275 protein-coding genes, 1 tRNA gene, 1 rRNA gene, 7 pseudogenes and 2 riboswitches (1 of these 286 cut by a window edge) are annotated in these 328,817 nt (G+C 71.7%); of the genes and pseudogenes, 130 read left to right on the top strand and 154 right to left on the bottom strand.

The window, feature by feature from the left end; genetic code table 11:
• Positions 1-69: ribosomal RNA gene (locus HCC61_RS19390) — 16S ribosomal RNA — on the bottom strand; the annotation flags it as partial.
• A 437-nt stretch (positions 70-506) separates the two neighbouring features.
• Positions 507-1,175 (bottom strand): DNA-3-methyladenine glycosylase, encoded by a 669-nt coding sequence (locus HCC61_RS19385; protein WP_169136942.1) that lies wholly within the window; start codon positions 1,173-1,175, stop codon positions 507-509.
• Positions 1,176-1,356: 181 nt separating this feature from the next.
• On the opposite strand from HCC61_RS19385, the gene HCC61_RS19380 reads away from it, so the two are divergent.
• Positions 1,357-2,139 carry a sporulation protein gene (locus tag HCC61_RS19380; RefSeq protein WP_169136941.1) on the top strand — a complete coding sequence of 261 codons (783 nt, stop codon included), beginning with the start codon at positions 1,357-1,359 and terminating at the stop codon, positions 2,137-2,139.
• 50 nt (positions 2,140-2,189) lie between these two features.
• Here HCC61_RS19380 and HCC61_RS19375 read toward each other — a convergent pair whose 3' ends face one another.
• Positions 2,190-2,630, bottom strand: a complete 441-nt coding sequence (locus tag HCC61_RS19375; protein ID WP_169136939.1) for a barstar family protein — start codon at positions 2,628-2,630, stop codon at positions 2,190-2,192.
• Positions 2,631-2,741: 111 nt separating this feature from the next.
• On the opposite strand from HCC61_RS19375, the gene HCC61_RS19370 reads away from it, so the two are divergent.
• Positions 2,742-3,278: a YbhB/YbcL family Raf kinase inhibitor-like protein gene (locus HCC61_RS19370; protein WP_169136937.1), complete on the top strand. Its 537-nt coding sequence runs from the start codon at positions 2,742-2,744 to the stop codon at positions 3,276-3,278.
• A gap of 416 nt (positions 3,279-3,694) precedes the next feature.
• Positions 3,695-4,234: an HNH endonuclease gene (locus HCC61_RS19365; RefSeq protein WP_169136935.1), complete on the top strand. Its 540-nt coding sequence runs from the start codon at positions 3,695-3,697 to the stop codon at positions 4,232-4,234.
• A 52-nt stretch (positions 4,235-4,286) separates the two neighbouring features.
• Here HCC61_RS19365 and HCC61_RS19360 read toward each other — a convergent pair whose 3' ends face one another.
• The 4 genes from HCC61_RS19360 to HCC61_RS19345 all read right to left on the bottom strand — a co-directional run bounded on the left by HCC61_RS19360 (position 4,287) and on the right by HCC61_RS19345 (position 7,574).
• Positions 4,287-5,060 carry a sulfite exporter TauE/SafE family protein gene (locus HCC61_RS19360; protein WP_206322668.1) on the bottom strand — a complete coding sequence of 258 codons (774 nt, stop codon included), beginning with the start codon at positions 5,058-5,060 and terminating at the stop codon, positions 4,287-4,289.
• 203 nt (positions 5,061-5,263) lie between these two features.
• Entirely contained in the window at positions 5,264-6,229 is a 966-nt protein-coding gene (locus HCC61_RS19355) for an SPFH domain-containing protein (RefSeq protein ID WP_169136932.1), read from the bottom strand.
• Positions 6,230-6,335: 106 nt separating this feature from the next.
• Complete coding sequence (locus HCC61_RS19350) at positions 6,336-6,761, bottom strand: NfeD family protein (protein ID WP_169136929.1); 426 nt, start codon at positions 6,759-6,761, stop codon at positions 6,336-6,338.
• 21 nt (positions 6,762-6,782) lie between these two features.
• A complete protein-coding gene (locus HCC61_RS19345; protein WP_169136927.1) occupies positions 6,783-7,574 on the bottom strand; it encodes an ABC transporter ATP-binding protein in 792 nt (263 codons plus the stop codon).
• Between the two features lie 107 nt (positions 7,575-7,681).
• Between HCC61_RS19345 and HCC61_RS19340 the strand changes: the two genes are divergently transcribed.
• Complete coding sequence (locus HCC61_RS19340) at positions 7,682-8,569, top strand: hypothetical protein (RefSeq protein WP_169136925.1); 888 nt, start codon at positions 7,682-7,684, stop codon at positions 8,567-8,569.
• A 94-nt stretch (positions 8,570-8,663) separates the two neighbouring features.
• Here the strand turns inward: HCC61_RS19340 and HCC61_RS19335 are convergent, their stop codons facing one another.
• Both HCC61_RS19335 and HCC61_RS19330 read right to left on the bottom strand, forming a co-directional pair.
• Positions 8,664-9,308 (bottom strand): response regulator transcription factor, encoded by a 645-nt coding sequence (locus tag HCC61_RS19335; protein WP_169136923.1) that lies wholly within the window; start codon positions 9,306-9,308, stop codon positions 8,664-8,666.
• Complete coding sequence (locus HCC61_RS19330; protein ID WP_169136921.1) at positions 9,301-10,545, bottom strand: GAF domain-containing sensor histidine kinase; 1,245 nt, start codon at positions 10,543-10,545, stop codon at positions 9,301-9,303. The genes HCC61_RS19335 and HCC61_RS19330 overlap by 8 nt, the downstream gene beginning before the upstream one ends.
• 372 nt (positions 10,546-10,917) lie before the next feature.
• Between HCC61_RS19330 and HCC61_RS19325 the strand changes: the two genes are divergently transcribed.
• A complete protein-coding gene (locus HCC61_RS19325; protein WP_169136919.1) occupies positions 10,918-11,598 on the top strand; it encodes a transglycosylase SLT domain-containing protein in 681 nt (226 codons plus the stop codon).
• 183 nt (positions 11,599-11,781) lie between these two features.
• Here the strand turns inward: HCC61_RS19325 and HCC61_RS19320 are convergent, their stop codons facing one another.
• Positions 11,782-14,454, bottom strand: coding sequence for an FHA domain-containing protein (locus HCC61_RS19320; RefSeq protein WP_169136917.1), 2,673 nt, complete (start codon positions 14,452-14,454; stop codon positions 11,782-11,784).
• Positions 14,455-14,726: 272 nt separating this feature from the next.
• Here HCC61_RS19320 and serB point away from each other — a divergent pair, with 272 nt between their 5' ends.
• Positions 14,727-16,061 carry a phosphoserine phosphatase SerB gene (gene serB, locus HCC61_RS19315; protein WP_169136915.1) on the top strand — a complete coding sequence of 445 codons (1,335 nt, stop codon included), beginning with the start codon at positions 14,727-14,729 and terminating at the stop codon, positions 16,059-16,061.
• Between the two features lie 240 nt (positions 16,062-16,301).
• Here serB and HCC61_RS19310 read toward each other — a convergent pair whose 3' ends face one another.
• The 4 genes from HCC61_RS19310 to HCC61_RS19300 all read right to left on the bottom strand — a co-directional run bounded on the left by HCC61_RS19310 (position 16,302) and on the right by HCC61_RS19300 (position 19,152).
• The gene (locus tag HCC61_RS19310) at positions 16,302-16,829 is read right to left on the bottom strand and encodes a histidine phosphatase family protein (protein WP_169136913.1); all 528 of its coding nucleotides are present in this window, start codon (positions 16,827-16,829) and stop codon (positions 16,302-16,304) included.
• Positions 16,830-16,943: 114 nt separating this feature from the next.
• Positions 16,944-17,198: a hypothetical protein gene (locus HCC61_RS19305; protein WP_169136911.1), complete on the bottom strand. Its 255-nt coding sequence runs from the start codon at positions 17,196-17,198 to the stop codon at positions 16,944-16,946.
• A gap of 309 nt (positions 17,199-17,507) precedes the next feature.
• The gene (locus HCC61_RS31260; protein WP_277349071.1) at positions 17,508-17,624 is read right to left on the bottom strand and encodes an SGM_5486 family transporter-associated protein; all 117 of its coding nucleotides are present in this window, start codon (positions 17,622-17,624) and stop codon (positions 17,508-17,510) included.
• 4 nt (positions 17,625-17,628) lie between these two features.
• Positions 17,629-19,152 (bottom strand): MFS transporter, encoded by a 1,524-nt coding sequence (locus HCC61_RS19300; RefSeq protein WP_169137048.1) that lies wholly within the window; start codon positions 19,150-19,152, stop codon positions 17,629-17,631.
• Positions 19,153-19,411: 259 nt separating this feature from the next.
• Between HCC61_RS19300 and HCC61_RS19295 the strand changes: the two genes are divergently transcribed.
• On the top strand, positions 19,412-20,134 hold the full coding sequence (locus HCC61_RS19295; protein WP_169136909.1) for a FadR/GntR family transcriptional regulator: 723 nt from the start codon (positions 19,412-19,414) through the stop codon (positions 20,132-20,134).
• A gap of 88 nt (positions 20,135-20,222) precedes the next feature.
• Here HCC61_RS19295 and fabI read toward each other — a convergent pair whose 3' ends face one another.
• Positions 20,223-20,993, bottom strand: a complete 771-nt coding sequence (fabI, locus tag HCC61_RS19290; RefSeq protein ID WP_169136907.1) for an enoyl-ACP reductase FabI — start codon at positions 20,991-20,993, stop codon at positions 20,223-20,225.
• A gap of 1 nt (position 20,994) precedes the next feature.
• On the bottom strand, positions 20,995-21,714 hold the full coding sequence (gene fabG / locus HCC61_RS19285; RefSeq protein ID WP_169136905.1) for a 3-oxoacyl-[acyl-carrier-protein] reductase: 720 nt from the start codon (positions 21,712-21,714) through the stop codon (positions 20,995-20,997).
• A gap of 288 nt (positions 21,715-22,002) precedes the next feature.
• Here fabG and tyrS point away from each other — a divergent pair, with 288 nt between their 5' ends.
• Positions 22,003-23,418: a tyrosine--tRNA ligase gene (gene tyrS / locus HCC61_RS19280; RefSeq protein ID WP_169136903.1), complete on the top strand. Its 1,416-nt coding sequence runs from the start codon at positions 22,003-22,005 to the stop codon at positions 23,416-23,418.
• A gap of 263 nt (positions 23,419-23,681) precedes the next feature.
• Here the strand turns inward: tyrS and HCC61_RS19275 are convergent, their stop codons facing one another.
• Positions 23,682-23,972 (bottom strand): GlsB/YeaQ/YmgE family stress response membrane protein, encoded by a 291-nt coding sequence (locus HCC61_RS19275; RefSeq protein WP_169136901.1) that lies wholly within the window; start codon positions 23,970-23,972, stop codon positions 23,682-23,684.
• Between the two features lie 250 nt (positions 23,973-24,222).
• Here HCC61_RS19275 and HCC61_RS19270 point away from each other — a divergent pair, with 250 nt between their 5' ends.
• Both HCC61_RS19270 and HCC61_RS19265 read left to right on the top strand, forming a co-directional pair.
• On the top strand, positions 24,223-24,579 hold the full coding sequence (locus HCC61_RS19270; RefSeq protein WP_169136899.1) for a DUF3099 domain-containing protein: 357 nt from the start codon (positions 24,223-24,225) through the stop codon (positions 24,577-24,579).
• Positions 24,580-24,868: 289 nt separating this feature from the next.
• Complete coding sequence (locus HCC61_RS19265; RefSeq protein WP_169137046.1) at positions 24,869-25,096, top strand: hypothetical protein; 228 nt, start codon at positions 24,869-24,871, stop codon at positions 25,094-25,096.
• Here HCC61_RS19265 and moaA read toward each other — a convergent pair.
• The 3 genes from moaA to HCC61_RS19250 form a co-directional block, all read right to left on the bottom strand.
• Positions 25,079-26,068 carry a GTP 3',8-cyclase MoaA gene (moaA, locus tag HCC61_RS19260; protein WP_169136897.1) on the bottom strand — a complete coding sequence of 330 codons (990 nt, stop codon included), beginning with the start codon at positions 26,066-26,068 and terminating at the stop codon, positions 25,079-25,081. The two genes, HCC61_RS19265 and moaA, sit on opposite strands and share 18 nt — an antisense overlap.
• Positions 26,069-26,174: 106 nt before the next feature.
• Positions 26,175-27,824, bottom strand: a complete 1,650-nt coding sequence (locus tag HCC61_RS19255; protein ID WP_169136895.1) for a cation acetate symporter — start codon at positions 27,822-27,824, stop codon at positions 26,175-26,177.
• A complete protein-coding gene (locus tag HCC61_RS19250; protein ID WP_169136893.1) occupies positions 27,821-28,168 on the bottom strand; it encodes a DUF485 domain-containing protein in 348 nt (115 codons plus the stop codon). Before HCC61_RS19250 ends, HCC61_RS19255 begins: the two co-directional genes overlap by 4 nt.
• A 240-nt stretch (positions 28,169-28,408) precedes the next feature.
• Between HCC61_RS19250 and HCC61_RS19245 the strand changes: the two genes are divergently transcribed.
• Complete coding sequence (locus HCC61_RS19245; protein ID WP_169136891.1) at positions 28,409-29,947, top strand: S8 family serine peptidase; 1,539 nt, start codon at positions 28,409-28,411, stop codon at positions 29,945-29,947.
• A 54-nt stretch (positions 29,948-30,001) separates the two neighbouring features.
• On the opposite strand, the gene HCC61_RS19240 is transcribed toward HCC61_RS19245, so the two are convergent.
• The gene (locus HCC61_RS19240) at positions 30,002-31,039 is read right to left on the bottom strand and encodes a sterol desaturase family protein (RefSeq protein WP_169136889.1); all 1,038 of its coding nucleotides are present in this window, start codon (positions 31,037-31,039) and stop codon (positions 30,002-30,004) included.
• A 234-nt stretch (positions 31,040-31,273) separates the two neighbouring features.
• On the opposite strand from HCC61_RS19240, the gene HCC61_RS19235 reads away from it, so the two are divergent.
• From HCC61_RS19235 to HCC61_RS19225, 3 genes and pseudogenes are all read left to right on the top strand, one after another.
• Positions 31,274-32,377 (top strand): DEDDh family exonuclease, encoded by a 1,104-nt coding sequence (locus tag HCC61_RS19235; RefSeq protein ID WP_169136887.1) that lies wholly within the window; start codon positions 31,274-31,276, stop codon positions 32,375-32,377.
• 25 nt (positions 32,378-32,402) lie between these two features.
• Positions 32,403-33,161, top strand: a pseudogene (locus tag HCC61_RS19230) (SURF1 family protein); the annotation flags it as partial.
• A gap of 383 nt (positions 33,162-33,544) precedes the next feature.
• Positions 33,545-34,306 (top strand): SDR family oxidoreductase, encoded by a 762-nt coding sequence (locus HCC61_RS19225; protein ID WP_169136885.1) that lies wholly within the window; start codon positions 33,545-33,547, stop codon positions 34,304-34,306.
• 208 nt (positions 34,307-34,514) lie between these two features.
• On the opposite strand, the gene amaP is transcribed toward HCC61_RS19225, so the two are convergent.
• The 5 genes from amaP to HCC61_RS19200 all read right to left on the bottom strand — a co-directional run bounded on the left by amaP (position 34,515) and on the right by HCC61_RS19200 (position 37,065).
• Positions 34,515-35,120 (bottom strand): alkaline shock response membrane anchor protein AmaP, encoded by a 606-nt coding sequence (amaP, locus tag HCC61_RS19220; protein ID WP_169136883.1) that lies wholly within the window; start codon positions 35,118-35,120, stop codon positions 34,515-34,517.
• A 5-nt stretch (positions 35,121-35,125) separates the two neighbouring features.
• Positions 35,126-35,782 carry a DUF6286 domain-containing protein gene (locus tag HCC61_RS19215; RefSeq protein WP_206322726.1) on the bottom strand — a complete coding sequence of 219 codons (657 nt, stop codon included), beginning with the start codon at positions 35,780-35,782 and terminating at the stop codon, positions 35,126-35,128.
• A 20-nt stretch (positions 35,783-35,802) separates the two neighbouring features.
• On the bottom strand, positions 35,803-36,126 hold the full coding sequence (locus HCC61_RS19210) for an Asp23/Gls24 family envelope stress response protein (protein WP_346777284.1): 324 nt from the start codon (positions 36,124-36,126) through the stop codon (positions 35,803-35,805).
• A 193-nt stretch (positions 36,127-36,319) separates the two neighbouring features.
• Positions 36,320-36,508 (bottom strand): hypothetical protein, encoded by a 189-nt coding sequence (locus HCC61_RS19205; protein ID WP_169136877.1) that lies wholly within the window; start codon positions 36,506-36,508, stop codon positions 36,320-36,322.
• Between the two features lie 50 nt (positions 36,509-36,558).
• Positions 36,559-37,065 (bottom strand): Asp23/Gls24 family envelope stress response protein, encoded by a 507-nt coding sequence (locus tag HCC61_RS19200; RefSeq protein WP_169136875.1) that lies wholly within the window; start codon positions 37,063-37,065, stop codon positions 36,559-36,561.
• A 215-nt stretch (positions 37,066-37,280) separates the two neighbouring features.
• Between HCC61_RS19200 and HCC61_RS19195 the strand changes: the two genes are divergently transcribed.
• On the top strand, positions 37,281-38,174 hold the full coding sequence (locus HCC61_RS19195) for a hypothetical protein (protein ID WP_169136873.1): 894 nt from the start codon (positions 37,281-37,283) through the stop codon (positions 38,172-38,174).
• Between the two features lie 91 nt (positions 38,175-38,265).
• Here HCC61_RS19195 and HCC61_RS19190 read toward each other — a convergent pair whose 3' ends face one another.
• The 6 genes from HCC61_RS19190 to HCC61_RS19165 all read right to left on the bottom strand — a co-directional run bounded on the left by HCC61_RS19190 (position 38,266) and on the right by HCC61_RS19165 (position 45,678).
• Positions 38,266-39,045, bottom strand: coding sequence for an enoyl-CoA hydratase/isomerase family protein (locus tag HCC61_RS19190; RefSeq protein ID WP_169137044.1), 780 nt, complete (start codon positions 39,043-39,045; stop codon positions 38,266-38,268).
• A gap of 89 nt (positions 39,046-39,134) precedes the next feature.
• On the bottom strand, positions 39,135-39,356 hold the full coding sequence (locus HCC61_RS19185) for a helix-turn-helix domain-containing protein (RefSeq protein WP_028435537.1): 222 nt from the start codon (positions 39,354-39,356) through the stop codon (positions 39,135-39,137).
• A gap of 454 nt (positions 39,357-39,810) precedes the next feature.
• Entirely contained in the window at positions 39,811-41,409 is a 1,599-nt protein-coding gene (locus HCC61_RS19180; protein ID WP_169136871.1) for an ABC-F family ATP-binding cassette domain-containing protein, read from the bottom strand.
• Positions 41,410-41,624: 215 nt separating this feature from the next.
• Complete coding sequence (locus HCC61_RS19175) at positions 41,625-43,118, bottom strand: hypothetical protein (RefSeq protein ID WP_169136869.1); 1,494 nt, start codon at positions 43,116-43,118, stop codon at positions 41,625-41,627.
• A gap of 244 nt (positions 43,119-43,362) precedes the next feature.
• Positions 43,363-44,745 (bottom strand): alpha/beta hydrolase, encoded by a 1,383-nt coding sequence (locus HCC61_RS19170; RefSeq protein WP_169136867.1) that lies wholly within the window; start codon positions 44,743-44,745, stop codon positions 43,363-43,365.
• A gap of 261 nt (positions 44,746-45,006) precedes the next feature.
• Positions 45,007-45,678, bottom strand: coding sequence for a class II aldolase/adducin family protein (locus HCC61_RS19165; RefSeq protein ID WP_169136865.1), 672 nt, complete (start codon positions 45,676-45,678; stop codon positions 45,007-45,009).
• Between the two features lie 277 nt (positions 45,679-45,955).
• Between HCC61_RS19165 and HCC61_RS19160 the strand changes: the two genes are divergently transcribed.
• The 10 genes and pseudogenes from HCC61_RS19160 to HCC61_RS30820 all read left to right on the top strand — a co-directional run.
• On the top strand, positions 45,956-47,323 hold the full coding sequence (locus HCC61_RS19160) for an inorganic phosphate transporter (protein ID WP_169136863.1): 1,368 nt from the start codon (positions 45,956-45,958) through the stop codon (positions 47,321-47,323).
• A 164-nt stretch (positions 47,324-47,487) separates the two neighbouring features.
• The gene (locus HCC61_RS19155) at positions 47,488-47,721 is read left to right on the top strand and encodes a hypothetical protein (RefSeq protein ID WP_169136861.1); all 234 of its coding nucleotides are present in this window, start codon (positions 47,488-47,490) and stop codon (positions 47,719-47,721) included.
• A gap of 295 nt (positions 47,722-48,016) precedes the next feature.
• Positions 48,017-48,149: riboswitch (cobalamin riboswitch) on the top strand.
• A 212-nt stretch (positions 48,150-48,361) separates the two neighbouring features.
• Complete coding sequence (locus HCC61_RS19150) at positions 48,362-49,360, top strand: cobalamin biosynthesis protein (RefSeq protein ID WP_169136859.1); 999 nt, start codon at positions 48,362-48,364, stop codon at positions 49,358-49,360.
• Positions 49,361-49,395: 35 nt separating this feature from the next.
• On the top strand, positions 49,396-51,045 hold the full coding sequence (locus HCC61_RS19145) for a cobyric acid synthase (RefSeq protein WP_169137042.1): 1,650 nt from the start codon (positions 49,396-49,398) through the stop codon (positions 51,043-51,045).
• Positions 51,046-51,206: 161 nt separating this feature from the next.
• Positions 51,207-53,564 (top strand): putative cobaltochelatase, encoded by a 2,358-nt coding sequence (locus HCC61_RS19140; protein WP_240969097.1) that lies wholly within the window; start codon positions 51,207-51,209, stop codon positions 53,562-53,564.
• Positions 53,564-54,163, top strand: coding sequence for a cob(I)yrinic acid a,c-diamide adenosyltransferase (gene cobO, locus HCC61_RS19135; protein ID WP_169136857.1), 600 nt, complete (start codon positions 53,564-53,566; stop codon positions 54,161-54,163). The genes HCC61_RS19140 and cobO overlap by 1 nt, the downstream gene beginning before the upstream one ends.
• A gap of 4 nt (positions 54,164-54,167) precedes the next feature.
• Positions 54,168-55,718: a cobyrinate a,c-diamide synthase gene (locus HCC61_RS19130; protein ID WP_346777276.1), complete on the top strand. Its 1,551-nt coding sequence runs from the start codon at positions 54,168-54,170 to the stop codon at positions 55,716-55,718.
• A 218-nt stretch (positions 55,719-55,936) separates the two neighbouring features.
• Positions 55,937-56,284 (top strand): annotated as a pseudogene (locus tag HCC61_RS30825) (cobalamin biosynthesis protein); the annotation flags it as partial.
• A gap of 335 nt (positions 56,285-56,619) precedes the next feature.
• Positions 56,620-57,759, top strand: coding sequence for an Rv2231c family pyridoxal phosphate-dependent protein CobC (gene cobC / locus HCC61_RS19120; RefSeq protein ID WP_169136855.1), 1,140 nt, complete (start codon positions 56,620-56,622; stop codon positions 57,757-57,759).
• 373 nt (positions 57,760-58,132) lie between these two features.
• Positions 58,133-58,414, top strand: a pseudogene (locus HCC61_RS30820) (hypothetical protein); the annotation flags it as partial.
• A 47-nt stretch (positions 58,415-58,461) separates the two neighbouring features.
• Here the strand turns inward: HCC61_RS30820 and HCC61_RS19115 are convergent.
• From HCC61_RS19115 to HCC61_RS19105, 3 genes are all read right to left on the bottom strand, one after another.
• On the bottom strand, positions 58,462-60,240 hold the full coding sequence (locus HCC61_RS19115) for a carboxyl transferase domain-containing protein (RefSeq protein WP_169136853.1): 1,779 nt from the start codon (positions 60,238-60,240) through the stop codon (positions 58,462-58,464).
• The gene (locus HCC61_RS19110) at positions 60,233-61,669 is read right to left on the bottom strand and encodes an acyl-CoA synthetase (protein ID WP_169136851.1); all 1,437 of its coding nucleotides are present in this window, start codon (positions 61,667-61,669) and stop codon (positions 60,233-60,235) included. The genes HCC61_RS19115 and HCC61_RS19110 overlap by 8 nt, the downstream gene beginning before the upstream one ends.
• A gap of 228 nt (positions 61,670-61,897) precedes the next feature.
• Positions 61,898-63,340, bottom strand: coding sequence for an SLC13 family permease (locus HCC61_RS19105; protein ID WP_169136849.1), 1,443 nt, complete (start codon positions 63,338-63,340; stop codon positions 61,898-61,900).
• A 255-nt stretch (positions 63,341-63,595) separates the two neighbouring features.
• Between HCC61_RS19105 and HCC61_RS19100 the strand changes: the two genes are divergently transcribed.
• A complete protein-coding gene (locus tag HCC61_RS19100) occupies positions 63,596-64,339 on the top strand; it encodes a FadR/GntR family transcriptional regulator (protein ID WP_169136846.1) in 744 nt (247 codons plus the stop codon).
• A 129-nt stretch (positions 64,340-64,468) separates the two neighbouring features.
• Here the strand turns inward: HCC61_RS19100 and HCC61_RS19095 are convergent, their stop codons facing one another.
• Together HCC61_RS19095 and HCC61_RS19090 are read right to left on the bottom strand one after the other, a co-directional pair.
• On the bottom strand, positions 64,469-65,908 hold the full coding sequence (locus HCC61_RS19095; protein ID WP_206322665.1) for an amidase: 1,440 nt from the start codon (positions 65,906-65,908) through the stop codon (positions 64,469-64,471).
• A 158-nt stretch (positions 65,909-66,066) separates the two neighbouring features.
• Positions 66,067-67,179, bottom strand: coding sequence for an amidohydrolase family protein (locus HCC61_RS19090; protein ID WP_169136842.1), 1,113 nt, complete (start codon positions 67,177-67,179; stop codon positions 66,067-66,069).
• A 517-nt stretch (positions 67,180-67,696) separates the two neighbouring features.
• Here HCC61_RS19090 and ectA point away from each other — a divergent pair.
• The 4 genes from ectA (at position 67,697) to thpD (ending at position 71,171) form a co-directional block, all read left to right on the top strand.
• On the top strand, positions 67,697-68,224 hold the full coding sequence (gene ectA, locus HCC61_RS19085) for a diaminobutyrate acetyltransferase (RefSeq protein ID WP_169136840.1): 528 nt from the start codon (positions 67,697-67,699) through the stop codon (positions 68,222-68,224).
• A 176-nt stretch (positions 68,225-68,400) separates the two neighbouring features.
• Positions 68,401-69,669, top strand: a complete 1,269-nt coding sequence (ectB, locus tag HCC61_RS19080; protein WP_169136838.1) for a diaminobutyrate--2-oxoglutarate transaminase — start codon at positions 68,401-68,403, stop codon at positions 69,667-69,669.
• A 79-nt stretch (positions 69,670-69,748) separates the two neighbouring features.
• Positions 69,749-70,153: an ectoine synthase gene (locus HCC61_RS19075; RefSeq protein ID WP_169136836.1), complete on the top strand. Its 405-nt coding sequence runs from the start codon at positions 69,749-69,751 to the stop codon at positions 70,151-70,153.
• 118 nt (positions 70,154-70,271) lie between these two features.
• Positions 70,272-71,171 (top strand): ectoine hydroxylase, encoded by a 900-nt coding sequence (thpD, locus tag HCC61_RS19070; protein ID WP_169136834.1) that lies wholly within the window; start codon positions 70,272-70,274, stop codon positions 71,169-71,171.
• 190 nt (positions 71,172-71,361) lie between these two features.
• Here the strand turns inward: thpD and HCC61_RS19065 are convergent, their stop codons facing one another.
• Positions 71,362-72,894, bottom strand: coding sequence for an aldehyde dehydrogenase (NADP(+)) (locus tag HCC61_RS19065; RefSeq protein ID WP_169136832.1), 1,533 nt, complete (start codon positions 72,892-72,894; stop codon positions 71,362-71,364).
• Positions 72,895-73,015: 121 nt separating this feature from the next.
• Between HCC61_RS19065 and HCC61_RS19060 the strand changes: the two genes are divergently transcribed.
• On the top strand, positions 73,016-73,786 hold the full coding sequence (locus HCC61_RS19060; protein WP_169136830.1) for an IclR family transcriptional regulator: 771 nt from the start codon (positions 73,016-73,018) through the stop codon (positions 73,784-73,786).
• Positions 73,787-73,842: 56 nt separating this feature from the next.
• Complete coding sequence (locus HCC61_RS19055) at positions 73,843-74,238, top strand: DUF952 domain-containing protein (RefSeq protein WP_169136828.1); 396 nt, start codon at positions 73,843-73,845, stop codon at positions 74,236-74,238.
• 37 nt (positions 74,239-74,275) lie between these two features.
• Here the strand turns inward: HCC61_RS19055 and HCC61_RS19050 are convergent, their stop codons facing one another.
• From HCC61_RS19050 to HCC61_RS19040, 3 genes are all read right to left on the bottom strand, one after another.
• Entirely contained in the window at positions 74,276-74,872 is a 597-nt protein-coding gene (locus tag HCC61_RS19050; protein WP_169136826.1) for a carboxymuconolactone decarboxylase family protein, read from the bottom strand.
• Between the two features lie 107 nt (positions 74,873-74,979).
• A complete protein-coding gene (locus HCC61_RS19045; protein WP_169136824.1) occupies positions 74,980-76,440 on the bottom strand; it encodes a hypothetical protein in 1,461 nt (486 codons plus the stop codon).
• Positions 76,440-77,492, bottom strand: a complete 1,053-nt coding sequence (locus tag HCC61_RS19040) for a 5-dehydro-4-deoxyglucarate dehydratase (protein ID WP_169136822.1) — start codon at positions 77,490-77,492, stop codon at positions 76,440-76,442. Before HCC61_RS19040 ends, HCC61_RS19045 begins: the two co-directional genes overlap by 1 nt.
• Positions 77,493-77,782: 290 nt before the next feature.
• On the opposite strand from HCC61_RS19040, the gene HCC61_RS19035 reads away from it, so the two are divergent.
• Both HCC61_RS19035 and HCC61_RS19030 read left to right on the top strand, forming a co-directional pair.
• A complete protein-coding gene (locus HCC61_RS19035; protein WP_169136820.1) occupies positions 77,783-78,598 on the top strand; it encodes an NAD(P)-dependent oxidoreductase in 816 nt (271 codons plus the stop codon).
• 67 nt (positions 78,599-78,665) lie between these two features.
• Positions 78,666-78,995 carry a GlsB/YeaQ/YmgE family stress response membrane protein gene (locus HCC61_RS19030; RefSeq protein ID WP_169136818.1) on the top strand — a complete coding sequence of 110 codons (330 nt, stop codon included), beginning with the start codon at positions 78,666-78,668 and terminating at the stop codon, positions 78,993-78,995.
• A 73-nt stretch (positions 78,996-79,068) separates the two neighbouring features.
• On the opposite strand, the gene HCC61_RS19025 is transcribed toward HCC61_RS19030, so the two are convergent.
• Positions 79,069-79,983, bottom strand: coding sequence for a polysaccharide deacetylase family protein (locus tag HCC61_RS19025; protein ID WP_169136817.1), 915 nt, complete (start codon positions 79,981-79,983; stop codon positions 79,069-79,071).
• A gap of 174 nt (positions 79,984-80,157) precedes the next feature.
• On the opposite strand from HCC61_RS19025, the gene HCC61_RS19020 reads away from it, so the two are divergent.
• From HCC61_RS19020 to HCC61_RS19010, 3 genes are all read left to right on the top strand, one after another.
• Positions 80,158-81,396, top strand: coding sequence for a TerD family protein (locus HCC61_RS19020; protein WP_169136816.1), 1,239 nt, complete (start codon positions 80,158-80,160; stop codon positions 81,394-81,396).
• Positions 81,397-81,703: 307 nt separating this feature from the next.
• Positions 81,704-83,101 carry an NADP-dependent succinic semialdehyde dehydrogenase gene (locus tag HCC61_RS19015; protein ID WP_169136815.1) on the top strand — a complete coding sequence of 466 codons (1,398 nt, stop codon included), beginning with the start codon at positions 81,704-81,706 and terminating at the stop codon, positions 83,099-83,101.
• 513 nt (positions 83,102-83,614) lie between these two features.
• Positions 83,615-84,379 (top strand): crotonase/enoyl-CoA hydratase family protein, encoded by a 765-nt coding sequence (locus HCC61_RS19010; RefSeq protein WP_169136814.1) that lies wholly within the window; start codon positions 83,615-83,617, stop codon positions 84,377-84,379.
• A 240-nt stretch (positions 84,380-84,619) separates the two neighbouring features.
• Here HCC61_RS19010 and HCC61_RS19005 read toward each other — a convergent pair whose 3' ends face one another.
• Positions 84,620-86,314 (bottom strand): hypothetical protein, encoded by a 1,695-nt coding sequence (locus HCC61_RS19005; RefSeq protein ID WP_169136813.1) that lies wholly within the window; start codon positions 86,312-86,314, stop codon positions 84,620-84,622.
• A 373-nt stretch (positions 86,315-86,687) separates the two neighbouring features.
• Here HCC61_RS19005 and HCC61_RS19000 point away from each other — a divergent pair, with 373 nt between their 5' ends.
• Complete coding sequence (locus HCC61_RS19000; RefSeq protein ID WP_240969096.1) at positions 86,688-88,457, top strand: endonuclease/exonuclease/phosphatase family protein; 1,770 nt, start codon at positions 86,688-86,690, stop codon at positions 88,455-88,457.
• Positions 88,458-88,557: 100 nt separating this feature from the next.
• On the opposite strand, the gene HCC61_RS18995 is transcribed toward HCC61_RS19000, so the two are convergent.
• The 14 genes from HCC61_RS18995 to HCC61_RS30815 all read right to left on the bottom strand — a co-directional run bounded on the left by HCC61_RS18995 (position 88,558) and on the right by HCC61_RS30815 (position 100,243).
• A complete protein-coding gene (locus HCC61_RS18995; RefSeq protein ID WP_169136811.1) occupies positions 88,558-89,565 on the bottom strand; it encodes an EI24 domain-containing protein in 1,008 nt (335 codons plus the stop codon).
• Between the two features lie 155 nt (positions 89,566-89,720).
• Positions 89,721-90,578, bottom strand: a complete 858-nt coding sequence (locus tag HCC61_RS18990; RefSeq protein WP_169136809.1) for a GNAT family N-acetyltransferase — start codon at positions 90,576-90,578, stop codon at positions 89,721-89,723.
• A 126-nt stretch (positions 90,579-90,704) separates the two neighbouring features.
• Positions 90,705-91,712, bottom strand: coding sequence for a 2,3,4,5-tetrahydropyridine-2,6-dicarboxylate N-succinyltransferase (gene dapD / locus HCC61_RS18985; protein WP_169136807.1), 1,008 nt, complete (start codon positions 91,710-91,712; stop codon positions 90,705-90,707).
• A 49-nt stretch (positions 91,713-91,761) separates the two neighbouring features.
• Entirely contained in the window at positions 91,762-92,361 is a 600-nt protein-coding gene (locus HCC61_RS18980; RefSeq protein ID WP_169136805.1) for a TetR family transcriptional regulator, read from the bottom strand.
• Entirely contained in the window at positions 92,361-92,681 is a 321-nt protein-coding gene (locus HCC61_RS18975) for a multidrug efflux SMR transporter (protein ID WP_169136803.1), read from the bottom strand. The genes HCC61_RS18980 and HCC61_RS18975 overlap by 1 nt, the downstream gene beginning before the upstream one ends.
• Before the next feature lie 52 nt (positions 92,682-92,733).
• On the bottom strand, positions 92,734-93,126 hold the full coding sequence (locus HCC61_RS18970) for a VOC family protein (protein ID WP_169136801.1): 393 nt from the start codon (positions 93,124-93,126) through the stop codon (positions 92,734-92,736).
• A 95-nt stretch (positions 93,127-93,221) separates the two neighbouring features.
• Positions 93,222-93,551, bottom strand: coding sequence for a metal-sulfur cluster assembly factor (locus tag HCC61_RS18965; RefSeq protein ID WP_070012206.1), 330 nt, complete (start codon positions 93,549-93,551; stop codon positions 93,222-93,224).
• Positions 93,548-94,015 (bottom strand): Fe-S cluster assembly sulfur transfer protein SufU, encoded by a 468-nt coding sequence (sufU, locus tag HCC61_RS18960; protein WP_169136799.1) that lies wholly within the window; start codon positions 94,013-94,015, stop codon positions 93,548-93,550. Before sufU ends, HCC61_RS18965 begins: the two co-directional genes overlap by 4 nt.
• A gap of 43 nt (positions 94,016-94,058) precedes the next feature.
• Positions 94,059-95,315 (bottom strand): cysteine desulfurase, encoded by a 1,257-nt coding sequence (locus HCC61_RS18955; RefSeq protein WP_169137036.1) that lies wholly within the window; start codon positions 95,313-95,315, stop codon positions 94,059-94,061.
• A gap of 20 nt (positions 95,316-95,335) precedes the next feature.
• Positions 95,336-96,100, bottom strand: a complete 765-nt coding sequence (gene sufC, locus HCC61_RS18950; RefSeq protein WP_169136797.1) for a Fe-S cluster assembly ATPase SufC — start codon at positions 96,098-96,100, stop codon at positions 95,336-95,338.
• A gap of 7 nt (positions 96,101-96,107) precedes the next feature.
• Positions 96,108-96,449 carry a non-heme iron oxygenase ferredoxin subunit gene (locus HCC61_RS18945; protein ID WP_169136795.1) on the bottom strand — a complete coding sequence of 114 codons (342 nt, stop codon included), beginning with the start codon at positions 96,447-96,449 and terminating at the stop codon, positions 96,108-96,110.
• Positions 96,446-97,624, bottom strand: coding sequence for a Fe-S cluster assembly protein SufD (gene sufD / locus HCC61_RS18940; protein WP_169136793.1), 1,179 nt, complete (start codon positions 97,622-97,624; stop codon positions 96,446-96,448). The genes HCC61_RS18945 and sufD overlap by 4 nt, the downstream gene beginning before the upstream one ends.
• A 232-nt stretch (positions 97,625-97,856) precedes the next feature.
• Positions 97,857-99,278, bottom strand: a complete 1,422-nt coding sequence (gene sufB, locus HCC61_RS18935; protein WP_169136791.1) for a Fe-S cluster assembly protein SufB — start codon at positions 99,276-99,278, stop codon at positions 97,857-97,859.
• Positions 99,275-100,243 (bottom strand): metalloregulator ArsR/SmtB family transcription factor, encoded by a 969-nt coding sequence (locus HCC61_RS30815; protein ID WP_346777275.1) that lies wholly within the window; start codon positions 100,241-100,243, stop codon positions 99,275-99,277. Before HCC61_RS30815 ends, sufB begins: the two co-directional genes overlap by 4 nt.
• 274 nt (positions 100,244-100,517) lie before the next feature.
• Between HCC61_RS30815 and HCC61_RS18925 the strand changes: the two genes are divergently transcribed.
• The 3 genes from HCC61_RS18925 (at position 100,518) to HCC61_RS18915 (ending at position 103,428) form a co-directional block, all read left to right on the top strand.
• Positions 100,518-101,444 carry an ABC transporter ATP-binding protein gene (locus HCC61_RS18925; RefSeq protein ID WP_169136787.1) on the top strand — a complete coding sequence of 309 codons (927 nt, stop codon included), beginning with the start codon at positions 100,518-100,520 and terminating at the stop codon, positions 101,442-101,444.
• Entirely contained in the window at positions 101,441-102,208 is a 768-nt protein-coding gene (locus HCC61_RS18920; protein ID WP_169136785.1) for an ABC transporter permease, read from the top strand. Before HCC61_RS18925 ends, HCC61_RS18920 begins: the two co-directional genes overlap by 4 nt.
• A 107-nt stretch (positions 102,209-102,315) precedes the next feature.
• Positions 102,316-103,428 carry a COX15/CtaA family protein gene (locus HCC61_RS18915; protein ID WP_206322662.1) on the top strand — a complete coding sequence of 371 codons (1,113 nt, stop codon included), beginning with the start codon at positions 102,316-102,318 and terminating at the stop codon, positions 103,426-103,428.
• 139 nt (positions 103,429-103,567) lie between these two features.
• Here HCC61_RS18915 and HCC61_RS18910 read toward each other — a convergent pair whose 3' ends face one another.
• On the bottom strand, positions 103,568-103,924 hold the full coding sequence (locus HCC61_RS18910; protein WP_169136783.1) for a VOC family protein: 357 nt from the start codon (positions 103,922-103,924) through the stop codon (positions 103,568-103,570).
• Positions 103,925-104,034: 110 nt separating this feature from the next.
• Here HCC61_RS18910 and HCC61_RS18905 point away from each other — a divergent pair, with 110 nt between their 5' ends.
• A complete protein-coding gene (locus HCC61_RS18905; protein ID WP_169136781.1) occupies positions 104,035-104,376 on the top strand; it encodes a hypothetical protein in 342 nt (113 codons plus the stop codon).
• A gap of 432 nt (positions 104,377-104,808) precedes the next feature.
• Here HCC61_RS18905 and HCC61_RS18900 read toward each other — a convergent pair whose 3' ends face one another.
• Positions 104,809-105,750 (bottom strand): heme o synthase, encoded by a 942-nt coding sequence (locus HCC61_RS18900; RefSeq protein ID WP_169136779.1) that lies wholly within the window; start codon positions 105,748-105,750, stop codon positions 104,809-104,811.
• Positions 105,751-106,186: 436 nt separating this feature from the next.
• On the opposite strand from HCC61_RS18900, the gene tkt reads away from it, so the two are divergent.
• From tkt to pgl, 5 genes are read left to right on the top strand one after another with little or no spacing between them, the layout of a single operon-like run.
• On the top strand, positions 106,187-108,262 hold the full coding sequence (gene tkt, locus HCC61_RS18895; protein ID WP_169136777.1) for a transketolase: 2,076 nt from the start codon (positions 106,187-106,189) through the stop codon (positions 108,260-108,262).
• Positions 108,263-108,314: 52 nt separating this feature from the next.
• Positions 108,315-109,457 (top strand): transaldolase, encoded by a 1,143-nt coding sequence (tal, locus tag HCC61_RS18890; RefSeq protein ID WP_169136775.1) that lies wholly within the window; start codon positions 108,315-108,317, stop codon positions 109,455-109,457.
• A 5-nt stretch (positions 109,458-109,462) separates the two neighbouring features.
• A complete protein-coding gene (gene zwf / locus HCC61_RS18885; RefSeq protein WP_169136773.1) occupies positions 109,463-110,989 on the top strand; it encodes a glucose-6-phosphate dehydrogenase in 1,527 nt (508 codons plus the stop codon).
• A complete protein-coding gene (gene opcA, locus HCC61_RS18880; RefSeq protein ID WP_169136771.1) occupies positions 110,986-112,110 on the top strand; it encodes a glucose-6-phosphate dehydrogenase assembly protein OpcA in 1,125 nt (374 codons plus the stop codon). The genes zwf and opcA overlap by 4 nt, the downstream gene beginning before the upstream one ends.
• Positions 112,107-112,889, top strand: a complete 783-nt coding sequence (gene pgl, locus HCC61_RS18875) for a 6-phosphogluconolactonase (protein ID WP_169136769.1) — start codon at positions 112,107-112,109, stop codon at positions 112,887-112,889. The genes opcA and pgl overlap by 4 nt, the downstream gene beginning before the upstream one ends.
• Before the next feature lie 84 nt (positions 112,890-112,973).
• Here pgl and HCC61_RS18870 read toward each other — a convergent pair whose 3' ends face one another.
• The 13 genes from HCC61_RS18870 to HCC61_RS18810 all read right to left on the bottom strand — a co-directional run bounded on the left by HCC61_RS18870 (position 112,974) and on the right by HCC61_RS18810 (position 128,412).
• Complete coding sequence (locus tag HCC61_RS18870) at positions 112,974-114,416, bottom strand: Glu/Leu/Phe/Val dehydrogenase (RefSeq protein ID WP_169136767.1); 1,443 nt, start codon at positions 114,414-114,416, stop codon at positions 112,974-112,976.
• A 639-nt stretch (positions 114,417-115,055) separates the two neighbouring features.
• Entirely contained in the window at positions 115,056-116,705 is a 1,650-nt protein-coding gene (pgi, locus tag HCC61_RS18865; protein ID WP_169136765.1) for a glucose-6-phosphate isomerase, read from the bottom strand.
• 157 nt (positions 116,706-116,862) lie between these two features.
• On the bottom strand, positions 116,863-117,198 hold the full coding sequence (locus tag HCC61_RS18860) for an RNA polymerase-binding protein RbpA (protein ID WP_169136763.1): 336 nt from the start codon (positions 117,196-117,198) through the stop codon (positions 116,863-116,865).
• Between the two features lie 278 nt (positions 117,199-117,476).
• Positions 117,477-117,707, bottom strand: a complete 231-nt coding sequence (gene secG, locus HCC61_RS18855) for a preprotein translocase subunit SecG (RefSeq protein ID WP_206322660.1) — start codon at positions 117,705-117,707, stop codon at positions 117,477-117,479.
• A 238-nt stretch (positions 117,708-117,945) separates the two neighbouring features.
• Positions 117,946-118,722 carry a triose-phosphate isomerase gene (tpiA, locus tag HCC61_RS18850; protein WP_169136759.1) on the bottom strand — a complete coding sequence of 259 codons (777 nt, stop codon included), beginning with the start codon at positions 118,720-118,722 and terminating at the stop codon, positions 117,946-117,948.
• A 121-nt stretch (positions 118,723-118,843) separates the two neighbouring features.
• Positions 118,844-120,076: a phosphoglycerate kinase gene (locus tag HCC61_RS18845; protein WP_169136757.1), complete on the bottom strand. Its 1,233-nt coding sequence runs from the start codon at positions 120,074-120,076 to the stop codon at positions 118,844-118,846.
• Between the two features lie 149 nt (positions 120,077-120,225).
• The gene (gene gap / locus HCC61_RS18840; protein ID WP_169136755.1) at positions 120,226-121,230 is read right to left on the bottom strand and encodes a type I glyceraldehyde-3-phosphate dehydrogenase; all 1,005 of its coding nucleotides are present in this window, start codon (positions 121,228-121,230) and stop codon (positions 120,226-120,228) included.
• A 271-nt stretch (positions 121,231-121,501) separates the two neighbouring features.
• Entirely contained in the window at positions 121,502-122,479 is a 978-nt protein-coding gene (gene whiA, locus HCC61_RS18835) for a DNA-binding protein WhiA (RefSeq protein ID WP_169136753.1), read from the bottom strand.
• Positions 122,470-123,522, bottom strand: a complete 1,053-nt coding sequence (gene yvcK / locus HCC61_RS18830) for a uridine diphosphate-N-acetylglucosamine-binding protein YvcK (RefSeq protein ID WP_169136751.1) — start codon at positions 123,520-123,522, stop codon at positions 122,470-122,472. The genes whiA and yvcK overlap by 10 nt, the downstream gene beginning before the upstream one ends.
• Positions 123,523-123,587: 65 nt before the next feature.
• On the bottom strand, positions 123,588-124,709 hold the full coding sequence (rapZ, locus tag HCC61_RS18825; RefSeq protein ID WP_240969095.1) for an RNase adapter RapZ: 1,122 nt from the start codon (positions 124,707-124,709) through the stop codon (positions 123,588-123,590).
• A gap of 24 nt (positions 124,710-124,733) precedes the next feature.
• Positions 124,734-126,824, bottom strand: coding sequence for an excinuclease ABC subunit UvrC (uvrC, locus tag HCC61_RS18820; protein ID WP_169136749.1), 2,091 nt, complete (start codon positions 126,822-126,824; stop codon positions 124,734-124,736).
• Between the two features lie 126 nt (positions 126,825-126,950).
• Positions 126,951-127,607 carry an MBL fold metallo-hydrolase gene (locus HCC61_RS18815; RefSeq protein ID WP_169136747.1) on the bottom strand — a complete coding sequence of 219 codons (657 nt, stop codon included), beginning with the start codon at positions 127,605-127,607 and terminating at the stop codon, positions 126,951-126,953.
• Between the two features lie 73 nt (positions 127,608-127,680).
• Entirely contained in the window at positions 127,681-128,412 is a 732-nt protein-coding gene (locus HCC61_RS18810; protein ID WP_169136745.1) for a maleylpyruvate isomerase family mycothiol-dependent enzyme, read from the bottom strand.
• 243 nt (positions 128,413-128,655) lie between these two features.
• On the opposite strand from HCC61_RS18810, the gene uvrA reads away from it, so the two are divergent.
• Both uvrA and HCC61_RS18800 read left to right on the top strand, forming a co-directional pair.
• Positions 128,656-131,616, top strand: coding sequence for an excinuclease ABC subunit UvrA (uvrA, locus tag HCC61_RS18805; protein WP_169136743.1), 2,961 nt, complete (start codon positions 128,656-128,658; stop codon positions 131,614-131,616).
• A gap of 473 nt (positions 131,617-132,089) precedes the next feature.
• Positions 132,090-135,515: a phosphodiester glycosidase family protein gene (locus tag HCC61_RS18800; protein WP_206322658.1), complete on the top strand. Its 3,426-nt coding sequence runs from the start codon at positions 132,090-132,092 to the stop codon at positions 135,513-135,515.
• A gap of 190 nt (positions 135,516-135,705) precedes the next feature.
• Here HCC61_RS18800 and HCC61_RS18795 read toward each other — a convergent pair whose 3' ends face one another.
• From HCC61_RS18795 to uvrB, 4 genes are all read right to left on the bottom strand, one after another.
• Positions 135,706-136,680 (bottom strand): TerC family protein, encoded by a 975-nt coding sequence (locus tag HCC61_RS18795; RefSeq protein WP_169136741.1) that lies wholly within the window; start codon positions 136,678-136,680, stop codon positions 135,706-135,708.
• Between the two features lie 408 nt (positions 136,681-137,088).
• On the bottom strand, positions 137,089-139,104 hold the full coding sequence (locus HCC61_RS18790) for a TerD family protein (protein ID WP_169136739.1): 2,016 nt from the start codon (positions 139,102-139,104) through the stop codon (positions 137,089-137,091).
• Positions 139,105-139,202: 98 nt separating this feature from the next.
• Positions 139,203-139,781, bottom strand: a complete 579-nt coding sequence (locus tag HCC61_RS18785; protein ID WP_169136737.1) for a TerD family protein — start codon at positions 139,779-139,781, stop codon at positions 139,203-139,205.
• Positions 139,782-139,992: 211 nt separating this feature from the next.
• Complete coding sequence (uvrB, locus tag HCC61_RS18780; protein ID WP_169136735.1) at positions 139,993-142,122, bottom strand: excinuclease ABC subunit UvrB; 2,130 nt, start codon at positions 142,120-142,122, stop codon at positions 139,993-139,995.
• Between the two features lie 172 nt (positions 142,123-142,294).
• Between uvrB and HCC61_RS18775 the strand changes: the two genes are divergently transcribed.
• The 3 genes from HCC61_RS18775 to HCC61_RS18765 all read left to right on the top strand — a co-directional run bounded on the left by HCC61_RS18775 (position 142,295) and on the right by HCC61_RS18765 (position 145,584).
• The gene (locus tag HCC61_RS18775) at positions 142,295-143,185 is read left to right on the top strand and encodes a glycerophosphodiester phosphodiesterase family protein (protein ID WP_169136733.1); all 891 of its coding nucleotides are present in this window, start codon (positions 142,295-142,297) and stop codon (positions 143,183-143,185) included.
• Positions 143,186-143,303: 118 nt separating this feature from the next.
• Positions 143,304-143,960 carry a methylated-DNA--[protein]-cysteine S-methyltransferase gene (locus HCC61_RS18770; RefSeq protein ID WP_169136731.1) on the top strand — a complete coding sequence of 219 codons (657 nt, stop codon included), beginning with the start codon at positions 143,304-143,306 and terminating at the stop codon, positions 143,958-143,960.
• Positions 143,961-144,195: 235 nt separating this feature from the next.
• Entirely contained in the window at positions 144,196-145,584 is a 1,389-nt protein-coding gene (locus HCC61_RS18765) for an MFS transporter (RefSeq protein ID WP_346777283.1), read from the top strand.
• 117 nt (positions 145,585-145,701) lie between these two features.
• Here the strand turns inward: HCC61_RS18765 and HCC61_RS18760 are convergent, their stop codons facing one another.
• The 3 genes from HCC61_RS18760 to HCC61_RS18750 all read right to left on the bottom strand — a co-directional run bounded on the left by HCC61_RS18760 (position 145,702) and on the right by HCC61_RS18750 (position 148,114).
• On the bottom strand, positions 145,702-146,418 hold the full coding sequence (locus HCC61_RS18760) for a PIG-L deacetylase family protein (protein WP_169137028.1): 717 nt from the start codon (positions 146,416-146,418) through the stop codon (positions 145,702-145,704).
• 190 nt (positions 146,419-146,608) lie between these two features.
• The gene (locus HCC61_RS18755) at positions 146,609-147,271 is read right to left on the bottom strand and encodes an MHYT domain-containing protein (RefSeq protein WP_240969094.1); all 663 of its coding nucleotides are present in this window, start codon (positions 147,269-147,271) and stop codon (positions 146,609-146,611) included.
• A 378-nt stretch (positions 147,272-147,649) separates the two neighbouring features.
• Positions 147,650-148,114: a type II toxin-antitoxin system PemK/MazF family toxin gene (locus HCC61_RS18750; RefSeq protein WP_169136727.1), complete on the bottom strand. Its 465-nt coding sequence runs from the start codon at positions 148,112-148,114 to the stop codon at positions 147,650-147,652.
• A gap of 55 nt (positions 148,115-148,169) precedes the next feature.
• On the opposite strand from HCC61_RS18750, the gene HCC61_RS18745 reads away from it, so the two are divergent.
• Positions 148,170-148,892, top strand: a complete 723-nt coding sequence (locus HCC61_RS18745; RefSeq protein ID WP_346777274.1) for a type 1 glutamine amidotransferase — start codon at positions 148,170-148,172, stop codon at positions 148,890-148,892.
• A 107-nt stretch (positions 148,893-148,999) separates the two neighbouring features.
• Here the strand turns inward: HCC61_RS18745 and HCC61_RS18740 are convergent, their stop codons facing one another.
• Positions 149,000-149,689, bottom strand: coding sequence for a uridine kinase (locus tag HCC61_RS18740; protein ID WP_169136723.1), 690 nt, complete (start codon positions 149,687-149,689; stop codon positions 149,000-149,002).
• 242 nt (positions 149,690-149,931) lie between these two features.
• Between HCC61_RS18740 and HCC61_RS18735 the strand changes: the two genes are divergently transcribed.
• The 4 genes from HCC61_RS18735 to HCC61_RS18720 all read left to right on the top strand — a co-directional run bounded on the left by HCC61_RS18735 (position 149,932) and on the right by HCC61_RS18720 (position 156,537).
• Positions 149,932-150,276, top strand: coding sequence for an acylphosphatase (locus tag HCC61_RS18735; protein ID WP_169136721.1), 345 nt, complete (start codon positions 149,932-149,934; stop codon positions 150,274-150,276).
• Positions 150,273-151,139: a Mut7-C RNAse domain-containing protein gene (locus tag HCC61_RS18730; protein ID WP_169136719.1), complete on the top strand. Its 867-nt coding sequence runs from the start codon at positions 150,273-150,275 to the stop codon at positions 151,137-151,139. The genes HCC61_RS18735 and HCC61_RS18730 overlap by 4 nt, the downstream gene beginning before the upstream one ends.
• A 227-nt stretch (positions 151,140-151,366) precedes the next feature.
• Positions 151,367-152,995, top strand: coding sequence for an alpha/beta hydrolase (locus tag HCC61_RS18725; RefSeq protein WP_169136717.1), 1,629 nt, complete (start codon positions 151,367-151,369; stop codon positions 152,993-152,995).
• A 173-nt stretch (positions 152,996-153,168) separates the two neighbouring features.
• Entirely contained in the window at positions 153,169-156,537 is a 3,369-nt protein-coding gene (locus tag HCC61_RS18720; RefSeq protein ID WP_169136715.1) for a DEAD/DEAH box helicase family protein, read from the top strand.
• 93 nt (positions 156,538-156,630) lie between these two features.
• Here HCC61_RS18720 and HCC61_RS18715 read toward each other — a convergent pair whose 3' ends face one another.
• Positions 156,631-157,044 carry a hypothetical protein gene (locus HCC61_RS18715; protein ID WP_169136713.1) on the bottom strand — a complete coding sequence of 138 codons (414 nt, stop codon included), beginning with the start codon at positions 157,042-157,044 and terminating at the stop codon, positions 156,631-156,633.
• Between the two features lie 293 nt (positions 157,045-157,337).
• Here HCC61_RS18715 and HCC61_RS18710 point away from each other — a divergent pair, with 293 nt between their 5' ends.
• The gene (locus HCC61_RS18710) at positions 157,338-158,102 is read left to right on the top strand and encodes a maleylpyruvate isomerase N-terminal domain-containing protein (protein WP_169136711.1); all 765 of its coding nucleotides are present in this window, start codon (positions 157,338-157,340) and stop codon (positions 158,100-158,102) included.
• Positions 158,103-158,210: 108 nt separating this feature from the next.
• Here HCC61_RS18710 and HCC61_RS18705 read toward each other — a convergent pair whose 3' ends face one another.
• From HCC61_RS18705 to HCC61_RS18690, 4 genes are all read right to left on the bottom strand, one after another.
• Positions 158,211-158,846, bottom strand: coding sequence for a hypothetical protein (locus HCC61_RS18705; protein ID WP_169136709.1), 636 nt, complete (start codon positions 158,844-158,846; stop codon positions 158,211-158,213).
• A gap of 106 nt (positions 158,847-158,952) precedes the next feature.
• Complete coding sequence (locus HCC61_RS18700; RefSeq protein ID WP_028435629.1) at positions 158,953-159,327, bottom strand: tetratricopeptide repeat protein; 375 nt, start codon at positions 159,325-159,327, stop codon at positions 158,953-158,955.
• Between the two features lie 119 nt (positions 159,328-159,446).
• Complete coding sequence (gene coaE, locus HCC61_RS18695; RefSeq protein ID WP_169136707.1) at positions 159,447-160,067, bottom strand: dephospho-CoA kinase; 621 nt, start codon at positions 160,065-160,067, stop codon at positions 159,447-159,449.
• 55 nt (positions 160,068-160,122) lie between these two features.
• Positions 160,123-161,118 carry a PAC2 family protein gene (locus HCC61_RS18690; protein ID WP_346777273.1) on the bottom strand — a complete coding sequence of 332 codons (996 nt, stop codon included), beginning with the start codon at positions 161,116-161,118 and terminating at the stop codon, positions 160,123-160,125.
• A gap of 276 nt (positions 161,119-161,394) precedes the next feature.
• On the opposite strand from HCC61_RS18690, the gene HCC61_RS18685 reads away from it, so the two are divergent.
• Positions 161,395-162,393: a right-handed parallel beta-helix repeat-containing protein gene (locus tag HCC61_RS18685; RefSeq protein WP_206322657.1), complete on the top strand. Its 999-nt coding sequence runs from the start codon at positions 161,395-161,397 to the stop codon at positions 162,391-162,393.
• Positions 162,394-162,494: 101 nt separating this feature from the next.
• On the opposite strand, the gene rpsA is transcribed toward HCC61_RS18685, so the two are convergent.
• A complete protein-coding gene (rpsA, locus tag HCC61_RS18680) occupies positions 162,495-164,033 on the bottom strand; it encodes a 30S ribosomal protein S1 (protein ID WP_169136703.1) in 1,539 nt (512 codons plus the stop codon).
• Positions 164,034-164,385: 352 nt separating this feature from the next.
• Here rpsA and HCC61_RS18675 point away from each other — a divergent pair, with 352 nt between their 5' ends.
• Together HCC61_RS18675 and HCC61_RS18670 are read left to right on the top strand one after the other, a co-directional pair.
• Positions 164,386-165,291 (top strand): class I SAM-dependent methyltransferase, encoded by a 906-nt coding sequence (locus HCC61_RS18675; protein WP_169136701.1) that lies wholly within the window; start codon positions 164,386-164,388, stop codon positions 165,289-165,291.
• Positions 165,292-165,660: 369 nt separating this feature from the next.
• Positions 165,661-166,287, top strand: coding sequence for a Repetin (locus HCC61_RS18670; RefSeq protein WP_169136699.1), 627 nt, complete (start codon positions 165,661-165,663; stop codon positions 166,285-166,287).
• Between the two features lie 27 nt (positions 166,288-166,314).
• On the opposite strand, the gene HCC61_RS18665 is transcribed toward HCC61_RS18670, so the two are convergent.
• Positions 166,315-167,964 (bottom strand): lytic murein transglycosylase, encoded by a 1,650-nt coding sequence (locus tag HCC61_RS18665; protein WP_240969093.1) that lies wholly within the window; start codon positions 167,962-167,964, stop codon positions 166,315-166,317.
• 203 nt (positions 167,965-168,167) lie between these two features.
• Positions 168,168-170,825 carry a DNA polymerase I gene (gene polA / locus HCC61_RS18660; RefSeq protein WP_169137022.1) on the bottom strand — a complete coding sequence of 886 codons (2,658 nt, stop codon included), beginning with the start codon at positions 170,823-170,825 and terminating at the stop codon, positions 168,168-168,170.
• A 187-nt stretch (positions 170,826-171,012) separates the two neighbouring features.
• On the opposite strand from polA, the pseudogene HCC61_RS18655 reads away from it, so the two are divergent.
• From HCC61_RS18655 to HCC61_RS18620, 8 genes and pseudogenes are all read left to right on the top strand, one after another.
• Positions 171,013-171,516 (top strand): annotated as a pseudogene (locus tag HCC61_RS18655) (hypothetical protein); the annotation flags it as partial.
• Between the two features lie 124 nt (positions 171,517-171,640).
• Complete coding sequence (locus HCC61_RS18650; RefSeq protein WP_169136695.1) at positions 171,641-172,168, top strand: PaaI family thioesterase; 528 nt, start codon at positions 171,641-171,643, stop codon at positions 172,166-172,168.
• A 529-nt stretch (positions 172,169-172,697) separates the two neighbouring features.
• Complete coding sequence (locus HCC61_RS18645; RefSeq protein ID WP_169136693.1) at positions 172,698-173,429, top strand: hypothetical protein; 732 nt, start codon at positions 172,698-172,700, stop codon at positions 173,427-173,429.
• Between the two features lie 288 nt (positions 173,430-173,717).
• A complete protein-coding gene (locus HCC61_RS18640; RefSeq protein WP_169136691.1) occupies positions 173,718-174,959 on the top strand; it encodes a branched-chain amino acid ABC transporter substrate-binding protein in 1,242 nt (413 codons plus the stop codon).
• 100 nt (positions 174,960-175,059) lie between these two features.
• On the top strand, positions 175,060-175,989 hold the full coding sequence (locus tag HCC61_RS18635; RefSeq protein WP_169136689.1) for a branched-chain amino acid ABC transporter permease: 930 nt from the start codon (positions 175,060-175,062) through the stop codon (positions 175,987-175,989).
• A 5-nt stretch (positions 175,990-175,994) separates the two neighbouring features.
• Positions 175,995-177,830: a branched-chain amino acid ABC transporter permease gene (locus tag HCC61_RS18630; protein ID WP_169136687.1), complete on the top strand. Its 1,836-nt coding sequence runs from the start codon at positions 175,995-175,997 to the stop codon at positions 177,828-177,830.
• A gap of 2 nt (positions 177,831-177,832) precedes the next feature.
• On the top strand, positions 177,833-178,786 hold the full coding sequence (locus HCC61_RS18625; protein ID WP_169136685.1) for an ABC transporter ATP-binding protein: 954 nt from the start codon (positions 177,833-177,835) through the stop codon (positions 178,784-178,786).
• Positions 178,783-179,499: an ABC transporter ATP-binding protein gene (locus HCC61_RS18620; RefSeq protein WP_169137020.1), complete on the top strand. Its 717-nt coding sequence runs from the start codon at positions 178,783-178,785 to the stop codon at positions 179,497-179,499. Before HCC61_RS18625 ends, HCC61_RS18620 begins: the two co-directional genes overlap by 4 nt.
• Before the next feature lie 197 nt (positions 179,500-179,696).
• Here the strand turns inward: HCC61_RS18620 and HCC61_RS18615 are convergent, their stop codons facing one another.
• Positions 179,697-180,401 (bottom strand): response regulator, encoded by a 705-nt coding sequence (locus HCC61_RS18615; protein WP_169137018.1) that lies wholly within the window; start codon positions 180,399-180,401, stop codon positions 179,697-179,699.
• Between the two features lie 113 nt (positions 180,402-180,514).
• On the opposite strand from HCC61_RS18615, the gene HCC61_RS18610 reads away from it, so the two are divergent.
• The 9 genes from HCC61_RS18610 to pyk all read left to right on the top strand — a co-directional run bounded on the left by HCC61_RS18610 (position 180,515) and on the right by pyk (position 192,800).
• Positions 180,515-180,587, top strand: a tRNA-Leu gene (locus tag HCC61_RS18610).
• Positions 180,588-180,697: 110 nt separating this feature from the next.
• The gene (locus tag HCC61_RS18605) at positions 180,698-181,468 is read left to right on the top strand and encodes a transcriptional regulator (protein WP_169137016.1); all 771 of its coding nucleotides are present in this window, start codon (positions 180,698-180,700) and stop codon (positions 181,466-181,468) included.
• A gap of 51 nt (positions 181,469-181,519) precedes the next feature.
• Entirely contained in the window at positions 181,520-184,108 is a 2,589-nt protein-coding gene (pepN, locus tag HCC61_RS18600; protein WP_169136683.1) for an aminopeptidase N, read from the top strand.
• A gap of 233 nt (positions 184,109-184,341) precedes the next feature.
• A complete protein-coding gene (locus HCC61_RS18595; RefSeq protein ID WP_169136681.1) occupies positions 184,342-186,195 on the top strand; it encodes a coagulation factor 5/8 type domain-containing protein in 1,854 nt (617 codons plus the stop codon).
• A gap of 294 nt (positions 186,196-186,489) precedes the next feature.
• Positions 186,490-188,304 (top strand): aminotransferase class V-fold PLP-dependent enzyme, encoded by a 1,815-nt coding sequence (locus HCC61_RS18590; protein ID WP_206322656.1) that lies wholly within the window; start codon positions 186,490-186,492, stop codon positions 188,302-188,304.
• Positions 188,301-189,842 (top strand): SidA/IucD/PvdA family monooxygenase, encoded by a 1,542-nt coding sequence (locus HCC61_RS18585; protein WP_169136679.1) that lies wholly within the window; start codon positions 188,301-188,303, stop codon positions 189,840-189,842. Before HCC61_RS18590 ends, HCC61_RS18585 begins: the two co-directional genes overlap by 4 nt.
• A 178-nt stretch (positions 189,843-190,020) precedes the next feature.
• Positions 190,021-190,404 carry a VOC family protein gene (locus HCC61_RS18580; protein WP_169136677.1) on the top strand — a complete coding sequence of 128 codons (384 nt, stop codon included), beginning with the start codon at positions 190,021-190,023 and terminating at the stop codon, positions 190,402-190,404.
• Between the two features lie 48 nt (positions 190,405-190,452).
• Positions 190,453-191,172, top strand: a complete 720-nt coding sequence (locus HCC61_RS18575) for an SIMPL domain-containing protein (protein ID WP_169136675.1) — start codon at positions 190,453-190,455, stop codon at positions 191,170-191,172.
• A gap of 191 nt (positions 191,173-191,363) precedes the next feature.
• Positions 191,364-192,800 (top strand): pyruvate kinase, encoded by a 1,437-nt coding sequence (gene pyk, locus HCC61_RS18570; protein ID WP_169136673.1) that lies wholly within the window; start codon positions 191,364-191,366, stop codon positions 192,798-192,800.
• 194 nt (positions 192,801-192,994) lie between these two features.
• Here pyk and HCC61_RS18565 read toward each other — a convergent pair.
• Positions 192,995-193,285, bottom strand: a pseudogene (locus tag HCC61_RS18565) (chorismate mutase); the annotation flags it as partial.
• A gap of 279 nt (positions 193,286-193,564) precedes the next feature.
• On the opposite strand from HCC61_RS18565, the gene HCC61_RS18560 reads away from it, so the two are divergent.
• Positions 193,565-194,491 carry a hypothetical protein gene (locus HCC61_RS18560; RefSeq protein WP_169137012.1) on the top strand — a complete coding sequence of 309 codons (927 nt, stop codon included), beginning with the start codon at positions 193,565-193,567 and terminating at the stop codon, positions 194,489-194,491.
• Between the two features lie 244 nt (positions 194,492-194,735).
• Here the strand turns inward: HCC61_RS18560 and HCC61_RS31530 are convergent, their stop codons facing one another.
• Positions 194,736-195,650: a PPOX class F420-dependent oxidoreductase gene (locus HCC61_RS31530; RefSeq protein ID WP_169136671.1), complete on the bottom strand. Its 915-nt coding sequence runs from the start codon at positions 195,648-195,650 to the stop codon at positions 194,736-194,738.
• A gap of 200 nt (positions 195,651-195,850) precedes the next feature.
• Here HCC61_RS31530 and HCC61_RS18550 point away from each other — a divergent pair, with 200 nt between their 5' ends.
• Both HCC61_RS18550 and HCC61_RS18545 read left to right on the top strand, forming a co-directional pair.
• The gene (locus tag HCC61_RS18550) at positions 195,851-196,315 is read left to right on the top strand and encodes a PPOX class F420-dependent oxidoreductase (RefSeq protein ID WP_169136669.1); all 465 of its coding nucleotides are present in this window, start codon (positions 195,851-195,853) and stop codon (positions 196,313-196,315) included.
• 226 nt (positions 196,316-196,541) lie between these two features.
• Positions 196,542-196,742: a hypothetical protein gene (locus tag HCC61_RS18545; RefSeq protein WP_169136667.1), complete on the top strand. Its 201-nt coding sequence runs from the start codon at positions 196,542-196,544 to the stop codon at positions 196,740-196,742.
• 54 nt (positions 196,743-196,796) lie between these two features.
• On the opposite strand, the gene HCC61_RS18540 is transcribed toward HCC61_RS18545, so the two are convergent.
• The 3 genes from HCC61_RS18540 to HCC61_RS18530 form a co-directional block, all read right to left on the bottom strand.
• On the bottom strand, positions 196,797-197,594 hold the full coding sequence (locus HCC61_RS18540; protein WP_169136665.1) for an SAM-dependent methyltransferase: 798 nt from the start codon (positions 197,592-197,594) through the stop codon (positions 196,797-196,799).
• Positions 197,591-198,472, bottom strand: a complete 882-nt coding sequence (locus tag HCC61_RS18535) for a Scr1 family TA system antitoxin-like transcriptional regulator (protein ID WP_169136663.1) — start codon at positions 198,470-198,472, stop codon at positions 197,591-197,593. The genes HCC61_RS18540 and HCC61_RS18535 overlap by 4 nt, the downstream gene beginning before the upstream one ends.
• Before the next feature lie 274 nt (positions 198,473-198,746).
• Complete coding sequence (locus HCC61_RS18530) at positions 198,747-199,238, bottom strand: hypothetical protein (protein ID WP_169136661.1); 492 nt, start codon at positions 199,236-199,238, stop codon at positions 198,747-198,749.
• Positions 199,239-199,364: 126 nt separating this feature from the next.
• Here HCC61_RS18530 and HCC61_RS18525 point away from each other — a divergent pair, with 126 nt between their 5' ends.
• A complete protein-coding gene (locus HCC61_RS18525; RefSeq protein ID WP_169136659.1) occupies positions 199,365-200,036 on the top strand; it encodes a class I SAM-dependent methyltransferase in 672 nt (223 codons plus the stop codon).
• A gap of 75 nt (positions 200,037-200,111) precedes the next feature.
• A complete protein-coding gene (locus HCC61_RS18520; RefSeq protein ID WP_240969092.1) occupies positions 200,112-200,474 on the top strand; it encodes a hypothetical protein in 363 nt (120 codons plus the stop codon).
• Between the two features lie 105 nt (positions 200,475-200,579).
• Here the strand turns inward: HCC61_RS18520 and HCC61_RS18515 are convergent, their stop codons facing one another.
• From HCC61_RS18515 to HCC61_RS18505, 3 genes are all read right to left on the bottom strand, one after another.
• Positions 200,580-202,040: a glutamate synthase subunit beta gene (locus HCC61_RS18515; protein ID WP_169136657.1), complete on the bottom strand. Its 1,461-nt coding sequence runs from the start codon at positions 202,038-202,040 to the stop codon at positions 200,580-200,582.
• Positions 202,033-206,655: a glutamate synthase large subunit gene (gene gltB, locus HCC61_RS18510; protein ID WP_240969091.1), complete on the bottom strand. Its 4,623-nt coding sequence runs from the start codon at positions 206,653-206,655 to the stop codon at positions 202,033-202,035. Before gltB ends, HCC61_RS18515 begins: the two co-directional genes overlap by 8 nt.
• 374 nt (positions 206,656-207,029) lie before the next feature.
• Positions 207,030-207,764, bottom strand: a complete 735-nt coding sequence (locus HCC61_RS18505; protein ID WP_169136655.1) for a VIT1/CCC1 transporter family protein — start codon at positions 207,762-207,764, stop codon at positions 207,030-207,032.
• Positions 207,765-208,120: 356 nt separating this feature from the next.
• Between HCC61_RS18505 and HCC61_RS18500 the strand changes: the two genes are divergently transcribed.
• The 11 genes and pseudogenes from HCC61_RS18500 (at position 208,121) to HCC61_RS18450 (ending at position 221,946) form a co-directional block, all read left to right on the top strand.
• Positions 208,121-209,332 carry a LacI family DNA-binding transcriptional regulator gene (locus HCC61_RS18500; RefSeq protein ID WP_346777272.1) on the top strand — a complete coding sequence of 404 codons (1,212 nt, stop codon included), beginning with the start codon at positions 208,121-208,123 and terminating at the stop codon, positions 209,330-209,332.
• Between the two features lie 98 nt (positions 209,333-209,430).
• Complete coding sequence (locus HCC61_RS18495) at positions 209,431-210,297, top strand: sugar ABC transporter permease (protein WP_206322708.1); 867 nt, start codon at positions 209,431-209,433, stop codon at positions 210,295-210,297.
• The gene (locus tag HCC61_RS18490; RefSeq protein ID WP_169137008.1) at positions 210,297-211,133 is read left to right on the top strand and encodes a carbohydrate ABC transporter permease; all 837 of its coding nucleotides are present in this window, start codon (positions 210,297-210,299) and stop codon (positions 211,131-211,133) included. Before HCC61_RS18495 ends, HCC61_RS18490 begins: the two co-directional genes overlap by 1 nt.
• Positions 211,133-212,443: an extracellular solute-binding protein gene (locus HCC61_RS18485; protein WP_169136651.1), complete on the top strand. Its 1,311-nt coding sequence runs from the start codon at positions 211,133-211,135 to the stop codon at positions 212,441-212,443. Before HCC61_RS18490 ends, HCC61_RS18485 begins: the two co-directional genes overlap by 1 nt.
• 413 nt (positions 212,444-212,856) lie before the next feature.
• A complete protein-coding gene (locus HCC61_RS18480) occupies positions 212,857-213,948 on the top strand; it encodes an ADP-ribosylglycohydrolase family protein (protein WP_240969118.1) in 1,092 nt (363 codons plus the stop codon).
• A 578-nt stretch (positions 213,949-214,526) separates the two neighbouring features.
• Positions 214,527-215,681 (top strand): annotated as a pseudogene (locus HCC61_RS18475) (ADP-ribosylglycohydrolase family protein); the annotation flags it as partial.
• On the top strand, positions 215,678-217,009 hold the full coding sequence (locus tag HCC61_RS18470) for an ADP-ribosylglycohydrolase family protein (protein WP_169136647.1): 1,332 nt from the start codon (positions 215,678-215,680) through the stop codon (positions 217,007-217,009). The pseudogene HCC61_RS18475 and the gene HCC61_RS18470, both read left to right, overlap by 4 nt.
• Positions 217,009-218,595 carry an ADP-ribosylglycohydrolase family protein gene (locus HCC61_RS18465; RefSeq protein WP_169136645.1) on the top strand — a complete coding sequence of 529 codons (1,587 nt, stop codon included), beginning with the start codon at positions 217,009-217,011 and terminating at the stop codon, positions 218,593-218,595. The genes HCC61_RS18470 and HCC61_RS18465 overlap by 1 nt, the downstream gene beginning before the upstream one ends.
• Complete coding sequence (gene rbsK / locus HCC61_RS18460; RefSeq protein ID WP_346777271.1) at positions 218,592-219,539, top strand: ribokinase; 948 nt, start codon at positions 218,592-218,594, stop codon at positions 219,537-219,539. Before HCC61_RS18465 ends, rbsK begins: the two co-directional genes overlap by 4 nt.
• Positions 219,536-220,882, top strand: coding sequence for a CoA transferase (locus tag HCC61_RS18455; protein WP_169136643.1), 1,347 nt, complete (start codon positions 219,536-219,538; stop codon positions 220,880-220,882). The genes rbsK and HCC61_RS18455 overlap by 4 nt, the downstream gene beginning before the upstream one ends.
• Before the next feature lie 92 nt (positions 220,883-220,974).
• Positions 220,975-221,946 carry a CoA ester lyase gene (locus tag HCC61_RS18450; protein ID WP_346777282.1) on the top strand — a complete coding sequence of 324 codons (972 nt, stop codon included), beginning with the start codon at positions 220,975-220,977 and terminating at the stop codon, positions 221,944-221,946.
• A gap of 112 nt (positions 221,947-222,058) precedes the next feature.
• Here the strand turns inward: HCC61_RS18450 and lgt are convergent, their stop codons facing one another.
• The 4 genes from lgt to trpB all read right to left on the bottom strand — a co-directional run bounded on the left by lgt (position 222,059) and on the right by trpB (position 226,398).
• Positions 222,059-223,030 (bottom strand): prolipoprotein diacylglyceryl transferase, encoded by a 972-nt coding sequence (lgt, locus tag HCC61_RS18445; RefSeq protein WP_169136641.1) that lies wholly within the window; start codon positions 223,028-223,030, stop codon positions 222,059-222,061.
• 225 nt (positions 223,031-223,255) lie between these two features.
• Positions 223,256-223,999, bottom strand: coding sequence for a thioredoxin domain-containing protein (locus tag HCC61_RS18440; RefSeq protein ID WP_169136639.1), 744 nt, complete (start codon positions 223,997-223,999; stop codon positions 223,256-223,258).
• A gap of 222 nt (positions 224,000-224,221) precedes the next feature.
• On the bottom strand, positions 224,222-225,094 hold the full coding sequence (gene trpA / locus HCC61_RS18435) for a tryptophan synthase subunit alpha (protein WP_169136998.1): 873 nt from the start codon (positions 225,092-225,094) through the stop codon (positions 224,222-224,224).
• Positions 225,095-225,162: 68 nt separating this feature from the next.
• Positions 225,163-226,398 carry a tryptophan synthase subunit beta gene (gene trpB / locus HCC61_RS18430; RefSeq protein WP_169136637.1) on the bottom strand — a complete coding sequence of 412 codons (1,236 nt, stop codon included), beginning with the start codon at positions 226,396-226,398 and terminating at the stop codon, positions 225,163-225,165.
• A gap of 81 nt (positions 226,399-226,479) precedes the next feature.
• On the opposite strand from trpB, the gene HCC61_RS18425 reads away from it, so the two are divergent.
• On the top strand, positions 226,480-226,653 hold the full coding sequence (locus HCC61_RS18425) for a hypothetical protein (RefSeq protein ID WP_169136635.1): 174 nt from the start codon (positions 226,480-226,482) through the stop codon (positions 226,651-226,653).
• A gap of 50 nt (positions 226,654-226,703) precedes the next feature.
• Here the strand turns inward: HCC61_RS18425 and HCC61_RS18420 are convergent, their stop codons facing one another.
• From HCC61_RS18420 to hisI, 7 genes are all read right to left on the bottom strand, one after another.
• Positions 226,704-226,940: a tryptophan synthase subunit(beta) gene (locus HCC61_RS18420; RefSeq protein ID WP_169136633.1), complete on the bottom strand. Its 237-nt coding sequence runs from the start codon at positions 226,938-226,940 to the stop codon at positions 226,704-226,706.
• 5 nt (positions 226,941-226,945) lie between these two features.
• Positions 226,946-227,761 carry an indole-3-glycerol phosphate synthase TrpC gene (gene trpC / locus HCC61_RS18415; RefSeq protein WP_169136632.1) on the bottom strand — a complete coding sequence of 272 codons (816 nt, stop codon included), beginning with the start codon at positions 227,759-227,761 and terminating at the stop codon, positions 226,946-226,948.
• 182 nt (positions 227,762-227,943) lie between these two features.
• Entirely contained in the window at positions 227,944-228,333 is a 390-nt protein-coding gene (locus tag HCC61_RS18410; RefSeq protein ID WP_346777270.1) for a DUF2752 domain-containing protein, read from the bottom strand.
• Positions 228,334-228,377: 44 nt separating this feature from the next.
• Positions 228,378-228,653, bottom strand: coding sequence for an HGxxPAAW family protein (locus HCC61_RS18405; RefSeq protein ID WP_169136631.1), 276 nt, complete (start codon positions 228,651-228,653; stop codon positions 228,378-228,380).
• A 121-nt stretch (positions 228,654-228,774) separates the two neighbouring features.
• On the bottom strand, positions 228,775-229,626 hold the full coding sequence (locus HCC61_RS18400) for a TIGR02234 family membrane protein (protein ID WP_169136630.1): 852 nt from the start codon (positions 229,624-229,626) through the stop codon (positions 228,775-228,777).
• Positions 229,623-231,230: an anthranilate synthase component I gene (locus HCC61_RS18395; protein ID WP_169136629.1), complete on the bottom strand. Its 1,608-nt coding sequence runs from the start codon at positions 231,228-231,230 to the stop codon at positions 229,623-229,625. The genes HCC61_RS18400 and HCC61_RS18395 overlap by 4 nt, the downstream gene beginning before the upstream one ends.
• 11 nt (positions 231,231-231,241) lie before the next feature.
• On the bottom strand, positions 231,242-231,670 hold the full coding sequence (gene hisI / locus HCC61_RS18390; RefSeq protein ID WP_169136628.1) for a phosphoribosyl-AMP cyclohydrolase: 429 nt from the start codon (positions 231,668-231,670) through the stop codon (positions 231,242-231,244).
• 278 nt (positions 231,671-231,948) lie between these two features.
• Between hisI and HCC61_RS18385 the strand changes: the two genes are divergently transcribed.
• The 5 genes from HCC61_RS18385 to HCC61_RS18365 all read left to right on the top strand — a co-directional run bounded on the left by HCC61_RS18385 (position 231,949) and on the right by HCC61_RS18365 (position 237,093).
• Positions 231,949-232,950 (top strand): fatty acid desaturase, encoded by a 1,002-nt coding sequence (locus HCC61_RS18385; RefSeq protein ID WP_169136627.1) that lies wholly within the window; start codon positions 231,949-231,951, stop codon positions 232,948-232,950.
• A 237-nt stretch (positions 232,951-233,187) separates the two neighbouring features.
• Complete coding sequence (locus HCC61_RS18380; RefSeq protein ID WP_169136626.1) at positions 233,188-234,777, top strand: FGGY family carbohydrate kinase; 1,590 nt, start codon at positions 233,188-233,190, stop codon at positions 234,775-234,777.
• A 49-nt stretch (positions 234,778-234,826) separates the two neighbouring features.
• Positions 234,827-235,216: a non-heme iron oxygenase ferredoxin subunit gene (locus tag HCC61_RS18375; RefSeq protein ID WP_169136625.1), complete on the top strand. Its 390-nt coding sequence runs from the start codon at positions 234,827-234,829 to the stop codon at positions 235,214-235,216.
• 2 nt (positions 235,217-235,218) lie between these two features.
• A complete protein-coding gene (locus HCC61_RS18370) occupies positions 235,219-236,313 on the top strand; it encodes a LysR substrate-binding domain-containing protein (protein ID WP_169136624.1) in 1,095 nt (364 codons plus the stop codon).
• Positions 236,314-236,460: 147 nt separating this feature from the next.
• Positions 236,461-237,093 (top strand): TIGR03085 family metal-binding protein, encoded by a 633-nt coding sequence (locus HCC61_RS18365; RefSeq protein WP_169136622.1) that lies wholly within the window; start codon positions 236,461-236,463, stop codon positions 237,091-237,093.
• Positions 237,094-237,280: 187 nt separating this feature from the next.
• Here HCC61_RS18365 and HCC61_RS30245 read toward each other — a convergent pair whose 3' ends face one another.
• Positions 237,281-237,757 carry a trypco2 family protein gene (locus tag HCC61_RS30245; protein ID WP_206322653.1) on the bottom strand — a complete coding sequence of 159 codons (477 nt, stop codon included), beginning with the start codon at positions 237,755-237,757 and terminating at the stop codon, positions 237,281-237,283.
• Positions 237,758-237,851: 94 nt separating this feature from the next.
• Here HCC61_RS30245 and HCC61_RS18355 point away from each other — a divergent pair, with 94 nt between their 5' ends.
• From HCC61_RS18355 to HCC61_RS18335, 5 genes are all read left to right on the top strand, one after another.
• Positions 237,852-239,372, top strand: a complete 1,521-nt coding sequence (locus tag HCC61_RS18355; RefSeq protein ID WP_169136620.1) for a serine protease — start codon at positions 237,852-237,854, stop codon at positions 239,370-239,372.
• 7 nt (positions 239,373-239,379) lie between these two features.
• Entirely contained in the window at positions 239,380-242,091 is a 2,712-nt protein-coding gene (locus HCC61_RS18350; RefSeq protein WP_169136618.1) for a tetratricopeptide repeat protein, read from the top strand.
• Between the two features lie 20 nt (positions 242,092-242,111).
• Positions 242,112-243,962 (top strand): hypothetical protein, encoded by a 1,851-nt coding sequence (locus HCC61_RS18345; protein WP_169136616.1) that lies wholly within the window; start codon positions 242,112-242,114, stop codon positions 243,960-243,962.
• Entirely contained in the window at positions 243,959-244,960 is a 1,002-nt protein-coding gene (locus HCC61_RS18340; protein ID WP_169136614.1) for a hypothetical protein, read from the top strand. The genes HCC61_RS18345 and HCC61_RS18340 overlap by 4 nt, the downstream gene beginning before the upstream one ends.
• 83 nt (positions 244,961-245,043) lie before the next feature.
• Positions 245,044-246,375, top strand: coding sequence for an extracellular solute-binding protein (locus HCC61_RS18335; RefSeq protein ID WP_346777269.1), 1,332 nt, complete (start codon positions 245,044-245,046; stop codon positions 246,373-246,375).
• Positions 246,376-246,462: 87 nt separating this feature from the next.
• On the opposite strand, the gene HCC61_RS18330 is transcribed toward HCC61_RS18335, so the two are convergent.
• From HCC61_RS18330 to hisD, 11 genes are all read right to left on the bottom strand, one after another.
• Positions 246,463-247,053 carry a nitrile hydratase subunit alpha gene (locus HCC61_RS18330; protein WP_169136610.1) on the bottom strand — a complete coding sequence of 197 codons (591 nt, stop codon included), beginning with the start codon at positions 247,051-247,053 and terminating at the stop codon, positions 246,463-246,465.
• Positions 247,050-247,418 carry an SH3-like domain-containing protein gene (locus tag HCC61_RS31255; RefSeq protein ID WP_169136608.1) on the bottom strand — a complete coding sequence of 123 codons (369 nt, stop codon included), beginning with the start codon at positions 247,416-247,418 and terminating at the stop codon, positions 247,050-247,052. Before HCC61_RS31255 ends, HCC61_RS18330 begins: the two co-directional genes overlap by 4 nt.
• Positions 247,411-247,701: an SH3-like domain-containing protein gene (locus tag HCC61_RS31250; RefSeq protein ID WP_169136606.1), complete on the bottom strand. Its 291-nt coding sequence runs from the start codon at positions 247,699-247,701 to the stop codon at positions 247,411-247,413. The genes HCC61_RS31255 and HCC61_RS31250 overlap by 8 nt, the downstream gene beginning before the upstream one ends.
• Before the next feature lie 411 nt (positions 247,702-248,112).
• Positions 248,113-248,883, bottom strand: a complete 771-nt coding sequence (gene hisF, locus HCC61_RS18315) for an imidazole glycerol phosphate synthase subunit HisF (RefSeq protein WP_169136604.1) — start codon at positions 248,881-248,883, stop codon at positions 248,113-248,115.
• A 111-nt stretch (positions 248,884-248,994) separates the two neighbouring features.
• On the bottom strand, positions 248,995-249,447 hold the full coding sequence (locus HCC61_RS18310; protein WP_169136602.1) for a RidA family protein: 453 nt from the start codon (positions 249,445-249,447) through the stop codon (positions 248,995-248,997).
• On the bottom strand, positions 249,444-250,214 hold the full coding sequence (gene priA, locus HCC61_RS18305) for a bifunctional 1-(5-phosphoribosyl)-5-((5-phosphoribosylamino)methylideneamino)imidazole-4-carboxamide isomerase/phosphoribosylanthranilate isomerase PriA (protein WP_346777268.1): 771 nt from the start codon (positions 250,212-250,214) through the stop codon (positions 249,444-249,446). Before priA ends, HCC61_RS18310 begins: the two co-directional genes overlap by 4 nt.
• 91 nt (positions 250,215-250,305) lie before the next feature.
• Positions 250,306-250,968 (bottom strand): imidazole glycerol phosphate synthase subunit HisH, encoded by a 663-nt coding sequence (gene hisH / locus HCC61_RS18300; protein ID WP_169136600.1) that lies wholly within the window; start codon positions 250,966-250,968, stop codon positions 250,306-250,308.
• Positions 250,965-251,129 carry a hypothetical protein gene (locus HCC61_RS30800; protein ID WP_169136598.1) on the bottom strand — a complete coding sequence of 55 codons (165 nt, stop codon included), beginning with the start codon at positions 251,127-251,129 and terminating at the stop codon, positions 250,965-250,967. Before HCC61_RS30800 ends, hisH begins: the two co-directional genes overlap by 4 nt.
• Positions 251,126-251,716, bottom strand: a complete 591-nt coding sequence (hisB, locus tag HCC61_RS18290; RefSeq protein WP_169136992.1) for an imidazoleglycerol-phosphate dehydratase HisB — start codon at positions 251,714-251,716, stop codon at positions 251,126-251,128. The genes HCC61_RS30800 and hisB overlap by 4 nt, the downstream gene beginning before the upstream one ends.
• A 2-nt stretch (positions 251,717-251,718) precedes the next feature.
• The gene (locus tag HCC61_RS18285; RefSeq protein WP_169136596.1) at positions 251,719-252,825 is read right to left on the bottom strand and encodes a histidinol-phosphate transaminase; all 1,107 of its coding nucleotides are present in this window, start codon (positions 252,823-252,825) and stop codon (positions 251,719-251,721) included.
• Entirely contained in the window at positions 252,822-254,180 is a 1,359-nt protein-coding gene (gene hisD, locus HCC61_RS18280) for a histidinol dehydrogenase (RefSeq protein ID WP_169136594.1), read from the bottom strand. The genes HCC61_RS18285 and hisD overlap by 4 nt, the downstream gene beginning before the upstream one ends.
• A 391-nt stretch (positions 254,181-254,571) precedes the next feature.
• Here hisD and HCC61_RS18275 point away from each other — a divergent pair, with 391 nt between their 5' ends.
• The 3 genes from HCC61_RS18275 to ybaK all read left to right on the top strand — a co-directional run bounded on the left by HCC61_RS18275 (position 254,572) and on the right by ybaK (position 257,830).
• A complete protein-coding gene (locus HCC61_RS18275; protein WP_169136592.1) occupies positions 254,572-256,188 on the top strand; it encodes an oxidoreductase in 1,617 nt (538 codons plus the stop codon).
• A gap of 178 nt (positions 256,189-256,366) precedes the next feature.
• The gene (locus HCC61_RS18270) at positions 256,367-257,215 is read left to right on the top strand and encodes an LON peptidase substrate-binding domain-containing protein (RefSeq protein WP_169136590.1); all 849 of its coding nucleotides are present in this window, start codon (positions 256,367-256,369) and stop codon (positions 257,213-257,215) included.
• A gap of 93 nt (positions 257,216-257,308) precedes the next feature.
• Positions 257,309-257,830, top strand: coding sequence for a Cys-tRNA(Pro) deacylase (gene ybaK, locus HCC61_RS18265; RefSeq protein ID WP_169136588.1), 522 nt, complete (start codon positions 257,309-257,311; stop codon positions 257,828-257,830).
• Positions 257,831-257,923: 93 nt separating this feature from the next.
• Here the strand turns inward: ybaK and HCC61_RS18260 are convergent, their stop codons facing one another.
• From HCC61_RS18260 to HCC61_RS18245, 4 genes are all read right to left on the bottom strand, one after another.
• On the bottom strand, positions 257,924-258,430 hold the full coding sequence (locus HCC61_RS18260) for an ABC transporter permease (RefSeq protein WP_169136990.1): 507 nt from the start codon (positions 258,428-258,430) through the stop codon (positions 257,924-257,926).
• A 704-nt stretch (positions 258,431-259,134) separates the two neighbouring features.
• Positions 259,135-260,094 (bottom strand): ABC transporter permease, encoded by a 960-nt coding sequence (locus HCC61_RS18255; protein WP_169136586.1) that lies wholly within the window; start codon positions 260,092-260,094, stop codon positions 259,135-259,137.
• A complete protein-coding gene (locus tag HCC61_RS18250; protein ID WP_346777281.1) occupies positions 260,091-261,125 on the bottom strand; it encodes an ABC transporter ATP-binding protein in 1,035 nt (344 codons plus the stop codon). Before HCC61_RS18250 ends, HCC61_RS18255 begins: the two co-directional genes overlap by 4 nt.
• A 166-nt stretch (positions 261,126-261,291) precedes the next feature.
• Positions 261,292-262,788 carry an NYN domain-containing protein gene (locus HCC61_RS18245; protein WP_346777280.1) on the bottom strand — a complete coding sequence of 499 codons (1,497 nt, stop codon included), beginning with the start codon at positions 262,786-262,788 and terminating at the stop codon, positions 261,292-261,294.
• 243 nt (positions 262,789-263,031) lie between these two features.
• Between HCC61_RS18245 and HCC61_RS18240 the strand changes: the two genes are divergently transcribed.
• Positions 263,032-263,208: a hypothetical protein gene (locus HCC61_RS18240; RefSeq protein WP_169136584.1), complete on the top strand. Its 177-nt coding sequence runs from the start codon at positions 263,032-263,034 to the stop codon at positions 263,206-263,208.
• A 313-nt stretch (positions 263,209-263,521) separates the two neighbouring features.
• Here the strand turns inward: HCC61_RS18240 and dnaE are convergent, their stop codons facing one another.
• Positions 263,522-267,064, bottom strand: a complete 3,543-nt coding sequence (dnaE, locus tag HCC61_RS18235) for a DNA polymerase III subunit alpha (protein WP_169136582.1) — start codon at positions 267,062-267,064, stop codon at positions 263,522-263,524.
• A 325-nt stretch (positions 267,065-267,389) separates the two neighbouring features.
• Here dnaE and HCC61_RS18230 point away from each other — a divergent pair, with 325 nt between their 5' ends.
• From HCC61_RS18230 to HCC61_RS18215, 4 genes are all read left to right on the top strand, one after another.
• On the top strand, positions 267,390-268,835 hold the full coding sequence (locus HCC61_RS18230; protein ID WP_169136580.1) for a DUF2252 domain-containing protein: 1,446 nt from the start codon (positions 267,390-267,392) through the stop codon (positions 268,833-268,835).
• Between the two features lie 201 nt (positions 268,836-269,036).
• Positions 269,037-269,777 carry a hypothetical protein gene (locus HCC61_RS18225; RefSeq protein WP_240969112.1) on the top strand — a complete coding sequence of 247 codons (741 nt, stop codon included), beginning with the start codon at positions 269,037-269,039 and terminating at the stop codon, positions 269,775-269,777.
• Positions 269,778-269,924: 147 nt separating this feature from the next.
• Positions 269,925-270,716 (top strand): thioredoxin domain-containing protein, encoded by a 792-nt coding sequence (locus tag HCC61_RS18220; RefSeq protein ID WP_169136576.1) that lies wholly within the window; start codon positions 269,925-269,927, stop codon positions 270,714-270,716.
• 469 nt (positions 270,717-271,185) lie between these two features.
• Positions 271,186-272,796, top strand: coding sequence for an alkaline phosphatase D family protein (locus tag HCC61_RS18215; protein WP_346777267.1), 1,611 nt, complete (start codon positions 271,186-271,188; stop codon positions 272,794-272,796).
• A gap of 71 nt (positions 272,797-272,867) precedes the next feature.
• On the opposite strand, the gene HCC61_RS18210 is transcribed toward HCC61_RS18215, so the two are convergent.
• A complete protein-coding gene (locus tag HCC61_RS18210) occupies positions 272,868-273,443 on the bottom strand; it encodes a dienelactone hydrolase family protein (protein ID WP_169136572.1) in 576 nt (191 codons plus the stop codon).
• A 110-nt stretch (positions 273,444-273,553) separates the two neighbouring features.
• On the opposite strand from HCC61_RS18210, the gene HCC61_RS18205 reads away from it, so the two are divergent.
• On the top strand, positions 273,554-274,660 hold the full coding sequence (locus HCC61_RS18205; RefSeq protein WP_169136570.1) for a mechanosensitive ion channel family protein: 1,107 nt from the start codon (positions 273,554-273,556) through the stop codon (positions 274,658-274,660).
• A 124-nt stretch (positions 274,661-274,784) separates the two neighbouring features.
• Here the strand turns inward: HCC61_RS18205 and HCC61_RS18200 are convergent, their stop codons facing one another.
• The 4 genes from HCC61_RS18200 to HCC61_RS18185 all read right to left on the bottom strand — a co-directional run bounded on the left by HCC61_RS18200 (position 274,785) and on the right by HCC61_RS18185 (position 279,059).
• Positions 274,785-276,377, bottom strand: a complete 1,593-nt coding sequence (locus tag HCC61_RS18200; protein WP_169136568.1) for a Na+/H+ antiporter — start codon at positions 276,375-276,377, stop codon at positions 274,785-274,787.
• A 2-nt stretch (positions 276,378-276,379) separates the two neighbouring features.
• Positions 276,380-277,321, bottom strand: a complete 942-nt coding sequence (locus HCC61_RS18195) for an RluA family pseudouridine synthase (RefSeq protein ID WP_169136566.1) — start codon at positions 277,319-277,321, stop codon at positions 276,380-276,382.
• Between the two features lie 154 nt (positions 277,322-277,475).
• On the bottom strand, positions 277,476-278,060 hold the full coding sequence (gene lspA, locus HCC61_RS18190; RefSeq protein ID WP_169136564.1) for a signal peptidase II: 585 nt from the start codon (positions 278,058-278,060) through the stop codon (positions 277,476-277,478).
• Between the two features lie 66 nt (positions 278,061-278,126).
• Positions 278,127-279,059: a TraR/DksA C4-type zinc finger protein gene (locus HCC61_RS18185; protein WP_169136563.1), complete on the bottom strand. Its 933-nt coding sequence runs from the start codon at positions 279,057-279,059 to the stop codon at positions 278,127-278,129.
• A 450-nt stretch (positions 279,060-279,509) separates the two neighbouring features.
• On the opposite strand from HCC61_RS18185, the gene ileS reads away from it, so the two are divergent.
• On the top strand, positions 279,510-282,704 hold the full coding sequence (ileS, locus tag HCC61_RS18175) for an isoleucine--tRNA ligase (RefSeq protein ID WP_169136561.1): 3,195 nt from the start codon (positions 279,510-279,512) through the stop codon (positions 282,702-282,704).
• A 364-nt stretch (positions 282,705-283,068) separates the two neighbouring features.
• Here ileS and HCC61_RS18170 read toward each other — a convergent pair whose 3' ends face one another.
• The 16 genes and pseudogenes from HCC61_RS18170 to rsmH form a co-directional block, all read right to left on the bottom strand.
• On the bottom strand, positions 283,069-284,229 hold the full coding sequence (locus HCC61_RS18170; RefSeq protein WP_169136559.1) for a DivIVA domain-containing protein: 1,161 nt from the start codon (positions 284,227-284,229) through the stop codon (positions 283,069-283,071).
• A 51-nt stretch (positions 284,230-284,280) separates the two neighbouring features.
• Positions 284,281-284,565, bottom strand: a complete 285-nt coding sequence (locus HCC61_RS18165; RefSeq protein ID WP_169136557.1) for a YggT family protein — start codon at positions 284,563-284,565, stop codon at positions 284,281-284,283.
• Positions 284,566-284,637: 72 nt separating this feature from the next.
• Positions 284,638-285,273 (bottom strand): cell division protein SepF, encoded by a 636-nt coding sequence (gene sepF, locus HCC61_RS18160; protein ID WP_169136555.1) that lies wholly within the window; start codon positions 285,271-285,273, stop codon positions 284,638-284,640.
• Between the two features lie 158 nt (positions 285,274-285,431).
• Positions 285,432-286,160 carry a YggS family pyridoxal phosphate-dependent enzyme gene (locus tag HCC61_RS18155; protein WP_169136552.1) on the bottom strand — a complete coding sequence of 243 codons (729 nt, stop codon included), beginning with the start codon at positions 286,158-286,160 and terminating at the stop codon, positions 285,432-285,434.
• Between the two features lie 3 nt (positions 286,161-286,163).
• Positions 286,164-286,895 (bottom strand): peptidoglycan editing factor PgeF, encoded by a 732-nt coding sequence (gene pgeF, locus HCC61_RS18150; RefSeq protein ID WP_169136550.1) that lies wholly within the window; start codon positions 286,893-286,895, stop codon positions 286,164-286,166.
• Positions 286,892-288,106, bottom strand: coding sequence for a cell division protein FtsZ (ftsZ, locus tag HCC61_RS18145; protein ID WP_169136548.1), 1,215 nt, complete (start codon positions 288,104-288,106; stop codon positions 286,892-286,894). The genes pgeF and ftsZ overlap by 4 nt, the downstream gene beginning before the upstream one ends.
• 237 nt (positions 288,107-288,343) lie before the next feature.
• Positions 288,344-289,213: an FtsQ-type POTRA domain-containing protein gene (locus HCC61_RS18140; RefSeq protein ID WP_346777266.1), complete on the bottom strand. Its 870-nt coding sequence runs from the start codon at positions 289,211-289,213 to the stop codon at positions 288,344-288,346.
• 18 nt (positions 289,214-289,231) lie between these two features.
• Complete coding sequence (gene murG / locus HCC61_RS18135; RefSeq protein WP_169136984.1) at positions 289,232-290,326, bottom strand: undecaprenyldiphospho-muramoylpentapeptide beta-N-acetylglucosaminyltransferase; 1,095 nt, start codon at positions 290,324-290,326, stop codon at positions 289,232-289,234.
• 6 nt (positions 290,327-290,332) lie between these two features.
• The gene (ftsW, locus tag HCC61_RS18130; RefSeq protein ID WP_240969090.1) at positions 290,333-291,943 is read right to left on the bottom strand and encodes a putative lipid II flippase FtsW; all 1,611 of its coding nucleotides are present in this window, start codon (positions 291,941-291,943) and stop codon (positions 290,333-290,335) included.
• Between the two features lie 52 nt (positions 291,944-291,995).
• Positions 291,996-293,426: a UDP-N-acetylmuramoyl-L-alanine--D-glutamate ligase gene (gene murD, locus HCC61_RS18125; protein ID WP_346777265.1), complete on the bottom strand. Its 1,431-nt coding sequence runs from the start codon at positions 293,424-293,426 to the stop codon at positions 291,996-291,998.
• A 74-nt stretch (positions 293,427-293,500) separates the two neighbouring features.
• On the bottom strand, positions 293,501-294,565 hold the full coding sequence (gene mraY / locus HCC61_RS18120; RefSeq protein ID WP_169136978.1) for a phospho-N-acetylmuramoyl-pentapeptide-transferase: 1,065 nt from the start codon (positions 294,563-294,565) through the stop codon (positions 293,501-293,503).
• On the bottom strand, positions 294,562-296,022 hold the full coding sequence (gene murF, locus HCC61_RS18115) for a UDP-N-acetylmuramoyl-tripeptide--D-alanyl-D-alanine ligase (protein ID WP_169136546.1): 1,461 nt from the start codon (positions 296,020-296,022) through the stop codon (positions 294,562-294,564). The genes mraY and murF overlap by 4 nt, the downstream gene beginning before the upstream one ends.
• Entirely contained in the window at positions 296,019-297,695 is a 1,677-nt protein-coding gene (locus HCC61_RS18110) for a UDP-N-acetylmuramoyl-L-alanyl-D-glutamate--2,6-diaminopimelate ligase (protein WP_169136543.1), read from the bottom strand. Before HCC61_RS18110 ends, murF begins: the two co-directional genes overlap by 4 nt.
• A 158-nt stretch (positions 297,696-297,853) precedes the next feature.
• The gene (locus HCC61_RS18105; protein WP_346777264.1) at positions 297,854-300,052 is read right to left on the bottom strand and encodes a penicillin-binding protein 2; all 2,199 of its coding nucleotides are present in this window, start codon (positions 300,050-300,052) and stop codon (positions 297,854-297,856) included.
• A gap of 26 nt (positions 300,053-300,078) precedes the next feature.
• A pseudogene (locus HCC61_RS18100) lies at positions 300,079-300,444 on the bottom strand (septum formation initiator family protein); the annotation flags it as partial.
• Entirely contained in the window at positions 300,441-301,472 is a 1,032-nt protein-coding gene (rsmH, locus tag HCC61_RS18095; RefSeq protein WP_169136539.1) for a 16S rRNA (cytosine(1402)-N(4))-methyltransferase RsmH, read from the bottom strand. The pseudogene HCC61_RS18100 and the gene rsmH, both read right to left, overlap by 4 nt.
• A 332-nt stretch (positions 301,473-301,804) precedes the next feature.
• On the opposite strand from rsmH, the gene HCC61_RS18090 reads away from it, so the two are divergent.
• The 4 genes from HCC61_RS18090 (at position 301,805) to HCC61_RS18075 (ending at position 307,580) form a co-directional block, all read left to right on the top strand.
• Positions 301,805-302,386, top strand: coding sequence for a carbonic anhydrase (locus tag HCC61_RS18090; protein ID WP_169136537.1), 582 nt, complete (start codon positions 301,805-301,807; stop codon positions 302,384-302,386).
• A gap of 87 nt (positions 302,387-302,473) precedes the next feature.
• Positions 302,474-303,505: a MoxR family ATPase gene (locus HCC61_RS18085; RefSeq protein WP_169136535.1), complete on the top strand. Its 1,032-nt coding sequence runs from the start codon at positions 302,474-302,476 to the stop codon at positions 303,503-303,505.
• Between the two features lie 200 nt (positions 303,506-303,705).
• Entirely contained in the window at positions 303,706-305,178 is a 1,473-nt protein-coding gene (locus HCC61_RS18080; RefSeq protein ID WP_240969106.1) for a DUF58 domain-containing protein, read from the top strand.
• On the top strand, positions 305,178-307,580 hold the full coding sequence (locus HCC61_RS18075) for a DUF3488 and transglutaminase-like domain-containing protein (protein WP_169136533.1): 2,403 nt from the start codon (positions 305,178-305,180) through the stop codon (positions 307,578-307,580). Before HCC61_RS18080 ends, HCC61_RS18075 begins: the two co-directional genes overlap by 1 nt.
• A 285-nt stretch (positions 307,581-307,865) precedes the next feature.
• Here the strand turns inward: HCC61_RS18075 and HCC61_RS18070 are convergent, their stop codons facing one another.
• From HCC61_RS18070 to HCC61_RS18060, 3 genes are all read right to left on the bottom strand, one after another.
• Positions 307,866-308,294, bottom strand: coding sequence for a DUF3040 domain-containing protein (locus tag HCC61_RS18070; protein ID WP_169136531.1), 429 nt, complete (start codon positions 308,292-308,294; stop codon positions 307,866-307,868).
• A 308-nt stretch (positions 308,295-308,602) separates the two neighbouring features.
• On the bottom strand, positions 308,603-309,364 hold the full coding sequence (locus HCC61_RS18065) for a methyltransferase (RefSeq protein WP_169136529.1): 762 nt from the start codon (positions 309,362-309,364) through the stop codon (positions 308,603-308,605).
• Between the two features lie 109 nt (positions 309,365-309,473).
• The gene (locus HCC61_RS18060; RefSeq protein ID WP_169136976.1) at positions 309,474-310,025 is read right to left on the bottom strand and encodes an SAV_6107 family HEPN domain-containing protein; all 552 of its coding nucleotides are present in this window, start codon (positions 310,023-310,025) and stop codon (positions 309,474-309,476) included.
• 497 nt (positions 310,026-310,522) lie between these two features.
• On the opposite strand from HCC61_RS18060, the gene HCC61_RS18055 reads away from it, so the two are divergent.
• From HCC61_RS18055 to HCC61_RS18040, 4 genes are all read left to right on the top strand, one after another.
• The gene (locus HCC61_RS18055; protein ID WP_346777279.1) at positions 310,523-311,308 is read left to right on the top strand and encodes an ATP-binding cassette domain-containing protein; all 786 of its coding nucleotides are present in this window, start codon (positions 310,523-310,525) and stop codon (positions 311,306-311,308) included.
• Positions 311,280-313,361 (top strand): YhgE/Pip domain-containing protein, encoded by a 2,082-nt coding sequence (locus HCC61_RS18050; RefSeq protein WP_169136525.1) that lies wholly within the window; start codon positions 311,280-311,282, stop codon positions 313,359-313,361. The genes HCC61_RS18055 and HCC61_RS18050 overlap by 29 nt, the downstream gene beginning before the upstream one ends.
• A complete protein-coding gene (locus HCC61_RS18045; RefSeq protein WP_346777263.1) occupies positions 313,358-313,963 on the top strand; it encodes a TetR/AcrR family transcriptional regulator in 606 nt (201 codons plus the stop codon). The genes HCC61_RS18050 and HCC61_RS18045 overlap by 4 nt, the downstream gene beginning before the upstream one ends.
• Positions 313,964-314,399: 436 nt before the next feature.
• Complete coding sequence (locus HCC61_RS18040; RefSeq protein ID WP_169136522.1) at positions 314,400-315,974, top strand: NAD(P)/FAD-dependent oxidoreductase; 1,575 nt, start codon at positions 314,400-314,402, stop codon at positions 315,972-315,974.
• Positions 315,975-316,039: 65 nt separating this feature from the next.
• On the opposite strand, the gene HCC61_RS30795 is transcribed toward HCC61_RS18040, so the two are convergent.
• The 5 genes from HCC61_RS30795 to HCC61_RS18015 all read right to left on the bottom strand — a co-directional run bounded on the left by HCC61_RS30795 (position 316,040) and on the right by HCC61_RS18015 (position 321,237).
• Positions 316,040-317,518 (bottom strand): hypothetical protein, encoded by a 1,479-nt coding sequence (locus tag HCC61_RS30795; RefSeq protein ID WP_240969089.1) that lies wholly within the window; start codon positions 317,516-317,518, stop codon positions 316,040-316,042.
• Between the two features lie 39 nt (positions 317,519-317,557).
• Complete coding sequence (gene metF, locus HCC61_RS18030; RefSeq protein WP_169136521.1) at positions 317,558-318,475, bottom strand: methylenetetrahydrofolate reductase [NAD(P)H]; 918 nt, start codon at positions 318,473-318,475, stop codon at positions 317,558-317,560.
• Positions 318,476-318,640: 165 nt separating this feature from the next.
• The gene (gene thiE / locus HCC61_RS18025) at positions 318,641-319,330 is read right to left on the bottom strand and encodes a thiamine phosphate synthase (protein ID WP_169136520.1); all 690 of its coding nucleotides are present in this window, start codon (positions 319,328-319,330) and stop codon (positions 318,641-318,643) included.
• 222 nt (positions 319,331-319,552) lie between these two features.
• Positions 319,553-319,918 (bottom strand): Rv2175c family DNA-binding protein, encoded by a 366-nt coding sequence (locus HCC61_RS18020; protein ID WP_169136519.1) that lies wholly within the window; start codon positions 319,916-319,918, stop codon positions 319,553-319,555.
• Between the two features lie 125 nt (positions 319,919-320,043).
• The gene (locus HCC61_RS18015) at positions 320,044-321,237 is read right to left on the bottom strand and encodes an FAD-dependent oxidoreductase (RefSeq protein WP_206322685.1); all 1,194 of its coding nucleotides are present in this window, start codon (positions 321,235-321,237) and stop codon (positions 320,044-320,046) included.
• Between the two features lie 237 nt (positions 321,238-321,474).
• Positions 321,475-321,585: riboswitch (TPP riboswitch) on the top strand.
• Here HCC61_RS18015 and HCC61_RS18010 point away from each other — a divergent pair.
• The 7 genes from HCC61_RS18010 to HCC61_RS17980 all read left to right on the top strand — a co-directional run.
• Positions 321,583-323,004, top strand: a complete 1,422-nt coding sequence (locus HCC61_RS18010) for a glycine oxidase ThiO (protein WP_169136517.1) — start codon at positions 321,583-321,585, stop codon at positions 323,002-323,004. Its footprint overlaps the riboswitch before it by 3 nt.
• A gap of 14 nt (positions 323,005-323,018) precedes the next feature.
• Positions 323,019-323,249 carry a sulfur carrier protein ThiS gene (gene thiS / locus HCC61_RS18005; protein WP_169136516.1) on the top strand — a complete coding sequence of 77 codons (231 nt, stop codon included), beginning with the start codon at positions 323,019-323,021 and terminating at the stop codon, positions 323,247-323,249.
• A 6-nt stretch (positions 323,250-323,255) separates the two neighbouring features.
• Positions 323,256-324,203: a thiazole synthase gene (locus tag HCC61_RS18000; RefSeq protein WP_169136515.1), complete on the top strand. Its 948-nt coding sequence runs from the start codon at positions 323,256-323,258 to the stop codon at positions 324,201-324,203.
• Between the two features lie 400 nt (positions 324,204-324,603).
• Positions 324,604-326,673, top strand: a complete 2,070-nt coding sequence (gene pknB / locus HCC61_RS17995; RefSeq protein WP_169136514.1) for a Stk1 family PASTA domain-containing Ser/Thr kinase — start codon at positions 324,604-324,606, stop codon at positions 326,671-326,673.
• A gap of 358 nt (positions 326,674-327,031) precedes the next feature.
• A complete protein-coding gene (locus HCC61_RS17990; protein WP_169136513.1) occupies positions 327,032-327,817 on the top strand; it encodes a transglycosylase SLT domain-containing protein in 786 nt (261 codons plus the stop codon).
• A 4-nt stretch (positions 327,818-327,821) separates the two neighbouring features.
• Positions 327,822-328,697, top strand: coding sequence for a deoxyribonuclease IV (locus tag HCC61_RS17985; protein WP_169136512.1), 876 nt, complete (start codon positions 327,822-327,824; stop codon positions 328,695-328,697).
• Between the two features lie 2 nt (positions 328,698-328,699).
• Positions 328,700-328,817: the 5' end (the start) of a DUF4396 domain-containing protein gene (locus HCC61_RS17980; protein WP_169136511.1), read on the top strand. The gene runs 407 nt beyond the window's last position; 118 of the gene's 525 nt are visible here — the first part of the coding sequence; its start codon is at positions 328,700-328,702; its stop codon lies off the right edge, out of view.

The following is a 328,817-nucleotide window of genomic DNA, read 5'->3' as shown; positions in this document are numbered from 1 at the left end:
TCGTTCGACTTGCATGTGTTAAGCACGCCGCCAGCGTTCGTCCTGAGCCAGGATCAAACTCTCCGTGAATGCCTCAAAAAGACAGACCACAAAGAGCGGCACAACCAGGAGGAATAATCCCGGCCATGCACAACATCCTCGCTGTCATCAAAGAAATCCCCACCCCAAGGACCAAGCCCCAGGGCACGGGGTATCAACATATCTGGCGTTGACTTTTGGCACGCTGTTGAGTTCTCAAAGAACGGACGCTTCCATCACAACCCATAACAGGCCGCTCCGGGCGCTTCCCTCTCGGTGTCACTACTTTAACGGATTCCCTCGCCGACTCCTAATCAGGGTCCGCGGGGCAGACTTTATGGCGCACCAAAAGCCGATCCCGTCAGGGAAATCGTAGGTAGTGTTTTGTCACTTCCGGGGCGGCGTCTGCGCGGCTTCGGGGCCGTGCCTACCGCCTCTCCGTTTCAGCGACTCGGTCAACGTTAGGTCGTTGGACCTTCAGAGTCAAGTTACTTCTGGCGCCGCCTGGGCTGATGTGGCCGGTAAGGGCTCACCGTGGGGTCCTGGTCGAGCCAGTAGCGCCAGGGGTGGACTGCTCCCGCGCCTCCTACCCCGGTGCGTGGGCCGCTTCGGAGTCGTTCGGGGTCCAAGTCCTCACCAGTCAGGATCCGGAGCGGAGCGTGCTCCTCCGGCGCACAGACGTCTGTGCCGTTCAGGGTCCGGTCCACGTCGAGGGCCGTCGCCAGCCGGGCGGGCCCCTTGGCCAGTTCCGTGTCCTTGCGTGCCTTGGGGCGGCGCTTGCGTGCATGTTCCTCGCCCGTGAGGATCTCGCCGGCGCGCAGCAGCACACCGCTCGCGTGACCCTCGGGGCCGCAGACGAGGTTGAGGCTGAACCACATGCCGTAGATGAAGTAGACGTAGGCATGACCGGGCGGGCCGAACATCGAGGCGTTGCGCTGCGTGCGTCCCTTGTACGCGTGCGAGCCCGGGTCGGCCTCGCCCGCGTAGGCCTCCACCTCCGTGATGCGCAGCACGATGCGTCCGTCGGGTGCGGTGCGTACGAGATAGCGGCCGAGGAGTTCGGGGGCGACCTCCAGGACGGGGCGGTCGAAGAACGAACGGTGCAGCGGTGTGTGGCTGTCGTCGTTCCTTCGCGTACGGTCTCCGCCGGTGATCATGCCGACCGAGGGTAGCTGCTCCGGAGGTCTGGGCTTCCGGTGGGTGATCCGATCATCCTGCTCTGTGGCCGGAACCGCCGGCCGTCGCCGGGCGTACCTCGTAGCGGAGTACGTCGAGGGACGTCGAGATCACGAGTGTTCAGAAGAGGGCGCACGGAAGTGCCTGGGAGGGACTTGAGAGATGGGTTTCAAGAAGCTGTTCGCGAGCCTGGGGGTCGGGAGTGCGTCCGTGGACACCGTGCTCCACGAGCCGAACGTGGTGCCCGGCGGTGTCGTACAGGGCGAAGTGCACATCGAGGCGGGCTCGGTCGACCAGCAGATCCAGGGACTCTCCGTCGGTCTCATGGCGAAGGTCGAGGTGGAGACCAACGACGGTGAGCTGAAGCAGAACATCGAGTTCGGACGGCAGCAGCTCGGAGGGGCGCTGGAGCTCAAGGAGGGGGCCAGGCACACCGTGCCCTTCCAGTTGGGGGTGCCGTGGGAGACGCCGATCACGATGTTCATGGGGCAGCAGCTGACCGGTATGAGCATCGGGGTGTCGACGGAGCTGGCCATCGCGCAGGCCGTCGACTCCACGGACATCGACCCCGTCAACGTCCACGCGCTCCCCGCGCAGCAGGCGATCCTGGACTCCTTCGGGACGCTCGGCTTCCGCTTCCGCTCGGCCGACATGGAGAAGGGGCGGATCCGCGGTACGCGGCAGCAGTTGCCCTTCTATCAGGAGATCGAGTTCACGGCGCCCCAGCAGTACCGGGGGCTGTCCCAGGTCGAGCTGTCGTTCGTGGCCGACGGGCAGCAGATGGACGTCGTGATGGAGATGGACAAGACGCCGGGGATCTTCACGAGCGGCAGTGACTCGTACCGTGCGTTCCAGGTGGATCTGACCGACTTCCACCAGACGGACTGGACGGCGTTCATCAACCAGTGGCTCACGGAGGTCGGGGGGCGCCGCAACTGGCTCTGACGGAGGGGCCCTTCGGGGGCGGTACCGCGCCGACAGGCTGTGCGCCCGGGTCAGCCGAGCAGCACGGAGAGCGGTGCGTCCCGCACGGACCAGTAGCCGACCGCCGCCGTGAACACGTTCACGGCGGTGGCGGCGGACTTGGGGTCGGCCTGCTCGAACCCGGGCCAGCCGGCGGTCATCAGCAGGTATCCCTCGGTCTCCCCCCACCAGGACAGGTCGGTGAGGGAGTCGGCGAGCGCGTCCCAGTTGCGGCCGAACCAGCCGGGCAGTTCGAGACCTGTGGCGCAGCGGTTCATGAACTCGGCCTTGTCGGTGACGTCGCTGAGGTCGATGACCGCGCCCGTCCAGTTCGCGGCGTCCGCCTGCATCAGTACGTCGGGGCCGACGGATTCGCAGCGGTAGACCCCGGGGGGCACACTGCCGTCGAAGAGGCCAGGCAGACCGCCGTCGGGCAGTTCAGGCAGTTCGGGCAGGTCCACGGGACTGGTCATCGTCGCACCACCGCATTGAGGTCTCGTCGTGGCTCCCATGGTGACAAAGAGCGCGTCAACGGCTCGTTAGGCTGGCCGGTGCAGCGATTCGCGCCATCAGGAGGTACCGACGTGACCGAGCAGACGCAACGGCCGCTCCCGCACGACTTCCACCCGCCCGTCCCCTCTTTCCAGGTGGTGAGCGACGACGTCTCGGAGGGCGGCCGGCTGCGCCCGGACCAGCTGTACTCGGAGGGGAACACCTCTCCTCATCTGCGCTGGGAGGGCTTCCCCGCGGACACCCGGAGCTTCGCCGTGTCGTGCTTCGACCCCGACGCTCCGACGGGCAGCGGCTTCTGGCACTGGTTCGTCTTCGACATCCCCGTATCGGTGACGGAGCTTCCGGCGGGTGCCGGGACCGGTGGGATGAAGGGGCTTCCCGAAGGTGCCGTACACGTACGCAACGACTTCAGCACGCGGGACTTCGGCGGGGCCGCGCCGCCGCCCGGCGACGGTCCGCACCGCTATGTCTTCACGGTCTACGCGGTCCAGGACGAGAAGCTCGGTCCGGACGGCGACGCCTCTCCGGCCTTCGTCGGTTTCAATCTGCGGTTCAAGGCGATCGGCAGGGGCCAGCTGATCGGCGTCCACGAGGAGACCGGGGGCTGAGCCGGCAGTAAGGGCCCGGGGCGCCGGGCTGAAATTCCTTTGCGCCCCGTCGTCCCCGGATCGCACAGCGGTGGCGGGCAGTCGGCACCGCAGTGCGGGGACGGCGGGGCGCTTGTGTCTGCGCCGGCCGTCCGCCGGAGCCTGGCCGGGGGCCGGCGACCGCGCCGACTGCCCTTCGTCCCGGCGGGGCTGCTTTCCAGGCGGGCTCACTTTCGCCTCTCCTTCGGGGCTCATATTCCGTACCGGCTTTCTGCATTCCGCGGTACGGCTCTCGTTCTCCTTTCCCTTCACGTCAAGCCTGCGCCGCCTCGGCTTCGGCCTCCGTACCCGGGGCGGAAATTGCGTTGTCCGGCGATCATCGCGACGGCAGAGTGGAGCCACCGCCGCAGGGGCGGAAGGAAACGGGAGGTGGGGGGATGCGCGAGACGCTGATCCTCAATGCCAGCTTCGAGCCGCTGTCGACCGTCTCGCTGCGTCGGGCCGTGGTGCTGGTCATGCAGGACAAGGCCGTGGTCGAGCACGCACATCCCGGGCTCCGCATCCGGGCTGCCGACATCGACCTTCCCGTGCCGCGGGTGATCAGACTCTGCCGGTACGTACGGGTCCCGTTCCGACAACGGGCGCCGTGGTCGCGGCGCGGTGTCCTCGTACGGGACCGGCAGCGGTGCGCGTACTGCGGGCGCCGGGCGACCACGGTGGACCATGTGGTGCCGCGTTCGCAGGGCGGCGGGGACACCTGGCTCAACACCGTCGCGGCCTGCGCGGCGGACAACCACCGCAAGGCGGACCGCACGCCGGCGCAGGCCGGTATGGCGCTCTCGGTGAAGCCGTTCGAACCGACGCCCGCGGACGCGCTGCTGCTCGCCTTGGGCCTCAAGGACGGGGAGAGGCTGCCGGATTGGCTCGCCGTGCCCGGTGCGTCCGTATCCGCGCCGCGGCTTCCCGCGACGGCGTGACCGTACGGAGAGGAGGGGACGAGGGCGAGCGGAAAGCCCTGAACGCCCTTCCTCAGCGCAGCAGTTGCTGGATGATCGCCGCCGTGCCGACCGCGACGACGATCACGCGCAGCGCGGTCGGCGGAAGTCTGCGTCCCACGACGGCGCCGAACTGGCCGCCGACCGCGCTGCCTCCGGCGATGAGCAGTACGGCCGTCCAGTCGAAGTCGGCGACGAAGAGGAAGAAGACGGCGGCGGTGCCGTTCACGAGGGCGCCGAGCACGTTCTTCACGGCGTTGGTCCGCTGAAGCGTCTCGTCGAGGAAGAGTCCCATCAGGGCGAGGTAGATGATGCCCTGGGCCGCGCCGAAGTAGCCGCCGTAAGCGCTGGCGCACAGCATCCCGCCGGAGAGCATGACTCCGCCGTTCTCACGGGCCGACTTGCCGCGCTTCTCCCTGCTGCGTCCCGCGGCACGGGCGAGCCACGGCTGGACGGCCACGAGCAGCAGCGCGACGCCGATGAGCACCGGAACGATCATCTTGAACGCGCTGGACGGCAGCGCCACCAGCAGCACGGCTCCGACCAGCCCGCCGACGAACGCCACGGCGCTCAGCACCAGCACCCGCCGCCGCTGGCCCCGCAGTTCGCGTCTGTAGCCGATGGCGCCGCTGACCGATCCGGGGACGAGGCCGAGGGCGTTCGACACGTTGGCGGTCACGGGCGGGAGACCGACGGCGAGCAGCACCGGGAACGTCAGCAGGGTGCCGGAGCCCACGACGGTGTTGATCGCGCCCGCGCCGACGCCTGCGGCACAGACCGCCACCGCCTCCCAGATGGTCACGCGCAAGCCCCTTCGAGATCAGTGCCGTACACACTGATCATGCCGGAGAGGCTTGCGCCGTGCGCATGCGGGGTTGGCTCATGGGGCGTGCGGGGCGGACGGGGGTTCTCGAAGCGGGGCCTCCGCTTCCGCCCCCGGCGCCAGTTCCGGCCCCGGCTCGGCCCCGCCTCGTCCCCTGCTCCCGCCCCGGGCTCAGTCGAGCTTCGGACTCAGTCGAGCTTCGGGCTCTCCCGCGGCGGCTTCACCATGCTCCCCGCCTGGCCGCCGGAACTCCCGCTCGCGCTGCCGCCGTTCCCGCCGCCGGGCTTGAAGCCGTCGAGCGCGCCGCCCAGTCCCTTGAGCGCGTCGCCGATCTCGCTGGGGACGATCCAGAGCTTGTTGGCGTCGCCCTCTGCGATCTTCGGCAGCATCTGGAGGTACTGGTACGAGAGCAGCTTCTGGTCCGGGTCGCCGGCGTGGATCGACTCGAAGACCGTACGGATGGCCTGCGCCTCACCTTCGGCGCGCAGCGCGGCCGAGCGGGCCTCACCTTCCGCTCGCAGGATCGACGACTGCTTCTCGCCCTCCGCGGTGAGGATCTGCGACTGCCGTACACCTTCCGCCTGGAGGATCGCCGCGCGCTTGTCGCGGTCGGCGCGCATCTGCTTCTCCATCGAGTCCTGGATGGACGTCGGCGGCTCGATCGCCTTCAGCTCGACGCGGTTGACGCGGATGCCCCACTTGCCGGTGGCCTCGTCGAGGACGCCGCGCAGTGCGGCGTTGATCTCCTCGCGGGAGGTGAGCGTCCGCTCCAGGTCCATGCCGCCGATGATGTTGCGCAGCGTGGTGACCGTGAGCTGCTCGATGGCCTGGATGTAGCTGGCGACCTCGTACGTGGCGGCGCGGGCGTCGGTCACCTGGTAATAGATGACCGTGTCGATGTTGACGACCAGGTTGTCCTGGGTGATGACGGGCTGCGGCGGGAAGGGCACGACCTGCTCGCGAAGGTCGACCCTGTTGCGGACCGTGTCGATGAAGGGGACCACGATGTTCAGACCCGCGTTGAGAGTGCGGGTGTAGCGGCCGAAACGCTCGACGATGGCGGCGCTCGCCTGCGGAATGACCTGGATCGTCTTGATGAGTGCGATGAAGACCAGCACCACCAGGATGATCAGGACAATGATGATGGCGTCCATGCGCCCCCCTGCATGTATGTCACTGATATGAGGTCGTCGGGACCGACAACAATCGTCCCACCGCAAGTCGCCGTGTACTCGCGGTTGTTGAGGTTACTGCTGTCCGTCATCTCATCACGACCGCTGTGGCCCCGTCGATCTCGACCACGTCCACCTGTGCGCCCGGCTCATAGGCTTCGCCGGTGTCCAGGGCGCGCGCCGACCAGACCTCGCCGGCGAGCTTGATCCTTCCCCCCTGACCGTCGACCCGCTCCAGCACCGTCGCCTGGCGCCCGGTGAGCGCGTCGACTCCGCTGCTGAGCTTCGGGTGCTGCCTGCGGGAGCGGCGGGCGATCGGCTGCACGACGGCGATGAGCGCCGAGGAGACCACGGCGAAGACGAGGACCTGCGGCACCATTCCGCCGCCCAGCCCGGCCGTCACGGCACCGGCGACACCGCCCATGGCGAGCATCCCGAATTCGGGCATCGCGGTGAGGACGAGTGGAATTCCCAGCCCCACGGCGGCTATCAGCCACCAGATCCATGCATCCACATGGACATGGTAGGCGCGCGATCAGCTCAGGGGCAGACCCTGAGCGGTCCAGCGCTCTCCCCGGCTCTCCACCACCAGCGGCAGCCCGAAGCAGCGCGAGAGATTGCGCGAGGTCAGCTCGGTCTCGATCGGGCCGGCTGCCAGCACCTGTCCCTGACGGATCATCAGTACGTGCGTGAAGCCGGGCGCGATCTCCTCGACGTGGTGGGTGACCATCAGCATCGAGGGTGCGTACGGGTCGCGCGCGAGGCGGCCCAGTCTGCGCACCAGGTCCTCGCGGCCGCCGAGGTCGAGTCCGGCCGCGGGCTCGTCCAGCAGCAGCAGTTCGGGGTCGGTCATCATGGCGCGGGCGATGAGGGTGCGCTTGCGCTCGCCCTCGGAGAGGGTGCCGAACTTGCGGTCCAGGTACTCGGTCATGCCGAGCCGGTCGAGAAAGGCGCGTGCGCGCTCCTCGTCCACCTCCTCGTACTGCTCCTGCCAGTGCACCGTCATGCCGTACGCGGCGGTCAGCACCGTGCGCAGGACGCTCTGGGAGCGGGGAAGCTTCTCCGACATGGCGATGCCCGCCATGCCGATGCGCGGGCGGAGCTCGAATACGTCGACGGCGCCGAGCCTGTCGCCGAGGACGGTGGCCGTGCCCTTGCTGGGGAAGAGGTAACTGGAGGCGAGGTTGAGCAGAGTCGTCTTGCCGGCGCCGTTGGGCCCGAGGATGACCCACCTCTCGCCTTCCTTGACCGACCAGGAGACATCGTCCAGCAGAGCATGGCCGTCGCGGACCACCGATACGTCCACCAGCTCCAGTACTTCGCTCATGAGCGCGTTGTCTCCCAAATGCAGTCGCCGTTACCCGTGCCTTGTGAGCAGAGTCCCCAGCCAAACCTACGCCACGCGTTCGAGGGCGCGTTCCCTAGGCTGGGGACATGCTCGATGAACCACGTTCGGGACGCCTGGCCGCTTGGGGAAACGCCTTGCTCGCCGCGCTCGTCTCGCCCGACGAGAGCGCACAGCGGATCACCGGCGAGGACGCGGTGCATCGCGTGGTGGGGCTTCCCGCTGCCTCCGGTGCGTACGCGGACTCCGGTGCGTACGCGGAGACGGAGCCGGAGCCCGTCGGGCTGACCCTGGCGCTGGGCCGGCTGCGGTCGCTGGGCACGCTGGGGTTTCGGGTGGCGCTCCCCGTGCCGGGCCATCCGCTGGGGCTGAGCGGGCCGCCGGAGTTCAACTCCCGTGCTCTGGAGGCCGGTGAGGCCGTGATCGCGACGGGCGCCGCCCTCGGGCTGGTGCCGGAGGCGTACGAGGTGGGCCCGGAGGGCGACGTGCACGCGGAGGTCACCTGGCACTGCCTGCCCGTACGTGAGGCGCCGCCCGCCGACGTGCCCTCGCTCGGTGAGGCCGAACGCGAACTGGCCGAGGCCATGCGGGACGCCACCGAGGTGCTGACGGAGCTGGACGTGGCGGGCTCGGGCCCGGTGGCGGACGCGGCGCTGGCGGCGTACCGGGCGCGCATGGAGGCGGGGAGGCAGCTGCTGGCGCCGGGATATCCGTCGCGTGCGGTGCGGGTGCTGGAACTGGCGCAGCGGGTGCGGGCGCTCGTGGCGATCGCGTACGGGGAGGAGGGCGACGGCCGTCCCGGCGGTGCCGGCGGCGGCGTGGCCGGCACCGGCGGCCGTGAGCACGGCGGCGCGGTGAGCGCTTCGCAGATCGCCGCCCGCGCGGAGGCGCTGCGTCCGGTGGAGCGGACGGCGAGGCGGGCGCAGGTCGCGGCGTACAACGCCTATGCGGAGGAGCTGGAGCGCAAGCGGTCGTGAGGAGGGCCGGACGCCCTTCGCGCCGGGGCACCGGGGCCGCCCCGCCGGGGCACGGGGGCCGTCCGCCCGGTCACCGGGTCCGGCCGCCGGGCCGTCAGTCGGTGAGCCCGTGCCGTACGGCCCACAGCGCGGCCTGGGTGCGGTCGGCGAGGTCGAGCTTCATCAGGATGTTCGACACGTGCGTCTTGACCGTCTTCTCCGAGAGCACCAGGGTCCGGGCGATCTCCCGGTTGGAGCGGCCGTCGGCGATCAGCTCCAGCACCTCCCGCTCGCGCTCGGTGAGCACGGAGCCCCGGCCGCTGCCCGTGCCGCCTCCGGCGTCGTCCGCGAGCAGCGTGCCCGCCACCTCGGGCTGGAGGAGCACATGGCCCGCGTGTATGGAACGGATGGCTCCGGCGAGGGCGTCGGGGTCGACGTCCTTGTAGACGTATCCGGCCGCGCCTGCGCGCAGCGCGGGTACGACCGTGCGCTGCTCGGTGAAGCTGGTGACGACGAGGATCCGTGCCGGGTTCTCAAGGCGCCGCAGCTCCCGCAGCGCCTCGATGCCGTCCATACCGGGCATCTTCACGTCCATCAGGACCACGTCGGGGCCCAACTCCCCGGCGCGCGCGACCCCTTCCTCTCCGTCGGCGGCCTCGCCGACCACCTCGATGTCGTCCTGGATCTCGAGGAAGGTGCGCAGTCCGCGCCGTACGACCTGGTGGTCGTCGACGATCAGTACGCGGATCGGGTCAGCCACCCGGCACCTCCAGTGCGACGACCGCTCCCTTCCCGGGCGCGGATTCGACGGTGAGCGTGCCGCCTACGCCGGCCGCCCTGTCCCGCATGGAGACCAGGCCCAGATGCCTGCCCGCCTTCCGTACGGCCCGGGGGTCGAAGCCGCTTCCGTCGTCGGTGACGCGCAGGCGCGCCCCCGTGCCGGCGTAGGCGAGTGTGACTCCGACGTGCGAGGCCGCCGCGTGGCGCAGCGCGTTGTGCAGGGCCTCCTGCGCGACGCGCAGCAGCGCCTCCTCCTGGGCGGCCGGAAGAGCCCGCGGGGCGCCCTCACCGTCGAAGGTGACCCTCGCGGAGTGGGCGCGGTCGAGGACCTGCGTCTGGGTACGAAGGGTGGCCACGAGCCCGTCCTCGTCGAGGGCGGCGGGGCGCAACTCGACGACGGCGGCGCGCAGTTCCTCGGAGGCGTCGGCGGCGAGACGGCCGATCTCGTGGAGTTCGCCCTTGGCGCGGGCGGGGTCGCGGTCGACGAGCGCGGCGGCGGCCTGTGCGGTGAGCCGCAGAGAGAAGAGCTTCTGGGCCACGGCGTCGTGCAGGTCGTGGCCGATGCGGGCGCGCTCGCCGGCGATGGTCAGCTCACGGCTGCGTTCGTAGAGGCGGGCGTTGGTGAGGGCGATGGCCGCGTGCTGCGCGAGCAGGCGCAGCAGCTGCTCGTCGTCCTCGGTGAAGGCGCAGACGCGCTCGTGCTCCCCGGTGACCGGGGACTGCGAGCCGGCGTCGGTGCCGGTGTCCGAGCCGACGTCTGCGTCCGCGTCTGCGTCTGCGTCTGCGTCTGCGACCTGACGTCCCGGCGTGCACTGCTTGTTGGCGAGGAAGAGCGCGGCGAGCACCTCTTCGCCGTCGGCGACGGGCATGCCGAGGAAGTCGGCGAGTTCGGGGTGCGCCTTCGGCCAGCCCTCGAAGCGGGGGTCCGTGCGTACGTCGGCGAGCCGCTGCGGTGTGCCCTCCTGGAGCATCGCGGCGAGGATTCCGTGCTGCCGCGGCAGCGGTCCGATGGACCTCCACTGCTCGTCCGTCACGCCGTCCACCACGAACTGCGCGAAGCCCCCGTGGTCGTCGGGCACGCCGAGGGCCGCGTACTCGGCGTCCAGCAGCTCGCGGGCCGAAGTGACGATCGTCTGGAGCACGTCGCGCACTTCGAGCTGTCTGTTCATCGAGAGGATCGCGGCGCTGACGGCCGTGAGCCCTGAGCTGCGGAGCATGCCGTCACCGTACTCGCGGGAGGTGCACGGCGGATCGGGCACGGGCCGGGCCGCGGCGGGGGTCCGGAGACCTAGGACCTGAGACCAGCTGCGTGACTCTGCGTTTATAGCTTCTACACACTGCGTAAATGTAATCGGGTGTGTGGTGTGAGTCGCCGCATAGGACCCAGATCACTTACGAACCCGCTTAGTAGTCATTGTCCACTGACCGGACGTGCAGCGCTGGCACGTCAAGGCCTCCGCTCTGCTCCGATTCCACTACCAAGGTTAGTAATGGTGGTTTTTGCCCGGTGACTTAACGGCAGCTGAGAATGTCTGCCGCCGTAGCGGCCACCGTCGCTGCGGTCCGCGAACTGGAAGAGGTTTCCTCCCATGAGCGTTCCCAATCCCGAACGCCACGGCAGGCTGTCCCGTCTGCACAAGATCTCTGCGGCGACCGGTGCCGCAGCCGTCGGTGTCACCGCATTCGCGTTCACCGTCGTACCAGGTCAGAAGAGCAGCGGGAGCGTGACTGCCGGATCGGAGATGGCTGCCAAGCCCGTCGCGCTCCAGACCGCCGCGGACGGCCCGGCGGCGCAGAAGGTGAGCATCGACGCTCAGACTTCCGCCGCCGACGACCGCGCACGCGCCCACGCCAAGGCCGAGGCCCGCAAGAAGGCCGAAGCGAGGGCGGAGGCACGGCAGCAGGCAGCCAAGAAGGCCGAACGGGACCGTGAGCGCAGGCTGGCAGCCAGCCGCTCGGCGGAACGGACCAAGGCGTCGCCCTCGGGTTCACCGAAGCAGGTCGCACGGCAGATCATCGGCAGCGAGACGCAGTTCCAGTGCTTCTCCCAGATCGTCGAGCGCGAGAGCGGCTGGAACATCCACGCGCAGAACCCCAGCGGAGCGTACGGACTGGTGCAGGCGCTGCCCGGCTCGAAGATGTCCTCGGCCGGGCCGGACTGGCGCAACAACGCGGCCACGCAGGTCAAGTGGGGGCTGAACTACATGAAGGACCGTTACGGCAGCCCCTGCGGCGCGTGGTCCTTCTGGCAGTCCAACAACTGGTACTGAGCCGGGTGCCCGGCGGTTCCGGTCGGGCGGGTCCCGGTCCGGCGTCGTAAGGGCAACGCGGAAGAAGAAGGGCAACACGGGAGAAGAACGCACAGCAGAACGGCAGAACGGCAGAACGAGGCGGCGGCATCCCCGAGGGGGTGCCGCCGCCTCCGTGCGTCGTGAACTGCCGTGCCGTCGCCGCTACTTGCGCATGACCTCCGGCTCGTGACGGCGCAGCAGCCGTGCCACCACGAAGACCAGAGCGACGCCGAGGCCCAGCAGGACGATCATGTCCAGCACATAGGTGCCGGCGGTGTGCTCCCACAGCGGGTCCGGGTTGCCCTTCTCCCACGGCAGCAGCGTGTTCATGTCGGCCGTGGCGCCCATCGCGGCGACCGCCCAGCGGGAGGGCATCAGCCAGGACAGCTGGCCCACGCCCGGGGTGTCGAAGAGCTGGAAGAGGACGCCGGTGAAGACCACTTGGACGATGGCGAACATCACCAGCAGCGGCATCGTCTTCTCGGCCGTCTTCACGAGCGACGAGATGATCAGGCCGAACATCATCGAGGTGAAGCCGAGCGTGATCACGGCCACGGTCATCTCGACGGCGGGGAGGTTCTCGGCGAGCACGCCCTCGCTGGGCATCTCGCGCGGGGCGAAGCCGATGGCGGAGATGATCACGCCCTGCACGGCGGTGACGAGGCCGAGCACGAGCACCTTGGACATCAGATACGCCGAGCGGGACAGGCCGGTGGCCCGTTCGCGCTCGTAGATGACCCGCTCCTTGATCAGCTCCCGCACGGAGTTGGCGGCTCCGGAGAAGCACATGCCGACCGCGAGGATGAGCATGATGGTGCTGGCGTCTCGGTTGGTGCGGCCGTTGGTCAGCGGTCCGTAGCCCAGGCCGTAGTCGCTGGGGATCAGGGTGCTGACTCCGCCGAGTACGAGCGGAAGGAGCACGGTCAGCGCGAGGAAGCCCTTGTCGGAGGCGATGACGGAGGTGTAGCGGCGCACCAGCGTCCAGAACTGGGAGCCCCAGCTCTGCGGCTTCTGCGTACGGGCGGGCGGCGCGTGCACCTGCTGGGCCTGCTGCGGGGCGGTGGAGTCGAGGTCGGCCGCGTACATCTGGTAGTGCTGCGAGCCGTGCCAGCGGCCCATCCAGTCGTAGTCGCGGTAGTTCTCGAAGGCCGAGAAGACGTCCGCCCAGGAGCTGTAGCCGAAGAAGTTCAGCGCCTCCTGGGGCGGTCCGAAGTAGGAGACGCCGCCGCCGGGGGCCATCACCAACAGCTTGTCGCACAGGCCGAGTTCGGCCACGGAGTGGGTGACGACGAGGACCGTGCGGCCGTCGTCGGCGAGGCCGCGCAGGAGCTGCATGACGTCGCGGTCCATGCCCGGGTCGAGGCCCGAGGTGGGCTCGTCCAGGAAGATCAGTGACGGCTTGGTCAGCAGCTCCAGGGCGACGGAGACGCGCTTGCGCTGGCCGCCGGAGAGCGAGGTGACCTTCTTGTCGGCGTGCACGTCCAGCTTGAGTTCGGCGAGCACCTCCTCGACGCGGGCGTTGCGCTCGGTCTCGGCGACGTCGCCGGGGAAGCGCAGCCGGGCGGCGTAGCGCAGTGCCGTACGGACGCGCAGCTCCTTGTGGAGGATGTCGTCCTGCGGGACGAGGCCGATGCGCTGCCGCAGTTCGGCGAAGTGCTGGTAGAGGTTCCGGTTGTCGTAGAGGACCTCGCCGACGTCGGCGGGGCGGTAGCCGGTGAGCGCGCGCAGCAGCGTCGACTTGCCGGAGCCGGACGGGCCGATCACGCCGATCAGCGACTTCTCCGGTACGCCGAAGGTGACGTTGTCGAGGATCACCTTCCCGTTGTCGACCTTCACCGTCAGATGGCGGGCCGAGAAGCTGACCTCGCCGGTGTCGACGAACTCCTCCAGCCGGTCGCCGACCAGCCGGAACGTCGAGTGCCCGACGCCGACCGTGTCCTGCGGAGTGATCACCGTGGAGCCGGACTTGGGGAGGGGCTGGCCGTTGACGTACGTGCCGTTGTGCGAGCCCAGGTCGTGGATCTCGAAGCGGCCGTCGGGAGAGGCGCGGAACTCGGCGTGGTGGCGGGAGACCTGGAGGTCGGAGACGACGAGCTCGTTCTCCAGGGCGCGGCCGATGTGCATCACCCGGCCCAGGGCGAGCTGGTGGAAGGTGGTGGGGCTGCGGTCGCCGCCGCCCTGCTGGGCTGTCCCTCCCTGCTGGGATATTCCCTGCTCGGGGCGGGGGTGGGGATGCACGGGCTGCCCGCCCTGATGGCCTTGCTGCGGCGGGACGCCGGTTCGTCGGTGCTGTTGCGGAGGCGGCGCCTGCTGTCCCGGCTGCTGTTGCTGCCAGCCCGGGTGCTGCTGCGACTGCTGCCAGCCCTGCTGTTGAGGCGCCTGCGGCTGCTGCGGCGGTCGCTGTTGCGGCGGCGCCTGGGTCGCTCCCGCCTGCGCCGCCCCGGGACCTCCGGCCCCCTGCTGCCGGGGCTCCGGTCCGGTGGCGGCCTGCGCGCTGTGGACGGCACCGCCGGGCGCCGCCGCTGCCGCTCCGCTCCCCGACAGGTCCAGCCTCGGACCGTCCTGCGCGTTGCCCAAGTGCACGCTCATGCCCGGGCGCAGCTCCATCTGCTGGATGCGCTGCCCTCGTACGTACGAGCCGTTCGTGCTGCCCTGGTCCTCGATGACCCAGCCGTGACCGCCCCACCGGATGGTGGCGTGACGCCACGAGACCCTGGCGTCGTCGATCACCACGTCCCCCTGGGGATCGCGTCCCACGCGGTACGGTCTCGACGGTTCGAGAGTCCAGGTCTTTCCGTTCAATTCCAGTACGAGTTCCGGCACTCCATGCCCCATAAAGTTGTCCCCCGAGTGACTCCCTGCGCGGGGAGCCTAGGGATGGCGAACATCGGGGGAACTATTTCAGGCCCCGCCCGCCGACAGGAAGTCGCCCCATGTCACAACCCCTCGTCAGCTGTGACAGGACGGCCACCGCGACGGGCCGGGAATGCAAGGGGACGGCGAGTGCGGCTGCCCCTCCGGGCCGGTAGGCCTTGCGGAGCGCTTCCCCGCTGCCGGGAGCCCCGGGAGGGTCGTGCACACCCCGCAGCGATACCGTTGGACACACCATGACCACATCGCCGGCCACTCCGTCCTCGTACGCCGACACCCCCACACTCCTGGTGAAGATCTTCGGGAGGGACCGGCCCGGCATCACGGCCGGACTCTTCGAGACCCTGGCCTCCTTCTCCGTCGAGGTCGTCGACATCGAACAGCTCGTGACCCGTGGCCGCATCACGCTGTGCGCCCTGGTCACCGCCCCGGGCACGGGGACGGCCGGCACCGGTGAGGCCGCCGCGCACGCCACCGCGAGCGAGGGCGAGCTGCGGGCGACCGTCCACGGCTGGGCCGAGTCGATGGGGCTCGAAGCCGAGATCATCTCCGGCATGGGCGACAACCAGCCGCGCGGCACCGGCCGGTCCCATGTGACGGTGCTCGGACAGCCGCTCACGGCCGGCTCGACGGCCACGATCGCCGCCAGCATCACCTCCACGGGCGGCAACATCGACCGCATCTTCCGTCTCGCCAAGTACCCGGTCACCGCAGTGGAGTTCGACGTCTCCGGCGCCGAGACGCCCACGCTGCGCACGGCGCTCGCGCTGGAGGCCGCCAGGCACGGCGTGGACATCGCGGTGGTCGCCTCCGGCCTTCAGCGCAGGGCGCAGCGGCTGGTCGTGATGGACGTCGACTCCACGCTCATCCAGGACGAGGTGATCGAGCTCTTCGCCTCCCACGCCGGATGTGAGGACGAGGTCGCCGAGGTCACCGCGCGCGCGATGGGCGGGGAGCTGGACTTCGAGCAGTCGCTGCACGCGCGCGTGGCGTTGCTGAAAGGGCTGGACGTCTCGGTCGTGGACAAGGTGCGCAAGGACGTACGGCTCACACCGGGCGCGCGCACTCTCGTACGTACGCTCAAGCGGCTCGGATACCAAGTGGGCATCGTCTCCGGGGGGTTCACGCAGGTCACCGACGCGCTCCAGGAGGAGCTGGGTCTCGACTTCGCCGCCGCCAACACCCTCGAGGTGGTGGACGGAAAGCTCACGGGCCGCGTCACCGGCGACATCGTCGACCGGGCGGGCAAGGCGCGGCTGCTGCGCCGATTCGCGTCCGAGGCGGGCGTGCCGCTGGTGCAGACGGTCGCCATCGGCGACGGCGCGAACGACCTGGGAATGCTCAACGCGGCAGGTCTCGGCGTCGCGTTCAACGCCAAGCCGGTGGTACGGGAGGCCGCGCACACCGCGGTCAACGTGCCCTTCCTCGACACCGTGCTGTATCTGCTCGGTGTGACGCGCGAGGAGGTCGAGGCGGCGGACTGCACCGGCGACGAGGACGACGCGAAGGACGCGGAGAACGCGAAAGACGCCGGATTCGAGGGGCGTGGAGGCGGCCCCGCCGAGGGCTGACCCGTTCGTACATGCGCCGGTCCCGGCCGGAACTCCGGCCGGGACCACGGTGGTTCGCACAACGGGTGCACGTGCTGATCGCGTATCGCGTATCGCGTATGGCTCGGTCTGCGGACCGCCCGCCGATTCGCGTAGGTGCCGATTCACTTGGGGACTCGCGAACGGTTCGCGTCATGACTCGCGTACGTATCCGCTGCCGCGTACGTATCCGCCTGCGGAGGGCCCGCACGGCCCGTGAGATCACTCCGGAGGCTCGTGCGGCTCCCAGTAGCTGGTGAGGGTCGCGACTCCCGGCTCGACGGACTTCCACGAGCCGTCGAAGCGCAGCACCGCGACCGTCGAGGTGGGAAAGCCGTTGCGAGTCATGCGCTCCAGCGAGTCGCCCTCGGCGTCGCCGGTCAGGGCCTCCGCGACTCCCTGGATTCCCGGGTTGTGCCCGATGACGAGCAGGTCGTGCACGTCGTCGGAGACTCCGTTGAGCACGGTGATGATCTCGCCGGGCGAGGCTTCGTAGAGACGGTCCTCGTAGACGGTCTTGGGACGCTGCGGCAGGTGGTGGGCGGCCAGTCTCCAGGTCTCACGGGTGCGGACGGCGGTCGAGCAGAGGGTCAGTCCGGGGGCGATGCCGTGCGTGGCGAGCCACTCGCCGACAGCCGGCGCGTCCTTGCGGCCGCGGTCCGCGAGGGGGCGCTCATGGTCTGCCACATCAGGCCAGTCGGCCTTGGCGTGCCGGACTAGGACGATACTGCGGGGCACATCGACGCTCATGTTCTCCAGCTTCGCACGAAAAGCGGTGCTGGGCGGAGGGTGTTGACGGTGCACAGAAGACGGTACGGGGAGGGGGCGGGGCCACGGGCGGGAGCCACGGGGCCGGGCCCGCGGTCAGCCCAGCAGCATGTGGGCCGCGCGTTCCAGCACGGCGAGGACCACCGCTCCCCCGGACCCTTCGGCCCGCTGCTGCGCGGCGTTCGCCTGCGGCCCGCCGACCAGCAGCATCAGCAGCATGGCGAAGGCCAGCACCGGCAGAGCCGCGGCCCACCACGGCAGGCGCGCGCGGCCAGCCGCGGGCGGAGGCCCCCGGCGCGCGGCCGGAGGCGGGGAGGCGGGGCGGTGGCTGCGGGCCCGGGTCGTGGTCATGGGCTCGTCTCCCTGGTCCGTGGTTCGTCGGCGTCGATACGACGCTACGGACGCGGAGGCGTGCGCCCCATCCGGTGATCCACCCACTTACCCCTGACTCAGCCCCCCTAGGGGTGGTGGGGCCAGCACCACCCTTGCCCGCAGGGCCTCTTGAGCGTCCTGAGGCATCGCGGGCGACTACGGGAACGAGGTCTGGCGGATACGGGAACGAGGCCCGGCCGGCACGCTCGGCCCGGGCCCGGCAGCACGAGCAGCTCGGACGGCCAGGCGCCCCCGGACGACAGGGGCAGCCCGGACGGCACGCTCGGCTCAGGGCGCGACGAGCGTCGCGACGACCCCCACGAGGATCAAGATCCCGAAGATCACGGCGAGGATCCCGAGGAGCTTCTTCTGCCCGTTCTGCGGATCCGGTTCAAGCACTGGCATGCGGTCAGTCTCGCACCCGGCGGTCGTCCTCGATCACCCGGTCCCGCCCCGCCAGCACGCCCGTCACGGTCTGTGCGACCAGCAGCGCCGTCATCAGCAGCAGCGGTACGTCCCATCCGCCCGCTGCGTCGTGCAGCGCGCCCACGAGCAGCGGCCCGGGGATGGAGAGCAGGTAGCCCGTGCTCTGTGCGAAGGCGGAGAGCTTGACCACGCCCGCGCTGCTGCGCGAGCGGAGGCCGATCATCGTAAGGGCCACGGGGAAGGCGCAGTTGGCGATCCCCAGCAGCAGCGCCCACACCCAGGCTCCCGCCGCGGGGGCGAGCCACAGCCCCGCATAGCCGGTCAGCCCGCTCACCCCGAGGGCCACGACGAGAGGGCCCTGGTGCCGCATCCGGGCCGCCAGCCTCGGGACGACGAAGGCCAGCGGCACGCCCATGCCCATCGTTACGGCGAGCATCAGTCCGGCGGACGAGGCGGAGACCCCGGCGTCGCGGAAGATCTGCGGAAGCCAGCCCATGATGATGTACGCGGCGGACGCCTGGAGCCCGAAGAAGGCGCCCAGCGCCCAGGCGGTGGGCGAGGTGCCGATGCGGATCCGCGTGCCGTCGGGCGCGGAGGACCGCCGGTCCGGCCGTGGCGTTGTTGTCGCTGTCCCGGAGCCGCCGGAGGTTCCGGGGGTGCCGGAGGTTCCGGGGGCGGCCGAGGTTCCGGGGGCGGCCGTAGTCGAAGGGGCGGCGTCCGCGGGGCTCTCCGGCCCCGTGTCCCGTGCCGTACCTCCCGTGTTCTCTTCCGCGAGCCCCGGATCGTGCTCCGCGAGCCCCGGATCGTGCTCCGCGCGGCGGCTGTACGGATCCCTGAGCACCACCGCCCACGGCAGCAGCGCCAGCACCCCGAGCAGCGCCCACGCGCCGAGCCCGGCACGCCAACTGCCGCCCAGCGCCCCGGTCATGGGCACTGTGACGGCCGCCGCGCAGGACGTGCCGAGCGCCAGGCCCATCGAGTACAGGCCCGTCATCGAACCGACCCGGGTGGGGAACCAGCGCTTGACGACGACCGGCATCAGCACGTTGCTCACCGCGATTCCGGCGAGCGCGAGGGCGCTCGCGGCGACGAAGGCCGCCGTGCCGCCGGCGAGCGGCCGCAGCGCGAGCCCCGCGGTGATCGTGATCATGCCCGCGAGCACGACAGGAACGGGACCGCGGCGCCGCGCGAGCCGGGGCGCCAGGCTTCCGAACACTGCGAAGCACAGGGCCGGGACGGAGGTCAGCAGGCCCGCGACCGTGCCGCTCATGCCGAGGTCGCTGCGCACTTCCTTCAGCAGCGGGCCGAGTGCCGCGATGGCGGGACGGAGATTCAGCGCGGCCAGTACGAGCCCCACGGCGACCACGCGCACCGCCCAGCGCGGGGCGCGGGCGGCGGGCGAGGGGCCGGAGACGCCGGAGACCGGTGCGGTGCCGGGCGCCCCGCAGGTCCCTGATGCCCCGGCCTTCGCGTCGAGTTCGTTGCGCTTCAGACCGTCGTCCGTCATCACCATGGACCCCATCATAGAATCATGGGATGAATAACCCCTACCGGTGTCCCGGTACCGGAGAACCCGTCGTGACAAACGCCTCAACACGGGCCGGCGCCCCCGGATCCGATCGGTCCGCCGGATCTAATGGCTCTGCCGCACCGGCCGCATCGGCCACGTCGGCCGGACCCGCCGGACCCGCCGGACCCGCCAGATCAAGCGGACCCGACCGGCCGGCCACCGGCCCCAACCGCCGGACCGCCACTGGGAGTTGCAGATGACCCTGTCCTCGCCGCAGCGCTCCGCCCTCGCCGACCAGGTGATCGCGGCGCTGCGTACGCAGATCACCTCGGGTGAGTGGCCGGTGGGCACGCGCATCCCCACGGAGCCCGAGTTGGTGGAGGAGCTGGGGGTCGCGCGCAACACCGTCCGCGAGGCCGTACGGGCGCTCGCGCACAACGGTCTGCTGGACATCAGGCAGGGCTCGGGCACGTACGTCGTGGCGACCAGCGAGCTGGCGGGGGTCATGCAACGGCGTTTCGCCGACGCCGATCCGCACCATGTCGCCGAGATGCGCGAGGCGTTGGAGACCTCCGGGGCGCGGCTGGCGGCGCTGCGCCGCACCCGGCAGGATCTTGCGCAGCTGGACACGCTGCTCGAACGGCGCGAGGCGGCCTGGAAGTCGGGGGACGCGGAGCGCTTCGTCGAGGCCGACGCCTCACTCCACCTGGGCGTGCTCGCCGCCTCGCACAATGACGTGCTGACGGCCGTGTACGCGGATCTCGGCGAGGTGATGCGCGACTTCCTGCGGCTCGACATCGGCGAGGAGCTGCGTCCCGAGGCGCACATGGACCACGCGGGGCTGATCGGCGCCATCCATGCCGGGGACGCGGAGGAGGCGGCCCGTGAGGCCGCCTCCCACACCCAGGAGTGGCGCTGCGGCTCGGACCCGGGGAATTCGGGGAAGGCGAAGTCCCCGCTGTCCGCGGAGAGTTCGTAGTCCGCCGGCGGTGGTCCGGGCCGCGTACGGCGCACGCCGGAGGCCGCACGCCCGCCGTGTCAGGAGCCTCGGAGACGTCAGGGGCGCGTCAGGCGCCCATCATGTGCACGCCGCCGTCGACGTGCACGATCTCCCCGGTCGTCTTCGGGAAGAAGTCGGAGAGCAGTCCCACGACGCCGCGTCCCGCCGGATCCGGGTCGGTCAGGTCCCAGCCGATCGGGGCCCGGTGGTTCCACACGTCCGCCAACTCCTCGAAGCCCGGGATGGACTTGGCAGCCATGGACTTGATGGGGCCGGCCGAGACGAGGTTGCAGCGCACGTTGCGCCCGCCCAGATCGCGGGCCAGATAGCGGTTGGTGGACTCAAGTGCGGCCTTGGCGACGCCCATCCAGTCGTACTTGGGCCACGCGATCTGCGCGTCGAAGGTGAGCCCGACGACCGAACCGCCCCGTGTCATCAGCGGAAGGCAGGCCGTGGTCAGGGACTTCAGCGAGTACGCGGAGACCTGTACGGCCGTGCCGACGTCCTCCCAGCTCGCCTCCAGGAAGTTGAACGCGCCCTGCGGCCCGAAGGCGATGGAGTGCACGATCCCGTCGAGCCCGGCGCCCTCCCCCAGGTGCTCGCCGATCTTCTCCGCGAGGGAGTCCAGGTGCTCCTGGTTCGTGACGTCCAGCTCGATCACGGGCGCCTCCTTGGGGAGGCGCTTGGCGATGCGCTGCACCAGGGTCAGCCGGCCGAAGCCGGTGAGCACGACCTCCGCGCCCTCCTCCTGCGCGATCTTCGCCGCGTGGAAGGCGATCGACCCCTCCGTCAGCACGCCCGTGACGAGGATGCGCTTGCCTGCGAGGATTCCGCTCATCTCAGTGCCCCATGCCCAATCCGCCGTCGACAGGAATGACGGCTCCGGTGATGTACGCGGCCTCCTCGGAGGCGAGGAAGCGGACGGAGGCGGCGACCTCCTCCGGCCGGGCGTAGCGGCCCAGCGGAACCTGCTTGACGATGTTCGCGCGCTGCTCGTCGGTGAGCACGTTCGTCATGTCGGTCTCGACGAAGCCCGGCGCTATCACGTTGCAGGTGATGTTGCGGGAGCCCAGTTCACGGGCGAGCGACCGCGCGAACCCGATGAGACCCGCCTTTGAGGCCGCGTAGTTGGTCTGTCCCGCCGAACCGAGCAGCCCGACGACGGAGGAGATCAGCACGACGCGGCCGCTGCGCGCGCGCAGCATCCGCTTGGTGGCGCGCTTGACCACGCGGAAGGTGCCGGTGAGGTTGGTCTCCACGACGGCGGCGAAGTCCTCCTCGGACATCCGCAGCAGCAACTGGTCGCGGGTCACACCGGCGTTGGCGACGAGCACCTCCACCGGGCCCTGCTTCTCCTCGATCTCCTTGTAGGCCCTCTCCACCTGTTCGGGGTCGGTGATGTCGCACCGGACCGCGAGGCAGCCGAGGTCCGCGAGTTCCTTGGGGGGCTCGCCCGTACGGTAGGTGACGGCGACGTCGTCCCCCGCTTCGGCGAAGGCCCGTGCGATGGCGAGGCCGATGCCGCGGTTGCCTCCCGTGACGAGTACCGAGCGGCTCAAGGTCGGACCACCCTTTCTGCGATCTCCCGCGCTGCCGCGTGCGTGACGAGGAGGCGGCCGGTGTCTGTCCCTAGGAAAGCTATATGTGCGCGGGGCGATTCAGGGAATCGGGCTGCGACAGGGGGCCGTACGGCCTGCTGTGGGATCTCCACAGACGCCTGCGGACATCCGCCGGTGCCGGCGGAGGGGGCGGTGGCCCGCGGTGCACCGGCGGCCGTGGCCGGTCACCGCCCGCACACCAATAGACTCTGCGGCGAAACCGATCCGCTTCTATCCCCAGGACAGAACGTGACACGCCTCGGCGACTCCGTACAGCGCGCCAGCCTGCTGCTGGACCAGGACCTCTCCTCCGACGCCACCGTCGAGCAGCTGCTCGCCGAGACGGGGTCGCGGCGCTATCTGGATCTGAGCGATCTCCCGGCGAAGGAGCAGGCCGCGCTGATCGGTGCGCGCGCGGTTGAGGTGCTGCCGTCGGAGGAGAAGCTCGCCGAGGCGATCGAGGCCAAGCAGGCGCAGGGCAAGGGCCTGCATGTGAAGCTCGGCATCGACCCGACCGCAGCCGACGTTCATCTGGGCCACACGGTGCCGATGATCATCCTCAGCCGTTTCCAGCGCATGGGGCACGATGTCACGCTGATCATCGGCGACTTCACGGCGAAGATCGGCGACCCTTCGGGGCGTACGGCAGAAAGGCCCGCGCTGACGGACGAGGACATCGCGAAGAACCTGTCCGGCTACCAGGACCAGGTCAGGCCGTTCTTCGACTTCGAGAATGTCAGTTTCCGCAACAACAGCGACTGGCTGGGCGAGATCGGCTTCGCGCAGCTGATCACGCTGCTCGCGCAGGTGCCCGCCTCCGCGCTGCTCCAGCGCGAGGACTTCCGCAACAGGCTCGCGCAGGGCTCCGGGCTGACGATGTCCGAGCTGATCTACCCGGTGGCGATGGCGCTCGACTCCGTCGAGCTGGACTGCGACATCGAACTCGGCGGCGTCGACCAGCTGTTGAACATGCAGATGGGGCGCCGCCTGATGGAACTGCACGGGCAGCGCCCGCAGATGATCGCCACCATGCCGCTGATCGAGGGCACGGACGGCTCGGGCGCGAAGATGTCGAAGTCGAAGGAGAACTACATCGGCCTGACCGCCGGTGCGGACGACGTGTACGGCAAGATCATGTCGATTCCGGACCGGCTGATGGTGCCGTACCTGCGCGCCTGGACGGAGTGGACGGACGCGGAGACCGACCGGGTCGTCGCCCGTATCGAGGCCGGGACGCTGCACCCGATGGACCTGAAGAAGGTGCTGGCGGGCGAGGTCGTCTCGGCGCTGCACGGCGCGGAGGCCGCCAAGTCGGCCCGTGCGCACTTCACGGCGCAGTTCTCGAAGAAGTCCTTCTCGGACGTGGAGACGCTGCCGACGGTGGACGCCGCGGAGCACGGCGGCGAGGGCGTCGCGGCGATCCTCACGAAGGTGCTGGAGTTCACCCCGAGCGCCTCGGCCGCCCGTCGCATGGCCAAGCAGAACGGGCTGCGGCTCGTCGTCGAGCCCGCCGACGGCGGCGAGCAGCACAGCATCGTGCTGCCCGAGGCGGATGCGCTGCGTCCGCTCGGCGAGGTCGTGCCGGAGAAGCTGGACGAGGCGGGCGTCGGCGGGACGGTGTACCTCAAGGCGGGCCGGAAGATCGCACAGATCGAAGGCCTCTGACCGGTACCGGGGGGGGCAGTGAGCGGGCCCTGAGGCTTCGGGGTCCGGGCCCCGGGGTCCGGCTCTCGCCCGGCTCCGGGCTTTGGGCTTTGGGCTCCGGCTCCGGACGGCCCGGGTGCGGGCAGCCCGAGTACGGGCGGCCCGGGTGCGGACGGCCCGGGTGCGGACGGCCCGGGTGCGGACGGCCCGGGTGCGGACGGCCCGGGTGCGGGCGGCCCGGCTCCTGGCAGCCCGAGTGCGGGCGCGCGCCCAGGCCGCCTCGGTCACATCCGGGCCCGCTGCCCCCTCCGGTTCCTGCCCCTGATGCTTCCCCACAGCGGCGAGCCGAGCGCCACCAGCAGTACGGCGCCGCCGAGTTGGAGGCCGTGGCGGATCCAGTCGAAGCCACTCGTGGTGCCCACGCCGGCCCATGTGGCCACGGCGTTGCCGAGCACTCCGCCGAGGAGACCGAAGACCACCGTCAGCCAGAGCGGGATGGCCTGCCGCCCCGGGATGATCGCGCGGGCGAGTACGCCCAGCACGAGTCCCACGATGATCGCCCACAACCAGTTCATCGGACCTCCGAGTCCTGCCGGAGCACGCGTGCGCGGCGCACGGTGCCCGCCGCACCGTGCGCCGCCAGCTTGGGGCCGCGGGGCCTACGCCGCATTGCGGACTAGGCCGTACGCGTCCCGTCGCAGGCCGCACGGTCCGCCCCACAGAGCAGCCCGCTCTCGAACACGTCCGAGTCGAGGCGTACCGTGAGAGAAGCCGGACCCTGCCGGAAGGCCGGGCGACCAGGCACCGGGTGAGGTGGTGAGAGTGATGCGGAAGCGGCGCGAGGCCGAGGTCTTCCAGATCACCGGAGCCCGTCAGTCGCTGGAGGACGACGTACGCGGCAGGCAGCGGCGTTACGTCATCTCGATGCTGATCCGCACCGCCTCGGTGCTGCTGACCGTGCTGCTGTGGAACGTGGAGCGTCCGCTGGCCGTTGTGACTCTCGTGGTGGGCGCGCTGCTGCCGTACGTGGCGGTGGTGGTCGCCAACGCGGGCCGGGAGAACCCGAGTTCGATGCCGTCGGCCTTCGTGCCCACTCACCAGCGGCCCGCGCTCACGGCCTCCGACGCCGTACCGGAAGCGGACGGGAGGGCCCCCGACGGGGCTTCGGGCGACCGCAGTTGAAGCACTCGCGGCCGGACGGAAGCCGGCGCGGCGGTAAAAGCTCAAGAAAAGCTCAGATCAATCATGTTGTTCGGCTGCACCTCACGGGCCTCCCCGTGCCATACTTCATAAGCGCTCCGCATCCCCCGTCGGAGCGACAGACCGACGCCGGGCGGCTCCCCCCGTGGCTGCCCGGCGTCGCTTGTCGTCCGGGCCCGGGTGTTGGATGGGGACCGTGTCTTCTTCTCCGAACTCGTCTTCTCCCGGCCTCCCCTCGCAGCCGCTCGGCGGCGCCGCCGGGCCCGGGACCGTGATCTGCTCGGCCAAGGGGTGCCGCGCGCCGGCCGTGTGGGTGCTGGCCTGGAACAACCCCAAGCTGCACACGCCCGAGCGCCGCAAGACATGGCTGGCGTGCGACGAACACCGGGAGCACCTGTCGTCCTTCCTGGACATCCGGGGCTTCCTCAAGGACGTCGTACGCCTCGCCGAGTGGGAAGAGAGCGGCGGCCGGTCCGGGCCCTCAGCCGCCGATGGCTGACATCGGACGGTCGGGCTGGACGAAGGACGGGTCGTCGATGCCGGCGCCGGCCTTCTTGCCCCACATCGCCAGCCGCCAACGCGCCGCGATCTCCCCGTCGTCGGCGCCGGAGCGGAGCGCGCCGCGCAGATCGGACTCCTCGGTGGCGAAGAGGCAGGTGCGCACCTGCCCGTCCGCCGTCAGCCTCGTACGGTCGCAGGCGCGGCAGAAGGGCCTGGTGACCGAGGCGATGACGCCGACGCGGTGCGGTCCGCCGTCGACGATCCAGCGCTCGGCGGGCGCCGAGCCGCGCTCCTCCTCGCCCTCGGTGGTGAGGGTGAACCGGGTGCGCAGCGACTCCAGGATGTCCGCCGCGGTGATCATGCCGTCGCGCTGCCAGCCGTGCTGGGCGTCGAGCGGCATCTGCTCGATGAAGCGCAGTTCGTAGTCGTGGGCCATGGCCCACGCCAGCAACTCGGGCGCCTCCGAGTCGTTCAGCCCCGGCATCAGAACGGAGTTGACCTTCACGGGAGTCAGGCCCGCCTCATGCGCTGCGGCCAGGCCGCGCAGCACGTCGGCGTGGCGCTTGCGCCGGGTCATCCTCTGGAAGACGTCCGAATCGAGCGTGTCCAGCGAGACGTTGACCCTGTCGAGACCGGCGTCGCGCAGGGCGACCGCCGTACGCTCCAGGCCTATGCCGTTCGTCGTGAGGGACAGCCGCGGGCGCCGCGGCAGGTCCGCGCAGCGCTCGACGATGCCGACGAGCCCGGGCCGCAGCAGCGGCTCGCCACCTGTGAACCGGACTTCCTCGACGCCGAGTTCGCTCACGGCGACCCGGACCAGGCGGACGATCTCGTCGTCGGTGAGCAACTCCGGCTTGGCAAGCCACTGCAAGCCCTCCTCGGGCATGCAGTACGTGCAGCGCAGATTGCAGCGGTCGGTCAGCGAAACGCGCAAGTCTGTGGCGACCCGGCCGTAAGTGTCGAGCAGCATTGGTGGCGGCCTTCCCACGGTTGTGCCGATGCTTCGCAGCGTACGGGACGCCACCGACATTCAACACTTCGTTGAAGTCGATGGCGTCCCGTCGCCGTGGTGTCTCTCAGAGCGCGCCGTGGCCCGTGAGCGAACGCACCTCCAGTTCGGCGTGCTTCTTGACCGCCTCTTCCTCCTTGGAGACGACGGAGCCGATCCAGCCCAGCAGGAAGCCGAGCGGGATCGAGACCAGCCCCGGGTTCTCCAGCGGGAAGAGCGCGAAGTCGGCGTCGGGGAACATCGACGTCGGCTTGCTCGTGACGACCGGCGAGAAGAACACCAGCACCACCGACGAGATGAGACCGCCGTAGATCGACCACAGCGCGCCCCGCGTGGTGAAGCGCTTCCAGAACAGGCTGTAGAGGATCGTCGGCAGGTTCGCCGAAGCGGCCACCGCGAAGGCGAGCGCGACGAGTCCCGCGACGTTCAGCCCGCCGGCGAAGATGCCGAGGCCGATCGCCACCGCGCCGATCACGACCGAGGAGATGCGGGCCGCGCTGACCTCCTCCTTCTCGGTCGCCTGTCCCTTGCGGATGACGTTCGCGTACAGGTCGTGCGCGAACGACGACGACGAGGCGAGGGTGAGCCCGGCGACCACCGCCAGGATCGTCGCGAAGGCGACGGCCGAGATCATCGCGAGCAGGATCGCCCCTCCGGTCGAGTCCGCGCCGCCGCCGATCTCCTGCGCGAGCAGCGGTGCCGCGGTGTTGCCCGCCTTGTCGGAGCCGATGATCGTGTCCTGCGAGAGCAGCGCCGCCGCGCCGAAGCCCAGCGCGATGGTCATCAGGTAGAAGACGCCGATGATGCCGATCGCCCAGTTCACCGATTTGCGGGCCGCCTTGGCCGTCGGGACGGTGTAGAAGCGGATCAGGATGTGCGGCAGCCCGGCGGTGCCGAGCACCAGCGCCAGCCCCAGGGAGATGAAGTCGATCTTCGAGGTCGTGGTCACCCCGTACTTCAGACCCGGCTCCAGGAAGGCCGCGCCCTTGCCGCTGTTCTCCGCGGCGGCGCCGAGCAGGCTGGAGAGGTTGTAGTGGAACTTGTGGAACACCAGCACGGTGACGACGAGGGTCCCGCCGATGAGCAGGCAGGCCTTGATCATCTGCACCCAGGTGGTGCCCTTCATGCCGCCGATCGTCACGTACAGCACCATCACGACGCCGACCAGGACGACGATCAGGTTCTTGCCCGTGTCGCCGGTGATGCCCAGCAGCAGGGCGACGAGCGCGCCCGCGCCGACCATCTGGGCGAGCAGGTAGAAGATCGAGACGACGATCGTGGAGATGCCGGCCGCGGTACGGACGGGACGCTGGCGCATCCGGAACGCGAGGACGTCGCCCATCGTGTAGCGGCCGGAGTTGCGCAGCGGCTCGGCGACGAGCACGAGGGCCACCAGCCACGCCACCAGGAACCCGATGGAGTAGAGGAAGCCGTCGTACCCGGCCAGCGAGATGGCGCCTGCGATGCCGAGGAACGACGCGGCCGACATGTAGTCGCCGGAGATCGCCAGACCGTTCTGGAGACCGCTGAACTCACGGCCGCCGGCGTAGAAGTCGGTGGCGTCCTTCGTCTTGCGGCCGGCCCACACCGTGATGCCGAGCGTGAGCAGGACGAAGACGATGAAGAGCGTGACGATCAGGGTGCGGTGCTGGCTTGCGCCCGCGGCCGCCAGCTGCACCTGCCCCGTGGCCGGGGCGAGCGAGTGCGTGAGGCTCATGCTTCACCGTCCAGACGGTTCTTGATGGCCTCGCCCTTCGGGTCGAGCTTGGCCGCGGCGTGACGGGAGTACCACCAGGCGATGACGAAGGTGGTCAGGAACTGGGCGAGACCCAGGACGAAGGCGACGTTGACGTTGCCGGCGACCTTGGTCGCCATGAACCCGCCGGCGTAGTTCGACAGCAGCACGTACAGCAGGTACCAGGCGATGAAGCCCAGAGTGAGGGGAAATGCGAATGACCGGAAAGTGCTGCGCAGCTCTCCGAACTCCGCACTCTGCTGCACCTGCGCGTAGTCCGTGCCGTCCGGTGGCGCGGACCTCTCGTTCTCGGGTGCTGAGTCCACGTTGACTCCAGTCGATGTGGGTTTTCGGTGAGGAAAGTGAGCAGGTCGGGGTGTGGTTACCAGCAGTGCAGTGCCGCGAAGCGTAGATCTTCACAGGGGGCAGCAACAGGGGGACGTCGTTGAATCACGGAAGAGTTATCGAAGACAAACCCAACCTTCCTCGGGATTCCGTTGCTGAGGGGCACCGATCGACGCTAAGTTCCCATCTCTGTGGTCAACTTCGGACAACATGGAGATCCCATGGATTCTCAGCCTTCCAGGCGGTGGCGAAGACTTGCGCTCCCGCTGGGACTGGTTCTGACGGCTTCGCTCGGGCTGGCGGGAGCCGCCGTGGCCAGCGGTCAGGACACCCCCGAAACCCCGAAGAAGGACGGGGAAAAGCTGAGCTACGTCGTCAACACCGAGACGGACGCCGGCACCGTAGAGCGCGTGAAGAAGGAGATTGCGAAAGCGGACGGCAAGGTCGTCACCGCATACGCACAGATCGGCGTCATCGTCGCGCACTCCACGAACGCGAAGTTCGGCAAGGAGATGCGCTCGGTGAAGGGCGTGGAGTCGGCGGGCGCCACCCGCACCGCTCCGCTCGAAGCCGCCGGCACCACTGACGTGGGGAAGCCGAAGTACCTGAAGGTGCCCGCGTCGGCCACCGGCGCCCAGGCGAAGGCGAAGGCCGAGGCGGACGGCAAGGAGCCGCTGGAGTCCCTCCAGTGGGACAAGCGGGCCATCAAGGCGGACAAGGCCAGCAAGATCGACCAGGGCAGCAAGGACGTCACCGTCGGCGTCATCGACACCGGCATCGACGACACGCACCCCGACCTGAAGGCCAACTTCTCGGCGGCGCAGTCGGCCAGTTGCGTCGGCGGCAAGGCCGACACCGGGGCGGGCGCCTGGCGGCCCTTCGACCCCGCCGAGGACTACCACGGCACGCATGTCGCGGGCATCATCGCCGCCCCGCGCAACGGAGTCGGCGTCGCGGGCACCGCGCCCGGCGTGAAGGTCGCCGCCCTGAAGGTCTCCGAGCCGAAGACGTCGCTCTTCTTCAGCGAAGCGGTGGTGTGCGCCTTCGTGTTCGCGGCCGACCACGGCATCGACGTCACCAACAACAGCTATTACACGGACCCCTGGCTCTACAACTGCTCCGACGACCCTGATCAGAAGGCCATCGCGGACGCCGTCGGCAGGGCCGTGAAGTACGCGACGGACAAGGGCGTCACCACCGTCTCGTCCGCGGGGAACTCCTCACACGACCTCGCCGCGAGCGAGATCAAGGACGACACGAGTCCCGACGACGGCAAGCCGGTCGAGCGGACCGTCGACCCGGCGGAGTGCCCCGACGTGCCGAGCATGCTGCCCGGCGTGACGTCGGTGTCCTCCACGGGCGCGGAGGACGGCAAGTCCTACTTCTCCAACTACGGCCTCGACCAGATCGACTTGGCGGCACCCGGCGGCGACCGCCGCTACCAGACGCCGAAGGAGCCGGCCAAGGACGGCGGCGTCCTCTCGACGATGCCCGACGGCGACTACGCCTACCTCCAGGGCACTTCGATGGCCGGACCCCAGGTGGCCGGAGTCGCGGCGCTGCTCAAGAGCAAGCACCCCGACTCCTCCCCCAAGGAGATCGCCTGGCTGCTGAAGGCCCAGGCGAAGAGCGTTGCCTGCCCGGACAAGTACGACCCGGACGGCAAGGGCACGTACAAGGCCGACTGCACCGGCCTCAAGGGCAACAACAGCTTCTACGGCCACGGAATCGTGGACGCCCTCGCGGCCGTGAAGAAGTAAGCGCACCTGAGGCCGGATGAACTCCGGTGCCCGCGCCGCCTCTTGACCTCCGGGTCAGGACGTGACGCGCGGTGCCGGGGAGTCCGCCGGCGAGGGGCCGGGCTGCTCGGGCGGCCCGGCCTCCCGCATGTCCGCGGGCTCCGGCTCCTTGGTCCGCGCGGGGGCCGCCGTGGACTCCGCGGAGTCCGCGGACTCCGCGGACTCTGCGGGTCCTGTGGCCCCCGCTGCCCCCGTGGCCTTGGCGACCGCCGCGGACGGCTCCACCGGCGCCCAGCCGGGGCCGCGGAAGACCCTTCCGGCGCGCTCGTTCCAGCTGCGCGCCGCACGCAGATCGCGTCCGATCGCGGCGTACTCGTGCGTGGCCACACGCAGCGGGTTGAACGTCGCGATGTTCTTCGTCAGCCCGTAGACGCACGGCTCGGTCTCCGGCGTGAACGAGCCGAAGAGCCGGTCCCAGACGATCAGGATGCCGCCGAAGTTCCGGTCCAGATAGCCGCCTTGGGACGCATGGTGCACACGGTGGTGCGAGGGCGTGTTGAAGACGAACTCGACCGGGCGCGGCAGCTTCCCGATCCGCTCGGTGTGGATCCAGAACTGGTAGACGAGGTTCGCCGAAGAGCAGAACGCGAGCGCGGCCGGGTGCACGCCGAGCGCGATCATCGGCACGTAGAACGGCCAGACGGTCCAGGTGGTCCACGGCTGGCGCAGCGCGGTGCTCAGGTTGAACTTCCGGCTGGAGTGGTGCACCACGTGGCAGGCCCACAGGATGCGGATCACGTGGTGCCCGCGGTGCGACCAGTAGTAGAAGAAGTCCTGCGCGAGCAGCATCAGGGGCAGCGTCCACCACACCACGGGCACGCGCAGCGGCGTCAGTTCGTAGATCCCCGCGTAGATCGCCACGATCGGGATCTTCCACAGGGCGTCGAAGACGAGGCTGCCGAGACCCATTCCGATGCTGGTGGCGGCGTCCTTCGTCTCGTACCCGGCGGAGTCCTCGTCCGGATGAAAGCGATAACTCACGATTTCGAGCACCGTGAGCAGAATGAAGGCGGGTATCGACCACAGTACGACGTCGGGCAACTGAGACGGCATGTCAGCAAGGTAAGCGCCGGACGCCGCCCCCGCTAGGGGTTGTTACCGACAAGTATAAAATGAGTGACCGTCAGGTCTGCGCGCCGCTTCGTCCCGTCCGGTGGTCCTCGTCCCCTTCGCGCCGCCTCGGAAGCCCTTTACCGGGGTACGGTCCGGGCCCGAACGCGCCTCGCGCACACGGGCGTTGACGGCCCGTTCGGGCACTGTCAGTGGCGCCCCGTATTCTCTGTGACCATGCTCGAAGACCAGACGGCGTCCCCGGGTGAGGAGCCCGGGGACGGGGCGGCGGCAGCCGCCCGTATCCCCGCCCAGGCGCCGGCCGTCTCTTCCGGAGCAGAGTGCGGATGGCCCGACGGCTATCCGCAGGGCTATGCCGTGGTCGACGTCGAGACCACGGGCCTCGCCCGCCACGACCGCATCGTCTCCGCCGCCGTCTACCGCCTGGACGCACGGGGCGAGGTCGAGGACCACTGGTATTCGACGGTCAATCCGCAGCGCGATCCCGGCCCCACCTGGATCCACGGCCTGACTTCCGAAGACCTCGCGGACGCACCGCTGTTCACGGAGATCGCCGACGATCTGGCCACCCGGCTCGACGGCCGTGTCCTCGTCGCGCACAACGCGGTCTTCGACTGGTCGATGATCGCCAGGGAGTACGCACGCGCGCGGCGCACGCCGCCCGTGCGCCAGCGGCTGTGCACCATCGCCCTCTCCAAGCAGCTCTCGCTCCCGCTGCCCAACCACAAGCTGGAATCCCTCGCCGCGCACTACGGCGTGTCCCAGCGGCGCGCGCACCACGCGCTCGACGACGCGCGAGTGCTGGCCGAGGCGTTCCGGCCGAGCCTGCACCTCGCGGTCCAGCAGGAGGTGCGGCTGCCGCTGAACGCCTGCCGCCCGCTGGCCGAGTGGCCGGAGGGACCGGACGTGGCAGGCGCGTACGGCGACGGCGGCGGCAGGAGTTTCCGGGGCGTGCGGCACGGCTGGGGGCCGGGCGGTCCGCGGCCGTACGGGCACGGCTGGCGCCGGCCTCGCAAGCGGCCGGCATGCCCGTATCCCAACCCGGGGCGGTACGAGCCGGGCGGACGCCTCGTGCAGGGCATGCGCGTGGCCATCTCGGGAGACACCTCGGTCGACCGCGAGCTGCTGGAGGACCGGGCCACCGAGGCCGGGCTGCACATCTCCTCCCACGTCTCCAGCCTGACGAGCCTGCTGGTCACGAACGATCCGGGCTCCCTCACCACGAAGGTGGTCAAGGCGAAGGCGCACGGCACCCCCGTGCTGGACGAGGAGACCTTCGGACGGCTCCTGGGCGACGTGGCCCCAGCATCCGAGCGGTGACGGCCGGGGAGTACCGTCGTCAGACGTGTACCGCTTCCTGTTGTCCAGGCAGTGGGTGATCCTCACCCTCCTCGGCCTCGCCCTCATCCCGGCGATGATCAAGCTGGGCTTCTGGCAGCTGCACAGGCACGAGTCCCGGGTGGCGCAGAACGAGCTGATCTCCTCCAGCCTCGCCGCCGCGCCCGTGCCCTTCGACCGGCTCAGCAGCACGGGGCGGGAGCCCGCGGAGGACGACCGTTTCCGTACGGCCAAGGCCACGGGCCGATTCGACACCGGACACGAGGTCGTCGTACGGCAGCGGACGGCGGCCGACCAGAAGTCCATCGGGTACTTCGTCGTCACACCGCTGATCCAGGACGACGGCAGGGCGGTGCTGGTCAACCGCGGCTGGATCGAGGCGGGCGGCGACCTCACCCGCTTCCCGAAGGTGCCACCGCCGCCGCGCGGCCAGGTCACCGTCACCGGCCGCGTCATGGCCGACGAGACGAGCGAGGCCAGCGGCATCAAGGACAAGCGGGGCCTGCCGCCCCGCCAGGTGATGCTGATCGACAGCCGGAAGCAGGCCGGGACGCTGCACCGGCCGGTGCTGCGCGGCTATCTCGAACTGACGGCGATGAAGCCGCAGCCTGCGGGCGCGCACCCCCAGCGGATCCCCGAGCCGGACCACAGCAGCATCGGGCCGCACATGGCGTACGCGGTGCAGTGGTGGCTGTTCGCCGCGGGGGTGCCGTTCGGCTGGGTGGTGCTGGTGCGCCGCGAACGGCGGGACCGGCTGGCGCAGAGCACGGCCGGGGACTCGGCCGGGAGTTCGGCCGGGAGTTGCGCCGGGGGCTCGGCTGGGGATTCCGCCGGGGACTCGGCCGCGAGTTCCGCCGGGGTATCCGGAGGGGATGCGACCGGAGGCCCGGCGGTGCCGGCGCCGGGGACGAGTGGCGCCGACGGTCCGGAGGGGCCGGAGTCCGCGCCGGCCGACGAAGGGCCCGCGCAGGAGCCGGCACCGACCGAGGCGGCCGCGGCGACGGAGGCGCCCGAGCCCACCGAGGCCGGCGAGGCGACCGGCACGTCCGCCGCGCACCGGACGCCGACGGGCGCACCCATGAGCGGTTCCTCCCCCGCGGACTGACCCTGCCTGCGCAGGCAGGCGAACGGTGGCGCACACTGTGAGCCATGGATCTCGGGCTGAAGGACCGCGTCTACATCATCACCGGCGCCACCCGCGGGCTCGGTTTCGCCACGGCGGAAGCGCTCGTCGCCGACGGAGCCAAGGTGGTCGTCTCGGGCCGTACGGATGAGGCCGCGACCGAGGCCGCCGCACAGCTCGGTGCGGGATCGGCCGTCGGCATCGGGGCGGACAACGCCGCGCCGGACACGGCCGAGCGCCTCATCGAGACGGCCAAGACCCGCTTCGGGCGCTTCGACGGCGTGCTGATCAGCGTCGGGGGCCCGCCCGCCGGCGTACCGGCCGACTCGCTCTCCGACGAGCAGTGGCAGTCCGCGTTCGAGACGGTCTTCCTCGGTGCGGTGCGGCTGGCGCGTACGGCGGCGGGCGAGCTGGGCGAGGGCGGCGTCATCGCCTTCGTGCTCTCCGGCTCGGTGCACGAACCGATCCCGGGGCTCACCCTCTCCAACGGGCTGCGCCCGGGCCTGGCCGGTTTCGCGAAGACGCTCGCGAACGAGGCCGGGCCGCTGGGCATCCGCGTGCTCGGGCTGGCGCCGGGCCGGATCGCCACCGAGCGGCTGCACTACCTCGACTCGCTCTCCGGCGACGGCGACGCCGCACGCGAGCGCAACGAGGCCGCGATCCCGCTGCGCCGCTACGGGACCCCGGAGGAGTTCGGGCGTACGGCAGCGTTCGTGCTGTCACCGGCGGCGTCGTATCTGACGGGCGTGATGCTGCCCGTCGACGGCGGTGCCAGGCGGGGTTTCTGACCGCTCCCGGAGGACCGGCGGCAGACGGCACCGGGCGGCGGCCCGCGGCGATCGGAAAGCTCCACGCCGGACGGGCACCGCGTCGCGCACGCGACCTCAGTCGGGCCCCAAGAGGACCAGGTCAACCGGCCCCCGCCCGACGGACCTTGGCGGACGGCCTCGCCGCACGTGCCGTCAGACCGTACGCAGCGTCAGACCGTACGCGCCGTCAGATCACGCGCTCCGGGCGGTGCCTGACCGTGCGCAGCCGCACCTCCGCGGGCAGCGCGTCCAGCGACGCGGACGACCGTGCGTTCTCCAGCGCTTCGCCGGAGACGCGTCCGAGCACAGGGCCCGGCTCCGCACGTGCCGACAGCATCAGCTCGACCGAGGCACGCGGTGCGGTGCGCCGACCGGTCAGCCGTACCGCGGCCTTGTCGACCCCGGGCAGGGACGCCGCCTCGGCCTCCAGCACGTTGGACAGCGCCCGGCCGCGCAGCAACGCGCCCTCCCCGTCGCCGCTTTCGACCAGCACCTCACCGAGCCTGCGCCTGCGCAGCTGCGCGAGCAGCCACCACAGCATGAGGATCACCAGCAGGCCCAGCCCGGCGAAGACCGCGGGCCACCACCAGCTGTCGTCGCGCCACTTGGTCCGGTCGGTGCCGGACAGCAGCACGTCGTCCGCCCTGGCCCAGGGCCAGCCCGAGGGCATGTCGAAGTTCCAGTGCCGCGGCAGGTCGAACCCGCCGACGAGCGCCGCGAGTCCGAGAGCGAGCAGCAGCAGGCCGGCGAGTGCCAGCAGTACGCGGTTGACGCTCCGCAGGGCTCCGTCCATCCCGCTCACCTCCTCTTCGGGCGCTCGACGTGTACGGACAGGCCCGGCTGTCGCGCCAGGCCGAGTTGCCGGATGCCGTCGCCGAGGGTCGAGTCGAGATCTCCGCGTACGTCGTGCAGGTCCCTGAAGCCGGCCCGCGCACGCGCCCTGACCTTGCGCCGTCCCACGGCGACGCGCACCGACTGCACTCCGGACACCTGCATGGCGCGGTCACGCAGCACGAGCGCGGCGGCCGTACGCTCCAACCCCGCCCGCGCACCTGCCGTTTCACGCATCGGCAGCAGCCCGCGGCGGCCGGGCGTGACGGCCAGGGTGATCAGCCACACGCCGAGCAGTGCGACGACGCAGGCGGAGGCGAGGACCTTGGGGTCGTCCACGGGGGTCGTGGCCATCTCGTCGGCGAGGGTGCGGCGCCAGGCCATGGCGGAGTTGCCCGCCCGTACCGACACCAGGTCGTAGAGGAGCAATCCCGCAGCGGCGAGGGCGAGCAGGGCCACGATGCCCGCCGGCAGGCGCCGTACGGACCAGAACCGCCCCGTGCGGCCCGTCTGTTCGGGCCGGTCGGCCGGACCGTAGCCGGCCGCGGACGTCGTCTGTTCCAGGTCTGCCGCGGTCGCCTCCCGGGCCGTGTGCGGCGCCGGTTCCTTCTCCAGCGTGGGCAGCCGCTGGGTGCGCTCGTCGCTCACCGGACCCTCCCGGACCTCTCGCCGTCCAGCTGCTCTGAGTGGAGCCGCTCCACGCCCACGGCCACCTCCGGCACATCGATGCCGGCCAATTGCTTTACCCGCGAAGCGACTTGTCGACGCACCGCAGCACACTGCGCGCCGATGTCGGAAGGGTAGCCCAGCTCCACGAGCACGCGGACCCGGGCCGTCCCGTTCCGCAGCTTCGCGGATGCACGGGGCCAATGAGCGGGCCCCGACGGCACCTTGCGGGCCGCTGACCCGGAGCGCAGTGCCTCACGCGCGGCCTGCACCGCGACCTTGGCCACGACGCGTTCGAACACGGTGGTCTCGCCGAGTTCCGTCTGCGCTCCCTCGCGTTCGGCAGTAGCGGGTTCCGCGGTAGCGGGTTCCGCGGTAGCGGGCTCCGCGGCGCCGGAACCCGCGGCGGATTCCGCTTCGCCGGCCGCCGCTGCCGGCTCCGCCTCGCCCCGTTCTCCGGTCACCGGACCGGCCCCGTCCCGGGCCCGGTCACCGTCATCTGCGGCGGCTCTCGTCACGGATACGGAAGAAGTCCTCCGCTCGCAGGTCACCGTCGAGGAAGCGGCCCACGACGAAGCCGAACCCGCCCAGCGCCGCCACGAGCAGGAAGGCGCCGAACCCGCCGAAATATCCGGCGAAGCCCAGCGCCATCCCTGCGATCAAGCCGATCACGGCCATCGTCATCGTGAGCCCCTTCGCTCAGTACGCATCTGTGCCGGGGTGGTGTGCCGCCGCTACTGCACTCTGCCGCGGCCGCCGCCCGACTCCTCTCCTTCTTCCTCCTGCTCGTCGGGCAGCTTGACGTCGCTGACCGCGATGTTGACCTCGACGACCTCCAGGCCCGCCATCCTCTCGACGGCGGAGACGACGTTCTCCCGTACGGAACGGGCGAGGTCGGCGATGGCGACCCCGTACTCGACCACGATCTCCAGATCGAGCGCCGTCTGGATGTCGCCGACTTCCGCGCTCACGCCCCGCGCAGGGGACCTGCCGCCGCCGGGCACGCGGTCGCGCATCGCCCCGAACGTGCGGGCCATGCCGCTGCCCAGCGCATGCACGCCGGGCACGTCGCGTGCCGCGAGGCCCGCGATCTTCTCCACGACGCCGTCGGAGATGGTGGTACGTCCGCGGCTGCCGGCGTCCTCCTTGGGCCGCCTGGACTCCCCTGCTCCGTCGCGTGAGGCAATGCGCGACCCCTGTCCGGGGGTCTCGAAACGGTTGCCGGTCTTGGTGTCCGCCATGGCCTTCGCCCCTTTCCGAGAAGGAAGCGGTCCGGAATCACCGCTCTTGTGCCACATTAGGGCTGCTCGCACCGATTCGCCTCGTACGTACGCGATCGGCCGGGTAAACCTGGGTTCTCGGCCCGTCCGGGTGCATGGCGCCGTCGCCCGCCGCCCGCCGCCTTTCGCCGCGCAGGGCCCCCGGACCGATTCGCAAGAGGACGGAGCGTGGCTCGATGGATGCCGAAGGGCTGTCACGGGCGGTACGGCAGCAGCTCGGGCTCGGCCGGCTGCTGCCCCTCGGGGACGCGGCGGACGGAGCGTGGCTCGTGGAGAGCGCGGCGGTGGCGGTGCTGCGCAGAGCCGTATCGGAGTCGCTGCCGGACGTGCGCCTCTCGGGCCTGCGGCTCTGTCTCGCGGATCCGGACGGCGCCGGGGCCCCCGCCGTACCTCCGCCGCCGTCGGCGCTGCCTCCCGGTCCGCTGCACATCGACGCCGAGTTCGCCTCGGCTCCGCACGCGCCGCTGACGACGATGGCGGAGCTGCTGCGTGGCGCTCTGCTGAGGTCCGCGGACCGGGAGCTGGGGCTGCGGGTGGTGTCCGCGGACCTGCGGGTCACCGATCTGCTGGAGGGCGGGAACGGACACGACGGCCACGGGCAGGACGGTCGTGGGCGCGACGGCCACCGTGCCTTCTCCGGAGGCACCAGAGGCGGCGCCTCGGCCGCCCCTGACGGTCCATGGCACCGCGCGTACTCAGAGCGCCGCCGCCCCGGCGGCCCCCCGGCCGAGCATCCGCCCGCGCCCGCGGACGACCCCCGGGGCACCGCCACCGCACAGGCGGTGATCTCCGTACCGGGAGTGACGCGGCTCGCCCCCGTGCTGGGATCGGCGCACGGCGGTCTGCCCGCCGACGCCGTGAGCGTCACGGGCACCACGGACGGGAACGGCCGGACGACGGGCAGACATCTCCGGATCCAGCTCGCGGTCGCCGAGGGTTCCAGGGCCCTGGACGTGGCGCGGGCGGTACGGCACGCGGCCGGGAAGGCGGCCGCGTGGGACGCGGAGGAGCCGGGTGCGCCGGTGACCGTCGCCGTGCTGGTCGGGGCGATCGACTCCGCGGGCCGGTGACGGCCGGCGCACCGCCACCGCCTACGGAAGCGGACCGCGCTCGTTCAGATCCGTACCGCCCGGCCCGCCTTCTGCCGGACTCCTGCCGGACTCAGTCGCCGGCCCCCACGAGATCGCGCAGCCGCCGCGTCTGCGCGGCACGCTCGGCGGCGCGCTGCTCGTCGTACGTACGCCCCGGCGCCCCCTGGAGCAGCGCCTTCGTCTCGATGAGCGCATCGCGCGGGGCCTCCAGCAGCGCGGCCGAGAGATCGGCGACGGCACCGTCCAGCTCCGCCGCAGCGACCACGAGGTTGGCGAGGCCGGTGCGCTCCGCCTCCGACGCGTGCACGAAGCGGCCGGTCGCGCAGATCTCCAGCGCACGGGAGTACCCGAGAAGACCCACCAGCGGATGTGTGCCGGTCAGATCCGGAACGAGCCCGAGGCTGGTCTCCTTCATGGCGAACTGGACGTCGTCGGCGCACACCCGTACATCCGCTGCGAGCGCCAGCTGGAAGCCCGCACCGATGGCATGGCCCTGCACGGCGGCGATGCTGATCACGTCGGGACGGCGCCACCAGGTGAACGCCTCCTGGAAGCCGGCGACCGTCTCGTCGACGGTCTCGTCGGAGGCGCGCGCGAGATCGACGAACGACAACTCGCCGTCGATCCCCTCGGGCGTGAACGCCTGCCGGTCCAGGCCCGCCGAGAAGGACTTGCCCTCGGCGCGCAGCACCACGACCCGCACATCACCGGGCAGGGAGCGCCCGGCCTCCGCCAGTGCCCGCCACAGCGCCGGCGACTGGACGTTGCGCTTGGCCGGGTTGCACAGCGTGACCGTGGCCACGGCGCCGTCCACGGCGAGACGCACGCCGTCCTTGTCCAGCAGGGTCATCGACATCCTCCGGTGGCTACTCAGCGGCTAAGTAACCGAAGAGTAACCACCGGGAGGGATGCCTGGAAGCCCTGTCAGACCGAGGCCCGTCAGGCAGAGGCCGACTTCTTGCCTCGTGTCGCGCCGCCTCGACCCCTCAGGGCCACACCGGACTCGCTGAGCATCCGGTGCACGAAACCGTAGGAACGACCTGTCTCTTCGGCCAGCGCCCGGATGCTCGCGCCGCCGTCGTACTTCTTCTTGAGGTCTGCCGCGAGCTTTTCGCGCGCGGTGCCGGTAACCCGGCTGCCCTTCTTCAGAGTCTCGGCCACCCGTGCCTCCTCATGGGAAGTGCGCTTTGTGACTCTCATGATCACCCCTCCCCCTGCTTCTGGCCACCCATTCGGCAAGGTCCGTGGAAGTGCCGTGACCGCCGGACTACGGCCCGTGGCCGCCGGAACCCGTGATTTAGGTGGCCGGATTTACCCGGTCCCCGGCCGGGCATCGGCGAAATTCCAGGTCAGGGAGGGAGATCTTCGTCACGGAGCCCGCATCCCGGACGACTGCCACAGGTTCGTGATCCCCGAGGGCGGCCACGCCGGGGGTACGAGCCGCCCTCACTCATATGAAGGATCAAGCGTCGGCCGAATGATCCAGCAGAGATTGATCAAGAAGGGGCGGGAGGCGTCGGCGGGGACCGCGCAGCGGCGCCGGCCGGTCAGGCACCGGCGGACACCGGCCCGGCGAGGGCCGGGCACCGGTCAACTGCCGGTCGGGCAGCGGTCGTCAGGCGAGGGCGACGAGATCGGCGTACTCGTCGTTCCACAGGTCCTCGACGCCGTCCGGGAGCATGATGATGCGCTCCGGCTCCAGCGCCTCGACGGCGCCCTCGTCGTGGGTGACCAGCACGACGGCGCCGGTGAAGGTGTGCAGCGCCCCGAGGATCTCCTCACGGCTGGCCGGGTCGAGGTTGTTGGTGGGCTCGTCGAGGAGCAGCACGTTGGCCGACGAGACGACGAGGGTCGCGAGCGCGAGACGTGTCTTCTCGCCGCCGGACAGGACGCGGGCCGGCTTGTCCACGTCGTCGCCGGAGAAGAGGAACGAGCCCAGCGTCTTGCGGATGTCCACGAGGTCCATGTCGGGTGATGCCGAGCGCATGTTCTCCAGCACCGTGCGGTCCGGGTCGAGGGTCTCGTGCTCCTGTGCGTAGTAGCCAAGCTTGAGGCCGTGGCCCGGGACGACCTTGCCGGTGTCGGGGTCCTCGATTCCCCCGAGCAGGCGCAGCAGCGTGGTCTTGCCCGCGCCGTTGAGGCCCAGGATGACGACGCGGGAGCCCTTGTCGACGGCGAGGTCGACGCCGGTGAAGATCTCAAGCGAGCCATAGGACTTGGAGAGGTCCTCGGCCATCAGCGGCGTCCTGCCGCAGGGCGCCGGGTCGGGGAAGCGCAGCTTGGCGACCTTGTCGGACTGCCGCTCGTCCTCCAGGCCCGACAGCAGCTTCTCGGCGCGCCGCGCCATGTTCTTGGCGGCGACCGCCTTCGTGGCCTTGGCCCGCATCTTGTCGGCCTGTGAGTTGAGGGCGGCGGCCTTCTTCTCGGCGTTGGCGCGCTCGCGCTTGCGGCGCTTCTCGTCGTCCTCGCGCTGGACGACGTACTGCTTCCAGCCCATGTTGTAGACGTCGATGGCGGAGCGGTTGGCGTCGAGGTAGAAGACCCGGTTGACGACGGTCTCGATCAGGGCCAGGTCGTGGGAGATGACGACGAGGCCGCCGCGGTAGGTCTTGAGGAAGTCCCGCAGCCAGACGACGGAGTCGGCGTCGAGGTGGTTGGTCGGCTCGTCGAGCAGGAGGGTGTCGGCGTCCGAGAAGAGGATGCGGGCCAGCTCGACGCGGCGGCGCTGGCCGCCGGAGAGAGTGTGCAGGGGCTGGCCCATGACCCGGTCGGGCAGGCCGAGGCTGGCGGCGATGGTGGCGGCCTCCGCCTCCGCGGCGTACCCGCCCTTGGTGAGGAACTCGGTCTCCAGCCGCTCGTACTTCTTCAACGCCCGCTCGCGGGTGGCTCCCTGGCCGTGCGCGATGCGGTCCTCGTTCTCGCGCATCTTGCGCATGACGACGTCGAGGCCGCGGGCGGAGAGGATGCGGTCGCGGGCGACGACGTCGAGGTCGCCCGTGCGCGGGTCCTGCGGGAGATAGCCGACCTCGCCGCCGCGGCTGACGGTGCCCGCGGCGGGGGTGGCCTCGCCGGCGAGGCACTTGGTGAGGGTGGTCTTGCCCGCTCCGTTGCGGCCGACGAGGCCGATGCGGTCGCCCTTGGCGATGCGGAAGGTCGCGGACTCGATGAGGATGCGGGCGCCGGCGCGCAGCTCGAGGCCGGAGACGGTGATCACGGACTACTCCAGGCAGGGTCAGGTCGTACGTACGGACGGGGACTGGCGCGTACGTACGTCGCTAATGCATCGGATGAGCAGCCATGCGGCCAGTCTAGCGGCGCGCCACAAATGCTTTTCCCGGCCCGGCTCCGGGCGGCGGCCCTCGGCTTCACGGGCCTCCGGGCTGCGGGCGTCCCAGCGGCGCGGGCTGCGGGCGTCGCTGCGGCGGGCGGTCAGACACCGCCCGTGTGGACCTGGAACGCCGCGCGGCGCACGGCCTTGGCGAGGGCCGGGTCCGGGTGCGCGGCCGCGAGGGCCACCAGCACCTGGACCGTGCGCGGGTGGCCGACGGCGCGCACCTCCTCCAGCAGCTTGGGGACTGTGCCCTGTACGGCGGTCTCCAAGTGGTCGACCAGAAGCCGCTGTTCACCGTGGTCGGTGACCGCCGCCGCGGTGTCCACCCAGAGCCAGGTCGCCTCCTGCCTGCTGAGCACGCCCGGCGCTCCGCCCGCGAGGTCCTCGGGGTCGACTCCGTCGAGCTCGGCGAGCCAGAGCAGTGCGTACGGGCGCAGATGCGGCTCCTCGGCCGCTTCCCTTACGGCCGGTTCGGCGGGGGCGCCGACGACGCGCAGCGCTTCGAAGGCGAGCCCGCGGATGAGGGCGTCCTCGCCGCGGGCGGCGGCGAGGAGTTCGGTGATCGCGGTGCCGTTGGAGCGGGCGGCGATCCAGGCGCGGTACTCGTCGCGTGCCGGGCCGGGGGTGAGCCGTGCGCAGCCGCGGAGCATGTCCTGGGCGGACTGCTCGATGTTCCCGGCGGGGCTCTGGGCCGCGACGCAGATCTGCTCGAGCTTCGTCCACACCGCCCAGTTGCCGAGGGGGGTGAGCACCGCGGAGCCCTCCCGCAGGGCCGTGCCGTCCGCCGCCGTCGGCGCCGCCTCCGCCACGGCGCCGGCCGGGCGAAGGGACCCCTCGTCGGTGCAGCGGGTCAGGGCGCCCACGGCGGCGAAGCCGTCGAGCGCCCAGTCGAGCAGGCCCGGCAGAAGCACCTGCTCGGCCTGCTCCGACTGCTCGGGGCGACTCGGGCTCGCGGCAGCGGTGTCGGTGCCGCCTTCCGCGGCGGGGACCTCGTCGGCGGAGTCGCGCTCGGCGCGCAGCTCGGCCACCCGCTGGGCGAGCAGGTCGTGCAGCGCGGGGAAGGTGACGGGGCCGGCGGTCAGATGCATCACGGACAGCAACTGCGGTGCTGCCTCGACGACTTCGGCCACGAGCGCAGGGTCCGCCGGGGTCGGCGCCGGATAGGCGAGCGACCACGCGTCGAAGAGGGCCATCCAGCCGCGCAGCACGGCGCTGTCGTCGCGCTCCCACGCTCGCAGCCGCCAGCCCGGGCGTGCGGTGCCGCCGTGCAGCTCGATGAGGCCCGCGAGGCGTGCGCGGTCCCAGTGGGTGCGTACCTGCTCGGCGGGCATCCGCAGGGCGGCCGCCGCCCGCTCGCGCTCCGGGCCGCTGCCGGGCAGGGCCTCGTGGCGCTCGGCCCAGCGCGCCAGCACGACGGCGTCGGCGAGCGCGGCCCTGGCCTGCCGGGCGAGCTGCTCGCGCGGCGGCAGCCCCTCGGGGGGCGGCGGGGACGGGCGCGCGCGACGGGCGGTCACGGTGCGCCGGGCCGCGGCGATCGGCCGCGTGGGGACGAGGCGGAGCGGGTTGTCTCGCGGGGTACGGGACGGCGTCACAGGAGCAGTCTTCACGGTCTGCGGCGCAAATCCCAAACGGGGGTGCGGAATTAACGAATCCACTTCCCTGGGCGGGGTGGAATTCCGGGCAGCGACGGGCATTTGAGACGCCGAATCGGGTCGGCGTCGCGGCTGCCGGCAGGTGTCGATGGCAGCGCTTCCATCCGGTCTGCCGAGCGCTTGCCGGGCGGTGTCCGGATCAGGGTTCGCGAGCCGTCACATCAGGGCCGTCACATCAGGGCCGTCACATCAGAGGCGTGAGGAAGCGGCGCACCCGGTCCTCATACGCCTCGGGGTCGGCGTTCCACATGGCCGCGTGCGGTGCGCTGGGAACGACGTGCAGATCCACCGACACCCCGCCGGCCTCGGCCAGTTCCCTGGAGCGCTGCCAGGAGGCGACGGTGTCGTCCGGTCCGTGCAGCACCAGCACCGGCACGTCCAGCGCCGCCGGGTCCACGAGCTGCCGCATCCGCTCCGGCTCCTGCACATGTGCGCGCCCCTGTGCCGCCCGTACGGCCAGGGGCAGCAGCGCCCGCGGGGTGTGCCGGGCGGCGGCCAGCGCGCGCACCGCGGCCCACCAGTCCAGTACGGGCGAGTCGAGCACGAGACCGGCGATCCTGCCGACGGCGGCCGGATCTGGAGTGCCGTCGGGGGTGCCGTCGTGCGTGCCGTCTCCGTCGTCGGCACGGGCACCGGTATGAGCGTCGGTGTCGCCATCGGTACGGGCCTCGGTACCGGCGTCGGCGCCCGTGCGGCGGCTGCTCAGCCGCTCCGCCGCGCTCAGCGCCATCGACGCCCCGCTGGACCAGCCGTGCAGCACGACCTGGCGGGCACCGCTCTCCACGGCGTAGCGGACAGCCGCCTCGACGTCCCGCCACTCGGTGCCGCCGAGGTGCCGCACGCCGTCGGGCGGTGGCGGCGCACCGGCGTCGCCGCGGTAGGCGAGGCCGAGCACCGGCAGACCGAGCCCGGCGTAGAAGGGAAGCAGGGGCAGCGCCTGTGCGGGGGTGGCACCGAGGCCGTGCAGCGTGACGACCCAGGTGTCACGCGTGCCGGGGACGAACCAGCCGGGCAGCGGGCCCAGATCGCCGGGCACCTGGACCGCGGTACGGAGCGGAAGGCCGTCGTCCCCTGTGCCGGTCTCTCCTCCGGTGCCGGCTCCCCCGGCTCCCCCGGCTCCCCCGGTTCCCCCGGTGCCGTCCGAGGCGTCCGCGGGCCCGCCTGCATCGTCGGCGTAGATCTGCGGCGTCAGCCAGACCCTGCTGCCGGGCTTGAGTTCACCGCGGTCGACCCGTTCCAGCCGGCGTACGACGGTGTCGGCGGGCGCCTTGGCGGGCTCGCCGTCCAGTACGGGGCCCACGACGGCGTGGCAGTCACGTCCGACGAGCCCGTAGACGCCCGGAAGCTGCGCGGTCAGGGAGCGGGTGAGCGAGACGTGCCCGTCGCCGACGGTGTGCACGGTCAGCGGAGGCCCGCCGAAACCCGCGGGCAGCTGCGCCCGTCCCGGGGAGGTGCCGGGGCGTGCGGGGCGGAGCGCCGCGTCGGCGGCGTACCGCCCTGCTGCGAGGGCCGCGGCACCGGCGAACGTCACGGAGGTGGCGGCGAGGGCCGCGGTACGCAGACACATTCGGCCAGTGTCGGTGACGGAGCGGCCAGGGGGCCAGTAGGAGGTGCCGCCGGGGTGAACTCGGCCGCCGCGGCCGGTGCATGGGCATACGGACGGCCGCGCGGCGACGGTCCGTGGGACGCTGCTCGGTTCGCGATCGGCGCCGTGACCGAGTGCGCACGCCCTCCGCCCGCGAACGCACGCACCGCCGCTGCCACGCGCCGTGCGCCGCGCCCACCGCGAACGCGCGGCCCCGGCCACATGCGTCCCCGCGCCCGGCGCTCACTCCGGCGGCGGCGCCTGCCCGTACCCCTTCAACTTCTCCTCGACACGGGCGAGTTCGGCGTCCGGGATCAGCGAGGGGGTGCGCCCCGGCACGGAGGAGGCGGCGAGCCAGACGCGGCACATCCACTCCAACTGGGCGGTGCGTTCGTAGGCCTGGGCGAGGTCGTCCCCGTAGGCCATCGTGCCGTGGTTCTGGAGCAGGCAGGCGTTGCGGCCGTCGAGTGCGGCGAGCATGTGACGGGCGAGCTCGTCGGTGCCGTATGTGGCGTACGGGGCGACGCGGACGGGGCCGCCGAGCGCGGCCGTCATGTAGTGGATCGCGGGGAGTTCGCCGACGAGAGCGGAGACCGCGGTGGCGTGGACGGCGTGCGTGTGCACCACCGCGCGGGCGCCGGTGTGCCGGTATACGGCGAGATGCATGGGGAGTTCGCTCGTCGGCGACAGACTGCCGGCGGTGCGCCTGCCCTCCAGGTCGACGGCGCACAGGTCTTCGTCGCCGAGCCGGTCGTAGGGGACGCCGCTGGGCGTCACCAGTACGGTGTCCGCGACCCGTACGGAGACGTTGCCCGAGGTGCCGACGACGAGCCTCTCGGCGGTCGTCCGCCGGGCGGTCGCCGTCAACTCCCTCCATGCGCCCAGGATTTCCCCCCGGTCAACCTCGTGGTTCATCGCGGGGTCAACCGGCTCCGCGCAATCTGCCCGTTCCACTCGTCCTCCAGGGTCCGACGGTCTTCTCCGGCCGTGCGGGGCGTCTCCGAACACCCCGCACGGAGTTGCAACAAGACTGCGAGGGAGGGCGAAGATGCAGGTGGGACGGGAGTGTGACGCCGCTCACAACAGGCCTCCGTGAGCGACACTCACAAGCCCGCCGCAGTTCATCTCCCGTTCACTCACCGTCCCTACGTTCATCTGGACATCAAACATCGAGCGGATTGTGCCTGGGTGAATGGAACACATCACGCTTCTCATCGGGATCGTGATCGTCACGGCCTTGGTGTTCGACTTTACGAACGGCTTCCACGACACAGCCAACGCCATGGCCACCACCATCTCCACCGGGGCGCTGAAGCCCAAGACGGCGGTGGCGATGTCGGCGGTCCTCAACCTCGTCGGGGCCTTCCTCTCCATCGAGGTCGCCAAGACCATCTCTTCGGGAATCATCGACGAAAGCTCCGGCATCCGGCCTGAAGTCATCTTCGCCGGGCTGGTCGGAGCGATCATCTGGAACCTGCTGACCTGGCTCGCGGGACTTCCCTCCAGCTCCTCGCACGCGCTGATGGGCGGCCTGCTGGGAGCGACCGTGGCCTCCGCCGGAATCGGCGCCGTCAACGGCGACACCGTCGTGATGAAGGTGCTCATTCCCGCCGTCGCCGCGCCCCTCGTCGCCGGACTCGCCACGCTCTTCGCGACGCGGCTGACCTACCGGGCGGCCCGTAACGCCGACGAGCAGCAGACGGCCAGGGGCTACCGGGCGGGGCAGATCACGTCCGCCGCGCTGGTCTCGCTGGCGCACGGTACGAACGACGCGCAGAAGACCATGGGCGTCATCACCCTCGCCCTGATCACCGGCGGTGTGATCGCCCCTCAGGCGGACCCGCCGACCTGGGTGATCATCTCGGCGGGCGCGGCCATCGCGCTGGGCACGTACCTGGGCGGCTGGCGGATCATCCGCACCATGGGCAACGGCATCACCGACATCAAGCCGCCGCAGGGCTTCGCCGCGCAGACGTCCGCCGCGGTCACGATCCTCGCCTCCTCCCACATCGGCTTCTCGCTCTCCACGACGCACGTGTGCTCCGGCGCCGTCATGGGCTCCGGACTCGGCCGCAAGGGCGGCATCGTGCGCTGGTCGACGGCGGGCCGCATGGTCGCGGGCTGGGGCCTGACCCTTCCGGCCGCGGGAATCGTCTCCGGGGGCGCGGCACTGCTGGCCCGGCAGGGCGACTGGGGCGTCGGCTCTGTCGCGGTGCTCGCGCTGGCCATAGGCCTCGGGATCTGGATGCTCGCGCGCCGTCAGCCGGTCGACCACACCAACGTCAACGACGCGGCGCTGCCCGGGTCTTCGCAGCCCGAGCCGACCGGAGTGGTCACCGCGGCGCTGCGCACGGTCGCTCCGCCGCCCGCCGCGGCAGCGGTGCACGGCAAGGCGGGGAGCACGGCGAACACGGCGAGCACGGCGAGCGGCAACGGGAACGGGAACGCGAGCGGGGGCGGGGCCGGGGGCCCCAACGGGAGCGCCGACGGCAGGCCGCAGGGCACCGCCGAGGGCGTACCGGAGGGCATACCGGCGGCGGCGCAGCACGCGGAGGCGTAGCCCGTTCACCGGTCCCGGTCCAACGGCCGCCGTACGCACGGCAGTTGGACCACCGGGGGCCCGCCCCCCCACCGGGATTCCGCACGACCACATCGCACGACCAAATCGCACGACGGACCCGCACGACCGACCCGCTGGACGAAGCGAACAGACAAGGAACTGCTATGGACATCGACTGGGCAGCACTGGGCCAGGTCTTCGGCGTCAGCCTCGTGGCCTCGGTCGGCCTGGTGGGCGTGTTCACGCTCGGCATTCTGGGCACCTCCGCGGGCAAGGCGGACGGCTCGCAGGGCGGCGGCGGCACGCCCGTGCTCGCCCGCCGCACCGGCGCGTACGTCTGCTTCGCGCTGTGCGCGGCGGCCGTGGCCTACGGGATCTACATCATCACCGCGCCCTGAACCCACGGCCGGAGGCAACCTCAACCACCGGGCGCCGGCGGGCAGTCGACAGTTCACCCGTCCGGCATCCGCGCAGGGGTACGGAGCAGCACGCTCCGTACCCTTTCTCATGCGCATCTCATGCGCACCTTTGCATCCCCCTTCCATGCGCCGGTTTCATGCGCCGTGTCCGTCCGCGGTCGCGGGTCCCGGTGCGCCCGCCGTGTATCTGCTCACACTCTCCCGTCGCAGGTCAGCGGCGAGTTGACGGTCTTGTCGGTACGTGGTGGACTGCCGGATGCCCAACGGCGGCAGGAGAGGAAGCCGGTGCGAATCCGGCGCGGTCCCGCCACTGTCACCGGGGAGCGCACCCCCAACCGAAGGTCACGGCCCGCCTGTTCGAGGGCTGGAAGGCCGGGGGACGCAGCGATCCGGGAGCCAGGAGACTCTCGCCGCCGGCACGTCGAACCAGGGCGAGGACCCTGAGTGAGGACTCCGTCATGCGTGGCTTGCCAGCCTCTCCGACACCTGTGTCCGCTCCGGCCCGGCCGACGGCACACGTAACGGCTCACGCCCCCGCCCGGCCAGGGGCTCCCGCTTCCCCGTACGCAACGGTTCACACGAGGGTTCACGCGACGGCCCGGCCGACGGCTCGCTGACGATGCGGGCTGATCGGGCCTACGTGTGCGCCGCGGCCCTCGGTCACCTCGGGGACCTGCTGCTCGGCGACCCGCGGCGCGGGCACCCGGTGGCCGTCTTCGGCGGGGCCGCCGCGGCTGCCGAGGGCGCCCTGTGGCGGGACCACCGTGCCGCGGGCGCGCTGCACACCGCGCTGTGCGCAGGCGGTGCCGCCGCGGCCGTGACCGCGCTCGGTCGTACGGTGCGCGCCCTCGCCGGCGCACGCGGCGCCACGCTCTTCGACGCCGCGGTGACGTGGACCGTGCTGGGCGGCACCGGGCTCCGCGAGGAGGCGCTGGCGGTCGCCGCGGCGCTGGAGACGGACGATGTGGCGGGCGCGCGGCGGCTGTTGCCGAACCTGTGCGGGCGTGACCCGGAGGCACTCGACGCGGACGCCATCGCACGAGCCGTGGTGGAGTCGGTCGCGGAGAACACCTCGGACGCCGTCGTGGGAGCCCTCGTGTGGGGCGCCGCCGCCGGTGCTCCGGGCATGGCGGCCTTCCGCGCGGTCAACACGCTCGACGCGATGTTCGGGCACCGCTCCCCGCGCCATCTGCGCTTCGGCTGGGCCGCGGCCCGTCTGGACGACGCCGCGGGCTGGCCCGGTGCGCGCCTGACCGCGGTGCTCGCCGCGCTGGCCGGGCCCTCGCCGCGCGGAGCGCTGCGGACCTGGCGCGCGGACGCCCGGAGCCATCCGAGCCCCAACGCGGGCCCCGTGGAAGCCGCGTTCGCGGGCGCGCTCGGCGTGCGGCTCGGCGGCACCCTCAGCTACGCGGGCCGCACCGAGCACCGGCCCGTGCTCAACTCCCGTGGGCGCGCCGTGCGTACGGACGACATCGTGGAAGCGGTGCGGCTCTCGCGGCGCGTCGGCCTGCTGGCGCTGCTGATCACCTCGGCCGCCGGGGCGCTGCGGATCAGGCGCGCGCCGGTGGGAGAGCCCGTGGGAGAGCCGGTAAGAGAGCCGGAGGGGGAGAAAGCGTGAGCGGGGAAGGCGTGAGCGGGGACGCGGGGCCGCCCGTGAGGCGGGGCCGGGGCCGCACGGAGGGGCTCGGCGGCGGGCTTCTCGTCGCGGGTACGACGTCCGACGCGGGCAAGAGCGTGGTGACGGCGGGGATCTGCCGCTGGCTGGCGCGCAAGGGCCTGAAGGTCGCGCCGTTCAAGGCGCAGAACATGTCGCTGAATTCGTATGTGACGCGGGAGGGCGCCGAGATCGGCCGGGCGCAGGCCATGCAGGCCGCAGCCGCGCGCACCGAGCCGACCGCGCTGATGAACCCGGTGCTGCTGAAGCCCGGCAGCGACCGCACCAGCCAGGTGGTGCTGCTGGGCAGGCCCGTCGGGGAGATGAGCGCCGGCGGCTACCACGACGGCAGGCAGGAGCAGTTGCTGGACACGGTCGCCGGCTGCCTCGAGGAGCTGCGGCGCAGCCACGACGCGGTGATCTGCGAGGGCGCGGGCAGCCCCGCCGAGATCAATCTGCGGCGCACCGACATCGTCAACATGGGCCTGGCCGGGGCCGCGGGGCTGCCCGTGGTGGTCGTGGGCGACATCGACCGCGGCGGCGTCTTCGCCTCGTTCTTCGGTACGACGGCGCTGCTGGCGGAGCGCGACCAGGCGCTGCTCGCGGGCTACTTGGTCAACAAGTTCCGCGGGGACGTGGCACTGCTGGAGCCCGGTCTGGAGATGCTGCACGGCCTGACGGGACGGCCGGTGCTGGGCGTGCTGCCCTTCCGGCACGGGCTGGGCATCGACGAGGAGGACGGGCTGAATCTCTCTTCCCGCGCCTTCGGCGGACGGGGGCCACGGGACGGTGCCGGCACAGGCACAGGCACAGGCACCGGCACCGGCAGCGAGTCCTCGACCGCATCGCCGCACGGGACGGACCTGCTGCGCGTCGCGGTCGTCCCGCTGCCGCTGATGTCGAACTTCACCGACGTCGACGCGCTCGCCGCGGAGCCCGGCGTCGTCGTCCGCTTCACCGACCGTCCCGAGGAACTGGCCGACGCGGACCTGGTGGTGCTGCCCGGCACCCGTGGCACCGTGCGGGCGCTGGCGTGGCTGCGTGAGCGCGGTCTCGCGGACGCGGTGGCACGGCGCGCGGCGGAGGGACGGCCCGTGCTCGGCATCTGCGGCGGCTTCCAGATGCTGGGCGAGCGGATCGAGGACGAGGTCGAGTCGCGCGCGGGCACCGTCGAGGGGCTGGGTCTGCTGCCCGTGCGGGTGCGGTTCGCGCACGGCAAGACGCTCGCCCGTCCCTCGGGGCACGGGCTCGGCGAGCACGCGGAGGGCTACGAGATCCATCACGGCGTCGCCGAAGTCATGGGCGGCGAGCCGGTGTTCAGCGACGCGGACGGTGCGGCCCTGGACGGCTGCCGCGTCGGTTCCGTACGGGGCACGCACTGGCACGGGGCCCTGGAGAGCGACGGCTTCCGCCGGGCCCTGCTGCGTACGGTGGCCGCGGAGGCGGGGCGCGGCGGGTTCGTGCCGGCGCCGGACACGGGTTTCGCGGCGCTGCGCGAGGAGCAACTGGACCGTCTGGGAGACCTCATCGAAGAACACGCCGATACGGACGCGCTGTTGCGGCTGATCGAGAAGGGACCGCCGGCGGGCCTGCCGTTCGTCGCACCGGGTGCGCCGCCGGCACGGCACGCGGGGACGGCCGTCTCATGAGCGCTGAACGAGCCCTGTATGAGCGCTGATCCGCTGTCCCGTCCGCCACGAGACCCACGACACCGTCCGCAATCGGAACCGCAACCAGGACCGCGATCAGATCCGCCACCCGGTCTGCCATCCGGTCCGCCGCAAGGTCCGTCCCAGGGAGGGAAGAGGGCATGAGCACCCCGTACCCGTTCACGGCGCTCGTCGGAATGCGGGACATGCAGCTCGGGCTGCTGCTGAACTCCGTGAACCCCGCCATCGGCGGCGTACTCGTCCGCGGTGAGAAGGGCACCGCCAAGAGCACGGCCGTGCGCGCGCTTTCGGCGCTGCTGCCGCGGCTGGAGGTCGTGCCCGGCTGCCGGTTCTCGTGCGATCCGGCGGCGCCGGACCCGGAGTGCCCGGACGGACCGCATGAACCGGGCGCGGGGGCGGGGGCGCAAGGCGCAGGGGGAGAGATGCGCGCCGCGCGGCTCGTGGAGCTGCCGGTGGGCGCGTCGGAGGACCGTCTCGTCGGCGCACTCGACATCGAACGGGCCCTGTCGGAGGGGGTGAAGGCCTTCGAGCCGGGCCTGCTCGCCGACGCGCACCGCGGCGTGCTCTACGTCGACGAGGTCAACCTCCTCCACGACCACCTCGTCGACCTGCTGCTGGACGCCGCCGCCATGGGCTCGTCGTACGTGGAACGCGAGGGTGTCTCCGTACGGCATGCCGCGAGGTTCCAGCTCGTCGGCACGATGAACCCCGAAGAGGGCGAGCTGCGGCCGCAGTTGCTGGACCGCTTCGGGCTGACGGTGGAGGTGACGGCGTCCCGCGAGACGGACGAGCGGGTGGACGTGGTGCGCCGTCGCCTCGCGTACGACGCCGATCCGGCGGCGTTCGCGGCGAGTTGGGCCGACGAGGAACAGGAGCTGCGGCAACGCATCGCGGACGCACGGGAGTTGCTGCCGCGGGTGCGGCTCGGGGACCGGGCGCTGCGGCAGATCGCGGCGACGTGCGCGGCGTTCGAGGTGGACGGCATGCGCGCGGACCTGGTGATGGCCCGTACCGCGACGGCGCTCGCCGCCTGGGCGGGCCGCACCGACGTGACGGCCGAGGACGTCCGGCAGGCCGCCCTGCTGGCGCTGCCGCACCGGCGCAGGCGCAATCCGTTCGACGCTCCGGGGCTGGACGAGGACAAGCTCGACGAGACGCTCCAGCAGCACGCGGGCGACGACGAGGGCGGAGGGGACGGCGACGACGACCCGGACCCCGGCCCGGACGACCCCGGCGGCCCGGACGACGGGGACGGCCCTTCCCCGCAGGACGGTCCCCCCGAGGACGGCCGGCGGGACGAGACGTCCCTGCCCCCGCAGCGCGAACAGGCCCAGGACGAGCAGCCGGACGGCCCGCAGGAGGAGCCGGCGCCCGCGCCCTCCTCCGCCTCCTCCCAGGGCGAGCGGGATGAGCGCGACGAGAACGACGAGGGCCGCCCGGCAGGAGGGGCGCCGGGCCCGGAGAAGCCCGCCGCGTCCGCCTCCGAACCCTTCCGCGCCCGCACCCTCCGCGTCCCCGGCCTCGGTGAGGGCGCCGCGGGCAACCGCTCCCGCGCCCGTACCGCGCACGGCCGCACCACCGGTGCCCGCAGACCGCACGGCACGCTGGGCCGGCTGCACGTTGCGGCCACGGTGCAGGCGGCGGCGCCGCACCAGCGTGTGCGCGGCCGCGACGGCCGCGGCCTGGTGCTGCGCCGGGACGATCTGCGCGAGGTCGTACGCGAGGGACGCGAGGGCAATCTCGTGCTGTTCGTGGTCGACGCCTCCGGTTCGATGGCGGCGCGACAGCGGATGAGCGCGGTGAAGGGCGCCGTGCTGTCACTGCTGCTCGACGCCTACCAGCGGCGCGACAAGGTCGGCATGGTCACCTTCCGCGGCACGGAGGCGGCGGTCGCCCTGCCGCCGACGTCGTCCGTCGAGGCCGCGGCGGCGCGGCTGGAGTCGCTGCCGACCGGGGGCCGTACGCCCCTGGCGGCGGGACTGCTCAAGGCACATGACGTGCTGCGCCTGGAGCGCATGCGGGATCCTTCGCGCCGTCCGCTGGTCGTCACCGTCACCGACGGGCGGGCCACGGGCGGCTCCGAGCCGGTGGAACGCTCCCGGCGCGCGGCGCGCCTGCTGGCCGCCGACGGCACGGCGTCGGTGGTGCTCGACTGCGAGTCAGGGCCGGTACGGCTGGGGCTCGCGGGCGAACTCGCCGCCGAACTGGGCGGCAGCGCGGTCACGTTGGAGGAGCTGCGTGCCGAGGCGGTCACGGATCTCGTACGGGACGCCACCGGCACCCGTACGGCTGCCGCGCCGGCGGGCACCGCGAAACCGGCGGGAGCATCGTTGGGGACACCGGCGGCGGCAACGGCAGGCACACCGGCGCGGACACCGGCGGGCGCACCCGCGGGAACACCCGTGCCGGCGGCCGGAAACCCCGTACCGCCGCGGGACCCGCGGGACCCGCAGCATGGTTCACCGCACACCGAACCGCAGAGCCGGAGGGCCGCGTAATGCCGAAGGGACAGCCGAACTCCGTGCCCGACGACGGGCTCACCACACGGCAGCGCCGCAACAGGCCGCTGCTCGCCGTGCACACCGGCACCGGCAAGGGCAAGTCGACGGCGGCCTTCGGGCTCGCGCTGCGGGCATGGAACCAGGGGTGGCCGGTCGGGGTGTTCCAGTTCGTGAAGTCGGCCAAGTGGAAGGTCGGCGAGGAGCGTGCGCTGCGGGTGCTGGGCGACAGCGGCGAGGGCGGCACCGTCGACTGGCACAAGATGGGCGAGGGCTGGTCGTGGATCCAGCGCGACGGCGAGATGAGCAGCGAGGAGGCGGCCCGCGAGGGCTGGGAGCAGGTCAAGCGCGACCTGGCCGCCGAGACCTACCGCCTTTACGTGCTCGACGAGTTCGCGTATCCGATGCACTGGGGCTGGGTCGACGTGGACGAGGTCGTGGCGGTGATGCGGGATCGTCCCGGCAGCCAGCACGTGGTCGTCACGGGGCGCAACGCTCCGGAGAAGCTGACCGGCGCGGCCGATCTGGTCACCGAGATGTCCAAGGTGAAGCACCCCATGGACACGGGCCAGAAGGGCCAGCGGGGCATCGAGTGGTGAGTGCGTGAGCGAGCGCTGTGTGAACCCTCCGCGCCTCGTCGTTGCGGCGCCGGCCTCCGGCAGCGGCAAGACGACGGTGGCGACCGGGCTGATGGCCGCCTTCACCGAGGCGGGCCTGACCGTGTCGCCGCACAAGACCGGCCCCGACTACATCGACCCGGGCTATCACGCCCTGGCCACCGGGCGTGCCGGGCGCAATCTCGACGCGTACATGTGCGGTCCCGAGCTGGTGGCGCCGCTCTTCGCGCATGCCGCAGCGGGCACCCAACTCGCCGTCGTCGAGGGCGTGATGGGCCTGTTCGACGGTGCCTCCGGCGCAGGCGAGCTGGCGTCGACCGCACAGGTGGCGAAGCTGCTCGAAGCGCCGGTGGTGCTGGTGGTGGACGCCGCGTCGCAGTCGCGTTCGGTCGCGGCGCTCGTGCACGGCTTCGCGTCCTGGGACCCGGAGGTGCGGCTGGCGGGCGTGGTGCTCAACAAGGTCGCCTCGGACCGGCACGAGGCGCTGCTGCGGGAGGCGATGGACGGCGCGGGGGTACCGGTGCTCGGCGCGCTGCGCCGCGACGCGGTCTCGGACACCCCGTCCCGGCATCTCGGTCTGGTGCCCGCGGCCGAACGCCGCGCCGAGGCCGTGGAGTCGGTGGCTGCGCTGGCCGCCCACGTACGCGCGGGCTGCGACATGGAGGCGCTGCTCGCACTCGCGCGGAGCGCTCCCCCGCTGCCCGTGACGCCCTGGGACCCGGCGGTTGAGGTGCACGAGGCGGCAGGCGGGATGCACGGTGCGCGCCGCGGGGAGGACGACGGCGGGGGCTTCACGGGTACGGCTTGCGGCGGCGACCACGGGCCCGAGCGGCGTGCACGGCGTACGCGGCGTGAGCGGCCGCGTATCGCCGTCGCGGGCGGGCCCGCCTTCACCTTCTCCTACGCGGAGCACACCGAACTGCTGCACGCCGCGGGCGCGGAGACCGTCACCTTCGATCCCCTGCACGACGAGGCCCTGCCGGAGGGCACGAGCGGTCTCGTCATCGGCGGCGGCTTCCCCGAGGTCTACGGGCCGGAGCTGTCGGCGAACAAGCCGCTCCGCCTCGCCGTACGCGAACTCGCCCTCGCCGGCGGCCCGGTGGCGGCCGAGTGCGCGGGAATGCTGTATCTCGCCCGTGAACTGGACGGCGAGGAGATGTGCGGGGTGCTCGGCGCCACGGCACGCATGACGGAACGGCTCACACTCGGCTACCGCGAGGCGGTCGCCGTCGGCGACAGCGCACTGGCACCGGCCGGAGTACGGGTACGGGGCCACGAGTTCCACCGCACCGCCGTCACACCGGACTTCGGCGGCGGCAGGAGCAGGGGCGCCGGGGAAGGCGGCGGCAGGGACGGCGGCGAGGGCGACGGCGGCGACGCACCCGCGTGGGGCGTCGTGCGCCCGGACCGGCGCAGGGAGGGCTTCGTCGGCGGCCCGTCGGGCAACGTACACGCCTCCTATCTGCATGTGCACTGGGCCTCCGCTCCCGTGCTGGCCCACCGGTTCGTCCAGAGGTGCAGGGCGTGCGGGGGCTGAGCGGAGCGGGCGCGGGCACCGGCCATCCCCCGGCAACCGGCGTCCCCGGTAAGGGAGTCGGGGGCGGAGCCGAGGTGCGGGGCAGGGAGCGGAACCGGGAAGCAGACGGGAGCCGAGAAGCCGCCGCTCCGGAGAAAGCCGCAGCGCCCCGTCCTCCGTCGCTGGCGGTCGGCATCGGCGCCGGGCGGGGAGTCGGCGGCGACGAGGTGATCGCCTTGATCGAGCGGACGCTCGCCGGGGCGGGGCTGTCGCTGCGTTCCGTGACGGCGCTGGCGACGGTCGACGCCAAGGCGGGCGAGCCCGGGCTGCTCGCGGCCGCCGACCGGCTGGACCTGCCGCTGCGCACCTACGCGGCGGACGTGCTCGCCGCGGTCGACGTACCGAACCCGTCCGGCGCCCCGCAGACGGCCGTCGGCACGCCGTCCGTCGCCGAGGCCGCGGCCCTCACCGCCGCCGGCGAGGACGGCAGGCTGGTCGTCCCCAAGTCCAAGCCGGCGCCGCTCGACGGCACTCCGGCACCGGTCACGGTCGCCGTGGCACGCGGCCGCCCGCCGGGCCGCGGGAGGCGGTCATGACCCGCGGCACACGGCGCACCGGCGCCGACGGGCCCAACGTCCCTCTCCACGCCGGGAGTTCAGCCGGTGACGACGGGCGGCACCCGGCCGGGGGCGGCACCCGGGCGGACGAGTCCCCTCACGGACGTACGGACACGGCCGGGAATACGGGAACGAACGGCGGCGGGGGCAGAGGCCCGGGCATCGGCTCCGGCGACGAATCAGGCGTGGGCACAGCCGCGAACGCGGGCGCTGGTACGGGGACGGGCGCGAGCCCGGGGACCCGCGCGAGTACCGGTAAGGGCACGGGTGCAGGCCCGAACACCCGCCCGAGTACCCGCACGGACATGGCCGTTGAGACCGCGGGCGCGCGGAACGGCGACGGGGCGAGCCGGGGCGACACCGCCCTGCGGCACCACGGCGACGCCGAAGTCCGCGGTGACGGGCGGGAGTTGACGGACCTCGCGGTCAACGTGCGTACGGGCACTCCCCCTTCCTGGCTCAAGGCCCGCATCGCCGCGTCCCTCGACCGGCTGGCCGCCTACCCGGACGGCCGCGCCGCCCGCCGGGCCGTGGCCGCGCGGCACGGTCTCGACGAGGAGCAGGTGCTGCTCACGGCGGGCGCGGCCGAGGCGTTCGTGCTGCTGGCGCGGGCGCTGGACGCGAGCCGTCCCGTCGTGGTGCACCCGCAGTTCACCGAGCCCGAGGCGGCGCTGCGGGACGCCGGGCACGACGTGGAGCGGGTGCTGCTCGCCGCGGACGACGGCTTCCGGCTCGACCCGGCGACCGTCCCCGCGGACGCGGACCTCGTCGTCGTGGGCAACCCGACCAACCCGACATCGGTGCTGCACCCGGCGCGGACGCTCGCGCGGCTCGCACGCGAGGGACGCACGCTCGTCGTCGACGAGGCGTTCATCGACGCCGTGCCCGGCGAACGGGAGTCGCTGGCGCCGCTGTTCGCTCAGCCTGCCGACGGCCGGGGCTCAGGGCCGCGGCTCCCGCTTCCGGGCCGTGTCCTGGTGCTCCGCAGCCTCACCAAGACTTGGGGCCTGGCGGGGCTGCGCATCGGCTACGTGCTCTCCGACGCCGCCACGATCGCCGCCCTCGGGCGGCAGCAGCCGCTCTGGCCGGTCTCGGCGCCCGCGCTGACGGCGGCGGAAGCGTGCTGCGAGCCGCGGGCGCTCGCGGAGGCCGAGGACGCGGCGCACGCCGTCGCCCGCGACCGGGACCATCTCCTGGCGCGGCTGGGCGAGTTCGCACCGGCCGGGCTCTCCGTGCACGGGGTTCCGCGGGCACCGTTCGTCCTCGTACGGCACCCGCGCGCGGCCGCGCTCCGCGAGGGGCTGCGGTCGCTGGGCTTCGCGGTACGCCGGGGGGACACCTTCCCCGGGCTCGGACCGCAGTGGCTGCGCATCGCGGTACGGGACGAGGAGTGCACGGACCGGCTGGCCGCAGCCATCGGCGAACTGCTCGCCGAACGACCCTGAACGGAGCGGGAGTTGCCCGGCCCCCCGGGGGCGGGGCGGGGCGGGCGAGTGCGTACCGAACACCCGTATGCGGGGAGCCCGTTCGGGCTGTCCACGGGTCACCGTCTACGGCCCGGGCCCACGTTCCCGGCTCACGTTCCCGGCCCAAGGCCCGGCTCAGGACCTGCGCGCAGAGCCCCGGTTCACAGCCTGGGTTGGGGTTCCCGACTCAGGACCCGCGCTCACAACCCGGGTTCACGTTCCCGGCCCAGGGCCCCCGCTCACAGCCCGGCCTCACGGTCACGGCTCACAACCCGGGTTCACGTTCCCGGCTCAAGGCCCGCGCTCACAGCCCGGCCTCACGTTCCTGCCTCAAGACCCGCGCTCACAACCCCGGCTCACACTCGGCTACCGCGAGGCGGTCGCCGTCGGCGACAGCGCACCGGCACCGGCACCGGCACCCGCCGGAGTGCGGGTACGGGTACGGGGCCACGAGTTCCACCGCACCGCCGCCACACCGGACTCCGGCAGCGGCAGGAGCGGGGGCGCCGGGGAAGGCGGCGGCAGGAACGACGGCGAGCGCGACGGCGGCGAGCGGGACGGCGAGGACGGAGGCAACGCACCCGCGTGGGGCGTCGTGCGCCCGGACCGGCGCAGGGAGGGCTTCGTCGGCGGCCCGCCGGGCAACGTACACGCCTCAGAGCACCCGCTCAGGGCACCCGCTCAGGCGGCGTCGCTCCGCGACGCCCCGTTCTCGCTGCTCCGTACGCCCACGATCCCCCGTGCGACGCCAAGCCGCACCACGTCCTGCGGGCGCAGCATCAGTTCGTCGGCCGTCGCGGCGGCCTCCTCAGGGGGACGCTTGAGAATGGCGGCGGCCAACTCCGGTGCGATCACCGAGAAGTAGCTGTCCGGGGTGACCCACAGCCTGCCGGGCGCGGCGAGCGCGAGCGCACCGCCCGAGCCGCCCTCCCCGATCAGCAGCGACGTGACCGGCACGGCCGCCTCCGCGACGGCGGCGAACGCCTCCGCGATCGACGGCCCGGCTCCGGCGCTCTCGGCCTCGGCGTCATTGGCCGCACCCGGGGTGTCGATGAGGGTGAGGACGGGGATGCCGAGCCGGTCCGCGGTACGGATGAGCCGCGCCGCCGTGCGGAAACCGGCGGGCTGGTTGGCGGTGCCGTTCTGCGCGGCGTAGGCGACCGTACGGCCGTCGCGGCGCCCGAAGCCACAGAGCATTCCCGGGTCGACGCCTCCGCAGCGGTCGCCGCGCACGTCCTCGCGCCAGTCGAAGTAGTCGTCCAAGTAGGCGGCGGCGCGCGGCCGTTCGGCGGTACGGGCGCGTGCCACCGCCTCCTGTCCACTGGACGGCACGGGCTGCGGGGCGTCGTCCCGAGCGGAGGGCGCGGACGGCGCGGGGACCGGCAGGGCCCGGGGCACGGGCGCCGGGCTGACGTCGGCGATCGCGGCGCCGGCGCCGTCCGGGCCCGTACCCGCGGCGGAAGACGGGCCCGCAGCGGCCTCCGCGGTCGCCTCCGTGCCGTTCTCGCCCGTGCCGTTCCCATGGCTCCGCACCCGGCCACCGCCCGTGAGCAGAATGAGCCAGCGCTCCAGCACCGCGCCCAGCTCGTACGGCTCGACGATCCGGTCGATGTGCCCGGCGGCGTACTGCCCCTCGGCCGTGTACGCCGCCGTGTCCGCGTCGGCGGGCCGCACCCGGGAACCGGCGAAGGCGACCTGGGCGCCCGGCAGCGCCAGTACGACGTCGGCGCCCGCACCGAGCGTGGCCCAGCCGCCGCCGGTCGCCGGATCGCGCAGCACCGCGATCTGCGGCACCCCGGCGCGGCGTGCCAGCGCCGACTCCCGTGCCACGCGCTGAAGTTGGCTCAGCGCGACCATGCCCTCCTGCATGCGGCTGCCGCCCGTCGCGATCAGCGAGACCAGCGGCATCCGGTGCGTACGGGCGTACTCGTACGCGGCGGCGATCCGGTCGCCCGTGCGGGCGCCGAGCGATCCGCCCAGATAGCCGAACTCGAAGGAGAGCAGCACGACTTCGGTCCCCTCGGCACGCCCCGCATCCGTACCGCCTCCGTTCCCCGTACGGCCCCCGTCCTCAGTAGGACCGCCGTTCCCCGTACGGCCGCCGATCAGTGCCGTGCCGCAGACCACCGACTCGCTCTCGCCGGTGCGCTCCCGCGCGCGCTCGCGCGCCGCATCGTAGCCGCGCCAGCCCAGCGGGCCGTCCGGTGCACCGCCGTGACCGCCGGGCACGGCCGCGTCCGGGACCGCGGGCGGCTCGAACTCCCTGAAGCCGCTTGCGACTTCGCGCACCGCGGCCCGCGCCGTGCCGCCCGTGCCACCCGTGCCACCCGTGCCACCCGAAGCGCCCGATCCGACCGTGCCGCCCGGTCCGCCGTCCCCGCGGGGACGGGCCTCGCCGCCCTCGCGGGCTCCGCGCCCGCGGGCTCCGCGCCCGCGGTCCACGCCGTGACGGTCACTCATGGAGCGCACGCTTCATCAGCTTGCCCATGTCGTTGCGCGGCAGCGACTCGCGGAAGCGCACCACGCGCGGCCGCTTGTGCGGAGAGAGCTGTCCCGCGACGTGGTCGGCGAGCTCCTGCTCGCCGGGGGTGCGGGCGCCGGGGACGACCCAGGCGACGATGCGTTCGCCGAGATCGTCGTCGCTCTCCCCGGTCACCGCGGCCTCGGCCACGTCGGGGTGTTCGAGCAGCGCGTTCTCGATCTCGCCCGCCCCGATCTTGTATCCGCCGCTCTTGATGATGTCCGTTGCCTTGCGGCCCACGATCCGTACATAGCCGTCGGAGTCGCGCGCGGCGACGTCGCCCGTGCGGAACCAGCCGCCGTCGAAGGCCTCCGCGGTCGCGTCGGGCCGGTTGAGGTACTCGGTGAACAGGTTGCGCCCGCGGACCTGGATCTCCCCCACCGTCTCCCCGTCCCACGCCTCCACGGTCCGCCCGTCGTCGTCGACGAGCCGCAGCTCGACTCCCTCCAGCGGCAGGCCCACGGCGCCGGGGCGGCGCTCGCCGTCGGCCCGCACGCTGGTGTTCATCAGCGTCTCGGTCATGCCGTAACGCTCGACGATCCGCTGCCCGGTGGCGGCGGCGATCCGCTCGTGGTCGTGCACGGGGAGCGCCGCCGAGCCCGAGACCAGCAGCCGGGCCCCGGACAGGGCCTTCGCCAACTGCCCGTCCTCGCCCACCTCTTCGGCGATGCGGTGGTACATCGTCGGTACGCCGAAGAGCATCGTGCCGTCGCCCTCAAGGGCGCGGCGCACGCCGTCGGTGGAGAAGCGGCCGAGGTGCCGCACGGTGCCGCCGCGGCGCAGCGGACCGAGGATGCCGAGGATCAGCCCGTGCACATGGAAGAGCGGCAGCCCGTGCACGAGGACGTCGTCCTCCGTCCACTGCCAGGCGTCCTGGAGGGCGTCGAGGGTGGCGGTCAGCGCGCGGCGCGGCAGCACGGCGCCCTTGGGCGAGCCGGTGGTGCCCGAGGTGTAGACGATCACCGCGGGTGCCTCGTCGTCCGCGTCGGCGGGCAGCGGCACCGTGGCAGGCGGCGGGGCCGTGTCGATGCCGGTACGGGGCAGCGCGTCGAGCGCGCCCGGCAGTTCCACGTCGTGCCCCGCGAGTACGAGCGCGGGCTCGCTGTCCCCCACGATGTGGGCGAGTTCGCGCTCCCCGGTCTTCGGGTTGAGCGGCACGACGGGTGCTCCGGCGAACAGCGCGGCCACCACCGCCACGCAGGTCTCCATGGTGGGCGTGGCCCAGACGGCGACCCTGCGGCCGGGGGGCAGCTCCGCGGCGAGCGCCCCCGCCACGTCGGCGAGTTCGGCGTAGGTGAGCGACTCGTCGCCGAATCGCAGTGCGGGCTTCGCGGTCGGGGCGGTCAGCGCCGGAAACAGGGTGGGCACGGGACTCTCCTCGCAGTCTTGCTTGTTCGGTCGCTCGGTCGCTCGACGGCGGATGCGGCGGGCGCTTCGCGGGCGGGACGGTTCGGCCGGACGGTCGGGACGGTGAGCCGGTCGGCCGGGTCGGCCGGTCGGTCCGCCGGGGCCGAGCCGCCGCGGCGGGAGGGCGGACGAGCGCCCGGGACCGGGCCTGGTGGACCGCCCGTCACGGTCCCGGTGCCCGTCCGCCGGTCACCCGAACCCGGGTACGACCATGGCCAGCCATACCAGCGCCGGCACCGCGGCCGTCACCACGCCTCCGTAGATCATCAGTTGGCGGAACAGCCGGTCACGGCCGCTCTCCTCGGCGCTGGCGAGGACGAGCGCTCCGTTGGTGGAGAACGGGCTGACGTCGACGACCGTGGCCGAGACCGACAGCGCGGCCACCATCCCCACCGCTCCGATCTCGCCCTTCTCCAGGAACGGCACGACGAGCGGTATGAGGGCGCCGATGATCCCGGTGGAGGAGGCGAAGGCCGAGACGAAACCGCCGATGTAGCAGAACAGCAGCGCGGCGACCAGCGGCACCCCGATGGCGGCGACGCCTTCGCCGGCCCACTCGATGGTGCCCATCTCCTCCAGGACCGTTACGTAGGTGAGCATTCCGCAGACCAGCAGGACCGTCGGCCACGCGATGCCGTTGACGGCCTCCTTGCTGTCGGCGGGCCAGATCACGGCGAGCACCACGGCCAGGGCGATGGCGGTCAGACCCGCGTCGAGTTCGAAGCCGAGCACGGCCACCACGAGCAGGACGAGGCCGGTGAGCGTGGCGGCGCGTGCCGGGTTGAGCCGTACGGTGCCGGGCTCCGCACCCGGCCCGTAACCGGAGGCGGTCCCTGTGACTGCGGTGCTCTCGCGGGTGCGCGTGGCCGCCGCCGTTCCGCCGGAGCCCGGGCCCGTCGCGGAACCGGAACCGGGGCCGGGGCCGGACGCGGAACCCGGACCGGACGGCACCGCACCGCCGGCCCCCGCACCGCCGGGCCACTCCCCGGCGACTCCGTTCCCGGCGTCTCCGTCCCACTCCCTCGCGCCCCGCAGCCGCATGCCGCCGCAGGCGACGAACACGGCTCCCGCGATGAGGACGTTGACGACGAGGCTCGCGGCGAACAGGGCGACCTCGTTCCCGGGCAGGCCCTCCCTCGCCACGATGCTGTTGACGGTGGTCCCGTAGATGCTGATCGGCGAGAAGCCGCCCGCCTGTGCGCCGTGCACGACGAGCGCGCCCATGAGCAGGGGATGGATGCCGTAACGCGCGGCGAAGCCCATCGCGACCGGGGCGATGATCGCGACCGCCGCCGGGCTGACCGCGCCGATGGCCGTCAGCACGCCGGTGACGGCGAACATCACCCACGGGATGAGCACGACCCGGCCCCTTACCAGCCTGATCCCGGCGTGCACGAGCCAGTCGGTGGTGCCGTTGGCGCGGGCGATGGAGAAGAAGTACGTCACCCCGACGAGTACGACGAAGAGGTCGCCGGGGAAGCCCGAGAAGACCTTCTCCGCGTCGAATCCGGCGGCGAGCGTGCCCACGCCGAAGGCGGCGGCGAAGGCGAGAGCCCCGATGTTGACGGAACGCGTCGTGGCGACGACGAAGATCACCGCCAGCACCAGGATCGATATGAGTTCGGCAGACATGGGGCTCCCGTCCTTGGGCGCCGTCTTGGCGGACACCGGATCGAAGGCGGCGCCATGCGCAGGAAGGCAATGGCGCAATGGCCGAGTGGCTGGACCAATGTGCGCACAGGCCAGGACGGTGTCAACGGTTCGGACAGAATTGGTCCGGCCACTCGGCCAACGGTCCACCGGACCGCCGGTCCACCAGCCCATTGGGCCATTGATCCGCGGTGCTAGGCTCCTGGCCCGTGAACCGAGGGGGCTGAGGGGGCCGCGATGACCGACGACGCGCTGCGACCGATGGCCCGCCCGCGCCTGTACGAGCAGGTGCTGGACCGGCTCCGCGCGTACGCCGTCGATCACGAACTGAGCGCGGGCGACCGCCTTCCGCCCGAGCGCGAACTGGCCCAGCGCCTCGGCGTCAGCCGCTCCTCCGTGAAACAGGCCGTGGTCGTGCTGGAGGTGCAGGGACTCGTCGAGACCCGGCACGGCGGCGGCACGTACCTGGTGCGGGACACCCTCGACGCGGAGCCGGTCGAGAGCCTCGTGGACCGCCGGCGCCGCCTCCCCGACGTGCTGGAGGCACGCGAGGCGCTGGAGACCAAGCTCGCCGAACTGGCCGCGGAGCGCCGCAGCGAGAAGGACCTGGAGGAGATGCGCTCCGCTCTGCGCGCCATGGAGTCCGACATCCACTCGGGCGGCCACGGCGTCGACGGCGACCGCCGGTTCCACGCCGCCGTCACGGCCGCCGGACACAGCACGCTGCTCGCCGAGTTCATGGGCTCGATCTCCGAGTCGGTCGCCGAGAGCCGCAACGAGTCGCTTCGCCAGCCCGGCCGCCCCACCCGCTCGCTCGACCAGCACGCACGCATCCTCGCCGCCGTCGAGCGCGGCGACCCGAAGGCCGCCGCCGCGGCCATGCGCCGCCACGTCCGTACGGTCGCCAAGGTCCGGCTCCTGGAGTGGAATCCGGACGAGGACGGCAAGGGCGACGCGGACGGGACGACCGCCGGCGGCTGAGCCGCACCACCGGCCGCACACCACTCACACCGCGCACACCGCTCACCGAGCCGGGCCGCCGCCGGGCTCCGCCCGCCAGGACAGGCGCGGAAAGGGCTCAGGGCTCAGGACTCACTGCTCAGGACTGGTTCAGGACCGCTCCAGCAGCGCGGGCCGCACCCGCCGCACCCAGCCCGTCTCCCGCTCGTAGGCGTGCGCCAGCCGCAGCAGCTCCAGGTCGGCGCCGTGCCTGCCGATCAGCTGGACCCCCATGGGAAGCCCCTCCGGGCCGAAGCCCGCCGGCATCCCGATCGCCGGCACCCCGGCCAGCGTCCATGGCACGACCGTCTCCATCCAGCGGTGGTACGTGTCCATCTCCCGGCCGCCGACCCGCTCCGGCCAGTGCGTCTCCCGGTCGAAGGGGAAGACCTGCGCGGCCGGGGCGAGCACGTAGTCGTAGTCGTCGAGGAAGCCCCGCAGCGCCTCGTACCAGCGGTCACGTGCGACCGCCGCCTCCGCGATGTCGAGCGCGCCGAGCGGCAGTCCGCACTCGATCTCCCACACGGCCTCGGGCTTCATCCGCGCCCGCGTCGCGGGATCCGCGTACAGCTCGTGCCGCTCCAGGTTCGCCCACCAGCGCCAGGTCAGAAACGTCCGCCAGATCTCCTCCGGCGCGAAGTCCGGCCGTGCGTCGGTGACTTCGCACCCCAGGGCCTCGAACGCGGCGAACGACGAGCGGCACACCTCCAGCACGCCCGGCTCCGTGGCCAGATACCCGTCCCAGTCCCCCGTCCACGCGATGCGGGTGCCGCGGAAGGCGCCCTCCGGGCGTTCGAGGCTCTCCGCGAAGCGCTCGCCCTGTGCCTGCCCCGCCGCCAGCGGCGCGCTCCCGTCCGGTCCGGCCATGACCGACAGCAGCCGGGCCAGGTCGGCCGTCGTACGGGCCATCGGCCCCGCAGTCCCCAGCTGCGCCGTGAACCCGGGCGAGGGCACGAGACCCCAGCTCGGACGCATGCCGAAGACGTTGTTGAAGGCGGCCGGGTTGCGCAGCGACCCCATGTAGTCGCTGCCGTCCGCGACCGGCAGCATCCGCAGGGCGAGCGCCGCCGCCGCGCCGCCGCTGCTGCCGCCCGCCGTGCGGGAGGGATCGTAGGCGTTCCCCGCCGCGCCCCACACCTCGTTGTACGTCTGCGAACCCAGCCCGAATTCAGGGGTGTTCGTCTTGCCGATCACCACGGCGCCCGCGGCCTTGACGCGCTTCACGAGCAGCGCGTCCTGCTTCCCGACGCGGTCCCGGTACAGCGGCGAGCCCTCCGTCCAGGGCAGCCCCTCGGCCTCGGTCAGGTCCTTCACGGCGTGCGGGAAACCGTGCAGCGGCCCCGGCGGTTCGCCGCGCCGCAGCTGCTCGTCCCGCTCACGGGCCAGCCGCAGCGACGTCTCCGGTGCCTGGAGCCCGACGACTGCGTTGACGTGCGGGCCGATCCTGCCGATGTGCTCCAGGTACGCCTCCATGACCTCGACGCACGAGACACGGCGGTCCGCGACGGCACGCCACAGTTCGCGGGCGTCCCACGAGACGATCTCCTGCACGACGCTCCTTCCTCCTCCGCCCCCGGCCTCCGGGCCGATGGCGCCCGGTACACAGCGCACCGCCCTGCCCCAGCCGGACGCCGACCGCCGGACGCCGCCCCGCCTCTGCCCGGCGCCGATCGCCGCCCGCCACATCGGACCGAGCGGCCGGACACGGCCTAGCGCACCGCCCGCCCCCGCAGCACCACATGCCGCGGGTCCCCCAGCACCCGTACGTCCCCGCGCGGGTCGGCGTCGAAGACCAGCAGGTCCGCCGGGGCGCCCTCCTCCAGCCCCGGCCGCCCGAGCCAGCGGCGCGCGCCCCACGTCGCCGCGGAGACCGCCTCGGCCGCCGGGATCCCGGCCGTGACCAGTTCGGCGACCTCGGCGGCGACCAGTCCGTGCGCCAGCGACCCCCCGGCGTCGGTGCCGGTGTAGACGGGGATGCCCGCGTCGTAGGCGGCGCGCACGGTCTCGTAGCGCCGCTCGTGGAGCCGGAGCATGTGCTCCGACCAGCGCGGATACTTGGCGCCGCCCTCCGCGAGCTGCGGGAACGTGGCCGTGTTCACGAGGGTCGGGACGATGGCGACGCCGCGCTCAGCGAAGAGCGGGACGGTCTCCTCGGTGAGACCCGTGGCGTGCTCGATGCAGTCGATGCCGGCCTCGACCAGGTCGCGCAGGGAGTCCTCGGCGAAGCAGTGCGCGGTGACACGGGCGCCTTCCTCGTGTGCAGCGGCGATGGCCTCGTCCAGCGCCCACCGGGGCCAGCATGAGGCGAGGTCGCCCTCACCGCGGTCGATCCAGTCGCCGACGAGCTTCACCCAGCCGTCGCCGCGCCGCGCCTCGCGCCGCACGTACGCGGCGAGGTCGCCGGGCTCGATCTCGTGCGCGTAGTTGCGGATGTAGCGCTTCGTACGGGCGATGTGCCGGCCGGCGCGGATGATGCGCGGCAGGTCCTCGCGGTCGTCGATCCACCGGGTGTCGGACGGGGAGCCCGCGTCGCGGAGCAGCAGCGCACCGGCCTCCCGCTCGGTCAGTGCCTGCTTCTCGCTGGTCGACTCGTCCACGGGGCCCTGCTGGTCGAGGCCGATGTGGCAGTGCGCGTCGACCATGCCCGGAAGCACCCAGCCCCGTGCGGTGACGATGTCGCGGGCGGCCCGTGAGGAAGTGCCCGTGGGCCTTTCATAGGTGATGCGCCCGTCCACCACCCACAGTTCGTCCCGTATGTCCTCGGGCCCGGCAAGCACGTGCCCCTTGATGTGGAGGATCTGGAGATCGCCGCGGTCGTTCATGCTCCGCACCCTATGGGCCCTGCCGCCTCGGGCTGCACCCGCCGGACAAGGACACCGCGCTTCGGGCACATACGCACAGTGGTGATCCAGTACGGTGGTGATCCAAAAGGTGACCGCATTGCATACCCGGCGGAAAGATGCGACATCGGAGCCGATACGGGAGAATGCATTTCCCGTGGCTATGAAGAGCGTAGCTGCCCGTATTCTTCTGCCCGCTTTCCGCTTCGTTAAACGCTTAGTTTTTCACCGGTTATCGTGGCGTAATTCGCCTCCGGGTCAAGGTCGTTACGGCAATGTGACGGACTCCACAGGACGCCCGTTGTGCCCCGGAAAGTGCTGATATGCCAGGGCGAAACGGTGCCCCTGAGCTCACGTGCGCGCCTGCGCGCGATAACACAGGACCCCCCTCTTGCGTAACCCCGTCCCGCCGTGCGTTTTCAGATTCTGCTGGGTAAATTTAATACCCATGACCGCCGCACAAGCAGACCATGCACGTGCCCACAGAGATTTCCAGGAAATGCCGGAAGGGCTGACACTCGACGCTCCACGGCTGGAGGACGGAGCGGCGCTCTGGCGCATCGCCCGCGACTCCCGGACGCTCGATCTCAACTCCTCCTACAGCTACCTCCTGTGGTGCCGCGACTTCGCCGCCACCTCCGTGGTGGCGCGTGACGCGGGCGGTGAGCCGGTCGGTTTCATAACCGGCTACGTACGCCCCGCACGCCCGCGGACCCTGGTCGTCTGGCAGGTCGCAGTCGACGAGGCGGCACGCGGCCGCGGACTGGCGGCGGCGATGCTCGACGGGCTCGCGGCCCGTACGGCACGGGAGCTGGGGACCGACAGGATCGAGACCACCGTCACCCCGGACAACACCCCCTCCAACCGCCTCTTCACCTCCTTCGCGGAGCGTCACGGGGCGGCGGCGGAGAAGGAGGTGCTCTTCGATGCCGGGGTGTTCCCCGAGAGCGGTCACGAGCCCGAAGTGCTGTACCGGATCGGCCCGGTGGCGTCCCCGGACGGCCTCGCCCCGGTGCCCGCGCGCTGAACCCGCGTGCTCTCGGCGCCGTTCGGCGCCCCGGAGGCACGGACCGTGCGCGACGCCGTGGCCCCGCGGCCGATCCGCAGAATCCAGACCCCGACCAGTGACCGACTTCCAGAGACCGCCCCGACTCCCCGAAGCCCCCACGAACTTCGCACGCGACTCACTCCCAGGAGCATGCCGTGACCATCATCCAGCCCGACCTCAGTGTCTTCGAGACCGTCGAGTCCGAAGTCCGCAGCTACTGCCGCGGCTGGCCCACGATCTTCGACCGGGCCCAGGGCTCCCACATGTACGACGAGGACGGCCATACGTACCTCGACTTCTTCGCCGGAGCCGGGACCCTCAACTACGGGCACAACAACCCCGTGCTGAAACGGGCGTTGCTGGACTACCTGGAGCGCGACGGGGTCGTGCACGGCCTCGACATGAGCACCACCGCCAAGCGCGCCTTCCTGGAGACCTTCCAGGAGAAGATCCTCAAGCCCCGCGGCATGAACCACAAGGTGATGTTCCCGGGCCCGACGGGCACCAACGCCGTTGAGGCCGCGCTGAAGCTGGCCCGCAAGGTCAAGGAGCGCGAGTCCATCGTCTCCTTCACCAACGCCTTCCACGGCATGTCGCTCGGCTCGCTCGCCGTCACCGGCAACGCCTTCAAGCGCGCCGGCGCCGGCATCCCGCTGGTGCACGGCACGCCGATGCCCTTCGACGACTATCTGGGCGGCACCACCGACGACTTCGTCTGGTTCGAGCGGCTGCTGGAGGACCAGGGCTCCGGCCTGAACAAGCCCGCCGCCGTGATCGTCGAGAGCGTGCAGGGCGAGGGCGGCATCAACGTCGCGCGCCCGGAGTGGCTGCGCGCCCTGTCCGAACTGTGCGAGCGGCACGACATGCTGCTCATCCTCGACGACATCCAGATGGGCTGCGGCCGCACCGGCGCCTTCTTCTCCTTCGAAGAGGCGGGCATCAAGCCGGACATCATCACGCTGTCCAAGTCCATCGGCGGTTACGGGATGCCGCTCGCGCTCACGCTGTTCAAGCCCGAGCTGGACGTGTGGGAGCCGGGCGAGCACAACGGCACGTTCCGCGGCAACAATCCGGCCTTCGTCACCGCCACCGCCGCGTTCGAGACGTACTGGACCGACAGCCAGATGGAGAAGCAGACGCTCTCCCGCGGCGAGCAGGTCGAGAACGTGTTGCGCGCCATCTCCGAGGAACACGCGGACGATGTCGCCGACTTCCGCGGCCGCGGGCTCGTGTGGGGCCTGGAGTTCCACGACAAGTCCCGTGCGAACGCCGTCGCCAAGCGCGCCTTCGAACTCGGTCTGCTCATCGAGACCTCCGGTCCCCAGAGTGAGGTCGTGAAGCTCCTTCCGGCGCTTACGATCACTCCGGAAGAACTGGACGAGGGTCTGCGTGTGCTGGCGAGGGCGGTGCGCGAAACCGCCTAGCCGACTCCGCTCACGGCCCGCTCCGGTTGCGACCGGGGCGGGCCGACCCCGTAATGAATAGAGAAAGGTCAGTCAGAACGTGATTGTTCGTTCTTTCAAGGACATCGAGAACACCGACCGTCACATCAAATCCGCATCCGGCACCTGGGAAAGCAAGCGGATCGTGCTGGCGAAGGAGCGTGTGGGCTTCTCCCTGCACGAGACCGTGCTGTACGCCGGGACGAAGACTTCCATGTGGTACGCAAACCACATCGAAGCCGTACTCTGCGTAGAGGGCGAGTCCGAACTCACCAACGATGAGACCGGTGAGAAGCATCTGATCACCCCCGGCACCATGTATCTGCTCGACGGGCACGAGAAGCACACAATGCGCCCGATTACCGACTTCCGGTGCATCTGTGTCTTCAATCCGCCCGTAACGGGCCGGGAAGATCACGACGAGAACGGCGTCTATCCGCTTCTCACAGAGCCTGACGATGCCTGACGACTGAGCCCGTCACGGCTCGGCCTGCTCAGGCTCGTCCGGCGGCTCCGGCGCCGCCCGCGGCTTCGGCCGCTCGCCCACCGAACAGGGCCGTACGAGAGGAGAGGAAGGCAACACCATGACCACCGCACCCGAGCGCACCGCCGACCTGTACCCGACTCGGGGAGCCACCGAGGTGGCCACCCCACGCATGGACCCCGTCGTGTGGTCCGGCGCGGGTGCTCCGGGGCCCATCGCGGCCGCGGATCTGGCGGACTACGAGCGGGACGGGTTCCTCGCGGTCGATCAGCTCATCACCCCCGATGAGGTCGAGACGTACCGCAGGGAACTGGAACGGCTCACCACGGATCCGGAGATCCGTGCCGACGAGCGCTCGATCGTCGAGCCCCAGTCGGACGAGATCCGGACCGTGTTCGAGGTGCACAAGATCAGCGAGGTCTTCGCCGGCCTGGTGCGGGACCCGCGTGTTGTGGGCCGGGCTCGACAGATCCTGGGCTCGGACGTCTACGTCCACCAGTCCAGGATCAACGTCAAGCCCGGCTTCGGTGCCACTGGCTTCTACTGGCACTCCGACTTCGAGACCTGGCACGCGGAAGACGGTCTTCCGCAGATGCATACCGTCTCGGTCTCGATCGCACTGACACGGAACTACGACACCAACGGCGGCCTGATGATCATGCCGGGGTCACACAAGACCTTCCTCGGCTGCGCGGGCGAGACGCCGAAGGACAACTACAAGAAGTCCTTGCAGATGCAGGACGCGGGGACTCCCTCCGACGAGTCCCTGGCCAAGTTCGCCGACGCACACGGCATCAAGCTCTTCACGGGCGATGCCGGCTCCGCGACCTGGTTCGACTGCAACTGCATGCACGGGAGCGGTGACAACATCACTCCGTATCCGCGGAGCAATGTTTTCATCGTCTTCAACAGCGTGGAGAACGAGGCCCTGGAGCCCTTCGCCGCGCCGGTCCGCCGTCCCGACTTCATCGGGGCGCGCGAATTCAACCCCGTGAGGTGATGCGGGGCGTCACGCTCCGCACACGCTGAAGAGGGGGAGGCCGCGCGCTGCGGTCTCCCCCCTTTTCGGCTTTTCTCCGCACTCTTCGGGCCCGTTCCGGGCTTCTTCGGGTCCCGGAACGGCGTCCCGGAGCGAGGTCCCGGAACGGCCCCGGCAGCGGCCCGAACGAGGCGACTTACACGCGCGTGGTTCAGTTCTCCCGGCGTCCGTCCACACGCCGCGGCAGCCCCAGCGGGTTCGCATCGTGCAGCTCCGGCGGCAGCAGCGCCTCGGGCGCGTCCTGGTAGGCGACGGGCCGCAGCCAGCGCTCGATCGCCGTCGCCCCCACCGATGTCGACGTGGAGGTCGTGGCCGGATACGGGCCGCCGTGGTGCTGCGCGGGTGCGACGGCGACGCCCGTGGGCCAGCCGTCGACCAGTACGCGGCCGGCGAGCGGCGTCAGCGCCGCCAGCAGCCTTGCGCCACGGCCGCCCTCGCCCGCGGACTCGGCCTCGCCGAGGTGCACGGTCGCGGTGAGGTTGCCGGGCAGCCGGGAGAGGGCCGCGGTGACCTCGTCGTCGTCCTGGTAGCGCGCGATGACCGTGACGGGGCCGAAGCACTCCTCCAGCAGCAGCTCGTACTGCTGCTGTCCGAGCCTCTCCGCGGCGACGGTGAGGAATCCGGCGCTCACCGAGTGCTCGTCGTCGCCCGGGCCGCCGGCCACGGGCGCCTCCACTCCGTCGAGTCCCGCACGGGCGCCGAGACCGGCGAGGAAGGCGTCCCGCATGCCGCCGTCCAGCAGCGGCCCCTGCGCGGACTTGCTCACGGCCTCCCGCAGCGCCTCCAGCAGCCGGTCGCCCGACTCGCCCTCCGGCACGAGCACGAAGCCCGGCTTGGTGCAGAACTGGCCGGTGCCCATGGTCATCGACCCGGCCAGCCCCTCGCCGATCTGCTCGGCGCGCTCGGCCGCCGCCGCGCTCGTGACCACGACGGGGTTGAGCGAGCCGAGTTCGCCGTGGAAGGGGATGGGTGCGGGACGTGACGCGGCGGCGTCGAAGAGGGCGCGCCCGCCGCGTACGGAACCGGTGAAGCCCGCGGCGGCCACCAGCGGGTGCTTGACGAGCTCGACACCGGCCTCGAAGCCGTGCACGACGCTCAACACGTCCTCGGGAAGCCCGACTTCGGCCGCGGCACGGCGCAGCGCCGCACCCGTCAGCTCGGACGTCGCCGGGTGGTCCGGGTGCGCCTTGACCACCACGGGGCAGCCCGCGGCGAGGGCGCTGGCGGTGTCGCCGCCCGGCACGGAGAAGGCGAGCGGGAAGTTGGAGGCCGCGTAGACGGCGACGACGCCGAGCGGGATCTTGTAGCGGCGCAGGTCGGGGCAGGGCGGCGTCGCGTCCGCGTCCTTGTGGTTGATGGTGACGCCCAGGTACGCGCCGTCCTCGATCTCGTCGGCGAAGGCACGCAACTGCGCCTGCGTACGGGCCAGTTCACCGGTGAGCCGGGGCCGCCCGAGCGCGGTCTCCGCGTCGGCCGCGGCGAGGATGTCCTCGCTCGCCGCGTCGAGCTGCGCGGCGGCCGCGCGGAGCAGGGCCGCGCGCACGGTGCGGTCGGCGAGCGGCTCCCTGGCGGCGTTCGCCGCCCGTACGGCCGCGTCCACGTCGCCGGGTGTGGCCTCCGTGCCGACCTGTTCACGCCGGTTTCCGGTCCGGGGGTCGACGCTCCACACTGGTGCTGCTGCCACCGTGATTTCCTCCTGCCGCGTGCTTGTCTCCGCAGAGAGGCCGTTCGATATGCTGAACAACATCTCTGTCAGTGAACCTGCCGGGGAGCCTAGGAGCGCCGCAACAGAGGGGTCAAGGACGATGTCAGCTGGCGAGACGAGCGCATCGCAGGTCAAGTCGGCCGTGCGCACTGTGGAGCTGCTGGAGTTCTTCGCGGGACGGCCGGGGATGCACTCCCTCGCCGATGTCCAGGAAGCCGTCGGCTATCCCAAGTCCAGTCTCTACATGCTGCTTCGCACGCTTGTCGATCTGGGCTGGGTGGAGACCGACGCCACGGGCACACGGTACGGGATCGGCGTACGCGCCCTGCTGGTCGGGACCTCCTACATCGACGGCGACGAGGCGGTGGCCGCGGCCCGGCCCACCCTCGACCGGCTCTCCGACGACACCACGGAGACCATTCACATGGCGCGGCTGGACGGCACGAACGTCGTCTATCTCGCCACCCGCCAGTCGCAGCACTATCTGCGTCCCTTCACGCGCGTGGGGCGGCGGCTGCCCGCCCACTCCACCTCCCTGGGCAAGGCGCTGCTCGCCACGTACGACGACGAGCAGGTGCGCAAGATGCTCCCGGAGACGCTCTCCTCGCTCACCGAGAACACCCTCACCGACCGCGAGGCGCTGATCGAGGAGCTGGCGCTCGTACGTGAGCAGGGCTACGCCGTCGACCGCGAGGAGAACACGCTCGGACTTCGCTGCTTCGGCGTGGCCATCCCCTACCGGACGCCGGCGCGGGACGCCATCAGCTGCTCGGTGCCGGTCGCCAGACTCACCCCGGCGCACGAGCAGACGATCAAGGACGCGCTCTTCGACGCACGGGACCGGCTGACGCTGGCGACGCGGCGGCTGTGAGACGGAGGCACCCCGGCGACGGGTGAGCGGCGCCCGCCGGAGGGTAACTTGGCGGCATGGCTGAGTTGTTGCACCTGACGGAGCGGTCCCTCTGGGAGGCGGCCCGCGAGTCGGGCACGTACGAGATGTCCACGCGCGGCCACACCCTGGCCGAGGTCGGCTTCATCCACTGTTCGCAGCGCCACCAACTGCCGCCAGTGGCACGCATGTTGTACGGCGGCTGGGACCCGGCCGAGCTCGTGCTGCTCGTCATCGACAGCGAACGGCTCTCCGTGCCCGTCCGTTACGAGGCGCCGGAGCCTGCCGCCGCCTGTGCCGACGACGGCGGCAGCGGGACGCCGGACGGCGGCGCCGTCGAGGAATTCCCGCACATCTACGGGCCGTTGCCCGTCTCGGCGGTCGTCGCCGAGGAGGCGTGGAGCTGGGACACGCCGGTGTCCGGGGGCAGTTGAGCCGCGGCGCAGCGTTCCGGCGCGCGAGCCCCAGCCGTCAGGAGTCCGCCGGTCCGGAAGCGCCGCCCTTCCCCGCGGGCTCCACGGGCCGCACCGCGCACTGGTCGGAGAAGCCCTGACCGACCAGCCCCAGCGCGGCGTTGATGCGGGACCGGTGGTTCTCCACGGCCACGATCGCGGTCAGCTCGACGAAGGCCGGTTCGCCCAGCCTGCCGATCAGCTCCCGCGTCATCCCGTCGGTCACGGCGGGCTCGGTCTCCGTCATCGCCTCGGCGAACTCCATGACGAGCAGCTCCAGTTCGGTGAAGCGCTCGCGGTGCTCCCGCCAGGCAGGCACGTAACGGATCTTCTCCATCGGCATGCCCAGGTCGTCGGCGAGCCAGTATCCGAAGTCCACGCACCAGGAGCAGCCGATGCGGGAGGCGGTGACCAGCTCGGCGATGTGCTTCAGACCGGGGTCGAGGGCCCGCCACTTCGCGACGCGCGACTCGTAGAGGCTCACGGCGCCCAGCACCTTCGGGTTGTGCCCCGCGGCCCGCAGCGGGTCCATGACCTTGCCGTACTTGCGGCGGGAGTACCACGCGGCGATGCGCAGCATGGCGCTGCGCGGCGGGTCGAGCGAGATGCGTGCCATGACCGGTGCTCCTTCGTCCCTGGTTCGCGTCGTCCTGCCGGACCGTGTGCCCCGGCTGACACGTCTACGACGGGGCGGGGCGCGCGGATGTGACACGCGCCGACGGGTCACCCGGCCGTGTGCGGCGAGGCCAGTTCGCGCAGGGCCTGCCCGACGGCCGCGAGGTCGGCGTCGGGGGCCAGGCCCGCATGGTAGAGCCGCAGCTCGGCGGCGCCCAGGTCGCGGGCGTGTGCGGCGTCGGCGGCGAGGGTGTGCGGCGAGCCGCCCATGCCGGAGACGACGGTGAAGTTGGCGGCGACGGTGAACCTCCCGCGGATCCCGGTCCCGGTCCCGGACCCGGACCCGGATCCGGATCCGTCGCCCGCTTCGCGCCCGGGCACGCGCCCTGCCCCGGGCCCTGACTCCTCCGCGGCTCTCGCTCCGGCCGCGCCAGCCACCCCGGCTGCCTCGGCCGCCTCGGCCGCCTCCGCGAACGGGCCGAGCGCTTCGGCCCGTTCGGCGGCTCCTCCCCCGCACGGGACCACCACGCCGTCCGCGTCCTCCACCGCCTGGGCGGGGGCCACGCCCGCGTTCGCGCCGAGCCGGTGCGGCGCCGGATCGGCGTGCAGCATCACCCTGAAGTCCGGCCCGGCGGCCGGTGCCGTGGCCGTACGGACGCCCGCGGTACCGGCGGAGGCACGGGCGGCGGCCGCCGTACGTACCGCCGCGACGGCCTCCCGTCGCAATCGCCGCGCGGCCTCCGCACGCCAGGACGCGCAGACCGCCGCAGCGTCCGCGCCCAGCAGCCCGGCCACCCGCAGCCACTCGCCCTCGCGGGTCCGGTCCGCATCGGCCGCCTCCAGACCCGTACCGGCACCGGTACGCGGGGCGGCGCCGCTCCACACGGGCTCCAGCGCGCCCTTCACCCGGGCCCGCAGCTCCTCCGGATCGGCGCCGAGCCCGGCGTACCCGGCCACGCACACCTCGCAGAAGCACAGCGACATCAGGTACTGGGCGGCGCCGTCCAGCCGGGCTCCCCCGGTCTTGTCGTGAGCGTGCAGATGCGCCAGCCCGTACCAGCCGCACGACTCCAGCTCCGTACCGCTCGTGTACGGACGCACCGCGGCCTCCCCGGCCAACGCAACGAGGTACTCGCGCACTTCGGGACGGGCGACGCACGGCGCCCAGGCGTAGCGGTCGCCGTATGCGTTGCGGACGGTGATGTGCGCGTGCTCCTCGCCGAGGCGGGAGTTGTGCGCGAGCACCACCCAGGAGTGCACCTCGATCCCGGCCTCGCTCAGGGCGCGGGCCGCCTCGCCGTACGGGCCGCCCGGGTCCTCGCAGTCGATCCAGCCCTGCTCGTACGGACGCAGCGCCCGCCCGCTCCAGCGTTCCGCGTCGGGCGGGTAGAGCACCGCGGAGTGCCGGGCTGTGACGACGCGGCGGCCGGGGTGGCGGGGCGTGAGGGCGCGTACGGAGTGATAGGCCGAGGCGAGCGTGGCCTGGCGGACGCCCAGGGACGCGAGGCGCGGCGCGGCCTCCGGATCGCCCACGACGTCCCACGGGTAGAGGAACGCTCCGGCGCGCATCAGCGGGATCCGCCGGTGCCTGTGCCTGTGCCTGTGCCTGTGCCTGTGCCGGTGCCGGTGCCGGTGCCGGTGCCGGTGCCGGCCGCCAACTCGAGCCCGCGCTCGATCAGTTCGGCCAGCTCCTTCAGATGGGCCGGTGACGGTTCGCTCAGCGGGGGACGCACCTCGCCCACGTCCAGTCCGCGCAGCCGCACGCCCGCCTTCACCAGCGACACGGCGTATCCGCGGCCCCGGTCGCGCAGCTCGACGAGGGGGCGGAAGAAGCCGTCGAGCAGGCGGTTGACGGACGCGTCGTCGCCCGTGGTGAGCGCGCGGTGGAAGGCGAGGGCGATCTCCGGTGCGAAGCAGAAGACCGCGGAGGAGTAGAGCGTCACGCCGAGGCTGCGGTAGGCGAGGCCGGTCTGCTCCGCGGTGGGCAGCCCGTTGAAGTAGCGGAAGGCGCCCGCGGCCTCCTCCCCCGCCTCCGTGCGGACGGTGCTGATGATGCGCTGCATCAGGTCGAGGTCGCCGTAGCCGTCCTTGAGGCCGATGACGCCGGGAGTGCGTGCGAGCCGCGCCACGGTGGACGGAGCGAAGACGGCGTTGTCGCGCTGGTAGACGATGACGTCCAGGCCCGTCGATCCCGCGAGCGCGGTGTAGTGCTCCAGCAGGCCCTCCTGCGAGGGGACGACGAGGTAGGGCGGCATCGCCAGCAGCCCGTCCGCGCCCGCCTGTTCGGCGATCGACGCGAAGTGCCGGGCGAGCGCCGTGCCGTAGCCCGTACCGGCGACGACGGGCACCCGGCCCCCCGCCTCGTCCACGGCCGCGGCCACGACCTCGCCGTACTCCCCCGGCTCAAGCGCATGGAACTCTCCGGTGCCGCAGCACGCGAAGACGGCTCCGGCGCCCGCGTCCAGGCCCGCGCGCACGTGCGCGCGGAAGGCGTCGAGGTCGACCGCGCCGTCCGGGCCGTAGGCCGTGACCGGGAAGAAGAGCAGCCCGTCCAGGCGCTCTGCGAGGGGACGCGGCTGCTGCGGCGCCGCCGCGGAGGAGGACGAGGAGGGTGAGGTCATTGCGCGCTCCTGCTCGGGCCGGTACGGAAGCGGGCCACGGAGGCACGCGGACCGCACCCCCGCATCCGTACACGAACCTGTACACGTTTCTGATCTGCGTCTATATTCTTGAACCAGCTAACCGTAGGCCAGTCCATCCTGGCCGGTCAAGCGCGCCGCTCGCCGAAGAACCCGTGGTGAACGGAGCCCCGTCCGGGCCCGCCGCACACCCCGCAATCTTGACGCCGCAGCGCCCCGCTCCATAGCGTGTCCCCATATATGAACCTTGTCTACGGACGGAGATCCCGCCGATGACCGCCGCCCGCCCTCGCACCGTTCTGCTCACCGGCGCCGCCGGCGGCCTCGGCACCCTGATGCGCGGGCTGCTCCCCGGATATGGATACCGGCTGCGCCTCTTCGACCTCCGCCCCGTCGAGGGCGAACCCGCCGCCGTCACGGCCGACTTGACGGACGCGGCGGCGCTGCGCGAGGCCGTAAAGGGCGTCGACGCGATCGTCCACCTCGCGGGGATCTCGCTGGAAGCCCCCTTCGAGAAGATCCTCCACTCCAACATCGAGGGCGCCTACCGGCTCTACGAGGCCGCACGCGAAGAGGGCGTGCGCCGCGTCGTCTTCGCCTCCTCCAATCACGCCGTGGGCTTCACCCCGCGCCCGGCCGACGGCGGCCCCCTCATCCCCGTGGACACCCCGCACCGCCCCGACACCTACTACGGGCTCTCCAAGTCCTTCGGCGAGGACCTCGCCCAGCTCTACTGGGACCTGCACGGCATCGAGACCGTCTCCGTACGCATCGGCTCCTGCTTCCCCGAGCCGACCTCCGTGCGGATGCTCTCGCTGTGGCTCAGCCCCGCCGACGGGGCCCGGCTCTTCCATGCGGCGCTCACCGCACCGGACGTCGGCCACACCGTCGCCTACGGCTCCTCCGCCAACACCCGCCTGTGGTGGGACCTTTCCACGGCCCGCGCGCTCGGCTACGAGCCACAGGACGACTCCGAGCCGTACGCGGACGAACTCATCGCAAAGCAGGGGGAACCGGACCCGGCCGACCCCGAACACGCCCGTCTCGGCGGGCACTTCTGCACACGGCCTCCCATCTGGCCGCACTGAAAAGGGAGTCGGGGGGCATGATGGACCCGTACCGATCACCCAGGCCGCTCACGGGGAGGGCACCAGCATGTACTTCGTCGCAGACACCGATCCGGACACCGCGTTGTCGGGGCTCGTGGACTCGGGGCTGATCAGCTGGCTGATCCTGGGGCTCATCGCGGGCACCGTCGCCAAGGTCATCCTGCCGGGCCGCGACCCGGGCGGTCTGTTCGGCACCATCCTCATCGGCATCGCGGGCGCGTTCATCGGCGGCTGGCTCTCCTCCACCTTCCTGGACCGCTCGGTGGACCACGACTTCGTCGACCCGGCGCTGTGGGTCTCGGCGGTCGCCGGTTCGCTGGTGCTGCTGATCGGATACCGGATCTTCTTCGGGCACTCACGGGAGCGCCGCCGCTGAGACCCGGGGCCCGGCGGGGCGGAGCCACGGCGGTACCCACGGCGGTGTGCTCCCGAGGACTCCGGCGCCCGCTTCAGCCGCCCCAGCCCTTCCCCGTACGTTTCTCGAACACGTCGGTGCGGGACGGCAGTACGGGCGTGTAGCCGGAGTCGATCAGCCGGGGAAGGTAGTCGCGCAGCGCGGCGACGGTCTGCGAGCGGTTTCCGCCGCCGTCGTGGGAGAGCAGGATCGCCCCCGGCCGCACGGTCTTCAGGACGGTCGAGGTGATCTCCCGCGTCCCGGGTTCCTTCCAGTCGCACGTGTCGACGGACCAGCCCAGCGGGCTCATGCCGAGGGAGGCGGATATCTCCAGCGTCCGCTCGTTCCAGTCGCCGAAGGGGGCGCGCGCCAGGGTGGGCGGGGCGCCCACGGCCTTGTCGACGACGTCGCAGGTGCGGGCCAGCTGTTCACGGACCTCGCGGGGTCGCATCCGGGTCAGCTGCGGATGGCTCCAGGAGTGGTTGGCTATCTCGTGGCCGGCGTCCGATATGGCCTTCAGCAGCCAGGAGTTGGCGGCGGCCTCCGTGCCTATGACGCAGAACGTGGCCCGCACGCGGTGACGGCGCAGCACCTCCAGCACCTGTGGCGTGTAGACGGGATCGGGGCCGTCGTCGAAGGTGAGGGCTATCTCCTGCTTCTTCCGCTTCCCGGCGTCCAGCGTGTAGGCGACGTCGGTGCTTCCGCGTGCTCTCGCGTGGATCTCGCCCGTCTCGGGCCGCAGCCGGTAGGACTGCGGCGTCCCGGCACGGGCCGCCGCCGGCCGCCCGTGCCGCAGTGCGTGCCAGGAGGCGCCCTTCGCGTCGACGGCGCCGCCGGTCCCGGGGCCGCCGCCTGTGGCGTGCGCGCGGTTCGCGGCGCACGCGCCGGCTATGAGCAGTCCGCCGAGGAAGACGCGTCTCGTGTTGGTGTGCGCGCTGCCGTTCGCTCTCGTTCGTGATTCAGAAGTCATGCCGGACGTACTGCCACGCCGGAGAGTAGTCACACATGTTCGCTGGGTGACACCACTCGTATGCCTCAGCCGATCTCCGCCGTGCACGGGACCGCCTCTGTTAAAGCACGGCGAACCCGCGCCACGGCGCTCCGGCAAAGGAACCGCAAAGCGCGGCCGCTCGTTACGACCGGCATGACGGCAATGACTCCCGGCTCGAACATCCCGCTCGGCACGGCCCAGGTGGCCGTGGAGGTGACCGCACCGTCCCGGCTGGACGTCTCAGGACTCCTCCTCGGTGAGAACGGAAAGGTCCGCTCCGACGACGACTTCGTCTTCTACAACCAGCCGGCGGGCCCCGGCGTGACGCACAGCAGCGGTGCCGCCGACACCATCACGGTCGACACCGGCAAGGTGCCGGCGGATGTGCAGAAGGTCGTGGTCACGGCCAGCCCCGACGCCCCCGGCGCCACCTTCGCGGGCATGGAGCCGACCGCCACCCTCCGGGACGCCGCCACGCAGGAGGTGATCGCGACCTTCACCCCGCCCTCGCTCGGCAGCGAGACGGCGCTCGTCGTGGTCGAGGTCTACCGGCGGGGCAACGCCTGGAAGGTACGGGCCGTGGGCCAGGGCTACGCCGACGGACTCGGCGGCATCGCCACCGACTTCGGGGTCAATGTGGAGGAGCCCGCCGCACCGGTGGCCACACCGGCGCCGGCGCCCGCACCTCAGCCGGCTCCGCCCCCGCAGGCACCGCAGGCGCAGCCCGCGCCGCCGCCCACGCCCGCCACCCAGGCCGCGCAGTCCCCGTCCCCCGCCGCTGCCGCTCCCCAGGCCGGAGCCGGGAAGATCAATCTGGACAAGGGCAAGGTCAGCCTCCAGAAGAACCAGACGGTCTCGCTCACCAAGGGCGGCCGCCCAGTGCTCACGAGCGTCCGGATGGGCCTGGGCTGGGAGCCGGTGTTCCGAGCGGGCCGCCGGGCGAAGGAGGTCGACCTGGACGCGTCCGTCATCGCCTACGACGCCGGGCGCAACAAGGTCGACGCCTGCTACTTCGGCAAGCTCGTCATCCTCAACGGCGTCGTGCAGCACTCCGGCGACAACCTCACGGGCGAGGGCGAGGGCGACGACGAATCCATCACCGTCCATCTCGGGGACCTTCCCCCGCAGGTCACGGGCCTGGTCTTCACCGTCAACTCCTTCTCGGGGCAGAAGTTCAGCGAGGTGGCCAAGGCGTACTGCCGCCTCGTCGACGCCGCCAGCGGACAGGAGCTGGTCCGCTTCGACCTCACCAACGCCGAGCCGCGCACCGGCGTGCTGATGTGCAAGCTCGTGCGGCAGTTCTCCGGCGAGTGGGACATGACCGCGCTCGGCGAGTACGTCGACTCCCGTACCGTCCGCGGGATGGTCAAGCCGGGCGGCGCCGCGCTGTGAGCCGCGGGGCGCCTGCTCCGGCCTAACGGAGCGGATCCGGGGTACCGCGAGGGTGCGGACGCGTGTGCGCTCCGGGGCCGTCGCGAGCGCCCGCGCGCGGTTTCCGGAGCGCTTCGGGTGCGTCGCGACGTACGCGCGCAGACGCACGCACGCGTGCGGGCATACGTACAGGCACGTACAGGTACAAGCACGTACAGGTACAAGCACGGGCGAGTACGTGTACGTGCAGAGGCACGAGCACGTACGCACAGGGACACGTACCGGCACCCGTACAGGCACGCATCAAGCAGCCGAAGGAGGCGCTCACATGGCCATCGCCACGGTGAATCCGGCCACGGGCGAGACGCTGAAGACTTTCGAACCGCTCAACGCCGGCGAGATCGAGGAGCGGCTCATCAGGGCGGACCGCGCCTACCGCGAACACCGCCTCACCGGCTTCGCGCAGCGCTCCGCGCTCATGCACCGGGCCGCGGACCTGCTGGAGGAGGACCAGGACGCCGTCGCCCGCATGATGACGACGGAGATGGGCAAGCCCCTCGCGGCCGCCCGCGCCGAGGCCGCCAAGTGCGTCAAGGCGATGCGGTGGTACGCCGAGCACGCCGAGGCACAGCTCGCCGACGAGCATCCGGCGCCCGGTGACGTGAAGGACTCGGGCGGGGTGCGGGCCTTCGTGCGCTACCGGCCGCTGGGCCCGGTACTGGCGGTCATGCCGTGGAACTTCCCGCTCTGGCAGGTCGTGCGCTTCGCGGCGCCCGCCCTCATGGCCGGCAACACCGGCCTGCTCAAGCACGCGTCGAACGTGCCGCAGACGGCGCTGTATCTGGAGGAGCTCTTCCGCCGCGCCGGATTCGCCGAGGGCGTCTTCCAGACCCTCCTCGTCGGCTCGGGCGCGGTCGCCGACCTGCTGCGCGACGACCGGGTCGTGGCCGCCACCCTCACCGGCAGCGAGCCGGCGGGCCGCTCGGTCGCCTCGATCGCCGGGGACGAGATCAAGAAGACGGTGCTCGAACTCGGCGGCAGCGACCCCTACTTGGTGCTGCCCTCGGCCGATCTGGACAAGGCCGTGCGGACGGCCGTCACCGCCCGCGTGCAGAACGCCGGGCAGTCCTGCATCGCGGCCAAGCGCTTCATCGTGCACACGGACGTCTACGAGACGTTCACGGCCCGCTTCGTGGAGCGGATGTCCGCGCTGAAGGTCGGCGACCCCATGGCGGACGACACCGACGTCGGGCCGCTCTCCAGCGCGCAGGGACGCTCCGACCTGGAGGAGCTGGTCGACGACGCGACGCGGCGCGGTGCCACGGCCCTGTGCGGCGGCGGACGCCCGCTGCACCTGCCCGACGGCTGGTACTACGAGCCGACGGTACTCACCGGCGTCACCGACGAGATGAGGATCCACCGCGAGGAGGCGTTCGGACCGGTCGCCACCGTCTACCGCGTGGACGGCCTGGACGAGGCCGTCGAGCTGGCCAACGGCACGTCGTTCGGCCTGAGTTCCAACGCCTGGACGCGCGACTCCGCCGAGCAGGAGCGGCTCACCCGCGATCTGGAGGCGGGCGGCGTCTTCTTCAACGGCATGACCGCCTCGCACCCCGGCATGCCCTTCGGCGGCGTCAAACGCTCCGGCTACGGACGGGAGCTGGCCGGGCACGGCATCCGGGAGTTCTGCAACGCGACCACGGTGTGGTTCGGCCCGGAAGAGTGACACTGGTGGTGTCCGGCCCCTGAGTCGTACGGGACGCCTCGACGCTTCGGACGTATGAGACGCGGACGTACGGGAGGCGGACGTACGAGAGGGGCCGGGCCGGTGGGAAGCACACCGGGTCCGGCGGGGACCGGGCGGGCGGACCGCACGGCTCCGCCGTCGACGCGGGACCGCGTCGCCGGCGGGAGGTCCGCTCGCCCGGCCTCTGCCGTATCGGCCGGGCCGGTGCGCGCGCCCCGATGGCGACGGCGCCGCCCCGGATGGCCGCCCCGTCCCCGGCGGGCAGGCGGCGTCGCGATGCAGCGACATGAGGCAGCGACAAGTTGCAGCGACATGAGGGCCCGACGTGAGGCAGCGACATGAGAAGCTGCCGCTTCACGCGCGCCCGTCCGCCGTCTCCGCTCTCCCCCACCCGCCTCCGGCGGGACCGCCGGTAGTCTCGGCAGCGCTCTCACAGCCGCCCGCGCCGCACCGCCGGCTGTCACCGTCCGCCGTCCCCCACCGGAGGTCGCCATGGCAGTACGTACCGAGAAGCAGGGACCGGTCACCACCGTCGTCCTCTCCAGACCCGAAGCGCGCAACGCCGTCGACGGCGACACCGCGTCCCGGCTCGCCAGAGCCTTCCGTGACTTCGAGGCCGACCCGGACGCGCTGGTCGCGGTCCTGTGGGGCGAGGGCGGCACGTTCTGCGCCGGAGCGGACCTCAAGGCCATCGGGACCGACCGCGCCAACCGTGTCGCGCCGGACGGCGACGGGCCGATGGGCCCCACCCGGCTGCGCCTGACGAAGCCCGTGATCGCGGCGGTCAGCGGCCACGCGGTCGCCGGCGGCCTCGAACTCGCCCTCTGGTGCGACATGCGGATCGCCGAGGAGGACGCCGTCTTCGGTGTCTTCTGCCGGCGCTGGGGCGTGCCCCTGATCGACGGCGGGACCGTACGCCTGCCACGCCTGATCGGGCAGAGCCGTGCCCTCGACCTCATCCTCACCGGCCGTCCGGTGCCCGCGTCCGAGGCGTACGACATGGGGCTCGCCAACCGGCTCGTGCCGCACGGCGAGTCCAGGGCCGCGGCCGAGGAACTCGCGGCAGGGCTCGCCCGGTTCCCGCAGACCTGCCTGCGCGGCGACCTCGCCTCGGTGCACGAGCAGGAGGGCCTGTCCGAGGAAGGGGCGATGACCCGCGAACTCCGGCACGGACAGGCCGCGTTGCTGGAGGCCGCGGAGGGAGTGGCCCGTTTCGCGGCGGGCGCGGGCCGCCACGGGGACTTCGAGTCGATCTGACCGGACGGGGCGCGGCGACCCACGCACCGCGCGCGCACCGCTCTGGCGCCCGCCTGCCCGTCAACTGCCCGCGTTCCGCGAGAAGTTGCCCCCGTGGCTCATCCCGGGCACCCTGTGCTGCACAGGGGGTAACCATCTACGCGCTCGCGGTCGACGTGCACTGAGCGCAGGGCGCACCCGCGGCCCATGGCTCGGGACCCGCGGCCCGGAACCGGGGGGCCGGGGGCCCGTTCGCCGCGTTCAGTTCAGCCGGCTGCGCGCCTTGAAGGCCGCCTTGCGGGCGTCCTTCGCCGTCTGCTTGTCGGGATGCACGCGGCCCATCGCCTCCAGGACGTGGCCCGTCGCCGGATGGTCGACCTTCCACGCCTTGTCGAAGAAGCCCGCGTGCTGGTCGACCAACCCCCGTACCAGTTCCCGGAGTTCGTCCGCCTCGCCCGCGGTGGCCAGCTGCGCGGCGATCGTGTCCACGGTCAGCCAGAAGACCATCTCCTCGTCCGGCTGCGGGACATCGGTCGCGCCGTGCTCGACGAGCCACACCCGCGCCAGTCCGCCCAGCTGCCGGTCCTCCAGCACATCGCGCAGCGCCGGTTCCGCGTCCGTGCCGATGAGCGAGAGGGCCTGCTGGCATGCGAGGCGGCGGGACGGCGCGTCCTCGTCGGTGCCGCGGGCCGCCGAGAGCAGTTCGCGTGCGGACCGGAGCGGCGTACGGGCGGCGAGCCAGGACTCGATCTCGGCCTGCGCGTTCTCCTCGGTGTAGGCGATCAGGGCACCGAGCAGCTTCTCCGCGTCCGCGTCCGCGAGGTCGCCGACGGCCGGCGCCTCGGCGCCCGCCTCCAGCAGGCGTACGCGCACACCGTGGATGCCGAGCGGAGTCAGCCGGACCATGCCGTAGCGGGAGACGTCCTCGTCGTCGGGGGTCTCCGGCAGCTCCACGTCCTCGTCGGTCTCCTCGGTCAACGCCTCGTCGACGGGCTGGTATTCGACGAGCCCGGTGGGCGCGAGCATCCGGAACTGCTCGTCGAGCTTCATCATCGCCGCCGAGACCTCTTCCAGCACGGCGTCGGTGGGCTCCTCCATGTCGTCCGGGACGATCATGGACGCGGCGAGCACCGGCAGCGGCACCATCGCACCGGCGGACACGGCCTGGTCGGTGGCGGTCAGCACGTAGAGATTGCCGAGTGCGCCGTCCAGGAAGTCGGCCTCCTGCTCCGGATTCCAGTCGAGGGAGTCGAGGTCGATGGCCTCCGGGTCGATCTGGCCGTCCTCACCGGTGACGTCCTCGAGACCGCCGATGAGGTCCTCGAAGCTCGGGGTCGCGGCGTCGGCCAGCACGCTCTCCATGCCGCCCTGCCAGATCTCCAGTACGTCCCCGGGGGCGCCTTCGCCGCGGAGCAGGGCGAGTTCGGGGCCCGGGCGTGCGGTGCCCACCGGCTCCTCGGTGAGGGACGGGGCCTGACCGGCGGTGCCGCCGTCGCCCCCTCCGTCGCCACCGCCCTCGTCCGGCCCGCCGTCCGCGCCGCCCTCCGCGTCACCGGCTTCCCCACCGGCCGCGCCGTCGCCGTCCGCCTCGTCAGCCCCGGCCGCCTCGTCGTCCTCCACGTCCAACAGGCCCACGTCGACGGCGAGTTGCCACGCCTGCGCCGTGTGCATCTCCCCGTCCTCGTCGTCGGAGAGCCCGAGATGGGCGACCGCCTCCTTCAACTGGGGCGCGAGCAGCTCGCCTCCCGCGCCGACGGGCACGCCCTCCGCGCCCTCCCCGCCGACGCCCCCGGTACCGCCCCCGGTGCCGCCCTCCGCTCCGGCCCAGACGGCGAGCCGTGCGGCCCATTGGAAGAGCGGTGCGGCCAGTGCGTCCCGCGCGAGTTCGGATTCGGAGGACAGCCGCACGGGCGGCATGGCTGCGGGGCGGTCGCCACCGGTCGGTTCACCGGACATCAGCGCGTTCATCTCCTACGGGGGCTGCACGTTGCGGGAAAGCTGCGGCCCCCAGCGTAGACGGGAGTGTCCCGTGCTGCCCGAATCGCGCGCCCGCGAACCTCCCACCCGTGGGTGACCGTTCCGCGACTCTGAGTGCCACCGGGCGCCGCCCGCACCGGAGTTGCGGTGCGCTTGTACTCAATGGTCCGGCATCCGCTTGACAAGTGAGGAGAGCACGACAGACTTTTACGCGCGTAGAGATTACCGGTCCGTAATGGCGCCCGGACCGGGAGAGTTCGCCCGCCACCCCCCACCGGAGGCACCGTTGTCCCGTCTCGCCCGTACCTCGGCCCTCACCGTCGCGGCGGTGTGCGGCTCCACACTGCTCGTCATGACCGCCGTCTCCGCGTCCGGCAACACGGCCGAGGAAGCACGTATCCACGACATCCAGGGCGACACCCGCGTCTCGCCCCTCGCGGGCAAGCAGGTCACGGATGTGCCCGGTGTCGTCACGGCCGTGCGCGGCTTCGGCAAGGCACAGGGCTTCTGGCTCCAGGACCCGAAGCCCGACGACGACCCCGCCACCAGCGAGGGGATCTTCGTCTTCACCGGCGAGGAGACCCCCGACGTCGAAGCCGGCGACTCCATACGGATATCCGGCAAGGTCGCCGAGTACTACCCGGGCGGCGAGGAAGCCGGCGCCCAGTCGGTGACACAGCTCACCGACGCCGAGTGGAAGGCCGCGTCCAAGGCGAAGCAGAAGCTGCCCAAGGCCACCGCCCTGAACGCGGACCGCGTACCGGACTCGTACGCGCCCGAAGGCAAGGGCGACGACGGGAACATCGAGTCGCTGAAGCTCCAGCCGAAGAAGCACGCCCTGGACCTCTACGAATCACTCGAAGGCATGCGCGCCGGACTGAAGGACGCGCCGGTGACCGGCCCCACCACGGAGTACGACGAGCTGTGGGTGACCGCCGACCCGGATGAGAACCCGACACCGCGCGGCGGCACCATCTACGGCGGCTACGACCAGCAGAACGGCGCCCGCATGAAGGTCAGTTCGCTGCTGCCGCGCGAGGAGCACCCGTTCCCGAAGGCCGACGTCGGCGACGCCCTGAGCGGCACCACGGAGGGGCCGGTCGACTACGACAACTTCGGCGGCTACACCGTACGGGCCACCACCATGGGCAAGTTGAAGGACAACAAGCTCAAGCGGGAGAAGACCACCAAGCAGGGCAAGGACGAACTCGCCGTCGCCACCTACAACGTGGAGAACCTCTCGCCCAAGAGCGACGCCGCCAAGTTCGACCGGCTCTCCGAGGCGCTCGTGCGCAACCTCGCCTCCCCCGACGTCGTCGCCCTGGAAGAGGTGCAGGACGACTCGGGCCCCGACGACGACGGCACGGTCTCCGCCGGGAAGACCCTCGACAAGCTGACCGCGGCCATCAAGAAGGCCGGCGGCCCCGCGTACGAGTCGCGCCAGATCAGCCCCGAGAACAACGCCGACGGCGGCGAGCCCGGCGGCAACATCCGCGTCGCGTTCCTCTACAACCCCGGCCGGGTCGACTTCACCGACCGCAAGGGCGGCGACGCGACCACGGCGGTCAAGGTGACCGGCGACGGCGGCAAGGCGAAGCTGTCCGCCAACCCGGGGCGCATCTCCCCGCAGGAGGAGGCCTGGAAGGACAGCCGGAAGCCGCTGGCAGGCGAGTTCCGCTTCAAGGGCCGCCAAGTCTTCGTCGTGGCCAACCACTTCAGCTCCAAGGGCGGCGACCAGCCGATGGAGGGCCGCTTCCAGCCGCCCACGCGTGAGTCGGAGAAGCAGCGCACGGCACAGGCGAAACTCGTCAACTCCTTCGCCGAGAAGGTCGAGTCGGTCGACAAGAAGGCGACCCTCATCGCGGCCGGCGACTTCAACGACTTCCCCTTCTCCCCCAGCCTGGACGCCATGCGCAAGGGCGGCGTCTTCACCAGCCCCATGAACGGACTGCCCGCCGACGAGCGCTACGGCTACGTCTTCAACGGCAACTCCCAGGTCCTCGACCACGCGGTGACCAGTCCCGGCACGGGCAAGGTCGACTACGACATCGTGCACATCAACGCCGAGTTCCACGACCAGGCCAGCGACCACGACCCGTCGGTGATCCGCCTCAAGCGGTAAGCCGCGACAGCACGCCGAACCGCGCTCCGGCCCGCCGGCGGGTGCCCTTGAGGGTGGGGCACCCGCCGGCGTTGGGCGTGACCTGGCTTCGAGTGCCTGCCTAGCGAGGGCCCCCGCGAGTCCAGGGGCCCAGCCGCGGGTCCCGGACCGGATCCGGCGCAGGGGAAGGGGACTTGGGAGCGCCGGGTCCGGGGGCGTGCGCTGAGGACGCCTCCGCCGCCGGCGGGCCCACCGCGCCCCGGCCACCGCCGTACCGACCCGGATCGGCCTGGCCCTCACCGCCATGACCGTCATGACGGTGACCGTCCCGGCCCTCGCCGTCCCGGTCCTCGCCGTCGTCCCCCTCGCCGTCATCCGCGTCCCGCCCCTCGTCCTCGCCCGTCAGGTCCCTTACGAGCAGCGCCGCGCCCGCGACCGCGCCCGGCATCAGCAGCACCGCGACGAGCGGCACCAGGAACGCCAGGACCAGTGGTACGCCGAAGCCGAGCGCCAGCGCCCTGCGCGTACGCAGCATGCGCAGCCTCTCCCGTACGGAGATCCCGCGGCGCTGCATGGCCACCGAGACCAGCTCCAGGGTGAGGAAGAAGCCCGAGACGCAGAAGCCGAGCGCCGGAACCAAGGTCTGTCCGACGACCGGAAGGAAGCCGAGGAAGAAGAGCGGAACGGTGAAGAACAGCATCCGCCGCAGCACATAGAGGCTGTCGCAGAGGGAGATCCACGCCTCACGCCACATGGGGAGCTCCGGGCCACGGGGCGCGCCTCCCTCCTGCTCCTCGACCTGCTCCGACAGCTTCTCGTAGAAGGGGTCGCCGATCACGAGCGTCACGGCGGTGAAGGTCAGCACCGACAGCAGCAGCGCGGCCAGCCACAGCAGCACCGCGAACAGGATCCGCAGCGAGTCCCGCCACGGCTCGCCCCAGCCGTCGGCGAAGGGCGTGGCCCAGGCGGCGATGTCGTCGGAGAAGAAGGCGAGGGCGGTGAGGGCGGCGACGTAGAGGACGAGGGCCACCAGCGCGGGCAGCAGCCCGAAGCCGAACCACCGCCCGTGGCCGAATACCCACCGCTGCCCACGTCCCAAGTACCGCATCCCCGCGGCGAGATCACCCATGCCCGCAAGCCTAGACGGCCCGCGGTACCGGGATACCGCCCCGTGGAGCGCACGCGGAAGCGGCGACGGCGGTCATTCCCGCGGCACCGGCATCGGTACCCGCACCGGCGATCACTCCCCGGCACCGGCACCGGCACCCGCACCCGCACCCGCGGTCATTCCCCCGGCACGAAGTCCACCTCGGCGAAGTCAGCGACTTCGCGGTAACCGATGCGCTGATAAAGGGCGTTGCTCGTGGGGTTGGCGAGATCGGTGAAGAGCAGCACGTCCCGCACTCCCGCCTCCAGCGTCCGCCGCGACAGCGTGGCGGTGACCGCGGAGGCGTAGCCGCGGCCCCGCAGAGGCTCGGGTGTGAAGACGGGACCGATCCGCGCCGTGCCCGCCGCGGTGCGGCTCACGCCCGCCAGCGACACCGGCTTCCCGCCGTCCTCCCAGAGCATCAGCCCGCCGTAGGACAGGCGGTCCTCCACCGAGCGGGCCGCGTCCTCCCGATGGGACCGGTCGAGTTCGGAGCTGAACGCCGCCCACCAGTCGACGAGCAGCGCCCGGTCGGCCGCCTCCGCGATACGCCCGAAACCGTCCGCGGGGACGGCGGGCGGCTGCAACCGTGCCAGACGGTAGAGGCGTTCAGCGCGTCGCAGGCGCCAGCCGGTTCCGGTGAGGCCCGCCCATGTGCGGGCGAAGGACAGCGCCACATCCTCGGGCCCGAAGACCCCGGCCAGGCAGGGCTGTTGGCGGAGATATGCCTCGGCGAGCGGTCGGCGTGCTGCATTCGGCAGGCGGGTCAGGACGAGTCCACGAGGCGGCGTCCTCAGGAACGCTCCTGTCGCGGTGCCGTCCTGCTCCGGCCACCACCCGAACTCCGCCGGGGCGTCACCGAAGGCGTCCGGCCCCTGATGACGCAGTCGCTCCACGAGGGTCAGCAGAATGGTGTGCTCGGCGGGCCGGGAGCGCAGGAAGGCACCCGTGGCGTTCTCGAACGCCCCCATGTCAGACGTCGTTGTCCATGCCATGCCGCATTCTCGTCCGCCCCGAGGCATCCCGGCAGCCGAATTTCCGCCGGCGGCCGGACCGGCGGCCGCCGCCGTTCCGTCCCGTCCCCGCCACCGTTCCCGTCCCCAAGTCAGAGCGCCGCCACGTCAGTTGTGGCTGTGCAGCGCCTCGTTGAGCCCGCCCCACGAGCCGCTGCGCTGGATGACCTCGACCTTCCCGGTCGTCGAATTGCGGCGGAAGAGAAGGTTGTCCGCGCCGGAGAGCTCCAGCGCCTTGACGATCTTCCCGTCCGGCAGGGAGACCCGCGTACCGGCCGTGACGTACAGCCCCGCCTCCACGACGCAGTCGTCGCCGAGCGAGACCCCGATGCCGGCCTCGGCGCCGAGCAGGCAGCGCTCCCCGATGGAGATGGTCTCCTTGCCGCCGCCGGAGAGCGTGCCCATGATCGACGCGCCGCCGCCGATGTCGGAGCCGTCGCCGACCACGACGCCCGCGCTGATGCGGCCCTCCACCATGGACGTGCCGAGCGTGCCCGCGTTGAAGTTGACGAAGCCCTCGTGCATGACGGTGGTGCCCTCGGCGAGGTGCGCACCGAGCCGGGCGCGGTCGGCGTCGGCGATGCGCACGCCCTTGGGCGCGACGTAGTCGGTCATGCGCGGGAACTTGTCGACGCTGGTGACGCTCAGGTGCCTGCCCGCCGCGCGCGCCGCGAGCCGGGCCTGCTCCAGCCGGTCGACGGCGACGGGACCGAGGCTGGTCCAGGCGACGTTGGCGAGCAGCCCGAACTGGCCCTCCAGGTTCAGCCCATGCGGCCGTACGAGACGGTGGCTGAGCAGGTGCAGACGCAGATAGACGTCGTGGGTGTCCGCGGGCTTGTCGTCGAGCGAGCCGATGACCGTACGCACGGCCACGGTCTCGACCCCGCGCACCGGGTCCTCGCCCAGCGCCTGCGGAGCGGCCTCGCCGAGCGCCTCGGCGGCGCGCTCCGGGCTGAGCCGCTCGCTTCCGGCGGGTCCTTCGGGGGCCTGGACCAGCTCGGGTGCCGGGAACCAGGTGTCGAGCACCGTCTCCTCGCCGTCGCCTCCGCGGGAGATCGTGGCGAGGCCGACGGCGACGGCGCCGGTGGTACGGGTTGGGGTGGCTGCTTGCGTCATGCCTGGCACGTTATCCGCCCTGGCACGGGCGGGGCCAACCGGTCCCAGGTCACGGAATATCCGCCTCCGGAGGCTGCCGCGGAAGCTCGCTCCCGCCCGTGACGCGCGCGAGCGCCGTGCGGACCGCCTCGCGGTCGAACGACCGGTCCGTGAGCAGCAGTTGGAGCAGCAGCCCGTCGATCAGCGCCACCAGCACGCGGGCCGTGGCGGCGTCCGGGGTGTGGCGGCCGATGACGTCGGTCATCTCGTCCAGCCACGCGGCGGCGACGGGCTGGAGCGCCGGGCGGCGCAGAGCCGCGAGGTAGAGCTCGTACTCCAGGCGGATACGGCCACGGCCCCCGTGTGCGTACTCCTCCAGCAGGCGCGTGAGCGCGTCGGCGAGCGCCGGCCCGCCCTCGCCTGCCAGCAGCGCCTCGTCCCAGTCCTTCATGGCGCCGCGAGGCCCGCCGCTGACCTGTTCCAGAGCGGCGACGAGCAGGTCGTCGAGACCCGCGAAGTGGTACGTGGTGGACCCCAGCGGCACGCCCGCCTCCGCCGCCACGGTGCGGTGGCTGAGCGCCGCTATGCCCTTGAGCTCGACGATGCGGATGGCGGCCTCGATGATGCGCCGGCGGCGCTCGGGGTCGTACCGGCGGGCGCGGGCAGCCATCAGTGGATCCCTCCGAGGTTGAGCACGACGACGCCGAGGATGACCAGCACGATCCCGGTGATCTTCAGCAGCGTCACCGACTCCCCGATGAAGGTGATGCCGATGGCGGCGATGGCGGCGGTGCCGACACCGGCCCAGATGGCATAGGCGGTGCCGACCGCCATCGACTTCAGCGTCTGCGCGAGCAGTATGAACGCCACCGCGTAGCTGACGGCGGTGATCAGGGAGGGGAGCAGCTTGCTGAAGCCGTCGCTGTACTTCATGGCGGTGGTGCCAAGCACCTCCGCCATGATCGCGGCGGCGAGCGTCACATAGACCATGCGTACGAGCGTACACAACGTTGTGTACGGCCGTACACAACAACTCGGTCTTTTACGGACGACGATCCGCGAACTCCACGAACTCCACGAGGTTCCTGCGCGGCCGCAGCACGCAGAACTCGTTGCCCTCCGGATCGGCCAGGACCACCCACGACCTCTCCCCGCCCTGACCGATGTCGATCCGCCGGGCGCCGAGCGCGACAAGCCGCTCGACCTCGGCCTCCTGGTCGTCGGGGGCGAGGTCGAGGTGCAGCCTGTTCTTGACGGTCTTGCGCTCCGTCACCGGCATGAAGCAGATGCCCGTCGGGGCGGACGGGTCGGTCCCGATGATGACTTCGCGCTCCTTCTCGGAGAGCACCCGCCAGTCGAGGACCCGGCACCAGAAGGCCGCCAGACCCGGCAGATCGTGAGCGTCGACGATGATGTGGTGCAGCGAAACGGCCATGGCCCCAGCATCTGGGGCCATGGCCGTCGGCGCACTCGAATTCGTCTACGGACAAGGGCGGGGCGGGGGCGGGGGACGCGCTCGGCCCGCGCCGCTCAGACGTTGAAGCCCAGCGCCCGCAGCTGCTCGCGTCCGTCGTCGGTGATCTTGTCCGGGCCCCACGGGGGCATCCAGACCCAGTTGATCTTCAGCTCGTCGACGATGCCCTCGGTCGCGGACTTCGCCTGGTCCTCGATGACGTCCGTCAGCGGACAGGCCGCCGAGGTGAGCGTCATGTCGATGGTCGCGATGTTCGACTCGTCGATGTGGACCCCGTAGATCAGGCCCAGGTTGACGACGTCGATGCCCAGCTCCGGGTCGACCACGTCGAGCAGCGCCTCACGGACCTCGTCCTCGCTCGCGGGCTTCGCGGTGGTCTCGGTCATGCGGTCCTCTCCTTTACCGAGTCCTCGCCCAGCGCCTGGGCGGTGGCGTCCTTCCAAGCCATCCAGCTCAGCAGAGCACACTTCACACGCGCCGGGTACTTCGAGACCCCGGCGAAGGCGACGGCGTCCTCCAGCACGTCCTCCATGGCGTCGTCCGGCTCGATCTGCCCCCTGGACTGCATCAGCTCCAGGAAGGTCTCCTGGATGGTGCGAGCCTGGTCCAGCTCCTTGCCGACCAGCAGCTCGTTGAGCACCGAGGCGCTGGCCTGGCTGATGGAGCAGCCCTGCCCCTCGTAGCTGACGTCGCTGATCGTCTCGCCGTCGTAGCGCACACGCAGGGTGATCTCGTCACCGCACGTCGGGTTGACGTGGTGCACCTCGGCGTCGCCCTCACGCAGGCCCTTGCCGTGCGGGTTCTTGTAGTGGTCCAGGATCACTTCCTGGTACATGGAGTCCAGCTTCACGAGTCAGTCCGTCCGTCCAGTCCTCTGCGGCCGCGCCGTCGTCCTAGGCGAAGAAGTTCCGTACGTGCTCCACACCCTCGGCCAGGGCGTCCACCTCGGCCGGCGTGGAGTACAGATAGAACGACGCCCGCGTGGTCGCAGGAATTCCGTACCGCAGACAGACAGGCCGTGCGCAGTGGTGTCCCACGCGGACGGCGATGCCCAGCTCGTCGAGCACCTGGCCCACGTCGTGCGGGTGGATGTCCCCGAGCGTGAAGGAGATCGCGGCGCCGCGGTCCTCGGCCGTGGTGGGGCCGATGAAACGCAGGTCGGGGATCTCGCTCAGCCTGCTCACGGCGTACTCGGTCAGCGCGTGCTCGTGCTCCTGGATCCTGTCCATGCCGATGGCCGAGAGATAGTCGACGGCCGCGCCGAGACCGACCGCCTGCGCGATCGGCGGGGTGCCCGCCTCGAACTTGTGCGGGGCGGGCGCGTAGGTCGACGAGTGCATCGTGACCGTCTCGATCATCTCGCCGCCGCCGAGGAACGGCGGCAGGTCGTCCAGCAGCTCCTGCCTGCCCCACAGCACGCCGATGCCCGTCGGGCCGCACATCTTGTGCCCGGTGAAGGCCACGAAGTCGGCCTGGAGCGCCTGCACGTCCAGCACCATGTGCGGCGCGGCCTGGGAGGCGTCGATGACCACGAGGGCGCCGACCTCCTGGGCACGCCGCACGATCGTCTCGACCGGGTTGATCGTGCCCATGATGTTGGAGACGAGCGTGAAGGAGACGACCTTGGTCTTCTCGGTGATGACCTCGTCCACGGCCGTCAGGTCGAGCCTGCCGTCGTCGGTGAGGCCGAACCACTTCAGCTTCGCGCCCGTACGCTGCGAAAGCAGCTGCCACGGAACGATGTTGGAGTGGTGCTCCATCTCCGTGATCACGATCTCGGTGTCGTGCTGCACGCGGTAGGGCTCGTCGGCCCAACCCAGCATGTTCGCCACGAGGTTGAGCGACTCCGAGGCGTTCTTGGTGAAGACGACCTCGTCGCGGCTGGGCGCGTTGATGAAGGCGGCGACCTTGTCCCGCGCGCCCTCGTACAGCGCCGTGGCCTCCTCGGCGAGCACGTGCACGCCGCGGTGGACGTTGGCGTGATGCCGCTCGTAGTAGTCGCTCACGGCGTCGAGCACCTGGCGCGGCTTCTGGGAAGAGGCCGCGTTGTCCAGGTACACGAGCTTCTGCCCGTCGTGGACCGTACGGTCCAGGATCGGGAAGTCCTTGCGGATCGCCTCGCCCAGTAGTCGATCAGATCCAGCGAGCAGACCCGGAAGCGTCACGTCGCTCACGAAGCGGCGCCTCCCTTCACATACGCCTCGTAGCCCTCTTCCTCCAGCTTGTCGGCCAGCTCCGGGCCGCCGGACTCGGCGATCCGGCCCTTGGCGAAGACGTGCACGTGGTCGGGCTTGATGTAGCGCAGGATGCGCGTGTAGTGGGTGATCAGCATGGTGCCGACCTCGCCGTTCTCACGGACGCGGTTGACGCCCTCGGAGACGACCCGCAGCGCGTCGACGTCGAGGCCGGAGTCGGTCTCGTCGAGGATCGCGATCCTCGGCTTGAGAAGCTCCAGCTGGAGGATCTCGTGCCGCTTCTTCTCACCGCCGGAGAAGCCCTCGTTGACGTTCCGCTCGGCGAAGGACGGGTCGATCTGGAGGCGCTCCATGGCCTCCTTGACCTCCTTCACCCACAGCCGCAGCTTGGGCGCCTCGCCGCGCAGCGCCGTGGCCGACGTACGCAGGAAGTTGGAGACGGAGACGCCGGGCACCTCGACCGGGTACTGCATGGCGAGGAAGAGGCCGGCGCGGGCGCGCTCGTCGGGGGTCATCTCCAGGACGTCCTCGCCGTCCAGGGTCACCGAGCCGCCCGTGATCGTGTACTTGGGGTGGCCGGCGAGGGAGTAGGCGAGCGTCGACTTTCCGGAACCGTTCGGCCCCATGATCGCGTGCGTCTCGCCCTGCTTCACGGTCAGGTCGACGCCGCGCAGGATCTCGTTGGGACCGTTCTCGGTTTCCACGGAGACGTGCAGGTCGTTGATCTCAAGCGTTGCCATGGGGACTTCAGGACTCCTGTGTGACGGAGACGAGCACGGCCGCGCCGGGCCCTTCGCCTTCGATTCGTACGGGGTATACGGGGATGGGGCGGGTCGCGGGCAGACCGGACGGCTTGCCCGTACGCAGATCGAAACTGGAGCCGTGCAGCCAGCACTCGATCTGGCAGTCCTCGACCTCGCCCTCGGACAGTGAGACGTTCGCGTGCGAGCAGATGTCGTTGACCGCGAACACCTCTCCCTCCGTATGGACGAGAGCGACCGGCACGCCTTCGAGCTCCACCCGCTTGGGGGTGTCCTCCTCCAGCTCGCCGAGCGCGGCCACGCGCACGAAGCCTTCGCCGTCGCTCATACCGACGCCTCCAGCTCGGCCTCGATCTTCTCGATGAGGCGCTCCTCCACGTCCGGCAGGCCGATCTGCTGGACGAGTTCGGCGAAGAAGCCGCGCACGACCAGCCGCCGCGCCTCCTGCTCGGGGATGCCCCGGGCCTGGAGGTAGAAGAGCTGCTCGTCGTCGAACCGGCCGGTGGCCGAGGCGTGGCCCGCCCCGACGATCTCGCCGGTCTCGATCTCCAGGTTGGGCACCGAGTCGACCCGCGAGCCGTCCGTCAGCACGAGGTTGCGGTTCAGCTCGTAGGTGTCGGTGCCGGTGGCGTCGGCGCGGATCAGCACGTCGCCGATCCAGACGGCGTGCGCCTCCTCGCCCTGGAGAGCGCCCTTGTAGACCACGTTGCTGCGGCAGTTGGGCCTGTCGTGGTCGACGAAGAGCCGGTGCTCCTGGTGCTGGCCGTTGTCGGTGAAGTACAGGCCGTAGAACTCCGCCTCGCCGCCGGGGCCCGCGTAGCTCACGCGGGGATGCAGGCGTACGACGTCACCGCCGAAGGTGACGACGACCGACTTGAACGTGGCGTCCCGGCCCACCAGCGCGTTGTGCTGCGAGCAGTGGACGGCCGTGTCGTCCCAGTCCTGCACGGAGACGACGGTCAGCTTGGCGCCGTCGCCGAGCACGAACTCGACGTTGGCCGCCCGCACGGCGTCGCCGGTGTGGTCGATGACGATGACCGCCTCGGCGAAGTCCTTCACCTCGAAGATCGTGTGGCCGTAGCTGACGCCGCCCTCGCCGTGCAGGGAGACCCGCACCGGCTCCTTCAGCACGGCCTCCTTGGGCACCGTCACGACCGAGGCCTTCTCGAACGAGGAGAACGCCTGCGCCGCGACCCGGTCGACCGGCTTGCCGGCCCGGCCGACGCGCGGGTCGTCGCGCCCGACCGTCTCCACCGTCACGCCCTCCGGCGCGTCGACCTCGGCCTTGAGAGCACCCGACGCCTCGGCGGAACCGTCGTGCAGTCCCTTCAGCCGCTCGATCGGAGTGAAGCGCCACTCCTCCTCCCGGCCGTGGGGCACGGGGAAGTCCGCCACGTCGAATGAGGGCGGTGCGCTCATCCGCGTGGCGACGGTGGACTCAGCCGCCACCGCGACGCCGCCCACGGCGGTGGAACCCGCTGGAATCTTCTGAGCCTCGGCCATAGCTGTCGTCGTGCTCTCTTTCTGCCTTCGGTCCTCTCGCCCGGCTGCGGGCGCGTGTGCGGTGCCGGGACCGGTCCCCTGCCCGGGTCCTCGGCCTCTTCCCGGCCTCCGGATCCGGCTTTCCCGGCGCCGCACACTCGGTGACGTGCGGAACGGTTACGCGCTCGCAGCCCGCGCGCTGGGCTGAGACACGGCGCCCACTGTTCGTCGTGCGGCGCCGTGTGCCGGGCGGCTAGCCGACCGCGCCTTCCATCTGAAGTTCGATGAGCCTGTTGAGCTCCAGCGCGTACTCCATCGGCAGCTCCTTCGCGATGGGCTCGACGAAGCCGCGGACGATCATCGCCATCGCCTCGTCCTCGGACAGGCCACGGCTCATCAGGTAGAAGAGCTGGTCGTCGCTGACCTTGGAGACGGTGGCCTCGTGGCCCATCGTCACGTCGTCCTCGCGGACGTCGACGTACGGATAGGTGTCCGAGCGGGAGACGGTGTCCACGAGCAGCGCGTCGCACAGCACGTTGGACTTCGACCCCTCGGCGCCCTCGGCGACCTCGATCAGACCGCGGTAGGACGTACGGCCGCCGCTGCGGGCCACCGACTTGGAGACGATGTTGGAGGACGTGCGCGGCGCCATGTGCACCATCTTCGCGCCGGCGTCCTGGTGCTGGCCCTCACCCGCGAAGGCGACCGAGAGCGTCTCGCCCTTGGCGTGCTCGCCCATCAGGTAGACGGCCGGGTACTTCATCGTCACCTTCGAGCCGAGGTTGCCGTCGACCCACTCCATGGTCGCGCCCTCGTAGGCCACCGCACGCTTGGTGACCAGGTTGTAGACGTTGTTCGACCAGTTCTGGATCGTCGTGTAGCGGCAGCGGCCGCCCTTCTTGACGATGATCTCGACGACGGCGGAGTGCAGCGAGTCCGAGTTGTAGATCGGAGCCGTGCAGCCCTCGACGTAGTGCACGTAGGCGTTCTCGTCGACGATGATCAGCGTCCGCTCGAACTGGCCCATGTTCTCGGTGTTGATGCGGAAGTAGGCCTGGAGCGGGATGTCGACGTGCACGCCCGGCGGCACGTAGATAAACGAACCGCCCGACCACACCGCGGTGTTGAGCGCGGCGAACTTGTTGTCACCGGGCGGGATCACGGTGCCGAAGTGCTCCTGGAAGATCTCCGGGTGCTCGCGCAGCGCCGTGTCGGTGTCCAGGAAGAGGACGCCCTGCTGCTCCAGGTCCTCACGGATCTGGTGGTAGACGACCTCCGACTCGTACTGCGCGGCGACACCGGCGACGAGGCGCTGCTTCTCCGCCTCGGGGATGCCGAGCTTGTCGTAGGTGTTCTTGATGTCCTCGGGCAGGTCGTCCCATGTCTGGGCCTGCTGCTCCGTGGAGCGGACGAAGTACTTGATGTTGTCGAAGTCGATGCCCGACAGGTCCGAGCCCCAGTTGGGCATGGGCTTCTTCTCGAAGAGCCGGTGCCCCTTCAGGCGGAGCTTGAGCATCCACTCCGGCTCGTTCTTCTTCCCCGAGATGTCGCGGACGACCTCATCGGAGAGGCCGCGCTTCGCCGCGGCACCGGCCGTGTCGGAGTCGGCCCAGCCGTACTCGTACTTGCCCAGCCCTTCGAGCTCTGGGTGAGCAGTCTCCGTAGGAGAGGTCATGCGGGGTTCCTCCCGGCGGTGTTCGCAGGTGCTGTGGTGGCGTTGCTCGCCTCGGTCTTGCGGTTGTTTCTCGTATGGCCCGTGCTACTCGTGTGGCCGGTCTTGTTCGTGGTCTTGCTCGTGTTCTTCGTGTCGCTCTTGTGGTCCGGTGGCTCGCCGGCGGTCGTGCCCGCCGCCGTGCCGCCCGTCCCTGTGACGTCCCGGGGGCGGGACGGGGATCCGCCGGCGCCTCCGGACCGGTCGCCTGCCGACGGCGGCCGGGTCTGCGGGACGAAGGTGGTGCACACCCCGTCTCCGTGGGCGATCGTCGCCAGCCGCTGGACGTGGGTGCCGAGCAGTCGGGAGAAGACCTCCGTCTCCGCCTCGCACAGCTGCGGGAACTGCTCGGCGGTGTGCGCCACCGGGCAGTGGTGCTGGCAGAGCTGCTCACCGCCGGGGGTGCCCCCGATGGAAGCGGGCGCGCTGCGCGCAGTGGCAGCGTACCCGTCCTCGGTCAGTGCCTCGGCCAGCGCACGGGTGCGCTCCTCGGGCGGCACCCGCTCCAGCGCGCGTCTGTACTGCTCGGCCTGCTCGGCCACGCGGGCGCGGGCGAAATCCGCCACCGCCGCGTCGCCGCGCTCGCCGCCGCCCGCGGTCCGGGCTATCCAGCGCAGCGCGTCGGCGGCCAGCCTGTCGTAGTCCTGGTCGAAGGCGTCCCGGCCGCAGTCGGTGAGCGCGAAGACCTTGGCGGGGCGGCCCCTGCCGCGCGAGCCGTAGACCCGCTTCGCACGCGGCTCCACGACACCCTCGCTCACGAGCGAGTCGAGGTGGCGGCGGACGGCCGCCTGGGTCAGCTTCAGCCGCAGCGCCAACTCGGCTGCGGTGGAAGGGCCGTGGTCCAGGATGGAGCGCGCCACCCTGTTCCGCGTGCCCTGCTGCTCGTCATGGCCTCCCGAACCACCGGAGGCGCCGGACGGCCCGGACACAGGCGCACCGCCGGCGGCCGCCCGGGCCGCCTCTCGCGTCTCATGTCCATCAGCCGACTTTTTCACAACGTCATTGTTGCGTAATTCTTCGGGACGCGGCAAGCCGCGATCTGACCTGGTGGGATGGCCTGCATCACGTAAGGGGAGCCTTACCTGCCGCCCGCGTGACGGCATACGGGCCCGCAGCCGCCGGGCACGCGAGGATCGCGAAGCTCTGTCACACATCTCAACCCCGGGCCGTATAAGGCACTTCGGAATCCTTAGACTCCCCCGTATGGGAAGCGGTGGGGCCCTCGAGATCGCGGGCCTGGTGAAGCGGTTCGGCAGGAAGACCGCGGTCGACGGTCTCGGTCTGTCCGTCCCGTACGGCACGGTCACGGCTCTGCTCGGACCGAACGGAGCGGGCAAGACCACCACGGTCGAGACGTGCGAGGGCTATCTCAGACCCGACGGCGGCAGCGTGCGGGTCCTCGGGCTCGACCCCGTCGCCGACGCCTCCCGGCTGCGTCCCCGCGTCGGGGTCATGCTCCAGAGCGGCGGGGTGTACTCCGGGGCGCGCGCCGAGGAGATGCTGCGCCACATGGCCGGCCTGTACGCGAACCCGCTGGACGTGGACACGCTCGTCGACATGCTCGGCCTGGACGGCTGCGGCCGTACGCCCTACCGGCGCCTCTCCGGAGGCCAGAAGCAGCGGCTCTCGCTCGCGATGGCCGTCGTCGGACGGCCCGAGCTGGTCTTCCTCGACGAGCCGACCGCCGGTCTCGACCCGCAGGCACGCCGCGCGACCTGGGACCTGGTGCGGGCGCTGCGCACCGACGGCGTCACCGTCGTACTCACCACGCACCACATGGACGAGGCCGAGGAGCTGGCCGACGACGTCGTGATCATCGACGGCGGACGCGTCGTCGCCCACGGCACTCCGGACGAGCTGTGCCGCGGCGGCGCCGAGAACTCGCTGCGCTTCACCGGGCGTCCCGGCCTCGACCTGACCTCCCTGCTCAAGGCGCTGCCCGACGACTCCGCCGCCGCGGAGCTGGTGCCCGGCGGCTACCGCGTCACCGGCACCGTCGATCCGCAGCTGCTCGCCACGGTCACCTCCTGGTGCGCGCAGCACGGCGTCATGCCCGACCGCATCTCGGTGGAGCGCCGCACGCTGGAGGACGTCTTCCTCGAACTCACAGGCAAGGAGCTTCGTTCGTGAGCGCCGGCACCTTCACCCCCGCACCGGCCGCCGCCCCGCTGTGGCGGATGATCGGCGCGCAGACGGCGCTGGAGACCCGGATGCTGCTGCGCAACGGCGAACAGCTGCTGCTCACCGTCGTCATCCCGACGCTGCTGCTCGTGCTCTTCAGCTCGGTCGAGGTGGTCGAGCTCGGCGGCGGCGCGCGCGTCGACTTCCTCACCCCCGGCATCCTCGCGCTGGCCGTGCTCTCCACCGCCTTCACGGGCCAGGCCATCGCCACCGGCTTCGAGCGGCGCTACGGAGTGCTCAAGCGGCTCGGCGTCTCGCCGCTGCCCCGCTGGGGACTGATGGCGGCGAAGACCGGATCGGTGCTGGCCGTCGAGGCGCTACAGGCGCTGCTGCTGACCGCGGTCGCGCTGGCGCTCGGCTGGTCGCCGCACGGGAGCCCGCTCGCGGTGGCGCTGCTGCTCCTCCTGGGCACGGCCGCCTTCTCCGGGCTCGGGCTGCTGCTCGCGGGGACGGTGCGGGCCGAGGCCACCCTCGCCGCCGCCAACCTCGTCTTCATCCTGCTGCTGGTGGGCGGGGGCGTCGTCGTACCGCTGGACAGGTTCCCGGAGGCCGCGCAGGGGGCGCTCGGGCTGCTGCCGATCGCGGCGCTCTCCGGCGGTCTGCGCGACGTGCTCCAGCACGGCGCCGCGATCCCCTGGGGGGATCTGGGCGTGCTGGGCGTCTGGGCCGTGGCGGGGCTGGGTGCCGCGGCGGCCTTCTTCAAGTGGGAGTGAGCCCGCCTCAATCGGGAGTGAGCACGACCGCCGGCGCCGTCCCGCCGGAGGCCTCCGCCGGGACCTCCCGGGACCCTCGTGAATGTGCGCACAAGCTCGCCCGTACGATGTCTGCCGTGCATCTCGTGCCGAACCTGTTCGAACTCGTACGCAATCCCATCGCGTACATCGCCAAGCGCTGGACGCCCGCCCCCGAGACCCTCCGGCGGGCCGCCCTCTCCGCTCTCGCGATGAGCGTCGTCATCATCGTGACCGGCGGCGCGGTGCGGCTGACCAGCTCGGGGCTGGGCTGCGACACCTGGCCCAAGTGCAGCAGCGACAGCCTGTACGCCACGTCGGAGATGGGCGTGCACGGGGCGATCGAGTTCGGCAACCGGATGCTGACGTACGTGCTGAGCGCGGCCGTCGGCTGGGCCATCGTCGCGGCCCGCTCGGCGAAACCGCGCCGCCGCGGGCTCAGCCGGCTGGCGTGGGCGCAGTTCTGGACGGTCATGGGCAACGCCGTCATCGGCGGTGTCACGGTGCTGACCGGGCTCAACCCGTACACGGTCGCCGGGCACTTCCTGCTCGCGACCGGGCTGCTCACCGTCGCCACCCTGACGTGGCTGCGGGCGGGCGAGGGCGACGTGCGGCCGCGACCGCTGGCGGGCCCGCCGGTCGTGAAGCCGGTACGGGTGCTGGTCGTGGCATCCGCGGCGCTGGTGACCGCCGGCACCGTCGTCACGGGCGCGGGGCCGCACGCGGGCGACAGCAGTGAAGTGCCGCGCATGCCCGTCGCGTTGGAGACGGCCGCACAGGTGCACGCCGCGCTGGCCTGGATCGTGGTCGCGCTGACGCTGGTGGTCTGCCTCGTGATGCGGGCGTTCGACGCGCCGCCGGGACCGCGGGCGCGCGCCCGCGAGCTGCTGATCGTGCTGCTCGCGCAGGGCGTCGTCGGCTACGTCCAGTACTTCACGGAGCTGCCCGAAGTCCTCGTCGGGACCCATCTGTTGGGAGCGTCGCTGGTGTGGATCGCCACGCTGCGGCTGCTGCTGTCGCTGCGGGAGCGCGGACTGCCGCCGGGCGGTACGCCCGCTGCCGATGCCGCGCACGTACCCGTGGAAGAGGGGCACGGGCAGGCGGCGCACGCGGGCGCCACACAGACCTCCACGCGGAAGGCCCGGATCCCCGCACCCGCCGGGGCGGACGACGAGCCGGGCCACACCACGACGGTCACCTGACGCCCGCAGCCCGCCGCCGGCGGCCCGCCGAACCCTGGGCACACGCGCGTCACCAGCGGACCCGGGCCCGGCTCGACCCCGTCCGGTCCGCAGCCCTGATCAGCAGCCCCGATCCGCCGCCCCGGCCGACGGCCCGGGCTCACAGCTCCGTGGCTCGCTCGTGCCTCGGCTCGTACATGCCGACCTCGCCTCCTCCCGGCAGCCGGAATCTCGTCAGGCGCCCCCAGCCCGCGTCGGTGACCGGCTGCGTGAACTCCACGCCCTCCGCGGTCAGTCGGGCCACCGTCGCTTCGACGTCGTCGCACATGAAGTAGAACTCGTGCGCCTCGGACCCCTCCGTGTCCACGGGATGCACGGCGATCTCGGCGGGCGGCAGCTTGAAGATCAGCCACCCGCCTCCCGCGTCGACGTGCGGATACTCCAGTACGTCCCTGAAGAAGGCACGGTCGGCCTCCGCGTCGCGGCTGTAGATGATGACGTGTCCACCGTTGATCATGAGGCGACCCTAGGCCCCGACACCGACAACGGGGCGCGGCCCGTGTGGCATGGGTCTCCCGGCACACCCGGCCGTGGTCGCGGAGGTATACCCGCCGGTAGCATCGGGGCATGGCAGACAGCAGCAAGCGGGCGGCCAGGCTCGCCAAGGAGATCGGCGACTTCGCGCGGCGGCACGGCGGCAGCGCGGAAGGGCAGATCGCCTACGTGGGACAGACCGGTGCCCGCATCGCCCTCGTCGGCGCGGACGGCACCTGGGGCGATCTCATGGCCCCCTCCGTGGAGACGGCCCGGCAGGCCACGGAGCGAGCGGGCATCACCGTCCACGACTCCTTCGCGGGCGAGATGGCCGAGAAGGTGCGGACGGGCCCCTACGAGTGGAGCCGCATGGCGGGCATCCAGCTCGGCGGTCAGCACGGCGCACAGCCGGAGAAGCGGCCCGCAGGCGCCTGACGCGGCGCATCCGCGTCTCACAGAGCGTTCCCTGCCGGGAGCGGTGAGGGCCCGGACCACCGTCACTGGTCCGGGCCCTCACGTATGGCCGCGGGCAGTTGGGCGGTTCACGCCGCCCGCTCGCCCGCTGCCCGCGGGCTCGTCCGTCGCTGCTCGTCCATCGCCGTCCGCGGTCTCGCTTCTCCCGGTCGCGGGCCCGTCCGCCTCGCCATCGGGCCGTCCCGGCGTCGCGTTACGAGGTGGTGTTCCCGGGCCCGTCGTGCCGGGCGTCCCGAGCGGGGCTGCGTCGGCGTACGGCCTCAGTTCCCGCGCACGCCCTCAGTTCCAGCGCACGGCTTCAGCGCCCCCGTACGGCCTCAGTTCCAGCGCACGGCTTCAGCGCCCCCGTACGGCCTCAGTTCCCGCGCACGGCTTCCGCTCCCGCGTACTGCCTCAGCGCAGGAAGGGGTCGATCGCGACCGCCACGAACAGCAGCGAGACGTATGTGATCGACCAGTGGAAGAGGCGCATCTCCTTCAGCTTGGCGCCCTTCGCCCCGGACTTCGCACGTGTCAGCAGCGCGTGCGCCTCCCACAGCCACCAGCCGCCGGAGGCCAGCGCCACCGACGTGTAGAACCAGCCGACGTACCCGAGCGGCCACAGCATCAGCGAGACGGCGACCATCACCCAGCTGTAGAGCACGATCTGACGGGCGACCGCGGAGTTCGTCGCGACGACGGGGAGCATCGGCACGCCGACGCGCGCGTAGTCCTCGCGCACCTTCATCGACAGCGGCCAGTAGTGCGGCGGCGTCCAGAAGAACATGACGAGGAAGAGGATGACGGCGGCCCAGCTGACCTCGTTCTTCACCGACGACCATCCGATGAGGACGGGCATGCAGCCGGCGATGCCGCCCCACACGATGTTCTGCGAGGTGCGGCGCTTGAGCACCATCGTGTAGACGAGCACGTAGAAGAGCAGCGCGCCCAGGGAGAGCGCCGCCGAGAGCCAGTTGACGAGCAGCGCGAACCACAGGGTGGAGACGGCCGCCAGGCTCAGCCCGAAGACGAGACCGGCGCGCGGGCTCACCGCGCCCGTCACCAGCGGGCGGCTCTCGGTGCGGTGCATCAGCGCGTCGATGTCGCGGTCGATGTACATGTTCAGCGCGTTGGCGCCGCCCGCGGAGAGATAGCCGCCGACGCAGGTGATCAGCACGAGCCACGGGTCGGGCACGCCCTGCGCGGCGAGGAACATCACCGGAATCGTGGTGATGAGAAGCAGTTCGATGATGCGGGGCTTGGTCAGCGCCACGTACGCCTTGAGCCGGGCAGCGAACGACCGGTCCGCGGTGCTGGTCTCTAGCACCCCCGCAGGACGGGATCCGACGGCCGTCACGAACACCCCTGATCACTCCATGAAATGCGAGCGTGAACGGTGCACATTCCGTTAGGGCTCGCGCGTACCACGCCACTTTAGACGGCGCCGGTGCACGCGCCGCGAGCGGGGTACCGCGGCACTCCCGGGGCGGGTGCGCGTGCCGCGGTGCAGGCCGGGGCGCGTGGGGACCGGCGCGGGCGCGATGCGGCCCGCCGGGGGAATCCCCGGGCGGCGCCTTCTTGTTGTCGTGTGTGACGCGGTTCTCGCGGTGGCTGCGGCTGCTGTTCTCCGCGGGTTTCCTCCGCGGTTCTCCGTGGCCGTGAGTGTCGCCGTAAGTGTCGGTGCGCCGTTGTTGAGCACCCTGAAGAGATGCGCACAGCACAGGGGTACGCTCGACACCGCCGGTGAGCGCAACGCACCGACAGCCGACATCGGAGAGGAGCCCTGACCCAGGGTGAGCACCAAGCCGACCACCACCGATCTCGAATGGACCGATCTGGACCAGCGGGCCGTCGACACCGTCCGGGTCCTGGCCATGGATTCAGTGCAGAAGGTCGGCAACGGCCACCCCGGCACGGCCATGGCCCTCGCTCCCGCGGCCTACCTTGTCTTCCAGAAGCTGATGCGCCACGACCCGCACGACCCGGACTGGCCGGGCCGTGACCGGTTCGTCCTCTCCGTCGGCCACTCCAGCCTGACGCTCTACATCCAGCTCTACCTCGCCGGTTACGGCCTGGGGCTGGAGGACCTCAAGAGCTTCCGCACCTGGGGCAGCAAGACACCCGGCCATCCCGAGCACGGTCACACCGTCGGCGTCGAGACCACGACGGGCCCCCTCGGCCAGGGCGTCGCCAACGCGGTGGGCATGGCGATGGCGTCCCGCTACGAGCGCGGCCTGTACGACCCGGACACCGCCGCCGGCGAGTCCCCCTTCGACCACACCATCTGGACGTTCGCCAGCGACGGCGACCTCCAGGAGGGCGTCTCCGGCGAGGCGTCCTCGCTCGCGGGCCACCAGCGGCTCGGCAACCTCGTCGTGATGTGGGACGACAACCACATCTCCATCGAGGGCGACACCGAGACCGCGTTCTCCGAGGACACCGTGAAGCGGTACGAGTCCTACGGCTGGCACGTGCAGCGCGTCGACCCGCTGCCCGACGGCGACCTCGACCCGAAGGCGCTGTACAAGGCGTTCGAGGCGGCCAAGGCCGAGACCTCCCGTCCGTCCTTCATCGCCGTGCGCTCCATCATCGCCTGGCCCGCGCCCGACGCCCAGAACACCGGGGCGGCGCACGGGGCGGCGCTCGGCGAGGAGGAGGTCGTCAAGACCAAGAAGGTCCTCGGCTTCGATCCCGAGCAGCACTTCCAGGTGGACACCGACGTGCTGGAGCACACGCGCAAGGCCTGGGACCGCGGCCGTGAGGTGCGTGGCACCTGGGACAAGCGGTTCACCGAGTGGCGTTCGGCCAACCCGGAGCGTGCGGCCGAGTTCGACCGCATCCGCGCGGGCGAGCTGCCCGAAGGCTGGGAGAAGGCGGTGCCCTCCTTCGAGGCGGGCAAGGAGATGGCCACGCGCAAGGCGTCCGGCGCCGTGCTCAAGGCGCTCGGCCCGAAGATCCCGGAGCTGTGGGGCGGCTCCGCCGACCTGGCGGGCTCCAACAACACGACGTGGGACGAGAGTTCGTTCCTGCCGGAGGGCAACCCGCTGCCGGGCGCGGACCCTTACGGGCGCACGCTGCACTTCGGCATCCGCGAGCACTCCATGGGCTCGACCATGAACGGCATCGCGCTGCACGGCAACACCCGCGTCTACGGCGGCACTTTCCTCACGTTCTCCGACTACATGCGTCCGGCCGTACGTCTCGCGGCGCTGATGAAGGCGCCCGTGACGTACGTCTGGACGCACGACTCGATCGGACTGGGCGAGGACGGCCCGACCCACCAGCCCGTCGAGCACCTGCCCGCGCTGCGCGCCATCCCCGGTCTGAACGTCGTCCGCCCGGCCGACGCCAACGAGACGGCGATCGCCTGGACCGAGGTGCTGCGCCGGCACGGCGAGAAGCCGGCCCCGCACGGACTGGCGCTGACCCGGCAGAACGTCCCCACCTACGAGCCCAACCCCCAGGCCGCCAAGGGCGGTTACGTGATGTTCGAGGCGGACGGCGGCGAGCCCCAGCTGATCCTCATCGGCACCGGATCCGAGGTCCAGCTCGCCGTCGAGGCCCGCGACGTCCTCCAGGCGGAGGGCGTGCGTACGCGGGTCGTGTCGATGCCGTCGGTGGAGTGGTTCGAGGAGCAGGACCAGGCGTACAAGGACAGCGTGCTGCTGCCGACCGTGCGGGCGCGGGTCGCGGTCGAGGCGGCCGTCGGTCTGACCTGGCACCGGTACGTCGGTGACGCGGGGCGGATCGTCTCGCTTGAGCACTACGGTGCCTCGGCCGACTACAAGACGCTCTACCGGGAGTTCGGACTCACCGCCGAGGCGGTCGTCACGGCCGCGCGGGAGTCCCTGGAGGCCGCGTCCCGCTGATGCCCCACCCCGACACGTACAGAAGCTACGACCAGCAGGAGATGCAATTCCCATGACAGACGCTCTCAAGCGCCTCTCCGACGAAGGCGTCGCGATCTGGCTGGATGACCTGTCCCGTCACCGGATCACGTCGGGCAACCTGGGCGAACTCATCGACGAGCAGCACGTGGTGGGCGTCACGACGAACCCGACGATCTTTCAGAAGGCGATCTCTTCCGACGAGAAGTACGACCAGCAGGTCTCCGATCTCGCGTCGCGCGGCGTGACGGTCGAGGAGGCGCTGCGCATGATCACCACCGCCGACGTGCGGGACGCCGCGGACGTGCTCCGGCCCGTCTTCGACGCCACCGGCGGCAAGGACGGCCGGGTCTCCATCGAGGTCGACCCGCGGCTCGCGCACAAGACGAAGCCGACGGTGGCCGAGGCGCGGCAGCTGGCCTGGCTGGTGGACCGCCCCAACACATTCATCAAGATCCCGGCGACGAAGGCGGGCCTCCCCGCGATCACCGAGACCATCGGCAAGGGCATCAGCGTCAACGTCACGCTGATCTTCTCCCTGGAGCGGTACCGGGAGGTCATGGACGCCTTCCAGGCCGGCCTGGAGAAGGCCAAGGCCCTCGGCCTCGACCTCTCCGCCATCCACTCCGTGGCGTCCTTCTTCGTCTCCCGCGTCGACACCGAGATCGACAAGCGGCTCGACGCGATCGGCACGAAGAAGGCCAAGGAGCTGAAGAGCAAGGCCGCCGTCGCCAACGCGCGCCTCGCCTACCAGGCGTACGAGCAGGTCTTCGGGCCCGCCGACGGCTCCGCCGAACCGCCCGAGCGCTGGCGCGTGCTGGAGCGCGCCGGGGCCAACAGCCAGCGCCCGCTGTGGGCTTCGACCGGCGTGAAGGACCCCTCCCTCCCGGACACGCTGTACGTGACCGAGCTGGTCGCACCGAACACGGTCAACACCATGCCGGAGGCCACCCTCAAGGCCGCCGACGACCACGGTGAGATCACCGGCGACACGGTGCGCGGAAGCTACGCCGATGCCCAGGCGGTGCTCGACGCCGTCGCCGCGCTCGGCGTCTCCTACGACGACGTCGTCCAGGTGCTGGAGGACGAGGGCGTCGAGAAGTTCGAGGCGTCCTGGAACGAACTGCTGTCTTCCACCGAGGCGGAGCTCAAGCGCCTCACGCCGAAGGAGGCGTAAGGAAGTTGACCGACGCAGCCAATCCGCTGCGTGACGCACTGGACCGGCGGCTCCCCCGCATCGCGGGGCCGTCGGGTCTGGTCATCTTCGGCGTCACGGGTGATTTGTCACGTAAAAAGCTGATGCCTGCCGTCTATGACCTCGCCAACCGGGGGCTGCTCCCGCCGGGCTTCTCCCTCGTCGGGTTCGCCCGCCGGGACTGGGAGCACGAGGACTTCGCGCAGGTCGTGCACGACTCCGTCAAGGAGCACGCGCGCACTCCCTTCCGTGAGGAGGTCTGGAAACAGCTGTCGCAGGGGATGCGCTTCGTGCCCGGCGTCTTCGACGACGACGAGGCCTTCCGCACGCTGAAGTCGACGATCGAGGAACTGGACAAGTCCCGTGGTACGGGCGGGAATTTCGCCTTCTACCTCTCCGTGCCGCCGAAGTTCTTCCCCACTGTCGTCTCGCAGCTGAAGAAGCACGGCCTCTCGGACGGCGGCGCGGGCTCGTGGCGCCGGGCCGTCATCGAGAAGCCCTTCGGCCACGACCTGCCGAGCGCACAGCAGCTCAACGCGGTCGTGCACGACGTCTTCAATCCCGACCAGGTCTTCCGCATCGACCACTACCTGGGCAAGGAGACCGTCCAGAACATCCTGGCGCTGCGCTTCGCCAACACGATGTTCGAGCCGCTGTGGAACCGCAGTTACGTCGACCACGTGCAGATCACCATGGCCGAGGACATCGGCATCGGCGGCCGTGCCGGCTACTACGACGGCATCGGCTCGGCCCGGGACGTCATCCAGAACCACCTGCTCCAGCTGCTCGCCCTCACGGCCATGGAGGAGCCGGTCTCCTTCGACGCCAAGGCGCTGGTGACCGAGAAGCTCAAGGTGCTCAACGCGGTGCGTCTGCCACGCGAGTTGGGCAAGCACACGGTGCGCGGCCAGTACACCGCGGGCTGGCAGGGCGGCGAGCGGGTGCGCGGCTATCTGGAGGAAGACGGCATCGACCCGCAGTCGAAGACCGACACCTTCGCCGCGATGCGCCTGGGGATCGACAACCGCCGCTGGGCGGGCGTGCCGTTCTACCTCCGTACGGGCAAGCGCCTCGGCCGCCGCGTCACCGAGATCGCGGTCGTCTTCCAGCGGGCCCCGTACTCGCCGTTCGACGCGACGGACACCCAGGAGCTCGGGCAGAACGCCCTGGTCATCCGGGTGCAGCCGGACGAGGGCATCACCATCAGGTTCGGCTCGAAGGTGCCCGGCACGCAGATGGAGATCCGCGACGTGACCATGGACTTCGCGTACGGCGAGTCCTTCACCGAGTCCAGCCCGGAGGCGTACGAGCGCCTGCTGCTCGACGTCCTGCTCGGTGACGCGAACCTCTTCCCGCGGCACCAGGAGGTCGAGCGCTCCTGGGAGATCCTCGACCCCGTCGAGCACTACTGGGACAAGCACGGCAAGCCCGAGCAGTACGCGTCCGGCACCTGGGGCCCCCAGGCCGCCGACGAGATGCTCGCACGCGACGGACGGAGCTGGCGCCGGCCATGAACATCGACCTCACGGACACCACTTCCAGCCAGATCAACACCACCCTCGTCCAGGCGCGGCGGTCGATCGGCTCCCCCGCCGTCGGCATGGTCCTCACCATGGTCATCGTGACCGACGAGGGCAACCACTACGACGCCCTGAAGGCCGCGAGCGAGGCCTCGAAGGAGCACCCCTCGCGCATCCTCGCCGTCATCAGGCGCCCCGGCCGCTCCCCCCGCGACCGCGCGACGGCCAGGCTCGACGCGGAGGTGCGGGTCGGCAGCGACTCCGGTACGGGAGAGACCGTACTGCTGCGTCTGCACGGCGAGTTGGCCTCGCACGCCTACAGCGTCGTACTGCCGCTGCTGCTGCCGGACGCGCCCGTCGTCGTCTGGTGGCCGGAGGACGCTCCGGACAACCCGTCGCAGGACAGGCTCGGCACGCTCGGGCAGCGGCGGATCACCGACGCCGCGGCGTCCGAGGACCCGCTCGCGGCGCTGCGGCTGCGCGGCGAGACCTACGCGCCCGGCGACACCGATCTGTCGTGGACGCGGCTGACGCCGTGGCGGAGCGTGCTCGCGGCGGGCCTGGACCAGCAGTCGCTGAAGGTGCGTTCGGCCGTCGTGGAGGGCGAGGCCCACAACCCCTCGACGGAGCTGCTCGCCCTGTGGCTCTCGGAGCGGCTGCGCGTGCCCGTGGAGCGCGAGGTCACCGACGGGCCGGGCATCACGGCCGTACGGATGGCGACCGCGGACGGCGACATCTGCCTGGACCGCGCCGACGGTTCGCTCGCTGAACTGGCCGTGCCGGGGCAGCCGGACCGCCATGTGGCCCTGCACCGGCGCGGCACGGCCGAGCTGATCGCCGAGGAGCTGCGCCGCCTGGACCCGGACGAGGCCTACGCGTCTGCTGTGCAGTACGGGACGAAGCAGACCGGCCGGGGGCGCGGCGGCAACGGCGGCGGGACCGGGGGCGGCCGCGGTAACGGCGGCACCGGCGGTGGCGGTGGCGGTGGCGGCTCCAGAACCGGCAAGTCCGCCCGGACGCATGCGGCCCCGCAGCCGGAGGAGGAGTCGGCGAAGCAGCCCGCCGCGGCCAAGAAGGCCGCCAGGTCGACCGCGAAGAGGGCAGCCAAGAAGTGAGCGCCGCCGCCCAGGTCTTCGTGCACCGCGACAAGGACGAGATGGCCCGGGCGGCGGCCGCGCGGCTCGTCGCCCGGGTCGTCGACGCGCAGTCGGCACGCGGCAGCGCCTCGGTCGTGCTGACCGGCGGGCGCAACGGCAACGGCCTGCTCGCCGCGCTGGCCTCCTCCACAGCCCGTGACTCCATCGACTTCTCACGGCTGGACGTGTGGTGGGGCGACGAGCGTTTCCTCCCGGAGGGCGACCCGGAGCGCAACGTCACGCAGGCCCGCGAAGCGCTCCTGGACTCGGTGCCGCTCGACCCGGCGCGCGTGCACCCCATGGCGCCCTCGGACGGCGCGTACGGCAACGACGTGGAGGCCGCGGCCGAGGCCTACGAGGCCGAACTGGCCGCCGCCGCACGCCCGGAGGACCACTCCCCCGTCCCCTCCTTCGACGTGCTGCTGCTGGGCGTCGGCCCCGACACCCATGTGGCGTCGCTGTTTCCCGAGCACCCCGGCGTGCGCGAGACGGAGAGCATGGCCGTGGCGGTGCACGGCGCCCCCAAGCCGCCACCGGTACGGATCTCGCTCACGCTGCCCGCCATCCGGGCCGCCCGCGAGGTGTGGCTGCTGGCGGCCGGCGAGGACAAGGCGGACGCGGTGACCCTCGCACTGTCCGGACCGGGCGAGATCCAGGCCCCGGCGGCGGGTGCGTACGGCCGCAGCCGCACGCTCTGGCTCCTCGACGAGGCGGCGGCGTCGAAGCTCCCGAGGGACCTCTATCCGCCGCTGTCGTGACTCCCCGCAGCATGACGGCGCCCCGCGGCCGGAGAGATCCGGTCGCGGGGCGCCGTCGTCGTGTGCGCGTGAGGTGAGGCGCGGTCAGGGCTGGCCGGAGGCCGACTCGTCGGCCTCCCCGGGGTAGTACGCCGGGAACGCGGCCGCGGGCTGCCGCCCCGTCTCCAGAGGGGACTCGGTCAGGTCCGCCGCCTCCGGGAGCCCGCCGCTCGGCGGGTGCACCACGGTCTCGGCGACGTCCGCGACGGTGCCGGCACCGGCCTCCGGCTCCTCGTCCAGGGTGAGCTGCTGCTCCGGCTCCAGGGCGGGGAAGAGGTCGCGGAAGGCCACCGCTCCGCCGTACTCGTCGATCAGGCGCTGCGAGTTCTCCTTGGAGAACAGGATCCCCTCGGTCCGCATCGACATCCCGCTCTCGTCGGCACGGTCCAGCAGGTCCCGTACCAGCGGACGGATCTGCGCCGACAGCCTGCTGCATGCACCTGCCGGGCTGACCACCTCGCCGAGGATGACCCACCAGGCCCCGGCGGCCGCACCGGTGTTGGCGATGAAGTCCGGCACGACCACGACCCCGCGCTCCAGCAGACGCTGCTCGGCCTCGGGAGTCGTGGGCACGTTCGCGGCCTCCACGACGAACCTGCCGCGGATCCGGTCGCAGTTGTCCTCCGTGATCGTGTGCCCGACGGCGGCCGGCACCAGCACGTCGACGTCCTGGTCGAGCCACTCGTCACCGGGGCGCTCCACGTCGTCCTCGCGCAGTACGGAGCGGTCGATGACGCCGCCGGTGCTCCGCGCGGACAGCAGCAGCTCCACGTCGAGGCCCCGCGAGGTGTTGAGGATCATGCCCTGTGCGTCCGTGATCCCGACGATCTTCACCCCGGCGTGCTCGAGGTAGAGCGCGGTGGAGCCGCCCATCGCACCGAAGCCCTGAACGACGGCGCTCGCCGTCGCGGCGGGGATGTCGCGGTGCTCAAGGGCCGCGAGCGCCGCCTCGGCCACGCCGTAACCGCCGACCAGCTCGGACAGCAGCAGGCCCTCCGTGCGTGTGTTGAACGCCTGCTGGATGCGCGAGCGCACCTCTGCCTCGTCATCGGAACGCACCACCGCGGCGTGGAACGAGGTCTCGCCGATGCCGACCCGCGCGAAGGCCTGGTCGAGCTGCTCCTGCTGCGTACCGAGGTCGCCCGCCGTCACCCAGAAGCGCTCCAGCAGGGGCCGTACGCCCTCCAGGAACCGCCCCCGCACCTCTTCGGCCCGGGGATCCGTGGGGTCGAAGTCGATTCCGCCCTTGGCGCCGCCCACGTGAATTCCGTAAGCGCCCATCTTGAGCGTCATTTCCCGTGCCAGCTCGGCCACTTCACCGATCGTGCACCCGGGCCGCATGCGCAGGCCGCCGGTGGCGATGCCCGTCACCAGCTGGTCGATCACGACGAAGCCACGAGCGGAGGTCTGGGAGTCACGCCATGTGACCTGCAGGAAGGGTTCATGCTCGAAAACCTGCATCGGCGTCTCGACAGCAGTAGGTGTCACTTGGCACTCACCCTTTCCAGTCACTGATAGGCACTTACTCACACGTACGGGATCAGCCGGCCCGGCCATTGGAGGACCAGGAGTAACGGCCGCCCATTTTGGGGAACTGCTCAAATTATTTCGCCGATTCGAGCATGCGGACACATTGAGTTAACTCGCAAGCAATCGGCGTCCGTACGGGCAGGACGAATTACGCCGCAGGCACACTTGTGGCGGGCCGTCAGAGGGCGCAAGAAGGTTCTTCGGAATTACGCAGAGAAGGTATCGCGTTGCGTTGTGCGTAGCGCCTACTGTGAGGTCCCGCTTCGCCCCTTGTCAAGGCATGTCTTGGGGCCGGTGCCCTGGCGTTTTTCCGCTGCCGGGCACTTAATTCGAACAGGAAAGAAAAGGCGGCTCAGGGCCGCGTCCCGTGCCGAAGAAAAAGGCTGATGGGAAGCCGTGCACGCCCCGGCGTGGCGTACGAATCCGCACCCCGGCACAACGGCGTCCCGGAGCCGCCGCCAACGTCCTTGCCCGGCTCTTCCGCGCTCCGTCCGAGCCCCCGGTCCGAGATCCCTCCGAGCCCCGTTCAAGCAGCAGCCCGGGCGCCGGACCGCGAAGTCCGGTGCCCGGGAGCGCGAAGTCCGGTGCGGCGGACGGTCAGCGGCCGCGAAGCCTCCGGTAGCGGCCGACGAGTGACGACGTCGAGGCGTCCAGACCCTCGGTCCCGGCGCCGCTCGTCAGGGCCGGTTCGAGCCGCTTGGCGAGGACCTTGCCCAGCTCGACGCCCCACTGGTCGAAGCTGTCGATGTCCCAGACGGCGCCCTGGACGAAGACCTTGTGCTCGTAGAGCGCGACGAGCTGTCCCAGCACGGACGGGGTCAGCTCCTCGGCGAGGATCGTGGTCGTCGGGCGGTTGCCGGGGAACGTGCGGTGCGGCACCTGCTCCTCGGCGACGCCCTCGGCGCGTACCTCGTCGGCGGTCTTGCCGAAGGCCAGCGCCTGGCCCTGCGCGAAGAGGTTCGCCATCAACAGGTCGTGCTGCCCGGCGAGTTCACCCAGGCCGGGGGCCGGGCGTGCGATGCCGATCAGGTCGGCGGGGACCATCTTGGTGCCCTGGTGCAGCAGTTGGTAGTAGGCGTGCTGCCCGTTGGTGCCGGGGGTGCCCCAGACGACGGGGCCCGTCTGCCAGTCGACGCGGCGCCCCTCCCGGTCGGTGGACTTGCCGTTCGACTCCATGTCCAACTGCTGGAGATAGGCGGTGAACTGGGAGAAGTAGTGGCTGTAGGGCAGCACGGCGTGGGACTGCGCGTCGAAGAAGTCGCCGTACCAGACGCCCAGAAGTCCCATCAGCATCGGGGCGTTGGCCTCGGGAGCCGCCGTACGGAAGTGCTCGTCGACGAGGTGGAAGCCCGCGAGCATCTCGCCGAAGGCGTCCGCGCCGATCGCGACCATCAGGGAGAGCCCGATCGCCGAGTCGTACGAGTAGCGCCCGCCGACCCAGTCCCAGAACTCGAACATGTTCTCCGTGTCGATGCCGAACTCGGAGACCTTCTCCGCGTTCGTCGAGACCGCGACGAAGTGCTTTGCTACCGCGCCCTGTTCGCCGCTCATGCCTTCGAGCAGCCACTGCCGGGCGGCGGTCGCGTTGGTGATGGTCTCGATGGTGGTGAACGTCTTGGACGCGACGATGAACAGCGTCTCGGCGGGGTCCAGGTCGCGCACCGCCTCATGCAGGTCGGCGCCGTCCACGTTCGAGACGAAGCGGAAGTCCATGTCGCGCTGGGTGTACGGGCGCAGCGCCTCGTAGGCCATCTTCGGGCCGAGGTCGGATCCGCCGATGCCGATGTTGACGACGTTGCGGATGCGCTTGCCGGTGTGGCCCTTCCACTCGCCCTCGCGCACCTTGTGGGCGAAGAGCGCCATCTTCGCCAGCACCGAGTGCACCTTCGGTACGACGTCCTCCCCGTCGGCCCGGACACGGGACGCGGCAGGCGTACGCAGCGCGGTGTGCAGCACGGCCCTGTCCTCGGTGACGTTGATCTTCTCGCCGGCGAACATGGCGTCCCGCAGCTCCACCACCCCGGCCGCGGCGGCCAGTTCGCGCAGCAGCCGCAGCGTCTCGTCGGTCACGAGCTGCTTGGAGTAGTCGACATACAGGTCGCCCACCTCTACGCCGAACCGCTCGGCACGGCCGGCGTCGTCGGCGAAGAGCGTGCGCAGATGCGTGTCGCCGAACTCCTCACGGTGCTTGGCCAGCGCGTGCCACTCGGGCAGCTGATCGAGCCGGGTGCGGCGGGCTGCGTTCATCGGCGGTCGTCACCTTCTCCTCGTGCTGAATACGCCGCGCACCAACCTAATTGACCGGCGACCGGGCCGCGCGCACCGCATGCGCGCCCGCGCATCAGGCACCCGTGACAGCACGGAGGGCCGCCTCCGTCGTCCCACGACGAGCGGCCCGTCCCGCTCAGATCTCGCCGCGGAGCTTGGCGAGGGCCTCCGCCAGGATGGCCTCGCCGTCCTCGTCGCTGCGCCGCTCGCGCACGTAGGCGAGGTGGGTCTTGTACGGCTCGGTGCGCGGCGGGTCCGGCGGATTGTCCTCGTCCGTCCCGGCCGGGAAGCCACAGCGGGGGCAGTCCCAGGTCTCCGGGATCTGCGCGTCGCTGGCGAAGCTGGGCTGCGTCTCGTGTCCGTTGGAACACCAGAAGGAGATCCGAAGGCGCGGCGCGGAATCGCCCCGCTCGGCCTCTCCCATAGGCCCCGCCCCGACCCGGCTGCCCCGGATCGCGTTGCCACTTGCCACGGTCGTAACTCCCTGCCTCGCGGTGCCGCGGAACATCGACGATGAGTCCGTCGCGGGCGCCCTAGTGTACGTAGGGCCCAACGCGCGTCCAGTGACCGGAGTTACTGCGTCGGCTCCGGACGCGAGCCTCATGATAGGCCGCGTACGGTGACTTGCGGCTGCCCTTGCAAGGCCGGAGACGCTCCCGCCGACGGGGCGCAGGCCGGGAGCCCGGAACGACGTACGAGGGGCAGGACCGGGTCCCGCCCCTCAGCCGGCTCGGCTCCGCTCCGCGGGCGTCAGGCCTGGAGCTTCGTCAGCAGCCCGAGCACCACGATGATCGCGAACCAGATCAGTCCGACCACGACGGTCAGCCGGTCCAGGTTGCGCTCGGCGACCGAGGAGCCGCCGACGGACGACTGCATGCCGCCGCCGAACATGTCGGAGAGGCCGCCGCCCTTCCCCTTGTGCATCAGAACCAGCAGCCCCAGCAGGAAACTGAAGACGATGAGGGCGATAGAGAACCCCATGATCACGGCTGGACCAACTCTCTCGGACTTCGCGGAAGACTTCACATGTGCTGTGCGGGGGCCGGACTCGGGCCCGGCCCCCGACAGCGTACGACGGGTCACTGCCCGGCGTCATACGCCTGCCCTTTCGGGCTACCCGCCACTGCTCGTGTACGGACCGTACGGGCGCCGTACCGGTCGTGCGGGCCGTACCCGTCGTGCGCCGTACTCGTGCCACTGACCGCGTGGCCGCGCCCGGTCACTGGTCCCGGAAGCGCACGATCTTGACGAACTCGTCCGCGTCCAGCGAGGCGCCGCCCACCAGGGCGCCGTCGATGTCGGGCTGCGCCATGATCTGCGCGACGTTGCCCGACTTCACCGAGCCGCCGTACTGGATGCGGACCTCGTCGGCGACGTCCTGCCCGTACAGCTCGGCGAGGCGGGCGCGGATGGCGCCGCAGACCTCCTGGGCGTCCTCGGCGCCGCAGGTCTTGCCGGTGCCGATGGCCCACACCGGCTCGTATGCGATCACGAGGGTGGCCGCCTGCTCGGCCGGTACGTCCTTCAGCGCACCGTCGACCTGGGCGAGGGTGTGCGCGACGTGGTTGCCCTCCTCGCGCACCGGAAGCTCCTCGCCTACGCACAGGATCGGCGTCAGGTCGTACTGGAAGGCCGCCTTGACCTTGGCGTTGACCAGCGGCTCGTCCTCGGCGTGGTACTGGCGGCGCTCGGAGTGGCCGATCGCCACGTACGAGCAGTTGAGCTTCGACAGCATCGGCCCGGAGACCTCGCCGGTGTACGCGCCGGACGCGTGCGCGGAGATGTCCTGTGCGCCGTACTTGATCTTCAGCTTGTCGCCGTCGACGAGGGTCTGCACGGAGCGCAGATCGGTGAAGGGCGGCAGGACCGCGACCTCGACGGCCGCCAGATCCTTGTCCGTGAGGGCGAAGGCGAGCTTCTGGACGTGGGCGATGGCCTCGAGGTGGTTGAGGTTCATCTTCCAGTTGCCCGCCATCAGCGGGGTGCGGTTGGTCACGGGGTCAGTCCTCCATTGTTCGCTTCTCCGCCTCTGCTGGGGGTACCGCCCACCGAAGGTAGGGGGAGCAGAGGTGCGGGCAGAGAGCCGCCTGCGGCTGAGCGGGCCGCACGCGCGTCGCTCACGAGTCCTCCAGTGCGGCGAGGCCGGGCAGCGTCTTGCCTTCGAGGTATTCGAGGCTGGCGCCGCCGCCCGTCGAGATGTGGCCGAATGCGTTCTCGTCGAAGCCGAGCAGGCGGACGGCGGCGGCGCTGTCGCCACCGCCGACGACGTTGAAGGAGCCGCTGTCGAGCAGCCCCTGGGCGACGGCCCGGGTGCCCTCGGCGTAGTCGGGGTGCTCGAAGACGCCCATCGGGCCGTTCCAGAAGACGGTCGCGGCGTCGGCGAGCTTCGAGGCGTAGAGCTTGCGGGTCTCCGGGCCGATGTCCAGGCCCATGAGACCGGCGGGGATGGCGCTCACGGGGACCGCCGCCGGGTCGGCCGGCGCCTTGGTCTTCAGGTCGGGGAAGCTCTCGGCGGCCAGCACGTCCACGGGCAGCACGAACTCCACGCCCAGCTTCTCCGCCTGCTCCAGATAGCCCTTGACCGCGGGGATCTGGTCCTCCTGGAGCAGCGAGCCGCCGACCTCGTGCCCCTGCGCCTTGAGGAAGGTGTACGCCATGCCGCCGCCGATGAGGATCCGGTCGGCCTTCTGGAGCAGGTGCTCGATGACGCCCAGCTTGTCGGAGACCTTCGCGCCGCCGAGCACCACGGCGTACGGGCGCTTCACGTCCTCCGTGAGCTTCTTCAGCACACCGACCTCGGTGGCGATGAGTCCGCCCGCGGCGTGCGGCAGACGAGCCGGAAGGTCGTAGACGGAGGCGTGCTTGCGGTGCACGGCACCGAAGCCGTCGCCGACGTAGAGGTCGGCCAGCGCGGCGAGTTCATCGGCGAAGGCGGCGCGCTCGGCGTCGTCCTTGCTGGTCTCGCCGGGGTTGAAGCGCAGGTTCTCCAGGAGCGTGACGCCGCCCTCCCCGGTCGCCTCCACCGCGGACTTCGCGCTGTCGCCGACGGTGTCGGTGGCGAACGTGACGTCCAGGCCGAGGAGTTCACCGAGCCGCTTGGCGACGGGTGCCAGGGAGAACTGCGGGTCCGGCGCCCCCTTGGGCCTGCCCAGGTGCGAGGCGACGACGACACGGGCGCCGTTCTCGGCCAGCTTGCGGATGGTGGGTACCGCGGCCCGGATGCGGCCGTCGTCGGTGATGTTCCGTTCCGCTGCGGATGCGTCCCCGTCGAGCGGGACGTTGAGGTCGGCGCGGACGAAGACCCGCTTGCCGCCCACTCCTTGGGCGATGAGTTCGTCGATCGTCTTCATGCTTGCTGGTGCTCTCCTTGGAGTTCAGGCCCTCGGTGCCCTCGTGCTGTCCTCATGCGTCAGGGCTCGCCGGGCGCCTCATAGCGCCCTGCGAGCCCTGCCACGTATGCCATCTCTCGGCGCTGCTCAGCTTCTACGCCGTGGAGTGCTCAGAGCTTGTCGCCGACGAAGGTGGTGAGGTCGACGAGACGGTTGGAGTAGCCCCACTCGTTGTCGTACCAGCCGACGATCTTGACCTGCTTGCCCTGGACCATCGTCAGCGACGAGTCGAAGGTGCAGGACGCGGGCCAGTTGACGATGTCCGAGGAGACGATCGGGTCCTCGGTGTACTCCAGGATGCCCTTCAGCTGGCCCTCGGCGGCCTTCTGGAATGCGGCGTTGACCTCGTCCTTGCTCGCCTCGCGGTCCAGCTCCAGGACCAGGTCGGTCACCGAGCCCGTGGGCACCGGCACCCGCATGGCGATGCCGTCCAGCTTGCCCTTGAGGTGCGGGAGCACGAGAGCGGTGGCCTTCGCGGCGCCCGTCGACGTCGGGATGATGTTCTCCGCGGCGGCGCGGGCCCGGCGCAGGTCCTTGTGCGGGAAGTCCAGGATGCGCTGGTCGTTGGTGTAGGCGTGGACGGTCGTCATCATGCCCTTGACGATGCCGAAGTTCTCGTCGGCGACCTTCGCCATCGGCGCCACGCAGTTGGTGGTACAGGAGGCGTTGGAGATGACGTCGTGCTTCGCCGGGTCGTAGGCATCCTCGTTGACACCCATGACGACGGTGATGTCCTCCTCCTTGGCCGGAGCCGAGATGAGGACCTTCTTCGCTCCCGCGGCCAGGTGCTTGGCCGCGTCCTCGCGCTTGGTGAAGATGCCGGTGGACTCCACGACGATGTCGGCGCCGAGCTCGCCCCAGGGCAGCTGGGCCGGGTCCTTCTCAGCCATCGTCTTGAAGGTCTGGCTGCCCACCGTGATCGTGTCGTCGGTGTGGCCGACCTCCTGCTTGAGGCGTCCCAGGATGCTGTCGTACTTCAGCAGGTGAACCAGGGTCGCGTTGTCGGTCAGGTCGTTGACACCGACGATCTCGATGTCCGCCCCCTGCTCGAGCAGTGCGCGGAAGTAGTTGCGACCGATGCGGCCGAAGCCGTTGATGCCTACGCGGATCGTCACGAACCGATCTCCTCGTTGGTACGCCGGTACGGACACCGGCAAAGCTGTATGGGATGTCCCCGACCGCTTCCGACCCTACCGCGCCCCACTCGTTACGGTGACATCGGCCACCCGGGGCGCAGCGGGGGCGGGCGGGCCGCGGAACGCCGCGCCGTCGGGCCTCAGGTCACGGCCCGTGGTGCGGCCCGGAGCCTTCCGGACCGCCCACTGACAGTGCGGCCCGGCCGCGGTCGGTCGTGGTCGGTTTGGTCGGTCGCGGCCTTCCGCGCCGTCAGCCGACCATCTCCTCCGTGAGGCTGGTCTCCGTACCCGGGATCCCCAGGTCCTGGGCGCGCTTGTCGGCCATCGCCAGCAGCCTGCGGATGCGTCCGGCGACGGCGTCCTTCGTCAGCGGCGGATCGGCCAGTGCGCCCAGCTCCTCCAGCGACGCCTGCTTGTGGTCCATCCGCAGACGCCCGGCGGCGGCGAGGTGGTCGGGCACGTCCTCCGCGAGGATCTCCAGCGCGCGCTGCACGCGTGCGCCCGCCGCGACCGCCGCGCGCGCCGAGCGGCGCAGGTTGGCGTCGTCGAAGTTGGCGAGGCGGTTGGCGGTGGCCCGCACCTCGCGGCGCATCCGGCGCTCCTCCCACGCCAGCACCGACTCGTGGGCGCCGAGCCGCGTCAGCAGCGCGCCGATCGCGTCACCGTCACGGACGACGACGCGGTCCACGCCGCGCACCTCTCGCGCCTTCGCCGCGATCTGGAGCCTGCGGGCCGCGCCGACCAGCGCCAGCGCCGCCTCCGGGCCAGGGCACGTGACCTCCAGCGAGGAGCTGCGGCCCGGCTCGGTCAGCGAGCCGTGCGCGAGGAACGCGCCGCGCCAGGCGGACTCCGCGTCGCAGGTGGCCCCCGAGACCACCTGCGGCGGAAGGCCGCGGATGGGTCGTCCGCGGCTGTCGACCAGGCCCGTCTGACGGGCCAGTTGATCACCGCCCGCCACGACCCGTACGACATAGCGGCTGCCGCGGCGCAGCCCGCCCGGTGCCATCACCACCAGGTCGGAGCTGTGCCCGAAGATCTCCAGTACGTCCTTGCGCAGCCGGCGGGCCGCGATCCCCGTGTCGAGCTCCGCCTCGATCACGATCCGCCCGCTCACCAGGTGCAGGCCGCCCGCGAACCGCAGGATCGACGAGACCTCGGACTTCCGGCAGCAGGTCCGGGTGACGGGGAGCCGGGAGATCTCGTCCTTCACCGCAGCCGTCATCGCCATGGGCCGATCCTTCCATGCATCCGAAAAATACGGTCGTACGCGGCGGCCAGCAGCTCCGGATCGTGCCTGGCTGCGCCTCCCCCGGGCCCTTCGCCCCGGGACGCGCCTCCGGTCGCTGCGACCGGTGACAGCTGAGCCGTCGCTCCGAGCCGCTCGGCGGCCTGACACAGGGAATCCTGGTCGGGGACGGCGTCCTCGTCGGCCAGCACCACGTCGAAGGCGAGTTTAGGGGCGTGTCGGGCCAAAACCTCCAAATGACGCTGCGGGGAGAAGCCTTCTGTTTCACCCGGCTGTGGCGCGAGGTTCAGCGAGAGCACCTTGCGGGCCTTGGTCTGCGTCAGGGCGTCCAGCAGCCCGGGGACGAGGAGATGCGGGATGACGGAGGAGAACCAGGAGCCGGGGCCGAGCACGACCCAGTCCGCGTCCAGCACGGCCCTGACCGCCTCGCTCACGGCGGGCGGGTCGTGCGGCACGAGATGCACCTGCTGCACCTCGCCCCTGGTCAGCGCGACCGTCGCCTGGCCGCGCACGGTCGTGACCTCGTCGGGGCGCTCAGGGTCGTGGCCTCGTACCAGCGCCTGGAGCTCCAGGGGGACGGCGGACATCGGCAGCACCCTGCCGTGGGCCCCGAGCAGCTTGCCCACCAGATCGAGTGCCTGCACGTGGTCGCCGAGCTGCTCCCACAGCGCGACGATCAGCAGATTGCCGACCGCGTGGTCGTGGAGGTCGCCGCGGCTGACGAAGCGGTGCTGGACGACCTCGGCCCAGGTGCGGCCCCAGTCGTCGTCGCCGCAGAGGGCGGCGAGCGCCTTGCGCAGGTCTCCCGGCGGCAGTACGCCCAGCTCGTCGCGGAGGCGGCCGCTGGAACCGCCGTCGTCGGCGACGGTGACGACGGCGGTGAGGTCGCCGGTGATGCGGCGCAGCGCCGTGAGAGAGGCGGACAGGCCCGCGCCGCCGCCGAGCGCCACCACCTTCGGCTGGGCGCCGCGCCGTGCCGTGCGTGTGCCGACAGGGCGCCGCAGCCGGATGGTCCTACGAGGCATGCGCGTTTCTCACGTCCACAGTCCGCAGTCCGTCCACAGTCAGTCCCTCGGAGCCCTTCAGTCCCTTATTCGCGTCCCATGTCGCGGTGCACCACCACGGTCTCGACGCCGGCTCCGCTCAGCCTGCGGGCCAGCTTCTCCGAGACGGCGACGCTGCGGTGCTTGCCGCCCGTACAGCCGACCGCGACGGTGACATAGCGCTTGCCCTCCCTGCGGTAGCCGGCGGCGATCAGCTGGAGCAGCTCGGCGTAGCGGTCCAGGAACTCCTTGGCGCCCGGCTGGTCGAAGACGTAGCCGGAGACCTCCTCGTTCATGCCGGTGTACGGGCGGAGCTCCGGGACCCAGTGGGGGTTGGGCAGGAAGCGGCAGTCGGCGACGAGATCGGCGTCAACCGGGAGCCCGTACTTGTAACCGAAAGACATCACGGTGGCGCGGAGTTCGGGCTCCTCGTCCCCCGCGAAGCGGGCGTCGAGCTTGGCCCGCAGCTCGTGGACGTTGAGCCCCGAGGTGTCGATGACGAGGTCGGCGTCGCCGCGCAGCTCCCGCAGCAGGTCCCGCTCGGCCTCGATGCCGTCGACGATGCGCCCGTCGCCCTGGAGCGGGTGCGGGCGGCGCACCGACTCGAAGCGGCGCACCAGGGCCTCGTCGCTCGCCTCCAGATAGACGATGCGGCGCTTGACCTGGCGCTGGGAGAGGTCGGCGAGGGACTCCCTGAGGTTGTCGAAGAAGCTGCGGCCGCGTACGTCCACGACGACTGCGATGCGCGCGACGTTGCCCTGCGAGCGCGCGCCGAGGTCGACCATGGTGGGGATCAGCTCCGGCGGGAGGTTGTCGACCACGAACCAGCCGAGGTCTTCGAGGCACTTGGCGGCGGTGCTGCGCCCGGCGCCGGACATGCCGGAGATGATCACGAGCTCGGGGATCACCGGCTCGCCCGCCGCGTCGGTGACCGCGGGCGCGTCCGTGTCCGGGCCGGCACCAGTGCCCGTGCCCGTGCCGGGCTGCACCGGCTGAGCCGCCCGTACCGTCTGCGAAGGGTCAGCCGCCTGTGCCGGCTCTCCCGGCTCTCCCGGCTGTGCCCGAGCCGGATCCCCCGCGGGGCCGGCCGACGGGCGTCCGGGGGCCGCCTGCCCCTCCTGCGCACGCCGCTGTCCGTCCCCGCGTTCCTCACGCTGCCTGCTGCTCATGTTCTCCGCCCCCGTCCTCGTGACTCACTCTTCTTCAACGATCTCACCGGTCGCCGTGTTCACGGCCGGTCCGGAGGACTTCGTGACAAGCGCCGCAGCGACGGCCTCCGCCGTCTTGCGGCCCACGCCCGGCACTTCGCAGATCTCCTCGACGGTCGCCGCGCGGAGTCGCTTGAGCGAGCCGAAGTGCTTCAGCAGCGCCTGCTTTCGGGACGCTCCGAGGCCGGGGACGTCGTCGAGCGGGCTCGCCTTCAGCGCCTTGGAGCGTTTGCTGCGCTGATACCTGATCGCGAAGCGGTGCGCCTCGTCCCGCACCCGCTGGAGGAGATAGAGGCCCTCGCTCGTACGGGGCAGGACGACGGGGTCCTCGTCCTCGGGAAGCCAGACCTCTTCGAGGCGCTTGGCCAGCCCGCATACGGCGACGTCGTCGATGCCCAGCTCGTCCATGGCGCTGCGCGCCGCGGCGACCTGCGGCCGGCCGCCGTCCACGACGATGAGCTGCGGCGGGTACGCGAACTTCTTCGGCCTGCCGTCCTCGTCGCGCACGGAGGCGCCGGCAGGTCCTTCACCGGAAGCCGGTGACCCGGCGGCGGCCCCCGCCTCCGCGGGCCCTTCACCGGCGTCCTCCGAGAACCCCGCCCCCAGACCTTCCGCGGGCTCCGGGCCCTCTCCTTCGGCGAGCTCCTCGCCCTGGCCGCCCCACTCCCCCGTACGGCGCTTCTCCTGGAGATACCGGCGGAAGCGGCGGCTGATGACCTCGTGCATCGAGCGCACGTCGTCCTGCCCGGCGAAGGACTTGATCTGGAAGCGCCGGTACTCGCTCTTGCGGGCGAGGCCGTCCTCGAAGACGACCATCGACGCGACCACGTCGTCGCCTTGGAAGTGGGAGATGTCGAAGCACTCGATGCGCAGCGGCGCCGAGTCCAGGCCGAGGCTCTCGGCGATCTCCTCCAGGGCGCGCGAGCGCGTCGTGAGGTCCGAGGCGCGCTTGGTCTTGTGCAGGGTGAGGGCCTGTCTTGCGTTGCGGTCGACGGTCTCCATCAGGGCGCGCTTGTCGCCGCGCTGCGGCACGCGGAGGCTGACGGCGCTGCCGCGGCGGCCCCCGAGCCACTGGGCGGCCGGCTCCGGCGGATCGGGGAGAGCTGGAACCAGCACCTCCTTGGGCACGGCCTCGCCGCTCTCCTCTCCGTAGAGCTGCTGGAGCGCGTGCTCGACCAGCTGGGGCGTGGCGATCTCCTCGACCTTGTCGGTGACCCAGCCGCGCTGGCCGCGCACCCGGCCGCCGCGGACGTGGAAGATCTGGACGGCCGCCTCCAGCTCGTCCTCGGCGACGGCGATCAGGTCGGCGTCGGTGGCGTCGGTGAGGACGACGGCGCTCTTCTCCATGGCGCGCTTCAGGGCGTCCATGTCGTCGCGCAGCCGCGCCGCCCTCTCGTACTCCATGTCCTCGGAGGCCTGCGTCATCTCCCGCTCCAGGCGGCGCAGATACGAGCCGGTGTGGCCGGCGACGAAGTCGCAGAACTCCTCCGCGAGTTCACGGTGCTCCTCCGCCGTGACGCGGCCGACACAGGGCGCCGAGCACTTGCCGATGTACCCCAGCAGGCAGGGCCGGCCGATCTGCGCGGAACGCTTGAACACCCCCGCGGAGCACGTCCGTACGGGAAACGCACGCAGCATCAGGTCGACGGTCTCGCGGATCGCCCAGGCATGTGCGTACGGACCGAAGTAGCGCACGCCCTTCTTCTTCGGGCCGCGCATCACCTGGACCCGCGGATACTCCTCGTTGAGGGTGACGGCGAGGGACGGATAGCTCTTGTCGTCGCGGTACTTGACGTTGAACCGGGGGTCGAACTCCTTGATCCAGGAGTACTCCAGCTGAAGCGCCTCCACCTCCGTGGAGACCACCGTCCACTCCACGGAGGCGGCCGTGGTGACCATGGTGCGGGTGCGCACATGGAGACCGGCCGGGTCCTGGAAGTAGTTCGCGAGCCGCTGGCGGAGGCTCTTGGCCTTGCCCACGTAGATGACCCGGCGGTGCTCGTCGCGGAACCGGTAGACCCCCGGCGAGTCGGGGATCTCACCCGGGTCGGGGCGGTAGCTGGAGGGGTCTGCCATGCCGCACAGCCTACGTCCGTGCGCTGACAGGCCGTCCCCTCGCCCGCCGCGGCCGGAACGCCGTCCGGCCTGCGGCGAAGGGGACCACCGCCACCGCCGCCGCCACCGCCCCGTGAGCCCGGGGCGTCACCAGCCGCGCTCGCGCCACTCCGCCAGGTGCGGGCGCTCCGCGCCGAGGGTCGTGTCGCCGCCGTGGCCCGGGTACACCCAGGTCTCGTCGGGGAGTTGGGCGAAGAGCTTGGTCTCCACGTCGTTCAGGAGGGAGGCGAACGCCTCAGGATCGTCATGGGTGTTGCCGACGCCGCCGGGGAACAGGCAGTCGCCGGTGAACAGATGGGGATGCCCGTGCGGGTCGTCGTAGACGAGGGAGATCGAGCCCGGTGTGTGGCCCACCAGGTGGCGGGCCGTCAGGACGATCTCGCCGACGCGAACCGTGTCGCCGTCCTCGACGGGCACGTCCGTGGCGACGGGGATGCCCTCGGCGTCGAAGCGGCCCGCGTACGTGCGGGCGCTCGTCGCCTCGACGACGGGCGCGAGCGCCTGCCAGTGGTCGCCGTGCCGGTGGGTGGTGACGACGGACGAGACGCCGTCCGTGCCGATGAGTTCGAGCAGCGTCCCGGGCTCGGCGGCGGCGTCGATCAGAAGCTGTTCGCCGGTCCTGCGGCAGCGCAGCAGGTAGGCGTTGTTGTTCATGGAGCCGACGGCGACCTTGGAGATCATCAGGTCGGTCAGCTCGTGTACGTCGGCAGGTCCCCCGACCTGCACCTCTCCGGTGTAAGCCATGGGGACAGCCTAGGGGGCCCGCCGCCGGTGTACGCCAGAGCCGCGTCGCGTCATCCCGCGCCCGTCCGCCGCGTCACAGCGCGGGCAGGTCCGGGAGCGGATCGCGCGCGGACAGGCCCGTGCCCGTGCTGCGCCCGGTCAGCCACGCGACCAGCGCGGTGGGACTCCCCGCCACGACCACGGTCTTCTCCGCGCCGTCCTCGGCAGCGCCCGTACGCCAGGTGACGCCGTCCTCCGTGCGCAGCTCCACCGGCACGCCGAGGCCGGGGTGGCCGGCGAACCGCCGTGCCATGTTGGCCAGTTGGCGCTCGATGAAGGCGGCGGGGAGATCGTCCATGGCGTAGCCGACGCCGAGGTCGACGTGGTGCAGCTCGACCTCGATCCAGCGGCGGAACGGCAGGGAATACGCGCGGTCCGTCACGCCGTTACGCAGTTCCACGGTGCGTTCCCAGTCGGAGTCGCGCTGCGCGGCGAAGGCGCCGTCGAGGCGTGCAGCACTCTCGCGTACGTCGACGAGGTGCTCGGCCACCTCCCGGTGGGCGTCCCGCTCGATGTCGGCGTCGCGGCCCTCGGCGCCGGCGTACATGGGGCGCCCGGCGAAGACGTTGATCAGCGCGTCGGCGTTGCGGGCGAGGTGGGCCAGCACATGGCCGCGGGTCCAGCCGGGCAGCAGCGAGGGCTTGGACGCGGTGGCGTCGTCGAGCTGCTCGACGGCGGCGAGCAGCCGGTCGGTGGCTCCGCGCAGCGAGGCGGCGTCGGCGGCGGGGTCCGGGGCGGAAGGGGCGGGGTTCGCTGACTGCGTCATGATCCCCAAGCTAGTCCCGGCACTCGTCCGGGTGGAAGACGGCGCAAGCCTCCGGAAACGGGTGCCGGTGACGACCACCGGGCCCGAGGCCGAAATCGGCGGGGGAGGCTCAAAATCGAATGCACGTGCTATAAGCTCTGAGGGCGGTACCGATACGGTCCGGGGCACACTCGGGCGGCACCGCCTCTAGTCTTGAGCGGGGGGCTCCTGCGCAGTCGGGGCACCCTGCTTCTCACACGAAAGGTGCCAACCGGCGTGGCCTCTGACCGTCTTCTCGTCCGTGGCGCTCGCGAGCACAATCTCCGGAATGTCTCGGTCGACCTCCCGCGCGACTCGCTCATCGTCTTCACCGGCCTGTCGGGCTCCGGCAAGTCCTCGCTCGCCTTCGACACGATCTTCGCCGAGGGGCAGCGGCGCTACGTGGAGTCGTTGTCCGCGTACGCCCGGCAGTTCCTCGGCCAGATGGACAAGCCCGATGTGGACTTCATCGAGGGCCTGTCCCCCGCCGTCTCCATCGACCAGAAGTCGACCTCGCGCAATCCGCGCTCGACGGTCGGCACGATCACCGAGGTCTACGACTACCTCCGGCTGCTCTTCGCCCGCATCGGCAAGCCGCACTGCCCCGAGTGCGGGCGGCCCATCGCCCGGCAGTCGCCGCAGGCGATCGTCGACCGGGTGCTGGGCCTGGAGCCGGGCAGCCGTTTCCAGGTGCTCTCGCCGCTGGTGCGCGAGCGCAAGGGCGAGTACGTCGACCTCTTCAACGAGCTTCAGACCAAGGGCTACAGCCGCGCGCGCGTCGACGGGCAGACGATCCAGCTGTCCGAGCCGCCGAAGCTGAAGAAGCAGGAGAAGCACACGATCGAGGTCGTCGTGGACCGGCTCACCGTCAAGGAGAGCGCCAAGCGGCGGCTGACGGACTCGGTCGAGACGGCGCTCGGGCTCTCCGGCGGCATGGTGATCCTCGACTTCGTCGACCTGGACGAGGACGACCCGCAGCGCGAGCGGATGTTCTCCGAGCACCTCTACTGCCCGTACGACGACCTGTCGTTCGAGGAGCTGGAGCCGCGCACCTTCTCCTTCAACTCCCCCTTCGGCGCCTGCCCGGACTGCACCGGCATCGGCACCCGCATGGAGGTCGATCCGGAGCTGATCGTCCCCGACGAGGAGAAGTCACTCGACGAGGGCGCGCTGCACCCGTGGTCGCACGGGCACACCCGCGACTACTTCGGCCGCCTCATCGGCGCGCTCGCCGACGCCCTCGGCTTCCGTACGGACATCCCCTGGGCGGGGCTGCCGCAGCGGGCCAAGAAGGCGCTGCTGCACGGGCACAAGACGCAGATCGAGGTGCGCTACCGCAACCGCTACGGGCGGGAGCGGGCCTACACCACGGCCTTCGAGGGCGTCGTGCCGTTCGTCAAGCGCCGGCACCAGGAGGCGGAGACCGACAGCAGCCGGGAGCGCTTCGAGGGGTACATGCGCGAGGTGCCGTGCCCCACGTGTGAGGGCACGCGGCTGAAGCCGATCGTGCTCGCGGTGACGATGCAGGGGAAGTCGATCGCCGAGATCTCGGCGATGTCGATCAGCGAATGCGCCGACTTCCTGCGGGAGATGACGCTCAGCGACCGGGACCGGAAGATCGCCGAGCGGGTCCTGAAGGAGGTCAACGAGCGGCTGCGCTTCCTCGTCGACGTCGGCCTGGACTACCTCACGCTCAACCGCGCCGCCGGGACGCTCTCGGGCGGCGAGGCGCAGCGCATCCGGCTGGCCACCCAGATCGGCTCAGGCCTCGTGGGTGTGCTGTACGTGCTGGACGAGCCGTCGATCGGGCTGCACCAGCGCGACAACCACCGGCTGATCGAGACGCTGGTGCGGCTGCGGGACCTGGGCAACACGCTGATTGTCGTCGAGCACGACGAGGACACCATCAAGGCGTCCGACTGGGTCGTGGACATCGGCCCGGGCGCGGGCGAGCACGGCGGTGAGGTCGTGCACAGCGGCACCATGAAGGAGCTGCTGGAGACGGCGGATTCGGTGACCGGCGACTATCTGGCGGGCCGGAAGAGCATCCCGCTGCCGCAGGCACGCAGGCCCGCCGATCCGGAGCGGCAGCTGACGGTGCGCGGCGCCCGCGAGAACAATCTCCGCGACATCGACGCCTCCTTCCCGCTCGGCGTGCTCACGGCGGTGACGGGCGTATCGGGGTCGGGCAAGTCCACGCTCGTCAACGACATCCTCTACACCCACCTCGCGCGGGAGCTGAACAACGCCAAGTCGGTGCCCGGGCGCCACACCCGCGTCGACGGCGACGACCTGGTGGACAAGGTCGTGCACGTCGACCAGTCGCCGATCGGCCGTACGCCGCGCTCCAACCCCGCGACGTACACAGGGGTCTTCGACCATGTGCGCAGGCTCTTCGCGGAGACGACGGAGGCGAAGGTGCGCGGCTACCTGCCGGGGCGCTTCTCCTTCAACGTCAAGGGCGGCCGGTGCGAGAACTGCTCCGGCGACGGCACCATCAAGATCGAGATGAACTTCCTTCCGGACGTGTTCGTGCCCTGCGAGGTCTGCCACGGCGCGCGCTACAACCGCGAGACGCTGGAGGTCCACTACAAGGGCAAGAACATCTCCGAGGTGCTGGAGATGCCCATCGAGCAGGCGACGGAGTTCTTCGAGGCGGTGCCCGCGATCGCCCGCCACCTGCGGACGCTGAACGACGTGGGGCTGGGTTACGTACGGCTCGGGCAGCCCGCACCGACCCTGTCGGGCGGCGAGGCACAGCGCGTGAAGCTGGCGAGCGAGCTCCAGAAGCGCTCCACGGGACGGACCGTGTACGTGCTCGACGAGCCCACGACGGGGCTGCACTTCGAGGACATCCGCAAGCTGATCTCGGTGCTGGACGGCCTGGTCGACAAGGGCAACACGGTGATCGTCATCGAGCACAACCTGGACGTCATCAAGACCGCGGACTGGGTCGTCGACATGGGTCCCGAGGGTGGTTACGCGGGCGGCCTGATCGTCGCCGAGGGCTCCCCGGAGCAGGTGGCGGCGGTTCCCGCGAGCCACACGGGGAAGTTCCTGCGCGATGTGCTCGGGGACCGCGTGAGCGACGCACCGCCGACGGCCGCCGGCGCCAGGAAGGCCGCGCGCAAGGGGAGTTCGTCCGGGGGGAACGCGCGGAAGCGGGCGCCGAAGGCCAAGCGGTAGGCGAAGTCCTGGCGGTGGGGCCCTCCTTGGCGGTGGGTCCCTTCCCGGCTTTGGGCTCCTGGCGGTGGGTGCCGGTACGGCTTCCGTCACGCCGCCGCCCGGCCCCGGCCCCGGCCCGGTTTTTCCCCCGCCCAACTGAACGCGGTGGCCCTGGAGTTGAAGGGCATCGTTCTCTTCGAATTCTCTTCGGACATCTGGTGCGTCCCGGCATGCGCTGAGACGCTTTGCGGCGCTGTGCGCAAATCGCGTACGCAACAGCCGTGTTCATAGGGGATGTTGTGATACGAGTAAACGTACGCAGAAGAGTCCTCGCCCGGTCGTTGCTCACCGCAGTGACCGCTTTTTCGTTTCTGGCGGCCTTTCAGGCACCCTCATCGACAGCAGCGACGACGACACGGATCAGCGCCCCACAGCACACAGCCCGTCCGACGGCAGGGGCCGCCCTGCCCGCCGGGATACCGGACGGCGACGGCATGGAGCTGTCCCGCACCAGCCGCCCCGTCGCACCGGGCGCCCGGCTGACGTCCTTCCAGCGGCTGGAGTCCGACAAGTGGCTCCGGGCGGACGCCCTCAGCGTGAGACTCGGCGGCGGAAGCGGCAGCGGAAGCAGTAGCGAAAGCAGCCGCGGAGACGGCGGCGACGACAACAGCAAGATGCGCGACGGCAGTTCAGGTAGTACCGGCGACGGCAGCAGCAAGGACGGAGGCACCCGCGCCGAATACCTCTCCAGCGGAGAGGTGTCCACCCGCGAGCCCCTGAGCGAGCAGGTCGACTCGTACGACCCGGGCAAGGGCCGCCGTACCGTCGCGGCCATCAACGCCGACTTCTTCGACATCGACGAGACGGGGGCACCGCTCGGCCCCGGCGTGCGCGACGGCCACCTCACGCACTCACCGGCCGCCGGCAACAGCGAGTCGCTCGGCTTCGGACCCGACGCGGCGGGCCGCATACTCGGGCTCTACTTCGACGGCACCCTCACCCTCCCCTCCGGCAAGCAGCCCCTGACCGCCTACAACGCGGCCAACGTGCCCGTGGACGGCATCGGTGCGTACAACTCCCGCTGGGGTAAGGCCGATCGGGACCTCACCACCGACGACGACCCCGAATCCACCGAGGTGCGGCTGCGGCACGGCCGGGTCACCCGGGTACTGGACGAGCCGGGCAGCGGCCCCATATCCGACGGCACCACCGTGCTGGTCGGGCGCGACTCCGGCGCGAAGGCCCTCGACGGGCTGAAGGCCGGCGACCGCGTGTCGCTGGAGTACCACATGCGTACGGACGACGGCAGCGCCGTGCCGCGGACGGCGGTCGGCGGCCGTGGCCTGCTGGTCGTCGACGGCAAGGCGCAGAACTGGGAGGGCAGGCCCAACAACGAGACCGCGCCGCGAACGGCGGTCGGCTTCTCCAAGGACGGCACGACGATGCACGTGATGTCGGTCGACGGGCGGCAGGCCGCGTCCGACGGCGTCACGCTCACCGAACTCGCCCGGATGATGAAGGACTTGGGCGCGTACAACGCGCTCAACCTGGACGGCGGCGGCTCGTCCACCCTGCTCGTACGCGAACCGGGAGCGAAGCGCCCCCAGTTGGAGAACTCCCCCTCCGACGGCGAGGAGCGCGAGGTGCCCAACGGGCTTGCGCTGACCGCCCCGAAGGGCAGCGGAAAGCTGAAGGACTACTGGGTGGAGCCGGCCGCCGACCCGGCGTCCGCCCCCACCGCGGACAACATGCCCGTCGGCCATCCGGAACGCGTCTTCCCGGGCCTGACACGGAAGTTGACGGCCGCCGGCTACGACGAGTCCTACGGTCCCGCCGGGGGCGGCGGCCCGCAGTGGTCGGCCTCCCGTCCCGGCGTGGGCACGGTCGACGGGCGCGGTGTCTTCCGCGCACGTCACGCCGGCTCCACGAGGGTGTCCGCACACCGGGGCAGGGCGCACGGCTCCACACGGCTGTCGGTCGTGGGCGGGCTTTCGCGCATACGGCCGACCCGGGAGCGGGTGGGGCTCGCGGACGGGGCCGCCGAGGGCTCGTTCGGCATCGTCGGCTTCGACTCGCAGGGCACCAGCGCGCCGGTGGATCCCGCCGACTGCCGCCTGGAGTACGACCGTTCGCTCTTCTCCGTCTCGCCGGACGACGCCCGTGGCGGCTTCACCGTGAAGGCGCGGGACGGGCAGGAGTCGGCGTCCGGCATCGTCACCGTCGACGTGCAGGGGCACAAGTCGAAGCTCGCCGTCACCGTAGGGCTGCACGACGAGAAGACCGCCGGCTTCGACGACGCCGCCGAATGGAAGTTCAGCGCGGCACGTGCCGAGGGTTCCCTGGCGCCCGACCCGGACGGCCGCGAGGGCATGGGGCTGAGGATGACGTACGACTTCGGCCGGTCCACGGCCACGCGCGCCGCGTACGCCACCCCGCCGCAGGAAGTGCCCGTGCCTGGGCAGCCGTTGAGCTTCACGATGTGGATCAAGAGCGACGGCAAGGGCGCGTGGCCGTCGCTCCATCTGAAGGACGGCGCCGGAACCGACCAGGTGCTGCGCGGCGAGCATCTCACCGAGCCGGGCTGGCAGCAGGTCACCTTCGACGTACCGGAGACGGTCACATACCCGCTCCGGCTGCACCGCTTCTATCTCGCCGAGACCAGACCCGGCGAGCAGTACACCGGCGAGGTCGTGCTGGACGAGCTGACCGCGCGCGTACCGCCCGACGTCGATCTGCCGGAGGCCACACGCCCGCACGATCCGCTGATCTCGACCGCTGCCGACGTCGCCGGGCGCGACTGGCGCTTCGCGGTGATCTCGGATGCGCAGTTCGTGGCGCGCGATCCCGGAAGTCCCGTCGTGCAGCAGGCGCGGCGCACCCTGCGGGAGATCCGCGCCGCGAGACCCGACTTCGTCGTCGTCAACGGCGACCTGGTCGACGAGGGGTCGAAGGAGGATCTCCGCTTCGCTCGGCGGGTGCTGGAGGAGGAGCTGGGTGACGCGGTCGACTGGTACTACGTGCCGGGCAATCACGAAGTGATGGGCGGCAGCATCGCCGACTTCACGGCCGAATTCGGCCCGGCGCAGCGCACGTTCGACCACAAGGGCACGCGCTTCGTCACCCTCGACACCTCGTCGCTGACGGTACGCGGCGGCGGATACGCCCAACTCCAGGAGCTGCGGCGGCAGTTGGACGAGGCGGCCGGCGATCCGTCCGTCTCGTCAGTGGTGGTCGTCCAGCATGTGCCGCCGCGCGATCCGACGGGGCAGCACGCGAGCGAGCTCACGGACAGGATGGAGGCCGATCTGCTGGAGCACTGGCTGGGCCGGTTCCGTGCCCGTACGGGGAAGGGCGCGGCCTTCGTGGGATCGCACGTGGGCGTGTTCGACGCGTCCCGTGTCGACGGGGTCCCCTACCTGGTGAACGGCAACTCCGGTAAGGCGCCCGCGGCGCCGCCCGGCAGCGGGGGCTTCACCGGCTGGTCGCTGCTCGGCGTCGACCGGACGGACCGGCCCGGGGGTTCCGGTGGCAGCGGCGGGAGCGGCGGTGGCGTTGGCGGCCACGGGCGGGACTGGATCGCCGCGCAGACCAGGGCGCATGTCGACGGCCTCACGATGGACGCCCCCGACGAGCTGCGGGTGGGCGGATCCGCACGGGCAGCGGCCACCGTGGTGCAGGGCAGCGGCGATACGGCACGGAAGGTGCCGGTGGGCTGGCCGCTCAGCGCGGACTGGTCCGGATCCGGGAACCTGTGCGTCAAGGGCGGCCGTGCAACCGCCGCCGACGATGTGCGGACGCGCTGTGCGGCTTCGTACGACCCGCGGACCGGGAGCCTCACGGCGTACCGGCCCGGGGTCGTGACGCTGGCGGTGGACGTCAACGGTGAGCGCACGGAGAGGCAGGTGAGAATCCTGCGCTGAACTCCTCGCGGAGTCCCGGGCGTTCGCCGTCCGGGACTCCGGCCGCCGCCGGGGGTCCGGCGTCCGGGGCCCTGCCGCCTGACCGGGAGCCCGGTGCCGGGTGCCCCGGTTTCGGGAGCCCGGCAAGGTCATGACTCCGGCCGGGATCCGTTCCGGCCGGTGGCTCCGGACCGCTCAGACTCCCGCCTTCTCAGACTCCCGCCTTCTTCTCGTCCCGCCTCTCGTCCCGGCGCGTGACAGCGAGGCTCGTGACCGTCGTGACGACGAGGACCGCGCAGATGACGCCCAGCGACACCGGAATGCTGATCTCCGGCACATGCACACCCGTCTCGTGCAGCGCGTGGAGCACGAGCTTGACGCCGATGAAGCCGAGGATGACCGACAGCCCGTAGGACAGGTGCACCAGCTTCTTCAGCAGACCGCCGATGAGGAAGTACAGCTGCCGGAGCCCCATCAGGGCGAAGGCGTTGGCGGTGAAGACGATGTACGGGTCCTGGGTGAGGCCGAAGATGGCCGGGATGGAGTCCAGCGCGAACAGGACGTCCGTCGAGCCGATCGCCAGCATCACGATCAGCATCGGCGTCATCAGCCGCCTGCCGTTCTCGACGACGAAGAGCTTCGTGCCCTGATACCCCTCGGTGGAGGGGAAGCGGCGCTCGACCGTCTTCAGGAAGCGGTTCTCCTCGTACTCGTCCTGCTCGTGGCCCGCGCGGGCCTCCTGGATGAGCTTCCAGGCTGTCCAGACGAGGAACGCGCCGAAGATGAAGAAGACCCAGGAGAAGGCCGAGATCATCGCGGCGCCCGCGGCGATGAAGACCGCGCGCAGCACGAGCGCGATCAGGACGCCCACCATCAGCACCCGCTGCTGATAGGCCGCCGGCACCGCGAACTTCGCCATGATGAGGACGAAGACGAAGAGGTTGTCGACGCTGAGCGACTTCTCCGTGAGATACCCGGCGAAGAACTCGCCGGAAGCCTCGGCCGTGCCGAAGAGCCACAGGCCCACTCCGAAGAGCGCCGCCAGGACGATCCAGACGCCGGTCCACACCCCGGCCTCCTTGAGCGAGACCTCGTGCGGCTTGCGGCCGCCGATGAAGAAGTCGACGGCGATCAGGGCGCAGAGACCGACGATCGTCAGTCCCCAGAGGGTCAGGGAGACGTCCATGTACGTAACCTCCGGCTCGCGTGCTCACATCGGCCGGAGGTCTCCTCCACCCGGCGCGCCGTCGGCGTCGACATCCGGGCCGGCGCCCCGGGACCGGTCGGATCCGGTCCGTACTGACGGGCACGCCGCTTGGGAAGCCGGGAGTACTCCCCTCCGCTCAAAGAAGCGTAAAGCAATGCCAAAGAAACGCAAAGAGTACCTGTTCGGGAGGGGGTTCAGGAGCGGTTCAGGGGCCGGCCGGCGAGGACGGCCGAGAGGGCGGGACAGGGGTCGGTAAGCCAGGGCCGGGGGCCGGGAAGGCGGGCGGGAGCACGGCAGGGCGCGGTCGGGAAACGGGTTGCGCACCGGCCCGGCCCCGTACCGGCCGAGTGCCGGTCACGCGGTGTACGCCCTCCGTGGAGCAGCCGCTCAGGGGCGCCGGGCGGACGCGGCCTGGGTCAGCACCTGCGTCAGCACCCGGCTGCCGTGCGGCACCAGCGGGGGCTCGTAGGTCCAGTGGTGACCGACCCAGGGGTCGGCGAGGTGGTCGTCCGGCACGGGCGTGACGCGGAGCAGGGCACGCCACAGCGGCGAGAGCACGGGGCCGTATGCGCTGGCGTCCTCGCGGTCGGCGACCATCATCAAATGGACTCCGGCGGACGGGCCTTCGTCCGCGATGTACCGCAGCTGCGTGACCGCCCGGTCGTCGAACCCGTGGGGGAAGTCGTGCACCACGAGGAGCTGTTCGGCGGTGTCGATGTCGGGCGGCAGGGAGTCGGTGGCCCCGCTGCGGACCGCCATCTGCACCAAGTCGACGCGGCGGGTGAGCTGTTCGAGCACGGTGCTCACGCCTGCCGCGCCGGCGGCGGGTGGTACGGGCAGCACGCCGCTGTCGATGAGCGGCGCGAGCGCGGCCGACGCGGAACCGGCCGGGTCGATCACATGGAGCGTGAACTCGCCCGGCGGATGTACCGCAACCAGCCGCGCGGCCACGGCGGTCGCGGTCTCCGCGGCGAGGCGGCGCAGCTCGTCGGGGGCGACCACGGATCCCGCCGCCGGGCCCGCGCCGGAGGAACCGGCCGGACCGTGCGGGCCGCTGTCGATCCACAGGCCCCGCTCCATCGGCAGGCGCACCAGCATCGGGATGCGCAGGCCGCCGCTCTCGGGGAGGCCGAGGTCGCCCAGGCGCATCGCCATGGGCGCCTGCTCCGGCGGCTGGTAGCCGTGCCATACCGGGTTGTCCCAGCGGGCGTACGCGGGCGGCAGCGCGGGCTCGACGACATCGGCCTCGGCGTGCAGCTGGCCCAGGTCCCGTTGGAGCACCTCGCGGGCCTGCTCGACGAGCCGCACCTGCTTGGCGCGTGCCTCGGCCCGTGCGGCGTCGGCCTCCGGGCCCACGCGGGAGCGGGGGTCGGCGAGGACCTTGTCGAGCTCCTGCTCCATGCGGGACTCGGCGAAGTCGACAGCGGAGCGATAGGCCGCGACCGTACGGGCCAAGTCCTCGAACATGTCCCAGACTTGGTTGTAGAGCCGCTCGTCCATGGTCCAGCCGTTGGCGTCGCCGGCGACGGGCACATGGGGGCCCGCGCCCTGCCCGGCGAGAGGGTCGGGAGCCGCCGGAACGGGCACCGGTCCGTACGGCGCCGGCGGACCGGACGGCTCCGGCGACGACGGCACGGACGGCCCGGATGCCGGGGATGCGGCCCTTGAGGGGCTGGAGGGGGGTGAAGGTGGCGGCGCGGCGGCGCGATTGGGATGCTGGTAGCTGATGCGGCCGTCGCTCGGGGCGGCCGTGCCCGCGCCACCGTCGGCGACGCCTCTGGCACCGCCGACGGTGGCTTCGCGGGACCGCTCCCCGTCCGTACGCGCCGGGGGCGCAGCGACCGACCTGGCCCTGCCCGCGGCGACGGCCTCGTCGATCGTCGCCGCCAACTCCCTTGCGCAGGGCAGCCCTTGGTCGGCGAGCATCGCGGAGAGCCCGCCCGCGTATCCCTGCCCGACCGCGCGGACCTTCCAGCCGCCCTGCCTGCGGTAGAGCTCCAGGGCGAGCACGGCGGACTCGGAGTCGAGCCCGGTGAGCGTGAAGTTCGCGATGCCTGCTCCGTCGAGCCCGGTCACGGTCACGAACGGGGGCGCCAGCTCCGCGAACCGCGCGGGCCCGCCCGCCCAGGAGGGCAGAGCGAGCAGCACATTGACGCGGTGCACGTCGTCGGGGAGGGCGTCGAGATCGACGGCCAGGCGGTGTTCGGCGGCGGCCTGCCGGGACACCTCGATCCCGGGAAGCTGCGGCTGAGCGGGGTGAGCCGTCCACCTCTCCTCCCGCATCCTGCCGTGCTCGTCGTTGAGCGTCGCACCGGCGATGACCGGCCGCTCCACCGACACACGGATCTCCAGACGGGGCCCGGGCAGGGGGTGGTTCTGCCCCCGTACCAGCTCAGCCGTCATCTCGCTCCCCCTTCTCGCTGCCGGCGACGATCACTGCTGCCGCCGGGTCAGCGCCCCCTGTTTCGCCGACTGCTGGATGCCTGTGCCGCTGCCGCGGCTCAGAGGTGGGGCACCATCGCGGGCATCAGGTCCTGGAACGTACGGCCGTTGGTCGGCTCGCCCACGGCCGTCATCTGCCAGCTCTTGCCCTGCCGGTGCACCTTGGCCATGATCTGCGCGGTGTAGCGGCCGCCGCCGGTCAGCGTGTAGCGCGCCAGCTCCTGCCCGTTGGTCTCGTCGACGAGACGGCAGAAGGCGTTCTCGACCTCCTCGAAGGTCTGCCCCGTGAAGGAGTTGACCGTGAAGACGATCTGGTCGATGTGGACGGGCACCCGCTGGAGGTCCACCGTGATCGCCTCGTCGTCGCCGCCCTGGCCGGCACCGCCCACGAGGTTGTCGCCGGTGTGCTTGACCGAGCCGTCGTCGCTGACGAGGTGACGGAAGAAGACCACGTCGACCGGCTGCTTGTCCGCGAACAGCACGGCGGAGGCGTCGAGGTCGATCTCCTTGCTGCGCTTGCCGAACAGGCCACGGCGCGGGGCCGCCTTCCAGCCGAGTCCCATTCGCACCGCCGACAGACTGCCCCCGTCCTCCTTCTGCAGACTGATCGCCTGTCCCTTGGACAAGTTCACCGACACGTGCCTACCCCTCTCGACTTTCCGCTGCCACCGGCTGGCGATGGCGGTCACGCTCCGACCCTACGCATGCACGCGGAGGCCCCGGTCAGGGCGTCCGGCATTGTGTCGCTCTTGCAACACTCGTGTACGGCGCGGATGGTCCGTCCCCGCTGCCGCCCGTCATCTCCTCTCCCGGCTCCTCCCGCGGTGGTGCGTTCCCCCGCCGCGGCGGCTACTTGAGCCCCGCCTCCCTCATCTGCCGCAGCTCCTTCTTCAGTTCCGACACCTCGTCGCGGAGCCGGGCCGCCACCTCGAACTGGAGCTCCGCGGCCGCGGCGCGCATCCGCTCGGTCATCTCCTCGATGGTCTCGGCCAGTTCGCTCGCGGGACGGTCGGTGAGCACCTCGCCGCGCTCCTTGCGGCCCGCCGACTTCGCCGGGGTGGGCGCCTTGCCCTTGCCCGTACGGTCGCCGCCGCTGTCCCGCTTCTCCTGGCGGTACCCCGAGCCGAGCAGCTGCTCGGTGTCGATGTCCTCCCGAGCGATGTCGGCCACGATGTCGCCGATCTTCTTGCGCAGCGGCTCCGGGTCGATGCCGTGTTCCTTGTTGTACGCGATCTGCTTCTCGCGGCGGCGGTTCGTCTCGTCGATGGCCTTCTCCATGGCGGGAGTGGCCTTGTCCGCGTACATGTGCACCTGGCCGGAGACGTTGCGCGCCGCGCGGCCGATCGTCTGGATCAGCGACGTGCCGGAGCGCAGGAAGCCCTCCTTGTCGGCGTCGAGGATCGCGACGAGCGAGACTTCGGGCAGGTCGAGCCCCTCACGCAGCAGGTTGATGCCGACCAGCACGTCGAACTCGCCGGAGCGCAGCTCACGCAGCAGCTCGATGCGGCGCAGCGTGTCGACGTCGCTGTGCAGATAGCGGACCTGGATGCCCAACTCCAGGAAGTACTCGGTGAGATCCTCCGCCATCTTCTTGGTGAGGGTGGTGACGAGCACCCGCTCGTCCTTCTCCGCGCGCGTACGGATCTCGTGCACCAGATCGTCGATCTGGCCCTCGGTGGACTTGACCACGACCTCCGGGTCGACGAGGCCCGTCGGGCGGATCACCTGCTCCACGTGCCCGTCGCCGCGCGAGAGTTCATACGGCCCGGGCGTCGCCGAGAGATAGACCGTCTGGCCGATCCGCTCCACGAACTCCTCCCATTTCAGCGGCCTGTTGTCGATCGCGGAGGGCAGCCGGAAGCCGTGGTCGACGAGGGTGCGCTTACGGGAGATGTCCCCCTCGAACATCGCGCCGATCTGCGGAACCGTCTGGTGCGACTCGTCGATGACGAGCAGGAAGTCGTCGGGGAAGAAGTCGAGCAGCGTGTGCGGGGCGGTGCCCGCGTCGCGGCCGTCGATGTGGCGCGAGTAGTTCTCGATGCCGGAGCAGGTGCCGATCTGGCGCATCATCTCGATGTCGTACGTGGTGCGCATCCGCAGCCGCTGCGCCTCCAGCAGCTTGCCCTGCTTCTCCAGGGAGGCCAGCTGCTCCTCCAGCTCGGTCTCGATGCCCGCGATGGCACGCTCCATGCGCTCCGGGCCCGCCACGTAGTGCGACGCGGGGAAGACGTACAGCTGCTCGTCGTCCGAGATGACCTCGCCGGTGAGGGGATGGAGCGTGGAGAGCGCCTCGATCTCGTCGCCGAACATCTCGATGCGGACAGCCAGTTCCTCGTACACCGGGAAGATCTCGATCGTGTCGCCGCGGACGCGGAAGGTGCCGCGCGTGAACGACATGTCGTTGCGCGTGTACTGCACCTCTACGAAGCGGCGCAGCAGCTCGTCCCTGTCCGTCTCCTGGCCGACCCGGAGCGGCACCATGCGGTCGACGTACTCCTGGGGGGTGCCCAGGCCGTAGATGCAGGAGACCGACGCTACGACGACGACGTCGCGCCGGGTCAGCAGCGAGTTCGTCGAGCTGTGCCGCAGGCGCTCGACCTCCTCGTTGATGGAGGAGTCCTTCTCGATATAGGTGTCCGTCTGCGGGACGTACGCCTCCGGCTGGTAGTAGTCGTAGTACGAGACGAAGTACTCCACCGCATTGTGCGGGAGGAGCTCCCGGAACTCGTTCGCCAGCTGCGCGGCCAGGGTCTTGTTCGGCGCCATCACCAGCGTCGGCCGCTGGAGCTTCTCGATCATCCAGGCAGTCGTGGCCGACTTGCCCGTGCCCGTCGCTCCGAGGAGCACGACGTCCTTCTCGCCACCGCTGACGCGCCGCGCGAGGTCGTCGATCGCGGTGGGCTGGTCACCGCTGGGCTGATAGGGGCTGACGACCTCGAAAGGCGCCACTGTGCGTTCGATCTGGGTTTCCGGCCGCATGCTGACAACCGTACGACCCGGCACTGACATCGACCTCACCCAGCGACCTCACCCAGCGGGACCCACCCGTCGCGCCCCGTTAACCACGGAGACACTCCGCTTCTGCTTCCGTGTATCGCACAACGGGAAGCCTCTAGCTGACAGTGTCCGCACGACCGCGAGGAGTCCCCGTATGTCGATGCGCCGTGCAGTAGCAGCCGCTACCGGTGTGCTCCTGGGTATTTCCGCTCTCACACTCACCGCCTCCCCGGCCTACGCGGCCGACCGCCAGGACACCACGAGCGACAGTGCACCGGTCACCGTCGCCCACCGCGGAGCTTCCGGTTACGCGCCGGAGAACACGCTCGCGGCCGTGAAGAAGGCCGACAAGCTCGGCTTCGACTGGGTCGAGAACGATGTACAGCGCACCAAGGACGGCGAACTCGTCGTCATGCACGACACCACGCTCGCGCGCACGACCAACGTCGAGAAGCTCTATCCCGACCGCTCCCCGTGGAACATCTCCGACTTCACGTCGAAGGAGATCGCCCGTCTGGACGCCGGAAGCTGGTTCAGCGACGACTACGCAGGTGAGAAGGTCCCCACCCTCGACCAGTACCTCAAGCAGATCACCAAGAGCGGCCAGAAGCTGCTGCTGGAGCTGAAGTCCCCGGAGCTCTACCCCGGCATCGAGCTCCAGACCCTCCAGAAGCTGAGCAGCGACGGCTGGGCGGACCGTTCGCACCTGAAGAGCAAGCTCATCATCCAAAGCTTCAACGCGGACGCGATCAAGACCACCCACACCCTCAACCCGGGCGTGAAGACGGGCTTCCTCGGCAATCCGAAGGTCTCGGAGCTGGACTCGTACGCCAAGTTCAGCGACCAGATCAACCCCACGCACTCGGCGGCGACCAAGGACTACGTCAACGAGGTGCACAAGCGGAAGGGCCCGCGCGGGGAGCGGATGCAAGTCCTCACGTGGACGGTGAACGACGCCTCCACGGCGCGCACGGTCGCCAAGGCCGGCGTGGACGGCATCATCAGCAACTTCCCCGACGTGGTGCGGGACGCGACCGGCGGCTGAGGCACGGCCTCCGCGGCCGGCCGGGTACCGGGACGGGTCCGCACCGGCACTGCTCCTCCGCGCCGGTCCCGTCCTCTTCCCGGTCCGCGTTGTCAGTGGGGCCCTCTAGGGTTCCCGCATGAGTGAGACGACGGCGAGTACGGCGGCCCGCACCAGCGCATGGACGGTGCGGGACACGCCTGTCGGCCCCCTGCTGCTCGCCGCCACCGACGAGGGCCTGGTCCAAGTCGTCTTCCACGCCGACGACGCCACGGTGGACCGGGCTCTCGGCAGGCTCCGCGGGCGGCTCGGGACGCCGCCGGTCCACGTGGACCCGGCCGGGGAGCCGGTGGGCACGGCGAGCGGGGACGGGGATCCGGCGGGTGCGGACGGCGCGGACAGTGCCGCCGGTGCGACCGGTGCGGCCGGCGCCGGGCGCATACTGGCCGCCGCCGTCGCGGAGTTCGACTCGTATTTCCGCGGTGAGCTGCGCGAGTTCACGGTGCCGCTGGACTGGACGCTCTCCGGCGGCTTCCACGAGAAGGTGCTCCGCGAGCTGCTGGCGTCCGTGCCGTACGGGGCGACCGCCGGCTATCAGGACCTCGCCGACAGGGTGGGCGAACCGGGCGCGGCCCGGGCCGTGGGCATGGCCATGGGGTCCAATCCCCTGCCGGTCGTCGTGGCGTGCCATCGGATCGTCGAACGCGGCGGCGGACTGGGCGGATTCGGCGGCGGCCGGGAGACGAAGCGCACGCTGCTCGCCCTGGAGGGGCTGCTTCCGGAGCCCCTGTTCTGATGGGGGCCGTACGCTGCGCAGGCGCCGTGGACGGTCCGTACGGGAGCGGGTGCGGCGGCACCCACGGCAGCACATGCGGACGAGGCGCGAAACCCCGTGGGCGGGCGTGCCGCAGGCTGGCAGACTGCCGCTCGTGACCGACACCGACAACTTCGCGGACGCTCCTGACAGATCCACGGCCGGCCTCACGGGCGCCCCGCATCCCGGCCCTGCGCTTCCCGGCGGAGCCGCGCTGGTGCGGCTGCGGCGCCGTACCGCCACGGTGCTGGTGATCAGTCAGATGCTCGGCGGTCTCGGTGTGGCCACCGCCGTGACACTGGCGGCCGTACTGGCCAAGGAGATCAGCGGCTCGGAGGCGCTGTCCGGGCTCGCCTCGACCTCGTCCGTCATCGGTACGGCGCTGCTGTCCCTGCCGCTCGCGTCGCTGATGGCGGCGCGCGGACGGCGGGCAGGTCTGACCGTCGCCTATCTGATCGGCGCGGTGGGCGGCGGGGTTGTCGTCGCCGGTGCGGCGATGGGGAACTTCCCGCTGCTGCTGGCGGGCATGACGGCCTTCGGCGCGTCCAGTTCGGCCAATCTCCAGGCCCGGTACGCGGCCGCCGACCTCGCCGAACCGGGGCAGCGGGCCCGGGCCATCTCCCTCGTCGTATGGGCGACCACGGTCGGTGCCGTGCTCGGGCCGAACATCGCCGGGCCGGCCGGGGACACGGTCACCGGCCTCGGGATACCCGCCACGGCCGGGGCGTTCGTGTGGGGATCGGCCGTCTTCCTCGTCACCGCGCTCCTGATCCACCTGCTGCTGCGCCCCGATCCGCTGCTCACGGCCCGCGCCCTGACCGAGGCGGGCGGCCCCGGCGGCTCCGGGGGCCTCGAAGACTCCAAGGCCGACGGGGACGGAGGGGACGGAGGGGACGGAGGAGACGGCGTGACCGCGGAGACCGGCGGGGACGGAACGGCGGGCAAGACCGGCGGTGACGGCCTGGCCGAGGAGACCGGCGGCAAGGGAGGCTCGGGGAGCGCGGACCGTTCGCTGCGCGCCGGGTTCGCAGCCGTGGCCGCCTCCGCGCAGGCACGGCTGGCGCTGGTGACCATCGCCGTATCGCACACGGCCATGGTCTCGATCATGGTGATGACGCCGGTCGACCTCGGCCACCACGGTGCGGGCATCGAGCTGATCGGCCTCGTCATCAGCGCGCACATCGTCGGCATGTACGCGTTCTCGCCGCTGATGGGGTGGCTCGCCGACCGCTTCGGACGGCACGCGGTCATCCTGCTCTCCGCCGTGCTGATCTGCTGCGCAGCGGTCCTGGCGGGCACCGCGAACGGTCATCACACCCAGTCCGGCGTGGGGCTCTTCCTGCTGGGGCTCGGGTGGTCGGCGGGGCTGGTCTCGGGTTCGGCCCTGCTGACCGACTCGGTTCCGCAGCCGGCCCGTGCCGCCGTGCAGGGCCTCTCCGACCTGACGATGAACGCGGCGGCGGGAGCCGGGGGCGCACTGGCGGGGGTCGTCGTATCGACGGCGGGCTACGGGTGGCTCAGCGCGATGGCGGCGGCGCTGCTGCTGCCGGTCGTGGTCCTGACCCTCGCAGCTCTGCTGCGGCGGGGCGCCGCTACCAGTCCGTGAGCCGCCGCCCGCCGGAACGGCCGGGCGGGACGGGCGGGAACGGCCGGGCGGGACGGGCGGCGAGACGCGTCATCGGGCGCCGGGCGCCGCACTCGCGAAGACCACCCGGCCTCCGGCTCACCGTGAATACAGCTCGAACGCGACGCACTTGCGCCCGCCGAACCGCTCGGCGCCCAGCCCCACGGCCCATTCGGTGAAGGAGCGCGCGTAGCTCTCCACGGGCTCGTCGCTTAGCTCTCCGATGTAGGCGCGGTGCTCGGCCAGCGAGGCCACGGCCCGCCCGAGCGCCTCCTCGCGCACCTCCACCGCATGCGTCGCCTTCGGCGATCCGGCCACGGCGACCCACCGCACTCCGCCCCACTTTCCCTCCCCGCCCGGAACCGGCTGCTCGGGAAAGATCCACCGGTTCCCGGCGTCGCCCACCGCGTCGAGGACGGCGCGGCCCACGGCACGGTGATCCGGCGTGTTCCACGTCGTACCGCCCCAGGATTCGCGGTGGTTGATCGTCACGACGAGCTCGGGCCGCCACTTCCGTACGGCGGCGGCGATGTCCCGGCGCAGCGGCACCCCTTCCTCGATCACGCCGTCCCGGTGGCCGAGGAACTCCACCGTGTCCACCCCGACCCTGCGGGCGCTGGCGTGCTGTTCCGCCTCGCGCACCCTGGCGCACTCCGCCGGATCGAGGCCGTCGATGCCCGCCTCGCCGCGCGTGACCATGACGTACGCGACCTGCTTGCCCGCGGCGGTCCACTCCGCGACGGCCGCCGCCGCCCCGTACTCCATGTCGTCGGGATGGGCGACGACGGCGAGGGCGCGTTCCCAGTCGTCGGGCATCGTCGCCAGCTGTTCGTCGGGGCTCGGGGTCACGGCGGTCCACCTGCCTTCCGGCTCGGCTGCCCGTACGGCCCCGGCGGTGCATGGCGCACACGGTGCGCGGTGCGAGCCGTGCATGCCGTGCGATACATGGCCTGCGGCGCGTCCACGCCGTACATGGCGCGTGCCGCTCATGCCTTGCCGTTACGGGTCAGCGGCGTTCGAAGGGGATCCACTCCAGCTTCTCGCCGGTCCCTTCCCCGGGACGTGTTCCCCACTGCTGCCGGCCGTCCCGCTCCATCATCGGATCGAGGCTGACGAAGAGCGTGATGAGCAGCAGCACGAGAACGGGTCCGACCAGCGTGGGCGTGAGCGTGCCCAGCGAGGAGCTGCCGACAGCGCCGTCGTCGCTGTAGAGGCGCACCGACATCCCGGCCATGCCGAGGTAGTGCATCCCGATGAATCCCAGCGCCATGGTCAGCGCCGCCGCCAGTGAGGCGCCCATGTGCCCGATCCGGGTCGCGACCCACAGCGCCACCAGCGTCACGACGACGGCGAGGGCGGTGGCGATCGCCATGACCCTGGAGTCGTAGCGGACCGCGCCCGCCACGCGCATGCCCATCATGCCCAGGTAGTGCGTGGCGGCGACGCCCAGTCCGAGCACCAGCCCGCCGCCGAGCACCGCGAGCCAGCGGTGCCGCCTGCGGGAGACGAGGAACAGCGCGACCGCGGAGACGACGACGGCGAGCAGAAGGGTCCCGTAGGTCGTCAGCATGTCGTATCCGACCGGCGCCTCACCGATGCTGAAGCCGATCATCGCCACGAAGTGCATGGTGAAGATCCCGATGCCGATGGCGACGGATCCGAGTGCCAACCATGCGGTGCGCTCCCGGCGTTGGCCGCCGGACGCCCGCATCGCGCATCTCAACCCGACGGCGCATCCCAGGCAGGCCACGCCGTACGCCAGTAGAGGCGTGACGGGCCCGTACGTCAGAACGTCCGGCTGCACCGCGGCTGTACGGAACATCGTCCGTCATCCCCATCAGGAAGCGTGAGCGAGTGGACACATGACCGTCACATGGTCAACACACGTGCGGGGGACTCATGTTAAGACGCCGCACCGATACTTCGCCCCCGATTCGGACAAGGCCGCAACAACCGTTCGCGATCGCACGGACAGGCGCCGGAATGCTGCCCCGAATGCGGTTCCGGTTGCGGATCCGGTTGCGGACGCGCGATGGTGCCGCGCCGTTCAGCGCCAGCCGTATATCTGCTGGAGCCGGTGCACGACGCGGTTGAACCGCGCCCGGTCAAGTGCGCACGCCTCACGCCGCATCCCGTCCGGGTGCACCCGCAGCACCCGGTCCGTGTCCACCCAGGACTCGCGCCCGCTGCGGTCCCAAGGGCCGGATCCCAGCGGCAGCCAGTCCCGGTCCCCGTCGTGCCCGCGCGAGCTCAACTGGACGCCGAGCAGGGTGCCTCGGCCCTCGCGGGCCACTATCAGCACGGGCCGGTCCTTGCCCCTGCCGTCGTCCTCCTCGTAGGGCACCCACGTCCACACGATCTCGCCCGGGTCGGGGTCGCCGTCCGGGGCGGGCGCGTAGGCGGTGCGCACCGCGCCCACCTCGCGGGGCTCGACCTCTTCCGTCGCCGCGTGCCCGCCCCTGCCCGGGTGGGCGGGTGCACCGTCGTGGATCCCGTTGCTTGAATGGCTCATGCCGGGAACCTATCGCCGTCCCGGAACCGGACGTACGACGGAAGGGCGGGCGGGCGTGACGGCAGCTGCTCCGGTACGGGCCCTGGTGGTGCAGAACACTCCGCGGGGAGGGCCGGGTCGCCTCGGCGCCTGGCTTCGCGAGCACGGCCTCGCGCTGGACGTCGTACACCCCTACGACGGCGGGGAGTTGCCGGAGACCCTGGCGGACCACCAGGCTTTGATCGTGCTCGGCGGCGGCTATATGCCCGACGCCGACGACCGCGCACCGTGGCTCGCTCCCGTCCGCGGCCTGGTGGTACGGGCGCTGGAGACGGAGGTGCCGGTGCTCGGCGTCTGCCTCGGCGGGCAGCTTCTCGCATATGTCGCGGGCGGGACCGTACGTGCGGCGCACGGGCTGCCGGAGGCGGGAAGCACCGAACTGACGCTGCGGCCCGAGGCATTGGACGACCCCTTGTTCGGGGAGCTGCCGTCCCGCGTGAAGGCGGTCGAGCACCGCGTCGACGCGATCACCGCGCTCCCCGTGGACGCGCACTGGCTCGCGAGCAGCGAGCGCTGTCCCGTACAAGCGTTCCGTGTCGGGGAGTCGGCGTGGGGCGTGCAGTTCCATCCCGAGGCCACCGCCGAGACCGTACGGGGCTGGGACGCGGGGGCTCTGCGTGAACAGGGCTTCGACCGCGACGAGTTGATCCGTACGGCCGAACGGGACGAGGCGGTGTCCGCGAGGAACTGGCACGGGCTCGCGCGCCGATTCGCATCGGTCGTCGCGAACGGGAGCTGAACGGCGGGGAGTCGGGGCCGACCGCCGGGCCGGAGCGAGGAACGCGCTCCCGGTGCAGCGAGGAACACGCTCCCGGTGCCGGGCACTTCAGCCGGTGTCCGGGCACTTCAGCCGTGCCGCGGCAGCCCGCTCCACGCCGGGCGTTGCGGCTTGTCGCAGCGTACGAAGACGTCGGCGGTCTCCTGCGGGGCCGCCTCCGCCTCGTAACGCGCGTACGCGGGCAGCTTCCAGTGTTCCTCCGGCGGGGTCTGCCGCTCCAGCGCGCCCGCGGAGAGCCCGAGGTGCACGGTGAGGTCGAAGGGGAACCACTTCCCGAGCAGGAACGGCCCGTGCAGCAGCAGCACGCCGCCGGGTGGGAGCCGGACGTACGGGCTGCGGGTCGGCCGGTCCTCGGAGGGGACGCGCAGGTCGGGCAGTACGCGTCCGTCGCCCCCGGGGTCGAGCGGTGCGAAGACCTCACGCCACAGGGCCGGGGTGTCGCGCCACAGGTCGTAGTACGCGTCGGGGTCCTCCTTGCCGAACTCGAAGCGCAGGGAGTCCGCCCGCAGGAACCCGTCCGCGTCGACCACCAGGGCCGGCAGGCCGCGCAGGCGCAGGGCGTCGGCAAGCCGCTCCGCGAGCGCGCCCGGCCGGGCGGGCGGCGCGCCGTCGACGGCGACGCGGCGCCACGGGCTGCCGTCGCCCGTGCCGCCGGACGCGGTTCCGGCCGGGCCGTCGGCGGGCGGGCCCGCGAGGCCCGCGAGACGGTCGGCCAGCTGCCGGGTGAGGAGGTCCCAGGTGACCGGTTCGAGTCGCACGCCTTCATCGTGACCCGCGCGACGTGCCCCGTGCCGCCCGGCCCCCGGGAGACAGGGACCGCGCCCGTGGGACGGGTGCCGGTGCGGGCGTGAGCACCACCGCAAGCGCCTCCCCTGGACCGCGGCGGTCCGTCCGCCCGCCTGCGCCTCCCGCTCCGGTGGATGGCCGGTCCGCGGTGTCCCTATCCTTGACCAGTGATCCACCGGCGTCGACAGGTTGATCCACCGGAGGTGTCCGGCCGATGTACCGCAAGCGCGTGATCGTCTCCGGCGGCGTGCAAGGCGTGTTCTTCCGCGACACGTGCCGCGCTACGGCCGCCGCCCAGGGCGTGAACGGCTGGGTCCGCAATCTCCCTGACGGCACGGTCGAGGCCGTCTTCGAAGGCGGGACGGGCGCCGTCGAGCAGCTCGTCGACTGGGCCCGCCAGGGCCCGCCGACCGCCCGCGTCGAGCACGTGGAGGTCCACGAGGAACGGCCGGAGGGCCTCCGTACCTTCGAGGTCCGTCCCACGCCGCCGGCCGCGCGCCCGGCCGCCGACTCCCCTCCCCGACCCGCCGACTCCCCTCCCCGGCCCGGCGGCCCGTGACACGGGCCGACGTCCGGCTCCGCTTCGCCGACGGCCTGCTTCCCTTTCTCGCCGCACGGCACCGCCGCTCCGGGGACGTACGCGTTCCGCACGACGGCACGTCGACCCTCGGCCACGTGATCCAGTCGCTGGGCGTGCCGCTGACCGAGGTCGGCGAACTGACCGTGCAGGGCCCGTACGAGGCCGCCGGCCGCCGGGTCGCGCACTCGTACCGTCCGCGCGAGGCGGAGACCGCCGACATCGCAACTGCCGCCCGTCCGCAGCGGATTCCCCCGCCGGGCCCGCCGCGTTTCCTGCTGGATGTGCATCTGGGCGCGCTGGCCCGGCGTATGCGCCTCGTGGGACTCGACGCCGAATACGGCAACGACGCCTCCGACGACGAGCTGCTGACCAGGGCCAACGACGAGCGCCGGATCCTGCTCACCCAGGACCGCGGGCTGCTGCTGCGCCGGGCGCTGTGGCTCGGGGCGTATGTGCGCGGTGCACGGCCCGACGGCCAACTCCTCGACGTGCTCGACAGGTTCGCGCCGCCGCTGGCGCCGTGGACGCGCTGCATGGCCTGCAACGGGACGCTGGCGCCGGTGGCCAAGTCCGAGATCGCGGAGCTGCTGAGGCCGGGCACGAGGCGTACGTACGACACGTTCACGCGCTGCCGCTCGTGCGGGCGGCTCTTCTGGCGTGGCGCGCACAGCGGCAGGCTGGAGTCGCTCGTGTCGGCGGCACGTGAGGCGGCGGCACGTGAAGTGACGGCGCGCACAGCGGCATCGGGCGAAGCGGCGCCGGATGGGACGTCGCCGGACGGGGCGTCGCCGGGCGAAGCGACAGCGCGCGGCGGGTCCGGCCGCGGCACGGAACCGGCATAAGCCGCAAAGCGCTGTGCCGAGGCGCCGGCGCGCCCCAATACGGCGGCAGAGCGGGCCAGTTGGGGACGGCGCCGGCGAGTGCCGGACGGCTCAGCCGCTCCGCGCGGCGAGCCACAGGTCACAGCAGCGGCATATTTTCCTCGGAAGCATCCCCAGTGGGGCCCGTGTGCTGCACGATGCGGTATGGCCGCGTCAGGTGCGGCCTTCAACTCTCCACTGGAGCTCGGATGAAAAGACGCGTCATTGCCGTATACGGCGGCGCCGCGGTCGTACTGGCCGGACTGATCACAGCCATACCGGTGGCTGCGAACGCCGGATCCGCCGACCCCGGCTCGTCGAACAGCGCCGCAGGCAAACTCAGATGGACCGACTGCGCCACCAAGGACTACCCGGACCTGGAGTGCTCCAAGGTCAAGGTGCCGCTCGACCACGACAAGCCGGACGGGAAGAAGATCACCATCGCGCTCTCGCGCGTGGAGCACACCGCGGACAAGTCACAGGGACCGCTGCTGGTCAACCCCGGTGGTCCCGGGGGCAGCGGGCTGAGTCTCGCGGGCTTCGTCGCCAAGTCGCTGCCGAAGAAGGTCGCGTCGCAGTACGACGTGATCGGTTTCGACCCTCGCGGAGTCGGCAAGAGTGAGCCCGCGCTCGACTGCAAGCCGGGGCACTTCGACCCGGTGCGTCCGGACAGCGTGCCGGGCAGCAAGAAGGACGAGCTGGCCAACGTCAAGCGTGCGAAGGACTTCGCGCTGGCGTGCGGCAAGAAGCACGGCAAGCTGCTGCGCCACATCAACACGGTCAACGCGGTCAAGGACATGGACCGCATCCGCACCGCTCTCGGCGCCAAGAAGATCAACTACTTCGGCTACTCGTACGGCACCTACCTCGGCGCCGTCTACTCGAAGCTCTTCCCGGACCACGTGCGCCGTGCGGTGCTCGACAGCATCGTCGACCCCGACGGCGTCTGGTACGACGACAACATCGGCCAGGACTACGCCTTCGAGGGACGCCAGAAGGCCTTCACCGCGTGGGTCGCCAAGCACGACGCCGACTACAAGCTCGGCAAGGACCCGGCCGTCGTCGAGAAGGCCTGGTACAAGATGCGCGCCGCGGTGGCCAAGAAGCCCGCGGGCGGCAAGGTCGGAGCTTCCGAGCTGGAGGACACCTTCATCCCCGGCGGCTACTTCAACGGCTACTGGCCCGATCTGGCCGCCGCCTTCGCCGCGTTCGTCAACGACAAGGACACCGCTCCTCTCGTCGACGCGTACAAGTCGATGGGCGCGGTCGACGCGGAGGGCGACAACGGCTACTCGATCTACACCTCGGTGCAGTGCCGTGACGCCGACTGGCCGCGCGACTGGGGCACTTGGCACCGCGACACCGAGACGGTGTACAAGAAGGCGCCCTTCATGGCCTGGAACAACGCCTGGTACAACGCTCCTTGTGCCTTCTGGCCTGTCGGATCGCAGAAGCCGCTGGACGTCTCCAACGCCAAGCTCCCGCCGGTGCTGCTCTTCCAGGCCACCGAGGACGCGGCCACCCCGTACGAGGGCGGCGTCAACATGCACCGCAAGCTGCGCGATTCGCGTCTGGTCGTGGAGAAGGGCGGCGGCAACCACGGCATCACGCTGGGCGGCAACAAGTGCCTGGACGACCACCTCGCCGACTACCTCGCGACGGGCAAGGTCCCCAAGGGCAAGAGCAGCGGCGACGCGGACGCCACCTGCGAGAAGCTGCCCGACCCGAAGCCGCTGACCCCGGAGGCGGCCAAGTCCGCCGTTCCGGCGCCATACGGCTCGGAAACGGCCGGCAGCGGCAGCGCCGAGCTGCACCGGCTGGTCGGCAACCGCGGCTGACGTTCCGGTGGACGGCGGGCGGTCCGCCCGTCGTCCACCGGCCGTCGTCCACCGGCCGTCGTCGGCGTGCCGGTTGCGCCGTGCACATTCCGCCGTGCCAGTTCCCATGTCCCGGTCACTGTGGGTCCGTTCCCGGCTCGCCGGCCCCTCCGCCCGGCACATAACGTACGCGTGTGAACGACGTCGCCGAGTCCATGAGCCGCCTGCGCCCTCCGTATCCGCTGCGCAGGCACCAACTGGACGCGCTGACGGGGCTGGAGCGGGTGACGGGCCACGGACGGGGATCCCGAGGGTCCGGCGGCAGATCCGATCCCGGGAGCGACGGGGTCCGGGAGAGCCGACAGGCCCGACGGGACGGACGCGACCGGCAGGCCCGACAGGCCCGCGCCTGGGTCGTGTTGCCGCCCGGCACGGGCAAGACACTGACGGGTCTGGAAGCCGCACGCAGGCTCGGCCACCCGATCGTCGTACTCACCCCCAACACCGCGATCCAGGGGCAGTGGCTGCGCGAGTGGGAGGCGTTCGTCCCCGAGGGCGGGAGCGGAGACCAGAACGGGAGCGGAGACCAGAACGGCAGCGGAGACCAGAACGGCAGCGGGAGCAGGAGCGGCGGCGACTACGGCAGGACCGGCGCCGGGAGCGGCAGGAGCGACGGCGAACACGGCAGGACCGGCGGCCGGAACGGAACCGGCGGCGGGTACGGAATCGGCAGCGGCACCACGTCCGTACCCGCGGGCATCGACCGCGCCCTCGACTCCCCCGTCACCGTGCTCACTTACCAGTCCCTCGCCTCCTTCGACCCCGACGCCGAGGTCGACGAGGAGGGCGGCGAGCGGAGCGCGCGCGACACCTCCGCTCGCCGCGCGGCGACGGCGACGGCAGCGGCAGCCGGAAGGCGCCGCCATCTGCACAGACTTCGGCCCCAGGGCCGCGAACTCGTCGAATCGCTGCGCCGCACCGGGCAGTTCACTCTGCTCCTCGACGAGTGCCACCATCTCCTCGACACCTGGGGCGAGTTGCTCGCCGAGCTGCTGGACGAGATCCCGGACGCCACGGTCATCGGCCTCACCGCCACGCCGCCCGACCGGCTCACGCCCGCCCAGGCGGAGCTGGTCGCCGAGCTGTTCGGCCCCGCGGTGCAGGGCCCGTCGATCCCGGCCGCCGTACGGGAGGGCCATCTCGCCCCGTACGCCGAACTGTGCTGGCTGACCTCCCCCACCTCCGTCGAGACGGACTGGCTGGCGGGCGAGGCCGAGCGGTTCACCGAGCTGACGACCGGCCTCCTCGACCCGGAGTTCGGCGCCTCGCGTCCCTTTCTCGGCTGGCTCGACGAGCGTTTCGTCATCCGCGAGGGCCCCGACGGCGCACGTATGCCCTGGTCGCGGCTGGCCCGTGAGCGCCCCGAACTCACCGCGGCGGCACTGCGGTTCCACCATGCCGGGCTGCTCGCCCTCCCCGACGGTGCGCGCCCGCGCGAGGAGCACAGGCGCGCGCCGGGCGCCGACGACTGGGTGCTGCTGCTGGACGACTGGGTACGGCACTGCCTGCGCCGCAGCGGATCGCCGCGCGACGCCGAGGTGCTGGAGGCGCTCAGGAAGGCGCTCCCCTCCGTGGGCCACCAGCTGACGGCGCGCGGCATCCGCGGCGGCCGTTCCCCGGTGGACCGGGTGCTGGCGCGCAGCGCCGCCAAGCCGCACGCCGTGCGGGAGATACTCGCGGCGGAGGACGCGGCGCTGGGCGAGAGGCTGCGCGCGGTCGTCGTGTGCGACCACGAGCGTGCGACGGCGACTCTGCCCGCACGGCTCACGGGCGTACTGGAGGCTCAGGCCGGTTCCGCGATGCTGGTGCTGGAGGAGCTGGTGGCCGATCCGCGTACGGCTGCGCTGGATCCGGTGCTGGTTACGGGCCGTACGGTGGCCGCGTCCCGCGAGACGGCGGAGCGTCTGCTGGCCTGGTGCCGGGACTCGGCGGGGCCGGAGGTCTCCCGACTGGCCCTGTTCACCGAGCCGTTGGGCGGCGGCGACACGGATACGGAGTCGGGGCCGGGGCCGAGGCCGGGCAGCGGCGGCGCGAGCACCGGTGGCGGCGGCTCCCGGTCCGTCCCCGATCCCGAACCCGGCCCCGACCTCGGCCCCGCCCGCGATCCCGAACCCGGCCCCGGTTCCGGTTCCGGCCCTGGCCCTGGTCCCGGTTCCGGTTCCGCTTCCGGTTCCGCCGGCCCCCTCGTACGTGTCGTGGGCCCGCCCGGCTGGAACAGCCGCCTCTGGGTCGCGCTCGTCACCCGCTTCTTCGAGGACGGCGGCACCCGTGTGCTCATCGGCACCCGCGGCATGCTCGGCGAAGGCTGGGACGCCCGGCGCGTGAACACCCTCATCGACCTCACGGAGGCGACGACGCCCACCGCCGTCGTACAGACCCGCGGGCGCGCCCTGCGGCTGGACCCGGACCACCCGCTGAAGGTCGCCAACACCTGGTCGGTGGTGTGCGTCGCGGAGACCCATCCGCGCGGGGACCGCGACTGGGGCCGCTTCGTGCGCAAGCACGACGGCTATCTCGGCCTGACGGACGCCGGTGAGGTCATGGTCGGCGTCTCTCACGTGCATCCGGAGCTGTCTCCCTACGCGCCGCCGCACACAACGGAGTTCGACCGTCTCAACGCCGCCATGCTCCAGCGCGCCGCCGCCCGCGACGAGGTGCGCGAACGCTGGCGCGTCGGCGAACCGTACTCGGACCGGCTGATCCACACGGTCCGCGTGACCGTGCCCCGCAGGGCGGCGGCCCGGGCGGTCGCGTCCCCCGCGGCCTCACCCGCCCGTGTGCCCCCGGCGGTGCCCGCCGCGCGCGGCGTCCGTCCGGCGGGGCTGCCCGCCGGCTCCGCGCGCTCCGCCGGGTTCGTGTCCGGGACGGTGCTCGCGGGAGCCCTGGGCACGGCCGCTCCGGCGGCGGCCGCGCTTCCATGGCCGCTGGCCGCCGCGGCGGGCGGTCTCGCCGCGTGCGCGGCGTACGCCACGGCCGGAACCGCCGCGCTGCGCCGCCTGCTTGAGGAGGTGACGGAGGCACCGGTGCTGCTCCATATCGCCTGGGCCACCGCGGACGCCCTGCACGGCTGCGGTCTGGTGCCGCGCGGTTCGGAAGGCGTCTCCTTCGCCCCGGACGAGACGGGCGCCTACCGCGTGGAGTTGGACGGCGTGCCCGGCGAGGCGTCCGCGCTCTTCGCGGACGCCTTCGACGAGGCCGTCTCTCCGCTGACCTCGCCCCGCTATGTGATCCCGCGCTTCGTCCTCCCGGCGCCCACCAGGGGTGCGGCGCTGCGGGCGCTGTGCCGCAAGCCCGCGGCGAACGCCGTCGTGCACCACGCGGTGCCCGCGCCGCTCGCCGAGAACCGCCGGCGGGCGGACGCCTTCGCGGCCGCCTGGAACACCTACGTAAGCACGGGCGCACCGCTCTACACCCGCAGCCCCGAGGGGGCCGGCGTACTCGCGGCGCAGGCGGGCGGCTCGCCGCTGGAGGTGACGACGGCGATGCGGATGACGTGGCAGTGAGCGCAGGCCACCGCAGGTGTACGGCCGTACCGGCGTGCGTCCGGCCCGCGGCCCCGACGTCCCGCCTCGGCTGCCGACGGGACCTGCCCGGGACTATCCGCCGAAGCTGATCGGCCCGTTGAAGTCGCGGCCCTGTATGACGGAACCGCTGACGCGGGCGTCACCGGAGACCGTGTTGTGTACGCTGCCCCGCTCGATGCGGACGGTGAAGCCGTGCCGTGCGGCCCAGGCCTCCAGGTCGGCTGCGAAGCTCTCATCCCGCTCGCACTCCTCTATCACCCTGGTGGTCAGCAGACGGACCTGTTCCTCGTCGGAGGCCGTGTCGCCGGCGCTCGCCGCCGTATCGCCCTCGGCGGGCAGCGCGATCTCGTCTCCCGCTTCCCTTCCGCGGATGCGGCGGCAAAGGGCCAGCAGCGACTCCCAGGCGTGCCGCCCCGCCTCCGTGCCGGCGGAACTCGCCGCGGCACTCACCGCTGCTGCGATCGCGCTCGCTGAAGCCGTGTCCATGGTGCCTCTCCCCCTGCAATTCCGCGCATGCGCACTGGAGTTGAACTGCCGCCGGGCCCGCTGCGCATGGGCGCCGCCGACTCGCACAGACCGTACCGAACCCGCCCCGGACCGTACGCGAACCGTGCGCTCCCCTGTGGCGCACGGTCCCCACCCTCGATCGCGCCCGAGTCTACGGCGGCCCACTGACAACGCCCCTCCCCTTCTCCTCCGGCCCCCGACGACCGCCGCCGGGCGACGGCGTGACCGGAACTCGCGCGCGCCGACGCGGACTTCATTGGTACGTTCCCGTCATGCCGGACTATGCCGAGACGGCCCCCGCCCGCGAAGCGACCGCCCGCCACCAGGAGACCGCCATCAGCAAGGAGACCGCTGTCCGCCAGGAGACCACCGTCCGCCGGGTGACCGCCGAGGACGTGCACGAGGCCGTGCGGCTGGCCGTCGCCGCGCTGCGCGAAGGCACGGAGGCTGACTGGAGCGCCAAGGCCGGCTCACTGGAGTGGGACTGCTGGGACACCGTCGAGCACCTCGCCGACGACCTGTTCTGCTATGCCACCCAACTCACCCCGGACAACCCTCCGTCGGAGGACGGCATCCCCTTCCGCTACTCGCCGAGGCGTGACGGCGCACCGCTCAACGCCGTCTTCGCCGACCGCGACGCCGGTCCGGCGGGACTGCTGCGGGTGCTGGAGGCCTGCGGCGCCCTGCTCGTCGCGATGGTGCGCACGGCTCCGCAGGAGCTGCGGGCCTGGCATCCGTACGGCGTCGCCGATCCCGGGGGATTCGCCGCGATGGGCGTCGTGGAGACCCTCGTACACGCACACGACGTCGCCGAGGGCATCGGCCTCTCCTGGCATCCGCCGGAGGATCTGTGCGAGCGCGTTCTCGCGCGCCTCTTCCCCGACGTACGGACCGACGCGGCGCCCTGGCAGACCCTGCTGTGGGCCACGGGCCGCACGGCCCTCCCGGACCTTCCGCGCCGCACGTCCTGGCGCTGGTACGGCGCTCCGCCCGGACACGGGGAGAACGCCGGCACCGACACCGGCACCGCCGGCTGATCCGGGGGCCGCGGGCAGCCCCGGCACGACCGGCAGTTCAGCGATCGCCGGGCGCCAACGAGCCTGCACACCACGGGAGTCGACCGCGCCGAGACCCCGCCGCGGCGCTCACAGCACCCAGATCATGTACAGGCACACCGCGGTTCCGGCGCCCCCGCCGAGGAACAGATACTTCATCACGACGGCAGCCCGTGTACCGCGGATGCGGTCCCCCACGGCGACCGCCTGCGCCCTGCCGGGGAAGATGCCGGTCGCGGCGAAGGGCACTCCGAGCCCGGCGACGATCCAGCCGAAGAAGAACAGCGCGTTCCACCGCCAGATCTCGCGGAATCCGGTGGGCAGGAAGCCGTTCGCCGACTGGGAGACCTCGATCCTCTGTCCCTGCCGCAGTTCGCGGCTGACCTGCGCGTCCGGGACGGGACGTGAACCGTCGTCGGGACGGAAGGTCCCCGAACACACCGTCGTGTCACTGCTGTTGCGGCTGCCCTGCTCGACCCAGCAGCTCTGGACGGTGACGGTTCCGTGCCGTCCCGCCAGGCCGGCGGCGTGCGCGGCGTTGTAGGCGGCGAGGCCCAGACAGACGAGCGCGCCGACGAAGAACAGCGCACCGAATGCCCTGCCCTTCCAGCTCGGGCCGGGCAGTGCCGCGTACGGACCGGTGAGGCCGAGTCCGGGTCCGCCGTCCAGGCCGCCGGCTCCCGTACCTCTGCCCGCGAAGATGCCCCGCCACCCGGCGTCCGCCATGCTCTCCCCCTGCTGCCGCCCTGTGCACGCGGTCGCCGGTGCCGCCGTCCGCATGCGGCACGTCGGCGACCGCCGCGCTCGGACGGCACACCCTAGCGGGGCGCGGTCAGGACGAGCGCGGAGGGTCGAAGTCCGCAGCCTCGACGAAGTCGGGCCGGGGATCCAGCGCAGCGGCCAGCCGGAAGTGGCGGCGTGCCTCGTCCTTGCGGTCGGCGCGCTGAAGGGTACGGGCGAGTGCGAAATGTGCGAACGCATTGTCCGGTTCGCGTTCCAGCACAGTCTGGAACTCCATCTCGGCGGGGCGCAGTTGGGCGCCCAGGAAGAATGCGCGTGCGCGCAGCAGCCGCGCCGCGGTGTTCTCGGGATGCGCCGCGATGACCGTGTCGAGCAGCTTCAACGCACCACGCGGATCGCGTGCGTTGATCAGCTGCTCGGCCGCGCGGAACTCGATGACCAGGGTCTCAGGGGTGGCCTCGGACACGGTGCCTGCCTCCTCACCGGTACCGGTGTGACAGTTGCTGTGCACAGGCGCGGAAACGCCTCGTCCCCCGTAGCTATTCCCTGCCGCAACCGACGGCACTCCGCTCCCACCGGAGCGGGCTACGCCGGCGAGCGCCCCTGCGCCCGCGCGCGCAACTCGTCCCACACCTCACGCACCCGCTTCTCCAGCTCCTCCAGCGGACCGTCGTTGCCGATCACGATGTCCGCCGTCGCCAGCCTCTCCTCCCGCGTCGCCTGGGCGGCCATGCGGGCGGCGCCGTCCTCCTCGGTCATGCCGCGCAGCCGTACGAGCCGGTCGAGCTGAGTCTGCGGTGAGGCGTCGACGACGAGGACGAGGTCGTAGAGCGGCGCGAGTCCGTTCTCGGTGAGGAGCGGCACGTCGTGGACGATCACGGCGCCCGCGGATTCCGCCTCCGCTTGCCGTTCCAGTTCGGCGGAGCGCTCGCCCACGAGCGGGTGGACGATCGCGTTGAGCGCCGCGAGCCTCTCCGTGTCGGCGAAGACGACGGACCCGAGCCTGGGCCGGTCCAGGCTGCCGTCGGGCGCGAGGATCTCCTCGCCGAACTCCTCGACGACGGCCGCCAGCCCCGGGGTGCCCGGCTCCACGACCTCCCGGGCGATCTTGTCCGCGTCGACGATCACTGCGCCGTACTCGTCGAGGAGCCGTGAGACCTCGCTCTTTCCCGCGCCGATACCGCCCGTCAGTCCGACCTTCAGCATGACGGCCACGCTATACGCCGTACCGAACCCGGCCACGGCCAGGTGATCCGAGCGGTCAGTTCACGCTGTCCCCGCCCGAGCCGCCGCTCCCGTCGGCGCCGCCGCCACCGCCTCCTGCGCCGCTCCCGCCGCCTTCGCCTTCGCGCTCGGCGAGGAAGCGCTCGAAGACCGCTCCCAGTTCGTCGGCGGACGGCAGCTCACCGGGCTCGGCTACCAGACTGCCCCGGCTCTCCGCGCCGGCCATCGCGTCGTACTGCTGCTCAAGTCCCCGTACGACGGCGACCAGGTCCTCGTCGCCCTCGGCGAGCTGCCGCTCGATCTCGTTCTGCGTCTTGAGTGCCTCGTTGCGCAGCGCGTGCGCGATGTCGGGCAGCACCAGACCCGTAGCGGACGTGACGGCCTCGACGATGACGAGAGCCGCGTCCGGGTAGGGCGACCGCGCGACATAGTGCGGTACGTGCGCGACGATGCCCAGCACGTCGTGACCGGCCTCCGCCAGCCGCATCTCGATCAGCCCGGCCGCGCTGCCGGGGACCTCGGCCTCCTCGAAGAGGGGACGGTGTCCCGGCACGAGATCCGTACGCGTGCCGTGCGGAGTGAGGCCCACGGGACGGGTGTGCGGAACACCCATCGGGATGCCGTGGAAGTTGAGTGCCAGACGCACTCCCAGACGCTCGGTGATCTCGGCCACGGCCGCCGTGAAGCTCTCCCACTGCACGTCCGGTTCGGGCCCGGACAGCAGGAGGAACGGCACGCCCGTCGCATCCCGTACGAGACGCAGATCCAGCCGCGGAGTGTCGTAGGAGACCCACTGGTCACGGCGGAAGGTCATCGTCGGTCGCCGTGCGCGGTAGTCGACCAGGCGGTCGGTGTCGAAGCGCGCGACGGTCTCGTACGGCTGCGTCTCCCTCAGGCGCTGGACGATCTGCTCCCCCGCCTCGCCCGCGTCCATGAAGCCCTCGAACTGATAGAGCATCACCAGCCCGGCGCCGTCAGGTCCCTCGATGACAGCGTCGACTGCTTCCAGTCCGCTCTCATCCCAGGCGTACACGCTCTGCCCACTGTGCGATTCAAGCACTGCTGGCGCCCCTTCTTGTTGCGTTCTCCCGGGACAACGGCGGGAAGGGCCACGGGCATTCCCCACGGCGGAAGCGGACCGGGGCGATGCCTTCGCGCCAGAACGCGAAGTTTCCTGACTCATCCTCGCCCCCGCCTTGACGGCCTGATGCGGCGGCTCTACTTTCCTCGGCAACCGCAGTTCACATTCACGTCTGGCGTTCTCATATGTGACCGCCAGACCCTGACTTCCCTTCCTGAGGAGCCCCCCATGCGCATCCCCCGACTCGTCTCCGCAGCGACGGCCGCCACCGTCGTAGTGGGCGCCGGCGCCTTCGCCGCCGCCTCAGCAGCGGCCGGAACACCCTCCGGCTCCGGCAGCACGACGGCCGCCGTAATCAGCGTCTCGAACGCCGACGAACTCAAGGACGCCCTCACGAGCGCCAAGGCAGGCGACACCATCGAACTCGCCGCCGGCACCTACAAGGGCAACTTCGAGACCACCAACGCCGGCAGCAAGAGCGCACCCATCACACTCACCGGCTCCGCCGACGCCGTACTGACAGCGAGCGGCGGCTACGGGCTCCACCTGGAGGGCGCCTCCAACTGGAAGCTCCACGGGTTCACGGTCACGGGCGGCCAGAAGGGCATCGTGATGGACGCCTCCAACGGCGTGCACATCGACGGCGTGACCGTGCACGACCTCGACATGGAGGGTGTGCACTGGCGCAAGTCCAGCTCCGACGGATCGATCACCGACTCGACGGTGCGCGACACCGGGAAGAACGGTCGCGGCATGGGCGAGGGGGTCTACGTCGGCAGCGCGGGCGGCACCAGCGACAAGAGCGACGGCGTGGTCATCAAGAACAACACCCTCGGCCCGGGCATCGGCGGCGAGAACATCGACATCAAGGAAGGCACCACCGGAGCACAGATCATCGGCAACACCTTCGACGGCAGCGGACTCACCGGCGCCAACTACGACGACTCCTGGGTGGACATCAAGGGCAACGACGTCCTCGTCGAGAACAACAAGGGCCGCAAGACCACCAACAACGGCTTCGAGGTCCACGACGCGGTGAAGGGCTGGGGCTGCGGCACCGTCTTCCACGGCAACTCCTCCGACCTGAGCGGCGCCAAGGGCGACGGCCAGTACGCCATCAACGTCGTCAACTACGACGCGAAGAGCTGCCCGGCGACGGTGACCCGCGACAACAGCGTCACCGGTGGAAAGGGCCTCACCAACCCCGGAGTCCCCGTCTCCGACTGAACCGGCCGGACGCAGGGACAACGCAAAGATGGGGCCCGCTCCGTGAAGGAGCGGGCCCCATCCGCTGTTCGTCAGCTACCGCTCACGCGGTAAGCGAGCGGTCAGCTCTGGCCGCCTGCGAGCTTCTCGCGAAGCGCCGCCAGGGCCTCGTCCGATGCGAGCGCACCGGAGTCGTCGTTCGTCTCGGAGGAGTACGAGCCACCGGAGCCGCCTGCCTGGCCGCCGCCGGAGTTGCCGCCGCCCTGCTGGGGCTGGGCGTTGCCGCCGCCGGAACCGGCACCCTCGGCAGCCGCCTGCTCGTCGGCCTCGCGGGACTTGATGACCTGCGCCTGGTGCTGCTCGAAGCGCTGCTGCGCCTCGGCGTACTGGCGCTCCCACTCCTCGCGCTGCTTCTCGTACCCCTCCAGCCAGTCGTTGGCCTCGGGGTCGAAGCCCTCGGGGTAGATGTAGTTGCCCTGGTCGTCGTAGGACGCGGCCATGCCGTAGAGCGTCGGGTCGAAGTCGACCGTGGTCGGGTCGGCGCCGAAGGACTCGTTGGCCTGCTTCAGCGAGAGGCTGATGCGGCGGCGCTCCAGGTCGATGTCGATGACCTTGACGAAGATCTCGTCGTTGACCTGGACGACCTGCTCCGGGATCTCCACGTGGCGCTCGGCCAGCTCGGAGATGTGGACCAGGCCCTCGATGCCCTCGTCGACGCGGACGAACGCGCCGAACGGAACCAGCTTCGTGACCTTGCCGGGAACGACCTGGCCGATCTGGTGCGTACGGGCGAACTGCTGCCACGGGTCTTCCTGAGTCGCCTTGAGCGACAGGGAGACGCGCTCGCGGTCCATGTCGACGTCCAGGACCTCGACCGTGACCTCCTGGCCGACCTCGACGACCTCGGAGGGGTGGTCGATGTGCTTCCAGGACAGCTCGGAGACGTGGACCAGTCCGTCCACACCGCCAAGGTCGACGAAGGCGCCGAAGTTGACGATGGAGGAGACGACGCCGGAGCGCACCTGGCCCTTCTGGAGGGTGGTGAGGAAGGTCTGGCGGACCTCGCTCTGCGTCTGCTCCAGCCAGGCACGGCGGGAGAGAACCACGTTGTTGCGGTTCTTGTCGAGCTCGATGATCTTCGCCTCGAGCTCCTTGCCGACGTACGGCTGAAGGTCGCGGACACGGCGCATCTCGACCAGGGAGGCCGGCAGGAAGCCCCGCAGGCCGATGTCGAGGATGAGGCCGCCCTTGACGACCTCGATGACGGTGCCGGTGACGATGCCGTCCTCTTCCTTGATCTTCTCGATGGTGCCCCACGCACGCTCGTACTGCGCGCGCTTCTTCGAGAGGATCAGGCGCCCCTCCTTGTCCTCCTTCTGGAGAACGAGGGCCTCGATCTCGTCACCGACGGCAACGACCTCGTTGGGGTCGACGTCGTGCTTGATCGACAGTTCGCGGGACGGGATGACGCCTTCGGTCTTGTAACCGATGTCGAGCAGGACCTCGTCCCGGTCGACCTTCACGATGACGCCGTCGACGATGTCGCCGTCGTTGAAGTACTTGATCGTCTCGTCGATCGCGGCGAGGAAGGCTTCCTCGGAACCGATGTCGTTTACCGCAACCTGCGGACTGGTGGCGGTGGTCTCGGTGCTGCTCGTCATGTGTGAAAGGGTCTCCGGGTACGGACATGAAGTCGTAGGTCCTGCTACGCCGAGAGCCCGTTATCGCACCGCGCATGCACGCCAGCCGGACACAGCCTTGAGAGCCACAGACCCGAGGGGATACACCACCGATGCGAGCGCGGCCTGCTCCGTCCGAGGCACGCAGGCCCGCAGCGCAACTTGTAGCATACGGGGGCCACTGGGCATGGTCAATGCGCGAAAGAGCACAGCTGGGGTGGAACGTCCCATAACCGGCGCGCCCGTAACAGCGTGCACCCCTTGCGGCACTGAGCGGCGTCCCTGAGCCCCCACGGCGACAAGTTATAGCTCTGAGAGTACGGCGGCGGGCCCGATGATCCAATACGACGGCGGCAGGAACTTCACGACGGCCCACGCGGCGCAGGCCGCCCACGGGCCCGGAGCGGAGGCGGAAGCCGAGCCGGCGGCCGTGCGCCGGGACGCCGGAGGCGCCGAGAGCAGCCGGGCGAACCGCGGCTGGTGGGACCGGAACGCCGACGAGTACCAGGACGACCACGGCGCCTTCCTCGGCGACGCCCGCTTCGTGTGGTGCCCCGAGGGGCTGGACGAGGCGGACGCGCGACTGCTCGGTGCGGCCGGGGAGTTGCGCGGCCTGCGGGTGCTGGAGGTGGGGGCCGGGGCGGCGCAGTGCTCGCGGTGGCTTGCCGCCCAGGGTGCGCTTCCCGTGGCGCTGGACCTCTCGCACCGGCAGCTTCAGCACGCGCTGCGGATCGGCGGCGGTGACGGCACGGGGCGGCGGGCGTCTCTGCCGCTGGTGGAGGCCGACGCGCGGGCGCTGCCGTTCGCCGACGGCTCGTTCGACGCGGCCTGCTCGGCGTACGGGGCGCTGCCGTTCGTCGCCGATCCGGTGCGTGTGCTGCGGGAGGTGCGGCGGGTGCTGAAGCCGGGCGGGCGCTGGGTGTTCTCGGTGACGCATCCGGTGCGCTGGGCCCTGCCGGACGAGCCGGGGCCGGAGGGGCTGACGCTGATCGGCTCGTACTTCGACCGGACTCCGTATGTGGAGGAGGACGAGCAGGGGCGCGCGGTCTATGTCGAGCACCACCGCACCATGGGCGACCGGGTGCGGGACCTGGTGGACGCGGGCTTCCGGCTGCTGGACGTCGTCGAACCGGAGTGGCCGGACTGGAACACGCAGGAGTGGGGCGGCTGGTCGCCCCTGCGGGGGCGGCTGATCCCGGGGACGGCGATCTTCGTCTGCGAGCGCGACGAAGGACAGTGACACGACCCGCACACGTGACGGATGCGCCGGGCGGTGGGTGGCGGTTTCCGGACGGGGGTCCGCCACGGTCCTCCGCCCCGTGCCGGGAACACGGCGCACCGAGGTACCTCCGGGCGAGAGATTCGATGTGCTCCCTCGCGGCCGTCGTCGGCTGACCGCACAAGACCGGCCGGGCGGCCCGGTGCAGGGAGGCCGCTCATGCGCCCGTGGTCGCACGACCCGTCGGTCCGCAGGAGCAGTGCCGTGGCATTTCACCGTCCGGAGGGGGAGTTCACCTGACGACCGCGGGACGACGCGGCGAACCACCGTTCCGCAGCACCCTGTTGGGGTCCGGACGTACCGGGCGAGCACGTCGGAGGGGGAGCCCACTTGAACCGCAGAGTCATGAACACCACCCGCGTAATCGCGCTCGGGGCCACGCTGCTGATGGTCACAGGGTTTTCAGGGGCGGGGGCGGCCACGGCCACCGGTGCCGGTGCCGGGGCCGGTGCAACGCGTCAGGCCGGACACGGCCGTCCGGATTCCCAGGGACGGGAGGCTGCCGCGCTCACCGGCAGCGCGAAGATGTTCCGCAAGACCACGGAGGACGTCACCTTCACCTTCGACGCCCATCTCGCGGCGGCCGACAGGAACGACCCTTCCCGGGCCACGGGAACGTTCCGCTTCGTCCACCTCGACAAGCCGGGCGGCAAGGGCGCGTACGCGGAAGGGCACATCGACTGTCTGATGACGGGCGGCAAGGTGGCGACCGTCACCGGCGTCGTCACCGGAACCGACCTGCCGCAGATCCTGGGCAAGCGGGTCGGGTTCACCGTCCAGGACCGGGGCGGCCGCGACCGGGTCGGCTACAGCTGGGCCCCATACGGCGGCACGCCGGACCAGCCCGACGAACTGGCGAAGTGCGCGAGTTCGGCACCGTACGAGAAAGTCCGGCGCGGCACGGGCGACTTCAGGGTGTTGCCCTGGAAGTTCGACTATCCGACCGACGACGGCTGACGTCCCCGCTGCCGCGGATGCCGCCGACTACTTTTCGGTGACGGTGAGGGGGATGTCGTACGTGGAGCCGTCCTCGGTGGTGAGGCGGAGGGTGAAGGTGCCGGTGTGGCCGTCGGTGTGGACGGCGGGCAGCTCGAGCACTCCCTTCTCGCCGAACACTCCGCCCGCGCCGGTGCTGAGACCGGCGCGGTTGCGGACCGGGTTGCCCAACAGGTCCTTGAAATAAGGGCCCTTGGTGTTCTCCTTGCCGCTCTTGTCGATCAGGGTGGCGGTGACCGGCACGCCCGCGGCGGCTTCCTTCTCGTGTTCGAGCTTGACCTTGATCTCGGTGAACTCCGAGTCCACCGGGGCCTTCAGCGGGCCATCGGGGGTGCGGGCGAAGGTGTACTTCGGGGAGACGGTGGCGTTCATCGTCGCGGCGGACAGGTCGTGGCCGACGGCGGTGGCGGTGACGGTGAAGTCGCCCGCGCGCTTCCCCGCGTCGATGACGGGCGCGGAGGCGGTGCCGTCGGCGCCGGTGGGGATGGTGGCCTCGGTCTTGTCTCCGGGGAACCGGGCGCCGGTGCTGCCCTTGATCGTGTACTTGACGCGGACGCCGTCGACGGCCTTGCCCGACTTGTCGACGGCCCGTACGCGGGGGCGCTGCTCGAACTTCTCCCCCGTGTAGGCGGTGAGGGGGCCGGCCAGCACCGGCTTCAGAGCGGTGGGGGTGCCGGGGGCGGGAGCGTGCGAGTCGTCACCGCCGCCGCTGCCGCCGTCGCCCTTTCCGCCGCCCTTGCCGGGCTTGTGCGATCCGGAACCGTCGTGGGAGCCCTTGCCCTTGCCCCCGTGCTTGCCCTTGCCGGTGCCCTCGGTGACGCCCGCGCCCGGGGAGTCGGGAAGCGGTCCCGTGCCGTCGGGGATCTCGTGGGTGCCCTTGCGGTAGAAGTCGTACCAGGCGAGGACGGTGCGCAGATACGCCCCGGAGTCGTTGTAGCTGAGGATCGAGCGGTGCAGGCCGGACTTCGTCTCCAAGTCCCGCTGCCCGGCGCAGAGATAGCCGGCGGCGGCCAGGGCGGCGTCCTGGATGTTGGCGGGATCGCGCTGTCCGTCGCCGTTGCCGTCGGCGCTCCAGCGCGACCACGTCGAGGGTATGAACTGCATGGGCCCCACGGCCCGGTCGAAGCGCTTGTCGCCGTCGAGGCGGCCGCCGTCGGTGTCGTGAATGCGGGCGTAGCGCGAACCGTTGAGCACCGGGCCCAGGATCGGCTTGAGGGTGGTGCCCTCCTTGTCGACCGCTCCGCCGCGCGCCTGCCCCGACTCGACCTTGCCTATCGCGGCGAGCAGCTCCCAGCGCAGCCCGCACGCGGGGTCGGAGGCGGCGAGGGAGCGGGCGGCCATCTTGTACGCGGCGAGGACGGACGCCGGGATGCCGGACTCGGACGGGCCGGGTGAAGTGCGGGGCGGCGCCGGGGACTCCAGGGGCGGCAGCTCGGTGTGGTACGAGTCGTCGCCCGGCCGGTCGGGCCGTACGTCGTCGGGGCGCTCCTTGCCGGCGTCGCCGGTGCGGTGGTCCACTTCGGCGCCGGGCGCCTGCGACGCGGTCAGCGCGGCCATCGTCGCCGCGGCGAGGGCCGTGCCGGTCACACCGCGGCGGAGCACTCTGCCGCTGCTGAGAAACCCGCGATACCGCGCCATGTGCCGGACCCCCTGCTCTGTCCTGCTGTGCTCGACACGGCGACCCTACGACAACTCCCGTGCGCCGTCTGCCGGTCGGGGGCAACGGCGGACGTGGGCCGGGCAACAGGCCGCGGCCGGGGCCGGGTTCGGCCCGTACCGTGCGTACGGCCGCTGACCGGGCGTACGGCCCCCGGACTCGATCCGCGATCCGTGCCGCCCGTTCAGTGCGCGGCGGACTCCCAGTCGTCGCCCACGCCGACCGACACGTCCAGCGGCGCACGCAGCGAGACCGCGCCGGCCATCTCGCGGCACACCAGCTCCTCCACCGCCTCCCGCTCACCGGGGGCGATCTCCAGCACGATCTCGTCGTGCACCTGGAGCAGCATCCGCGAACGCAGCTTCTCCGCACGCAGCGCGGCGTCCACGCGCAGCATCGCCAGCTTGACGATGTCGGCGGCGGTGCCCTGGATCGGTGCGTTGAGCGCCATCCGCTCGGCCATGTCGCGGCGTTGGCGATTGTCGCTGTTGAGGTCGGGGAGATAGCGGCGGCGGCCCTTGATGGTCTCGGTGTATCCGGTGGCGCGGGCCTCGGCGACGGCTCGGTGCAGGTAGTCGCGCACTCCGCCGAAGCGCTCGAAGTAGTCGTCCATCAGCTTGCGGGCCTCGTCCGGTGTGATGCCGAGCTGCTGGGAGAGGCCGAAGGCGGAGAGCCCGTAGGCCAGTCCGTACGACATGGCCTTGATCTTGCGGCGCATCTCGGCGTCGACCTGGGCCTCGGTGACGTCGAAGACCTGGGAGGCGACCGTGGTGTGGAGATTCTCCCCGGAGGTGATGGCCTCGATGAGCTTCTCGTCGTCCGACATGTGCGCCATCACGCGCAGCTCGATCTGGCTGTAGTCCGCCGTCATCAGCGTCTCGTACCCCTCGCCGACGCGGAAGGCACGGCGGATGGCGCGGCCCTCGTCCGTACGGATCGGCACGTTCTGCAAGTTGGGGTCGGTGGAGGAGAGGCGGCCCGTCGCGGCGACGGTCTGGCTGAAGCTGGTGTGGATGCGGCCGTCGGGGGCGATGGTCTTGATCAGGCCCTCGACCGTGGTGCGCAGCTTCTGCTGCTCCCGGTAGCGCAGCATCAGCATCGGCAGCTCGTGCTCGGTCTGCGCGGCGAGCCACGCCAGGGCGTCGGCGTCGGTCGTCCAGCCGGTCTTGGTCTTCTTGGTCTTGGGAAGGCCCAGCTCGCCGAAGAGCACTTCCTGGAGCTGCTTGGGCGAGCCGAGGTTGAACTCGTGGCCCACGGCGGCATGTGCGTCCTTGACCGCCTGCTCGGCGGCGTCGGCGAACTGCTGCTCCAGACTCGTCAGCCACTCGCGGTCGGCGCAGATCCCGGCGCGCTCCATCCGCGCCAGCACCGCCGACGTCGGCAGCTCCAGGTCGCGCAGCAGATCGGCGGCTCCGACCTGCCGGAGCCTGTCCTCCAGGACGTCGCCGAGGTCGAGGATCGTACGGGCCTTGAGCATCAGCGCCTGGGCCTCGGCCTGCTCGTCCACGCCGAACGCCAGCTGGCCGCCGCCCGCGTCGGCCGGGCCGAGCTCGCGGCCCAGATACTCCACCGACAGCGCGTCCATGTCGAAGGAGCGGCGGCCCGGCTTGTCGAGATACGCGGCGAGCGCCGTGTCCGTCGTGACGCCGTCGACGCTCCAGCCGTGCTCGGCGAAGACCCGCATGATCGCCTTGGCGTCGTGGACGACCTTCGGACGGCCGGCGTCGGCGATCCACGAGGAGAACGCCTTCTCCTCCGCCTCGTCCAGCTCAGCCGGGTCGAACCAGGCGGCCGGGCCGCCCGCGGCGGCGAGGGCGATCTCGCTGACGCTGCCGGCGCCCAGCTTCCACACGTCGACGGTGGCCAGGCCGAGCGGGCCGTCCGAGTGCTCGTCCAGCCAGCCGGTCAGCTCGCCGGGGCCGAGCACGGTGCCGTCGATCTCCACGCCCTCCGCGGTGGGGGCGGTCTCCTCCTCCTGCGCGCCGGGGTCGACGGCGAACAGCCGCTCCCGGAAGTTCTGATGGCGGAATTCCAGGGCGTCCAGCACGACGTTCAGCGTGTCGCGGTCGTAGGCGAGGCGCTCCAAGTCCTCGGGGCGGCTGGTGAGTTCGACGTCGCGCACCAGCTCGGTGAGATGGCGGTTGAGCGTCACGGACTCCAGGTGCGCCCGCAGATTCTCACCGGCCTTGCCCTTCACCTCCTCCGCGCGGCGCGACAGCTCGGCGAAGGAACCGAACTGGCTGATCCACTTCGTGGCCGTCTTCTCGCCCACGCCCGGGATGCCGGGGAGGTTGTCGGACGGGTCGCCGCGCAGCGCGGCGAAGTCCGGATACTGCTCGGGCGTCAGCCCGTACTTCTCGAAGACCTTCTCCGGGGTGAAGCGCGTCAGCTCCGAGACGCCCTTCGTCGGATAGAGCACCGTGACGTCGTCGTTGACGAGCTGGAGGGCGTCCCGGTCGCCGGTGACGATGGAGACCTTGAAACCCTCGGCGGTGGCCTGCGTGGTGAGCGTGGCGATGATGTCGTCGGCCTCGAAGCCCTCAACTGCGAAGCGGGGCACCCGCATCGCGTCCAGCAGCTCGCCGATCAGCTCCACCTGGCCCTTGAACTCGTCCGGCGCCTTGGAGCGGTTCGCCTTGTACTCCGTGAACTCCGCGGAGCGCCAGGTCTTGCGGGAGACGTCGAAGGCGACCGCGAAGTGCGTCGGCTCCTCGTCACGCAGTGTGTTCGACAGCATCGATGTGAAGCCGTAGATCGCGTTCGTCGTCTGGCCCGTGGTGGTGGAGAAGTTCTCCACGGGCAGGGCGTAGAACGCGCGGTAGGCGAGGGAGTGCCCGTCCATCAGGAGCAGGCGCGGTGCCTTCTGCTGCGAGGCCTTCTTCGGTGCCTTCTTCGATGCCTTCTCAGTCACGTTTCCGATCCTCCCACGCGCCACCGACAACCCGGTCCCGGCCGCTCGGCGCGCACCCGTCCCGTACACGGCGCGCACACGGCGACCACCCGGGGTGCGCCCGAAGCGGGCCTGAAACGTGCCCGGCTTCGAGGACCACGACGAACGCGCCGCGCGTCCCGGCGGCTTCACGCTCCCGCACGCGCCGCGCGACGAGCGGCGCTTCCCCACCGCAACGGGGAAGGCCAACTTCACCGCGGCGCCCGTCACTTGGCCCCGCGTACCGCAGGGGCGGCTGCTGCTCCGGACGCTCCGCTCGCACGACCGGTACGACAACACGGTCCACGGCCTCGACGACCGTTACCGGGGCATCAGCAACGGGCGCCGCGCCGTACTCGTCAACGAGGAGGACGCGACGGCCCTCGGCCTCGACGACGGCTCGTACGCGGACCTGACCAGCGAGTGGACGGACGGCAGCACCCGTACCGCGCGCGGCTTCCGCGTCGTGCACCATCCGACGGCCCGCGGATGCGCGGCGGCCTACTACCCGGAGACGAACGTGCCGGTCCCGCCGGACGCCACCGCCGACGTCGGCAGCACCCCGGCGAGCAAGTCACCGGTGATCCGCGTCACTCCGGCCTGAGCGCGCGCTCAGTGAGCTGATAGGACGGTGCGGTACAGCTGACCCGACCGGTCCGCCGTACGTGCGCCCGCCCCCGGGAGGCGCCGGACGGGCCGGTCCCGCATGGTGATCGGAGCCGCTGCCCATGGGCGAGCACACCAGGACCACGTTCCCGCAGGAGATCGTCGACGAGTGGGCGGGCCTCGGCCTCGACCTGCCCGCCCTCTTCTCCGCGGGACACCTCGGCGAGCGGATGGACCTGCGGATCCTGTACGCCTCTCCCGATGAGGTCACCGGCACGCTCCCCGTGGAGGGCAACACCCAGCCGTACGGGCTGCTGCACGGCGGCGCCTCCGCCGTGCTCGCCGAGACGCTCGGCTCGGTCGGCGCGATGCTGCACGCCGGGCCGGGAAAGCTCGCCGTCGGCGTCGACCTCAACTGCACGCACCACCGCGGCATCCGTTCCGGGCTGATCACCGGGACGGCGACGCCGGTGCACCGGGGGCGCTCCACGGCGACGTACGAGACCGTCATCACCGACGAGGACGGCAAGCGCGTGTGCACGGCGCGCCTGACGTGTCTGCTGCGCGACGCACCCGCGGGCGCGGACGGTGCCGGGACCGATGCGGGGACCGGCGCCGGGACTCTGGCCACTCCGCCGGAAGGCCGCTAGCTTCCCGCACATGGGAGGCACCGGACGCAGGCGGGGGGAAAGACGGGGCGAGAGACGGGCCCGGGGCGCGGACGCCGCGCGAAGACCCGGTGAGTCCGGGGCCGCGGCGGGCGGCGAGGTGCCGCAGCCGCCACCGGCCCCGCCCCCGGCCCCGATGCAGCCGCCTCCGGCCCGGACGCAGTCCCCGCCGTTCCGGTCTCCGGGTCCGCCACGGCTGTCGCGCCGGGCGCAGCCGCAGGTGCCGTACCGCGCCGGGGCCGAGGACATGCCCCCGGTGCCGCCGCAGGTGCCGCAGCAGACCCCGCCCCAAGTGCCGCCCCAGGGACCGGCTCAGGCCCCGCCTCCGGGAAGACCGCCGCAGGCGCCGTACCCGGCCCGGTCGTGGGCGCGGCGCCTGTATCCGCTACGGCAACGGCCGGCCGCGCAGACCCACCGGCCCGCACCGCCGCAGCCGCCCACCTCGTGGACACAGCGCACACCGGGACCCCACGGACCACCGGGACCGCCCGGACCCCAGGGACCGCCCGGCATGCGCCCACCCCCCGGCATGCGCCAACCGCCGGGCATGCAGGCACCGTCCGGCATGCCGCGGCCACCCGGCGGCACCGTCGGCCCGCCGCGTCCGCCCGGCGACATGCTGGTCTCCGGCCGCGAGGCCCCGGGACTCGGCGAGGTCTGGTACGGCCTCCCCGTACGAACGCGCCGCACCGCCGCGGCGGCCCTCGCCCTCGCGCTGCTCGCCACCGCCGGCTACCTGGTCGTGGCGCAGCCCGAGGCGCCCGGCTCCTGGTGGCAGTCCGACCGGCAGCCGCAGCCGCCGCCCGAGTCCGACGCACCCTCGGCCACCGCCAGGCGGCTGCCCTACCCCGCGCAGACGGCACACATCACCTTCGACCGGCTCGCCGTCTCCGACCGGGCCCGCCGCACCTTCACCGTCGAGCTGCGCGCCGCCGCCACCTCGCAGTTCTCCGTGCTCGGCGTCGACCAGGGCTACGAAGCCGTCGACCTGGCACTCGACGGCCGCTCCCCCGTGACCGTCGTGCCCGGCACACCGCGGACGCTCGTCCTCAAGGCGAAGGTCACCGACTGCCGGCGCGTGCCCGTCCGTGCCCGGTCCCCCTTCCTGAACGTGACCCTTCGTAACGACCGCGCGCGGCAGGAGCTGAGCGTCATCCCCGGAGACCGCTACGCCGACGCATTGACGCACGCATTCCGGACGCTCTGCGGACGCGACGACACCGCCTCCACCCCGGACCCCTGAAACGATCTGCTGATTCGCACCCACGAAATGTGTCCGCTACACGCGCGACACAGCGGGAGAACTCCCGTGTGTTCCCGTACGGGCACACCTCGGTCGGATCTCAATAACAAGAACGTCACACCTTGCCCGGCCCCTCTGCCCCCCGCGATCCCCCGGCCATAGAGTCACCGCCAGTCACCGCGCAGCCGGGTGTGCAGTGCGAGTCTCTGAACAGCAGCGCTTCAGGGGCGCCCGGCGCGCGACACGGCCCTTCATCTCCGAAGGCCGCGCCAGGGGAAAGGACTGATCGTGCGCCACCGTTCATTGCTCATCATCACCACCGCGGTCGCCGCGGGATCCCTCACGCTGTCCGCCTGCGGTTCACGCGGCGACGACAGCGGCGGCAAGAGTGGCGACAAGGCCACCGTGACCATCGGTCTCGACGCCCCGCTCACGGGAGATCTCTCGGCACTCGGCCAGGGCATCAAGAACTCCGCCGACCTCGCCGTGAAGACCGCCAACAAGAAGAACGAAGTCGACGGCGTCACCTTCAAGCTCCAGGCCCTCGACGACGCCGCTCAGCCGGCCTCCGGCCAGCAGAACGCCAACAAGTTCGTCGCGGACGACAAGGTCGTAGGCGCCGTCGGCCCCCTCAACTCCAACGTCGGCCAGTCCATGCAGAAGGTCTTCGACAAGGCCGGCCTGGTCGAGGTCTCCCCCGCCAACACCGCGCCCGAGCTGACGCAGGGCACCAAGTGGCGCACCGGCAAGAAGCAGCGGCCCTTCAAGACGTACTTCCGCACCTCCACCACGGACGCCATCCAGGGCCCGTACGCGGCGCAGTACATGTACAACGAGAAGAAGCTCAAGAAGGTCTACGTCATCGACGACAAGAAGACCTACGGCAAGGGCCTCGCCGCCACCTTCAAGGGGGAGTTCGAAGACCTCGGCGGCAAGGTGGTCGGCACCGACCACGTCGACCCCAAGGAGAAGGACTTCACCGCGGTCGCCAACAAGGTCGCCGAGGCCAAGCCCGACTTCGTCTACTACGGCGGCGAGTACCCCGCCGGCGCGCCCCTCGCCGACCAGGCCAAGAAGGCCGGGCTCAAGGGCCCCGTCGTCGGCGGCGACGCCCTCTTCAGCGCCGAGTACGTCAAGCTCGCCAAGAAGAACTCCGAAGGCGACATCGCCTCCTCCGTCGGCGCCCCGCTCGAAACCCTCGACAGCGCCAAGGAGTTCACCAAGAACTACAAGGCCGCCGGCTACAACCTGCCCTACGAGGCGTACGGCGGCTACGCCTACGACGCCACGTGGGCCGTCGTCCAGGCCGTCAAGGCCGTCGCCGAGAAGAACGACGGCAAGCTGCCCGAGGACATGAACGACACCCGCGAGCAGGTCGTCAAGGCCATGCAGGACGTCAAGTTCGACGGCGTCAGCGGCAAGGTCGGCTTCGACGAGTTCGGCGACACCACCAACAAGCAGCTCTCGCTGTACCAGGTCAAGAACGGCGAGCACAAGCCCGTCAAGACCGGCACCTTCGAAGCGAACTGAGCCGGGCGACCGCCCCGTTCACCACCACCACTACGCCGCGCGGGGACGCACACAGCGCCCCCGCGCGGCCGTATACAGACACCCACTCGGAGGCCCCGCGGTGAACGACCTGCCGCAGCAACTGGCCAGTGGACTCATCCTCGGCGCGATGTACGGCCTCATCGCGATCGGATACACGATGGTCTACGGCATCGTTCAGCTCATCAACTTCGCCCACGGCGAGATCGTCATGTTCGGGGCCTTCGGCGGCCTCACCGCGTGGCTGCTCCTGCCCCAGGGCACCGCACTCGCACTCGCCCTGCCCGTCATGCTCGTCATGGCGGTCGGAGTGTCCGTGCTCGTCGGCATCGGAGCCGAACGCTTCGCGTACCGGCCGCTGCGCAACGCACCCCGGCTCGCGCCGCTCATCACCGCGATCGGCCTGTCGATCATGCTCCAGCAGCTGATCTGGAGCTTCTACCCCGACGCCAAGAAGGCCCGCACCTTCCCGCAGTTCAGCGGCGGCAGCATCCACATCCTCGGCGCCAACATCCAGCGCGGCGAGCTCTTCCTGCTCATAGCCGCACCCGTGTGCATGATCGCCCTCGGCTTCTTCGTCGCCAAGACCCGCACCGGCCGCGCCATGCAGGCCACCTCGCAGGACCCCGACACCGCGAAGCTGATGGGCATCAACACCGACCGCATCATCGTCACCGCGTTCGCCATCGGCGCCGCGTTCGGCGGAGTCGCGGCCATCGCCTACGGACTCAAGTACGGCCAGATCGACTTCAAGATCGGCTTCATCCTCGGCCTCAAGGCCTTCACCGCGGCCGTGCTCGGCGGCATCGGCAACATCTACGGAGCCATGGTGGGCGGCGTCGTGCTCGGCCTCGCCGAATCACTGGCCACCGCCTACATCGAACACATCCCCGGCATGGAACTCTTCGGCGGCGGCGCCTGGAAGAACGTATGGGCATTCGTCCTGCTGATCCTCGTGCTCCTCGTACGACCGCAGGGCCTGCTCGGCGAACGCATCGCGGACAGGGCGTGATAGCGATGGCAACCACCGACCCCGGAACGGGAACCACCACCGCACCCGCCGCACCCGCCGCACCGCTCGACCCCACCGGCGCGCCCGGCACCCTGCCACTGCCGCCCAAGGCCGCACGCATCCTCACCGCCGCCGGCGCCGCGGGCACCTTCGCGAGCACCATGCTCGCCTGGACCTGGACCGCCGAATTCCCCGGCGACCTCACCTACTACGGCTCACCCGTCGACCTCCAGACCCTCACCCTCATCGGGTCCCTCCTCACCCTCGCCGCACTGCTCTCCGGCAGCGGCGTACGCGGACTGCGCTGGCTCACACCCGGCGGCAAGACCGCACCCGTCGTGCTGCTGGCACTCGGCACACTCGGCGTCGCCTGGTTCAGCGCCGGCGCCATCGCCGTCGTACTCGGCGGGCTCGTCAACTTCGAACCCGGCATGTGGGTCGCAGTGATCGCGAGCCTCGTCACCGTCGTCGGCGCCCTGGGACTCCGCGCCGACCAGCCCTTCGACCCCGCGGACCCCGCACTGCGCGCCCCCGGCGCCTGGCAGCGCCTCCGCCACTCGCTCAAGGCACCCCCGGCCCCGCCCGCGCGCGAACTGCCCGGCTGGGCCGAACTCCTCACCATCGCCGTCATGTTCGGCATCGGACTGCTCGTCTTCACCTACGGCATCGACACCCCGTACGGCGAACTGTTCATCGGCTACCTCATCCTCGTCGGCTTCGCCGCCACCGCCCTCGCACGCGCCGGACTCAGCCAACGGCTCTCCAAACTCACGGCCAAGCACCGCAACATCACCTTCACCGCGGCCTTCGTCGCCGCCGCGTGCTTCCCCTTCACCCAGAGCAGCGACCAGTACACCTCCGTCGCCGCCAACATCCTGATCTTCGCCACCGTCGCACTCGGCCTCAACGTCGTCGTCGGCCTCGCCGGACTCCTCGACCTCGGATACGTCGCCTTCCTCGGCGTCGGCGCCTACGCAGCCGCCCTCGTATCCGGATCCGACACCTCCGTGCTCGGCGTCCAATTCCCCTTCTGGGCCGCCGTCCTCACCGGCGCCGGAGCCTCACTCGTATTCGGCGTCGTCATCGGCGCCCCCACGCTCCGCCTCCACGGGGACTACCTCGCCATCGTCACCCTCGGCTTCGGCGAGATCTTCCGCATCGGCATGGAGAACCTCGACGGATCCTCCGGACCGTCCGTCACCAACGGGGCCAACGGCATCGCCAACATCCCCGACCTGGTGATCTTCGGCTTCAACCTCGGCGAGGACCACACCCTCTTCGGCGTCGACATCGGCCCGTTCGCCAACTACTACCTGCTCATGCTCTTCTTCACGATCATCATCGTGACGATCTTCCGCCGCGCCGACCGCTCCCGCATCGGCCGCGCCTGGGTCGCCGTACGCGAAGACGAGACCGCCGCACGCGCCATGGGCATCAACGGCTTCCGCGTCAAACTCATCGCCTTCGCACTCGGAGCCACCCTCGCCGGAATGGCAGGCACCGTCCAGGCACACGTCACCTCGTCCGTGACACCCGAGCAGTACCAGTTCGTCGAAGTCGTACCGCCCAACTCGGCGTTCCTCCTCGCCGCCGTCATCCTCGGCGGCATGGGAACCGTCTCCGGGCCCCTCGTCGGCGCCTCGCTGCTCTACCTGATCCCCGCCAAGCTCCAGTTCATCGGCGACTACCAACTCCTCCTCTTCGGCCTCGCACTGATCGTCCTCATGCGCTACCGCCCCGAAGGTCTCCTCGCCGACCGCCGCAAGAAACTCGAATTCCACGAGACCGGCCAGCTCGACGTACCCACCGGCGGCCCCGGCCTCAGCAAGACGGAGGCATGACGATGACCACCACGACCACCACCGGCGCCCGGGACGCCGCGCCCGCAGCACGCACCGACGTACTGCGGGCCACCGGGGTCACCATGCGCTTCGGCGGCCTCACCGCCGTGCACGACGTCGACCTCAGCGTCGACAGCGGCGAGATCGTCGGCCTCATCGGACCCAACGGAGCCGGAAAGACCACCTTCTTCAACTGCCTCACCGGCCTCTACATACCGACCGAGGGCCAAGTCGCCTACAAGGGCAAGGTGCTGCCCCACCGCTCCCACCTCGTCACCAAGGCCGGCATCGCCCGCACCTTCCAGAACATCCGCCTGTTCTCCAACATGACCGTCCTGGAGAACGTCCTCGTCGGCCGCCACACCCGCACCAAGGAAGGACTGCTCTCCGCACTCCTGCGCGGCCCCGGCTTCCGCAAAGCCGAACGCACCTCCGAAGAACGAGCCATGGAACTCCTCGAGTTCACCGGCCTCGCCGCCAAACGCGAACACCTCGCCCGCAACCTCCCCTACGGCGAACAGCGCAAGCTGGAGATCGCCCGCGCCCTCGCCAGCGAACCCGGCCTGCTGCTCCTCGACGAGCCCACCGCGGGCATGACCGCGTCCGAGACCAGCGCCACCCGCGACCTCGTACTCGCCGTACGGGAAAAGGGCACCGCCGTACTCGTCATCGAGCACGACATGCGCTTCATCTTCAACCTCTGCGACCGCGTCGCCGTCCTCGTACAAGGCGCAAAACTCGTCGAAGGCTCACCCGAGACCGTCCAGGCCGACGAACGCGTCATCGCCGCCTACCTCGGCACACCCTTCGAAGGCGAACCGGGCGAAGCCGAAGCCGCCGAAGTACGCGAAGCCGAGAGGGCGACCGCGGGCGGAGCGACCGGCGGCACGGCGGACGGTCCCGCGGGCGGCCCCGCCACCGCGAGCGACGAGACCCCGAAGGGAGAGCGGTCCTGATGCCACTCCTCGAAGTCGAAGACCTCCGCGTCGCCTACGGCAAGATCGAAGCCGTCAAAGGCATCTCCTTCACCGTCGACGCAGGCCAGGTCGTCACCCTCATCGGCACCAACGGCGCCGGAAAGACCACCACCCTGCGCACCCTCTCCGGCCTGCTCAAACCCCTCGCCGGAAAGATCACGTTCGACGGCGAAGTGATCAACGACATGGGCGCGCACAAGATCGTCGCCAAGGGGCTGGCGCACTCCCCCGAAGGCCGCCGCATCTTCCCGCGCCTCACCATCACCGAAAACCTCCAACTCGGCGCGTTCCTGCGCAAAGACACGGCAGGCGTCCAACGCGACATCGACCGCGCCTACAGCCTCTTCCCCATCCTCGGCGAACGCCGCAGCCAAGCCGCCGGCACCCTCTCCGGAGGGGAACAGCAGATGCTCGCCATGGGCCGCGCACTGATGTCCCAGCCCAAGCTGCTCATGCTCGACGAACCCTCCATGGGCCTCTCCCCGATCATGATGCAGAAGATCATGGAGACCATCACCGAGCTCAAGGCACAGGGCACGACGATCCTCCTCGTCGAACAGAACGCCCAGGCCGCGCTCTCCCTCGCCGACCACGGCCACGTCATGGAGATCGGCACCATCGCCCTCTCCGGCACCGGCCAGGAGCTCATGCACGACGAGTCCGTACGCAAGGCCTACCTCGGCGAGGACTGAACCGGGCCGGACACGAGCCGGACCGGACACGAACGGGACCGGACACGAACCGGACACGAACCGGACACGAAGGGGCCGCCCCTCGGTGAGAGGCGGCCCCTTCGCACGTTGCCCGGCCCTGCCCGGCCCGGCTCGTACGTTGCCCGGCCCTGCTGCCCGCGGCGCTGCTCCCACCGACCGGGCCCGCTGCGCCGGCCCTATTCGCCCTGCTGATCCTTCCGTGCCCCCTGCTGGTCCTTCCGGCCCTGCGCCTTCTGCTGCTTGCGCTCCTCGCCGTCGGCGATCACGGCCTCCGCGACCTGCTGCATCGACAACCGCCGGTCCATCGACGTCTTCTGTATCCACCGGAACGCAGCCGGCTCCGTCAGCCCGTACTGCGTCTGAAGCACGCTCTTCGCCCGGTCCACCAACTTCCGCGTCTCCAGCCGCTGGGAGAGATCCGCGACCTCCTTCTCCAGCGCACGCAGCTCCGTGAACCGCGACACCGCCATCTCGATCGCCGGCACCACGTCGCTCTTGCTGAACGGCTTCACCAGATACGCCATCGCGCCCGCGTCCCGCGCCCGCTCCACCAGCTCACGCTGCGAGAAGGCAGTCAGCATCAGCACCGGCGCGATGCTCTCCTCCGCGACCTTCTCCGCCGCCGAGATCCCGTCCAGCACCGGCATCTTCACATCGAAGATGCACAGATCCGGACGGTGCTCACGCGCCAGCTCCACCGCGCGCCGCCCGTCACCGGCCTCACCGACGACCGAGTAGCCCTCCTCCTCCAGCATCTCCTTGAGATCCATCCGGATCAGCGCCTCGTCCTCCGCGATCACCACACGCGTGGTCAGCGGCGGCACGTGCGCGACCTCGTCGGCACCGGGGGCGCCGGCGTCGGAGTTCTCGGGCTCGGGGATGTCCGCGGTGCTCACTGGGCTCCTCGTTTCCGCACAGGTGGGAGGTACGAGGGTACCGGGGTCCTGTAAGGTGGTCGCACAGCAGGTGGTCGCGAACCTTCGATTTGCGCTTCGCCCCGGTAGACCAACGGCAGAGTCGATGGATTCAAAACCCATACAGTGTCGGTTCGAATCCGACCCGGGGCACTTCACCTTCAAATCTTAGGTTGCAAGCGATATCGCTGATCTTCGCTCACGCGTGGGAACGCAGCCTCGATTTCCTGCCCGTCCTACATGCGCTCGCGAAGCTCGCGTTCATGTACGACATCACGATCCGCAGGCAGGCCCTGGCTCTCGTCGCTCAGGGGCGCAGCCTCAACTCGGTGAGCAGGCAGACGGGCATCTCTCGCGCGGCGATCCGCTCCTGGCAGACCCGGCTCCTTCCGGTACGCCCCGGCGCCGCTGAGTGCTCCAGATGCGCGCTCGTCCCCGCGCCTCCGCCGGACGCCCCCAACTACGCCTATCTGCTGGGCCTTTACCTCGGCGACGGCTGCGTCAGCCGCCTCGCACGGACCTACTCCCTGCGCATCGCGTGCTCCAACTCCTGGCCCGGGCTCATCGAGGAGTGCGCACGTGCCGTGAAGAGAGTCCGTCCTTGCAACAAGGTCTTCCGCGTCCGGGCGCAGGGCTGCGTCATGGTCACGGCCTACAACCCGCACTGGCCGTGTCTCTTCCCCCAGCACGGACCCGGCAGAAAGCACGAGAGGCGCATCCGGCTCCGGAACTGGCAGCAGGAGATAGCCGATCTGCATCCCTGGGACCTCGTTCGCGGGCTCGTCCACTCCGACGGATGCCGCATCGTCAACTGGACGACGCGCATGGTGGCGGGCAGGCGCAAGCGCTATGAGTATCCGCGGTACTTCTTCACCAACAAGTCCGGCGACATCAGACGGATCTACACCGACGCGCTGGACGCGGTCGGCGTCGAGTGGTCCACCCTGGCCCGCGACTGCGAACCGCTGAACATCTCCGTCGCCCGCCGTGCGTCCGTCGCGTTGATGGACGCGCACGTCGGGGCCAAATACTGAGCCGTTGCTCCCCTCTTACTCCGGTGCGGGCGTCGCGCCGGCTGCGGGAGCATGGCGCGCATGCCATCACTGACGCGCGACGAGGCGCAGATCCGGGCCGGGCTTCTCGATGTGGAGCGGTATGCCGTCGATCTCGATCTGACGTGCGGCGAGGAGGTGTTCGGGTCGGTGTCGACCGTGCGCTTCTCCGTGAAGGAGGGGCGCGGCGGTGCGGATTCGTTCGTGGAGGTGCGTCCGGCGGAGCTTCTGGGGGCTCAGCTGGACGGGGTGGCGTTGGATACGGGGGCTGCGTTCGCGGACGGGCGGTTGTGGCTGCGGGGTCTGGCGGAGGGGGTTCATGAGCTGCGTGTCGAGGCGCGGATGGGGTTTTCGCGGGTCGGTGAGGGGATGCACCGGTTCACGGATCCGGCCGACGGGCGCGTGTATCTGTATTCGATGTGCTTTCTGGCGAACGCGCCGCTGGTCTTCGCGTGTTTCGATCAGCCCGATCTGAAGGCGGTGTTCGAGGTTTCGGTGTCGGCGCCGGACGAGTGGACGGTGCTGGGGAACGGGGTGGCGCGGAAGGCGGGTCCGGGGCGTTGGGTGTGTGCGCCGACGCGGCGGGTGAGTACGTACATGGTGGCGGTGGTGGCGGGGCCGTATCACTCGGTGCGTACGGAGCATGCGGGGTTGCCGTTCGGTCTGCATGTGCGTCGTTCGCTGGCGGAGTCGCTCGATGCGGATGCCGGGGAGCTGCTGGAGGTGACGCGGAGGTGTTTCGACCGCTATCACGAGTTGTTCGACGAGCCGTATCCGTTCGACTCCTATGACCAGGCGTTCGTGCCGGAGTTCAACGCGGGGGCGATGGAGAATCCGGGGCTCGTGACGTTGGCGGACACGTATGTGTTCCGCGGGGCGGTGACGGAGCTTCAGCGGCGTTCGCGCGGTGTGACGGTGGCGCATGAGATGGCGCACATGTGGTTCGGGGATCTGGTGACGCTGCGGTGGTGGGACGACATCTGGCTGAACGAGTCGTTCGCGGAGTTCGTGGGGTACTGGGCGTTGGGTGATGCGACGCGTTTTTCGGGGATGTGGACGGATTTCGCGGTGCAGCGCAAGGGGTGGGGTTATGACGCGGATCAGCGGCCGTCGACTCATCCGGTGGCTCCGGGGCCGGGGTCGGTGCGGGACACGGCTTCGGCGTTGCTGAATTTCGATGGGATCTCTTATGCGAAGGGTGCGTCGGTGCTGCGTCAGTTGGTGGCGTGGCTGGGTGAGAAGGATTTCCTGGCGGGGGTCAACAGGCATTTGACGCGGCATCGTTTCGGCAATGCGTCGCTGGCGGATTTCGTGGGGGCGCTGGCGGAGTCGTCGGATCGTGATGTGCAGGGCTGGGCGGAGCGCTGGCTGCGTTCGTCGGGGGTGGATGTTCTTTCGGCGCGGGTGTCGGAGGGCAGTGGGCAGTGGTCGGTGGCGCTGGGGCATGAGGGGAGCCGTCCGCACCGTTTGGAGCTGGGTCTTTACGATGTGGCGCCGGCGGAGCGCGGGCGGCTGGTGTTGCGGGAGCGGGTGGCTCGTGATGTGGGGGCGGACGAGGCGGAGTCGGTGGTGGTGGCCGGGGGTCCGCGGCCTGATCTGCTGTTGGTGAACGACGGGGATCTGACGTATTCGAAGGTGCGGCTGGACGGGGTTTCGTGGGGGACGGTGCGGGGGGCGTTGTCGGGTCTTCCTGATGCGTTGTCGCGTGCGGTGGTGTGGGGCGCGGCGCGGGACATGGTGCGGGACGGGGAGTTGCCGCCGGGGGAGTTTCTGGAGGCGGTGCGTGATCATGCCGTGGCCGAGCCGGAGGTTGCGGTGGTGGAGGGTGTGCTGGGGTTCGCGCGTGATGTGGTGGTGGACCGTTATCTGCCGGTGGGGCGGCGTGGTGGGGCGCTGGAGTCGTTGGCGGGTGTGTGCCGTGAGTTGATGGCGGGCGGGGGTCCGGCGCCGGGGTCTGTGGCGGGGTCGGCGTCTGGGCCAGGGCCGGGCTCTGTGGCGGGGGTGGACGGGGACGGGCTGCGGTTGACGGCGGTGCGCCGGTTCGTGGACTGCGCGTCGGATCCCGGGGAGTTGCTCGCCTGGCGTGCTGCGGGGGCGGTGCCGGGAGGCCCGGTGCTGGATGCGGAGTTGCGGTGGCGGTTGTTGCTGCGTCTGTCGGTGCTGGGTGCGGTGGGCGGTGCGGAGATCGATGCGGAGCTGGCGGCGGATCCGGGTGCTGCCGGTGAGGAGGGTGCGGCGCGGTGCCGGGCGGCGTTGCCGGATGCGGTCGGCAAGGAGGCGGCGTGGGAGGCGATGTTCTTCTCCGACGTGCTGTCGAACTATCTGCTGCGGGCGACGGCTGAGGGCTTCTGGCAGCCGGAGCAGGGGGAGTTGCTGGCCGGGGGTGGTTTCGCGGAGCGGTATTTCGCGGATGCGGTGGGGGTGGCTGCGCGGCGTGGTGCTGCGGTGGCGTCGATCGTGGGGCGGAGGGCGTTTCCTCGTACGGTCGTCGAGGCGTCGGTGCTGGAGCGTGGGCTGGAGTGTGTGGAGGGGGAGGGTGTGACGCCTGCGTTGCGGCGGGAGTTGGTGGACGAGCTGGATGATCTGCGGCGTGCGCTGCGGGTGCGGGGGCGTGCGGGCTGAGGGGCGCGTGCCGGCCGAGGGTGTGCGGGCGGGGCCTCCTCGCCCGGGTCGCCGGGCTTCGGCGGGGGGAGGGGGAACTGCCCTCTCCGGGCTGCCCGTTCGGGCAGTTCGCGTGCCTGGGAGTGTGGCGTCCGCCGCACTTTTCTCAAGTCTTAACTTTAGTCTTGACCAACGATTGGTCCAGGCCTACGGTCCTCTCACCGTCCTGACATCGTCGAGGAGTTGGACCCCCCATGTCCCCCACACCCCAGTCGCCCAACGGCGTCGGTGAGTCCGGCAGTAAGCCGCTCACCACCGACGCCTCCGCACCGCCGTCCCGCCCGGTGGTCCGCCGCCGCACGGTGCTCGCGACGCTCGCCGCCGCCGGACTGGGCGGAGTCGGCCTGGCCGCCGCGCCCAAGGCCGCTTCCGCGTTCGGCCTCACGGGCCGTTCCGGTGCGTCGGCCGCGGAGCCCGATTTCGGCCCGAACGTGTCCGTGTTCGGCCCGGACACCTCCGCGAAGGACATCCAGGCGAAGGTCGACTCCGTCTTCAAGGACCAGGAGAAGGCCCAGTTCGGCAAGGCGCGGCACGCCTTCCTGTTCAAGCCGGGCTCGTACGAGGCCGATGTGAACGTCGGCTTCTTCACCCAGGTCGCAGGTCTCGGCCTGACCCCGGACGATGTGAAGGTCTCGGGCGCGGTGCACGCGGAGGCGGACTGGTTCGACGGCAACGCCACGCAGAACTTCTGGCGTTCGGCCGAGGGCATCGCGGTGACGCCGAAGGGCGGCAAGGACCGCTGGGCGGTCTCGCAGGCCGCCCCGTACCGCCGCATGCATGTGAAGGGCGATCTGGAACTGGACGACGGCGGCTGGTCCAGCGGCGGTCTGATGGCGGACACCGTGGTGGACGGTCAGGTGCGCTCGGGCACGCAGCAGCAGTGGCTCTCGCGCAACACCGAGTGGGACAGCTGGGAGGGCTCCAACTGGAACATGGTCTTCGTGGGCGCGAAGAACGCCCCGGGCGGCGACGGCTTCCCCAAGCCCCCGAACACGACCGTCGAGTCGGCGCCGAAGGTGCGGGAGAAGCCGTTCCTGTACGTCGACAAGGACGGCGCCTACCAGGTGTTCGTGCCCGCGGTGCGTGAGGACGCGACCGGCGCGAGCTGGTCGGGCGGCGCCCCGAAGGGCGAGTCGCTGCCGCTGGACGGCTTCCGCATCGCGAAGGCCGGCGACACGGCGTCCGAGCTGAACTCGGCGCTCAAGGACGGCAAGCACCTGCTGCTGACGCCGGGGATCTACGAGCTGGACGAGCCGCTGGCGGTCACGAAGAAGAACACGGTCGTACTGGGCCTGGGCCTGGCCACGCTCACGCCGAAGGGCGGCCACGCCGTGCTGAAGGTCGCGGACGTGGACGGGGTGAAGCTCGCGGGCTTCCTCGTCGAGGCGGGCAAGGAGAACTCGCCCACGCTGATCGAGGTCGGCCCGAAGGGCGCCGACGCGGACCACTCCGCCAATCCGACGTCGCTGCACGACGTGTTCGTGCGCATCGGCGGGGCGGGCGCGGCCAAGTCGGAGACCAGCCTCGTCATCAACAGCTCCCACGTCATCGCCGACCATCTGTGGCTGTGGCGCGCCGACCACGGCGACGGCGTCGGCTGGGACACCAACCCGGCCGACACCGGGCTGATCGTCAACGGCAGCGACGTGACGGCGTACGGGCTGTTCGCGGAGCACTACAAGAAGTACCAGGTGGTCTGGAACGGCGAGCGCGGCCGCACGTACTTCTTCCAGAACGAGATGCCCTACGACCCGCCGGACCAGGACGCCTGGATGAACGGCGACACGCGTGGCTACGCGGCCTACAAGGTCGACAAGTCCGTCAAGGAGCACCAGGCCTTCGGGTTGGGCAGTTACTGCTTCTTCGACGTCAACAACTCCGTCGTCGCGGACCGTTCGTTCGAGGTGCCGCAGGCGGAGGGCGTGAAGTTGCAGCACATGACGTCGGTGTCGCTCGGCGGCAAGGGCACGATCGCTCACGTCGTCAACAACACGGGCGGACCGGCCAACGGCGACAGCCAGGTCGCGACGGTGACGTCCTACCCGTGACAGGGACGCCGGGCGGCGTTGGGCGGCGCCGCTCGCGCGCACCGGTGCTGACGCGCACCGGTGCAGGCGGGCTTCCCGGGGCGAGCACCACGAGCGGGCCCCGGGAAGCCCGCTGAACTTTCCGCGGTCATCCCCGATCACCCCTTCGGGCGAACCGGACCGGTAACGAGATCAACTGACGCCGTACGCACGTAGGTTAGGGCCTCCTCACCACTCCTTGCCGGTCCGGCGGGCACCTCTCGTGTGCCCCCGGACCGGGGGCTGTGGGACCGCGACGGCGAAGGATCTCCGCTCATGCCGCTCCCGACCGTGCCCGCCGGCACCGCTGCTGCCGCCCCGCCGCTCGCCGGCGGCACCCAAGGGGCCGCGGCGCTGCGGCCGTTGACGGCCGTGGTGACCGACGCGCTGGAGGAGGGTGCCGCGCGGCGCTGCGGGCCGCTGCCCGGCGGCGGACCGCGGCAGGTGGCCGCCCGGGTCGCCGAGGTGCTGCGCGGCGGTGGCGGTGTGCTGCCGGAGCGGGGCACGGGCGAGCGGGAGGCGCTGGCTTCGCTGGTGCGGGCGGTGGCGGAGGGCGCGGCCGATCCGGCCGACCCGCTGTGCGCGGCGCATCTGCACTGTCCGCCGCTCGCCGTCGCCGCGGCCGCCGATCTCGCCGCGAGCGTGCTCAATCCGTCGCTGGACTCGTGGGATCAGGCGCCCGCCGCCTCGGAGTTGGAGGCCCGTACGTGCCGGGAGCTGGCGCGTCTCGTCTACGGCGGGAAGGGCGACGGCGGACACGGCGACAGCGGGCACGTCTACGGCGGGCACGGGGCCCCGGGCGCTCCCGGCGGACCGGGCGTGCCGGGTGTCCCTGACGCTCTGGTGACCACGGGCGGTACGGAGTCGAACCAGCTGGGCCTGCTCCTGGCCCGCGAACGGCTCGGCCCGGACGTCCGCGTCGTGTGCGGGGAGGCCGCACATCACAGCGTGCACCGCGCGGCCTGGCTGCTGGGCCTGCCCGAGCCGGTGCGCGTGCCGTCCCCGTCGGGTGTGCTCACCGCCGGGGCGCTGCGCGGCACGCTGATGACCCGACGGCCGGGCAGGCGGGTGCTGGTGGTCGCGACGGCCGGTACGACCGACGCGGGCGCCATCGATCCGCTCGACGAACTCGCCGAAGTCGCCCGGGAGTTCGGAGCCCGGCTGCATGTGGACGCGGCGTACGGCGGCATGCTGCTCTTCAGCCGCCGGCTGCGTGCGCGGCTGGCCGGGCTGGAGCGGGCGCACAGCGTCACCCTCGATCTGCACAAGCTGGGCTGGCAGCCCGTCGCGGCCGGGCTGTTCGCGGTGCCGGACGGGCGGGACCTCGCGCCGCTCGAACACCGCGCGGAGTATCTCAACGCCGGTGACGACAGCGACGCCGGACTTCCCGATCTGCTGGGCCGCTCGCTGCGTACGACGCGTCGGCCCGACGTTCTGAAGATGGCCGTCACGCTGCGCGCGCTGGGCCGCAGCGGGATGGGCGCCCTCGTCGAGCGGACGTGCGACGTGGCGCGTGAGCTGGCCGAACTGGTCGCGGACGACCCGGCGTTGGAGCTGTTCGGCATGCCGGAGCTGTCGACGGTGCTGTTCCGTCCCGTGGGCGCCGACGGCGCGGCGGTGGCATCGGTGCGGCGGCGGCTGATGGCGGAGGGCCGCGCGGTGCTGGGGCGCGCCGACATGGACGCGGGTCGGGACGGCGGTCCGGGCGCCGGTCCAGGCGGAGGCGGTGGTCCCGGGGCCGGTTCGGGCGGTGGTTCCGGGGGCGGTTCCGGCGGTGGCCGCTGGCTGAAGGCGACGCTCCTCAATCCGTATGCGCGCCGCAGTGATCTGGAGTCCCTGCTGAAGCTCGTACGGGACGCCGTGCCGTCCGCTCCGGCGCCGCATCCCGCAGCGGGCTCCCGGCCGGCACCCGTGACCGGGGTCGCTGACGGCGCCGCCTTCACCACCGACGCGAGCGGCACCACGAGCCGCGCGGGCACGCCCGGCGGCCCAGAAGCGCCCGGCGGCCCGGAAGCGACCGGCGACGCGGAAACCACCGGCACCGCAGGCACCGACGGCACCACCAGCACCGCAAGGAGCACCCGGCCATGACGACAGCCGACCGTCCGCTCACCGCACAGCCCCCCGCGGCCGCCCAGCCCGCGTCGACCGTGCCCGTACAGCGCCGCCCGGCCACCGCCGGTGCCGGGGAGGCCGGGGCCGACGGCGGCGGGCAGGGCGGCCCGCCCCTGGACCTGCTGGGCGTCGGCATCGGCCCGTTCAACCTCTCCCTCGCCGCCCTCGCCCACGGCGTCCCGGGCCTGCGCACCGCGTTCTACGAGCAGCAGGCGGGCTTCCAGTGGCATCCGGGCATGCTCATCGAGGGCGCCACCCTCCAAGTGCCCTTCCTCGCCGACCTGGTGACCCTCGCCGACCCCGCGAGCCCCTGGTCCTTCCTCGCCTTCCTCAAGGAGCGCGAGCGGCTCTTCCCCTTCTATTTCGCGGAGCGCTTCCACATCGAGCGCGCCGAGTACGACGCGTACTGCCGCTGGGTGTGCGGGCAGCTGGAGAGCGTGCACTTCGGCCATCGCGTCGACGCGGTGCGGTGGCATCCCGAACTGCGCCTGTTCGAGGCCGACTTCACCCGCCTCGGACCCGACGGGCCCGTAGCGCAGGGCAGTTCGTACGCCCGCAGTCTCGTGCTCGGCGTCGGCACCGCCCCGCATGTGCCGGAGCCGCTGCGCTCGCTGGCCTCGTCCGTGGGGGCGGGGGCGCCCGTGGTGCACTCCTCCGGCTATCTCGACCACCGCGAACGGCTGCTGGAGGCCGGGCACATCACGGTCGTCGGTTCGGGCCAGTCGGGTGCGGAGGTCTTCCTCGACCTGCTGCGCCGCCGCCCCGCGGGCAGGGAGGGGCTGCACTGGCTGACGCGCAGCGCCGCGTTCGCGCCCATGGAATACAGCAAGCTGGGCCTGGAGCACTTCACCCCGGACTACACCAGCTACTTCCACGGACTGCCCGAGTCGGTGCGCGACGGCCTCGTGCCCCGGCAGTGGCAGCTGCACAAGGCCGTCGACCACGGCACGCTGGCCGCCGTGCACGACGAGCTGTACCACCGGACGCTGGAGGGCGGCTGGCCGGACGCGGTGCTCACGCCGGGCGTTGCCGTGCGCACGGCCGGGCGCATCGGTGCGACGCGGGTGGAACTGCATCTGGAGCACATCGAGCAGGGCGTACGCACGCGGCTGGCGACGGACGCCGTGGTGCTGGCGACGGGCTACCGGGAGCGTCCGCTGGGCGGCGTCCTGGCGTCGCTCGAGCCGTGGCTGCGCAGGGACGAGTCGGAGCGGCCGCGGGTCGACGAGCAGTACCGGCTGGTCATGGACCGTTCGGTGTCGGGCGCGGTGTACGTGCAGAACGCCGAGCGGCACACGCACGGCGTGGGTGCGCCGGATCTGGGCCTCGCCGCGCACCGCAGCGCGGTGATCCTCAACTCGCTGACGGGGCGGGAGTGTTACCGGATTCCGCGGCGTACGGCGTTCACGACGTTCGGGCTGCGGCCCGAGGGGGCGCTGGCGAACGGTGCGCCGGGGGTCGCCGAGCAGGCGGACCGGCAGCACTCGGACTTCCGGCCGCTGCGTATGACGTAGAGCGGCGGCGGAGGCGCGGCCGGTGAGCGCACGGCGGGACAGGGACAGGGACAGGGACAGGGGCAATGGCGGGGGCAGGGGCGCGGCGACCCCACGGGCCGACGGCCGGCTCCCGCCCTCCGGCGGCGGGTCCGTACGTTCCGCTGACAGCGCGCCCGGGCGATGACAGACTGCCGGGATGTTCGATCACATTTCGATTCAGACGCAGGATCCGGCCGCCGCGGCGGCCTTCTACGACGCCGTCCTGGCGCCACTTGGCGCGGGGCGCGTCCTCGACTTCGGCGACGTCGTCGGATACGGCACCACCGCTCCCGCCTTCTGGCTCGGTCCCACGGCCGCCGGAGGCGAGGCCCGCGAGGTGCACATCGCGTTCGCGGCGGCGGACCGCGCGGCGGTCGACGCGTTCCACGACGCCGCGGTCGCGGCGGGCGCCGGGGTGCTGCACGCGCCCCGGCTGTGGCCCGAGTACCACGAGTCGTACTACGGGGCGTTCGTGCGCGACCCCGACGGCAACAACGTCGAAGCCGTCTGCCACCTCCCCGTCCTCCCGGCCGCGGGGTGATCCCGGTGATGCCCCGCGCCCCGAAACGGGTTCTGCGAGAGTGACCGCATGACGAACACACCCGGTCACTCCGCAGCCACCGGCCCTCTCCCCTACGGCACCGCCGACGAGCCGAGGGTGGCCGTCCGCGGCGAAGCCAGCCTCGAGTTCGACCCGGAGATCGCCCGCATCACGGTGACGGTGAGCGCGCGCGGCACCGACCGGCGGGAGGCGCTGGAGTCCCTGACGCGCCGCAACTCCGACGTGCTGGAGCTGCTGAAGGGCTACGGGGAGGCCGTGGAGAAGCTCTCGACGGGCACCTTCTCGGTCTCGCCGGAGCTGACGGAGAAGGGCCGCCGTGAGCGGGTGCGCACGTACAACGGCAGCGTGCGGATCACGGCCTCCGTCGCGGACTTCACGGCGCTCGGGGAGATGACCACACGCCTCGCGGAGCTGGAGCTGACGCGCGTCGAGGGCCCGTGGTGGGAGCTGCGTGAGGACTCCCCCGCGCACCGTGAGGCGCGGCAGCAGGCGGTGCGGGAGGCGGTGACGCGGGCCAGGGAGTACGCGGCGGCACTGGACGCGGAGCTGGTGGCGCTGGTGGAACTGGCCGATCTGGGCGCGGAGAACAGCACTCCGTCCTCGGCCCCGTCCTTCCGGGGGCGCTCGGCGGGATACGGGGGCGCGCAGAGCGGGGAAGCCGCACCGGCGCTGGATCTGGAACCACAGCGGCAGCGGGTGCAGGCACAGGTCAACGCCCGCTTCCTGATGAGCAGGCCGACGCTCTGAGACGGCGGGCCCCGCAGCGGGTGCATCGGCCCGCCGGTAGGGGCACACGGCTCCGTACCGCCGGCCCCGGCGCGCTCATCGGAGCGAGTGACCCCTCACTTTAGAAGTTGTCAATGGCCGCCTCAGTAAAGGACGTTGACGAATCCACAGCGAGCAGGTCTCTACCTGCGGGTAAGTCGTAGGGTCATGGCATGCGCCGCGCAAGGATCGTCAGCACACTGGGCCCCGCCAGCCACTCGTACGAGCAGATCAAGGAGCTCGTCGACGCCGGGATGGACGTGGCCAGGTTCAACATGAGCCATGGCTCGCACGCCGAGCACGAGGAGCGCTACCACCGCGTGCGCAGGGCCGCCGAGGAGGCGGGCCGCGCCGTGGGCGTCCTCGCCGATCTTCAAGGCCCGAAGATCCGGCTCGGCCGCTTCCGTGAGGGACCGGTACTTCTTGAACGCGGCGACCAGTTCGCCATCACCGTCGAGCAGGTGGAGGGCGACCGCTCCTGTTGCGGCACCACCTACTCCGGCCTGGCCGCCGACGTCTCGCGCGGCGAGCGCATCCTCGTCGACGACGGCAGGGTCACGCTGGAGGTGACCGCCGTCGACGGTCCCGTCGTGCAGACCGTCGTCGTCGAGGGCGGCATGGTCTCCGACCACAAGGGCCTCAACCTCCCCGGCGTCGCCGTCTCCGTGCCGGCCCTGTCGGAGAAGGACATCGAGGACCTGCGCTGGGCGCTGCGCACCGGTGCCGACGTCATCGCGCTGTCGTTCGTGCGCAGCGGCGACGACGTCAAGGAGGTGCACCGGATCATGGCGGAGGAGGACCGCTTCCTTCCCGTGATCGCGAAGCTGGAGAAGCCACAGGGCGTGACGAATCTGGAGTCGGTCGTCGACGCCTTCGACGGTGTGATGGTCGCCCGCGGCGACCTCGGCGTCGAGATGCCGCTGGAGTCGGTGCCGCTGGTGCAGAAGCGCGCGATCAAGCTGTGCCGGCGCAACGCCAAGCCCGTCATCGTTGCCACGCAGATGCTGGATTCGATGATCGAGGCCTCCCGCCCGACGCGCGCGGAGGTCTCCGACGTCGCCAACGCCGTCATGGACGGCACCGACGCGGTGATGCTCTCGGGCGAGACGAGCGTGGGGAAGCACCCCGCCGAGACGGTCAGGACGATGGGGCGCATCGTCGAGGCGGCCGAGAAGGACGTGCTCGCCAAGGGCCTGCCGCCGCTGGACGAGCACAGCAAGCCGCGTACGCAGGGCGGTGCGGTCGCGCGGGCGGCGGCGGAGATGGGCGATTTCCTCGGGGCCAGGTATCTGGTGGCGTTCACGCAGTCCGGCGACACGGTCCGCCGGCTCTCGCGGTACCGCTCGCCGGTGCCGGTGGTGGCCTTCACCCCGGACCCCGCCACGCGTGCGCAGCTCAGCGTCACCTGGGGCGTCGAGGCCTTCTTCGGGCCGACGGTGCAGAGCACGGACGAGATGGTCGACCAGGTCGACGAGCAGCTGCTGAAGCTCGGCCGCTGCGAGAAGGGCGATCTCGTCGTCATCACCGCGGGCTCGCCGCCCGGCATGCCCGGCTCCACGAATCTCGTACGCGTCCACCACGTCGGCGAGGACGACGCCCCCAGGCACTGAGCCGGCACTGAGCCGGAGCCGGCACTGGGCAAGGTACGGCGGGCCCGGTGGCACGTGCGTGGTCCGGCTGCCGCCGGACCCGGAGGGCCGGGCACCGGCGTCGGCGCGGGTGCGGGAAGCCCGTTGCGAGGCCCGTCCCGGGTGCCGGGACCGTCCCGTGCCCACGGCCGCTCTAAGGTTTCAGGTCTCAGGTCTCAGGTGCGGGCGATCGTCTCGTGGTGGCGGATCACCTCGGCGATCACGAAGTTCAGCAGCTTCTCCGCGAAGGCCGGATCGAGCTTCGCGCTCACGGCCAGCTCCCTCAGCCTCGCGATCTGGCGGGCCTCGCGTGCCGGGTCGGCGGGCGGCAGGTCGTGGTCGGCCTTGAGCCGGCCGACGCGCTGCGTGCACTTGAAGCGCTCGGCCAGCATGTGCACCACCGCTGCGTCGATGTTGTCGATGCTGTCGCGCAGGGCGGTCAGCTCGGCGCGTACGGATTCGTCGACGCCCGATGTGGTGTCCTCGCCGGAGCCGGAGCCGGAGCCGGGGCCCGAGCCGGTCGCGGGAGCGGAACCCGGTCCCGTACCGGAATCCGTACCGGCGCCGGAATCCGTACCGGTGCCGGAATCCGTACCGGTGCCGCTGGTCTCGCCGTGGGTCTTCGCCATGCCTGCCGTTCCAGGTCGCGGGGATGGTGGCCTGCTCCGACCCTATGACGGCCGCACGGGCGGGCCCTCGCCCGTACAGTGACAGTGACCGAGGAAACTCCGGGGGTGGTGGTGTCCATGACGGCACAGGGCGCGCCGACCGGGCCTGCCGCGGATCCCGTGGAGCGGGGGTTCCCGCATCTGACGACCGTGCGGTCCGCGATCACCGCGCTCTACAAGCGTCTCTCGCCGGACACGGTGCGGCAGTTCGACGTCAGCGTGGCGCCGAGTGACGTGGCCTTCTCCGACTCCGAGGACCTCTACACCGGAGTGCAGCGGGTCGCGCGCGTGATGGTGCAGCAGTTCCGGCTGCCGGACGCCCGCATGATCGTCAGTTTCCGCGAGATGGAGCACGCGGCGCACGTCGAACTCGCCGCGGGCCCCGAGTACTTCATCGAGCTGAACGCCCGCTTCAAGCATCACCGCCGCGACATCGGCGCCGCCCTCGCGCACGAGGTGATGCACGTCTGCCTGCACCGCCTCGGCCTCGCCTTCGCCGGCACCCGCGACAACGAGATCCTCACCGACACCGCCACCACCTACCTCGGCGCAGGCTGGCTGCTGCTGGACGCCTTCCGGCAGGACCAGGTCTCCTCGCAGAAGCTGGGCTATCTCACGCCGGAGGAGTTCGGATACGTACTGGCGAAGCGGGCGGCGGTCTTCGGCGAGGGCCCGGAGGTGTGGTTCACCAGCCCGCAGGCGTACGAGGCGTATCTCAAGGGCAGCGGGATGGCGCGGGCCGACGAGACCCGCCCGCCGCTGGCCGTCTCCGGCTGGGCGGGCCGCCGCCGCTACACGCGGGACCGGCGTCACGCCCTGGCCCGGCCGGGCAGCACGCCGTATCCGCCGGACGCGGATCCCTACTCGTACGCCTTCGAGAGCCGCTCGCCGGTGCGGGTGTCTTTCCCCTGCCCCACGTGCCAGCAGCGCATCCGCGTGCCGGTGCGCGGGCGCATGCGGGCGCGGTGCGGACTGTGCCGGTCGGTGCTGGACTGCGACACCTGACCACGGGCTGACCACGGGCTGACCGCGGGCTCAGGGTCACGGGCGGCTCCTGCGCGTCCGGCCGCCCGGGGTCTGGAACCGGGCGCGGCCGCTCCGGTTCCGGCGCCGGGCGCCCCGAGCCGGACTCCTCCTGGCCCCGGTACGGCTCCGGTACGGCTCCGCCCCGACTCCGGTCCTGCCCGGCCCCGGCTCAGGCGTCCCGCGGACCGGCTCCGGACCGACTCCGGACCCGCGCCGCCCCCGCTCAGGCGTCCCGCGGACCGCCCATCTCGCTCTCCGCGGCCGCCACGCGCTCCTCGGTGTCCACCGTCAGCTCGAAGTGCACGGTGTGCCCCGTCTTGCGGCGCATCAGCGTCCGGTGCATCAGCGGCACCAACACCCCATGCAGCAGGGGGTACTTGGCGCGCAGCATCCGCGCCGCGTGCCGGTTCTCCGCGCTGCCGCGCTCCAGCAGCCGCAGCCGTACGGGCAGAGGCCGTCCGGTGCGCCTGCCGAGGCCGGTTGCGGGCGCCACCAGCGCACGCGGATCGCGGGACAGGCGGCGGGTCTTCACGGAGTTCACGAAGCTGCGTACGTAGGCGTGCCCGTCTTCGACGGCGATGCTGACGGGCGTGGCACCGGTTCGCCCGTCGCGCCGGTACGTCGTCAGCAGGACCGTCTTCTGCCGTACGTACGGGGCAAGTTGGGGCTCCGCGGCCGTGACGGTGCCGCCCGTCACCCAGCCCAGGCCGCGCAGCCGCACCACGAACGCCGCGGCTGCCGCCAGCGCGGCAGCCGCGATCAGGGGGATCTGCCAGCGCTCGCCGCCCAGGCCGAGGTCCGCGAGGTGGTTGGCGGTATGCGCGACGCCGGCGACCGCGAAGCCCGCGAGCGCTGTGAGCAGCGCGTCGTACCAGACGCAGCCGAGCAACAGCGCCGCCGCCAGCCCGAGTTGGAAGGCGCCGACGTCGTGCAGGAAGTGCTCCGCCGACGCCGACGACGCCGCTCCGCCGCCGTGCGCCGGTACGGGAAAGCCGGCCCACCGCGCGAAGGAATGCGGAGCCGCGAGGCACCACACGCCCGCGACCGCCGTTCCCGAGCCCGTCAGCAGAGCCACCGCCACCGCGAAGCCGCGCCCGTGTCCCACGTCCGGGCCGTCCCGCGTATCTGCCTGCGCCATGTCCGTCCTCGCATTCCTCGTCCCGGTGCCTGCGGGCGGCGCCGTCGGGGCGCTGTCGTCGGGGCTGCCGTCGGCGCGACCGTCCGGAGGCCGCCCGCACCGGCACCGCATCGGTACCTGTCTCCACCTCGACGGTGCGGAGCCGCCTTTCGTGACACGGCAGGCGCGAAGGAGCGCCGCCATGCCGTACGTTCGGCGTCATGAGCCCTTCCATCGCCACCAACACCCGTGTCGAGCTCGACGGTCTGCTCGACTTCGTACGCCCGCGCCACCGGGCGATCCTGATCACCCGCCGCTCCGACGGGTCGCCCCAGGCGTCGCCGCTGACGTGCGGCGTGGACGATTCGGGCAGGATCGTCGTCTCGACGTATCCGGAGCGCGCGAAGACCCACAACGCGCGCCGCGACCCGAGGGTGAGCGTCCTCGTGCTGTCCGACGAGTGGAACGGCCCGTGGGTGCAGGTCGACGGCGACGCCGAGGTCGTCGACAGCCCGGACTCGGTGGAGCCGCTCGTCGAGTACTTCCGCAACATCTCCGGCGAGCACCCCGACTGGGACGAGTACCGCTCCGCGATGCTCAAGCAGGGCAAGTCCCTGATCCGTGTCACGCCGCGGCACTGGGGGCCGATTGCGACCGGCGGCTTCCCCGCACGCCTCGCCGGCTGAGCCCCCGTCCCTCCTCCCCTGCCAGGGCGTATGCGGACGGTGACCGCCGGTCGTCCGCGCTGCCCTGCTCCGGCACGGCGTGCCGCGCTGTTTTTTCGGGCTGCGAGGTGCGCCCGTGCGGGTCAGAATCGGAGTGCGGGGGCCTTACGGGACGCGGTCGCATCCCAGGGCTCGTTGTGCCCGGATGCCTGCTGCGCCCGAGTCGTACAGGGGAGTTGACGCAGAGATGACCATGACAGTGCCCACGGCCACCGCGCCCATGACCGCCGGTTCGCCTTCGCGGTCGCTGAGTGAGGCCGGGAGAGGCGGCGACGAGCTGCCGCTGCCGCCCGGGGTGTGGCTGGAGGCGCCGCTGTGGCTGCTGGCGGGCGTCGAGGACGAGGAAGAGATCAGCTTCGAGCCGAACATCTGGCGCGGCATCGACTGACGGCGACCGGCGCCGGCGGCCGACGATCGGCGGCCCGGAGTCCCGAGCCGGGGCTCAGGCCTTGCGGGCCACTCCCGCGTAGACGCAGGACTCCGCGTCGCTGATCGTGGTGGGCCCGTCGGGCCGCCAGCGGTGGACCGGGACCAGACCGGGCTCGATCATCTCCAGCCCGTCGAAGAAGACCCGGACCTCCGCCTCGCCACGGAGCTGCACGGGCGTTCCGCTCTGGTCGTAGACCTTCTTGACCCCCTCCAGCTGGCCTTCTTCGTCGAAGTCGGCGGTGGCGTGGGAGAGAAGCAGGAAGCTGCCGGGCGCCAGCCGTCGCAGCATCGAGCGGACCAGCTCCTGCGGGCCGTGCTCGTCCGGTACGAAGTGCAGCAGCGCCAGCAGCGACAGCGCGACCGGCCTGTCCAGGTCGAGGGTCTCGCGCACCTCGCGGCTGTCGAGGACGGAGTCGCGGCGCACATCGGCCTGCACGTAGGCGGTGCTGCCCTCTGGCGTGCTGTGCATGAGCGCGTCCGCGTACTCGAGTACGAGAGGGTCGTGATCGGCGTAGACGACGCTGCTGTCGGGGGCCACCTCCTGGGCGACCTGGTGCAGATTTGGCGCGGTGGGGATGCCGGTGCCGATGTCGAGGAACTGCCTGACGCCGAACTCGCGGGCGACGAGCCGCACCGCGCGGTGCATGTAGTCCCGGTTCGCGCGGGCCTGCGTCGCGATGTGGGGGAAGATCCTCGTGACCTGCTCCCCCGCCTCCTTGTCGACGGGGAACCAGTCCTTGCCGCCCAGAATGTAGTCGTAGATGCGCGCGGCGTGCGGTCTGCTCGTGTCGACCTCGGAGGAGTCCGTCATCTGTTGAACTCCTTTCGCAGATGGTCGAGATAGGTGCGCGTGTCGGGCAGCAGCTCGGAGGCGAGCCGCGAGACGCGGGTGTAGGCCTCCAGGTGCGCCACCACGTCGGGCCGCTGGTCCAGGTACACGGCGCTGGTGAGACCCACCTCCGTGTAGACGATGTCCTGCAACTCCCGTTCCTGGAAGCGGAAATACGTCATGTGGCCGCTCGTACCGGAGTGCGCGCCGGCGGCCAGCGGAAGGATGCGGAGCGTGATGCGGGGGTGCTGCGCGGCCTCCATCAGACGCTCGATCTGCGTGCGCATCACGGCGGGACCGCCGACCAGGCGCCGCAGCGCCGCCTCCTCCAGGACCACCCACAGCGTCGGCATGTCGGGCGAATCGAGCAGCGCCTGTCTGCGCAGCCGCAGGTCGACGCGGTGTTCGAGGGCGTCCTCCGACTCGTAGGGGAAGCCGGCGCGGATCACGGCCCGTGCGTAGTCGCGGGTCTGCAACAGGCCCGTCATGTAGTGCGGTTCGTAGACGCGGATGACCTGCGCGGCCGTCTCCAGGGAGACGTATGCGCGGAACCAGTCGGGCAGTGCCGTCTTGTAGTCGTGCCACCAGCCAGGCTCGTTGGCGCGCTCGGCCATGCCCGTGAAGTCGCGGGTCTCCTCCTCGGTGACCTCGTAGAGCCTCAGCAGCTCCCTCACATACGGGATCTTCAGGCTCACTTGGGCGTTCTCGATACGGCGGATCGTCAGATGGCTGACGCTCAGCGCCTTCGCCGCACCCTCCAGGGAGATGCCCCGGGTCTCCCGCAGCTCCTTAAGCCGCTTCCCGAGGACGATACGCAGCACCGTGGGCGCACTCTGGCCGCTCGGCAGTGCCTCGCTCACGCACAGGCTCCTGTCCGCGACGGACACCGGAGAGCACGGATGCTTCTCAAGTCCCCCTGACCGCCGCGTGGTTGTGATGGTGGGTCGGAGAAATAGGACGAGGTCGGGCCGAAACTATCAGACCTGCATCTGCACACGGCAGGCCCCGCACCACGAGAACGTGGTGCGGGGCCTGCCAGCCGGGAGCCAACCGGCGTTCAGTGGCCGCGGGGCTGCCGCGACGCCCGTACGCGGAGTCGCTCAGCCCTCGCGGGGCCGTGTATTCGGCTGTGAATCAGCCCTTCAGCAGGGTCTTGCCCGTCGCCGCGTCGACGACGGTGCGCTTGCCCAGTTCGCTCTTCAGCTCGACCTTGGTCTTGTCCGTGACGATCTGCTTGGTGCAGAAGTCGGCCTTCTTGTCCTGCTTCGACCAGCCCGAGACGATCACGAGCTTGCTCGTCTCGTGCACGCGGGCCCCGTACTTCGTCTCGCATCCGCCGTGCCCGACGGTCACGGTCAGGTTGTCCTCCTTGCCGTGCACGGGCCGCTGGGCGGCTTCGAGCGGCAGCATGTCCCGGTGCCTGCCCTTGGTCTTGTCCACCTTCGGCCAGACCTGCTCGATCTGCGCGGCTCGCTTCTCGAAGCGGGTCTGCTTCTCCGCGGGCTTGCTGCTGACGGTCTGCCCGTCGCCCCCGCAGGCCGTCGCCGTCAGCGCCACGGCGGCCATCGCCGGGGCCAGGACGAGCGCGGCCTTGCGTCGGGTGGTGCCTGTCGTGCTGCGTCGCATCTTCGATCTACCTCCTGCTTCACCGCTCTGACGGAAGAGGTGCGCGGACGGTTCCGCCGATCTCCGGGAACGCCCCCACGTAATTCCGTGGTGGCGCGCGGGCGGGCACCGGTAGGGTCCGGGCGCGTGGCGTTCGACTTCAACGACCATTACCACCCGCTGCTGTTGAGGCAGGTGCCGGACGGCGCGCGCACCGCGCTCGACGTCGGGTGCGGTACGGGGCGCTTCGCACGGCTGCTGGCGAGGCACGGACTGGACGTCGAGGGCGTGGACGCCGACGCGGATGTCATCCGGGCGGCGCGGGCCGAGAGCGCCGGCGCGACCGCGGAGAGCCCGGGCCCCCGCTTCCGCCAGGCCGACATCCGCGAGGGTCGCCAGGCCGACATCCGCGAGGGCGACGAGGGCCAACTGCCCGACGGGCGCTACGACTTCATCTCGTGCGTCGCCAGCCTCCACCACATGCCGTTCGAGACGGTGCTGACGCTGCGGAAGGCCCTCGCCCCGGGCGGGGTCCTGGCCGTGGTGGGGCTCCTTCCGGCCAGGACGGCGGCCGACTTCGTGTGCGCGCTGCCCGCGCTGGCCGTGCTCAACACGCAGCGGCTGCTGCACTTCCGCCGTGCGGAGCCGCCGGTGCAGGTGCCGATCGTCTGGCCGCCGCCGCTGTCGTACGCCGAGACCAGGGCGGAGGCCGCACGGCTGCTGCCCGGCGCGACGCTGCGCAGGCTGCTGTGGTGGCGGTATCTGCTGGTGTACCGGGCCGGTCGCGCGGCCGGTTCCGCGGACAGGGGAGGGAGGTGATCGCGGTGAGGTTCCGAACCTAGCCGCCCGCCCGGAGAGTCCGGGAGTCCGGGCGGCGGTTCCGGAAGGAACGCGATGTCCCGTACGGACAAGACGAAGCCGCTGTGGGTCCGCCACGCGGAGCACGCACCGCGCCCCGTGCACGACCACCGCTTCGGCGACTGCGACCTGCCGCCCCGGCCGGCCCGCGAGCAGGGCGGCACCCGCTGCCGCTGGGAGCACCCCGACGCGCTGCTGTTCACTCGCAGCTGCTGTTCCGGATGCAACAGGCGCGGCTGCGTCAAGGAGTGGCAGCGGATGGTGAAGGCGAGCAACCGCAGGGAGCGCTACGAAGGCCGGCGCGAGAGCCGGCTGGCCCGGCGTGCCGCGGCAGCCGGAGCATACGAAGAGGCCGGAGAGTACGGCGAGTTCAGCGCGTACGGCGCGTACGACGGCTGAGCGAGCGGCAGGACGGGGATCCGCACGCACACCACGGCACCCGCCCCGGTCGGGTGGTGGGCGAGTGCCGTGGCCGTGCGGAGGCCGGGCGGAGGCCGGGCCCGGTCAGACCGCCATGGCGCGGTCCGTCGGCGCGATGGGCGACGGGAGCGCGCTGGCGCCCATGAGGTAGCGGTCGACGCCCTTGGCCGCGGAGCGGCCCTCGGCGATGGCCCACACGATCAGCGACTGGCCGCGGCCCGCGTCTCCGGCGACGAAGACGCCGTCGACGCTGGTCGCGTAGTTGTCGTCGCGGGCGACGTTGCCGCGCTCGTCCAGGTCGACGCCGAACTGCTCCACCAGGCCGTTCTCACGGTCGACACCGGTGAATCCCATTGCCAGCGTGACCAGTTGGGCGGGGATCCGCTGCTCGGTGCCGGGCTTCTGCTCCAGCTTGCCGTCCTTCATCTCCACCTCGACCAGGTGCAGCCACTGGACGTTGCCGTCCTCGTCGCCCTCGAAGTGGGTGGTGTTGACGGAGTAGACCCGCTCGCCGCCCTCCTCGTGCGCGGAGGTGACCTTGTAGAGCATGGGGAAGGTCGGCCACGGCTGGTGCGGTGCCCGCTCCTCGCCCGGCTTGGGCATGATCTCCAGCTGGGTCACGGACGCCGCGCCCTGGCGGTGCGCCGTACCGACGCAGTCGGCGCCGGTGTCGCCGCCGCCGATGACGACGACGTGCTTGCCCTCGGCGGTGATCGGGGAGACCGTCAGGTCGCCCTCCTGCACCTTGTTGGACGGCGGCAGGTACTCCATCGCCTGGTGGATGCCGCCCAGTTCGCGGCCCGGCACCTTGAGGTCGCGGGCCGTGGTGGCCCCCGCCGCGATGACGACGGCGTCGTGCCGCTTGCGCAGCTTCTTCGCGTCGATGTCGCGGCCGATCTCCACCTCTGTACGGAACTTGGTGCCTTCCGTACGCATCTGCTCGATGCGCCGGTTGATGTGCCGCTTCTCCATCTTGAACTCGGGGATGCCGTAGCGCAGCAGCCCGCCGAGCCGGTCGGCGCGCTCGTAGACGACGACGGTGTGGCCCGCGCGCGTCAGCTGCTGTGCCGCCGCGAGACCGGCCGGGCCGGAGCCGACGACGGCGACGGTCTTGCCGGAGAGCCGGTCGGGCGGCTGCGGCGTGACGTGGCCGTTGTCCCACGCCTTGTCGATGATGGTGACCTCGACGTTCTTGATGGTCACCGGCGGCTGGTTGATGCCCAGCACGCACGCCGACTCGCACGGCGCGGGACACAGCCGCCCCGTGAACTCGGGGAAGTTGTTCGTCGCGTGCAGCCGCTCGCTCGCCGCCGCCCAGTCCTCGCGGTAGGCGTAGTCGTTCCACTCGGGGATCAGATTGCCCAGCGGGCAGCCCTGGTGGCAGAAGGGGATGCCGCAGTCCATGCAGCGTCCCGCCTGCTTGCTGACGATGGGCAGCAGCGAGCCCGGTACGTACACCTCGTTCCAGTCCTTGACCCGCTCATCCACGGGCCGGGACTGCGCGACCTCACGGTCGGTGTTCAGGAAGCCCTTGGGGTCAGCCATTGGTCGCCGCCTCCATCATCTTCTCGTGGGTCTCGGACTCGCTGAGTCCGGCTCGCTCGGCGGCGTCCTTGGCGGCGAGCACTGCCTTGTACGTGGCGGGGATGACCTTGCCGAAGCGGGTGACGGAGCGGTCCCAGTCGGCCAGCAGCGCCTCGGCGACGGTCGAGCCGGTCTCCTGCTGATGGCGCCGCACGGCGTCGTGCAGCCAATGCCTGTCCACGTCGTCGAGGTCCTCGTGGCCGAAGACGGCGTCCCGCAGGCCGGCGTTGACGTTGGCGGGGTCGAGGTCGATGACGTAGGCGACGCCTCCGGACATGCCGGCGCCGAAGTTGCGTCCGGTCTCGCCCAGTACGACGGCCGCGCCGCCCGTCATGTACTCGCAGCCGTGGTCGCCCACGCCCTCCGAGACGACGAGCGCGCCGGAGTTGCGTACGCAGAAGCGCTCGCCCACGCGTCCCCGCAGGAAGATCTCGCCGCCGGTGGCGCCGTAGGCGAGGGTGTTGCCCGCGATCGTGGAGAACTCGGCGAGGTGGTCGGCGCTCCGGTCGGGGCGCACCACCAGCCGTCCACCCGAAAGCCCCTTGCCGACATAGTCGTTGGCGTCGCCCTCCAGGCGCAGCGTCACGCCGCGCGGCAGGAACGCGCCGAAGGACTGGCCGGCGGAGCCGGTGAAGGTGATGTCGACGGTGTCGTCGGGCAGTCCGGCGCCGCCGAACTTCTTCGTCACCTCGTGGCCGAGCATCGTGCCGACGGTGCGGTTGATGTTGCGGATCGCGACTTGGCCGCGTACGGGCTGTGCCTCCTGCGCGGAGTCGGCGGACAGCGCGTCCGCGGACAGCTTGATCAGCTCGTTGTCGAGGGCCTTGGCCAGGCCGTGGTCCTGCTCGACGGCCTGGTGCATGACGGCGCCGTCGGGCAGATCCGGTACGTGCAGCAGCGGCTCCAGGTCCAGGCCCTGTGCCTTCCAGTGGTCCACTGCCCGGGAGACGTCGAGGAGTTCGGCGTGCCCGATGGCCTCGTCGAGGCTGCGGAAGCCCAGCTCGGCGAGGAACTCCCGCACCTCTTCGGCGATGAACTGGAAGTAGTTCACGACGAATTCGGCCTTGCCGTTGTAGCGCTCGCGCAGCACCGGGTTCTGCGTGGCGATGCCGACCGGGCAGGTGTCCAGGTGGCACACGCGCATCATCACGCACCCGGAGACGACCAGCGGCGCCGTCGCGAAGCCGAACTCCTCGGCGCCCAGCAGCGCCGCGACGACCACGTCCCGGCCGGTCTTCAGCTGCCCGTCGGTCTGCACGACGATGCGGTCGCGCAGCCCGTTGAGCAGCAGCGTCTGCTGCGTCTCGGCCAGGCCCAGCTCCCAGGGGCCGCCCGCGTGCTTGAGGGAGGTCAGCGGGGAGGCGCCCGTACCGCCGTCGTGCCCGGAGATGAGCACCACGTCGGCGTGTGCCTTGGAGACGCCCGCGGCAACCGTGCCGACGCCGACCTCGGAGACGAGCTTGACGTGGATACGGGCCCGCGGGTTGGCGTTCTTCAGGTCGTGGATGAGCTGGGCGAGGTCCTCGATGGAGTAGATGTCGTGGTGCGGCGGCGGCGAGATGAGGCCGACGCCGGGAGTGGAGTGCCGCGTCTTGGCGACCCACGGATAGACCTTGTGGCCGGGCAGCTGGCCGCCCTCGCCGGGCTTGGCGCCCTGGGCCATCTTGATCTGGATGTCGTCGGAGTTGACGAGGTACTCGCTGGTGACGCCGAAGCGCCCGGAGGCGACCTGCTTGATCGAGGAGCGGCGCGCCGGGTCGTAGAGACGGACCGCGTCCTCGCCGCCCTCACCGGTGTTGGACTTGCCGCCCAGCTGGTTCATGGCGATGGCGAGCGTCTCGTGGGCCTCCTGCGAGATGGAGCCGTAGGACATGGCGCCGGTGGAGAACCGCTTGACGATCTCGCTCACGGGCTCCACCTCCTCGATCGGCACGGAGGGCCGCTCGTCCTTGAGCTGGAAGAGGCCGCGCAGCGTCATCAGGCGCTCGGACTGCTCGTCGACGCGCTGGGTGTACTGCTTGAAGATGTCGTAGCGGCGGGCGCGCGTGGAGTGCTGGAGGCGGAAGACCGTGTCCGGGTCGAACAGGTGCGGCTCGCCCTCGCGGCGCCACTGGTACTCGCCGCCGATCTCCAGCGCGCGGTGCGCCGGAGCGATGCCGGTGGCCGGGTAGGCCTTGGCGTGGCGTGCGGCGACCTCCTTGGCGATGACGTCCAGGTCGGCGCCGCCGATCTTCGTCGTCGTGCCGTGGAAGTAGGTGTCCACGAAGGACTCGTCGAGCCCCACGGCCTCGAAGACCTGGGCGCCGCGGTAGGAGGCGACGGTGGAGATGCCCATCTTGGACATCACCTTCAGCACGCCCTTGCCGAGCGCCTTGATGAGGTTGCGGATGGCCTGCTCGGCGTCCATGTCGCCGGGCAGGAACGTGCCTGCACGTACGAGGTCCTCGACGGTCTCCATCGCCAGGTACGGGTTGACGGCCGCGGCGCCGTAGCCGATGAGCAGCGCGACGTGGTGCACCTCGCGCACGTCGCCGGCCTCGACCAGCAGGCCGACCTGGGTGCGCTGCTTGGTGCGGATCAGGTGGTGGTGGACCGCGGAGGTCAGCAGCAGCGACGGGATCGGCGCCTGCTCGGCGTCGGAGTGCCGGTCGGACAGCACGATCAGGCGGGCGCCGGCCTCGATGGCGGCGTCGGCCTCGGCGCAGATCTCCCCGAGCCGCTCGGCCAGGCCCTTGCCGCCGGCGCTGACGCGGTAGAGCCCGGACAGCGTCGTGGACTTGAAGCCGGGCAGGTCGCCGTCGGCGTTGATGTGTATGAGCTTGGCCAGCTCGTCGTTGTCGATGACCGGGAAGGGCAGGGTCACGCTGCGACAGGACGCGGCGTTCGGCTCCAGCAGGTTGCCCTGCGGGCCGAGTGAGGAGTTCAGCGAGGTGACCAGCTCCTCGCGGATGGCGTCCAGCGGCGGGTTGGTGACCTGCGCGAACAGCTGCGTGAAGTAGTCGAAGATCAGCCGCGGCCGCTCGGAGAGGGCGGCGATGGGCGAGTCGGTGCCCATCGAGCCGATCGGTTCCGCCACGGTCTTGGCCATCGGCGCGAGCAGTACGCGCAGCTCCTCCTCGGTGTAGCCGAAGGTCTGCTGGCGGCGCGTGACGGACGCGTGCGTGTGCACGATGTGCTCGCGCTCGGGCAGGTCCGCCAGGTCGATCAGCCCGGCCTCCAGCCACTCCCGGTAGGGCTGCTCGGAGGCGAGCTGCTCCTTGATCTCGTCGTCCTCGATGATGCGGTGCTCTGCGGTGTCGACGAGGAACATCCGGCCGGGCTGGAGCCGTCCCTTGCGCACGACGCGGGACGGGTCGATGTCGAGGACGCCGACCTCGGAGCCGAGGACGACGAGACCGTCGTCGGTGACCCAGTAGCGGCCGGGGCGCAGCCCGTTGCGGTCGAGCACGGCGCCGACCTGGGTGCCGTCGGTGAAGGTGACGCAGGCCGGTCCGTCCCAGGGCTCCATCATCGTGGAGTGGTACTGGTAGAAGGCCCGGCGGGCGGGGCTCATCGAGTCGTGGTTCTCCCACGCCTCGGGCACCATCATCAGCACCGAGTGCGGCAGTGAGCGCCCGCCCAGGTGCAGCAGCTCCAGCACCTCGTCGAAGGTCGCGGAGTCGGAGGCGCCGGGGGTGTTGAGGGGGAAGATCCGCTCCAGGGCCTTGCGCTGCTCCTCCTCGCCGGCATGGGTGCCGCGTCCGAACAGGCTGGAGGACAGCTGCGATTCGCGGGCGCGCATCCAGTTGCGGTTGCCCTGCACCGTGTTGATCTCGCCGTTGTGCGCGACGAAGCGGTACGGGTGCGCCAGCGGCCAGCTCGGGAAGGTGTTGGTGGAGAAGCGGGAGTGCACCAGCGCGATGGCGCTGGCGAAGCGGCGGTCGGACAGGTCCGGGAAGAACGGCTCCAGCTGCCCGGTGGTCAGCATCCCCTTGTAGACGAGGGTGCGGGAGGAGAGCGAGGGGAAGTAGACCCCGGCCTCACGCTCGGCGCGCTTGCGCAGCACGAAGGCGAGCCGGTCCAGCGCGATGCCCGTACGGGGAGCGCCGGTGTCCTTGTCGGCCGTGGCGTCCCCGACGAACAGCTGCCGGAACGACGGCATCGTGGTGCGGGCGCCCGGACCCAGCAGGTCGGGTGCGACGGGCACATCGCGCCAGCCGAGCACGGTCAGTCCCTCTTCGGACGCCAGCGTCTCGATCTGCGAGACGGCCTCTGCGGCCTCGGACTCTTCGGCGGGGAGGAAGGCGATGCCCACGGCGTAGCCGCCCGCCTCCGGCAGGGCGAACTCCACCGTCTCGCGCAGGAACGCGTCGGGGACCTGGAGCAGCAGCCCGGCGCCGTCGCCGGTCTCCGGGTCGGCTCCGGTAGCGCCGCGGTGCTCCAGGTTGCGCAGTACGGTCAGCCCCTGCTCGACGAGGGCATGGCTGGGCTCACCGGTGAGGGTGGCCACAAAGCCGACACCGCAGGCGTCGTGCTCGTACCGGGGGTCGTACATGCCCTGCTTGGCAGGAATGGCCGCCTGAAACGATGCACGCATCGGCTCTCCCGTCGTCGTTGCTGGGGGGCTCCCCCGGCGGGCGCCTGGGGGGCGGGGTCAGCGCGAGGGACGACGTTGGCCCTCTGCGGAACAGATTTCGAAGTTACATGGTGGACCAGACCCGGAAAAAAAGATGTGCCGTCTCGGATCGTGAGCGTGACGACCACATTGCGATACAGAGAAGGGCCCGGTCCCCGGGACCTGCGGCGGGAGTGGGGGTGGCCCCCGCACGGCAGCGGTATTGGGGCCCGATACGAGCGTCATTGCCCTCGGACCTCACGGCTCTTGCCCGGCCTCCCGCAGCCCGAAACCGTGAGGTAACAAAAAGATCGTACCGGGGATGCCGCCGTACGAGCCATCGGCGCCCGGCCCGCTCATCCCAGGGCGACACCGAAGACCGTGCCCAGCCCGTACGTCACCGCCGCCGCTGCCGCGCCCAGCGCCAGCTGCCGCAGTCCGCTGTACCACCACTTCCGCGCCGTGACCCGCGCCACCATCGCCCCGCACGCGAAGAGGCCGGCGAGCGCCAGCACCACCGCGTACCAGAGCGAGGTCGCACCCAGCAGATACGGCAGCACGGGCAGTACGGCGCCGACGGAGAAGGACAGGAACGAGGAGACGGCGGCGGTCGTGGGCGAGGGCAGGTCCCCGGGGTCGACGCCCAGCTCCTCGCGGGCGTGCGTCTCCAGCGCCTGGTCCGGGTCCTCGTGGAGCTGGCGGGCCACCTCCTTCGCCAGGCCGGGCTCCACGCCTCGCGACTCGTAGACCGCCGCGAGCTCCTTCAGCTCGTCCTCGGGGTGGCGCTTCAGCTCGCGCCGCTCGATCTCCAGCTCCGCCTGTACGAGTTCGCGCTGCGAGGCCACGGAGGTGTACTCGCCGGCGGCCATCGAGAAGGCGCCCGCGACGAGCCCGGCCAGGCCCGAGATGACGATGACCTTGTTCGAGGCGGAGCTGCCCGCGACTCCCGCCACGAGGCCGAGGTTGGAGACGAGCCCGTCCATCGCGCCGAAGACGGCCGGGCGCAGCCAGCCGCCGTTGATGTCCCTGTGGGTGTGGGTGTGGTCCTTGTGGTCCGTACCGTGCGCCGTGTCCCGCTCCATGACCGCCATGTCTTGTCCGCTTCCTTCTCCGGCAGCGGAACGCCGGCGACCGGCGCCGCGGCGGGGCCGGTCCGCGCGTTCCGCCCTCTTCAGCACTTCGAAGGTATGCACGACATGAGCGGGCCCGCCAGCAAGGAAGGCCGAACTTACCTGGTCGGAGAGGGTGCGCGGCCGGGGCGGCGAACGGCGGCGGAGCCGTGGCCGGCACCGGGGTCGGCGCCGGGGTCCGAGTCGCCCGCGGCGCCCGCGCTGCGTGCGGATTGCGTCCGCAGGGGTTGACGGCTGCGGTGCGTGGCCGCAGGATGCCTGGCCGTGGCTGTAAACGTTTCCAGTTTCCGGGCGGGCGCCGCGAGGGCGGTCGGTTCGTGGTGACGGCGGGCGGGGCTCCGACCGTCGAGACGATCGCCGAGCGCGCCGGCGTCTCCATAGCGTCGGTCTCCCGCGTGCTCAACGGGCACGGGGCGCGGCCCGAGACCGTGCGCCGCGTGGAGCGCGCCGCCGCCGAGGTCGGCTATGTGCCCAACGCCGTGGCCCGCTCCCTCAAGGGCGGCCGCACCAGGCAGCTGACCTTCGCCATGCAGGACATCGGCAACCCCGTCTACGTCGCGATGGTCCGGCAGATCCAGTCCATAGCCAAGGCGGAGGGCTACCGCCTGCTCCTCCACTCGACGGACGCCGTCGCCGAGGACGAGCTGGCCGTCGTGCGCAGCCTCGCCGACCGCACGAGCGACGGGCTGATCCTCTGCCCGATCCGCATCACCCCCGAGCACATCGAGGCGCTGCGCACCGCCGCCCGGCCCGTGGTGGTCATCGGTTCGCTGCCCGAGGAGGAGCGGGTCCCCGTCGACAGCGTCCGTGCCGACTCCGTCGCCGGTGCCGGGCTGGCCGTCCGGCACCTGGCGGAGACGGGCCGCCGCCGTATCGCCTTCGTCAACGGGCCCGCCGACACCGTTCCCGGGCGCAACCGTCACCTCGGCTACCACCGGGCACTCGCCGCATGCGGGCTGCGCGCGGACCCGGAGCTGGTGGTGACCACCGAGTTCACGATCGAGGCGGGCGCAAGCGCGATGCACCGGCTGCTGGACCGCCTGACGGCCGGGGGCGCGGGGACCTCCGCCGGAGGGCCGGGCGTCTCCGCCCACGAGCCGGGCGACCCCGGCGGTCCCGGGCTCGACGCGGTCTTCTGCGCCAACGACCAGCTGGCGCTCGGCGCTTCGCAGGCGCTGCACTCGCGCGGGCTGCGGATCCCCGGGGACGTGGCGGTCGTGGGCATGGACGACACCGTGCTCGTCAGGGCCGGGTGGCCGCCCCTGACGAGCGTCGACCTCGGCTCGGCCGAGCGCGGGAGGATCGCGGCGGAGATGCTGCTGGAGCGGATATCGGGGCCGCGAGCCGGTTCCGGGCAGAAGGCGGGGTCCGGTCCGGGGTCAGGGTCCGTACGGGATCCGGGGCCGCCCGCGCGGACTCGTACGGTCACGCCGCGGCTCGTCGTACGGGCCTCTTCGGCCCCCGCCCGTCCCGGCCCGGACCCGCACGCGGCGCCCGCCGGCCATGACCGCGGCGAGGCGGCCTCGTGACCGCCACCGCCACCGGCGCCGGCCCCGGCGCCTCCCGCCCCGCGAGCGCCGGCACCCCGCCGCCCCGCTCCGCGCCCGGCCGCAGGCGCGCCCTCGGGCTGGACCGCGACGCCTGGTTCCTGCTGCTGCCCGCGCTGCTGCCGGTGCTGCTGCTGAGCGCCGGACCCCTGCTGTACGGGCTGTCGCTGGCCTTCACCGACGCGCAGTCCGGGCGTACGGAGGTGACGAGGTTCACGGGTCTGGCCAACCTGGCGGACCTGCGGCTGGACTCGCTCTTCTGGGACTCCTTCAAGATCGGCCTCGTATGGGCGCTGTCGGTGACGGCCCTTCAGCTCCTGCTGTCCCTCGGGCTCGCCCTCCTCCTCGACCAGGACCTCCGCTTCCGCTGGCTGGCCCGCACGCTCGTGCTCGTACCGTGGGCGATGCCCGAGGTCGTCGTCGGCGTGATGTGGCGGCTCGTCTACAACCAGGACGCCGGCATCCTCAACGCCACGCTCCGCGACCTGCATCTGATCTCCGAGAACGTCGACTGGCTCGCCGGCATCTCGCTCGCTCTTCCCGCGGTGGTCGTGGTGGGGGTGTGGGCGGGCATGCCGCAGACGACCGTCGTGCTGCTGGCCGGACTTCAGAACGTGCCGGTGGATCTGCGCGAGGCGGCCGCGCTGGACGGCGCGGGCCCGTGGCGGCGGTTCCGCGCGGTGACCTGGCCGGCGCTGAAGCCCGTGGTGCTGGCGATCACCGCACTGAACTTCATCTGGAACTTCAACTCCTTCGGCCTGGTCTACGTGCTCACCGGCGGAGGGCCGGGCGGCGCGACACGGCTGCCGATGCTCTTCGCGTACGAAGAGGCCTTCCGCTACGGGCAGTTCGGCTACGCCGCGGCGATGGGACTGGTGATGGTCGCCGTCGTCGCCGTGCTGCTGACGGTCTTTCTGCGCAACCGCCTGAAGGAGGACGACCTGTGATCACCTCCCGGTCGGGCACGGCCCGCGCGAGCCGGTACCTGGCGCTGCTGTGCTATCTGGTCTTCCTCGCCTTCCCGCTGCTGTGGCTGCTCTCCACGGCCTTCAAGTCACCGCAGGAACTGGGCTCGGTGGACGCGGAGTGGCTGCCACGCCACCCCTCGCTCGACAGCTTCAGGGCCGCCTTCGGGCAGCAGCCGCTGGCGCGTTCGGCGCTCAACAGCGTCGTCGTCGCATCGTGCGCGGCGGCGGTGTCGGTCGCCGTCGCGGTGCCCGCGGCCTACGCGATGGCCCGGTACCGGTCCGCGGTCGGCACGGCGGCGAAGGGCTGGATCCTGGTCAGCCAGATGTTCCCCTTCGTGCTGGTGATCATCCCGCTGTTCCTGGTGCTGAAGAGCTTCCACCTCGTCGACTCCCTCACCGGGCTCGTCCTCGTCTACGTGGTCTGGAACCTGCCGTTCGCGCTGTGGATGCTCCAGGGCTACGTACGCTCCGTGCCCGCCTCGCTGGAGGAGGCCGCCGCCATCGACGGCTGCGGACGGCTGCGCACCCTGCGCAGCGTGGTGCTTCCCCTGCTCACGCCGGGACTCGTGGCCACGGTGATGTTCTCCTTCGTCACCGCCTGGAACGAGTTCTTCTTCGCCCTGGTCCTGCTCAAGTCGCCGGAGAAGCAGACGATGTCCGTGATCCTCACCCACTTCATCGGCGCGGAGGGCGCCGCCGACCTGGGGCCGCTCGCCGCGGCCGCGCTGACGGCGACGCTGCCCAGCCTGCTGTTCTTCGCGCTGCTCCAGCGGCGGCTGGTCAGCGGCGTCATGAGCGGGGCGGTGAAGGGCTGATGAGGCGCCGCGGCTTCCTCACCACGGCGGCTACGGCGGCGGGCGCGGCCGGGACGCCGGCGCTGCTCGGCGGATGCGCCGGCGGCGGCGACTCGGGTCCCCTGGACTTCCTGAGCCTCGCCTGGCAGAAGGAGTCCATCGAGGTCAACAAGGCGCTGGTGGCCGAGTGGAACAAGCGCCACCCGTCGGCCCGGGTCCGCTATGTGCAGGGCTCGTGGGAGTCCGTGCACGACCAGCTGCTGACATCGTTCGAGGGCGGCGAGGCGCCCGACGTCATCCACGACGAGGCCAACGACCTCACCGACTTCGCACACGGCGGCTATCTCGCCGACCTGCGTCCGCTGCTGCCCGGCGACCTCAAGAGGCAGATCTCCCAGGCCAATTGGGACATGGCGACCATCGAGGGCGGCGTCTACGGCGTGCCGTTCCTGCACGATCCGCGCGTGCTGATAGCCGACCGGAGGCTGCTGGAGAGGTCCGGCGTGCGGATACCGACGGTCCAACGCCCCTGGACCTGGGGCGAGTTCGAGGACGTGGCGAAGGAACTCACGCACGGACGGGGCCGCGAGCGCACATACGGCGTCGCCTGGTCGATGAAGGAGCCCGTCAACCAGTCGGTCAATCTGGCGATGAGCACCGGCGGCGCCGTCTTCCACCGCGAGCACGGAAAGGACGTAGTCCGCTTCGACGACGCCGACTCCCGGGTCGCCGAACTGATTCACCGCCAGGTCAACGAGGACCTCACGGCGCCCCGCAGCGCCCTCGGCATGGCCGGCTCCGACACCCTTCCGGGCTTCTTCGCCGGGCGGTACGCGATCGTGCCGCTCAACTTCTCCTTCCGGCAGCAGGTACGGCAGCAGGCGCCCCGCGGCTTCGAATGGGTGACGCTGCCGATGCCCGCCGGGCGATCCGCGGAGGGCGGGGGACAGCTTCAGGGTGTGAGCCCGCAGACCCTGTCCGTATCCCAGGACACCTCGCGGAAGAAGACAGCCATGGCGTTCATCGCGTTCATGACCCGGCCCGGCCATATGGCGCGCCTCGCCGAGGGGGACTGGCTGGTGCCCACCGGGGACGAGGCGCTGCGCGATCCCGGCCTCGGCACCGGCGGTTACGGCTGGAGCACCGGGCTGCGCATCGCGTCGGACCTGCGGGCCTCACCCGTGCTCGGAGTGCGGGGCTATCCCGAGTGGAAGGACAAGGTCGCCACCCCCGCCCTCCAGGCGTACTACGCGGGAGGCATCAGCCTTCGCGCGCTCCGCGGCAAGCTCGTCGACGACGGCAACCGCATCCTCGCCAGATATCAGCGCTGACCGGCGGCGTACGCGGACGTACGTACAGGCACGGAACACGACTCGGCAACTCGCAGGCACAGCACGGAAACAGGACTCGGGAACACGACTCGGGAACACGACTCGGGAACAGGACTCGGGAACAGGACTCGGGAACAGGACTCGGGAACAGGACTCGGGAACAGGACTCGGGAACAGGACTCGGGAACAGGACTCGAACACGGCACGGAAGCACACCCGGAACCACGGCAGGAAACCCCGGACCACCACGACACAGAACCCCGGACCACCACCCGGAACCACGGCACAGAACGGCGATCCGCACCATGAGCGCAGCCTCCGCCCCGTCAGCCCTCTCCCCCGCTTCCGCCGTCCCGTCCCCGCCGCCGTACGCCCCGGCCCCGGCGGATCTGCGCGAGCGGGCCCGCGGCGGGATGCTCGGGCTCGCGGTCGGCGATGCGCTCGGCGCGCCCGCGGAGAACATGAAGCCCTCGCAGATCAGGGAGCGGTGGGGACGCATCGAGGGCTTCGTGGAGGACGAGCCGTCGGGCACGGACGACACCGAGTACGCGCTCTTCTCCGGTCTGATGCTCGCCGAGCACGGCTCCGGCCTGACCGTCGCGCACGTCGAGCAGGCATGGCACCGCTGGATCGCCAACCTCGACGAAGGCCCGTTCCGCGGGGCCGGGTTCAGCGAACGCGGCACGCTGGAGAATCTGCGCCGCGGCCTCGCCGCTCCCATCTCGGCGCAGCACAGGCACGCCTGGAGCGACGGACTGGCCATGCGTGCCGCGCCGTTCGGCATCTTCGCCGCGGGACGCCCTGCGGAGGCCGCGCGTCTCGTCGCGCTCGACGGCACCGTCAGCCACGACGGCGAGGGCATCTACGGCGGGCAGGCCGTCGCCGCGGGTGTGGCCGCGGCGATGGTGGGACGCGGTACGGACGCGGTGATCGCGGCGGCGCTGTCCGTCGTGCCGGAGGACTCCTGGACGGCCCGCTCCCTGCGGCGCGCCGTCGCCACGGCGCAGCGGGCCCGCCACGACCGTGACGCCACGCGGCTGGGGCGCGAGCGTGCCGTGCGTTCCGCCGTGGTGATCGGCGGCTATCCGTGGATGGACCTGGCGCCGGAGGCGGTCGGGCTGGCGTTCGGCGCGTTCGCCGTCGCGCAGGGCGACTTCAGGGATTCCGTACTGACGGCGGTGAACATGGGCCGCGACGCCGATACGACGGCCGCTGTCGCGGGCGCGCTCGCGGGGGCCCTGGGCGGGGCCGGTGCCGTACCCGGGGAGTGGGCCGCGGCCATCGGGCCGGCGCGCGGCAGTTGCCTGCCGTCGATGGAGGGCTATCACGTCCTGGACGTCGCGGAGTTGCTCACGCCGTCGCCCGGGGCGCGGGGCGGCCGCGGGGCGCGGCCGTCCGGCGGGGACGGGAAGGACGGCAGGGAGAGCACGCCGGAGAACGCGGAGAACGTTCCGGAGGGCATGGAGGACGTTCCGGGGAGCGCCACGGAGAGGACGGGGCGATGAGCGGAACAGAGCTGCGCGGCGCGGCGGTAGGGGTGCGCGGCGACGCGGCCGCCGGGCCCCGGGCCGGTGACGCGGGCGCGGCCGGTGCGGGTGCCGGTTCCCGAACCGAAGGCGCAACCCGTACGCGTTGCCCAGCCGAAAGCGCAACCCGTACCGGTCCCCCAGCCGAAGACGCAACCCGCGCGGGAACCCGAACCGAAGACGCAGCCCGCGCCGCTCCCCCAACCGAAGGCCCAGCCGGTGCGGGTCCCCCAGCCGAAGACGCAACCCGCGCGGGCACCCCAGCCGAAGACGCAGCCCGCGCCGCTCCCCCAACCGAAGGCCCAGCCGGTGCGGGTCCCCCAGCCGAAGACGCAGCCCACGTCGCTTCCCCAACCGAAGACGCAGCCGGTACGGGTCCCCCAGCCGAAAGCGCAACCCGTACCGGTCCCCCAGCCGAAGACGCAACCCGCACCGCTCCCCCAACCGAAGACGCAACCCGCGCGGGCACCCGAACCGGCGCCGGGGCCCGGGACGTTTCCCGCGCCCCCGCGTCGCCCGCCTCCCCCGCCGCCGGGGGGCAGCCCGCCGACCCGCGCCGTATCGAGGGCCTGCTGCTCGGGATCGCCGCGGGCGACGCCGCAGGCTGGCCCGCCGCCCGGCACCGCGCCTCCCGCATGCCGGAGTGGACGCGCCGCCTCACGCGCGAGCTGGACACCTTCGCCGAGCAGAACGCGACCACCACCCTCCCCGTGCCGATCGCGCTCAACCAGCCGCCCGAGCCGCTGCGGCTGGGCCCGTCCGACGACGCCGAATGGGCCGCGTTCACGGCCGAGTCGGTGCTGACCGCCGCCGGTGCGCTGCTGAGCGACCTGGGCCGGGACCGGCGCATCCGTGCCGCCGTCGACCTGGCCTGGAACGAGCTCGCGGGCGAGGTCGCCGCTGCCGCCGGGCGCGCCCCCGAGGTGGAGTCCGCGGTGCTACCGCTGCGTGCCCGCATCTCCGTACGTGCAGGACTCGGGAACCTCGCGACGGGCCTGCGGCCACCGGCGACCGGCCACGACAATCCGCACTTCTTCGACGACGCCGCATGCGTACGCGCCGCCGTGCTGGCCACCGTCCACCCCGGCAGCCCGTGCGCCGCCGCCAACCTCGCCGAGTGCGACGCCCGTTACACGCAGGACGGCGACGGCGTGCACGGGGCGCGCGCCATGGCGGCGGCCGTCGCGGAGGCGCTGGGCGGCTCGGATGCCGAGACCTGCGTCGCAGCGGCACTGGAGCAGCTGCCCTCCGGTACGGAGATCCGCCGCAACGCGCGGCACGCCGTGCGGCTCGCCCACGAGGCGGCCGCCGACCGGCCCAGCCGTCCCGGCAACGCCTTCGCCCTGGTCCCCGTGCTGGAGCACGAGATCGTCGACCACATCTACAGCTACGGGATCGCCGCCGCCGAGACCGTGCCCGTGGCGCTGGCGCTCTGTCTCGCGGGCGGCGGCTCCGTAGCCGAGGCCGTGCCGGCGGCGGCGTGCCTCTCGCGGGTGGCGGACTCCGCCCCGGCGCTGGCCGGCGCCCTGACGGGGGCGATCGGCGGCGGCGCGGACATCCCGGGCAGCTGGCGCACGGCCTGCCGCACGCTGTCCGGCTGCGCGCTTCCGCGCCTCGCGGGCAGAGACCTGATCGAGCTGGCCGCGCTCCTCGCACAGACCGAACTGACCACGCCCGAGGGCGCTTCCGCGGAAGGAACGACCTGCGCATGAGGCCCACACCCGCGAACCCGCCGACGAGCACACCGACGTCTACCGGGACGGCACCACGGACGACGACCGCGGCGGGCTCCGCGGCCGGTACCCCGACGAACGCGTCCGCCGACGGGGGCACGCCCACGCTGGAGGACCGCGTCACCGGTTGCCTGGTGGGGGCCGCGGTCGGCGACGCCCTCGGCGGGCCCGTCGAGGGCTGGAGTCCCGAGCAGATCGTGGAGCGGCACGGCGGACGGGTGCGGGGAATCGTCGGGCCCTTCCACGAGGACTGGCGCAACGCCCGGCCGATCGCCCCGTACCACAAGGGCGACGGACACGTCACCGACGACACCCTGATGACCCACGCCCTGGTACGGGTCTATGGGAAGGTCCGCGACCATCTCGACGCGTACGACGTCGCCGGCCACCTGGTGCCGGACCTGATGGGCGACCCGCGCTGGATCCCCGAACTGGAGGCGGAGGCACTGCCGTTGCAGCGGCTCTTCCTCGCGGAGAAGTGGATCGTGGCCAGGCTGCACTACGGCCACGCCGACCCCCGCGAGGCGGGCACCGGCAACATCGTCAACTGCGGCGCGGCGATGTACATGGCGCCCGTCGGACTGGTCAACGCCTGTAATCCGGCGGCTGCTTACGCGGAGGCGCTGGACGTCGCCGGTGCGCACCAGTCGTCGTACGGGAGGGAGGCCGCCGGGGTGTTCGCGGCGGCCGTCGCCTCCGCGTGCGGTCCGGGTGCGACGCCGGAATCCGTCGTCGGGGACGCGCTGGCACTCGCCAGGGACGGCACCCGGGAGGCGATCGCGGCGGTGTGCGAAGTCGCCGCGCGTTACGGCGACTTCGAGGAGGCGCTGAAGCCGCTGCGTGACGCGGTCGCCCCGTACGACACGGTCGGCCCGGAATACCGCAGCCCGTCGCTCGGGGCGCGCCGCCCCTCCCGGCTGCACTCCATCGAGGAACTGCCCGTCGCCCTGGGGATGTTGCTCGTCGGCGGCGGCGACTTCCGCCGTACGGTGCTGGGTTCGGTCAACTACGGACGGGACTGCGACTCCATCGCGACCATGAGCGGCGCCCTCGTCGGAGCGATGCGGGGCGCGTCGGCGGTGCCGGAGGAGTGGGGCGCGGAGGTCGCACGGGCGAGCAGGCTCGATCTGCACGCTCCGGCGGCGTCCCTCGCCGAGGTCGCACGCGAGATCTTCGTACGCGACGTGGAACGCCGCCGCGCCCACGAGGCCGCGTTCCGCACGATCGCAACGGACGCGGACCGTGTGCCGGGCACGCACGGCGCCGCGCCGGGGGCCGTGGAGGGCGCCTTGGAAGGCGGGGCCTGATGCGGCTGACGTGGGTACAGCCCGAGGACCTGCTCGGGCACGAGCTGCGGCAGGCCGCCGAGGACGGCCGTGACGCGTCGGCCGTCGAACGCGTATGGCGTGACGCGGGCGGCGGGCCCGCGCCCGAGCGGGCGGGCGCTTCCGAACCGCCCGCCGACGGGCGGCTGCGGGCGACGGCGCTGCGTCTCCTCGACGAACTCGCCCTGCTCCCCTCGCCGTTGACCGCCCACGAGCCGACGGAGCTGGAGGCCGTCAAGGCCGCCTGCCCCGACTGGCCGGAGCCGCCACAGCCGCAGCCGCCACAGCCGAAACCGCAACCACCGGCGCAACCACCGGCGCAGCCCGACCGGGCCGGGGGACCCGGCCGGCCCGACCGGCTCGACCGGCCGGAGCGGCCCGACGCGCTGCGGCAGCGACTGGAGGCCGCGTGGCTGGGCCGTGCCGCGGGCTGCCTGCTGGGCAAGCCCGTGGAGAAGATGCCGCTGGACGGCATCCGGGAGATCGCCCGCGAGACCGGCAACTGGCCGCTCGACGGCTGGTTCACCCAGGCCGGGCTCCCCGCGGCGACGACACGGCGCCTGCCCTGGAACCGGCGCAGAGCCGCCACCTCGCTCGCCGAGAACATCGACGGCATGCCGGAGGACGACGACCTCAACTACCCGTTGCTGGGCCTGCTGTTGCTCCGCCGCCACGGCCACGCGTTCACCACGGCCGACGTCGCAGGCCTCTGGCTCGACGAGTTGCCCGCGGGCCGTACGTTCACCGCCGAGCGCATCGCGTACCGCAACCTCCTCGACGGTCTGGAGCCGCCGGAGACCGGCCGCCGCCACAATCCGTTCCGTGAGTGGATCGGGGCGCTGATCCGCGCCGACGTCTTCGGCTGGACCTGTCCCGGCGACCCCGGGACAGCGGCCGAACTCGCCTGGCGCGACGCCACGTTGAGTCACACGGCGAACGGCGTGTACGGAGAGATGTTCGCCGCCGCCGTCATCGCCGAGGCCGCCTCCCGCACGACCGGCGACGCCCTCGGCTGTCTGCGCACCGGCCTGCGGGTGGTGCCGCCGCGCTCCCGTCTCGCCCGCGCCGTCGCCTTCGGGATCGACACGGCGCTCGACGAACCGACGGGCGGCGCCGCCGGATTCGAGTCCGTCGTCGACCGTCTCCACGAGGAGTACGGCCGTCACCACTGGGTGCACGTGCTGCCCAACGCCGCGCTGCTCGCCGCCGCGCTCACCCACGCCCGCGGCGACTTCACCGGCTCCATCTGCCGTGCCGTGTCCGGGGGTTGGGACACCGACTCCGTCGGCGCCACGGCGGGCTCGGTCGCGGGGCTGCTCGCGGGTTCGCCCGGTGCGCTGCCCTCCCGCTGGACGGCGCCGCTGCGGAACCGGCTGGCCACGAGCGTCACCGGTTTCGACGGCACCGGCTTCGACACCCTCGCCGGGCTCACCCGCGACCTCGCGTCGCCACCGCCCGACTCGTCCGGCCCGTACCGCAGTCGGGCCCGGCCCGAGCCGTACCGCCCGTCCGCAGGCCCGCCCGCCGGGCCGTACGGACCAGACCGACAGGAGACCTCGGCACAGTGACCGACACGACGCCAACTGCTGCGCCACGACCGGCCGTCGCCGTGCTGGGCAGCACCAACATGGACCTCGTCGCCTATGTCGCGACCGCGCCCCGCCGCGGTGAGACCGTCACCGGCCGCGCCTTCCGCACCGTCCCCGGCGGCAAGGGCGCCAACCAGGCCGTCGCCGCGGCCCGTTCGGGCGGCTCGGTCTCGATGATCGGCGCGGTCGGCGACGACGACTTCGGCGTGCGGCTGCGTGCCTCGCTCGCCGACGCCGGAGTGGACACCGCCGGACTGCGCACCGTCGAGGGCGAGAGCGGCACCGCCCACATCGTCGTGGACGACGAAGGGGGCAACGCCATCGTCGTCGTACCCGGCGCCAACGCCTCCGTCGACGGCCTCGCCGACGGCGACGAACAGCGCATCGCCGGCGCGGGCGCCCTCCTCCTCCAGCTGGAGATCCCCCTCGCGGGCGTACTCGCCGGAGCCCGCACGGCACACGAACACGGCGTGCCCGTCGTCCTCACCCCGGCTCCCGCGCAGCCGCTGCCCCGCGAACTCCTCGCCGTCACCGACCTGTTGGTGCCCAACGAGCACGAGGCGGCCGTGCTCACCGGCAAGTCCGACCCGTACGACGCCGCGTCCGCGCTGCTCGCCCTCGTCCCCGAGGCCGTCGTCACGCTCGGCGAGAAGGGCTCGCTGCACGCCGTACGGGGCGAGGAACCGGTGCGCGTGCCCGCGCCCCGCGTGAAGGCCGAGGACACCACCGCGGCGGGCGACACCTTCGTCGGAGCCCTGGCCGTCGCCCGCGGCGAGGGCCGTGCCATGCCCGACGCGCTGGCCTGGGCCTCCGCCGCCTCGGCCCTTTCCGTACAGCGGCCCGGCGCGTCCGCGTCCATGCCGCACCGCAACGAGACCGAAGCCTTCGCCGCCACGCTCCACGGAAGCCGGACGCCCCGATGAACCAAGCGCACGATGTGCACGCCACGGACCCTGCCGACGACCGCACGACGGACGGCGCCCGCACCGGGACGGGCCCGGACGCCGACCGCGCACCCGGCCCGGCATCCGGCCAAGCACCCGATCCGGCATCCGCCCGAGCACCCGTTCCCGCACCCGGTCCCGCGGCGCTGGACGGCCTCCGCGTCCTCGATCTCGCGACCCTCTTCGCCGGTCCCCTCGCGGCCACCATGCTCGGTGACTTCGGCGCGGACGTGATCAAGGTCGAGCATCCGCGCAGACCCGACCCGTCCCGCGGCCACGGCCCCGCCAAGGACGGCGTCGGCCTGTGGTGGAAGCTGCTGGGCCGCAACAAACGCAACGTCACGCTCGACCTGTCCTCCCCCGGCGGGCGCGACGTGCTGCTGCGCCTCGCGGCCGGCGCCGACGTCGTCATCGAGAACTTCCGCCCCGGCACCCTGGAGAAGTGGGACCTGGGCTGGGACCGGCTCTCCGCCGCCAACCCCCGCCTGGTACTGGCCCGCGTCACCGGCTTCGGGCAGTTCGGCCCGTACGCGCGACGGCCCGGATTCGGCACCCTCGCCGAGGCCATGAGCGGCTTCGCCGCGATCACCGGCGAACCGGACGGGCCGCCGACGCTGCCGCCGTTCGGGCTCGCGGACTCCATCGCCGCGCTGGCCACGTCGTACGCGGTGATGGCGGCACTGCACAGCCGGGAGCGGACCGGCCGCGGGCAGGTGGTCGACATGGCGATCATCGAGCCGATGCTCACGGCGCTCGGCCCGCAGCCCATCTGGTACGACCAGCTCGGCTACGTACAGCCGCGCACCGGCAACCGGTCCTCGAACAACGCGCCCCGCAACACCTACCGCACCGCGGACGGCGCCTGGCTCGCCGTCTCGACCTCCGCGCAGTCCGTCGCCGAACGTCTGCTGCGGCTGGTCGGGCACCCGGAGTTCCTCGACGAGCCGTGGTTCGCGACGGGCGCCGGTCGCGCCGCGCACGCCGACGAGCTGGACAAGGCGGTCGGCGGCTGGATCGCGCGCCACGACCGAGACGAGGTCGTCGCCGCGTTCGAGCAGGCCGAGGCGGCGGTCGCGACGGTCAACGACGTCCGGGGCGTGATGGAAGACGAGCAGTACCGGGCCCTCGGCTCGATCACCGAGGTCGAGGACGAGGAGCTGGGCACCGTACGCATGCAGAACGTCCTCTTCCGGCTCTCCGGGACGCCCGGCGCCGTCAAGTGGGCGGGCCGCCCCCACGGCTGCGACACCGACGCCGTACTCGCCGAACTCGGCCTGGACGAACGGGAGATCGCCGCGCTGCGGGAGGGCGGCGCACTGTGAACGGCGGCCGGCTGCGCGACGCCGCCGACGGCGCCTCCGCGGAAGCACACGGAGGGACACACGGAGCAGCACACGGCAGGGCTCACGACGAAGTGCGCGACGACGTGCCCGACGGCGCCACCGCCGCCGAGTCCTTCCCGCTGACCTGGCTCTACGCACCCGGCGACCGGCCGGAGGTCGTACGCAAGGCGCTCACGTCCGGCGCCGACGTGGTGATCGTCGACCTGGAGGACGCGGTCGCCCCCGAGCGCAAGACATACGCCCTGCACGCCACCGCCGAGCTGCTCGCGGACCCCCGCCCCGGCCCGGTGCCCGTCCATGTGCGGGTGGACGCGCTCGACGGCCCGCTCGCCGCCGCCGAGGTGCGCGCCCTCACGGGCCTGCCGGGCCTCGCCGGTCTGCGGCTGCCGAAGGTGGACGGCGTCGCGGACGTCGTACGGGTCGCGCAGTGGGCGCGGGAAGCGCACCCGTCGACCGCGGGCGCAGGCGATAGTGCGGGCGCGGCGACGGGCTCGAGTTCGGACCCCGGTGCGGGCTCGGGTGCGGGCTCGGGTGCGGGCTCCGGCGACGACGTGCCATCCCTCTACGCACTGCTCGAATCCGCCCTCGGCATCGAGAACGCCTTCGCGGTCGCCACCGCGCACCCCGCCGTACGCGGCATCGCACTCGGCGAGGCCGATCTGCGCGCCGTGCTGGGCGTCAGCGGCGAAGCCGGGCTCGCCTGGCCGCGCAGCCGTACCGTGGTCGCCGCCCGCGCCGCCGGTCTCGCTCCCCCACCGCAGTCCGTCTATCCGGACGTCGCCGACGCGGAAGGCCTCGCCCGCTCCTGCGCGGAGGGCCGCGGCCTCGGCTTCCTCGGCCGTACGGCCATCCACCCGTGCCAGCTGGAGATCATCGAGCGGGCGTATCTGCCCACGCGTCAGGAGACCGAGGCCGCCGAGGAGATCATGAAGGCCGCGGCGGCGGGTGCGGGCGCGCTGGCGCTGCCGGACGGACGCTTCGTGGACGCGGCGGTCGTCGCGGGAGCCCGGCGCACGCTCGCGCTCGCGAGGCGGCGCGGCTGAGGTACGTACGAGGCGCGAGGCGTCCGTGCCGGGCGGGTTCGTACGCACCACGCCCCGAGGCGTTCGTACGCCTCGGGGCGGTGAATTCCGTGGAAGGGCGAGCGCGGCGCGCTCAGCCTGAACTGTCCGGCGCCGACGCCGGAGTGGCGGGGGACGCCGCCGAGGCCGGTGCCTTCTCCTCCTGCTCGTCCTTGCTTCCGCTCCCGCCCGCGGTGCCGCTGCCACTGCCGCCGGACGCGGAGCCGCCCTCGCCGGGAAGCTCCGGCTCGACGTCCGTCTCCCTGCCCGGCCTGGTCTTCGCGGAGATCACGATGCCCGCGACCGCGCCGATGAAGACGATGATCGACGTCCAGTCGTTGAGCCGCAGCCCCGCGATGTGGTGGGCGTCGTCGACGCGCAGGTACTCGACCCAGAAGCGGCCGACAGTGTACGCCGCGACGTACAGCCCCAGCGCGCGGCCGTGCCCGAGCTTGAAGCGGCGGTCCGCCCAGATCACCAGGGCCGCGACGCCCACGCACCACAGGGACTCGTAGAGGAACGTCGGGTGGTACGTGGCGAGGCTCGGGGTGTCGACGGGCCGGTGCTGGGCGTCGATCTCGACCGCCCAGGGCAGATCCGTGGCCCGACCGTAGAGCTCCTGGTTGAACCAGTTGCCCCAGCGGCCGATCGCCTGCGCCAGCGCCACTCCGGGCACGACGGCGTCCGCGTACGCGGGGAGGGAGATGCCGCGCCTGCGGCAGCCGATCCAGGCGCCCAGGGCGCCGAGCGCGACCGCGCCCCAGATCCCGAGACCGCCGTCCCAGATCTTGAAGGCGTCGATCCAGTTGCGGCCCTCGCCGAAGTAGAGCTGATAGTCGGTGATCACGTGATAGAGACGCCCGCCCACCAGTCCGAACGGCACGGCCCACACAGCGATGTCGGCGACCGTGCCGACCCGGCCGCCGCGCGCGACCCAGCGACGGCCGCCGAGCCACACGGCGACGAAGACGCCGATGATGATGCAGAAGGCATAGCCGCGCAGAGGGACCGGACCGAGGTGGATCTCGCCGGCCGAGGGGCTGGGGATGAATGCAAGGATCTCCATGGCGGTCCCGACGCTACCTTGCCCGGCCTCGCCATCGGCAATGCACCCTGTGCAACAGCTCCATAACGGCCGATCGGCTCAGGACCGGCGCGGGCGCCGCAGCGTATGGCAGCGGCGGCCCGGCACCCCGTCCCCGTGCCGGTCCGCCGGAAACGAGACCTTCGCCACACCAGGTCAAAAGCACCGGAAGGCCCCCGGGCCCCGGACCCCGGGCCCGGCTCCGCGTCAGCCTGCCGCCTCGACCTTCTCCTTCAGCGACGCCGGAGTCAGCGCATCGGCGCCGCCGTAGATGCTCTCGCCGTCGAGCAGCACCGTGGGCGTCGACTGGTGACCCGACTTCTTGAACGACGCGGCCGTCTTGCGCACCCACTTGTCGTGCGTACCGGCGTCGACGCACGCGCGGAAGGCGGGGCCGTCGAGGCCGCGGACCTTCCCGGCCAGTGCGAGGAGCCGCTTCGAGCCGGCGAAGGCATCCTCCTGCTCGGGGGGCTGGTTCCGGTACAGCACGTCGTGGAACTGGCGGAACCTGCCCTGGTCCTCGGCGCACGCCGCCGCGTTGGCCGCGCGACGGGAGCCCCTGCCGCCGAGGTTGTCGTCGATGATCGTGACGAGGTGGTACTCGGTCCTGAGCCTGCCCTTCTTCTCCAGGCCCCGGATCGTGCCGCGGAACTGCTTCTCGAACTGGCCGCAGGCGGGGCAGCGGAAGTCCTCGTAAACGGTGAGCTTCGCCGGTGCGTCCGGCTTGCCCACGGCGATCGGTTTCGCGTCGTCGTCCCGGCCGTTCTCGGCGGCCTGCTGTGCGACCAGGGCACCGACTCCGGTGCCGACGACCAGCAGCGCCACGACCGCGCCCGCGACCTTGAGCTGCCTGCCGCGCCGCTGCGCGTTGCGCTGCCGCTCGCGCGACTCCCTCATGCGCTGTGTCGCGGTGCGGTGCCCCTCGCCGTCTTCCCGGCGGTCTTCGTTCATCTTCTGGCTCTTCACACCGTGAGCCAACGAACAGGACGCGGGGCCGCCTGCGCGACCGCCCCGCGTTTCGCCCGAAAGAGCGAGACACGCGGCGGCGCCGGCGGGACAGGCAGCACGACCGGTACGCACACCACGCACACCCGGCGCGGAACGCCCGCGTCCCGCAACGGAGTTACGGGACGCGGGCGCCGCGCCGCATTGGCGCTCCGCTGCCGCGGGTCGCTACCGCACTGCCCCGCGCCGTACACCGGCGGCGAGTTCGGCGGCGAGCGTACGCACGTCCTCCAGCCCGGACTTGAGGTCGTCCGGGTGTGCCAGCAGCTTCTTCACGAAGGCGGAGCCCACGATCACGCCGTCCGCGAAGGCCGCGACCTCCTCCGCCTGTGCGGCGTTGGAGACGCCGAGCCCCACGCACACCGGCAGCCGCGTCGTCTCCCGCGTACGGGCGACGAGTTGCTGCGCCTCACGGCCGACGGACTCCCGGGTCCCGGTGACGCCCATCAGCGATGCCGCGTACACGAAGCCGCTGCCCGCGGCCGTGATCTTCGCCAGCCGCTCGTCCCTGCTGCTGGGCGCGACGACGAACACCGTCGCCAGCCCGTGCTGTTCGGCGGCCTTGCGCCATGCCCCGGACTCCTCGACGGGCAGGTCGGGCAGGATGCAGCCCGCGCCGCCCGCCGCGGCGAGTTCGGCGGCGAAGCGCTCGACGCCGTAGCGGTCCACCGGGTTCCAGTACGTCATGCAGAGCACCGGCTTGCCCGTGGCGGCGTGTGCCTCGCGGACTGTGCGTACGACGTCGGCGATGCGTACGCCGCCGCGCAGCGCGATGTCGTCGGCGGTCTGGATGACCGGGCCGTCGAGCACCGGGTCGCTGTGCGGCAGCCCGACCTCGACGATGTCGCAGCCGCTCTCCAGCAGCGCGACGCACGCCTCGATGCCGCCGTCGACGGTCGGGAACCCGGCGGGCAGATAGCCGACGAGCGCCGCCCTGTGCTCCGCGCGCGCCTGCGCCAGCACCGAGTCCAGCAGCCGGATTCCGCCGGTGCCCCCGGCCGTGCCGGTGCTGCCGCCGCCGTCGCCCGTGCGGTTGTCCATGCCGGTGCCGGTGCCGGCTCCCGTAGCGGTGGCGGCCTCCGCCGCGTTCGTCTCCGCGCTCACGTCGCTCACTTCTCCGCCCCCTCGTCGTACAGCCCGAAGTAACGCGCGGCCGTGTCCATGTCCTTGTCGCCCCGCCCGGAGAGATTCACCAGGATCAGCCCCTCGGGCCCCAGCTCACGCCCCAACTCCAGTGCTCCGGCAAGCGCGTGGGCGCTCTCGATCGCGGGGATGATGCCTTCCGTCTCGGAGAGCAGCCGCAGCGCGCGCATCGCCTCGTCGTCCGTGACGGGCCGGTAGTCGCCGCGTCCGGACTGCTTCAGGTACGCGTGCTCGGGACCGATGCCCGGATAGTCCAGCCCGGCCGAGATCGAGTACGGCTCGGTGATCTGCCCCTCGTCGTCCTGGAGCACGAAGCTGCGCGAGCCGTGCAGGATGCCCGGCTCGCCGACGGACAGCGTCGCCGCGTGCTCGCCGGAGTCGATGCCGTGCCCGGCCGCCTCGAGACCCACGAGGCGCACGTCCTCGTCGTTCAGGAACGCGTGGAAGAGCCCGATGGCGTTGGAACCGCCCCCGACGCAGGCGGCGACGGCGTCCGGCAGCCGCCCTGCGCGCTCCAGGATCTGACGGCGTGCCTCCACGCCGATGACCCGGTGGAAGTCCCGTACGAGCCGGGGGAAGGGGTGCGGGCCTGCGACCGTGCCGAAGAGGTAGTGGGTCCGGTCGACGTTGGCGACCCAGTCGCGGAACGCCTCGTTGATGGCGTCCTTGAGGGTGCGGCTGCCGGAGGTGACGGGCACGACCTCGGCGCCGAGCATGCGCATGCGTGCCACGTTCAGCGCCTGGCGCTGGGTGTCGATCTCGCCCATGTAGACGGTGCATTCGAGGCCGAAGAGCGCGCAGGCGGTGGCGGTGGCCACGCCGTGCTGTCCGGCCCCGGTCTCGGCGATCACGCGGGTCTTGCCCATGCGCTTGGTCAGCAGGGCCTGCCCGAGCACGTTGTTGATCTTGTGGGATCCGGTGTGGTTGAGGTCTTCGCGCTTGAGGAAGACCCGGGCGCCGCCCGCCTGTTCGGCGAAGCGCGACACCTCGGTCAGCGGGCTGGGGCGGCCGGTGTAGTCGACCATGAGGGATTCCAGCTCGGCGGTGAACTCCGGGTCGGCCTTCGCCTTGTCGTACTCGACGGCCACCTCGTCGACGGCGGCGACCAGCGCCTCCGGGATGAACTTGCCGCCGAAGGCGCCGAAATAGCCTCCGGGATCGGGGACCCGGCCCTCGGGGTCGGGGACAAAGTAGTCGGACATCCGACGTGCTCCTCGTGAAACTCGTGAAGTGCGGATCTCCCGCGCGAGCGCGGATCCGCGGAAGTACGGGTGTGGGCCACCGTGAGGCACGGTGGTGCGTCCGGGCGGTACGGCCGGTACCGGGTGCTGGGCGTTACGGGCGCCGAACTGCCGCTGCGCCCGGACCTGTTGGACCTGGTGAACCTGCTGAACGTGTTGGGCCTGCTGGACCGGTGGCGCCGTACCGACGATGCGGGCCGGGCCACGGTGCCGTGACGCCGCGGTGCCGTGATGTCACCTGCGGCCGGCTTCCCGTGGGGCGCCGCTCAGCCGGCGTGCGGCACGCAGGCGCCCGTACGCCATCGGCGGCCGTTGATCTGCCCCGGCTCACAGCCGATGTGGTAGCGCACCCGCCGTCCGTGCACCCGCCGCGCCGGCGCCCTGCATCCGCGGGGACGGCAGCCGCGCGCCAGCGCCGCGTACGGGCTGCGCGGCGCCGTACGCGGACGTTCGCGGGCGGCCGTCGTACCGAGACTGATGCGGGGACTCGTGCGGGGGCTCATGTGGGTCAGCCCCTCCCGTGCCCGTGCCGCAGCGCGGGGTGCGCACCGGCCGCCACGAGATCGGCGACGGCCGACTTCGGGTCCTTGCCGGTGACCAGCGACTCGCCGACGAGCACCGCGTCGGCGCCGTCGTTGGCGTACGCGATCAGGTCGTGCGGCCCGCGGACGCCGGACTCCGCGACCTTCACGACGTGGCCGGGAAGCTCAGGGGCGATGCGGGCGAAGTTGCCGCGGTCCACTTCCAGCGTCTTGAGATTGCGCGCGTTGATCCCGATGATCCGCGCACCGGCGTCCAGCGCCCGCTGCGCCTCGTCCTCGTCGTGCGCCTCGACCAGCGGGGTCAGCCCGATCGACTCCGCACGCTCGACCAGCGAGACCAGGGCCTCCTGCTCCAGCGCGGCGACGATCAGCAGCACCACGTCGGCGCCGTGCGCCCGCGCCTCCCACAGCTGGTACGAGGAGAAGACGAAGTCCTTGCGCAGCACCGGGATGTCGACCTTCGCCCGCACCGCTTCGAGGTCGGCGAGCGAGCCGCCGAAGCGCCGCTTCTCGGTGAGGACGGAGATCACGGCCGCGCCGCCCGTCTCGTAGTCCACGGCCAGCGCGGCCGGGTCCGCGATCGCGGCCAGCGCGCCCTTGGAGGGGCTGGAGCGCTTGACCTCGCAGATGACCCGGACGTCCTCGCCCTTCAACGCCGCCACGCCGTCCTTCGCGGGAGGGCCCGCGGCGGCGCGCTCCTTGAGCTCGTCGAGGCTGACGCGCGCCTGCCGCTCGGCAAGGTCCTCACGCACCCCTTCGATGATCTCGTCGAGCACACTCACCGAGCGGCCTCCTTCGGGTCGGGTACGGGTTCCGCGCATCAGGCGGAGAGATGGTCAGATCGGGCACTGCGATGCTATCGGGCGGGAGCCGGAGGACTCGCATCCGCCCGGCTGGAATTCCACATTCCGGACAAAGCGCCGACCGGGCCCGCGGTCCGGCAATCCGCACGGGCGCCCGCGGCTCAGGGGGCGAGCGCGGCTCCCGCCGGCAGATTCCGTACGACGGTGAAGGCCAGCACCAGCACGCCCAGGGCCCACAAGTGGGTCGTCCGCAGCGGCACCGTCACCGGCCGCGAGCGAAGCACCCGCACCACCCAATGAACCATGAAGAGCGCGAAGACGGCGAAGCCGGCCACCGCCAGGGCGTTCGTCCCGAGCGCCGCCCCCAAGTCGCCGTGGGCGAGGGCGTGGGCGCAGCGCAGGCCGCCGCAGCCGGGACAGTAGAGGCCGGTGAAGTGCAGCAGCGGGCAGACCGGATAGTGCCCGGGCTCACCGGGGTCCACCGTCCCCACATATGCGAAGGCCGCGCCGACGGCGACGAGCGTGCCGGCCGGCGCGGCGAGACGGGACACCGGAAGCGCGCTCCGGCGTCCCGCGGGTACGGGCTCGTGCCCGCTCAGGACGACTGCTCCTGCGGCCGGGCCTGGGCGCGCGCGCCGCCGGACGAGCCGGAGGCGGAAGCGCCGGACGAGGCGGACTCCTTCGGCTGGCCGAGGCCCGCGGCCTTCATCACCAGACCGACGACGCCGCCCGCGGCGACCACGACGAGGCCGGCCACGAAGCCGATCGGCTGGGCCAGCACCGTGCAGATGCCGGAGATGCAGAAGCCGATGAAGGTGATCGTCACGCCCGTCCACGCGGCCAGCGTGTGGCCGTGGCTGTTGCCCGCCATGTGTGTGCTCCTCGTAGTTCAACCGACTGGGCCACCGGCCCGCTCCCCTCCATTCTTCCCCCTGCCCCGAGGGGAGGCAGAGCCAGGGGTGCACAGAGCGGCGACGCCGCCCGGGGGAGGCTCAGGCGCCGCTGCCCGCCGGGCTCCCGGGCGGGCTCTCGGGCGGGCTCTCGGGGTGGCTGCCGGACGGGCCGGGCCGAGAGGTGCCTCCGCCCGCGCCGTCGGTGCGGGCCGCCTCCCCGGTGGGGTCCTCACCGCGGTCGAGGGCCTTCCACATCTCCTCGGGGCGGTCGGGGTCCACGGGTGCGGCCGCGGCGCCGGTACGCGGACGGCGCGGTGCGCGCTCGGTCCGCTCGTAGCGGGCGCTCCCCGACATCGACGGCCAGGCCGGTCCGTACCGCAGCGCGAGCACGCCCGCGACAAGCAGCAGAAGGCCGCCCGCCGCCGAGACGTACGGCCAGGCGCTGACTTGCACGGCGTCGACGCCGGTGCGGGCGAGACCGCTCGCCCTGGCCGCCTTCTCCTCCAGCGCGGCGGTGTCGTCGGCGCTGAGGAGCGCGGCGGCGAGGGTGCCCGTGCCGCACAGCGCGAGCAGCGCGGCGACGAGGACGCGGCCGGCGCGCTTGACCGCGAACACCGCGACGAGAGCGGCGAGTCCGACGAGCGCGAGGGCGCTGGGCAGGCCCGTGACGTCGCCGCCCTTGGCCTTCACGGGAAGCTCGCCCTGTGCGAAGGAGGCCGTGGCGTGGCTCCACACCTGACCGCTCGCGAGCAGCGCGAGCGCTGCGCCCACCGCCCCGGACAGCAGCGCGAACGCGAGGGCGCGGCGCGCGGCGCGGGCGCTCACCCGCACCGGAGCGCCCTGCGAACCGGCTGCGGCCGGGCCGGGCGAACCGGCCGCCGGGGCCGCGGCGTCGGGGGCGGGGCCGCCCTGTTCGGCGTCCGAGGGGCGTGCCGGTGGTACGGAAGTCACCCGTCCACGCTACCGCCGAGCCTTTCGGCCGAGGCGACCGCCCTGAGTACGGCCGCAGCCTTGTTCCGGCACTCGGTGTCCTCGGCGGCGGGGTCGGAGTCGGCCACGACGCCGGCCCCGGCCTGCACGTAGGCGGTGCCTTCGCGCAGCAGCGCCGTACGGATCGCGATGGCCATGTCGGCGTCCCCGGCGAAGTCGAGATAACCGGCGCAGCCGCCGTACACGCCGCGGCGGGTCGGCTCCAGCTCCTCGATGATCTGGAGGGCGCGGGGCTTGGGAGCGCCCGAGAGGGTCCCGGCCGGGAAGCAGGCGGTGAGCGCGTCGAACGCGGTGCGGTCGCGGGCCAGTCGGCCGGTCACGGTGGAGACGATGTGCATGACGTGGCTGTAGCGCTCGATGGACATGAAGTCGACGACCTCGACGCTGCCCGGCTCGCACACCTTGCCCAGGTCGTTGCGGCCGAGGTCGACCAGCATCAGGTGCTCCGCGCGCTCCTTGGGGTCGGCGAGCAGCTCCTCGGCCAGCGCCGTGTCCTCCTGCGGGGTGTGTCCGCGGGGGCGGGTGCCCGCGATGGGGTGCATCATCGCCTGCCCGTCCTCGACCTTGACGAGGGCCTCCGGGCTGGAACCGACGACGTCGAAGCCGCCACGACCCCCGGCGGCACCGGGGCTTCCCGCGCGGTCCGCGCCGTCCGCGCCGTCCGCGCCGTCCGCGCCGTCCGCGAAGCGGAACAGGTACATGTACGGGCTGGGGTTGGTCGCCCTCAGCACCCGGTAGACGTCGAGGGCGCTCGCTGCGCACTCCGCCTCGAACCGCTGCGAGGGCACGACCTGGAAGGCCTCGCCCGCGCGGATGCGCTCCTTGATGTCCTCCACCCACGCCCGGTACGTCGCACCGCCCGAGCGCGACGTGAACTCAGGGAGCCGCGAGGCGGGCAGGGCCACGGGTGCGGCGGGCACGGGGCGTTCCAGGTCCGCGGCCATCGCGTCGAGCCGCGCCACCGCGTCCTCGTAGGCCTCGTCGACGCCGGTGTCCAGGTCGTTGTGGTTGATGGCGTTGGCGATCAGCATCACCGTGCCGTCGCGGTGGTCGAGCACGGCCAGGTCCGAGGCGAGGAGCATGGTCAGCTCGGGCAGCGCCAGATCGTCGGCCGTGCCGTCTCCGTCACCGCCGCTGCCGCCGGCGACCTTCTCCAGCCGCCGCACGATGTCGTATCCGAGATAGCCGACCATGCCGCCGGTGAAGGGCGGCAGATCGGTGTCCTCGTGGAGGTCGCGCGGGGTGTGCAGGGCCTCGACGGTCTCGCGCAGCGCGCTCAGCGGGTCGCCGCCGACGGGCACTCCCACGGGCGGCGTGCCCAGCCAGTGCGCCTCGCCGTCGCGCACGGTCAGCGTCGCGGCGCTGCGCACTCCGATGAAGGAGTAGCGCGACCACGTGCGTCCGTTCTCGGCCGACTCCAGCAGGAACGTGCCGGGCCGCTCGCCGGCGAGCTTGCGGTAGAGCGCGATGGGGGTGTCGCCGTCGACGAGCAGGCGCCGGGTCACGGGGATGACGCGGCGGTCCTTCGCGAGCGTGCGGAATGAGTCGAGGTCCGGGGTCGTCATGCTCGGTGACCTTACTGTCCGTCAGCGCCCGCCGGGCCGCGGCCCGGCGGGCGCTGACCGGGCGCGGCCGCGGGCGGGGCGGAGACCGGCAGCCTGTCCGCGTCGAAGCAGGTGCGGTCGCCGGTGTGGCAGGCGCCGCCGGTCTGGTCGACCTTGACGAGGACCGTGTCGCCGTCGCAGTCGAGGGCGACGGACCGTACGTGCTGTACGTGGCCCGAGGTGTCGCCCTTGACCCAGTGCTCCTGGCGGCTGCGGCTGAAGTAGGTGGCGCGGCCGGTGGTGAGGGTCCGGTGCAGCGCCTCGTCGTCCATCCACCCCAGCATCAGCACCTCGCCCGTGTCGTACTGCTGGGCGACGGCGGGGAACAGGCCGTCCGCGTTGCGCTTGAGGCGTGCGGCGATCTCGGGGTCGAGGGAGGTCGCGGAGGATCGTGCGGGCATGGGGCCCATTCTCGCGCATACCGCGGGCGTATGTGCAGGTGGTGCGCCGCCCGTACCGCGCGGAGGATCGGTGCGCCGCACTGCGGACGGTCCGCCGCGGAACGGACATAGAGCGAATCTATGCCGGTTCTTTGATTTTTCTATTCGACACCGCGGGCCCTTTCGCTCATCGTATGGCGAGGACACTCATCGTATGGGCGAGGACGCTCATCGTATGGCGAGGACGCTCATCGTTCGGCGGTGGACCCCGGCGATGGAAAACGGGAGGAGTGCGGCCTATGACACCGATGCCCGTGCCCGGCGAAACGGACCCGTGGGCGAAGCCCGTGAAACCACCTCTTCCGCGCAAGGAACTCAAGGGCCTCCAGCGGCGGCGCAACGGTCCGGCGCTGCGGCACATGGCCGGGCATCTGGCCACGGGCGCGGTCACCACGGGCCTGATCGCGTGGAGTTGGGGCACGTACTGGATGATCCCCGCGATGTTCGCGCAGGGGACCGTGATTGTTTTCCTCTTCGCGCCGATGCATGAGTGCACGCACGGGACGGCATTCCGCACCCGTCGTCTGAACAGCGCGGTGGCGACATTCTGCGGCGTACTGATGATGCGGCCCGCGCTTTATTTCCGCTATCGCCACGCGGCTCACCATTCCTACACACAGGACCCCGAGCGCGATCCCGATCAGGTGCCCATGCCGGACGGCGTCTCCGGATATCTGGGCGAGGTTTTCGGAATGGAATTCTGGCCGAAGGTGGTCGGGACTCTGTACCGGAGCTGCACGGGGCGCTTCAACGACCGTGAGCGGTTCTTCCTGCCGGAGTCCGTACGTCCCCGCGTGCTGCTGGAGGCCCGGCTGATGGTCGGCCTGTACGTGCTGGTGGGCGCCGTCTGCGCGGTCACCGGGACCTGGGTGCAGCTGCTGGCCTTCTGGCTGCTGCCGCGGGTCGTCGCCGAGCCCGCGCTCCGTCTCGTACGGATGGCAGAGCACACGGGCATGGCGGAGGGGGCGGATCCGCTGACCAATACGCGGACCACGCTGACCAATCCGCTGGTGCGGTTCCTGTACTGGAACATGCCGTTCCATGCGGAGCACCACCTCGCGCCCTCCGTCCCGTTCCACAACCTGCGGCGGCTGCACCGGGCGCTGCCCGGCGCACCCGAGGAGCGGGAGTACGTGGTGAGCAAGGGCTACGTCCGGGCGCACCGCGACATCGTCGGCAACCTCGGCAACGGGTCCGGGTCGACGGTGCCGACCAGCACGTCCGCTGCGGTGACCGGCTGAGCGGCCCCGGGTGGCCGGCGGGAGGGAGCCGGCCACCCGGACTCACCGGCACGCGCGGGCACTTCACGCGGCGCGGCGGCACGGCCTCGCCGCCGCGCCGCTTCCCGGACCCGCTCCTCCCGACCCGCCTCTCCCGTTCTCCCGACCCGACGACCGGCCACTCGCACCACCCCGCGGGACTCCCACCGCGGGGCGTCCGCTTCTCCGCCTGAACTCCGTGATGCAAAGGAGCATCCGTTGTCCGGACACCTCACGCTCGGCATCGACATCGGCACCACCAACGTCAAGGCCTGCATCCTCGACACCGCGGAGGGACGCGTCGTGGCCTCCGCCGCCGCGGAGCACCCGCTGCACCACCCGCACCCCGGGTGGGCCGAGCAGGACCCCGACGACTACTGGCGTGCCGTCTCCTCCTGCATCACCCGCTGCCTGGCCCAGTACCCCGGGCCGGCCTCCGACGTGGCGGGGGTGTCGATCTCGGGCCTCGTGGGCGTCACCCTCCCCGTCGACCGCGACGGACGTCCGCTGCGGCGCGCCATGATCTGGATGGACAGCCGCTCGGAGGGCGAGTGCGAGCAGATACGCGCGGAGGTGGGCGAGGACCGCATCAAGGCCGTCAACGGCAACCGCGTCGCGCCCTGGTTCATCGAGCCCAAGGCGATGTGGCTGCGCAAGCACGAGCCCGAGGTCTTCTCCGCGGTCCACAAGCTGCTCTCGCCCGCCGGGTACTGCACGCTCCGGCTCTCCGGCGAGTACGCGATGAACCACGGCGACGCCGGGCTGTTCTACCCGTACGAGCACCGCCGTTCCCGCTGGGACCACTCCCTGACCGAGGCGCTCGGCCTCTCCCCCGGCATCTATCCGGACATCCACCCCTCCGACACCGTCATCGGCACGGTCACCCCGCAGGCCGCCCGCGAGACGGGACTCCACGAGGGCACGGCGGTCGTGGCCGGCGGCACCGACATCGGCGCGGCGGCGCTGGGCGCGGGAGCGACCGTGAACGGGCAGGCGTACTACTCGATGGGCACCGGGTCCAACCTGGGTGTGCTGGTGCCCCGGGAGGAGCTGCCGGAGGAGTACCGCATCCTCAAGTGGCCCCACGTACTGGACGGGATGACGCTCTTCGACGCGCCGATGGCCTTCACCGGGGCGTCGCTGAAGTGGTTCCGTGACAAGTTCGCCGACCCGGAGAGCGCGCTGGCCGAACGCATGGGACGCAACGTCTTCGACCTCGTCACCGCACAGGCCGAGCGCATCACGCCCGGCGCGGACGGCCTGATGTACCTGCCGTACCTCGGCAACTCCCTCTCGCCGCGCTGGAACGGCAAGGCGTGCGGGGTCTTCTTCGGGATGCAGCCGTTCACGAGCCGCGCCCACGTGATCAGGGCGCTGATCGAGGGCGTCGCCTTCGACCTCTACTCGAACGTGCGCATCGCCGAGGACGGCGGCGCCGACTTCCCCGAACTCGTGCTGAACGGCGGCCCGACGAAGAGCGCGCTGTGGAACCAGATCACCGCGAACGTCACCAACCGCCGGCTGCTCATCCCCGACGTGGACGAGGCCGCGCCGCTCGGCGACGCCGTGATCGCCGCCTCCGGCACCGGGCTGTACGAGGACATGCGCGAGCCGATGAAGGACCTCGCCCCGATCCGCGGCGTGGTCGAGCCCGACCCCGAACTCCACGCCATGTACGCCGACTTCTTCGAACTGTGGTCACAGCTGTACGACGACCTCGCGCCGGCCATGGGCCGCCACCACGCCCTGGTCGACCGCTACAGCGACCCGGAGCCGAGCGTCGTCAGCGGCGCCGGCGGCAGCGACTGAACGGCCCGGCGGCACGGGCGGGAACGGGCGAACGGCCAGGAGGAGAGCGATGAGCGGCACCGGAGCGGGCTCCGAGGCGCAAGCCGGAGGGAACCGGGGCGGAGAGAGCGGGGACGGAGAGCGCGGTGAGGGCTGGTACGCCCTGACCGAGGCCTCCGAGGTGGAGGAGGACGACGTCGTGTGCGTGACCGTCAGCGGTCACGCGTACGCCGTCTTCAACATCGGCGGCGACTACTACGTCACCGACGACTGCTGCACACACCAGGAGGCGTCGCTGTCCGAGGGCTACGTACAGGACGACACCGTCGAATGCCCGCGCCACCAGGGCGTGTTCCACGTGCCGACGGGCAAGGCCATGGGCCCGCCGCTTACGCGGCCCTTGCGCGTGTATCCGGCGCGGGTCGACGATGGAAAGGTCTGGGCCCGCGTCTCGGAGTAGGGGTGACGGAGCTGATGTCCGAGTCCGGCTCCGTACCCGCCACGGTTCCCGCCGCCTCCGGCGGTGCCCTCCGGCAGGCCGCGCTGCCGGCCGACGGGCGGTACGGCGGCCAGGCCGGCGGGAATTCCGGCAGACAGTCCGCCGGGCAGGCGGCCGCATCGCCGCCCGCGCCTCCCAACGCCAACGGCCTTCCGTATGTGAGCTTCAACCAGCTCCGCTCCTTCCACGCCGTGGCCGTCGCCGGGAGCATCACGGCGGCGGCCTCGCTGCTGCACGTCAGCCAGCCGACGGTGACGGTCCAGCTGCGCCAGCTCGAAGCGCACTACGGCGTGGAACTGGTGCGCCGCACGCCGCGCAGCGTCCGCCTCACCGACCTCGGCGAGTCCCTGTACAGCATCACGAGGCAGCTGTTCGCGCTGGAGGGCGAGGCGGTGGAGCTGCTCAACTCGGCGGGCAGCACGCTGCGTGGCGGACTCCGGGTGGGCGGCGTGGCGCCGTACTTCGTGATGCGGCTGCTGTCCGCCTTCAACCGGGCGCACCCCGGCGTCACCCTCACCCTCCAACTGGACAACTCCGCCACGGTCATACGCAGACTCACCGAGCAGGAGATCGACGTCGGCATCGTCGGCCAGACCACCCTGGACAGCCGGCTGCACGCGCTGCCGTACAGCAGGCAGGACGTGGTCCTCTTCTGCCGCGACGACCATCCGTGGGCCGGGCGCGACGGCGTAGGGCTCGCCGAACTCGACGGCGCCGCACTGGTGTTGCGCGAGAAGGGCTCAACCTGCCGGCTCACCCTGGAGCAGGCGCTCCAGGAACGCGGCGTCGTCCCGCGGGTGACCCTGGAGGTGTGCCGGGAGGGCGTGCGGGAGGCGGTGCTCGCGGGGTTCGGCGTCGGCATCACCACCGACATCGAGTACGTGCCGGACCGCCGGACCCGCATGCTGCGCATCCTCGACGCCGACATCTTCACGGAGGCGTTCGCGGTGTGCCTGCGTGAGCGCCGTACGTACTCGGTGACCCGTGCGTTCATGACGGCGGCCGAGGAGTTCTTCGACCGCGACCGCGCATCCCGCGGCACCGGTCCGCCCGCCTGAGCGCCGCGAGCCGCACGCGAACCACACGCGGACCGCACGGGCGAACCGCACGCGGACCGCACGGGCGAACCGCACACGGGCCCCAACAAGGCCCGCACACGCGGCGAATCGGCGCCGCGGCGGCCCCGCCGCCGTACCCTTGGCCCCATGTCCACCCATGCCAAGCGTGAACGTCTCATCCTGGCGGATCTGCTGGAGAGCAGCGGACCGGAGGCCCCGACCCTGTGCGAGAGCTGGAAGACCCGCGACCTCGCCGCGCACGTCGTGGTGCGCGAGCGCCGCGCCGACGCGGCCGGCGGGATACTGCTCAAGGCGCTCGCCCCGCGACTGGAGCGCGTGCAGGCCGAATTCACCTCCAAGCCCTACGAGGAGCTGATCCAGCTCATCCGCACCGGCCCGCCGCGGATGTCCCCGTATGCGCTGAAGCAGGTCGACGAGGCCGCGAACACCGTCGAGTTCTATGTGCACGCCGAGGACGTGCGCCGCGCCGCGCCCGACTGGACGCCGCGCGAACTCGACTCCGTCTTCCAGGACGCGCTGTGGAAGCGACTGGAGAGCATGGCACGCGTCTTCGGCCGCAAGTCCCCCGTCGGGCTGGTGCTCCGCCGCCCCGACGGCCAGACCGCCGTGGCCCGCAAGGGCACACCGGTCGTCACGGTCAGCGGCGAGCCCAACGAGCTGGTGCTGTACGTCTCGGGGCGGCAGCGTGCGGCGAAGGTCGAGGAGGAGGGCGAGAAGGAGGCCGTGGCACGGGCGCACGACGCGGAGCTGGGGCTCTGACGACGACTCTCGACTGCCGCCAGGCGAGCGGCGGTTGACGGCACACGGCCGTCAACAGGGGCGCTCGTACACGCGGGCGCCCCTGTGACGTGCCGCGGCAGACATGCCGCGGTCCAGGCCCGGCCGCGGTTGGGGCCCGGCCTCGGTTCGGGCCCCCGGCCGGGTCCGGCCCAGGCCCGGTCGTCGTTCAGTCCGCGCCCGGCATCGGGGCCCGGCCCGAGCTGGAGCGTGAGTCCGTACCGGTGCCGGTGCCGGTGCCTGAACCGGAGCGCGAGTCCGAGCCGTCGCCCGTGCCCAAACCGGAGCCGGTGCCCGAGCCGGATCCGCCGCGGGCCACGAGCTGTTCGCCCCGCTCGCCCTCCCCCGTCGCCTGCGGCTTCAGCTCGACCTGGATGCGGTGCGTGTCGTCCCTGCCGTACGAGCCGCCCGCCCTCGCCTGTACGACGCCGAGCCGCAGCCCGGCGCCCGCGTCCCCCTGCTTGCGCAGCTGCACGGCGAACTCCAGCGTCACCTTCTCCACCGCGAACCGCCACGCGCTTCCCGTGGCCCGCTCCTGAGCCTCCGTGAGCTCTTTGCGCACCACGTCGATGGCGTCGGCCAGCGGCACCGGATCGGCGTCGCCCGATCCGTGCGCCGAACCGTCCGCCCCGTTCCCGTCGCCCAACTCGTCCCTCTCCCCGCTGACTTGAGACCCGCATGGCAGCCCGTCCGGCAGAAGTCTGGTTCGGCGGGCGATGTCCGACGTATCCTCGCGCGGCATGGGGGACGAACACAACGCATCGCCCCGGTCACCCTGGGCGAGCTGGCGCCTGCGGATCAGGGCGGAGAGCGAGGACGCGCCCCGCACCGGGGAGAGCGAGGACGCGCCCCGCACCGTGATCCGCGGGGCCGGGATCCTCGTCGGCAGGGACCTGGCGCTCACGTCCGCCCATGTGCTGCCGCACCAAGACGCCGTCGTACAGGTCGAGTTCCCCGAGTACGAGTACGTGCCGGGCGGCGGCAGCGTCCCGCCCGTACCGGCGCGCCCCGCGGAGGGCGGGCAGCCGCGGGGCCCCGGCGGTCAGGACCGCGACATCGTCCTGCTGGCGCTCGACCGCACCCCGGAGCACGCCCGCCCGGCCCGGCTGAGCCTGGCCACCCCCTATCCGGGGCGGAAGGTGTGGATCGGCGGCTATCCGGAGTACCGGGACAGAGGCCTCTGGCTGCACGCGCAGGTGGCGGGACCCTCGCAGGGGCTGCTCGAACTGCATCCGCTGGACGGCGGCGACTCGGTGCGCCCCGGGTTCAGCGGAGCGGCGGTGATCGACGACTCGGGCCCGGACGGCGACGGCGCGGCGGAGGGCGGCGCGGTGCTGGGGATGATCGTCAGCCGCTACGGCGATCCCGAAGGCAGCGGCGTCCAACAGGAGTTACACCGCTCGTACATGATCCCCGTGGAGCGGATCGTCGATCTCCTTCCGCAGCTGCGGGGCCTGCCCGCGGGCGTGCGCGCACACGACGCGAGCCTGTCCGCGCCCCGGGAGAGACCCCCGGCGCCGGGCTCCTCGGGCTCCCGTCTCGAACGGCGCCTGGAGCGCTGGCTGACCGCCGACGCGACGCTTCCCCGCCCTGGCGTGCTGCTGGTCGCCACGGGCGGCGTCGGGCAACGCGAGGCCCGCGTACGGCAGTTCCTGGAGAGCACGGACGTCGCGCTCGACGCCACCGGCCTGGGCGCCGGCCGGCTCGCCGGAGAGATCGCCTCCAGACTCGGGCTGCCGGGTCGCCACGGCCGGGCGCTGCTGGAGTGGCTGACCGAGGAGCACGGCTCACCGCCCGGCCTGTCGAGCACCTCCCACGATCCCGTGGACGACGCCGCGAGGAGCAGCGGACTGTCCCGGCTGGCACGGCTGTCGCCCACGATCGGCGTGTACGGGCTCGATCTCGCCGCCGAGCCGTACGAGAGCATCAACGTCCTCCGCCGGCTGCGGCGGACCGGATGCCGCGTGTGCGTGGTCTGCCGGCACGACGACGGCGGCGTATGGCGGCAGCTCCTGACGAGGCTTCAGAACCCCGAACTGCGCAAGACCGCCGGCGAACTCCTCGACACGCTCCGCGAGCTCGAACACGGCGCGCGCCACCGCCCGTCGCCGTACGGCACACCCGCGCCCGAGGTCGTCACGGCACGTGCGCTGCGCCTCGCCGGGACCGGACAGGTCCCGGACCCCGACCAGCAGCATCTCGGGCTGCGCACGCTGGTCCGCGAGCTGTACGCGGACATCGCCGGACACGGAACGGAGTGAGAGGACGATGACGCGTGCGGCCGCCGCGGCTCCCTGCCCGCACCCCCGGTTCTCCGGGCTCGCCTGCACGGGCTCGGTACTGCCGACCGGCTACTGCGACACATGCGGACGCAGCCGGGACGCACGGCCGCTGCCGCCGCGCACGGAACCCCCGCGGACCACGGGCCTGCTCACGCTTCCGACCCTGACCCACACCGCCGCCGACAAGGTGGTCCTGGGGGGCGGCGGGCCGGTCTCGGCCGGCAGCCGCGTGTGCGGCAACGAGGAGTGCGGGGCCCCGATCGCGCCCCCGCTGGTCGCGGAGGACCCGGTGCCGGACGAGGGTTACTGCCCGGTGTGCGGTGTCCCCTTCTCGTTCGTACCGCAGCTGCGGCAGGAGGAGTTGCTCAACGGACGGTACGGGGTGCGGGGCGTGCTCGCGCGCGGCGGACAGGGCTGGGTGTACCTCGCCGACGACACCCATCTCCCGCCCAACCGGGTCGCGGTCAAGGGGCTGCTGAACCGGCACGACGAACGGCTCGCGCGGCTCGCGGAGAAGGAGCGCCGCTATCTGATCGCCCTGAACCACCCGGGCATCGTCGGCATCCTCGACTACGTACGGCACCAGCCGGCGCAGGGGCGACCGCAACCGGGAGCGGAGGCGGAGGCGGAGGCGGAGGCGCCCACCCACTACATCGTCATGGAGTACGTGGGCAGCAACACCCTCCAGGACATCGTGGACCGCACCCGGCTCGGCGACCTTCCCCTGGGCGACGGCGAGCCTCTCGACATCGAGCACGTCGTCACCTACGGCTGCCTCATCCTCGACGCGCTCTCCCATCTGCACGACCACGATCCGCGGCTGTTCTACGTGGACATGAAGCCGTCCAACGTCATCCACTTCGAGGACCACGTGAAGATCATCGATCTGGGCGGGGTCCGTCCCGAGACGGATCCGGACTCCCACATGGTGATCACCAGGCAGTACGCGGCGCCGGAAGTGCGGCGGACCGGCCCGACCGTCGCCCACGATCTGCACACCGTCGGCCGGACGCTGGAGGAGGTCGCCGCATACGCGGTCAGCGACGTGCCCGGCATCGGCGGCTACTCCTTCCGTCGTGTGCTGGAGCGCGCCACGGATCCGCGGCCCGAGCTGCGCTTCTCCTCCGCGCGGGAGATGGCGGGTCAACTGCGGGGCGTGCTGCGGGAGATCCGTGCGCTGCGAGGGGCACGGGACCGGCCCGAGCCGTCCCGCTACTTCCAGGCGTCCCCGGGCCTCCTCGGTCACGAGCTGGGCAGCATCGCCACGGCCGGCCACTGGCTGCGCCGCCCCGCGCCGCCGCGCACGGCACCGCCGGTGTCCCCGCCGCTGGACCCGGCGGTGCCGTCGGCGCTCACGGTCGCGCTCGGGCTTCCCGTACCGCTGCCCCACCGGGACGATCCGCAGGCGTGGCGCTTCGGGCTGGCCTCGTACAGTCCCGAGCAGCTGATACGGACCGAGCAGCCGTCCGCCGAGGTCTGCTTCCACAACCTCCGCCGGCTCCTCGGCCAGGGCCGCGGCGGGCGTCACGAGGCGGCGGCCCGCGAGCTGGCGACGGCGGCCGAACTGCTGGGCCCCGACGCGGAGTCGCGCTGCTGGAGGATCGCCTGGCACCGCGGGCTGCTCGCCCTCGCCCTCGCCCGCGCCGACGGCGCACATGCGCGGGCGGCGTACGGCGGTTCCAGTGACCGTGAGGAGGGCCGGGACGAGGGCCGGGACGGGAGCCGGGGCGGGGACGTCGGGGGCGACTTGGTGGGCCGGGGCGGGGACATCGGGGACGTCGGGGGCGACTTGGCGGGCCGGGACGGGGGCGGCCGGGCGGGCCGGGACGGGACCCGGGCCCAACTGGCCGCGGCGCGGGACGCGTTCACCCGGGTGATGAAGGCGATGCCCGGGGAGTACGCGCCCAAGCTGGCCCTGGCGTACTGCACCGAACGGCTCCAGGCGTACGGCGGCGAGCCGGCCCCGAGCGCCGGGGAGCTGTACGAAGCGGTGCTGCGGCGCAACCCCTCCCACGGCAGCGCGGCGTTCGGTCTGGCACGGCTCGCGCTCGCCCGTGGCCGCAGGGCCGAGGCGGTCGCCATCCTGGACGGCGTGCCGGAGGAGGCCCGGGACCACGCCGCCGCCCGTATCGCCGCGCTGCGCGTGCAGGGCGCGAGGCTGGAGACGGCCGGGGAGCCGGACGGGCATGTGCTTCCGACGCTGGAGGGCCTGCGCGACGCACGGGTCCGCCTGAACGAGGCGTTCAGCGACCGTTCGCCCTTCCCCGGCCCGGTGCCGCCGGGAGACGCGCGGCTGCGGCTGCGTGCGGAGCTGCTGGGATGGGCTTTGGACACGCTGTACACCGCCGAAGCGGAGGGCTGGCCGGGAGCGGAACTCCCGGGCGAGGGCCCGCACTACGAGGAGCTGCTGGGCGATCCGCCGGCGTGGCGCTCCAGGGAGGTGCCGGGCGAGGAGGCGGAGACGGACGGCTCCTCCCGTACGGGCGTGGCACGGACCTCGGTACGCGGCCGGCTCCGTGCCGCCGCGGACGCGCTGCGGCCGCTGGTGATGCGCGAGCCGCAGAACACACCTGTACGTGTCGCCCGGTTCAGGCTCGCGGAGTGCTACCGCGAGATGGCCTGGCGCTCCTCCAGTCCGGCCGACCGTGAGCGGCTGGTCGACTGGGCCAACGCCGTACGGCCGCTCACCTTCCTGTGAGGACGGCCGGGCGGACTCCTGTGACGACGAAGACGAACCACCGCGAGGGGATGATCACGGTGATCAGCGCCCGCCACACGGGCACCGAAGGCACAGAGGACTCGGACGGCACGGACGACGCCGAGGGCGCGCACGGCACGGAAGACGCCGAGGGCACGGAGGTCCCCGCGGAGCGCGCGCTGGACTTCCGCCTCTATCCGCAGCGGCAGCGGCGGCACGCGGTGGGCGGCCGCCAGGAGATCAAGACGATCGTCCACGCCCACTCCGTCGAACCACGGGGTGCCGCGGGCACGACCGCGGACGGCGACAGGGGCGGCTCGGACGAGGGAGGCGAGCGCGGCAGCGGCGAGGACGGCGGCGGCGACGGTGGCAGCGACGACGGGCGCCTGCCGCCCGGCAGTCTCGGGCTCCTCATCGCCGTCGACTTCGCCCCGGAGCGTCTCGAAGCCACTCGCGAGGCGCTGACCGCGGCCATCGACGCACTGCCCGACGGTGTGCGCTTCGCACTGCTCGAAGAGCGCACCGGCGCCGACGGCAGCCCGCGTGAACCGGAGTGGGAGACCGCCGACTTGTGGCAGCGCCGTCGTGCTCAGGCCACCGCCCAGTGGATGCATCTCAACGCCCGGCTGATGGGTCTGGGCGGGCGCGAGGGCCCCGCGTGCGCTGACTGGCTGGCCCAGGCGCGGACCATGTTCGCCCAGGACGCGCCCGGTGTGCGGCTGCGGCACCTGCTGATCGTCACGGACGGCAGGTCGGCCCGCACACCAGAGCTGGAGGCCGAACTCGACGCCTGCGAAGGCCTGTTCACGTGCGGGATGCTCGGCGTCGGCGACGGCTGGCGTCCCGAGGTACTGGCCGGGATCACCGAACGGCTGCACGGCGACGTCGAATACGTGCGCAACGGCGCGGAGGCCGCGGCGCTGCTGACGAAGACGGTGGACCGGCTGCTGCGCACGAGGATGCCGGTGGCGACGCTCGAAGTGGCCCTGCGCGCGGGCGTGGAGCTCACGCACATCCGTCAGGTCAGCCCGCGGCCCAGACCCCTGACGGAGGCGGCCGTCCGTCCGGAACGGCCTGCGGAACAGCAGCAGTCGGGGCCCGTGAGGCGCGCCTTCACGACCCGGATGTGGCGCGCCGGCGAGCCGCGTACCTACGAACTGACCCTGGAGGCCGGGCCGTCGGGCGATCCGCTGAAGGAGGACCTGCAACTGGCCGCGGTGACGCTGGGTTCCGCACACGCGCCGCTGCTCGTGCGGTGGTCCGCCGTACGGGGCAGCGCCGCCGGGGTCGTCACACAGCCCTGGGCCGGAGGCCCGGTCTCGGCCATCGGCCAACGGACCAAGCTCGTCTATGAGTTCACTGAGGGCTGCAAGGCGCTCGGCAGAGGGGACGTCCTGGCGGCGGAGGCCCATCTCGGCGCCGCCACGCGGCTCGCGCACGAACTCGGCGACAGCGAGTTCATGAACGACGTGCGCAGCCTCGCCGACGTATTCGACGCGGCGAAAGGGAAGTTGAAGGTGCGGCCGGGCGTGGACCGGCTTTCCCTGAACCAGGCCGAGCTGCGCGGACACACCAGCGCGCTCCTCAAGCGGCAGGACGCCGGGGACCCGGACCCGGCCACGGAGGCGGGCGCCGCGGCGGGCCCGGACCCGGACCGGGACCGGGACCGGGACCCGGACGGACCGTCCTCGTCGGACGTGGCGGGCCGTACGGATCGCGAACGGTCCGAAGGCACCGGCCGCCCCGGCACGACCCGCCACGACAGGACCCCCTCCGGCATGACCGGCACGAGCGTGGTCACCTGCGAGTGCGGTTCGAAGTCCCGTACGCCGCAGTCCAGTTACTGCATCAGGTGCGGAGCGGCCCTGTGAGCTTCCTACGGCGGACACTGCGGGCGCTGCACGTACGGCGCCGTCTACGGGAGGAGCCGACCCAGCGGCTGCTGCTGACACATCTGTCCGTTCTGCTGGTGCTCTGCGCCGTCAGCACGTGCGCGCTGCTCGTGTCGTACCACGAGGTGCACCGCACCCCGGACCGGGTCCGCGACGACATGGCGCCCGCCATCCAGGAGATAGCGGCGGCACGGGCAGCGCTGAAGGAGGCGCAGGGTGCCGCGGAGGCGAGCGTGCGGAGAAGACTGACCGACGTGGCCGGAGCGGGCGAGGAGTACCGCACACAGCTCTCCGCCGCCGATCAGAGCCTGTCGCGGGTCGCGGAACGGCAGTTGGAGGGCGACGAGGGGCGGGGCACGCTGGAGGCGGTCAACGGGCTGCTCACCGTCTACGACGACTCGGTGGGCCAGGCGACCGGCAGATACGCCGACGACCGCCTGATGCGGAACCAGAAGCTCGACGAGGCCGACTCGATCCTCGGGCGCCCGCCGGTAGGCATCCTCCCCCGCCTCGGCCGGCTCCAGGACAAGCAGATCGCGACGATGCGGGCACGCACCTCCTTCGGCGCCACACAGACCGCCGGCTGGGTGCTGACCGAGGTCAGCCTGCTGCTCCTCGCGACGGTGCTGGTCTCCGCGTGGCTGACCCTGCGTCGCCGCTGCGGGCGCGTGTTCAACGGCTGGCTGCTGGCGGGCTTCGTGCTGACCGTGCTGCTGGCCGTGCTGCCGCTCTGGTGGACGGTCGGCACGCAGCATCAACTCGACCGTGCGCGCGGTGAGTTGACCGCCATGAAGGACAGGGCGTCCCAGCCGGATCTCACCGCCGCAGGCAAGTCGGTGCGCGCCTCGATGGAGACGACCGATCCCGCCGCGGGACGCCTTCCGTGGATCGCGGGCGGATGCGGCGTGCTCGTGACGCTTCCCCTGGTGGGCCTGGGCTGGCGGGTGTACGCAGACTACGAGAGGGCCGCACCGTGATCCGCCTTACAGCCGCAGCCGCCCGCCGGACCGCGAGCCGCCGCACCGCGGGCAGTCGCGGCGTCGCGGCACGGCGCCCGCGCGTGACGCGGCCCGCGGTCGCCCTGGTCCTGCTGGCGCTGACCGCCGCCGCGTGCTCGGGCGGCGGCACCGGGACCGAGGCCGAGGACCGTCCCGTCACCGTGCTGGGCACGTGGACCGCCGGACAGGAGGACGCCTTCCGCGCGCTGCTCGACAAGTCGGGCGTCGACTACGTCTACCAGGGCACCGCGGCGCAGCGCGAGGTCCTCCTGTCGCAGGTGAAGTCGGGCAGCCCGCCGGACATCGCGGTGATGGCGAGCCCCGGCGAGCTCGCCGACTACGTACGGGAGGGCGAACTCCAGCCGCTGGACGGCCTGTACGAGCCGTCGCAGTACGGCGAGCCGTGGCAGCCCCGCGTCAGCCGCACACGGCAGAACTACATGGTCCCGGTGAAGGCGGATCTGAAGAGCATCGTCTGGTACCGCGAGGATGAGCCGCCGCGCGGCGGCACGCCCCCGGCGGAGGACTGGTGCATCGGCATGGGCGACGACGGCGCCTCGGGATGGCCCGGCACCGACTGGATCGAGGACATCCTGCTCCAGCAGGGCCACGGAACGGAGACATACGAGAAGTGGGCGGGCGGCGTCCAGTCCTGGACGAGCAGGCCCGTCGCCGACGCGTGGCGCACCTGGGGCGCGATGCTCACCCGGGAGCGCGGCCCGAAGGACAGGTACCCGGCCGCCGAGCGCGCCCTGTCCAACGACCACCGCGGCGAACCCGGCTCGTCGGGGCTGCTGTTCGGCGGCGGCAAGAAGCCGCTGGGCGCGCGGGGCGAAAAGCGCGCACCGGAGTGCTCGCTGGAGCACCAGGGCTCCTTCGCCCGCACCTTCTACGGCAGGAAGCACGCCGCCGACGCCCGCTTCGTCCGGTCGTCCGGGCTGCTGCCCGGCGGGCCCTACGGGAAGGGCCAGCAGCAACGGCACGAGGTGAGCGCGGACTTCGCGGCGATGTTCACCAGCACGCCCGCCTCCAGGAAGCTGATGGCGTACCTCGCCTCGGCCGCGGTCCAGCAGCGCTGGGTCAGGACCAACGAGCCGCCCGTCCACTCCTTCTCCGCCAACTCCGGTGTCGACGACCGCAGTTACGAGGACGCCGTGTCCCGGAGCATCTCGGCCCGCCTCACCGACCAGGACTCGGTGCGCTGCCTGGACGCCTCGGACACCATGCCTCCCGCCGTGCGGGACGCCTTCTACGAGACGGCGCTGCGTTTCCTCACGCGCCCGGCCCGCGATCCGCACGACCTGCTGGAGGACATCCAGCGGGTGCAGGACGTCGAGCGGGAGAAGCTGGGGCTCGGAGACGGCGAGAAGTGGATGACGGACGTCTGCGGCTGACATGCGGGCCCGGCCCGCCCCCGTCCCCCGGCGAACCGCCCATGTGCGTACGGGAGTTCGGAGAGCAGGAGTTCAGAGGGCAGGAGCTCAGAGGGCGGCCGTGCCGATGAGTCCTTCCCGGGTCACCAGCTGAGCCAGCTGGTCCTCGGTCAGCTCCTCGGTGCCCGGGGGCCGCCGGGGCAGCACCATGTAACGGCTCTCCGCGCTGGAGTCCCAGACGGTGATCTCCTGCCCGTCCGGGATGTCGAGGCCGAACTCGGCGAGCACCGCGCGAGGTTCACGTACAACGCGCGAACGATAGGCCTCGCTCTTGTACCACGACGGCGAGGGACCGAGCAGCGCCACCGGATAGCACGAACACAGCGTGCACACGAGCACGTTGTGCCGCTCCGGGGTGTTGGCGACGACCATCAGCCGCTGCTCCTGCAACCCGCCGGCCATGGAGAGACCGACCTCGGGCAGGGCGGCGTTGGCGTCGGCCAGCAGCCGCTCGCGGAAGCCGGCGTCGCTCCACGCGCGGGCCACGACCCGTGCCCCGTTGAGCGGCGAAGCGCCGTCCAGGACCGCGGCGAGCACGGCGTCCAGCTCGCCGTCGGTCACGCGCCCGTCCGCGACGAGGCGCTCCTCCAGGCGGCGCACCCGCGCCGCGACCGGGTTGCCGGTGTGCGTTCCGCTCATGATGCGGCCTCTCCGTCCTGCCCTTGGCTCTGCGTGTCCCGCCCGTACGGCTCCAGATACGACTGCCACAGCTCCAGCGTCACCTCGTGCGCGCCCTCGCCCCACAGCTCGCGGGCGTCGAACGCCACGACGTAGACGGGTTCTTCGGGCGGCCCGGCACCCGGCCCGACACCCGGTCCGGCGCCCGGTTCGGCGCGCCGGCGGACCACTTCGTCGGCGAGCGGCCAGGACCCGGTGAGGGCGACGATCCTTCCCGTGCGTCCGCGTGCGTACCGCGGCAGGCGCGTATGCCCGTCGGGGTCGGCGGCGCGGGTGCGTACCCGGTCGCCGGGCGCGAAGCGCACCGGGGCTGCGCCCTCACTCACCGCCGCCGCCCTTGCCGCGTTCCCCGCCGCCGTACGGCCGCGCCGTGAGCTCCTCGATCGCGTGGAGCCAGCGCTCGTAGTACGAGGCGGCCAAGTACGCCTGCGGAGGCATGCGTTCGATGGCGTCGCGGAACTCGTCGAGCGTGTAGGCGCCCCGCCGCACCAGGGCGATGTTGAGCGCATAGACCCGAGCCTCCCAGTCGGCGTGGAAGACCGGTTCGTTCTCCTCGGGCACGACGGCGCCGAAGCCCGTCTGCCCGCCTACGTCGTTCACCCTGCTCATACGCGGCACCCTAAGCGCGCAAGCCGCCCACGGGAACGCACGCGCCGCTCCGCCGGTACGTCGGCCTGCCGGCCGCCACAGCACGACGGACCGGTACGGGCACCGGTACGGCCATGGGCAGCGGTACACCGGCGGCTTCCGGAGCGCCGTCCGCCGCTGCGGCGCCGCCGGAGACGGAACGACCCGCGGCCGGGCCTGCCGCGCATCGCCGCCGCTGGTCCGCACTGGGGCGCCGCGCCGGGTGACCCGGCGGCCCTCCCGCCGCGTCCGTGGACGGCAGCACGGGCGGGCGTCCGCGCTCTCACGGGTCCAGCCCGAGGTCACGAGCCCCGTCCGAACTCACGGGTCCCGCCCGTGACTTCGGCGGCTCCGCCCGCGGCCTCGGCGGACGCGCCCTCCACGCCCGCGCCCTCAACGCACGGGCGCACCCGCCTCACGCAGCGCGTCCTTGACCTGGCCGATGCGCAGATCGCCGAAGTGGAAGACGGACGCGGCCAGCACCGCGTCGGCGCCCGCGACGACCGCCGCCGGGAAGTGCTCAAGGCGGCCCGCCCCGCCGGACGCGATCACGGGTACGGACACGTGCCTGCCCACGGCTTCGATCATCTCCGTGTCGTAGCCGTCCTTCGTCCCGTCCGCGTCCATCGAGTTCAGCAGGATCTCCCCGGCGCCCAACTCCGCTGCCCGCTGCGCCCATTCGACGGCGTCGATGCCCGTGCCGCGCCGTCCGCCGTGCGTGGTGACCTCGAACCCGGAGGCGGTGGCGGTCTCTTCGCCGCAGCGCCTCGCGTCCACCGACAGCACCAGCACCTGGCTGCCGAACCGTTCGGCGATCTCCCGGATCAGCTCGGGCCGTGCGATGGCCGCGGTGTTCACGCCGACCTTGTCCGCGCCCGCGCGCAGCAGCCTGTCGACGTCGTCGCCGCTGCGTACGCCGCCGCCGACCGTCAGCGGGATGAAGACCTGCTCAGCGGTGCGCCGCACCACGTCGTACGTCGTCTCCCGGTCGGAGGAGGAGGCGGTGATGTCGAGGAAGGTCAGCTCGTCGGCGCCCTCCTCGTCGTAGATCTTCGCCATCTCGACCGGGTCGCCCGCGTCCCGCAGGTTCTTGAAGTTGACGCCCTTGACGACGCGTCCGGCGTCCACGTCCAGGCAGGGAATGACTCGTACGGCCACGGACATGCTGTGCTGACTCCTTGCTGAGGCGGTGCGACGGCGGGAGGGGAGCGGAACCGGCGGCTCCCTCGGCCGGCGCGGTGTTACGGGCGGCGCGGTGTTACGGCCGGCGCGGTGTTACGAGCGGCTCCCGCGGAAGGCCTCCAGCTCGACCTCCACCAGGACCCTGGAGTCGACGAAGCCGGAGACGACCACGACGGTGGACGCCGGAGCGACGTCGCCGAAGATCTCGCGGTGCGCGCGCCCGACGTCGTCGACGTCCCGCGCGTGCGTGAGGTACATCCGCGTACGGATCACGGACTCCGCGCCGAGGCCGAAGGGTTCGAGCGCCTCCAGCGCCTTGCGGAAGGCCGCCCTGGTCTGCTCGTACGGGGAGCCCTCACCCAGCAGCTTGCCGTCCGCGAGCGGCATCGTCCCCGACACCAGCACCCGGTCGCCCGCCGCGACGGCCCGCGCGAAGCCGATCGCCTCTTCCCAGCCGCTTCCGGAGCGGTCCCGCTCCACTTCGCGGTCCCGCTCCACTTCGCGCTCTCGCTCCACTTCGGGGTCACGCCGTTCGGACGGGGTCATGACGACACGGCCTCCAGAGCCTCTTCAAGTGTGAACGCCTCGGCGTAGAGGGCCTTCCCCACGATCGCGCCCTCGACGCCTTCGGGTACGAGGGTGGCGATCGCCCGCAGATCGTCGAGGGAGGAGACCCCGCCGGACGCTACGACGGGGCGGTCCGTGACGGAGCAGACGTTGCGCAGCAGTTCGAGGTTGGGGCCCTTGAGGGTGCCGTCCTTGTTGATGTCGGTCACGACGTAGCGTGCGCAGCCCTCGGAGTCGAGCCGGGCGAGCGTCTCGTAGAGGTCGCCGCCGTCCCGCGTCCAGCCGCGTCCGCGCAGCGTCGTGCCCCGTACGTCCAGGCCCACCGCGATCCGGTCGCCGTGCTCGGCGATGACCTTGGCGACCCACTCGGGGGTCTCCAGCGCAGCGGTGCCCAGATTGACGCGGCGGCAGCCCGTGGCGAGGGCGGCGGCGAGGCTCTCGTCGTCGCGGATGCCGCCCGACAGCTCGACGTCGATGTCCATCGCGCCGGCGACCCGGGCGATGCGGTCGCGGTTGTCGCCCGTGCCGAAGGCGGCGTCGAGGTCCACCAGGTGCAGCCAACGGGCGCCGGAGCGCTGCCAGTTGAGAGCCGCCTCCAGGGGGTCTCCGTATGCGGTCTCCGATCCGGACTCGCCGTGCACGAGGCGTACGGCCTGTCCGTCGCGCACGTCCACGGCGGGAAGCAGCTCCAGCGTGTGCGCGGACGGGCCGGCGGCGCCGGACGGGGTGGTTGAAGGCGTGGACACGGACTCTCCCGGCTTGTGTCGTGCGGTGTGACGGGCGTTCAGGCGGTGTTCGGGCGTCGGGCTCCGGTCTCGGTTGCGTACGTACGCGGGTTCACAGCGACGCGACCCAGTTGGACAGCAGCCGGGCACCGGCGTCGCCGGACTTCTCGGGGTGGAACTGGGTCGCCCACAGCGGCCCGTTCTCGACGGCGGCCACGAAGGGCGCGCCGTGCTCCGCCCAGCTGACCTTCGGCGGAGCCATCGCCGGGTTCGTGACCGTCAGTTCCCAGTCGTGGACGGCGTAGGAGTGGACGAAGTAGTAGCGGTCGTCCGCGGACAGCCCTTCGAAGAGGCGCGAATCCTCCGCGGGCGTCACCGTGTTCCACCCCATGTGCGGTACGGCGTGGTCGGCGTCCGCCTTCAACGGCCCCACCGTGCCCGGCCATTCGTCCAGGCCCTCGGCCTCGACACCGTGCTCGATGCCGCGTGAGAAGAGGATCTGCATGCCCACGCAGACGCCCAGCACCGGGCGGCCGCCCGCGAGCCGCCGCTCGACGACCCAGTCGCCGCGCGCGGCCAGCAGGCCCTCCATGCACGCGGCGAAGGCGCCGACGCCCGGCACCATCAGCCCGTCGGCGGTCATGGCGGTCTCGTAGTCGCGGGTGATCTCCACGTCCGCGCCCGCCCGTACGAGGGCGCGCTCGGCCGAACGCACGTTGCCGAAGCCGTAGTCGAAGACCACGGTCTTCTTCCGCTCCGCGCCCGGCGCGCTCACGTCCACACCTCCAGCCGCAGCACCCCGGCGAGCAGCGCCAGCGCCGCGGCCGCGCCGAGCACGGCGACGACGCTCTTCGGCAGCTTCTGCTTCCAGAAGGAGAACGCCCCGCCGAGCAGGAAGAGCCCGACGAAGATCAGCAGCGCCGACAGGCCCGTCACAGCGCGCCCTTCGTCGAGGGGATTCCGCTCTGCCGCGGGTCGATCTCGCTGGCCTGACGCAGCGCGCGGGCGAGGGCCTTGAACTGGCACTCCACGATGTGGTGCGCGTTGCGCCCGTACGGCACGTGGACGTGCAGCGCGACCTGCGCCTGCGCCACGAAGGACTCCAGGATGTGCCGCGTCATCGTCGTGTCGTACTCGCCGATCATCGGCGCCATGCCCTCGGGCTCGCTGTGCACGAGGTACGGACGGCCCGACAGGTCGACGGTCACCTGGGCCAGCGACTCATCGAGCGGCACGGACGCGTTGGCGAAGCGCACGATGCCGCTCTTGTCGCCGAGGGCCTGCTTGAACGCGGCACCCAGCGCCAGCGAGGTGTCCTCGATGGTGTGGTGGCTGTCGATGTGCAGATCGCCCTCCGTCTTGACCGACAGGTCGAAGAGGCCGTGCCGGCCGAGCTGGTCGAGCATGTGGTCGTAGAAGCCGACGCCGGTGGAGACGTCGGCCTTGCCGGTCCCGTCGAGATTGATCTCGACGAGGACCGAGGTCTCCTTGGTGGTGCGCTCCGCGCGGCCCACACGAGCCAGAGTCATCGAGGGGTCTCCTTTGTCACTGCACGTACCGCGTCGAGGAACGCGTCGTTCTCTTCGGGCGTGCCCGCGCTCACCCGCAGCCGTCCCGGCACTCCGTTGTCCCGCACGAGGACGCCGTGCTCCAGCAGGGCCCGCCAGGTGGCCTGAGCGTCGTCGAACCGCCCGAACTGGACGAAGTTCGCGTCGGATTCGGTGACTTCGAGCCCGAGGGCGCTCAGCTCCCGCACCAGCCGGTCACGCTCTTCCTTTAGCCGCTCGACATAGCCGAGCAGCGTGTCGGTGTGCTCCAGCGCGGCCAGCGCGGTGGCCTGCGTGACCGCCGAGAGGTGGTACGGCAGCCGCACCAGCTGCACCGCGTCGACGACCGCGGGGTCGGCGGCGAGATAGCCGAGGCGCAGCCCGGCCGCCCCGAACGCCTTCGACATCGTACGGCTGACCACGAGGTTCGGGCGGCCCTCGATCAGCGGCAGCAGCGAGGGGCGGTGCGAGAACTCGCCGTACGCCTCGTCGACGATCACCATCGACGGGCCCGCGGCCTGTGCCGCCTCGTACAGCGCCAGGACCGTGTCGCGTTCGACGGCGGTGCCCGTGGGGTTGTTCGGCGAGCAGACGAAGACGATCTCGGGCCGGTGCTCGGCTATGGCACGCACCGCGGCCTCGGTGTCGATCGTGAAGTCCTCGCGGCGCGGCCCGGACAGCCAACCGGTGCCCGTGCCGCGGGAGATGAGGGAGTGCATCGAGTACGACGGCTCGAAGCCGACGGCCGTGCGGCCGGGACCGCCGAAGGTCTGGAGCAGCTGCTGGATGACCTCGTTGGAGCCGTTGGCCGCCCAGACCTGGGCCCCGGAGACCTCGTAGCCCGTCGTACGGGAGAGGTACGCGGCCAGGGCGGAGCGCAGCTCCACGGCGTCGCGGTCCGGATAGCGGTTAAGGGTGCGGGCGGCGTCGGTGACGCGCTCGGCGATGCGCCGCACCAGCTCCTCGGGCAGCGGGTAGGGGTTCTCGTTCGTGTTCAGGCGCACGGGGACGTCGAGCTGCGGGGCGCCGTACGGGGTCTTTCCTCGCAACTCGTCCCGGACGGGGAGGTCTTCGATGCCGGTCACTTGCTCTGCGGCACCTCTCCACCGGACCCGGACCCGGAGCCGGACTCGGAGCCGCCGAACCTCGCCTTGACCGCCGTACCGTGCGCGGGCAGGTCCTCGGCCCCGGCGAGCGTGACGACGTGGTGGGCGACCTCGGCCAGCGCCTCGCGCGAGTAGTCGACGACGTGGATGCCGCGGAGGAAGGACTGCACGGACAGCCCGGAGGAGTGGCAGGCGCAACCGCCCGTCGGCAGCACGTGGTTGGAGCCGGCGCAGTAGTCGCCGAGCGAGACGGGCGCGTACGGGCCTACGAAGACCGCGCCCGCGTTGCGCACGCGGGCCGCCCACGCGGCGGCGTCCGCGGTCTGGATCTCCAGGTGCTCCGCCGCGTAGGCGTCGACGACGGCGAGGCCGTCCTCCAGCGAGTCGACCAGCACGATGCCCGACTGGCGTCCCGCCAGCGCCTCGCTGATCCGCTCCCGGTGCCGGGCCACGGCGACCTGCTCCTTCAGCTCACGCTCGACCGCCTCGGCCAGCGCCGGGGACGGCGTGACGAGCACCGCCGCGGCGACGGTGTCGTGCTCGGCCTGGCTGACGAGGTCCGCGGCGACGTGCACCGGGTCGGCCGTCTCGTCCGCGAGCACGGCGATCTCGGTGGGCCCGGCCTCGGAGTCGATGCCGATGCGGCCCTTCAGCAGGCGCTTCGCCGCCGCGACGTAGACGTTCCCGGGGCCGGTCACCAGCTGCGCGGGCGGGCACTCGCCGGTGCCGTACGCGAACATGGCGACGGCCTGCGCGCCGCCCGCCGCATACACCTCGTACACACCGAGGAGCGCGCACGCGGCGAGCACCGTCGGGTGCGGCAGTCCGCCGTGCTCCGGCTGCGGCGGCGAGGTCACGGCGAGGGAGCCGACACCGGCCTCCTGCGCCGGCACCACGTTCATCACGACCGACGACGGATACACGGCCCGGCCGCCCGGGACGTACAGCCCGACCCGCTCGACGGGCACCCACCGCTCGGTGACCGTGCCACCGGGCACGACGGTGACCGTCGAGTCGCTGCGCCGCTGGTCGCGGTGGACGATGCGGGCGCGGCGCACGGACTCCTCCAGCGCCGCCCGTACGTCCGCGTCCAGCGCGGCCAGCGCCTCGTCAAGTGCCTCGCGCGGTACGCGGATCTGCTCCAGCGTCACGCCGTCGAACCGCTGCGCGTACTCGATGAGCGCCGCCGTGCCGCGATGCCGGACGTCCTCGCAGATCGGCCGCACCGTCTCCAGGGCGGCCTCGACGTCGAGCTCGGCGCGGGGCAGCAGATCACGGTCGATCCCGCCGTCTGAGGAGACGGCGGAACCGCGCAGGTCGATTCGGGAGATCACGGCTCCAGTCTCTCAGACCGCGTCCGGCCACCGGTCGCACGTATCAGTGAGTGATACGCACCCCGGGAGACGATCGTCGCCTCATGAGTTCATACAGTCACTCAGTGGGAAAGAAGCGGACGGGCCCGGAGGGGCCGGCACGGGCCCTGTCCGCCACGGGCCCGGCGGACGTTCGCCAGGACGGGCGGGACCGGCCCGGCGGCGGCGAACACAGGCAACCGGCGCGGCAGCCGACGCGAACAGGCACAGCAGGAACGGCGGCACGGCGACGGGCGGCGGCGTACGGCAGCGCACGGCAGCGGGCCGGCAGCCGACGGCGGCGGCACGGAACGCCGCCGGCACCGGGCACAGGCGGGACCGAAGGACCGGAAGCAGAGGGGGAAGCAGAGCAGTGAGCGAGCCGGTGGACTCCAGAGAGCCGCCATCCTGGCTGACGAGGGCCGAGTGGGGCATGTGGCAGGCCTTCCTCAACGGCAGCGAGTACGACCTGCGCAGCGGCGAAGCCGAGCTCGACGACCCCAACGGCGACCAGGTCTGGGGCCCGGACCGCACCGTACGGGCCCGTGTCATCGCGCTGTTGCTGCTGCACGGACCGCCGCCGCTGCTCGGGCGCGTGGCGTCGCTGCACATATCCGGCGCCCGGATCACCGACGTGCTGGACCTGTCGGGCGGCATCATCGAGCCGTACTTCGAGCTGCGGCAGTGCCGTTTCGAGAAGGAGGTGCGGATGGCGGAGGCGCGGATGCACACCGCGCGCCTCGTCGACTGCTACATACCGCGCCTGGAGGCGCCCCGGCTGAACACCGACGGCGATCTGCATCTGCCGCGCTGCTCGATACCCGAGGGCATCAAGCTCACCGACGCCTCCATCGGCACGGACCTGATGCTCAACGAGGCCACCATCGGCAGCGGACGCCGGATCCGCGCCATCGCCGCCGACGGCATCACCGTCTCCCAGGAGCTCCAGGCGAGCCTGCTGATGACCGACGGGGAGGTGAGCCTGCGGGGCGCCACGGTCGGCAGCTCGCTGCACATGTTCGGGTCGGTGCTGCGCAACACAAAGGGCCGCTATGCTCTGCACGCCCCGCAGATGACCGTCGAGCACGTCGCGAGCTTCGCCGACGCCAACCGTGGCCGCTCCTCGCAGCTCCATGGCAGCACCACCCCCGCGGCGGGCACGCCCGTGCCGTTCGCCTCCGAGAGCGGCAGCCGCTGGCGTACGAAGCACTTCGAGTGCACGGGCGGAGTGGTGCTGGACGACGGGCGGTTCGGCTCCTCGCTCGTCATCGAGAACGCCCGCTTCGAACTCAAGCGGGACCAGGAACTCTCCCTCCGCCGCATCCAGACACCGGAGTTGAACTTCACGCCGCGCGCCCCCGAGCGGGGACTGATCGTGCTGTCGGGCGCCTCCGTCGAGAAGCTGCTGGACCGGGTCGGCAGCTGGCCGCGGGACCAGCGGCTGTGGATGGCGGGCTTCACCTACCAGCAGGCCATACCGAAGGAGGGCCACTTCAACGTGCGCGAGCGGCTGCGCTGGCTGGCCGCCGCGACCCCGGAGTATTCGCCGCTTCCGTACGAGCAGTTGGCGCTCATGTACCGCAACAGCGGCGAGGACACCAACGCACGCGCGGTGCTGCTCGCCAAGCAGCGGCGCCGCCGCGAGACGCTGCCGCTGGTGGGCAAGGTCTGGGGCTTCTTACAGGACTGGACGGTCGCCTACGGCTACCGCCCGGCGCAGGCCGCGCTGTGGATGGCACTGCTGTGGGCAGCGAGCGCCATGTACTTCGGAGCGCATCCGCCGGACCCGCTCAAGCACGGCGAGTCCCCGCACTGGAACCCGGCGCTTTACGCCCTCGATCTGCTGCTGCCCGTCATCACGCTGGGGCAGGACGACGCTTGGGATCCCCAGGGCACGCCGCAGTGGGTCGCGGCGGGGCTGATCCTCCTCGGCTGGATCCTCGCCACGACCGTGGCGACGGGCGCGACGCGGCTGCTTCGCCGGCAGTGAACGGTCAGGCACCGGTGGAGTGCGAGGTGAACACAGCGGGCGCGGCAAGGGTGTTCGGCGGACGCCGCACGGCAGTGCCACGAGGTTTCCGCGGTGTCCGGCCCGTGTCCGTATGCGGCTGCACTCGTGATCGATCCGGAGCACCCAGTACGCCCCGAAGGCTTTAGGCTTACTCGTTGTGACAACCGCGCTTCCGCTCTTCCCGCTCAACTCGGTGCTGTTCCCTGGTCTCGTGCTGCCGTTGAACATCTTCGAGCAGCGATACCGCGCGCTGATGCGGGACCTGCTGAAGATCCCCGAGGACACGCCCCGCCGCTTCGGCGTCGTCGCCATCCGCGACGGCCGTGAGGTCGCCCAGACCTCTACGGGCCTGCCGGAGAGCGCGCCGCCGCAGGGCAGCGAGCCGATGGCCGGTTTCGGGCCCGACCCGATGACGTCCTTCTACTCCGTGGGCTGCGTCGCCGACGCCTCGACGATCCGCGAACGCACGGGCTCGGCGGGCGGAGCGGCACCCGGCGGATCCGGCGCCTCCGGTGCCTCGGGCGGCACGGGCTCCGGCATCGACGATGCGTCGGTGGAGGAGGACGAGGCCGCCGGTGACGGCCCGGGCTATGAGGTCCTGGCCACCGGCACCACCCGCTTCCGGCTCCACTCGGTGGACACGAGCGGCCCGTATCTCATGGGCGAGGTCGAGGAGTTGCCGGAGGAGGAGGGCGACGGGGCGGGTGCGCTGGCCTCGGGTGTGCTGCGTGCGTTCCGTGGCTATCAGAAGCGGCTCGCGAGCGCGCGGGAGCGGACCCTGGCCGCCGGGCAGGAGTTGCCCGACGATCCGTCGGTCGTCTCGTACCTCGTGGCGGCGGCGACCATTCTCGACACCCCGACGAAGCAGCGGCTGCTCCAGGCCCCGGACACCGCGACGCGGCTCGCGGACGAGCTGAAGATCCTGCGCCGTGAGACGGCCGTGATCGGCAAGCTGCCCTCGCTGCCGGCCGCCGACCTCACCCGCAGCCCGACCAGCCCGAACTGAGCCGTAACCCGAAACCGGGGCCCGGCCCGGACCATCGGACTGTACGGCGGCACGGCTGCGTGCCGGCACGGCGGACGGAAGACCGAGTACCAAGTGGCGAAGAAGAAGCAGCGACAGCAGCGGCAGCAGCAGGCGGCGACCCCGGCGACTCTCGCCGCCTCCCGCGCGGGCGTCGAGTTCACCACGCACTCCTACGAGCACGACCCCTCCGCCGCCTCCTACGGCACGGAGGCCGCCGAGGCCCTGGGCATCGCCCCGGAGCGGGTGTTCAAGACCCTCGTCGCCGAGGTCGACGGCGCCATGACGGTCGCGATCGTCCCGGTGTCCGCGTCGCTGGACCTGAAGGCGCTGGCCTCGGCGGCCGGCGGTAAACGGGCGGCCATGGCCGACCCACGGGCCGTCGAGCGCAGCACCGGCTATGTGCTGGGCGGCGTCTCGCCCCTGGGACAGCGCCGGCGGCTGCCCACCGTCGTCGACGCCTCGGCCTCCGCGCACGCCACCGTCTGCGTCTCGGCCGGGCGCCGCGGTCTGGAGATCGAACTCGCACCGGGCGACCTGGCCGCCCTCACCGGCGCGGCCAGCGCGGCCATCGCCCGCACGAGTGAGCTGTCCTGAGAGGCGCCGGTCGCGTGAAAACCCGGTGCGTGAGTGCCCGCGCGGTAGCGGTGCCTGTGCCGTACCCGGGGCAGCCCCCGGGTACGGGGCCGCTCACCAGTGCTGCCGGTCTCCACCGTCGGGCGGCAGCGGCGCCCCGGGCTCCGGATCCCGGTGCCCGAAGGCGGCCATCAGCAGCAGATGCGTCGTGAGCGCGATGAACGGCCAGGCCAGCAGCGCGCCCTTGGCCTGAAGCTTCAGCGGTCCGTCGAAGGTCTTGTTCGTGCCGGCCGCCTTCGCCGAGGCGGCCAGATCGCTGGACGGCCCCAGCAGCACACCGAGCTGCCACGCCAGTACGGACCCCAGCAGCGCGCCCACCGCGAGCCCGATCACGATCCCGATGCCGCCTGCCCGGCTGCGCAGGAAGGCCACCAGGCCGGTCACCAGGCCGAATCCGAGCGCGAGCAGCACGAAGGTGCCGTCGGCCCCGATCGCCTCCTCGCCCTCCGGGTCCTTGAGGAAGACGCCGCCGTCGACTTTGACGAGCGGCACCCGCGGTGCGAGCCACCACCACAGCAGGCCGAGCCCGACTCCGAGCACGAGCACGAGGAGCGCGCACAGCGCGCCGGTGCGGACCTCACCGCGGACATCGGCACGTTCGCCGTCGTCTGCGTACTCCGGGCCCTCCGGATACTCCGCGTGAGCCGGGTCCTGAGCCGGACCGTAAGCCGGGTCCTGTGCCGCTCCGTGAGCCGGGTCCTGACCCGGGTGTCCCCCGGGATGCCCGTACGCACCGTGACTGCCGTACGCACCGGGCCCCTCGTGTGCGGGACCGTCCGGTCCGTACGCGGACGCGGCCTGATCGCCGCCCGCGGGGTCGCCGCGCCGGTGGGAGCCCGGCTGCTGTCCGCTGCCGCGCCGGCCGCCGTTGCCCTGGCGGGAGCGGGAGGAGCGACGCGAGTGGTCGGGGTCGGGTGAGGAAGGCGTTGGTGCGGTCACGACGCCATCGTGCCAGTTCCGGGCACCAGTTCGGGCGGCGGGCGGCAGATGGCTCCGACTCGTACGGGCGTCTGCCGCGGCCCTTGCTGCGCCGGGAACGGCCCGGATCCCGGTAGCCGCTGGTCAGAATCCCGCCGGGTTCCGGTGAGGCGCTGCTCGCCCTCCGTCCGGGCCCCATTCGGTCCGGACCCCATTCGGGCGTCGTTCGGGCGTCGTCCTGGAATCAACCGGGCATCGGCGGGAGGCCTGCGCGATGTCGGCGGGGGCTCGGCGGGACGTCCGCACCGTGCTCGGCAGGATCTCCGCGGGGCTCCGCGGGCCCGCCCTCAGCGGACCGCGGCCCGCCGGTACGCCCACGTCGCCAGCGCCAGCGACGCCACCCCCACTGCTGCGCACACGCCCAGATCCAGCGCCGCACGGAACCAGTCGGGCTGCGTCTCGAACGCACGGGCAAGGGCCTCGACCCCGTAGGTGGACGGCAGCAGGTCGCGCAGCAGCGCCACCGGTTCCGGCAGCCGGCTCCCCGGCAGCACCCCGAGCAGCAGCGCCGCCGACATCCCCAGCTGACCGCAGAGCGTGGCGATCTCCGGCTTGGGAGCGAGCAGTCCCAGCGCGGCGCCGAGCCCGGCGAGGGCAGCGCCCGCCAGCGGTACGACCGCCGCCAGCACCCACAGCCCGCCCAGCGGCAGCTGGTACAGCACACCGCCCGCGACGGCGGTGACGGCGACTCCCGGCACCGTGAACGACGCGTACGCGCCCGCCGCCCCGAGCACGACGGCCGCCGCGGGCACCGGCAGCGTCGCGTAGTGGTCGAGGCCGCCGCCCGCGCGCAGCTGCCCGAAGTACTGGGCCAGCAGGTTCAGCGCGACGAACGCCACCACCAAGACCGTCGAACCGGCGACCACGGCCCGGGACTCGGCGCCGCCGTCGACGACGCCCCGCATCAGCACCATGATCCCCAGCGACTGGAACGTCGCCACGAACAGCAGCGGGACGCGGGCGACCCGCGCGCGCGACAGCTGCGCACGGTAGACGGCGGCGAGCGCGGGCCACATGCGTGCGCGGGGAGCGAGTGGAGCGGGCGCCTCGGCGACCGTGGCCGTGCCGCCGGCCGCGGCGGAGTACGACTCCGTCCCACGCACGGTCCGCGCCGCCGTCGCCACGTCCGCGGGCGCGGCCCCCTGCGCGGGGGCGGGCGGTCGTCCGGAGTGCGCGGACTGCGCGGACTGCGCCGGCAGGGCGGACCCGGCGGACTTCGCGGCCCGTGCCGACGCGGCCGTACTCATGCCTTCACCAGCCCTTCGCCGCTGCCGCCGCCCAGCGCGAGATACACGTCCTCCAGGCTGGGCGTGGCCAGTGAGAAGTCGTCGAGAGCGGCGAACGCGGGCCCGTCGGTGACGGCGTCGACCGCGGCGCGTGCCGCCCCGGGCGCCAGCCGCAGCGTCCACCGCCGCCCGGAGACCGTGGCACGGCCGGCGAGGTCCGCGACCTTCGGCACGTCGAGGGGCGGGCGGTCGCGCCAGACCAGTTCGAGCCGTACGTCGCCGCCGACGAGGGACTTCAGACCGCCCGGGGTGTCGCAGGCGATGACCCGCCCGCGGTCCAGTACGGCGACCCGGTCGAGCACGGTCTCGGCCTCCATGACGTTGTGCGTGACCAGTACGACCGTCGCTCCGCGCTCCGTACGCCTGCGCTCCACGGCAGACCACACGGCACGACGCGCGACGGGGTCCATCCCGGTCGTGGGCTCGTCCAGTACGAGCAGCGGACGCTCCCCCATCAGCGCCGACGCGACGCACGCCAGCCGCCGCTGCCCCCCGGAGAGCTTCCTGAGCGGACGGCCCGCGAGCGCGGTCAGCCCCAGCTCGTCCAGTACGTCGTCGCGCTCGCGGCGGGCCGCCGCGACGTCGAGGCCGCGCAGCCGTCCGGTCGTCTCGGCGGCGAGGGCGACGGTCAACTCGTCGAGCGCGCCGGACTCCTGGCCCAGGTGCGCGAGGATCCGCGCGGCACGCTCCGGATGCCGCACCAGATCGTGCCCGAGCACCTCGACGGTGCCGGAATCGGGCCGCATCAGACCGGTCAGCTGCCGTACGACGGTGGACTTGCCGGCGCCGTTCGGGCCGAGCAGCCCGAAGATCTCGCCCTGGCGCACATCGAGGGTGATCCCGTCGCAGGCCCGTACGCCCGCGGTGCCGGAGGCAGCCGAGCCGTCCCGGGCGCCCGCCGCCCCGTGGGAGGTGCGCAGCAGGTTCAGGGGGAATCCGGCGTACCGGCGCCGCCCGGCGGGATACGTCTTGACCAGGTCCGCTATGCGCACAGCGGTCCGGGTCGGCGTATGTACGCTCTCCGCCGTCTGCTGCCGTGTGCCGGTTCCCACGAGCGTCGAGCCTACGCTCCGGCGTCCGCGGCCCTTCCGGAAGGGTCGTTTCCGTATGAAGGCCCCGGTCCGTACGAAGGCCCCGGTCCGTATGAGGGCCCCGGCGTCACTGGTCGGCGACGGAGGCGTCCTCGCCTGGGGCGTCGCTCTGCCCGCTCTGCCCGGCCTGAGCGCTCTGTCCTGTCTGGCCGGGCTGGTCGGTCTGCCCCGCCTGCCCCGCCGGAGCCGTCTGCACGCTCTGCCCTGGTTGCCCTGCCTGGCCCGGCTGACCCGGCTGGCCGGGCTGGCCCGGCTGCCCTTCCGGCGCTGCCTGCCCGGCCACCGGGGCGTCGACCTCGCGCCAGAAGCCCGCGCGGATCGCGTAGCGGTCGTGCTCGTCGATCTGGTCGTCCTTGTGCGCGAGCAGCCCGAACCGTGCCGCGTAACGCAGCAGCTCGCCGTCGATGCGGTGCGGGATGCGCGGATACTCGCGCGCCAGCGTCTGCACATGTGCCGGGGAGCCCAGCCGCTCCAGCCACCGCCGCGCGAAGACCTGGCCGACCTCGAACGGGTCGCCGCTGACCGCGGTGATGTCCTCCTCGCGGTCGGCCCAGCGCTGCTCGGCCGTCGTCAGCTGCGCCAGCATCGGCAGCGCGGCGACCTCCGGCGTCTCCCCGGGAGTTCCCCGCTCCACCCAGCCGCGCTCCGACGACCAGCGCAGCGTCGCCGACGACGGGCCGCCGTGGCCCTGCTGCGGGGGCTGCGCGAGGCGCCCGAGTCCGGCCAGATCCTTGGGGGTGGGCACTCCGGTGGCGCTCTTGCCGGCCGCCGCGGACGGGTCCTCCTCGTCGCCCTCGGCGGGGGCCGCCTCGGGGCTGTCGGCCGTGGTCCCGGAAGCGGACGAAACGGAGCCGCCCGGCACGGAGCCGCCGGATGCGGAGCCGGGGCCGCCGGCCGCGACGGAGGGCGGGACGGGCGGCCCGTTGCCGTTCTTGGCGGCCTCGGGAAGCGGTGCGGAGAGGATCGCGGCGATCTCCGGGCGGGAGGCGGACTGCGGGTGGTACGCGCCGGACGGTTCCGTGGCGCGTACCGCTCCGGTGATCCAGCTGCGGTCCAGGACCCGGCGCTCGTCGGCCTCCGCCACGAGGTCCTCGGACTGGTTGTAGTCGCCGTCCGCGGCCTGTACGGCCCACAGGTGCACGGCGACCCCGTGCTCCTTGGCGGACATCAGCCCCGGGAGCAGATCCCCGTCGCCGGTGACGAGGACGATGTCGGAACAGGCGCGATTACGGGCCAGTTCCGTCAGCTCCGCGTGCATCGCCGCGTCGACGCCCTTCTGGGCCCAGCGGCCGTCGCTTCTGGTGAGGGCGCCGAGCCGTACGGTCACACGCGGCATCACGCGGAGCCGGCGGTGCTCCGGCTGCGGCACCCGGTCCGGGGCGCCGTCGAACCAGTAGATCCGCAGGAGATCGCACCCGGTGTCGGCCTCCGCCCGCTCCCGCAGCCCGCGGATCAGCGCCGCGTGATCCACGCTGATCTGGGAGCGCATCGGCTCCCCCGCCAGCAGACTCGCGGCGGCGCCCAACAGGTATCCGGCATCCACCAGAACGACGCAGCGGTCCACGATCCACCCACTCTCGGTCACTGACCGCGGCCGGAACCGGGGTCGTGCGTTTCGCCTTCGAGTCTGCCCGACCGTACAGGGCTCACCGGCCGGGCACGATCATCGGCGTGGCGGCACACATGCGGTGGGCGCGCAACAGCGCGAAGAACCGCCTCACTCACGGTGATTGTCCGACATGCGCGCTTCATACCCCCGTGCCAGGCTGATTTCGGCCCAGAGTTCAACGGTCACCAGGAGGCGATCATGGCCAAGGGCAGGAATCAGGAACGCAGTCAGAAGAAAGCCGGCAGCGGCGAGGGCGACCAGAGCAGGCCCGAGAGCGGCTCATCGGAGGGCCAGCCGTCGCGTCCGTCGCAGGGCAGAAACGTCAGCCCTGCCGACGTCGCCCGCAAGCACCAGCGGCGCTTCGGACACAACTGACCCTGCCTGGCGCAGAGGTCGAGAAGAATCCGTTTGATTCACCTGTGCCCTTGGGCACCGCACGTCGGCGCTTATGAAGGAGTGGGCGGCCCCAGCCCCGGGGCCGCCCACCCCCATGTACGGGTACGGGAAGTCCGGGCGCGGGCCCAGCAGTCGGGCACGGGCAGCACGTCCGTACGGTCAGGCGAGCCCCGAACGGCCCCGCCACGGGCGGGAGTTGAGACCCCCGGCCCTTCGCCTCCGATGAACCAGCCCCGTCGGACCCGTCAGGCCCACGGACCCTGTCAGACCCCGCCGGACCCGCCGGACCCCGTCAGCCCGCCATGCAGGACGGCCCGAGCAGCTCCTTGAGATCGCCGAAGAGCGCCGGCGCGGGCGTCACCCGGTGCTTGTCCAGCCGCAGCACGGTGGTCTTGCGGGCCCCCTGCAACCGCACCCGCACCTCGCTCGAACCCCGGTGGTGGGTGAGGACTTCGCCGAGCTTCTCCACCAGCGGCGGGGTGATCTTCACGGTCGGGATGGTGATCGTCACGGGCGCGCTGGCGGAGGCCTCGCTCAGGTCGGGGATCATCAGCTCCATCGCGACCAGCCTCGGCACGTCCTCGCGCTTGTCCAGCCGTCCCTTTATGAAGACCACGGCGTCCTCGACGAGTTGGGTGGAGACCAGCTGATACGTCGCCGGGAAGAACATGCAGTCGATCGAGCCCGCCAGGTCCTCGACGGTGGCGATTGCCCACGCGTTGCCCTGCTTGGTCATCTTGCGCTGGAGCCCGGAGATGATGCCGCCGATGGTGACGATCGCGCCGTCCGAGTGCTCACCGCCGGTGAGCTGGGCGATCGCGGCGTCCGCCTTCTCGTCGAGCACGTGCTCCAGGCCGAAGAGCGGGTGGTCGGAGACGTAGAGACCGAGCATCTCCCGCTCCTGGGCGAGGAGATACGTCTTCTCCCATTCCTCCTCGGAGAAGGTGACGTCCAGTCCGAAACCCGGAGTGTCCTCGCCGTCGTCGCCGCCGAGGTCCCCGAAGAGGTCGAACTGGCCCTCGGCCTCCTTGCGTTTGACCTGCACCACGTTGTCGATCATCGGCTCGAACTGGGCGGTCAGGCCCTTGCGCGTGTGGCCCATCTCGTCGAACGCGCCCGCCTTGATGAGCGATTCGACGGTGCGCTTGTTGCACACGACCGCCTCGACCTTGTCGAGGAAGTCCGGGAAGGAGGCGTACTTCCCCTTCGCCTTGCGGCACTTGACGATCGAGTCCACGACGTTCTGCCCGACGTTCCGCACCGCCGTGAGGCCGAAGACGATGGTCTGGTCGTCGCGCGAGGTGAAGTTGGCCTCCGACTCGTTGACGTCCGGCGGGAGGACCTTGATGCCCATCTTGCGGCACTCGTTGAGATACACCGCCGACTTGTCCTTGTCGTCGCGCACCGAGGTGAGCAGCGCCGACATGTACTCCGCGGGGTAGTTGGCCTTGAGGTACGCCGTCCAGTACGTCACGAGGCCGTACGCGGAGGAGTGCGCCTTGTTGAAGGCGTATCCGGCGAAGGGCACCAGCACGTCCCAGACGGCCTGGATGGCATCGTCCGAGTAGCCGTTGTCGCGCATGCCCTTCTGGAAGTTCACGAACTCCTTGTCGAGAACCTCCTTCTTCTTCTTGCCCATCGCGCGGCGCAGCAGGTCGGCCTGGCCCAGCGAGTACCCGGCGAGCACCTGCGCGGCCTTCTGCACCTGCTCCTGATAGACGATCAGGCCGTGGGTGATGTCGAGGACCTCTTTGAGCGGCTCCTCCAGCTCAGGGTGGATCGGAGTGATCTCCTGCTGGCCGTTCTTGCGCAGCGCGTAGTTGATGTGGCTGTTCATGCCCATCGGGCCGGGCCGGTAGAGCGCCGAGACGGCGGAGATGTCCTCGAAGTTGTCGGGCTTCATCATGCGCAGCAGGGAGCGCATGGGACCGCCGTCGAACTGGAAGACGCCCAACGTGTCGCCCCGGCAGAGCAGTTCGAAGGTCTTCTCGTCGTCCAGCGGCAGGTCGAGCAGGCTGAGGTCGACGTCCTTGTTCTTGCGGATCATCTTGACCGCGTCGTCCATGATCGTCAGGTTGCGCAGGCCGAGGAAGTCCATCTTCAGCAGGCCCAGCGCCTCGCAGCTCGGGTAGTCCCACTGCGTGACGACGACTCCGTCGTTCTTCGGCGAGAACACCGGCACGTGGTCGATCAGCTTCTCGCTGGACATGATCACGCCCGCGGCGTGCACGCCCATCTGCCGCACCAGGCCCTCGATGCCGCGGGCGGCGTCGATCACCTTGGTGACGTCCGGCTCGTTCTCGTACATCGAGCGGATCTCGCCCGCCTCGCTGTAGCGCGGGTGGTCCTTGTCGGTGATGCCGGAGAGCGGGATGCCCTTGCCGAGGACGTCGGCGGGCATCGCCTTGGTGATCCTGTCGCCCATCGCGTACGGGTAACCCAGCACGCGGGCCGAGTCCTTGATCGCGTTCTTCGCCTTGATCGTGCCGTACGTGCCGATCATGGCGACCTTGTCGGCGCCGTACTTCTCCGTCACGTAGCGGATCACATCGCCGCGCCTGCGCTCGTCGAAGTCGATGTCGACGTCGGGCATGGTGAGGCGCTCGGGGTTGAGGAACCGCTCGAAGATCAGTCCGTGGGTGATCGGGTCGAGGTCGGTGATGCCCAGCGCGTAGGAGGCGATCGAGCCGGCGGCCGAGCCGCGGCCGGGACCGACCGCGATGCCGTTGTCCTTGGCCCAGTTGATGAAGTCGGCGACGACGAGGAAGTACCCGGGGAAGCCCATCGAGATGATGACGTCCATCTCGTACTCGACGAGCTCCTGGCGGTCCTGGGGGACGCCGCCCGGGTAACGGCGGGCCATGCCCCGCTTGACCTCCTCCTTGAACCACGACACCTCGTCGTACCCCTCGGGCACGTCGAAACGGGGCATCAGGTTCTGCGGCTCGAACATGCCCGTGGCGTCGACCCGTTCGGCGATGAGCAGCTGCGTGTTGCGGCAGCCCTGCTGCCAGACGTCCGAGGAGTCGATGGCATACATCTCCTCGGCCGACTTGATGTAGTAGCCCGCGCCGTCGAAGCTGAAGCGGTCCGGGTCGGAGAGATTGCTGCCGGTCTGGATGCACAGCAGGGTGTCGTGCGCCGAGGACTCGTGCTCGTAGGTGTAGTGCGAGTCGTTGGTGACGACGAACGGGGCGTCGATCCGCCTGGCCACCTCTTCCAGGCCGTCCCGCGCACGCTTGTCGATGTCGATGCCGTGGTCCATCAGCTCGACGAAGAAGTTCTCCTTGCCGAAGATGTCCTGGAACTCCCCGGCGGCCTCGACGGCCTCCTCCAGCTGACCGAGCCGGATCTTGGTGCTCACCTCGCCGGAGGGGCAGCCGGTGGTGGCCATCATCCCTTTCGCATACTCGGCGAGCAGCTCGCGGTCCATGCGGGGCTTGCGGAAGAAGCCCTCCAGGCCGGCGCGGGACTGCGCGCGGTAGAGGTTGTGCAGGCCCTCCTTGTCGCGCGCCCACATGGTCATGTGCGTGTACGCGCCGTTACCCGAGACGTCGTCGCGCTTCTGGTGCGGTGTGCCCCACTTGACCGGGCGCATGTTCCGCCGGTGGTCCGGCGCGACATACGCTTCGATGCCCATGATCGGCGTGATGCCGGCGTCCTGGGCCTGGTGGAAGAAGTCGTAGGCCCCGTGCAGGTTGCCGTGGTCGGTCATCGCGATGTGCGACATGCCCATCTGGCCGCAGGCCTTGAACATGTCCTTCAGCCGCGCCGCGCCGTCCAGCAGCGAATACTGAGTGTGCACGTGAAGATGAGTGAACGGCTGGTCGGTCACGGCGCGGGACACCTCCGGGCACGGATGCTGCTGGACGATTCCGGAGTCTACGACCCGCCACCGACAACCACGCCGGGCGGCGTCCCGCTCCCAACTCCCGGGCGGCGCACGGAGGTACGGGCGGCGGTACGGGAGGCACGGCGGCAGGCCGCAGCAGCGCACCGAGCGGTCCCGAGGGCGTCCCGCGGACCGCCCCGAGCCGGGTTTTTCCCTCCCCTTTCCCCAGCCTTTCCCTCCCCTCGGTGGCTCCTGGCGTCCCGTACGAGAAGATCCCGTGAGCCGTCAACATCAGCCACCGCCGATATCCCCTGAAGGGCGACACCCCATGGCAACGCAGCACACCGGCGCAACGGACGACGCCCGCGCCGAGCGGATCCTCGAGGTCTTCGACACCGCCTTCGGAGAGCTTCTGGCCGCGGATCCGGCCGCCTTCCAGGTCAAGTTCCGCAAGATGGCCGCGTCGGCCTTCGCCTTCTACCGCGGCACGGCCTGTCTCTTCTACGCGGACGCGACCGAGGGGTACGGGGACGGCGGGGCGGCGGAGGCGCCGGGCGGCGGGACCGGTGCGGTGCCCGGCGGCCCGTTCCTCGACGAACACACCGGCAGGGTCTGGATCCACGGCGATCTGCACGCCGAGAACTTCGGCACGTACATGGACGCCAACGGCCGCCTCACCTTCAACGTCAACGACTTCGACGAGGCGTTCGTCGGCCCCTTCACCTGGGACCTGAAGCGCTTCGCGGCCTCCGTGGCCCTGCTCGGCTACGGCAAGGCGCTCAGCGACGAGCAGATCACAGGGCTGGTGCGCGCCTACGCCGACGCCTACCGCGAGCGCATCCGCGTACTGGCCGAACGCGACGCGAAGCGCGAAGCGGCGCGCCGCGCGGGCAGCGAGAGCGACCCCGCGGGCGCCGGGTCCGGCGGCGAGGACGACGCCGCCCCCTCGCTCACCCTCGACACCGCGCGCGGCCCGGTGCTCGGCGCGCTGCGCTCCGCACGCGCCAACACCCGCTTCGGACTGCTGGAGAGCATGACCGAGATCCGCGACTGGGAGCGCCGCTTCACCCCGGGCGGCGGCGCCGTCGAGCTGGACGCGGCCACCCGCTCCGAGGTGCTTGACGCCTTCGACGCCTACATCGGCACGCTGCCGGGCGCGACCCGTTTCCGTACGGACGCCTACCGGGTCAAGGACGTCGTCGGGCGCCGCGGCGTCGGCATCGGCAGCGCCGGACTGCCCTCGTACAACATCCTTCTCGAAGGCCACAGCGACGCCCTCGAGAACGACCTGGTGATCTACATGAAGCAGGCGCAGACCCCCGCCGTCGCCCGCCACATCACCGACCCCGCGATCCACGGCTACTTCCTCCACGAGGGCCACCGCACGGTGATCTCGCAGCGGGCCCTCCAGGCGCACGCCGACCCGTGGCTGGGCTGGACCGAACTGCGCGGCACGGGGCAGCTGGTCGCCGAGGTCTCGCCGTACGCCGTCGACCTGGACTGGTCCGACCTGGACGACCTCGACGCGATCACCCAGGTCGTCGGCGACCTCGGACGGGCCACCGCGACCATGCACGGCGCCGCCGACGCCGAGAGCGGCCACTCGCTGGTGCCCTTCTCCACGGAGCGCGCCATCGACGCGGCGATCTCCGGTGACGAGGAGGGCTTCACGCAGATGCTGGCCGACTTCGCGCACGACTACGGATCGCGCACCCGGCGCGACCACCAGATCTTCGTGGACCTCTTCCGCAACGGCCGGATCCCCGGGCTGTAGCGGGGCCTCGCCGAAGGCGCTGGAAGGCGAACGAGCACCGGCGGGCCGGGGCACCACGAGCCGAGCGCCGACGCGTCCGGCGCCGCTTCCCGGCGGGGAGCGGCGCCGGACCTGGTCCCGCCCGGGCGGAGCCCTTCGCGGATCGATTCACCGGCCGCATTTAAAGACCGCTTACGCCTCCTCATGGCACACTTCCCGGCGATGGACATGGATGCGGCAGGCATACGGACAGTGCGGGCGGTCGTCTTCACCGTGCTGTGCGTGACGCTGTCCGCGGGTTCCCACGTCCTGCTCTCGGGGGTGCCGCTGCCGCTCGGCCCGCTGCTCGCGGTCACCGGCGTGATCTTCCTGCTGGCGTTCGCCCTCGCGGACCGCGAGCGCGGCTACGGACGCATCGCCTCCGTGCTGATCCCCCTCGAACTGCTCGCCGACACCGTCTTCACCACCGGCCAGCACACCTGCTACGGGCAGGCCGGCGGACCCGTCACCGGCCCGCTGCGCACGGTCGGCGTCGACCTGCTGTGCGGCGGCGGCGAGTTCGGCACCCCGCTGGCCCATATCGCCGCGCAGGGCGGACATGCCCCCGACGGGGCCCTCTCCGGCGGCGCCCAGGCCGGCCCGCTGGGCCCGCTCGCCCCGCTGGACACCGCCCCGTCGGTGACGCCGTTCCTGCTGCTCGCCGCACACGTCGCCGTGGGCCTGGCCGCCGCCGCCTGGCTGAGGCGCGGCGAGGCGGCCCTGGCCGGGCTGCTGCGCGCCGCCTCGGTGACGGCGTTCCGGCCGCTGCGCCTGGCGTTCGCCGCGGGTGTCCGTACGTACGACTGCGGCGGCGGGCCCCGGCCCGTACCGCGGTCGCTGCCCGTGCTGGGCCCGCGCGCTCTGCCACTGCTCACCCACTCCGTGCACCGACGAGGACCTCCGGCACCGCTGCTCGCAGCCTGACCGGCCGTCCGGCCGCGGCCCCGTGCCGCCGGCCCCGCCCGGCCGTGACCGCCCGCCCGGGCAAGGGCCCCGCGAGCGCCCGTCGAGCCAGTCCACCTCGTCCCATACGCACACCGCGTACTCACGCAAACCACGGAGAAGGAACCCATGAGCAAGCGCAACAGCCAGGAAGCAAAGCGCGCCGCCCGCGATCGGCTGCGCGCGGAGCGCGAACGGCAGGCCAAGAAGGACAAGATCCGCCGGCAGTCGCTCGTCGGCGTCGCCGTGATCGGCGTGCTGGCCGTGGCCGCCGGCATCTTCTTCGCCGTCAACAAGCTGACCGCGCCCAGCGGCTGGGAGGCGGCCAAGGACCAGAAGCTCGTCCAGCCCGCCAACTCGTCCGGCAAGAACGGCCAGTTCATCGTCGTCGGCGGCGAGAGCGCGAAGAAGACCGTCGACCTCTACGAGGACCTGCGCTGCCCTGCCTGCGCGCAGTTCGAGCAGGGCGCGGGCAAGCTCCTCACCAAGGGCGCCCAGGACGGCAAGTTCAAGCTGAAGGTGCACCTGGGCGACCTGATCGACGGCAACGCCGGCGGTGAGGGCTCGAAGAACGCCATCAGTGCCCTGGGGGCCGCGCTCAACGTGAGCAAGAGCGCCTACCAGGACTACCACGACAAGCTGTACTCCCCGCAGTTCCACCCGGAGGAGACCCAGGACAAGTTCGCCGACGACGACTACCTCCTCAAGGTCGCCGGCTCCGTCCCGGCGCTGAAGAACAACGGAGGCTTCAAGAAGGCCCTGGAGGAGGGCACTTACGACAAGTGGGCGCTGGAGATGGTCGACGGCTTCCAGAAGGGCAAGGTCCAGGCGACGCCGACGATCCGCATCGACGGTAAGGACGTCGAGCAGAATCAGCTCCCGGGGGCGCTCCAGAAGCTGGGCGTGAAGCTGCCCGGCTAGAGGGTCCGGCCAAGACAGGGGCCAAGCAAGGGCCAACCAGGGCCCAGGCAGGGGCGGCACGCGGGCGGGCGGCGCCGGGGAGCGGGAAGCCCGGCACCGCCCGCCTTCCGCCTCGCCGGGCACCGGCAACCGCCGCCGGTGCCCGGTGCCCGGTGCCCGGGGAGCGGACCGGACCGGTGGACCAGCGGAGGACCGGCGGACCGGCGGACCGACAGCGACCCGGCGAAGCCCCCGACTCCCGTACCCGCGTGGGATTCCGCCCGGTACGTGCGGCGCCACGCACCGTCTCGCCCCCGTGTCATGGGGCCGAACTCGCCCCGACGAGCAGACGAACTCCTGCCGGTTCCCTGCCCGTCGGGGCTACTTGTGCGTAACATCAAGGTCCGTGACGAACCCGACAAGTGAACCCCCCAGACCCGTTCCGGCGGAGAGACCCGGCTCCACACCCGGACATCCCAGGCGCCGCACGGTGGTCGCGGCCACCGCCGCCTCCGCGGCCCTGCTCCCGCTCGCGGGCGGCACCGCCCGCGCCCAGGCCGCCGCGGGCCCCGAGTTCCTGCACGGCGTCGCCTCCGGCGATCCGCTGCCCGACGGCGTCCTGCTGTGGACGCGCGTCACGCCCGCTCCCGACGCCGTGCCCGGATCGGGCAAGGGCGGCCCGGTGAAGGTGACTTGGGAGATCGCGGCGGACGAGGGCTTCCGTGAGATCGTCGCCCGCGGCACGGTGGCCACCGACGCCGCCGCCGACCACACGGTCAAGGCGGACGTACGAGGCCTCGCGCCCGACACCGCCTACTGGTTCCGCTTCCGTGCCGGCGGCGCCGACTCCCCCGCCGCGCGCACCCGCACGGCTCCCGCCGAGGACGCCGACACCGCCAACCTCCGCTTCGGCGTGGTCTCCTGCGCGCACTACGAGGCCGGGTACTTCGCCTCGTACCGGCATCTCGCGGCCCGCGCCGATCTGCACGCCGTGCTCCATCTCGGCGACTACATCTACGAGTACGGGCACGAGGGGTACCCCCTGCGCGGGAAGGACACCGTGCGCACCGTCCAGCCCGCGAACGAGACCGTCACCCTCGCCGACTACCGCGTCCGGCACGGCCAGGCCAAACTCGACCCGGACGTGCGGGCCATGCACACCGCGCACCCCCTCATCGCGATGTGGGACGACCACGAGTTCGCCAACGACACCTGGTCGGGCGGCGCCGAGAACCACACCGAGGGCCAGGAGGGCACCTGGGCGGACCGCCAACGCGCCGCGAAGCAGGCGTACTTCGAGTGGATGCCCGTACGCACCGCCACGGAGGGCACCACCTACCGGCGGCTGCGCTTCGGCCGCCTCGCCGACCTGCACCTGCTCGACCTGCGCTCGTTCCGCGACCAGCAGGCGTCCATCGGCGACGGCGACGTGATCGACGACCCCGACCGCACCATCACGGGCCGCAAGCAGCTCGACTGGCTCAAGTCCGGCCTGTCGTCCTCGACTTCACGCTGGCGCATGGTCGGTACGTCGGTGATGATCGCGCCGGTCGCCTTCGGCTCCGTACCGGCCCATCTGCTGGGCCCGCTCGCGGAGTTGCTCGGCATCCCCAAGGAGGGCCTGGCCGTCAACGTGGACCAGTGGGACGGTTACACCGACGACCGGCACGAGCTGCTGACGCACCTGCGCGACCAGCGCATCGAGAACACCGTCTTCCTCACCGGCGACATCCACATGGCCTTCGCCAACGACGTGCCCGTCAAGGCGGCGACATATCCCGAAGACGCCCCGGTGGCAACGGAGTTCGTGGTCACGTCCGTCACCTCCGACAACCTCGACGACGTACTCCACGTCGCGCCCGACACCGTCTCCTCGGTCGCCGAGGCGGCCGTCAGGGCCGCCAACGGCCATGTGCGGTGGCTGGACATGGACTCGCACGGCTACGGCGTCCTCGACATCGACGCCCGGCGCGCGCACATGGACTACTTCGTCCTGTCCGACAAGGCCGACCAGGGGGCGACCAGCGAGGTCCGCCGCTCCTACCGCACGCCCTCCGGCACCCAGCGGCTGGAGGAAGCGGACGGCCCGCTCAGCACCTGACCCGGCGGCCGGGAGCACCGACGGCCGGGGCGGAGCGGGCCAAGTCCCGCCCCGCCCCGGCCCGTCGGACGTCATCCCACGCTGTCGAGGAACCCCAGCGCCGTGCGCCACGTGCGCTCCGCCGCCTCCGCGTCGTGGTCGTCCAGGTCCTCGTCGGTGAACAGATGCCCGGCTCCCGGGTAGCGGAAGACCTCGACGTCCGCCCCCGCGCGCCGCATCCGCAGATACCAGGCGTTCAGCCAGTCGTGCGGCTCGAACGCGTCCGGGTCCGCGACGTGCAGCTGTACGGGCAGATCGTCCACGGCCGCGTCCTCGGGAAGGTCCGAGGTGCCGTGCAGAAGCAGCAGCGCCCGCGCCCGCTCGTCGGCGAGTGCGAGGTTCTGGGCGATGGAACCGCCGAGCGAGAACCCCGCGTAGACCAGGCCGTGTTCGGAGAGCGGAGCGGTCACGGTGACGGCACGCATCAGCAGCTCGTCCCGGCCGATCTCGTCCTTCAGCTCCGTCCCCTCCTCGACGGTCGCGGCCGTACGCCCGTCGAACAGGTCCGGCGCGTGCACCTCGTGACCCGCGGCCCGCAGCCGGTCCGCGGCCCTGTGCACGGCGGGTCGCAGGCCGTAGACGGAGTGGAACAGCACGACGGTGGCCAAAATGTCACTTCCCTCACATAGCGCCGAAGGCCCCGTTCCGGGCGGGGACCCCGCACATCGTGGCAGGTACGGTCGGCAGAGCCCGCCAACCCCCGAGGAGTCATCCCGCCATGGAGAACGTGCTACGGCCGCTCATCGTGTTCGGCGGTGCGATCGTGCTCGCGTTCGCCGTCGCCTGGGGCGTCGACCGGCTGCTGCGCCGCGTCGACGCCCGCCGCCCGGAGACCCCGCTGTGGGGACTGCTGCGCCGTGGACGCGTACCGCTTCAGGCCGTCGTCTTCGTCGCGCTCCTCAACGTCTTCTACGACCAGGCGGAGATCGCCCGCCACTACCGCCCGGCCGTCAACCTGTGGCTGCACATCATCCTGATCGCCGCGACGGCCTGGCTGGTCCTGCGCGTCCTGGCCGCCGTCGTGGAGACGACCACCGTGCGGTACGCGGGTGTCGCGCACGACCCTGCGCGCGCCCGGCGGGTGAAGACCCAGCTCACCCTGATCCAGCGGCTTGTCACCACGGTCGTGGTCGTGATCGCGGCCTCCGCGATCCTCCTCCAGTTCGACGCGATGAAGACGCTGGGCACTTCGATGCTCGCGTCCGCCGGCGTGCTGGGGATCGTCGCCGGTGTCGCCGCGCAGTCCACCCTGGGCAACCTCTTCGCGGGACTGTCCATCGCCTTCGGCGACATGGTGCGCATCGGCGACGAGGTCGTCGTGGACGGCGAGTACGGGACCGTCGACGAGATCACCGTCTCCTATCTGGTGCTGCGCACCTGGGACGAGCGTCGCCTGACGATGCCGGTCTCCTACTTCACCAGCAAGCCGTTCGAGAACTGGTCGCGCGGCGGACCGCAGATGAGCGGCACCGTCTACCTCCAGCTCGACCACTCCGCCCCGGTCGCCGAACTGCGCAAGCGCACCGAACAGCTCGTACGCGCCAACGACTACTGGGACGGGCGCAATTGGAGCCTCGTCGTCACCGACACCACCCCCACCACCATCGAGGTGCGCGCGGTCGTCTCGGCCCGTACCTCCGACGACCTGTGGACGCTCCGCTGCGACCTGCGCGAGCAGCTGCTCGACTGGCTCCAGAGCGAACATCCCTACGCGCTGCCCGGGATCCGGCTCTCCTCCGCCGGCGACCGGCCCGGTGCGTACTCCGGCTCCAACTCCAACGGGCATCTGGAGAGCCGCGACCACCGGGAGAGCAGGATCTCCTGACGGCGCGGGCCGGCCGACGCGGCTGAGGCCCGCGGCGGCGGAGGCTCGGGGCGGCGGAGGCCCGCAGCTACGAGGACGGCACGGCGGCGGTGGCGCCGTACCGTTGACCGCCGGGCGCCGCGCCTCAGATGCGGAAGCTGCGCAGATCGAGCTGGTGCAGGACCCGGTCGCAGATCTCCGGGTCGACGCCCGCCTCACCGCGCGCCGCGAGGATCTCGTGCCGGGCCGCGGAGAGCAGCTCGCCGTTGAGCCGGTGGATCTTCTTCATCCGGGACGTGCGCCGGGAGTACGCCTCGCGCCGCTCCTCGTCCACGATGTCCGGCGAGATGCGCGCACCCACGTCGTGCGCCCTCCGCAGCAGCACCTCGGAGATCTCCTCCGGAAGGTCCTCGTCCGCCTCGATCTCCCGTACCCGCCGCCGTGCCGCCTTCGCGCAGCGCAGCGCCAGCTGCCGCTCCAGCTCCCGCTCGGAGGCGCTGTCCGCCCGCACATGCAGCAGCCTGACCAGCCACGGCAGGGTCAGCCCCTGGAGTACGAGCGTGGCCAGCACGACCGCGAACGCGATGAAGAGTATGGCGTCCCGCTCGGGGAAGTCGCCGCCGCCCTCGACGGTCAGCGGCACCGCGAGCGCCAGCGCCACCGACGCCACCCCGCGCATCCCGGCCCACCAGACCACCGTCGTCTCACGCCAGTTGAGCGGGATGTCCTCGTCCAGGTCCCTGCGCCGGTGCAGCCGCTTGGCCAGCCAGGCCGCCGGCAGCAGCCACACCAGCCGGAGCACGACCACCGCCGCGATCACGGCGAGCGCCGCGGGCAGCAGCTCGTCCCAGCGTCCGCTCACCGGCCCGATCACCACGGCCAGTTCGAGCCCGATGAGCCCGAAGGCGACACCGGTGACGAGGGTGTCGACGATCGACCAGAAGCTCTGCCCGACCAGCCTCCCCTGTACGTCGTCCGCGTCCACGGCCCGCCCGGAGGAGAGGAAGAGCGCCGTCATCAGCACGGCCAGCACGCCGGAGCCCTTCAGCTCCTCGGCCAGTACGTACGAGGCGAACGGCACCAGCAGCGTGAGCCCCGTCTGAAGCGTCGCGTCCGCGAGGAGCCCCGCGATCTTGTTGGCCGCCCACCCCAGCGCCAGTCCCACCACGACGGCGACGACGGCGGAGAGCACCAGCTCCCCGACGGCGCCGCCGACCGAGAACGTCCCGGTGACGGCGGCGGCCACGGCCACGTGGTAGAGCGTGATCGCCGTGACGTCGTTGAACAGGCCCTCGCCCTCCAGGATCGACACCAGTCGCCGCGGCAGCCCGAGCTTCCCCGCGACCGTCGTCGCGGCGACCGGGTCGGGCGGCGCGACCAGCGCCCCGAGGGCGACGGCCCCGGCGATCCCGAGTCCCGGCACCAGCGTGTGCGCCACCGCGGCGACCACGGCGGTCGTCACGAAGACGAGCGCCACCGCCAGCAGGAAGATCGGCCGCTTGTTCGCCGCGAACTGGCGCCAGGACGTACGGTGCACCGCCGCGTACAGCAGCGGAGGCAGCACCAGCGGCAGGATGAACTCCGGCGGCACCTGCACGTCCGGCACGAACGGCAGCAGCGCGAGCACACCGCCCACCAGCGTCATCAGCACGGGGGCGGGCACGCCGGTGCGGTCCCCGAGCGGGACGGTCAGTACGGCACCGAGCAGCAGGGCGAAGAGCAGAGCGAGCTGGTCCACGCCTACGCGCTCTCCGCCCGCACCCGGTCGAGCGCCCGCCGGAGGTCCTCCGGGTAGGCGCTCTCGTACTCCACCCACTGCCCGTCCGACGGGTGCTCGAAGGAGAGCCGCACGGCGTGCAGCCACTGCCGCTCCAGCCGCAGCCGCTTGGCGAGCGTGGGGTCGGCGCCGTAGGTGAGGTCGCCGACGCACGGATGGCGGTGCGCGGACATGTGCACCCGGATCTGGTGCGTGCGCCCGGTCTCCAGCTTGATGTCCAGGAGGCTGGCGGCCCGGAACGCCTCGATCAGGTCGTAGTGCGTGACCGACGGCTTGCCGTCGGCGGTGACCGCCCACTTGTAGTCGTGCTGCGGATGCCGTCCGACGGGCGCGTCGATGGTGCCGCTGAGCGGATCGGGATGGCCCTGCACCAGCGCGTGGTACCGCTTGTCGACGGTCCGCTCCCGGAACTGCTGCTTCAGCAGCGTGTACGCGCGCTCCGACTTGGCGACCACCATCAGCCCGGACGTGCCCACGTCCAGCCGGTGCACGATGCCCTGCCGCTCCGCGGCCCCCGAGGTGGCGACCGAGTATCCGGCGGCCGCGAGCCCGCCGATCACGGTGGGCCCGCTCCAGCCAGGGCTCGGATGCGCGGCGACGCCCACCGGCTTGTCGACCACCACCACGTCGGCGTCGTCGTGCACGACCGTCATGCCCTCCACGGGCTCGGCCACGACCCGTACCGGTTCCGGCGGAGGCGGCAGCTCCACCTCCAGCCACGCACCCCCGTGCACCCGGTCCGACTTGCCCGCGGCGGCGCCGTCGAGCAACACCTTGCCGCCGGCGGCCAGTTCGGCGGCTTTCGTACGGGAGAAGCCGAACATGCGGGCAATGGCGGCGTCGACGCGCTCGCCCTCCAAGCCGTCCGGTACGGGCAGGGTGCGGATTTCGGGGATCGTGCTCACCCGATCGAGTATGCCGGAAGCCCGCTGGCTCTCCGTCATCGACTGCTGCCGCCCGTACACGGATGCGCCATGCGGGGCGAAGAGCGAAGGGGAACAGAAGCGAACTGCGGGGAACAGCGCGGAGCCGGACCCCGCAGGGCCGGCGCCCGCCGGATCAGTCGCGGTGGACGGTCCCGTCCGGGTCGAGGCCGCGGAAGGAGAGGATCACGATCAGGATGCCGCCGCACACGATCGCCGAGTCCGCGAGATTGAAGACGGCGAAGTGCGTGGGCGCGATGAAGTCGACGACGGCGCCCTGGAAGACGCCGGGCGAGCGGAAGACACGGTCGGTGAGATTCCCGAAGGCACCGCCCAGCAGCAGCCCCAGCGCGATCGCCCACGGTGCGCTGTACAGGCGTCTCGCGATCCGCGCGATCACGACGATCACGACGGCGGCGATGGCGGTGAGGACAAGGGTGAGGGCCTCGCCGATGCCGAAGGCCGCGCCCCGGTTCCGTACGACGTCCAGCTGGAGCACCGTGCCGATCACCTGGATCGGAGCGTGATGCTCCAGCCCGGCCACCACGATCAGCTTGCTGGCGAGGTCCAGGGCGTAGGCGAGAGCGGCCACCGAGATGAGCACTCCGACCCGGCGCCTGCCACGGGAAGCGGTCGCCCCTGCACCGTCTCCGCCGGCACCGCCGGCGGGCTCCTCCGTGGTCTCGTCAGGAGTACCGATAGTCCGCTCCACCTCTGTCACCCGACGAGGGTACGACACATGAGGACGGCCGCGGCCCCCGTCACCCCCCACCCGCCCCTCGGGCACCTAGCGCCGCTCCTGCTGCTGCTTGCACTCCACGCAGAGCGTGGCCCTCGGGAACGCCTGCATCCGGGCCTTGCCGATGGGGTTGCCGCAGTTCTCGCACAGGCCGTACGTGCCGGCGTCGAGCCGCTCGATGGCCCGCTCCGTCTGGTAGAGCATCTCCCGGGCGTTGGCGGCCAGCGCCATCTCGTGCTCGCGGGTGATGTTCTTGGTACCGGTGTCGGCGTCGTCGTCGCCGGCCCCGTCGCCGGAGTCGCGCATCAGCCCGTCGAGCGCCTCGCCGGAGGCCACGAGTTCGTCGCGCAGCCGCTGGGCCTCGCTCTGGAGCTCGCCGCGGGCCTCTTCGACCTCTTGCGGCGTCCACGGCTCCTCGCCCGCCCTTACGGCGAGCTCGCCCGGCTCGGCGACCGCACGTGCTGTGGGAACCTTCTCGGCCTTCGCCACCGGAGTCTTCTTCGCAGCCACCTTCTCGGCTCCTGTCGTCTTCTTCGCCGTGGTCTTCTTCGCTGCGGCCTTCGCAGCTTCGGCCGTCTTGGCCGTCTTGGCGGTCTTCTTCGCCGCCTTCGCCTTCTTCGCCGTCTTCGCGGCGCGCTCGGGCGGCGCGGCCTTCTTCGCCGCCTTCTTCCCGGGTGCGGCCTTCTTCGATGCGGCCCCGGCCGTCTTCTTCGCGGCCGTCTTCTTCGCCGCGCTCTTCTTCGCGGCCCCCTCCCCCTCCGCCGCGGTCCTCCCGGTCTCCGCGGCCGTCGTCCTCTTCCCCGCCGTGGTCTTCTTCCCCGCCGTCCTCTTCGGTGCGGCCTTCTCGGCGGGCGTCTTCTTCGCCGCCTTATTCTGCGATGCGGTCCCGCCGGCCGCAGAGGTCTTCTTCGTCGCCGCGGCCTTCTTCGTGGACTTGTCAGCAGCTGCCGGGGAACTCGCGGCAGATCCTCTCGCCACCATGGCCGTGGCCCCTTCACATATTGTGATCTTGCTCGCGAAACGTGACCGGAACGATAAATCGACTCCGAACGCTCGACAACGGGGGCACGCCGGTCTCCAATCCGTTGTGCCCCGCGCGGCCCTGCGAAAACCGACCCGCCCCGCCCCGCGAAGCCCCGTACACTGGGCGGAGCGAGAGGCGATGAAGGGGACGAGTAGCGTCCGTACGCAGCCGCGAGCGACCCGGGGACGGTGTGAGCCCGGGGGCCTGCACGACGTGAAGATCACCCCGGAGCCGCCGGAAGAAAGCCCGGAGGATCCGGCGCGAGTAGAACCGGCAGCGCACCCCAATGAGGGGGCAGCGGTCGTCGAACCGCTGCCAAGGAGGGTGGTACCGCGGGTCCGCCGCCGTTCAGGCCGGCGCTCTCGTCCCTCCGACGGAAGCAGAGATGTCCGCCGGAGGAAGTCCCGATGCCGCAGTACCGTCAGGTGCCAGCCCAAGTAGACCTGCCCGCCCTCGAGCACGCCGTGCTCGACTTCTGGCAGGAGCACAAGGTCTTCGCCCGCACCCTCGAACAGTCCGAGGGGCGGCCCGAGTGGGTCTTCTACGAGGGCCCGCCCACCGCCAACGGCATGCCGGGCGCGCATCACATCGAGGCCCGCGTCTTCAAGGACGTCTTCCCGCGCTTCCGCACGATGCGCGGATACCACGTGGCGCGCAAGGCCGGCTGGGACTGCCACGGGCTGCCGGTGGAGCTCGCCGTCGAGCGGGAGCTGGGCTTCAACGGCAAGCAGGACATCGAGAATTACGGCATCGCGGAGTTCAACGCCCGCTGCCGCGAGTCCGTCACCCGGCACACCGACGCCTTCGCCGAGCTGACGACGCGCATGGGCTACTGGGTCGACATGGACGACGCCTACCGCACCATGGACCCGGAGTACGTGCAGTCGGTCTGGTGGTCGCTGAAGCAGATCTTCGAGAAGGGCCTGCTGGTCCAGGACCACCGCGTCGCGCCATGGTGCCCGCGCTGCGGCACCGGTCTCTCGGACCACGAACTCGCCCAGGGATACGAGACGGTCGTGGACCCCTCGGTCTACGTGCGCTTCCCGCTGACGTCCGGTCCGCTGGCCGGCGAGGCCTCGCTGCTGGTGTGGACGACCACGCCCTGGACGCTGGTCTCCAACACCGCGGTGGCGGCCCACCCCGACGTCACCTACGTCGTCGCGACCGACGGTCTGGAGAAGGTCGTCGTCGCGGAACCGCTGCTGGAGAAGGCGCTCGGCGTGGGGGCACCTCCCGGGCCGGCAGGCTCCGGGGGAGGGTGGGAGGCGACCGGACAGCGCTTCACCGGCGCCGAGATGGAGCGCTGGGGGTACGAACGCCCCTTCAACATCGTGGAGATGGAGGGCGCCCACTTCGTCGTCAACGCCGACTACGTCACCACCGAGGACGGCACGGGCCTGGTCCACCAGGCTCCCGCCTTCGGCGAGGACGACATGCGCACCTGCCGCGACTACGGCCTGCCCGTGGTCAACCCCGTCCGTCCCGACGGCACCTTCGAGGCCGGACTGCACCTGGTTGAGGGGCAGTTCTTCAAGAAGGCCGACGAAGCGCTCGTCGCCGACCTCGACGCGCGCAACCTGCTGATGCGTCATGTGCCGTACGAGCACAGCTATCCGCACTGCTGGCGCTGCCACACGGCACTGCTCTACTACGCGCAGCCGTCCTGGTACATCCGTACGACCCGGATCAAGGACGCCCTGCTCGAGCAGAACGAGCTCACCAACTGGTATCCGGAGTCGGTCAAGCACGGCCGCTACGGCGACTGGCTCGACAACAACATCGACTGGGCGCTCAGCCGCAACCGCTACTGGGGCACGCCGCTGCCCATCTGGCGTTGCGAGGAAGGCCACTTGACCTGTGTCGGCTCCCTCGCGGAGCTGACGAAGCTCACGGGCACCGACCAGTCGGGCCTCGACCCGCACCGCCCCTACATCGACGCGGTCACCTTCGGCTGCCCGGCCGAGGGCTGCTCCCTGGAGGCGGTCCGCGTCCCCGAGGTCATCGACGCCTGGTACGACTCGGGCGCGATGCCCTTCGCGCAGTGGGGATACCCGTACAGGAACAAGGAGTTGTTCGAGAAGCGCTATCCCGCGCAGTTCATCTCCGAGGCCATCGACCAGACCCGCGGCTGGTTCTACACGCTGATGGCGGTCGGCACGCTCGTCTTCGAGAAGTCGTCGTACGAGAACGTCGTCTGCCTCGGCCACATCCTCGCCGAGGACGGCCGGAAGATGTCCAAGCACCTGGGCAACATCCTGGAGCCGATCCCGCTGATGGATCAGCACGGGGCAGACGCGGTGCGCTGGTTCATGGCGGCCGGCGGCTCGCCTTGGGCCGCGCGGCGCGTGGGCCACGGCACGATCCAGGAGGTCGTGCGCAAGACGCTGCTGACGTTCTGGAACACGGTGGCCTTCCAGGCCCTGTACGCCCGTACGTCCGGCTGGTCCCCGTCCGAGTCGGACCCGGCGGCCGACAGCAGGCCCCTGCTGGACCGCTGGCTGCTGAGCGAACTGCACGCGCTGGTCGACCAGGTGACGCTGGCCATGGAGAACTACGACACCCAGCGCGCCGGCAAGCTGCTGTCGACCTTCGTCGACGACCTGTCCAACTGGTACGTGCGCCGCTCCCGCCGCCGCTTCTGGCAGGGCGACCCGGCGGCGATGCGTACGCTGCACGACACCCTGGAGACCGTGACGCGGCTGATGGCACCGATCGTGCCGTTCGTCACCGAGCGCGTATGGCAGGACCTGGTCGTTCCGGTCACGCCGGGTGCGCCCGACTCGGTGCACCTGACCGACTGGCCCGAGGCGGACCTGGCGAAGGTCGACCCGGAGCTGTCCCAGGACATGCTTCTGGTGCGCCGCCTGGTCGAGTTGGGGCGTGCGACCCGCGCCGAGTCGGGCGTCAAGACGCGCCAGCCGCTCTCGCGCGCGCTCGTCGCCGCACACGGCTTCGAGACCCTCTCCCCCGACCTGCGCAACCAGATCACCGAGGAGCTCAACGTCTCGGAGCTGGCGTCCCTTTCGGAGGTCGGCGGCTCCCTCGTCGACACCACCGCCAAGGCCAACTTCCGCGCCCTGGGCCGTCGTTTCGGCAAGGGCACCCAGGCGGTGGCCAAGGCGATCGCCGACGCCGACGCGGCAGCCCTCTCGGCCGCGCTCCGCGAAGGTACGGCGACGGTCGAGGCGGACGGGGAGCAGATCGCCCTCTCGCCCGAGGAAGTGATCATCACGGAGACCCCGCGCGAGGGCTGGTCCGTGGCGTCCGACTCGGGAGCGACGGTCGCCCTCGACCTGGAGATCACGCCGGAGCTGCGCCGCGCGGGCCTCGCTCGCGACGCGATCCGTCTCATCCAGGAGGCCCGCAAGAACAGCGGCCTCGACGTCGCGGACCGGATCGTGCTGCGCTGGTCCTCGGCCGACGAGGAGGTCCGGCAGGCCCTTGCCGACCACGCCGAGCTGATCGCCGAGGAGGTCCTCGCGACGGACTTCGTCGCGACGGCGGAGGGCGACGCGGAGGACGCCGCCGACGGCGACTCCGGCCTCGGCGCCCCCTTCGAGGACGAGTCGCTCTCCCTGGTCTTCCGCCTCCGCAAGGTCTGACGCCGGCTGAGGACGAGAGCCCAACGCGCCCTGTCGGCACGGTCCTTGGACGTCCCGCCGCGGACGGTCCGGGCCGTGCCGACGGCTTCGTGCGCTCCGCCCGGTGCTGCGTGCTCGGTACGCCCGCGCTTCCGCCCGCCCGCGGCACCGCCCGCCGGAAGAAGCCGCTGAGCGTCCGGCTGACGGAGTGAGAGACCGGCGGAGCGGTTGACCGGCCACCCCGGCCAGGCCGCGTCCCAGGCTCCGCACGGGCCGTCTGAGGGCGTTCACGACCGGGCTCCGCGCACACATGAGGCCGGGCCCGGAAGCCTTACGCTTCCGGGCCCGGCCCTTGCCGTGTGCCGATGAGTCCGCTGTCAGACGATCAGTTGTCGTCCTCGTCGATCAGGAAGCCCCGCATCGGGGACGGAGCCTGCTGCGGCGCGGGACCGCCCTGCGGCCGTACGGGAGCCATCGGCTGCGTCATGGCCGGGGACATCTGCTGCTGTCCACCGCCGTAGCTCGGGCCGCCCTGAGGGGGACCGCCCGGGCCGCCGGGGCCACCCATGCCGCCGTTGCCGCCCATCGACTGGTGACCGCCCATGCTGCCGACCCCGGCACCCGCGGGTGCCATCGAGGGGGACGGCGGGAGGGAGGCCGTCGCGGGCGTACGCGGCGGCGCCAGCGAGTCGTCCGCCTGGTTCTCCAGCTGACGCAGCTGGCTCTCCAGGTACGACTTCAGACGCGTGCGGTACTCCCGCTCGAAGCCCCGCAGGTCCTCGACCTTGCGCTCCAGCGTCGCCCTCGCGGACTCCAGCGAGCCCATCGCGACGCGGTGCTTCTCCTGGGCGTCCCGCTCAAGGGCGTCGGCCTTGGCGCGGGCGTCACGCTCGAGACCCTCGGCGCGGCTGCGGGCCTCGCCGACGATCTTGTTCGCCTCGGAACGGGCCTCCGCAATGGCCTGGTCGGCGGTCTGCTGGGCAAGCGACAGCACGCGCGCGGCGCTGTCGTTGTTCTGCCCGCCGCCACCTGGCATCTGCGGACCACCGGGAACCATGGGACCGCCGGGCCCGCCCTGGGGTCCGCCGGGACCCATCGGGCCACCGGGACCGCCCTGGGGACCGCCCGGTCCGCCGGGACCGGCCGGAAGCGCCGGCTGACCGCCGGGAAGCTGAGGGGGACCGCCCATGCCCTGCTGCGGGCCGTGCTGGCCAGGACCCGGGCCGTGCTGGCCGGGGTGCTGGCCGGGGCCGCCGTGCTGACCCGGCGGCACGGGCTGCGGACCTGATATGGCGGCGGGCACCGGCCCCCCGCCTTGCCTATCCGGTGGCTCTGGTTTGCGCATTCCGCCTTGCTGCTGGTTCTGCGCGGCTGCGCGGGTCGCTGCGGCGAGCTTCGCCCGCAGGTCCTCGTTCTCACGCAGCAGGCGCGTCAGCTCGGCTTCGACCTCATCGAGGAAGGCATCGACCTCGTCCTCGTCATAGCCTTCTCGGAGGCGGACGGTCGTGAACTGCTTGTTCCGCACGTCCTCGGGGGTCAGTGGCATCTCTTCACCTCAACGTAACTCGTCGGCATGTCGGCAAGACCATTTCGATCGTCACAGCCCGGCCACGACGTTGATCAGGATGTAGACGATGATCATCAGTACGAAGAAGGACAGGTCGAGCGCCACGCCCCCGAAGCGCAACGGCGGAATGAACCGCCGCAGAAGCTTGAGTGGCGGATCAGTGACAGTGTAGGTCGCTTCCAGAACGACCACCATCGCCTTGCCGGGCTGCCATGAGCGGGCGAACTGGAAGACGTAGTCCATCACCAGTCGGAAGATCAACACGAGCAGGAAGCAGTACAGCACGATTTGGACCACGTCGAATGCGGTACTCACTGTGCTTCCCTCTCCCCTCGCCGCGTTGGCGCTCGTGCAGACCTTACGGCCCGTTCCGTTGATCCTGCGTCTTCAGCTCTGGTTGAAGAACCCGCCCTCTGCGATGCGGGCCTTGTCCTCCGCCGTGACATCGACGTTAGCAGGAGACAGCAGGAACACCTTCTGCGTCACTCTTTCAATACTCCCGTGCAGTCCGAAGACCAGACCGGCCGCGAAGTCGACAAGTCTCTTGGCGTCCGTATCGTCCATCTCCGTCAAGTTCATGATCACGGGGGTACCTTCGCGGAAGTGTTCCCCGATGGTACGGGCCTCGTTGTACGTCCGGGGGTGCAACGTGGTGATCCGGTACGGCTCCCGTTCGGACACGACCTTGGGCATGATCACCGGCGCGCTCTTCTCCAGACTCTGGCGTTCAGGTGTGATGGATGACACGGGGGCGATTCTTCCGGATCGTCCGTTTTCGATCACCGCCGGGGACGCCGGCTGCTCTCGCTCCCGCTGGGCGGGAGGATGCATCACCCTTACCGGCTCGGCCGGTTCGTCCTTCTGCAGGGGGTCGTGCGACTGCAACGGCTCGTGCCGCCGCCGGTCCCTCTCGGGTTCCGGTTCGGGCTCGAACTCGTCGTCGGGGTCGAATCCCGGACCGTCGTACCCATCGTCCTCCACGAGGCCGAGGTAGACCGCCATCTTGCGCATAGCGCCGGCCATTCTCTGCGTCCTCCGCTCTGTGGTGGGTCCCCAGGCCTTGGGTGGGAAGGCTGCACGGCTCCGTCACCGGTTGAACTGGATCCCCGCGGGTCTCTCCGCCTGTGGTCTTGCAACGGAATTGACCATATTTTGTGCCGTAGTCCGACTCGCTGGCGACGTTACCCGAGCCTTGGGCGCTCTCCGAGTACCGCACTGCCGACGCGCACATGTGTCGCACCCGCGGCAACCGCCTCTTCGAGATCCGAGCTCATCCCTGCTGACACCATGGTCGCAGCAGGATGCCTTGTACACAGGCCGGTTGAGATTTCCCGCAGCCGTTCGAAGGCGGCGGCCGGACTCCCTGCGTACGGCCCGGTGAGCGGAGCCACCGTCATCACCCCTGCCAGCCGCAGGGCTTGGGCGGACTCCACCGCGTCGGCGAGCGCGGCCACGGAGTCCGGTGCCGCACCTCCCCTTCCCCCGGCGGTCTCTGACTCCGCGTCGAGTGCGACCTGTAGCAGGCAGTCCAGCCGGCGGCCGTGGTGCACGGCGGCACGGCTCAGGGCGTCGACGAGCCTGGGGCGGTCCACGGAGTGGACCACGTCCGCGTAACCGGCGACGGAACGGGCCTTGTTGGTCTGGAGCTGGCCCACGAAGTGCCACGTGACAGGGGTGTCGGCGCACTCCGCGGCCTTCGCGGCCGCCTCCTGGTCCCGGTTCTCCGCGACGTGCCGCACGCCCAGCTCCGCCAAGAGCCGTACGTCACGGGCAGGATGGGTCTTCGTGACGACGATCAGCGTGACTTCGCTCCGCTCGCGCCCCGCCGCGTCACAAGCGCCCTCGATGCGCTCCTCCACACGTGAGAGATTGGCGGCGAGTTCGGCCTGACGGGCCGTGAGGTCCGTCACGGTTCAGCTCGCCTCCAACCAGACATAGCTCGCGAGACGGCCGGTCGTCTTTTCACGCCGGTACGAAAAGTGATCGTCCGATTCCATGGTGCACACCGCGGACTGTTCCAGAGTTGTGACACCACAGGCTTCGAGTTGGGCCCGTACACCTGAGGCCACGTCGACCGAGGCGGTGCCCCAACTCGTCGTGGCGTACGCCTCGGGAACGGCAGCCGCGACGGCCTCGCGCATCTCCTCGGGCACCTCGTAGCAACGGCCGCACACCGCCGGTCCCGTGCGGGCCACGATCCGCTGCGGCGCCGCTCCCCGCTCACGCATCGCCTCGACGAGCGCCGGCACCACGCCCGCGACCAGACCGGGCCGGCCCGCGTGTGCCGCTCCGGCGACACCGGCGATCGGATCGGCGAGAAGCACGGGGGTGCAGTCGGCGGTGAGGACCGCGAGGGCGAGCGAGGGGCGCCGGGTCACGACGGCGTCCAGCGGAGGCGCGTCGTCCCCGAACGGGCCCTCCACGTACGCCACATCGCGCCCGTGCACCTGATGCATCCACACAACGGCGCCCGGGTCGAGCCCGAGCGAGGCGGCAGCGCGGGAACGGTTCTCGCGTACATGTGCCGCGTCGTCGCCGACCCTGCCGCCGAGATTGAGCGACTCATACGGAGCGGCGCTCACCCCGCCCCACCTGTCGGTGAATGCGAAGTGCGCGCCGCTCGCGGAGTCGTGCGTGCCTATCACTTCAGGAAGTCCGGCACATCCAGCTCCTCGGCCTGGCTGTCCTGGTACGGACGGGCCGGCGGGACCGTCGGGGGCAGCGAATCGCGGCCCGCGCCCGGGGATTCGCCCACCGGCTCCGGCTCGCTCTCGCGCGGCGTGACGCTGCCGAGCCCGCCGAACGAGGGCCGGTCGGCGTCGGAGTCGGCGCCGAAGGAGCCCGCCGAGGCGGGATCGTCCTTGGGAGCGTGCGAACCGAGCGCCTTGTCGCGGTTCTTGCTCGGCGGCTGGCCTCCGTCGAAGCCCGCGGCGATGACCGTGACCCGCACCTCGTCGCCGAGAGCGTCGTCGATCACCGCGCCGAAGATGATGTTGGCCTCCGGGTGCGCGGCCTCGCTGACGAGCTGTGCCGCCTCGTTGATCTCGAAGAGCCCGAGGTCGGAACCGCCCGAGATGGACAGCAGCACGCCCCTGGCGCCGTCGATCGACGCCTCCAGCAGCGGCGAGGAGATCGCCATCTCGGCGGCGGCCACCGCCCGGTCGTCGCCACGGGCCGAGCCGATGCCCATCAGGGCCGAACCGGCCTCCGACATCACGGACTTGACGTCGGCGAAGTCGAGGTTGATCAGGCCCGGGGTGGTGATGAGGTCGGTGATGCCCTGGACACCGGAAAGCAGCACCTGGTCCGCGGACTTGAACGCGTCGAGCACGCTCACCTGACGGTCCGAGATGGACAGCAGACGGTCGTTGGGGATCACGATGAGGGTGTCCACCTCGTCGCGCAGTCCCGCGATCCCGTCCTCGGCCTGGTTGGCGCGGCGGCGGCCCTCGAAGGTGAAGGGCCGCGTGACGACGCCGATCGTCAAGGCCCCCAGCGAGCGGGCGATGTTGGCGACGACGGGAGCACCGCCGGTGCCGGTGCCACCTCCCTCGCCGGCCGTGACGAAGACCATGTCGGCCCCCTTGAGGACCTCCTCGATCTCCTCGCGGTGGTCCTCGGCGGCCTTGCGGCCGACATCGGGGTTGGCGCCTGCTCCCAGACCTCGTGTCAGTTCACGGCCCACATCGAGCTTGACGTCTGCATCGCTCATCAACAGGGCCTGCGCGTCGGTGTTGATCGCGATGAACTCGACGCCCTTGAGACCGACCTCGATCATCCGGTTGATGGCGTTCACGCCACCGCCGCCAATGCCGACGACCTTGATGACTGCGAGGTAGTTCTGCGGTGCTGCCACGTCGAAGGCCTCTCGCCTCGAGTTACGTATCCCTGTCGGGCGGTCCACGTCGACCCGAACCCTAAGCGTGAAGTTTAGGGTTACCGGTGTCTGTCTTCCCTGGAGTCTTGGGAACGGACACTAAGTCGACAAGTGGTGGGTGTTCAACGAACACGCCGAACCTCCCGTTTTTCTTTTCACCCTATGTGATCAGACCCAAGGGCAGTCATCCAGGGTGCTGGCCTGCGGCGACGCCCGTCAACTCCCTGACGACGCAGGGGCGCTGGGAACACTCACGTCGAAGTGCCGTGCGTCCTCGGTGGCTTTCATCAGCGCGGTCAGGGACTCGGCCTTGGCGCGCCCCTGTTCACCACTCCCCCACAGCACCGTACGACCTCCCGTCAACTCCAGTGTGATGGAGTCGTAGGAACGCAGCCTGACCGTACGGGTGTCGCGCGCCACGGAATCGGGAAGCGAGGTCGCGGCGCGGACTGCTTCGCGGCGCAGCCGTTCCTTGCCGAAGTGCCGCAGGCCCGCTGAGCCCTCGACTTCCATGACGAGAAGCGGAACGCCCTTCGGTTGCTCCGGAACTACGTCGAAACGCACGCCTTCCACGTCTACTTCGACGAAATTCCCGGCATGCTTCATGGCGAGTTCCGGCTTCCGTTCGGTCACCTCGATACCGATTCCGTGGGGCCAGGCCCGTACAACACGGACGTCGTCGAGGCGCGGGAGCGCCGATTTGAGACGATGCTGCGCCGCGGCCCTGTCCACCGACAGGAGCGGCGTCCCAACCGGAATACCGGCTGCGGCACGGACCTGTTTCTCCGTGAGCACCTTCTCGCCGCTGACCGTGACGCGTTCGACGAGCACCCAGTCCGAGCCGTACAGGGCCCACGCGCCGAAACCCGCGAGCCCGAGCGCCAGAGCGAAGAGAACCAGCAGGGCGCGCAGCCGGAGCATCCGCGCCCGTGTCCGCGTCCGTGAGCCCGTACGGGCCGCCGCACGCTCTCGCCGGCCGCGCGAACCGGACGGCGCCGGACCGGAGTCGGCGTCCGCCGGGGGGCGGGCCGCCGGGTTCCTGCCGCGCCGTTCGGCGCCCTTCGTCCGCCCCGTGGATCCGGCCACGCTTCCCTGCCTTCTGTCTCACGCCCCTCGGCGGGCCGCGATCGCCTCGTACACCATGCGGACAAGAAGCTCGTCGGCCTCCGGCCGGCCGAACTCCGCCGCGGCGCGCGACATGTCGTGCAGCCGGTGCGGATCGGTGAGGACGGGGAGCACATTGCCCAGGATCCACTCCGGCGTCAGCTCGGCGTCGTCGACGAGCAGTCCGCCGCCCGCCTTGACCACGGGCTGTGCGTTCAGCCGCTGTTCGCCGTTGCCGATCGGCAACGGCACATACGCGGCAGGCAGCCCGACGGCCGACAGCTCCGCGACGGTCATCGCGCCCGCGCGGCAGAGCATGATGTCGGCCGCGGCGTACGCGAGATCCATCCGGTCCACATACGGTACCGGGACGTACGGCGGCATTCCGGGCATGTGGTCCGGCTGCGGGAGTTCGTTCTTGGGGCCGACGGCGTGCAGGACCTGGATACCGGCCCGCTGGAGGTGCGGAACGGCGTGCTGCACGACCTCGTTGAGGCGGCGCGCGCCCTGCGAGCCGCCCGTGACGAACACGGTCGGCAGGTTGGCGTCCAGGCCGAACTCCGCGCGCGCCTGGGGCCTGACGGCCGCGCGGTCGAGGGTGGCGATGGCACGGCGCAGCGGGATGCCGATGTAACGGGCGTTGCGCAGCTTGCTGTCGGGCGTGGAGACGGCGACGTGCTGTGTGTAGCGGGAGCCGATCTTGTTGGCCAGGCCGGGCCTCGCGTTGGCCTCGTGGATGACGATCGGGACGCCGAGACGCTTGGCGGCCAGGTAGGCGGGGAGCGCCACGTAACCGCCGAATCCCGCTACGCAGTCGGCCTTCGTGCTCTCCAGCACCTGCTCGGCTGCCTTGATGGTGCCGCGCAGCCGCCCGGGTACGGTGATCAGTTCGGGCGTGGGCTTGCGCGGCAGCGGTACGGCCGGGATGAGTTCGAGCTGATAGCCGCGCTCGGGCACCAGACGGGTCTCCAGGCCGCGTTCGGTCCCGAGTGCGGTCACGCCCACCGTCGGGTCCTGCCTGCGCAGAGCATCCGCGAGGGCGAGCGCGGGCTCGATATGGCCGGCGGTGCCCCCACCGGCGAGTACGACGTGCACTCTCATTCACCGCTCTCCGGACGGCCGCCTGTCCGCGCGCCGTCTCATCGTGTTCGTTCGCACCCCTGCCAGCCTTCTCCGCAGGCGCTGCCGCAGAGCAGGCTGCCGCATGGCCAGAGCCGCTCTGGCCGCGGGGTCGCTTCGCGCGAAGGCGATGAGCAACCCGATGGCGAACATCGTCGGCAGCAGGGCTGAGCCTCCGTAGGAGAACAGCGGGAGCGGGACGCCGGCGATCGGCAGCAGGCCGAGCACCGCACCGATGTTGACCACGGCCTGCGCCGTGATCCAGGTGGTCACACCTCCCGCGGCATACCTCACGAAGGGCTCCTCCGTGCGTCCGGCCACGCGGATACCCGCATAGCCTAGAGCCGCGAAGAGAGCGAGCACCGACAGCGTCCCCGCGAGACCGAGTTCCTCCCCGGTCACGGCGAAGATGAAGTCGGTGTGTGGTTCCGGGAGTTGGCCCCATTTTTCCACACTGGCACCCAAACCGGAACCGAACCATCCGCCTGATGCGAGCGCGTAGATGCCGTGAACGGCCTGCCAGCACTGGTCGTCGGCGCCGGGATCGGTGGCGCCGATGCAGGAGAGGCGGGCCATCCTGTTCGGGCTCGTCACGATGAGCAGGGCGCCGATCATCGCGGCCACCGCCATCACACCGGCGAACAGCCTGGTGGGGGCGCCGGCGAGCCAGAGCAGACCGAAGAGGACCGCTGTGAGAATGATCGCGGTCCCCATGTCGCCGCCGAGCATGATGAGCCCGAGCAGCAGCAGTCCGACGGGCACCAGCGGTACGAGCATGTGCTTCCACTGGTTGAGCATCCGCCTGGACCGCTTGCGGGCGAGGAGGTCGGCGCCCCACAGCACGAGCGCCAGCTTGGCGAACTCGCTGGGCTGGAGCTGGAACGGGCCGCCCAGATAGATCCAGTTGCGGTTCCCGTTCACCGCGTGGCCCAGCCCCGGCACTTGTACGAGGCACATCAGCACCACCGAGGCGGCCAGTAGCGGATACGCCAGCGCCCGGTGGAGTCTGATCGGCATGCGGGAGGCGACCAGCAGCAGTACGGCGCCGACGATCGCGGCGACGAGCTGCTTGCGGAAGAAGTACGTGGAGGACAGGCCGGATTGGAGCGCCTCGATCTGCGACGCCGAGAAGACCATCACCAGCCCGAGCACGGTGAGCAGCAGACTCCCGCCGAGAATCAGGTAGTAGGCGGTGAGCGGCCGGTCCCAGGCACGCCTGGCCTTCGCGAGGATCGCCGGGGTGCCGTCGCGTCCGCCGCGTCCGCCGCCCGGACGGGAGGGGCGCCGCGGCGGCCGGCGCAGCACCGGCGGGCGCTTCGGGGAGGGAGCGGGCGCGCGCGAAGTGCCCTTGCCCGCACGGGACTTGGCGGTGCCTGCTTTGGCTGTGCCGGCTTTGGCGGTGCGCGCCTTGGCGGTACCTGCCTCGGCTGTGCCTGCCTCGCCGTCACGGGACTGCTGCGCCTCGCGGTACAGCAGCCGGACCCTGTCCCGTGCCCCGCGGGCACCGGAGCCGAGGGCCCCGGCAGCGCACCGCCACACCGTCCCGGACGCTCCTGGAAGAGACACCGCCGCAGTGCCGCTGTCGGGCGTCATCTGTCGCTTCCCCTCCGTCTGTTCCCGCGACGCGGTCCGCGGGACCGGCGGGTTACTCCACCTCGTGCGCGCGGGCCTCGGCCAGTGCGCGCACCGCGTCGGTGAAGGCGTCACCGCGCGCGTTGTAGTTGACGAACATGTCCATCGAGGCGCAGGCCGGAGCCATCAGCACCGTATCCCCGTGCCGCGCCAGCCGCGCCGCTTCGTCGACTGCCGCCGCCATCGCCCCAGTGTCGGTCCGTGCCAGGTCCACCACCGGGACATCCGGGGCGTGTCGCGTGAGGGCTTCGTGGATGAGATGACGGTCCGCGCCGATGAGGACGGCGGCACGCAGACGCGGCGCGGACTCCCGTACGAGTTCGTCGAATGTGGCGCCCTTGGCGAGGCCGCCCGCGATCCACACGATCGAGTCGTACGCAGCCAAGGAGGCCTGTGTGGCATGGGTGTTGGTGGCCTTGGAGTCGTCGACGTACGCGACGCCGTCGACGTCCGCGACGTGTGCGATGCGGTGCGCGTCGGGGCGGAACGAGCGCAGTCCGTCGCGTACGGCCGAGGCCGGCACCCCGTAGGCGCGTGCGAGGGCCGCAGCCGCGAGGGCGTTGGCGATGTTGTGCGGCGCCGCCGGGGTGACGTCCGAGACCTCGGCCAGCTCCTGCGCCTGCTCGCGGCGGTTCTCGACGAAGGCGCGGTCGACCAGGATGCCGTCCACGACGCCGAGTTCGGACGGCCCGGGGGTGCCGAGGGTGAAGCCGACGGCGCGGCAGCCCTCCTGCACGTCCGCCCGCCGCACTAGCTCCTCGGTGGCGGGGTCGGCGCTGTTGTAGACGCAGGCGACCTGGTTGCCCTCGTAGATGCGGCCCTTGTCGGCGGCGTACGCCTCCATCGAGCCGTGCCAGTCGAGGTGGTCGGGGGCGAGGTTGAGCACGGCGGCGGAGTGGGCGCGCAGGCTCGGCGCCCAGTGCAGCTGGTAGCTGGAGAGCTCCACGGCGAGCACGTCGCAGGGCTCCTCGGCGAGCACGACGTCGATCAGCGGGGTGCCGATGTTGCCGACGGCCGGGGCGCGCAGGCCCGCGGCGCTCAGGATGGAGGCGAGCATCTGCACCGTGGTCGTCTTGCCGTTGGTGCCGGTGACGGCGAGCCAGGGCGCGGGCGCCCCTTCCCCGCCGGCGGGTGCCGCGGGGCGTGCGCCGCGCAGCCGCCACGCCAACTCCACGTCGCCCCATACGGGTACGCCCGCGGCGCCGGCGGCGGCGAAAAGCGGGCTCTGCGGTTTCCAGCCCGGTGAAGTGACGATCAGTTCGGTGCCTGCGGGGAGGGTCTCCGCGTCCGCGAGCCGTACCGTCACGCCCTGGGCGCCGAGTTCGGCCGCTCGCGCACGGTGGGTGTCGCTGTCTCCGCCGTCGACGACGGTGACCTCCGCGCCCATGCGCTCGAGCGCGCGGGCGGCGCTGACGCCGCTCACGCCGAGGCCGGCCACCGTCACGCGCCTACCGCGAAAGCCCCCTGCCCCGGGGGACCCGTCGAGGTCCGCGGCGTCCAAGTGGCCGTGCCCGTCCGTCACTTGCTTGCCGCCCACCCTGCGTAGAAGATCCCGACGCCGAGGATGGCGCACATGCCCTGGATGATCCAGAAACGGACCACGACCAGCACCTCGGACCAGCCCTTGAGTTCGAAGTGGTGCTGGAGCGGCGCCATCTTGAACACCCGCTTGCCGGTGAGCCGGAAGGAGCCGACCTGGATGACGACGGACATGGTGATGAGGACGAAGAGCCCGCCGAGGATGGCCAGCAGCAGCTCCGTACGGGAGCAGATGGCGAGACCGGCGAGCGCACCGCCCAGCGCGAGCGAACCGGTGTCCCCCATGAAGATCTTGGCGGGCGAGGTGTTCCACCAGAGGAAGCCGAAACAGGCGCCCATCAACGCCGCGGCGACGACCGCCAGATCGAGCGGGTCGCGCACCTCGTAGCAACCCGGGCCCGCGGTGAAGGGGTTGGCGCAGGACTCCTGGTACTCCCAGACGCAGATGAAGACGTACGCGCCGAAGACCATCACGGACGCGCCCGTCGCCAGGCCGTCCAGACCGTCCGTCAGATTAACGCCGTTGGACATCGCGAGGATCATGAACAGCGCCCAGATCACGAAGATGACCGGGCCCAGCGACCAGCCGAAGTCCTGCGTGAAGGAGAGCTTGGTCGAAGCGGGCGTCAGCAGGCGGAGGTTGGGGAAGTTCAGCGACAGGACCGCGAAGCTGGTGCCGACGATGAGCTGTCCGGCCATCTTGGCCTTGGCCCGCAGACCGAGGCTGCGCTGTTTGACGATCTTGATGTAGTCGTCCAGGAAGCCGACCAGGCCCATGCCGGCGAAGAGGAAGAGCACCAGCACGCCGGAGAAGCTCGGCTGACTGCCGGTCAGCAGTTTCGTGAGCGCGTACGCGGCGACCGTGGCCAGGATGAAGGCGATGCCGCCCATCGTGGGGGTGCCGCGTTTGCTGTGGTGGTTCTGCGGCCCGTCGTCGCGGATGAACTGGCCGTAGCCCCTGCTGGCGAGCAGCTTGATCAGCAGCGGCGTCCCGATCAGGGACAGGAAGAGTCCGATGACTCCCGAGAAGAGGATCTGGCTCATACCCATCGGGCGGCGACCTCACCCTCGTCGGTCCCCGGCTCCACGAGAGCGTCCGCGACGCGCTCAAGGCCCACCGAACGGGAAGCCTTCACCAGTACGACATCCCCCGGGCGCAGTTCGCTCCGCAAGAGCTCGACCGCCGCCTCAGCGTCGGACACGTGCACCGACTCCTCACCCCACGAACCCTCGTTCTTCGCGCCCATGTCCAGCCAGACGGCCTCCTGGCCACCCACCGCCACGAGCTTGCTGACGTTGAGCCGGACGGCGAGCCGTCCGACCGCGTCGTGCTCGGCAAGCGACTCGTCGCCGAGCTCGGCCATCTCACCGAGCACCGCCCAGGTCCGCCGGCCCCGACCCATCGCGGCCAGCGCGCGGAGCGCGGCCCGTGTCGACTCGGGGTTGGCGTTGTAGGCGTCATTGACGACCGTGACTCCATCGGCGCGCTCGGTGACCTCCATCCGCCAACGCGAGAGCGTGCTCGCGGCGGAGAGCGCGGTGGCGATGTCCCCGGCGGGCATGCCCAGTTCGTGGGCGACGGCCGCCGCGGCGAGCGCGTTCGACACGTGGTGCTCACCGTACAGGCGCATGGTCACGTCACCGCACCCGGTGGGTGTTCGTAGCGTGAAAGTGGGCCGACCCTGGTCCGTGAGCCGGACATTCTCGGCACGTACGTGGGCGTCCTCGGCCTCGCCGAAGAGCAGGACGCGGGCGCTGGTGCGCTCGCTCATGGCGCGTACGAGAGGGTCGTCGGCGTTGAGCACGGCGACGCCGCCCCGGCCGCCGCCGTCCGGGCCGCCGCCCTCGCCGTCCGGCGCCGCGGGCGGCAGCGCCTCCACCAACTCGCCCTTGGCCAGGGCGATCTGCTCCCGGCCGCCGAACTCGCCGATGTGGGCCGTGCCGACGTTGAGCACGACACCGATGCGCGGCGGGGTGAGCTCCGTGAGGTAGCGGATGTGGCCCACGCCGCGAGCGCCCATCTCCAGTACGAGATGACGCGTACCGGCCTCGGCGCGCAGGGCGGTGAGCGGCAGCCCGATCTCGTTGTTGAGCGAGCCCGGCGTCCACACCGTGGGCCCGAGGTGCTCCAGCAGCTGGGCGATGAGGTCCTTGGTGCTGGTCTTGCCGGCGGAGCCGGTGAGCGCGACCACCTGCGTGCCCAGCCGCTCCACCGCGTGCCTGGCGAGGGCGCCGAGGGCACGCGTGACGTCGTCGACGACGATCGCCGGTACGCCGACCGGCCTGGTGGCCAGCACGGCGACGGCACCGTCGCCGACGGCGCTGCGGGCGAAGTCGTGTCCGTCGGCGCGTTCCCCGGCGAAGGCCGCGAAGAGACTGCCCTCGGCCACTTTCCGGGAGTCGATGACGACGGGTCCTGTGACCCGGGCGTCCGGGTCCGGTATGTCGCTCTGCTGTCCGTCGACGACAGCGGCGATATCGGCGAGTGATAGGGGGATCATCGGTCTTCGGCGTCTGTCCCTTGGGTCGGGGTGCTGCCGGCCGCTTCCTGCCGGTGCCGGATGGCCTCGCGCAGCACGAGGGTGTCGTCGAACGGTCTTACGACTCCCGCGATGTCCTGCCCCTGCTCGTGTCCCTTGCCGAGTACGACGACGGTGTCGCCCGGCTCGGCACGGTCGACCGCGAGACGGATCGCGGCGGTTCTGTCCTCTTCGAGCAGCACCGTGCCGCGGTCGTACGCGGGGACCTCGGCGGCACCGGCGAGCATCGTGGCGAGGATCGCCAGGGGGTCCTCCGTGCGGGGGTTGTCGGAGGTCAGCACCGCGGTGTCGGAAAGCCGCGCTAGCGCGGAGCCCATCGCGGTGCGCTTGTGCGGGTCACGGTCGCCGCCGCAGCCCAGCACGGCGTGCACCCGGCCCTCGGTGACCCTGCGGATCGCGAAGAGCACGGACTCGACGGCGTCGGGCTTGTGCGCGTAGTCGACGATCGCGAGGTAGTCCTGACCGGCGTCCACGCGCTCCAGCCGGCCCGGCACGCCCGGCACGGCGGCGATGCCGTCGGCCGCGGTCTGCGGGTCGATGCCGGCGGCGACGAGAGCGGTGAGGGCGGCGAGCGCGTTGGCGACGTTGAACGGCCCGGCGATCGGGGCCGCTGCCCGTACGGACTCGTCCTTCGGGCCGACGGCAGTGAACGTCGAGCCCAGCGGGCCCACTTCGACGTCCTCGGCACGCCAGTCGGCGTCGGGGTGGCCCTCGGCGGAGAAGGTCGTGACGGGCACCTCGGACTCGGTGATCAGCCGCTGCCCGTACTCGTCGTCGAAGTTGACCACGCCCGCGCGGGAGCGGGCGCGCGTGAACAGCTGCCGCTTCGCCCGGAAGTAGTCCTCCATGTCCGGGTGGAAGTCCAGGTGCTCGGGGCTGAGGTTGTTGAAGACGGCGATGTCGAAGACGCAGCCGTCGACCCGGCCCAGCACAAGGGCGTGGCTGGAGACCTCCATGGCCACCGCCGTCACACCGCGTTCCCGCATGACGGCGAAGAGGGCCTGGAGATCGGTCGCTTCGGGTGTGGTCCGCTCGGACTTCAGCCGCTCGTCGCCGATACGGGACTCGACCGTGCCGATCAGACCCGTCAGCCCGCCCGCCTTCTCGGCGGCCTTGCGCAGCCCGCCGTCCACGAGATACGCGGTGGTGGTCTTGCCGGAGGTGCCGGTGATGCCGATCTGGAGCAGGTCCCTGCCGGGCTCGCCGTAGATCGCGGCGGCCAGTGCTCCCATGCGGGCGCGGGGGTCGGGCACCGTGAGGACCGGCAGCCCGGTGTCCGCCGAACGTGCGGCCCCCGCCGGGTCGGTGAGCACGGCCACCGCGCCGAGGGAGGCCGCCTGCGAGGCGAAGTCGGCGCCGTGGAAGCGGGCGCCGGGCAGCGCGGCGTACACGTCGCCGGGCCGTACGGCTCGCGAGTCGTGCGTGATGCCGGTCGCCGAGGCCGCCTCGGTGCCCTGTGGGGCGGCGGTGTCCAGCCGGCGTGCCAGCTCCGCGAGCGGCACGGGCCGCACGTGCGCGGGCCGGGGCGGCCCCGAGGTGACGTCCGTGGCCGTCCCGGGAGTGGTGTCCGGGGATGAGGAGTCCGGGCGGCCCTCCGCCGAGGGCGAGAGGGAGTTCTGATCAGCTTGTGGCACGGCGGTGAGCGTACCGGGCGCGGGGGCGGTGCCGCGAAGCGAGGGGCTTCACGGAGGGGCGGCGTCCGGCGGGTCGCGCCGCTTTGTGACACCGGCGGAGCAGCACCGGACGGGACTCCCGTGTGCGCTCTCTTCCGCTTGCTCTCCCGCTCACCGGCTCATCGGTCCCTCTTCTTCGAGCGGTCCTTTTCGGCGCTTACGGGCCAAGGGTGGGCCTTTGCGCCGGTCGGGGGGATCTGGAGCGACTTGAGCGCGAACTTCATGACCTTCTTGTAGACGGGGCCGCAGACGTCGCTGCCGAAGTAGCTGCCCTTCTTCGGGTTCTGCACGGCGCAGTACACCGTCACGCGCGGCTTGTCGGCGGGGGCGAAGCCGGCGAAGGACGAGGTGTATCCGTCGTAGCGGCCGGTGTCGGGATCTACCCGGTTGGCCGTACCGGTCTTGCCGGCCACCCGGTAGCCCGGGATCTTCGCCGTGGTGCCCGTGCCCTCCATGTCGCTCACGACGGACTCGAGCATCCGGGAGAGGGTCCTCGCGGTCTTCTCGCTGACGACGCGGCGCTCGCCCGGCTTGGGGGCGGCGGTGAAGCCGCCGTCGGGGCCGGTGGTCCCCCGCACCAGCGAAGGCACGTTCCGCACACCGCCGTTGGCGATCGTGGAGTAGATCGACGCGGCCTGTACGGCGTTGAGGGAGAGCCCCTGCCCGAAGGGGATCGTGTACTGCTGCGAGGCGCTCCACTTGCCGGGCTTCTCCAGGATGCCGGAGGTCGCGCCCGGCAGTCCCAGGCCCGTGTCCCGTCCGATGCCGAAGCGGCTCATGTAGCGGTGCAGGACCTTGTTGGCGGCCTTCTGGTTCTCCCCGAGCTGCTCCGTGGCGAGGATCGTGCCGATGTTGCTGGACTTGGCGAGCACGCCGTTGAGGGTCAGGTGCCACGTCTCGTGATCGACGTCGTCGGCGAAGGCGCGGTCGGCGCGCTTGAGCCGGTTCGGCACGGTCACTTCCGTGAGAGGCGTGGCCTTGCCCTCTTCGAGCACGGCGGCCATCGACATCACCTTGCTCGTCGAGCCGGGCTCGTAGACGTCCTGCGCGGCGGCGTTGCCCAGCGCCTTCGGGTCGGCGCGGGAGACGTCGTTGGGGTCGAAGTCGGGGGCGCTCGCCATGGAGAGGAGTTCGCCGGTGCGGGTGTCCTGGACCACCACGTACCCGCTGTCGGCGTCGGAGTCGGCGACCTGCTCGCGGATCGCCTGCTGCGCCGCCCACTGGATGTCGCGGTCGAGGGTGAGCTGGACGTCCGCCCCCGCGCGGGCCGGGTGCTCACGCACTCCCGCGGTGGGGACCTGGCGGCCCCCTGACTGCGCGTAGGTGATCTTGCCGTCCTTGCCGGCGAGCTTCTTGTTCAGCATGGCCTCGATGCCGGCGCCGCCCCTGCCCTCGGAGTTGACGAAACCCAGTACGGAGGAGGCCAGTTCCCGGTTCGGGTAGACGCGCTTGGGGTGCTTCTCGCGGTAGACGCCCGCGAGCACGTCGGCGGCCTCGTCCTCGCCGGCGTCCGCATGCTTCCCGGACTTCGCGGCGGTCTCGGCCGAGCCCGCGGGCGTGCCCGCCTCGGCCGCCCTCTCGGCGACCTGCTTCTTGAGCTTCTTGATCCGCGACCAGGTGCGCGGCGACTCCTGACGGGCGAGGAGCACGTAACGGGTGTCCTTCCTCGCCAGCTTCCGGGTCAGCTCCTGCTCGTCCTCGTGGAGTACGGGCGCGAGCAGCGCGGCGGCGCGCTCCGGGGCGTCCGTGACGCCGGTCTGCTTGCGCGTGAAGAGGTACGGGTCGGCCGTGACGTCGTAGGCGTCGACGGTGGTGGCCAGAGCGGCGCCGTCGCGGGAGGAGATCGTGCCGCGCTCGGCGGCGAGCGGCACGGTGATGTAGCGGTTGACCGCGGCCTTGTCGGCGAAGGCGCTGGCGTCGACGGCCTGCACCTGGAGCAGCCGCGCCGTGAACGCGAGCATGACCAGCGTCAGGCCGAAGGCGATCAGCCGCAGCCGCGGGCGGGCGCGTGCGAGGCGCAGCCGGCTGCCCTGGGAGGGCACGGGGGACCGGGGGCCGCCGGTCGCCCTGGCCGAGGCCGCAGCGGGCCTCGCGCCCTTCCCGGACTTCGAGGAAGCCTGCCCGGACTTCGCGGCGGACTTCGCCGCCGGGCCCGAAGCAGACTTCGCCGCCGAACTCGAAGCAGACTTCGAAGCAGGCCTCGAAGCAGGCCTCGCGGAGCCGGACTTCGCGCTCCCGTCGCCTGCCGCGGAGCGCGTACCGCCTGCCCGTCGGCGCCCGTCGCCGTCTCGGCGCGGGTCGCGGGGACGTTCGCTCACCGCTCCTCCTGCTCCGGGTCTCCGGTGGCCGGCTGCGGGTCGCCCTTCACGGTGCCGTCCGGGGCCAGGAAGGCGGGTGTGCCGCCGGGCACCAGGCCCAGCTGGCGGGCGCGCTTCTCCAGCGCGCCGGGAGCGGAGTAGGAGTCGACCTCCTGCTGGAGCGACTGCTGTTCGTCCGTCAGCTCGTCGGTCTGCTTCTCCAGTTTGCTCAGCCTGAAGGACCCCTGGTTCACGGCGGCGTTGAGCAGCAGCAGACCCAGCAGGCCGGCGCCCAGTATCAGCACCACCAGCAGGACGAAGGGCGTACGGGCCGCCGAGGACGCGCCCGCCGGCACGAGCCGGGCGAGCCGTGAAAGCCGCGACAGCCGGGCGAGCCGCTCCTGTGCAGTCATGGGGTGTGCGCCTCCCTGATGCGCTCCGCGCCGCGCAGCCGGGCCGGTGCGGCACGGCGGTTCTCGGCGATCTCGTCCTCGGTGGGGACTTCGGCGCCGCGCGTCAGCAGCTTCAGCCGCGGCTGGTACTGCTCCGGCACGACCGGCAGCCCGGGCGGCGCCGTGTTCCTCGCCCCGGCACTCAGCACCCGCTTGACGAGCCGGTCCTCCAGCGAGTGGTACGACAGCACGGCGATGCGCCCGCCGACCGCGAGCGCGTCGACAGCGGACGGCACGGCGCGCTCCAGCACGTCCAGTTCGCCGTTGACCTCGATGCGCAGGGCCTGGAAGGTGCGCTTGGCAGGGTTGCCGCCGGTGCGCTTGGCCGCCTGCGGCAGCGCGTCGCGGATCAGCTCCACCAGCCTAGCGCTGTGGCTGAAAGGTTCCCGCTCCCGTTCCCGTACGACCGCCTCGACGATGCGGCGGGCCTGCTTCTCCTCGCCGTACGCACGCAGCACGCGCACGAGTTCGCCAGGCGGATAGGTGTTGAGCACGTCGGCTGCGCTCGGGCCGCGCGTCTGGTCCATGCGCATGTCGAGCGGGGCGTCCTGCGCGTAGGCGAAGCCGCGCTCCGCCTCGTCCAACTGCATGGAGGAGACGCCGAGATCGAACAGCACGCCCTGCACCCGCGGCACTCCGAGACGGTCCAGGACCTGCGGCAGCTCGTCGTACACGGCGTGTACGAGAGTGGCACGGCCCGCGTACGGAGCGAGCCGCTCCCCCGCCAGCCGCAGCGCCTCACGGTCGCGGTCGAGCCCGACGAGCCGGGCCGCGGGGAACGTGGACAGCAGCGCCTCGCTGTGGCCGCCGAGGCCGAGGGTGCAGTCGACGACGGTGGCGCCGGGCTCGGCGAGAGCGGGGGCGAGAAGGTCGAGGCAGCGCCTCAGCATCACGGGACGGTGCCGCTCGGCGGGGTCCGCGGGACCGCCGTCCGCCGGCGTCTCCGCGCCGGTGGGCTCGTCGCGGGCGGGCTGTTCTTCGGTGGTCATGCGTCTCTTCCTGCCCACGTGCTGCTTGGTCCCCGCCCGCTCGAAGGGGAAGCGGCCGCGCGGAGCCGGGGAAGAGGACACCGCAGGCCATGAGCGGGAGGAGGCCGAGCCGCACGTACGCGCCTGCGCACTCGGGAGAAACGGACCCCGGGAAGCGTCCCGCCTCCCACTTCGCGCCACTTTAGTCCACTCGTCCCTTCGGTCAACCAGCGCCGAGCCGCGTTGACCCGGGGTCATGGACGCCTGTGGAGCGGCTCACAGAACCTGCGTGAAGCCCGATTGATCCTCCCCCGATGGGCGCCGTGTCCGGTCTCGCGGTCTACCGTCGTCACATGTCGACGCCTCAGCGGAACCCTCAGCCGCTCTCCCAGCCCCACGCCGGCGACGTGCAGCGTCCCGCCGGCGGCACCGTCACCGACCGGCTCGTCGAAGCCAACGAGCGCTACGCGAGCGATTTCACCGACCCGGGCATGGACGCGCGTCCCGTACTCAACGTGGCGGTCGTCTCGTGCATGGACGCCCGTATCGACCTGCACAAGGCCCTCGGCCTCGAACTCGGCGACTGCCACACGATCCGGAACGCCGGCGGTGTCGTGACCGACGACATCATCCGGTCCCTGACGATCAGCCAGCGCGCCCTCGGCACGCGTTCCGTGGTGCTCATCCACCACACGGGATGCGGCATGCTCAACATCACCGAGAACTTCCGGCACGAACTGGAACTGGAGGTCGGGCAGCGGCCGTCCTGGGCGGTCGAGGCGTTCCCGGACCTGGACCAGGACGTGCGCCAGTCCATGGAACGTGTGCGTACTTCTCCCTTCCTCCTGCACACGGACGACGTGCGTGGTTTTGTCTTCGACGTGAAGACGGGACTGCTCCGGGAGATCGATCCGGAGATCACCCCGGATCCATGACGCGAGGACGCGTGGGCGTGAAGAATGCGTGTGCAGGCAGCAGATGAGAGCAGCAGCGGAAGACGGGGACGGGCCGAGGAGGGCCGGGTGACGACCTTTGACCAGCGAGCAGACCTCAGCGATCTGAGCAGTACGGCGGATCGGGTGCGCCGCTCGATGGAGTCGGTGATCGAGGGCAAGCCCGAGGTCGTGCGGCTGTCGCTGACCGTACTGCTCGCCGAGGGACACCTCCTGATCGAGGACGTGCCCGGCGTGGGCAAGACGATGCTGGCCAAGGCCCTCGCCAGATCCGTGGACTGCTCGGTGCGGCGCATCCAGTTCACGCCGGACCTGCTGCCGTCGGACATCACCGGCGTGAGCGTCTACGACCAGCAGCGGCAGGACTTCGAGTTCAAGCCGGGGGCGGTCTTCGCGCAGATCGTGATCGGCGACGAGATCAACCGCGCCTCCCCCAAGACCCAGTCGGCGCTGCTGGAGTCCATGGAGGAGCGTCACGTGACGATCGACGGGCAGACCTACGAACTGCCGTCGCCGTTCATGGTCGTGGCGACCCAGAACCCGGTCGAGATGGAAGGCACCTACCCGCTGCCCGAGGCGCAGCGGGACCGCTTCATGGTGCGCGTCTCCATCGGCTATCCGAGCGCGGCGGCCGAGCTGGAGATGATCGACGTGCACGGCGGGGCGTCGCCGCTGGAGGACCTGCGGCCGGTGGCGCACGCGCACGACATCAGCAAGCTGATCGACGCGGTGCGCGGCGTCCATGTCGCGGACCCGGTGCGGCGTTACGCGGTGGAGCTGGTCGCCGCGACGCGTTCGCACCCGGAGCTGCGGCTGGGCGCCTCCCCGCGCGCGACGCTGCATCTGCTGCGTGCGGCGCGGGCGAGCGCGGCGCTGGCCGGGCGCGACTACGTGCTCCCGGACGACGTGCAGTCGCTGGCGGTGCCCGTGCTGGCGCACCGGCTTCTGCCCACGTCGCAGGCGCAGTTGAGCAGGCGCACCGCCGAGCAGGTGGTCGAGGAGATCCTCCAGCGCGTGCCCGTGCCGACGGCGGCTCCGGGTGGCGCGGGCGTCTCGTCCCACCCGGACGGTTACGGGCAGCAGCAGCCGCGGGGTTACTGATGTCCGGGAGTCCCTCGCCGGGCGCGGGGCCCGCGGGCCGCCCGGTCCGGGACGCGGGGCCCGTGCGCAGCACGGTGCCCGGAGCCGACGGCCGTGGCGACGGCGCGCCGGGCCGAAGTGCCGTCGGCGGCGCGGGCGTTGGCGCGGGCGGTGGCGCGTACGGAGAGGGCCCGGAGGACGGCGGCAAGCGGCGCGGTCCGCTGCGCACGGCGCTGAGCGGCCTGACGACCCGTGGCCGTTCGTTCCTGGCGGCCGGAATGGCCGCGGCGGTCTGCGCCTACGTGCTGGGGCAGGCCGATCTGCTGCGCGTCGGGATGCTGCTCGCGGCCCTGCCGCTGGTGTGCGTGCTGGTGCTGTACCGGACGCGCTACCGGGTCGCCGGCTCCCGCAGGCTCTCCCCGGCGCGGGTCACGGTGCGCTCGGAGGCGCGGGTGCATCTGCGCGTCGACAACGTCTCGCGGCTGCCGACGGGGCTGCTGATGCTGGAGGACCGCGTTCCGTACGTGCTGGGGCCGCGTCCCCGCTTCGTGCTGGACCGGGTCGAGCCGGGCGGGCGGCGCGAGGTGTCGTACCGGGTCCGTTCCGACATGCGCGGCAGCTTCCCGCTGGGGCCGCTCCAGCTGCGGCTGACCGACCCGTTCGGGATGTGCGAACTCACGCGCTCCTTCAGCACGTACGACACGCTCACGGTCGTGCCGCGCACCGTCCCGCTGCCGGCCGCGCGGCTCACCGGCGACGCCACCGGCTACGGCGACGGGCGGCACCGCTCGCTCGCGCTGGCCGGCGAGGACGACGTGATCCCGCGCGGCTACCGGCACGGCGACGACGTCCGCCGCGTCCACTGGCGTTCCACGGCCCGCTACGGCGAGTTGATGGTGCGGCGTGAGGAGCAGCCGCAGAAGGCGCGCTGCACGGTGCTTCTCGACACGCGCCGGAGCGCGTATGCCGGTTCGGGCCCGGACTCGCCCTTCGAGTGGGCGGTCTCGGCCGCCGCGTCGGTCTGCGTGCATCTGCTGGAACGGGGTTACGCCGTAAGGCTGTTGACGGACACGGGCACGATGGTCCCCGGACCGGAGAGCATCGGCTTCGCCGGCGACCCGTCGGACACCGCCGGGCTGCTGCTGGACACCCTCGCGCTGCTCGAACACTCCGAGCAGGAGGGGATGTCGTACGCGTACGACATGCTGCGCGGAGCCCTGGGCGGCCAGGAGGGGCTACTGGTCGCGTTCCTGGGCGAGCTCGACGAGGAGCAGGCGGTCACCGTGGCGCGGATGCGGCAGCGCACGAACAAGGCGGTGGCCTTCCGCTCCGTGTCCGGCGGTGCCTCGGTAGGGGGCGACGGGCAGCAGGACCCTTACCGGGGCGGCGAGTTCATGGTCGAAGGCGCGGGCATGACCGCAGCGGGCGGGCCCGCGGGCCCCGGGCCCGGATCGGCGCACGGGGCGCAGGCGACCGCCACGGCGCCCGCACCGCCGGGGACCGCGACGGAGACCGCTGACGGCACCCGCACCGCCGAAGCCCCGGACGCCCCGGACGCCCCGGACGCACAGGGCGAGGAATCGCTGCGCGTACTGCGCGAAGCGGGCTGGACCGCGCTCGACGGCGGCCCGGGACGCGCCATGCCGGAGCTGTGGCAGCAGGCCGACGAGGTGACCGTGAGGGGGCCGCAGTGATGAGCGGACGGGGACGGCTGGCGCTGTGCGCGACGCTGGCGACGCTGGCCGCGGCGTTCGCCCTGCTGCCGCTCGTGGACCCGGCCACATGGATCCTCCAGGCCGCGCTGCTGCTCTCCTTGCAGTCGCTGGTGGGTGCGCTGGCACGCCGGGTGCCGCTCGCCCGCGCCCTGACGCCCGCGGTGCAGGCACTGGTGTCGCTGCTGCTGCTGACGGTCTTCTTCGTACGGGACGACGCGATCGGCGGGGTGCTGCCCGGCCCGGGCGCGTTCGCGGAGTTCGGGCAGCTGCTCGCACAGGGCGGCCACGACGTCGGCCGGTACGCCATACCGGCACCGGTGACAGACGGCATAAGGCTCATGCTCGTGGGCGGCGTCGTCCTGATCGGTCTGCTGGTCGACGCGCTGGCGGTGACGTTCCGCAGCGCCGCACCCGCCGGACTCCCGCTGCTCGCGCTCTACTCGGTGGCGGCCGGGCTGGCCCGCGACGGCGCCGGCTGGCCGTGGTTCCTGTGCGCGGCCGGCGGCTATCTGCTGCTCCTGCTCGCGGAGGGCCGTGAACGGCTCTCGCAGTGGGGCCGGGTGTTCACGGACCGCGGACGGCCCGGTGCTCCCTCGTACCAGCCCGGCGGTGTTGAAGGGCCCGCGACGGCGCCCGTGCGTACGGGACGCCGGATCGGCGCGCTCACGCTCGGACTCGCCCTGGTCGTGCCCGCGCTGCTGCCGTCGCTGGGCGGCGGGCTGCTGGACGCGACACGCAACGGCGGCGCCGGCGTCGGCCGGAACGGCGGCACGGTCTCCGCGGTCAACCCGCTCGTCGCCCTCCAGGACAGCCTCAACCAGGCCGAGGACCGCACCGCCCTGAGCTACACCACCAACACCCGCAGCACGCAGGAGCTTTATCTGCGGATCGTCGCCCTGGACCGGTTCGACGGCGCCTCGTGGAAGCCGTCGGAGCGCCGCATAGACGCCGTCCCGGATCCGCTGCCGAGGCCGCCGGGGCTGTCGCCGGACGTACGGACGCAGAGGGTGCGCAGCAACGTCGTGGCCGCCGACTGGTACGCGCAGAACTGGCTGCCGATGCCCTATCCGGCCGACCGCGTGGAACTGGCCGGGCGCTGGCGCTTCGAGCCGGAGGGCCGCACCCTCGTCGGCGACCGCGGGCAGACCACGCGGGGTGTGCACTGGCAGGTGGAGAGCCTGCTCGTGGAGCCGACGGCCCGTCAGCTCCGCAAGGCACCCGAGCCGCCGCAGGCCGTCAAGGACGAGTACACGAAGGTGCCGAAGTCGCTGCCGTCGGTGGTGGGACGCACGGCACGGTCGGTCACGCGCGGCGCGGGGAACGACTACCAGCGTGCGGTGCGCCTCCAGGACTGGTTCGCCTCCGACGGCGGCTTCACCTACGACACCCGGGTACGGGCCGGCAGCGGCTCCGCCGCGATCGCCAACTTCCTTGAGCAGAAAGAGGGTTTCTGCGTCCACTTCGCCTTCACGATGGCGGCCATGGCCCGCACGCTGGACATTCCGGCGCGGGTGGCGGTCGGGTTCACTCCCGGCACCGCCGCGGCCGACGGGCGGATGAACGTGGGCCTGAAGGACGCGCACGCCTGGCCGGAGCTGTACTTCGAGGGCGTCGGCTGGACGAGGTTCGAGCCGACGCCGACGCGCGGCACCCCGCCGCCGTACGCCCAGCCGAACACACCGGATCCCGACGAGAACCCGGCGGAGCAGCTTCCGGACCGCGGACAGAGCGCCCGGCCCACGCCCGGCCCCTCCGATTCCGAGAACTGCGGCGCCGACGCGAAGCGGCTCGACCCGCAGTGCGGTCAGTCGGCGCCCTCCCAGGGCGGCGGAGGCGGCGACGGCGGGTCCGGCACGGGCACGGTCACGGCGGTGACCGCCGCGTCACTGCTCGGACTGGGACTGCTGATGCTCCCGATGCTGTGGCGCGTACGTACGAGAGCGAGACGGCTCGGCATGCGGGCCGCCGCACGCGCGCCGGGAGACGACCCGGGCCGCGCGGTGCTGGACGCGTGGCGCGAACTGGTCGACAGCGGCTGGGACTACGGCGTGGTGCCCGACGAGTCGGCGACGCCGCGTAAGACCGCCGAACGCATCGTGCGCATCGGCGATCTCGGGCAGGACGCGGCCGAGGCGGCGTTCCGGGTGGCGCTGGAGGTGGAGCAGGTGCTGTACGCACCGCATCCGCGGCCGGGCACCGGCGTGCGGGCCGACGTGCTGCTGGTACGGGCCGCACTGCGGGAGGCCGCACCGCGCAGCCTGCGGATCCGCGCACTGCTGCTGCCGCCCTCGTCCGTACGGGTGATGTGGACGGCGGCACGGGGCGCGACGGCGGTCCGCGACCGGTGGCTGCGGTCGCTGCGGGTCCGCTTCGCGAAGTAGCCGTACCGCGCGGCGGCGGGTGCCCGGTGGCGCGCTGCCGCGCGGGCCACGGGCCGCCCGTGTCACGGCCCCGGCACGACCGCGGGCCAGGCATGGCTGTGGGCCAGGCATGGCATGGGGCCCGGCACGACTGAGGGGCTGTCTTCCGGAAGTCCGGAGGACAGCCCCACGGTGATGTCTCGGTAGGAGGCTTCCGAGGAGGTCAGGGGTCTCGCTGGGGATCGTCTGCGGAGGGGGACGCCGCGCCGGTGACGGCGCCTGTGCCGACGGTGGCGGGGGTCTGTGCTAGCGGCCTTCGTCGCGGCGGCGCTGCCACCGCTCCTCGATGCGGTTCATCATCGACCGGCGGGAACGGGAGCGTGGCTGGCGGCGCGTGGGCGCCGAACCGCTTCCGCCGCCGCTCTGCTGTCCGCTCCCCTGCCCCTGCTGCTGCTCGCCCTTCTTGGGCGCCTTGCGCCAGCCGGTGACCGCGAGGACGGCACACCCGAGCATGACGAGGAAACCCACGACGCTGATCCAGATCTGCTTCGCGACCATTCCGGCCATGAGCAGGGTGATGCCCACCAGAAAGCCTGCGACCGCCTGGTAGACCCGCCTGCGGGTGTACCTGCGCAGCTCACTTCCCTCGAGCGCTGTCGCGAACTTGGGGTCTTCGGCGTACAGCGCTCGCTCCATCTGCTCGAGCATGCGCTGCTCGTGCTCAGAGAGCGGCACGGAGTCCTCCTACTCGTCGGTCGCGGGGGCGACCGGGTGCGACCATCCAAGGATAGGCAGGGAATCGCCCCCGTGAAACCCGCCCCTCTGCGCCATTACCTCCCACCAGGACCGAGATGACGGACGTTGGCGCGGGACCGTTCAATCCGTGCATTCCCGCACCGCCTTCCCGCCATGCCGAACGGTGTGCCTCGATCATACGGCGGTCAACAGCTGATCGGGTGAGGTACGGACCACTGTGGTACTGATCGGTCACTTCTGCCCGGCTGGACCCGGGCGACCCGGCCGGGCCGGCTGCCCGGCCGCTATCACCGGTCGTGGTACCGCGCCTCGGCCAGGACATGCAGCCGGCTCGCGACCGCCTGGAACGCGGGGAGTTCGGAGGCGGCGGACTCCAGCCTCACGAGGGCCTCCTCCGCGTCGGGCTCCGTGTCCACGAGGGCGCCGGGGACGAGATCGGCGAAGACGCGCACGCCGTGCACGGCCGTGACGTCCAGGCCCGTGGCGTCGACGAGGCCGGTCAGCTGCTCGACGGTGAAGCGCCGGGGCATCGGGTCGCTCTCGCCCCAGCGGCCGTCCGGTCCGGTCAGTGCCTGGCGGGCCTCGGTGAAGTGGCCCGCGAGGGCACGCCCGAGCACGGCACCGCCGATGCCCGCGGCGAGGAGGCTTAGGGTGCCGCCTTCGGGGCGCAGCGCCGCGACGACGTTGCCCAGGCCCTCGGCCGGATCGTCCACGTACTCCAGGACGCCGTGGCAGAGCACCACGTCGAAGCCGCCGCGCTCCACGACCTCGAAGAGGCCGTGTGCGTCGCCCTGCACACCGCGGATCCGGTCCTCGACACCGGCCTCGGCGGCCCTGCGCTCAAGTCCGAACAGGGCGTTGGGACTCGGGTCGACGACGGTGACGCGGTGGCCCAACTCCGCGACGGGCACTGCCAAGTTGCCCGTGCCGCCCCCGGTGTCGAGCACGTCGAGTGCTTCCTTGCCGTCGGTCTTGACCCGCTGGTCGAGGGCGCCTCGCAGTACCTCCCAGACCACGGCTGTACGGCGGGATGCGCTGGGGCGGGCCATGACGTGCTCCTCGGCGGCTCAGGGGCGTGCAGGCCCCACCCTATTGCCTCCGCCGCCAAGGCGTTTCCCGCGATCACCGGAGGGTGCCGGGCCCCTCGCCCACGAGCGCTCACCCCGCGCGCGGGCGCCGGTGGTCCTGCTGCGCGCGGGGCGGACGTATCCGGGTCGCGGAACGCGTGGCGGACGTGGTCTGCGGGGCGGGGGCCTCCGGGGCGGGGCGCGGCGGCGGCTCGTCATCGGACGCGGCCAGCGGCTGTGGCAGCGCCGGCTGGGAGACCAGCATCCGCTCGACGAGCCGCAGGAACAGCCCGGTGTCACGCACGAGGTCGTCGGCCTCGCGCCAGGTGGCGGCGCCCTGGATGCCCGCCTCCGCACGGGCGCGCTTCCGGGCGCCGGAGGCGAACAGCACGCTCCAGTCCAGCAGTTCGGGTGCGGCCTCCGGGAGCACCTCCCACGCGCTGCGTATGGCCCGCCTGCGCCGCTCGCTGCTCTCGGGGCGCCCGCGCACGGCGAGCACGGCGGCGGCGGTGCGCAGCGCGGCGAGATGGGCGGCGGCGAACCGCTCGTTGGCCGTCTCCATGGCCGCCGCCTCGTCCAGCCCGTGCTGGGCCTGGGCGAGCAGGTCGAGTGCGGCGGGTGGGGCCGCCGAGCGGCGCAGCACGGGATGGACGTCGTGCGCCGGCGGGGATTGCGGGGGTGCTCCCCGAGAGGATCGCTGCACGGGAACCGACCTCCTGTCCGTCTTCCGACTTCTTCCGACTTCCGAATGAACCGGCGTATGCACACATCGTGAGGCACCCCACTGACAATCCGCTCCGACCTGCGCAAACGCACCGACGGGCGGTGAGTGGACGTGGTCTCGCGAGCCTTACCGGGGGCCGCCTCGGGTTCCCTCAGCGCCGTACGGCATACTTTTGAACTGACCAGTCAGTGCAATTGGAAGGGGGCAGCTCCGTGGACGACGCGGCACACGACTCCCGCGGCGACAGCGGACGCCCGGACGGGGACGAGGGCACGGAGCGGCCGGAGAGCCGGGACGGCCACGAGGACCAGGCGGGCGCTGCGGGCGCTGCCGACGCGGCGGGGACCCCCGACACCGCCGGCACTACCGACACCTCCGGCGCTGCGGGCTCGGCCGGCGCGGAGGCCGGAGTCGCCGTGTCCGCCGGGGAGTTCGGGCTCGACGGACCGCGCGGCCGGGTCTTCGCGGGCATCACCTTCGACGCGCGACCCGGCTCGATCATAGCCGTGGAGGGTCCGTCCGGTTCGGGCCGTACGTGTCTGCTGCTCACGCTCACGGGCCGGATGAAGGCGACCGCGGGGCACGCCCTGGTGGGCGGAAGGCGGCTGCCCGCACAGCTCGCCGCGGTGCGCCGGATCAGTGCCCTCGCTGCCGTGCCGGGCGTCACGGATCTGGAGCCGTCGCTGTCCGTCGCCGAGCATCTGCGCGAACGGGTGCTGCTGCAAAGGCGGTTCGGCGGTTCCCTGCGTGCTCTTCTGCGGCCCCGCCGTGAGCGGACCGCCGCCGCGCGGGCCCGCGTGACCTCGGCGCTGGCCGCCGCGGGACTCGATCTCGACGAGCTGCCGAAGGGGCCGCGTACCCGCGTTCGGGACCTGGAACGGCTGGAGGCCCTGCGGCTGTCCGTCGCGCTCGCGCTGCTCGGCGGGCCGCGCCTGCTGGCAGCCGACGACGTGGACTTCAAGCTTTCGGAGCGCGACCGCGAGCAGGCGTGGTCGCTGCTGCGTTCCGTCGCGGCGTCCGGAGTGACCGTGCTGGCCGTGTGCAGCGAGGCGCCGGCGGACGCGGTGGTCGTACGTACGGGGACGAGCCGGGGAGATCAACAGCCCGCCGGGCCGCGGCGGTTGGGCGGCGCGGGCGACGACTTGGACGGAACGAGCAACGAGGAGGCCGGCGATGCGCTCGCCGAGACTGGCCGCGCTTGAGCTGAAGCGGTTCGGGAGGGGCAGGCTGCCGCGTGCGGCGATGGTGGCGATGCTGCTGCTGCCGCTGCTCTACGGCGCCCTGTACCTGTGGTCGTTCTGGAATCCGTACGGGCGGCTCGACAAGGTCCCCGTAGCCCTCGTCAACGAGGACGCGGGAGCGCACGCGGACGGCAAGCAGATCGCGGCCGGCGACTCGGTCGCCGAGGGACTGCGCGACAGCGGCACCTTCGACTGGCACGAGACGGACGCGGCCGACGCCCGCAAGGGCGTCGAGGACGGGCGCTACTACCTGTCGCTGACGGTGCCGGCCGACTTCAGCAAGCGCATCGCGTCCAGTTCGGGCGACGATCCGCGCACCGGGGCGCTGAAGGTGCGTACGAACGACGCCAACAACTACGTCGTCGGGCAGATGTCGCGCACCGTCTTCTCCGAGGTGCGGGCCGCCGCCTCCAGCAAGGCCTCGCGCGGCTTCTACGACCGCATCTTCGTCTCCTTCTCCACCCTCCACGACCGCACCGCGAAGGCCGCGGACGGCGCCGACGAGCTCGGCGACGGCATCGGGCGGGCCAAGAAGGGCACCGGGGAGCTGAAGGACGGGCTGGGAGAGGCCGGGCACGGCAGCGGCAGGCTCAAGGACGGCACCTCTCGACTGCACGCCGGCGCGGGCAAGTTGGAGAAGGGGTCGAAGCAAGTCGCCGACGGTACGCAGAAGCTGACCGACAAGGTCGACAAGGCGGCGGCCAAACTGGGGCCGTTCCTCGACGGGCACGAGGACGAGATCGGCACCGCCGCCCGTGACGTGGCCCGTGCGAGCAAGACGCTCAAGGAGAACCTCCACGAGCTGCCCGCGGCGGCGCAGAAGGCGGAGACCGACTCACGCAAGGCGGCCCGCACCCTCCGTGCTCTCTACCGGGCGCGCTGCGAAGGACCGCTCGAACTGGACACCTCCTGCCCGCAGTTGAAGAAGGCCGTGGACGCCGCCGAGACCGCAGCCGACGTCGCGAAGGACGTGAACGACGTCGTGAAGAAGCAGGGCGGCCTGACCCGGCTCGGCGAGCGCCTGGACGAGCTGCGCCGTTACGCGAACGCGCTCGCCGACCGCGCACCGCACCTCGGCCAGGACCTCGACAAGGCCGTCGCGCAGGTCCACGCGCTCAACGACGGTGCGCACAAGGTCCATGACGGAGCGGGCAGGCTCAACGGCGGGCTGGCGAGCGCCGAGAGCGGCGCCGCGAGTCTCGACGCGGGCGTCGGCAAGCTCGGCAAGGGCGCCGGTGCGCTCGACGGCGGGATGTACAAGCTCGCCGACGGCTCGTCGCAGCTGTCGGGCGGGCTGCACGACGGCGTGAAGAAGATCCCCGACTACGGGAAGCAGGAGCGCGGCGACCGTGCGGACGTGATGTCCGACCCGGTCGGCCTCGCCTCCTCCAGCGCGCACGAGGCGCCCAACTACGGCACGGGTTTCGCGCCGTACTTCATCCCGCTCGCGCTCTGGGTCGGTGCGATGATCGCGTACATGCTGCTGCAACCGCTCAACAGACGCGCACTGGCGGCGGGCGCCCCGGCCGCCCGCATCACGCTCGCCGGATGGCTGCCCGTCGCCGCGATAGGGGCGGCTCAGGCCGCGGCGCTGCTGAGCGTGCTGCACTGGGGACTGGGGCTGCAACTCGCCCGCGGCGCGGGCACGGTGGGCTTCCTGCTGCTGGTGACGTCGTGCTTCACGGCGATCGTGCAGTTCCTCGGCGCCCGGTTCGGTCCGGCGGGACGTGTGCTGGTGCTGGCGATGCTGATGCTTCAGCTCACGTCGGCGGGAGGCACGTATCCGATACAGACGAGTCCCGGGTTCTTCAACGCCGTACACCCGTTCCTGCCGATGAGTTACGTCGTGGACGGGCTGCGCCACCTCATCACCGGCGGCGACGTGTGGCCCGTGTGGCGGGCCTGTCTGGTGCTGCTCGCCTTCACCGCGGGGGCGCTGGCGCTCACGGCGGTCACCGCCCGCCGCAGGCGGGTGTGGACCGTGGACCGGCTGCACCCGGAGATCGCGCTGTGAGCCGCGTCCCCACCCGCGAGAAGCTGTTCCGGGCGGCGGTCGGGCTCATCGCCGAACAGGGCTTCTCCGCGACGACGGTGGAGGAGATCGCGGAGCACGCCGGAGTCGCCAAGGGCACCGTCTACTACAACTTCGCGAGCAAGAGCGAGCTGTTCGAGGAACTGCTGCGCCACGGCGTGGAGTTGCTGACGACGGATCTGCGCGAGGCCGCCAGCTCCACGGTGGCGGCTGGCGGCGGGCGGGTCGACGCGCTGGACGCGATGGTGCGGGCCGGGCTCGTCTTCATCGACCGCTACCCGGCCTTCACCAGGCTCTACGTCGCGGAGCTGTGGCGCACCAACAGGGCCTGGAACTCCACGCTGTTGATCGTCCGCAAGGACGCCGTCGCGGTCGTCGAGGAGCAGCTGCGGGCCGGCGTGAAGGAGGGCGAGCTGAGCGGGGACATCGACATCACGCTCACGGCCGCCGCGCTGGTGGGAATGGTGCTGGTGGCGGCCCTGGACTGGAAGGCGTTCCAGCCGGAGCGGTCGCTGGACGACGTGCACGGCGCGCTCTCCCTGCTGCTGCAAGGACGAGTCGGGGGGTGTGCGCAGCCCCGGTAGTGCGGTCTGTGACCACCCGGTCCTGGGACTGCGCACGCCTTCCCCCGTATCCCCCGTCCCCCGTCACGGACGCGGGGCCCCGTGCCCCCGCGTCCCCCTTGCAAGGGAGCCGGCCCGTTCCGCCGCCCCGTGTCGGCGGTGCCGGAGCCGTGCTCCCTTGCCACGTGCATCACTCTGCCGTCAGCGGGGGCCGCCGCCCATCCGCTGTGCTACTCAACCGGCGGGCTAGGTAGCCGTACTCAGCCGTGCGCGCCCGTGCCCGGGACGTAACGCTCAGACCCGCGCTTCCGGCGTCGGGGAGGTGCGGGCGCGCACGCGGAACGCCCGGTCTCCCGGCCCCCGTTCTCCCGGTCCCCGGTCCGGTCCCCCGCCGTCGGCCGGCCCCCGGACCGCCCGCCGCGGAGACGGCCCCGTGCCCCGGCTAAGGTCCCTCGTCATGGCACGAATTGCGGTGATCGGCGCCGGGCTCGGCGCCATGGCGGCGTCCGCGCGGCTCGCCGCGGCCGGGCACCAGGTGACGGTGTACGAACGCGCGGAGACCTACGGCGGCGGGGTACGGCACTACGAGAGGGACGGCTTCCGCTTCGACACCGGCCCCGGAATTCTGCACCTCCCGGCCGTCTACCGCGACCTTTTCGTCAAGACCGGCCGGCGGACGCTGGAGGACAGCGTCGAGCTCGTACGGCTGGACCCTGCGGTCCGCCACGTCTTCCCCGACGGCACCGCCGTCTCGCTCCCGTCCGGCTCCCGTGCGGGGGTCGTCGCCGCGCTCGACGCCGCGCTCGGCGCGGGCACCGGCGAGCGCTGGACGGACATGCTGGCCCGTGCCCGTACGGTCTGGGACGTCACCCGGCGCCCGCTGCTCGAGGAGCCGCTGACCGCGGACGGCGTCACGGCCCTGCGGGAGGCGCTGGCCCGCGACCCCTATCCCGCGGTACGCGGAAAGGGCCTGCTGCGCCGCCGTGCGCCCACGCTCGCCGAGGCCGCACGGGACGAACTGCGCGACCCCCGCGCCGAGTTGATCCCGGCCGCCTGCGCGCTCTCGTACGGGCTGGACCCGGAGGCCGCTCCGGCCGGCGCGGCCGTGCTCGCGTACATGGAGCACACCTTCGGCAGCTGGTACGTGCTGGGCGGGATGCGGGCACTCGCCGACGCCCTGTACGCGCGCTGCACGGAGCGCAAGGTCGAATTCCGCTTCGGCTGCGAGGTGCGGGGCGTGGTGCTGCGCGGCGGCAGGGCCGTCGGTGTGCGGACGGCCGGGGAGCCCGAAGTCGCCGCGGACGCCGTGGTGTCGGGCGCCCCCGGAGTGCCCGGCTGCGAGGCCGGTACGGGTGCGGAAGGCGAGGCCGGGAAGGCCGCGGGAGACGAAGCCGGGAAGGCCGCGGGAGACGGCGCCGGTACGGGCGCGGACTCGCCCGGCATGTCGCGTCTCACCGTGCTGCTCGCGCTGCGCGGCGCGAGACCCGCGGGTACGGTGCACCGCACCGTCGTGCACCGTCCGGGCTCCGGGGTGCCGCCCGTCACGGTGCTGCGCCCTGACGATCCCTCACTGGTCCCGGACGCGGAGCACGAGACCGCGGTGCTGTCGGTCCCCGTCGCCCCGGCGGACGTCCGCGGGGAGGACGAGGGGGCCCGCCGCGGGCAAGAGCCGCGCCTCGCCGACGAGTTGACGGCCGCGGCCGACGCCGCCGGGCTGGAACTGGGTGCACGCGTGCTGTGGCGCGAGGTGCGTACGCCCCGCGACGTGGAGGCCGCCACGGGCGCCCCCGGAGGCCTCGTACCGGCACCGGCGCTCGCCGGGCCCCGCGGGCCCGTGCGCGGGCGCACCGGCGCGGGCCGCCCCGCGCACGACGCCGTGGACGTACGAGCGCCCAACGGGGCGGAGATCAAAGGGCTTTACCGCGTCGGCGGCTGGGCGCACCCGGGCGGTGGCGCGGCACACGCGGGAATGTCCGGCGCGCTGGCGGCCGGACTGATCGTGGAGGGCGACGACTGGCGCGGCTCCCGCTGAACTGCCGCCGCTCCCACCGGCGTTCGCCTGTCCCCGGGCCCGTGCGCGGTCAGTGGCAGCGGCGGTCAGTAGTAGTAGCCGTTGCCGGCGCCGTATCCATTGCCGGCGCCGTAACCGTTGCCGCCGTACCCGTTGCCGCCGTACCCGTTGCCCTGCGTGCCGTATCCGTACGGATCGCCGTTCTGGTACGGGTAAGGCTCCTGCTGCATCTGCTCGTTCGGGTCGCGCTGCTGCGGCACCCAGGCGCCCGCGCCTCCGGTGGGCGCCTGCGGGAAGTAGGACTGGCCGTCGGCGTACGACTCGCCGTTGCCGTACATGGAGCCGTAGGCGTCGGCGCCCGCGCCGTTCGCTCCGAGACCGCTCCCGCCGCCGAAGGTGTCGGAGATGCCGTACGGGGACTGCTGCGGGCCGTAGCCCTGCTGGTCGCCGAAGCCGTTGTAGCCGCCGCCGTAGCCGCCGTAGGTGTCGTAGCCGCCGTAGGCGTCATACGAAGGGGCGCCGGGTGCGGCGCCGTTGACGTCGAAGCCGGAGTACGGGTCGGAGAACGCGGCGTACTGCGGCTGCTGGCCGAGCCCGTCGGTGTATATCCCGGGCTGCTGGCCGGCGCCCGGGGAGCCGAGGCCGCCGTCGTAGCCGCTGTAACCGCTGTAGCCGCCGTAGCCGGAGAACCCGTACTCGCCGGTCTCGTCCGGCAGCGGTCCCGGCTGGTAGACGGGGACCTGCTGCTGGCCGGTGTCCTGCGGTCCGTAGCCGCCGCCCGCGGCGAAGGAGCCGGTCTGATAGCCCTCGGTCTCGGGGCTGAACGGGCTGAACGCCTGCGTCCCGTCGAAGCCGCCCGGGCCCGGGCCCGCTCCGGCGCCGAGTCCCGCCCCGGGGCCGGGTCCGGAGCCTGCGAAGGCGTCCATGCCCGAGAAGGCCGCCGTCTCGTAGCCGTTGCCGCCACCCGGGCCGTCGTAGCGGTTGCCTTCGTAGCGGTTGCCGTCGTACCGATTGCCTTCGTACCGGTTGCCGTTCGGGGAGCCCATGGCGTCGACGGTGGCGAGACCGCCGGTGTCATAGCCGTTCGGGCCGTTGAATCCGCTCGGGGCGCTCATGGAGTCGAGGGCCGGGAAGGCGGCGGTGTCGTAGCCGTTCCCGCCCGGTTCGCGGCCGCCCTGCTGGAAGGGATCCGAGCCGTACCCGCCCGCAAGCGCCGGCACGGGCTCGGGGGCGTCCATCGCGTCGAACTGCGGCCCCGCGTCGAACTCGGGCTCCGGCTCGGGCTCGTCGCGCCGGCGGCTGACGCCGGGCACTCCTGTGAGTGCCCAGCCCGCCACGAAGCCCCTCCGGTAGGAGAGGGTCACGAATGTCTGCCCTGTGGCGAAGGCGGCGATGCCCACCCCGATCACGGGAACGGAGGGGATCAGCGCCCCCGCCACAACGCACAGGAAGCCGGTGAAGGCAAGCACGCGCCAGCGCAGCCGCGCCTTGTACTGAAGCAGCACTTCGCCCAACAGCCACAGCGCGACGATGCCGAACGCGATGTAGAGGACTGTCCAGCCCATGTGCGCCCCCTTCTCACTGCCTCGGCCGGCTACTTCGGCTCAGGGTCGGTTCTGGAGTCCAAGATTCTGATGGATTTCCAACGTTGCCGTGGAGTTGTTGAGCGTAATGAAGTGAAGTCCGGGGACATCCTCGGCCATCAGCGTCGCACACATCTCCGTCGCGTACTCGATTCCGACCGAGCGTACCGCCGCCGGATCGTCCTCGACCGCCCGGAGCCGGTCGGCCAGTTCGTCCGGAATCGTCGCATTGCTGAGCTGGGCGAACGTCTCGATCTGCTTCACGTTGGTGACCGGGATGATCTCCGGGATGATCGGCGTCTCGCAACCGGCCGCCTGGACGCTGTCCCGCATCCGCAGATAGTCCTCGGGCCGGAAGAACATCTGCGTGATCGCGTAGTCCGCCCCCGCACGGCACTTGTTCACGAAGTGGCGTACGTCGGTGTCCCAGTCGTCCGAGCGCGGATGCATCTCGGGGAAGGCCGCGACGCCCACGCAGAAGTCGCCCGACTCCTTGACCAGCTCGACGAGTTCGGACGCGTAGCCGAGGCCCTCGGGGTGCCTGACCCACTCGCCCGTCGGGTCTCCGGGAGGGTCGCCGCGGATCGCGAGGACGTTCTTGATGCCCGCGTCCGCGTACTGACCGATGACGTTGCGCAGTTCCGCCCTGGAGTGGTTGACCGCGGTCAGGTGCGCGACCGGGGTCAGGGTGGTCTCGTTGGCGATGCGCTCGGTGTTGCGTACGGTCCCCTCGCGCGAGGAGCCTCCTGCTCCGTAGGTCACCGAGACGAAGGTGGGTGAGACGGCTTCGATCCGCCGCAGGGCGTTCCACAGCGAGCGCTCGCCCTTCTCGGTCTTCGGGGCGAAGAACTCGAAGGAGTACGAGCGCTGCCCTGTCGCGAGGAGGTCACGCACGGTCGCCGTGCTTTCTGTCCTGGTAGCTGAGATACCGATGGCCATGCCTGCAAGGCTATCGGCCTTGGCTAGAGGGCGACGGGACGTGAAGGGCGCTTACGTCCGATCCGTCCGGCCTTGTCCGCGCGGTCTTTTCCGCGGCGGACACGCTGCGTACACGGGGGAGTCACGGGCGGCCCGGAAGCGGGCCGGTCCGCGTACGACGGTGTCTCAGGGGCGCCCGTCCGCGGCGCCGTCCTCGTCGTGCGCGGCACGCTCCCGCAGCCGCCGGGCCAGCCCCGCCGCCGCGGCCTCCGGATCGTCCGCGCCGGTCAGCACCCGCACCACCACGACACGTCTCGCTCCGGCGTCCAGCACCTGGTCCAGGTTGGAGTCGTCGATCCCGCCGATGGCGAACCAGGGGCGCGCCGGCTTCCGCGACGCCGTGTGTCTCACCAGGTCCAGGCCCGGCGCGTGGCGGCCCGGCTTCGTCGGGGTCGGCCAGCAGGGCCCGGTGCAGAAGTAGTCGACGCCGGGCTCGGCCGTCGCCGCGTCGGCCTCCGCCTCGGAGTGCGTGGACCGCCCGATCAGGACGTCGTCGCCCAGTACGGCACGGGCCGCGGGCACGGGCAGGTCGCCCTGGCCGAGGTGGAGCACGTCGGAGCCGCAGGCGTGCGCGACGTCCGCACGGTCGTTGACGGCGAGCAGCCTGCCGTGGCGGCGGCAGGCGTCGGCGAAGACCGAGAGGTGCTCCAGCTCCTCGGCGGCCTCCATGCCCTTGTCCCGCAGCTGGACGATGTCGACGCCGCCGCGCAGCACGGCGTCGAGGAACTCCGGCAGATCGCCCTGCTCCTTGCGGGCGTCGGTGCACAGATACAGCCGGGCGCCGGCGAGCAGACGGCGGGCGTCGGTGGCGCTCATCAGGGATCTGTCCCCCCCCGGACGAGGGCGTACGGGCCGTACGCAGCGGCGCGCGCTGCGCGGGCCCGTACGCCCGTGGATGTGTGCGTGTGCGAGGTGCGGCCCCGCCCGGCGGTGGATGCGCGATGCGTACGGCACCTGCCGGCGGGCGGGGACCAGGGGCAGCGGGCGGTGCGCGCCCGGAATCCTGCGGACCCGGGCGTTCCGGATGTGTGCCCGAAATCACACGGCGAGTGCCTGTGCCCGCCGCTTCACCTCCGTGCCGCGGTTCTCACGCAGGGCCTGGGCCGGGGTGCCCGGCAGGCTCTCGTCCTCCGTGAAGAGCCACTCCAGCATCTCCTCGTCGCTGAAGCCGTCGTCCTTGAGGAGCGTGATCGTGCCGACCAGGCCCTTGACGATGCGGCCCGAGCCGATGAAGTCCGCCGGGACCTGCAAGGTGCGCTCCTCCCCTCTGCGGACCGCGATCAGCTGGCCCTCCTTGACCAGCTGGCGGGCGCGAGTCACCGGGATGTCGAGCTTCCCGGCGACGTCGGGGAGGGTGAGCCAGGCAGGGACGAGAGCATCGGTCTTTGCATCAATCTCTGTCACGCTCACAAGCGTGCCATCCCGGTGTGACAGTCACTACTGTGCTGCCGCCACCAGTCCCCGACGGTCACCCCTCACGGGGCTCCCAGACTTCACGGGGCTCCCGGGCTTCACAGGGCTCCCAGGCTTCACGGGGACTCGCGGACCGCCTTCTTCAACGGGACCTCCGCGTCGGCCACCCGTCCCGGATCGACCGGCGTACGGCGCTCGATGAGCCTCCTGCCCTGCGCGAGATCGCGCGGGCGGCCGACCGCGAGCAGCGCCGTCAGGACACCGTCGCGCAGCCAGCACACGGACCAGGCGGCCTCGCCCGGGTCGCCGCGCCGTACCATCTCGTCGCCCGCGCCGTGGTGCCCGGCGTACTGGATGAAGCGGCCGAACTGCTCGGACCAGAAGTAGGGCACCGGGTCGTAGACCGCGCGCTCCGCCTCGCCGTCGGGCAGCGTCTCGGCACCGATGTTGGCGGCCACCACGCGGCTCCCCTGGAGCGCGTTGTCCCAGTGGTGCACCAGCAGCCGCTCGCCGTAGCGGGCGGAGGGGAAGGAGGCGCAGTCCCCCAGCGCGTACACATGCGGGGCCGACGCGTGCAGCCCGTCGTCGGCGAGGACTTCGCCGTACGGACCCAGCTCGATGCCCGAGCCCGACAGCCAGCCCGTGGCGGGCCGCGAGCCGATGCCCACGACGACGGCGTCCGCGGCCAGCCGGGTGCCGTCGGCGAGCAGCACCCCGCCGCGCTCCACCGAGCGCACCGAGACGCCCGTGCGCAGCCGTGCGCCGCTCTGCTCGTACCAGTCGCGCATGTGCTCCGCGACCTCCGCGGGAAGCACCCCCGGCAGCGGCTGGTCCGCGGCCTCCACGACGGTGACGCCGCAGCCCGACTCCCGCGCCGCTGTGGTGAACTCCGCGCCGATCCAGCCCGCGCCCACGACCACGACCTCGCCCTGCGCGGCCAGCACGGGACGCAGCCTGGCCACGTCGTCCAGCGTGCGCAGCAGATGGACCCCGGGCACGCCCTCGCTGCCGGGCAGCCGCACGGGCTCCGCGCCCGTGGCGATGACGAGGTGGTCGTAGGCGACCGGGCCCGCGCCGGTCTCCAGCATGCGTTCCGCGGTGCGCAGGCCCGTCACGTCGCGGCCGAGCTCCAAGTCGACGCCGAGGGAGCCGAAGTCCACGTCGAAGGCGGCGTCCTCGCTCTTGCCGAGCAGCACCGCCTTGGACAACGGCGGCCGGTCGTACGGCTGATGGGGCTCGCTGCCGATCAGCCGGATCCCGCCCGGCCATCCCTGCTCACGAAGGTGCACGGCCGTCTGCACACCGGCCATGCCCGCACCCACGACAACGACCCGCTGTTCGCTACGACTGTCGCCCACACGATCATCCTAGGGCGCCGAGCGCACCCGCCGTACGGCCGACGGGAGTTCGCGGGACCGGGCTTCGGGTCAGGGGCTCGGGCCGGGGGTTCGGGCGGGAGTTCGGTCCGGCGACGGAACGGCCGCCGACGCCGTCGCCCGTCACAGGGCCGACGCGGCGCAGTACGCTGGCAGGCACGCACAGCACCACACGGCATTCGCGGGAGTCCGGCGCACCGGACTGAGAGGGAGGCTTGCGGCCTCCGACCGTACGAACCTGATCCGGGTCATTCCGGCGAAGGGAGAAGCAGCGTTCTCATGCGTCGCAGCAGCACAGCCGGAGCAGCCGGCACGACGGCCGCGGTCGGCACAACGGCCGCGCACGGTACGGCCGATACACCCGATACGGCCGGTCCGCCCGTCACATCGCCAACTGCCGCCGTACGGACGGGATCCGGCACCCCCCGCCCCGACGTGGCCGTCGTCGGCGGCGGCGTCATCGGCCTCGTCACCGCGTGGCGGGCGGCCCAGCGCGGACTGCGCACCACCGTCGTCGATCCCGAACCGGGCGGCGGCGCCGCACGCGTGGCGGCCGGAATGCTCGCGGCCGTCACGGAGCTCCACTACGGCGAGGAGGCGCTGCTCGCGCTCAACCTCGCCTCCTCCGCCCGCTATCCCGGCTTCGCCGCGGAACTGGAGGACGCGAGCGGGCAGGAGATCGGCTACCGCCCGTGCGGCACGCTCGCCGTCGCGCTCGACGCCGACGACCGGGCGCACCTGCGCGAACTGCACGCCCTGCAACGCCGTTGCGGCCTCGACTCCCAATGGCTGACGGGCCGGGAGTGCCGTCGTCTGGAGCCGATGCTCTCCCCGTCCGTACGCGGCGGACTCCGGGTCGACGGCGACCACCAGGCCGATCCCCGGCGGCTCGCGACCGCGCTGCTGCTGGCCTGCGAGCACGCGGGCGTCACCTTCCGGCGGGCCTCCGCGGTACGCCTCAGCGTCACGGGCGCCGGGGCGGAGGGTCCGGGCGCGGCCGGGCCGGTCACCGGCCGGGCCGGTGCGCGCGCGGCCCGTGCGCGTACGGCCGGTGCGCGTACGGCCGGTGCTCGCGCGGCCGGTGTCGTGCTCGACGACGGCACCGCCGTGGAGGCCGGGCAGACCGTGCTGGCGACGGGCTCGTGGGCTTCCCGCATGGCGGGCGTACCACGCGAACTCCTGCCGCCCGTACGGCCGGTGAAGGGCCAGGTGCTGCGGCTGCGCATGCCGCCCGCGTCCGGACCGCACGGCCCCTTCCTCTCCCGTACGGTCCGGGCGATCGTGCGCGGCGGGCACCTCTATCTGGTGCCGCGCGCCAACGGCGAGCTGGTGATCGGCGCGACGAGCGAGGAGATGGGCTGGGACACCACGGTCACGGCCGGAGGCGTCTACGAACTGCTCCGCGACGCCCACGAACTCACCCCGGGCGTCACCGAACTGCCCCTCACCGAGACCTCCGCGGGACTTCGCCCGGCCTCGCCCGACAACGCGCCGCTGCTCGGGCCCACGGCGCTCGCGGACCTTCATCTGGCCACCGGGCACCACCGGAACGGCGTGCTGCTGACGCCCGTCACCGGCGACGCCATGGGAGAGCTGCTGGCGGGCGGCGAACTCCCCGAGCCGGTACGCCCGTTCACACCCGGACGGTTCGAAGGCGCCGCCGCACCGGCGACGGCCCGTGCCCTCTCCCTGAGCGAATGACAGGAGCGTTCAGCATGACGACAGTCAGCCCGGATGCCGCGACCGTCACCGTCTTCGTGAACGGGACCGCTCGCGACGTCCCTTCGGACTCCACCCTCGACCAGCTCGTCTCGCAGCTCACGTCCGCGCCCTCCGGTGTCGCGGCGGCCGTCAACGAGGCGGTCGTACCGCGTGGTGAGTGGCCCCGGCTGCGGCTGGCCGAGGGCGACCGCATCGAGGTACTGACCGCAGTCCAAGGAGGCTGAACACCCATGACAGACACCGCGGTCCACACCGGCGCCGGCGCCGTGCCGCACCCCGAGCGGCACACGTCGCCGTCCGCCTCCCAATCCCTTCAGTCCCCTCAGTCCCCCGCCTCCGGCCGGGCCCCGGGGACCGCCGCGTCCGGCGCATCGCCCTCCCCCGCCACGGACCCGCTCGTCATCGCGGGCCGCGCCTTCGGCTCCCGCCTGATCATGGGTACGGGCGGTGCGCCCAGCCTCGACGTTATGGAGCGCTCGCTGGTGGCGTCCGGCACCGAGCTGACTACGGTGGCGATGCGCCGGGTCGACCCGACGGTCCAGGGCTCGGTGCTGTCCGTACTGGAGAAGCACGGCATCGACGTCCTGCCGAACACCGCGGGCTGCTACACGGCGGGCGAGGCCGTGCTCACGGCCCGCCTCGCCCGCGAGGCCCTCGGCACCGACTGGGTGAAGCTCGAAGTCATCGCCGACGAGCGCACCCTGCTGCCCGATCCCGTCGAACTCCTCGACGCCGCCGAGACGTTGGTAGACGAGGGCTTCACGGTGCTGCCGTACACCAACGACGACCCCGTACTGGCACGGAAACTGGAGGAGGCCGGCTGCGCGGCCGTCATGCCACTGGGCTCCCCCATCGGATCCGGACTCGGCATCCGCAATCCGCACAACTTCCGGCTGATCACCGAGCGCGCGGGTGTCCCGGTCATCCTCGACGCCGGCGCCGGTACGGCCTCGGACGTCGCCCTCGCCATGGAGCTGGGCTGCGAGGCGGTGATGCTCGCGTCGGCCGTGACCAGGGCGCAGGAACCGGCGCTGATGGCCGAGTCGATGCGGCACGCGGTCACGGCGGGCCGCATGGCCCGGCGCGCGGGCCGCATTCCGCGCCGCCACTTCGCCGAGGCGTCCTCGCCGGCGGAGGGCGTGGCCGACCTCGATCCGGAGCGCCCGGCCTTCGGCTGAGGGGGCGGCCCGGCGGCCCGCGGACGCCCCGGACCGGCGCCCCCGCTCATGCCGTGCCCTGCCCTGCCCTGCCCGAGGGACCAAAGTCCCGGGCGGGGAATTCCCGGAGCCGGTGACACAGGAGAAGGCGACAGGAACCCCGAAGAAGGAAGGGAAGAAGGGGAAAGAGGATCCGCGGAGAAGGGGCGGTCGGAGAACACCGGACCCGGCGGAGAAATCCGGCGCCGAGGCCCGGGACCCGGAATTCCACGGCCTACGAAGCTCCTTCCTGAAGTCCTTCGGACCTAGGTCCTGAAAGGCACAATCAGGACGATTCCGGCTCGCCGTTCGGCCGCACCGCCCCCACTCCGATGCGCACCACGGATTTCCCGGACCGGGATGGCTCGTAGACTCTTCGTCGATGGATACGAGCCTTCAGGACCCCTCCTCGGGGCCTCCCGGGGAGACGCCGCCGATCGGCCAGGTGCTCGACGGCCGCTACCTCGTCGAGTCGCGCATCGCCGTCGGCGGCATGGCGACCGTCTATCGCGCCGTCGACACCCGCCTCGACCGCGAGCTCGCCCTGAAGGTCATGCACCCCTCGCTCGCCGGAGACAGCGCCTTCGTCGGCCGCTTCATCCGCGAGGCCAAGTCCGTCGCCCGGCTCGCACACCCCAATGTCGTCGGCGTCTACGACCAGGGCACGGACGGCACGTATGTGTATCTGGCCATGGAGTACGTCTCCGGATGCACGCTCAGGGACGTCCTGCGCGACCGCGGCGCCCTGCGCCCCCGCGTCGCCCTCGACATCCTGGAGCCGATGCTGGCGGCGCTGGGCGCCGCGCACCACGCGGGCATGGTCCACCGCGACATGAAGCCGGAGAACGTGCTGATCGGCGACGACGGCCGGGTCAAGGTCGCCGACTTCGGCCTCGTACGGGCCGTGGACACCCAGACCTCCGTGGGCACGGACACCATCCTCGGCACCGTCTCCTATCTCGCCCCGGAGCAGATCGAGCAGGGCACCGCGGACACCCGCACCGACCTCTACGCGTGCGGCGTGATGCTCTACGAGATGCTCACCGGCGACAAGCCGCACGCCGGCGGCACCCCGGCCCAGGTGCTCTACCAGCATCTTCACGAGGACATGCCCGTGCCCTCGGCCGCCGTACCCGGTCTCGCACCCGAGCTGGACGCCCTGGTCGCGCGGGCCACGGCGCGTGCCGCCGACGGCCGCCCGCAGGACGCGGGGGCGATGCTCTCGGAGGCCCGTGGCGTCCGTGCCGGGCTCACCGCCGCGCAGCTGGACGCCGTGCCGCCGGGATCGAAGGACGAGGAGGGGTTCGCGGACGTCCTCGCGGCGGACACGGCACTCAGCGAGGGGCGGATGCGCTCGGCGGCCGGGACCGGTCCCGGCCCCGGTCCGGAGGAGCGCACGAGCGTGCTTCCGCGTACGACCGCGGGCTCCTACGAGTACGCGCCGGGCGGCTTCAGGGACGGCTTCGGGGATGCCCACGGCGCCGCCTTCGGGAGCGCCTACGACGGGGACGGCATCGACCGCACCGCCCGCTACACCGCACCGCCCCGCGACGGCGGCGGCCCGCCGAGGCGCCGCGCCGGCGGCGGCCGGGTCTTCCTGATCGCGCTGACGGCGATGCTGTTGCTGCTGGTGGGCACGGGCGTCTGGTACATCAACTCGGGCCAGTTCACCCAGACCCCCGCCGTGCTGGACAAGACCGAGTCCGAGGCGAAGCAGGTGCTCGGGAAGTCGGGGCTCGATGTGAAGGTCACCCGCGACCACAGCGAACGCGTCGAGCGCGGCCACGTCATCGAGTCCGATCCGGACCCGGGCGACCGCATCCGCAGGACCGGCACGGTCACGCTGGTCGTCTCGCAGGGCCCGGAGATCGTCAAGGTGCCCGACCTCTCGGGCACGCCCGTCGAGGACGCCAAGCGGAAGCTGAAGGACGCCGGCCTGACCACCGGCGTGGTGAAGCGGGAGTTCAGCGAGGACACGGCGCGCGGCTCCGTGATCGGCAGCGAGCCGGGCGCGGGCGGCAAGCGCCGTCCCGGCTCCCCCGTCGCCCTGACCGTCTCCAAGGGCGCACCCGTGGACGTGCCGGACGTCGTCGGCGACGAGGAGGACTCGGCCGCCGACGATCTGCGCGACGAGGGCCTGAAGGTCCGCATCGCCTCCGAGCGCGTCTTCTCGGACGAGGACGAGGGCAGCGTCGCCCGCCAGTCGCCCGCCGAGGGCAGCTCGGCGGCCGAGGGCGACACCGTCACGCTCACCATCTCCAAGGGCCAGGACACGGTGGACGTCCCGGACGTGGAGGGCCAGAAGGCCAAGCAGGCCCGCAAGAAGCTGGAGAAGGCGGGCTTCGAGGTCGCCGTGCGCCGGATCTTCTTCGGCAACAAGGTCTTCTCCCAGTCGCCGGGCGGCGGGGACGAGGCCCCGCGCGGTTCCCGCGTGACGATCTGGCTGCGCTGAGCGGGACCCGCCCCTCCGGGGCCTCGCGTCGCCCTGACGAACCGCGTACGCGCCCTCACCTGAAGTGAGAACGGCCGCCCCTCGTGTGACTCCGGACATAGGGCCCATGTCACTTACGACGGTGCTTAGTGCGCACCCGCACCCTCGGTCCACAGGGTGAACGGGCGCCGCTCCCGCCTTCCGCCGACCCTCGTCGCAGACCCGATTAACGAGCCGGGATAGTACGTCACACTTTTGGGCTGTGTTTTCGGAGCCTTTAACAATTGCCTTCGGTCGCACGCGCCGGGGATTCGGAACTCGGCGTACGACGCCTTTTCCGGCCTCTGCGACGCACGCAATGTTGAAAGGTTCGCTCACAATGCCCAGCATTCCCGGCTACGTCCGCAACCCCAAGTTCGCGCGCCTCACCGCCGCAGGCATATCCACCGCGGGCGCCGCGGCCATCGCACTGACCATCCTCCCCGGCACCGCCGACGCAGGCGACCAGAGCCAGTCCGGAGCCAAGAAGGTGAGCGCCTCGACGGCAGCCGCCGAGAGTACGAAGGATTCCCGGGCCCCGAAGGTCGAGCTCGCGGGCGCCAAGCAGGGCACCCTCGACTCCGACGCACACCGCGCCAAGGACAAGGTGGCGGCGCAGAAGGAGGCCGTGGCCAAGCAGAAGGCCGTCGCCGCCAAGCGCGCCGCGACCGCCAAGGTCCAGGCTGCCAAGAAGGCCGAGGCCGAGAAGAAGGCCCAGGCCGCGAAGAAGGCCGAGGCCGAACGCAAGGCCCAGGCAGCCGCGAAGGCGTCCCGCTCCGCCGAGCGCCCCGCGGCCAAGACCTACCCCGAGAACCTCGACGGCTGGATCCGCGAGGCCCGCGACATCATGGCGAAGCACGACATCCCCGGGTCCTACGACGGCATCAAGCGGAACATCATCCGCGAGTCCGGCGGCGACCCGAACGCCGTGAACGGCTGGGACATCAACGCCCAGAAGGGCACCCCGTCCAAGGGTCTCCTCCAGACCATCCAGCCGACCTTCGACACGTACCACGTCGAAGGCACCTCGAAGAACATCACCGACCCCGTCGCCAACATCGTCGCCGCCTGCAACTACGCGGCGGACAAGTACGGTTCGATGGACAACGTCGACTCGGCATACTGATGGTGTGACGGACAAGCGAAACCGCAATCCCATTGGCGGCCACGTCCCCGTAGCAGGGGGCCTGGCCGCCACTGGCATTTCCTACGCCGAAGACATCGGCGCGGAGGCCGTGCAGGTCTTCGTCGCCAATCCACGCGGCTGGGCGACGACTTCGGGTTCTCCCCGGCAGGACGAGGAATTCCGGGCCGCGTGCGGGGCGCGCGAACTGCCCGTATTCGTGCACGCCCCGTATCTCATCAATTTCGGCTCCCACACGAAGGCCACGGCCGACAACTCCGTTTCCTCACTGCGCCATTCACTGCGCAGAGGCCGCGAGATCGGGGCGTCCGGCGTCGTGGTCCACACCGGCTCGGCCACCGGCGGCCGGGACAGGGCGACGGCCCTCGCTCAGGTTGGCCTGCTGCTGGCGCCCCTGCTGAAGGAGCTGACCCGCGAGGACGACCCGTGGCTGCTGCTGGAGCCCACGGCCGGCCAGGGCTCCTCGCTCTGCTCCCAAGTACGGGACCTCGAACCGTACTTCGAGATCCTCGGCCGCCATCCCAGGCTCGGCGTCTGCCTCGATACCTGCCACGTCTTCGCCGCCGGGCACGACCTCGCGGCGCCGGGAGGGGTGAAGCGGACGCTGGACGAACTGGAGGCCATCGTGGGCCCCGGGCGGCTCAGGCTCATCCACGCCAACGACTCCAAGGATGTCGCCGGTGCCCACAAGGACCGCCATGCGAACATCGGCTCCGGCCACATCGGCGACGCCCCGTTCGCCGATCTGATGACCCACCCCTCGACCGACGGTGTCCCGCTCGTCATCGAGACCCCGGGCCGCAAGGAGGGCCACGCCACGGACGTGGCGCGGCTGAAGGAGCTGAGGGAAGGCACGGGCTGAGCATGCACGAGCACGGCGGCGCGGACGGGCCGGCGGAAGGCGGCGGACCCCCGGACGCGGACGGCGCGGACGGCGCGGGCGGCGCAGACGACGCGGGCGGCTGGGGCACCGCGGCCCGCG

The sequence above is a fragment of the Streptomyces sp. HNM0575 genome (assembly GCF_012726265.1).
Taxonomy (GTDB): domain Bacteria; phylum Actinomycetota; class Actinomycetes; order Streptomycetales; family Streptomycetaceae; genus Streptomyces.
The sequence above is the reverse complement of the archived record's forward strand: the minus strand, read 5'-3'. Positions and strand labels throughout refer to the sequence as shown.

What these genes read in the sequence shown, in the direction of transcription:
- HCC61_RS19310 (WP_169136913.1), bottom strand. Translation starts at nt 16,829, where the DNA reads ATGAGCGTCGATGTGCCCCGCAGTATCGTCCTAGTCCGGCACGCCAAG.
- HCC61_RS18515 (WP_169136657.1), bottom strand. Translation starts at nt 202,040, where the DNA reads ATGGCTGACCCCAAGGGCTTCCTGAACACCGACCGTGAGGTCGCGCAG.
- HCC61_RS18090 (WP_169136537.1), top strand. Translation starts at nt 301,805, where the DNA reads ATGTCGACGCCTCAGCGGAACCCTCAGCCGCTCTCCCAGCCCCACGCC.
- HCC61_RS19200 (WP_169136875.1), bottom strand. Translation starts at nt 37,065, where the DNA reads ATGGCGGACACCAAGACCGGCAACCGTTTCGAGACCCCCGGACAGGGG.
- HCC61_RS18455 (WP_169136643.1), top strand. Translation starts at nt 219,536, where the DNA reads ATGAACCAAGCGCACGATGTGCACGCCACGGACCCTGCCGACGACCGC.
- pknB (WP_169136514.1), top strand. Translation starts at nt 324,604, where the DNA reads ATGGATACGAGCCTTCAGGACCCCTCCTCGGGGCCTCCCGGGGAGACG.
- trpB (WP_169136637.1), bottom strand. Translation starts at nt 226,398, where the DNA reads ATGTCCGACTACTTTGTCCCCGACCCCGAGGGCCGGGTCCCCGATCCC.
- fabI (WP_169136907.1), bottom strand. Translation starts at nt 20,993, where the DNA reads ATGAGCGGAATCCTCGCAGGCAAGCGCATCCTCGTCACGGGCGTGCTG.
- HCC61_RS19380 (WP_169136941.1), top strand. Translation starts at nt 1,357, where the DNA reads ATGGGTTTCAAGAAGCTGTTCGCGAGCCTGGGGGTCGGGAGTGCGTCC.
- HCC61_RS19150 (WP_169136859.1), top strand. Translation starts at nt 48,362, where the DNA reads ATGCGGGCTGATCGGGCCTACGTGTGCGCCGCGGCCCTCGGTCACCTC.
- HCC61_RS18065 (WP_169136529.1), bottom strand. Translation starts at nt 309,364, where the DNA reads ATGGCCCGCCCCAGCGCATCCCGCCGTACAGCCGTGGTCTGGGAGGTA.
- HCC61_RS18310 (WP_169136602.1), bottom strand. Translation starts at nt 249,447, where the DNA reads ATGACCCCGTCCGAACGGCGTGACCCCGAAGTGGAGCGAGAGCGCGAA.
- HCC61_RS19055 (WP_169136828.1), top strand. Translation starts at nt 73,843, where the DNA reads ATGGCTGAGTTGTTGCACCTGACGGAGCGGTCCCTCTGGGAGGCGGCC.
- HCC61_RS19345 (WP_169136927.1), bottom strand. Translation starts at nt 7,574, where the DNA reads ATGAGCGAAGTACTGGAGCTGGTGGACGTATCGGTGGTCCGCGACGGC.
- whiA (WP_169136753.1), bottom strand. Translation starts at nt 122,479, where the DNA reads ATGGCGATGACGGCTGCGGTGAAGGACGAGATCTCCCGGCTCCCCGTC.
- HCC61_RS18845 (WP_169136757.1), bottom strand. Translation starts at nt 120,076, where the DNA reads ATGAAGACGATCGACGAACTCATCGCCCAAGGAGTGGGCGGCAAGCGG.
- HCC61_RS18505 (WP_169136655.1), bottom strand. Translation starts at nt 207,764, where the DNA reads ATGGCGGTCATGGAGCGGGACACGGCGCACGGTACGGACCACAAGGAC.
- HCC61_RS19295 (WP_169136909.1), top strand. Translation starts at nt 19,412, where the DNA reads ATGACCCTGTCCTCGCCGCAGCGCTCCGCCCTCGCCGACCAGGTGATC.
- HCC61_RS18230 (WP_169136580.1), top strand. Translation starts at nt 267,390, where the DNA reads ATGGCAACGCAGCACACCGGCGCAACGGACGACGCCCGCGCCGAGCGG.
- rapZ (WP_240969095.1), bottom strand. Translation starts at nt 124,709, where the DNA reads ATGAGCAGCAGGCAGCGTGAGGAACGCGGGGACGGACAGCGGCGTGCG.
- HCC61_RS18420 (WP_169136633.1), bottom strand. Translation starts at nt 226,940, where the DNA reads ATGAGCCCCCGCACGAGTCCCCGCATCAGTCTCGGTACGACGGCCGCC.
- HCC61_RS19165 (WP_169136865.1), bottom strand. Translation starts at nt 45,678, where the DNA reads ATGAACCACGAGGTTGACCGGGGGGAAATCCTGGGCGCATGGAGGGAG.
- HCC61_RS19190 (WP_169137044.1), bottom strand. Translation starts at nt 39,045, where the DNA reads ATGACCCTGCTGGACAAGGACGGCGTGCGTCTCGCCGTGGACGGCGCC.
- HCC61_RS19035 (WP_169136820.1), top strand. Translation starts at nt 77,783, where the DNA reads ATGACCGCCGCCCGCCCTCGCACCGTTCTGCTCACCGGCGCCGCCGGC.
- HCC61_RS18255 (WP_169136586.1), bottom strand. Translation starts at nt 260,094, where the DNA reads ATGAGTACGGCCGCGTCGGCACGGGCCGCGAAGTCCGCCGGGTCCGCC.
- HCC61_RS19015 (WP_169136815.1), top strand. Translation starts at nt 81,704, where the DNA reads ATGGCCATCGCCACGGTGAATCCGGCCACGGGCGAGACGCTGAAGACT.
- rpsA (WP_169136703.1), bottom strand. Translation starts at nt 164,033, where the DNA reads ATGACGAGCAGCACCGAGACCACCGCCACCAGTCCGCAGGTTGCGGTA.
- HCC61_RS19030 (WP_169136818.1), top strand. Translation starts at nt 78,666, where the DNA reads ATGTACTTCGTCGCAGACACCGATCCGGACACCGCGTTGTCGGGGCTC.
- HCC61_RS18050 (WP_169136525.1), top strand. Translation starts at nt 311,280, where the DNA reads ATGCGCTCGCCGAGACTGGCCGCGCTTGAGCTGAAGCGGTTCGGGAGG.
- HCC61_RS18945 (WP_169136795.1), bottom strand. Translation starts at nt 96,449, where the DNA reads ATGAGCGACGGCGAAGGCTTCGTGCGCGTGGCCGCGCTCGGCGAGCTG.
- HCC61_RS17990 (WP_169136513.1), top strand. Translation starts at nt 327,032, where the DNA reads ATGCCCAGCATTCCCGGCTACGTCCGCAACCCCAAGTTCGCGCGCCTC.
- HCC61_RS19040 (WP_169136822.1), bottom strand. Translation starts at nt 77,492, where the DNA reads ATGACCTCACCCTCCTCGTCCTCCTCCGCGGCGGCGCCGCAGCAGCCG.
- murF (WP_169136546.1), bottom strand. Translation starts at nt 296,022, where the DNA reads ATGATCCCCCTATCACTCGCCGATATCGCCGCTGTCGTCGACGGACAG.
- HCC61_RS18990 (WP_169136809.1), bottom strand. Translation starts at nt 90,578, where the DNA reads ATGGCATGGACAACGACGTCTGACATGGGGGCGTTCGAGAACGCCACG.
- HCC61_RS18590 (WP_206322656.1), top strand. Translation starts at nt 186,490, where the DNA reads ATGCCGCTCCCGACCGTGCCCGCCGGCACCGCTGCTGCCGCCCCGCCG.
- HCC61_RS18540 (WP_169136665.1), bottom strand. Translation starts at nt 197,594, where the DNA reads ATGACGGACTCCTCCGAGGTCGACACGAGCAGACCGCACGCCGCGCGC.
- lgt (WP_169136641.1), bottom strand. Translation starts at nt 223,030, where the DNA reads ATGGAGATCCTTGCATTCATCCCCAGCCCCTCGGCCGGCGAGATCCAC.
- HCC61_RS18735 (WP_169136721.1), top strand. Translation starts at nt 149,932, where the DNA reads ATGTACCGCAAGCGCGTGATCGTCTCCGGCGGCGTGCAAGGCGTGTTC.
- HCC61_RS19225 (WP_169136885.1), top strand. Translation starts at nt 33,545, where the DNA reads ATGGATCTCGGGCTGAAGGACCGCGTCTACATCATCACCGGCGCCACC.
- HCC61_RS18530 (WP_169136661.1), bottom strand. Translation starts at nt 199,238, where the DNA reads ATGCGACGCAGCACGACAGGCACCACCCGACGCAAGGCCGCGCTCGTC.
- uvrB (WP_169136735.1), bottom strand. Translation starts at nt 142,122, where the DNA reads ATGCGGCCGGAAACCCAGATCGAACGCACAGTGGCGCCTTTCGAGGTC.
- HCC61_RS18595 (WP_169136681.1), top strand. Translation starts at nt 184,342, where the DNA reads ATGTCCCCCACACCCCAGTCGCCCAACGGCGTCGGTGAGTCCGGCAGT.
- pyk (WP_169136673.1), top strand. Translation starts at nt 191,364, where the DNA reads ATGCGCCGCGCAAGGATCGTCAGCACACTGGGCCCCGCCAGCCACTCG.
- HCC61_RS18225 (WP_240969112.1), top strand. Translation starts at nt 269,037, where the DNA reads ATGGACATGGATGCGGCAGGCATACGGACAGTGCGGGCGGTCGTCTTC.
- HCC61_RS18010 (WP_169136517.1), top strand. Translation starts at nt 321,583, where the DNA reads ATGCGTCGCAGCAGCACAGCCGGAGCAGCCGGCACGACGGCCGCGGTC.
- HCC61_RS18760 (WP_169137028.1), bottom strand. Translation starts at nt 146,418, where the DNA reads ATGCCCGACGACTGGGAACGCGCCCTCGCCGTCGTCGCCCATCCCGAC.
- HCC61_RS18385 (WP_169136627.1), top strand. Translation starts at nt 231,949, where the DNA reads ATGACACCGATGCCCGTGCCCGGCGAAACGGACCCGTGGGCGAAGCCC.
- HCC61_RS19205 (WP_169136877.1), bottom strand. Translation starts at nt 36,508, where the DNA reads ATGACGATGGCCGTGATCGGCTTGATCGCAGGGATGGCGCTGGGCTTC.
- sufD (WP_169136793.1), bottom strand. Translation starts at nt 97,624, where the DNA reads ATGGCCGAGGCTCAGAAGATTCCAGCGGGTTCCACCGCCGTGGGCGGC.
- sepF (WP_169136555.1), bottom strand. Translation starts at nt 285,273, where the DNA reads ATGGCCGGCGCTATGCGCAAGATGGCGGTCTACCTCGGCCTCGTGGAG.
- HCC61_RS18815 (WP_169136747.1), bottom strand. Translation starts at nt 127,607, where the DNA reads ATGGCTTACACCGGAGAGGTGCAGGTCGGGGGACCTGCCGACGTACAC.
- HCC61_RS19325 (WP_169136919.1), top strand. Translation starts at nt 10,918, where the DNA reads ATGAGCGTTCCCAATCCCGAACGCCACGGCAGGCTGTCCCGTCTGCAC.
- amaP (WP_169136883.1), bottom strand. Translation starts at nt 35,120, where the DNA reads ATGGACGGAGCCCTGCGGAGCGTCAACCGCGTACTGCTGGCACTCGCC.
- HCC61_RS18560 (WP_169137012.1), top strand. Translation starts at nt 193,565, where the DNA reads ATGACGGCACAGGGCGCGCCGACCGGGCCTGCCGCGGATCCCGTGGAG.
- HCC61_RS18725 (WP_169136717.1), top strand. Translation starts at nt 151,367, where the DNA reads ATGAAAAGACGCGTCATTGCCGTATACGGCGGCGCCGCGGTCGTACTG.
- HCC61_RS18750 (WP_169136727.1), bottom strand. Translation starts at nt 148,114, where the DNA reads ATGAGCCATTCAAGCAACGGGATCCACGACGGTGCACCCGCCCACCCG.
- mraY (WP_169136978.1), bottom strand. Translation starts at nt 294,565, where the DNA reads ATGAGCCAGATCCTCTTCTCGGGAGTCATCGGACTCTTCCTGTCCCTG.
- HCC61_RS18800 (WP_206322658.1), top strand. Translation starts at nt 132,090, where the DNA reads ATGGAGCTGTCCCGCACCAGCCGCCCCGTCGCACCGGGCGCCCGGCTG.
- HCC61_RS18790 (WP_169136739.1), bottom strand. Translation starts at nt 139,104, where the DNA reads ATGACGGCTGAGCTGGTACGGGGGCAGAACCACCCCCTGCCCGGGCCC.
- thpD (WP_169136834.1), top strand. Translation starts at nt 70,272, where the DNA reads ATGACCACCGCACCCGAGCGCACCGCCGACCTGTACCCGACTCGGGGA.
- cobO (WP_169136857.1), top strand. Translation starts at nt 53,564, where the DNA reads ATGCCGAAGGGACAGCCGAACTCCGTGCCCGACGACGGGCTCACCACA.
- HCC61_RS18330 (WP_169136610.1), bottom strand. Translation starts at nt 247,053, where the DNA reads ATGAGCGGAACGCACACCGGCAACCCGGTCGCGGCGCGGGTGCGCCGC.
- HCC61_RS18650 (WP_169136695.1), top strand. Translation starts at nt 171,641, where the DNA reads ATGGGCGAGCACACCAGGACCACGTTCCCGCAGGAGATCGTCGACGAG.
- HCC61_RS18685 (WP_206322657.1), top strand. Translation starts at nt 161,395, where the DNA reads ATGCGCATCCCCCGACTCGTCTCCGCAGCGACGGCCGCCACCGTCGTA.
- HCC61_RS18965 (WP_070012206.1), bottom strand. Translation starts at nt 93,551, where the DNA reads ATGACCGAGACCACCGCGAAGCCCGCGAGCGAGGACGAGGTCCGTGAG.
- HCC61_RS18915 (WP_206322662.1), top strand. Translation starts at nt 102,316, where the DNA reads ATGTCTGCCGTGCATCTCGTGCCGAACCTGTTCGAACTCGTACGCAAT.
- HCC61_RS19355 (WP_169136932.1), bottom strand. Translation starts at nt 6,229, where the DNA reads ATGGACGCCATCATCATTGTCCTGATCATCCTGGTGGTGCTGGTCTTC.
- thiE (WP_169136520.1), bottom strand. Translation starts at nt 319,330, where the DNA reads ATGAGCGCCACCGACGCCCGCCGTCTGCTCGCCGGCGCCCGGCTGTAT.
- HCC61_RS18185 (WP_169136563.1), bottom strand. Translation starts at nt 279,059, where the DNA reads ATGGTGGCGAGAGGATCTGCCGCGAGTTCCCCGGCAGCTGCTGACAAG.
- HCC61_RS19170 (WP_169136867.1), bottom strand. Translation starts at nt 44,745, where the DNA reads ATGTGTCTGCGTACCGCGGCCCTCGCCGCCACCTCCGTGACGTTCGCC.
- cobC (WP_169136855.1), top strand. Translation starts at nt 56,620, where the DNA reads ATGGCCGTTGAGACCGCGGGCGCGCGGAACGGCGACGGGGCGAGCCGG.
- HCC61_RS19140 (WP_240969097.1), top strand. Translation starts at nt 51,207, where the DNA reads ATGAGCACCCCGTACCCGTTCACGGCGCTCGTCGGAATGCGGGACATG.
- pgi (WP_169136765.1), bottom strand. Translation starts at nt 116,705, where the DNA reads ATGAACGCAGCCCGCCGCACCCGGCTCGATCAGCTGCCCGAGTGGCAC.
- hisI (WP_169136628.1), bottom strand. Translation starts at nt 231,670, where the DNA reads ATGCCCGCACGATCCTCCGCGACCTCCCTCGACCCCGAGATCGCCGCA.
- HCC61_RS18405 (WP_169136631.1), bottom strand. Translation starts at nt 228,653, where the DNA reads ATGGCGGGCAACAGCCACGGCCACACGCTGGCCGCGTGGACGGGCGTG.
- ftsW (WP_240969090.1), bottom strand. Translation starts at nt 291,943, where the DNA reads ATGACGCCCGACAGCGGCACTGCGGCGGTGTCTCTTCCAGGAGCGTCC.
- HCC61_RS18795 (WP_169136741.1), bottom strand. Translation starts at nt 136,680, where the DNA reads ATGGACGTCTCCCTGACCCTCTGGGGACTGACGATCGTCGGTCTCTGC.
- tal (WP_169136775.1), top strand. Translation starts at nt 108,315, where the DNA reads ATGACAGACGCTCTCAAGCGCCTCTCCGACGAAGGCGTCGCGATCTGG.
- HCC61_RS19385 (WP_169136942.1), bottom strand. Translation starts at nt 1,175, where the DNA reads ATGATCACCGGCGGAGACCGTACGCGAAGGAACGACGACAGCCACACA.
- HCC61_RS18810 (WP_169136745.1), bottom strand. Translation starts at nt 128,412, where the DNA reads ATGACGCAGTCAGCGAACCCCGCCCCTTCCGCCCCGGACCCCGCCGCC.
- HCC61_RS18970 (WP_169136801.1), bottom strand. Translation starts at nt 93,126, where the DNA reads ATGGCCGTTTCGCTGCACCACATCATCGTCGACGCTCACGATCTGCCG.
- HCC61_RS18995 (WP_169136811.1), bottom strand. Translation starts at nt 89,565, where the DNA reads ATGGGTGATCTCGCCGCGGGGATGCGGTACTTGGGACGTGGGCAGCGG.
- pepN (WP_169136683.1), top strand. Translation starts at nt 181,520, where the DNA reads ATGGCGCGCATGCCATCACTGACGCGCGACGAGGCGCAGATCCGGGCC.
- HCC61_RS18205 (WP_169136570.1), top strand. Translation starts at nt 273,554, where the DNA reads ATGGAGAACGTGCTACGGCCGCTCATCGTGTTCGGCGGTGCGATCGTG.
- HCC61_RS31250 (WP_169136606.1), bottom strand. Translation starts at nt 247,701, where the DNA reads ATGAGCAGGGTGAACGACGTAGGCGGGCAGACGGGCTTCGGCGCCGTC.
- secG (WP_206322660.1), bottom strand. Translation starts at nt 117,707, where the DNA reads ATGGGGTTCTCTATCGCCCTCATCGTCTTCAGTTTCCTGCTGGGGCTG.
- HCC61_RS19045 (WP_169136824.1), bottom strand. Translation starts at nt 76,440, where the DNA reads ATGCGCGCCGGAGCGTTCCTCTACCCGTGGGACGTCGTGGGCGATCCG.
- HCC61_RS19300 (WP_169137048.1), bottom strand. Translation starts at nt 19,152, where the DNA reads ATGACGGACGACGGTCTGAAGCGCAACGAACTCGACGCGAAGGCCGGG.
- HCC61_RS31260 (WP_277349071.1), bottom strand. Translation starts at nt 17,624, where the DNA reads ATGCCAGTGCTTGAACCGGATCCGCAGAACGGGCAGAAGAAGCTCCTC.
- moaA (WP_169136897.1), bottom strand. Translation starts at nt 26,068, where the DNA reads ATGCTGCTCGACACTTACGGCCGGGTCGCCACAGACTTGCGCGTTTCG.
- dapD (WP_169136807.1), bottom strand. Translation starts at nt 91,712, where the DNA reads ATGACGCAAGCAGCCACCCCAACCCGTACCACCGGCGCCGTCGCCGTC.
- sufB (WP_169136791.1), bottom strand. Translation starts at nt 99,278, where the DNA reads ATGACCTCTCCTACGGAGACTGCTCACCCAGAGCTCGAAGGGCTGGGC.
- HCC61_RS18605 (WP_169137016.1), top strand. Translation starts at nt 180,698, where the DNA reads ATGTACGACATCACGATCCGCAGGCAGGCCCTGGCTCTCGTCGCTCAG.
- HCC61_RS18550 (WP_169136669.1), top strand. Translation starts at nt 195,851, where the DNA reads ATGAGCCCTTCCATCGCCACCAACACCCGTGTCGAGCTCGACGGTCTG.
- HCC61_RS19115 (WP_169136853.1), bottom strand. Translation starts at nt 60,240, where the DNA reads ATGAGTGACCGTCACGGCGTGGACCGCGGGCGCGGAGCCCGCGGGCGC.
- HCC61_RS19100 (WP_169136846.1), top strand. Translation starts at nt 63,596, where the DNA reads ATGACCGACGACGCGCTGCGACCGATGGCCCGCCCGCGCCTGTACGAG.
- HCC61_RS18365 (WP_169136622.1), top strand. Translation starts at nt 236,461, where the DNA reads ATGTCCACCCATGCCAAGCGTGAACGTCTCATCCTGGCGGATCTGCTG.
- gltB (WP_240969091.1), bottom strand. Translation starts at nt 206,655, where the DNA reads ATGCGTGCATCGTTTCAGGCGGCCATTCCTGCCAAGCAGGGCATGTAC.
- HCC61_RS18470 (WP_169136647.1), top strand. Translation starts at nt 215,678, where the DNA reads ATGAGGCCCACACCCGCGAACCCGCCGACGAGCACACCGACGTCTACC.
- HCC61_RS19105 (WP_169136849.1), bottom strand. Translation starts at nt 63,340, where the DNA reads ATGTCTGCCGAACTCATATCGATCCTGGTGCTGGCGGTGATCTTCGTC.
- HCC61_RS19340 (WP_169136925.1), top strand. Translation starts at nt 7,682, where the DNA reads ATGCTCGATGAACCACGTTCGGGACGCCTGGCCGCTTGGGGAAACGCC.
- HCC61_RS18350 (WP_169136618.1), top strand. Translation starts at nt 239,380, where the DNA reads ATGACGCGTGCGGCCGCCGCGGCTCCCTGCCCGCACCCCCGGTTCTCC.
- HCC61_RS18440 (WP_169136639.1), bottom strand. Translation starts at nt 223,999, where the DNA reads ATGAACGAAGACCGCCGGGAAGACGGCGAGGGGCACCGCACCGCGACA.
- HCC61_RS18580 (WP_169136677.1), top strand. Translation starts at nt 190,021, where the DNA reads ATGTTCGATCACATTTCGATTCAGACGCAGGATCCGGCCGCCGCGGCG.
- HCC61_RS18705 (WP_169136709.1), bottom strand. Translation starts at nt 158,846, where the DNA reads ATGGCGGACGCCGGGTGGCGGGGCATCTTCGCGGGCAGAGGTACGGGA.
- uvrC (WP_169136749.1), bottom strand. Translation starts at nt 126,824, where the DNA reads ATGGCAGACCCCTCCAGCTACCGCCCCGACCCGGGTGAGATCCCCGAC.
- HCC61_RS18545 (WP_169136667.1), top strand. Translation starts at nt 196,542, where the DNA reads ATGACCATGACAGTGCCCACGGCCACCGCGCCCATGACCGCCGGTTCG.
- HCC61_RS18910 (WP_169136783.1), bottom strand. Translation starts at nt 103,924, where the DNA reads ATGATCAACGGTGGACACGTCATCATCTACAGCCGCGACGCGGAGGCC.
- HCC61_RS30795 (WP_240969089.1), bottom strand. Translation starts at nt 317,518, where the DNA reads ATGGGCTGGACAGTCCTCTACATCGCGTTCGGCATCGTCGCGCTGTGG.
- ileS (WP_169136561.1), top strand. Translation starts at nt 279,510, where the DNA reads ATGCCGCAGTACCGTCAGGTGCCAGCCCAAGTAGACCTGCCCGCCCTC.
- opcA (WP_169136771.1), top strand. Translation starts at nt 110,986, where the DNA reads ATGAACATCGACCTCACGGACACCACTTCCAGCCAGATCAACACCACC.
- ectA (WP_169136840.1), top strand. Translation starts at nt 67,697, where the DNA reads ATGCCGGAAGGGCTGACACTCGACGCTCCACGGCTGGAGGACGGAGCG.
- HCC61_RS19365 (WP_169136935.1), top strand. Translation starts at nt 3,695, where the DNA reads ATGCGCGAGACGCTGATCCTCAATGCCAGCTTCGAGCCGCTGTCGACC.
- trpA (WP_169136998.1), bottom strand. Translation starts at nt 225,094, where the DNA reads ATGGACAACCGCACGGGCGACGGCGGCGGCAGCACCGGCACGGCCGGG.
- thiS (WP_169136516.1), top strand. Translation starts at nt 323,019, where the DNA reads ATGACGACAGTCAGCCCGGATGCCGCGACCGTCACCGTCTTCGTGAAC.
- HCC61_RS18710 (WP_169136711.1), top strand. Translation starts at nt 157,338, where the DNA reads ATGCCGGACTATGCCGAGACGGCCCCCGCCCGCGAAGCGACCGCCCGC.
- coaE (WP_169136707.1), bottom strand. Translation starts at nt 160,067, where the DNA reads ATGCTGAAGGTCGGACTGACGGGCGGTATCGGCGCGGGAAAGAGCGAG.
- HCC61_RS18645 (WP_169136693.1), top strand. Translation starts at nt 172,698, where the DNA reads ATGCGCCCACCCCCCGGCATGCGCCAACCGCCGGGCATGCAGGCACCG.
- HCC61_RS18480 (WP_240969118.1), top strand. Translation starts at nt 212,857, where the DNA reads ATGCTCGGGCTCGCGGTCGGCGATGCGCTCGGCGCGCCCGCGGAGAAC.
- HCC61_RS19330 (WP_169136921.1), bottom strand. Translation starts at nt 10,545, where the DNA reads ATGCTCCGCAGCTCAGGGCTCACGGCCGTCAGCGCCGCGATCCTCTCG.
- HCC61_RS19275 (WP_169136901.1), bottom strand. Translation starts at nt 23,972, where the DNA reads ATGAACTGGTTGTGGGCGATCATCGTGGGACTCGTGCTGGGCGTACTC.
- serB (WP_169136915.1), top strand. Translation starts at nt 14,727, where the DNA reads ATGACCACATCGCCGGCCACTCCGTCCTCGTACGCCGACACCCCCACA.
- HCC61_RS19235 (WP_169136887.1), top strand. Translation starts at nt 31,274, where the DNA reads ATGCTCGAAGACCAGACGGCGTCCCCGGGTGAGGAGCCCGGGGACGGG.
- HCC61_RS19255 (WP_169136895.1), bottom strand. Translation starts at nt 27,824, where the DNA reads ATGAGCCTCACGCACTCGCTCGCCCCGGCCACGGGGCAGGTGCAGCTG.
- HCC61_RS18040 (WP_169136522.1), top strand. Translation starts at nt 314,400, where the DNA reads ATGGCACGAATTGCGGTGATCGGCGCCGGGCTCGGCGCCATGGCGGCG.
- HCC61_RS19090 (WP_169136842.1), bottom strand. Translation starts at nt 67,179, where the DNA reads ATGAACGACCGCGGCGATCTCCAGATCCTCCACATCAAGGGGCACGTG.
- HCC61_RS18675 (WP_169136701.1), top strand. Translation starts at nt 164,386, where the DNA reads ATGATCCAATACGACGGCGGCAGGAACTTCACGACGGCCCACGCGGCG.
- HCC61_RS19160 (WP_169136863.1), top strand. Translation starts at nt 45,956, where the DNA reads ATGGAACACATCACGCTTCTCATCGGGATCGTGATCGTCACGGCCTTG.
- polA (WP_169137022.1), bottom strand. Translation starts at nt 170,825, where the DNA reads ATGGACGGGCACTCCCTCGCCTACCGCGCGTTCTACGCCCTGCCCGTG.
- HCC61_RS19240 (WP_169136889.1), bottom strand. Translation starts at nt 31,039, where the DNA reads ATGCCGTCTCAGTTGCCCGACGTCGTACTGTGGTCGATACCCGCCTTC.
- HCC61_RS18575 (WP_169136675.1), top strand. Translation starts at nt 190,453, where the DNA reads ATGACGAACACACCCGGTCACTCCGCAGCCACCGGCCCTCTCCCCTAC.
- HCC61_RS18395 (WP_169136629.1), bottom strand. Translation starts at nt 231,230, where the DNA reads ATGACGACCCCGGACCTCGACTCATTCCGCACGCTCGCGAAGGACCGC.
- HCC61_RS18240 (WP_169136584.1), top strand. Translation starts at nt 263,032, where the DNA reads ATGGCCAAGGGCAGGAATCAGGAACGCAGTCAGAAGAAAGCCGGCAGC.
- HCC61_RS18625 (WP_169136685.1), top strand. Translation starts at nt 177,833, where the DNA reads ATGACCACCACGACCACCACCGGCGCCCGGGACGCCGCGCCCGCAGCA.
- HCC61_RS18925 (WP_169136787.1), top strand. Translation starts at nt 100,518, where the DNA reads ATGGGAAGCGGTGGGGCCCTCGAGATCGCGGGCCTGGTGAAGCGGTTC.
- HCC61_RS19020 (WP_169136816.1), top strand. Translation starts at nt 80,158, where the DNA reads ATGACGGCAATGACTCCCGGCTCGAACATCCCGCTCGGCACGGCCCAG.
- HCC61_RS19060 (WP_169136830.1), top strand. Translation starts at nt 73,016, where the DNA reads ATGTCAGCTGGCGAGACGAGCGCATCGCAGGTCAAGTCGGCCGTGCGC.
- hisF (WP_169136604.1), bottom strand. Translation starts at nt 248,883, where the DNA reads ATGTCCGTGGCCGTACGAGTCATTCCCTGCCTGGACGTGGACGCCGGA.
- HCC61_RS18630 (WP_169136687.1), top strand. Translation starts at nt 175,995, where the DNA reads ATGGCAACCACCGACCCCGGAACGGGAACCACCACCGCACCCGCCGCA.
- HCC61_RS18770 (WP_169136731.1), top strand. Translation starts at nt 143,304, where the DNA reads ATGAGTGAGACGACGGCGAGTACGGCGGCCCGCACCAGCGCATGGACG.
- HCC61_RS18520 (WP_240969092.1), top strand. Translation starts at nt 200,112, where the DNA reads ATGTCCCGTACGGACAAGACGAAGCCGCTGTGGGTCCGCCACGCGGAG.
- HCC61_RS19025 (WP_169136817.1), bottom strand. Translation starts at nt 79,983, where the DNA reads ATGACTTCTGAATCACGAACGAGAGCGAACGGCAGCGCGCACACCAAC.
- metF (WP_169136521.1), bottom strand. Translation starts at nt 318,475, where the DNA reads ATGGCCATCGGTATCTCAGCTACCAGGACAGAAAGCACGGCGACCGTG.
- rsmH (WP_169136539.1), bottom strand. Translation starts at nt 301,472, where the DNA reads ATGACCACCGAAGAACAGCCCGCCCGCGACGAGCCCACCGGCGCGGAG.
- HCC61_RS18775 (WP_169136733.1), top strand. Translation starts at nt 142,295, where the DNA reads ATGTCGATGCGCCGTGCAGTAGCAGCCGCTACCGGTGTGCTCCTGGGT.
- HCC61_RS18375 (WP_169136625.1), top strand. Translation starts at nt 234,827, where the DNA reads ATGAGCGGCACCGGAGCGGGCTCCGAGGCGCAAGCCGGAGGGAACCGG.
- HCC61_RS19305 (WP_169136911.1), bottom strand. Translation starts at nt 17,198, where the DNA reads ATGACCACGACCCGGGCCCGCAGCCACCGCCCCGCCTCCCCGCCTCCG.
- HCC61_RS18905 (WP_169136781.1), top strand. Translation starts at nt 104,035, where the DNA reads ATGGCAGACAGCAGCAAGCGGGCGGCCAGGCTCGCCAAGGAGATCGGC.
- HCC61_RS18075 (WP_169136533.1), top strand. Translation starts at nt 305,178, where the DNA reads ATGAGCGGACGGGGACGGCTGGCGCTGTGCGCGACGCTGGCGACGCTG.
- HCC61_RS19050 (WP_169136826.1), bottom strand. Translation starts at nt 74,872, where the DNA reads ATGGCACGCATCTCGCTCGACCCGCCGCGCAGCGCCATGCTGCGCATC.
- yvcK (WP_169136751.1), bottom strand. Translation starts at nt 123,522, where the DNA reads ATGCCTCGTAGGACCATCCGGCTGCGGCGCCCTGTCGGCACACGCACG.
- HCC61_RS19155 (WP_169136861.1), top strand. Translation starts at nt 47,488, where the DNA reads ATGGACATCGACTGGGCAGCACTGGGCCAGGTCTTCGGCGTCAGCCTC.
- sufC (WP_169136797.1), bottom strand. Translation starts at nt 96,100, where the DNA reads ATGGCAACGCTTGAGATCAACGACCTGCACGTCTCCGTGGAAACCGAG.
- HCC61_RS18015 (WP_206322685.1), bottom strand. Translation starts at nt 321,237, where the DNA reads ATGGCCGGTGTGCAGACGGCCGTGCACCTTCGTGAGCAGGGATGGCCG.
- HCC61_RS18355 (WP_169136620.1), top strand. Translation starts at nt 237,852, where the DNA reads ATGGGGGACGAACACAACGCATCGCCCCGGTCACCCTGGGCGAGCTGG.
- HCC61_RS19245 (WP_169136891.1), top strand. Translation starts at nt 28,409, where the DNA reads ATGGATTCTCAGCCTTCCAGGCGGTGGCGAAGACTTGCGCTCCCGCTG.
- HCC61_RS18980 (WP_169136805.1), bottom strand. Translation starts at nt 92,361, where the DNA reads ATGGCTGCCCGCGCCCGCCGGTACGACCCCGAGCGCCGCCGGCGCATC.
- HCC61_RS18585 (WP_169136679.1), top strand. Translation starts at nt 188,301, where the DNA reads ATGACGACAGCCGACCGTCCGCTCACCGCACAGCCCCCCGCGGCCGCC.
- HCC61_RS19005 (WP_169136813.1), bottom strand. Translation starts at nt 86,314, where the DNA reads ATGTCCGGTGAACCGACCGGTGGCGACCGCCCCGCAGCCATGCCGCCC.
- HCC61_RS18665 (WP_240969093.1), bottom strand. Translation starts at nt 167,964, where the DNA reads ATGGCGCGGTATCGCGGGTTTCTCAGCAGCGGCAGAGTGCTCCGCCGC.
- HCC61_RS19375 (WP_169136939.1), bottom strand. Translation starts at nt 2,630, where the DNA reads ATGACCAGTCCCGTGGACCTGCCCGAACTGCCTGAACTGCCCGACGGC.
- HCC61_RS19195 (WP_169136873.1), top strand. Translation starts at nt 37,281, where the DNA reads ATGGATGCCGAAGGGCTGTCACGGGCGGTACGGCAGCAGCTCGGGCTC.
- HCC61_RS18170 (WP_169136559.1), bottom strand. Translation starts at nt 284,229, where the DNA reads ATGCCACTGACCCCCGAGGACGTGCGGAACAAGCAGTTCACGACCGTC.
- HCC61_RS19010 (WP_169136814.1), top strand. Translation starts at nt 83,615, where the DNA reads ATGGCAGTACGTACCGAGAAGCAGGGACCGGTCACCACCGTCGTCCTC.
- HCC61_RS19320 (WP_169136917.1), bottom strand. Translation starts at nt 14,454, where the DNA reads ATGGGGCATGGAGTGCCGGAACTCGTACTGGAATTGAACGGAAAGACC.
- HCC61_RS18000 (WP_169136515.1), top strand. Translation starts at nt 323,256, where the DNA reads ATGACAGACACCGCGGTCCACACCGGCGCCGGCGCCGTGCCGCACCCC.
- HCC61_RS31530 (WP_169136671.1), bottom strand. Translation starts at nt 195,650, where the DNA reads ATGGCGCAGGCAGATACGCGGGACGGCCCGGACGTGGGACACGGGCGC.
- HCC61_RS18220 (WP_169136576.1), top strand. Translation starts at nt 269,925, where the DNA reads ATGAGCAAGCGCAACAGCCAGGAAGCAAAGCGCGCCGCCCGCGATCGG.
- HCC61_RS19000 (WP_240969096.1), top strand. Translation starts at nt 86,688, where the DNA reads ATGACCGCCGTCTCCGCGTCCGGCAACACGGCCGAGGAAGCACGTATC.
- HCC61_RS18485 (WP_169136651.1), top strand. Translation starts at nt 211,133, where the DNA reads ATGAGGCGCCGCGGCTTCCTCACCACGGCGGCTACGGCGGCGGGCGCG.
- HCC61_RS18975 (WP_169136803.1), bottom strand. Translation starts at nt 92,681, where the DNA reads ATGGTCTATGTGACGCTCGCCGCCGCGATCATGGCGGAGGTGCTTGGC.
- HCC61_RS19270 (WP_169136899.1), top strand. Translation starts at nt 24,223, where the DNA reads ATGCGGAAGCGGCGCGAGGCCGAGGTCTTCCAGATCACCGGAGCCCGT.
- HCC61_RS18715 (WP_169136713.1), bottom strand. Translation starts at nt 157,044, where the DNA reads ATGGACACGGCTTCAGCGAGCGCGATCGCAGCAGCGGTGAGTGCCGCG.
- HCC61_RS18465 (WP_169136645.1), top strand. Translation starts at nt 217,009, where the DNA reads ATGCGGCTGACGTGGGTACAGCCCGAGGACCTGCTCGGGCACGAGCTG.